Below are 449,857 nucleotides of genomic sequence, written 5' to 3'. Positions count from 1 at the left end.
ACCCCCGTGTCCTGCATCGCCGTCGTCACCGTGCGGAACACCGTGTCGGCCACCTTCGACGGAAGCAGGGAGGGCGACACCGAGCCGATGAAGACCAGGCGGCCGATGCCGATCCCGGCCACGACCACCACCATCGACAGTGCGAGGCCGACAGCGGCCCAGACGAGTGCGAGAGCCCGGCGACGCGCCACGACCACGCCGAGCACGAGGAAGGCCAACGCGATCCACTGCAGCCAGGCGCCGGCCGCGACCGCGACGCCGTAGAACAGCTGGATGGTCGGGATCGACGAGTTCTGCGCGACGGTGATCGTGCGGTCGATCGTCGGGATCTGCGACGCGAACGTGAGGCCCTGATCCACCAGCAGCTGCTTCACCCGGTCGATGATCGGGGCGAGCTGGATGCCCACCGAGCCGTCGGCGCCGATCGCGACCGCCGCCTTCGGGTCGTTCTGCATCGTGGCGACCAGCTGGGTGTGCGTCGTGCGCAGGGCCTCCTGCCAGACCTGGGCGAACGCGTCGGAGGACACGAAGTTGCCCACCGTCGTCTGGATGAGCGAGACGATGCCCTGCGCGAGCGGACCCTTCAGCGCGTCGAGCGCCTTGGTCGCGACGGGGCCGGTGCCGAGATCGGTGATGCCGTCGACGACCTGGGAGGTGATCTGCGGGATGTCGACGTTCTCCTGGATGACCTTCACGGCCTCGTCGGTCACGTACGCCTGCACCGCGGGGTCGTCGGCCAGCGGGGCGAACGTGTCGACGAAGCTCTGCGTGTCGGTCAGCTGGACCTTGGCCCAGGAGGCGACGACCGCCACCGGTGCGAGCAGCGACCCGATCACGATCAGCACCGTGGCGAGCAGAGTCCAGGCCCAGCTCCGGGTGTGCGTGCGCGGAACCGCGTCGGCGGTGTCCGGGAGGGGGACGGTCGGGTTCTCGCCGAGGTTGTCGCGGAGGGAGGCGTTCTCGGCCTCGAGGGCTGCGATGCGCTGCAGCAGCTCGGCGTTGGTCGTACGCGGCATGACGGCCCCTTCGTCCGGAGGGATGCGAGCTCCGATCGCCCTCACTGTAGCGCCGGGCCCACGCCGAGCGTCAGGGGCGTTTCGCGGCGCGTTCGCCCCTCCCGTGACGCGGGAGAGGCCGGACCCCGATGGGATCCGGCCTCTACCGTCGCTCGTTCGAGCCGTGCACCGTGCGCTTACAGCGCGGCGTACACCTCGCGCAGGAGGTCGGCGGTCTCGGACGGGGTCTTGCCGACCTTCACGCCCGCGGCCTCCAGGGCCTCCTTCTTGGCCTGGGCCGTTCCGGCCGAGCCCGAGACGATCGCGCCGGCGTGGCCCATCGTCTTGCCCTCGGGCGCGGTGAAGCCCGCCACGTAGCCGACGACCGGCTTGGTGACGTTCGCCTTGATGAAGTCGGCCGCGCGCTCCTCGGCGTCGCCGCCGATCTCGCCGATCATGACGATCGCCTTCGTCTCCGGGTCGGCCTCGAACGCGGCGAGCGCATCGATGTGCGTGGTGCCGATGATCGGGTCGCCGCCGATGCCGATGGCGGTCGAGAAGCCCAGGTCGCGCAGCTCGTACATCATCTGGTAGGTGAGCGTGCCGGACTTGGAGACCAGGCCGATCGGGCCCTTGCCGGTGATCGTCGCCGGCGTGATGCCGACGAGCGACTCGCCCGGGGTGATGATGCCGGGGCAGTTCGGGCCGATGATCCGGGTCTTGCCGCCCTTCTCCTTGGCGTAGGCCCACGCCTCGGCGGCGTCCTGCACCGGGATGCCCTCGGTGATGACGACCAGCAGCGGGATCTCGGCGTCGACGGCCTCGACCATGGCGTCCTTCGCGAACGCCGGCGGCACGAAGATGATCGACACGTCGGCGCCGGTCTTCTCGATCGCCTCGACCACGGTGCCGAAGACCGGCAGCTCGACATCGCCGTGGGTGACGGTGGTGCCCGCCTTGCGCGCGTTCACGCCGCCGACCACGTTGGTGCCCGCCTTCAGCATCAGCGCGGTGTGCTTGGTGCCCTCGCCGCCGGTGATGCCCTGGACGATGACCTTGGAGTCCTTGTTGAGGAAGATAGACATTCTGATTCGCGCCCTTACTTCGCAGCCAGCTCGGCGGCCTTGTCGGCGCCTTCGTCCATGGTGAGTGCGAGGGTGACCAGCGGGTGGTCCGCCTCGGTGAGGATGCGGCGGCCCTCGTCGACGTTGTTGCCGTCGAGACGCACGACCAGCGGCTTGTTGGCCTCGTCGCCCAGGATCTCCAGGGCCTTGACGATGCCGTTCGCGACCGCGTCGCAGGCGGTGATGCCGCCGAAGACGTTCACGAACACGCTCTTGACCTGCGGGTCGTTCAGGATGACGTCCAGACCGGCCGCCATGACCTCGGCGGACGCGCCGCCGCCGATGTCGAGGAAGTTGGCGGGCTTGACGCCCTTGTGCTTCTCGCCGGCGTACGCGACGACGTCGAGGGTCGACATGACCAGACCCGCGCCGTTGCCGATGATGCCGACCTCGCCGTCGAGCTTGACGTAGTTGAGGTCCGACGCCTTGGCCTTGGCCTCGAGCGGGTCGGCCGCGTCCTTGTCCTCGAGCGCCTCGTGCTCGGGGTGGCGGAAGGAGGCGTTCTCGTCGAGCGAGACCTTGCCGTCGAGGGCGATGATGTCGCCCTCCTCGGTCAGGACCAGGGGGTTCACCTCGACGAGCGTGGCGTCCTCGCCGGTGTAGACCGCGTACAGCTTCACGAACACGTCGGCGACCTTCGCGACGAGCTCGTCCGGGAATCCGGCGGCCCTCGCGATCTCGGTGGCCTTCGCGGTGTCGAGACCGGCGCGCGGGTCGACCTCGATGCGGGCGAGCGCCTCCGGCTTCTCGACGGCGAGCTGCTCGATCTCCATACCGCCCTCGACGCTGGTGAGCGACAGGTAGGAGCGGTTGGCCCGGTCGAGGAGCACCGAGAAGTAGAACTCGCGTGCGATGCGGGCGCCACCGGCGACCATCACGCGACGGACCACGTGGCCCTTGATGTCCAGGCCCAGAATGGCCTGGGCAGCGGCCTCGGCCTCGTCGGGGGTCTTCGCGACCTTGACGCCGCCGGCCTTGCCGCGACCGCCGACCTTCACCTGTGCCTTCACGACAGTCACCCCGCCGAGCTTCTCCGAGGCTGCGCGCACCTCCTCCGGGGTGTCCGCGACGATGCCCGGAAGGACCGGGACCCCGTACTTCTCAAACAGGTCTCTGGCCTGGTACTCGTATAGATCCACGGTTATCCAATCCGCTGCTGGTCCGGGCTCGCTGTAGCGATTCCGGTTGTCATCTGCCGGGCGGTCGGCGCGAGAGAATAGCTCGACGCCGAGATAAATTCGCCAGTGAGAACCTTATCGCGTCCGACTGTGCGTCCCGTAAACGGGAGGCGTCGGGTTCTCCCCAGCTCGGCCTCGGGAGGCTCTTTCCACCGGTTCGGCGGATCCACGATCGCGGGCGCACCGCCCGGCGAGGGTGGGGTCATGACACACCGGATATCGCACCTCCTGACCGCCACGGCCCTGACCGGCCTCGCCGTCTTCCTCGGCGTCCTGCAGGCTCTGGTTCCCGCCTCCAGCGCCCACTCGCTCAGCGGGGCCGGGCACGGGCCGGGCTACCTGTCGTCCGACGGGTGGTGGCTCGGCACATACCGTCTCGACGACGGGGCGCAGGGCTTCTGCCTCAACGCGGGCAAGACCAGTCCGACCGGGTACTCGCTCGAATACGTCGACGGGGACGCCCTCGGCTGGTTCTCCCCGGAGCAGGCTGCGCGCCTGGCCTACATCTCCCGCACCTGGGCCGGCACCGACGACCGACGGACGGCTGCCGCAGGGCAGATCGCCACCTGGATGGTCTCCGGCCTGAACGGCCACTCCCCCGAGAGCTACGCCCAGCGCGCCGGGGCGGACGCCGGTGCCGTGCTGGCGCTGGCGCACTCGATGGCGGAGGAGTCGGCCCGGCTCGCGACGACCGCGGTACGGGCCGAGGCGGTCGTCGAGCTCGCCGAGACCGGGCCCGGACGCCTGCGGGTCGAGCTCACCGCCGAGCGTCTCTCCGGCAGCGAGCTGCTTCCGGCCGCGGCCCACGCGGCCGTGGTGTCCCTCGACGGAGCCCGCTTCTCCGACGGCAGCAGCACGGCGACCGTCGAGACAGGGCGCGACATCCCCATCGTGCCCGACGTGCAGGAGGCGAGCGTCGCCGTGATGGCGACGGCATCCCTCGACCAGCTCCCCTACGGAGCCGGGTTGCGTGTCGCCGTCCCCGACGGAGAACACGTTCAGTCCCTCCTGATGGCCGTGCCCGCGAGCACGACGGCGAGCGCCGGAGCCAGCACGTCCGGGCCATCTCCCCTCCCCTTCCGGCCGACCGTCGAGACCACCACCAGCGCGCCGGAGGCGACCGTCGGCGACCGGATCACCGACCGACTGCGGGTCTCGGTCGACAGCGCGGACGGGCTCCTCCCCACGTGGGGCGTGCACGCGTCGGAGGAGGGCTTCGTGCCCGTCGCGGCCGTGGTGGAGAGCAGCCTGCTGGGGCCGTTCCCGCAACCGATCCAGGTCGCGGAGTCCGCACCGGAGGGCGCACCGGTCGTCTGCACGGTCGAAACCGTCGTCGACGGTGTCGGCGACTATGAGACGCCCTCCTGCGAGCTGCCGGCGCCGGGATACTACGTCTGGATCGAGCGGATCGACCCGGAACGGGTCGCACCGGAACTCGGCGGCCTCCGGATGCTCCCGTGGAGTTCCCCGTTCGGAGTCGCATCGGAGATCACCCGCGCCCTGCCCGTCTCCGCTCCTGTGTCCCTCTCCACCCCCGTCCTCGCAGCGACCGGCGCCGACTCGGAGGTTGCTCTCGGGTGGGGCGCCGCCGGGATCGCCGCCGTCGGACTCGGACTCGTCGCGCTCCACGGTGCGGGTCGCGTGCGGCAGACGTCTCGCTCGCACCTGGCCGTTCGACGGGGGCACGGCGCGTGACCGGCAATCGTTGCGCTCGCTCGCAGGCGGGCCGGGCAGGATGGCTGCGTGCTCAGACGAACTCGAGAGCGGCGCACGACGCGTCCACCGGTCGATCTGCGGACGGTCGCCGCCGAGGCGCTGCCGCTGGTCGGCGGCGGGCGAGCGCTGCTGCTCCAGGTGGCGGAGCCGGCCGTGGGACAGGGCGTCGCCGACCACAGCGACTTCGCCGAGCGGGCGATGGATCGCCTGCACGCCACCATGACCTTCATGTGCGCTGCCGTGTTCGCGACGCCGGAGGAGTTCGCCGTCGTGCGGCGCCGGGTGAACCGGGCGCACGCCCCGGTGCGGGCGCGCGCGGCTGGCAGCGCACCGGCGTACAACGCCTACGACCCGCAGCTGCAGCTCTGGGTGGCGGCGACGCTCTACCGCACGATGATGGATCTCCACGAGCGCGTCTTCGGCCCGCTCTCCCCCGCCGAGCAGGAGGGCGTCTACCAGGAGTACACCCGGCTGGGCGCCAACCTGCAAGTGCCTCCGTCGAGCTGGCCGCCTACGCGCGAGGCGTTCGACGGGTACTGGGAGGAGATGCTCGGCCGGGTCTCGGTGAGCGACAGCACCCGGGAGCTGGCGGGCCAGATCCTCTACCCGCGAAACGTCCCGCTCTGGGTGCGCCTGCTGCTCCCCGACGCCCGGCTGGTGACGGCCGGCCTGCTGCCGGAGCCCGTGCGCGAGCTGTACCGGCTCCCGTGGAGCGAGCAGCACCGGCAGCGGTACGAGCGCTGGATGCGCCGGCTCGCGTGGTGGTACCCGCGGATGCCCCGGGCTCTGCGCCACGCTCCGCGGGACGCCTACCTGAGACGGGTGCGGCGGATGGTGCGGGAGGACAGGGCCCGGGCGCGCTAGGCCGCGAGCCCGCGCGCTCGTTCGATCCCGCGCGCGAGCAGCACCAGGACGATGCCGATCCCGGCTCCGACCACCGTCTCGAGCACGCGATCGCCGACCAGGGTGCCGAGGGGAGCCGGGGTCGCGAGGTGCGAGACCGCCAAAGCCATCGGCGTGATGAAGACCAGGGCCGAGCCGTAGTGACGGCCGACGAGCATCTCCGCGAAGAACTGGCAGACGACGATCACCAGGATCACGACGAGTGCGGGAGGGGACCAGAACAGCAGGGCCGCCGTGACCACGACGCCGGCGATCGTCCCGAAGATCCGGTGCAGCGATCGCGAGATCGAGTGCGCGGCCCGCGCGGGCGGGATGACCGCCACGAGGCTGACGACCGCCCAGTACGCGTGGCCGAAGCCGAACGACAACGCGATGCCGCCCGCGATCACGACGCCGACGACGTTCTGCGCGACGGTCAACCAGACGCGGGGGTCGCGCAGAACGGTCCCGTCGACCACGGGGCGCCTGCGCAGCTCCTTGAGCAGCACGGATTCGCGATCGCCGGCCACGCGGCGCACGAGCCACCCCGACATCGTCAGCAGCCACGAGAAGACGGCCACCAGTGCCGCGAGACCGATCCGCGGCCAGGCCTCGGCCGCCGTGGTCGGGACGTTCGCGCACACGAGGAGGGAGAACACGAAGAAGAGCGGCTGGGAGGGCAGCAGCTGGAGCGCGGTCACGAGCAGCGTGCCCCCGGCAACGATCACCACGAGCGCGACGGCCAGGAAGGCGAGCGGCTCGCCCAGCACCGCCAGCCACACACCGAGGGCGATGCTCGCGAGCAGAGCGAGGCCGGCCACCGACACGCTCCGGATGCGCAACCTGTACGGCTCGTTGCGGCCGTACAGGGCCGTGAACGCGCCGAACGTCGCGTAAGCGGCGAGATCCAGCCGCCCCACCGACCACAGGATCACCAGCGGGACCGCGACGGCGGCCGCCGCCCGGAAACCGACCTCGACGCTCATCGAGGCGAGCCCGGCGGGCTTCACAGCTTGTCGATCGGCGCGATCTTGATGAGGAGCTTCTTCGCGCCCACCTTCTCGAACTGGACGTGCGCGACGCGCTTGGCGCCCTCGCCGGTGACGGCCGTGACCCGCCCCTCGCCGAAGTCGGCGTGGGTGATCCGGTCGCCGGGAGCGAGCTCGAGGTCGCCGTTGTCGCGGACCTTCCCCGTGACACGGTTCGGCCATTCGGCCTTCGGACGCTCGGGAGCCGAGAACCCGCCGGAGGTGAAGCTCTCGTTCCAGCGGCCGCCGCCCGATCCGGAGCCCAGCCCGGGCTTGCGCGCGTTGAGCGCCCGAGACTGGCTGCCGCCGCGTCCATTCGCCGAGCCAGGCGACTGGCGCCACTCCACCAGATCGGAAGGGATCTCTTGCAGATAACGACTCGGCATGGCGACCGCGGTTTCGCCGAACTGCGCTCGCGTCATCGCCAGCGAGAGGAACAGCCGCTTCTTGGCACGCGTGATGCCCACGTAGAACAGACGGCGTTCCTCGGCGGGACCGCCGGGCTCGTTGGCCGACATGCGGTGCGGGAGGAGGTCCTCCTCCACGCCCGTCAAGAACACGGCGTCGTACTCGAGGCCCTTCGCCGTGTGCAGCGTCATGAGCGAGACCGACCCGCTCGAGTCGTCGATGTCGTCCGCCGCAGCCACCAGGGACACCTCGGTGAGGAAGTCGATGAGGGTGCCGTCCGGGTTGTTGCGCGCGAACTCGCGCGTCACCGCCACGAGCTCCTCGACGTTCTCGGCGCGGGCCTCGTCCTGCGGGTCGCGGCTGTTGCGGAGCACGTCCAGCAGGCCGCTGCCGTCCAGCAGGAAGGTGAGCACGTCCGCGACCGGGGAGACGCCGGCCGGGTTCTCCGGGTCGGTCTTCGCGGACGCCTCGTCGAGCAGCGTCGAGAGCTGGAGGATGGCCGCGGTCACCTTGGGGCCGAGACCCAGCGAGCCGGCGTCGCGCATCGCCTCGCGGAATGTCATCCCGTTGTCGTCGGCGTAGCTCGCGAGCTGCGTCTCGGTCGCCGGGCCGATGCCCCGCTTCGGCGTGTTCAGGATGCGGCGCAGAGCGAGCGTGTCCTGCGGGTTGGCCACGGTCACGAGGTACGCCATCGCGTCCTTGATCTCCGCGCGCTCGTAGAACTTGGTCCCGCCCATCACCTTGTACGGCAGAGCCGACCGGATGAAGATCTCCTCCAGCGCGCGCGTCTGGGCGTTGGTGCGGTAGAAGACGGCGATGTCCTTGTAGTCCATGCCCGCGCCGTGCAGCTTCTCGATCTCGTCCGCGACGAACTGCGCCTCGTCGTGCCCCGAGTAGCCGGTGTAGCCGACGATCTTCTCGCCGTCGCCGACGGCGGTCCAGAGGTTCTTGTCCTTGCGGTCGAAGTTGTTGGCGATCACGGCGTTCGCCGCGCTCAGGATGTTCTGGGTCGAGCGGTAGTTCTGCTCGAGCAGCACCACCTTCGCGCCCGGGAAGTCGCGCTCGAACTCCACGATGTTGCGGATGTCCGCACCGCGGAAGGCGTAGATCGACTGGTCGGAGTCGCCGACGACCGTCAGCGAAGCGCCGGGGATCACGCCGACGGCGTCGCGCATTCGCTCGACGTGGTGCCCCTGCGCCTCCAGCTCGTCCGCGATGTCCGGTGCGATCGGCATCGTCAGCTCGCGGATGAGGGAGTACTGCGCGTGGTTCGTGTCCTGGTACTCGTCGACCAGGATGTGGCGGAAGCGTCGCTGGTACAGCGCGGCGACCTTCGGGAACGCGCGGAACAGGAACACCGTCTCGGCGATGAGGTCGTCGAAGTCGAAGGCGTTCGCCGTGCGCAGCGCGCGCGTGTACTGCCGGAAGATCTCGAGGAACATCACCTCCTGCGGGTCGCTCAGGTTGGCCGAGCGGGCGAAGGCCTCGATGTCGGTGAGCTCGTTCTTGAGCTTGGAGATGCGGCCGGCCGCCCCCGCCACCGTGAAGCCGAGCGTGTCCGCGGACAACTCCTTGATGATCCGCTTCAGCAGCGCCCGGGAGTCGCCGGAGTCGTAGATGGTGAAGCTCTGCGTCTTGCCGATGGTCTCGGCCTCCCGGCGCAGGATGCGCACGCAGGCGGAGTGGAACGTCGAGATCCACATCCCCTGCGCCTTGCCGCCGAGCAGCCCCTCGACGCGCTCCCGCATCTCGTTCGCCGCCTTGTTGGTGAACGTGATGGCGAGGATCTGGCTCGGCCAGGCCTCGCGGCTCTCGATCAGCCCGGCGATGCGGCGGGTGAGCACGCTCGTCTTGCCCGAACCGGCGCCGGCCAGGATGAGCAGGGCGGAGCCGCGGTACTCGGCGGCCTCCCGCTGCTGCGGGTTGAGACCGGCGAACAGCCGCTCGTTCGGCGACGACGCGCCGCCGAACGAGCCTCCGGAGCCGCCGTCGCGAGAGCCGCCGGAACGGTCGTCGCCCTCCCAGCCGTCGAGGATGATCGGCACGGAAGAGGTGGTACCGGTGGGGGCGTCGGGAAGGCTCGTCATGTCTCCAACGATTTTAGCCGCCCCCACTGTCATCCGGCTCCGACCAGCGAGCCGGACGCGGAGGTCAGCGTCCGTCGCGCACGGCGACGGCCAGGTCGGGGTGGTCGGCGAACACGCCGTCCACGCCCGAGTGGAGCAGGATCGAGAACAGCCGGCGCCAGTCACCCCACTCGTCGTCCCGGCCGCCCGTGCGGAACTCGGGCTGCAGCATCGCGTTCTCGGGCCGGAGGGTCCAGGTGTAGACCGAGAGCCCCGCCGAGTGCGCGAGGTCGACGAGGTCCGAGGTCACCGCGCCGATGTCGATGCTCCCGTCGTCGTCGTCGAACAGCGAGACGGCCACCGAGCCCGAGGCGAGCACGAGCGAGGTCTCCACGCTGATCCCGTCGACCCGCGCCGCTGCCGAGGGCGCGCCGAAGCCGAGCGCGTAGAGGCCGCGAAGCGTGAGATCGGTGTCGTAACCGGCAGCGGCCGAGCCGGACGACGCGACGCGATCGGCGGGCGCGCCCGCATCCTCCAGCAGGTAGACCCGCTTGCCCGGGAAGCCCCGGTCGTGCAGCTCTCTGAGCACGGTCGGCTCGAAGCTCTCGACGACCAGGCCGGCCCGGTCCGTCCAGCCCGCGTCGGAAAGGTCACGCATCACGAGCTCATCGAGGGGCAGACCGGCCGCCGCGAAATGCGTCGCATGCTTGACCTCGGCGACGACCCCGAGCCGCCTGCCGGTGTCGTCGGAGGCGCGATCCACGAGGTCGAGCAGGTCGCGGAAGCGGAGGATGGGGTAGCGGTCGTCGAAGGTGGCGCTCGCCTGCCTCAGCTGCGGCAGGCGCTCCCGAGCGTGCAGGGTCGCCAATTCGGCCCAGGTGAAGTCCTCCGTGAACCAGCCGGTGAGCGCTTCTCCGTCGACCTCCCGCGTCGTGCGGCGATCGGCGAACTCCGGACGGTCGGCCACATCGGTCGTCCCCGAGATCTCGTTCTCGTGACGAACCACCAGCACGCCGTCCTTGGTGGCGACGAGATCGGGCTCCACCGCGTCGGCTCCGAGGGCGAAGGCGAGCTCGTAGGCCGCCGCCGTGTGCTCGGGACGATACCCGGGCGCACCCCGGTGACCGATCACGAGGGGGGCGGGACGAGCACGCATGGAGCGATCCTAGCCCGCGCTCGGGGGCTGCCCGCGACCCCACTGCGGATGACAGAATCGACGGGTGCCCGCCGTCGAGAGCGCTCCCCGAACCGCCCGTTGGCGCGAGCCCGCCTCACTGCTGCCGCTGCGCTGGGGCGCCTACCGACCGCGTCTCGTGGCCGGGGTCGCGATGCTCGTGATCGGCACCGGCTGCATCCTCGTGACCACCACGTACAGCCTGCCGTTCCTGCTCGTCGGCTCGTTGATGCAACCGGCCGCCTGGGCCGTCATCCCCTCGACGATCGGCCGGCGCGTCGCCGTCGCGGTCCCGGTGCTCGGCTTCACCTGGCTGATGCTCGGCGGCTCGGGATTCGCGTGGTGCTACGCCGTGACCCTCGCCGCGTGGCTGCTCGTCCGGTTGCGCCCCCTCGTCGCCTTCGCCGCGCTCCTGCTCCCGATCGCGTCGAGCATCGTGCTGCCGACCTTCGTGACCACCTACGAACAGGGCTGGATCACCGTCCTCGTCAGCACCCTCGTCGTCGTCGCGGGTGCCTGGGCGGCCCGCGCCATCGCCATCCGATGGGATTCATGGCAATCTGTCAGAACTCTCAGAAAATCGACCGACTAGATTAGAAGGACGGCGATCTTCGCCACAGTCCCCGATCAAGCGAGGAACCCATGGCAACGTCCAACCCGGCCTTCTCTCAGAGCCCCGCGTTCCAGAACGGCAGCAAGGCGAACCTGAGTGCCGAGAGCCTGCAGGAGATGTACGAATCTCCGTCCGCGACCTCGGTCGACACCGACCGGATGACCGTCGAGGACACCATCCGCAAGACCGCGATCGGCTTCGGAGTCCTCGTCGCCTTCGCGGTGGTGGGATGGGTCGTCCCGTTCCTCTGGATCGTCGGCGGCATCGCGGGTCTCGTGCTCGCGTTCGTCAACATCTTCCGCAACCGCAAGAAGCTCCCGTCCGCAGGACTCACGCTGGCCTACGCGGCCGCCGAGGGCGTCTTCATCGGCGGCATCTCCGCGTTCTACGAGGCGTTCGCCGACGGTGTGGTCATCCAGGCGGTCATCGGAACGATCGTCGTCGTCGGAGTCACGCTCGCGCTCTTCGCCAGCGGCAAGATCCGCGCGTCGGCCAAGGCCACCAAGGTCTTCCTGATCGCGATGGTCGGCTACCTGCTCTTCTCGGTCGTCAACCTCGTCCTGATGATGACCGGCGTGGTCACCGACCCGTGGGGGCTGCGCGGTTCCTTCGAGATCTTCGGAATCCCGCTCGGCCTCGTGATCGGCGTCCTCGTCGTCATCATGTGCGCCTACTCGCTCGTGCTCGACTTCGATGCGATCCAGCAGGGCGTCAAGAACCGCGCACCGCGTGCCTACGGCTGGGCGGGCACCTTCGGCATCATGGTCACCGTCGTGTGGCTGTACCTGGAGCTGCTGCGGATCTTCGCGCTGTCGTCGCGTAACTAGCCGCACCGACCAACGGGAAGAGCCCGGGATGCATTCGCATCCCGGGCTCTTCTCATGTCGCGGGGATCACTCCCACTCGATGGTTCCCGGCGGCTTCGACGTGACGTCGAGCACGACGCGGTTGACGCCGTCCACCTCGTTGGTGATCCGGTTCGAGATCTTGGAGAGCAGGTCGTACGGCAGGCGGGTCCAGTCGGCCGTCATGGCGTCCTCGCTGGAGACCGGGCGCAGCACGATCGGGTGGCCGTAGGTGCGACCGTCGCCCTGCACGCCCACCGAGCGCACGTCTGCCAGCAGCACGACGGGGCACTGCCAGATCTCGCCGTCGAGGCCCGCCGCGGTCAGCTCGGCGCGCACGATGGCGTCGGCGTCGCGGAGCAGGTCGAGACGCTCCTGGGTGACCTCGCCGACGATGCGGATGCCGAGACCGGGGCCGGGGAAGGGCTGGCGGCCGACGATGACCTCCGGGAGGCCCAGCTCGCGGCCGATGGCGCGCACCTCGTCCTTGAAGAGGGTCCGCAGCGGCTCGACGAGCTCGAACTGCAGGTCCTCCGGGAGGCCGCCGACGTTGTGGTGGCTCTTGATGTTCGCGGTGCCCGAGCCGCCGCCCGACTCCACCACGTCCGGGTAGAGAGTGCCCTGCACGAGGAAGCGGATGGGGTCGCCCTCGCCCGCGGCCTCGGCGATCAGGTCGGCCTGCGCCTGCTCGAACACGCGGATGAACTCGCGGCCGATGATCTTGCGCTTGGTCTCCGGGTCGCTGACGCCGGAGAGCGCGTCGAGGAACTGCTTCTGGGCGTTCACGGTCACGAGACGCACGCCGGTGGAGGCGACGTAGTCGACCTCTACCTGCTTGGCCTCGTCCTTGCGGAGGAGGCCGTGGTCGACGAAGACGCAGACGAGCTGGTCGCCGACGGCCTTGTGGACGAGCGCCGCGGCGACAGCGGAGTCCACGCCGCCGGACAGGGCGCACAGCACACGGCCGGTGCCGACCTGGGCGCGGATCGCCGCCACCTGGTCGGCGATCACGTTGCCGCTGTTCCAGTCGGCGGGAATGCCCGCCGCGCGGTGCAGGAAGTTCTCGAGCACGGCCTGGCCGTACTGGGAGTGCTTGACCTCCGGGTGCCACTGCACGCCGTAGAGCTTGCGCTCCTCGTTCGCGAAGGCGGCGACCGGGGTGTCCTCGGTGGACGCGAGGACCTCGAAGCCCTCGGGAGCGCGGGCGACCGAGTCGCCGTGGCTCATCCACGCCGTCTGCTCGTCGGGCTGGCCGGAGAGCAGACCGTTCTCCTGCTCGGAGACGCCATCGACGACGCGGACGGCGGTGGAGCCGTACTCGCGGCGGCCGGTCTTCGCGACCTCGCCGCCGAGCGCGGTCGCCATCACCTGGAAGCCGTAGCAGATGCCGAGCACGGGAACGCCGAGGTCGAAGATCTCCTCGTCGAGGCGCGGGGCGCCCTCCTCGTACACGCTCGACGGGCCGCCCGAGAGGACGATCCCGGCGGGGCGCTTCGCGGCGATCTCGGCGGCCGTCACGGTGTGCGGCACGATCTCCGAGTAGACGTTCGCCTCGCGCACGCGGCGCGCGATCAGCTGCGCGTACTGCGCGCCGAAGTCGACGACGAGGACGGGACCGGTCGGGTTCGCGGCGTCGGCCGCCCCCAACAGATCAGTGAATGCTGCATCGGTGCTAATTTGTCGCCTCCACGAGGTTCGCGGCCTCGGCCTCACGGCCGGCCAGATAGGTCTTGACCTGCTTGGTGATGCGGGCCTCCACGAAGAACGAGAGGAACGGCACGACGCCACCGAGGGCGATCATGACGAACTTCGTGAAGGACCAGCGCATCAGACTCCACAGGCGGAAGTCGGAGAAGAGGTACACCACGTACAGCCAGCCGTGCGCGATGAGGATGCCGGTGCTCAGGTCGACGCCGGTCGGGGCGACGGCCGTCGTGACCGGGACGAAGGTGAGCACGCCGTAGTTGCTGAAGGCGAAGAGCTCGTAGCCCATGCCGTACTTGACGATCATCTCGGCGCAGAGCAGCAGGAGCATGATGCCCGTGACGTACGCGAACACCTGGTAGAACCGGAGGGCCCCCCGGATCTTCGGGAAGTCTTCGAGTTTGGGAGCGAGGGGCATGGGGCTATTCTACTTTGCCCACGACGGCCGACGACCCGGCCTCCGGGGAGGCGGCGGCCTCCTCCTCGGCGAGCGAGCGAAGCTCGTCCTCGCGCTCCTTGGCGTCCTTCACGAGCCGATACCAGAGGAAGATCGCGAAGCCGGCGAAGACGACCCACTCGGCGGCGTAGAAGATGTTGAGCCAGTTGAGCTCGGTCTGCGCGATCGGCGGCGGCGAGTAGATGGCGTCGAGGCCGTCGACCCCCCCGCGCTGCACGACGTACGCCGAGTAGACGTCCATCCCGTCCACGCCGGTCCAGAGGTTGTACAGGGCGCCGATGCCGACGGTGCGCATCTGCGTGGGGTCGCTCTTGTCCTGCGGGACCTCGGGCTGCTCGTCCGGGAGGATGCGACCGACGATCTGCACGGGAGCCTCGGGCTCGGCGGCCAGGCGCGCCAGGGCGGACTCGGCGGTGGCCTTGTCGGGCGCCCAGCCGCGCGCGACGGCCATCGCGACCTCGGTGCCGTCCTGCTGCTTCAGGTTCACATGACCGATGACCCACCAGCCGCTCTTACCCGCATTGAGGCGTCCGTCGAGGAGCTGGTAGTCGCCGGGCACGTAGGTCCCGGTGAACTCCACGAGCTGTCCGACCGCCTTATCCGTGATGGGTCCACCCGGCTTGGCGATCTGGGCGAGCGGGAGGACCGTCTCGCTGGGCGCCTCCACGGCCTTGCCCGATTCGAGCGCGCGCTCGAGCTGCCACTGGCCGAGCGCCGCGAAGCCGGCCGCCAGTGCGAGCGCGAAGATGAGCGCCCCGATCCAGCGGGGTCGGCGCATCATCTGGAACAGCGTGGTCTCGCCCGTCGTCGACGGGCGGCCGGGGGTCGTGTCTATGGCTCAGTCCCGCTTTCGGTCGCCGCTGATGTCTTCTTGTCCCATGGCCTGCTGCTGCATGGCCTGCTCGACGACCCGGTCGATCGCGGCGCGCGTGTTGTCGGCGCTCGTGTCGTCGCGGCGCGTGTCGGAGTCGAGGTCGGCCGTGGCGGCCTCCACGAGCGCGATCTCCTCGTCGAGCATGGGATCGCGCAGCTTCTTCCGGTTCTTCCGGTCGCGTCGCTTCGACTTCTTCCCGGTCCGTAGGATCATCGCACCGATCCGCTCGGAGTTCGCTGCGAGGATCGGGCCGAGGATGGCCATGATGAGCACGTAGAGCCCGGCGAACGGCTGGATGCGCGCGTCGAGACCGGCGCTCAACGAGAGCGTCGCGAGGATCAGCGCGAACTCACCGCGGTTCTGGAGGATGACCGTCGTGTTGATGCCGGCCTGGGCGCCCATCCCGTTGATGCGGGCGACGAACTGCCCCGCGAGGATGTTGAGCACGATGGTCATCGCGACCGCGATGAGCACGGGGCCGACCACGGACGGGAACTTGGCCGGATCGAGCTCGAGACCGAAGTTCAGGAAGAAGAACGCGGCGAAGACGTCCCGGAGCGGGATCGCGATGTGCTCGATCTTGTTGCGGTACTTCGTGGCGCCGAGCACGAGACCGATGAGGAACGCGCCGATCGCGTCGGTCACGCCGAGGATCTCGCCGACACCGGCGAAGAGCACCGCAAGGCCGAAGAAGAGGATGGTGAAGAGCTCGTCGTCCTTGGTGCGGAACAGCCGGGAGACGAACTTCCCTCCCCACCGCGCGAGCGTGAACATCACCACGAGGAAGGTGAAGGCGATCGCGAGCTTCGCGACCACCGGCCAGAAGTCGGTCTCGCCACTCAGCACCACCGAGACGATGGCGAGGTAGATCGCGATGAAGATGTCCTCGACGACCGTCACGCCGAGGATCATCGGGGTCTCGGTGTTGGGCAGCCGTCGCAGCTCGATCAGCAGCTTGGTCACGATCGCCGACGACGACGTGGCCGTGATGCCGGCGATGATCAGGGCCTCCCGGGTGCCCCAGCCGACCCAGAAGCCGAAGGCGAGCCCGACCCCCATGTTGATGAGGATGTACGAGCCGCCGGAGATGATCAGCTTGCCGAAGTTGCCGAAGAACTCGTCCTGGTCGAACTCCAGGCCCAGGTTGAACAGCAGCAGGATGAGCCCGAAGACGGCGATGAGCTCGATGTAATGGCTCTCGAAGTCGAGGGGGAACCATCCGGTGTGCGGGCTGGCCAGCAGCCCGACGATCATGTAGATGGGTATCGCGGGGAGACCCACCAGCTTGCCGAGTCGGCCCAGCACGTACGCGACGAGCAGGAGGAGGCCGAGAACGATCAGGTCTTCGCCGAGATGCATCGGATCATCCTCCCGGCGGAGCGTCGGCGGTCACACGTGCGGGCATCTCACCGGCGCGGAAGAACGCGAACGCCTTCGCCACCTTCTCAGGAGTCCCTGCGACGACGAGGGTGTCGCCGGGGAAGACCTTGAAGTCGGGGGCGGGTGCCGGGTTGGCGGAGTCCCCGCGCACGACGGCGACGACCGTGAGGCCGACGAAGCCGCGGTCGGCGGGGGCGCCGAGCTGCTGACCCGCGATGTGGTCGTCGTAGTCGACGGTGAACCAGTCGATGCTGAGGCCCGGGATCTGGTCGAGCGCGGTCAGCGACTCGGTGATCTGGGTGCCTCCCAGAAGCTCTGCGAGCGTGTGCGCTTCGTCTTCGTTGAGGCGGAGCGACACCTTGGTGACGTCGGCGCCGTCCTCGTCGTCGGAGAACGTGATGAGGTCGCTGTGGCCGGAGCGGTGCGCGATGACGCCGACCTTGCCGCCGTCGTCTGTCACGAAGGTGTGGAGCACCCCGACCCCGGGTAGTTTGACCCGTCGAACGTCTACCATCGTCCGTCTCCATCCGCTTGAGGCGATGGTTCCAGCCTACCCGAGGCCATCCCGCCGCCGGCCCGCGGTCGCGGAGAGCGAACGCCGGATCAGCGGGTGACGAGGGCCTGCAGATTGTCCAGCTCGTTGGCGCGACCGGCGAGCAGGCGCTCGGTCCAGACGGCGTCATGCATCGGCTCCACCTGCATGATCACGCGGGTGCCTCCGTCGACCGGCTCGAGGTCGACGACCGTGAGCTGCTCGTACGGACCGTGGTCCGGCACGAAGTCGACGAGCGAGCGGTACGCGATGCGCCGCGGTCCATCGAGCTCGGTGAAGATCTTGCGGGACTCGGTCGACAACGGCATCCCGTACTGCTCCATGAAGGCGACCTGCTCGGGCGTGACGGCGGTCATCGTGTAGACGAGGTCCCCGCCCGGCCGGAGGTCGAGCTGTGTGACATCCGTCCGGAACCCCTCCGGCGCCCACCATGACGAGATCCCCTCGGCGGTGGTCCAGAGCTCCCAGACGCGGGTCGGCTCGGCGCTGATGGTTCGTTCGATGGTCTCCACGATCGTCTCCTTCGAATCTGTCGCTACACCGTGCTGGTGCGGATGTCCACACGTTATATTCGTCTAGAAGAATGTGTCAAGCACTATTCTGGAGGCATGACGATGGATGCGCAGCAGGCCCTCGCGGTCATCGGCGAGCCCACCCGCTACCGCATCGTCCAGCTGCTCGCCGAGGCGCCGCGGACGGTCGGGGAGGTCGCCGAGAGCCTCGGCGCACTCCAGCCGCAGACGACCAAGCACCTCCAGGCGCTCGAAGCCGCCGGCCTCATCCACATCCACCGGCTCGGCCGCCGCCGCGTGGCCAGCCTCGATCGGGCTGCGCTCGCTCGACTCGCCGGCCACCTGCAGGAGCTCGCCGCGGAGACAGCGGACACCGCGACCGACGACGATGCCCTCGCCGCGTACGAGCGGGCGATCGCGGAGGAGTCGGGCCGCAGCACGGCGAACGACGATCGGGCGGTCCGACTGGAGCGCCTCCTCCCCGCCGCTGTCGCCGACGTTTGGGCGGCCTGGACCGACCCCGCTCTCGCAGCGCAGTGGTGGGCACCCCGTCACTTCACCGTTGCGGAATGCGAGATCGCCCCGACGCCGGGCGCACCGGTGCGGCTCGTGCTGCGGGAGGGCGACGATGCGGAGTACACGTCGGCCGGACGCGTCGTCGAGGTCTCCCCCGCCACCCGGCTCGTCTACGAGCTCGCGCCGGTCGGCCCCGCAGGTGCACCGCTGTTCCAGGCCGTGCACACGGTGGAGTTCACTCCTGTTCCGCGCGATGGCGCGGCCACGCGCGTGACGCTCGACATCGACGTCTCCGCCGTCGCAGAAGGAGCCGCTCCCGCCGTCGCCGGCATCCGGCTCGGCTGGGAGCAGCTCCTCGACGCGTTGGCCGCCCTGGTCAGCCGTCGGTAGGCGTCGCCTTCGGTGCACGCGCACGCGGTGCCGCCTTGGTGGTCGGCGCCGCCGCGTTCGCCGCAGCCGCGGCCTTGTCGACGTCGACGATGTCCGGCGCCTCCAGGCGCACCCGGTCGGCCGACTGGTCGTCGGGCTGCAGCTGGCTCTCGCGCTCGGCGATGACCCGCTTGAGGTAGGTCTGCACCTCGCGGTCCTCGCGAGCGGCGTCCCAGCCGAGCACCCCGGCCATGAGGGAGGCCGCCACCGGCGCGGCCGAGACCCCGCGGTCCCACGCTTCGATCGAGATGCGCGTGCGGCGGGCGAGCACGTCCTCCAGGTGCAGGGCGCCCTCGTGGCTGGCCGCGTACACGACCTCGGCCCCGACGTAGTCGTCCGCGCCCGGCAGCGGCTCGGCGAGGGAGCGGTCCTGCCGGATGAGCGCGAGGATGTCCTCGGTCATCGTGCCGTACCGGTTGAGGAAGTGCTCGACGCGGGCGATGTGGAGGTCGTTGTCGGCGGCGATGCGCGCGCGGCGGTTCCAGGCGGCCTGATATCCCTCGGCGCCGACGAGCGCGATCTCGTCCGTCGTGCTCTCGGGGATCTTGCCGTCGAGGGCGTCGACCGCGGCATCGATGGCGTCCTTGGCCATGATCCGATAGGTCGTCCACTTACCGCCGGCGATGACGACGAGGCCCGGCACCGAGTGCGCGACCAGGTGCTCGCGCGAGAGCTTCGACGTCTGCTCGGACTCGCCCGCGAGGAGCGGACGGAGACCCGCGTAGACGCCCTCCACGTCCTCGCGCGACAGCGGGACGTTGAGCACCTCGTTGACGTGCGCGAGCAGGTAGTCGATGTCGGCCGCCGTCGCGGCGGGGTGCGCCTTGTCGAGGTGCCAGTCGGTGTCCGTCGTGCCGATCAGCCAGTGCCGGCCCCACGGGATGACGAAGAGCACGCTCTTCTCGGTGCGTAGCAGCAGGCCCATCTTCGACTGGAAGCGGTCCCGCGGGACGACGAGGTGGATGCCCTTGGACGCGCGCACCTTGAACTGGCCGCGCTCTCCGACCATCGACTGCGTGTCGTCGGTCCAGACGCCCGTGGCGTTGACGACCTGCTTGGCGTGGATCTCGAACCGCTCGTCGGTCTCCAGATCGCGCGCCTGCACGCCGACGACGCGCTCGCCGACCTTGAGGAAGCCCTCGACGCGGACGCGCGGCGCGACGTGCGCGCCGTAGTGCGCGGCCGTGCGGGCGAGGTTCGCCACATAGCGGGCGTCGTCGACCTGCGCGTCGTAATAGGTGATGCCGCCGACCAGCGCGTTCGGGGCGATGCTCGGGATGGCCTTGAGCACCTGCCGCCGGCTGAGGTGACGGTGGTGCGGGACCCCCGGCGGACGCAGGCCCGTGTAGGAGAAGATGTCGTACAGCATCATCCCGGCGCCGATGTAGACCCGCTCGAAGACGCGCTTGTGCAGCGGGTAGAGGAAGCGGACCGGCTTCACCAGGTGGGGCGCGACGCGCTGCAGCAGCAGACCGCGCTCGATGAGCGCCTCCCGCACCAGCCGGAAGTCGAGCTGCTCGAGGTACCGGATGCCGCCGTGCACCAGCTTGGAGGAGCGACTGGAGGTGCCGGAGGCGAAGTCGCGCGCCTCCACCAATCCCACCGAGAGGCCGCGGGTGACCGCGTCGACCGCGCTCCCCGTGCCGACGATGCCGCCGCCGACCACGAGGATGTCGAGCTCGGTCTCCTTCAGTGCCGCGATCGCGGCGGCTCGCTCGGCCGGGCCGAGCCGTGACGGGTAGGTCACAGCCGGGTCGGACGTGGATCGTGATTCAACCATCGTTGCCTCCCTCTCCTCGGCCGCCTTCGGCCGCGGGTCTAGTGCGCTTGGTACGGTGCGACGACGACCTCGACGCGCTGGAACTCCTTCAGGTCCGAGTATCCCGTCGTCGCCATGCTGCGGCGCAAGGCTCCCACCAGATTCGCAGTCCCCTCGGCGACGGGCGCCGGGCCGTACAGGATCTCCTCCAGCGGGGCGACCTGCCCGACCTGCACGCGGTTGCCGCGCGGGAGGTGCGGGTGGTGCGCCTCGGCACCCCAGTGCCAGCCGCCGCCGGGCGCGTCGGTCGCGCGGGCGAGCGTCGAGCCGAGCATGACGGCGTCGGCGCCGCAGGCGATCGCCTTGACGATGTCGCCCGAGCTGCCGAGTCCGCCGTCGGCGATGACGTGCACGTAGCGGCCGCCCGACTCGTCCATGTAGTCGCGGCGCGCGCCGGCGACGTCCGCGACGGCGGTCGCCATCGGGGCGTGGATGCCGAGTGTCGAGCGGGTCGTGGAGGCCGCGCCTCCACCGAAGCCGACCAGCACGCCGGCCGCGCCGGTGCGCATGAGGTGCAGGGCCGCGGTGTACGTGGCGGCGCCGCCGACGATGACGGGCACGTCCAGCTCGTAGATGAACTTCTTGAGGTTGAGGGGCTCGACGCCCTTCGACACGTGCTCGGCCGAGACGGTGGTGCCGCGGATGACGAAGAGGTCGACGCCGGCGGCGACGACGGTCTCGTAGAGGTCCTGGGTGCGCTGCGGCGACAGGGCGCCCGCGACGGTGACGCCCGCCTCCCGGATCTCGGCGAGGCGGCGGGTGACGAGCTCGGGCTTGATCGGCTCGGCGTAGATCTCCTGCATGCGCGCGGTCGCCTTGGCGGCCGGGAGCTCGCGGATCTCGGCGAGCAGCGGCTCCGGGTCCTCGTAGCGGGTCCAGAGACCCTCGAGGTCGAGGACGCCCAGGCCGCCGAGCTGGCCCATCATGATCGCCGTGGTGGGCGAGACGACCGAGTCCATCGGGGCGGCGAGGAACGGGATGGAGAACTGGTAGGCGTCGATGCCCCAGGACACCGAGACGTCCTCGGGGTCGCGGGTGCGCCGGCTGGGCACCACCGCGATGTCGTCGAAGGCGTACACGCGGCGAGCGCGCTTGGCGCGCCCGATCTCAATCTCCATGCTCACCAGCCCAGTCTATGGCCCGCCCCTCGCCCGGCCCACCTGCCGCTTGTCGGGAGCGCCTGGCAGAGTGGAGGGATGACCGTCGACGCCGAGCCCCTGGACCGTCTCCGCCAGCGCACCAGCGAGAAGTGGCGCGCCTACCCCTCCGACGTGCTCCCGCTGTTCGTCGCCGAAATGGACTACCCGCTGGCGGAGCCGATCGCCGCCGCCCTGCACGCGGCGATCGACCGCTCCGACACGGGCTACGTCGGCCCCGAGCGTGGGATGGAGACGGCCTTCGCCGAGCACGCCCGCGATAGGTGGGGGTGGGGGGTCGACCAGGCCCGCGTACGGACCTCGACCGACATCGGCGTCGTGGTGGTCGAGGCCCTGCGCCGGCTGATCGCACCCGGGGACCGGGTCGTCATCACACCTCCGGTCTATCCACCGTTCTTCTCCTACGTGCCGGAGGCCGGCGGCGTGGTCGAGGAGGTCACCCTCGTCGACCACGGCAGCACCTGGTCGCTCGACCTGCCGGGGCTGGAGCGCGCGTTCGCCGAGGGAGCGCGCGCGCTCCTCCTGTGCAACCCGCACAACCCGCTCGGCCTGGTGCACCCCCGTGAGGACCTCGTGGCGGTCGCCGAGCTCGCGGACCGGTACGGCGTCCGCGTCGTGAGCGACGAGGTGCACGCCTCGCTGACTCACCGCGACGCGACCTTCACCCCGTTCCTGAGCGTGTCGGACGCCTCGCGCCGCGTCGGCATCGCGGCCCACTCGGCCAGCAAGGCATGGAACCTCGCCGGGCTCAAGTGCGCCTTCTTCGTGACGGCCGGCGACGAGATGGCAGCGCTCGTCCGCGACCTGCCCATCGAGATCGAGGAGCGCACGAGCCTGTTCGGCCGAATCGCGACCGCGGCCGCCTATCGCGAGGGGATGCCGTGGCTCGACGGTGCGCTCGACGCGATCGAGGGCAACCGCCGCCTCCTCGCCGACCTGCTCGCCGCGCACGTCCCCGAGGCCCGCTACCGCGAACCGCGCGCGAGCTATCTCGCCTGGGTCGACTTCAGCGCGCTCGGCTGGGGCGACGACCCCGCCCAGCGCATCCTCACCGACACGAAGGTGGCGCTGGGCAACGGTCCGGCCTTCGGCAGGCCGGGCATGGGGCACGCGCGGATCAACCTGGCCTGCTCCCCCGAGGTGCTGACCGAGGCCGTGACCCGGATCGGGCGGATGCGCGACTAGCGCGCCCGCGCGACCCGGGCCTCGTCCCAGACCGGCTCGTCCGCCTCGTAGACCTCGCCGTCGGCGCCGAACACCAGGAACCGGTCGAAACCGCGCGCGAACCAGCGGTCGTGCGTCACGGCGATGACGGTGCCCTCGTAATCGGCGAGACCCTCTTCGAGCGCCTCCGCCGACACGAGGTCGAGGTTGTCGGTCGGCTCGTCGAGCAGCAGCAGGGTCGCGCCCGACAGCTCGAGCAGGAGGATCTGCAGGCGCGCCTGCTGGCCGCCCGAGAGCGACTCGAAGTTCTGCTCGGCCGACGCCGCGAGTCCGTAGCGGTCGAGCACACGGCTCGCCGCCTCCCGCGGCATCCCGTCGCGGCGGTCGTCGCCGCGGTGCAGGATGTCGAGCAGGCTGCGGCCGACCAGTTCGGGATGCTCGTGCGCCTGGGCGAAGAGCCCCGGCGCCACGCGCGCGCCCAGCTTCGCCGCGCCGGTGTGCGGCACCGGAGCGCCCGAGTACTCGGCTGAGGCGAGGTGCCCTGCCCCCGGATCCGGGTCGGTCCCGCCCGCCGCGAGCAGGCGCAGGAAATGCGACTTGCCGGAGCCGTTGGAGCCGAGCACGGCGACGCGCTCGCCGAACCAGATCTCGCCGTCGAACGGGCGCATGAGCCCGGTCAGCTCCAGGCGGTGCAACTCGGCGACCCGGCGCCCGGTGCGCGCGCCGGTGAGGCGCATCCGCACGTTCTGCTCGCGCGGGCGCGCCTCGGGCGGTCCTGCGGCTTCGAACTTCGCGAGGCGCGTCTGCGCCGCCTGGTACGCGTTCGCGAGATCGGAGTTGTACTTCGCCTTCTCTTTGAACCGCAGCACGAGCGCCTTCAGCTTGACGTGCTCCTCGTCCCAGCGCCGGCGCAGCTCCTCGAGTCGCGCCATGCGCTCCTCCCGCGCCTGGTGGTAGCCGCCGAAGCCGCCGCCGTGCGTCCACGTGCTGTTGCCCGCCGCGCCGAGCTCCAAGGTCACGATGCGGTCGGCCGCGTTCGCGAGCAGCTCGCGGTCGTGCGAGACCAGCAGCACGGTCTTGGGCGTGGCCCGCAGCTGCTCCTCGAGCCATCGCTTCGCGGGCACATCGAGGTAGTTGTCCGGCTCGTCGAGCAGGAGCACCTGCTCCGGGCCGCGCAGCAGCGCCTCCAGCACCAGGCGTTTCTGCTCGCCCCCGGAGAGGGTGCGGACGGACCGGTACTGGGCGCGCTCGAACGGGAGCCCGAGCGCGGTGACCGTGCAGTTGTCCCAGACGACCTCCTGGTCGTAGCCGCCGGCGTCCGCGTACTCGGCGAGCGCGTTCGCGTAGCGCAGCTGGGTGTCGGTCTCGTCGCGCTCGATGATGGCCTCCTCGGCCGCCGTGAGCGCTTCGGCCGCGCGGCGGACCGCCGCCGGCGCGACGCCGACGAGCAGGTCGCGCACGGTGCGATCGTCGCGCACGTGCCCGACGAACTGGTCCATCACCCCGAGGCCGCCGTCGATCACGACGCCTCCGGATTCGGGGCGCAGCTCGCCGCGGATGATGCGCAGGAGGGTGGACTTGCCGGCGCCGTTCGCGCCGATCAGAGCGGAGACGGTGCCGTCGCCGACGCGGAACGAGACGTCGTCGAGCAGCGGCCGCCCGTCGGCGAGTGTGTACGAGACGCCGGAGACGTCGATGTGACCCACGGTGGAACTCCTGGAGGGCTGGTGATGATGCGCCTCGCCGGTGGGCAAAGCCTTCCAGGATAGACGAAGCCGCCGCCCGCGTCGAGCACGGGCGGCGGCTTCGGGAAGTGCGTCTCTAGCGGCGGTAGTTCGGCGCCTCGGAGACCATCTGGATGTCGTGCGGGTGCGACTCCTTCAGGCCGGCCGGGGTGATGCGGACGAACTTGCCCTTCTCCTTGAGCTCCGGGATGGTGCGCGCGCCGACGTAGAACATCGACTGGCGCAGCCCGCCGAGGAGCTGGTACGCGACAGCGGAGAGCGGGCCGCGGTACGGCACCTGCCCCTCGATGCCCTCGGCGATCAGCTGCTCGTCGCTCGGCACGTCCGCCTGGAAGTAGCGGTCGCGGGAGTACGAGGTCTTCTTGCCGCGGGTCTGCATCGCACCGAGCGATCCCATGCCGCGGTAGTTCTTGTACTGCTTGCCGTTGACGAATACCAGGTCGCCGGGCGACTCGGTGGTTCCGGCGAGCAGCGAGCCGAGCATGACGCTGTCCGCACCGGCGACGAGGGCCTTGGCGATGTCACCCGAGTACTGGAGGCCGCCGTCCGCGATGAGCGGGACGCCCGCGGGGCGAGCGGCCAGCGAGGACTCGTAGACCGCAGTGACCTGCGGCACGCCGACACCGGCGACGACGCGGGTTGTGCAGATGGAGCCGGGGCCGACGCCGACCTTGATGGCGTCCGCACCGGCGTCGATCAGGGCCTGCGCGCCGGAGCGCGTCGCGGCCTGACCGCCGATCACGTCGACGTGCGAAGCGCGCGGCTCGTGCTTGAGCCGGCTGATGATGTCGAGCACACCGCGGCTGTCGCCGTTCGCTGTGTCGACGACGATGACGTCGACCCCCGCGTCGATGAGGGTCATCGCGCGCTCCCAGCCGTCGCCGAAGAAGCCGATGGCCGCGCCGACGCGCAGGCGGCCCTCGTCGTCCTTGGTGGCGAACGGGTACTTCTCGCTCTTGTCGAAGTCCTTCACCGTGATGAGGCCGCGGAGCTTGCCGTCGGCGTCCACCAGGGGGAGCTTCTCGATCTTGTGCTCGGCGAAGATCGCGACCGCGGAGTCCGGGTCGATGCCGACCGGCGCCGTGATGAGCGGCTGCCGCGTCATGACGTCGCGCACCAGGGTCGTAGAGCGCTCGAACGGCGAGACGAACCGCATGTCGCGGTTGGTGATGATGCCGACGAGCGAGCCGTCGCTCTCGATCACCGGGAGACCGCTGACGCGGAACTGACCGCAGAGGATGTCGACCTCTTCGACCGTCGCGTCCGGCGTGGTCGTCACCGGGTTCGTGATCATGCCCGACTCCGAGCGCTTCACCTTGTCGACATGCGCCGCCTGGTCCTCGATGGAGAGGTTGCGGTGGATGATGCCGATGCCGCCCTGACGTGCCATCGCGACCGCCATGCGGGACTCGGTGACGGTGTCCATCGCGCTCGAGAGCAGCGGGGCGGCCAGTGAGATGCGCTTGGTCAGGCGCGTCGAGGTATCAGCCTCGCTCGGGATGACGTCGGTGTGCCCGGGGAGCAGCATGACGTCGTCGTAGGTCAAACCGATGAATCCGAACGGATCCGCCTGGTCCATTTCACCCCTATCAAGATGCGCGTATGTGGATGTCCCATGGTAACGGCTGCGCCTGGTCCTCTATTCCGAATCGGCTGAGCGCGGGCTCAGAGCACGCGGGAGAGGAAGTTGCGCGTGCGCGGACTCGTCGCTCCGTCGACCGTGAGGCGGTCGGAGGCGCCCGTCTCGACGATGCGTCCCTCCTCCATGAACACGAACCGGTCGCACACCTCACGGGCGAAGCCGATCTCGTGCGTGACGATCACCAGGGTCATGCCGGTGGAGGCCAGACCCTTGATCACATCGAGGACTTCGCTCACCAGTTCGGGGTCGAGCGCGCTGGTCGGCTCGTCGAAGAGCATGAGCTTGGGGTGCATGGCGAGGGCGCGGGCGATCGCGACGCGCTGCTGCTGACCGCCCGAGAGCTGCGCCGGGTAGGCGTCGGCCTTGTGGTCGAGCCCGACCTGGCGCAGTAGCTCATGCGCCTCGGCGATCGCCTCCGCCTTCGGGCGTCTCAGCACGCCGACGGGAGCCTCGATCACGTTCTGCAGCACGGTGAGGTGGGCGAACAGGTTGAAGCTCTGGAACACCATCCCGATCTCCTGGCGCTGCCGGGCCTCGGCGCGGCCCGAGAGCTCGCGCATGACGCCCTTGCGGGGCTTCCAGCCGAGCTCCTCGCCGTCGAGCACGATGCGGCCGCGGTCGATGCGCTCGAGCATGTTCATGCAGCGCAGGAGGGTGCTCTTGCCGGCACCCGACGGCCCGAGCAGCACCACGGTCTCGCCGCGCTCGACCTCCAGGCTGACGTCGTCGATGACGGTCACGTCGTCGTAGCGCTTGGTGACGTCGGTCACCTGCAGGAAGGGGCTCATGCGCGGTTCTCCTTCGGCGTGGCGTCGGTGGGCGCCGCGCTCTCGGCGGCGGTGTCGTCCGGGGTGGCGGAGTCCGGGAGGACCGGCTCCACCTCGATGGTGCGCCGGCCGACGCGCGAGGGGGACGAACGCAGGGCGCGCTCGATGAAGAACTGCCCGACGGACAGGATCGAGACGACGATCATGTACCAGAGCGTCGCCACGATCAGCAGCGGCACGATGCGGAAGTTCGACGAGTAGATCTGCTGGACCGAGTACATCAGGTCGGGCACGGCGATGAAGGCGACGAGGGAGGTCGACTTCAGCAGGTTGATGGTGTCGTTCGCGATCGGCGGGAGTGCGACCCGGAACGCCTGGGGGAAGACGATCTTCATCATGGTGCGGGTGCGCGTCATCCCGAGCGCGACGGCCGCCTCGCGCTGACCGGCGGGCACCGACTGGATGGACGCCCGGAGCACCTCGGACGTGTACGCGGCCTGCTGCAGAGAGAAGGTCACAATGGCGGCGACCAGCGGGTTGATGAGCTCCTGGGTGTTGATCGACAGGAACACCGGCCCGTACGGGATGCCGATGTCGATGGTCGGCCAGAGCAGCGACAGGTTGAACGTCAGCACCAGCAGCACCAGCAGCGGGATCGACCGGAAGAACCAGACGTACAGCCAGGCGAGCCCGCGCAGCACCGGGTTGTCGGAGAGCCGCATCGTGGCGAGCAGCGCGCCCAGGATGACGGCGACGACGATGGAGACCGCGGTGATGAGCAGCGTGCGGCCGAGACCGGCCAGCACGTCGTAGTTCAGGAAGTACTGCCCGATGGTCGGCCAGTCCAGGGCCTGGTTGAACGCCAGGCCCTGGAGCCAGCCGAGCAGGAGGAGCACGAGCAGGGCGGCGACCACCCAGCGCATGATGTGGCGGTTGGGGATGTGCGGCGCGAGGGCCGCCGATCCCTGTTCGTGTTCGGGCATGAGGGTGCTGTTACTCTCCGACGTTGGGGTCCGGGTTGACTTCTGCCTTGTCGATGGCGTCGCCCTCGACCCCGTACTTCTTGAGGATCTTCGTGTACTCGCCGTTGGCGATGAGCTCGTTGATGGAGTCGGCGAGCGCCTGCGCCATCCCGTTGCCCTTCTTGGTGGCGATGCCGATGAGGACGAACTGGTACTTCGGGCCGCCGATCGAGAACTGGCCGGACGACTGCTTCGAAATGTACCCGAGGTTGGTCAGCGTCGCGGTCGTCGCGTCGACCTGCTTGCTGCTGACCGCGAGGGTCGCAGCGCCCTGGTCGGCGAAGGTCTGGACGTTGATCTCCTTCTTGCCCGCAGCGGTGCACTTCGTTGACTGCTCCTGCAGCACCGGGATGGCGCTGTCAGCCGCGACGACGGAGATCTTCAGGCCGCACAGGTCGTCCATGCTCGTACCGAGGTCGGCGCCCTTGAGCCCCATGAACTGGTAGTGGTCCTCCAGGAAGGACACCTGGTCGAACGTCTTCTCGCGCTCGGCGGTGACGTCGGCGCCGAAGGCGCCGAAGTAGTTGCCGCTGTTGACGCCGAGGAGCGCGTTCTCGAAGGAGTCCTGCTTGAGGGTCACCTTGGTGGCCCAGGGTCCGCCGACGGCGGTGGCGAGGTCGGTGCTGATGCCGACGATCTTGCCGCCGTCGAGGTAGGCGTATGGCGGGTACCCGGTGACGGCCGGCGCCACCAGGTCCTTGCCCGCGAACGACGACGGCAGTTCGACCGTCGCCGTCGAGGGCGTGGAGGAGGCGGAACCCGACGAGGATGCCGGGGTGCTGCTGCAGCCGGTGAGCAGCGCGGCCGCTGCCGCCGCGATGCCGATGCCCGCCGCGAGGGGGCCGCGGCGGAGGGAACGTGTGATCGTCATTCGATTCTCCCGATGGTGAGTTTCTTCAGTCCGATGGTGCGGGTCTCCTGGCACGCCGCCGCGAACTCCTCGAGTCCGCTGGTGATCGACGCCCAGATGGTGCAGGGGGTCCAGCCGAGCGGGCCGAAGATCCGGCCGCCCTTGCCGTAGAAGATGCCGACCTCCCACAGCTCGAAGTCCAGCCCGGCCATGAGCTCCTTGGGCTGGAAGAACCAGACCAGGTCGCCCGCGGCGGGGATGACCTGCTGGTTCTCCGCCGGGAGGGCGGTCGGGTCGAACGTCTGCGCGCTCTGCGGCAGCCCGAACATGATCTCGGGGCCGGCGTACATCGCGTGCATGACATCGTCGCTCACGGGCGACTCGAGTGCGCTCCAGATCGCCTCGGCGGTCTTCGGCGCGGCGTCGAGCAGCAGGGTCGCTTCGGCGCGCGGGCCGCCCTCGAACTCGAGGAAGATGCGCTTGGGGGTCGTGCTCACACGAACTCCTTGTCTCTAGTGGTGGATGCGGCACGCCGGCGGTATCCGTCGGCGGCCGCGATGAAGGGCGCGAGCAGGCGCGTCGCGTGGGCGCGCCCCTCCACGCCTGGCATCTTCTCCGGGTGCCACTGCACCGCCCGGAGGAAACGCGAGGTGTCGGTCCCGGCCACGGCCTCGATCGTGCCGTCCTCGGCCCGGGCGGCGATGGCCAGCCCGGCGCCGAGGCGGTCGATCGCCTGGTGGTGGATCGAGTTCACGACGCCGTCGTCGGGCAGGGAATCCGCGACCCAGCCGGCACCGTCCACGATCCGGTGCCGGCTGAGCCGCTCCTCCCCGCTCCCGACAGCGGGGTGGTCCGAGGTGTGCGGGAGGTCGGCGACGAGCGTGCCCCCGCGGTGGACGTTGAGGAGCTGCAGGCCGCGGCAGATGCCGAAGACGGGCATCCCGATCCGCTGGGCCTCGGTGAGGATCGCGTGCTCGGTCGCGTCGCGGGGACCGGAGGCCACGTCCTGGCCGCCCGAGAGGAGGACGCCGTCGACGCGGGAGAGGAGTGCGGGCACGTCCGGGTCGACGACGTCGGGGACGAGCAGCGGGATGCCGCCGGCGGCCTGGACGCTGTCGGCGTACTCGCCGCCGAGCGTGTAGAGGTCGGTCTGCGCGCCGAGTCCCGTCGCGAGCGCGCGGCGCCAGACCGTGACGGCGATGATCGGGCCGGTCATGCGCCCAGCTCGATCCAGGTGCTCTTCACGTCGGTGTACTTGTCCACCGCGTGGGCGCCCTTGTCGCGGCCGAATCCGCTCGCACCGACACCGCCGAAGGGCATCGACATGTCGCCCTCCTCGTAGCAGTTGACCCAGACGGTCCCGGCCCGCAGGCGTCGGGAGACCAGGTGGGCGGCCGAGAGATCGCGCGTCCAGAGCCCGGCGCCCAACCCGAACGGCGTGCCGTTGGCCACCGCGACCGCCTCGTCGACGCTGTCGACCGCGATGACCGAGAGCACCGGGCCGAACACCTCGACCTGGGCGATCTCCATCTCCGGGCGGACGCCGGTGAGCACGATCGGGGCCAGGTAGCTGCCGTGGCCGGTGCCGATGTCGTGGCGGGAGGTGGCCCCCGCGGCGAGCGTCGCCCCGTCGGCGAGCGCGCGCTCCACGAAGCCCAGGATGCGCTCGAGCTGCCGCTCGCTCACCACGGCTCCGCTCGGTGCGTCCCCGCTGAGCGGGTCGGCCGGCGCCATCGCCGCGGCCTGGGCGACCGCCGCCTCCACCGCCCGGTCGTGCACGTCGCGGAGGACGACCATGCGCGACGACGCGCTGCACATCTGCCCCTGGTTGTAGAAGGCGCCCCACGCCGTCGAGCGGCCGGCGGCCTCCACGTCGGCATCGCTCAGGATGACGGAGGCGGACTTGCCGCCGAGCTCCGGCCAGACGCGCTTGCCGTTGGACTCCGCCGAGTAGACGAGGAAGCGGCGGCCGACGCCCACCGACCCGGTGAAGGTGAGCACGTCCACGTCGGGGTGGCGGCCGAGGGCCTCGCCGACCGTGTCGCCCCGGCCCGGGATGACGTTGAGCACCCCGGCGGGCAGCCCCGCCTCGAGCGCGAGCTCGCCGAGCCGGAGTGCCGAGACCGTGGTCTGCTCCGCGGGCTTGAGGACCACGCTGTTGCCGGCGACGAGGGCGGGGCCGAGCTTCCAGGCCGTCATCGTGAGGGGGAAGTTCCAGGGGACGACGGCGCCGACCACGCCGGCGGGCTCGCGGGTCACCAGGGCGAGCGCGTCGGGAGTGGCCTCCGGAGCCTCCCCCGGCAGCTTGTCGGCCAGCTGGCCGTACCAGCGCAGGCACTGGGCGACCGCGCGCAGCTCGACGCCGCGGGCGTCCTGCACGGGCTTGCCCATCTCGAGCGAGATCCGCAGTGCGAGCTCGCGGGCGTTCTGCTCGACGAGGTCGCCGAAGCGGACCAGCACGCGTCCGCGCTCGATCGCCGCCCGCCGTGACCAGACGCCGCTCTCGAAGGCGGCGCGCGCCGAGCGGACGGCAGCGTCGACGTCGGAGGCGGTCCCGTCGGCGACGACCGCCAGAACGGAGCCGTCGCGCGGGCTGACGAGGTCGAACCCGGTGGGGGCGTCGGAGAGGAGCCGGCGGCCGCCCACGAGCGGCGCGGTGTCCCAGTTCAGGTTCTCCGCCTCGTGCTGCCAGGTGTCTCGCATTGCCGCCCTCTCTCCATTGGTTGAAGTGAGGTTATGCGTTAACGGCCACTATCGCAATCACAAATTTAGGTTTCGGCCACTTCTGCAACAAGATGTTTACAAATCAGCCACATCCGGCAACTCGGCGACGAGCATCGGACCGCGCCGGACGGGAGCGAGCACGACCGACGTCTGCGCTGCCGTGACGCCCAGAGCGGCGACGTCCTCGGTGAGGAACCGGTACAGGGCGTGCTCGTCCTCGACGACGCAGTCGACCAGCAGCTGGGTGGCCCCGGTGCAGGCGGCGCAGAAGCGCACGGAGGGATGCCGCCCGAGCGCCTCCCCCACCGCCTCCACGCGGTCGGGAGAGACCTGCAGCCAGGTGAGCGCCTCGACGCGCAAGCCGTGCAGGGCCGGACTGATCTCGGTGCGCACGTGCAGCACGCCGGCGCCGAGCAGGGCGTCGAGCCGCCGCTTCACCGTCGGAGGGGTGACGCCGATCCGCTCCGCCACGTCGCTCGCCGTGGCCCGCCCGTCCTCGGCGAGCACCGCGACCAGCCGGTCGTCGTCCGCCGAGAGCGCCACACGCCCGCTCGCGCGCGGGGCCGGTTCCTCCCCGTTGCGCAGCTGCGCCAGCACGGCCGGTGGGAGCGGGATGGCCGTCCAGTCGAAGCCGGAGCGGAAGAACTTGAGCACCGTCCCGACGCGCACCGACACCAGGTGGTCGAGCTCGGGGAGCTCCTCCACCACCAGCCGGGCGCTCTCCTCCGGTGTGCGCGGCATGAGCTGGCAGATCACGTCTGCGCCGCTCTCGAGCACAGACACGCTCGACGCGTCAGGGCGGGTGGCGAGGGCCTGCGCGACCGCGACCGCCCGGCCCGGCCGCGTGCCGATCTGGATGACGAGCGGACGTGCATCCCCCACCATCGTCGTATCGAGATAGGTGGAGACGCGCACGGCGCCCACGTCGAGCAAGCGCTGCCCGCGGCGCGCGATCGTGCGCACCGGAGCGTCGATCACCTTGGCGATGAGCCCCCAGCTGGCGCGCCCGTTCGCCTGGAGCGCCGCCGCGATGCGGGAGTCGAGTTCGTCGAAGTCGGTGGAGATGGCCACGCCCCTACGCTAGCCGGGCATCCCGGCGCACGCCGCGAGCGGAGACGATCATGTCCACACTGAGCACGACGAGGGCCAGCCAGACGATCCCGAAGCCGAGCCACCGCTCGGGCGGCATCGCCTCGTGCAGCACGAACACGCCGACCATGAACTGGATGAGCGGCGTGACGTACTGCACGAACCCCATGTAGACGAGCGGGAGACGCCGGGAGGCCGCGGCGAAGAACAGCAGCGGCACCGCCGTCACGACGCCCGCGCCGGCGAGCGCGATCGTGTGCCACGTGCCGTACGCGCCGAGGGTGATCCCCGTGGTCATCCCCACGATGACCAGCTGCACGATGGCGACCGGTGTGAGCCACATCGTCTCCAGCGTGAGCCCGGAGACCGCGTCGACCGACGGCCCGACGCGCTTCTTGATGAGGCCGTAGAAGCCGAACGAGAACGCCAGCACCAGCGCGATCCACGGGAAGGCGCCGTAGCCGACCGCGAGGACGATCACGGCCACGGCGCTCAGCGCGACCGCGACCCACTGGGCCGGTCGCAGGCGCTCGCGCTGCACGAGCACGCCGAGCAGGACGGTGACGATCGGGTTGATGAAATAGCCGAGGGCGGCCTCCACCACGTGGCCGGTGACCGTGGCCAGCACGTAGGTCTGCCAGTTGACGTAGATCAGCGCACCCGCGAGGGCCATCGTGAACAGGATGCGCGGCGAACGGATCAGCGCGACCAGCGGACGCCACGCCCGCGTGACCGTGATCAGGAGGGCGCAGAACACCAGCGAGAAGACGACGCGCCAGGCGACGATCTCCCACGCCGTCGTGGGTGCCAGGGCGATGAAGTAGAGGGTGAGGACGCCCCACAGGACGTGCGCCGAGAGGGCGAAGACCAGTCCGGAGGTGCGGCGGTCGGTCGTGGGAGCAGGCGGTGTCACCCGACAGACTCTAGCGACCCCGGCCGACAGACGAGAACGGCCCGGATGCCAGAAGGCATCCGGGCCGGACGTGAGACGGGGTGCGTCAGCGGACGACGACCGCGAGCACGTCGCGGGCCGAGAGGACGAGCAGGTCCTCGCCGCCGAACTTGACCTCGGTGCCACCGTACTTGGAGTAGATGACCTTGTCGCCGACGGCGACGTCGAGGGGGATGCGGTTGCCGTTGTCGTCGATGCGGCCGGGGCCCACGGCGACGACTTCGCCCTCCTGCGGCTTCTCCTTGGCGGTGTCGGGGATGACCAGACCGGACGCAGTGGTCTGCTCAGCCTCGACCTGCTTGATGACGATGCGATCTTCGAGCGGCTTGATGGAGACCGACACGTTGACCCCTTTCCTATGACAAACGGTGTCTTGACAGAAGACGTGAGTTAGCAGCCTCGCACTGCGAGTGCTAACGAGAGTCTAGAGGGTGCGTTAGCAGTCACGCAACGTGAGTGCCAAGAGGTAGCGTGTGGGTCATGGAACGGTCCGAATTCGTCGAACTGCTGAGCTCGGAAGGGCTCCGTCTGCTCGACTCCCTGCCCCCGTACCGGACCGAGAAGGACGTGCTGCGTCTCGTCACCGACCTGCGCAAGCGGGGGCACTCCCCCGGCCTGGTCGCCGCCGTCCTCACCCAGTCGAAGCTGCGGCGCAAGGCCGTCGCGAAGTTCGGCGATTTCGCCTCCCGGATGCTCTTCACCGAGGCCGGCCTGGAGCAGGCGACGCGGCTCTCGGTGGCCGCCCGGCACGCCGGCCGCTTCCGCACGGCGGGCATCCGCCGCGTGGCCGACCTCGGCTGCGGGATCGGTGGAGACGCCCTCGCCTTCGCCGCGATCGACCTGGAGGTGACCGCCGTCGAAGCGGACGAGGTCACCGCGGCCATCGCCGCCTACAACCTCGCTCCGTTCCCGTCCGCGACCGTCGTGCACGGTCGCGCCGAGGAGACCGACCTGCGCGCCGTCGAGGGCGTCTTCCTCGATCCGGCCCGCCGGACGGCGGGACACGCGCAGACCGAGCGGCTGACCGATCCCGACGACTACACGCCCTCGCTCGGCTTCGCCTACGAGATCGCGACCGGGCGCTCGGTCGGGATCAAGCTCGGTCCCGGATTCGACCGCGACCTCATCCCCTCGAACGCCGAGGCCCAGTGGATCTCGTCCGACGGCCAGGTGGTCGAGCTCGGCCTGTGGTTCGGCGCGCTCGCGCGGAGCGGGACCCGTCGCGCGGCACTCGTCCTGCGCGGCGACGACGCCCACGAGCTGACGGCGGAGGCCGACAGCGAGGATGCCGAGACCGGCGACCTCGGCGAATACCTCTACGAGCCGGACGGCGCGGTGATCCGCGCCCGGTTGATCGGCGACCTGGCCCGCTCGCTCGGCGGACGCATGGTCGCCGACGGCATCGCCTACATCACGGCGGACGCCGCGGTGGAGACGCCGTTCGCCGCCGGGTTCCGGGTGCTCGAGACCCTCCCATACGGCGAGCGCGACCTCAAGCGCGCGCTGCGCGACCGCGGCATCGGCACCCTGGAGATCAAGAAGCGCGGCGTGGATGTCGACCCCGCCGCGCTCCGCAAGCGCCTCGCGCTCAACGGCGACCGGTCGGCGACCCTGATCCTCACCAGGATCGCCGGACGGCACACCGCGCTGCTGGCCGAGCGGCTCTGAGGCCGCCCGGCGCCGCGACCCGCGTCAGTACGTGTTGTAGTTGGCGGAGAAGCTCGCGAACAAGATCGCCAACCCGATCCAGACGATGATCGCGATCGCGATGCTCACGAAGCCCAGGATGAGGCCGGTGAGCCAGAATCCCTTCGCCTGCGGCTCCTTGCTCCGGCCGAGGAAGCCGAGCACGACCGCCGCGATGCCGAACAGCACGCCGATGCCCCAGGCGATGTTGAGCACGATGCCGACGATGCCGCCGATGAGCGAGAGGATGCTCAAGATGGGCGTCTTCGTGGGCGCCGCATAGGGCTGGGCGTACCCGGGGGCAGGCTGACCATAGGCCGGCGCGCCATAGCCGGGAGCCGGGGGCTGCTGACCGTACGGCTGCTGCGGCTGACCATACGGCTGCTGCGGCTGGCCGTAGGGCTGCTGAGGCTGAGCATAGGGCTGCTGCGGCGGCTGGCCGTACTGCGGCTGCTGACCGTACGGCTGCTGCGGCTGCTGCGGCTGCTGGCCGTACGGGGCCTGCGGCTGCTGGCCGTAGGCGGGAGCGGCGGGCGGGGCGACCGGCGGCACGGAGCCCGCGTCGGGGGCGGGTGCAGCAGGAGGGGCGGGCGGCGCTACGGGAGCCGACTCGGTGGCCGGGACCACGGGCTCCGCGGGCGGGACCGCTCCGTTCTGGGCGTCGGGGTCCGTGGGGCCGGCGGGCGCGTTCGGATCGGTCATGTTCCGCATCTCCTTCTAGCTACGGGAATTTCTGGGAACTCCCTGGGCCATCCCATCGTCCCAGCGGGGCCGCGGGGTGTCAACGACTAGCGGGCCACCTGGATCTCGGTGACGGGCAGCGTCGAGTCGGCGCCGAAGGTGAGCTCGCTCGGCTCGCGTCCGGCCATCACCAGCTGCGCGCCGAGGGCGGCGATCATCGCCCCGTTGTCGGTGCAGAGCGAGAGCGCCGGGATGCGCAGCGCGATGCCCGCCTCGCGGGTCCGCTCCGCCGCCAGCTGACGCACGCGCGCGTTGGCGACGACGCCCCCGCCGAGCAACAGGCGCGGGACGCCGTGGTCGCGGCAGGCGGCGACGGCCTTGGTCAGCAGCACGTCGACGACGGCCTCGCGGAAGCTGGCGGCCACGTCGGCGACGGGCACCTCCTCCCCCGCGTCCTGCCGCTGCTCGACCCAGCGGGCGACCGCGGTCTTCAGCCCCGAGAACGAGAAGTCGTAGCGGTGCTGCTCGAGGTCCTTGGGCTTCGTGAGCCCGCGGGGGAACCGGATCGCGCGGGGGTCGCCGTCGGCGGCCACCCGGTCGATCTGCGGTCCACCCGGATACGGCAGCCCGAGCACGCGGGCCACCTTGTCGAAGGCCTCGCCCGCCGCGTCGTCGATGGTCTCGCCGAGCAACTGGACGTCCGAGACCAGATCGCGCACGAGGAGCAGGGAGGTGTGACCTCCCGAGACCAAGAGGGCGATCGTCGGCAGCTCCACCGGGTGGCCCGGGCCGCCCGACGCGTCCAGGAGATCGGCGCCGACGTGGCCGACGAGGTGGTTCACCGCGTACAGCGGTTTGCCGAGCGACACGGCGAGCGCCTTCGCCGCGCCGACCCCGACCATCAGCGCGCCCGAGAGGCCCGGTCCGCTGGTCACGGCGATCGCATCGACGTCCGCCAGCTCGATCCCGGCGTCCGCCACGGCCGTGCGGAGGGTCGGCGTCAGGGCCTCCAGGTGGGCGCGCGCAGCGACTTCGGGGACCACGCCGCCGTAGCGCGCGTGCTCGTCCATGGAGGACGCGATGGTGTTGGCGAGCAGCGTCGTGCCGCGCACGATCCCGACGCCGGTCTCGTCGCAGGAGGTCTCGATGCCGAGCACCAGGGGTTCGTCGCGGTTCATGCGATCGTCGTCTCCGGGGTCGGGACGGTGAGACGCATCACGATGGCGTCCACGCCGTCCGGCTGGTAATACTGCGGCCGCACCCCGATCTCCTCGAAGCCGAGGGAGAGGTACAGCGCCTGCGCGCCCGGGTTGTCGGCGCGCACCTCGAGGAAGATCTCGCGGGCGCCGCGCGAACGCGCCTCGCCGATCAGCGCGTTCATGAGCGTCCGCGCGAGGCCGTGACGGCGGGCGTGGGGCGCGACGGCGATGGTCTGGATGTCGCCCTCGCCCGCGCCGCGCGGCGCCAAGAGTCCGGCGTAGGCGTCGATCTGCTCCGGCTCGCCGGGCGGGAACGCGACGAGGTAGTAGCCGTGCTGGCCGGTGACCTCGGAGCGCATCGACCGCTCGGACCACGCGTCGTTGACGAACAGCGCCCGCTCCAGCTCCATGATCGCCGGGACGTCCGTCTCGGCGGCGCGGCGCAGCTCCCAGGCGGTCACGCGCTCACCCGCTTCGGCCCGGCGGAGAGCGTCACATCGGGCGAACGGAGGTAGAGGGGCTCGTCCGCGTCGAACGGCCGCTTGTTGGCGTAGCGGATCTCGGCGATCATCCCGAGCCGTCCCGCGCTCACCACGGTCGCGTCGACGCGGGCGATCCCGGAATGCGGGAGTTCGTCGGGCTTGCCGAGGCCCGGTCCGTCGAGCCGGATGGGGAGGCCGAGCTCGTCGACACCGCTGTAGGCCGTCCAGTACCGCTCGCGCCGGCGGGCGTCGCTCACCACCAGGAGCGGTCCCTCCTGACCCGCGGCGAATCGCTCCGCGGCGATGGCGTCGTGGCTGACGACGGGCACCAGCGGCCGCCCGGCGCCGATCGCGAAGGCCTTCGCCGCGGCGATGCCGACACGCAGGCCCGTGAACGGACCCGGCCCCATCCCCGCCACCACGCCCGAGAGCGCGGACACCGGTACGCCGGAGAGCTCGAGGGCCTCGCGGATCAGGGTGCCGATCACCTCGGCGTGCCGCATCGTGTCGGCCTCGACGACCTCGGACAGCACACCGGCGTCCCGGTCGACCACGGCGACGCTCGTCCCGGAGGAGGTGTCGATGGCGAGAAGCATGCCTCCAGCCTAGGCGTCCTGCGCCCGCGTCACGCCGTCCAGCGCGGGCCGAACCCGGTGATGGTGACGGTACGGGGCTCGTCGGCATCCAGTTCGTCGTCCTCGTCGTCCGTCGCGTCGACGTCCGAGGCGTCCGCGCCGGTCGGCCGCTCGATGACGACCTCCAGCCACGATTCGGCGACGCCGTCGAGCATCCCGCTCCCCCACTCCACGACGACGACCGACCCGGCGAAGTCGATGTCGAGGTCGTCCAGCTCGAGCGCGCTCGACAACCGGTACGCATCGACGTGGACGAGCGGTACGCCGCCGATCAGGCTGGGGTGCGTGCGGGCGAGCACGAAGGTCGGACTCGTGACGGGCCCGCGGACGTGGAGGCCTTCGCCGATCCCGCGGGTGAGCGTGGTCTTCCCGGCGCCGAGCGGCCCGGTCAGCACCAGGAGGTCACCCGGGCGCAGGATGGACGCCAGCTCGACACCGAGCGCGTGCATCTCCTCCCGCGTCGCGACGACCCGCGTCGCGGGCGGCTCGACGGATTCGGCGACGCTCATCGTCCGCCCCGGAAGGTGCGCCGGACGCGGCCGTCGAGCCGGGTCACGATCTCCCAGCTGATGGTGCCGCACGCGTCGGCCCAGTCGTAGGCCGACGGGACGCCGGTCGCAGGATCCCCGAACAGCACGACCTCGTCGCCGACCGCGACCTCCAGGTCGCCGACGTCGACGACGAACTGGTCCATCGCGACGCGGCCCGAGATGGTGAACGGACGCCCGGCGATCGCGACCGGCGCGACGTTCGAGGCGCTGCGCGGGATGCCTTCGGCATACCCGAGGGGGACGAGGGCGAGCGTGGTCTCGCGCTCCGTGCGATACGCGTAGTCGTAGGAGACGCCCTTGCCCGCGGGGACGCGGCGCACGGCCGCGACCCGGCCGCGGACGGTCATCACGGGGCGGAGCCCGAGCGACCGCCCGGACTCGGCGCCGTAGGGCGAGAGGCCGTAGATCGACAGGCCGAGCCGCACGAGGTCGTAGCGGGACTCCGGGAGGGCGATCGCGGCGGCGCTGGCCGCGATGTGGCGCAGCTCCGGCTCGACGCCCGCCGCGGCGGCGCGGGCCAGGCCGCGCTCGAACACCGCGATCGCGGCGCGGTCGTCGTCGTCGGAGGCGTTGGACAGGTGGCTGAAGATGCCGCGGACGCGGATCACGCCCTCCTCCTCCAGCTCGTGCGCGCGCGTGAAGACGGCGTCCCACTCCTTCTCCGCGACGCCGTTGCGGCTGAGGCCGGTCTCGACCTTGATGTGCACGGCGAGCGGAGCGACGGTCCGAGCGGCGTCGGCCGCGACCTCCAACTGCGCCAGCGAGGAGATCCCCACATCCACGCCCGCGTCGGCCGCCAGGCGGAAGTCCTCATCGGGATCGTGCAGCCACGCCAGCACGGGCGCATCGATCCCTGCGTCGCGCAGCTGCAGGGCCTCGGCGAGGTCGGCCACGCCGAGCCAGTCCGCGCCGCCCGCGAGGGCCGCCCGGGCCGACGCGACCGCGCCGTGTCCGTACGCGTTCGCCTTGACCACCGCCATGACGTGCGGCGTGCCGACGTGCGCGCGCATCCGCTCGACGTTCGCGGTCAGCGCGTCGAGGTCGACCTCGAGTTCGCGGAACGCGCTCACGAGGCCGTCTCCGCGATGACGAACGCCGTCGCGATCCCGGCATCGTGCGACATCGACACGTGGATGTGCGCGATCCCGCGCTCGCGCACCTGGCGCTCGACCACGTTGTGCAGCACGAATCCGGGGTTCCTCTCCTCGTCGGGCACGATCTCCATGTCGTGCCAGCGCACGCCCTCGGAGCCGCCCAGCGCCTTGATCAGCGCCTCTTTCGCGGCGAAGCGGGCCGCGAGCGAATGCACGGGGAGCCCGCGCTCCGCCTCGGTGAAGAGGCGTTCACGCAGCTTCGGCGTGCGCTCGAGCGACCGCGCGAATCGCGCCAGGTCGACGACGTCGACACCGATGCCGGCGATCACGTTGCGACCGCTTCCGCTTACTCGACCGTGACGGACTTGGCGAGGTTGCGCGGCTGGTCGACGTCCAGCCCCTTCGCCGCCGACAGCTCCATCGCGAAGATCTGCAGGGGCACCACCGCGAGCAGCGGCTCGAAGAGCGGCGCGGCCAGCGGGATGCGGATGACCTCGTCGGCGAACGGCAGCACGGCCGCGTCGCCTGCCTCGGCGATCGCGATGACGCGAGCACCGCGCGCGCGGATCTCCTGGATGTTGGAGACGACCTTCTTGTGCAGCTCGTCCGACCAGCGCGGGCTCGGGACCACGACGAACACCGGCTGCCCCGGCTCGATCAGCGCGATCGGGCCGTGCTTCAGCTCGCCGGCGGCGAAGCCCTCGGCGTGGATGTACGCGAGCTCCTTGAGCTTGAGCGCGCCCTCGAGCGCGATCGGGTAGCCGACGTGGCGGCCGAGGAAGAGCACGGAACGGGTGTCCGACATCCAGCGCGCGAGCTGCGCGATGGTCTCGTGGGACTCGAGGACCGTGGCGATCTTCTCGGGGACCGCGCCGAGCTCCTCCACGGCGTCGCGCTGCTGCGCGTCGGAGAGGGTGCCGCGCACGCGCGCCAGGTGCAGGCCGAAGAGGTAGAGGGCCGTGATCTGCGCGACGAACGCCTTGGTCGACGCGACGGCGACCTCCGGGCCGGCGTGCGTGTAGAGGGCGGCGTCGGACTCGCGCGGGATGGTCGCACCCTGCGTGTTGCAGACGGAGATGGCCTTGGCGCCTGCCTCGCGGGCGTACTTCACGGCCATGAGGGTGTCCATGGTCTCGCCGGACTGGCTGATCGAGATGATCAGGGTGCCGTCGGAGATGACCGGCTCGCGGTAGCGGAACTCGTGGCTGAGCTCGACGGTGACGGGCACGCGCGCCCACTTCTCGATCGCGTAGGAGCCGACGAGGCCCGCGTACGCAGCCGTTCCGCAGGCCACGACGGTGATGCGGTCGATGCCGGTGAAGAAGTCGTCGCCGAGGGCGTCGAGCTCCGGGATGTGCACCTCGCCGTCGACGACGCGGCCGCGCAGCGTGTTGGCGACGGCGTCCGGCTCCTCGGCGATCTCCTTCGCCATGAACGAGGACCAGCCGCCCTTCTCGGCGGCGGAGGCGTCCCAGGCGACCTCGAACGGCTCGACCTCGACCGGGGCACCGGCGAAGTCGGTCACGGTGACGGCGTCGGGGGTGATCGTGACGATCTGGTCCTGGCCGATCGCCATCGCGCGGCGGGTGTGCTCCACGAACGCGGCGACGTCCGAGCCGAGGAAGTTCTCCCCGTCGCCCAGACCGATCACCAGCGGGGAGTTGCGGCGCGCACCGACGACGACATGCGGCTGGTCCTTGTGCAGGGCGAGGAGGGTGAACGCACCCTCGAGCCGCGACACGACGCGCTGGAAGGCCTGGCCCAGGTCACCGGTCGCCCGGTACTCGCGCCCGAGCAGCACGGCCGCGACCTCGGTGTCGGTCTCGGATTCGAACTCGAAGCCGTCGGCGAGCAGCTCGTCCTTGAGGGTCGCGAAGTTCTCGATGATGCCGTTGTGGATGACGGCGAGCTTGCCGTCGTCACCCAGGTGCGGGTGCGCGTTGCGGTCGGTCGGTCCGCCGTGGGTCGCCCAGCGCGTGTGGCCGATGCCCGTGCTGCCGTTCGGGATGGGGTGCGCCACGAGGTCGCCGGCGAGGACCGCCAGCTTGCCGGCCTTCTTGGCCGTGCCCAGACGTCCGTCCGGGCCGATGACGGCGATGCCGGCGGAGTCGTATCCGCGGTACTCCAGACGCTTGAGACCGCCGAGAAGCACCTCGAGGCTCTTATCGGTACCGACGTACCCCACGATTCCACACATGGACCCGATTCTAACCTGGGGCACGGCCTAGACTTGTCGCCTATGCGTGACAACGGCGCCGGTCGCGGCGAACCCACAGGCGGCGACTCCAGCACCCCCTTCGTCGAGTTGGATCGGGCCGATTGGGCCGATCTCGCGCAGAACACGCAGCTGCCGTTGAAGGAGACCGAGATCGTGCAGCTGCGCGGTCTGGGCGACCCGCTCGACATGCGCGAGGTCGAGCAGGTCTACCTCCCGCTCAGCCGGCTCCTCAACCTCTACGTCGGCGGCGCCCGGCAGCTGCACCGGGTGACGAGCGACTTCCTCGGCGAGCGCTCGCAGCGCACACCGTTCGTGATCGGGGTGGCGGGTTCCGTCGCGGTGGGCAAGTCGACCATCGCCCGCCTGCTGCGGGAGCTCCTCTCCCGATGGGAGGACACTCCGCGGGTCGAGCTCGTCACGACCGACGGCTTCCTGCTGCCGAACGCCGAGCTCGAACGCCGCGGACTGATGGAGCGCAAGGGGTTCCCGGAGTCGTACGACCGCCGCTCGCTGCTGCGGTTCGTGACGGAGATCAAGAGCGGTGCGCCGGAGGTGCGCGCGCCTTTCTACTCGCACCTCAGCTACGACATCGTCCCGGACGCGGAGGTCGTCGTGCGCCGACCGGACGTGCTGATCGTCGAAGGACTGAACGTCCTCCAACCGGCGGGTGGCGGCAACAGGCTCGCGGTGAGCGACCTGTTCGACTTCAGCGTCTACGTCGACGCGCGCACCCGCGACATCGCCCGCTGGTACCAGGAGCGCTTCCTCAAGCTGCAGCGGGGCGCGTTCGCCAACCCGCAGTCGTACTTCCACCGGTTCGCCGACCTCACCGAGGAGGAGGCGAGGGCTCGTGCCTCCTCGATCTGGTCGCGGATCAACGAGCCGAACCTCCTGCAGAACATCCGGCCGACGCGCTCGCGGGCCAAGCTCGTGCTCCGCAAGGACGCCGACCACACGGTGAGTTCCGTCCTGCTCCGTAAGCTCTGACCACGTGCCTGAGGCTCAGGGTCCTCAGGCTCTCGAGGCTGACGTGCGGGCACTCTGGTCAGCCAGGGTCGGGTCGCGTAGTCATGAGGTATGGCAGCACCTCGTTCACAGGCCGCCCGCGTTTTCGGCGAGCGCGTCCGCGCGGCACGTCTCGCGCTCGGCCTGAGCCAGGAGGACATCGCGAACCTCGCCGAGATGCACGTCACCAACTACGGGCGGATCGAGCGCGGTGAAGCCAACTCCGAGCTGCACACCATTGTCCGGCTCGCCACGGCGCTGGACTCCGATCCCGCAGTCCTGCTGGCCGGGCTGTACGGCGACGGGATGCTGCCCGAGCGCGAGCGTGCGTACTCGGTCGCGGACTTCATCGCCGCGCGCCGGGCGCAGGAGAGCTGATCGCGTCGGCATTCGGGCATGAATGCCTCATGCCCACAGGCCTGACGCGTCCATCCACTGGCCTGCAAGATCAGGGGAGCGGATGCTGAGAGCATGTCACGCGCGCGCTCCGAGGCCTCCCGTGTCTTCGGCGAGCGCCTGCGCGCGCGGCGACTCGAGCTCGGCTGCTCGCAGTACGACATCGCGCACCTGAGCGGCGTCGATCTCGCCAACTACGGGCGCCTCGAGCGCGGTGGCGGCAACCCGACACTGACGACCATCGTCCAGCTCGCGATGACGATGTCGCTCGACCCGGCCGCCCTCATGGCCGGACTCGCCGAGGAGGGGATGCTCCCCGAGAAGGACCGGCCGTACTCGGCGCTCGACTACATCGCCGCACGGCGGCAGCAGGACGGCCGCTGACGCGATCCGTCGTCGGCGGGTCCGATCAGACCGTGAGGCGGTCGCGCACGACGTCGGCGAGCTCGTTCGCCAGGCGCTCGGCGGTCGGCTGGTCGGCCGCCTCCACCATCACGCGCACCAGCGGCTCGGTGCCCGACGGGCGCAGCAGCACGCGGCCGCTCTCCCCCAGGGTCTGCTCGACCGACGCGACGGCGGCGCGCAGCTCTTCGTCGGTGTGGACGGCGTGGTGGTCCACACCCTTCACGTTGATCATCACCTGCGGGTAGATCGTCATGGCCTTCGCCAGCTCCGAGAGCGGCTTGCCCTGGCGCGCCATCTCGCTGAGGATGTGGAGGCCGGTGAGGATGCCGTCGCCGGTGGTGGCGAACTCGCTCATGATGACGTGGCCCGACTGCTCGCCGCCGAGGGAGTAGCCGTTCTTGTTCATCTCCTCGAGCACGTAGCGGTCACCGACCGCGGTCTCGACGACCCGGATGCCGGCGTCGCGCATCGCGAGCTTCAGCCCGAGGTTGCTCATGACGGTGGCGACGAGGGTGTCGTCCTTGAGCTTGCCGCGCTCCTTCATGCCGAGCGCGAGGATCGCCATGATCTGGTCGCCGTCGACCACGTTGCCGTCGGCGTCGATCGCGAGGCAGCGATCGGCATCGCCGTCATGGGCGATGCCGACGTCGGCACCGGCCGCGAGGACCGCCTTGGCGAGGTTGTCGAGGTGGGTGGAGCCGACACCGTCGTTGATGTTCATGCCGTCCGGGGAGTCCCCGATGACGGTGACGCGTGCGCCCGCGTCGGTGAAGACCTCGGGCGAGATGCCGGCGGCGGCGCCGTGCGCGCAGTCGAGCACGACGTGGATGCCGTCGAGGCGGTGCGGGAGGCTGCCGAGCAGGTGGACCACGTACCGGTCCTCCGCGTCGGCGAAGCGGCGGATGCGGCCGACGCCGGCGCCCGTGGGCGTCAGCTTCTCGAGGCCGAGGTGCTCCTCGATGCGGTTCTCGACCTGGTCGGGGAGCTTGGTGCCGCCACGGGCGAAGATCTTGATGCCGTTGTCCGGCGCCGGATTGTGCGAGGCCGAGACCATCACACCGAAGTCCGCGTCGAAGTCGGCGATGAGGAAGGCCGTGGCGGGGGTCGGGATGACACCCGCGTCGAACACGTCGATGCCAGAACTGGCGAGGCCCGCGGCGACTGCCGCAGACAGGAATTCGCCCGAGACGCGAGGGTCGCGGGCGACGATCGCCGTCGGCCGTTTGCCGGCGGCACGCCGCTCCTCGGCGCTGCGGCCTCGCGTCAGGACAGCAGCTGCTGCCTGAGCGAGGCCGAGCGCGAGGTCGGCGGTGAGGCTACCGTTGGCGAGTCCACGGACTCCATCGGTTCCGAAAAGACGTGGCATATCGGCAGCCTAAACGCTCGGAGTCGTTAGCGCTTGGAGAACTGCGACGCCTTGCGGGCCTTCTTGAGACCAGCCTTCTTGCGCTCGGTGACGCGGGCGTCACGAGTGAGGAAGCCGGCCTTCTTCAGGTTCGGACGGTTGTTCTCGCGGTCGATCTCGTTGAGAGCGCGCGCGATGGCCAGACGCAGGGCGCCGGCCTGACCCGAGGGGCCGCCGCCGGTGATGCGTGCGACGACGTCGTAGGAGCCGAGCAGGTCGAGAACCTTGAACGGGTCGTTGATCAGCTGCTGGTGCAGCTTGTTCGGGAAGTAGTCGGCGAACGCACGGCCGTTGACCGTGATGGTGCCGGAACCGGGGACCAGGCGCGCACGCGCGATGGCCTCCTTGCGTCGGCCGACGGCCGCGCCCGGAACGGAGAGGACGGCGCGCGGGGCGGCCGGGGCCTCAGTGGCCGGGGTCTCGGTCGAGTAGGACTCGACGTTCTCGGCCGGGGCCGACTCGATGCTGTCTGCGATCTTCGCCACGATGGTGATAATCCTTTGTCTCTGTCAGTCGTGAAGGTCTGGAATCGCCTACTGGGCGACCTGGCCGAGCGTGTACTGCTTCGGCTGCTGGGCGGCGTGCGGGTGCTCGTTTCCGGTGTAGACCTTCAGCTTGCGGAGCTGGGCGCGACCGATGGAGTTCTTCGGGAGCATGCCGCGGACGGCCTTCTCGACGGCGCGGATCGGGTTCTTCTCCAGGAGCTCGGAGTAGGTGGTGGCCTTGAGGCCGCCCGGGTAGCCCGAGTGGCGGTACGCCTTCTTCTGCTCGGCCTTCTGGCCGGTCAGGGCGACCTTGTCCGCGTTGATGATGATGACGAAGTCGCCCGAGTCCAGGTGGGGGGCGAACGTCGCCTTGTGCTTGCCGCGCAGGAGGGCGGCGGTGTGGCTGGCGAGACGGCCGAGCACGACGTCGGTCGCGTCGATGACGACCCAGTCGCGCTGGATCTCGTCTGCCTTCGGGGAATAAGTGCGCGTCACAGTAGTGGCTGCTTTCTGTATCGAACGGAGGAGTTCGTGAATCCCACTCCGATGGGGGTTCTCGTCTCGATGAGAGTCGAACCGTGCCGGTGGAGGGCTCACGTTCGCATGCCGCACCGCAGGAGGCGCGGACACCAAAAGTCAATACTACGCGACACGCCCGGATGCGGTCAAACCGGTGCGCCTCCGGGGCGGCACCGCTCCGCCCTGGGGAGGATTTCGGGCCGGATCGCTCGTCGGGGCGCGCCACCCGATCCTAGGTTGAGGAGCATGAAGAACGTCATCGTCTCCGCACGGCCGCTGTTCGAGCCTGTGATCGGGATGGTCTGGTTCGCCCTGTGGGCAGTGTGCGAAGTCGGCCGGAACCCGATCACGGGAGACGAGCCGGCAGCGGTGCTGTTCTGGGCCGTGCTGCTCCTCCAGTCGCTCGCCATCGCGCTCTCCCGGCTGCTGCCTCTGACCGCGCTCGCACTGGGCGCGTCGGCGCTCGTGGGGCAGTTCATCCCGCCTATCACTCCTTTCGATCCGGCACTCTACGTCGGCAACGTCATCGTCGTCGTCGTGACCGCGGCGACTCTGCCCGGCAAGCGTCGCCTGTTCCCGCTCGCCTATGCTCTCGGCGGAGGCGCGCTGATCGCCTGGATGCTGTGCTGGGGGTACGGCATCGATCGGGCGGATCCGGCCATGCGCCCCGTCCTTCTCGTCAGCCTGCCGCTCGCCGGCCTCGCGTCGTGGTCCGTCGGCATCCTGATCGGCGCACGCCGGAGGATCGCCGCGCAGGAGAGGGCCCTCGCCGCGGCACGGGAGGACGTGCTCCGGGCCGAGACCGAGACGATCGTCGCCGGCGAGCGCGAGCGGATCGCTCAGGATGTGCACGACATCATGGCGCACTCGCTTTCGGTCATCCTGGCGCAGGCGGACGGCTCTCGCGCCCTGTCCGGGGAACGGCCCGAGGCGATGGCGCAGTCGCTCGAGACCATCGCCACGTCGGCGCGCTCCTCCCTGACCGAGGTGCGGATGCTGATCGAGACGCTCGTGGCCGAGCCGGACGGCCGTGCCGCGCCGGCGGTCGGCGACATCGACGCCCTGGTCGAACGGATGCGCGATGCCGGTCTGTCGACCGAGGTGGAGCGGTTCGCGGAGCCCGCCGGCCTGACCCCGGCGCAGGAGCTCGCCGTCTACCGGATCGTGCAGGAGGCGCTCACGAACGCGCTGAAGCACGGCGGTTCGGGGGCGAGCGCGCGCCTCGTGCTCGACGCTCGGGGCGGCGGGATGATGGTGTCCGTCGCGTCGTCGGCCGGCGAGCATGCCGACGCGGCCGCGCCGGAATCCGGGAGCGGTCGCGGCGTGCACGGTATGCGTGAGCGGGCGCGCCTCGCCGGCGGCTGGCTCGACGCCGGACCCGATGAGGAGGAGGGCGGCGGTTTCCTCGTCACCGCCTTCATCCCCGCGGCACAGGCGGTGCTCGCGTGAGCATCCGTGTCGCCGTCGTCGACGACCAGCCCCTCTTCTGCTCGGGCATCGGGATGCTGCTGGAGTCGCAACCCGACCTGGAGTTCGCGGGTGCGGCTCACGACGGCGAGGCCGGCGTCGCGCTGACCGTGCAGGAACGCCCGGGCGTCGTCCTGATGGACCTGCGCATGCCGCTGCTCGACGGCATCGGCGCCACCGCGCGCATCCGCTCGACACTCACCGGCGACGATGCGCCCCGGATCATCGTGCTCACGACGTTCGAGCGCGACGAGGCGGTGGCCCGCGCGATGCGTGCCGGTGCCGACGGCTTCGTCATGAAGGACACGACGCCCGACTTCCTGCTCGCGGCCGTCCGCACCGTGCACGCCGGTCACTCCGTGATCGCGCCGAAGGAGACGGCCGCACTGTTCGGCGGCGAGCGCGTCCGGCCGCCGCGGACCGAGACGATCGCCGCCCTCTCCGCGCGAGAGAAGGAGGTCTTCCTCCTCGCCGCGCGCGGGCTGAGCAACGCGGAGGCCGGTCAGGTCGCGTTCATCTCGGAGACCACCGTGAAGAGCCACATGCGCAGCATCCTGCAGAAGCTGGGGCTTGCATCCCGCGTGCAACTCGTCGCGTTCGCCTACGAGAACGGACTCGTACGCTGACGTCCACTTGAGCGTCCTCGACGCTGGACGAGCCGGTCAGTTGCGGCGGTCTTCGGCGGCGAGGACGCTGTCGGCGGCGGCGCGGGCGACCTCCAGGAGTGGCGAGTCGTGAATCGCCCGGATGGTTGCGGAACTGGCCCCGACGTAGACGCTACGGGCATAGATGTCGTTCCCGACCGCCCACGCACCGTCCCGGGGACGCCAGTTCATGGGTCGGCGGCCGTGTTGCGGCTGCACCGCGGCGGTGATGGGACCGGAGAAGACAGCGAGATCCGTCCGGTGTCCCGCCCGGATCACCGGAGCGCTGTCGAGCGACTCGACCTCGGCGTATCCGGTCCAGATGAGGAACGCACATTCGTCCGGCGTCGTGGTGTGCCGGCCGAGGACGCTGGCGAGTCGAACCACAACATCAGTGTCGAGGTCGCCCATGGTCGGCTCATCGAGCACCGGGTCGACCTGGAGGTCGCTCCATTGCGTGTCGACTGTGACAACCGTCGCCGGAGTGCCGGCTCGTGCCCAGCTTCGGGAGTCGGCGCCTGGGGGCGCCGTCGGATCGTGCGCGGGGTTATAGACGCGAATGTAGCTCTCGAAATCTCCGAGGAGGTCGCGAAGCGTTCCATCGAAGCTGATGCCGCTGAAAGAGCCGACTGCCCAGCCGGAGGGAGAGGTGTGCATCCGATCGCTCCCGTTCCACGACTCGCAGTGAGACATCCAGAATCTGGAATTGAAACCCGCGTGTCGACCCTGACCCCCACGGGCGCTACGTGCACCTGAGCGTCCTCGAACGTTCCTGAACGGTTCCACAGCCGGTCGTCCGGCGTTCCCGTCCCGTCCCTCGCCCGGCCATGCGGCGTCCGTAGCGTGCCGGCATGCACTCCCCCGTCCGCGTGGTCGCGGTGATCCCCGCCCGTGCCGGCTCGAAGGGCATCCCGGGCAAGAACCTGGCGCCCGTCGCGGGTCGCAGCCTGGTCGCCCGGGCCGTTCACGCCGCCGTCGCCGCCGAGCTCGTCGACGCGGTCTACGTGAGCACCGACGGCGAGCGCATCGCGGCGGAAGCGACCGTCGCGGGTGCTCGGACGATCGATCGGCCCGCGGACCTGTCGGGTGACGAGGCGTCGTCCGAGGCCGCCCTGCTGCACGCACTCGACGTTCTCGCCGCCGACGGGGTGCGGCCGGAGGTGCTTCTCTTCGTGCAGGCGACCTCCCCCTTCATCGTTCCCGCTGATCTGGACGCCGCCGTGGTGCGGGTGCTCGAGGGCAGCGCCGACGTCGTGTTCTCCGCGGCGGCTTCGCACGCCTTCCTCTGGCGCGTCGCGGACGACGGATCCGCGGTCGCCGTCAATCACGACGCGCGCGTCCGTCCGCGCCGGCAGGACCGTGCCCCGGAGTTCCGCGAGACCGGAGCCTTCTATGCGCTGCGCGTCGACGGCTTCCTGCAGTACCGCCACCGCTTCTTCGGGCGCGTGGAGATCGCGAAGGTCGATCCGCGCGGCGCGATCGACATCGACGACCCGTCCGACCTCGCGGCCGCGGCTGCCCTCGGACCGCTGCTCGACACGACCGCCCCCGACATCGACGTGGATGCCGTGGTCACCGACTTCGACGGCGTGCACACCGACGATCGCGCGAGCATCGCGACCGACGGCGGCGAGACGGTCGTCGTCAACCGGCGCGACGGGATGGGCGTGCGGATGCTCCGGGAGGCCGGGGTCCCCCTCCTCATCCTCTCCACCGAGACGAACCCGGTCGTGGCCGCCCGCGCCGCCAAGCTGCGGGTCGACGTGCTGCACGGCATCGACGACAAGGCCGCGGCCCTGCGCACCTGGTCGACACGGACCGGCATCCCCCTCGACCGTGTCGCCTACCTCGGCAACGACGTGAACGACCTCGGCGCGCTCGGCGTCGTGGGCTGGCCCGTCGCGGTCGCCGACGCCCACCCCGCCGTCCTCGCCGCCGCCCGGCTCGTGCTCACGCGCCGCGGCGGCGACGGTGCCGTGCGCGAACTCGCAGACCTCGTCCTCACCCAACGGAACGGAGCATCATGACCGTGCAGATCGGCCGCTCGCACATCGGCGACGGCAACCCCGCCTACCTGATCGGCGAGATCGGACTCAACCACGACGGCGACGTCGAGATCGCCAAGCAGCTCATCGACGTGGCCGCCGACGCCGGCATTCAGGCGGTGAAGTTCCAGAAGCGCACGCCTGCGATCTCCACGCCCGAGCACATGAAGTCCGTCCCCCGCAGCACTCCGTGGGGCGACATGACCTACCTGGAGTACCGCTACCGCGTCGAGTTCGACCGCGACCAGTACATCGAGGTGGGCGACTACGCGACCATGCGCGGCCTCGACTGGTTCGCCTCGCCCTGGGACGAGCCGGCGGTCGACTTCCTCGAGGATCTCAACGTCGTCGCCTACAAGATCGCGTCGGCGTCGGTCACCGATCTCGGGCTCCTGGGTGCGGTCGCCGCGACCGGCAAGCCGGTCATCCTCTCGACCGGGATGTCGACCCTCGATCAGATCGACCGCGCAGTCGACGCGCTCGCCACCGACCGTCTCGTCATCCTGCACGCGACCTCCACCTACCCGCTCCCGGCGGAGGAAGCCAACCTGCGCACCATCGGCACGCTCGCGGCCCGCTACCCCGGCATCCCGATCGGCTACTCGGGGCACGAGCCCGGGCTCCAGATCTCACTGGCCGCGGTTGCGCTCGGCGCCTCGGCGGTCGAGCGCCACATCACCCTGGACCGGACCATGTGGGGTTCCGACCACGCGGCGTCGCTGGAGCCGCACGGCGTGAAGACGCTCGCCCGCGACATCCGCATCATCGAGACGGCCCTCGGCGACGGCGTGAAGCGCGTCTTCCCTGGCGAGCTCGCCCCGCTCTCCAAGCTGCGCCGGGTGGGTGCGTGAGGTGACGCGGCGCGTCCTCGGCGTCGTCGACACGGATTCGTTCGCCAAGTGGGGGGCGCACCTGCTGTCGGCGGCTCCCCCGGACTGGCGGCTCGAGCTCGTCACCATCGCCACCCCGACGGCGGCGAGCCGCGATCAGTTGCGCGCAGCGTTCCACGGGCTCGACGAACGACTCGCGCACCTCGCCGCCGACCCGCCGGAGGCGCTCAGCGTCGACGCCGTCGTGGAGCGCGTCTGTGCCGACCCGCCGGACGCCGTCCTGGTCGCGACGCTCGGACCGGTCGCCGAACTCCTCATCGACCAACTCCACCGGCGGGTGCGCCGACGCCCCGTGATCCTCACCGGACTGCCCGGCATCTCCTACCCGGCGAAGTGGAAGGGCTTGTTCCTGCGCGCGCGGGCGGACCTGTTCGTCCTGCACAGCCGGCGGGAGGTGCGCGAGTACGCCGCGCTCGCGACCGAGGGAGGAGTGGAGCCGCACTTCGCGCTGGCGACCCTGCCGTTCCTGCGCGCCGCCCCCTCCGCGACCCCGACCCGCACGACCGAACCGCTGCGCCGCGATGCCGTCGTCTTCGCCGCGCAGCCGAGCGTCCCGTCCGCCGAGGAGGACCGCCGGGCTCTCGTCGGCTGGCTGGCCGACACGGCCGCTGCGCATCCGGAGTGGCGCGTCGTCATCAAAACGCGCGCGGTGCGGGGAGAGCAGCAGACGCACCGCGAGACGTATCCCTACGCCGACCTCCTCCCGAACGACGCCCCCGCGAACCTGACGGTCGAGACGGGTCCGATGGACGCTCACCTCGACCGCGCGCTGGCGCTCGTCACCGTGAGCTCCACCGCGATGATCGAGGCCGTCGGGCGCGGCGTCCCCGCGCTGACCCTCACCGACTTCGGCGTCTCCCGAGGATTGATCAACGAAGTCTTCGCGGGCAGCGGCACGGAGGGGACGGCAGCGGACCTGATCGCCGGACGCTTCGGGTCCGTGCGGCCAGAATGGCGCGACGACAACTACTTCCACCCGGCCGCCGACGACGACTGGGCGGTGCGCGCCGACGCGCTCATGACCGCGCGGGATGCGGGCCTCCTCCCGGACCGGCCGGCAGCCCGCCGCAGTCGTGGCGGAGCGCTCCGGCGGGCCTGGGAGCGCAAGGTCGCCCTCGGTGCGCACGACCGCAGCGTGCTCGGCGGGGTGGCGCTCGTCATCGGCACCCCCATCCGCTCGGGCAAGCGGGTGCTCCGGCGGATGCGGCGGCTCAGAGCGAGCGCAGAGCCCGGGTCTGCTCCGCGCGCAGCGACAGCTCCGCCGCTTCCGGGTAACCGACCTCCAGCAGTGTCAGACCGCGCGCGGGCATGACCTTGAACGCGTTGGTGCGGCGCTGGTCGTCTCGGAGGGCGATCAGGTCGCCCGGTTCGAGTTTGCCCTCGCCGACCTCCACGCACCCTCCCACGAGCGCGCGGACCATGCTGTGGCAGAAGGCGTCGGCGACGACCTCCCCCGCGAGCACGCCGTCCGCCTCCCTCCGCCAGGAGAACGCCTGGAGGGTGCGGATCGTCGTCGCGCCCTCCCGCGCCTTGCAGTAGCTCGCGAAATCGTGGAGGCCGAGCAGCCCGTGCGCCGCCATGTCCATCCGCGTGTGGTCGAGCTCCGACGACACCCAGGCGATGCGGTGACGCTGGAGCGGGTCGCGGAAGGCGTGGCGGTCGGCGACGCGGTACTCGTACCGGCGCCACACGGCCGAGAAGCGCGCGTCGAAGCCCGGGAGTGCCTCGGTCGCCTGACGCACGATCACGTCCGCCACCGGCCCGAGCACGCCGTTCAGCCGACGGGCGAGCGCCTCGTGCGCCGGCAGCGGAGGGCGCTTGCCGTGGGGCCGCCGCAGCAGCGCGACCTGCGGCGCGGTGAGGTCCACATGGGCGACCTGACCCAGCGCGTGGACGCCCGCGTCGGTGCGGCCCGCGACGGTGAGCGTGGGCGGGTCGCCTGCCCGGCGGAAGATGGTCGCGAGGGCGTCCTCGAGCACGCCCTGCACCGTGCGGAGCCCGGGCTGTCGCCCCCAGCCGTTGAAGTCGGTGCCCTGATAGGCGATGTCGAGCCGATAGCGCGTCACCAGGTCGGTCATCCCTCGATTCTATGGAGCGAGCGGAGGGTCGGGCGCGCCGCCCCGGGTGAGCCGACTGTCAGCCGCGATTGCTATCGTGGGCGCTTCCGTGCCCGCTGCGGCGCGGCCTCCACCCGCACCCGCCCGCCGACCGCCTCTGTGACTGAATTGCCTCTCCTCACCGTCCAGCCCGCCGTGACCGTCGATCGTCCGGCCGCGCCCGTCTCGGGCCCCTCGCCGTCCCTGCCGGTGCGGTACGCGGGTCTCGACGGGCTGCGCGCCTTCGCGGTCGCCGTCGTGATGATCTACCACCTGTTCCCCGGCGTCCTGCCCGGCGGTTTCATCGGCGTCGACGTGTTCTTCGTGATCAGCGGCTTCCTCATCACGAGCCTGCTCGTGCGGGAGCGCCGCACGACCGGCCGCGTCGACCTGCGGCGGTTCTGGGTGCGACGCGCGCGGCGCCTCCTCCCCGCCATCGCACTGCTGGTGATCGTGTGCTCGACGGTCGCCCTGGCGCTCGGCGGCGACGTGCTTGTCGGCCTGCCGCGACAGATCCTCGGAGCCTTCACCTTCAGCGCCAACTGGCTCTCGATCGCGGCCGACTCCAGCTACTTCGCCCAGGGCGCGCCGGAGCTGTTCCGCAACCTCTGGTCCCTCGCGGTCGAGGAGCAGTTCTACCTGGTCTGGCCGTTGATCCTGCTGGCCCTGGCTCTGATCCGCCACTGGTGGGCGCGGTTCGCGATCGTGCTGGCGGCGGCCGCCGCCTCGGCGATCTGGATGGCCGTGCTCTCCGTGCCCGGCGAGGACCCCACTCGCGTCTACTTCGGCTCGGACACCCACAGCTTCGGGCTCGCCCTCGGCGCGGCCCTGGCTCTCCTGGTGGTGCGGATGCGCCCGCTGGACCTCGACGCGGGCGAGAGCGCCCTGCAGACGTTCGTACGACGCGGCCTGGGGCCCCTGGGCGCGCTCTCCGTCCTGGGACTGGTCGTGTGCGCCTACGCGATGACCTCCGATGCGGACTTCACCTACCGCGGCGGTCTGGCGCTGGTCAGCGTTCTCAGCGCGGTCGCGATCTGGGCTGCCATCGTGCCCCGCTCCTCCCTCGGCCGCACCCTCGATCTCGCGCCGCTGCGTTTCGTCGGAGCGCGTTCGTACGGCCTGTACCTCTGGCACTGGCCCGTGTTCGTCCTCGCGTGCGCCTTCGTGCCCGACGAGAACGAGCCGATCGCGGCGGTCCTCGTGGGCGTCGGGTCGCTCGCGGTCACCGGCGCTGCAGCCCTCTTGTCGTACCGGTACCTCGAGCAGCCGATCCGGAAGCATGGGCTGCTGGGCACGCTGCGTCGCGCCCGCGTCCGGATGCACGCCTCGCGGCCGACGCGGATCGCGGGAATCGCCGGAACGGCCGTCGCCGGCCTCCTGGTCGCGGGCACCGTCGCGGCGATGGCACTGGCCCCGGCCGCCACCAGCGCCCAGCGGATGATCGAGCAGGGCGCCGCGTCCCTCGGCGGATCCGGGCACAGTGCATCTCCGAGCGCCCCGCCCACCCACCTGCGCATCCCGCCGGACCCGCACCCCATCGCGAAGGGTCCCGACATCTCCGCCTTCGGCGACTCCGTGATGCTCGCCTCCGCGCCCGCCCTCCAGGAGACCTACCCGGGGATCGCCGTCGACGCGGTGGTGTCGCGGCAGATGAGCAAGGCTCCGGAGGTGATCGCGGGGGCGGCTGCCTCCGGCGGGCTGCGGGATGTCGTCGTGCTCGGCCTCGGCACCAACGGGTCGATCTCGGGAACCACGCTCGACGCGGTGCTCGACGCGATCGGCCCGCGTCGCCACCTCGTGCTCGTGAACGTCCAAGCGCCGCGGTCCTGGGCGGACGGCGTCAACGCCACGCTCGACCGATACGCCGCCGACCATCCCGGCCGCGTCGTCGTCGCCGACTGGAAGGGTGCCATCGCGGGCCACCTCGAGCTGCTCGCCGACGACCAGATCCACCCCGGGCACCGCGGCGGCCTCCTCTACGCCGAAGCGCTCGGCGACGCGCTCCACACGCTGGCCGAGCGCTCCACCGTCCGGCCGGCGAATCCCTGGGACAAAGCCGGCCCGCGGCCGCAGTAGCGGCCGTCAGTAGGCGCGCACCAGCCCCGTCTCGCGCGTCGCCGTCACGAAGCCCAGCCGCGTATAGAGACCGAGCGCGCCGGTGGGGTTCTCCGCGTCGACGTCGAGCGTCACCTTCTCCCAACCGAGGTCGGCACACGCCGCGAGGGTCGCCGACAGCAGCGCCGGAGCGATCCGCTGCCCGCGGTGCGCCCGCGTCGTGCCGAGCATCGCCACGTAGGCGCCGGTGAAGCCCTGCGCCGTCCAGTCCTCCTCGTTCACCTGCGTCAACACGCACCCCGCGACATGCTCCCCCTCGGCTCCCGAGGCGAGGGCCACGAACGACAGGTCGGGGCGGAAGGTCCCGCCGATGAAAGACTCCCACTGCTCGTCGCTCATCGGCTGGCTGCCCCAGTGGTCGCGGAACGCCTCGTCGCGCGCGCTGTGCACGGCATCCGCGAGCTCGGGCGTGTACGGCACGATGCGCACGTCGCCGACCGGCACCACGTCCGGCACCGGCTCGGCGAGATCGCGTTCGAGACCGAGGAAGTAGCGCACCGGGTCGAGCCCGGCCGAGCGCAGGAGGCGCTCCCGATGCGGAGCGCGCTCGTCCGCGTATCCGACCAGCCACCCCGGAAGCCGCGCGTCCAGCGCCGCCAGCTTCTGCTCGCCTCGGGCGATCTGCCACGCCAGCAGCTCGCGACCGATCCCGCGACCGGTGAACTCTGGATGCACGCCGCCGTTCAGGAACTCGCGCACCAGCGTCTCCTTGCGCGGCGGCTCGAACACGATGCCCACCGCGACGACCCGCCCGGCCGCCGTCTCGGCGAGCAGCGAGTCCTTCTCCAGGTCCACGAAGCTGTAGCCGAGATCCTCGGCGACCTCGTCGCGCGTGGTGATGTAGTTCGGGTGGTCGACGGCATCCATCGCCTTCACGACCTCCCACACCGCGTCCACGTCCTCCGGCGTCGCGGCGCGCCACCGGGTGATCAGCGGATGCCGCGGCCTATAGGTCGGCGGCGCCGTCACACGGTCGGACAACGGTGGCAGGGTCTGGTCGTTCTGCTCCATCCCGCCAGCCTACGCAACGCAGAAGGCCCCGCATCCGAATGGATGCGGGGCCTTCTGAACAGGATGCGAGGGCGTTACGCCTTCTCGGCCTCCGCCTCGGCGGTGGTCTCGTCGGCGCTGACCTCGGCGTCGCCGGTCGACTCCTCGACGACCTCGGCCTCAGCGGCCGTGGTGTCCTCGGTGGTCTCCTCAGCCGGGGTCTCCTCGACCGGAGCGGCCTTGGGGGCGGCGGCCTTCGAGGACTTGGCCGGCTTGGCCTTCGGGGTGACGGGCTCGAGCACGAGCTCGATCTGCGCCATCGGCGCGTTGTCACCCTTGCGGTAGCCGAGCTTCGTGATGCGGGTGTAGCCGCCCTCACGCTCGGCGACCAGCGGCGCGATCTCGGTGAAGAGCTCGTGGACCACGGACTTGTCGCCGATCACGGCGAGCACGCGACGGCGGGCGTGCAGGTCGCCGCGCTTCGCGAACGTGATCAGACGCTCGGCGTAGGGACGCAGACGCTTCGCCTTGGTCTCGGTGGTCTTGATGCTCTTGTGCGTGAACAGCGCGGCAGCCAGGTTGGCGAGCATGAGGCGCTCGTGCGCGGGACCGCCTCCGAGGCGGGGGCCCTTGGTGGGCTTAGGCATGATCGGTTATCTCCAGTTGTGAAACGTCGAAAGGCTTGTCGGGAACGACGAGGCCTCAGATGGTGGTCTCGTCCTCTTCGTACCCGCTGTAGAAGTGGGCACCGTCGAACCCGGGAACCGAGTCCTTCAGCGACAGACCCATCTCCGTCAGCTTGTCCTTGACCTCATCCACCGACTTCTGACCGAAGTTGCGGATGTTCATGAGCTGCGTCTCCGACAGCGAGACGAGCTCGCTCACGGTGTTGATGCCCTCGCGCTTGAGGCAGTTGTACGAACGGACCGACAGGTCGAGGTCCTCGATGGGCATCGAGAGCTCGGAGCTGAGGACCTGGTCGACCGGCGCGGGGCCGATCTCGATGCCCTCGGCGGCGCTGTTGAGCTCGCGCGCCAGACCGAACAGCTCGACCAGCGTGCGGCCGGCCGACGCGATCGCGTCACGCGGGGTGATCGCGGGCTTGCTCTCGACGTCGACCACGAGGCGGTCGAAGTCGGTGCGCTCGCCGGCACGGGTGGCCTCGACGCGGTAGGTGACCTTCAGGACCGGGGAGTAGATCGAGTCGATCGGGATCTGGCCCGCCTCGCTGTACTCGTTGCGGTTCTGCTGGGCCGACACGTAGCCGCGGCCGCGCTCGATGGTGAGCTCGACCTCGAACTTCGCCTTGTCGTTGAGGGTCGCGATGACCAGCTCGGGGTTGTGGATCTCCACACCGGCCGGAGCCGAGATGTCCGCCGCGGTGACCTGGCCGGAGCCGGTCTTGCGCAGGTAGGCGGTGATCGGCTCGTCGTGCTCGCTCGAAACCACGAGACCCTTGATGTTCAGGATGATCTCGGTGACGTCTTCCTTCACACCCGGGACGGTGCTGAACTCGTGCAGCACGCCGTCGATGCGGATGCTGGTGACAGCGGCACCGGGGATGGACGAGAGCAGGGTGCGACGAAGCGAGTTGCCGAGGGTGTATCCGAAGCCGGGCTCCAGGGGCTCGATGACGAACCGCGAGCGGAACTCGGAGATGTTCTCTTCGGTGAGCGTAGGACGCTGTGCAATGAGCACTGTTGATTCCTTTCGGCTAAGTGTCCGCTATATGACACTTGCGTTGAGTGAGGTGGGGTTCGTCACGCCGACAGGCGGCGGCCCGGTCGGACCGCCGCCTGACGGGCGACGTGAAGAGAACTAGACGCGGCGACGCTTGGGCGGGCGGCAACCGTTGTGCGCCTGCGGCGTGACGTCGTTGATCGAGCCCACCTCGAGGCCAGCGGCCTGGAGCGAGCGGATCGCCGTCTCGCGTCCCGAGCCGGGGCCCTTGACGAAGACGTCGACCTTCTTCATCCCGTGCTCCTGCGCCTGGCGGGCGGCCGACTCGGCGGCCAGCTGCGCGGCGAACGGGGTCGACTTGCGCGAGCCCTTGAACCCGACGCCGCCGGACGAAGCCCAGCTGATGACCGCACCGGTGGTGTCGGTGATCGAGACGATCGTGTTGTTGAAGGTGCTCTTGATGTGGGCCTGGCCCACAGCGATGTTCTTCTTTTCCTTTTTGCGCGGCTTGCGAGCGGCCGACTTGGGTGCTGCCATTTTTTCTCCTGAATCCTAGAGCTGCGGGCCGCGGGCCTTAGCGCGCCTTCTTCTTGCCGGCCACGGTGCGCTTCGGGCCCTTGCGGGTACGAGCGTTCGTCTTGGTGCGCTGGCCGCGGACCGGGAGGCCCTTGCGGTGGCGGATACCCTCGTAGCTGCCGATCTCGACCTTGCGGCGGATGTCGGCGGCGACCTCGCGGCGGAGGTCACCCTCCACCTTGTAGTTGCCCTCGATGTAGTCGCGGAGTGCGACGAGCTGCTCGTCGGTCAGGTCCTTGACGCGGATGTCGCCCGAGATCTCGGTCTCGGCGAGCGTCTTGAGCGCACGCGTGCGCCCGACGCCGTAGATGTAGGTGAGTGCGACCTCCACGCGCTTCTCGCGCGGGATGTCGACGCCTGCTAGACGTGCCATGTGTTGGCTTCTCCTGTGATGAGTGGAGGTCTGCAGCGATCCCGGTGCCCCGGCCTCCTCCGAGGGTGTCCCCCGCACCGGCTCGCGGTGCGGGATCTGGGATCGCCTGTATTCGTTATTCGGTTATGCGAGCTGCGATCAGCCCTGGCGCTGCTTGTGGCGCGGGTTCTCGCAGATGACCATGACCCGTCCGTTACGACGGATGACCTTGCACTTGTCGCAGATCTTCTTGACGGAAGGCTTGACCTTCATGTTTCTTTACCTTTGTTCGCTGTCCTCGTACTCCACCAGGGGCTACCCGATGGTGGAGCCGTTACTTACAGCAGACCCTTACTTGTAGCGGTAGACGATCCGGCCGCGGGTCAGATCGTAAGGACTCAGCTCCACGATCACGCGGTCCTCGGGGAGGATGCGGATGTAGTGCTGACGCATCTTGCCGGAGATGTGGGCAAGAACCTTGTGGCCGTTGGTCAGCTCGACGCGGAACATCGCGTTGGGCAGCGCTTCGACAACAGATCCTTCGATCTCGATGACACCGTCTTTTTTGGCCATAGCCTCACTGTCGCTAAAAGTAGTGGTTTGCTGGTCGTGCGTTGAATGGAGTCAGGCATGCAAAAAACGTGCCCAAGACACCAAGGATCAATCTTATGGGATGAGCGCCCGTTTCGCCAACTCTGGGCTATCATCTGCGCCCGCTCTGAGCGAACGCCGGGTCACGCGATGGGCGTGGGCGTGATGCCGAAAGGAGCGAGGCCGGCTGCGCCGCCGTCCGCCGCCGTGAGCACCCAGATGCCGCCCGCGTGGACGGCGACGCTGTGCTCCCAGTGGGCGGCGGCGGTGCCGTCCTCGGTGGCGACGGTCCAGCCGTCGTCCTTCACGTACGTCTCCTGGTCGCCCAGCACCACCATCGGCTCGATGGCGACGACGAGTCCGGGCTTGACCTCCGGACCCTTCGCGCGGACGCGGTAGTTGAAGACGGGCGGATCCTCGTGCATCCGGCGCCCGATCCCGTGGCCGATGTAGTCGGTGAGGATCCCGTAATCGCCCTGCGACACGATGTAGTCCTCGACGGCCTCGCCGACCTCGTTGAGGTACCGCGCGGTCGCGAGCCGGGCGATGCCGTGCCACAGCGACTGCTCGGTGACGTCGGAGAGGGTCTGGCGCTCGGCCACGACCTCCGGCCGCGTGGGATCCGGGATGACGAACGTGCGAGCCGAGTCGCCGTTCCAGCCGTCGAGGATGGCACCGCTGTCGACCGACACGATGTCACCGGGCTGCAGCACGCGCGCCCCGGGGATGCCGTGCACGACCTCGTCGTTGACCGAGGCGCAGATCGTGTGGTGGTAGCCCTGCTCGAGCTTGAAGTTGGGCTTTCCGCCGGCGGCCTCGATCGCCTGCTCGGCGAGGGCGTCCAGCTCCAGCGTGGTGATGCCGGCGGCCACCGCGGCGGCGACGGCGTCCAGAGACGCAGACGTCGCCCGGCCCGGCGCCACCATCAGGCGGAGCTGGGCGGGCGACTTGTAAAGCGACCGCTTGAAGACCATCGGTGGACCGCTACGCGACCGACTCGTCGGCAGAACGCTCGGCGGGCTCGATGCCGCGCTCGGCCAGGGCGACGCGCACGCGCTCCGCGACCTCGTCGATCTCGCCGAGGCCGTCGACCTCCACGAGCAGACCACGCTTGCTGTACACGTCGACGAGCGGCGAGGTCTCGCGCACGTAGACGTCCTGGCGGTGGCGGATGGCCTCCTCCGAGTCGTCGGCACGGCCCTGCTCGAGGGCGCGCTTCGTCAGACGGGCCACGATCTCGTCCTGGTCGGCGACGAGCTGGATCACGGCGTCGAGCTTCTGACCCTTCGACGCGAGCATCTCATCCAGGTAGTCGACCTGGGCGAGAGTGCGGGGGTACCCGTCGAGCAGGAACCCGTTCGCCGCGTCATCCTCCGCGAGCCGGTCGGTGACCAGCTCGTTGGTGAGGCTGTCCGGAACGTAGTCGCCCGCGTCGACGATGGCCTTGACCTGCTTGCCGAGCGGCGTCTCGTTCTTGATGTTGGCCCGGAAGATGTCGCCCGTCGAGATGTCGGGGATCCCGTACACGGTGGTGATGCGGGAGGCCTGAGTGCCCTTGCCCGCTCCGGGAGGTCCGACGATCAGTAGACGGGTCAACGCAGAAGCCCTTCGTAGTGTCGCTGCTGGAGTTGCGAGTCGATCTGCTTGACCGTCTCGAGACCGACACCGACGATGATCAGGATGGACGTGCCGCCGAACATGAAGTTCTGACTCGCCCCGATCAACGCGAACGCCGCGAGAGGTATCAGGGCGATGAGGCCCAGGTAGATCGAGCCGGGGAGCGTCACGCGGGTCAGCACGTAGTCGAGGTACTCGGCGGTCGGGCGTCCGGCGCGGATGCCTGGGATGAAGCCGCCGTACTTCTTCATGTTGTCCGCGACCTCCTCCGGGTTGAAGGTGATCGCCACGTAGAAGTACGTGAAGCCCACGATGAGGAGGAAGTACAGGAGCATGTAGAGCGGGTGGTCGCCCTTGGTCAGATAGTTCGTGATCCAGGTGACCCACGGCGCCGGAGCCTTGCCGGCCGCGGGCTGGTTGAACTGCGCGATCAGCGCGGGCAGGTACAACAGCGACGACGCGAAGATGACGGGCACGACGCCGGCCATGTTCACCTTGATCGGGATGTACGTGTTGTTGCCGCCGTACGTCCGCCTGCCGACCATGCGCTTGGCGTACTGGACGGGGATGCGGCGCTGCGACTGCTCGACGAACACGACGGCCGCCACGATGAGCAGTCCGATCGCGATCACGACGATGAGGATCTCGACGCCCTGCGCCTGGGCGATGGCCCAGAGCGAGTTCGGGAACTGCGCGGCGATCGAGGTGAAGATGAGGAGCGACATGCCGTTGCCGATGCCGCGCTCGGTGACGAGCTCGCCCATCCACATGATGAGGCCGGTGCCGGCGGTCATGGTGATGACCATGAGCATGATCGCGTACCACGAGTCGTCCGTGATGAGCTGCGTGCACTGCGAGACCGAGGTCGTGCCGAACAGCGCGCCGGAACGGGCGACGGTGATGAGGGTCGTCGACTGGAGGACGCCCAGTGCGATGGTGAGGTAGCGCGTGTACTGCGTCAGCTTGGCCTGTCCGGCCTGGCCCTCCTTGTAGAGGGTCTCGAAGCGTGGGATGACCACGCGCAGGAGCTGCACGATGATCGACGCGGTGATGTACGGCATGATGCCGAGCGCGAAGACCGAGAGTTGGAGCAGGGCACCGCCCGAGAACAGGTTCACGAGGGAGTAGAGGCCCGACGTGTCCTGATTCGCGTTCAGGCAGGTCTGCACGTTGCCGAAGTCGACGAACGGCGCGGGGATGAACGACCCCAGCCGGAACAGGGCGATGATGCCCAAAGTGAAAGCGATCTTCCGGCGGAGGTCCGGGGTGCGGAAGATCCGCGCGACGGCGCTAAACAAAGTGCGTCCTGCTTCCTGTAAGAGTCAGTCGGGTGGCCGGTCCCCCGGCCACCCGACTGCGCTGCTTTACGGGTGGTTACTTGATGGATCCACCAGCGGCGACGATCTTCTGCTCGGCAGAGCCGGAGACCTTGTCGACCGCAACGTTCAGCTTAACCGCAATGTCCCCGTTACCGAGAACCTTGACCTTCTCGTTCTTGCGAACGGCACCCTTGGCGACCAGGTCGGCGACGGTGACGTCACCGCCCGAGGGGTACAGCTCGGCGAGCTTCTCCAGGTTCACGACCTGGTACTCGACCCGGAACGGGTTCTTGAAGCCGCGCAGCTTCGGCGTCCGCATGTGGAACGGAAGCTGGCCACCCTGGAAGCCGGGGCGGACCGAGTAGCGGGCCTTCGTACCCTTGGTACCGCGACCGGCCGTCTTACCCTTGGAACCCTCACCGCGTCCGACGCGGGTCTTGTCCTTCTTGGAACCGGCGGCCGGACGGAGGTGGTGCACCTTCAGGACCTGCTCGCGGGGAGCCGCGACGTCCTTCTTGGGCGCAGCCTTCTTCGCGGCGGGCTTGGCGGCGACGGTGTCGTCGCTCTTGGCAGCAGCGGTCTTGTCGGCAGCGGCCTTCGCCGGAGCCTTCTTGGCCGGAGCCTTCTTCTCGGCGGCCGGCTTATCGGCGGCAGCCTTGGTGGTCGCCGCCTTGGTGGCGGGCTTCTTGGCGGCCGGCTTCTCGGCAGCCTCGTTCTTCGGCTTGTCGTCAGCCATTAGTCAATCTCCTCGACCTTCACCAGGTGAGCGACGGTGTTGACGTACCCGCGGTTCTGCGGGGTGTCCTCGCGGACGACGACGTCACCGATTCGCTTGAGTCCCAGACTGCGCAGCGTGTCGCGCTGGTACTGCTTCTCGCTCACTTTCGACTTGATCTGCGTGATCTTCAGACGCGCAGCCATCAGGCACCTGCCTTCGCGGTAGCGGCGGCCTCAGCCGCACGGGCCTCGATCTGCAGCAGCTTCTCGGGGGCGACACGGTCGTAGTCCAGACCACGACGGGCGGCGACCGCACGCGGCTCTTCGAGCTGCTTGAGAGCCTCCACCGTCGCGTGGACGATGTTGATCGTGTTCGACGAGCCGAGCGACTTGCTGAGGACGTCGTGGATGCCGGCGCACTCCAGGACGGCGCGCACCGGACCACCGGCGATAACACCGGTACCGGCGGCAGCCGGACGGAGGAGAACCACACCGGCGGCCGCCTCACCCTGCACGGGGTGCGGGATGGTGCTGCCGACGCGCGGGACGCGGAAGAAGTTCTTCTTCGCCTCCTCGACACCCTTCGAGATCGCGAGCGGAACCTCGCGGGCCTTGCCGTAGCCGACGCCCACCAGACCGTTGCCGTCGCCGACGACGACGAGAGCGGTGAAGCTGAAGCGACGACCACCCTTGACGACCTTCGACACGCGGTTGATGGTCACGACGCGCTCGAGGAACTGGCTCTTGTCCGCGTCACGGCTACCGCGGTCGCGGTTCGGGTTGCGCTCCCGGCCACCCCGACGAGGCTCACGCTCGTTCGAGTTCTTGGTCGAGGCTGCGGTCTCGACCGGCTGCGCGGTCTCCACGGCCTGCTCTGCCACGGTCTGCTCCTTGTTGTTTTCGTCGCTCACAGGTTCAATCCACCCTCTCGAGCTCCCTCGGCGACAGCAGCGACGCGACCCGCGTACTTGCTGCCACCACGGTCGAACACGACGGCTTCGACACCGGCGCTCTTCGCGCGCTCGGCGACGAGCTCACCGACCTTGCGGGCCTTGGCGGTCTTGTCGCCGTCGAAGCCGCGCAGGTCCTGCTCCATGGTCGACGCGGACGCGAGGGTGTGACCCTGCGCGTCGTCGACGATCTGGACGAAGACGTGGCGAGCGGAACGCGTCACGACCAGGCGCGGACGAGCCGCGGTGCCCTCGATCTTCTTGCGAAGGCGGGTGTGACGGCGGTCGCGAGCGGCCGCCTTGCTCTTTCCTCTGGTACCCAGAGCCATGATTACTTACCAGCCTTTCCGGCCTTGCGACGCACGACCTCGCCGGCGTAGCGCACACCCTTGCCCTTGTAGGGCTCGGGCTTGCGGATCTTGCGGATGTTGGCGGCGACCTCACCGACGGCCTGCTTGTCGATGCCGGTGACCGTCAGCTTGTTGTTGCCCTCGACCGTGAACGTGATGCCGGTCGGCGGCTCGACCGTCACCGGGTGCGAGAAGCCGAGCGCGAACTCGACGGCCGCACCCTTCTGCGCGACGCGGTAACCGGTGCCGACGATCTCGAGGCCCTTGGAGTAGCCCTCGGTGACGCCGATGATGTTGTTGTTGATCAGGGTGCGGGTCAGGCCGTGGAGCGAACGCGATGCGCGCTCGTCGTCCGGACGGGTGACCAGGACCTGGCCATCCTCGAGCTTGACCTCGATCGGGGTGGCGACGGTGAGGCTGAGCTCGCCCTTCGGCCCCTTGACGGTGACGGCCTGGCCGTCGATCTTCACATCAACGCCCGCGGGGACGTCGATGGGCAGTCTTCCAATACGCGACATGGCGGGTTACCACACGTAGGCGAGGACTTCCCCACCCACGCCCTTCTTCTCAGCCTCACGGTCGGTCAGAAGACCGGAGGAGGTGGACAGGATGGCGACGCCGAGCCCGCCGAGCACCTTGGGGAGCTCCGTGGACTTCGCGTAGACGCGAAGGCCGGGCTTCGAGACGCGCTTGATACCGGCGATGGAACGCTCGCGGTTCGGACCGAACTTCAGCTGAAGGGTCAGGGTCTTGCCGACGCGGGCGTCAGCGATGTCCCAGCCGGAGATGTAGCCCTCGGTGGTGAGGATCTCGGCGATGTGGGCCTTGAGCTTGGAGTGCGGCATCGACACGGTGTCGTGGTGCGCCGAGTTCGCGTTGCGCAGTCTGGTCAGCATGTCTGCGACCGGATCTGTCATTGTCATTGCGGTTTTCCTTCGTACACCAGGTTTCGTTCAGCCGTTACACGACTGACGACCTGTGGTGGAAGTGGGCCGGCCGGGACGGCCGGCCCACAAAGAGACAAGGCTACTAGGTTTTTACTAGTTGGTCGTCTCGGCCGAACGGAAGGGGAAGCCGAGCTGCTTCAGGAGCGCGCGACCCTCCTCGTCGTTCTTGGCGGTGGTCACGACCGTGATGTCCATACCGCGGACGCGGTCGATCCGGTCCTGGTTGATCTCGTGGAACATCGACTGCTCCGTGAGACCGAACGTGTAGTTGCCGTTGCCGTCGAACTGCTTGTCCGAGAGACCGCGGAAGTCGCGGATACGGGGCAGGGCGAGCGAGAGCAGGCGGTCGAGGAACTCCCACATGCGGTCGCCGCGCAGAGTGACGTGCGCGCCGATCGGCTGACCCTCGCGCAGCTTGAACTGCGCGATGGACTTGCGGGCCTTGGTGACCTGAGGCTTCTGGCCGGTGATGAGGGTGAGGTCTGCGACCGCACCATCGATGACCTTGCCGTCACGAGCCGCCTCGCCGACACCCATGTTGACGACGATCTTCACCAGTCCGGGCACCTGGTGCACGTTGGTGAAACCGAAGTCGCCCTGGAGCTGCTTGGAGATCTCGTTCTTGTACTTCTGCTTCAGGCGCGGCTGGATTTTGCCAGCAGCGGTTGCAGTGTCCGTCATTACAGGTCCTTACCAGACTTCTTGGCGTAACGAACGCGGACCGTCTTGGTGACGCCGTCCTTCGTAACGGTCTCGGTGCGGAAGCCGACGCGGGTCGGCTTCTTGGTCTCGGGGTCGACCAGGGCCACGTTCGAGACGTGGATCGAGGCCTCGTGGGTCTCGATGCCGCCGGTCTTCGTGCCACGCTGCGTCTGGCCGACGCGCACGTGCTTGGTGACGAAGTTGACGCCCTCGACGATCACGCGGTTCTTCTCGACCAGGACCTCGATGACACGACCCTGCTTGCCGCGGTCGCCACCGCGGGCCTGCGAGCGGCCCGTGATGACCTCGACGAGATCGCCCTTCTTGATGTTCGCCATGGCTTACAGCACCTCCGGAGCGAGCGAGATGATCTTCATGAACTTCTTGTCGCGGAGCTCGCGACCGACCGGTCCGAAGATGCGGGTTCCACGGGGGTCGCCGTCGTTCTTCAGAATGACGGCGGCGTTCTCGTCGAACTTGATGTAGGAGCCGTCCGGGCGGCGGGTGTTCTTCCGCACGCGGACGACGACCGCCTTGACGACGTCGCCCTTCTTGACGTTGCCGCCGGGGATCGCGTCCTTGACCGTGGCGACGATGACGTCACCCAGGCCGGCGTAGCGACGGCTCGAACCGCCGAGAACACGGATGGTGAGGAGCTCCTTGGCACCCGTGTTGTCGGCGACCTTGAGTCGGGATTCCTGCTGAATCACTTGGCCTTCTCCAGAATCTCAACCAGGCGCCACCGCTTGCTGGCGCTCAGGGGGCGGGTCTCGTTGATGAGAACCAGGTCGCCGATGCCGGCGGAGTTGTTCTCGTCGTGCGCCTTCACCTTGGAGGTGCGGCGGAGGACCTTGCCGTACAGGGGGTGCTTCACGCGGTCCTCGACCTCGACGACGATGGTCTTGTCCATCTTGTCGCTGGTCACGTAACCACGGCGGGCCTTGCGGTACCCGCGGACGAGGGCCTCGTCGGCCGCCGTCTCCTCGGCCTTGGCGGCCTTGGTGGACTCAGCCATTACTTGGCCTCCTCAGTCTCGTTCTCGGCGACCTCGGCGGCCGCGGGGGCCTCCTTCTTCGCCTTCGTCTTCTTGGCGGCCTTCGCGTCAGCGACCTCGGCCGGAGCCGGGGTGGCGCGGATGCCGAGCTCGCGCTCGCGGATGACCGTGTAGATGCGAGCGATGTCGCGCTTCACGGCACGCAGGCGGCCGTGGCTCTCGAGCTGGCCGGTGGCCGACTGGAAGCGCAGGTTGAACAGCTCTTCCTTGGCCTTCTTCAGCTCGTCGACCAGACGCTCGTCTTCGAAAGTGTCGAGCTCGCTCGAGGCGAGCTCCTTGGAACCGATCGCCATTACGCGTCGCCCTCCTCGCGCTTGATGATGCGTGCCTTGAGGGGCAGCTTGTGAATTGCACGGGTCATCGCCTCACGGGCGAGGTCCTCGGAAACGCCCGAGACCTCGAAGAGGACGCGACCCGGCTTGACGTTGGCGACCCACCACTCGGGCGAACCCTTACCGGAACCCATGCGGGTCTCGGCCGGCTTCTTGGTGAGCGGACGGTCGGGGTAGATGTTGATCCACACCTTGCCGCCACGCTTGATGTGACGCGTCATGGCGATACGAGCGGACTCGATCTGACGGTTGGTCACATAAGCGGGGGTCAGGGCCTGGATGCCGAACTCGCCGAACGACACCTTCGTGCCACCGGTCGCCTGGCCGCTACGGCCGGGGTGGTGCTGCTTGCGGTGCTTGACTCTACGTGGGATCAACATGGTTATGCCTCAACTCCTGCTGCGGCCGGCGCGGTCTCCGCGGCAGGGGCGTTGCCCCGGCCACCGCGACGCGGACGGTCGTTGCGCTCGCGCGACGGCTTGGCGTTCGCCTGCTCGCGAGCGAGTTCCTTGTTCGTGATGTCGCCCTTGTAGATCCACACCTTGACACCGATGCGACCGAAGGTGGTCTTGGCCTCGTAGAAGCCGTAGTCGATGTTGGCGCGGAGCGTGTGGAGCGGCACACGACCTTCGCGGTAGAACTCCGAGCGGCTCATCTCGGCGCCGCCGAGACGGCCGGACACCTGGATGCGGACACCCTTGGCGCCGGCGCGCTGGGCGCCCTGCAGGCCCTTGCGCATCGCGCGGCGGAACGCCACACGTGCGGCGAGCTGCTCGGCGATGCCCTGGGCGACGAGCTGAGCGTCGGCCTCGGGGTTCTTGACCTCGAGGATGTTCAGCTGGATCTGCTTGCCCGAGAGCTTCTCGAGGTCGGCGCGGATGCGCTCGGCCTCGGCGCCACGACGACCGATCACGATGCCCGGACGGGCGGTGTGGATGTCGACGCGGACGCGGTCGCGGGTGCGCTCGATCTCGATGCGGGACACGCCCGCGCGGTCGAGCGACGTCTTGAGCAGCGTGCGGATCTTGACGTCCTCAGCGAGGTAGTCGCTGTAACGCTGACCCTTCTTCGTGCTGTCGGAGAACCAGCGCGACACGTGGTCGGTCGTGATTCCCAGACGGAAGCCGTACGGGTTGACTTTCTGACCCATTAGTTGCTCGCCTTCTTCGTAGCCTTGGCGTCCTCGACCTCATCCGGCGTCGCGAGGACGATCGTGATGTGGCTGGTGCGCTTGTTGATGCGGAAGGCCCGACCCTGTGCTCGCGGCTGGAACCGCTTGAGGGTGGTGCCCTCGTCGACGAAGGCGCGGCTCACGTAGAGGTCCTGCTCGTCCAGGTAGGTGTTGGACTGGTCGGCCTTGACCCGCGCGTTCGCGATCGCCGAGGCGACCAGCTTGTACACGGGCTCGCTCGCGCTCTGCGGCGCGAACTTCAGGATGGCCAGGGCCTCCTGGGCCTGCTTGCCGCGGATCAGGTTGACGACGCGGCGGGCCTTCATGGGGGTGACGCGGATGTGTCGCACGCGTGCGATCGACTCCACCATTTCTCTCCTCCTTTTCGCCTCCGCGTTAGCGGCGGCGACCCTTCTTGTCGTCCTTCACGTGGCCGCGGAAGGTACGGGTCGGCGCGAACTCGCCGAGCTTGTGACCGACCATGGTCTCGGTGACGAACACCGGGATGTGCTTGCGACCGTCGTGCACCGCGATGGTGTGACCCAGCATGGCCGGGACGATCATCGAGCGGCGCGACCAGGTCTTGATCACGTTCTTGCTGTTGGCCTCGTTCGCGGCGACCACCTTGCGAAACAGGTGCTCGTCGACGAAGGGGCCCTTCTTGAGACTGCGTGGCATCTTCTCGAACTCCTACTTGCGCTTCTTGCCGGCGTTGCGGCGGCGAACGATGAGCTTGTCGCTCTCCTTGTTGGGGTGACGCGTGCGGCCTTCCTTCTGGCCCCACGGGCTGACCGGGTGGCGACCACCGGAGGTCTTGCCCTCACCACCACCGTGCGGGTGGTCGATCGGGTTCATCGCGACACCACGCACGGTCGGGCGGACGCCCTTCCAGCGCATGCGGCCGGCCTTGCCCCAGTTGATGTTCGACTGCTCGGCGTTGCCGACCTCGCCGATGGTCGCGCGGCAGCGCGCATCGACGTTGCGGACCTCGCCCGAGGGGAGGCGCAGCTGGGCGTAGGGGCCGTCCTTCGCGACGAGACGCACCGAAGCGCCCGCCGAACGCGCCATCTTCGCGCCGCCGCCCGGCTTCAGCTCGATCGCGTGGATGACCGTACCGGTGGGGATGTTGCGAAGGGGCATGTTGTTGCCCGGCTTGATGTCCGAACCGGCGCCCGACTCGACGATGTCGCCCTGCTTGAGGCCCTGCGGCGCCAGGATGTAGCGCTTGGTGCCGTCGAGGAAGTGGAGCAGCGCGATGCGAGCGGTGCGGTTGGGGTCGTACTCGATGTGAGCGACCTTGGCGTTCACGCCGTCCTTGTCATTGCGACGGAAGTCGATGACGCGGTACTGGCGCTTGTGGCCACCACCGATGTGACGGGTCGTGATGCGGCCCTGGTTGTTACGACCACCGGTCTTCGACAGCGGACGGAGAAGGGACTTCTCCGGCGTCGAGCGGGTGATCTCGGCGAAGTCAGCGACCGAGGAGCCGCGACGACCCGGGGTCGTGGGCTTGTAATTGCGAATAGCCATGTCTGTTTTCCTCTAGTCCTTCGCTCAGCCGACGGCCGTGAAGATGTCGATGGAACCGGACTTCAGCGTGACGATGGCACGCTTCGTGTCCTTGCGCTTGCCGAGGCCGAACTTGGTGCGGCGGGTCTTGCCCTGACGGTTCAGGGTGTTGATCGACGCGACCTCGACCTTGAAGATCGACTCGATGGCGAGCTTGATCTCGGTCTTGTTCGAACGCGGGTCGACGAGGAAGGTGTACTTGCCCTCGTCGATCAGGCCGTAGCTCTTCTCAGAGACGACCGGGGCGATGATGACGTCGCGCGGGTCCTTGTTCAGGGCGGCCATTACGCGTCCACCTCTTCCTTCTTCGGCGCCGTCTTCGCGGCGATGAAGCCCTCGAGCGCGGCCTGGGTGAAGACGATGTCGTCGCTCACCAGCACGTCGTAGGCGTTCAGCTGGTCGTAGGTCAGCACGTGCACGTTCGGCACGTTGCGGACGCTCTTGAAGCCGTTCAGGTCGTCACGCTCGAGCACGATGAGCACGTGCTTCGAGGTCGCGACGCCGTTCAGCAGCTCCACGACGGCCTTGGTCGAGGGGACCTCGCCGACGGTGAGCGCCTGGAGGGCGTGGATGCGGCTGCCGCGGGCGCGGTCCGAGAGAGCACCGAGCAGAGCAGCGGCGATCATCTTCTTCGGGGTGCGCTGCGAGTAGTCGCGCGGGTTCGGTCCGTGGACGATGCCACCGCCGGTCATCTGAGGGGCACGGATCGAGCCCTGACGAGCGCGACCGGTTCCCTTCTGCTTGAACGGCTTGCGGCCGGCGCCGGAGACCTCGCCACGGCTCTTCACCTTGTGGGTGCCCTGACGCGCTGCGGCGAGCTGGGCGGTGACCACCTGGTGGATCAGCGGGATGTTGGTCTGGACGTCGAACAGGGCCTCGGGGAGCTCGATGGAGCCGGCCTTCTTGCCCTGGAGGTCGAGGACGTCAATCGAGGTAGCCATCTAACTAGGCCCCCTTCACTGCGTTGCGGACGAAAACGATGCGGCCACGAGCACCGGGAACGGCACCCTTGACCAGCAGCAGGCCCTTCTCGGCGTCGACGGCCTGCACCTTGAGGTTCAGGACGGTGACGCGCTCGCCACCCATGCGACCGGCCATGCGCATGCCCTTGAAGACACGGCTCGGGGTCGAGGAGGCGCCGATGGAGCCCGGCTTGCGGTGGTTGCGGTGCGCACCGTGCGAAGCGGAGACGCCCTGGAAGTTGTGGCGCTTCATGACACCGGCGAAGCCCTTGCCCTTCGAGGTGCCGACGACGTCGACCAGCTGGCCGGCCTCGAACGTGCCCTCGACGGTGAGCTCCTGGCCGGCGCTGTAGTCGGCCGCGTCCGCGGTGCGGACCTCGGTGAGGTGACGGCGCGGCGTGACGCCGGCCTTGTCGAAGTGGCCGGCGGCCGGCTTGTTCACCTTGCGCGGGTCGACCTGGCCGTAGGCGATCTGGACGGCGTTGTAGCCATCGGCCTCGGGGGTGCGGACCTGGGTCACGACGTTCGGCGTGATCTCGATGACGGTCACGGGGATGAGCTTGTTGTTCTCGTCCCAGACCTGGGTCATCCCGAGCTTCTTGCCGAGGAGGCCCTTGGAGGACTTGTGCTCAGCGGCTGCTTTGTTGACGTTAGGCATGGCACTCCCCCTTAGAGCTTGATCTCGATGTTGACGTCCGCCGGCAGGTCGAGACGCATGAGCGAGTCGACGGCCTTCGGGGTCGGGTCGATGATGTCGATCAGCCGCTTGTGCGTGCGCATCTCGAAGTGCTCGCGGCTGTCCTTGTACTTGTGGGGCGAACGGATGACGCACACCACGTTCTTCTCGGTGGGAAGGGGCACCGGGCCGACGACGGTCGCGCCGGCACGGGTCACCGTGTCGACGATCTTGCGCGCCGAGGTGTCGATGACCTCGTGGTCGTACGACTTAAGCCGAATGCGGATCTTCTGTCCCGCCATGTCTGACTCTCTCTCTTGTTATGGCGTCGTACGAGTCGGATCCTCTCGGAGCCGATTCGCATTGGACGCGGTGCGACGAACGCAGGGGAACGCCACTATTCTTCTGTCAACTCTCCGACCCCCGCGCTCGGGCGTGTCGCCCGAATCGAGGACAGAGAAAGCCCCTGGTCCCCGAGGGTGGTCGATTTGAGCGTGTCCTGCTGCCTGCGGCCTAACCATCTGCCCGCCGGCCTCGAGAGGCCTCGCGGTGGGCTATGCACTGCCTGGCAGTGATCCGGCCGGGACGCGCGTGAGCGCAGCCGTCCGGAATGTTGAACTAGACAAGTTTGCCAGATCCCAGCGCAAGCTGCAACCCGGGCGTGTCGCACGGCGTGGCGCGCTCTCTGCGGAGTCGATTGCGGCCCTCCGGTACGTCTGCGCATGCTCGCCGCAGCGCAATCGTACCTAGGCGCAGCACTCACTCCATAGGGTGCGATGGTCGATGGGGAGACCTGCGGCGGCCAGGTGGGCCGCGAGTGCTTCGGGGTCGATCGCGGTGGTCCAGCGCCAGCGGACGACCCGCAGTCCGAGCGCCCGCAGCCGGTCCTCCCGGACCTTCTCGTCGAGCACGACCCGCTCTGCCGAGCGGCCACCGCGAAGCTCGGCGTCGAGATACTTGGCGTCACCGTCCGCCTCGCCGACCACCCCGAACGCCGGCCATGCGAAGTCGACGCGGCCGATCAGACCGGCGCTGTCCGAATACGGCATCTGAAGGGCGGGCTGCGGCACTCCCCCGGCGTGCATGCTGACTCGACTGACGGACTCGAGGGGCGACTCCGCCCGCGCATCCGCGAAGGCGATCACCTCCTGGGCTCGTCGATGACCGCGCATCGGCTGGGCGCGGAGCCAGGCCTCGAGCAGAGCGAGTCGGGGCGAGCCGGCGCGAACGACGGCGTCGCCCACGACGACCGCGTCGGGCCGGGATGCCGTGGCAGCGAGGTCGATGGCCGTGCGAGGGAGGGAAGTGGCTCGGAGGCCGTCGACCTCCACGATGTCCCCGGCTCCAACTTCGCGCGAGTGTGCGACCACGGCGCGGGCCGAGCGGCCCCCGCTCGTGCTCCCGACGCTCACATGAATGCGCTCCGGAACGCCGCCGATCATCGGAAGTCCGTGCAGCACCGCTGCCGATTGATGAGAGAACAGCGGAGGCTGCTTCCGGGTGCGAGCGAAAGCGATCATCCGCAGGCGGTAGCGACCGAGAGCATCGAGCTCGTCCCAGTCCTCCCGACGGACGTACACGCCGCGCCCTACTCGGACTTCGCTGCCCGCGAGGGCGGCCCGCGCGTGCTGGTGGCGTGTGTCCGCCAGGTCACGCAGGTCGCGGGTCAGAACAAGAGGCGCGTGCGTACGGTCGATCGTCATCGGTCCGGTCTACCCGGGGACGGGGGCGCACGGGCCCCGCCGGCACGTTCTGTGGAGGGGCGCTCCTCCGAAGTGCCCTGTGAGCGATTGAGTAACTGCTGCGCCGCGGTACGTTTGCGCGCCGGCGAACGGGGGCAGACGTACCCGGGAGGCGCACTCACCCGGCAACGAGGGAGCGGGGCCGGCGTATCGCCGGCCCCGCTCGAGCAGCGCCTCGCGCCGCTGCTCCGTTAGATTCAAGACCGCTTACGCGGTGTCCGAACTCTCCGTCCGTGATCCGGTCAGCGGCTTGGGCTGGTTTGCGAGGTCTTGGATTGCCATAGGCGTCTCCCTCCATCGACGGATCCGTCCGGTTGGAACGGTGAATCCATACTGCGCCTCCGGAGCGCCGAGGTAAAGCCCGGGTTAACGAAAGAAGGGCCGGGCCCGAAGGCCCGACCCTCTTCCGAGTCAGTCGAAGGAAACGACTACTTGATGATCTTGGTCACCGTACCGGCGCCCACGGTGCGGCCACCCTCACGGATGGCGAAGCCGAGGCCCTCCTCCATGGCGATCGGCTGGATCAGCTCGACCGTCATGTCGGTGGTGTCGCCGGGCATGACCATCTCGGTGCCCTCGGGCAGCGAGATGACGCCGGTGACGTCGGTGGTCCGGAAGTAGAACTGCGGACGGTAGTTCGTGTAGAAGGGGTTGTGACGGCCGCCCTCCTCCTTCGAGAGGATGTAGGCAGTGCCCTCGAAGTTCGTGTGCGGCGTGACCGAACCCGGCTTCACGACGACCTGACCGCGCTCGACGTCCTCGCGCTTGGTGCCACGGAGGAGCAGACCACAGTTCTCGCCGGCCCAGGCCTCGTCGAGCTGCTTGTGGAACATCTCGATACCCGTGACGGTGGTCTTCTGCGTCGGGCGGATGCCGACGATCTCGACCTCGGAGTTGATGGCCAGCGTGCCACGCTCGGCGCGGCCCGTGACGACGGTTCCACGACCGGTGATCGTGAAGACGTCCTCGATCGGCATCAGGAACGGCTTGTCCTTGTCGCGCACCGGGTCCGGGATGGACTCGTCGACGGCCTCCATGAGCTCGACGATCGACTGCACCCACTTCTCGTCGCCCTCGAGAGCCTTGAGGCCCGAGACGCGGACGACCGGAGCGTCGTCACCCGGGAAGTCCTGGCTCGAGAGGAGCTCGCGGACCTCGAGCTCGACGAGCTCCAGGATCTCCTCGTCGTCGACCATGTCGGACTTGTTCAGCGCGACGAGCAGGTACGGCACGCCGACCTGCTTGGCGAGCAGAACGTGCTCACGGGTCTGAGCCATCGGACCGTCGGTGGCGGCGACCACGAGGATCGCACCGTCCATCTGAGCGGCGCCGGTGATCATGTTCTTGATGTAGTCGGCGTGACCCGGGGCGTCAACGTGCGCGTAGTGGCGCTTCGGCGTCTCGTACTCGACGTGCGAGATGTTGATCGTGATACCACGCTGACGCTCTTCCGGAGCCGAGTCGATCGACGCGAAGTCGCGCTGAACGTTGGTCGCCGACGGGTACTTGTCAGCAAGCACCTTGGAGATCGCCGCGGTGAGCGTCGTCTTGCCGTGGTCGACGTGACCGATGGTTCCGATGTTGACGTGCGGCTTAGTCCGCTCGAACTTGGCCTTAGCCACTGGGTCCTCCTCAGGACTCTCGTGTAGATGTCCCGGTCGATGGATTTCGACCGGCAGACCTACGGGATTGGTTTCTTATGTTACGGGATGTTCCGAAAGGGAGCGACCGAGGTCACTCGCCCTTGCTCTTCTGAACGATCTCGTCAGCGACGGCCTTCGGGACCTCCGCGTAGCTGTCGAAGGTCATCGAGTACACCGCACGGCCCGACGTCTTGGAACGCAGGTCGCCGATGTATCCGAACATCTCCGACAGGGGGACGTTGGCGCGGATGACCTTGACGCCACTCGCCTCCTCCATCGACTGGATCTGACCACGACGGGAGTTGAGGTCACCGATCACATCGCCCATGTACTCCTCGGGCGTGCGCACCTCGACCGCCATGAGCGGCTCGAGGAGCACGGGGTTCGCCTTGCGAGCGGCCTCCTTGTAGGCCATCGATCCGGCGATCTTGAACGCCATCTCCGAGGAGTCGACGTCGTGCGAGGCACCGTCGACGAGCGTCGCCTTGACGCCCACCGTCGGGAAGCCGGCGAGCACGCCGACCTGCATCGCGTCCTGGATGCCCGCGTCGACCGAACCGATGTACTCGCGCGGAACGCGACCACCCGTCACGGCGTTGACGAACTCGTAGGACGTCTCGGGGGTGACCTCCATCGGCTCGAGAGTGATCTGCACCTTTGCGAACTGACCGGAACCACCGGTCTGCTTCTTGTGGGTGTAGTCGTACTTCTCGACCGTGCGACGGAGCGTCTCGCGGTAGGCCACCTGCGGCTTGCCGACGTTGGCCTCGACGTTGAACTCGCGCTTCATGCGGTCCACGAGGATGTCGAGGTGCAGCTCGCCCATGCCCTTGATGACCGTCTGACCGGTCTCCTGGTTCTGCTCGGTGCGGAACGTCGGGTCCTCTTCGGCGAGCTTCTGGATCGCGGTACCCAGCTTCTCCTGGTCGGCCTTGGTCTTCGGCTCGATGGCGACCTCGATGACCGGCTCCGGGAACGTCATCGACTCGAGGACGACCTGGTTGTCCGGGTCGCACAGGGTGTCGCCGGTGGTGGTGTCCTTGAGGCCGATGACCGCGTAGATGTTGCCGGCGGTGACGAAGTCGACCGGGTTCTCCTTGTTGGCGTGCATCTGGAAGATCTTGCCGATGCGCTCCTTCTTGCCCTTGGTCGAGTTCACGACCGCGGCACCGGAGTCGACACGGCCCGAGTACACGCGCACGTAGGTCAGACGCCCGAAGAACGGGTGGACCGCGACCTTGAACGCCAGGGCCGAGAACGGCTCGGTGGCGTCGGCGTGACGGAGGATGACCTTCTCCTCGTCGCGCGGGTCGTGCGCCTCGATGGCAGGCACGTCGAGCGGCGACGGGAGGTAGTCGATGACGGCGTCGAGCATCGGCTGCACGCCACGGTTCTTGAACGCCGAGCCGCAGAGGACCGGGTAGATCTCGCTGTTCACGGTGAGCTTGCGGATGGCGCCCTTGATCTCGGCGACCGTGAGCTCCTCGCCGCCGAAGAACTTCTCGAGCAGCGCGTCGTCGGTCTCGGCGACGGTCTCGAGGAGGGTCTGACGGTACTCCTCGGCCTTCTCGACGAGGTCGGCGGGGATCTCCTCGATGGCGTACTTCGCACCCATCTGCACGTCACCCTTGGCGTCTCCGCGCCAGGTGAGCGCGCGCATCTCGACCAGGTCGACGACGCCCTCGAAAGCGGACTCGGAGCCGATCGGGAGCTGGAGGACCAGCGGCTTGGCGCCGAGGCGCTTCACGATGGTGTCGACGGTGAAGTAGAAGTCAGCGCCGAGCTTGTCCATCTTGTTGACGAAGCAGATGCGCGGGACGTTGTACTTGTCGGCCTGGCGCCAGACGGTCTCGGACTGGGGCTCGACGCCCTCCTTGCCGTCGAAGACGGCGACGGCGCCGTCGAGGACGCGGAGCGAACGCTCCACCTCGACGGTGAAGTCCACGTGACCGGGGGTGTCGATGATGTTGATCTGGTTCTTGTTCCAGAAGCAGGTCACGGCCGCGGACGTGATGGTGATGCCGCGCTCCTTCTCCTGCTCCATCCAGTCGGTGGTCGACGCGCCGTCGTGCGTCTCACCGATCTTGTGGTTGACGCCCGTGTAGAACAGGATGCGCTCGGTCGTGGTGGTCTTGCCGGCATCGATGTGGGCCATGATGCCGATGTTGCGGACCTTTGTCAGGTCGGTGAGCACGTCCTGTGCCACAGGGTTCCTCCGAAAGAGTAGAGAGTGGAAGGGGCGCCGGCCGGGCGCAGCCCCAGAGGGTGCAACGCCCAGCCGACGGAAATCATTACCAGCGGTAGTGCGCGAAGGCCTTGTTCGACTCGGCCATCTTGTGCGTGTCCTCGCGACGCTTCACAGCGGCGCCGAGGCCGTTCGATGCGTCGAGGATCTCGTTGGTGAGACGCTCGGTCATCGTCTTCTCGCGACGACCCTTGGCGTAGCTGGTGAGCCAGCGCAGCGCGAGGGTGTTCGCGCGGTGCGGCTTGACCTCGACCGGCACCTGGTAGGTCGAGCCACCGACGCGGCGGCTGCGGACCTCGAGGGTCGGGCGGATGTTGTCGAGAGCCTTCTTGAGCGTGGTGACCGCGTCATTGCCCGACTTGGAGGAGACACCCTCGAGCGCGTCGTAGACGATGCGCTCGGCGAGGCCCTTCTTGCCGTCGAGGAGGATCTTGTTGACGAGCTGGCTGACGACCGGCGAACCGTAGACCGGGTCGGCGACGACGGGACGCTTCGGAGCGGGACCCTTGCGAGGCATTACTTCTTCTCCATCTTCGCGCCGTAGCGGCTGCGAGCCTGCTTGCGGTTCTTGACGGCCTGGGTGTCCAGGGCGCCGCGGACGATCTTGTAACGGACGCCGGGGAGGTCCTTCACACGGCCGCCGCGGACGAGCACCATCGAGTGCTCCTGCAGGTTGTGGCCCTCACCGGGGATGTACGCGGTGACCTCGGTCCCGTTGGAGAGCTTGACGCGCGCGACCTTGCGGAGCGCGGAGTTCGGCTTCTTCGGGGTGGTGGTGTAGACGCGGGTGCACACGCCGCGCTGCTGGGGGTTGGCCTTCAGGGCGGGAGCCTTGGTCTTGGTGACCTTCGGCGTCCGGCCCTTTCGAACCAACTGCTGAATGGTAGGCACTGAACTTCTCCTTTTATGGACTGCACGGTGACAGTTGTTGCTTGTCCCATGACCGATCAACCCGTCTCCGGGCGTCTCAGTCGTCTGGGGAATCGACCGACGATCGAAATCTCGCCGCCGATATGCCGTGGGGGCCGGAATCCCGTGCGGTCTTCCTGCCCATCGGATGAGTACGTGCCAGCTCGCCCGCTCCTCCATCGCTGGTCCCATTTCTGGGCACGGAACGAGCGCGCAGCAGAGCGCACACCCGATAAATGTTATCGTCCGCGCCCCTCCCGGTCAAATGAACGGGGCTGTGCTAGGGCGCCGTCCGCGCAGGGCGAAACCGCGACGGGCGCTCACTCGTCGTCATCCCCCTCCCAGGGCCAACGCGGTCTGCCCCGCTGGGCGAAGCGGCCGACCAGCACCAGCTGGTAGAGCAGGGTGACGACGAAGGCCGCGATCCCGACGAGCACGGCGTACCAGCTGCCGAACTGGCCCGCGGCGAAGAGCACGGCGCGCAGCGACTGCGACGGGTCACCCGCGATGCCGGCGACCGCTCCCGCGACCACGTAGACGAGGTAGCAGACCAGCCCGATGAGAAGAGCGTTCCCCGCGGAGACGCGCTGGCGATCGGCGGGCACGCGCGTCCCCCGGGCGATCAATGCGAGGAGGAGCGCGAGCACCGCAGCGCCGACCATGATCGGCCCGACGAGCGTTCCGATCGCGGGATCGGCGACGACCTCCGTGTTCGTCGCGAGGGAGAGCAGGCCGAAGCCCGCGACGATCAGCGCGAGGTAGAGGCCCGCGGCGAACAACGCCACGATGGTCGCATACGCGCGTTCGTCACGCATGACCGCCGGCTCAGTACCCCTGCTGCGTGGCGTAGGCGGCGACGGCCTGGTTCTGGGCGTCGGCGACCTGCTGCTCGTAGTCCGCCTGCGCCTCCGCATTGCGGGCCTTCAGCTTGCGGCCCCGCGCTGCGAGCCAGGCGCCCGTCCAGACCGAGATCTCGCGGGCGATGACGCCGGCGAGCACGGCGAACGGGTTCAGCCAGGCGCTGCGGAGCAGGATGGCGAACTCGGCCGGCGTGCGCTCCCAGTAGTGCGCGTCGACCAGGTAGGCGCCGACGTAGGTGAAGTAGACGAACACCGCCACGACGAGGCCGCCGAGGATGTACGCCCACCAGCGCGAGCGGTTGACGATCTGCACCAGGACGACCATGCCCACGAAGAACGCGACGACCGGCACCCAGCCCGAGATCTGCTGCGTGTAGTACTCGAGGAGCGCCTGCAGGTACTCGTTGCTGGGCGTCAGCAGGGCGCCCACCACGACGACCGCGACGCTCCAGAGCAGGGCGAACGCGACCGTCCCGACCAGGACGATCAGGATGCCCGTGCCGCGGTTGCTCTTGCGCTTCGGCGGCTCGGGGCGCTGCAGGAAGATCGGCGCCACCGGCTGCGGCTGCAGCGGGACGGGCGCTCCGGTCTGCTCCGGCGCCCACGCGGTCCCGGCCACCGGCGCGGTGCCGTAGGCGGCGGTCGCGGCCGGAGCGGTCTGCGCTTCCGCCGCGGCGGCCGCGGCGACGATCGGTGCGGCGGCCTCCGCCGGCGACGCGGTGTCGACCGTGGCGGAGCCGGCCGCGGTGGCCCCGGCCTCCCCCGGCTGGGCCGCGGTCCGGGCGACGGCTGCGGCGATGTCGTCCTCGGTGCTGACGACGGGCTCCGGCTCGGTGACGGCGGCGGGCGCCTGCGCTGCCGGAGCGGGCGTGACGGCGGGCGCGGGCGCTGCGCTCCGGGCCGACTCATCGGCCGCGGCGCCGGCGGCCTCGGCGGCCGGGCGGTTCACGTGGCCGCGAGCGGACACCGGGCTCGACGGCGGGTCGACGACCTCGGGGTCGCTGTCATGCGCCTCCGCGGCGGCCGATGCGGCCGCACCCGTCGCGGGCTCGACGGGCGTGGCCCGCTGCTCGCCCGTGTCCGCGGACGCGGGATCGGGTGTCGTGTCGCTCATCATGGCACCTCCAGAGGCCCGGCGGGCCCGTCGTGAGGCCCACTGTAGCAACGGGGCGGTGGATGTCGAGGGAGGCGGAGCGGGGCTCGGTCAGCTCATTTCGACGCTTGGGCGGGCGCGTCCGTGCTCGTGCCCGGGGTCGCCGGCGCCCCGCCGTCCTGGCCTTCGGGTGTGAGCGAGAAGACGTACCCGGAGACTTTCGCATCCAGTGTCCCCGCCGGAGCAGCGGTATCGGCGGCAGGAACGGTACTGAATGACGTCACGAGGAAGAGTCGTGCGCCCGACTGCAGGCCGCTGACGAAGTTCAGGATGTCGCCGTACTGACCACGCACCGTCACGGATACCGGGCGGGCCGCGAAGTTCGTCGCCGTGATCAGCGAGCTCACGACCGGGGGCACCCCGGCTGCCGTCGCCGCCGGCGTCGGCGTGGGGGCGGGAGTCGCGCCCGATGTCGGTGCCGGCGTGCTCGCCGGCGCGGCGGCGGGCGGTGCGACCGGAGAGTAGGCGACGGCGTCGGAGAAGGCCTGGTCGACGCAGACGACGTTCGACGCCGTGTAGAGCGCATTCAACTGGTCGATGAAGGCGGGGATGTCGGACCCTTCGGGCACCGAGGCCGCCAGGGACGCGAGCTTGGCCTTCAGCGCCGGCAGGTCCTCGGAGTCCTTCTTCAGTTTCGCGAGCGCCTGCGCATACGTGTCGTTGGTCTGCTGCACGGATGCGGTCTGGGACTCGGCGTCGGCGATGGCCGCGAGCTGCGGCTGCACCCCGAGGAACCAGCCGCCCGCGACGACGAGCGCCATGACGAGGACGCTGCAGATGATCCAGAGCCGGTTCTTGTCCACGATCACTTCTCCTGGGGGTCGAACCGCCGGTCGAAGGCGGTCTCGTTGATGTGCATCGTGATGTCGACCGCGTAGGTCGCGGTCGTCGGATCGAGCGTGACCGACCCCGGCGTCGCATCGGCGAAGCCCGGGAGCGTGGCCAGCGACTTCAGCCACGTGGGCACGACCGGGAGGGTCGGGCTCGATGCCTGGAAGGTCAACGTGGCGACGCGGGACCCTTGCAACGGGACGGTCGGCTGGGCGTAGGTCGCGAGCGGGGTCGCGGAATCGATGGTCACGGTCGCGAGTGTGACGTCCGCCGGGAGGGTGGCCTGCACCTTCTGCAGGTAGTCCTTCCAATCGATCTCGGTGGACGCCCCGACCTGTTGTGCGGCTTCCACCAGGGTGACCTGGTCCTGGACGGTGCGGACCTCCCGGAAGCGGGTCTGTTCCGCGAGCAGCTCAGCCGTATGCGCCTGCGCCGCTGCGAGATCCAGCTGCGCGCGGAAGCCGAGCGCCGCCGTCCCTCCGACGGCCGCGAGAACGATAAGTACGACACCGAGCACACCCCAGAGGAGTGAGCGACGCATGCGCTTGGCGCGCCTCCCGACGAGAACCTCCGGTGGCATCAGCGAGACGCGCGGCTCGCCGCCGACGAGGATCGGCGAGACCGGGGTCTTCGGACCGGCCTGCTTCGCGCCTCCCGTCGCCTGATCCGGCTCGACCGTCGAAGGCGGAGGCCCGTCCGGCGCTCCCGCGGTCCGCTTCTGCTTCGCCGATCCGCCGATCGGTCTGGTCAGCCAGCTCGACTTGGGCGCCGGCGTTCCGGTGCCCGACGACGAGGCCGCTCCTGCGGCGCTCACGCCGCACGCCCGATCGCGAGTCCGAGAGCCACCGTCAGGCTCGTGCGCCTCGCCCTGAGCTCGTCCGCGTCGAGAGTGCGCGACAGCCCGACCGCGAGATACGGATCTCCGACGGCGACCGGCAACCGCGTCATCTCGCCCAGAGCCTCCGCGAAGCCGGGGAGCTGGGCGCCTCCGCCGGTGAGGACCACCCGCTCGAAGCGTGCGTCCGGCCGTGTGTTCACGAAGTAGTTGATCGTGTTCCGCAGGCTCGAGAGCAGTTCGCCGGCCGTCTGATAGATGATCTCGACGGCTCGTTGGTCCTCGATCGTGGAGACCTGCGTCGCCAGGCCGAGCGATCGTTTCAGCTCCTCGGCCTGATGCGGAGCGATCTCCAGCCCGTCTCGCAGCGCCTGCGTCATGTCGGCACCGCCCGTCGGGACGATGCGCACGAATTGCGGGACCCCGGCTGCCGCGATCACCACCGTCGTCGTGTTCGCTCCGATGTCGATCACTGCGGAGAAGCCCGTGAGGCCAGACCGGGCTCCGAACACACGGCTGAGTGCGAACGGGATCAGATCGACGTCGACGGGCGTGAGGCCGGCCAGCTCGGCAGCGCGCACGTTGGCGAGCACCGCATCCTTCACTGCCGCGATCAGGAGCCCGTTGACCGTCGGCCCGCTGTCGCCCTGGCCGTACGAGACCGGGTAGAAGTCGAGCAGCGCCTCTGCCACCGGGACGGGGAGCATGTCCTGGACGTGGAACGGCAGCGATTCGCGGATGCGCTCCAACGACATGAGCGGCATGCTCAGGTCGCGGGCGAGCACCCGCTGGTTTCCCATCCCGAGCACGACGTTCCTCGTCTTGAAGCCGCCTTTTCGCCAGAGTTCGCGGAGGGACGCGGCGACGGTGTTCGGCTCGATCACTTCGCCACGGCTCACCGCCCCTTCGGGCAGCGGCATCTCTGCGTGCCGCAGGATCGTGGGCTTCGGTTTGGCCGGATCCGCGACTTCGACGGCACGGAGCATCCCGTTGCCGATGTCCACACCAACGATGCTGGTCGCCATCTTCTCCTCCTCCCCGGCCTCAGCCGAGTCCGATCAGTCGCAGGTAGCCCGCCCAGAGCGGCCCGCCTGCGAGAATTCCGAGCCACGCGCCAGCGAGCATCCATGGACCGAAGGGGATGCCGCTCGTGCGCGTCGCACGCCTGGTCACCGTGAGCGCGATGCCGAACACGCCGCCGAGCACGAAGGCCGCGAACACGCCGATGGCGAGCTGAGCCCAGCCGAGCGATCCGAGATAGAGGCCGAGCACGCCCGCGAGCTTGACGTCGCCGAAGCCCATCCCGCCCGGACGTGCGAGCGCGAGGACGAGATAGAAGAGGAACGCGGCCGCACAACCGACGGCGGCGGAGACGAGCCGGCTCCACTCCCCCTCGAGGATCAGTGCGGTACCGAGCAGAGCGCCCCCGATCGCGTAGGCGGGGAGGACGATCCGGTTCGGCAGCGTGTGCGTGTCGATGTCGATCACGGCGAGCGCCACGCTGATCGCGGCCAGGTACAGGAAGGCGATGAGTGTGATCGCGGCGGGCAGAGGCGCGCGCGTCGAGAACTCCGGGAGGAAGGCGACCGCGACCACGACGAAGAGCACGCCGGTCGCCGCCTCGATGACGGGGTAGCGCCAACTGATCGGCTCACGGCAATCGCGGCACCGGCCCCGGAGAACCAGCCACGAGAGAACCGGGATGTTGTCGTACGGCCTGATCCCCGATCCGCATCCCGGGCAGGCACTGGGCGGGCTCACGAGCGAGCCCCCGATGGGCAGCCGGTAGGCGACCACGTTGAGGAACGACCCGACGGCGAGTCCGAGGGCCCCACCGAGGAGGACCAGGGACCACAGCATCACGGGCATCACGGTTGCACTCATCCTGCTGCGCTCCCGTCCGGCTTGAACGCCTTCGGCACCTCGACGAGAGTGCTCACGCCGTAGCTCGTGGAGACCGGCGACAGGAATTTGGGCGGCGCCGTGTATTTGAAGCGGGGGTCGTAGTTGTAGTTCTTGTCGTACCCGGTGGGCGACGAGCCCGAGGTTCCGACGGTCCCGCGATACTCCTGGGCGATGGCTCCGTAGATGTTGAGGGTGCCGCGCTTGGCCGTGCCTTTGTCGTAGTTCTGCACCATGAAGGTGTGGGCGACGGAGAGGATGGCGGCGTAGATCGTCCGGTTGCTCGGCAGGAGCGGCGTGTTGCCGTTGAACGGGTTCCATACCCAGACGGCGTTGTTGCCGACGAGGCCCAGGATGTCCTTGGTGCTGTCCTGATAGAGCAGGTCACCCGTGATGTAGATGTAGTCCTGGGCGGCCACCGTGATCTGACCGTGCACCGTGCCCTGCACGTAGACGTCGCCCTTCAGGCAGCTGTAGTGCGACGGGTTGGCCGCCGGGACCGTCTCGTTCGCCATCGGGAACTGGACGGTGCCGATCTTCCAGCCGGTACCCGTTGTCGGCGAGTTGAGGCAGGTGAAGTTGGCGGGCCAGGTGTTGGTCGCCCAGCCGTTCGCGTCCGTGGTGCCCGACGGGACGTCCTGCACGTAGATCAGGTTCTGCGGGATGACGTCGATGGTGGCGCCGCCCGTCGACCCCAGCTGACCCGTGGCTGTGCCGGGGACTCCGCACATCGGGTCCTTCTTGGACTGGCCCACGATCGCCGGGTCACCCGAGATCTGGGTGTAATTCGTGAACGGCGACTTCACATTCATCTTGCCGTCGGCGGTGAAGGTGATCACGGTCGGGCCGGTGTAGAGACACCCGGGGCGTTTGACGGAGTCGACGTCGAGGCGCGTCTCCAACTTCATCTGACCATTGGTCTGCGGCATCCCGATCGTGGCGTCCAGCGTCGGAGCACCCTTGTTGAAGGTGGGGTTCGAGCATCCCGACACCTTGGAGTAGTAGGGCGCTTTGGGGTTGGAGGTCGTGACCGGGCCGTTGAACGTCGACCCGCAGATGAGCAGGGTGTCGTTCGAGTGCAGGGGCCCGTTGATGGTGTCGTTCGCGCCGAACTGGATCTCGGTGCAGTTGCTGTCGTGGGTGTTGGACGAGTAGTACCACGCGTAGTTGGGCTTGCCGCTGGAGGTCTTGCATGCGGTGTTCGACTGGTCGGGGTCCTTGACCTCGAAGTCGGTGAAGTAGAGGAAGTCGATGAAGCCGGTCTGCCGCACGTTGACCACGATCGTGCGGACCTCGGTGCCGACCTTGCCCGTCGAGCGGAGACGCACGACGCCGGTCGTCGAGTACTGCGAGTTGTCGACCTCGTAGCGGAAGAAGCCGCGGGACGGGTTGGTCGGGTCACCGGAGGGGACCTGTGCCCAGGCCGTGGAACCGAGCCCGAACGCAAGATTGGTCGTCGGCGGAAGGGCACCCGTGCTCGTGGCGGAGAACGTCGACGCGGGGTTGCGGTACTGGACGTACGTGTTGTCGTTCGCCAGGCGGGCCTTGTAGTCCTCGAGACCTGCGTAGGCGGCGGCCATCGCGGCGTTCCAGTCGTCATCGGTGCGCGACTTCATCGCGCCGCTTCCCGCGAAGGCGGCGGCGGTCGCGACGAGCATGACCAGCACCGTCCCGAAGATGACCACGGTGATGAGGGCCATGCCGTCGTCGCGGCCCCGCCGGATGGCGGCGAACCACGCATCGATCCTGAGCATCATGAGATCGTCCTGTTCTGCCCGAGATTCGGGAGTCCGACGGTGTTCTGCAGGGTCACCGAATGGGCGGTGACACCGGTCTTGGTCAAAACGGTGAGGGTGACCTGGACCGCCGCGATGGTGGCAAGCGTGGTCTTGACGTTCGCGACGCCGCCGGTGGCGCCGGCGCTCGTGGCGATCGCCGTGTTGGTGGCGTCGAGATAGGTGAAGGTCCAGGGGACCGTGCCTGTGCGCGGCGCGATGGCATCGGCGAGGATGCGCGTGCGCTGCGGCGTCGTCGTCTCCGCGGGAAACGACCAGTAGCCGTTGCCGATGTTCGTCGCCGGCCAGATGTCCTCGACGAGCTGGCGGGACGTCTGATCGACCCGCAATCGCACCTGGATGGGCTGCTGCGCGGTGCCGGTCAGGTTCACGAACGCATAGAACAGCACCGACTCGTTGCGCGCGTAGACGAAGGCGGGGTCGTTCGGCGGCGGGGTGCCGAATCCGGTCGCCTGCACGGGGTTGTCGGTACCGGCGCGGAGCATCCTGGCGCTCTCGTTCATCGCGTTCGCCGCGGACCGGGTGTTCTGGTTCGTGTTCTGCGCGTTGTCCATCGCGCGCGTGGTGCTCACGTAGAGGTTGGCGATGAGGGTGATGACGATGCCGAAGACGAACATCGCCACGATCCACTCGATCAGGCTGATCCCGCTCTCGTCACTGCGGAGCCGGGAGAAGGGGGCCGGGCGGTTCACTGCATCACCCGCGGGTCGAGGGTGAAGGCGCCGGCGGTGCCGATCGTGACTCCGTTCGCTCCCGTCGGAACAGACAGCGAGGCCGACGCGACGGCGGTCGTCGGGGTCGTGCTCGTACCGGTCTTGAGTGTCCACGCGCCGTACGGGAGGGTGATCGTCACCTTGCTGTTCTTCGACTTGCCCAAGATCGGGCTGTTGAAGTCGATGGTCTGCGGCTTTCCCGTGCACCCAGGATCGCCCGAGACGAACGGTGTGGCGCTCACGGCCCGCACATACAGGTTCGCGCTCTGGTCGGTCGGGTTGGTCACCGTGATCGAACCCATCGGCAGCGTGCCCACGTTGATGCCCGGACTGGCGCCCGGCGTGACGGAGGCCGTCGGGGCGGCCGGCGCGAGGTATGTCTTGCCCGCTGAGGTGTACTGCGGCCAGTCGCCGGGATTGGGAGAACGGCATCCGGCGTTCGACTCGGTCAACGGGACATAGGTGCCTGCGACGATGCTGTACTGCGTCGATGGGAAAAGCTGGGCACTAGTCGGGGACGTCGCGGCGGAACTCCACACACCATAGGTGCTGAGGACGCTGACAGCCGATGTGCTCGGAGACTTCACGTTGCTGCTCGACGGCCAGCCCCAGGAGACGGTGCCGGCGTTGTCATAGGTGAAGCCGGCCGAGGTGCTCTGGCCCGCTTTTGCGGTCACCGTCTTGCTGGGAGTCGCGTTCTGGTAAGGATCGACGTATCCGGTCTTCGATGCCGTGACCGTGTATGTGGCGGTCGGGACCTTGAGGACGTAGCTGCAGCCCATCGAGTCGGTGGCCGTGGGGACCGAACCCGGGTTCGGAGTGACGGAGACCCCGACGCCGCCGACGGGTGCGCCCGCAGCCGACTTGGTGGAGACCAGGATGGTGCCGAGGGTGTCGACACTGATCTTGGTGCCGGGGGCGAGCACAGTGTCGGAGGTGACGGCCTGGCCGATCATGTTCGGCCACCTGACCTCGACGCGCACGCGCTTGTAGAGGATCGACGAGGTGGCCGAGGCGTTGCAGTCGACATCGCTGCCGGTCCCATAGACCCAGCTGACGATGCGCTTGATCGAGTAGGTGAGGCCCGTGCCCGCCGGAACCTGGACCTGCTTGTCGGTGTCTGTGCTGAAGAGCGAGAACAGGTCGCCGCTCGAGCGGTCGAGGTCGATCTCCTGCGCGGCGAGGTTGGTCGCGACGGCCCGGGCGCGGGAGTCGCCGGTGATGGTGAACGCGGACAGCAGCGAGTAGGCGACACCGACGGAGATGATCGCGAAGATCATCATGGCGACGATCACCTCGATGAGGCTGACGCCGGATTCGGAGGTCCGGATGCGGCGGAGCCGGGCGAGCAGTACTGACATTGCGTTCACCTCCCCTGGGTCGGGTTCGGGATGGTGGTGGAGTGGGTGTGGAAGCGGAGGGCGAAGAGGGCGCCGCGTCTGCGACGCCCTCTTCGAAGGTTGTGCAGGTCAGCAGGCGCCTGTCTTGACTCCCGCGGTGTCGTTGATGCTGAACGTGTGAGCCGTCGCGTCCGTGTTCCCGGTGCGCGTACCGGAGATGCAGAACGTCGATCCAGTCGTCGTCGGGGCGGTGCTGAGAGTCAGCGTGACGCCGTCCGTCTTCGAGTAGCCGTACTTCGTGAGGTCGGCCAGACCGTTCGTCGGGAGGGCGGTCGCGTTGGGGTTGTCGGTGTAGTAACCGACGATCGCGGTCTTTGCATTCGTGAGATCGGACTTGATCGCCGAGTCCTTGGCGTTGTCCTGGATGCCCAGGTACACGGGGATCGCGATCGCGGCGAGGATGCCGATGATGATCACGACGACGAGGAGCTCGATCAGGGTGAAGCCCTTCTCGCCCTCTTCGAGGAGGCCCTTGCGGCGGGCGTTCAGCTTGCCCATGAGACGGAAGTACATTGCGGTGTCCATTCGGTCGGGGAATGCGGGGTGCGGATGGGAGCGAGACCCGTCCGATGCGCTGATGGTATTTCCGAGCAAATTCTCGGCAGAATCCCACAAAAGGGGGCAATTTCTTTGATAAACCACCCCAGTTATGGGGAGCCCTCGTTCAGGGGATGTACAGCGTGTGAACGCTCACTTGACGAGGCTGGAAATCTGGAAGATGGGCATGTACAGGGCGATCACCATGCCGCCGATGACGACGCCGAGGAAGGCGATCATGAGCGGCTCGATCATCGCCGTCAGCTGCTCGGTCGCCGACGCCACCTCCTGGTCGTAGAAGTCGGCGATCTTGTTCAGCATGGTCTCCAGCGAGCCCGAGTCCTCGCCGACCGCGATCATCTGGGTGACCATGGCGGGGAAGACCGGCTGCTGGGCCAGCGGCCCGGCGATCGACTCGCCCTGCCTCACCGACTCGGCGACCTTCACCAGCGCGTTCTCGATCACCCAGTTCCCTGAGGTCTCCCCCACGATCTTGAGCGCCTGCAGGATCGGCACCCCGGCGCCGATCATGTTCGCGAAATTCCGGCTGAAGCGCGCGACCGCGATCTTCTTCAGCAGCTGCCCGAAGACGGGCATCTTGAGCTTGACCGGATCGACCCGCATCCGCACCTTCTCGGTGTTCTTGTTGCGGGACCACCAGATGCCCCCCGCAACGCCGCCTACGAGCAGCACGGGGGCTATCCACACCATCGCGTGCGACAGCTCCACCAGGATCATCGTGGGCAGCGGCAGCTGCCCACCGAGGCCTTTGAACATGTTCTCGAAGACCGGGACGATGAACAGCAGCATCGCGATCACGGCGACGAGGGACATGATCAACACGATCACCGGATAGGTGAGTGCCGATTTGATGGTGCCGCGGAGCTTCACCTCCTTCTCGAAGTTGAGCGCCACCGCCTCCAACGAGGAGTCCAGGAATCCACCGGTCTCACCGGCACGGATCATGTTGACCATCAGCGGCGGGAAGACATCGCCGTACTTTCGCATCGCGTCGGAGATCGCGACGCCGGCCTCCACGTCATCGCTGACCTTGCCCATGATCGTGGCGAGCTTCTTGTTCTCGGTCTGCTCGGCGATGATGTTCAAGGTCCGGAGGATCGACAGGCCCGAGCCGATCATGGTCGCCATCTGCCGGCTCATGATCGCCAGGTCCTTGAGCTTGACGCCGCTGCCGAACCCGATGTTGATCTCGCGGTTGAGGCCTGTGGCCTCGGCGGACTCCTCGATCGAGATCGGCGAGATGCCCATGGTCCTCAGACGCGACGCCACCGCCGCCTCGCCTGGCGCGTCGATGCGGCCTTTGACGACCTTGCCGTCGCCGTTCCGTCCGCGGTAGGCGAAGGTGGTCGCCCCGGCCATCAGCGCACCTGCCCGGAGAAGCTGTCACCGAAGTCGGGTTCACTGGCGGCGATGGCCTGCGACGACGAGTCGGTCAGAGTGTCGACCCGTTGGATGAGCCGCGTGATGCTCTCCAGGTCGTGCGCCTTGTCCAGGGCTGCCTTGCGCGTGATCGCCCCCACATTGACCAGTTCCGCCAGATGCTGGTCCATCGTGTGCATCCCGTCACCGCGGCCGGCCTGCATGGACGACGCGATCTGATAGGTCTTGCCCTCGCGGATCAGGTTGGCGATGGCGGGGGTCATCATGAGAACCTCGGTGGCGACGACGCGGCCGCGGCCGGAGGCGCGTTTGACGAGGGTCTGGCAGACGACGCCCTGCAGGGTGGCGGCGAGCTGGGCGCGCACCTGGTCCTGCTGGTGGGGCGGGAACACGTCGATGACGCGGTCGATCGTCTGCGGGGCGTCCTGGGTGTGCAGGGTGGCGAAGACGAGGTGGCCGGTCTCGGCGGCCGTCAGGGCCACCGAGATCGTCTCGAGGTCGCGGAGCTCGCCGATGAGGATGACGTCGGGGTCCTGACGGAGTACATGCTTGAGCGCGTTGTTGAAGCTGTGGGTGTCGTGGCCGACCTCACGCTGGTTCACGATGGACCGCTTGTGGGTGTGCATGAACTCGATCGGGTCCTCCACCGTCACGATGTGGTCGGCGCGCGTCGAGTTCACGAGGTCGATGAGGGCGGCAAGGGTCGTCGACTTACCGGAACCGGTCGGGCCGGTCACCAGCACGAGGCCGCGCGGGAGGGTGGAGAACCCGCCGATCTGCTCCGGGACGCCGAGTTCCCGCAGCTGCTTGATCTCGGTCGGGATGAGACGGAACGCGGCGCCGACGGAACCGCGCTGCTGGTAGAAGTTGACGCGGAAGCGGGAGTTCGCCGAGATGGTGAAGGCGAAATCCAGCTCCAGCTCGCGCTTGAAGATCTCGGCCTGGCGCTCGGTCAGGAGGCTGCTGAGCGCGGCGAGGGTCCGCTCGTGCCCCCAGGGCTCGGCCGGCCCGGCCGGAGTGAGCGCGCCGTCGATACGGACCATCGGGGGCGCTCCCACGGTGACATGGAGGTCGGAGGCGCGCTGCAGGACGACCTCGCGCAGCGCGGCCACGAGCTCGGGGTCCGCTTTGGCGAGAGCCTCCCGCTCCGGCGCGGTGAGGGTGGCGACCTCCGACTCGTAGTCGGTGGGCGGGAGCGGCGCAGTGTGAGAGGTCGGCGTCGGATCCGGCTGCACCGCCGCACGCCGCCCGGCGGGGACGAGACGCGGGGCGGGCGTGAGGTCGTCGAGGGAGTAGACGGGGACGGAGGGTGCGGCCGGTGACACGTCGTCGAGCGAGTACACGGGAGCGGCCGGCGGCTGCGGCTCGACCGGCGGTGCGACGTACACCGGCGGGACGACAGGCGGCTCGACCGGCGGCACCGGCAGCGCCACCTGCGGCGCTACCGGCGGCACGAACGTCGGCGGCTGCAGCCCCGGCTCCCCCAGCGGCACCCCCGCTCCCGGCGCCCAGCCGTCCGCAGTAGACCCCGGCGGGATCACCGGGATCTCGTAGAGCGGCTTCGCCGTCGGCGCGGGGTACCCGCCCCAGGCGTTGTCGTCGATCGTCATGTGCCCTCCTAGGCGACCACTCGCAGGATCTCTTCCACGGATGTGAGGCCGAGCTTGGCCTTCTCCCAGCCGTCCGCGCGCAGCGTGAGCATGCCCTGCTCCTGCGCGGCCCGGGCGATCTCGGCGCTCGACGCGCGCTGCACGGCGAGACGCTCGATCTCCTCGGTGACGGCCATGACCTCGTGCACGGCGATACGGCCGCGGTAGCCGGTGTTCGAGCAGGTCGGGCAGCCGACCGGCATGAAGACGGGCGGGACCGGCTCGTCGGCCGGGATGGCGAAGCGCAGGCGGCGCAGGTCGTCGGCGCTGTAGGTCGCCGGCTGCTTGCAGCGGTCGCAGAGGCGGCGGGCGAGGCGCTGGGCGACGACGCAGTCGAGGGCGGACCCGACGAGGAACGGCTCGATGTCCATCTCGGTCAGGCGGGTGACGGCGCTGGGGGCGTCGTTCGTGTGCAGGGTGGAGAGCACGAGGTGGCCGGTCAAGGAGGCCTCGATGGCGATCTGGGCGGTCTCGTGGTCGCGGATCTCGCCCAGCAGCACGACGTCGGGGTCGCTGCGCAGGATGCTGCGGAGCGCGCTCGCGAACGTCAGGCCGGCCTTGGGGTTCACCTGCACCTGGTTGACACCCGGCATCCGGTACTCGACCGGGTCCTCCACCGTGATCACGTTGATCTCGGGCCGGGCGACGGCGTTGAGCGTCGTGTACAAGGTGGTGGACTTGCCGGAGCCGGTCGGGCCGGTGACCAGGATCATCCCGTACGGCTTCGAGTACGAGGCGCGGTAGGTCTCGAAGTTGCGCTCCAGAAGGTTGAGGTCGCGCAGGGTCATCCCGGTGTTCGTGTTGTCCAGGATGCGCATGACGACCTTCTCGCCCCACACTGTCGGCAGCGTCGCGACGCGCAGGTCGATCTGGCGGCCGCCGTGCACGACCGACATGCGGCCGTCCTGTGGTTTGCGCCGCTCGGCGATGTCGATGTCGCTCATGATCTTCAGTCGCGAGATGACACCGTTCTGGATCGCCTTGGGCGCGCTCTGCATCGCGTGCAGCACGCCGTCGATGCGGTAGCGCACGCGCACGTCGTGCTCGGCCGGCTCGATGTGGATGTCGGAGGCGTGGTCCTGGATGGCCTGGCTGACGAGCAGGTTCACGAACCGCACGATCGGGGCGTCGTCGTCCCCGGACTCGGCGATCGCGGTGTCCTGGACGGGCGCGCTCTCCTCCTCGAGCGTCGTCGTCAGGTCGCTCAGCTCGTCGTCCGCGCGCACGTAGCGGTCGATCGCGGCGAGCAGGTCCGGCATGTCGGCCACGGCCGGGGCCACGCTCATCCGGGAGGCGGCGCGCACGTCGTCGATGGCGAACACATTGCCGGGGTCGGCCATCGCGAGGATCACGGTGCCGTCCTGCACGCCGATCGGCAGCACCACGTGCCGGCGGCACAGCGGGCCGGGAATGAGGCCGACGGCCGCACGGTCGACGGGGTAGTCGCCGAGCTCGACGAACGGCAGACCCGACTGCGCGGCGCGCGCCCGCGCGACCTGGCCAGGCGTGATGGCGCCGCGCGCGAGCAGCTCGCGGACCGTCGACTCGTCGGCGGCGGGCTCGCCGGACACCGAGTCCAGGTACTCGATCGGCAGATGGCCGTGGAGGATCAGGATCTCTGTCATGGACGCCACGGGGACCTCCTCGTGCGGGGGCTACCGTCGACCGGGTCGGGCGCGTCGGCGGACCGCGCCGTCACCGGGCGAGATCCGGAGGCGGCGAAGCGATGTCACCGTATTCCCGCCGGTCGGGCGGGTGACAGCCCCGCTTACAGGTGCCCCGCGCAGGGGTGCCACGCACGCGGGGGTCAGACCCGACCCACCGCCGACGGGAGGCGGCGGTGACGGATCAGCCGAAGATCCGCGTCACGAGGAGCGGCGTGTAGGTCTCCGGACCGGCGTTCACCCAGTCGGAGGCGATCCAGAGGCCGTCCCTGAAGAAATGAGACTCGCCGCTTACGTTGCCTGTGCCGTCGTTCGTGTTCACCAGGCACCAGCGGCCCGCGGTGTAGTCCGTGCAGGTCCACCCCGTATCGGGATCGGATGCCAGGTCGGTCATGCGGGCGAGCGCCGCCTGCTGCGTGGCCGCATCCACCTTCCGCACCTGTGTGATGAGGAAGACCTCACCGGGGCCTGACGCCTTGGTCCAATCGCACAGCAGCCCGGGATCGGACGAGAGGATCTTCGCGAGATCCGGATCGAACGTACCGTACCCGTTGTCGACCTTGCGCTCGTTTCCCGGCTCCTGCAGCCACGCCGGATTGAGCGCGAGGAAGCCGTCCGGTGAGATCTGTGCCTTGAGTCCGGGGGTGAAGAGATCGTCGCAGCTCGTCGGCATCGCACCGGGAGTGGAGGTCAAAGCCGGCGCCGAGGCGGTCGGCGTCGGAGAGACCGATGGCGTGGCCGGGGTCGCCGCGCCCTGTCCGGTGCACCCGCTCAGACCGATGACCGCCGTCGCCAGGACCGCTCCTGCGACGAGAACGTGACTCCCCCACCGACCGCGCATGCGCCCACCCTACCGGGAGGCTCAGCGGCGGCGCAGATCTCCGCGGCGGCTGGCGAGGTAGATGAGCACGCCGGCGATCACCGCGCACCCCATCGTCGTCAGCCAGTACGGGAGGGAGCCCGCGGCGTTGCCGGAGGTCGCCTGCACGATGCCGAGGACGAAGCTGACGATGGCGATCACGAACACGACACCGGCGCAGCCGACCATCGCACGGCCGGTCGAATCGGTGTACTCGAGGAGCTGACGCCACATGCTCCCATTCTCCCCTACCCGCGGCGGCCGGGGTGACGCACGCCGGAAACGAGGAAGGCCCCCGGCGCGATGCGCCGAGGGCCTTCGATCGTACGGAACCGTTAGTTGTAGGTGCCGGGGGTGTAGTCGTCCGAGCTGAAGCTGTCGAAGTCGACGAAGCTCAGGTCGTTCTCGCTGAACGCGGAGTCGTCGGCGAAGATGCGGTTGGGGTACCGCTCCGCCTTGGCCTCCTCCGTCGCCTCCACGGTGACGTTCCGGTAGCGCGACAGGCCGGTGCCGGCCGGGATGAGCTTACCGATGATGACGTTCTCCTTGAGACCGATCAGCGGGTCGGACTTGCCCTCCATGGCCGCCTGCGTCAGGACGCGGGTGGTCTCCTGGAAGGACGCGGCCGACAGCCACGACTCGGTCGCCAGCGACGCCTTGGTGATACCCATGACCTCCTGACGCGCCGAGGCCGTCTTCTTGCCCTCCTGGAGCGTCGCACGGTTGATCTCGTTGTACTTCGACCGGTCGACGAGCTCACCCGGGAGCAGGTCGGTGTCGCCGTGGTCGACGACGGTGACCTTGCGGAGCATCTGGCGGACGATGACCTCGATGTGCTTGTCGTGGATCGGCACACCCTGCGAGCGGTAGACGCCCTGCACGCCGCCCACCAGGTGCTTCTGCACCTCGCGGACGCCCTTGACCCGGAGGACCTCCTTCGGGTCGACCGTGCCGACGATCAGCTGCTGCCCGAGCTCGACGCGCTGTCCGTCCTCCACCAGGAGGGTCGAACGCTTCAGCACCGGGTAGATGTGCGGCTCGTCGCCGTTGTCGGGGGTCAGGACGACCTTGCGGGACTTGTCCGTCTCCTCGATGACGATGCGACCTGCGGCCTCGGCGATCGGGGACGCACCCTTGGGGGTACGGGCCTCGAACAGCTCCTGGACGCGCGGCAGACCCTGGGTGATGTCGTCCGCGGAGGCCGAACCACCGGTGTGGAAGGTACGCATGGTCAGCTGGGTACCGGGCTCACCGATCGACTGGGCGGCGATGATGCCGACCGCCTCGCCGATGTCCACCAGCTTGCCGGTCGCGAGCGAACGGCCGTAGCAGGCGGCGCAGACGCCGACCGCGGACTCGCAGGTCAGGACGGAGCGGACCTTGATGTCGGTCACACCGGCCGCGACCAGCTTGTCGATGAGCACGTCGCCCACGTCGTCACCGGCGGCGGCGACCACGGTGCCGTCGGGCGAGACCGCGTCAGCGGCCAGCGTCCGGGCGAACACCGAGTTCTCCACGTTCGGGTCACGGGTGAGGGTGCCGTCCTCGCCGACCGTCGCGATCGGGAGGTCGAGGCCCTTGGTCGTGCCGCAGTCGTCCTCGCGGATGATGACATCCTGCGAGACGTCCACCAGACGACGGGTCAGGTAACCCGAGTCGGCCGTACGGAGAGCCGTGTCGGCCAGACCCTTACGGGCACCGTGCGTCGCGATGAAGTACTCCGCCACCGACAGACCCTCGCGGTACGAGGAGATGATCGGGCGCGGGATGATCTCACCCTTCGGGTTGTTCACCAGACCACGCATACCGGCGATGTTGCGCACCTGCAGCCAGTTACCACGGGCACCGGAGGTGACCATGCGGTTGATGGTGTTGTCGGCCGGGAAGTTGGCGCGCATGGCCTCGGCCACCTCGTTGGTCGCCTCGGTCCACAGCTTCACCAGCTCCTGACGACGCTCGAGGTCGGTCGTGAGACCCTTCTCGAACTCCGCGGTGATCTTGGCGGCCTTCTTCTCGTAGCCGGCCACGATCTGGGGCTTGTTCGGCGGCGTGAGGATGTCGCTCAGTGCGACGGTCACGCCGGAACGGGTGCCCCAGTAGAAGCCGGCGTCCTTGATCCGGTCGAGCGCCGCGGCGACCTCCACCTTCGGGTACCGCTCGGCGAGGGCGTTCACGATCGACGAGATCATGCCCTTGTCGGCGACGGCCTCCACGTAGGGGTAGTCGGCCGGGAGCGTCTCGTTGAAGAGGGCGCGGCCCAGCGTGGTCTCGACGATCGCGGTGATCGGCTCGGCACCCGTGTCCGCCGCGTCGGACGGCACGTAGTTGTCGAGACGGATCTTCACGGTCGCGTTCAGGTGCAGCGAGCCCTGGTCCTTCGCGAGGATCGCCTCGGAGACCGAGGAGAACGCGCGACCCTCGCCCACAGCACCCTCGCGGACGGTGGTGAGGTGGTGCAGACCGATGATCATGTCCTGCGAGGGCAGGGTGACCGGGCGGCCGTCGGACGGCTTCAGGATGTTGTTCGAGGCGAGCATCAGGATGCGGGCCTCGGCCTGGGCCTCCACCGACAGCGGGAGGTGGACAGCCATCTGGTCGCCGTCGAAGTCCGCGTTGAACGCGGCGCAGACGAGCGGGTGCAGCTGAATGGCCTTGCCCTCGACGAGCTGGGGCTCGAACGCCTGGATGCCGAGACGGTGCAGCGTGGGCGCACGGTTCAGCAGCACGGGGCGCTCGCGGATGATCTCCTCGAGCACGTCCCACACCTGCGGACGCGAACGCTCCACCATGCGCTTGGCGGCCTTGATGTTCTGAGCGTGGCTCAGGTCGATCAGGCGCTTGATCACGAACGGCTTGAACAGCTCCAGGGCCATCTGCTTGGGCAGACCGCACTGGTGCAGCTTGAGCTGCGGACCGACGATGATGACCGAACGGCCCGAGTAGTCGACGCGCTTTCCGAGCAGGTTCTGGCGGAAGCGACCCTGCTTGCCCTTCAGCATGTCGCTGAGGGACTTGAGGGCGCGGTTGCCGGTACCGGTGACGGGGCGACCACGACGGCCGTTGTCGAACAGGGCGTCGACGGCCTCCTGCAGCATCCGCTTCTCGTTGTTCACGATGATCTCGGGGGCTCCGAGGTCGAGCAGACGGCGCAGACGGTTGTTGCGGTTGATCACGCGACGGTAGAGGTCGTTCAGGTCGCTGGTCGCGAAGCGGCCACCGTCGAGCTGCACCATCGGGCGCAGCTCCGGCGGGATGACCGGGACGACGTCGAGCACCATCGCGGCCGGCGAGTTGCCGGTCGCGAGGAACGACGAGACCACGCGCAGACGCTTGATCGCGCGGATCTTCTTCTGGCCCTTGCCGTTGGCGATCTGCTCGCGGAGCAGCTCGGCCTCGGCGGCCAGGTCGAAGGCCAGCAGACGGCGCTTGATCGACTCGGCGCCCATGTAGGCCTCGAAGTACAGGCCGTACCGGTCGACGAGCTCGTTGAAGTCCGCGTCCTCGGGCTTGAGGTCGCCGACCTTGAGGGTGCGGAAGGACTCCCACACGCGCTCCAGACGGGCGATGTCCTCGTCGAAGGACTTGCGGATCTGGCCCATCTCCTTCTCCGCCGCGTCCTTGACGCGACGCTTCTGGTCGGCCTTGGCGCCCTCCTCCTCGAGCGCTGCGAGGTCGACCTCGAGGCGCTGGAGGCGCTCGGCGACCCGGGAGTCGCGCTGGTCGGACAGCGTCTTGACCTCGAGGCGGAGCTCGTTCTCGAGTCCGGGCATGTCGGAGTGACGGCCCTCCTCGTCGACGTCGATCACCATGTAGGCGGCGAAGTAGATGACCTTCTCGAGGTCCTTCGGCGCCATGTCGAGCAGGTAGCCGAGACGGCTGGGCACGCCCTTGAAGTACCAGATGTGCGTGACCGGGGCCGCGAGCTCGATGTGGCCCATGCGCTCACGACGGACGGAGGACTTGGTGACCTCCACGCCGCAGCGCTCGCACACGATGCCCTTGAAGCGGACGCGCTTGTACTTGCCGCACGAGCACTCCCAGTCGCGCGACGGTCCGAAGATCTGCTCTCCGAAGAGACCGTCCTTCTCCGGCTTCAGCGTGCGGTAGTTGATGGTCTCCGGCTTCTTGACCTCGCCGTAGCTCCAGCGACGGATGTCGTCAGCGGTGGCCAGTCCGATACGCAGCTCATCAAAAGTTGTTGCGTCGAGCAATGTTCACTCTCTCCTGTAAAGAATTCGTCAGGTGGGTCTGGCTACCGGGTCAGATCTCGTCGATGGACGAGGACTCGAAGCGGGAGGAGATGTTGATGCCGAGCTCTTCCGCCGCGCGGAAGGCCTCGTCGTCCGCGTCCCGCAGGCTGACCTGCTGGCCGTCGGCCGAGAGCACCTCCACGTTCAGGCAGAGCGACTGCATCTCCTTGATGAGGACCTTGAAGGACTCGGGGATGCCCGGCTCCTGGATGTTCTCACCCTTGACGATGGCCTCGTAGACCTTGACGCGGCCGAGGATGTCATCCGACTTGATGGTCAGGAGCTCCTGCAGCGCGTACGCGGCACCGTAGGCCTCGAGGGCCCACACCTCCATCTCACCGAATCGCTGTCCACCGAACTGCGCCTTACCACCGAGCGGCTGCTGGGTGATCATCGAGTACGGACCGGTCGAACGGGCGTGGATCTTGTCGTCGACCAGGTGGTGCAGCTTCAGGATGTACATGTAGCCGACCGAGATCGGGTCCGGGTACGGCTCGCCGGAGCGGCCGTCGAAGAGCTGCGTCTTGCCGGAGGATCCGATCAGGCGGTCGCCGTCGCGGGTCGGGAAGGTCGAGTCGAGCAGACCTGCGATCTCCTCCTCCTTCGCACCGTCGAACACCGGGGTCGCGACCTTGGTGCCGGGGGCTGCGCTGAACGCGGCCTCGGGCAGCTCGGCGGCCCACTTGGGCTTGCCCTTGACCTCCCAGCCGTTCTGGGCGATCCACCCGAGGTGGATCTCGAGCACCTGGCCGAAGTTCATTCGACCGGGCACGCCCAGCGGGTTGAGGATCACGTCGACCGGGGTGCCGTCCGCGAGGAACGGCATGTCCTCGACGGGCAGGATCTTCGAGATGACGCCCTTGTTGCCGTGACGGCCGGCGAGCTTGTCGCCCGCGGTGATCTTGCGCTTCTGGGCGATGTAGACCACGACGCGCTGGTTGACGCCCGAGCCGAGCTCGTCGTCGCCGTCCTGCGAGTCGAAGACCTTGACACCGATGATCGTGCCCTCTTCACCGTGGGGAACCTTGAGCGAGGTGTCGCGCACCTCGCGGCTCTTCTCGTTGAAGATCGCGCGGAGCAGGCGCTCCTCGGCCGACAGCTCGGTCTCGCCCTTCGGCGTGACCTTGCCGACGAGGATGTCGCCGGGGCGGACCTCGGCGCCGATGCGGATGATGCCGCGCTCGTCGAGGTCGGCCAGGAGGTCCGGGCTGACGTTCGGGAGGTCGCGGGTGATCTCCTCCTTGCCGAGCTTGGTATCGCGGGCGTCGACCTCGTACTCCTCGATGTGGATCGAGGAGAGGGTGTCGTCCTTCACCAGGTTCTGGCTGAGGATGATCGCGTCCTCGAAGTTGTGACCCTCCCACGGCATGAACGCGATGAGCAGGTTCTTGCCGAGCGCGAGCTCGCCGTTCTCGGTCGCGGGGCCGTCGGCGACGACCTCTCCGACCTCGATGCGGTCGCCCTCGTCCACGATCACGCGGTGGTTGTACGACGTGCCCTGGTTGGAGCGGTCGAACTTGCGCAGGTAGTAGGTCTTGATCGTGCCGTCGTCCGCCTGGACGGTGACCGCGTCGGCCGAGACCTCGGTGACGACACCGGACTTCTCGGCCGTGACAACGTCACCGGCGTCGATGGCCGCGAAGCCCTCCATACCGGTACCGACGACCGGGCTCTCCGAGCGGAGCAGCGGCACCGCCTGGCGCTGCATGTTCGCACCCATGAGGGCTCGGTTGGCGTCGTCGTGCTCGAGGAACGGGATCAGGGAGGTACCCACCGACACCATCTGGCGCGGGGAGACGTCCATGTAGCCGATCTCGTCGGCGGGGACGAGGTCGACCTCGCCGCCCTTCTGCCGGGCGAGGACGCGCTCCTCGGTGAAGTGGCCGCTCGGGTCGAGCGGGGCGTTGGCCTGCGCAACGACGAAGTCGTCCTCCTCGGACGCGGTCAGGTAATCGATCTGGTCGGTGACCCGGCCCTCGACGACCTTGCGGTACGGCGTCTCGATGAAGCCGAACGAGTTGATGCGCGCGAACGACGCGAGCGAGCCGATCAGACCGATGTTCGGGCCTTCCGGGGTCTCGATCGGGCACATGCGGCCGTAGTGCGACGGGTGGACGTCGCGGACCTCGACGCCGGCGCGCTCACGGCTCAGACCACCCGGGCCGAGGGCCGAGAGGCGGCGCTTGTGGGTCAGACCCGCGAGCGGGTTGTTCTGGTCCATGAACTGCGACAGCTGCGACGTTCCGAAGAACTCCTTGATCGCGGCGACGACGGGGCGCACGTTGATCAGGGTCTGCGGCGTGATCGCCTCGATGTCCTGCGTGGTCATGCGCTCGCGGACGACGCGCTCCATGCGGGAGAGACCGGTGCGGACCTGGTTCTGGATGAGCTCGCCGACGGCGCGGATACGACGGTTGCCGAAGTGGTCGATGTCGTCGACGTCGAGACGGATCTCGGCGGGCTGGCCGTTGCGGAGACCCTTGAACGTGGTCTGGCCGTCGTGCAGGGAGACCAGGTACTTGATCGTCGCGATGATGTCCTGGACGGTCAGCACCGAGTCCGACAGCGGAGCCTCGAGGCCCAGCTTGCGGTTGATCTTGTAACGGCCGACCTTCGCGAGGTCGTAGCGCTTCGGGTTGAAGTAGAAGTTGTCGAGGAGCGCACGCGCAGCCTCGGCGGCGACCTGCTCACCCGGACGCAGCTTGCGGTAGATGTCCTTGAGCGCCTCCTCCTTGGTGAGGATGGCGTCCTTCTCGAGGGTCAGCTCGATCGACTGGAAGCCCGCGAACTCGGAGAGGATCTCCTCGCTGGTCAGACCGAGCGCCTTGAGGAAGACGGTGACGGACTGCTTGCGCTTGCGGTCGATGCGCACGCCCACCTGGTCGCGCTTGTCGATCTCGAACTCGAGCCACGCACCGCGGCTCGGGATGACGCGCGCCGAGTAGATGTCCTTGTCGCTGGTCTTGTCGGCCGTGGCCTCGAAGTAGACGCCCGGCGAGCGGACGAGCTGCGACACGACGACACGCTCGGTGCCGTTGATGATGAAGGTGCCTCGCTCCGTCATGAGCGGGAAGTCGCCCATGAAGACCGTCTGAGTCTTGATCTCACCGGTGAGGTGGTTCATGAACTCGGCCTCGACGTAGAGCGGGGCGGCGTAGGTCTTGCCCTTCTCCTTGCACTCGTCGATCGAGTACTTCTTCTCCTCGAGGAACGGGTTGGTGAACGAGAGCTGCATGGTCTCGCCGAGGTCCTCGATGGGGGAGATCTCCTCGAAGATCTCCTCGAGGCCGGTGCTACCGGGCAGATCCTGGCGACCCTGGGCATCGGCTTCGGCGACGCGGGCCTTCCACGCGTCGTTGCCGACCAGCCAGTCGAAGCTCTCGGTCTGCAAAGCGAGCAGATCGGGAACCGTCAGGGTGTCCGTGATCTTGGCGAACGAGAGACGGGATGCGCCTCGTCCGTTCTTGGGTGTCTTGTCAGTGTTGGTTGCGTTGCGCGCAGCAGCCAAGGAAATAACCTCCGTGGACCCCGCCGGGCCCGTTACTGTCGGTCAGTGATGATGTCGGTGTGAGGACGAGTGTTGAATGAACAACCACTCCCAGCAGTCGCGGACGCCGTATCTGACCCGGATGAAGGGGCCCAGACGCGCGCGGGGAAAGACGAAGCCGACCGCAATATGAAGGCGAAAGATCTGACTGGGAGCGCAAAGAACAACTATATGTCAAAAGGGCGCGCCGTGTCCAGTCTTTTCTTGACCGGGAGTGGGAGTGTGCTGTATAACCCCGCGCGGACCGTTCCTATTCCGCCGGGATCCGCGGAATCCCGGGCTTCTCAGCGCCGCGCCGGGAGGGTGTCGACCGTCGCGGCGAGCGCCGTTTCGCGCGATCGGGGCTCCCAGCCGAGCAGGGTCCGCGCCTTTTCGGAGGTCGCGCGGCGCCGCACCCCGATGTCGGGCAGGGCGTCGCGGACGGTCCGGCTGAGCGGCGCGGCGACGCGCAGCATCCACTCGGGCATGACCTTGGTCGGGACGCGCCGGCCGGCGTCCTCCCCGAGGCGGCCCCGGATGAACCGCGCGACCTGCGGGGCGCTCATCACCTCCCCCGCGATGGCGAGGAAGCGCTGCCCGGCCGCCTCGGGCCTCGTCATGGCGAGCACGTGGAGGGCCGCGACGTCGCGCACGTCGACGATCCCGAACCAGACGTCCGGGAGGCGCGGGAGGCGGCCGTCGCGCACCAGCCGGATCAGCTCGATCGAGCTGGAGACGTCGGGCCCGAGCACCGGGCCGAGGATCCCCACGGGATTGACCGTCGCCAGCTGCAGCGCCCCGCCCTCCCGTTCCACGAAGGTCCAGGCCGCGCGCTCGGCGATCGTCTTCGACCGCGCGTAGGGGCTGACCGGCCGTCCGCTGTCGAGCTCGGTCCAGTCCTGCTCGGTGAAGGCGCGCTCCGTCGGCGGGTGGCCGTAGCCGATCGCCGCGAACGAGGACGTCTGCACGACCCGCTCCACGCCGGCGTCCCGTGCGGCGCGAAGCACGCGGAGGGCGCCGTCGCGGGCGGGGACGATCAGCTCGTCCGGATCCTTGGGCTGGCGCGTGGGGAACGGGGAGGCGACGTGGAGCACGTACCGGCATCCCTCGACCGCCTCGTCCCAGCCGGTGTCGGCGGTCAGGTCCGCGATCGCGAAGGTCAGGCGCTCGTCCGGCTCGTCGATGCCCGCGACGGCGAGCTGCGCGCGCACGTCGGCGGCGCGTGCCGGGGACCGCACGGTGGCGCGGACGTCGTACCCGGCTTCGAGCAGCGTCGCCGTGCAGTGGGCGCCGACGAAGCCCGACCCGCCCGTCACCAGCACCCGGTCCGCCATGTGCCCATCCTCCTCCCCCGCCGCGGCGTGCGGTAGTCGCGGGCGGCAGCGTCAGGAGCGGGAGCGTCAGGAGCGGACGAGGGCGATCGCCTGGGCGCGGTCGCGGACCGCGAGCTTCGCGAAGATCGCGTTGATGTGCGTCTTCACGGTCGCCACGCTGACGAAAAGGGCCGCCGCGATCTCGGGGTTGCTCCGGCCGTCGCCGACGAGCGCGAGGACCTCCGCCTCCCGCGGGGTGAGGGCGGGGAAGCGGGCGACGAGAGCGGCCGCGGGCGAGACGGCGGGAGCAGGAGCGGCGGGCGGCGCGGAGATGAGGGAGCTGACGATGCGCGCGCCGACCTCCGGCGCGAAGGTGGACTGCCCGCTCGCGACGGCGCGGACAGCGGCGGCGAGCTCGGCCCGGCCTGCGTCCTTCGTCAGGTAGCCGCGCGCGCCCGCACGGAGCGCGGAGAGGATGGACTCGTCGTCGGCGTAGGTCGTGAGCACGAGCACGGCGGTGCCCGGAGCGTCCCGGGCGATGCGCTCGGTGGCCGCGACGCCGTCCACGCCGGGCATCCGCAGATCCATCAGGGCGACGTCCGGGCGCTGCGCCACGGCGAGCGCGACCGCCTGCTCGCCGTCCGCGGCCTCCCCCACCACCTCGATGTCGGGCAGCAGCCCGAGCACGGTGACGAGGCCGTCGCGGATGATCGCCTGGTCGTCCGCGACGATCACCCGGATCGAGCGCTGCGGGTCGCTCATGCGAGCCTCGCCTCGGCCGTCACGACGAACCGCTCGCCGTCAGAGCCGGCGATGGCCGCTCCACCGAGCGGGAGGGCGGCGAAGCGCTCGCGCATCCCCTCGAGGCCGTGGCCGCCGCCGCTGCGGGCGAGGGCGCCTCCGGACGCGGCCGGGAGCGGGTTGGAGATGCGGAGGGTCACCCGGTCATCCTGCCAGGCAAGGTCGGCGCGCACCGGCTGGCCGGGCGCGTGTTTGCGGGCGTTGCTCAGCGCCTCCTGCAGGGCACGGCGGAGCGCGGCGGCCTGCGCGGCGGAGAGCGTTCTCGGTGCGCCCGCGACGGTCAGCTCGGCCGCGCCGCCGAGGGCGCGGTGTGCGCCGATCAGGTCGTCCAGCGCGACGGCGAACGCCTCTGGTTCGACAGGGGCGGCGACGACGGAGTCGGGATCCCGCAACGCCGCGACCGCGCGTCGTGCGTCGGCGAGGCCGTCGGCGGCGAGGCCGCGGGCGTCGACGACCCGGTGGCGCGCCCGGTCGACCTCACCCGCCTCCAATAGTGCGTCCACGGCGTCGAGCTGGACGACCAGGCCGCCGAGGCTGTGCGCGAGCACGTCGTGGAGGTCGCGGGCGAGGGTGATCCTGGCCGCCTCCTCCCGCATCGTGGCGTCCCGTTCGCGGAGCAGCGAGGCCTGCTCCTCCGAGCGGCGGAACTGGCGGCGGCTGAGCCCGGCGAACACGGCCAGCAGCACGCCGGCCAGCTCGCCGAGGAGGGCGGCCACGGGGGTGTCGAAGGGGAGCGCCCCCGCGACGACCAGCACCACGCTGCCGGCGGCAACGGCGATCCCGAGCAGGAGCGGGCGGCGGAGGTCGCCGACGAGCGCCAGGATCGCCACGATCACCGGCACGACGGCGATCCCGTCGGTGGCCGGCGTCACGATCGCACCTGCCGCCGCGGAGACCAGAGCGAGCACCAGGGCAGTCCGGCGGGCCTCCAGCACGGCGCACACGCTTCGCGCCACCCAGGCGGCGACCGCGAGGAGGCCGACCACGAGCGCCCACGTCGGCTGCTCACCCGCGTGCGGTCCGGCGATCGAGTACGCCACGAAGCCGGCGCCCACGACGTTGAGCGTGAGCGCCAGCCAGCCGGGCCAGGTCGAAGAGGTCACAGCACCATCATGCTGCGAGCGCCCGGTGCCGATCGAGACGCGCCGCGAAGACCGCGGTCCGTGCGGCGCGGTTCGCCGCGAAGACCAGCAGGATCATCCCGGTCGCGGCGGCGAGGTGCGAGCCCGCCTGCGCCGCCACGACGTCCACCCCGACGCGGACCGCGATGACCGCCACCCACAGCAGGAGGCCCAGCACACCGGTCCGCGACTCGTATTCGGCGATGTCGCGGCCGTCCTTGCCCGTCGCCATCGGCTGCGCGAGCGGACGGAAGTGCGCGATCGCACCCATCCACGCGCCGACGCCCAGCGACAGCAGGAGCTCGCCGACGACGATGGCCAGGTCCAGCGCGCTCAGCTCCGTGGGCTTCACCTGCTGCACGAGCAGCACGGCGCCGACGACAGCGAGGATGCCGGGCCCCCGCCACATGCGCGCCACGACGACGGGCCGCCAGACGAGCTGCTTGTATCCCACCCATCCGATGAGCAGCAGGATGAGCACCGCGTTCCCGAGCGTCTGAACCGTCATGACGAGCCTTCCCGGCCGGAGCCTCCGACCTACCCCTCCAGCGTGCCGTCGCGCTGCCCGCGGCGGCACCGCCCTGGGGTGGAGAGCGGGTGGAGATCGCGAGGGTGGAGGGCACTCCAGAGCATGCTGGTATTTAACCTTCCCGATCCTGGACTTCGCATGCGGACTTCTGCATATTGAAAGAGCAGGCAACGAGGCCTGCAGGAATCACGAGAGGGGTAATCGTGAAGAAACGAATCAAGGTCGCCATCGGAATCAGCTTGGCGGCGGTGTTCGCGGCAGTCGGATCGACGGCCGCGAGCGCGACGACCTCCTACCCGGAGGGCGGGGTGTGGAACTACGGAGTCAAGTGGGGCGGGGGTGGCACGGACTTCGTGTACTCGGACTACTTCCACGGGTCCCGCAGTCACAAGGCATCCGCCTGCAACACCGGCGGATGCAACGCAACCGGCTGGATCAACGGGGGCTACTGGGCGAATGCCCCGTGGCGCGTAGCCGGCACGTGGGGAAACACCTCGTACTACGACGTCCGCTGAGAAGGCTGCGGTAGCGCCGCGAGCCAGTCGCGGCGCTACCGCACTCCCGAGAAGGAGGATCGAATGTCATCACGTGCAACTCGCGCGGTCGAGGTCGAGACGACACTCATGGCCTGCCTTGCTCTGATGGCGTGCTCCGCGGCTCAGGACGCTCCGCCGCAGCGGGCGTCCGGATTCCGCGCCAGCGGGCCGTGGGCCGCAGAGATCGAGCGCGAGTACGACAAAGCGACGTCGCCGGAGGTGCGAAATACCCTGGAGGACGGTGTGGTGTCCGACCGGGAGTACGAGGAGATGAAGACGCGCTACGTCGATTGCCTGGCATCGGCGGGGGTCACCATGGTGACGTACGGCCCGGCAGGGAGCGAGTACACCTTCGCACCACCCGTCACCGCCGACATCGCTCATCAGAAGGATCGGGAGTGCTCGGCCAGCTCGGGCGAGTATCCGATCGGGTACTTCTACACGCAGATGAGGGTGAACCCCGCCAACGAGGACGTCGTCCCGCACATCGTCGAGTGCCTCAAGCGCGAGGGCCTGGTCGAGAAGAGCTACACGGTGAAGGACTACGCGGCCGGTGACTTCTCGTTCGCCGAGGATGGCGACGCGAGGGCGACCTTCGACTCCTGCAACTCCGACCCGATGGGTCGCCTCGGTGGTTAGCATCACGCGGGGCGCGCTGCTCTCCTGGGCGGCGGCTGGGCTGGCCGTCGCCGCGTGCGGCGGGGCCGCGGTCGCGGCGGCCGCACTCGCGCCGGCGCCGAGCGATCTGCGCACGGCCACGCCCATCCGATCGATCCCGGTGGGGCACGCGGAATTCGACGACGGTCGGGCCGTGACGCTCGCGGTCCGGAGCTCGACAGAGTACGCCCTGAGCGCTCCCGCCACGGGACGGATCACGGCATTCGACTGCGCGGAGGGAGCGGAGGTCGCCTCCGGCACCTCCCCTCTCGCCATCGACGACGGCCCCCGCCTGGCGCTCGCCACGGCGACGCCCCCGTGGCGCGACCTCGCGCCGCGCACGCGCGGAGCCGACGTGCGCGCCCTTCAAGACGAGCTCGACCGGCTCGGGTTCTCCGTCGCGAGCGATGGAGTCGTCGGCCCGCGAACAATCGCCGCATTCGCGGACGCACTCGAGAACGTGGGCGGCGTGCCCGACCGCTCGATGATCCGGCTGGACTCGCTGATCTGGCTGCCGAGCGCACACGCCTCGATCGCGGACTGCACGGCAGCGGCCGGCCAGGACGTCCAACCGGGGATGCCCCTCGCGACCTTCACCGGGGTCCCTCCCTCGGCATCGGTGCTCGACCTCCCCACGAACCTCGTGCCCGGTGAGCGGGTCCTCGTGGTCGGCCCCGACCGCATCCCGGTCGACGAGGAGGGGACCGTGCACGATCCTGCGATCCTCGTCGCGCTCGGACGCACGGCAGCCGGAAGGACCGAGGGAGCGACCGCACCACAGCCGATCGACGCCCACCTCGTCCTCTCGGCTCCCCTCGCGGTCGCCGTCGTACCGCCGAGCGCGGTCTACGGCGTCTCGGGCGAGGAGGGCTGCGTCACGACGGACGGGACCACCCGTCGTGTGCGCATCCACGGCTCACAGCTCGGCCAGACGATGGTCACCTTCGCGGACGGTCCGCCACCGGAGGCCGTGGACGTGAGACCACCCCGAACCGCATGCGGGTAGAGCTCTCGAATGTCGGACACCGGTTCGCCGGAGGCGATTGGCTTTTCCGCAACATCACACTCGGACTGGACGGGGGCGAGGTCTACTCGCTGACCGGCCCCTCCGGCTCGGGCAAGAGCACCTTCCTCTCGCTGCTCGCCGGCTGGCTCGAGCCTGCCGAAGGCACCGTCTCGCATTCGGAGGGAGGTCGTGTCGCGTGGGTGTTCCAGACCCCCCACGGGTCGCCCCTCCGAAGCGCGCGGGACCACGTCGCCCTCCCGATCGCCGCGCGCGGTCGATCGCCGCGGGACGCGGATGCGGAAGCCGAGCGGATGCTCGTGCGCGTCGGTCTCGCCCACCTCGCCGATCGGTCGTTCTGCGATCTCTCCGGTGGGGAGGCCCAACGGCTCATGCTCGCGAGGGGTCTGGCCACACGCCCCCGTCTGCTCCTCATCGACGAGCCGACCGCCCAGCTCGACCCGGCGACAGCGGAGACCGTGAATGCAGTACTGAGCAGCCTCGCCGCCGACGGGACGATCGCCGTCGTCGCCACCCACGACCCGCGAACGCGCGACGCCTGCACCCGCCACATCGTCCTCGGTGCTCCCGGCGGCCCGTCCCGCGGCGAGGTGGAGAGGTGAAGCCGCGCGCCGTCGTCCGTGAAGCGTGGCGCAACACCGTCAGCGGCAGCGCGAGGTCGCTGACGCTCGCGCTGTCGCTGGGTGTGCTGGTGATGCTGCTCGCCGCCGCGGACATCGGCGCCGTCGCCCACCTGCTCCGTCAAGCCGCCGACTACCGCTCGAAGGGGGCGTCGGTCACCATCCTGATCGCCGAAGGGCTCGTGGACGGCCGCCGATGCGACCGCCTCGCCGACCTCCCCGGGGTGCGTGCTGCTGGAGCGATCCGGGCGACATCCGACCGCATCACCGGCACGGTCCTTCCCACGGCTCCGATACCCGTGAGCGAATCCACGGCGGGCTTCCTCGAGATCGTGCGGGAGGCGCCACGCTCCTCCGGCGTCCTCCTGGGACCCGAGGCGGCGGACGCGTTCGGGATCGACGCGGCGGACGAGATCGAGACGGCGTCCGGCACGACGCCCGTGGCGGGCACCTACGACTATCCGGACGACGGGCGCCGGCGCGGACTGTCCTACGCCGCGATCGCGCCCACCGCCGACAGCGCCTCCTTCGACGAATGCTGGGTCGACGCGTGGCCCCGGGACGACGGGATCGCCGCCGCCCTCCTCACGACGACCCGGCCGGCGACCGAGGATCGAGCGAAGCCGGAGATCGCCCAGCTCAACTCGACTCTCGGGCGGAGCTTCGACGGTGCCGCTGCCTTCGCGACGCGGCCGACGCGCTTCGCCGCCGGCGCCGCTGCCGCGGGCGGGCTGGCGCTCGGCCTCCTGGGCGTCCGTCTGCGGAGACTCCAGCTCGCGTCCGCCCTCCACGCCGGGGTCTCCCGCCGCGCCCTGCTCGCGATCTCGGTGCTCGAGCCCTGCGGGTGGGTCGCGCTGTGCGGTGCCGTCGTCGTCCCTGGAACGGTGATCGCCGCGCACGCTCTCGGCGGATCGGCCGAGAGCTACGCCCTCGGCGGATCGGCCGAGAGCTACGCCCTCGGCTGGGGAGTCTTCGTGGCCGGGGCCGCCGGTGCGTTCGCCGGCACGTGCGCCGGCGTGGCCACGACCCACGAGCGGCACCTCTTCCGCTACTTCAAGGCCCGCTAGGCAGCATCGGGCACCGGGACCCCGACTACGCTGGAGCGCGTGCCAGAGAACCCGTCGGTCGTCCTGTCGGAGAGCGGCTTCACCGCCAGCGTGGAGCCGGACCGGTTCGTGCCCGGCGCCTATCAGCTCGTGGTGGACGGGACGCCGCAGTCGCACGTGAACCTCGACGATCCGTCGCAGCTGTTCTTCGAGTACGTGCAGCGGATGGGCAACGTGATCGACCTGATCGGCGAGCCCGGCGAGCCCATCACGGCTGTGCACCTGGGAGCGGGTGCGCTCACCCTGCCGCGGTACGTCGCCTACACGCGGCCGGGGTCCCGCCAGCAGGTGGTGGAGCTGGAGAGCAAGCTGGTGGAGCTGGTGCGCGAGGAACTGCCGCTCCCCCGCTACGCGCAGATCCGCATCCGGCACGGCGACGCCCGCGAGGTGGTCGGCAAGCTCCCGGCCGGACTGCGCGGAGAAGTGGACCTGCTGGTCATCGACATCTTCAGCGGCGCGCGGACCCCCGCGCACGTGACGAGCATCGAGTTCTACCGGTCGGCGGTCGCACTGCTGAAGCCGGGCGGAATCGTGCTGGTGAACGTCGCCGATGGGCCGCCCCTCGCGTTCGCGCGCAGCCAGGTCGCGACGCTCGGAGCGGCAGTGGAGCATGTCGCCGCACTGGCGGAGACACAGGTGCTGAAGGGCCGGCGCTTCGGGAACGTCGTGCTGGTCGGGTCGAACACCGCGCTGCCGATGGAGTGGCTGCCGCGCCTGCTCGCGAGCGGACCGCACCCGGCGAAGGCGGTCGCGGGCAGCGAGCTGCGCGCGTTCGCGGCGAGCGCGCCGATCGTGACGGACGCGACCAGCGTGCCGTCGCCTCCCCCCGCGCGGAGCATCTTCCAGACGGGCAACCGCCGCGACTGACCCTCCCGAGCCGAGCCGGTCGCCTACGCGCGGCGGAAGGTCACAGGCTGGCCGGGCCGCGCCTGGGCCAGGAGGTCGAGCGACGCCTCGGCGACGACCGCGATGACGGGGTAGCCGCCGGTCACGGGATGGTCGGCGAGCAGCACGGTCGGGCGCCCGTCCGGCGAGACCTGCACGGAGCCGGCCACCATCGGCTCGCTCGGCAGCTCCGCGGTGACGCGGCGCTCCAGCAGCGGTGCCGCATGGCGTCCTCCGGCCGGCGGATCCAGGCGCACGCCGACCCGGTTGCTCTCGGCGCTGACGGTCCACTCCGTGTCGTGGAAGGCCTCGACCGCGGCGTCGGTGAACCAGTCGGCGCGGGGCCCGCGGTGGGCGCGCAACTCGACGGGGCCGAGGGTGGGCGCGGACACCGGCACGAAGTCGACGGGAGGCACGGGGCCGGCCGCGTCCCCGACCGGGAGGTCATCCCCAGTGCGGAGCGGCTCCGGTCCGAGACCGGAGAGCACGTCGCGCGAACGCGAGCCGAGCACCGCCGGCACGGCGAGGCCGCCGCGCACCGTCAGGTAGCAGCGCATCCCGTGCGCGGGGCGCCCGACGCGGAGGACGGCTCCGCTCGATGCACGCACCGCCCGATGCGTGTCGACCGGATCTCCGTCGAGGTCGGCCGGACCGTCGGCGCCGGTCAGCGCGAACCAGGCCGCGCTCTCGAAGCGCGCGGCGAACGCGCCGAGCAGCAACTCCAGCCCGGCGCACCCCTTGTCGTTGCCGAGGAGGCGGTTGCCGAGCTGCAGTGCCGCCCGGTCGAGCGCTCCCGACGGGCTGACGCCGAGCGCCGCCCATCCCGGGCGGCCGAGATCCTCGACGAGCGCGAGCGCGCCGGGGTCGAGCACGTGGAGGCTCATGTCGCCTCCCGGAACCGCACGAGCGCGCCCGGTCGCAGCAGCGCGGGCGGGTCGGCGGCGGCATCCCACAACACCGCATCGGTCGTGCCGATCAGCTGCCAGCCTCCCGGGCTCGAGCGCGGATACACCCCGCTGAACTCGCCCGCGAGGCCGACCGACCCTGCGGGGACGGCGGTGCGCGGCGTCGCCCGGCGCGGTACCCGCAACCGGTCGTGGTCGGTGACCAGGTAGCCGAAGCCGGGGGCGAACCCGCCGAACGCGACGCGCCACGAGGAGGACGTGTGGAGGTCGACCACCTCGCGCGCGCCGATGCCCAGGAGCCCGGCGACCGCGGCGAGATCCTGCCCGTCGTAGTGCACGAGGATCTCGACGGCGTGCTCGTCGCGCGGCGTCGCCACGACCGGCCGGGTGCGCTCGACCCACGCCTGCGCGACACTGAGCGGGAGGACGCCGGGATCGACGACGACGCCGATGGTGCGCGCCGCGGGGACGAGGTCGACGACGCCGGCGGGACGCTCGGCGTCGAGCGCGCGATAGAGGGCCAGCACCTCGTCGAGCCCGTCGAGCTCGGCCAGCAGCGCGTGGTCGCCGGAGGGGAGGATGCGCAGGCTCACGCGAACGCCTCCACCGCGATCCCGGCCGCATCCAGGCGCCGGCGCACCGCCCGCGCCATGACCACGGCATCGGGCGAATCCCCGTGCACGCAGAGGGAGTCGACCTCGACCCGGATGTCCGAGCCGTCGTCCGCGACCACCCGGCCCTCGGTGACGAGGCGGAGCGCACGCTCGGCGATGTCGTCATCGCCGTGCAGCACGGCCCCGGGCTCGCTGCGCGGGACGAGCGTCCCGTCGGCGCGGTAGGCGCGGTCGACGAAGGCCTCCCGCACGAACCGCAGTCCGGCCGCACCGGCTTCGCGCTCGATCTCCGACCCGGCGAGGCCGAGCAGCGCGAGCGACGCGTCGAACGCGGCGACCGCCTCGGCCACCGCCCGGGCCTGCACGGTGTCGCGGACGATGCGGTTGTAGAGGGCGCCGTGCGGCTTGACGTAGGAGACGCGGGTGCCCGCGACGCGGGCGATGCCCTCGAGGGCGGCCAGCTGATAGAGCGTCTCGGCCCGGAGTTCGTCGGCCGGGACCTCCATCGACCGCCGCCCGAACCCGGCCAGGTCGCGATAGGAGACATGCGCCCCGACGGCGACGCCGCGTTCGGCGGCCGTGCGGCAGGTCGCGAGCATCGTCGCAGGGTCGCCGGCATGGAAGCCGCAGGCGACGTTCGCGCTGGTCACGACGGACAGCAGAGCGTCGTCATCGCCCATCGTCCAGGCGCCGAACGACTCGCCGAGGTCGCTGTTGAGGTCGACGGAGCGTGCCATCCCCCTATTGTGGCGTGCGCGCTCCCGCACGCGCGCGATGCGCACGCACCTTGGCCCGGTTGCCGCACCGCTGCATCGAGCACCAGCGCCGGTTGCCGCTGCGAGAGGTGTCCAGGTACACGAGGTCGCAGTCGTCGGCCGAGCACTCTCGGATGCGGCCGTCGGCCTCCGGTCCGAACAGGCGGACGGCGTCGCGGGCGATCGTGCCGAGCGCCTGGTGCGGGCGCGCGTTGGTGCGGCCCGCCTGGCGGCCACCGCCCGGAAGCACCGGCGGGATGTCGGGAGTCGCGGCGAAGAGGTTGACGACGTCCACGTCGTCGGGCGCGAGGGTCTCGCCGCGGCTGGCCTGACGGGCGAGGCGGCCGATGGCGGAGCGCAGACCGGTCGCGTCTCGGAACTCGCGCTCGCCGGCGGTGGGAGCGACATCCGGGAAGCGTTCGACCAGCCAGTCGTTCAGAGCGGCGGCGTCGGCGACGGGCTGGGACTCCTCGGGGCGGTCGAGGCCGCCGCTGTAGGCGAAGTCGAGGGCGAGGGAGCCGGAGTCGAACCACCAGCGCGGACCCTCGGCGTCCTCCATCCACTGTCCGGTGCCGCGGGGGAGGATCGAGTCGGTGGCCATGTAACCAATATAGTCGGTTAGCTCGTCGGCTCCCGTCGGCGCGAGACCTCCGAAACCCTATCGCACGCGGTGCCTGCAATACTGGCCGGATGACCGCTCGCCGCCCCGATCCCGCCGCCGTGCTCGAGGGGACCACCGTGCGCCTCCGCGCGCTCACGCTCGACGACCTGCCCGACCTCTTCGACGCCATCGGGCACCCCGAGGTCTTCGCCGGCGGCTGGGGAGGCGGCCCCGCCGCGTATCGCGACACCTACGAGGAGTGGCGCGCGTTCATGCTCGAGTACCTCGCGTGGGACGCGGGCAACGTCTACGCCGTGACCCTGCGCGACGGCGACCGGATCGTCGGGACCACCACCCTGGGCGATTTCGACCTGGCGAACGGCTCCGCCCACATCGGCTGGACCGCCTACGCGCCGGAGGTCTGGGGCACGCGAGTCAACGTGGAGGCCAAGCGCCTGCTCCTCGGCGCCGCCTTCGACCACGGGCTCGAGCGGGTGAAGCTGCAGGCGGACGTGCTCAACGAGCGCTCCCGGGCGGCCATCCTGCGCCTCGGCGCGCAGTTCGAGGGCGTCCTGCGGCACACCCAGCCCCGCGCCGACGGCAGCTGGCGCGATACCGCCGTGTACTCCGTCCTCAGCGAAGAGTGGCCGGCCGTGCGCGCGGGCCTCGACGAGCGGTTGGCCGCCCAGACGGCCTGAGCCGCCCCGGCGCTATCGCAGCGCGCGGGTGGACGACTCCTCGGCCGCGCTGGCTGCCGCCGTGCGTCGCTGAGCGGGCGTGACCTCCCGGTGCTGCCACGAGATGAGGTTCGCCGCGTCGAACCGGCGGCTGCACGCCCCGCACGCCAGCGCCCGAGCGGGCTTGCGGTAGCGGTAGTGCGTGTGCCCGTTCGGGCAGGTGCCGACCCACGGCGCCAGCTCGTCGGCGATGGCGCCGCCGTGCAGCCGCTTGCCCTCGTAGCCGAGGTCCAGTGCGATGGCACGCCAGCGCGGGCCGTGCCCGGCGCGCGACCCGGCGAGCGCGTGCGCCACTTCGTGCAGGAGCACCTGGTGGATCTCGTCGTCGTCGTACCGCGTCGCCAGGTAGCGCGAGACCGTGATCGTCTTGGTCGTGTAGTTGCACAGCCCGGCACGGGTCTTCGCGTTGTCGAAGCCGAAGCTCCACACGGCCGGGTCGAGGTGCAGCGCGATGAGGGCGTCTGCCCACCGGCGTACGCGGTCCAGTTCCGCCATCAGCGCGCGACTCCTCCGAGGGCGACTCCCCCGGCGGTGGAGTGGGCGGCGCGTCCGGTCATGCCCGGAATCCTACGCGGGCCCGGGCGAGCCTTCCAGGTGTCGGCGCGAGGGTCATCCCTGCTCGTCGTGACCCTGCTCGTCGCGCGTCGGCTGATCGCGCTGCGCCTCCGACAGGGACTGCACGACGGCGACGGCGAGGAGGGCGCCCTCGATCTCCGCGGGTGACGCACCGAGCTTCTCCCGCAGGAACACCGCGGCGGTCATGTCGGAGAGGGCGTTGTCGTAGTCCTTCATATCGAAGTAGACCTTGCCGCGGCTCTGGATGGCGAACGCCTCCAGCGCGGTCCACTCGCGGCCCCGGGTCTCGGTGACGCAGTCGCTCAGCTCGACGACGGCCTCGTCGTACTTGCCGAGGTACTGCAGCACCTGGGCGCGGCGGATGCGGGCACCGATCAGCTGTTCGCGGTCGCCGGTGAAACGGGCCTGACGCACGGCCTCGGTGCCGATCGTGAGCGCCTCGTCGAGCCGGCCGAGGAGACGCAGCAGCACGGTCTTCTCGTTGAGCGCGCTCATGCTGCGCAGGTTGCCGAGTTCGTCCAACCGGGCGCCGGCAGCGCGAAGGTCGACGCGCTCGCGCAAGGTGGACGGATCGTATCCGAGGATGATGTTCAGGGTTCTGCTCCCGAATCGTGCGGTTCGGGATCCAGACTACCTGTCGCGGCGCCGCCCGCGGCCCTCCGACGGTCCGGTTCAGCCCGGGAGCCGTGCGGGATCAGCAGGCGCGAGCGCGACCTCCAGTAGCCGATCGTCCCCGGATCGGGGATCGCCGCGCCCGTCGGTGTTGTTCGTCAGCACCCAGAGGCGGTCACCGCGCGAGACGACGTCGCGGAGCCGGCCGTACGTGCCGTCGAAGAACGCCTCCGCCGTCACCGGCGCGCCGCCTGCGGTGGACCACACGGTCCAGAGCCGCTCGCCGCGGAGGGCGGCGATGAAGATCGTGTCGCCGACCACGGCCAGCCCGCTCGGGCTCGCCTCGGACGTGCGCCACTGCTGCACGGGGTCGGTGTACTTCGGATCGCCGGCGATGCCCTCGACGACCGGCCAGCCGTAGTCCGCGCCGGGACGGATGATGTTCAGCTCGTCCCAGGTGTCCTGCCCGAACTCGCTCGCCCACATCGTGCCGCGCGAGTCCCAGCCGATGCCCTGCGGGTTGCGGTGCCCGTAGCTCCACACCGGCGAGCCCGGGAACGGGTTGTCGGCGGGCACCTGGCCGTCGGGCGTCACACGCAGGATCTTGCCGCCGAGGGACGAGAGGTCCTGGGCGCGATCCGTGTCGCCGGCGTCGCCGACCGTGACGTAGAGCATCCCGTCCGGCCCGAAGGCGATGCGGCCGCCGTTGTGGTTCGAGCCTTTCGGGAGGCCGGCGATCACCGTCTCGGGGGCGCCGATCGCGTAGCTGCCGGGCACGCCGGTGAGCGGGAGGCGGACGACCCGGTTGTCGTCCGCGGTCGTCTCGTAGGCGTAGAGCTGGGCCGGCTCGGACCCGGCGGGGACGGCGAGGCCGAGCAGTCCGCCCTCCCCCGCGTGCACGACGCCGGGGACGGTGCCCGCATCGTGCAGGCCGCCCTGCGGCAGCCGTTCGCGGATCAGCCCGGAGTCGCGCTCGCTGATCAGCGCCGATCCGCTCGGGAGGGGGACGATCGACCAGGGCGCGTCGAGCCCGGTCTCCAGCACCGTCGCATCCCCCGCGGGCTGCAACGGCACGGCCGCCACCGCCGAGGACGTGCCCGTCGGGCGCGGCTGCGGAGTGGAGGTGGCCGTGCGGGACGCGGTCGGCGACGGAGCCGGTGGCGCGCAGGCGGCCAGCACCGCGAGGACGGTCGCGGCGACCGCCGCGACGCCCGCCGCTCGCGCTGCCCGAGATCCGCTCATGCCGATCGCGTCCCGTCGCGGGTCAGATCACTCGACGACCTGGACTTCCTTCCAGAAGGCCACGTAGTCGCTGAAGTCCTTGCCCACGCGGTCGAACGCGGTCGGGTACGGCGTGGGGTACGACCACGCGCGGTCCTGCAGGAGCGCGCCGCCGTCCTTCACGGAGAAGTACTGGCACTCGCCCTTCCAGGGACAGGTGTACGGAGTGGCGCTCTCGACCAGGTACTCCGTGTTCACGCTCGCGGGCGGGAAGTACCAGTTGCCCTCGATGCGGATCAGCTCCTCCTCGGGAGCCTCGGCGATGACAGTGTCGTTCAGGACTGCTTTCATGATGCAACCTCCTCGCAGAGCGGAACGCGTCGTGCGGACCGATCATTCCGGGAGGGTACTCCCCTCCGCCGCGAGGTCGCCTGTCAGTCGGCGGGGGCGCGCAGCACCTCGACCGCGTCGACCGTGCCGAGCCGTCCGGCGGGGGCGATCTCGGCCGGGGCGACGCCGGCCGCCACGAGCTCCTGGCCCGAGACGGAGGCGGTGAGGAGGTGCGCGACGGCTCCGCGCAGGCCCGTGAAGGCGGCGCACGCGGCGGCCGCCTCCGGGGAGCTGTAGTCGATGCCGAGAGCGGCGAGCGCGTCGATCACGGCGCCGGCGGCGAGGAGGTCCTCGACGGCGAATCGCGTCGATCCGCTCGCGGTCGAGCCGCCGGCCGCGACGACCGCGACCATCGCGCGACGGCCGAGGCGCACCTGCTCCGCGAGCACCCAGGACGCGACGGCCGCGGGATTGGTGAGACCGGCGGCCACGACGGCGCCCATGCCGGGGATGGCCGCGAGGTCGGGTGCCGCAGCGGCGATCGCGCCGTCGCCGAGCGTGTCGACCCAGATCACGATGTCCGCGTCGCCGGCGACCGCCCGTGCGCCGTCGGCGGCCCAGTCGAAGCGCACCTGGTACTTGGCCTGGCGGTGTGCGGCGGGGGCGTCGGGAGTGTCGGAGGCGGTCGTGGTCGGGAGGGTGGTCGGCTCGGTCACCGGGCCATCGTAATGCGGGGCGCCGGCCGCGATGGCCGTGTTTCGCCGGGTGACGGCCGCATCTGGCGGCGGATCAGCTCGAAGTCGTGCCGGCTGATCTCGATCACCCCGCGGCGCAGCTGGTAGCCCCAGTCGCGGTTGTCGCGCGTGAAGTCGAGCGACGGGAGCAGGGGCCGGATCGGGGTGGGGATGGCGTCGTGGTCCCACTCGATCCGCCGCCGCCACGGGCGGAAGTCGCCGGCCGGACCGCGCATCGACTCCCCCTGCGTGACCTGGAACGCCTCCCCGTCGGCGACGCGGCCGACGGCGGTGAACTCCTTGAGCGGGTCGCCGTCGGGGTAGGTGGTCTTCGGCGAGTAGTAGACGAACCCGTCGGCCGGGCCCATCCACTCGAGCGGACCGCGCGCGCCGTGGTTGACCTGCGCGAAGCCGCCCGCGACGCCACGGAGCACGTGGTCGCGCTGCACCACGCCCAGCCAGTAGCGGATCGCCATGCTCCCGTTCTAGCGCATCCCACCGACACCGTGCGCCAGGCGGAGTCGGGAATGCGCCGGGAACCTGCCCGGCCGGCTCCGCACGGGACGACACTGGGAGGATGCGCGTGCTGCTCAAGTTCCTCCTCGACTGCGATCCCGACGCCGCCTGGCGCGCCCTGCAGAGCCCGACCGCGTTCCGGGAGGTGGCGCTGCCGTGGCTCGACTTCCGGCCCGACGGCGACTCCTCGTTCCCGACGGTGTGGGGCGATGGCGAGCACCGGGTGCGGGTGCGGGCGCTCGGCGCGTTCACCGTCGGGACGCAGGCCATCCGGCTCGACACGCTGCGACCGGCCGGGGCGGCCGAGCACGCCACCCGCATCCTGCGCGACAGCGGAGGCGGCACGGGCGGAGTGCTCTCCGCGATCCCGCACCTGGACCACCGCATGGCGATCGCCCCCGACCCGGCCGGGCCGGACGCGGACGGGCGCCTGCGCACGCTTTACCGTGACCAGCTGATCGTGCGGGCCGGCGCGCTCACGCCCATTGCCTGGTACACGCTGTGGGCATTCTGGCAGTGGCGCGGGCACCGTCTGCGCCGCCTCGCTCCCACCTGGGCCTACGACCCGCCAGCCGCTAGCGTGACGGAAGAACCGGACGAGCCCGGTCGAACGGAGGAGTCAGCATGAGCACCGTCGAAGACGACCCGGCCACCGGAGCCGGCGAGGCACCCGCCGTCTCCCGCGCGGTCACCGCCGTGCAGACCGCCGACTGGCGACGTCGCGTCTTCGCGCTGTACGCCTCGGTCCGCCGGCTGGCCGGCACGGACCCGGTCGCGGCGCACGCCCACTGGATCTCGTGCCGCGACGACCTGTTCTCCTCGCATCCCGCCTCCCCGCTGCTCGAGGAGGACCGCGCCCGCTTCACCGGGCTGCCGGTCGCGGCCTACGACCCGGAGTGGCGGTTCGAGCTGCCGATCCACGCGCCCGCCGAGCCGCGGCGGATGGATGTCGAGACCGGCACCGACGGCGTCGTGCCGTTCGAACTGCTCGGCACGGTGCGCATCCCGCTCGCCGGCACGCTCGACGTCTGGCGCCTCTCGTCGTACGGCGGCGGGATCTTCGTGCCGGTGAAGGATGCGCTCGCCGGGCGTCCCGGGGGCACCTACGGGGGCGGCCGCTACCTCATCGACACGATCAAGGGCGCCGACCTGGGGCTCGACGCGGACGGCGACGAGGCCACCATCGTGCTCGACTTCAACTTCGCGTACAACCCGTCGTGCGCGTACGACCCGGCCTGGGCCTGCCCGCTCGCGCAGGCGGGCAACACGCTCGCGACCGAGGTGCCGGTCGGCGAGCGGTACTCCGGGACGTACGCGTAGCTCAGCCCCGGCCGGTCCCCGTCAGCGCGCGACGAGCGTCAGGCGCTGGGTCGGCCGGGTCATCGCGACGTACAGGGTCGCCGCCCCACGGGCGGTCTCCGCGGCGAGCGCACCGGGATCGGCGAGCACGACGGCGTCGAACTCGAGCCCCTTGGCCTCGTAGCCGCTGAGCACCGCGATCGGGCGGTTCAAACCCGCGGCGCCACGGCCCGCGTGCTCGCCGTAGCGCGCCGTGATCGCCGCAGCGACCGCCTCCACTTCCCGCACCGGAGCGATCACCGCGAGCGTGCCCTGGGTGTCGATGCCCCGATCGTGCTCGACCGCCGCCACCACCGCGTCCGGCAGGGTGGCGCCGTCCGCGCTCACGCGGCGGATGGGCCAGTCGCCCTCGCGCACGGAGCGCGTCGGGGTGATCGGGAGGCCCGCGCTCTGCGCCATGCGCTCCGCCTCCTGGGCGATCTGGGCGGGCGTGCGGTAGTTGACCGTGAGCTCCTCGAGCCGCCAGGAGTCCTTGAAATACGGCTGCAGCGCGGCGGCCCAGCTGGTCGCGCCGGCCGGCGACGACACCTGCGCGATGTCGCCGACGATGGTGAACGACCGCATCGGGCACCGGCGGACGAGCACGCGCCACTGCATCGGCGAGAGCTCCTGGGCCTCGTCGACCACCACGTGCCCGTAGGTCCACGACCGGTCGGCGGAGGCGCGCTCGGCCGTGGTGCCGCGGTCCTCCTGCTCGGCGAAGCCGTCTGCCAGCTGCTCGGCGCTGACCAGGCCCTCCACCCCCATGTTTCGGATGGCGGCCTTGGCGTTCTCGAGATCGCGCTTGCGCTGCCGGTCGCGCTCGCGGGCGGCGGGATCGGGCCGGCCCGGGAAGTCGCCGAGCAGTTCGGCCGCCTCGTCGAGCAGGGGCACGTCCGAGACGGTGAACGGCGCCGAGCGGTCGCGCGCCAGGGCGGCGCGCTGCTCGTCGGTCCAGCGCGGGGTCAGCTCGGCGAGCCAGGCGGGACGCGCGTACAGGTCCTGCAGGAGCTTCTGCGGGGTGAGCGGCAGCCAGGCCGTGTTGAGCAGGACGCGGATGTCGTAGGAGGTGCGCAGGTCCTCCCGCAGCACCTTCAGATCCGCGTCGTCCAACGTGGAGCCGGAGGCCCGCAGCTGGGCGGCGAGCTGATCCGTCAGCTCGGCGAGGGCGTGCTTGACGAACGTGACGCGCGCGACGTTGTGCGGCTTGCCGGAGCGCTGGGCCTTGGCGATGGCGCGCTGGACCAGGTCGGGCTGCACCACGAGACGCTCGTTGTCGACGACCACGGTCTGCGGCGCATCCGGCGCCTTCTGCCGCGAACGCACGGCCCGCGAGAGCAGCCGCGCCATCTGCGCCGAACCCTTCAGGCGCGCGGCCTCGGCCTCGTCGTCGGTCGTCGCCTCCACCCCCGGGAACAGCTCGCCGAGCGTCTGCAGCACGACGCCGGTCTCGCCGAGCGAGGGCAGCACGGCCTCGATATAGCGCAGGAACGCGGTCGACGGGCCCACCACCAGCACACCGGACGAACCCAGCCGCTGCCGGTTCGCGTAGAGCAGGTACGCGGCGCGGTGCAGCGCGACGGCGGTCTTGCCGGTGCCGGGGCCGCCCTGCACGACGAGCGCGCCACGAAGGTCGGAGCGGATGATGCGGTCCTGCTCGGCCTGGATGGTCGCGACGATGTCACCCATGCGGCCAGTGCGCTGCGCACTGAGCGCGGCGAGGAGCGCGCCCTCGCCCTGCACGCTCTCGCCCGCGGCCCGGTCGCCGGAGAGCAGGGCCCCGTCGAAGACCTCGTCGTCGATCCGGACGACCTCCCGGCCGGTCATGGTCAGGTGACGGCGGGCGCGCACGCCCATCCGCTCGTTCGCCGTCGCCTGATAGAACGCGCCGGCCTGCTGCGCACGCCAGTCGACCAGCAGCGAGCGCTGTTCGTCGTCGCGCAGACCGATGCGTCCGATGTACCGGTGGGCGGAGCCGTCAGCGGACTCCTCCAGCAGGAGACGGCCGAACACGAGGCGGGCATCCACGTCGCGCAGCTGGATGAGTTGATCCTCATAGAGCCGGGCGAACGCGTCCCGCTCGCTGCGGGCCTGGTGGTTTCCGCCCACCGATTCGCGGCGTACCCGGGTCAGGCGTTCGGCCGTTTCGGCGCGCAGGGCGTCCAGACGCTCGTACAGGCCCTCGACGACCGCGCGTTCGCGATCGAGCTCCGATTCGTGCACCCGATGACCGCCTCTCGATTCCGGGCCGAAAGTCTACGACCTCCACCCGGGACTGCGCTCCCAGCCAGACACGGTAGGATGGTGTCACTGCGGGCCATCCGACGGCTCCTGCGTCGTAGAACGCACCGCGCAAGCGACGGGCACCGCCCCGCCTGCGCCACTTTCTCACGGCGAACGAAACGTGCATCCCGCACCTTCGCCAGTACGTCCCGTGCGTCCGAAAAACCCGCGCCGGGGCCTTATGCCCGAAAGGCACCAGTGACCACCACGACCTTCGCCGATCTCGGCGTGCCCGCTCCCCTCGTCGCCGTTCTCGCGGCCGACGGCAAGACCGAGGCGTTCCCCATCCAAGCCGATACCCTCCCCGACACCCTGTCGGGCCGCGACGTCCTCGGACGCGGCAAGACCGGCTCCGGCAAGACCATCGCCTTCAGCCTCCCCCTCGTCGCCCGTCTCTCCGACGGCGCGCCGAGCCGCGGCCGCAGCAGCCGCCCGCGCGGCCTCGTGCTCGCCCCGACCCGGGAGCTCGCCACGCAGATCGCCGCGACCCTGAAGCCGCTCGCCGACTCGGCCGGCCTCGCCATCACCACGATCTTCGGCGGCGTCTCGCAGAGCCGTCAGGTCGCGGCCCTCCGTGCCGGCGTCGACATCGTCGTCGCCTGCCCCGGCCGCCTCGACGACCTGATGAAGCAGGGCGAGATCTCGCTCGACCGGATCGAGATCACCGTGCTCGACGAGGCCGACCACATGGCCGACCTCGGCTTCCTGCCTGTCGTCACGCGCATCATGGACAAGACCCCCACGGGCGGCCAGCGCATGCTGTTCTCCGCCACGCTCGACAACGGCGTGGACAAGCTCGTGAAGCGGTTCCTGCAGAACGAGGCGATGCACTCCGTCGACGAGGCCACCAGCCACGTCGCGGCGATGACCCACCACGTCTTCGAGGTGCGGGACGCCGACGCCAAGAAGGACCTCGTGACGGCCCTCGCCTCGGGGCGCGGCCGCCGCATCCTCTTCACCCGCACCAAGCACCAGGCCAAGCGCCTCGCCAAGCAGCTCACCTCGTCGGGCGTGCCCGCGGTCGACCTGCACGGCAACCTCTCCCAGCCCGCCCGCGACCGCAACCTGGCCGCGTTCGGCTCGGGCGAGGTGCGCGTGCTCGTCGCCACGGACGTCGCCGCGCGCGGCGTGCACGTGGACGACGTCGAGCTCGTCGTGCACGTGGATCCGCCGGCGGAGCACAAGGCGTACCTCCACCGCTCCGGCCGCACCGCGCGTGCGGGCAGCGCGGGCGACGTGGTCACCGTCATGCTCACCGAGCAGGCCGGCGACGTGAAGGTCCTCCTGCGCAACGCCGCTATCACCGTGACCCCGCAGAAGGTCACCGCCGACTCCCCGGCCGTCACCGAGCTCGTCGGCGAGCGGGCCGAGCGCATCGCCCCCGCCGACGCCCCCGCGGCATCGGGCGGCGGACGCCAGGGCGGCGCACAGGCCGGCGGCGGACGCTCCGGCGCGCAGAAGTCGGGCGGCCAGCGCCGCACGCAGGCCCCCGCCGGCGAGTCGGCAGGCGGCGGACGCCGTCGCCGCGGACGCGGGAACGGCTCGGCCGGTGACGGCGCGGGCGCGGGCCAGCGCGACGGTCAGCAGCGCGATGGTCAGCAGCAGAGCGGCCAGGGGCGTCGCCGCGGCCAGGGCGGCCAGGGCCAGAACGGTCAGGGCGGTCAGGGTCGCGGCGGCCAGTCCGGCAGCGGCTCGCACGGCGGTCGCGGACGCGACGCGGTCGAGGGCGGTCGCCACGGCACCGAGCGCTCATCGGCGAAGCAGTCGCCGTCGCGCGGCGGTGACAACCGTCGCTCGGGCGGACAGATCCGCATGGGCGACCTGGTCAACGGCAGCACCAGCCGCGGCCTCGGCTCGCGCCGCGCGCGCGGCTGAGCCCGGCACCCGGCACTCCACGCAGAGCGGGGTCGCGACACGCCATCCGGTCATCACGGCCGGGGCGCGTCCCGGCCCCGCTCTCGTTTCGCGGGCCACCGCATAGGATCGCGGTGATGCGAAGCGCCGGACTCAGACTCCGGCACCGATGCGAGGGGGAGATCGGGATGTTCGGTTCGAAGAAGAAGCGCAGTCTCAGCGATCTGGTGGAGCAGCTCCGGCCCGACCTCAGCCGGGAATCGCTGGGCGTCGGGCCCGACTTCCCGGGCGTCGTCCCGAACCCGTACCTGAGCGGTGCTGCCCGCAAGCGCAAGGCGGAACTGCGCACGGGGACGCTTGCGCTCGGAGTCCTCGTCGACTGGCGCGAGGTCAGCAGCGACGGCAGCCCACGTGTGGTCCTGATGCTCGACGTGGAGACGGCCGACGGTATCTCTTTCCGCGGTATCGCTGACGAAGACCTCACCATCACCGAGCTCACGCGGCTCTCGCCCGGACAGACGCTGCCCGTGCGCTACCGGCCGGCGGTCATGGACCACTACGTCGCCCTCGCCCGGGACGCGGATCCCGCCGAGGTGCAGCGGCTCTCCGACGACATCGCGAGCCGCGAGCGGCCCTAGGCGGGGCGAGACTCCAGGATCTCTTCCGCGCCCTGCGCCGCCATCGCCTCCAGGCCCGCAATGACCACGGCGACCAGGCGGTCGAAGGTGCGATCGAGGTCGTCCGGGAGGCCGAAGCCACCACCCAGCTCCAGGCTGATGAAGCCGTGGAGCGAACTGCGGAGGATGCGGATGGCGTCGACGTTCGCGTCGTCCGGCAGCCCGAAGGCGCGGAGGGCGGCGGACAGCACCTGCACGGTCTCCCCTGCACGTGCCGCCAGCTCGGCGTCGGCCGACTCGGCCAGGTGCGGAGCGACCTGCGTGGACGCGTAGCGCCCGGGATGCATGTGCGCGTAGCCGCGGAGGGCGACCGCCGCCGCTCGCACGGCCTCCTCCCCCGACCGGCCGATGGTCGCCGCCGCGAGAGCCCTGGTGAGCTCGGCCACGGCCTCCGTGGCGACCAGGCGGCGCAGATCCACGAGCGACGCGACGTGCTTGTAGAGGCTCGGGACGGCGACGCCGGCGCGCGCTGCGACGGCGGCGAGGGTGAGGCGATCGAAGCCGCTCACCCCGCCCTCATCGACGAGTTCGAGCGCGACGTCCGTGACCGCCGCCCGGCTGAGGCCCGCCCTAGGCACGCGCGCCCGCCCATCCCGCCGCACGGCGCTCCTGGAGGAATTCGAGCGTCGCCGGGACCGTGACGTCCGGGCGCTGCGCGTGCGGGTAGTGGGCGGCATCGGAGACGCGGACGACGCGAGCGCCGAGCGACTCGATCCAGTCGGCCTCCGCCGCGGCGTCGGGGAAGTCGGGGTCGAACTCGCCGACGAACGCGATCATCGGCGCCTGCACCTCGGGCAGCCGGGGCTCCACGACGGAGTGCGTCAGCTGAAGCGCCAGGCGCCGGAAGTCGCGCAGCCGGCCGGGCTCGCGCAGATTCGCGCGGATGGCGGCGACGTGCTCGTCGAGCCACGGTGCCGCGTGTCCCTTGTTGAGCGGCTTCTTGTAGTAGCCCGCCCAGAACGCGGCGCCCCAGGGGCGGGCGAGGACCACGCCGAACAGCGCCTTCTGGAAGGCGGCCGTCGCGCGGCTCGCAGCGGGATCCCGCAGCAGCGGTCCGTAGAGCGCCAGCCCGGCGATGGCGTCCGGTCGCTCGGCCGCGGCCCAGGCGGCTGCCGCCGCGCCCATGGAGTTGCCGAGCACGACGGCCGGGCCGCCGAGCTCGTCGATCAGCGCGATCAGGTCTTCCCCCGTGGCGATGTCGCCGAAGGTGGTGAAGCCCGTGTCGGAGTCGCCGTGGGAGCGGAGGTCGGTGACCGCCACGCGGTACCCGGCGTCGACCAGGGGGCCGACGAGCTCGCGATAGCTGGAGCGGAGGTCGCCCATCCCCGGGACGGCGACCACGAGCGGGCCGGAGCCCTCGACGGTGTAGCTGATGCGTCCCTCGGGGCGCTGCAGGAAGTGGACCTGCGAGGCGATGGAAGTGTTCATAGCCGTAAAGCTAATACCATTAGCTTCTTTGCGCAAGGACTTTTCTCACACTCCTCGCCGGAGTGTCAGTCCGCGTCGACCGGGAGCGCGACGGGGTACTCCTCGCCGCTGTCGGCGGAGATGCTGACGGCGCTCCAGGTGCGCGCCTCCTCCAGCTGCCGCTCGGAGTAGTCGATCGCCATGGCCTGGGCGGTGCGGCCGAGCAGGAGATGCGACGGCTGCTCGTCCGCGTGCGCGACACGCACGAGGATCTCGGCCGCGCGCGCCGGGTCGCCCGCCATGACCCGCGTGCCGCGCATCGCCCCCATCGCTCCCACGGTCTGCTCGTACTCGGCGGGGATGTCGTCGACGCCCATGGACGAACCCGCCCAGTCGGTCGCGAAACCGCTCGGCTCGACGACCATCACCCGCACGCCGAACGGCGCCGTCTCCGCCGCGAGCACGCGGCTGAAGCCGTCGACGGCGAACTTCGCCGCCTGGTAGGAGCCGATGCCCGGCGAGCCGCCGACCCGGCCGCCGACCGACGAGAACTGCACGACGAGGCCGCCGCCCTGCTCGCGGAGGAGGGGGATGGCCGCGGTCGAGACGGTGTACACGCCCCAGAAGTTGGTCTCGAACTGCGTGCGGAAGTCGCTGGGAGAGCCCGTCTCGATCGGCGCGACGTTGGCGTAGCCGGCGTTGTTGACCAGCACATCGATGCGGCCGAAATGGTCGCGGGCGGCGGCGAGCGCGGACGCGGCGGCGCGGGGATCGGTGACGTCGAGCGGCAGGGCGACGACGCGGTCCGCGCCGTATTGCGCGACCAGGTCGGCGAGCTGCTCGGGGGTGCGTGCCGTGGCGGCGACGCGGTCGCCGTGGCGCAGGGCCGCCTCGGCGAGGGCGCGGCCGAAACCGCGCGACGAACCAGTGATGAACCAGGTGAACTCAGTCATGCGAGTTAGTACAACACTGTTTCGTTAATAACGCAACCTTGTTGCACTAGAATGAACTCATGACGACGGCACCGTTCGAACGGGCGCGCTCCGCCGACGCCAAGCTGGCGCGCGAGGAGGCGATCCTGGCCGCAGCACGCGCAGAGGCGGAGCGTCGCGGCACCCGGGAGGTCACCCTCACCGACATCGCAGACGCGGTCGGCATGCACAAGTCGGGCCTGCTGCGGTACTTCGAGACGCGGGAGCAGATCTTCCTGCGCCTCACGGCCGAGGAGTGGCGGTCGTGGGCGGGCTGGCTCCTGCCGCTCCTGTCGTCGTGGCGCACCGCATCACCCCTGCGGCTGGCCTCGGCCCTGAGCGACACGCTCGTGGCGCGGCCGCTGTTCTGCGACCTCCTGGCCCACACCCCGCTCAACCTCGAACGGAACGTGTCGGTCGAGACGGTGCGCGGCTTCAAGCTCGACGTGCACGTGCACGTCGAGGCGATCGCCGGCGAGCTGCGCCGACTACGGCCGGGGCTCACCGAACTGCAGGCGATCGACGTGATCGCCACGGCGACGAGCATGGCCGGGGCGCAATGGCAGATGGCGACGCCCGGGCCGGAGCTGGAAGCCGTCTACCGCAGCGACCCGCGGCTGCGCCACGCGATCGTCGAGGTCGGGCCGAGACTCACGCGGGTGCTCACGGCCCTGCTGGCGGGGATGGACGCGGAGGATAAGTAGCCAGGACGGCTAGGGCGCGACGCACCCGACCGACGCCATGGCGGTCTTGACCAGAGCGCCGCGACCGCCCTCCATCTCTTCGGCGACCGTCGGGGAGACGGCCTCCTCCGGCGTCATCCACGTGAGCTCCAGCGCATCCTGACGCGGCTCGCAGGTGCCGGTGACGGGGACCACGTACGCCAGGGAGACGGCGTGCTGACGCTCATCGCTGTAGGCCGTGACGCCCTGCATCGGGAAGTACTCGGCGACCTGGAACGGCACCGGGCTCGCGGGGAGCAGCGGGAAGGCCATGGGGCCGAGATCCTTCTCGAGGTGGCGGAACAGCGCCTCACGCAGGGTCTCGCCGTACATCACCCGGCCGGAGACGAGCGTGCGCGTCATCTCCCCCACCGCGTTGGCGCGGAGCAGGATGCCGACCTGCGTCACCTGGCCGAGGCCGTCGACGCGCACCGGGACCGCCTCCACGTACAGCAGCGGCAGGCGGCGCCGGATCTGCTCCAGCTCGATGTCGCTCAGCCACGCCGGACCGGGCTGGCCGCCGTTGCCGGGCAGCGGGTCGGGGGTCGGATCGGGATCCGGAGTGCGAACGCTCATGGGTCGATAGTACGGAACGCGCGCCCGCGAGACCCCCAGGACCCGGAGATCTGTGGACAAGCGGCACGCGATCGGGGGCTGTGAAGCGGTTCGGCAGGGGGACAGAATGGTCGGTGTGCCGTTCCCCACACCCGACCTCCACATCGACCGCGATGCCGTGCTCTGGTCAGCCGGTGAGAAGGACCGGGCGGGCCGGCCGCTGCTGGTGCTCCTCCACGGCTACGGGTCGGACGAGGCGGACCTCTTCGGGATCGCGGCGTACCTCCCCCTGGAGCCGGTGATCGCGTCGCTGCGCGCGCCCATCCCCGAAGGGCCGGGCTTCGCCTGGTTCTCCCGCTTCACGAACGTGCCGAGCGACCCCCTCGCCGGCAACGCCGACGCCGCCGCCCGCGCGGTGCTCGCGTGGCTCGACGAGCAGCCGGCCGCGCCGACCGGTCTGCTCGGGTTCTCCCAGGGCGGCGCGATGGCCCTCCAGCTGCTGCGGCTCGCGCCGGAGCGCTTCGACTACGCCGTGCAGCTCTCGGGCTTCGTCGTGCAGGGCGAGCATGAGGGCGACGCCGCACTCACCCGCGACCCGGTGCCGGTGTTCTGGGGGCGCGGGACGATGGACGACACCATCCCGGCCGCCTCCATCGACCGGACGGCGGAGTGGCTGCCCGAGCACTCGGCACTCGACGCGCGCATCTACGAGGGCCTCGGCCACGGCATCTCGCCGCTGGAGCTGGGCGACATCTCCACCTTCATCCGCGCGCGGCTGCCCCGCTGACGCTCCGCCTCTCGCGACATTCGGCACGAATCGCGGGATACGGCACCCCAAAGTCGACATTCGGCACAAATCGCGGGAATCAGCGCGGCATAGGCGACATTTGGCACAAATCTGGCGCAGGGGATCCGGGTGTCAGGGGTCGGGGGCAGGATGGTGTGGATGGGCGACGTGCTCGAGCGGTTCTCCCCCGCGACCCGTGAATGGTTCCGTGGGGCGTTCGCCGCGCCCACTCCCGCGCAGGAGGGCGCTTGGGAGGCGATCTCGCACGGACGGCACGCCCTCGTCATCGCGCCGACCGGTTCGGGCAAGACTCTGGCGTCGTTCCTCTGGGCGATCGACCGGCTCGCGAGCGAGCAGCGCGCTCCCGACGCCCCGAAGGGCACGCGGGTCCTGTACATCTCGCCGCTGAAGGCGCTGGGCGTCGACGTCGAGCGCAACCTGCGCGCGCCGCTCGTGGGCGTGACGCAGACAGCCAAGCGGCTCGGCGCCGAGCCGCCGCACGTGACCGTCGGCGTGCGCTCGGGCGACACCCCGTCGTCCGACCGCCGCGCGCTCGTGACGAACCCGCCGGACATCCTGATCACGACGCCCGAGTCGCTGTTCCTCATGCTGACCTCGCAGGCGCGGGAGACGCTGACGTCGGTCGAGACGGTGATCGTCGACGAGGTGCACGCCGTCGCGTCGACCAAGCGGGGAGCGCACCTCGCGCTCTCCCTGGAGCGGCTGGACGCGCTGCTGCCGAAGCCGGCGCAGCGCATCGGGCTCTCCGCGACGGTCCGGCCGCCCGAGGAGGTCGCGCGCTTCCTCGGCGGCCGCGGCCCGGTGGAGGTCGTGGCGCCGCCGTCGGGCAAGCGGTTCGACCTGCGCGTGGTCGTGCCGGTCGAGGACATGAGCGAGCTCGGCACCTCCACCTTCGCCAGTGGGAACGACGACGGCTCGCCGCCGCAGACCGGGTCGATCTGGCCGCACGTGGAGGAGGCGATCGTCGACCGGGTCGTCGAGCACCGCTCCTCGATCGTGTTCACCAACTCGCGTCGGCTGGCCGAGCGGCTGACGGCACGGCTCAACGAGATCTACGAGGAGCGCGTGCTCGGCGGCGAACTCGACGCGGGAGCGCAACGACGCCCGCCGGCCGAGCTGATGGGCGGCTCCGGGCAGACGCGCGGCGCGCAAGCCGTGGCGGACGACGCCGACGCCCTCGTGCTCGCACGCGCGCACCACGGCTCGGTCAGCAAGGAGCAGCGCGCGCTCATCGAGGACGACCTCAAGACCGGACGCCTGCGCTGTGTCGTGGCGACCTCCAGCCTCGAGCTGGGCATCGACATGGGCGCGGTCGACCTGGTCATCCAGGTGGAGGCCCCGCCGTCCGTCGCGAGCGGACTGCAGCGCGTCGGCCGCGCCGGCCACCAGGTGGGCGAGGTGAGCCGCGGCGTCGTCTTCCCGAAGCACCGCGCCGATCTCATCCACTCCGCCGTCGCCACCGAGCGGATGACCGCCGGGCTGATCGAGACCCTCCGGGTGCCGGCGAACCCGCTCGACATCCTGGCTCAGCAGACGGTCGCGGCTTGCGCGCTCGAGCCGATCGACGCCGACGACTGGTTCGACATGGTGCGCCGCAGCGCACCGTTCGCGACGCTCCCCCGCAGCGCCTACGACGCGACGCTCGACCTGCTGGCCGGGCGCTACCCGTCCGACGAGTTCGCCGAGCTGCGGCCGCGCGTGGTCTGGGACCGCGACACCGGAGCGATCACCGGACGTCCCGGAGCGCAGCGGCTCGCGGTGACGAGCGGCGGCACCATCCCGGACCGAGGCCTCTTCGGCGTCTACATGGTGGGCGAGAAGGCCAGCCGCGTCGGCGAGCTCGACGAGGAGATGGTCTACGAGTCGCGCGTCGGCGACGTGTTCGCGCTCGGCTCGACAAGCTGGCGCATCCAGGAGATCACCCACGACCGCGTGCTGGTGACGCCCGCGTTCGGCGAGCCGGGCCGCCTGCCGTTCTGGAAGGGCGACGGGCTCGGCCGCCCGGTGGAGCTGGGGCGTGCGGTCGGCGCCTTCCAGCGCGAGCTGAGCACCGCCTCCTCTGCCGACGCCGAGCTGCGCTGCGTGGAGGCGGGGCTCGACGCGTGGGCGACGAACAATCTCCTGTCGTTCCTCGCCGAGCAGAAGACCGCGACGGGATACGTTCCGACCGATCGCACGCTGGTCGTCGAACGGTTCCGCGACGAGCTCGGCGACTGGCGCGTCATCCTGCATTCCCCGTACGGCATGCAGATCCACTCGCCGTGGGCGCTGGCGGTGCAAGCGCGCGTGCGGGAGCGCTACGGGATCGATGCGGGCGCCATGGCGGCGGACGACGGCATCATCGTGCGTATTCCCGACACGGAATCCCAGCCTCCCGGCGGCGAGCTCTTCGTCTTCGAGCCGCAGGAATTGGACGAGCTGGTGACGAACGAGGTCGGCGGCTCGGCGCTGTTCGCCTCGCGGTTCCGCGAGTGCGCGGCACGCGCCCTGCTGCTGCCCAAGTACAACCCGGGCAAGCGGTCGCCGCTCTGGCAGCAGCGGCAGAAGGCGTCGCAACTGCTGGATGTGGCGCGCAAGTATCCGAGCTTCCCGATCATCCTCGAGACCATCCGCGAGTGCCTGCAAGACGTCTACGACCTCCCCGCGCTGGACGAGATCGCCAAGCAGATCGAGCAGCGGAGCATCCGCATCGTGGAGGCCGCGACCGAGACGGCCTCGCCGTTCGCGCGGTCCCTGCTCTTCGGCTACGTGGCTGCGTTCATGTACGAGGGCGACAGCCCGCTCGCCGAGCGCCGGGCCGCGGCGCTGTCGCTCGATACCGGTCTGCTCGCCGAGCTGCTGGGACGCGCCGAGCTGCGGGAACTGCTCGACCCCGCGGTGATCGAGCGCGTCGAACTGCAACTGCAGCGACTCGACCCCGAGCGCCGCGTGCGGGGGCTGGAGGGCGTCGCCGATCTGCTGCGCCTGCTCGGACCGCTCAACGCGGAGGAGGTCGCGGCGCGATCCGAGAACGAGGACGTCGCCGAGGCGGCGGGCCACCTCGCCGCACTGGTCGACACCAAGCGCGCCCTCGCCGTGACGATCGCCGGCGTCGAGCGCTTCTCGGCCATCGAAGACGCCAGCCGGTTGCGGGATGCGCTGGGCGTGCCCCTGCCGATCGGCGTCCCGGTCGCCTTCATCGAGCCGGTCGACGACCCGCTCGGGGACCTCGTCAGCCGTTTCGCGCGCACCCACGGACCGTTCGAGACCGCGGACGTCGCGTCGCGATTCGGCCTCGGGACCGCCATCGTGCACGACGCGCTGCGGCGACTCGCGCACGACGGCCGCGTGGTCGAGGGCGAGTTCCGGCCGCACGCGCACGGCAGCGAGTGGAGCGACGCCGAGGTGCTCCGGCGGCTGCGGCGGATGTCGCTCGCCGCCCTGCGCCACGAGGTCGAGCCGGTCGACACCGCGACCTTCGCGCGATTCCTGCCCGACTGGCAACACGTCGGGTCGACGCTGCGCGGGGTGGATGCGGTGGCGTCGGTCATCGAGCAGCTCGCCGGCGCGCGCATCCCTGCGTCCGCGTGGGAATCGCTGATCCTGCCGAGCCGCGTCGCCGACTACAGCCCGACCATGCTCGACGAGCTCACCGCCACGGGCGAGGTGATCTGGGCGGGCGACGGCTCGCTGCCCGGCTCGGACGGGTGGATGAGCCTCCACCTCACCGACAGCGCGCCGCTCACCCTCGCGCCTCCCGGCGAGCACGAACCGGACGAGTTGCAGCGCGGGGTGCTGGACGCTCTCTCGCGCGGAGGCGGCTTCTTCTTCCGGCAGCTGTCGGACGCGATGGGGGTCGCCGCCGGAGAGCCCGTCGACGACGCCGCCCTGGTGGCCGCGCTCTGGGACCTGGTGTGGGCGGGCCTCGTCACGAACGACACACTCGCACCGCTCCGCACGCTGACCGGCGGCGGCTCCGGCGCCCACAAGCGACCGCGGCAGCCGACACGGGCGCGCATGTACCGCGGCCGGGCAGCGGCACGCTCGGCGATGGTGACCCGAATGGGACCGCCGACCGTCGCCGGCCGCTGGTCGCTGCTGCCGGAGCGCGACCTCGACTCCACGGTGCGCGCGCACGGTCAGGCCGAGACGCTCCTCGACCGCTACGGCGTCGTGACCCGCGGCTCGGTCATGAACGAGGGGACGCCCGGCGGCTTCGCCCTCGCCTACAAGGTGCTCAGCGGTTTCGAGGAGACGGGCCGCGCCCGCCGCGGCTACTTCGTCGAGACCCTCGGCGCCGCGCAGTTCGCGACCGGGGCGACCGTCGACCGGCTGCGCGGCTTCACCCGCGATCCCCTGCAGGAGCGCGAGCACTCCGCGATCGCGCTGGCCGCCACCGACCCCGCGAACCCGTACGGCGCCGCCCTCCCCTGGCCGGCCGTGCCCGGCGAGGCGGGGACGGGCCACCGGCCCGGGCGCAAGGCCGGAGCCCTCGTCGTGCTGGTCGACGGCGAGCTGACCCTGTACGTCGAGCGCGGCGGCAAGAGCCTGCTCTCCTTCGTCGACCCGGAGGATGCGGAGGCCGGTCCGACGCTCGCTGCCGCCTCCCGCGCCCTCGCCGCGCTGGTCACCGGGCGCCGCGTCGACAAGCTGGCCGTCGAGACGGTGAACGGCGGCTTCGTGCTGGGCACGCCCACCGGCGACGCCCTCGCCGAGGCGGGCTTCCTGGCCATCCCGCGCGGGCTGCGGCTGCGCTCGTGACGGCTGTGACGGCTGCGCCAGGGCCGAGGAGGCCGCGTGCCCGAGGGTGACACCGTCTACCAGGCGGCGCGGCGGCTGCGGGAGGCTCTGGCCGGGCGGGTGCTGACGGCGAGCGACTTCCGCGTTCCGGCGTATGCGACTGTCGACCTCTCCGGCGAGCGCGTGGACGAGGTGGTGAGCCGGGGCAAGCACCTGCTGATGCGGGTCGGCGAGCACACCATCCACTCGCACCTGAAGATGGACGGCTCGTGGGAGGTCTACCGGCCGGGCGAGCGGTGGCGGCATCCCGCGTTCCAGGCGCGCGCCGTGCTGCGGACCGCGGAGGCCGACGCGGTCGGCTTCCTGCTCGGCGTGCTGGAGGTGCTGCCGCGAGCGCGCGAGGAGGAGGCCATTGGCCACCTCGGCCCCGACCTGCTCGGGCCCGATTGGGACGCGGAGGAGGCCGTGCGGCGCGTCGCCGCGCACCCGGACACCCCGATCGCCGTCGCACTGCTCGATCAGCGCAACCTCGCCGGGCTCGGCAACGTCTACGCGAACGAGCTGTGCTTCCTGCGCGGGATGCTGCCCACGCGTCCGGTCGCCGAGGTGGATGTGCCCGCGGCGGTCGACCTCGGCCACCGGCTCATCGTCGCCAACCGCGACCGGCCGCGGCGGGTGACGACCGGCGACACCCGCCGCGGCCGCAACACCTGGGTGTACGGCCGCGGCGGGCAGCCCTGCCGCCGCTGCGGGACGCGCATCCTGCGCACCGAGCTCGGCCGCACCGAGCTCGAGGAGCGCGTGACGTACTTCTGCCCCGTCTGCCAGACGTAGCGCCGCGCGCGGTCTGCGTCGAGGCGGCACGAAGTGCACGCGAAACCGCCGAGAGGGCGGACTATTCGCACTCTCGGCGGCGGGAAGGTCAGGCTGCGGCGTCCTCCGCGGGTGCAGCGGCAGCCGTGCGGACGCTCTCGAGGGCGGCCGACCAGGACTCGAGCTGGGCGAAGAGCGGAGTGAGGGCCGCCTCCTGCTGCGGGGTGGGCTTCAGCGACCAGTTCTCGAAGTCGTGCGCGAGGCTCAGGCCGACGAAGGCGCTGACGGTCGCGACCTGCAGCTGCGACAGCACGAGGCGCAGGTGCTCGACGGCGCGGGCGCCGCCGAAGACGCCGTAGCTGACGAAGCCCGCGGCCTTGTTGGCCCACTCGGCGCCGACGAAGTCGATCGCGTTCTTGAGCGCGCCGGAGGTGCTGTGGTTGTACTCGGGAGTCACGAACAGGTAGCCGTCGAACTCGGCGATCTTCGCCGCCCACGCCTTGGTGTGGGCGTTCGCGTACTGCCCCATCGCGGCGGGCATCGCCTCGTCGAGGTGCGGGAGGTTCCAGTCGGCGAGGTCGACGAGCTCGTACTCGACGCCCGCGCGCTTCGCGGCATGCTCGTAGACCCAGCGGGCGACGGCCTCGCCGTTGCGGCCCGGCCGGGTGCTGCCGATGATGATCGCGATCTTCGTCATAGTCCATCCTTCGTTTTTGGGTGACGTGTCACCGAGTTCGAACTTCCCCGCGGCCTCCTGCATTCCCGTCCCGTAGGCTTCTCGTATGCCTCCGCGGGATGACGACCGGCCCGACGACACGCGTCTGCCCGCAGACGCGACCGAGGAGCAGCGCCGGCAGGCGGGCGACCGCCTGCGCGAGCGGATCTACGCGACGTTCACCGCCCTCGCCGTGCTGGTCGCGCTGAACGGCCACGTCGAGCACCTCGTCCCGGGCGACGTGCTGTGGACGATGCTGATCTCGGTGGTCGGCGTGCTGCTCGCGGGCCTCGCCTCCGACCTGGTCTCGCACATGATCGTGCACACCACACTGCCCAGCGCCCTCGAGTTCCGGCACATGGTCGCGGTCGCCTCCCGCGCGCTCGGCGTGCTCGTCGTCCCGGTGATCTCGCTGCTGCTGGCCATCGGCGGTGTCGTGGCGGTCCACACGGCGATGACCGTCGCGATCATCGCGCTGATCGTCTCCCTCGCGGTCGTGGCGCGGATCGCCGTCTCGCGCACCGGGCTCGCCGGCTGGAAGCAGCTGCTCGTGCTCGTCGTGATCGTGGCGCTCGGGATGCTCGTCGTGTTCCTGGAGCAGCTCGCCCACTGACGGCAGGGGCACCCGCCGGTACGCCCGGCCCGTGCGAGGATGACGTATGCCCACCGCGCGCACCCAGCCAGACCCGCGCAAGCTCAGCGACGACGAAGAGCGCCTCTTCCACGCGTTCTACCTGATGCGCCGGGGATTCGACCGCACGCTCGACGTGCAGCTGCAGCACGACAACGGCATCTCGATCTCCGAGCTGGAGGTGCTGATGGCCCTCGTCCGCTCCCCCGGGCGACGCTTGCGGGTGCGCGACCTGGTCGCCTTCACCGGCTGGGAGAAGAGCCGCGTCTCGCACCAGGTGACGCGCATGGCGGCGCGCGGGCTGGTCGAGCGTCAGGACTGCGCCGAGGACCGCCGGGCCAGCTGGATCCAGCTCACCGGCGAGGGGCGCCGGGTCGTGGTGCGGGCACTGCCGGAGCACACGGCGACGATCCGCCGCATCCTGTACGACGCGATCACACCCGAGCAGCAGGAGGCGCTGCTCGCGATCTCCGAGCGGATGACCGCCGCGATGGATGCCACGGACGCCGGCGGCGACACGGGCGTCGCGGACTGAGCGTTCTCGCAGAGCCGTCGCCCGCCACCTGGGCCGGGCCTGGGAGGTCGGAGGCGAAAACCTGGCGATTCGTCGGGAACGCCGCCGAAACCAGGACCTCTTCAGGCGGCGCCCTCTAGCGTTCTGATGTGCGACGACCGAACCTCCCCGACACCCCCGGCGCCGACGGACGCGGCGATGACCGCGAGCCGGCGACCGAGGTCTTCGGCCGTGCGCCCGCCGCCGACCCGCGCCGGCCGGTGCGGGCGACGCGCCCCGCCTCCCAGGTGCGCTCCGGCGCAGCCGCGGGCGGTGCCGCGGCCGGCAGCGGGTTCGACCCGTTCGGCGCAGGGGCAGGCGAGCCGTACGACGCCGGACGCGGCGGTGGTCGCGGGAACGGTGGAGGCGGCCGCGGTCGCGGGAACGGCGGACGCGGCGGTAACGGCGGCTCCGGCGACGGCGGCAAGACCGGCGGACCCGGCGACGGCACCCCGGGCAAGCGCGGGCGCGACCCGCGCAAGCGCCGCCGCACCAAGCGGATCATCGCGTGGACGGCCGGCACCCTGGCCGTGCTCCTCGTGGTGCTCGGCGGCTACGCGGCCTACAGCTACTTCCGCTTCGTCAACGGCGTGAGCCACGTCGACGTGATCTCCAAGTCGGGCAAGGACGTCGACGGCACCGACCAGAACATCCTGCTCGTGGGCGACGACCACCGCCCGGAGGGCGCCACCCAGGCCGAGCTCGACCAGCTGAGCACGACCGACGACGGCGGCGGCACGAACACCGACACGATGATGATCCTGCACATCCCGGCGGACGGGAAGTCGGCGACCCTCATCTCGCTGCCCCGCGACTCGTGGGTGGAGGTTCCCGGCCACGGGATGAACAAGCTCAACTCCGCGTTCTCCCTCGGTGGGGGCGCCACCGACCCGACGAGCGGCGCGAAGCTCCTGATCGATACCGTGCAGAACCTCACGGGCCTGTCGATCGACCACTACGTGCGCGTCTCCCTGCTCGGCTTCTACACGATCGCCCAGGCGCTCGGGCCGGTGCAGGTGTGCCTCAACGAGGCCGTCGACGACCCGTACTCGGGCGCGAACTTCCCGGCGGGGGTCTCGACGCTCGACGCCAAGCAGGCGCTCTCGTTCGTGCGCCAGCGCCACGGCCTCCCCCGTGGCGACCTCGACCGCGTCGTGCGCCAGCAGTACTTCCTCTCCGTGGAGGCGCACAAGTTCCTCTCCGCCGGGACGCTGCTCAACCCGGGCAAGCTGACCAACGTGCTGGATGCGGTCAGCGGCTCGCTCGAGACCGATCCCGGACTCAACTTCCTCCAACTCGGTGCCCAGATGCAGGGACTCACGGGCGGCAAGATCCAGTCGGCGACCATCCCGATCTCGGGCACCCCGACGATCACGGTCGACGGCGAGGACCTCTCGATCGTGGAGGTGGACACGGCCGCGATGCCCGCGTTCATCCAGAGCCTGATGGGCACGCCGAGCGCCTACGACAAGGCGACCGCGGCGAAGCCGGCCGACACGACCGTGACCGTGCTGAACGGCGGAAGTCAGAACGGCGCCGCCGGGACCGCCACGCAGGCGTTCGCCGCAGCCGGCTTCAAGACCGGGACCCCGGGCGATGCGGACACCATCGCGACGACCACCATCCAGTACCCCTCGGGACAGGAGGCGCAGGCGAAGGCCGTTGCGGCCCTCCTCCCGGGCGCCGCCGTGCAGGAGACGAGCAGCGTCTCCGGTGTGACCGTGGTGCTGGGCGACGACGGCATCATGCCGGGGGCGGGCGGCGCCTCCAGCGGGTCCGGCTCCGGCTCGTCCTCCGGTTCGGGATCGTCGGGCTCGGGATCGGCGCCCGCGCCGACGCCGTCGTCCCCGGCGACCAGCTACAGCGACACGGTCTGCATCAACTGACGACCTCCGATCAGCCGAAAAGGCAGCGGCAGATTTTCGTGCACGCGAGATCGGTGGGCCGGTCCTCGCGCCTATGCGATGAGATCTGTGCGTGAAATCCCAAATCCAGCGTTCTTGCTCTGGAACTCTTGAACATTAACTGCGAGAGTGAGTATGTACCTAGACCGCGGACGCGACGGGGCGTCTTCCGGGTACAGGAAGAGGGCGACAAAGATGTCTCCACTCAAAGCTCTATTTGTCCTCGCGGCAGCTTCGGCCTTCGCGGTCGCATCGGTAGCTCCGGCGTCGGCTGAACCAGGTCCAACCGTGCAAGCCCTGCGCGCGCTCGACCAGCGTGGCCTATTGACTGGCTCGGAGGACGTCTCCGCCGCGGGCGCTGTCTCGGCTCGGACCGGGGTGACGGTCGGGACTGGGGATGCGATGGTGTCACTCCAACCCGATACCGATTCCCCCGGAGCAATCGTCGCTGATGGCAGCGCTGTGGTCTATTCCGAGGCGGGATTCCACTACGCGGTGACCGGCGCGGGCGCTCGCGCTGACGCTGGCTATGTCGTGATCGATAGTGCCGAGGCGCCGAACGACTTCCGATTCGACGTTGCCTCGGCTGGCAAACCCGCACGACTAGAGCCGACGAGCGACGGCGGCGTGCTTGTCAAAAACCCGGAAGGACAGACTGTGAACGCCCTCGCCGCCGCGTGGGCCGTCGACGCCACCGGAAAGCAGCTTCCGAGCTGGTACACGCTCGATGGCGGCACGGTCATTCAGCACGTCGACCATCGCGGTGCGGCTTACCCGGTCGTCGCAGATCCACGGCTCCTGTGTGATGGAGTGTTCTGCACAGTGATGTACAACAAAGCGGAGACACAACAACTGGCTGCCTCAAGCGGTACGGCGGGAGTTCTGATCACGGGTGGCTGCACCATGCTCGCGGGGCCGATCGGGGGACTGTCGTGCGGTTTTGCCGTCGCGTACGTTGGTCAGCAGGCCCAGAACGCCCTCAATCAGGGGAAGTGTCTCGGTATGCGCGCTCTGATCTACGTGCCTACGTCGACGACCCATCTCGTGATCGAGAAGTGCTGACCCAGGACGCGACGGACCCATCATGACTGACACGCTGCGACACCCTTACGTCCCGACAGCAGCATCGTCGGCGATTCTGCTGCTCGGGGTCCTGGTGGTGGTTACCGCCGCGCCGGCCGTGTTCATCGCGCGAGAGGAATCCCCTCCGGTGGGCCTCACCGCCGCGTCTTTCGCCCTCGTGTTCGCTGCGTTCCTGGTCGTGCCGGCGCTGAATCGCCGCGCGCCGGCCGCTCCCCGGACACAGCGGACCGTCATCCTGGTCGCGATCACCGCGGCGATCGTCGTACCGTTGGCGCTGCTGTATCCGGCGGTCGCCATCGCCGGCCTCGGGTGGCTGCTCGTCGTGGGGGTGGCGATGCAGGCGCTGCTCCTGATCGCCGTCGCGATCGGCGCGGCCCGGCACCGGAGCCGCTGACCCACGGCGGACGCTGCCGCAGCGACCCCGTCCTCCCCGGCCAAGAGCTACAGCGACACGGTCTGCATCAACTGACGCCGGGCGCTGCTCGCGGGCGACTGCTGCGTGGCGGTACTTCTGCGGCGGCTCGCCGCGCCGCAGAAGTACCAGGCGAACGCAGTCGCCTGGGCGCCGTCAGTCGAACAGGCGGCGGAAGATGTTCGTGTCCGCGAGGTCGACGAGCTCGTCACCACGGCCCGACATGATGGTGCGCAGCGCGTAGAGCGTGAAGCCCTTGACCTGCTCGGCGGTGATCGCCGGCGGGATGCTGAGCTCCTGCCGGGCGGTCACGACATCGATCAGGGCGGGCCCGTCGTGCGCGAACGCGGTGCGCAGGGCGCTCTCCAGCTCGTCCGGCTTCTCCACCCGCTGCCCGTGCAGGCCGATCGCCTGCGCGACCTGCGCGAAGTCGGGGTTCTCGAGCCCGGTGCCGAAGTTGACGAATCCGGCCGCCTTCATCTCCACCTCGACGAAGTTGAGGGAGGAGTTGTTGAACACCACGATCTTCACCGGCAGCTTGTTCTGCCGCAGCGTCAGCAGCTCGCCGAGCAGCATGGCGAGACCGCCGTCTCCGGCGAGCGCGACCACCTGGCGCTCGGGGAAGGCGGCCTGCGCACCGATCGCGTGCGGGACGGCGTTGGCCATCGACCCGTGCGAGAACGACCCGATGAGGCGCCGCTTGCCGTTCATCCGCAGGTAGCGGGCGGCCCAGACGACCGGCGAGCCGACGTCGGGGATGAAGACCGCGTCGTCGGTGGCCAGCTCGCTGATGAGCCGCGCGACGTACTGGGGGTGGATGGGCGTGCGGTTGTGGTCGTTGACAGCCAGCTCGTCGAGGCTCTTGCGTGCCTTGGCGTAGTGGGCGGTCGAGGAGTCCAGGTGCTTGGTGTCGGAGCGCTCCTTCAGCAGCGGGATGAGCGCCTCCGCGGTGTCCTTCACGCTGCCGACCAGTCCGAGGTCGACGGGCGTGCGGCGACCGAGGTTCTCGCCGCGGATGTCGACCTGGATGATCTTCGCCTTCGACGGATAGAACTGCTGGTACGGGAAGTCGGTGCCGAGCATGAGCAAGGCGTCGCACGACTCCATCGCCCGGTAGCCGGACGAGAAGCCGAGCAGCCCGGTCATGCCGACGTCGTAGGGGTTGTCGTACTCGACGAACTCCTTGCCGCGGAGCGCGTGCACGACCGGGGCCTTGAGCGCGCCGGCCAGGCGGATCAGCTCGGGGTGGCCGCCCTCGACGCCCGCGCCGGCCAGGATGGTGACCTTCTTGGCGCCGTTCAGGATGTCGGCGGCGGCGCGCAGCTCGTCGTCGGCCGGGCGCGTGACGCGCGGCGAGTAGAGGATGGGCGCGGACTTGCGGCGCCCGGCGCTCTCCTTCAGGAAGATCTCGCCCGGGACGACCACCACCGCGACCCCGCGCCGCTCGATCGCCGTGCGCATGGCGATCTCCAGCACACGCGGGAGCTGCTCCGGGATGGACACGAGCTCGGTGTAGACCGCCGCCTCGCGGAACATGTCCTGCGGGTGCGTCTCCTGGAAGTACGTGCTCCCGATCTCGGGGCCGGGGATCTGCGCGGCGATCGCGAGCACGGGCACGCGGCTGCGGTTGGCGTCGAAGAGGCCGTTGATGAGGTGGAGGTTGCCCGGTCCGCAGCTGCCCGCGCACACCGCCAGCTCGCCGGTGAGTGCCGCCTCCGCCGCCGCTGCGAAGGCCGCCGCTTCCTCGTGCCGCACGTGCTCCCAGGCGACGTCGCCCGCGCGCCGCAGGGCGTCGGTGAACCCGTTGAGGGAGTCGCCCGGGATGCCGTAGACGCGCTTCACCCCCGCGTCCCGGATGATCTCCACGATGGTGTCGGCGACGGTCGGCATAGGGATGCTCCTCACGTTCGGCGGGCGATGTGCTCCACGCTACGCCCCCGCCCACGGCCCTGACGAGGGGTTGCGCGGCGGGCGGTTAGACTGTGCCGAGGGGACCGTCTCGCACTGCGGGTCGGCAGGGCAGGGGAGGTCGCGCAGGGATGTCGGCACGCAAGAAGCAGTCGAAACGGGCCGTCATGCGCCTGGTCTACATCGACTTCTGGTCGGCACTCAAGATGTCGTTCCTGGTCAGCCTGATCGTGGCGGCCATCACCGTCGTCGTCGCCCTGCTGCTCTGGACAGCGCTGGAGAAGTTCGGCGCGGTCGCGCTCGCCCGCAGCTTCCTCGAGGACGTCGCCGGCGCGCAGGGCGCTCAGCTCGTCGCGGGCATCACATTCCCGAACTTCATGACGTTCACGCTGGTCGTCGCACTGCTGGAACTGATCGTGGTGTCGGCGCTGGGCGCCATCTTCGCCGCACTGTTCAACCTCGCGACCAACGTGGTCGGCGGCTGGAAGGTCACCTTCGGGGGCGACTGAGCTCCCCCGCCCGGAGGCGCTCGAGGCCACCGGCGAACAGGTCGACGCCGAAGGCGAAGTCCGTTGCGGGGTCGTCGGACTGCTCTGCGCCACCGTCGCCGCCCGCGGCGACGGGATCGGCCGGATCGGCCAGGACCCCGAGGCTGTCGTACTGCAGGCGCTGCTGCTCGTGCGAGACGTGCCCGAGCACGAAGTGCAGCAGCGCGGTCGCCGCGCGACGGGCGGTTGCCTCGTCGAAGCCGCCGCGGGCCACCGCCCGGGTCAGCCGGTCGAGGGCGACCCCGGAGCCGAGCCCGAGCGCGAGGGTGCTCGCCACGACCTCCGCTCCATCGCGATAGGCGAGGAGGGCGTCGCGGAGGGCGCCGGCCTCGGTGCGCACGGCATCCACCCATTCGCCGTCCGGTGCGGAGGCGGCTGAGGTCGACGGGCCGCCGACGATGCGGTCGGCGAGCTCGGCGAGCAGGGACTGCTTGTTCGGGAAGTGCCAATAGAGGGCGCTCGGCTGCACATCGAGCGCGGCCCCCAGGCGGCGCATGGTGAGGTCGGGGAGGCCGTGGTCGTCGAGGATCCGCAGCGCGGTGCGCGCCACATCGTCGCGTGTGTGCCTGCGTCCGCTTTCGATCCCGCTCACGATCCCACTATAGTGAACACCGTTCAGGTGAACAGTGTTCAGGTGAGGATCCGATCATGACCGATGCCCCGACCCCGGCCCCGCGCCGCCGTCTCGACGCGACCGAGCTGGCGCGCGTCGCCGTGTTCGCCGCGATCGTGGCCGTGCTCGGCCTGCCGGGCGGCTTCACGTTCTTCGGCGGAGTGCCGATCACCGCGCAGACGCTCGGCGTGATGCTCGCCGGCGCCATTCTGGGCCCCTGGCTCGGAGCGCTCTCGATGGCGGTGCTGCTCGCGCTCGTCGCCGCCGGCCTCCCGCTGCTCGCCGGGGGCCGCGGCGGAATCGGCGTCTTCCTCGGTCCGTCGGCCGGATACGCGCTCGGCTGGATCGTCGGCGCCCTGGTGATCGGGCTGATCGTGCACGCGGCGGGACGCAAGCCCGTCTGGTGGCGCACGCTGCTCGGGATGATCGTGGGCGGCATCCTCGTGATCTACGCCGTCGGCATCCCGGTGCAGAGTCTCGTGACCCGGCTCCCGCTCGGCGAGACCGCCCTGACCAGCCTGGTGTTCCTGCCGGGCGACCTCGTCAAGGCGGTGCTCGCGACGCTGATCGTGACCACGCTCGTGCGCACCTACCCGCGGGCGTTCCGCCGGACGTGGAAGGCGGCGCCGCGACCCGTCGTCGCCGAGCCCGTCGCCGCGGGGACGCCCGCGCCGTGACGTCACCCCGGATCGTCCCGCTGCGCGGGCCCGCGCGCACGCTGCTCGAGCGCGTGGGCGCGGTGCGCGCCGCGGGCGACGTGCCGCTCGTCGGGGACGATCGCGCGCCGGACGCGCAGTGGTCGACGCTGGTGGCGGTCGCGGAGGGCGCGGAGCCGTATCCCGACGCGGCCTGGGCGACGCTCACCTCCGGCAGCAGCGGGGCGCCGCGCATCGTGCAGCGCACCGCGGCCTCCTGGGCCGATTCGTTCGCCGCCGTCGCCGCGCTCCTCGACGCGGGTCCGGAGGACGCGGTCGCGCTGCCCGCGCCTCCCGCGTCGTCGCTGACCCTGTTCTCGCTCGCGCACGCCCTCGCAGGCGGCCCGCGACCCATCCTGCCGCGCGGGCACGTGCTCACGGCGGACGACGCCGCGAGCGCGACCTGCTTCCACGGCACACCGCACGCACTGCGGGCGCTGCTCGACGCGGGCGCTCCGCCCCGGTTGCGCGCCGCGCTCGTCGGCGGCTCACACCTCGACCCCGCATTGCGTGAGCGCGCCGAGGCCGCGGGCATCCGCGTCGCCGCGTACTACGGCGCCGCCGAGCTCTCGTACGTGGCGATCGACACCGGCGACGGGCTGCGCGCGTTCCCGGGAGTGGAGCTGGACGTGCGCGACGGCGAGCTGTGGGTGCGGTCACCGTTCGTGGCGCTCGGGTACCTCGATCCGGGCGTCGGCGAATCGACTGCCGGACCGTTGCGGCGCGACGGCGACTGGGCCTCGGTCGGCGACCGGGCGGAGCTGACCGACGGCCGGCTGCGGCTACTCGGGAGGGCGGACGACGCCATCCTGAGCGCCTCCGCGACCGTGGTGCCGGAGGAGGTGGAGGCCGTCCTGCGCACCGTGCCGGGCGTGCGCGATGCCGTCGTGTTCGCCCTGCCACGCGAGCGCGTGGGCGCGTTCGTGGCCGCCGTGATCGAGCCGGAGGGCGGCGACGGTCCCAGCCTCGCCGCACTGCGGACGGCGGCCGAGGAGCAGCTCGCGCCCGCCCATCGGCCGCGGCACTGGTTCGCCGCTCCCCTGCCCCGCACCGCCTCGGGCAAGCCGGCACGCGCAGAGGCCGCCCGCCGCGCCGTCGCCGGGGAGGTGCCCCGCCTTGGCTGACCCCGTGATCGTCGCCGCACGCCGCACGCCCATCGGGACGCGCGGGCGCGCCCTCGCCGGGCTGCGGGTAGAGGAGCTGGCCGCGCCCGTGATCCGGACCGTGTTGGAGGATGCGGGCGGCGGTTCCGGTGGCGGCGGCTTCCGCGGCGGCTCCGACTCCGACGCCGGCTCGCCGCTCGAGATCGCGGACGTCGTGCTCGGCAACTGCATGGGCCCGGGCGGCAATCCCGCGCGGGTCGCCGCGCTCGCGGCCGGTCTGGGTGCCGGGGTGCCCGGCGCGACGGTCGACCGGCAGTGCGGCAGCGGGCTGGCGGCGGTGCTCGACGCGGCGACGGCCATCCGCGCCGGGGATCCGCGCCCGCGCGTGGCCGGCGGCGTCGAGAGCGCCTCGACCGCGCCCGTCCGCTCGGTAGACGGCATCGCGTACGACCGCGCGGCGTTCGCCCCGGACGGCTGGCCCGACCCGGACATGACACGGGCCGCAGAGGACCTCGCGCGGCACGACGGCATCCCCCGCTCGCGGCAGGACGCTCACGCGGCACGCAGTCACGCCCGGGCGCGGGCGGCGCTCATGGCCGGGCGGTTCGCGGACGAGCTCGTGCCCCTCGCCGGGATAACGGCGGACGATGCGATCGGCGGCGCCGAACGGCTGCTGCCGCGACTGCCGACGCTCTTCCCGGACGGGACGCTCACCGCGGGCACCTCCACGCGGATCGGCGACGGGGCGGCCGCGGTCGTGGTGGTGCCGGGCGACCGGCGCGTCGCGAGCGGCGGCATTCCGGGGCGCGGCATCCCGGGGCGCGGCATCCCGGGCCTCGACCTCCCGGGGCTGGCGATCCGCGCCCACGCCGTCGTCGGCTGCGACCCGGCCCTCCCCGGGATCGGCGCGGCGCCGGCCGTGCTCGCCGCGCTGGAACGCGCGGGCCTCGGGACGGACGACGTGGCGGCCTTCGAGATCGTCGAGGCGTTCGCTGCGCAGAGCCTCGCCGTGCTCGACCGGCTCGGGATCGCCGACGACGACGCGCGCGTCTGCGCCGACGGCGGGGCGCTCGCGCTCGGCCACCCGTGGGGCGCGAGCGGCGCCGTCAGCATCGTGCGCCTGTTCAGCCGACTCGTGCGGGGCGGGGCTCCGGCCGGTACGATCGGCGTCGCCGCAGCCTCCGTCGGCGGCGGACTCGGCGTGGCGGCGGTCCTGGAGGTGGTCCGATGAACGGCATCGCGCTCGACGGCGTCTCCGTGCGGCTCGGCGACGCCGACATCCTGCACGACGTCACGCTGGACCTCGACGCCCGCACGATCGCCGTCATCGGCGAGAACGGGTCGGGCAAGTCGACCTTCGCCCGGTTGCTCGGCGGGCTCACGCCGCCGACGGGCGGCTCGCTCCGCGTGCTCGGCCTCGACCCGGTGCGGCAGGCGGCCGAACTGCGGCGACGGGTCGCGGTCGTGTTCAGCAACCCCGACGCGCAGATCGTGCTGCCGACCGTCGCGGAGGACGTCGCCTTCTCGCTGCGCGCGGAGAAGCCGTCGCGGGCCGAAGCGGCCGAGCGGGTCGCCCGCGCCCTCGACCGGTTCGGGTTGACCGCGCTGGCCGAGCATCCCTCGCACGACCTCTCGGGAGGCCAGAAGCAGTTGCTCGCGCTGTGCGGCGCGTTCATCCGCAACCCGGGGCTGGTGATCGCCGACGAGCCGACCGCGTACCTCGACGCCCGCAACGCCCGCCGCGTCGCCGACCACCTCTTCGCCGAGGAGCACGGCCACCGACTGGTGCTCGTGACGCACGACCTGACGCTCGCGGAGCGCTGCGACGTCGCGGTGCTGTTCGCCGGCGGCCGGGTCGCCGGGATCGGCGCACCCGCCGAGATCATCGCCGACTACGAGACGGCGCTGCGGTGGTGAGGCGGCGATGGTGACGCTCTACCGGCCGGGCGACGGCCTCCTGCACCGCATGCCCGCCGGCCCGAAGACGCTGCTGCTCCTCGCGCTGGTGCTGGCGGTCTCCCTACTCCCCTCCCTGTGGTGGACGGCGGCGGCCGCAGCGGCGGTGTGCGTGCTCGCCTACCTCGTCTCCGGGCTCGGGATCGCGGAGCTCGGCCGGCAGGTCGTGGCCGTGCGCTGGGTGGTCGTCGTGACGCTCGCCGGGCAGCTGATCTTCCTCGGCACGGAGGCGGCCGTCGCCAACACCGCGCGCGTGACGGGCGCGATCGTGCTCGCCGCGCTGCTCGTGCTGACGACACGTGTCACGGCGCTGCTCGACGCGATCGAGCGCGGGATGGGGCCGCTCGCGCGGATCCGCATCGACCCGCAACGCGTGGCTCTGCTCCTCACGGTCACGCTGAGCACCCTCCCGGTGCTCGCACGGCTCGCCCACGATGTGCGGGAGGCGCAGCGGGCGCGAGGCGGCCGGGCCAGCCTCCGCCTGTTCGCGGTGCCGTTCCTGGTGGTCGCGCTGAAGCACGCCGACCAGCTCGGCGACGCCCTCACCGCCCGGGGCGTGCGATGACGCCCCGCGTGCTCGGCCCGACGGTCGACGACCAGACCCGCTGCATCCACTACCGGACCGAGCTGGACGTCATCGCCATCCGCTTCGCCTGCTGCGGCGAGTACTACCCGTGCCACCTGTGCCACGCGGAGGCGGCCGACCATCCCGCGCAGGCCTGGCCGGAGGGCTCGGGCGCCGAGCGCGCGGTGCTCTGCGGTGTGTGCGGCGACGAGCTGACGATCGACGCGTACCTCGGCGTGGAGGGATGCCCGGCGTGCGGCGCGGCTTTCAACCCCGGCTGCAAACTCCACCGTCACCTCTACTTCGACTGAGCGCGCGGCGATACGACGCCGAGAGGGCGAATTCTCTGCCGCCTCGGCGCATTTCCGTGCAATTCGTGCCGCCTCGCGGTGTGCGAGAGTGGACGGATGGCGCACGGATTCGATGAGGCGACGCTTGCGGGCGTGCTCGGACACATGAACGCGGACCACACCGGGGACAACCTCCTGATCGTGCGGGCCTTCGGCCGGCCCGAGGCGGTGTCGGCCACGATGACCGGCTTCGACGGCGACGGCGGCGACTGGCGGGTGGAGCTGGCGGACGGGTCGAGCGCCGAGCTGCGCGTGCCGTGGCCGGGCGGCCCGATCGCGGAGCGGCCCGAGGTGCGCCGGGAGGTCGTTGCGCTGCACGAGGAGGCCGTCCGCCGCCTCGGCTGAGCGGCGGGAGCGGAGGAGATCCGCACCGCGCGACCCCGGAAACGCGGGGAACGGAGGGGATTCCCACCGGGATGGTGGGGATCCCCTCCGTTCGCGTCGCGGAGCGATCAGCTGGTCAAGCGGTCAGCCGGTCGGGCGGTCACCACCCGAACAGCTTGTGGAACCAGTCCCACAGCCAGCCGAGGTCGCAGATCCAGTCCCACCAGCCGCCGCCGGAGGACTTCACCTGGAAGGCGCTCCAGCCGACCACGGCGTCCGACGCGTTCTGGACGGAGAGCTTGTGGTCGCCCTTGTCCAGCTTGGTCGGGAGGGTGAGCTTCAGGATGCCGTCGGCCGGCACCTTCGCCCATCCGGCCGAGATGTTCTTCGGCGTGGAGTACACCCAGACCGAGACCCACTGGCCGGCGAGCTTCTTGTCCACGGTCACCTGGACCGGGTCGCCCGCCTTGTAGCTGGTCTTGTCGAGAGTGATCTTGCCGAAGAGCGCCTTGGTGAGGGCCGACTCCTTGGCGGCCTTCGGGTCCTTCGTCGGCTTCGGGTTCTCCACCGGCTTGTCCGCGACGGTCAGCGCCACCGTGACGGTGGTGCCCGACTCCGGAGCGGTCAGCACGAGCGTGCTCGCGCCGGCCGCGTCGGCCGGGACGGTGAACGCGACGGTCGCGCTGCCGGCGGCGTCCACCGGGACGCTGCCGAGGCTGGTGCCGCTGCCCGTCCACGAGAGCGTCAGCGAGGTGTTCGCCGGGCTGCCGAGGGAGGTCAGGTTCAGCTTCGACACGGTGAAGGAGACCTGCTGGCCGGGCTGCAGGGTGCCGGTCGGCACGCCGCTGACGGCGACGCCGCGGCGGGCGAAGCTCGGCGACACCGGGCTGTTCTGCTGCAGGTAGCTGATCCAGGCGTCCCGGTCGATGAGGCCGGAGTCCTTGGTGTCGGTCCCGGCCGCGAAGGCGCGGAAGTTGTCACCGCCCTGGATCAGGAACGAGAACGAGCCGATCCGGTACGACTTCGCCGGGTCGATGGGCTTCCCGTTCACGAGGATGCTCGTGATCCGGTCGCCCGCCGCATGGCTCGCGTCGTACGTGTAGCTGACGTTCTTCGACAGCCCGAGGTTGAGGAACGGCCGGCTCGGCACGGTGCCGTCGGCGTTCGTCTGCCACTGCTGCTCCAGCGCCTGCTTGAACTGCGCGCCGGTCAGGCTCGTCGTCCACAGGTTGTTCACGAACGGCAGGACGGCGTTCGCCTGCGCGTAGGTGACGGAGCCGTCGGTGCCGTACAGCAGCTCGGCGCGCAGACCGCCCGGGTTCACCACGCCGATCTCGGCACCGCCGAGCTCGGCCGGCGACAGGGTCGACAGCAGGGAGTCCGCGACGAGGTTGCCGAGGGTGGACTCGCTGGAGCGGTCGTCGCGCGCGCCGCCGATGTAGGCGGTGGTGATGTCCTTCGTCACGGAGCCGACCTTCTGGCTGCCGATGACGTCGGCCGCGGCGAGCGCCTTGTCGACGATCGTCTTGACCTGCGCGACCCGCGGGTACGCCGCCACGAGGTCCGCGTCGGCGTCCGTGGTGCGGGCGACGTTGCGGAGGGTGTGGCCGGTGACCGTGTCGGTCTCCGGGTCGACCGTGAGGGTCACCTGCCCGATGTTCTCGCCGTAGCTGCCGGTCTGCACGACCGGGCGGGTGGCGCCGTCGACTCCGGGGACCGGGGCGTCCCACGCGTACTGCTTGTGCGTGTGGCCGGTGAAGATGGCGGAGACCTTCGCGCTCGTCTTGGTGACGATGTCGGCGAACGCGCCGCCGGCCGCGACCTCCTGCTCGAGCGTGGCTCCGTCGGGCGTGCCTGCTCCGGCACCCTCGTGGTACTCGGCCACGAGCACGTCGGCCTCGCCGTTCGACGGGTCGCCGTCGGTGAGCTCGCCCGCCACGCGGTTGACGGCCTCCACCGGGTCGCCGAAGTCGAGCGTCGAGATGCCGCCCGGCGAGACGAGGGTGGGGGTCTCCTGGGTGACCGCGCCGATGACGCCGACCGTCACGCCGTTCACGTCGAACGTCGCGTACTCGGGCAGTGCCGGGTCTTTCGTGCCCTTCGTGTAGACGTTCGCGCCGAGGTAGCTGAAGTCCGCCGCGTCCTTCACCCGGCCGGTCAGGTCGGAGAAGCCCTTGTCGAACTCGTGGTTGCCCACCGCGCTGGTCTTGAGGCCCAGCGCGTTCAGCACGTCGATGGTCGGGACGTCGCCGGCCGAAGCCGAGGCGAACAGGGAGGCGCCGATGTTGTCGCCGTCGGAGAGGAAGAGGGTGTTGCCCTCGCCGCCCTCCGCGCGCAGCTTCTCGATCGTGCCGGCGAACTTCACGGTGTTGGCGTCGATACGCCCGTGGAAGTCGTTGATGTTCAGCAGGTTGAGCGTCACCGGCTTCGCGGTCAGGCCGAGGCCCACCACGATCGGGTCGTGGTCGCTCGACCGGTACGGGTCGGCGGCGTAGAAGTTGGTGACGTTGTAGTTGTACCGGCTGTACTCCAGCGCGATGGACTCGCCCGAGTTGATGTTCCACACGTCCGCGCCGGTGATGGCCGTGTTGGCGGCCGGCGAGGCGAAGACGTGGTCGAGGGAGCCGACCGTGCCGCCGAACGAGTACGTGTGCTTGTTCGTCCTGGTGCTGACCTGGTCGACGTAGCCTGCGTCCGTGAGGATCTTGATCGGGTCCTCCTGCAGGTACGCGTTGAAGTCGCCGATCAGCAGCACCTTGTCGAGGCCGAGCGAGGCCTTGCGCTCGTCGGCGAACGCGACCAGCGCCTTCGCCTGCTTCACGCGGGAGGCGTTCGACGCACCCTGGCCGTCGCCCTGGTCGGCGTCGCCACCGGTCCCGGAGCCCTTCGACTTGAAGTGGTTCACGATCGCGATGAAGGCCTTCGCATCCGTCGCGCCGACCTTCTTGAAGGCCTGGGCGAGCGGCTGGCGGGCGTTCGCGAACGCCGCGTCGTCGAGGATGCGGGAGGAGCCGACGGGCTCCGCGACGGCCTTCTTGTAGATGAAGGCGGTGCGGATGACGTCCTCGGAGGACGGCAGGGTCGACGGCGACTTCACGTACGCCCAGATCTCGCTGCCGGCCGCGGCGTTGAGCGCGCCGACGAGCGTCTTCAGCGCGTCGTCGCGGTCCAGTCCGAAGCGGGCCGAGTTCTCGATCTCCTCGAGGGAGACGACGTCGGCGGTCAGGCCGTTGATCGCGGCGACGATCTTGTCCTGCTGGCGCTTCAGGTTGGCGGCGTCGGCGGCGCCGCGGGCGTCGCATCCGCTGTTCACGGTGATCTTGTTGCCGTCGCGGTCGGTGTAGAACGTGCAGCCGCTGAGCTGGTCGCCCGTCGTCGTGAAGTAGTTCAGGACGTTGAAGGTGGCGAGCTTCAGGTCGCCGCCGACATCGGCCGGGGAGGCCGTGCGGGTGTTGGCGAAGGTCGCGGGCTGCACCGAGGCGGCGTTCGCCGGGGTGAGCTCGGCAGTCGGCTGGAACTTCCAGGCGTCGTTGCGGTAGTCGAGGACGACCGGCGTGGTGAAGGTCACCGGCGCGCTGACGCGCACGGGGTCCGTCAGCGACACGTACGGCAGCGGCTTGGACTTGCCTGCCGCGCTGAGGAAGTTGGTGGAGGCTCCGTCGTCCAGGATGACGCCGCGGGCCTTCACATCGGCGACGGCGGCCGTGTACTCGGCGGTGCCGGGGCGGGCGACGTCGGTCGGCTGCAGCAGCGGGGTGTCGCCGGCCGCGAGGCCGATCTCGCCGTACTGGTTGGTGGAGTAGGTGTCGGTGACGGTGAACGCGCCCTGCGGTGCGATCAGCATCCCCTCGAGGCTCTCGCGCTGGGCGTCCGTGGCCGGGAGGCCGACGGTGGCGGGGGCCGGAGCGGTGACCGTGCTCGCGTCGAGCTTGTCGACCTTCGAGGCGGTGAGCTCGGTGAGCCCGTTGAACTCGCTGACGGCACCGGTCACCTGCACGTAGTCGCCCGCGGCCACGGAGGCGGCGTACGACGAGCCGTAGACGAAGACGGCGTCGGAGGCGGTGTGGGTGGCGAGGTCGACCGCGCCTCCCGTGCCGGGGGTCTGGATGTAGAACCCGTTGAAGCCGCCGGTGGCGTACTGCGCTGTGACGACGCCGACGGTGGTGACGGTCTGACCGGCCTTGGGGCTGGTGTCACCGGTTCCCTGGATCTCGGAGATGGCGATCGCGTCGCCCGGCGGCCCCGGGTCGGTCCCGGTGCCGGGGTCGGTGCCCTCACCGGGGTCGGTCGTGCCGCCGCCCGGCGTGGTCGCCGAGTTCTGCGGGGTGATCGTGCCGCTGAGGGTGATGTCGGCGCTGTTGTCGTCCGTGTCGGTGAACGAGGTGCGGTTCAGCGACTTGACGTCCGTGTTGGCGGACGGCGCAGGCGCCTTGGCCTTCTCGAACGTGTTGGACGTGCCGTAGCCGACGAGGTCGACCACGCCGGCCGCGCCCGACACCGAGCCCGCGGGCAGGGTGAGAGCGGAGGCGGAGCTGGACAGGATGAGGGTGCCGGTGGTGCCGCTGGGGTTCAGCGCGTTGCTCGCGGCGTCGGGCGTCGGGAGGGCGGCGCCGTTCGTGCCGTTCGAGCCTCCCGCGACGAGGTAGTAGCCCTTGGCGGCGATCGAGCCGGTGAGCGGGACGACGCCGTTGGCCGCACCGGTGCTGGTCGCCGAGCGGTACTGCACACTCCAGCCGGTGAGGGCGACGGGCGCGTCGCTCGGGTTGTACAGCTCGACGAACTTGTTCGCGTAGGCCGCGCCGGCGCTGCCGCCGCTGAGATAGGCCTCGTTGATGACGACTCCGGTGCCGTCGGTGCTGGCGTACGCCGGCGTCGCGACGAGAGCACCGGCTGCGAGCCCGGCCCCGACGATCGCGGCCGCGGCGCTGCGCCACACCCTGCCGTTCCTGATTGACATTGCTCTCCCTGGTCGGTGGAAGTGGGATGGATCCGACGGTCAGAGTAGGAACCGCGATCGTCGGGACTCTGTCTCTTGTGTGAACGTACAGAAAACTCGTTCGGGGGTAGACCGCTCATTTGAGCAGACGCGCGCGGCTAACCCTGTTCGCGTGACAGGATGACGGCCCTCCGAAGGCCCGCGCCGGGCCGGATCCGGCGCGCGTACGTCATGATGGGTCACATGCGGATCGACGAGATCGCCCACTTCCGGGCGCTGGCCGCCGAAGGACACTTGGCGCTCGCGGCGCAGTCCCTCGGCGTCTCGCAGTCGACCCTCTCGCGCTCGCTGGCGCGGCTGGAGGCCGAGGCCGGCGTCGAGCTGCTCGACCGCCGCCGCGGGCACCTGGAGCTCAACCAGTACGGCGAGATCCTGCTGGCGCACGCGGCGCGGGCCGAGATGGAGCTCGAGAACGCCCGCGCCCGCATCGCCGCCCTGCGCGACCCGGCGGCGGGGATCGTGTCGATCGCGTACGTCTCGTCGTTCGGCGGCTGGCTCATCCCCCGCGTCGTGAGCGAGTATCGGGCACTGTTCCCCGACATCCGGTTCGTGCTGCGCGGCGGCACCGCCGACACCGTGCTCGACGCGCTGCGGGAGGGATCGGCCGACGTCGCGTTCCTCAGCCCCGATCCGCGCGACCCCGAGATCGACTGGCACCCGCTCACGGCCGAGCGCCTGGTGCTGGGCGTGCCGCTCGGGCATCCCCTCGCCGAGCGCGAGCACGTGACCGTGGACGACCTCGCCCCCTACGAGCTCGTCTCACTGCGGCCGGGCTCCGGCTTGCGCCACATCGCGGACGCGTACTTCTCCGCCCACGGCGTCGTCATGGCGCCGGTGATCGAGGTGACCGAGCTGGCGACGTTGCGAGCCCTCGTGCGCGACGGGGTCGGCGTGGCGCTCATCCCGGACACCCCGGCGGAGCCCGGGCTCGTGGCCGTGCCGCTGACCGACGAGGCGACCCGCGTCATCGGGCTCGCCCGCAACCGCACGCGGTCGGAGTCGGCGGCGGCGGCACAGTTCGCGCGTTTCGTGCGCGAGGAGCTCGGCCCGCTGGAGTGATCGCCGCGCCGGGAGGCCACGATCGCTCTTTGCTTAAATGCAACAGCGCTGTTATAACAGCACTGTGACGAATTCATCCTCCGACGACCCGACGCGCCTCCCCGCGCGCTGGGATGCGCTGTTCGCCCTGCTCCGCCGGCTCGACGACGACATCGACGGCCTCTACGCCCGCCGCGGCGTGACCGGGATGCGCTCCCGCTTCGCCCGGCCGATGATGCGCCTCGCCCACGAGGGACCGCTGACGATCCGCGAGCTGGCCGCCTCCCTCGAGCGAACCCACTCCGCCGTGAGTCAGACGGTCGCCGGGATGCGCCAGGCCGGCTTCGTGACGACCGAGCCCGGCCCCGACGCGCGCACGCGCGTCATCAGCCTCACCGACCGCGGCCGCGAGATCGTCCCGCTGCTGGAGGCGGAGTGGCGCGCCACCGACGCCGCCATCGCGGAGCTCGACGACGAGACCGCCGTGCCCCTCTCCTCCGTCGTCGCGGAACTGCAGCGCGCCGTCGACGCGCGGCCGATGTCCGAGCGCCTGGACGCCCACCTCGTCGAGCCGGACCCGCCGGTGCGCGCGTGAGCCTGCGCTCCCACGTCACCGACCTGCGTCCGCTGCGATCGAGCCCGGCGTTCCTCGCACTCTGGGCCGGCACCTCCCTCGCCGGGTTCGGGGGTCAGATCGCCTCGGTCGCCGCCCTCGCCCAGGTGTGGGACCTGACGAAGAGCCCGGTGTGGACCGGCACGCTCGGCCTCGCGAGCGGCGTCGCGATGCTCGCCTTCGGCCCGCTGGGCGGCAGCCTCGCCGACCGGTTCGACCGCCGCTCCATCGTGCGGCTCAGCACGGCCGGCCAGGCCGTCGCCGCCCTCGCGCTGACGGCGCAGGCCGCGCTCGGGCTCGACTCCGTGCCCCTCCTGCTCGCCCTGATCGCAGTGCAGTCGGCCGCCGCCGCGTTCGGCGCACCGGCTCGCCGCACCCTCCCGCCGCGCCTGCTCCCCGCCGGCGAGGTCGCGGCCGGGCTCGCGCTGCAGAACCTGGCCTTCCAGGGGTCGATGCTCGCCGGTCCTGCGCTGGGCGGCCTGCTCGTCGCGTGGTCGCTCCCGGTGGCGTACTCGGCGGAGGCGATCGCGATCGGCTTCTCGTTGCTGTGCCTGCTCGCCCTCCCTGCGATCCCGCCGCAGAGCGCACCGGCGGACGCACGAGCAGCCGGGCCAGCGACCGCACGCCTGCGTCCCGCCGCCGAGCGCGGCGCCTGGATGCACATCCTCCGCCGGCCGACCCTCTGGGGAGCCTTCGCGGTCGACCTCGCGGCGACCGTGCTCGCCATGCCGATCGCCCTCTTCCCGCTGGTGAACGAGGAGCGCTTCGGCGGCGACCCGCGCACCCTCGGGCTCTTCCTCTCCGCGATCGCGGTCGGCGGCATCGTCGCCGGCGCGCTCTCCGGCACGGTGACGCGCGCGCGGAGGTCCGGGATGCTGCAGCTCGTCGCCGCCTCGGTGTGGGGCGTCGCCCTCGCCGGCTTCGGGCTCGCCGGGCCGCTCTGGCTCGCGCTCGCCTGCCTGGCCGTGGCCGGCGCGGCCGACACCGTCTCCGTCGTCACCCGCGGAGCGCTGGTGCAGTTGGAGACGCCGGACGGGTTCCGGGGGCGGGTCTCCGCGGTGGAGCACGTGATCGGCGTCGCGTGCCCGCAGATCGGCAACTTCCGCGGCGGCGTGCTCGGCGGACTGGTGGGCGCCCCGATCGCCCTCGCCATCGGCGGCCTCACCGCGACCGCGGCCGTGCTCGTCGTCGGCGCCGTCAACCGGCCGCTGCGCACCTACCGGATGCCGGACGTGCGTGTCCAGCCGGATCTGACCGAGGTCGACCGGGAAGCGGGTCTGCTCCCCGGAGCGGGCACCTGACGCGGCGCATCGGGAGGCGGTCGCACCTCAGCCGGCGATGACGTCCCAGAGACGGGACGCGTCCTCCACCAGGCCGTCCAAGCGCCCGCGCTCGTCCGCGATCATGTAGGCGCCGAAGAAGGCCTGCACCGCGACGGTCGCGAGGGCCTCCGGGTCCGACCCGGGCGGCAACTCGCCTGCCCGCACGGCCTCGTCGAGGTATCGGCCGATCAGCGCCACCCAGCGGACGTACGGATCGTCCTCGAGAGCCGGCGGCAGGATCGTCTGGGTGAGCTTCATGGCCGCACGCACGTGCGCGTCGGTCGCGAACACCACGGCCACGCGGCGGCTCAGCTCGCGCGCGGCGGCGACACCGGTGAGCCCGGCCTCCTCGACCTCCTGGGCGACGGCGGGCCAATTGCCGTACTTCTCGGCGACGAGCGCCTCGGCGAGATCGTGCTTGGAGCGGAAGTGGAAGTAGACGGCGCCCTTGGTCAGCTGGGTGCGCTCGATGATGCGATCGAGCCGGGCACCGGCGTATCCGTGGGCGTCGAACTCGTCGGCAGCGGCATCGAGGATCTCGGCACGGCTGCGCTCGGCGCGTTCCTGTCGTGGCATGAGGCGGGGGTCCTCCGGTCGATGAGACGTGCAGCGTCCCCCCGGCGGCAACTGTACCGCCCGGGACAGGGGGCCGCGCCGGACACGCCGCGTCACACATCCCGCTTCCCGGGCCCGGAATGCGGTTGACTATGCGCGCCCGGCACCGACCCGCCGGGCGCGCGGCGGGGGATGCCGACATCCTCCTGAGCGCTGCCCACTGAGAGGAAACCGTCATGAGCTACGAACAGCCCGCACCTCCCGCACCTCCCGCCCCGGCGGCCGGACAGGCCGTGCCCCTCTGGGCGCCGCTCTACGGAGCGTCGTTCGGCGCCGCCATCAAGCGCTCCTTCACGAAGTACGCCGACTTCACCGGTCGCGCGAGCCGCAGCGAGTACTGGTGGTGGGTGCTGTTCGTGTTCATCGTCGGCGTCGTCCTCGAAGGGCTCGGCCTCGCGCTCGGCTACGCGGGCGCGACCACCAACGCCGACGGGACCACGACGCCGGGTCCGCTCTTCGCGGTCGCCGGGATCCTCATCGCCGTCTGGTTCCTCGGCACGATCATCCCGCACCTGGCCCTGATCTGGCGCCGACTGCACGACGCGAACCTCGCCGGTCCGTTCTTCTTCCTGACGTTCATCCCGTTCGGCAGCATCGTGGTGCTCGTCTTCACGCTGCTGCCCTCGAAGCCCGAGGGTGCGCGCTTCGACCGTCCGCGCCCGTAGCCGCTCCGCGTCAGCAGGAGTCGGCGAAGAGCCGCCGTGGCCGCGCGGGGTCGGCGTCGTCCAGCAGGACGGATGCGACCTCGCGCGGCGCCCCGAGCGGATCCTTGCGCCCGGTGGCCACGAACGACCAGTCCGGGCTGCGCTCCGGGTCGTGCTCGACCCAGAGCGAGAAGTTCCAGAACCCGCGGAAGGCGGGCGTGAGCAGGGCGGGCCCGTCGACGACGAGGACACCCTCCCGCTGCCGGAAGGGTGCGACGACCTCGGCCCGGAACGCGTCCGCATCGGTGCCGTCCGCGGCGCTCGCGCGCTCGACGGTCTCCCCCGCGGCGCGCAGCGCGTCCGCGAGCGCATCCGCCGCTCCCGCGGCATCCGCCTCCGGGACGCCCGTGACCGCGACGAACCGCGGCCCGCGCGCGTAGTGCTGCCGGAACTCCGCCGCGACGCCGTCGTAGAACGCGCCGCGCTCGGTGGTCGTGCTGCCCATCGTCGCCTCCTGCTGTCTCTCACGGGGAACGCTACGCGCGCCTCGTCGATTCCACAGCACGCGATTCGGCCCAAATGTCGGGAAAGCGTGAGCGATTCCCGACATTTGGGCCAAATGTCGCGGGGGGTGCCGCTACTTCAGGGGGCCGTACAGCGACGCGGTCGCGCGGGCGTGGGTCGCCTGCTCGAAGGCGTACGCCAGCCCGATGATGCCGCTCTCGTCGTAGTCGCGCCCGAGGAACTCGAGGTTGACGTTGGCGCCGACGACCGGGTTGGTGCCGTCGGAGGCGATGGCCTGCCCCATCGGGACGGTGATGGCCGGCATCCCGGTGTTCGGGCTGAGGCGCATGTTGGTGCCGATGGTGTTGTAGGGCGAACCGCTCGGGTAGACCAGCGAGTCGAGCTGGTTGTCGTTCATCAGCTGCGTGACGGTGGCGTTCCCCGTCGCGATGGCCGTGGTGTGCGTCCCGGTCGGACCCGCCCACGCCTGGTACTGGGCGTCGGTCACGTTGTTCCGCGAGGTGTAGATGCTGTTGCGGGAGGTGACGTTGCGGCCGGTGGCCAGGATGTCGGCGATGGAGCGGGCGGTCACGGCCGGCGCGAGGTGGTTCTGGATGTAGACGTCCAGGTCGTGCTTGAACTCGTTCGTGCTACCGCTGCCCTCGTTGAGGGTCGCCGTGAACGCGGTCGGGACCGTGCTCAGCTCGACGACCGTCGCACCCTGAGCCTGCAGGGTGGCCTTCGCAGCGGCCCACAGGCGTGTGACCGTCGCGTTGGTGCCCAGCATCGAGGTGACGATGCCGATCCGCTTGCCCTTCAGGGCCTCCGGGTCGAGCGCCGCGGTGTAGGAGGTCGGCACCTTGCCGGACTGCTCCGCGGTGATCGGGTCGGCCGCATCCACTCCGGTCACGGCGTCGAGGGCGACGGCCGCGTCGGTGACGCTGCGGGCGATCGGGCCGCCGGTGTCCTGGCTGAGCGCGAGCGGGATGATGCCGTCGCGGCTGGTCAGGCCGACGGTCGGGCGGATGCCGACGAGCGAGTTGTACGTCGACGGGACGCGGATCGAGCCTCCCGTGTCGGTGCCGAAGCCGATGGCCGCCAGGTTCGCGGCGATGGCCGCACCCGTTCCTCCGCTCGAGCCGCCGGCCGTCTTGCTGGTGTTGAGCGGGCTGGCGACCAGGAGGCTCTTGCCCGGGTCCTGGAACGAGGAGAACTCGGACACGAAGCCGTACGCGAACTCGTCCAGGCTGGCCTTCGCGAGGATGACGGCGCCCGCCGCGCGGAGCCCCTTCACCATCGTGGCGTCGTCGCTGGTCTGGTTGCCGTCCCAGCAGCCGCAGCCGCCGGTGGTGGGCATGTCGACGGTGTCGTAGTTGTCCTTCACCGCGATCGGGACGCCGAGGAGCATGCTCGTCATCCCCTTCTGCGCGCGGGTGGCGTCGGCCTGGGCGGCGATCGTCAGCGCCTGCGGGTTCTTCGAGATGATCGAGTTGAGCGCGCGGCCGCCGGTGCCGGTGTCGACGACGGTGCGGTCGAGGGCGGCGATGCGGTCGAGGTACTCCTGCGTGATCCTCACCGAGGTGGTGACGCCGGCGTTCATCGCGGCCTGCATGTCGAGGGCGGAGGCCTCCACCAGCTGGAAGGGACCGTCGTCGTAGATCATGCGCTGCGAGAGGCCGACGAGGTCCTTCACGGTGATGGTGCCGTCGCCGTCCACATCGGCCGCGGCGGACCAGCCCGCCGACGCGGACGTCTCGCCGAGGTGCGTGGTCAGCGCGTCCAGGTCGGCGGTGGTGACCTGCTTGTCGCCGGTCAGGTCGTGCGCGGTGTAGTACGGCGCGAGGAAGGCGGCCGTGGGTGCGGCGGCGGCCTGCGCGGCGGAGGCGGCGGGAGCGACGACCGCTCCGGTCGCGACGAGCGCGGCCAGGGCGGCGACGACGCCCGTGGCGGTCGCGGCGCGGCGGCTCTTCGTGCGGGTGTGCATGGCGGTCGTGCTCCTCGGGGTCGATCGGCGGGCGGTCATCGGGCGTCTCCTGCCCGGCGGCGGCGGACGGTGAACAGCACGGCGGCGGCGCCCACGACGAGCAGCACCAGGGCGGCGATCACGTACGGCACGGCGTTGGAGCCGGTGGAGGCGAGGTCGTCGGCCGCGGTCGAGGCGGAGGAGCCTCCCGTGCCGGCCCCGCCCGATCCGGCCACGCCGGTCGACGGGGTGGGCGTCGGAGTGGGGGTCGGCGAGGTCACCGCGGCGGGTGCGATCGCGACGGCCGGGCTGGTCGCCGCGTCGGTGGAGGCCGTCACCGCGGCGGCGGAGTCGACCAGCGAGAGCGAGCGCACCGAGAACGCCGTCGAGCCCTCCGCCGTCGCGGCGAACGTCAGCGTGTAGGTGATGTCGCCCGACAGCGCGGGGGACGTGCCGAGGCGCGTGTAGACGACGTCGACGGAGCCGGATCCCGTGCGGACCGAGTCGAAGCCGCCCGCGGTGACGACGGCGCTCCCGTCCACGTAGGAGACGACCGCCCCGTCGAAGGCGAGCACGGACTCGTAGCCGTACACGTCGGTCGCTCCGGTCAGCGTCACGGTCACGTCGAACGTGTCGCCGGCGGTCGCGGTGGCCGGTGCCGAGACGGTGACGCTCGCGACGGCCGGGGCGGCGACGGCGGGCGCCGCAGCGCCGACCGCGAGCCCGAGGCCCGCGAGCGCGGCCGTGGCGACGGCGAGGAGGCGCACGAGTCGCCTGGGATTCTGATGCATTCGGGTGGAGCCTTCCTCTGGGGGCGAAAGGGGACGCCGAGGAGACCGCTGTCAGCGGGGAGGAAGGGGAGACTCGAGGCGCCGGGGAGCACGACCTGCGAACGGTCCAGGGCCGGCTCCGGGGGTGGGCCAGCGGCTGAGGAAGCGGCGCCATCGACACGGCCGACGTTACGGAACCGCTGTTTCCGGCAGCGCGCGATCGTGTTTCTGAGACGTTACACAGGACGAGACCGCGCGAGATTTGGCCCAAATGTCGCGAAAGCGGCGGCGATACCCGACATTTGGACCAAATGTCGGGGCTGCCTACCGGCGCCCCGCCTTCCAGTAGCCGCAGAAGAGGATGTCGCCCTTCGCGACGCCCGCGGCGATCCAGTGCCGGCGCATCGCGATCGGGAGGGCGGACTCGCCGACGGCCCAGCCGTAGAAGCGCTCGCCGGTCGACGGGAGGAGGCGTGCGCGGGTGCCCGCGGCGACACCGGGGACGGCGTGCGGGTCCGTGCGGACGACCCACTCGACCTCCACGCCGGGCGGCGTCACCAGCTCCTGGGCGTCGTCGGCGTGCGGGATCTCCAGGACGGCGACGCCCTGGACGCCCACGTCGAGGGTGGCGAGGATGTTCGCGGCGGCCGGCACCCCGGTCTCGTCCGCGACCAGACGGACGCGGTCGACGCCGGTCGGCGGAGTGAACGAGATGCCTTCGTCGATCATCGCGACGGCATCTCCCGCCGCGCAGGTCTCGGCCCAGGCGGCGGCGGGGCCGCTCGTACCATCCGCGGCCGACCCGTGGAGCACGAAGTCGACGTCGAGCTCGGGACCGTCGGCGCCGTCAGGTCGATAGGCGCGGACCGAGTAGTTGCGCAACACCGGCCGCACCGTCTTCGACATGGTCAGGTAGCGCGCGAAAGCGAGGGTGTCGAGCTTCGCTGGAAGACGGCTGAGGGCCCCCTCCTCGCCGCCGACCGGGAGGAACAACCGGAACCACTGGTCGGCGCCGAGCGGGACGAAGCCGTCGATGTCTCCTCCCCCGAGGGTGATCCGGACGAAGCCGCTCGAGATCCGCTCGCGCCGGAGCACGTGCAGCACCAGCAACTCCGAGCGCTCGGGCTTGACGCGGGTGGACTGCATATTGGTGCGAGCCATGGTTCTGTCCCTCCAAGACGGGTCACGGGAAAGCATGCATATTTAGGTAAGGCTAACCTAATACAACTTAGGGTGTACTCGTCGTATCACCCGGAGGGGGTGATAGACCGATCCGTTTAGCGCGCTTAGCATCCATAGCACGTGGTCTATTTGCACGGCGTTCTTCGTCGGGGGATGCGGATGATCGGATTCGGGACATGCGATGACGCCTAGCGGCACGGCCGTGGTGGACCGCCGGGGGCTCCGGCGGGTTCTCGACGAGGGCGAGGGTCGCGCCGCGGTCGTCTCCATCGTCGCCTCCGGCGGCACCGGCAAGACCTCGTTGCTGCGCGCCTGGTGCGACCTCGAACCGGCCGACCGCATCCTCGTCGAGGTCGACGGCCCGCCGCGAGCAGGCGGTGTGGGCGACCGCGACTGGCGCGACCGCATCAGCGCCCTCTGCGGTCAGACCGGCCGCGCGACAACCGTGATCGACGGCATCGAACGGATCAACAGCCACAGCGATCGCGAACTGCTCCAGGAGGCCGTCGCGGCGGCGGGCAGCGCGATCGTGCTCAGCGGGCGCACCCAGCCGCTCGCGCTCGACGCCCTGTCCCCCGAGCGCCCGCTCATCATGGTCGGGGTCGCCGACCTCGCCTTCGGCCAGCGGGAGGCCGACGAGCTGCTGCGCGGCGCCGGCGTGCTCCTGCCTCCCCAGGACGTCTTCGAGCTCCTCGATCGCACGGGCGGCCGAGCCATGACCCTGACGCTGGCCGTCGCGGCGCTCGCCCGCATGGCCGACCCGCGCGAGGCGATCCACCGGCTCGCCCACTCCCCAGCGGGCGCAGACGAGTACTTCGTCGGCGCACTGCTCGGCACACTCGACCCGGCCGAGGCCGAGCTGCTCCTCGCCCTCTCCGCGGTCCCGTCGTTCAGTGTCGGCCTCGCCGCGGAGCTCACGGGCTGCCCCGACGCGGGCACGACCGTCGAGCGCCTGCGGGACGGCAACCATCTGCTGCAGCGCATCGACGGCGGCGAGGAGGGATGCGAATACCGATTCGACGAGTCCCTCCGCCGCACCCTCCTCACCGAGCTGTCGCGGCGGGATGCCCGCCGCCTCGACGACCTGCGTCGCACGGCGGCGCGCTGGTACCTCGCGGGGGGCGACGTGCACGACGGTCTCGCACTGGCCGTCGCCTCGCGCTCGACCGATCTGGTCGAGGAGATCCTGCGCCGGCACGGACTCGGGATGGTCTTCTCCGGCGACACCGCGCCCGTCCGCGACGCGCTCGCCGCGCTCGAGGACCGCGGCGTGATGTCCGGGACGACCGGCCTGCTCGCCGCACTCGTCACCTCTCCCACCCGGTTCGACTCAGTGAGGACCGACCACTTCCTGGCCCTCGCGGAGGACGAGGCCGCACGCTCCCCGGAGTCCGAGCTCGTGCTGGCGAGCATCCTCGGGCTCCGCGCCGACGGTGAGGGACAAGAGGCGCGCGACCGCGCCCTCACCCGCATCGAGAACGCCGTCCGGCTCTCGCTGCGCCGGCCGGCCGGGGAGGGCGGCGCCCTGGCGGTGCTCGATGCCCGCATCTTCGCCGAGGCGGCGCGGGCCTCGCTGCTCCTGCGGTCGGGCCGCCCCGCCGACGCGCTCGCGGTCGCCGAGGCGGCGGCGGCCAGCGCGGAGGAGACCGGTCTGCCCTGGCTGCAGATGCTCTGCCTCGAGCTCGCCGCGGGAGCCGCCGCCTCCCATCGCTCCTGGCCGATGGTCCATCTCTTCGAGCGCCGGATCGCCGGGCTGGCCGGAGCCGAGCCGCGGACCGACAGCATCGTCGCGGCGAGCGCCCTGCTGCGCGCCGCCTCTGCCGCCTACGAGTCGTGCGAACCGTTCCGGTCGGCGCATGTCGCCGACATCGTGCAGGCACGGTGGCGGGGACTCGACACGGGCGACGTCGTCGCCCCGCGCGCCCTGCACCTGCTCTTCCGGCTCGACGAGGAGGAGGACACGCGCACGATCTTCGAAGAGATGGAGCACCTCTTCTCCGTCTCCATGCGGCGCAATCCGCGCACCATCGCGATCGGCGCCTTCCGCTTCCTCGACCTCACCATGCACTACCGCGGGCGTGCGGCGGTCCGCGGGCTGGTGGACGAGCTGGAGCAGATGCTGGGCGCGCGGTCGCTGGAGGCGGCGCTCGGCGGCTGCATCGTCCGCGAGGGCACGGTCACGCAGGACGCGGACGACGCGACCCTCGAGCTCCTGCTGCGCACCGGTGCGCCGGCCTGGCACGGCAGCAACATCGTCTTCGGCTGGCTGCTGCTGGCCGCGCACGCCGCCGAGCGCGGCCGCGAGGACCTCGTGCAGGCGCGGCTGATGGAGGCGCTGAGCGCCGCCGAGCGCACCGGCACCCGCCGTCCCTTCCTGGCCCGGGGCGGAACCTTCGCCCGGCTCGTCTCCGATCGGCTGGGCGGCTTCGGCGAGTGCGAGGAGTTCGCCCGGTCGGTCCTCGCCGCCGCCGGTGCCCTCGACGGCCGCGTCGACGGCCCCGAGAACTCGCCGATGCTGACGGCGAAGGAGCGCGAGCTGCTGAGGGAGCTCCCCCTGCACCAGAGCATCGGCCAGATCGCCGCGAAGCACAGCGTGAGCGCCAACACGGTGAAGACCCACCTGCGCTCCATCTACGCCAAGCTCGACGCCCGCGACCGCGCTCAGGCGGTCGACAACGCGCGCGCCCTCGGCCTGCTCTGAGGCGCGGCGTCACCCCGATCTGTACCCCGAGATCACCCGCTCCGGGCGATTGAGAGACCGGCTCCCGCCCGCGAGAGTCCGTGAAAGGTCTCTCAATCTCGCTGGGGGTAAGCACCGTGGTAACACGTCTCGATGTCGGCAATGGAGCACGCAGAGCGCGCGAGAGGAGGAGGGGAGGCCGCAGGCTGCTCGGCACCACCGCAGCCGGCGCCGCCGTCGCGCTGACGCTCGCGGGTGCCGGGCTGTGGGCCATCCCGGCCCAGGCCGCCCCCGGGGACACCTCGAACGCGACCGGGCAGTACCTCAGCGGCACGCTCATCGGGCTGAACGCGGGACTCGTGGCTTCGCTCGGCGGCGAGGCGGCCGCCAGCAACGGGACGGCAGACCAGACGAACGCGAACAACCTCGACGTCAGCGTGCTCGGCGTCGTGAACATCGCGGCGCCCGGCGGCATCCAGATCCCGCTGAACCTCGGCGGCGCGGGAGTCGTCTCCCAGTACGCGTCGGCGTTGCAGACCGGCACCTCGGTCGGCGCCTCCGGCCTGACCTCGGCGAGCGGCGACATCGGCACCGGCATCACCCCCAAGCCCGGGATCGCCCCCGGACCGCTGCACGTCAACCTCGCGCAGGCGGTCTCCTCCCTCGGGCTGCCGACGGCCACCCTGAACGAGCTGGCGCAGCTCGACCTCTCGATCGGCGTCACCGGCGCCCGGGCCGCTCAGACCGCTCCCGGTGCACCGACCGGCTCGTACTCGCTCGCCGGGACGGGCCTCACCTTCCACAGCGCGACGGTCGCGGGGCTCACCTCAGCGATCAACACCCAGGTCGGGAACGTGCAGACGGTCGTCAACGGCCTCGCCGGACCGGGCGGCACGCTCGCGCAGGCCCTGAACCTGATCAACCTCGGCCCCGTGCTCAACACGTCCGCGTCCGTGACGGCGTCGAACCTGCAGGCCGCGGTCGCGCCGCTGCTGACGGGCGCACTCACCGACCCGGCCTACCCGGGTGTGAGCATCGACCTCGGAACGGGCGACATCTCCGTCGACCTGGGCGCGATCACCACGCTCGAGGGATTGGCGCCGAACACCAACCTGCTCAGCGCCGCGACGCTCACCGGCATCGAGACCAGCGTCACCGGTCTGCTGGGTTCGCTGGTCTCGCGCGTGCAGACGGTGCTCACGAACACGACGAACGCTCTCACGGTCACCGCGCAGGTGACGGCGCTCGGCCTCCCGGTCATCAACGTCAACGAGTCGGTCGGTCAGCTCCTGGCCGGCAACACCAGCGGCATCAGCGTGCTCGGCATCGCCATCGGCCTGCCGCTCAGCACCGTCCTCAGCGCGGTGCTCGGCCCGCTGGGCGGCATCGGCACCGCGATCACCACGCTCGGCACCTCGGTGCTCGCCCCCGTGACGGCCACGCTCGTCCCGGCGATCGCGCCCGTGCTCAACGGCGTCGTCTCGCTGACCGCCAACAACCAGTCCACCACCGGCGGCGTCTTCACCGAGACCGCGCTGCGCGCCTCCGTGCTCCCCGGCACCCAGGCGCTGACGCTCAACGTCGCGAACGCGACCGTCGGGCCGAACGCACTCGCCGTCCCGCCGGTCATCGGCTCGCTCACCCCGACCAGCGGACCGGCGACCGGCGGGACACCCGTCACCATCACCGGCAGCGGCTTCACCGGGACCACGGGTGTCACGTTCGGCGGCACACCCGGCACCGGCTTCACGGTGGTGAACGACACCACCATCACGGTGACCAGCCCGGCGCACGCGCCCGGCGCGACGAACGTCGTCGTCCAGGGGCCGAACGGCGACTCGGGTCCCGGCACCTTCACCTTCCTGGCTGCACCCACCATCGGCTCCCTCACCCCGACCAGCGGTCCGGAGACCGGCGGCACCGCCGTCACGATCACGGGCACCGGGTTCACCGGCGCGACGGGCGTGACGTTCGGCGGCACTCCCGCCACCGGCGTCACGGTCGTGAACGACACCACCATCACGGCCAGCAGCCCGGCGCACGCGCCCGGAGCGACGGACGTCGTGGTCCAGAGCCCCAACGGGGACTCCGGCCCCGGCACCTTCACCTTCGTGGCCCTGCCCGCCATCTCGTCGATCACCCCGCCGAGCGGCCCGGTGACCGGCGGCACCCCCGTCACCATCACCGGCACCGGCTTCACCGGCGCGACCGGTGTGACCTTCGACGGGACGCCCGGCGTCGGGTTCAGCGTGACGAACGACACCACCATCACCGTCGCGACTCCTGCCCACGCGCAGGGACCCGTGGACGTCGTGGTCCAGCACCCGATCGGCGACTCCGCCCCGGGGACGTTCACCTACCTCCCGCTGCCCGTCATCACCGGGGTGAACCCGGGCAACGGCCCGGAGACCGGCGGCACGCCCGTCACCATCACCGGCTCGGGCTTCACCGGAGCGACGGGCGTCACCTTCGGGGGCACCCCCGGTGCGAACGTCACCGTCGTGAACGACACGACGATCACCGTCACCAGCCCGGGCCACGCGCCCGGCGCCGTCGACGTGATCGTGACGACTCCGGCCGGCCCCTCGGCACCGGGAGGCTTCACCTTCGACCCGGTGGTCGGGCCCCCGGCGATCGGAACCATCGCCCCGGACCACGGCCCCGAGACCGGCGGCACGCCCGTCACCATCACCGGCAGCGGCTTCACGAACGCGACCGGCGTGACGTTCGACGGCACCGCCGGCACGGCCTTCACCGTCGTCGACCCGAACACCATCACAGTCACGACGCCTGCGCACGCAGCGGGCGCGACGGAGGTGGTCGTCCAGAGCCCCGACGGCGACTCGGCCCCCGGCGCCTTCACGTTCGACCCGATCCCGACCATCGCCTCGGTCGCCCCGACCAGCGGGCCCGAGACCGGCGGCACCGACGTCACGATCACCGGGACGAACTTCACCGGTGCGACCGGGGTGACCTTCGGCGGCACGCCGGGCACCGGCTTCACCGTGGTGAACGACACGACGATCACCGTCACCACCCCGGCGCACGCGCCCGGCGGCGTGGATGTCGTGGTGCAGCACCCGAACGGCGACTCGGAGCCCGGGGACTTCACCTTCCTCCAGGTCCCGGCCATCACCTCCCTCGCTCCGGCCAGCGGGCCCGAGACCGGCGGCACCGCCGTCACGATCACGGGCACCGGGTTCACCGGGGCGACGGGCGTGACGTTCGGCGCAGACGCGGGCACCGCGTTCACCGTCGTGAACGACACCACCATCACCGTCACCACGCCGGCGCACGCGCCGGGGGCCGTCGATGTGATCGTGCAGCACCCGAACGGCGACTCGCAGCCGGGCGACTTCACGTTCCTGCAGCTGCCGGCCATCACCTCCCTGACCCCGACCAGCGGGCCGGCTGCGGGAGGCACCGCCGTCACCATCACCGGCACCGGGTTCACCGGGGCCACAGGAGCCACGTTCGGCGGCACGGCGGGCACGGCGTTCACGGTCGTGAACGACACCACCATCACGGTCACCACTCCGGCGCACGTGCCGGCGGCGGTCGACGTGGTGGTGCAGCACCCGAACGGCGACTCGCAGCCGGGTGACTTCACGTTCCTGCCGGCGGCGGCCATCCTGTCCCTCACCCCGACCAGCGGGCCCGAGACCGGCGACACGACCGTCACCATCACCGGCACCGGGTTCACCGGGGCCACGGGAGTGACCTTCAGCGGCACCGCAGGCAGCGGCTTCGCCGTCGTGGACGACACCACCATCACCGTGGTCACCCCGGCGCACGCGCCGGGCGCGACGGACGTGGTCGTGCAGAGCCCCAACGGGAACTCCGGACCGGGCACGTTCACCTTCGTCGCCCTGCCGGCGATCAGCTCGCTCGCCCCGGCCAGCGGGCCGGTGACCGGCGGGACCCCCGTCACCATCACCGGCAGCGGCTTCACCGGAGCGACCGGCGTGACCTTCGACGGGACCCCGGGCGTCGGCTTCAGCGTGGTGAACGACACCACGATCACCGTCGCCAGCCCCGCCCACGCGGAGGGACCGGTCGACGTGATCGTGCAGGCGCCGGTCGGGGACTCCGCTCCTGCGACGTTCACCTACCTGCCCCTGCCCGTCATCACCGGGGTCGCGCCGGCCAACGGACCGGAGACCGGCGGCACCGCCGTCACCATCACCGGCACCGGCTTCACCGGCACCACGGGGGTCACCTTCGGCGGGACGCCCGCGACGGGCGTCACCGTGGTGAACGACACCACGATCACGGCCACCACCCCGGCGCACGCACCGGGCGCGGTCGACGTCGTCGTGACCACGCCGGCCGGCCCCTCGGAGCCGGGCGACTTCACCTTCGACGCGGTCCCGGCGATCACCTCGGTGGCCCCGGCCAGCGGACCGGAGACCGGCGGCACCGCCGTCACCATCACGGGAACCGGGTTCACCGGCGCCACCGGCGTCACCTTCGGCGGCACCGCGGGGACGGCCTTCACCGTCGTGAACGACACCACCATCACCGTCACCACCCCGGCGCACGTGCCGGGCGCCGTAGACGTGATCGTGCAGCACCCCAACGGCGACTCGCAACCGGGTGACTTCACCTTCCTGCAGCTGCCGGCCATCACCTCCCTCGCCCCGACGAGCGGGCCGCAGACCGGCGGCACCGCGGTCACCATCACGGGCACCGGGTTCACCGGCGCCACGGGAGCGACCTTCGGCGGCACGGCGGGAACGGCCTTCACGGTGGTGAACGACACCACGATCACGGTGACGACCCCGGCGCACGCGCCCGGAGCCGTGGACGTGATCGTGCAGCACCCCAACGGCGACTCGCAGCCCGGTGACTTCACCTTCCTGCCCGTCCCGGCGATCACCTCCGTCGCGCCCGCCAACGGGCCGCAGACCGGCGGCACCGCGGTCACCATCACCGGCACCGGGTTCACCGGCGCCACCGGGGCGACCTTCGGCGGCACGCCGGGCACCGGGTTCACCGTCGTGAACGACACCACCATCACGGTGACGACCCCGGCCCACACGCCGGGCGGCGTCGACGTGATCGTGCAGCACCCGAACGGCGACTCGCAGCCGGGCGACTTCACCTTCGACCCGGTGCCGAACGCGCCCGTCATCAGCGGACTCGACCCGGACCACGGGCCGTTCCTCGGCGGCACGGTCGTCACCGTCTCCGGCACCGGCTTCACCGGCACCACGAGCGTGACGGTCGACGGAGTTGACGTGCCGTTCACGGTCGTGAACGACACCACGATCACCCTGACGACGCCGCCGCACACGGCCGGCGCCGTGCCGATCGTCGTGACCACCCCGGTCGGACCGTCGCCCTCCGCGACGTTCACCTACGACCCGGGCACCACCGTCGACGGCGTCGATCCGGGGCACGGGCCGCAGGCCGGCGGCACGACGGTGACCATCACCGGCGGCTGCTTCACCGGCGCGACCGGCGTGCTCTTCGGCACCACCCCGGCGACCTCGTTCACCGTGGTCGACGACGCGACCATCACCGCGGTCGCACCGGCCGGAACCGGGACGGTGGATGTCACCGTCACCGGCGGGGTGGAGTGCGGCAACGGCGTGCTCACCGGCGGCTACCGCTACGACGTGCCGCTGCCGGCCGATCCCGGCACCGGCACCACCGGGTCGACGAGCACCGGCAGCGGTCTCGCCGACACGGGCTCCACCTCCGGTGGGGCGGCCCTCCTCGGCGGTCTCGCGGCCCTGCTGGTCGCGTGCGGCGCCCTGATCCTGATTCGACGCACCCGCCGAGCCTGACGCCCGGCCTGAGAAAGGAGAAGTCGATGACTGAGACACACGTGGCGCCCGCCCCCAGGCGGGCCCGCAAGCTGAAGGCCGTGCTGGCCGCCGGGCTCGTGCTCGGCGCCGGGGCCGCCGTGACGCTCGCCGCCTGGAACGACTCCGAGTTCGCCCGGGGCACCTTCACCGCGGGCACCTTCAACCTCGTCGGCAGCACCGACGGCACGACCTACACGGATCACGCGACGGCGGGCTCGCCCGCCGCGCTCGCCTTCACGGTCAACGCCGCCACGCTCTCGCCGGGGGCGGTCACCGCCGCACCGTTCGCCGTCGAGCTGGCGGCGAACACCACCAACCCCGCCGTCGTCACCGTCTCGAGCGCGGCGACGACGGGGACCGTGACCAACCTCACCTACGAGCTGCTGCAGACGACGACGTTCGGCTGCACGGCGAGCACGACGGGCACCGACCTCGTCCCCGCGGGGACGGCACTCACCACGGTGCCCGGTTCGACCACGTTCCCCCTGACCCAGGGCACGGGAGGCGCGGCGGGGGCGCCCGTCTTCCTGTGCTTCAAGGTCACCGGAGGAGCGGGTCTCGCGCAGGGGCAGACCGGCACCGCCACCTGGCAGTTCCAGGCGGCGAGCCAGTAATCCCATGCGTGAGGGGCAGCCGTACCGCAGCCGGGGAGTTCGGGCCCTCCGGCTGCGGGCGGTGCTCGCCTCGGGTCTCGTGCTCGGGGTGGGGGCGGCCGTGACCCTCGCCAGCTGGACCGACCGGGAGTTCGCGACCGGCTCGTTCCAGACCTCGGTGTTCAACACCCAGTCCAGCGTCAACGGCGGCGCGTACGCCGACAACGCGGTCTCCCCCGGGGCCACCGTCACCATCGCGGGACCGTTCGCCCCGGGCGTCTCCGCGTACTTCCCCGTGCTCATCCAGACGACCGCCAACTCCGTCGCGGGCACGGCCGTGCTCAACGGCGCCGTGCTCGGCGGCACGGACGCGGCGACGCTGGGCGCCGCACTCGTCTACCGCGTCGTGCGCACCACCGGCACCTGCAACGCCGCGGCCTTCACCGGCACCCCCTCGTTCGTGGTCGGCGCCGCGGCGACCACCCGCGCCCTCACCGTCGGCCAGGAGACCGGGGTCACCAACCCGCTGGCCGCCGCGACCACCACTGCGCCCGGCGCCGCGACCGGCTTCTGCTTCGAGGTCACCCTCCCGGCAGGCGCCCCCAACTCGTTGCAGGGCAAGACGACGACCGCCACCTGGCAGTTCGTCACGACGTCGAACTGACGACCGGAGCTGAGGGAGGCGAGATGAGCATCCGCGAGGAGACCGGCGCCGTCGCCGCCGGCCGCCACACCGTCGAGCCTGCCGCCGCCCATGCCACGGCCGCGCCCAACCGGCGCACCGCGAGACGCGCCGCCTCCCGGGCCGGCGATGTGCTGCTCACGGTCGCGTCGATCGCCGGCGCCCTCTGCATCCTCGGGGCCATCGCCGCGGCCGTCCTCCACCTCACCCTCATCCTGTTCAGCACCGGGTCGATGAGCCCCACCATCCCGGCGGGAGCGGTCGCGCTGGTGCGCGAGATCCCCGCGAGCGAGGCGCGGGTCGGTGACGTCGTGACCGTCGACCGGCCGGGCGCGCTCCCGATCACGCACCGCGTCGTCTCGGCCCAGCCGCTCGCCGACGGGCGGGTCGAGCTCGTGCTGCGCGGCGACGCCAACGCCGAGACCGACCCGGCCCCCTACGACGTCGCCCATGTGCGCCTGGTGATCGCCAGCGTGCCCGGCGGCGCGCAGGTGATCGCCTTCTTCTCCAACCCGCTGTTCCTCGGCAGCGCCACCCTCGCCGCGACCGTGCTCGTGGCGTGGGCCTTCTGGCCGCGGGACGGCGACCGGGACGGACGTGAGGGTCGCCGCGGACGCCGGGAGCGCAGGGAGGCGCGCGCCGGTCGCGTCTCGCCGCGCGCGGGCGGGTCCGTTCTCGTGCTGCTGGTGGCCGCGGGTGGCGCGTCCGCCCTCGTCCTCGCCTCCCCCGCACCGGCCCGCGCCGACGAGACGGTCTCCGCCGGCCGCTCCCTCACCCTGACCTCCATCGCCGATCCCGCCGCGTTCGCAGAACTGCGTCCGGGCGTCCCGGTGCGCTGGGAGGTCGGGGTCGCCGCCTCCACTCCCCATCCCGTGACCGTGGGCCTCGGGCTCTCCTCGACCGGCCCGCTGACCGCCGCACTCGACGTGGCCGTGCGCTCGTGCACCGTCCGCTGGTCCGGCGACGCCTGCCCCGGAACGGCGCAGGCGGTCATCGCCACGACGTCCCTGGCCGGACTGCTGACCGGCCCCGGGGTCGCGGCGGGCGCGCCTCCCGCTCCCTCCGGCGTCGTCGGCATCGGGGGGATGCCCTCCGCCGAACCGCGCTGGCTTGCCGTCGACGTGACGCTGCAGCCCGGCGGCACCGTCGCGTCCGCCGGCTCGGCCGACCTCGAGGTGTGGGCCTGGACCTCGGGCGACGACACCCGGGCATCGGCTCCCCCGGTCGCCCTCGCCGCGACGGGCTCGGCCCCGCCCCTGCTCCCGCCCCTGCTGGCCGGTGGCGCCGTGGTCGCCGGGGCAGCGATCGCCGGCGTCGCCGGGTCGCGGCGGCACCGGCACCCGGAGCGCACACCATGAGGGGGGTGCTGCGCGCCGTCGCCGCGAGCACGCTCGTCCTGCTCGCCGCGGGCGTGCTCGGGGTCTCGGGCGGCTCGCCTGCGCAAGCGGGCTGGTCGCGCTCCGCCTACGTCACCGGCACGGCGAACGCGGGCGTGCTCGGCGCGGTGCCGACCGTCTCCTGCGGGTCGGCGGGCGGCCTGCTCGCCGCGAACATCCCGATCACCTGGACCGCGGCCCCGACCGGCGGCAACGCCCTGGCGCCGCAGAGCTACACGATCGCGTGGGGCGGTTCGGCCGGCTCCGGGACCACCACGGTCGCGGCGCCCGCGACGACCGGGAATGTGACGGGAGCGACCCTGACGCTGCTGGGGACCAGCACGGTCACCGTCACGGCGAACTACGGCACCTGGACGTCGCCCGTCTCGCTCCAGACGCGGACGATCACGACCGTGCTCGGGGCGCTCAGCCTCATCGTGGCGTGGACGTGCGCCTGATCCCGACGGCCGGCAGCAGGATGTCGTCCATGATCGAGAGCAGGAACTCCCGGTCCACGGGCTTGCGCAGGATGAGCACCCGGTAGGAGGCCATCGCCGGCGCCAGGAGGGCGAGCTTGTCGATGTCGGCGTCGGCGGGGATCTCGCCGCGCTCGACCGCGCGCCGCAGGAAGATGCGGTTGACGGAGGCGCGGGGCTCGACGATCGCGGCGTTGACCGTGTCGGCCAGCCCCGGGTCCTTGGCGAGCATGGAGACCAGGCCGGCCATGATCTGGAGCTTCTTCTCGGCGTCGACGATGGTGTGCGGCTTCATCATCGCGACCAGGTCGCCGCGGAGGGTGCCGGTGTCGGGCAGCGCGTCGAAGTCGATGTCGCCCTTCTTCATGCAGGCGACCGCGTCGATGACGAGGTCGGCCTTGGACGCCCACCGGCGGTAGAGGGTCGCCTTGCCGGCCTTCGCGCGCGCGGCGACCATGTCGATCGTCATGCGGTCGTATCCGGTCTCGGCGAGCACGTCGAGGGCGGCGTCGAGGATCTCGGGGTCGCGGGTGTGGTCCCGTTTGCGCCCGAGCTTCGTCGCGGGGGCGGGTGCTGAGGTGTCCATCTCCTCCAGTGTAGATGAATTTCTGAACAGATTAGATCCGGAACTGGATAGTTTCGTATATGCTGGCCCGCATGCCGCAGACAAACCCCTCCCCCTCGAGCGCCGCACCCGACGCGGCGGCGCCCTCGACCCGCCGCTGGTGGACGCTCGTCACCGTCGCCCTCGCGCAGCTCATGGTCGTGCTCGACTCGACCGTCGTGAACATCGCCCTGCCCTCCGCGCAGGCCGACCTCGGCTTCTCGAACGCCGACCGCCAGTGGATCGTCACCGCCTACTCCCTCGCCTTCGGCAGCCTCCTGCTCTTCGGCGGCCGCCTCTCCGACCTCATCGGCCGCAAGCGCGCCTTCATCATCGGTCTCATCGGCTTCGCCGGCGCGTCCGCCCTGGGCGGCGCAGCGGACTCCTTCGGGATGCTCGTCGGCGCCCGCGCCCTGCAGGGCGCGTTCGGAGCCCTGCTCGCCCCGACCGCCCTGGCCGTGCTGACCACCACCTTCACCGTGCCGAAGGAGCGGGCGCGCGCGTTCGGCATCTTCGGTGCGATCGCGGGTGCGGGAGGCGCGGTCGGCCTGCTGCTCGGCGGCGTGCTCACCGAGCAGTTCGACTGGCGCTGGAACCTCTACATCAACGTCGTGATCGCGATCGTGGCGGTCGTCGGGGCCACGATCTTCGTGACCTCCATCGCCCGCAGCGGCCCGCGCCCGAAGCTCGACGTGCCCGGCACCATCCTCGTCTCCGGCGCCCTGTTCTCACTGGTCTACGGCTTCTCCAACGCCGAGTCCGACGGCTGGGACTCGCCCCTCTCGTGGGGCTTCCTCGCTGCGGCCGGAGTGCTGCTGGTCGCGTTCGTGCTCTGGCAGCGCCGCGCCGCCCACCCGCTGCTGCCGCTCTCCATCGTGATCAACCGCAACCGCGGCGCCTCGTACAGCGCGATCCTCATCGCGGGCGCCGGGATGTTCGGCATCTTCCTCTTCGTGACCTACTACCTGCAGGCCACCCTGAAGTTCACGCCCATCCAGACCGGCCTCGCCTTCCTGCCGATGATCGTGATGCTCGTCACCGCCGCGCAGCTCTCGACCAACATCTTCGTGCCGCGCTTCGGGCCGAAGCTCATGGTGCCGATCGGCATGACGATCGCCGCGACCGGCATGGTCTACCTGACCCACCTCGGAGTCACCGCGAACTACGCCGCCGACCTCCTGCCGCCGCTGATGATCCTCGGCGTCGGGATGGGCTCGATCATGCCCGCCGCGATCCAGACCGCGACGCTCGGCGTCGACCGCCGGTTCGCCGGCGTCGCCTCGGCGATGGTCAACACGAGCCAGCAGGTGGGCGGTTCCATCGGCACCGCGCTGCTCAACACGCTCGCGGCGACCGCGGCCACCGACTACGTCGCGTCGCACCTGCCGCCGTCGGCGTCCGTCGCCGCCGAGGCGGCCGTGCACAGCTACGCCACGGCGTACTGGTGGGGCGCGGCGTTCTTCGCCTTCGGCGCCGTGCTCACCGCGTTCCTGTACCGCCGCCGGAGTGTCACGCTTGCCGCCGCTGCGGCTGCTGCGGCCCCGGCCGACCCGGCCGGTGCGCCCGACGCACCCGAACCGGTGGTCGCGCACTAGCGATCCATCCGTCGCAACACGCCGTTCCCACCCCGGTGGGGACGGCGTGTTGCGTCGACCAGGCTGTCAGGCGACCGGCTCCGGCTTCGGCTCCGAGGCATCCGCGTCCGCATCCGCACCGCGGAGCGCCTCCTCGACGGCCTTCTTGACCCGCGCATCCTCGCGTTCGGCGTTCGCCTTCCTGCGGCGACGCAGCACGAGCACCGCGGCCACGACCGCGGCGGCCACCAGCAGCACCAGCACCAGCAGCGCCCACGGCACCGCGAGCGCTCCGGCCTCGGCCGCGACGCCGTCGACGCCCGGGGTGGACCCCGTGACGGCCGGGAGCTTGGGGCTCAGCGCGGCCTTCGCCGTCAGCCAGAACGCCGGCACGACGCCGTCGACCGGCACGGACACCGTCCACGATTCGCCGGGGAGCAGCTCCGGCACGGCGGCGACCTCGCCGGTGTCGACGGGGAACCAGCCGAACGGTCCCGCGAGCGCGACCGTCTGCCCCGCCGAGAGCCGCACGTTGCCGGTGTTGTGCACCGTGTACGAGACCGTGGCGGACCCGGCACCGAACGGGTTGAACGATCCCGAATAGTCGACGTGCATCTTCTCGACCGCGATCGCCGGGGCGAGAGCACCCTCGACGCGCACGTGCATCCGGATGCCCAGGCGGCGGTCGACGCTGATGCCGTTCTCCTGGGTAGTGTGCGGGAGGGAGGTCAGCAGGCCTCCCGCGTAGTCGCCGGGAGTGGCGTCCGCCGGGATGCTGACCGTGAAGGGCACCTCGACCGAGGCGCCGGGCGCGACCGTGACGCGGCCGCTCGGCAGCGCCGTCCAGGCGCCGACGGCGACGGACTTCGTGTCCTGCGTCACGAGGTCGAGCTGGCCGCTCGTCGTGGTGAAGCCGTCGGCGGCGTAGACGTCGAGCTCGAGCGGCGTCGCGGCGTGGTTGCTCACGACCAGGGCGTCGGACACCTGTTTGCCCGGCTCGACGCGGTAGGCGAAGTTCTGGCGGTCGGCGCCGTTGGCGTTGGAGGCGGTGCGCACGCCCCAGGTGACGTCGCCGTCCGCGGCCAGAGCGGGAGCGGACACCCCGCCGATGGCGAGGACCGCGGCGACGAGGAGGGCCGGCAGCAGGCCGGCGAGGAGCCGCGCGCGTCCGGGCGCGGTGCGGGAGGAACGAGCGTTCATGACCATCCTGGGGAGCGGTGGGAGTCGGGTGGACCCGGGGCGGGCGCTGACGCGCACCCGCCCCGGGCGGTGGAGCGGGTCGGCTAGCTGAGCGCGGTGAGCGTCAGGGTCGCCTGGTAGGTGCCGTCGGTGACGTCGATCGGGATGTTGAGGTCCAGAGCGGCGCCGAGCTTGGCCGAGCCCTTGGCGTGGCCGGCCCCGGCCGAACCGAGGGTGGACGACTTCGAGAGGCCGTCGCCGCCCGAGAAGCCGGACTGCACACGCTCGCCGGCCTTGGCGTCGCCGCCCGCCTCGGTGACCGACGGCGTCCAGCCGAGGTACTTGCCCGAGAAGGACTTCGCGCCGGAGGTGAAGTCGCTCACCTGGGCCGAGAGCGACCACTGCGGGCCGGCGGTGCGGGTGTCGGTCACGCGGATCGGGTTGATCGAGCCGACCGCGGCGTAGTGGTCGCCCGCCTCGACGGCCTGGCCGAGGTTGACGAGGCCGTTGGTCCCGTCGACGTTCCAGACGAACTCGCCCGGCGCGGCCTGCGGCACGGTGACCTGCAGCTGCTGCGAGTCGGTGTCGGGCTTCGCCTCGCGGGTCAGGGTGACCTGGTCGACGATGCTGTTCACCGGCTTGTCGGTGCCGTTGGCCTGGCTGCGGAGGGTCTTCACCGTGATCGCGGTGCCGGTGATGTCGATCGCGCTGTAGTTGCGGACCTTCTCCTGGTTCTGGACCGACAGCCACCAGAAGCCTTTGTTCTGCAGGTCGTAGTACTTCGACCCGGACGCCGAGTTGGCCGTCACGTAGAGCACGCCACCGGGACCGGCGACCACCTGGTCGGCGCCCGCCTGCTCGTCGGCGTTGGCCTTCTCACCGTTGTGGATGAGGTAGCTGCGGGCATAGCTGTGGTCGTGCCCCTGCAGGACGAGGTCGATGCCCAGGTCCGAGATGGCGGTGGGGAGGACGTTGCGGCGGTCGAGCACATCGCTGTCGGTGGCGTGCGGGCCGGGCGAGTAGATCGAGTGGTGGAAGGCGAGGACCTTCCACTTGGCCTTGGCGCCCTGCTCGGCGACGACCTTCTGCATCCACGCGATGTGGGAGGCGTCGCGGCTGTTCGAGTTGATGTCGAGGAACAGCGTGTCCTTGTAGATGAACCAGTAGTCGCCGCCCGAGCCGGTCCCGGTGCCCGCGCCCGCGGTGCGGTCGACGTTCGGGGTGTTGAAGTGCTGCTCGTACGCCTTGGAGCCGACGTCGTGGTTGCCGTTGGTGGCGACGAACGGGACCTGGCGCAGCTTGTCCGACTGCAGGAACGCCTCGTACTGGGTCTCGTTGTTCGCCGTCTCCACCTGGTCGCCGGCCGAGAAGAGCAGCTCGGCGTTCGGGTAGGCGGAGGTCGCGACGTTGAGGGTGTCGACCCAGCCGGCCGCGTCGTTCGTGACGTTGCCCGACGAACCGATCTGCGGGTCGCCGAAGAACAGGAAGTTGAAGTCGCCGCTGAACTTCTGCGTGCGGAACGTGTACGTCGCCGACCAGTCGCCCTCGGTGCCGACGCGGTACACGTAGGAGGTGTTCTCCTTGAGCCCGGTCACGGTGGCGAAGCGGTTGTACTCGTTGCTGGTGGTGAGGCCGCCCGTCGCGGGGATGCTCTTCACGACCTGCGGGAACGCTCCGCCGACGACCTCGGAGGCGTAGCCGACCTGCACGACCTGGGCCACGTCGCCCGCGGAATACCAGGAGAAGTTGCGCTGCGATTGGTCCGCGCCGACGCCCAGGACGATGTCCGTCTGGTTGGTGGAGGCGGCGAAGGCGGCGGGGGCGGCGATCGCGCCCCCGCCGAGCATTACGCCGACGCAGACGGCTGCGGCGGCGAGGCGGGTTGTGGTGCGGTGACCGGGCTTGGCGGCCCGTCTGGTGTCGTCACTCGACATGGAGTCCGATGCCTTTCTCAGTGAGATGTCCGCGGACGCGCGGACGCGGCTCCCACCGTCTCGGGCGTCAGTGAATCCTGAGTGAATTCACAGAGTTCAACGGGTGGACGCCAGCGGAAGGTCACCCCCATTCGAGGCCCAGCACGCGGCCGACGAACCAGAACAGCGCGACCGCGGTGACCACCGCCGCAACCGCGATCCCGACCCAGAGTCCGACGCGGGGGGCGCGCTTGCGCAGCAGGACGAGCAGCGGGAAGACCACCGCGATGATCCCGAGCTGCACCGCCTCGATGCCGACGTTGAAGATCAGCAGCGACCACAGCAGCGTCCACGACCACGGCTCGTCGATGCCGAGGGCACTCGCGAAGCCGAGCCCGTGCACGAGGCCGAAGAGGAACACCACACCCAGCCGCAGCCAGTCGGCCCGGTCGAGTCCGAGCGGGCCGGAGGAGGTCGGCCGCACATCGATGGCCAGCTCGGCCGGTGACATCGTGACGCGGCGCCGGACCGTCCAGAGGTACCAGGCCGCGACGACGGCGATCGAGAGCGCGATGACCGGCTCGACGACCGCGGCCGGCACCGTGACGAAACCGAGGGCGGCGAGCAGGAAGGTGATCGAGTGCGCGACGGTGAACGTCGTCGCGGCGAGCACGACATCCCGCAGCCGCCGCGAGCCCACGATGAGCGCCAGCAGGAACAGGATGTGGTCGATGCCGCCGAGGAGGTGCTCGGCGCCGAGGAGGAAGAACTCGCCGAACCGCTCTCCCCCGGTCTGCTCGGTCGAGAACGACGGGTGGGCGGCGTCGAGCGCGGCACTGCCGTCCTTCCCGTCGAGGTCGTAGGTGACGATCGTCTTGGTGTCCCTGACGTAGTCCTCGGAGTCGGGGAACAACCCGCTCCGGAGCTCGTGGCCCGTCGCGTGGCCGGTGTCGGCGCAGGCGAAGTCGAGCACGAGCGTCGCGTACGGCACCGCGTCGCGTTCGTGCACGGTGATGTCGCCCGCGCGGGAGGGTGCGCACGGCTCGCCGCCCGCACTCACCGTGAACCGGTCGGTGACGTAGGCGACCACCGTGTCGGCGTGGTCGTTCATCGCGGTGGCCTCCTCCCCGGTCTGGAAGAGGTCCATCCCCTGGTCGAAGAGGCCCTGGTCCTTCTCCTTCTCGGCGGCGGACGCGACGAGCAGGTCGTACTCGAGGTCGAGCGTGGTGCGCACTTCCCCGCCGGGACCCGACTGCGCATCCACGTAGACCACCGACGAGAATCCGTGCGCGCTCGCCGCCGTGGCCGGGAGGAGCACTCCCGCGACGGCCGCGGCGAGCGCTGCGACGGCGACGGCGAGGGAGGCGGAACGGCCTCGGGTGCGGAGGGGATGGGCGGGATTCTGGCGGGGAGGGCGGCTGCGGATCACCCCGACACGGTGTCCGAGGCGGGTGAACGCGACGGGACCGGGACGGGAACGGCCGGGAACGCGATGGGCCGCCGGCGACCGTGCAGGACCGAGTGTTTCCGTCCCGTTCACCTGCCCGGCGCTGCGGAGTCATCGGGTCGCCCCGCGCATCGGGGAGCGTCGGAGCGTGTCCCCGATCCCCTCCGTCCCGCTGCTCGCCACCGCTCTGTGCGTGGCCGCCGCGCTGACCCTCTCGGGGTGTGCGCCGGCCGTGCCCGCCCCGACCGGAACGCCGGGCGCGACGAAGGATTCCTCGCTGCATCCGCTGGGGGCCGGGTTCCTCGGGAGCGTCGCGACGCCGACCCCCGAAGCCACGATCGACCCGGAGCCTGGGTCCTGGAGCGGGGTCGAGCCTCCCACCGGCTACGAGGTCGTCCTCATCACGGCCGGCGACGACACGGCGACGAAGACCCTCGCGACAGGGGTGACCCGGTGGGCCGAGCAGCGGGAGGTGGAGCTCACGACGCTGACCGCGACCGGCGACGAGGAGGTCCACACGCAGCTCCTCCGCGCGATCGAGAAGTCGCCCGACCTGATCGTCGGCGCCGGGGCCGGGGTGGTCGACGTGTTCTCGCTGATCACCGCGCAGAGTCTGCACCAGCAGTTCCTCGTCGTGGGCGCCGAGCTGCCCGAGCCGACCGGCAACGCGACCTCGGTCGTGTGGAACGGCGCGAGCTTCCGCGGCACCGGCATCAGTACCGACGACGACAGCGTCGCCTCCTCCGTCACGCCTTCCCGCGCATCCGACGCGGTCTCGGCGGGCGTCGCCAGTGTGCTGCACGGACTCACCGGGATCGTGCTGCACCTGGGGTGAGCGGCGCGAGCAGGCATCCAGTGTGGCCGTATTGCAGAATTACTGCTCTGCCGTTCTGCGGTAAAATGTGGGGATGAGCTATCACGGTTTCGTCGCCATCCAGGGCCGCGGTGTCGTCGCGCTTCCCGCGGAGCTGCGCCGCCGGCACGGACTGGACGAGGCCGGCGTCCAGATGGAGATCACCGAGCGCGACGACGGCGTGATCGAGCTGCGTCCGACGATTCCCGTCCCGGCCGATCAGGCGTGGTTCTGGGCTGAGCGCTGGCAGCAGCGCGAACGTGAGGTGGACGCGCACATCGCCGCCGGCGACCTCAGCACGGACGCGTCCACCGACGACTTCCTCGCGACGCTCGACGCGCTCGCGGACGAGGAAACCTCCGAGCGGTGAGGTTCCAGCGCACCCCCGCCTTCGACACCGACTTCAAGCGCCTCAAGCCCGAACGTCAGCGGACCTTCCGCGACGTGATCCGCGAGAGCTTCGCTCCCGCGTGCGACGCGTTCGCGCTGAATCCGACCGGTGGCTGGCCCGCAGCGCTCCGGGTGAAATCGATGCGCGGGGCACCCGGGATCTACGAGATGACCTGGTCGTTCGCCTCCCCCGACGGCCGCGCGACCTTCGAACTCGTCACCATCGACGGCGAGCTCTACTGCCGCTGGCGACGAGTCGGCGACCACAGCGTGTACCGCAACCCGTGACGGAGGCCCCATGCTCGACGACTCCACGCCCTCCCGCGACGAACCCGGCGCGCACGGCGACCGGCATCCAGCGCGTCCCGCCACGCTGAAGGAGATCGGCGCGCTCGCGGGTGTCTCGATCGCGACCGTCTCGAAGGCCCTGAACGGACGCGCGGACGTCAGCCGCGCGACCAGGCAGCGGGTGCAGGAGGCCGCCGACCGGCTGAAGTTCACTCCGAACTCCCTTGCGCAGGGGCTGCTCGCCGGGCGCACCGGCACCGTGGGGCTGCTGACGAACGACCTCGAGGGGCGGTTCTCCATCCCGGTGCTCATGGGCGCGGAGGACGCGTTCGGCGCCGGCAGCGTGTCGGTGTTCCTGTGCGATGCTCGCGGCGACGCCATCCGGGAGCAGCACCACATCCGGGCTCTGCTCTCCCGGCGCGTGGACGGTCTGATCGTCGTCGGCGACACCACGAACCCGCGCGTTCCGCTCGCCGGCAGCATCCCCGTCCCGGTGGTCTACGCCTACGCGCCCTCCAGCGACCCGCGGGACATGTCCGTCGTCAACGACAACGTGAGCGCGGGGCGGATGGCGGCCGAGCACCTGGTGGCCTGCGGCCGCACGCGCATCGCCTACCTCTCGGGCGATCCGGCGTTCACGGCCGCCGGCGAGCGCGTCGCCGGGGCGCAGGCGGCGCTGCGCGAGCACGGGCTCGACCTCGTGGGCGGCGAGGCCCTCTACGGCGAGTGGAGCGAGATCTGGGGGCGAGCGGGTGCGCGCTCCCTGCTCGCCCGGCACCCGGAGGTCGACGGCATCGTCTGCGGCTCCGACCAGGTCGCGCGCGGTGTGCTCGATGCGTTGCGGGAGCTGGGGCGGCATGTCCCGAACGACATCTCCGTGATCGGCCACGACAACTGGGAGCTGCTCGTCACCCAGTCCCGGCCGCAGCTCACCACGGTCGACTCGAACCTCCAGGAGCTCGGCCGCACTGCCGCCCGGCTCCTCGGCGAGGCGATCGACGGGCGCACCGCCAGCGGGACGCACACGGTCGCCTGCCGGCTCGTGGTGCGCGGGTCGACACTGGGCGCCGTGTAGCGGCGCCGACTCAGCCCTCCCGGGTGAGGGTGATCGTCCCGGGTCGCGTGCGCGAGACCGCTGCGGTCAGACCTGCCGCGCGCACTGCGGCGATGACGGGACCGGGCAGCGGCGCCAGCCCGCCGGGGGCATCCGGCGCGGTGGAGGCCATCCCGGCCAGGAGGGACAGCTGCACCCCGTCGCGGGTGGCGACGACGACACGCGCGTACTCGCTGTCGGTCCGCCAGCGGAGGCGCTGGATCGACGCCAGCGCGACGGTCACCGAACGTTCGCCCGCGTCGACGCGCAGCGCCCGTCCGTCCACCTCCAGCACGCAGTCGACCGTCCGGGACCGGAACGAGCGGTAGAGGACGCCGCACGCCGGCAGCGCGAGCAGCACCCCGACGAAGACGATCGCGAAGCGGGCTCCGAGCGCCAGGACGAGCGGATCGAGGACGATGAGGACGACCGCCGTGAGGATCCCGAGCGGGACGACGGTCCCGACGATCGCCCAGACGAGCGTCCGCATGCGCGCAGGGACCGCGCGGAAACGCAGCGTCCACCGGCCGTCGTCGTGATCCCAGTCGGCGAGGGAGGCCGCAGCGCGCGACGGTCGGGAGGCGCGCGGGCCGATCGTCGCGCCGACGCGGCCGATCAGGTCCAGCCACGTCCAGGCGAGTGCAGGGACCGCGGCCAGCCAGCAGAAGGCGAGCAGGTCGCCGAACGGCGCAGGCATCCCGGACAGGAGGTCGCCGCCGCTCGCGACGACGGCGATCAGTGCCAGCGACGGCACGACCGCCACGACGGCCTGCACCGCGAGCGACCGGCCGATCGGCCGCATCCGTCGCGCGGCCCGCGTGATCGACACCCCCACGAGCCACCCCGTCGCCAGGGTGACGAGGAAGGGCACGAACTCGACGCCGATCCCGGCGATGAAGCACGGGATGGCGACGACCGCGCCGACCGCCGCCCAGACGAGCGGCTGCCGCAGCGCGCGCCGCCACGCCGGCCGGGTGACCGGGCGCGGGGGCTCGGGGATCGTGCGGGTCGGCATGACTGTCACGGTACAGGGACGCGCAGAGGGGCCGCGACCCGTCGCTCCGGCGTGGCCGGTGCGCTGGATCGCGACCCCTCGTGCGGTCTCGCGCTACTCCGGGCGGCCGGCTCCGAGACGGCGGCGGCGGATGATCACCGTCGCGGCCAGCGCCAGCGCTCCGAGCAGGATGGCGGCGGCTCCCAGCGCGCCGGGCGCCACCGGGTCGGCCGTGCTGCCGGTCGAGGCGAGCGCCTCGTCCACGGTGGCCCCGGGGGCCGCGACGATCAGCGTCGCCCGGTAGGTCGTGCCGTTCAGGGTGACCCACACCTCGTGGGTCCCCGAGGGCACGGACGCCGGGATGGTGAACAGCGCGGTCCCGGTGCCGTCCTGGCCGATCGTCAAGGTGCCGAGCACGATCGGGTCGGAGTGCAGCTCGACCTGGAAGACCGCGCCCGCGGCTCCCCCGGTGACGGTGACGGCGAGCTGGCCGCCGGGCGCCACGCGGGTCGAGCCGAGGTGCACGACCTCCTTGCCGGTGACCGTGCCGGACCCGCTTCCGGGACCGTCGGTCGGGGGCGTCGTGGGCGGCGTGGTCGAGGCGGCCCCGACCTCCGTCTTCCCCACGGCGCCCACGTTGCCGGCGACGTCGGTCGCGCGGTACTCGATCGCCACCTTGTCGGCACCGAACGCGAGGGCCGCCGTGTAGGGCGTCCACACTCCCCCGTCGATCCGGTACTCGATCGCGGCCACACCGGAGGCGGCGTCGGTCGCGGCGATGGTCGCGGTGCGGGCCGTCGCGTCCGCACTGGCCGAGACCTCCGGCCCCGCGGTGTCGCGCTTGACCTCGACGGAGACCGGCTCGGACCGGTTGCCCGCCGCATCCGTCGCCCGGAACGACACGGTGGAGGCGCCGTCCGTCTTCACGACGACCGGTGCGGTGTACGCCGCCCAGGCTCCGTCGCCGACGCGGTACTCGAGCGCCGGTGCGCCGTCGTGGTCGTCGAGCGCGGAGGCGGTGACGGTCACGTCACCGGTGTGCCAGCCGGAGGCCGGCGTCGCCGGGGAGGTGCCCGTCGTCACGACGGGAGCCTGCGTGTCGGGGACCTCGGCGGTCGCCTCCCACACCTGCCACTCCTTGACGCCGACGCTGCCGATCGTCTCCGTCGTCCCCACCGGGGTGAGGTTCATCCGCAGCTTGGTCGTGGTGACCGGCGCGAAGGTGACGGAGTTGAACTGGTCCGCCTTCGTCCCGTACGCGGAGGCGCCGGTGACATCGGCCCAGGCGCTCGCCTGGTCGTCCCAGTACTGCAGCGCCCACGCCTTCGGCAGGTCGATGCCGACGCCGTTCGCATCCAGGTTGGACACGAAGTAGGCGCGGGCCTCGCCGACGGTGACCGGAGTGCTCCAGTCGTACTCGGTCCACTGCGCGCTCACCTGCGGCCACGCGCCCCAGACGTTCGCGTTGTCGCTCGGCGTGACGTCGCCCGACGTCGTGGGGGCGACGTCGTCGTTCAGGCCGCCGACCGCGTTCCACGCCGCCGTGTACGACGCGGACGGGGTCGCCAGCAGCGCGACGTTCCGGTGCGCGGTGCCGTCGTCCTTCGGGACGTCGACCCGGCTCTCGGCCGAGACGTTGCCTGCGACATCGGTCGCCCGCAGGAACACGCTCGTCGCGTCGAGCCCGACCACCACGGTCCGGGTGTACGGCTGCCAGGCGCCGGTGTCGCCGACCCGGTACTCGACGCTCTTCACGCCGGATCCGGTGTCGCTCGCCGTGGCCTTGACCGTGCGCTCGGACGCGTTGGCCACCGGAGTGACGGCCGGCGCCGCGGTGTCGATCGTGAGGGTCGCCGAGGCGACGATCGAGACGTTGCCCGCGGCGTCGGTCGCCCGTGCCTGCACCGTGTGCGAGCCGTCGCCCGAGACGGCGATCGCGGCGGTGTAGGGCTTCCACCCGGCGGCGTCGACGTTCGCCTCCACCGTCGGGCTGGGATCGGTGTCGTCCTGCGCCGAGACCGTCACCGAGACGTTCCCCGTGTACCAGCCGGAGCCAGGGGCAGCCGGGTCGGTGGCGAGGGAGACGGTCGGCTTGGTCTTGTCCTCCGCGGGCGCCGCGGTGACCGTGACGGTCGCGACCGCGTCCTGCGGAGAGCCAGCGACCGTGCCCGCCACCGTGAAGGTGCCCGCCGTCGCGTACTGCGACGCGTCGACGGCGGCCCAGCTCACGGCGATGCCGCTCTGCTTCGAGCCGTCGTTGTACTGCACGGTGACGGTCGACGGGAGCACCGGCTTCACGCCGGCCCGCGTGCTGACGGCGACCAGGGAGACGGTCGTGATCTGACCGGGAGGCGTGGCGCGCACCCAGACCGTGGCCGTGGCCGGCAGTGGCGAGCCGTCGACGATGCCGGCGACCGGGAAGCTGCCCTCGGCGGCGACCTGGTCGGCCGTCACCGGGGACCAGCTGACCGGGAGGGCCTGGCGCGAGCCGTCCGCGTAGACCGCCTGCACGGTCGCGGGCAGGGTCGGCAGCGTGCCGATGCTGGTGCGCGCGTCGATCGGGTCGATGGAGACCGGGGCCTCCGCGTACACCTCCCACTCGCTCACACCGATGGCCGCGTTGGTGGAGCCGTTGGTCGCGGCCGTGAAGGTCGCACGCAGCTTGGTGGTCGTCACCGGGTCGAAGTTCACCGTGTTGGTGGCATCCCGCTTCACCGGATAGGCGTCCGGGTTCGGCACGTCGACCCACGCGGAGCCGTCCCAGTACTGCACCTTCCACGACTTCGGCACGGCGACGCCGTCGCCCGCGGTGGTCGAGGGGGTGTCGTACCAGAACGCCACCGAGGCCTTGTCGACGCGGACCGGGCTGGTCCAGTCGTACTGCAGCCACTGGGTGGCCGGGCGGGTGCCGGACCAGGTGCCCCAGAGCTGCGTCTGGGCGCCTCCGGAGTAGAGCACGTCGCCGTCGTTGACCGCGTTGACGCTGTTCCAGCTCGCGGTGGAGGAGGCCGTCGGCTTGCCGGTCGGGGCGATGTTCACGCCGCCCGAGGCGACGTCACCGGTGACCGTCAGATCCTTGGCGGACGACAGCTCGCCGTCGCTCGCCGTGAGCCGGAGCACGTAGTCGCCGGCCGCGGTGAACCGCACCTTGGTGGAGGCGGCAGCCGCGTTCTCGAAGATCGCCTGGCCTCCCTCCGGGGCGCTCACGACCGACCAGGCCGAGGTCACCCCGGCACCGGGGAGGCCGTCGTCCTTCACCGTGCCGACCAGCGTCGCCTGCCCCGGGATCGCCGCGCCCTGCTGCCGGTACGCGTCCACGAAGGGGGCCGCGTTGGTCGAGGCCGGGGCGGCGATGCCGGTGTCGTAGACCTGCACCTCCTTGACGCCGGTCTTGGCTCCGGAGGCATGCGTCACCTGCACACGGATCTTCTGCGCCGTGATCGCCGGGAACTGGATGTTGTTGTAGTTCGCCTGCGGGTACTGCGGCGAGCGCGCCTGCGCCGGCACCGACTTCCAGTCCGCGCCGTCCAGATACTGGACCGTGAACGACTGCGGCTCGGAGTAGCCCGCGACCGTCGCGGAAGACGACGACTGGTAGAAGTACACGCGGGCGTCGTCGATGGTCTTCGGCGCGCCGAGGTCGACCTCCATCCAGTCCGTCGCGTTCGGTGAACCGGCCGTGCCCCAGAAGGGCTCGTTGATGGTCGTGCCGTCGACGGCACCCGCCGGGCCGCGGCCGGTGGCCGAGAACGAGGCGGTGACCGCGGCTCCGGCCGCGAGGTTGTCCGAGCTCTGGCTGGCCGGGTCGATGTTGGCGCCGGCCTTCGCGAACAGGTCGACGACGCGGTCGGTGGCCGCGAAGGTCACTTCGGCCGGGGCCTGCACCGAATCGGTGTTCGCCGTGAGCACGTTCACGCCGCTCGGCACGGTCACCTTGCCCGTGGCGGGGTCGTAGACGACGTGGGACAGCTTGTCGACCGTGAAGGCCAGCTTGCCGTCGAGGAACACCGAGTAACCCTCGGGGACGGCGGAGCCGTAGTAACGCGTGCCGCCGGGCTGATCCCACGTGATGGTGAGGTCCTTGTCGCGGTACCGGATGTTGTTCGCGGTGAAGTGGTCCCACTGGATGTCGATCGGGTCGAGCTCGATCTTCGCGTCGTCGCGCTGACGGAGGCCCATGGTGTCCTCGATCATCGTGAAGTTGGTCGCGCCCAGGATCGTGTGGTGGATCCACGACCGGTAGCCGATGTTCTGCGGGTCGGCCGTGCCGTCCGCCCAGAACTCGTTCTGGTCCGGGAGGCGGTTGTCGCCGCCGTTCTGGTAGTGCGCCCAGGCGTTCCAGTAGAGGAGCTTCTTGTACGACTCGGCCGTGATGGCGTCGGTCGGGTAGTTGCGCAGCACGGACGAGAACATCCGGAACAGCACGGTCGAGTTGATGACGGAGAAGTTGTTGCTGCCCGGGAAGCCGGCCGCGGCCGCCTCCTTCTTGTCCGCCTGGTTGGCGGTGAAGAACGGGAAGATCGGGTACTGCGCGTCATCGGCGAAGAGCCGCAGGGCGTCCGTGTAGTCCTGCGTGTAGTCGGCGTCGCCCGGCTTGGGCACCAGGCCGACGGTGAACGGGTAGTAGTTGTTCGTCTCCTTCCACTTCGCCAGCTTCCCGTCGCTGGTGAAGCGGTGCTTGAAGAGCTTGTCGTTCGGGTCCCACAGCAGGTCGAGCACCTTCGCCTTGATGTTCGCGGCGAAGGTGTCCATCTTCGCGGCGTTCGCGGTGTCGCCCGCCTGGCGGAAGGCGTTGGCGGCGGCGAGGGCGTTCGAGTACAGGTAGGCGTTCTCGGTGCGGTCCATGGAGGCGCCGGGACGCTCGTCGAACGACACGGCGTCGGCGTCGTTGCCCGTCATGGCGGCCCAGTTGTAGTCGATCAGGCCGTCCTTGTCCGTGTCGTAGGCCGAGATGAGACCGGTCACGTCATTGGCGGCGTAGGTGCCGAGGTTCTCGGCGATCGGGGTCGGGCCGCCGTGCAGCTCGTAGGAGCGCCAGGCCGCCTCGGAGATGTACTGCGTGTAGCTGTTCGACCAGTTGGCCGGGTCGCCCGGGTTGTCGACGTACTTCGCGCTCTTGGCCGTCTCGCCCGCCGACACCCAGGTGCCGTAGGAGTAGGCCGGGTTGCGGAGATACTTGAGGTCGTCGAGGAACATGCCCGCGGTGAGCACGATGGCATTGTTGTAGCCCAGCGCTCCCTCCACGGAGGTCGGGAACTGGAACGTGTTGCCCGGCATGTTGGCGTCGAGGTAGTTGAACCGCATCAGCCACCACCGGTAGAACAGCGTCTTGTCGATGTTGTCCTCGGGGGTGTCGAGGTACGGCACGTTGTCGGCCCACCACTTGTTGTAGGCCGTGACGTGGGTCGTGTAGGCCGCCTGCGGGGTGGCGGCGCGGTACGCGTCGTAATCGGTGCGCGACTCCGCGATCTCCGGGGTCACGAAGCCGAGCTGCACCTTGGTCGTCGCACTGCCGCCGGCCGGAACGGCGATGGTCGCCGTCAGTTTGCCGTCAGCGGTCGGAGCGAACCCGTCGCCCGAGAACCGCGGGTAGATCGTGGTCAGGTTGTTGAAGGCGCTGACCACTCCCGTGAGCTCGGTGCCCTCCGCGGTCGTGGCGTACGGGGAGGCCGCGGTCAGCGTGACGTTCGTCGCGCCTCCGGTGCTGCTCAGCTCCACCTCCGTCACCGCCACGTTGGCGTCGGTGATGAACTTCGTCTCGGTCACGGTCAGCGAGGAGTCGCTGGTGCCGAACACGCTGCGCCAGTAGCTCGGCGTCTGCTTGCGCTGCGCCGTCTTCTCCGTGAGCGTCACCGGGGTGCCGCCGACGTTCGCGGTGATCGCGTACGCGCCGCGGTTGTCGATCGACTCCCAGTAGGCGACCTGGCCGCCGAAGCCGAGCACGGCCGGGTCGTGGTCCTTCATGAACACGGCCCGGCCGCGCGAGAACAGCCACTGGTTGTTGTCGCCGAACGAGCCGGTCGTCCCGGTGCGGGCGAGCATCGTGTCGAACCAGAAGTCCTTCGACGGATCGCTGCCCGCCCCCGTGGCGACGTCGGCGTCGAAGATGGCGCCGAGCTCGTTGTGCGGGTCGTAGGTCACGCCGGTGTCGGGAACGGGATTCGCCGAGCCGGTGAAGGTCGGGTACCCGAGATCGCTGTTGGCGGCCTGCGCGGCCGGAGCCGACAGCAGGCCCGCCACAGAGAGCGCGAGGGCGGTCGAGGCGGCGACGAGGCCGCGGATGGGGGATCGCTTAGGTGGGTGCGTCACTGCACAGACCTCTCCAGAGGGGGAATGGATTCTCCAGGAGGCTAGCGGGACGTCGAATGCTTTCGCAATGCTTTTCGGAACTTTTCGGAAATGCCGTGCTGATCGCGCAATCCAATGAGCATTTCAGGCAGCTTTGCTTTTCGAAATCTCTTTCGCAAACGTGGCGTCCGGCACCGTCGCCCTATGCTTTCGCACGTGAGCTCGTCGCCCCTCCCCGCCTTCGTCGCGGGACACGCCATACGCACCACGAACGCCGCCGAGGCCACCGACCAGGGGCTGATCCCCGGGGTGTGGCAGCGGACCGGCGCCGACACCGGCCTGCTCGGCCTCGCCGCCCGCCGCGGCGATGCCCTGTACGCCGTGCTGTTCGACTACGAGTCCGACCAGGATGGCGCCTACACGCAGATCGTCGGCGTCGGCATCGACGACCCCGCCGACGCGCCCGCGGGTCTCGCAATCGTGCGCCTCGGCGACGAGCCGCGCGTCGCCGTCGAGGCCGTCGGCGAGATGCCGCACGCGCTCATCGCCGCGTGGGGATCCGTCTGGGAGCAGAGCGCGAACGGAACGCTCGAGCGCGCCTTCACCGTCGACGTCGAGGTGCACCACGCCGACGGCACGGCGACGCTGCTGATCGCCTGACCCATCCACTCGTCACGACCCATCCACTTGTCACGACACGCCGCCGGAGGGACCTGACGGACGGCGTGTCGTGACGACTGGATGCGGGCTAGAGCATCGTCTCCTGCGGGACGTGGCCCGGGGTGTACGACTCGATGCTCCACGTTCCGGGCGAGAAGTCGGCGGAGAGGAACTCGCTGATGACGCCCGTCCCGCCGATGTAGAAGCCGTCGTCGCGGATGCGCTCCCATGCCGAGGAGGCCTCGTCGAGCGACGCGTACACGCCGTACGAGATCTGCATCTCGCCGACGTACTGCCAGAGCACGTGGACGCCGTGTGCGCGCATGCTCGACCCCTTCTGCTCCCTCATGACGGATGGATTGGGCACGCCGAGATGACCTTCGGCGGGTGGAAACCCGAGCGCGATGGTCTGCGCGATCGTGACGTGCTCCCGAGCGGGGTCTGGGCCCGGATGTGACGGTAGCGTACGCCACGCGCTCGCCCAGTGGAAGAGCGGCAGGGGGCCCCGTTCGGGGAGCGGTCGGTCAGTGGCCGGCGGCGAGCGCCCCCAGGTCCAGCTCGGCGAGCCGGCGCGGGTCGGCGAGGACGTCGAGGCCGACGATCCGCTCGTCCGCGCCGAGGTCGAAGGCCATCAGCGAGACGACGTGGCCGTGCAGCACGGCCGCGACGCCGGGGCGCCCGCCGATCAGCACGGGGAGGGAGTGCGACGCCAGGTGCGCCGCGGTCCGTGCCGAGTCCGCGATCTCCGCCGCACCGGCGAGCTGCACCCTCGACGAGCCGTAGTCCGCGTCGAGGACCGCGTGCTCGTCCAGAAGGGCGAGCAGGCCGGCGAGGTCGCCCTCCTGCACCGCGCGCAGCCAGGCGTCCACGACGGCGCGGCCGCGGCGGCCGTCCGCACGGGGCTCCTGTTCGGAGGCACGCACGCGCCGTCGCGCCCGCGACACCAGCTGCCGGGTGGCGGCCGGCGAGCGGTCGACGAGCGGGGCGATCTCGTCGAACGGCTGCCCGAACACGTCGTGCAGCAGGAATGCCAACCGTTCCGTCGGCGAGAGGAGGTCGAGCACCGTCAGCAGGGCGACCGCGACACGCTCGTTGCCTGCGGCGATCGCGGCGGGGTCCGCGTCGGAATCCGTCGAGACGCTCTCCCACGCCTCGACGTTCCACCGGTCGGCCTTCACGACGCGGGCGGAGCGGAGCACGTCGAGGCTCAGCCGCGAGACGACGGTGGTCAGCCAGGCGTCGAGGTTCTGGATGCTGTCCGCGTCGGCGAGGGCGAGCTTCAGCCAGGCGTCCTGCAGCACATCCTCGGCCTCCGCCGTCGAGCCCAGCAGCCGGGTCGCCACAGCCCGCAGGCGCGGGCGGCGCTGCTCGAAGGCCTCGGCCAGGGCATCCTCATCGATCGGCATCGTCACATTCTCCTTCGTTCGTCCGTTCGGAGAGAAGACGGGGAATCCTGCCCCGATGTGACGAAGGAGTGACCAATGGCCAACACCATCCTCGTGACCGGGGGCACCGGCACCCTCGGCCGGCACGCCGTCCCGCTGCTCGCAGCCGGCGACCGGCGCATCCGCGTCCTGAGCCGCCACGGGCGTCCGGAGGCGGATCCCGCCGAACGGGCGGGCGCGTCGGACGATGGCATCCAGTACCTCATCGGCGACACCGTGGCGGGAACCGGCCTGGCCGAGGCGATGGCCGGCGCGGACGTCGTGCTGCACCTGGCCGGCGGTCCGAAAGGCGACGACGAGGGAACGCGGCACGTCGCGGAGGCCGCCCGCGCCGCGGGCGTCGGGCACGTCGTCCTCATCTCGGTGATCGGCGCCGACCGCATGCCGATCGGCTACTTCCGCCGCAAGGCCGCGTCGGAGCGCATCCTCGCCGCGTCGGGAGTGCCGTGGACCGTGCTGCGCGCCGCCCAGTTCCACAGCTTCGCGCGGTCGATGGCCGGAGGGATGGCGCGGCTGCCGATCGTGCCGGTCATGCGGGACGTCCGCCTCGAGCCCGTCGCCGTCGCGGACGTCGCGCAGCGGCTCGCCGAGCTGGCCCTGCAGCCTCCCCAGGGCCGTGTCGCCGATCTCGCCGGGCCGGAGGTGCGCACGCTGGAGGACCTCATCGACACGCTGCCCGTGCGGAGGCATCCGCATCTGCGGTTCGGCCTCCCGGGCGCACTGGGGCGCGCCTACCGGAGCGGCGCGAACCTCGCGGCGCCGGGCGCCGACCGCGGGACGGGCACATGGGAGGAGTATCTCGGAGCCGTGAGGTCCTGACCGTCACGCGACCGCCGTCAGGCGAACGCCGTCGGCGAGACGACGTGCGCGACGCGCTCGACGACGAGGAACGCACCGATGGCGATCATGGCGAAACCGGACACCCGGGAGACGACGCGCGCCGCGACCGGCCGGGCCGACAGCACCCGCTTCGCGGCGAAGCCGACCGCGAAGTAGACGATCGCGCAGTTCACGACGTGCACCGCACCGAGCACGACTATCTGCAGTCCCACCGGCCACGGATCAGCGACGGACGTGAACTGCGGGAGCACGGCGAGGGTCAGGAGGAGCAGCTTCGGGTTGAGACCGCTGACCGCGAAGCCGCGCGCCAGCCAGCTCCGGGCGGTGCCGTCGTCGACGCCGTCGGCCGCTCGCGGCGCCGACGACCGCCGCAGAACGCCCCAGCCGAGCCACAGCAGGTAGGCGGCTCCGACCAGCGTCAGGCCGGTGAGGGCCATCGGGAACCGGGCGATCACCGCCCCGACTCCGGCGGCGACGATGGCGATCACGACGATGTGGCCGAGGAGGAGGCCGGTGACGGCGGCCACGACGCGGCGCTTCAGGCCGCCCGAGATCGCGTACGCCCAGTCCGCCCCGGGCGTGAGGATGAACAGGAGCGAGATGCCCCCGAAGGCCACGATCGCCGATCCCGGCATGCTCTCCCCTTTCCCGAACCACGGTGTCGAGGGAAGATTAGGATGGATGCCGCGCAAGGTGGTCCCGTAGATCCCCCTCAAGCCGACCTGCTGTGGAAGGAAAATAGTGATCGACGCGATCGACTGGAAGATTCTTGCCGAACTGCAGCAGGATGGGCGGCTCAGCATCACCGAACTCGCCGAACGGGTCAACCTCAGCACCTCCCCGGCGCACCGGCGGCTGCGCACGCTCGAGGCCGACGGAGTGATCTCCGGCTACCACGCCGACGTCGACCTGCAGCTGCTCGGCTTCGGTTTCGAGACCCTCCTCTTCGCCACGATGCGCGTCACGGACAAGGCGACGATCGAGGCGTTCGAGGTCGCGGTCGCGGGCGTGCCAGAGGTGCTGCAGGCGCAGCGCCTGTTCGGCGACCCCGACTATCTGCTGCGCGTCGTCTGCCGCGACCTCACCGCGTTCCAGGAGCTCTACGACGAGACCCTCTCCAACCTCCCGGGGGTCGGCCGGCTCGAGACGACCCTCGTCATGAAGAACGTGGTCTCCGGCCGCTCGATGCCGCTGCGGCCCTGACCGTCCCGCCACCCCGAAGATCCCCTCGCGCACGCGGCCGTGGGAGTCGTAGAGTTCCGCCATGGCAGCGACCCCTCTGCCGTCGTCCGGCGCTTCACCGCTCGACGGCCCCACGACCTGCGACGCGAGTGGCATGGCCGAGATCCACCGGATGTTCCGCCGCTCCTTCGCAGAGGCGACCGGCCTCGTCGACGGCGTGGCCGACGGCGACAGCGCGCACGCGCAGGTCGTCGCCGCCCAGCTCTCCCTCGTCTCGACGTCCCTGCACGCCCACCACGAAGGCGAGGACGCCCGCCTGTGGCCGGCCATCGACGAGCGCGCGCCGTCGTGCGCCGCGCACGTCGAGCGGATGCGACGCCAGCATGCCGCGATGCTCGTGCAACTGACGGCCCTCGACGGCGCGCTCCCCGCCTGGCGGGCGACGCCCTCGGCGGCGACCGCGAAACCCGTCCGCACGGCACTCCGCGGGATCACCGATGCGCTGGCCGAGCACCTCCCAGACGAGGAGGCCACGATCGTGCCGGTCATGGAGCACGTGCTCACCCCGCGCGAGGTGGAGTGGTTCGCCAAGCACGGCCGCGCGAGCACCCCGAGAGGCCAGACGTGGAACATGCTCGGCGCCATCCTCGCCGCGCAGCCGGACGGCGGCGGCGAGTGGGAGAAGAAGAACCTCCCGGCCCCCGTGCGCTTGTTCTGGCGACGGGTCGGCGCGCCGAAGTACGCACGGTACCGGGCCGCGCTCGAAGGTCGCGCGACGCCGTGACGGTCAGCGCGCGGCGAGGTCTTCCCGGAGGGCGTTGAAGATCGTCCAGACGGAGCTGCGCTTGTGCGCGGTGTTCGCCTCGCTCATCGGGATGATGAGCTCGAGGCCGTCGCGGTAGAGCGCGCGCACCGTGAACCGGCCGGGCCACTCCGTCGTGTCGTCCACGCCGAGGGAGGGGGCGCCGCCGGAGATCTCCAGTCGTTCGAGGTCGCCGCGACGGTGGATGCGCGTCGTGACGTCGGTGCTCCCGCTCGTCAGGGAGTGCACCGCATCGATCGTCGTCACTGTGCCGCTGGTGAAGGCGCCGACGCGCACGCGCACCATCTCGGGCGTGACCTGCCTGCTGGCACCGAGGTAGTTCAGCTCGCTCTCGCCGACCGCGAGCGCCACGCCTGTCACGATCGAGCCGAGGAAGGTCGACGGCGTCCCTTCGAGGGCCGACGCGCCGATCTCCTCGAGGATCATCTTGCGGATCGAGTCCCGCGAGCTCTGCATCATCCGTCCCTCCCCGCCGGCTCGGGCGCCGGCTCCCCCACGAGTATGCGCCCGCTCGGCGCTCGCGACCAGCGGTCCGGCGGATCTCAGCCGCGCGGCGTGTGCGACAACAGCTGTTCGAGGAGCACCGGAGCCGCGTCGCCGTCGACCGCCGTGACGATGTCGATGTTCGCCGGGCCGCTGGCGAGCGCCGTCGTGCGGCCGCGGGTGGCCTCTCGCGACGTGTCCACGGCGAGGGCGGTGGAGCGCACCTCGCTCGGGATGCTGTCGCCGGTCACGATCATCGACGCGAGCGGATCGTGCAGGGCCGCGCGCCGTTCCGTCATGACCGTCTCGTAGAAGTCGAGGTACCGGTCGAGCATCGCCCCGAGTGCGGAGTGGTAGTCGGTGCCCGCCTCGGCGAGGGCCCGCTGGGCCTCCGCGTCGAATCCGTGCTGCAGCGTGACGTCCAACGGCACGAGGGTCACGCGCCAGTCCGCGGCGAACACGGCCTCCGCCGCCTCCGGGTCGTTGTGGATGTTCGCCTCGGCGCCCGGCGTGATGTTGCCCGGCACCCACACGGCTCCGCCCATGACGGTGAGGCTCTTGACGAGTCGCGGCAGCTCGGGTTCCAGCTCCAGCGCCTTCGCCAGGTTGGTGAGCGGCCCGATGGCGAGCACATCCACGTCGCCGGGCCGCTCGCGCACCGACGCGATCAGCAACTCCGGCCCGGTGAGGTCGCTGACCTGCTGTGCGGGCTCCGGGAGGGTGACGTCGCCGATCCCGTTGCCGCCGTGTACGTGCGGCGCTCCTCCGTGGAACTCCCCCGCGAGCGGGTGGTGCTCGCCGACGGCGACGGGGATGCGCTCCGCACCCGCCAGCGAGAGGAGCCCGAGCGTGTTGACCGCCGCCTGCGCCGCCGTCGTGTTGCCGCTCACCGTGCTCACGCCGACGAGCCGCACGTGCGGTCGCGCGAGGAGGTGGGCGATCGTGAGGGCGTCATCGATGCCGGTATCGCAATCGAGGTGGACGAACTGGGGTGCGGGCATGGAGGACACCCTATCCGGGCTGTCGCCACCCGCGGGCGACGGCCGTGGCGTCGCGGCTCACGCCGGCGCCGATGAGCATGCCGGTGGCGATCGCGATGAGCGAGCCGAAGGTCTGCAGGATCAGGTTGGTCGCCCCGGCGGCGCCCGCGGCGGCCTCGCTCAGACCGATGAAGCCCATCGCGCCCGGGACGAGCAGCCAGTAGGCGCAGGTCAGCATGATGGCGACCGGCGGGGCGGCCGGGATGCGCGCGGCCAGGTAGACGGCGGGGACGACGATGGCCGCGCCGACGAGGCCGGACAGCTCCGGCCCGAGCAGCAGGTTGCCGAGCAGCTGCGCGGAGTAGGCGACGACGAGCGCGTACAGGATCCACACCAGCGAGCGCCGGGGCGCCGCCGAGAAGAAGTAGTAGCCGACGCTGACCAGGAGGATCCCGACCCACGGCGCCCACCCGCCGAGCTGGTGGGCGTGCACATCCACCTGGGCCGGGTGGCCGGTGACGACGATCGCGGCGAAGACCCCGAAGGCGAGCAGCGCGAGCCGCGCGATCCCGTAGACCAGGCGGCTGGCCCCGGCCATCACCTGCCCGCTGGTCAGCTCGACCGCCGCGATGGTCAGGGTGAGACCCGGGAGGAAGCTGACCAGCGCGGGCGCGACGAGCCGGAGCACGTCGTCGTGGATGAACGCGTCCGCCGCGTACGAGGTGACGAGGGTGACGACGAAGGCCGTGAACACCGGCAGGATGAGTGACAGCGTCGGCATCCGCGTCCCGAACGTCACGATCGTGCCGACGATCGCGCCCAGGACGGCATAGACCGGCAGCGCCGCGACCGTCGGGTTGAGCACCAGCCCGAAACCGAGGGTGAGGAGCAGGTGGCCCACGATCGTCAGAGTGACGCCGAACCGCGGTGGCCGGTCCTCGATGCTGTGGATCTCGGCCACCACGGCGTTCGGGTCGTCGCGGTGGGCAACTGCGTGCCGAACGACGTGGTCCACCGCGCCCGCCTGGTCCAGCCGCAGCTGCCGCTGGTCGGCGGGGTAGATGGCGGTGTGCGATGGCACGACGCCCGGGTCCTCGACGAGCACGAGAGTGGGGAGGACGAAGACGCGCAGGTCGGGGCGCTCGTACGCGGCGGCCACCCGCTCGAGCGTTTCCTGCACGTCGCTCGTCGCCTGCGACGACGAGAGCAGGGCGGGGCCCAGCGCGCCGACCATCTCGGGCACCCCGATCTCGGCGGTGATCGGCAGCCGCTCCGGTGGCGGCTTGATGAGCGCCACGAGCGCGCCGCGCATTCGATCCTGGATCCCGGACATCCCACCTCCGACGCGTGGCCACTTGGGGCCAGCGTATGCAGCAGGACCGGCCGCACCGAAGAGGCAGTTTGCGTCCGGCCGCGGTGCTCGTGGCCCGGTCCTCGGCGATGGGCCCGGGATGGTACCGGCGCAGGACGGCGATGGTACGACGGGTCGATTACTTGCATTTCGCGTCCCGCGAGCATGGAGGCATGTCCGAACGCAGCAGGATCATGACCACTGTCCTCGGCTCGTGCCTCGCGCTGGGCCTGGCCGCGACGATGAGCGGATGCGCCGGCGTCGGCAAACAGTTCGCCGATGCCTGGGCGGTGACCTACGAGGTCGTCGTCGAGGGCGAGTCGACGACAGAGCTCCACGATGTCAGCTATCTCGACGCTCCCGGCCGCGGCGAGGACTCCGCGACGTTGCCGGTCGGCACCGTCGCGACGCTCAACGCCGTCGGAACCCCGCAGAAGGCCTCGTGGAGGGTCGAATCCCAGGTCACGGCCGGGCAACCCGCCGAGATCACCGCGTCAGCGCCCGCCGGCACGCGTATATCGTGCCGGATCCTCCTCGATGACGAGAAGGTCATCGCGAGCGAGTCCGAGGAGGCGGGCGGCACGATCACGTGCCGGACCACCACCCCTCCGTTCGAGAAGGGCTGAGAGCAGACCTCAGAGGAACAGCGTCCCCGCCGCCGCGACGACACCCGAGCCGGTGAGGGCGACGCGGTCGCCGTCGACTGTCACCACGATCCGGCTGGGCCGGCCGAGGGAGCGGCCCTGCTCGATCACGACCGGTGCGCCGGCGGCGGCGAGGCCGTCGCGGACGAGGAGCGCCGCCAGCGGCCCGGCCGCGGTGCCCGTCGCCGGGTCCTCGGCGATCCCGACGGTGGGGTTGAAGAAGCGGGCGTACGCGTGCGTCCCCGACGACGGATCGACGGCGGCCGTGTAGAGGTAGCAGCCCTCGGCACCCGCACCGGCCAGGACGGCCTTCAGCGCGGCCTGGTCCGGGACCGCCGCGTCGACCGCCTCCCGGGTCGTCGCCGGGACCAGGAGGTGCTCGGCGCCGGTGTCCCCGACCTCGGGTCGTCGGCCGGCAGCGAGGCCATCGACCGGGAGGCCGAGGGAGGCGGCGAGCGCCTCCCGATCCGCGAACCTGCCGGGGAAGCGCGGCCGCGACTGCTCCATCGTCACCCGCACGATCCCGTCCGCCGACGAGACCCGCACCGGCAGGAGGTCGTCGCCGATCTGCTGGACGAAGGCATCGCGCCCGGGGTCCAGCCGTCCGCTCCCCGCCAGCCAGATCCACGCGCCCATCGCGTTGTGGCCCGCTCCGCCGACCTCCACCCCCGCCGGGGTCAGCGACCGCAACCGCGCGTCGGCCTCCGGCGCGGTGGGGCGGCAGAGGAACGTCGTCTCCGACTGGTTGAACTCGCGGGCGATGGCGCGCAGCTGCTCGTCGCTCAGCGCGTCGGCGTCGGGGACGAGTGGGAGGGGGTTGCCGGCGAGGGCGCGCTCGGCGAAGACGTCGATCCAGACGAAGGGAACATCCATCGCCCCATCCTGCCCGTGGGCACCGCGCAGGTCCATGAACCGTTGCGCCGTACGACGACCATCAGCGCGAGACGCCGTTCCTCCCGGCGCGCTTGGCGCGGTACATCGCGGCGTCGGCCTCCTCGATGGCCTGCTTGGCCGTGCGGCCCGGCCGCAGCTCCACGAACCCGCAGGAGCCGGAGACGCGGACCGGACCGTGTTCGGTCTCGATGGGCTGGTCGATCCGTTCGACGAGCCGATGCGCGAGGCGCACGCTGTCTGCGGCCGAGAGCTGTGCGCTGAAGACCACGAACTCGTCGCCGGCGAGTCGCGCCACGAGATCGGACTCACGGCAGGCCCCGGTCAGGCGCTCGGCGACGACGCGGAGCACATGGTCGCCGGTCTCGTGACCGCGGCTGTCATTGATCTGCTTGAAGCCGTCCAGGTCGATGAAGAAGACGGCGCCGCTCTCGCCGTCCGCCAGGGCGGCCTCGATGCGGGCGACGAGGGCCCGCCGGTTGTGCAGGCCGGTGAGGTAGTCGATCAGCGCGAGTTGAGCGAGCCTCGCCTCGCCGCGGCGATCCAGAGACGTCTCGATCTCCTGTGCCAGCGCCCGCGCCTCCTCGACGACGGCGCCCCACTCCAGCGACGTGCCCTCGACGCTCTGCTTCCATTCGGAGAACGAGCGGCGGGGCGACAGCGGGGTGTCCCGGTTGCTCGCACTCTGGTCGCCGAGCCAGCGGATGACGCGGGTGGCCTCCACGCGGAACAGGACGAGGACGCCATGCGCACCGAGCGGCACCACGAGCAGGCCGGCGAACCCCGCGACGAGTCCGGCCAACTCGGGATGGGTGCGTGCGACCTCGTCCGTCGCGAACGGTTCGGCCCCGATCGCGCTCAGGAGCCGGGAGCGGTCGGCGTGCGGGACGTGCCCGATGCTGCGGCTGACCCCGTCGATGGAGACGATGGCGCCGTCCGCCTCGACGAGCGCGAGCAGGTCCGCGCCCCGGTCGACCAGGGTCAGGAGCGCGTCGGACGAGGAGGGCAGGTCGGCCGTCAGGGCCGTGCGGCGCGCTTGCAGGGAGAGCTCGCGGCGTAGCGTCGCGATCGACTCAAGGCCGGTCAGCTGGAGGGTGGCGTGCGCGGCCAGGACCTCGATCGCCCGGCGGAGCAGCAGCGGCATCCTCTTCTGGGTGCGGTGGGCGCAGGTGATCATGCCGATCAGGCGCCCGTCGTGGATCAGCGAGAACGACACCGTCGAGGCCTGGCCCATGTTCCGCATGAACTGCAGGTGATGCGGCGACACGGCGCGCAGCTCCGCCTGGCTCAGGTCCAGCGGCGGGAGGGCCGGGTCGAGCGCGACCAGGGCCGAGCCCGGGTCCTCGGTGCTGACGATCGCCCGCGAGAGCTTGGTCAGGTAGAGGGCGCGCGCCTGCTCCGGGATGTCGGAGGCGGGGAAGCGCAGCCCCTGGTACGACTCCATGTCGGGCTCAGCGGCCTCCCCCGCCACCTCGCCGTGTCCGTCCTCGAAGAACCGGTACGTCATCACGCGGTCGAAGCCCGTCATCCGCTTCACCTCGGCCGCGACGGCGAGATGGAGCTCGTCCACGGTCCCGATGGCGCCCAGGCGGCGGATCGCGTCGACGACCGTCGAGGCGGGCTGGCTCGACGAGTCGGTGAGGGGTTCGAGCTCGAGCACCAGGAGCGGGCCGGCCGTGTGGGTGACCGCATCGTACGAGACGCCGTCGAGGTCCACCCGCACGGGATCGCCCCGCAGCGACGACGTCGCGGTCCACTCGATCGTGCGGCTCCGCAGGTCCGCGAGGGACCGCCCGAGCCACTCCTCGGCGTTCTCGCTCGCGACGACGATCTCCTGCGAGGAGGGGTCGATCACCATCAGCTTTCCGTGCGACTGGATCCGCCCTGGGGTGCGGATGGGCTCCCGCACGCATTCCCGCAACCTCCGGAGCTCCTCCGACAGAGCCGCATCTTCGACAACCACCCGGCAAGCCTACGTGAGGCCGCCGACGGCGAGGCCGATCCCTCATATCGGCCTCGGTCAATGGGTACGCATCGATGGGGATGCGGGGACGGTGGGGAAGGTCGGTCTCCTCCGGCAGCGAAGACCTTTGGAGGTCTGAATGTTCTTCCACGTGCAGAGCCTGATCAACGACATCGCTCAGGACGAGCCCGATCCTGCTGCGGCCAACGCCTTGCAGGAGGGGCTCGGCGGCCAGTTCGGCGAGATGCGCACCATGATGCAGTACCTGTTCCAAGCCATGAACTTCCGCGGACCGGCGGCGAAGCCGTACCGCGACCTGATCCAGGGGATCGGGACCGAGGAGATCAGCCACGTCGAGCTGATCGGCACCACGATCTCCCGCCTCCTGGACGGCTCCCCGCGCTACCAGGGCAAGCTCACCGACCCGCTCGACAAGCCGGGCGCCGGAGGCGCGACCCCGCTGAACATCGCGCTCTCGGAGAGCAACATCCACCACTACCTCGTCGGCGCCCAGGGCGCGCTGCCGGTGGACGCGGTCGGCAACCCGTGGTCGGGCAGCTACGTCTACAACTCCGGCAACCTGGTGCTCGACCTGCTCTACAACCTCATGCTCGAGTCCACCGGGCGGCTGCAGAAGTGCCGCATCTACGAGATGACGGACAACAAGACCGCCCGCTCGACCATCGCCTACCTGATCGTGCGCGACCAGGCCCACGAGAACGGCTATGCCAAGGCCCTGGAGACGCTCGGCGTCGACTGGGCGAAGCTACTGCCGATCCCGAAGACCAACGCGGAGCGGTTCCCCGAGGTGAAGAAGCTCACCGATCTGGGGCTGCAGAGCAAGCAGTACACGTTCGACCTCGCCGGCCAGTCGGAGGCGGGCAAGATCTTCCGCGGCCTCTCCCCGTCGAAGGACGGCACCGACCTCGAGTCGACCGAGCAGGCCCCGGTCGGCGTCCCCTCCGTCATCGCGGAGGAGCGGCTCGAGGAGTTCGCGCCCGGCCTCGACCCGGAGCTGCTGAAGCTCATCCAGGCGACCGCCGACCTCGAGCTCGCCGAGGTGGACGCGCTCTTCGGTCCCGTCCAGTGACCCGGGCGGCCGCCTGCTGACCCGGCGCGCCGCACCTCCCGAACTCCTCGAACCACCCGAACCTCCCGCGGCCGAGCCCGGCACGCCGGGACCATCAGCGACACCACGAAGGAAGAGCCATGACAGACACGTATCCCGGAGCGGCGCCCACCGCCCTCCCCCACGACGACGAGCCCGGCCGATCGACCCCCGAGGTCGCGCGCGACGAGGCCATGGCCGTGAAGGACGAAGCCGTCGAGGGCGGCCAGCGCGTGATGGAGACGGCGAAGGAGGGCGCGGGCGACGTCGTCGACGAGGCGAAGTCGCAGGCGACCGACCTGCTGCGCCAGACCCAGGACGAGCTGCGCGAGCAGGCCGGGGTGCAGCAGCAGCGCGTCGCGGACGGGCTCAAGGCCATCGGCGACCAGCTCGACGAGATGGCCGGCGCCGCCTCGGACGGCCTCGCGGCCGACCTGGTGGCCCGCGTGGCCGTCCGCACGCAGGGGGCCGCCGCCTACCTCGACGCCCGCGACCCCGGCACGTTGCTCTCCGACCTGAAGCGGTACGCCGCCCGCCGGCCGGGGGCGTTCATCGCGATGGCCGTCGCGGCCGGTGCGGTGGCGGGCCGTCTGACCCGCTCGCTCGCCGCGGAGCACTCCGACGCGCAGGCGGAGAGCGCGCACGCGGAGGGCGGACCGTCCGCACACTCCGAGCGCCCCGACACGCTGGAGCCGGTCCCGGCTCCCGAGCAGCGCACCCCGGGCGTGCAGCACGCCTCCTTCGGCGCCGCCGACGCCGACCCGGTCGCCACTCCGCTCTATGCCGAGCTCCTCACGGAGACCGGCGCGGAGTCGTCGCACGCCGGCGAGGGCATCGACCCGGACCTCTCCCGATGACCGACACCTCCACGCCGTCGGAGGAGAAGGCGGCGAACACGTCACTGGGCGACCTGCTCGGCGAAGTCACGCGCGACATGTCGACGCTGCTGCGCCAGGAGCTCGAGCTCGCGAAGGCGGAGCTGCGGCAGTCGGCCGGTCGCGCCGGCAAGGGCGCCGGGTTGCTCGGAGGCGCGGGCTATGCCGCGCTGATGGCGATCCTGTTCCTCTCGATCGCGGCCTGGTGGGCGCTCGGCTATCTGGTCGGCAACGGCTGGTCCGGGCTCATCGTCGCCGGCATCTGGCTGATCGTCGCGGGCGTGCTGTTCCTCACGGGACGGTCCGCGATGAAGTCCGTGCGCGGTGCGCCGCAGACGGTCGACACCCTCAAAGAGATCCCCGAAACACTCAAACGAAATGAAGAGAACCGATGACGAACGACCCGGATGAGATCCGCTCCACCATCGAGGAGACCCGGCGCGAGCTCGGCTCGAACGTCGATGCCCTCGCCGACAAGGTGAGCCCCTCCAAGATCGCCGAACGGCAGGCCGACAAGGTCAAGGGCGCGTTCCGCTCCGCCCGCGAGCACGTGATGGGATCGGTCGACGACGCGCAGGACGCGGTGTCCGGCGCGGCCGGGAAGGCCGGGTCGGCGGTGAAAGGCAACCCGCTCGCGGTGGGCCTGATCGCCGTGGGCGTCGGCTGGCTGGCGGCCTCCCTCTTCCCGGCGACCGACACCGAGAAGCACCTGGCCTCGTCCGTGAAGGATGCCGCCCAGCCGCTGCTCGACGACCTGGCCTCCACGGCCAAGGGCGTCGCCGGCGACCTGAAGGAGCCGGCGCAGGACGCGTTCGCCGCGGTCAAGGAGACCGCGACCGACGCCGTGCAGGCGGTCGGCGCCGAGGCGACGGATGCCGCCGACGGAGTCCGCGAGCAGGCGCAGTCGAGCATGCAGGCCGTGCAGCAGCAGTCCTAGCGGGCGACGGGACGCCCCGGCACCGCACAGCGGGCCGGGGCGTTCGTCATGTCATAGCCGACCCACAGCGGTTCTCCAGCCCGCGTAAGAATCCCTCAAGAATCGATCGCGATCGTTGATTCCATGGAGAACGGACGATGAGCGCGATCACGGCGCCCCGCAGGATGGTCATCCGCGGCACCGCCACCCGGAGCCGACGCGGCTCGGCGACGGTGCGCGTGGCGCTGGCCCTGGGCCTCGTCGGCGTGCTGCTGATGTGGTGGCTGGCCGTGCCCGCCACCTTCGCGGTCACGCCCGCGAGCGTGGTCACCACGATGGGCGAGCTCGCGGGGATGGTCGGCGGCTACCTCGTCTGCGCCCAGCTGCTGCTGATCGCCCGGGTGCCGTGGTTCGAGAACGCCGTCGGGCTCGACCGGCTCGTCGCCTGGCACCGATCGCTCGGGACCTCCGTCATCCTGCTGATCGTCGCGCACGTCGTGCTACTGGTCGCGGGCGGCGAGCTGTTCGACCAGAAGACGCCGTGGCCGGAGTTCGTGGCCATCCTGCAGAACTACCCCGACATGCTCACGGCGCTGATCGGCACGATCGCGTTCGTCGTCGTCGGTCTGACCAGCGCGCGGTGGATCCGGTCGCTGCTCTCCTACGAGGTCTGGTACTGGGTGCACGTCACGACGTACGTCGCGATCTTCCTCACCTTCTTCCACCAGCTCAGCGGCGGCGCGCACTTCGTCGGCTACCCGGTCAACCGCGTGCTCTGGATCGTGCTGTACCTCGGCACCGCGGCCGCCGTGCTCACGTGGCGGTTCATCCTGCCGACGGCGGACGCGTGGCGGCACCGGATGCGCGTGGTCGCGGTGGTGCCGGAGAGCGAGGGGACGCTCAGCGTCTGGTTCTCGGGCACGCACCTCCACACGCGAGGCGTGCGGGCGGGCAACTTCATGAGCTTCCGCTTCCTCGCCTGGGGCCACCTCGGCACCGCCCACCCCTACTCCATCTCGCGCGTCCCCTCCGACGGATACCTGCGCATCACGGTCGGCGAACTCGGCGATCACTCGTCGCGCCTCCGGGACCTGAAGCCGGGCACCCTGGCGTTCGCGGAGGGGCCGTTCGGCCAGTTCACCGCCGACCACGCCAGCCGCCAGCACGTGCTGCTCATCGCCGGAGGCGCCGGAATCGGGCCGATCCGCGCGCTTGCGGAAGAGCTCGTCGGCCGCGGCCTGCGGCCCGTGCTGATCTACCGGGCGCACTCCGCCGCTCACCTCGCGCTGCTCGCCGAGCTGCAGGCGATGCCGGGGCTCACGGTCGTCCCGGTCGTCGGGCGCCGAGCCGAGCTCGGCTACGACCCGCTCGGCGTCGGGGCGATGAGCAGGTTCATCCCCGACCTCCACGACTGGGAGGCCTTCCTCTGCGGCCCCGAAGGCATGGCCGACACGGCCGAGTCGACGCTCCGGTCCCTCCGGATGCCGCGCCGCTTCATCCACCGAGAAGAATTGAGCATGTCATGAGACGCAAATGGCGCGGGACGATCCTGTTCGCGGTGATCATGGTCGTGATGGGGGCGACGGTCGGGCTCCGGCTGTACGACCTCGGCGAGACCCAGACGACCGCCTCCGCTTCGAGCACGACCACCACGACGACCAGCGGCGGCACCACCTCGGGCACGACGTCGACGGGGTCGACCACGACCGGGGATGCCACGGCCACGTCCCCGAGCGCGACCGCGACGCCGAGCGCCACCCCGTCGACGGCCGCCGCGTCGGCCACGAAGACGATCACGGGCGCGGTCGAGCAGAACCGCTACGGGTCCTTCCAGGTGCAGGTGACCTTCAGCGGGTCCACGATCACCGCCGTGCAGGTGCTGCAGTCGCCCGGCGACCGCCGCAGCCAGGAGATCAACCAGCAGGCGACGCCGATCCTGGAGCAGGAGGCCATCGCGGCGCAGTCCGCGAGCATCGACACCGTCTCCGGCGCCACCTACACGTCGGAGAGCTACATGCAGTCCCTCCAGTCGGCGATCGACCAGCTGTGAGGGTCGTCGAGACGGTCATGGGCATCCCGATGTCGATCGACATCCGGGACGCCGGGGACCACCGCGACAGCGCCGACCGGGCGTTCGAGGTGCTGCGGGAGGCGGACCGCCGGTTCAGCACGTACCGGGCCGACAGCGAGGTGAGCGCCGCGAACCGCGGAGAACTCGGTCCGGAGGGCTTCAGCGCGCCGCTGCGGGAGGTCATCGGCATCGGGCAGCGCGCGGCGGACGCGTCCGCCGGGGCGTTCCGCATCCGGACCGCCGAGGGGCTCCTCGACCTCGACGGCGTCGTCAAGGGCTGGGCGGCCGCGAACGCCGCCGCCGTGCTGGCCGCGGACAGCCTGCACGACTTCTGCCTGAACGCCGGCGGCGACGTCGTCGTCTCCGGCGCGCCGGAGGGAGCCGCGGGCTGGAACGTCGGCATCCGCTCGCCCGCCCACCCGGCGACGATGCTCACGGTGCTGACCCTCACCGACGGAGCGGTCGCGACCTCCGGCGCCTACGAGCGCGGAGAGCACATCGTGGACGGCCGCACCGGACGCCCCGCCTCCGGGCTGGTCAGTGCGACCGTCGTAGCCGCCGATCTGACCACGGCCGATGTGCTGGCGACCGCGGTCTTCGCGCTCGGCCGGGACGGCGTCGAATGGGCGCTCGCGCACGGCGCCCGCGGCGTGCTCGGGCTCACGGACGACGGCGCGCTCGTCGGTGCCGGCGACCTCCCCTTCGCCCGGGGCGCGGCGTGAGCGAGGCGCCCGCCTATGCTGTGAGCGTGACGGAGAAGCCGCAGGTTCTGGTCGCCGAAGACGACTCCCGGCTGGCCGGGATGCTCACCGAGCTGCTCGAGTCCGAGGGCTACGACGTGTCCGTCGCGGCGGACGGGCAGCGCGCCCTGCACCTGAGCCTCACGCAGCCGTTCGACGTCGTCATCCTCGACCGCGGCCTCCCCGTGATCGACGGCATGGACGTGCTCCGCCGCGTCCGGCAGAGCGGGCTCACCGTGCCCGTGCTGGTGCTCTCGGCTCTCGGCAACGCCGCCGACCGGGTGGAGGGGCTCGACGGCGGCGCCGAGGACTACCTCGCGAAGCCCTTCGACATCGACGAGCTGCTCGCCCGGCTGCGGGCGCTGCGGCGGCGTGGGACTTCGACCGTGCCGACCATCCGGTTCACCGGCGGCGTGCTCGACGCGGACAACCGGACCGTCATCCTCGACGGCGGCGAGCGTACCGTCCTCTCGGAGCGGGAGTCCGCGCTGCTCGAGCAGCTCGCCCGCCGGCCCACGCAGGTGTTCTCGCGCGCGATGCTGCTGGAGACCGTGTTCGCCGATGCCGACGACCCGGGCGTCGTCGACACCTACGTCCATCACCTGCGCCGCAAGTTCGGCCGGACGCTGATCGAGACGGTGCGCGGCCTCGGCTACCGCATGGGGGCCCTGTGACGACGGCCGACGACCGGGAGGTGCGGTCCGCGTCGAGGCGCCTGGCGATCCAGTTCGCGGCGATCATCCTCGTGCTGTTCGCCCTGCTCGGCGTCGTCATCGTCGCCGTCGTCTCGGCCGGGCAGGCGGAGGCGGCGAAGCGCACGCTGGCCGACGCCTCCATGGTCGACTCGGTGCACGATGCGCCCCGCGACCTCCTGATCACCGTCGTCCCGCTGCCGGGGGCGACGGGCGGCGGCCCCGGTGGCGACCAGGGCACGCAGAGCTCCGACGGACTCCCGGACCGTCTGCCCGACGAGGCCGCCATCGAGCGCGTCGCCGCGGGCGGCGCGGCCGAGACCGAGACCATCACGGCGGCCGGTCAGAGCTACCTGACCCAGACGGACGTGCGTCGCGGCAAGGTCGTGCAGATCTCGTACGGCCTCGGGGAGCAACGGGAGGAGCTCACCCGGCTCATCGTCGCGCTCGTCATCTCCGGGGTCATCGCCGCCATCGCCGCCTCGCTCGTCGGCGTCTTCATCGCGCGCCGGGCGATGCGCCCGCTCGCGGAATCGCTGGCGATCCAGCGACGGTTCGTCGCCGATGCGAGTCACGAGCTGCGCACCCCACTGACCCTGCTCAGCATGCGGGCCCAGCTGCTGCGCCGGCGCATCCGGGATGCGGACACGCCCGTCCCGGCCCCGGTGAGCATCGGCGTCGACGAGCTCGTCGACGACAGCACGGCGCTGGCCGAGATCGTCGAGGACCTTCTGACCGCCGCCGACCCCCGGCAGGATGCGGCGAAGGACCCGGTCGATCTCGCCGCGGTGGCGGCAGCCGTGGCCGCCGCGGCACAGGCACGTGCGCAGGAGCGGGGCGTGGAGGTCGCGTCGGCCTCGACCGGCGACGTGACGGTCGCGGGGGCGGCGGTGTCGCTACGGCGGATGATCGTGGCCATCGTCGACAACGCCGTCGACCACGCCGGATCGCGCGTCCTCCTCGAGTGCGCGCGCGAAGGAGCGGATGTCGTGCTGCGAGTGAGCGACGACGGCCCCGGCTTCGCCCTCGACTCCGGCACCCGCGTGTTCGAGCGGTTCGCCTCGGCGCGCGCTCAGCCGGCCGATGCCGGCGCGGACGCCGGCGGCCGGCGGCACTACGGACTCGGCCTCGCCCTCGTGTCGGAGGTCGTCGCCCGTCACGGGGGAACGGTGACAGCCGCGAACGACGGCCTGGACGGCGGCGGTCGCGTGACCGTTCGGCTGCCGGCCTCGGACGCAGCGCGGGCGTGACCGACCCCATCGCCGGGCCGCTCAGACGACGCCGGTAGTGCCCAGCAGCGCGCCGATCGTGAAGGTCGCCGCCAGGGCGAGCGCGCCGCCCACGACCACCCGCAGCATCGCCTTGCCGCGCGAGCTGCCGCCGATCCACGCGGCGACGTAGCCGGTGACGGCCAGCGCGACCAGCACGACGACGAAGGTGACCGGGATGCGGACCTCCGCGGGAAGCAAAATCGTCAGCAGCGGGAGGATGCCGCCGATCGTGAAGGCGATGGCGGAGGCGAGCGCCGCGTGCCAGGGGCTCACCACGTCGTCCTGATCGATCCCGAGCTCCACCGACAGGTGCGCCGCGAGGGCGTCCCGCTCGGTCAGCTCGATCGCGACCTGGCGCGCGGTCTCGGGGCGCAGGCCCTTGGCCTCCCACAGCCCGGTCAGCTCCTCGAACTCCGCCTCGGGCATCTCGGCGAGCTCCCGGCGCTCCTTCGCGATGAGCGCATGCTCGCTGTCCCGTTGGCTGCTGGCCGAGACGTACTCGCCGAGCGCCATCGAGATCGCGCCGCCGACGAGCGCGGCGAGACCGGCGGTCAGGATGGCCGGGAACGTCGGCGTCGCACCCGCCACGCCGACGACGACCGCCGCGACGGACACGATGCCGTCGTTGGCGCCGAGCACGCCGGCCCGCAACCAGTTCAGACGCTGTGCGAGCCCCTCGCGGTGCGGTTCTCCCGGATGCTGCCCCGTGCGGATCTCATCGGTCATGGGCACAGCCTAGGCAGGCGCGGGCGTCGCCTCCACCGTCTTCTCGTCGGTCCCCTTGATCACCCAGTAGACGACCGCCAGCGCGAGGACGCCGACCACCGGTGCGAGGAAGCTTGCGACGGCGACGCCGAGCGGCGCGTGGCCGACCGCGAACACCGAGACGTCCCACAGGCCGTGCAGCAGCATCGCCCAGATCAGGGAGCCGGTCACCCGGCGGACGATGTAGAACGCGGTGCCGGAGGCGAACGCCATCAGCACCTGCACGAGCGTGCTGCCGAGCGGCGCCCCCAGCGCGGCGTTGACCAGGTGCATGAGACCGAAGAGCGCGCCGGAGAGGAACCACGCCCAGCCCTCGTGCAGCCGTGAGCGGAAGGCGGTGAGCACCAGACCGCGCGCCATGAGCTCCTCGTTGAACCCGACCAGGACGCCGAGGGCGACGAGCGCGAGGATGAAGGAGGCGTCGAACTTCGACCAGTCGGTCGTGAAGATGTTCGCGAGCGCCACGAGGAACATGACGATCGGCACGAAGATCGGCCACTTGTGGTGCGAGCGCTTCCGCTCGAACAGCGCGGGCCGCCACCACCCGAGGATCGACGTGGTGATAGCCAGCAGCACCGCCGCGACCGCGAGGTCGACGACCGCGCCCTTCCAGGTCTCCTCGGCCGAAGCGCCGATGCGGGTGTAGGGGACGCCCATGAGTTTCGTGACCAGGTAGATCACGACGACGTAACCGGCCCAGATCGCGAAGCCGATCCAGAGGCGGGGGTGCATGCGCATGCGCGTCCCTTTCGGCCAGCCCTTTCGAGCCGCCGCGGGTGCGGGCAGTCGGGATCCTCCGGGCTTTCGTCCTGTCAGACGATAGCGGACGCGGGTGAACGCGCGGACGCGACCGCGGTGCGGCGGTACGACTGCACCTGCGCGAGCGGGCGCGGTCGTACCGCGGGACCGCAGTCACGAGGCGCGGCGCGGGAGCGGGGCGTGGCGCGGCGCGCGCGGCTACGACCGCGTGAGGAACGCGAGCTCGACGACCCAGCGGGTCTTCCGCGGCTCCGTGCGGGGGTCGGTCAGGTAGATCTCGCAGCGGGAGGCGAAGGCCTCCCCGCCGGGATCCGGCCGGGTGTCCAGCCGGAGACCCTGCTCCTGGACCCAGGCGTGCAGCGCACGGTTCGCCGCCATGGACTTAGCGCGGTAGGCCAGCACGGCGTAGTCGCCCGCGGGGAGCACCCCGGCCTGGACCCGGTCGTCGGTCGCGTCGGACGAGCCCGCGACACCGACCTCGATCTGCATCTGATCGGACATGTCGACCACGTGGAGCCGCAGGAAGAAGGGACCCGCCGGCTCCACACCGTGCTCGTCGAGCCAGGCGATCAGCTCGGCGAGCAGGCGGTCCCGGTTCGAGAGCATCGTCCGGAACGGGACGGTCTCGCGGATGCCCAACGTCGGGACCGCGGGTCGGGACTGCAGTTCGGGACCGCTCACGACATCCAGCTCGCCTGTGGGCATGGGCACATCCTCCCACGACCCCTCGGGGGTTGACTGGGCCGTGCTCACACCGAGCCGCGCTCGCCCGCATCGTCATCGATTGCGCGCAGCAGGTACCGATGACCGGACGCGTCCTGGAACAGGCCGAGCCGGCCGGGAACGCACGAGACGATCGCCGCCTCGCCTGATTGCCACGTGCGCTGGACAGCCGATTCCACGGTGGTCAGTTCGTCTCGCTGGAGGCCCTCCTTCACGAACACGGCGTCGTCCCCGGCTCCCAGCTCGCGCAGCCTGCCGGCTGCCTCCAGCGCCGACACGCCGCACAGGTCGGTCGCACGGTCGAGCCTCAGCAGCGGACGGGAGGCGAGCCGCCGACGGAACTGCTCGCGACCCTGCGGCGTCGCCCGCCCTCCGAGAAGCGCGACCCATTCTCCTGCGTCGACGAATGCGTAGACGAAGGCGGTGATGTGGAGTTCGACCAAGCGACGGGTGTTCACCACCCGGTATTCGGAGCGGAGCAGTGCGGCAGATGTCGTCGATTTGTTAGTCTTTCTTGACTATCAATGGCCCCATTGATTAGTGTCACCATCACCGGTGGCCACGCGCCACCACCGACAGAGAGGTCGTTGATGAAGATCGCAATCGCCGGAGCCGGTATCGGCGGCCTCGTCGCCGCGCTCAGCCTGAAGCAGGCGGGGTTCGACGACATCCAGGTGTACGAGCGCGTCGCCGAGCTGCGACCGCTGGGGGTCGGGATCAACCTGCTCCCGCACGCCATGCGCGAGCTCACCGAGCTGGGACTCGCCGACGCGGTCTCGGCGATCGGCACGGCGCCCGCCGAGCTCAGCTACCACAACCGGTTCGGTCAGCGGATCTGGTCGGAGCCGCGGGGCGTGGCGGCGGGATACTCCTGGCCGCAGCTCTCCGTGCATCGCGGGCGGCTGCAGATGCTGCTCGTCGACGCGGTGCGGGAGCGGCTCGGGACGGACGCGATCCGGCTGGGCCACTCGGTGCGCTCCGTCACGACCGCCGGCGGCACCGCGCACGCGGTCTTCCACCACGACGGCTCCCCGGTGGACGTCGACGCCGACGTGTTCGCGGCCGCGGACGGCATCAACTCGGCGGTCCGCCGGCGACGGCACCCGGAGGACGGCGAGCCGGTGTGGAACGGACTCATCCTGTGGCGCGGGACGGCGCGCGTCCCCGCCTTCCTCGACGGGCGCACCATGATCATGGCGGGCGACGACGAGCAGAAGTTCGTGGCCTACCCGCTGAGCGCGCCGGACGCCGACGGCCTGATCACCGTGAACTTCATCGCCGAGATCCGCACCGACGGCACGCGCCCGGCGGGTGCGGACTGGAACCGACCGGTGGCGGCCGCGCCGATCGTCGAGCTGTTCCGCGACTGGTCGTTCGACTGGCTCGACGTGCCAGGGGTGATCGCGAGCGCCGACGAGATCCTCGAGTACCCGATGGTCGACCGGAACCCCCTCGACCGCTGGACGGAGGGGCGCTCGACCCTGCTGGGCGACGCCGCCCACGCGATGTACCCGAACGGCTCCAACGGCGCCTCGCAGGCCATCATCGACGCGCGCACGCTGGCGTACGAACTCGCCACCGCCGGCGACGTCGACGCGGCCCTCGCCGCCTACGACGAGCGCCGACGCCCGGCGACGGCCGCACTGCTGGAGCTCACCCGGCAGCAGGGGCCCGAGCGCGTCATGGTCCTGGCCCGGGAGCGCGCACCGCAGGGCTTCGAGCGGATCGAGGACGTCCTCTCGCCGGCCGAGCTGACCGAGATCGCGACGGGCTACAAGCGCGCCGCGGGATTCGACCCGGCGACGCTCAACACCCGGCCGTCGCTCAGCCCGGCCGTCGCCCGGACGGACGCCCGGCGGTGAGCCGCCCCCTCCCTGTCCCCACCCTGCAGGCCGCCTTCGAGGTGCGCGTCGAGCTCGGCGCCGCCGAGGACCACGGGCTCACCGGGGCAGGTCGGCGCCGCGTCGTGCCGATCGTCGGAGGGACGGTCGACGGCAGCACGGTCGACGGCAGCACGGTCGACGGCGGCTTCACGGGCCGCATCCTCCCGGGCGGCGCCGACTGGCAGCTCATCCGGCCGGACGGCACGGTCGAGATCGACGCGCGCTGCTCGGCCCGGAGCGCGGACGGCGAGCTGCTCTACGTGCGCGCCGCCGGCGTCCGCGCCGGCGACGACGCGGTGCTGCAGGCGCTCGGCCGCGGGGAGGACGTGGACCCGGCCTCCTATTACTTCCGCACGTTCCTGTCGTTCGAGTCGGCCGCGCGGCCCGAGCTCACGAAGCGCCTGTTCGTCGCATCCTGCGCCCGGGAGGCCCAGAGCATCCGCTACACCGCGTACCGCATCGACTAGAGGACCAGGAAGAAGCGGATCCTGATCTGCCCCTCCTCGTCGCGGGCGAGCCCCACGAACTGGTTCTCCGCCAGCCAGCGGTGCTGCGGGGCGTCGGTCTGGAACCGGGGCGCCGTGCGGAAGTAGTAGAGCGATTCGTCGACGGACTCCCCCGCGGCGACACGCGCCTCCACCTCCGCAGACGCCCGGTAGTAGCCGCGGTTGTGGATGTCGATCACGGCGCCGTCGTCGGCGCGCAGCAGGTAGCGGGCGTCGAGCTCGGTCGTTCCGCCCCGCTGCACGGACCAGTCGCCGCCGCCCGCCAGCACCACGCCGTCGAGGCGCGGGCCGTGCACGGTCCCGCCGGTGATCGGCGTGAACCAGAGCCGCTCGTCGGCGCCGCGGCCGACGTGCCAGCCCTCCTCCACATCCACCCGCACCTCGAAGACGAACTCGAGTCGCGGGCCGTTCTCGTCAGGCGCCATGGCCGGTCTCCTTCGTGGTCGTCGTGCGCTCCGCGATCAGCGGATGGGAGGGTCCCGGGTCGTCGAGCACCAGCAGGTCGACCCGGAGGCCATCGGGGCCGCCCAGGAGCACGGTCTGCTCGGTGGGGCGCACCTCCACCGCCGTCCAGCCGGACTCGTGCGTGCCCGGCTGCGGGACGAACTCCGGGAAGTCGCTGCTCTGCAGGTGGAGGCGGAGACGATGCCCGGCCCGGAGCCGGTAGCCGACGTGGCCCAGGTCGAGCGTGACGGTCAGCGGCTCCTCCGCCCGCTCGATGGTCGTCTGGCCGCGCGCGATGCGGAACAGCGCGCCGTCGGGCGCGACGTCGTAGAGGCGGGCGAACAGATCGGTGCGGGGTCCGGTGCTCACGACCGTCGCCGTGACCGAGACCGGCCCCGCGAGGTCGGTGTCGGTCGCCGTCGCGTCGCCGACGAAGCCGACGACATCGGGCCGCTCCGCGAGCGCGCGCTCGTCGGGCGAGGTGAGGAGGAAGGAGAAGGGATCGGGCGCCGATGACGGCACCAGGTCGTCCGGGTCGTGCCGCCAGCGCGCTTCGGACGGCTCGGAGGCCGCCGTGGCGAGCCTCCCGTCGCCGTGCGCCCACAGCGTGCGCGGCGCCGCTCCGGCCGGCGGCCACACCGCCGAGTGCCGGTAGCCCTCCGTTCCGGCGAGGTTCCACCGCACGCGCGGGATCGACTCCGGCGCACCCGCGCCGCGCACGAACACGTCGAAGAACTCCAGGGCGGGGTCGAGGTAGGCCGGGAGCATCTCCCGAGTCTCCTCCAGGGTGCGCTCGCCGCCGCGGTAGCCGAACGGGTAGTTCTCGTGGTCGATCGACTCGAGCAGCAGGAACTCGTTCTGGCGCCAGGCCGGCCGGCGCGCGATCGTCTCGTGGTCGTGCCACGACCACGGCGCGCAGTTGTCCCACCAGCCGATGGTGTTGAGCACGGGCACCGCGGGGGCGTCGAACGGGCTCCCGTCCCGGAACCGCGGCAGGATCACCGGGTGCGGGTACCAGAGGTCGAACGACGCCGACCGGGTGCCCACCTCGCGCTGGAACTCCTCGAGGTCGCGCACGTACGGCCGCTCGGACCAGTCCGGCTCCCAGAGGTACGTCTCCTGCGAGTGGAAGTGGGTGAGCGGGTAGAGCAGGATGATCGCCATCTCCACATCCCGCTGCCGCGACCCGGGCTCGGCCGTCGGGAACTCGCCCAGCCGCGTGCCGGTGACCCGGGGCGCGATCGCCTTGAGCGCGGGATGCGCGGACGCAGCGGCGGCCCACTGGGTGTAGCCGTAGTACGAGTCGCCCCACATCGCCACGGCCCCGTCGGACCACGACTGCCGCGACACCCATTCGATGGTGTCGTAGCCGTCGTCGGCCTCGTTGACGAACAGCAGCGCCTGCCCCTCCGAGCGGAACTTGCCGCGCACGTCCTGGGCGACGACCCGGTAGCCGCGGCCGGTCATGTACTCCGCGACCAGCGGGATGAAGGCGTAGTCGCCCGCCTTGTCGTACGGCAGGCGGATGAGGATGGTGGGGCCCGGCGCGTCCGTGCCCTCCGGCAGGTACACGTCCGTGGCCAGGTGCACGCCGTCGCGCATCCGCACCCGGAAGCTGCGGGCCGCCGGCGGGATGGGCGCGGCGTCGATCCGCTCGTAGTCGATGCTCATGGCTGGGCGGGTGCCTCTCGTCGTGGATCGGATGCGGGTGCGGATGCGGGTGCGGTCGCGGATGCGGTGGGCGGCTCCGTGCGGGCGCTCAGGCGGCGCGGATGCCACCCGGGGCGCGGGACGGACGCGATCAGCCGCTTCGTGTACGGGTGCTCCGGGCGTTCGAGCACGGCGGTGACGGTCCCGCGCTCGACGACCGCGCCGTCCTTCATCACGATGACCTCGTCGCAGACCTGGCTCACGACGGGCAGGTCGTGCGAGATGAAGAGGAGGGCGACGCCGGTCTGCGCGCGCAGCTCGGCGAGCAGGGCGAGCACCTGGGCCTGGATCGACACGTCGAGCGAGGCGACCGCCTCGTCCAGCACCAGGATGTCGGGCCGCGCCGCCAGGGACCGGGCGATCGCCACGCGCTGCCGCTGGCCTCCCGAGAGCGCGCGGGGCAGGGCCGTCGCGCTGCCGGGGTCGAGGCGCACCTGCGCGAGCAGCTCGCTCACGCGCAACGCCCGTGCGGCCCGGTCGAGACCGGTGTGCAGCCGCAGGGCCTCGTCGAGGCACGACCCGACGGACTGCCGCCGGTCGAGCGACTGGTACGGGTCCTGGAACACCATCTGGATGCGGGCCCCGCGCTGCCGGCGCACGGCTCCCCGCACGCGGCGGGTCGGGTCCCACTCCTCCCCCGCGACGCGCAGACTGCCCGCGTCCGCGAGCTCGAGACCGACGATCATGCGGGCGGTGGTGGACTTGCCCGAGCCGGATTCGCCGACGACCGCGAGCGAACCGCCGGCGGCGAGCGCGAACGAGACGTCGTCGACGGCGCGGAAGTCCTCCCGCCCCCAGCCTGCGTCGCGCCGCACGCTGAAGTCCTTGACGAGTCCCGCGACCTCGAGGATCGGCTCAGGCATGGGGTGCTCCCGTCGGTGCGGTGTACCAGGAACGGGCCTGGATGAGGGAGATCGAGTACGGGTCGCGTGCCTCGTGCTCGCGCCCCGGGGTCAGCGACTCGACGATCAGTCCGTCCTTCACGACGAGCAGGCGGTCGCACACGGCGGCGGCGAGGTCGAGGTCGTGGGTGATGAAGACCATGGCGAGGCCGCGGTCGCGGCGCTCCTCGTCGAGGATCGCCATCACCTCCTCCTGCGTGGTCACGTCGAGCGCGGTCGAGATCTCGTCGGCGAGGAGCAGCCGGGGCTGGGCGAGCAGCGCGGCGGCGATCATGACGCGCTGCAGGAGGCCGCCGGAGAGCTCGTGGGGCCGCTGCCGCATCCGCCGCTGGGGCGACGAGACGCCGACCTCATCGAGCACGGCGACCGCCCGGCGCTCGGCCTCCCGACGCGGCACCCCCCGCTCCAGCACCAGCGCCTCCGTCAGGAAGCTGCCGATGGTGCGCACCGGGTTGATGTGCGCGCGGGGGTCCTGGAACATCATCGCGACGTCGTGCGACCGGTACCGGCGCAGCTCGTCCGGCGTCATGTCCAGCACGTCCCTCCCGGCGAACAGCACGCGGCCGCTCGGGGTCGCCGTGCGGGGCAGCAGCCGGATGATGGAGCGCACCGTCAGCGACTTGCCCGACCCGGACTCGCCGACGATTCCGACGGCCTCCCCCGGTGCGACGGAGAACGACAGACCGCGCAGGATCTCGCGGTCGCCGGAGGCGGTGGAGATGCGCAGGCGGAGGTCCTGGACGTCGAGCAGCGGCGGCATCATCGTTCTCCGATCTCGTAGTGCTGGGCGAGGCGGTCGCCGATCAGGTTCACGGAGATGACCGTGAGGACGACGAGGGCCGCCGTGATCAGCGACTGCTGCGGGTGGCCCTGGATGATCGCCGGCTGGCCCTGGGCGATGAGGAGGCCCCAGTCGGCCGCGGGAGGCTGGAGGCCGAGCCCGAGGTAGGAGATCGCGGCGAGGTCGAGCAGCGCGTAGCCGAAGCCGATCGTCGCCTGCACGAAGAGGAGCGGCATCAGGTTCGGGACGATGTGGCGCACGATGATCGCGCGGGCCGGCATCCCCTGCACGCGGAGCGCCGCCACATAGGGCAGGTTGCGCTCCCGCAGGGCCGCGGACCGCAGCACCCGGGCGATCATCGGGATGTAGGTGATCGACAGGGCGACGACCGGCGCGACGAGCCCGGGGCCGAACATCGTGACCGCGATGATGGCGATGATGATGCCGGGGAAGGCGAACACGATGTCCATCGCGCGGGAGACGATCGTGTCGTACAGGCCGCCGAACCACGCGGCGGTGACGGCCAGGGCCGTCCCGACGACGGTCGCGATGAGCACGACGCAGGCGGGGCCGACCAGGGTCGGGCGCGCTCCGACCAGCACGCGCGAGAAGATGTCGCGGCCGGTGTCGTCGACCCCGAACCAGTGCGCGGCGGAGGGCCCGGCGAGCGCGTTCATCACGTCCACCGCGTCCGGGTCGTAGGGCGCGATCAGCGGACCGAGGACCGCCACGAGCACGAGCAGGGCGAGGAACACGATCGCGGCGATCGTGAGCCAGCCGATGCTCGACGCCCGGCGGACGAAGGGGAGGCGCCGTGAGCCGGCGAGCTGGGCGAGACTCATGCGGTCCTCCTCTGGGCGAGCCGGGGATCGATGGCCACGTTGACCAGATCGACCACCGTGTTGATGACCACGAAGGCGACGACCATGATCAGCGAGACGACCAGCACCACCGGAAGGTCCTTGCGCCCGGCGGCCTGGACGAGCAGGGAGCCGATCCCGCTGACCCCGAAGGCCGTCTCGGCGACCGCGGTCGAGGCGATCAGCCCGGCCAGCGTGATCCCGGAGACGGCGAGGATCTCGGGCGACGCGTTGCGCAGCACGTGGCGGATCACCACCGCGCTCCGGCGGACGCCCCGGCTCGTCGCCGTCTCGACGTGCTCCGCGTAGAGCTGCCCCCGGATCGCGCTGCGCGTGATCCGGGAGAGGAACGCCAGATACGCGCAGCTCATCGCGACGGCGGGCAGCGTCAGGTGCCAGAGCATGTCGGCCAGCCCGGTCCCGGATCCGTAGACCGGGAACCAGTCGAGCTGCTGCGAGAACAGCCAGATCAGGAACATCGCCACCACGAAGGTGGGGGCTCCCATCAGGATCGAGCCGGCGATGGTGACCGTCCGGTCCGCGATGCGCCCGGAGAGGGCGGCGACGATGCCGCTGCCCACGCCGAAGACGAGGATCAGCAGTGCGGCGTACGACGTCAGGACCAGCGTCGTCTCCAGCCGCGGACCGATGAGGTCCGCGACCGGAGTGCGATAGACGAACGACTCCCCCAGGTCACCGGTGAGCAGGCCGCCCACCCAGATCAGGTAGCGCTGCCAGAGCGGCGCGTCCAGGTGGAACTGGTGGCGGATCTCCGCCAGCGTCTGCGCGTCGGGCCGGGACCCGCCGGCGAGGACCGCCGCCGGGTCGCCCGGGGTGAGCGCGAACGCCAGGAAGATGAGCACGCTGGCGATGATCAGCGTGACGGCGAGCGCCAGCAGCCGTTTGCCGGTGAAGAGGAGGACGTTCATCGGGCCGTCACTCGGCGCCGAGGTGGAGCGCCCACGGCGAGCCGATGTAGGCGAACGAGACGGTGGCGCCGGTGAGCTTCGAGCTCAGGTACACCGAGGAGTACTTCGCGCCGAGGGTGACGAGCGGCTGGGACTCGTCGTAGATCGCCTGGGCCTTCACGAACTCGTTCGCGGCGGTCGTCGCGTCGGTCGTCTGGATGGCGGCGGTCAGGTGCTTCGTGACCTCCGGGTCGCTGTAGCCCGACCAGTTGAACAGGCCGAGCGGCTGCGGCATCGTGAAGAAGGCGGCGTTGGTGATCGGGCCCGGTGCGTTGAGGTAGCCCATGGTCCCGATGAAGTCGATGCCCTTCCGGGCGGAGGCGTCGTAGAAGAGACCGGCGAAGTCGGTCGCCTGCAGCTGCTTGATCGTGATCGTGAGGCCGAGCTTCTTGCCCGCGGCCTGCACGATGGTCGCCGACTGCAGCAGCTCCTGGTTGCCCGACGGAATGGCGAAGACGAGGTCCTTGGCCTCCGGCTTCGCTTCCGCGATCAGCTTCTTGGCCGCGGCGAGGTCGACCGGGTTGTCCGGCAGCGCGTCGTAGCCCTTCTGGTAGATCGCCGCGTCCGGGAGGCCCGAGAAGGTGAGCGGGAGGCTGAAGGTCTTGGCCACGGCGCCGTAGCCGCCGAGCACGGTCTTGACGTATGCCGTCTTGTCGATCGCGAGGTTGAGCGCCTGGCGGACGCGCGGGTCGGCGGCCGGTCCGCTGTCGGCGACGGGCCCGAAGCTCAGCGAGCCGGTGCTCGGCCCGAAGTACAGCGCGCCCGACGTCGACGACGACAGGGTCTTCGCGCTCGAGGTCGGCACGTCGTAGGCACCGTCGACCTCCCCCGACAGCAGCGCGCTGGTCAGCGTGGAGTTGTCGGCGATGAAGACGAAGTCGAGCTCCTTGGTCTTGGGCTCGCCGTTCCAGTAGTGCGGGTTCGCCGTGGTGACGATGCTCTTGCCGGGGGTCCAGCTCTTCAGCTCGAACGGGCCGGTGCACATGAGGCCGCCGGAGGAGGTGCCGAGCGCCTGGCCGGCCTTCTCGGCGTACGCCTTCTCGAAGACCACGCCGGCGGTCGTCGCTAGCGCGTTGCGGAACTGCGAGTCCGGCGCCGCGAAGTGCAGCGTGACCTGGTGCGCCCCCGTGACCGCCATCGACGTCACGGCGGCGAACAGGCCGACGTTCACCGAGCCCGTCGTCGGCGAGGCGCTCTGCTGCAGGCTGTAGAGGACGTCGTCCGCGGTCATCGGGGTGCCGTCCCAGAAGGTGACGTCGTCCCGCAGCTCGATGGTGAAGGTCGTGGGGTCCGTCCAGTCGGCCGAGGAGGCGAGACCCGGGGCGACGGCGAAGTCGGGGGTGAGCGAGAGGAGGTTCTCGCACAGGTTCGCGTTGACGAGGTACGACGAGTCCGTTCCGGACTGGATCGGGTTGAGCGTCGGCGGCTCGCCGGCCGACAGCGCCCAGGTGACCTTGTCGGCCGTCTTCGTGGCGGCCGTCGTGGTGGTGACCAGCTTGGACGCCGGGTAGAGGCCGTCGGAGCCGGTGGAGGTGGACGACGGGGAGGACGTACACGCGGCCAGTGTCGCCACCAGGGCGACGGATCCGGCGATGGCAAGGACTCGTTTCATCGGGCTGCCTTTCGTTTCGCAACGGGGGTGAATCGCCGAGGACGTTCCGGCGGACGACGGGATCCGGGGACCACCGCCGTGGTGGATTGTGCCGAGACTAAGCGCCAGACCCGTTTTTGGTCAATACTGACTAACAAAAGAATTCGTGTCGCCGTCAGAAATGCCGTCCGGCTAGATTGGGGAGATCATGGGCAGACCGAGCGTGAAGGCGGAGCGCCGCGAACAGATCCTGGCGGCGACCGCGCGCTGCGTCGCCCGCGTCGGTCTGGCGGGGCTCACCCTCGAGAAGGTGTCGGCGGAGTCGGGCATGAGCCGCGGCCACATCCGCCACTACGTCGGCAACCGGGAGGACCTCGTCCTCGCCCTCGTCCAGTGGGAGATCGGCAAGGACGACGAGCTCGCCGGCGCCGAGAACGAGCCGGACAGCGTCCCGACCATGCTCGACTACCTGTACGGCGCGCCGTTCTCGGCACCGACCGACGACAACTCGGTCATCCTGGAGCTGCTGAACGCGGCACGGACGAACGACGACATCCGCGGCGCCATGCTCGACGGCTACACCGCCCTGCGCCGCGAGATCCACGCCGTGCTCGTCGCGAACTACCCGGACGCCGACACGGACGAGCTCTGGAAGCGGGCGTACGCCCTCCTGGCGCTGGCCATCGGCAACGCCGCCATGAGCGACCTCGACCCCGCGAGGAATTTCGACGCGATCGTGCGGCAGAACGGCGAGCGACTGCTCGAGCACTGACCGGGGAGGTCCGCCCCGCGGCGGGTCGCCCGGTCAGCTCAGGACGAAGACGCGGATGTCGACGCGATCGGGTCCGGGCCGCGCCATCCCGACGAACTGGTGCCGGCCGAGCCACGCGTGCTCCGGCGCCGCCGTCGAGAACACCGGGGCCGTCCGGTAGTAGAGGGCCTCCTCCGGGATGTGCTCGCGCGCCTCGAACGCCGCCCCGTAACCCGGGTCGGCGAGCCAGAAGTATCCCCGGTTGACGATGTCGATCGTGGCTCCGTCGTCGGCCTCCAGCAGGTAGCGGGCGTCGAGGAAGGTGGTCTCGCCCCGGGTGATCCACCAGTCGCCGCCGCCCGGGACGACCCGGCCCCGCAGCCGCGGACCCTCGACGACACCGCCGGTGATCGGCGTGAAGTTGCGGTCCTCGCCTCCCTCGCCGCCGATCCGGACGGGCTCACCCACCTCGACCCGCAGTTCGAAGGCGAACTCGAGGTGCGGCTCCAGGAGCCCCGTCACCATCGCGGTGCGGTCGGGGTCAGGCGGCCGAGCGCGCGCTCGACGTCGGCGGCCGCCGCCAGCGCGACGTGGTCGGCGTTGCGGTCGGCGATCAGCTGCACGCCGACGGGCGAGCCGGAGTCGGCGACGTGGGTGGGCACGGCGGCGGACGGCAGGCCGAGGAAGTTGACGGCCACGACCAGGCGGTGGCGTCGCCACAGCTCATCGGCCGCCTCCGGCCCGTCGAGGTCGTACCCGATCGGGAACGGCTCGGCCGTCGCGACGGGACCGAGGATGATCGGGTGCCCGGCGAAGAACTCGTGCCACAGGGCGGCGATGAGCACCCGCTTCGCCCAGGCGTCGGCGTAGTCGTCGACCGACGCGAACGGCTCGACGCCGACCACGTTGTCCTGGAAGTACTGGACGGCTCCGTCGCTCAGCGGCGCCGGGAGCGCACCCGGGGCGAACAGGCCCTTCATCTCGTACGCCGAGAGGCGCCGCCAGAGCACCGCCGCCTCCTCCAGCATCGGCGGCTCCACCTCGTCGACCTGCCAGCCCGCGTCCGTCAGGGCGCTGGCCGCGGCATCCACGGCATCGGCGACCGAGGGCGCGACGCCCCAGCCGAGCGGATCGCGGACCACCGCGACCCGGCGCGGCCCGTCATACGAGCGAGGGTGCTCCACCGTGATCGAGAGCGGGTCGCGCTCGTCGGCGCCGTGCAGGACGGCGAACGCCAGATCGAGGTCGGCGGCCGAGCGGGCGATCGGCCCGTTGACCGCGAAGTGCTGCAGGGAGAGCGGGACCGGAGCCGGCGCGACGACCGGGGCCGGGATTCGCCACGCACTCGTGCGCAGGGCCGTCACGCCCGCGGCGTTGGCCGGGAGGCGCAGCGAGCCGCCGTAGTCGTTACCGAGGCCGATGGCGGCCATCCCGGTCGCGACCGCCACGGCGTCGCCTCCACTCGACCCTTCGGGCACGAGTGAGCGCACCCAGGGATTGAGGGTGCGGCCGAACAGGTCATTGTCGGTGTCCCAGCGCAGACCGAAGTCGGGCATGTTCCCCCGGCCGATCGGGATGGCGCCGGCCGCCAGCATGCGCCGGACCGCCGTGGCGTCGTCCGCCGGCTGGTTGCCCTGGAGGAAGGTCGCGCCCTCGGTCGTGGGCGACCACGTCATGTCGATGTTCTCCTTGACGGAGAAGGGGACGCCCGCGAGTGGGCCCGGGTCCTCCCCCGCGGCGATCCGGCGGTCGAGGTCCGCGGCGAGCGCGAGTGCCCGTTCGGCGAAGACGACGGTGAGCGCGTTCACACGCGGGTTGATCTCGTCGATCCTGCGCAGGTGCGCTTCGACCACCGCGGTCGCCGTCAGAGACCCGGTCCGCACCGCCTCCGCGATCTCGCCGGCGGACATCTCCCAGGGCTCGAGGCTCACGCTGTCTCCTTCGTCTCCGCCGGCGGCACCGGCTCTGCTGACGACTCTAGGGACCGCACGATTGATGGTCAATACTGACTAACAAAATTGCCGGGCAGGAACGACACGGACCGTGCCGGAGACACGGACGGGCCGGAGGGACACCCACAGCCCCTCCGGCCCGTCCGCTCGCTCCGCGCTACGGCGTGTACGCCACCGACGGCGCCCAGCTCACGGCGCTCGCACCCGCCGGCACCACGAAACGGAGGATGTCGCCCGCGGCGACGGTGATGGGGCCGGCGGCGACCGCCGTCCCCGACGTGCTCGCGACGGCCGACGTCACCGCCGTGCCGTTGCGGCTGACCGTGACGGTCGGCGTGCCGCTGGTCGCGACCGCGAAGCCGCGGATGCTCACCGTCCCCGCGGCAGGCGCGGTCCACGCGAGCGCGGCCCCGGTCGAGGCCGACGGCGTGAGGGTGAAGCGGCCGATCGTCACGCCCGAGCCGGTGTAGGTCGCCGTGGACGAGCCGTACGTGAGCGCGGTCCACGTCGATCCCGAGCCGCTCTGGTATCCCCACGGCGCGGAGCCGAACTGCACGGCCGACTGGGCGGCGGTGGCGCCGTTGGTCACCGTCACATTGTCCGCGGCGACCGAGATGCCCGTCGTCGTGCCGCCGTCACCCGCGGTGACGAAGCCGGCGGGCTGGTAGGAGAGGTTCTTCGTCACGCTCACCTGCACGGGGCTGTCGCCGCCGAGCTGGGCGATCGCGCCCCGGCCGTTGGAGTAGAAGGCGTTCGACGAGACGACGTGGTTGGTCGAGAAGTCGGCGCTTCCGTGGATGGCGAGGTACTCGATGGCGGCTCCGTAGTTATCGCCGAAGTAGTTGCCCGCGATCGTGACGTCGTTCGTCATCGACTCGAGGTCGATGCCGCACATGTCGGGGCTTGCGGTGTTGGGCGTGTTGACGACCATGTTGTTGAGGAACTTCACGTGGTTCACCCGGCCGAGGAAGATCGCCGTCGTCCCGACCGCGGTGTAGCACGAACCCTCCGTGTCGAACACCGAGTTGCGCACCACGACCGTGCTCGCGTACTGCAGGGTCAGACCGGCGCACGGAACGCCGTTGCCCGGGTTGGCGAGGTACCGGTTCGCGTCGTCGTGCGTCTCGGTGACGGCGTCGACGAGCACGTTCGTGAAGACCTTCGACCCTTCGTTGCCGGAGGTCGGCGACGCTGCCATGTCGGTGAACCCGCCCTGGCCGACGGTCGCGATCCCCTGCGCGTTGTGGGTCGTGGTCACGCGGGCGAAGGTCAGGCCGTCGAGCGCCGTCTGGGCGACCGTCTGGGTCGCGGTCGAGCGCACGAGGATGCCGATCTGGACGCTGTCGTGCACGGACAGGTCCGCGAACGTGAGCGAGTGGTGGCTCAGCGAGGTGTAGGTCGCCATGATGCCGTACGACAGCGCGCCGAGACCGGCCGAGGTCTTCGCGCCGATGTCGAGCCCGGAGACCTCGGCGTAGTCGGGGTTCGTGAGCGCGAGCCCGGTCCCCGTCGACGTCGCCAGGATGCGCGGTGCGGCTCCCGTGCCGTACGCCCCGATCGTGGCGACCCCCGCGGAGGTGCCGGCGAGCGTCGGGCTCAGCTGCTGCGACCAGGAGGCGCCGCGCGCCAGCAGCAGGCTGTCGCCGGCGCCGAGCGTCAGGGCGTTCGCGGGCGTGAAGGTGCACCAGGGCGAACTGGTGCTCGTCCCGGTTCCGGCGTCGGAGCATCCCGAGCCGCTCGCGTTGTTGACGTAGTGCGTGGTGCCGGCCGCCGCGGCGGGCGCGGCCACCGCCAGCACCCCGGTGACCAGGAGGCCGGCCGTCACCGCGGCGAGCAGTGCTCCGCGGCGTCGTGTGGAGTATCGCGTCATTGCGTTTCCCTTTCTGTGATGGTCAGTGCATCTGTGGAGTCAGTGCGTCTGTGCTCGTCAGCGACGCGCGGCGCGCACGGAGCCGTCGTCGAGGCGGACGTCGTCGACCTTCCCGTTCCACGTCGTGCCGAGGTCGCCGTTGGTGCGGTAGCTCCAGCGGAAGCCGGGCTCGATCATGAGCTGCCGGATGGTCCCCTTCCATCCCGCGACCGATGACATGTCGATCGTGTAGTCGTGGAAGCCGGGGCCGGGCACCAGGGAGAACACGACGCCCTTGCCGCCGGACTCCTCCGGCACCGGCCAGCCGTGTCCGGGCTGGTCGAAGGCCGCGTCCGCGGCGGTGGTGAAGAGCAGGTAGGCGACCTGGCGGTCGTCTGGGTTGCTCATCCGGATGTGGACGTACCGGGTCGAGGCCGCCGGGATCGACAGCGACGGCGAGCGCAGTGCCGGCTCCCAGCCTCCGGTGCTGCCGGCGAGGCCGTCCGTGACCGCCAGCGGCGCGAAGCCGGCGTCCGGATCCTGCTTCGCGATCGTCCGGGCGGTGTACGTCGTGAACCGCAGGCTGCGCGCGGGCTCCGGGCCGCTCCAGGTGCCGCCGTTGTCCGTGGAGGAGTACTCGCCGAATCCCGCAGCGGGCTTGGCGGCGTCGTCGCTGTACCCGACGCCGTAGTCGCCCGCCCCGGGGATGGAGTACGGGTTGAGGATCTCGAGCCCGTACGTGGCGCGCGGGTCCAGGCCCGTCAGCCCGGGGAAGAAGCTCACCAGTCCGCCGCTCTCGCTCACCGCCGACGGGGGGACGGCTCCCGTGAACAGCGTGGTCCCGCGGTGCGTGGCGGCGTCGGTGATCTTCACGACGCGGACGTAGAGGCAGCCCTGGGGGTCGCCCGTCTTGTACGCCCAGAGGTCGATCTGCGCGAGACGCGAGGTGCTCACCCGGAACGTCTGCATGCGCGACGAGATCCAGTTGATGTCGGCCGCGGCGTCGAAGGCGCCCGCGCTGTTGTCGACGTCGATCGTCGGGTGGGCCGACGGTGTGCCCGCGCTCACGCACTCGGCGTGGGGGTTCTCCGTCCACCCGGCGGCGGTGTCGAACTCCCACCCCGGTGCAGCCGGCTTCGCCAGCTCGATGGCCGCCACCTGGATGTCACCGGTGGCGCCTGCGAGGGAGATGCGCAGCCGCTGGATCGTGCCCGTCCAGTCCCGGTTGCCCGACAACGGCACGAGCACGGTCTGATACCCGATGGCGGTGCCGGAGTCGGACGCCGGGTTGATCGCGAAAGCCACCGAGTCCTTCGCGCTGAACGCCCCTCCGCTCGCCGTGGAGAAGAAGATCCGTCCCTCCGTCGCGCTCGTGTCGTTCTGGTAGGTCAGCCGGAGGGCCGAGCTCGCGGCGGCGGAGAGGCCGAGCTTCGGCGCGGAGTCGAGGGTGGTCGTCCCGCCCGCGGCCTTCAGGGAGAGGGCGCCGCGACGGACGGTGGTCGGGACGTTGCTCGTCCAGCCCTGGGCATCTCCCGCGACGGAGAAAGTCCACTGGCCCGTCGCATCGGTCGACCGCGCCTGCGCGGTGTACGCGACCGCCGGTGCGAGACTGACCGCGCCACCGCCGGCAGCGACGGCGAACCGGATCACGTCTCCCGCCCGCACCGTCAATTCGTCGGCGGTGAGGTTGGCCCCCGCTGTGTCGGCCTCCCCCTTCGTCACGACGCGACCGTTCACCGTGACGGCGACGTTCGCGGTGCCCGAGTGCGCGACCGGGAACGCCCGCACGCTGACGACGCCGGACCGCGGGGCGGTCCAGGTGATCGCCGCCGCGCCGGATGCGGAGGGAGAGACCCCGAATCGACCGACCGAGACCCCCGCCTGGCGGTACGTCGCGGTCGAGGAGTCGTACGGGAGCGACGACCACGTCGCACCGGAGCCGCGCTGGTAGCCCCACGGCGACGCCTTCGCCCGATACTGGGCGGCGGCGTGGAAGATGTCGGCGCGAGCGTCGGTCAGCACGTTGTTCGAGGTGGCGAAGCCGGCGGTGCTGCCGCTCAAGTGCGCGTTCAGGAGGCCGTTCGGTTCGGACGCGAGGTTGTCGGCGACGCGTCCCGTGACCGTCGGGCCGTCGCCGATCTGGGCGATCGCACCGTCACCGGGATACGGGATGGCGTTGGACGCGCCGTTGTCCAGGAAGACGTTCGAGAGCGCCGCGTTGCCGAGCGAGAAGTCATCGTCGCCGTGGATGGCCAGGTACTCGATCGCGCCGCCGTAGTTGTCGGCGAAGTAGTTGCCCGCGATCGTCACGTCGCTCGTCAGGGCCTCGTGGTCGATCGCGACCATGTCGGGGTTCTGCGTGTTCGGCGTGTTCACGAACATGTTGTCGGCGATGAGCACGTTCTGGAGGCGGCCGAGGAAGACGGCGGCGGTGCCGTTCGTCGTCCGGCATCCCGCCGACCCGTCGAGGATCGAGTCGCGGACCACCACGTCCGTCGCGTTGATCAGGGCGAGGCTGTCCGGGCAGCCGATGCCGATCTGCGCCGGCACGTCGGCGGGCGACGGCTGGTCGGCGTCGTCCTTCGTCTGACGGATGCCGTCGACGAGCACGTTCCTGAACACCTTCTCGCCCGCGTTTCCCGGCGTCACCGGGGTCGGGATGTCGATGATGTCGCCGTCCTGCGCGACCACGATCCCGTGCGCGTTGTGCGTCGTGCTGATGCCGCGCAGCGTGAGCCCGTCGAGCGCTGTCTGGCTGATGGTGACCGCACCCGTGGAGTGCACGTCGATGCCCACGACGGTGCTGTCGTGGACGGTCAGGTCGCTGATCGTCAGGTCCTCGTGACCGACCGTCGTGTAGTCCACCAGCAAGCCGTACTCGAGCACGCCGGTTCCTGCCGCGTTCTTCGCCCCGATGTCGAGCCCCGTGACGACGGCGTGGTCCGGGTCGGTCAGCAGCACGCCCGTGCCCGTGGCGTTGCCCAGGATGCGCGGCGCCGCGCCCGTCCCGTAGCTGCCGATCGTCGCCGGCCGGGCCGCGCTGCCCGCCATCCGGATGGTCAGCTGCTGCGCCCAGGAGCCGCCCTTCGCCAGCAGGAGGCTCTCGCCGGGGCCGAGCGTCTTCGCCGCGGCGGGTGCGAGCGTGCACCACGGTGCCGCGCGACGCGTACCGGCGCCGGAGTCGGAGCAGTGGGAGCCTTTGCTGTTGTCGACGTAGTACGTGGTGCCGGCCGCCGGCGGAACCGGGGCCGGGGACTGCGTGGGTGTCGGAGTCGGTGTCGGAGTCGGTGTCGGCGTCGCGGTCGGCGTCGCGGTCGGCGTCGCAGTCGGCGTCGCAGTCGGAGTTGCGGTCGCAGTCGGCGTCGGCGTGGGAGTCGTGGCGCCGGCCGCCGGCGGTCCGCCCATGATCCCGGCGCCGAGCGCCACGCTGGCCACGGCGACGAGCGCGCGGACGGAAGTTCTACGTGCAGACGAATGCATGTCGGTGCTACCTCACTGGAGCAGAGCGCGGATATCGATCAGATCGATGAAACGATTCATTGATACCCCCTGTTCGAGTGGCTCGTCAAGAGGTGATCGATAGGTGCGTGTTCGAGAGTCGCTCGACTTCCGCGGAATCGCGGGCGAAATACGGCGACGAATCTTACGTCACACAAAATGAAAGCATTCACTCTGCGACCGGTCGGCGACCCGTCCGAGCGCGCGCGAATGCTGCGGCACGGTGCGTCTGCGGCCCGGCGAGCGGGCGCAGACGTCCCCTGGCGCAGCAGCTGCGAACCGGCGGGAGCGGCCGGCTACACCGCCGTGCCGAGCTCCTCCGCCTTCAGCCCCTCGAACTCGGCGGGCGTGACGGCACCGCTGTGGAGGCTGCCTGACGCTCCCCGCTCTAGTGGACGGAGAACCCGCCGTCGACGGCGATCGACTGCCCGGTGACGTATCCGGAGGCGGGGCCGGCGAGGAAGACCGCCGCACCCGCGAAGTCCTCCGGGATCCCGTTCCGTCCGATCAGGGTGCGCGCGGCCAGCGCCTCGACGGTCGCGGGATCTGAACTGAGCCGCCGGTTCAACGGGGTCTGCACGAATCCCGGGATGAGGGCGTTCGCCGTGATCCCCTGCGCCGACCACGCCTCCGCCTGCGATCGCGCCAGCGCCTCGACGGCCGCCTTGGAGACGCCATAGGCGCCGCTCGCGGCGAAGGGTCGGTGCGCCTGCTGCGAGCTGATGTGGATGAAGCGGCCGTACCCGCGCGACGCCATGCCCGGCGCGAGCCGCTGGCCGAGGATGAACGGGGCGTCGAGGTTCACCGACATCACGGCATCCCAGGTCCCCTCGTCCAGCTCGGGCAGGGGAGGGCGCAGGTTGATGCCGGCGGAGTTCACGAGCACGTCGACCTCCCCCGCGGCGTCGGCCAGCGCGTGGGCTCCGTCGCGGGTGGAGAGGTCGGCGCGGATCGCAGCCGCCGACCCGCCGTCGGATCGGATCTCCGCCACCGTCGACTCGAGCGCGGACTCGGTTCGCGCCGCGACCAGCACGTGAGCGCCGGCGCCGGCGAGAGCAGCGGCGATGGCTCTGCCGATCCCGGAGCTCCCTCCGGTGACCAGCGCGGTCCGGCTGTCCAGCCCGAAGAGCTTCTGGAGATACATCGACCCAGGCTAGCGAGCGCGGTCGAACTCCTGAAGCACCTCGACCGTTCCGCCGAACGCGAGATTCGGGCTGTTCCGGGCGAAGGCCACCGCGTCGTCCAGCGTGTCGAACTCCACCATCGACGCACCGCGGACATCGCCGTCGTACGCGGTGTCTCCCACCGCCGTCACGGTGCGGCCACCCGCGGTGCGGATGCCGTACTCCTCCTGCAGGGCGGTGTTCCAGGCGTGCCACGCCTCCCGGTTCTCACGCACCCGGTCATCGGGCACCGGATCCGGACCGGCTCGGTAGATGAAGATGAACGATGCCATACGTCGAGGATCCCAGATCGCTGCACCGGGGTCACGAGGGTGCGACCGAGTGCAGCTCCTCCCGCACGAGCGCGCGCAGCCAGCGCTGGGCGGGGTCGTTGCGGTTGCGCGCGTGCCAGTTCATGATCATCGGCACGCGCGGGAGGTCGAGCGGATGGGGCACCGCGACGAGCCCGAGCGCGTCGATGTCGGTCTGGCAGATCCCCTCGGGCACGGTCGTCACGCAGTCGGTCCGCTGCGCGATGTGCAGGGCCGCGGCGCTCGTCGGGGCCGTCGCGACGACCAGGCGGCCGAGGCCGAGCGCCTCCAATGCGCCGTCGACCGGATCGGTGAACCGGCCGCGACGCGAGACGATGACGTGCTCGGCCCCCGCGTACCGCCGGGGCGTGAGCGAGCGCGCGGCGAGGGGATGCCCGGCACGCATCGCCACGACGAACCGCCCACTGGTGATGGTGGCGGATTCGATATCGGCGGTCGCCCCGATGCCGGAGCCGACCTCCAGATCGGTCCGGCCGTTTCGGAGCCCGCTGTCGTCGGTGCTGGCCTCGGCGAGGAACCGCAGCCGTACGCCGGGCGCCTCCGCCCGCACACGCTGGAGCAGCCGCGGCGCCAGGGTCGCGGTGATGGCGTCGTGGCACTGCAGCGTGAAGGTCGCCTCCAGCTCCTCGAGGCGCAACTCGCGCGACGGGGAGAGCACCGAACGGACCTGCTCGGCGAGCAGGTGGACCTCGTCCCGCACGCTCACGGCGTAGGGGGTGGGGATCATGGCCCGACCCGAACGCACGAGGATCTCGTCGCCGGTCGCCGCGCGGATCCGGGCGAGGGTACGGCTCATCGCGGGCTGCGACAGGTGGAGGCGGTCCGCGGCGCCGCCGACGCTCCCCTCCTGCAGGAGGACGTCCAGGGCGGCGAGGAGGTTCATGTCGAGTTGCATCGCGGTAATAGTACAACTGCATACTATCTATTTGACGTTATGTGAGCGCGGCCGTTCACTGGAGTCATGAACAGCAACGCGAACCTCGACAACGACATCGCCCTCCTCCCCGGCGTGACCGCGGCCCTCGAAGCGGCCGGCCGCGTCCTGATCGATCGCTTCGGCACCCGCCCGGACTTCGTCGACCGCGCGGACGTCGTCCGCGCCATCGCCGACAACGACACGGCCGCCCTCGCCGTCATGCGCCCGGCCCTGGAGGCCCTGCGGCCCGGCGCCGGCTGGGCGGAGGACGAGCTCGAGAGCGGCCCGCTGCCCGCCGGCGAATGGTGGGTGACGGATCCCGTGGAGGGCAACATCAACCACATCCACGGGATGACCGACTGGGGCGTCACCGCCACGCTCGTGCGCGACGACGTCCCCGTCCTGACCGTCGTTCTCCTTCCCCTCAGCGGCGACACCTACACGGCCGTCCTCGGCGGCGGAGCCTTTCTGAACGGGACGCCGATCGCCCCTTCTGCCAAGACGCGCCTCGACGCGGCGCTGGCGGGCACCGGCCAGGCGTCGCCTCGGGAGACGGCCGACACGTTCGCGACGATCGCGCGCTCCACCGAGGCGATGCTGAACGCCGGCCTCGTGCTGCGCGTCTCCGTCCCGGCGACGCTGCAGCTGATCCAGGTCGCCGCCGGGCGCACGGACGTGTTCTGGCAGCACAGCGCCGTCCGGTCCGGCCTGGTCTCCGGCGCGCTCCTCGTGAGCGAGGCCGGCGGCGCCGTCTCCGACCTCCACGGCGACGCCTGGACCCTCGACAGCACCGACTTCCTCGCCACCGCCCCGCGCCTGCACGACGAGGCGGTCGCCGTCCTCTCCCCGCTCGCCTGAGCACCCGAACCCGCTCGACCCCGACCAGAAAGCAGATCCCCATGTCCTCCATCGCCATCCTCGGAGCCGGCCGCGTCGCCTCGGCCCTCGCCACCGCTCTCGCCGCCGCCGGCCACTCCGTCATCGTCGGCACCCGCTCCCCCGCCGTCCCGGACTGGCTGACCGGCGCGATCACGCACGCCGACCTCCCGGAGGCGGCCGCCTCCGCCGACATCGTGATCAACGCGACCCCCGGCGAGACCTCGCTCGAACTCCTGTCGGGCCTGCGCTCCGAACTGACCGGCCGCATCCTGATCGACGTCTCTAACGCCGTCGAGCGCGGCCGGGACGGTCTGCCGGGCACGCTCACCTACCCGAACTCGAGCCTGGCCGAGAAGCTGCAGGAGGCGCTCCCCGACACGAAGGTCGTCAAGACCCTGAACACCATGCTGTTCACCGTCATGACGGCGCCGCAGATCCTGAGCACCCCGGCGACGGCGTTCGTCTCGGGAGACGACGCCGACGCCAAGGCGACGACCATCGGCCTGCTCGCCGACCTCGGCTGGACGGCGGACGCCGTGCTCGACCTCGGCGGGATCCGCACCGCCCGCGGCCCCGAGGCGATGATCCTCTTCGTGCCCGACCTGCTCGCGGCACGCGGCTTCGCCCCGTTCGCGATCACCGTCGCCGCCTGAGCCCGCGCCCCACGACTGCGGTCCTGCGGTACGTCCGCGCCCGCTCGCCCGACCGCGAACGTACCGCAGGGCCGCAGACGCCCGTCCGCCCGCCCGCCCGTCCGCCCGTCCGTCCGCCGCGCACGGCGCTTGCCGCGCGCGGCGTTTCGGCGCATCCTGTTCCCGTGGGACGAGATGGCGCGTAAGACGCCTCCGCGCGAGCAGACCGCGACGCCGCATCCGTGGCGGCGCGTGGCCGTGTGGGTCGCTGCGACCGCGGGCGCGGCCGTGATCGGTCTGGTCGTCACCGGAGTCGTCCAGTCGGGCGAGCACTGGTTCGCCGGAGCGACGACCTCCGGCCCGCCGGTCGCCGTGCATACCGACACACAGCCGGGCCTCGACGATGTGAGCCTGCCCGCCGGCCAGTCCCTCTCGCCTTCGGACGTGAAGACGTTGTCGGCGATGGATGTGCGCCACGAGGACGCGTGGCTCGTCGCCCATAAGCACGGCGTGGTCGCCAACGGCACGGAGGAGGCGCTCGCGGTGACCGGCAACCGGCAGGACCCGGTCCGCATCGTCGGGATGTCCATCACCAGCGAATGCAAGACGCCCTCGCGTGGGACGATCGTGCGGCAGGCCACCGGCCGCGGGGACGGCGTCAACTCGGAGAGCATGACCTTCTACCCGCAGGAGAGCGATCCCGGCCCGTTCGCGTTCTCCGCCGACGGCATCAGGAAGGACTACTTCCCCGCCCGGACGATCGTGCTGAAGCAGGGCGAGCAGGTCGTGATCGACGTGGACATCGTGCCCGGCCGCATGGATAGCGATCCCACCGACCCCACCGCCGTCCGCGTCTGCGACGTCGGGCTCAGGATGACCGTCCTGACCGGAGGCACGGAGACGACGGAAGCCGTCCCCGGCGGGCTGAGCGTGATGGACATCGAACCCGACGCCGCCGACGCGGACTACGGCCGCGCGTATGTCGGCACCGGCCTCTGCGACGCCTTCTACGCCGCACCGGCGGGCTGGAACGGCGATCCCGCCACGGCCTGCGGCCCTGGCCATGTCACGTATTGAGCGCGCTGGCCGCGGCCCGGGCAGCACCGACCTCAGCGCGGCCGCACCCCCGGCACCAGCGGCAGCACGGCCGCGAGCGCGACGAACGCGGTCGCGACCAGGAACGGCCCGAACGTTCCCCCGCTCTGACCCGCGAATCCCGCGACGGCGGTCCCCGCCGCCCCGCCCACGAGCCCGGCGGTGTTGAGCCAGCCGAACGCCTCCGCGGACTCGCCCTCGCCGAGCGACTCCGAGACCATCGCGTACAGCGTGGCGAGCGAGGGAGCGTAGCCCAGGCCCGAGAGGAACATGACGGCGAACAGGGGCAGCAGCGCCGTGATGAGCCCGGCCGCGGCCGTCGCGGCGGCCATCCCGGCCAGGATCAGCGCGAGCGTCCGCGGCCCCAGGCGCCGGTGGCCGAGCGCGAAGCCGCCGACCAGCGAGCCGAGGCTCGCGATCGCGATAGCAACGCCGACCAGCGGCCCCTCGTCGGCGAACCGGGTCACGAGCGCGATCTCCAGCGCTCCGAAGGACGCGACGAGCCCGAAGCTCGCGGCGACCGCCAGCCGCATCGACCGCACGGCGAGCACACGGCCGAACGGAGCGCGGTTGCGCTCGAGCCGCAGCCCGCCGAGGTGCGGGCTGAGCAGGAACCACAGGGTCCCGACGATCGCGACGCCCGCCGCGAGGAGCAGCGGGAAGGCGGTGGACACGGTGGTCGCCAGGAGGGTCGCCGCCACCGGTCCGAGGATCCAGATCAGCTCCTGCGCCGACGTGTCCAGCGCGAAGAGCGCGGGCACGCTCTCCTCCGGCGCCAGCCGCGGGTAGAGCGCTCGGACGACGGGCATGAGCGGAGGCACCGTCACGCCGATCACGAGGCCGAGCGCGATGAGCAGTGGAGGCTGCGGGCCGCCGAGCGCGAGCACCAGCATCGCCGCCGCGTTCACCGCGGCGAGCGCGGCGACCGTCGCCCGGACGCCGAGCCGCGCGGCCAGCCGGCTGGTCAGCGGCATGGCGACCGCCTGCCCGACGCTCAGGCAGGCGACCACCACCCCGGCCATGGCGTACGAGCCGGTCAGCCGCTCGACGTGCAGCAGCACGGCGAGGGACAGCATCCCGAGCGGGAACCGCGCGAGCAGCTGCGCCGCGGTGATGCGGGCGATACCGGGCAGACGGACGAGGTCGAGGTACGCGCTCACCCCGTCACTTGCCCACGCCGCCCGCGAGACCGCGGACGAAGTAGCGCTGGCAGACGAAGAACAGGATCACCATCGGGAGCGCGGCCATCACCATCCCGGCGAAGACCACGGGGTACTGCGTGCCGTTCTTCGACATGAGGTCCGCCAGGCCGACAGGCAGCGTCTGCACGCCCGTGCCCGAGGTGAACACCATCGCGAAGAGGTACTCGTTCCAGTTCTGCAGCACGTTGAGCACGATGGTCGTGATGACGATGGGCATGCTCATCGGCAGGATGATGCGCCAGAACGTGGCCGCCCGCGAGGCGCCGTCGATCGAGGCGGCCTCGTCGACCTCGCGCGGCAGGTCGAGCATGTACGCGCGCATCAGGAACACGGTGAACGGGATGCGGAACGCCGTGTAGAGGATGAGCAGGCCGAGGAACGAGTCGTACAGCCCCATCCCCTGGAACATCTTGACGAGCGGGATGAGCGCGACCGTCGGCGCCAGCATCAGGCCGGCGAGCACCAGCACGGTGAAGGTGCGGTTGAGCGGGATGCTCACCCGGGTCAGGCCGTACGCCGCCCACGCGCTGATCAGCTCGGTGATGAGCGTCGCGAGCACGGTCAGCGAGACGCTCGTGAACACGAAGTCGCCGACGCCCTGCCGCCACGCCGTCGCGAAGTTCTGCCAGATCGGCGACGCCGGCAGCGCGAACGGGTTGGTGAACAGCTCGGCGTTCGTCTTGAGCGCGTTCGTCACCATCCACAGCAGCGGGTAGAGCACCACCACGGCGAGCACGACCAGGAGGGTCCACATCGCCGCGACGCGCACGCCGCGGCCGAACCGGGCCAGGACTACCATTCCACTCTCCTCTTGCGCGAGTACGCGAGCTGCGCGACGGCGAGCACCAGCGTGATGACGAAGATCGCGACGCCGATGGCCGCGGCCGAGCCGAAGTCGTTCGTGACGAATCCCGCGTGATAGAGCCACGTGCCGAGCACCTGGCTCGAGTTGTTCGGGCCTCCGCTCGTCATCACCATCACCTCGTTGAAGACCTGGAAGGCCCCGGAGATCGTGACGATCATCATCAGGCCGGTCATCTCGCGCACGAGCGGCAGGGAGACGTCGAAGAAGCGGCGCACCGGCCCGACGCCGTCGAGCTGGGCCGCCTCGTACAGCTCCTGCGGGATGCGCTGCAGCGCCACCGAGAACAGCAGCACGCTGTAGCCGAACCCCTGCCACTGGCTCATCGCGATGATCGCGAAGATCGCCGTGCCCTCGTGCCCGAGCCACGCCTGCGAGAACTGACCGAGGCCGACGTTGTCGAGGAAGACGTTGAGCAGCCCGGTCTGCGGCTGGTAGACGAAGTAGAAGAGGAGGCCGGCGACGGTCAGCGAGATCGCCGACGGGATGAAGTAGATCGCCCGGAACGCCTTGCGCCAGCGCTCGCTGCGCACGCTCTCCACGATGGCGGCGAGGACCAGCGCGCCGAAGACCTGGAAGACGATCGAGAGCCCCGCGTACCAGGCGTTGTTGCCGAGCGCCCGCCAGAAGACCGGGTCGCCCGCGAGGTTCGTGTAGTTCTCGGTGCCGACGAAGGTCTGCTCGCCGCTGTAGATGTTCCACTTCAGGAAGCTGAAGAGGATGTTCTGCAGCAGCGGCCAGTAGACGAACACCGCCAGCACGGCGAGGGCGGGGATCAGCCACACCAGGCCGCGCCAGCTCGGCGCGCGCCGGCGACCGGAGCCGGGGGCCCCGGTCGCGGGGGCTGTGCCGCCGCGCTCGAGACGCGGCCGCACGGGAGCGGGCGGGGCCTGGGTGGTGGTCATTTCGCCTTCTCGGCGGCCTGACGCACGGCCTTCAGCGCCGCATCCGGAGTGAGGCTGCCCGAGACGAGGCCCTCGGACGCCGCCACCCACGCGTCGGCGACGTCGGGCACGTTGGCCATGTCGAGCCAGACGAAGGTGGTCTTCGCGTCGTTGACGAGCTTCGTGCCCTCGGCGACCGCCGCCGTGGCGTTCTGGTCGGTGACCGCGCCCTTCACGGCGCTCGGCTGACCGTACGGCGGCGAGGAGAGGGTCGTGGCGTTCTTCTGGTTCGTCGCGAACTTCATGAAGTCGAGCGCGAGGGCGGCGTTCTTGCTGCGCTGGTTGATCATGTAGCCCTCGGGAGCGGCCTCCAGCGTCCCCGCGTCGCCCTTCGCCGACGCCGGTGCGGGCAGCGGGAAGATCCCGAAGCCGTCGGCGTGCAGCCGGCTGTCGGCGGTGTTCACCGAGTCGAACTCGATGAGCTCCTGGTAGTACATGGCGGCCTTGCCCGTCGCCTGCTGCTGCTGCGCGGTCGTGTAGGTGACGCCGTTGGAGTTGGACGCGTCGCCGGTGCACTCGGTCACGAGCTGCTGGAACTGCTTCATGCCCTCCGCGTAGCCCGGGTCGGTGTACTTCGCGGTCTTCGGCGTGAGGTCGGCGTCGAGGGCCGAGCGCGGCACGTCGTAGGCGAAGAGCTGGCCGAGGTAGTGCAGGCCGGGCCAGCCGTCCTTGTTGCCGAAGGCGATGGGCACGTAGCCGGCGACCTTGATGGTCGAGCAGTCCGAGATCAGCTCGTCGAAGCTGGTCGGGACGCTCAGGCCGAGGTCCGCGAAGATCTTCGTGTTGTATCCCATGAACTTCGCGTCGTTGTAAAGCGGGACGCCGTAGTACTTGCCGTCGTACTTGAAGGCGTTCAGCGATCCCTCGCCGAAGGTGTCGCCCCAGGTCGTGCCGGGCGCGATCACCGAGCTGAGGTCGGCGGCGAGTCCGTTGAGGGCGAAGTTCTCACCCCAGTTCCCGGCGTAGCTGAAGTAGATGTCGGGCAGCGACTGCGACCCGATCAGGACCTTCTCCTTGTCCTTGATCGCGTTGTCGTCGGTCTCCTGCGCCAGGGTGATCTTCACCTGGGGGTGCTCGGCCTTGTATGCGGCCACGACGCCCTCGAAGTACGAGCTCATGGGGTCGCCCGCTCCCGCGGTCAGGATGCTCAGGCTGCCCGAGTAGTCGGGCTTGGCCGCGATGTCGGCGGCCGCGGTGCCGCCTCCGCCGGACGAGCACGCCGTCAGCGCGAGCGCCAGGACGCCCATAGCCGCCACCGTGATGGTTCTGGTCTTCTTCACGCTCATCTCCCGTCGTCCGGGTCGTGCGGAGGATGCCTGCCGCCGGACCCGTCTTTGGATCGGTTGGACCGGTCGCTCCGGACCGGTTGCGATGACTATACGGGAAATTGGTACCGGTATCAACATTGGATCAGGTTTTGGGGATACCGGCCCGGCCGATGGGCTATGCGGCGGGCGGCGCGACGCTCTCGCGGGCGACGAAGTCGGCCTCGAGCACGTGCGTCGCCGTCGGCGCCTCGCTTCCGCCGACGCGCGCCAGCAGACACTCGGCGGTGAGCGCGCCGAGCTGGTGCATCGGCTGCGCCACCACCGACATCGGCGGCGTCATCACGCTCGCCCACGAGCTGTCGTCGAAGCCGATCAGCGACACGTCCTCCGGACAGCGCAGCCCCCGCTGCCGCAGCGCGCGCAGCGAGCCGGTGAGCGCGTCCGTCTCCGTGGCGAAGATCGCGGTCGGCGGATCCGAGAGGGACAGCATCCCGAGCACCGCGCGCGTCGCCTGCGACTCGTTCTTGAGCACGTGGGTCACGAGGGAGGTGTCGAAGGGGATGCCCGCGCGCTCCAGCGCGTCGAGGTAGCCGAGCAGCCGCTCGCCGTCGCTCCACAGCGCGTTGTCGATGATGCGTCGCAGATCGTCGGCGTCGGCCGCGGGCTCGGTGGTCACCGGGCCCCACACGAACCCGATGCGGCGGTGGCCCTGGTCGATCAGCGAGGCCACGGCCTCCCGCGACGCTTCGCGGTTGTTGATGACGACGGCGTCCGCGTCCACCGCGTCGACCAGACGGTCGAGGAGCACGAGCGGGATCTCGCGCTTGGCGACGATGTCGAGGTGCGGCAGCGGATCGGTGCGGCCCGCCGCCGGCGCGAGCGCGATGCCGTCGACCTGCTTGTCGACGAGCACCTCGATCGCGGCCTCCTCGAGCTGCAGGTTCTCGTCCGTGCTCAGCACGATGACGTCGTAGCCGGCCGTGCGGGCGGCGTCGCTGAAGCCGCGCAGCACGCCCGCGAAGAACGGGTTGCCGACGTCCGCCAGCACCAGGCCGAGCGTGCGGGTCTCGCCGGTGGTCATGCTCCGGGCGATCGAGTTGGGCCGGTAGCCCAGCTCCTTCGCGACGGCCAGGATGCGGTCCCGGGTCTTCGGGCTCACCGAGCCGTAGCCGCCGAGGGTCCGGGCGACGGTCGCACGACCGACTCCGGCGGCCTCCGCCACCTCCGAGATCGTCGGCGACGGCGTCCGCTCGCGCTCCGTGGACATCGCCACCCCTTCCTTGTCGCGGGGCGGCGTCCGCGTCATCCGAGCTCGACGGCCGCCACTCCTCCGATCGGGCCGACGGCCTCGACGGCGCCCTCGCTGTCGCGTCCGTGGCCGAACGCTCCCTCGACGGTGCACTGCCGTGCCGCGAACTGCGCGGCCCGGCGCATGGACCGGTGCAGGGCCACGCCACTGGGCCGCTCGTTCCTGCGCCAGCCGGATCGCAGCAATTCAACCACGAACGCCGCGAGGTAGGCGTCGCCGCAGCCCATCGTGTCGACGAAGGGCCCCGGCACCGGCGCCGAGTCGGAGTAGTAGTAGGCGTCGCCGTCGAACAGCACCGCCCCCGCCGCCCCCTGCGTCCCCAGTACGAGTTTCGGGCCGTGGGAGGCGATGCGCCGCAGTTCCGCCCAGACCTCGGTGCGCGTGAGGTCGCCGCACGAGACGAGCGCCAGGTCCACCCAGGGGCCGACGGCGTCGAGGTATTCCGTGGTTCGGAACTCCGGCTCCGTCGAGAAGTCGTACGACCGCAGCACCCGCGTCGGCGCCAGCTTCGGCAGCTCGGCGACGGACGCCGAGTACGCGCTCGAGTGCACGAGTGAGAAGCCGGCGGCGTACCGCACGTCGTCCGCATCCAGCTGCAACGGATCGCTGATCGTGACGCCGCCCTGGTTCCAGCCGAGGAACCTCCGCTCCCCCTCCACCGTCTCGATCTCGGTCACCCCGTTCGGCCCGGGGCGCACCGGGGAGCGCGAGGTGTCGACCCCGCAGTCCTCGATGGCGCCCCGGACGAAACGGCCGCGCTCGTCATCGCCGAACACCCCCAGGTACGCCGCCTCGGCGCCGAGTTGCCGGGCGAACACGGCGACGTTCACCGCGTTGCCGCCCGGGTACTCGATGCCGCGGTCGACGAACCGGTCGACGATGTTGTCCCCGAAGCCGAGGACGCGCAGGTCGCTCATCGCATCCCGCTCAGTACTCGACGACGCGGTAGTAGCGGCGCAGGTCGAGCGAGTGGTCGCGTGCCTGCGCGAGGTGCTTGCTGAACCGGTCGACGACGGCGTCCGCGACCATCGGCGAGAGCAGTCCGCGGAACTCGTCGCTCACTCCCGGCAGCGCGTAGTCCTTGGTGTCGATCACCGTCACGTCGTCGCTGTAGGTGGTCGCGAACGAGTGGACGCGGTCCATCAGCGGCCGGGTCTCGTCCTCGCCCACGAAGAGCAGCAAGCTGGTGTCCTTCTCGATCAGCTCCAGCGAGCCGTGGAAGAACTCGGCGGCGTGCACACGGGTCGTGCGCAGCCACTGCATCTCCTCGAGGATGCACATCGAGTAGAGGTAGGTGAACCCCCACAGGTTCCCCGAGCCGACGAGGAAGTGGTAGTCCGTCTCCGCGTGCTTCTGCGCGAACGCCTGGCCGACCGCGTCGGCCTGCGTGGTGACCGCGACCAGGGCCTCCGGGATGTAGTCGAGGTCCTGCACCAGGCGGTCGTAGCCCTCGAACTCGCCGCGGGCGGCGAGGAACGCGGCGCCGAACAGCAGGAACTGCACGTCGAAGGGCCACGCCTTCGGAGCCGAGAGCAGCACCTCGTCGACGGCGGTGGCGATCGGGCTCTCCGGGTAGCCGGTGAAGCCGATGGTCAGGGCGCCCTTCTCGCGGGCGAACTCGACGCAGTCGAGGATGTCCTCGGTCGTGCCCGATACGGAGGCGAAGATCGCCACCGAGTCCGGTCCGAACTGCGGGTCCGGCGCAAGGACGAACTCCTTGCCGATGACCGTGCGCACCGGGAAGTCGGAGCGCGTCTGGAAGAAGCGCTCGTACGGCAGGGCCGCGGCATAGGTGCCACCGGCGCCGATGAAATAGATGTTCTTCCAGTGGCCGGCCTGGATGCGCGCGACCAGCTCCTCGATCTGCGGCCGGAGCGCCACGGTGCTCCTGACCTGCTCCAGGAATTCCTCTTCATTGAAGCCCAGCATCTGTCTCCCTCCACCGACCCACTTATTGGTACCGGTATCAATGTGTCTCAATGGTGGCATGGATGGGAGGTGGAAGCAAGGCGTGGCCTCCTCCGTTCGTCCTCGCTACGCTTGGCGCCCGCGCACGGAGTGAGACAACTCTCGGCTCGAGAGTGCGACGAACGTGAGTGGGCCCGGGATACGCCAACTGGACCCCGGTTACAAGCCGTGCGAATCCGCGGCCGCAGACGATGGTCGCGACTCCCAGCGCGGCGCTGACCGCGACGACTGTGGGAGCATCCGGTCCGAGGGGGCGAAGATCGGTCCCCCGGCGCCTATGGGGCCACCGCCAAGAGGCGGCTTGAGACTGCTGTGCGTTCTCAGAGGGTTTGCTGTACTCCACCGTGATTGTGCCGCTAGTCCGGCTAATGGGCGCGCCGTTGAGGCCGGACGTGCGGGCCCCTGGGGTGAGGCCGGCGTTGGTGGCGTAGGTGTCGAGTTCTCGGAGGGTGGTGACTCGGCTGGTTTCGCTGACAAATCGGGTCGTGCCGTTGTCGATCCAGCAGTGGTCGATGGTCCAGGCTTCGTGGTCCAGGGTGGAGAAGCTGACGAGGGCTCGTTTGCCGTCGGGGTAGGGCACCGAGTAGGTGATGTCCGTGCGGGGACCGTGCATCGATTGCACGAATTCAGCGTTGTGGGTTTCCACAATGAGCGTTCCGCCGGGCCTCAGCGCCTTCGCGGCGTTGACGAAGACGCGAGCTTGATCGTCCGGTTTCGTGATCATCGAGATGGTGGCGCACACGCACAGGATGATGTCGTAGTCGACGCCGTAGTGGTCGTAGACGATGTCACCGCGCGTGCCAGTGACGCGGCCGGCGGTGTCGGCGTCCTCGAGTTGGGCGAGCATCTCGGTGCTGATGTCGATGCCGTGATACTCGACGGGTTGGCCGCCTTCTGCAAGTCGTTCCGCCAAGGGCAGGGCGACGCGGCCGGTACCCACGCCCAGCTCGAGCACGCGTTTCCCGCCGCCGACGTGTCCAGAGAGCCACGCGAGTTCGCCTGGACCGATCGTCGTCCGGGGGAAGATCGTGTCGTAGATGTCGGCGAAGTCGGCGCCGTAGTGGAGGTACGAGGGCGTGGTGCTTGCGGTCATGAGTCTCCATTTGAAGATAGAAGGAATTGAGTTGAATTCGGGGGTTACCGTCCGCGCGGCCCGCGGCACGTCGCTCCTGCGTACTTGCCCGGGGCTGATGGTGAGCGTTTGGCTCGATGTTTCTGGCATGCTCGAACGATCGCGCCTGCCGTGTATCCGACCAGCGCGGCGAGTCCCTCGCGCCATAGCGGGCCTGGCCATCCGATCAGGATCGAAGCGGTGATGGTGAGCAGACTGGCGGCGATGAAGGCAGCGAAGGGGTACTTGATACTTGCTGGGGTTCGAGCCCATTCGTCGCGTCGAATGAGGTCAGAGAAGTAGCCCATCGCGCCCCCTTTCGCTCGCCGGAGACTCGCCGGCAGTGGGAGGAGGCGTTGGCGGTGTCTTATCCAGCTGATGAGCCTTCGAGATGAACAGAATCTCGGGATCGACCGACTCGTCGTAGCCGCCGTGGAGCGTCACGAGGAACTGGACGGCAGCGATTTCGGGGTCCTCTCGTTCGCGGGCCAACCGTAGGACATAGTCGCGTAGGCCGATGTAGGCGGGCCCTGTTTCGATCGCATCGACGTCCCGCTCCTGGATGAGCGGGAGGAGGTCGCTGGTCATGTCGAAGATGGACTTCCTGAGTCTGCGCTGAGGAGCCCAGATGTTGTCGAGGAGGCTGCGCTTCTGTGGCTCGATCGTGTGCATCCAGGGTGTAGGTTGACCGTCGCAGCGGATGAATCGATGAAGCGGTTCGTAGTCGTGTATGGCCGGTCGTGGTGCGAAGAAGCTCCACATTGGTATCAAGGCTGCGGAGTCTTTTGCCCGGATCCGCGCGTATGCTCCTCCGGGCATTTGCTGGAGCACGGTGATGGTCAGCATGGATGCGGCAACCCCGACGACGGTCGCTAGCGTGATGCCCTTATGCCGCACCATGTACCGGCCTGCCCTTCAAGAAGTCGATGGTGATGTTGGCCAGGTCAGCTGCGAGGTGCGGCATGGCGATCATCGAGTCGTGCTTGCCGTCGACGACGACGAGATCCAGGTCCGCGTGAGAGGGATCGCGCGTGGCCTCGACGAGCTCCTCCTGGTGCTTTCGTTGGTCGTCGAGTTCGACCGTCGCCTTGGACGCGACGACGAGGCAGGGGATCGGGGTCGTGAAGAGTGTGATCGGCTGGTCGGGCAGCGATCGGAGCAGCGCCGCGTACTCCCGCTGTGCGGCACGCCACATGCGGTGGTTGCGCTCCTGAGCTACCGCTCTTTTCCTTGAGTGAGCGGGGAGGTAGCGGGTGGGGGGAGTGCCCGGATTGAGCGGGCCGAGCCCAAACGACGTGATCCTTCGCTGTGTGGCGAACGCGTCAAGGAGCTTTCGTTGCTCCTTCATGGACAGTGAGCCGTCGGTGAACTGGTTAATGTTCGTGCTGTCAATGAGGACCAACGCATCGACGTAGCCGGGATACCGGTTTACGAGGAGGCGTGCGATTTCCCCGCCCATCGAGTGGGCGGCGATGACCAGGCGCTGGTCTGGTAGTCGCAGATGGTCGATGAGCGATTTGAGGTCGTCGACCGCGGCGTCTAAGTTCCACTCGGCTTCACGTTGTGGGGAGAGTGTGCTTGCGCCGTAGCCAGCGCGCTCATACGCGACGACGCTGAAGTCCGTCTTCTGCGTGAGCGAGTCGGCGTACCACTGATACATCTCGATCGACGCGGCCAATCCTCCTTCGAAGACGACGAGCGTGTCACCGACGCCGGAGCGGCCCTGGTAGGCGAGGGTGTTGCACGAAGAAGCGGTGATCTGTTCCCAGCCGAGAGGAAGCTCACGTAGCGAAAGTGATCGAGCGACGTTTGCCACCGCTAGCCCACCGATCGCTACTGCGCTCGTTGCGACCGCAGTGCGCGGGACGTCTCCCGCCGGCCTGTGGACCTGGAGGCCAGGGTGAGCAACGTAGTTGATGGCCGGGTGCACACCGGCGAATGCCCATGCGAACCGGCCCAGTCCCATCGCGTAGCCGTTCACCAGGTGAAAGGCGATTGCTGAGGCGGAGTAAAGACGCGTGATCGCCGGCGCCGGAAGGAGCGCGAGCGGATAGCTCACCTCCCAGGCAACGGTGCCCCATGTCGCGGATTTTGCGAGTTTCGGGTGTCGGTCGAAGAATTTCCAGAGTCGTTCATGGCCGTATCCCTGCGTGCGGAGGACGCCCGTGATGGCGCTTCCTTCGCGCCATTCCTTCCCGAAGAGCTTGGCCACGCCGGCGACTGCGTAGGAGAGGGTTCCCTGCAACGCCGTGTACCACAACGCGGCATCTTGAACGCGTGGGTTGGTCGAGAGACGCGCTATCGCGGCAGGAGCAAGGATCTGCGTTGTCGCTTGATCTGCCCCATCGGAGCCGTAGCGGTTGTAGAAGGCCAGAAGGCCCTCGGAGACCGCTAGCTGCGCGCCCGCTATGCCTCGGATGATGTGGGCTGCGCGAGATTTTGGGGTGGGGGCGACGGTTAGGAGAGTTCCGGCCAGGACTCGGCTGGAGTGCAGGGCGACTAATGCCCACTTGCGATCGAGCGCCCGGAAGATCGCGCGCCCGATCACGGTCTTGCCGGGGTCCTGGCGGTTGATCTTTGACGCGCGTCGGACACCGTCATCGTTGAGTTCTCGATGGTCGGCTAACGCCTCCAGGCTGCTCACGGCACAGCTGAAGCCGGCGAACCGCTCACCAGTGGTGAGGGCTCGCCGGCGACGTGCACCGGAGCTCATGTCGGCAGAATTACGGAAATACAACACGACTCCGATGCTCAGTGTTCAGCCACCGCGAATGACGTTCTTGACCATCTCGCCCACGAACCATCCTCCTTGGAGGGCGCCAAAGGCCATGGCAAGAGTCGGGGTAGCCAGGACCGCCGCGTCAGGCTTCCGCGTGATCGTCATCCGCTCCAGGGAGACACCCGCGCCCGACGTCTGGTCTTCGATTGCTTGTAGCAGCATGTCAGTCGTGTCCTAGCCGAAGCACTTGTTGAAGACCGTGTACATGCCGAAGCCGATCGCGGCAAACGCCACAACCGGACATGCGAGAACGGGGGCGCTTTCGCTGGGCATGACCTGAACTCGAGACCCTCCCGCGGTGCTTTTCGCGTTGGCGTTGACGTATCCGAGTACGTTGCTCATCTTGTAGCTCCTTTTCATTCCGGTGCCGATCAGGCGGACCGCACCGGTTCGTATGACTTCGTTGTGATTCGTGGATGAAGGGCTAGCCATGGCCGAGGCGGACCGCGGGGGCTGCCATCTGAGGTTGTGGCGGACACCGAATTCCTTTCGCTGTGGTCTACGCGGGGCGGGAGATGAGGTCTTTGACGCGGAGTCTTTGGTCGTACTGGATGACGCCGAGTTGGAACGCGGCGATCGCCAGTCGCAGGATCAGCGCGCCGATCACGAACAAGCCGATCGCGATAAGGGCCCCGGCCCAGGGGTTGAGCGCTCCGGTCGCGTTCAGGAGCAATGCGGTCATGGGTGCAGTGAACGGGAAATAGGTCAGGATCGCCACGACGGGGCTGTCAGGTGTCATGAGGATGGTGGTGATGAAGTAGAGCGGCGCGATGGTGACGATCACGACGGCGCTGTAGAACGGCGCGGCATCTTTGGCCGACGGCATGGCTGCCCCGATCAGGACCAAGACAGCGGCAAGGGTGAGCAGACCGCCCATGAGGAGTGCGAGCCCAAGCCCGACGCGCACGGGGTCCACGACGATCGTGTCGATCCCGAGGAAGCTGAGGTCTACGGTCGGTGCGGCGGCAGCGTAGAGCAGCACCCCGGTGATGACGAAGATCCCGATCTGTACCAGACCCAGCAGGGCGAGGGCGAGGATCTTGCCCTGGATGAGGGCGCGGGCGGGGAGGGAGACGAGGATCATCTCGCTGATCCGGTTTTCCTTCTCCTCAACGGCGGAGTTCAGCATCTGGTTGCCCAGCAGTGAGACGATCAGGATCAGCAGTACGGCGAGCAAGGCGGGCAGGATCATTGCGGAGATCCCTCCGGAGGGTGCACCGTCGGTGTAGGCGTGGATCGTCGTTGCCGGCGTCGTTCGAACCAGTTCTGCGGTGCTCGGGTCGAGGGTGCTGTCGATGCTGAGGGTGAATAGTTCACGGGCGAGGGTCGTGTAATCACTGTTGCCGAATGGGCCGCGGTCAGCCGCGTGGATCTCGACAAGCTCCGTGCTGGGGTTGGTTGGATAGTGGAGGTATGCGGTGAGCTTCCCGTCCTTCGTGCGCTCTTCCGCGTCCGAGCCCGCCGGGCGCCCTCCCAGACGCGCCGCTGCGGCCTCGGAGATGATTCCCGAGTCGTCTGAGTATTCGAAGCTGACGGGCTCCGACGTCTCGGGGGTGGAGGTGCCCGCCCAGGTCATCACGGCGATCATTGCCGCCATCAGAGCGGGAAGAAGGAGGGCGGCGATCCAGAACTGTGGCCGGCGGATTGTCCTGGTGAGTTCGAACCGGGTGACGATACGGACCTGATTGGCGCTCATGCGTAGACCTCCTCGTTGGCAGCGCCATAGAGGCTGACGAACACCTGATCCATCGACACCCGTTTCGGTTCATACGCAACCGGACGTGCATCGCCGGCGACCAGGGCAGCAAGGATGCCCTCATCCGTCGCGCCAGCGCTCGGAAGGAGCTCGACGACGTCGCCGACGCGACGTGCAACGGTGTAGAGCGGCGACTCCGGCAGTTCTCCCAGCAGTCGAGTCGCGATCGTTCGGGCGCCGTGGGCGTCCTGGATCTCCTGGATCGTCCCGTACGCTGCCGCGCACCCTGCTCGCAGCAGGAGTGCACGGTCACACAGCCGCTCGACTTCGTCCATGTTGTGGGTGACGAGGATCACGGTCGCTCCCGCCGCCTTGCGTTCGGCGATCAGATCCATCAGCAGCTGTCGATTGACCGGGTCCAACCCCTTCGCGGGCTCATCGAGGATCAGCAGGCCCGGGTCGCCCATGATGGCTACGCCCAGCTGGACCTTCTGTTGCTGACCGCCGGAGAGCTTCTCCAGTCGCATCCGTGCCCGGTCAGCGAGCCCGACGCGCTCCAGGTAGGTTTCCGACCAGGCGCGGGCCTCCTTGCGACCCAATCCCTTGATCTCGGCGAAGTACGTCATCACGTCGAGGACGGTGTCCTTGCGATACAGACCGCGCTCCTCTGGGAGGTAACCCACCCGCGCGCGAGCTCCTGGACGGAACGTCTGGCCATCGATGAGCAACTGGCCCCCGGTGGGCTGCAGCATTCCGAGTAGTGCGCGCAGCGTCGTGGTCTTGCCGGAGCCGTTGCTGCCGAGAAATCCGAAGGTTTCCCCGGACGCGACCGAGAACGAGAGATCATCTATGAGCACTCGGTCCCCGAAAACCATCCGGAAATTCGAGACGTCTACTCGCATACAGCCCCTCGCCTTTGATTGCCGTTCCACAGTCCAGACCGCGATCGTGTCGCGTGTGCCAGCATGTCCGGATCGCTTTTCGAGCGTATGAGCCTTCGGATCTCACACGGGGGCAGACTGGCGATTCTGCAGTACCGGTCAGCGTCCGGTTAAGCAGTTGAGGCACGGCCTGCGTAGTCACGGCCATGGTTTACGCGTCCCGCACACAGAAGGTGGAGCACAGCCTGGACCGAGCTCAGGTGTGAGGTGACGCCGGCTTCAGGTCCGCGTCGATCCGAGTGCCGGCGCGGCCAGATTGAAGTGGGTGCGGAGCGCGTCGAGGGCGGCGAGGTGGCCGACCATGCCGTGGACACCGGGGCCTGGGGCTACGGCACTGGAGCAGTGGTAAACACCGCGGACGGGTGTGCGCCAGGGCGCGGGGTGGAGAGTAGGGCGCCTGGCGAACGCAAGCCCCCGGGTGGTGCCGGCGAGGATGTCTCCACCGATCAGGCTCGGGTTGAGCGCTTCGAGTTCGGCGGGGCGCGTGGCTGTGATGGACAGGATCACGTCGCGGGCACCAGGTGCGAACTCTTCGATCCGGTCGAGGATCTGCTCCGTCATGTCGAGGGGGCAACCCGCGGGGACGCGAGTGTACGCCCAGGCCGTGTGGCGGCCGCGTCCGCGGGACGGGTCTACGACGGTGGGTTGTGTGAGCATTACAAAGGGCTTTGCGGGCAGGCGGCCGGCGGCCACCTCGCGTTCCGCGTGCCGGAGCTCAGCTGCTGGGCCGCCGAGGTGCACGGTCGGGGACTGCCTCACCTCCTGGTTCAACCACGGCAGCGGCTCCGACAGAAGCAGGTCGAGCTTGAACACGCCAGGTCCAGGGAAGAGCGTCCTGCGAGCTCGCGTTCGTCGACCGGGGCCTGTGGCGAGTATTCGCTCGGCGTCTCGGGCGGAAGTCGCCAGGAGGACGACGTCCGCTGGCGGCAGATCGTCCCAGTGGCGGACGGGCCGCTGGAGGTGCAAGACGCCTCCGTGTGCGCGAAGGTCAGCGACGAGAGCATCGGCCAGGCGCCCCGCCCCACCGATCGGGAGCGGCCATCCGCTCGTGTGCGCGAGGACGCCGAGCACCAGACCCACGCTGGCGGAGCTCGCCCCGCCGAGTGGCGCACCGGAATGAGCGGCCACGCCGGCGAACAGTGCTGCCGCGCGACCATTCGATGGGCGGGGATGACCGAGCAGGGCCCGCACGATTCCCTGCGCCATGGGCAGCGCAGTCCACGGCTTGAGGGCGGTGCGTAGGACGGGCTGGGTTGCAACGGCACTGACTTGGATGGGGTGGTCGACAGCGATCGAGAAGAGTCGCCGCCACGCGTCTCCGTCAGCGCCGAGCGAGTCGATCGTGCGTTCAAGGTCGCGGTAGGCGATGGTGGCGGCGCCGCGCGGGAGCGGGTGGGCGTAGGAGATATCCGGTGTCACGTATGGGACCCGTTCGAGGGCCGCCCATTCTGTGAAGAAGGGCGAAGCGGCAACGAAAGGATGCACGGCAGACCCCAGGTCGATCACTGCTCCGGTCTCGCCGAACTCCGTCGACCGCAGAGCACCGCCGTAGTCGGCGGTCGCCTCGAATACCTCGACCGGGACTCCTGCTCGAGCGAGCGTCACGGCCGCAGCCAAACCATTCGGGCCGCTTCCAACCACCACAGCATTCATATCGTGCAGAGGTTACATTGAACATCTGCTCATACGATATGAGAATTCCCGCTGGCACCTGCGCTTGCCCGCTGGGTCGACGGGCACTCGAGGACCTGGAAACGCTGATCCCCGCGATCGGCCTCACGTCGGTCGATGATGTCGAGGCCCTCTACGAGACCTTCTATCCCGGCGATGAGCTGACAGCGCGGACGGCCACCATCATCCAGGCCGTCCTCGACCAGGACGCCCCGAAGCCGGCTGCCCCGGCGCGCCCCGATCTCGGATAGCGACGCCGGGGCAGCCCTGTGGAGCTACTTCTGCAGCACCGGCTTCCACGCACCCGTCGCGACAGCGTCGTCCTGTGCGTCGGCGCCGAACCGGTCGAGGCGGAACGTCTCCAGGACGGGCGACGGTGTTCCGGTGAGGATCTCCTCCGCGGCGAGCTCGCCCAGCGCGAGGCCGAGGGTCGCGCCCGAGTGGGTGAACAGGGCGTACAGGCCCGGGATCGACGGCACCGGTCCCGCGACCGGCTCGCCGTCGCCGGGGATCGGCTTCAGGCCGGCGCCGACGCGTGCAGCGGTGAGCGTCGGGTGCCCGGCGAGGACCTTCGACGCCTCCTCGAGAAGGCCGGCCACCGACTCCTCGGGCACGGTGATCGTGCCGTCGTCCGCGACGGAGGTCGACTGCTCGGCCCAGTCCGCGTCGAGCACGAGACGCCCGTCCGGGGTCGGCCGCACGGCGACGCGCGGGGTGTTGAGCACCGTGGTCACCCCGGCATCCACGGGCTCGGTGAACACCACGAAGGCGGTCGGGGTCGCGTCCGGGACGGTCACGCCCAGAGCGGCGAGCTGCGCGGGGACGCCAGGCCCCGTCGCGAGCACGACGTGGTCCGCGGCCAGCCGGGTGCCGTCCGCCAGGATCACTCCGGCCGCGGCTCCGTCGACGACGTCGACCCGCGCCTGCCCGGCATGCTCGACGACCGTCGCACCGTCCGCCACGGCCTCCGCGATGAGCGCGGCGATGAGGTCGGGCAGACTCACCCACCCCTCCCCCGCGTTGAAGATGGCGCCTTCCTCGGCGACGGACGCGGGGTCGACATCCGGCGCGAACCGCGCGATCTCGCTGCGGTCGACCCAGATCGAGTCGTAGCCGTTGGCCCGCTCGAAGGCGAAGGTGTCGCGGAAGCTCTCGCCTTCCCCGGCCCACTTGAGCGCGCCGTCGAACCGGAGGTACCCCTGGCTGTCGGGGTGCTGCTCGCGCCAGGTGCGGTAGCGGTCGAGCGCGATCAGCCGCAGGTAGTGGTACTCGGGGGTGCGATCGCCGGAGGAGTTCAGCCACGCGATCGAACGACCGGAGGCGCCGTCGGCGAGGGACCCCGCCGTGACGAGCGTCACGTCGGCGCCGCCCCTGGCCAGCTGGGCGCACGTCGAGGCGCCGAGGATCCCGCCGCCGATGACGACGACGCGGGGACGGATGGATGCGGTGGTCATGGTGCTCACTTTCGGTTCCAGGTGTGGATGGTGTCGATCAGTTCGAGGACGGCGAGACTGTCCCGCGGGTCGACGGGGAGCGGCGAGCCGCCACGCAGCGACCCCGCGAGCCGGCGGTAGAAGTCGGCGTAGTCGCCCGGTTCGAGCGGCAGGCCGTCGTGGTGGGCGTCCGTGCCGAGACGGGCGGTCGTGCCGGCGACGCCGAGCCGCGGGTCCCCCGGACGCATCCCGGCGCCGAGCTGATCCTCCTGCGGGTCGAGCCCCCACGAAAGGAATCCGCCAAGGGATCCCAGGGCGCGGAAGCGCGGGCCCGAGAGCGGTGCCACCGCGCTCATCCAGAGGTGGCTCGTGGTCCCGGAGTCGTGGTCGAGCACGACGAAGACGTCGTCCTCGGCCGCTCCTCCGCGACGGTTCCGGACCTCGGCGTGCGCGACGGCGGCCGGCCCGAACAGCAGGAGGGCCTGGTCGATCAGGTGGGCGCCGAGATCGAGCAGCACGCCACCGCCGTCCCCCGCCGCGGTGGTCGCCTTCCAGGAGTCGCCGGCGGAGGGCATCCACCACTCGAACCGCGACTCGAAGCGCCGGACGTCGCCCAGCGCACCCTCCGCGACGAGCCGGCGCAGCGTCACGAAGTCGCCGTCCCAGCGGCGGTTTTGGAAGACGGTGAACGGGACGCCGACCGCGTCGGCCCGCTCGATCAGGGCCCGGCCGGACGCGGCGTCGGGGCTGAACGGCTTGTCGACCACCGTCGCGATCCCGGCATCGATCGCCGCGGTCGCGTGGGCGACGTGGAGCGGCGTCGGCGAGGCCACGACCACGAGGTCGAGTCCGGGATGCGCGAGCAGCGCCTCCACGTCGGCGACGGCGATCGCGCCCGGGTGGTCGGACGCGAGGCGGTCGGCCTGCGACGTCACGACGGCCGCCAGCTCGAAGGCGGGGTCCGCCGCGAGGAACGGGGCGTGGAACACGCGCCCGGCGACGCCGTAGCCGATCAGTCCGACCCGGATCGCATGCCCGTCGCTCACAGCACCTCCGACAGGAAGCGCTGGAGCCGCGGGCTCTGCGGCCGGTCGAACAGGTCGTCGGGGCGGCCGGCCTCCACGACGCGACCTTCGTCCATGAAGACCACCTGGTCGGCGACCTTGCGGGCGAAGTTCATCTCGTGGGTGACGACGACCATGGTCATCCCCCGGCGGCCGAGGTCGGCCATGAGGTTGAGGACGCCCTTCACGAGCTCGGGGTCGAGCGCGCTGGTGACCTCGTCGAACAGCATGACCTCCGGCTCCATGGCGAGCGCGCGGGCGATGGCGACGCGCTGCTGCTGACCGCCGGACAGGTCGCGCGGCCGGTGGTCCATCCGCTCGCCGAGGCCGACCTCGGTCAGGCGCTCCTCCGCGATCCGCTGGGCCTGCTCCCGGGGAAGCTTCTTCACCGAGCGCAGCGCCAGCGTGACGTTCTGGAGGGCGGTGTGGTCGGGGAAGAGGTTGAAGTGCTGGAAGACGAGCCCGATCCGCCGACGGAGGGTGTCCGGCTTCGTCCCGAGGATGCTCTCGCCGCCGAGCCGCACGTCGCCGCTCTTCGGCTCGTGCAGACGGTTGACGCCGCGGAGCATGGTCGACTTGCCCGAGCCCGACGGGCCGATGACGCAGGTCGTGGTGCCGGGGGCGACGGCGATGGAGACGCCGCGGAGCACCTCGATGTCGCCGTACGCCATGGTCAGGTCGACGAGCTCGAGGGACGAGCCGCGCAGGTCCGCGCGGGTCTGCGCGGGCAGAGGAGAGGTGTAGGTCATGTGTTGCTCCCGAGGGTGATCGGCGCAGGGGTCTGCACCTCGTCCAACTCATCCAGACCGCTCTTGGGCGGGGCCGGCCGGCGGCGCCCGGTGCGGAACCGGTTGTCGAAGTGGTTCACGACATGGGTCAGCGGAACCGTGATGACCAGGTAGAAGAGTCCGGCCAGCACCAGCGGCGACAGGTTGCCCGTCAGCACGGCGGCGTCCTGCCCGACGCGGAACAGCTCGCGCTCCCCGACCAGCAGGCCGAGGAAGTAGACGAGGCTGGAGTCCTTGACGATGGCGATGAACTGGTTGACCAGGGCGGGCAGCACCCGGCGGATGCCCTGCGGCACCACGACCAGGCGCATCGCCTTGCCGTAGCTCAGGCCGAGCGCCCGGCACGCCTCCAGCTGGCCGCGCTCGACGCTCTGGATGCCGGCGCGGAAGATCTCGCCGATGTACGCGGCGGCGATCAGCGACAGCGCCAGGATGCCCAGCGGATAGGGCGACGGCCCGAAGATCGACTGCGAGAACCGTGCGAAGCCCTGCCCGATCAGCAGGATGGTGAGGATCGCGGGCAGGCCGCGGAACACGTCGGTGTAGATGCGCGCGGGGATGCGCAGCCAGCGCGACGTGGAGATCCCCATGACGGCGAGGACCATGCCGAGCACGACGCCCAGCACGGTCGCCGCGGCGGAGATGATCAGCGTGTTCACCAATCCGACGGTCAGCAGCTGCGGGAAGACCTGCAGCATCGACGGGATGTCGAAGAAGGTGTGCGAGATGGTGTTGAGCCAGTCCATGGGGATTCTCCCTGTCGGCCTACTTGGTGGGGGTGGGGGTCGAGGTCTGCTCGGCCGTGGGGAGGTACTGCTCGGGCATCGGGGAGCCCGGGAACCACTTCTGGTAGAGCGTCTTCCAGGTGCCGTCCTCCATCGCCGCGTGCAGGGCGGTGTCGAGGGCCTTCTTCAGCGCCGGGTTGCCCTTGGCGATCGCGAAGCCGGCGGGGGCGTCGAACGACGGGATGTCCTCGGCGTCCTTCAGGTCCGGGTACTGGGCGATGTAGCTCTTCAGCGCCTCGTAGTCGAGGAAGTGCGCGTCGATCGAGCCGCTGTTGAGCGCCGAGACCGCTGCGTTGTTGTCGGGGAAGCGGACCAGGTCGGCCTTCGGGAAGTTCTTGACCGCGTAGGTCTCCTGCAGGGTTCCCTGCACGACGCCGAGTCGCTTGCCCGCGAGGTCCTTGGAGGAGTCGATGCCCGAGCTCTTCGTGGTGAGCACGCTGAGGTAGCCGGCGAGGTAGCCGTCGGAGAAGTCGACCGTCTTCTTGCGCTCGTCGGTGATGCCGATGGCGGCGACGCCGACGTCGAACTGGTGGTTGGCGACGGCGGAGAGGAGGCCGGAGAAGTCCTGGCCGGTGAAGACGGCCTTCCCGAGGTGGGCGCGCTTGGCGACGTCGGTGAACAGCTCGACGTCGAAACCGGTGAAGTTCCCGCTGGCGTCGGTGAAGGTGTACGGCTTGGCATCGCCCAGGCTGGCGACCCTGACCGTTCCCGCCTCGATCAATCCGTAGGGGTTGTCCTTCGTGGCGGTGCCCGAGGCCCCGCCCGAACTGCAGGCGGCGAGGACGAGGGCGGCGGTGGCGGCGGCCGCCAGGAGTCCGGCGGGCCGGAGGAGAGTGCGTCGTTTCACTGCGGGGTCCAATCGTGCGTTGGGCGGTTCGGCGGGGACGCGAAAGGAGCGATCCTCATCGATCTGTGTGGTTGCAGAGACCGGTCTCAGTCACTTACGCTGAGACCGGTCTCAGTTGGTTTTCTGGGACTGTACCCGACACTTCGCGGGTTCGTCAATACGATGATGTTTGCGATATGCGGCGAGATGGAAACGGAAGGCGGCGTCGATGAGCCCCCAGCACCCGGCGAGACGTGCGGCGACAGTGGCGGACATCGCCCGGGTCGCGAAGGTGTCCAAGGCGACGGCGGCGAGAGCGCTCGGTGAGTACGGCCAGGTGAGCCAGGCGGTCCGCGACCGCGTGCTAGCGGCCGCAGAGGAACTCGACTACCGCCCGAACGCGCTCGCGAAGTCGATGAACACCGGCCGCTCGAACACCATCGGGGTCGTCGTGGGCGACATCGAGAACCCGTTCTTCGCCGTGGCGATGCGCGGCATCTCCGACGTTGCCAGCGAGGCCGGCTACTCCGTCATCCTCATCAACTCCGACGAGACGGTGGAGGCCGAGGAGGCTGCACTGGACGTCCTGCTCGACAACCAGGTCGACGCGGTCATCGTGGCTCCCGCCTCCTCCGCGCACGTCGAGCACCTGGGCAACGCCGCCCGGGCCGGGCGTCCTCTGGTGCTGCTGGACCGCCGGGCGAACGGCGAGGGGTACGACTCCGTCACGGTCGACAATCGGTCGGCCGCACGTGCCGCGACCGAGGAGCTCCTGCGCCACGGCCACCGGCGGATCGCGTTCGTCTCGACCCACGAGTACCCGCAGCCGACCTACCAGCGGGGCCACGCGATCACGATGTCCTCCGTCGCCGACCGCGTCACCGGCTTCCTGGAGACGCTCGATGCCGCCGGGATCGACTCCCCCGAGCGCTACATCCAGCTGGATGCCCGGCGGCGCGGTGTGGACGTCGTGACCCGCGAGCTCCTCCAGGAGGATCCCCCCGTCACCGCCATCATCGCCTCCGACAGCCTCATCGCCATGTCCGTCTTCAGCACCGTGCGCTCGGACGGTCTCCGCATCCCGGACGACGTCTCGCTGATCGCCTTCGACAACCCCGCGTGGACGGCCATCACCACCCCGCCGCTGACGGTGGTGGAGCAGCCGATCTACGAGCTCGGCGCGGCTGCGGCCCGGCGTGCCCTGCAGCGCGTGCGCGACGAACGCGTCGCCGACGCCGCCCTCGTCTTCGAGACCCGGCTTCTCAGCAGGGAGTCGGTGGGGGCGGCGCCGGCGTAAGAGGAGCCGTGCGTCCTAGACGCTGGTGCTCAGGCTGCGGCGGCGGAGGAAGACCGCACCGGCTGCGGCCACGGCCAGGGCGAGGGCTCCGCCGGCGATGGCCGGATCGACCAGCGGGGTGGACTCCGTCTCCGCGGCGATCACGAAGTCGGCGTCGATGGTCTTGGCGCCCTGGGTGAACGTGACGTTCAGGGGTCCCTGGACGACGTCGGTGAGGGTCAGCGTCCAGGTGCCGTCGTCCGCCACCACAGCGCTGCCGATCGGCTTGCCGTCGCCATCCACCGCGATCACCGTGGAGCCGGGGCTGCCGACTCCGGAGACGGTCGCATCGTCGACATGGAGGGTGTTACCGTCGGCGGGCGCGGTCAGCGTGAACGGGTTGTCGACCGTGAGGAGCCCGGGTGACACGTTGGCCGCGTCGGTACAGACCGTGGCGATCGTGAACCCATCACGGACGGACTTCTCCATCGTGATCGCGAACGAGCCGTCCGCTCCCACACGGGAGCTGCCGACCACCGACTCGGGAGCGCAGGTCTCCCCCGGCGGGCTCGAGAGCGGGTAGGCGTGCAGCCGGATCTCGTCGCCCGGCTGGGCCGCCGGCGGGACGGCTTTGCCCGTGAACACCTGGCCGGGAGCGATCGTGGCACCGGGGGTGGGAGAGGTCAGAGTGAGCCCATCGCCGTTGGCGGCCAGGGCGGCGGACGGGACCGCGAGAGCGGCGGTGACGGCGACAGCGGCCGCGACGAGGGAGATGCGCAGGGCACGGGACATGAGTGTTCCAATCGGAAGGGCGCAGCGCGCCGGAGGGGCGCGGCGGGTCAGGAAACGAGAATCGGAATCCGGTGATGGGGTGGGCCTCCGGAACGAGGGGTACGTATGCGGACGGCCCGTGGTCCCACCGGACCACTCAAATATCGGGGCGCGCGCGCCCGATCTCCGCAGCCGAGGGATGGGCCTCCGTAGTCGCGGCGAACGTTTCCGAAATCGAGCTCGGCGCATGCCCGTGGTCGGCCCGGCTCGATTACGCAATTCATCCGCGACAACGAACCGTCGATTGAAAAGCAAGTGCCATTCGGTTTATGGTCGACCCATGGCACGACGGGGTTCATACGCGAAGGGCGTCGCCAAGCGCGAAGAGATCCTCTCGACGGCGCTCGAGGTGATCGCCCGGGAGGGATACCGCGGCGCGTCCGTCAAGGAGCTCGCCGATGCCGCCGGGCTGAGCCAGGCGGGCCTGCTCCACTACTTCGACAGCAAGGACGAGCTCTTCACCGAGATCCTGCGCAAGCGCGACGACCTCGATCTCGAGACCTACCGCTCCGCGTCCGGCGACCCGTTCCGCGTCTTCCTGCGCGTGATGCGCCACAACGCCGAGGTCCCCGGACTCGTCGAGCTGTACACCCGCCTCGCCGCCGAGGCGAGCGACCACGCCCATCCCGCGCACCGGTTCTTCGTCGCACGACGCGCCGCGATGCACGCCCTCTTCGACGGGATGGTCGACGACGCCAAACGCGCGGGGCGGTACCCCGCCGACCTCGACACGGCCGCGTTCGGCACCATCCTGAACGCCACAGCCGACGGCCTGCAGACGGTGTGGCTGCAGGAGCCCACCATCGACATGGCGTCGGAGCTCGAGCGACTGCTCGTGGCCCTCGGCGTCCTCACCCCGGAACGGAGCACCACCCCATGAGCGATCCCGCCATCGACGTCGACGCGACCGGCCCCGCACCGACGGGACCGGTCGTCCGGATCGACGCGGGCGATGTCCGCGGCGTGTGGCGCGGCACGTCCGCCGCGTTCCTCGGCATCCCCTTCGCCGAGCCCCCGGTCGGCCCGCTGCGCTTCGAGGCGCCCGTCCCGGTCGCCCCGTGGGAGGGCGTGCGGGATGCGACTCAGCTCGGCGCGACGCCGCAGCGCAAGCAGCTCGCCGAGATCACCCTCATCCCCGAACCCTCGATCCCCGGCGACTCGACGCTGAACGTCAACGTGTACACGCCCGCCCCGGGGGAGCCCGCCGCGGCACTCCCCGTGCTCGTCTACATCCACGGCGGCGGGTACACCGCCGGCTCGCCCGCGAGCCCCTGGTACGACGGCCGGGCATTCAACCGGGACGGCGTGGTCACGGTCTCCCTCTCGTACCGGCTCGGCTTCGACGGCTTCGGCTACATCGAGGGTGCTCCCAGCAATCGCGGGGTCCGCGACTGGTTGCTCGCCCTCGACTGGGTGCAGCGCAACATCGCGGCGTTCGGCGGCGACCCGGAGCAGGTCACCATCGCCGGGCAGTCCGCCGGCGGCGGTGCGGTGCTGACGCTGCTCGGGATGCCCGCGGCGCAGCACCTCTTCCGCGCAGTGTGGTCCCTGTCCGGCGCCGTCGGCGATGTCACCGAGGCGCGGGCGAAGGGAATCGCCCAGAACCTCGCACGTCTCGCCGGCGTCGAGGCGAACCGGGACGGTTTCGCGACGGTGCCCGAGACGCGCATCCTCGAGCTCCAGGACACAGCCACCAACCCCGACGACCTCGACCCCATGGCCGGCGTCACCGCCATGCTCGCGGACGGCCTGCCCTGGGGCCCGATGATCGACGGGGACCTGCTCGTTCAGCCCACCCTCGACTCCCTCCGTAGCGGTGTCGGCGGCGACAAGCCCCTGGTGCTGGGGGCGAACGACGACGAGTTCACGATGGCGACCGACTCCGTGAAGAACAAGCTCCGCTTCGTCCCGGCCGGGATCGCCCTGGGCAAGCTGCTCACCGACAAGCCGCGCCGGAAGGCCTACCTCGCCGCCAACGCTCCGCAGCGACGCAAAGGCACCGCGGCCGTGCTCGGCCGCTTCATGACGGACAGCATGTTCCGCGCGCCGGTCGTGCGCGTCGCCGACGCCCGCGCGGGACACGCGACCTGGGTCTACCGCTTCTCGTGGGTGTCACCGGCCTTCGGCTGGGCGGTCCACTGCCTCGACGTGCCGTTCTGGTTCGACTGCCTCGACGCGGAGAAGGTCGACCACATCGCCGGCGACAACCCGCCGCAGCCGCTCGCGACCGCCCTGCACGCCGCGGCGGTCGACTTCGTCCGCCAGGGTGCGCCCGGGTGGCGTCCGTGGTCGGAGGCACCGGGCGCCACGCGCGTGTTCGGCGGCGACCCGGCGGCCCCCGACCTCCTGCCCGACGGCTACGCGTCGGTGCGCGCGCTGGCCTGAGCGCGCGGGCCGGTCACCGCGTCGCGCCGGGCCAGACGTACGCGAGGTCGTCGGGTACATCCGGAAAGAACGGACGGTAGAACTCCGGGTCCTTCCGCACCAGGTTCGACTGGTGGCTGCGGTGGAATTCAGGATCGCCGATCCAGGGCGGCAGTTCGAGGTCGTCCTGGGTGAGCCCGGCGACCTCCGGGGCGAACGCCATCACCTGCGGGCGCACCGTGTCCGGATGCCCCTGCTCGATCCAGGCGTCCGCCGACTCGATCGCGTACTTCGTCAGCGCCGGCAGGTAGCCCCGCCACATCCTGGCGACCGGATGGTTGCGCCAGCCGTACCCGGGCACGGTGATCGCCCGTAGCACCTGCAGGGCCTCCACCCGCTGCTTGCCCATCCGGGCCCGGTCGAGCACGCGCACGCTCGCGGCGAAGGACGGGTACGGGAGGAAGGTCTGCACGCGCCACACGGTACGCCCGCCGGCCCGCTTCAGCGTGTGGCGTTCCTCTCGGCGGAGTCCAGGATGGACTCGACCCCGAAGAGGAAGATCTCGTCGTCGCGGAGCGCGACCAGTTCGGTCGCGCTGGCGGCGATGTGCGGGTGCTCAGCCGGGTCGACGCGCAGCGGACGCTCCAGCCACCGGGCACCCTCTTTCCCGCTCCCGGAGCCCCCCTCCCCGACGCGCGCGTGCGCGATCCCCGCGGCACCCGAGAGCACGAACGACGAGAACAGCGCGTAGTGGCGCACCATCGCCGAGCCGTCGAGACCCGCCTCGGCGAAGGCGGCGAGGATGAACTCGACGGTCTCCGTCTCCGCCGGGCCGTTCGTCGTCAGCACCGTCGCCTCCACGGCGATCGCGGGATAGAGCGTGAATGCCTCGAGGGTGCCGACCGCGAGCGAATGGAGCCGATCGCGCCAGTCACCGGCTGGATCGGCGCGGACGAGTGCTCGCGCGAGCACCTCGTCGAGGAGCGCCTCCATCAGCGCCTGCTTGCTGGGGAAGTGACGGTACGCCGCGGTGGGATCGACGCCGAGGGCCGCGCCGATGCTCCGGACGGAGATCGCGGACGCGTCGGCGCCTGCCGCGAGAGTCATCCCCGCTTCGACGATGCGCTGCCGGGTCAGGGGCGCACGCCTGCCACCGCTGGTCGCGCCCGCCTGTGCCATTCGTCCTCGCCGTTCTCTTCGTCCTCGCCGATCTCGCAGCGCCCATGGGATCAGCTCGATCCCACCCTACGGACGAGGCTCCGGATGTCAACACTGTTGACAACGCCGTCGGGCGCCCATAGCATCCGTCTGGATCCGCGTTCGACGAAGAGAGGGAGCGATCGAGTGGCAGCAGCAGACGTCATCTTCACCGGGGGCCCGATCTTCACCGGGACCGGTGCTCCCGTGGCGGGGCACGCCGTCATCGTGAGCGGCGGTCGCATCACCGCCGTCGTGCCCGACGCCGAGGTGCAGGCCCACCGCGGCGACGCCACCCGGGTCGTCTCGCTCGATGGAGCGCTGCTGGCGCCGGGGTTCCAGGATGCGCACATCCACCCGGTCGCCGGCGGCCTGGAGCTGCTGCAGTGCAACCTCGCCGAGTCCGAGGACGCCGGGCACGCACTGCAGCTCGTCGCCGAGTATGCGGCCACCCATCCCGCGGGCTGGATCCTCGGCGGCGGCTGGGCGATGGACCATTTCCCCGGCGGATCTCCGACGCGGCAGGCTCTCGATGCCGTCGTCGGCGACCGGCCCGTGCTGCTGAGCAGCCGCGACCACCACAGTGTGTGGGCGAGCACGGCGGCGATCCGGCTCGCCGGTCTGGACGCGTCGACCCCCGACCCCGCCGACGGCCGGATCGAGCGCGAGGCCGACGGCTTCCCGGCCGGCACCTTCCACGAGGGCGCCGGCGACGCGTTCGCAGAGGCAGCCCCGCCGGTCGACGAGGAACTCGTCTACGCCGGCCTGCTCCGCGCCCAGGCGGAACTACTCGCGCTCGGGATCACGGGGTGGCAGGACGCCCTCATCGGCAGCGTCGCCGGCATCCCGGCGAACCTCGCCGCCTACCGTCGCGCGCTCGACGAGGGCGCGCTCGTCGCCCATGTGGTGGGTGCGCAGTGGTGGGAGCGCAGCGGTGGAGCCGAGCAGGTGGCGGAGATGGTCGCGCGTCGCGACGGGATCTCCCCCCACGACCGCGACCGGTTCCAGCTCGGAACGGTCAAGATCATGGTCGACGGCGTGGCCGAGAACCGCACCGCCGCGATGAAGACGCCGTACCGCGACGGCCACGGTCACGACACCGACAACGTGGGGCTGTCGTTCATCGACCCCGAATTGCTGCGGGATTACGTCACCGCACTCGACCGCGAGGGCTTCCAGGTGCACTTCCACGCGCTCGGCGACCGCGCGGTCCAGGAGGCGCTGGACGCGGTCGAGGCCGCTCGCGCGGCCAACGGCGTGAGCGACGGCCGTCATCACCTCGCGCACCTGGAGATCGTCGCCGAGGACGATACCGCGCGCTTCGCCGCGCTGGACGCGGTCGCCAACCTCCAGGCGCTCTGGGCGTGCCACGAGCCCCAGCTCGATCAGCTCACGCTGCCCTTCCTCCAGGAGGAGGCGGAGGGCCGGCACTATCCGTTCGGCGATCTCCACCGCCACGGCGCGCGCCTCGCCGCCGGAAGCGACTGGCCGGTGTCCAGTGCGAACCCGCTCGAGGCGATCCACATCGCGGTGAACCGGGTCTCTCCGGGGAGCGACGACGAGCCCCTCGGAGGCGCGCATCAGCGGCTCGACCTCGAGACCGCGTTCGCCGCGTACACCTCGGGCACCGCCTATGTGAACCACCGCGACCACGACACCGGGCGCATCGCGCCCGGCTACCTCGCGAATCTCGTCGTGGTCGAGCCGAACCCGTTCGAGGCCGCGGCGGATGCCATCCATCTCTCCGGGGTGAGCTCGACCTGGGTGGAGGGGCGGCTCGTCCACGAGCGCGCCCGACGCGAGTGACGACCGCTAAGCGCGGGTGAGCGGCCGAGCGAAGACAGTCGGGTCGCCGGCGCTCCACAGTCCGCTGACGCGGCGCTTCTGGATCCTCCAGCCCGACGGGGTTCGGACGAGGATGTCATCGTAATCGCCACCGAGAAGGTATCGGCCACTGCCGTCGGCATCCGTGCGCACATGCTGGGCTTGGAAGGTGGCATGGGAGGTGGCGCTGTCACCGTCGAGCGCACTGACCACGTTGCCGACGAGATGCTGCGTGACGTCGAGGGGTGTGAGGAAAGCCTTGTACTCGTCGAGGACGGCAGCGAGCCCTCTGACGGTTCCGGTGGCGAAATCCCCTTCGGGGTCCGGCGCGAAGCATGCGGCCAGGAGCTCCCAGTCGCGGGCATCCATCGCGCGGGCGACGGTGAAGACGAGTTCCGCGATGGCGGTCTTGTCTGTCAGGAACTGGAGGGATGCGGTGGTGGAGGGCGCGGTCACCGCGTCCTTCGATTGTTCGATGATCGTCATACGATCAAGGTAGATCAATTGTTCGATGATCGTCAACCAATCGGGCCTTACGCACTCTCGCTGCGCCACTCGCTGTCGATCGCCTCGCCGCGGTCGAAGGCGGCCTCCTCGCGCTCGCGCAGTTCGACGCGGCGGATCTTGCCGGAGATCGTCTTGGGCAGCTCGAAGAACTCGATGCGGCGCACGCGCTCGAAGGCCGAGAGCTCCGTGCGGGCGTGCGCGAAGATCGCGGCAGCGGTCTCGGCGTCGGGCGCCCATCCCTCGGCGAGCGCGACGTACGCCTTCACGACGCTGTGCCGTGTCGCATCCGGAGCCGGCACGACGGCCGATTCGGCGACCGCCGGGTGCCGCAGCAGCACGCTCTCGACCTCGAACGGCGAGATCTTGTAGTCCGACGATTTGAAGATGTCGTCCGTGCGGCCGACGAAGGTGACCGTGCCATCGTCCGCCTGCTCGGCCACGTCACCGGTGTGGAAGTAGCCGTCGGCGCGCGCCGTCGCCGTCTTCTCGTCGTCGCCGAGGTAGCCCGCCATCAGGTTGACGGGCTCCACGGACAGGTCGAGGCAGATCTCCCCCACGCTCGCCCGCTCGCCGGTGAGCGGGTCCACGATCGCGATCGCCACTCCCGGCAGCGCCCGCCCCATCGAGCCGGGCACCACCGCGGCTCCGGGCGGGTTCGCGATGAGGGCCGTCGTCTCGGTCTGGCCGTACCCGTCGCGGATGGTCAGCCCCCACGCCCGCTCGACCGCCGCGATCACGCCGGGGTTGAGCGGCTCGCCGGCCGACAGGATCTCGCGGAGCGCGCGCGGCTTCGGGCCGAGAGTGGACTGGATGAGCATCCGCCACACGGTGGGCGGCGCGCAGAACGTCGAGACCCCGGCCTCATCCAGGCGGGCGAGCAGCGCGGCGGGATCGAACCGGCGGTAGTTGTACACGTACACCGTCGCCTCGGCGATCCACGGCGCGAAGAAGCAGCTCCAGGCGTGCTTACCCCAGCCGGGCGAGCTGATGGCGAGGTGCACGTCTCCAGGCTGCACGCCGAGCCAGTACATGGTCGACAGGTGCCCGACCGGATAGGAGGAGTGCGTGTGCACCACCATCTTCGGCTTGGAGGTCGTGCCCGAGGTGAAGTAGACGAGGCACGGGTCGTCGGTGCTCACGGTGACCTGGGGCCGCGCGTCGCGCTCGTCGTACGACTCGGCGTAGTCCCGCCAACCCGCTCCTCCGTCGGCACCGCCGACCGCGATGCGCCCGAAGTCGCCCTCGATCCCGGCGAACTTGTCCAGCTCGGCCGCATCGGCGATCACGTGTCGCACCTGCCCGCGCTCGAGCCGGTCGGCGAGGTCGGTGCTCGACAGGAGCGTCGTGGTGGGCAGGATCACGGCGCCCAGCTTCATGATCGCCAGCATCGACTCCCAGAGCTCGACGCGGTTGCCGAGCATCAGCATCACGTGATCGCCCTGGCGCACACCGGTCGAGGCCAGCCACGCCGCGACCTGGTCCGAGCGCTGCCGCATCTGGTCGTAGCTGACCTTCGTCTCGCTCCCGTCCTCCTCGACGATCCAGAGCCCGAGCCGGTCGTTGCCGAAGGCGATCGTGTCGAACCAGTCGACCGCCCAGTTGAAGTGGTCGCCGACGTCCGGCCATTCGAAGGCGGCAGCTGCGGTGCGGTCGTCGGTGCGGTGCTCGAGCAGGGTGTCGCGCGCCGCCCGGAAGCTCTCCATGGACGTCATCTCCTCAGTGTGCCGCACATCGCGGGCCGGGAGGCTACGGGAGCGTCGTGGCGGTGCTGGGCGCCGTGGCGATGAACGCGGCGGCGTGAGCGAACTGCGTGTCATCGAAGGCGGAACCCATGCTCTCGATCTCAGCGGAGCCGATCCCGTTGCGAGCCGCCGTCTCGCGCCAGGTGGCGACGGCACGCACCACCGGCACGAGTGCTTCGGCCGCGGCCACCGCATTCAGGCGGTAGACGTCGCTGGTCTCGATCAGGAGCCGGATGTCGCGGTTCGCCGGGTCGTCGCGATCGCTGATCCGCCGGGAGCGGACGCGCCTGCCTGCCCGGGTCGGGTTGACGTCGAAAAGGGGGCTGAGCCGCCATCCGGAATCCTGGCGCACCAGGCCATGATTCTTCCAATGGTCGTCCGCGTTACCGACGAGCACGGTGAGCGCCACCCGCTGGAACAGTTCCCGCAGATCGTGCGTGGCGTGCTCAGGCACGAGGTGGTCGATGGTGTCTGCGAAGTCGGCGTAGGTGGCCTGCTGGTTCTGTGGGCCGAGCTGCATGGCGCTCATCGCCGAGATGAATCCCACCCTGCGCTGATTGTGTGTTCCGGGCTCCCCGTCGCGATCGAAGCGCTCGATCAGCAACGACGACCCCCGCTCGGCCAGGTGGATCAGCCGCCGTCGCGGCACGCGGAGCCCGGCCCGCGCGGCGATGTCGAGTGCGGTGGCCTCCCATGCCTCCAGGTCGGAGCGGCGGTCGCGGTTGGAGGGCAGCTTCAGCATCCACAGTGAGCCGTCGGCCTCCTGGATCGACGCCTTGGGTCGCGCGCCACCCAGGCTCGAGCCGGCGAATCCGAGGATCTCGATGTCCTCGTCGGTCGCCTCGTACTCCTCGAACCGGCCGGCGGCCTCGGCGATGCGGCGAACGTCGTGCGGGTTCGCGGCGGTGTGCGCCGCCGAGGTGAGCCAACGCTCGCCGACCGGCCTCGCGTCCGTCGTCGTGAAGCGCAGGGCGCCCATCCGAGTGAGGTCGTTCTGCTGCACCAGGTGGTCGAACTCCCCGAGCCCGCGTGGAGCGTCGGCATCGCGCTGCAACGCATACTCGGCGTCGATGAGGGAGGCACCCCAGTCGTCGGGCCTGGCGTCCGCGAACGCGCCGAAGAGCGTCGTGTCGGCGCCGGAGAACTGCCGTCCGGCCACGAGCGGCAGGTCGGGCGAAAGCGCGTAGCGATCGGGGTGTGCCAGGTAGCCGGGCGCGTACTCGAACGAGCTTCCGGCGAGGGTGCGACCCCCCATGAATGAGGCGCGCAGCGAACCGACGAGGATGGGCGCCCCGTGGCGATCATCCAGGTAGACATCGACGGCGTCGACCAATTTCATCCGTTCGGAGCTCACCGCTTACCTCCTCCGCGTCGAATGCTGGACGCCGACCTCTTCGTCCATGAGCGCGCGACCGGCGTTCGATCTCCAGGGGTCGGTGCTCTCTACTACGGTATTGGCGATGCCCAGCGCCGTGAACACGGCGAACACGGAGTCGATCCGCGGGGCGCCTGTGCCCTGCTCGAGTGCACGCAGCGTGTCCCGCGTGACGTGGGCACGCTCGGCGAGCTGAACAGCGCTGAGTCCCTGCAGCTTCCTCCACCGTTCGATGTTCGCGCCGAGCTCACCGAGGAGCCGGTCTCGTGCCGGCGACTGCCTGGTGACCATGTCTGCGCTCCTCGGTGACGTGTTTTCCTGTCAACTATACGCCGAACTGTCGCGTACAGAAGGCAACGACGGGGGATCGCAGCGACCGTCAGGCGATTTCGCTCTGAGACGCCGCCGGCGCGAATCGCTGGGTGCCGGTCACCCGGAGCAGGTCCAGCTTCGCGGCGTCCTCACTGCCCGGCACGACCGTGTAGACGACGATGCGCAGGTCGCCGTCGGGGACGGTCAGCACGTCGCAGTCGACGGTGATCGGGCCGGCCGCCGTGCGCGTCAGGGTCTTCCTGCTCGACTTGTGCACCGCGATCCCGGCCTCGCTCCAGAGCCCGGCGAACTCCGGCGATTCCGCCCGCAGCCGCGCGATGAGGCGGGCGAGTTCGGCGTCCGCCGGGTAGCGGCCGAAGGCTCCGCGGATGTCGGCGACCAGGTCGCGGGAGAACTCCGCATCGTGCTCGTCGTCGTAGTCGACGCCGTCGTGCCCGATCATGAAGTGCCGCCAGACGAGGTTGCGCTCGATGCCCCCGGCGGCGGCCGGGTCGCCGGTCAGCGCCGCCCAGAGCGTGTTCCACTGGAGGACGTCCCACGCCGCCGTGAAGACGCCGATCGGGGCATCCCCGACCCGGTCGAGCAGCCGCTGCACGCCCGGTGTGATGTGCCGGGGGATCACGTCCCGCGGCGGCGGCATCGCGCCCGCCACGCGGTAGAGGTGGTCCCGCTCCTGCTCCGTCAGGCGCAGGGCCCGCGCCAGCGCTCCGAGCAGCTGCGGCGACGGGTTCGCGGCCCGGCCCTGCTCGAGCCGGACGATGTAGTCGACGCTCACTCCGGCGAGCGCCGCGAGCTCCTCCCGTCGCAGGCCCGGCGTGCGACGGCCCGGACCGGCGGGGAGGCCGGCCTCGACCGGGTCGACGCGGTCGCGCCACGATCGCAGGACCTGCGCGAATTCGCTCACGCCGTCCAGGCTACGTCGGGTCGCGACGTGCTGGGTGGTACTCGCGGTCCCACCGACGACCGGAGCCTGGGGGATGCGCGCGGTGCGGCGGAGGATCGTCAGTATGACCACCACATTGATCACCGGAGCCAACCGCAGCCTCGGACTCGAGACCACCCGCCGCCTCCTCGAGGCCGGCCACACCGTCTACGCCGGGATGCGCGACCTCTCCTCCGCCACCGAGGTGCGCGCCCTCGGGGCCATCCCCGTCCCGCTCGACGTCACCGACCAGGCGAGCGTGGACGCAGCGATCGCCTCCCTCCCCCGCCTCGACGTCCTCATCAACAACGCCGGCGTCCTCGGCCGCTCGTTCGGCGTCGACGACCTCGACGCCGCCGCGATCCGGGAGGTGCTGGAGACCAACGTCGTCGGCATCGTCCGCGTCACCCAGGCTGCCCTCCCCCTGCTGCGGGACTCGGAGCAGCCCGTCATCGTCAACGTCGCCTCCGGCGTCGGCTGGCCGCGCTGGCTCTCCACGGACGGCCACGACGAGTTCCCGGTCACCGCGATCCCTTACGCCGCCTCCAAGGCCGCGGTCATCGCCCTCACCGTGCAGTACGCGAAGAACCTGCCCGGCTTCCGCGTGAACGCGAGCGACCCCGGCTACACCGCCACCGACTTCAACCGCCACAACGGTCACCAGACCGTCACCGAGGGCACCGATGCGACCGTGGCGCTCGCGACCATCGACGCCGACGGGCCGACCGGGGAGTTCCACAACCGGGAGGGGCGGATCGCGTACTGAGAGATGCCGGACGCCGCGCCCGTCGTCGCCGTCGCGTCCGCTGCCGCGTCGAGCGGGGCGGACCTACGACTGCGGCGCGGGCGCGGGATCGGCCACGGGATCGGCCGACGCCTCGACGGCGCTCGCGCTGAGGCGGCCGTACCCCGAGTCGATGTGCTTCTCGATCGCCGCCTCGACGTCGCGGTCGCGGTTCAGGATGAGGTCGTGGATGAGATCGGCGTGCTCGCTCACGATGATCCGGTGATAGTCGTCGACCTTGACGCGCCTGGTCAGGAGGAAGAGGGCGACCTGCCATTTGATCGCCTGCCACGCCGCGAGGAGTCGCGAGTGGTCGGCCATGAGGAAGATCTGCTCGTGGAAGTCGAGGTCGAGACGGACCAGCTTCGCCTTCTGGTCATTGGCGACCGCGTCGCGCATCCGCTCGATGATCTCGTTGAGGGTGTCGAGATCCGACGCCGAGGCGCGTTCCGACGCCCGCGTCCAGGCGAGCTTCTCCAGTGCGATCCGCAACGTCGACAGCTCCGCGAAGTCCTGCGGCGACAGGGTCACCACTGATGCCCCGCGGTACGGCAGCGACACCACCAACCCCTCCTGCTCGAGATGCAGCAGGGCCTCCCTGATCGGAGCCCGGCTCACGCCGAAGGTGTTGGACAGGCTGACTTCGCTCAGCCGTTCGCCCTGGACCAGGCGGCCTTCGAGAATCGCCTCCCGGAGTTGGCCGACGGCCGCCCCAGCGAGTCCGGATCGATCGAGTGTCTCCATGCCGACATCCTAGCGCCGGTTCGTTAATGTGTCGATTGTCGACAGTGTGCAAATTGTGCTAGCGTGCACCTACTTAGTCACCCGCTTCATTGTCGTGTCGGTTGCTCGCCTCCCTGGGTTCCGGCTCAAATAGGACAGGAGTCAACAGAGTGAAAAGCCAATTCAGGCTCGCGCTCGTCGCAGCAGCGGTCGCCCTCACCCTCACAGCCTGCACCGCAGGCACGTCGGGCAGCGCGAGCAGTTCGGGTTCCACCCCTCTCTATGGCGGGACCCTGACGACGGCAGCGGCGTCCGACCCCGAGACGTTCGACCCGGCCGTCTGCACCGGAGCCACCTGCTGGAACGTCATGCGCATGGTCTACGACCGGCTCTACGACTACAAGGGCTCGTCGAGCACGCTGAAGCTGCAGGCCGCCAAGGCCTTCCCGACCATCAGCAGCGACGGCCTCACCTACACCATGACCCTCAAGGACGGGCTGAAGTTCAGCAACGGCCAGCCCGTCACAGCCGACGACGTCGCGTACTCCTTCGCTCGCGTGATCGACCCCGCCACCAAGGCCGGCCTCGCGAGCTTCTGGATGGGCGTCAAGGGGGCCGCGGAGTACGCGGCGAACCCGACCGGCCTCCCCTCCGGCATCCAGGTCGTCGACACCCACACGATCAAGATCACGCTCAGCGCACCGAACTCGTCGTTCAAGTACGTGCTGGCGATGCCCACCGGCTCGATCATCCCCAAGGGTTCGGGTGCGACGATCGGCACCAAGCCGATCGGATCCGGCCCCTTCGTGCTCAAGACCTTCACTCCGGGCAAAGAGATCATGCTCGACCGGAACGCGGGCTACTGGGACACCCCCAAGCCCTACGTGGACCACGTGCACATGCTCCTCGGCGTCGACCCCGACAACCAGGTGCTGATGCTGCAGAAGGGTCAGATCGACCTGATGGGCAGCCCGATCCCGCCGGCGAAGTTCCTGCAGGTCACGTCGGACCCCAAGCTGAAGTCGCAGCTGGTCACGATCGAGAAGCCGAGCGTGTACTACCTGACCATGAACGTGAAGACGGCGCCGTTCGACAACCCCAAGGTGCGTGAGGCCGTCTCGCTCGCGTTCGACCGCAAGGGCCTGCTGAAGCTCGTCAACGGCCAGGGCAACGCGGCGACCGAGTTCATCCCGCCGAAGGTGCTCGGCTACTCCGGCGAGACGATGACGCACGAGCAGGACGTCGCGAAGGCGAAGCAGCTGATCAAGGACGCGGGCTTCCCGAACGGCATCACCACTCAGATGTACGCGTGGAACGTGGCCCCGTTCTCGGTGCTCGCCCCCGAGATGCAGCAGGAGCTGAAGGCCATCGGCATCAACGTCGACCTCCAGACGCTCGCGCCGAACACTTTCGCGCAGCTCGCCGGTTCCGGTCAGGCCCCGCTGGCCCTGACCTTCTGGGTCGCCGACTACCCGGAGGGCTCCGACTTCCTGCAGGCGCTCATGTCCTGCGACGCCGCGGTTCCGCAGGGACAGAACTTCGCCTACTACTGCAACCCCAAGATGGACGACTTCGTGCAGCAGGCGCTGGCCGCGACCGACTCCGCCAAGGCGGAAGCGCTGTACAAGCAAGCCTCAGAACTGCTGCTGGCAGACAACCCGGTCGTCCCGCTCTACTTCGGGACGAAGACGGAAGTCATCGGTGCGAATGTGGGTGGCTACTTCCCGCAGCCGATCTGGGGCTGGGACATGGCCGAGTACTGGATGAAAGACGGATCCAAGACGCGCTAGTGCCCCGGAGCGCCGTCGGGGCCCTCCTCCCCGGCGGCGCTCTTCATCTCTGTGAAAGGACGCTCCCATGAGCGCACTGCTCGAAGTCGAGGACCTCGTCGTCGACTTCCCCACGGCGGACGGGACCGTGTTCCACGCCGTCGACGGGGTCTCGTTCCGGGTCGAAGCCGGAGAACGCGTCGGAATCGTCGGCGAGTCCGGCTCAGGCAAGTCGCTCACGTCGCAGGCGATCATGGGGCTGATCCCGGCCCCGGGCGTCGTCAGCTCGGGATCGGTGCGCTTCGACGGCGCCGAGGTCACCGCGTTCTCGGACAAGCAGCTGCAGCAGTGGCGCGGTCTGCAGACCGCGATGGTGTTCCAGGACCCGATGTCCAGCCTCAACCCGCTGATGCGGGTCGGGCGGCAGATCGAGGAAGCCCTGCAGGTGCACCTCGGTGTCTCCCGCTCCGAGGCACGCGAGCGCTCCGTACAGCTCCTCCAGACCGTCGGCATCCCCGACGCCCGCGCCCGGCTGCGCGACTACCCCGGCGCCTTCTCCGGCGGGATGCGTCAGCGCGTGTGCATCGCCATCGCGACCGCCTGCTCGCCCAAGCTCCTGATCGCCGACGAGCCGACGACGGCACTCGACGTGACCGTGCAGGCGCAGGTGCTCGACCTGCTCGATTCGATGGTCACCGACCTCGGCACCAGTGTCGTGCTGATCAGCCACGACCTCGGCGTGATCTCGAGCTTCTGCGACCGCATCCTCGTCATGTACGCGGGCCGCATCGTCGAGTCGGGCACCGCCGCGCAGATCGTCGGCGACCCCCAGCATCCGTACACGAAGGCCCTGCTGGGCGCCATCCTCAAGCTGTCCGAACCCATTCCGGAGCGGCTCCGCACGATCCGGGGCACGCCGCCCACCGCCGGTCACCGGCCGCAGGGATGCGCGTTCGCCGCCCGCTGCCCGGCCGTCTCCGACAGCTGCACCACGCTCGATCCCGTGCTCGTACGGGCCCCCGGCGCCGACGCATCGCACCAGGTGGCCTGCGGTGTCGTCGCCCCCGAATCGTTCACCCTGGTCGCAGAGGCCGCGGCATGAGCGTCGACTCCGCCGCCGCGCGGATCGCCGGCCACGCCTCCGCCACCGGCGAACCGATTCTGCAGGTCGACGACCTCCAGGTCACCTTCAGCAGGGCGGGCGGTCTCGGTCGACGCTCGACCGCCGTCCCGGCCGTCCAGGGCGTGAGCTTCGCGCTCGAAGCGGGCACGACGCTCGGGATCGCGGGAGAGTCGGGATCGGGAAAGAGCACGATCGCCCGCACGCTCATGCGGATCACGAAGCCGTCCGGCGGCTCCATGCGCCTCGACGGCCGCGACGTCGGCACGCTGCGCGGCAAGGAGCTCGCCCGGTACCGGCAGACGATGCAGATGATCTTCCAGGACCCCTACGACTCGCTCGATCCGCGGATGAAGGTGTCGGAGACGCTGATGGAGGCCATCAAGCTCCGCACGGTCAAACCGATCAGCCCGCGCGCCGAGGTGTTCAGCCTGCTCGAGAAGGTGGGACTGTCGGCGAGCTTCGCGTCCCGGCGGCCGGGCGAGCTGTCGGGCGGCCAGCGGCAGCGCGTCTCGATCGCGCGCGCCCTGTGCGTCGATCCCCGCCTCATCCTGTGCGACGAGGCCGTCTCGGCCCTCGACGTCTCGGTACGCGCGCAGGTGCTCAACCTGCTCAAGGACCTGCAGGAGGAGCTGGGCCTCGCCTACCTCTTCATCTCCCACGACCTCTCCACGCTGCGCTTCATGGCGGACTACGTCGGCATCATGTACCTCGGCAAGCTCGTCGAGCTGGGAACCCGCGACGAGGTGTTCTCCAACCCGCAGCACCCGTACACGCGCGCTCTGCTGTCGGCCGTGCCGGAGCCCGTCGTGCGCGACCGGGAATCGCGCGCTCCGCGGGTCCGGCTGACCGGTGAGCCGCCGAGCGCGGCGAACCCGCCGTCGGGCTGCAGCTTCCACCCCCGCTGCCCGCTCGCCCAGGAGATCTGCCGCACGACCTCGCCGGCGAGCCGGATCACGGCATCCGGACAGCGTGCGTCGTGCCACTTCGCCGACCCGGTGGACGACGCGGCACGCGAGACGACGGGAGCACACGCATGAGCGAAGCGATCACGCCCCTCACCGGCATCGAGCCGGCGATCCAGGACGACCGGCCCGTGCGCGGGGCGTACGTCTGGCGCAGCCTCCGACGCGACCCGGGCGCGCTGATCTCCCTGATCGCGCTCATCCTCATCGCGATCGTCGCGATCGTCGCCCCCCTGCTCGCTCCGCACGACCCGCTGCAGACCTTCAACGAGACGGGGCTCGGGGCGCAGGGGCAGCCGCTGCCGCCCGGCACCCCCGGATTCCCCCTCGGGACGGACCAGCTCGGGCGCGACATCCTCTCCCGCCTGATGTACGGCGCGCGCGTTTCCCTCGTCATCGGGATCGTCGCGAACGGGCTCGCGACGATCGTCGGCGTCGTGGTGGGCGTCGTCGCGGGCTACTTCGGCGGCATCGTCGAGTCGATCCTGATGCGGATCACGGATGTCGTCATCTCGTTCCCGATCCTGCTCCTCTGCACCGCCTTGATCGCGGTGACCACCCGGAGCACCACGAACGTGATCATCGTGATCGCCCTGATCTACTGGACGACGCTCGCGCGCATCATCCGCGGCATGGTCGTGTCGCTGAAGGAGCGCGAGTTCGTCGTCGCCTCGCGCACGCTCGGCCTCGGCGATCTGCGGATCATGCGCCGCCACATCCTGCCGCACCTGGTCCCGGCGATCATCGTCTACGCGACGCTGGGCGTCGCGTCGTCGATCCTGATCGAGAGCGCGCTCTCCTTCCTGGGCATCGGTGTACCGATCCCGCAGCCGTCGTGGGGTCAGATGATCTCCGACGGCAGCACCTACTTCCAGATCGCGCCGTGGATGCTCTTCATCCCCGGTTTCTGTCTGATCATCACGGTCATGGCATTCAACCTGGTGGGCGACTGGCTCGCGGGCATGCTGGACTCCTCCCCCGCGATGGCGAGGTGACCGCGATGTTCTGGTGGCTCATCCGGCGATTCGGACAGATGGTGCTCGTGCTCTTCGGAGTGGTCAGCCTGGCGTTCCTGCTCGTCTACGCGGTTCCGGCCGATCCGGCCGCGACGATCGCGGGCCCGCACGCGAGCGCCGAGACGATCGCGTCGATCCGGGCACAGCTCGGGCTCGACGCCCCGCTGTGGCAGCAGTACCTCGGGTTCCTCGGGCGCCTGCTCCACGGCGATCTCGGCACCTCGTACGTGCTCCGGCAGACGTCGGTCTTCGACCGCATCATGGCCGCACTCCCCACCACGATCCTGGTGGCCGTCGGTGGCATCCTGTGGCAGATCATCCTCGGCGTGCCCGCGGGGATCTACGCCGCGTACCGGCGTGGCGGCTGGGTCGACCGCAGCCTCACGTTCATCGCCCTCCTCGGGCTCTCCGCTCCGCCGTTCTGGCTCGGTCTGCTGCTCATCTACTACTTCGCCTTCACCTGGGGACTCTTCCCGCTGAACGGTCTCGGCGACCCGATCATCTGGTACCTGGTGCTGCCGACGTTCACCCTCGGCGCGGGCGGTGGCGCCTGGTACGCGCGGATGACCAGGACCAACATGATCGAGACGCTCGACTCACCGTTCGTCAAGATGGCGCGTGCGAAGGGCATGCCCGAGCGCACCATCCTCTGGCGTCATTGCTTCCGTCACGTCGCGATCCCGCTGCTGACGATGATCGGGCTCGACTTCGGCTACTTCCTGGGCGGTGTCGTCATCGTCGAGACCGTCTTCGGCTTGAACGGCATCGGACGGCTCGCCTTCGACGCCATCTCCAATCTCGACACCCCCATGATCATCGGCACCGTGCTCTTCGCCGCGGTCTTCATCGTGCTGGTCAACTTCATCGTCGACCTGCTCTACTCCGTCATCGACCCCCGGGTGCGCCTCAGTAGAACCTGAGCCGCCCGAGCCATCCGGTACGTCGCTGTGCCGGCCACTGCAGCGGTCCGACCGACTCGCTCTGCCAACTGAAGGAGAACCATCCGTGAATGCACCACAACTCCGCGTCGCTGTCATCGGTGCCGGCCGGTGGGCCGTCCGCTCCCACATCCCGGGCTGGCAGCGTGATCCGCGCGTCGAGGTCGTGGCGATCGCCGAGATCGACGAGGAGGCGCTCGCGGCGGCTGCCGAGGAGTTCGGGATCGCGCGTGCGGTCACCGACTACCGCGAGCTCATCGACGACCCCGACATCGATGTGATCGACGTGGCCACCGGCAACGCGATGCACTTCGAGATCTCGATGGCGGCCATCGAGGCCGGCAAGCACGTGCTCTGCGAGAAGCCCGTCAACAGCGACTTCCGGGAGACCCGTCGCGCGGCGGCGCTGGCGATGGAGAAGGGCCTCAAGACCAAGCTCGGCTTCACCTTCCGGTTCGCTCCGGCGATCCAGTATGCGAAGCACCTGATCGACTCCGGCTTCATCGGAGACCCGTACATCTTCAACGGGTACGAGCAGAACAGCCAGTGGATCGACCCGGCGACCCCGCTGCGTCAGGTCGACCCCGACGCGACGCCGGACCGGATCGCCGTCTCGTCGATCGAGGGCTACGGCGCCCCCATCATCGACATCATGCACTGGTGGCTCGACGCCCCGATGACCTCGGTGGTCGGCACCATGCGCAACTTCGTGCCGGAGCGCATGGTGCGCGACACCGGGCGGATGCAGCGGATGAACATCGACGACGGCGACATGTGGATCGCCGAGTTCGAGAAGGGTCGCCTGGGCTCGATCCAGTCGTCGTACGTCACCGTCGGCAACTTCCCCGGTATCGAAGCCCGGATCTACGGGTCGGAGGGCGCCATCATCGTGCGTCTCGTCGAAGAGGCGGGCATCTGCCAGACGATCAAGGTCGCCAAGAAGGACTCGGTCGAGTTCGTCGAGCTCGAGATCCCTCAGGAGTTCTTCCCCGAGGGAGGCTCCTCGACCGAGCCGTGGCCGTTCCTCTTCTACTCCAACCTCTGCAAGGACTTCGCGACGGAGATCCTGGCCGGCGACGACGCCAACCAGGGCAACTTCGATCAGGGCGCTCTGGTCCAGGAGACCATCAACGCCTTCGAGCGTTCGTTCCGCACGCGTGCGTGGTGCGACTTCCCGCTCGTCGACGAGAGCGTCGTCGCGCAGGCCGAATCGGCCATCGCGTGAGCGCGGCCGACGCGCACCTCTGGGGCGATCTGAGCGAGGATCGCGCCAGCGAGAGCATCCTGGAAGCCGCGCTCGCGGCCGTCGACGTGCCGGGCGTCTCGTACGCGGATGTGCGGCTCGTCGAGGCGCAGGAGCTGCGGCTGTACTCCACGGCGGAAGCCGGCGTCGACGAGCGCGTGGAGAGCAATCTCGGGATCGGCATCCGCGTGCTGTTCGACGGGAGCTGGGGCTTCGCCTCCATCCCCCTGGCCTCGTCGCGGGACATCGCCACCGTCGCGGACCGCGCGCTGTCCAACGCCCGGTCGGCCGCCGCCGTCCCGAACGCCTATCGGACGGTGCTGCCGCCGATGCCCGCCGCCAGCGGGCGGCACGAGACCCAGGTGCACATCGATCCGTTCGACGTCGCCGCCGGCACGCGATACACGCTGCTGAACGACATCCTGGCCGCCGCGAGCGCGCCCGACCAGGTCGTGACCGCGCAGGCGGGCCTCAACGCCAAACGGCAGCACCGGCACTTCGCGAGCACCGAGGGGTCCCGCCAGCACCAGCACTTCATCGAGTCGGGGGCGATGGCCATGGTCAACGCCGCCGGCAACGGCACGGTGCAGCGGCGATCGTTCCCCAACTCGTTCCACGGCAACACGGCCGCCGCCGGGTGGGAGTACGTGGAGGGGCTTCGCATGGTCGAGGAGGCCGACCGCATCGGGCGGGAGGCCGTCGAGCTGCTCACCGCGCCGCTCGCTCCGAGCGGGTACGCCGACTTCATCATCGGGCCGGCCCAGATGGCGCTGCAGATCCACGAGTCGACCGGCCACGCGCTGGAGCTCGACCGCATCCTCGGCGACGAGGCCAACTACGCCGGCACGTCGTTCATCGGTCCGGATGCCGCCGGTTCGCTCCGCTACGGCTCCCCGGCGGTCAATATCACCGCCGACCCCACCGTGCCGGGCACGCGAGGGTCCTTCGGATTCGACGATGAAGGGGTGCCGGCTTCACGCCAGCCGCTGATCGTCGAAGGCTTCATCCAGAACTACCTGTCGACGCGCGATTCCGCCGCCAGGATCGGGGCGACGACGACGGGCGCCGGGCGCTCGGACGGCTGGGGCTACCTGCCGGTCTGCTTCGCGACCAACGTCTTCCTCGAGCCGGGCACCGGTTCGACAGACGAGCTGCTCGACCGCCTGGGCGACGGCTTCTACATCGACGACAACCGCAGCTGGTCGATCGACGAGCGGCGACTGAACTTCCAGTTCGGCACCGAGGTCGCGTACGAGGTCAAGAACGGGCGGCGCGGGCGCCTGCTGCGGGGCTTCTCGTACGGCGGTACGACCCCGCAGTTCTGGCAGTCGGTCGAGGCCGTCGCCGGGCCGGAAGAGTTCAAGGCCTTCGGGATGCCGTGCGGCAAGGGCGAGCCGAAGCAGTGGGGTTTCCTCGGGCACGGCGCATCGCCGACGCTCGTGCGCAACGTTCGGATCGGAGTGGACAGATGAGTACGACCGACATCGGAGCAGGAACGCGGAGTTTCGCGCCCGCGATCGGGAAGGAGCGCGCGCTGGAGTCGCTCGAAGCGGCCCTCCGCGACGCCCCGGCAGACCGGGTCGAAGCCTTCCTCACGTCGAGACGCGGCGACTTCACCCGGTTCGCCGGGGCGCGCATCCATCAGAGCCAGGCGATCGACGACGTGCAGATCATGGTCAGGGCCGAAGTCGACGGTCGCGTCTCGCGATCGGCGACGAGTTCGTTCGACGGCCTCGCCCGTGCCGTCGCCGACAGCTGCGCCGCGGCGACCGAGCAGGCGCGGTTCGGCCTGCCGAAGGCTCCCCCGCGCGCCGCGAAGGCACCCGGAGACAGTGAGCCGGCGGTCGATCGGTCGATTCTCTGGGGAGAGGACACGGCGGCCTGGGATGTCGCCGACCATTCCGCACTCGCCGGCCGGGCGATGAACGCGGCGACGGAGGCGGGCGGTGTGGCCGCCGGCATCTTCGGCAGGGCCGTCACCGAGGTCGCCTTCCACGATCGCGAGGACGGCATGTCGCGCCATGCCGTCGCCTCGGAGGCGCAGGGAGCCCTCACGGTGCGGATCGACGACGGTTCGTCGCACTGGAAGGACCTGTCGCGCTTCTCCAGCCGTCTCGCTGCAGAGCTGGCGATCGACGAGGCCCTCGCCGGTGCGTCCAGGACCCGCGGTCGCGCGGCGCTTCCGCCCGGTGAGTACGACGTCGTCCTCGGCCCGCTCGCCGCCGGCGAGTTCCTCGACTTCTTCGGCGCGTTCGGTTTCACCGGCTCCGCGCTCAGCTCGGGCGTCGGGATGGTCGCCCAGCATCCCGGCGAGCTCGTCGCATCCCCGCTGGTGTCGATCCACGACGATGCGACGGCCGACATCGGCCTGCCGCTCCCGTTCGACTTCCAGGGCACCAGCAAGCGGGACGTGCCGCTCATCGCGGCGGGCCGTGTCGGCGAGGTCGTCACCGACCGCGAGACCGCCTACGCGCTCGGGTCGCACTCCACCGGCCACTTCCACATCGCCAGGGAGGAGGTCCCCCACGCCATCCCGATGAACGTCGTGATGCGCAGCGGCGAGCAGACCGAGGCGGAGCTCATCGCCGGCGTCGAGCGGGGCGTGTACATCCAGCGGTTCTGGTACACCCGCACGGTCGACCCCGTCACGTCGACGATCACCGGAGTCAGCCGCGACGCGTGCTACATGATCGAGAACGGCAGGATCGCGTATCCCGTCGAATCCACCCGCTTCACGGCGAGCGTGCTCGGCGCTCTCGCGCGGGTCGACGGCGTCGGCGCCGCCTCGCTGAGCCAGCCGTTGATGAACGTCTTCAACGGCTCGGCGACCGCTCCGGCCATCCGGGTGCGCGGGTTCGCCCTCGGCACGGCGCCGGTGCGGGCGGAGGCGGGCGCATGAGTCTCGCCACCAACGCCGACCGGCTCGTCACCCAGGTGCTCGGCGGCGAGGTCTGGCCCCCGCTCGCCGATCGGCACGGATACCGCATCGACCCGGACGGCAACCCGTTCATCCTGCCCGGCATGGGCGGCGTCAGCCGCGGGGCGCGACCGGGTTCCGACGCCACCGGCTACGCGAGCGATCACCTCGAACCGGGCCTCTCCATCCGGCACGCGGACGCCGAGGCGAACGCGGCTCTGCAGTTCCTGAGCTGCGTCGGCAATCGCGTGACCGTGCGCACGGGCCCCGCCGCCGGAGCGACGGGAGTGGTCATCGGGCAGCACGCGTACGTGCTCGCCGATTTCGACGACGCCGCGCTCGCTCGGATCACCACCGGGGATGTGGTGAGCATCGAGGCCAGAGGGCAGGGGCTCCGCCTCCTCGATCACGACCGGATCCGGGTGAAGAACCTCGATCCGGAGCTTCTCGAGCGCCTGCCGGTCTCGACGGCGCCCGACGGTGCCCTCGAGGTGACCGTCGCCGTCGATGTGCCGGCCGAGGCAGCGGGCGCGGGCGGCGGGATGCTCTCCGAGTTCGCCAACACCGACCTCATGGGCGCGTATCCGGGCCTCTCCGACGATCTCTCGCTCGGTCTCGAGGGCCTGCGCATCGGCGACCTCGTGGTCCTGCGCGATCAGGACCACGGCTACGGCCGCGGGTTCCGGCCGGGCTGGCTCACCATCGGGGTGATCTCGACGGGCGAGTGCCGGCTCTTCGGGCACGGACCCGGCCCGAGCACGCTGTTCAGCGGGCCGGCGGAGGCGTTCCGGCTCGTCTTCGACCGGAGCGCGAACCTCGGGGAGATCCTCGACGTGCCCGGTGCGGGATCGCCCGCGACCCCCTCCCCTTCCTCGACGACCACAGCGGAGGCCGACCGTGCCTGAACTCATCACCAACAACCTGCTGGGCATCGTGGAGAACGCGACGCTGACCCCGATGGTCGCCTACCGCATCGACGAGGACGGCCACCCGTACGTGCCGCTCGGAGACGGCGGCATCGTGCTGGGCGTCGAACTGGGGGATCCGGCCTTCGCGACCGCCGGCGACCACGTGGCTGCCGGTGTGTCGCTCGTGCACCCGGATCCCGGCGCGCGCTTCGCCCTGACCGCGTTCGCGTGCGTCGGGAACGAAGCGGTCGTCCTCTCGGGCGCCGCGGCCGGGAGACGCGGCCGCGTGATCGGCAAGCGGGGCGAGAGCGGCCGCGTCCTCGTCGGCTTCGACGACGACGTGATGCGCGCCCTCCTCCCCGGTGACCGGGTGAGCGTGCGCTCGGTCGGGCAGGGCTTCCAGCCTCTCGGGGTCGATCCGGCCATCGAGGTGCTCAGCCTCGACCCCGCGCTGTACGATCTGCTGCCGATCACGACGGACGACGGGATCACGTCGGTCACCACCGTCACCACGCTGCCGAGTCGCGTGTGCGGCAACGGCATCGGCCGCCCGGCCCAGATGTGGGATGTCGATCTCGCGGTCAGCGAGGGCTCGCCGCTGCTCGAGGGCGTCGACCTGCGGCTCGGCGACCTGGTCGCGATCTCCGACCTCGACGTCCGCCACAACATGGGATTCCGCCGGGGCTGGCTGACCGTCGGCGTCATCGGTCATGGAGGTTCTCCGATGCCCGGCCACGGCCCCGGGCTCGTCCCTCTCATCACCGGTCCGTCGAGCGTTCTGCGTGCGGTGGCCGCCGATCCGGGCTCACCACGTCCGGCACTGACGGATGCCCTGCTCGCCGCCCTCGACGGGCGCGACGCGTGACCGCCGTCCTCATCTCGACGTTCCTCGAGAAGGAGCATGTCGACGCGATCGCCGCCTCGTTCGACGACGTCGAGGTGCTGTACGCGCCCGACCTCCTCCCGACCCCGCGGTATGTCGGTGACCACGGCGGCATCCGGCCGGTCCTGTCCCCTGCCGACCAGGAGCGCTGGAACGCGCTGGTGCGCCGGGCGGACGTCGCGTTCGACTTCGATCTCGACGATCCGGGCTCGCTGCCCCTCCGCGCGCCCCGGTTGCGCTGGGTGCAGGCGACGAGCGCGGGCATCGGGGGCTTCATGAAGCGCACCGGCCTCGACGCCAGCGACCTGCAGGTCACCACGGCTGCCGGCACCCACGCCATCCCCCTCGCCGAGTTCGCCCTGACGGGTGCCCTGTATTTCGTGAAGGGGGTGCCGCACCTGCGCCGGCGACAGACGGAGCACACGTGGGAGCGCTACACGACGCGGCAGCTCGCCGGGATGCGCGTATCGGTGGTCGGTGTCGGAGCGATCGGTCGCACGGTCGTCCGTGTGTTCCACGATCTCGGAGCCGTCGTGACAGCGGTGGGCCGGCCGGGTGGTTCGTACGATCTGCACCCCGACGTCGCGGTCTCCGACATCTCCCGGATCGAGGAGGTGCTGCCCGCCACCGACATCGTGGTGCTCTGCACCGCGCTCACGGACGAGACCGAGGGGCTGCTCTCCGCCCCTCGGATCGCCATGCTCCCGCACGGCGCCATCGTGGTGAACATCGCCCGCGGCCAGGTGATCGACGAAGACGCGTTGATCGGCGCGCTACGCTCGGGCGACCTCGGGGGCGCGTGCCTCGACGTCTTCCGGGAGGAGCCGCTCCCGCCGGACTCCCCGCTGTGGGACATGGAGAACGTCCTCGTCTCCCCGCATTCGGCGTCGACCGTCAGCAGCGAGAACCGGACGCTCACGGAGCTGTTCATCGACAACCTCGGCCGGTTCCGCGACGGCCGTCCGCTGATCAACCTCTACGATCCGGCGCGCGGCTACTGACGCCGCCGCCGAGCACCACGCCACGAGAGAAGGCCGGTCGACATGTCGACCGGCCTTCTCTGCTGCGCTCGGCAGTCCGCCCGTCAGCGATCGGCGAGGCGCGCGACCAGTTGCACTTCGACGGTGGCGCCTCCGGGCAGGGACGCGACCCCGACGGCGGCCCTGACCGGCAGCGGCGCCGAGACGAAACGAGCCGCGATGACCTCGCTCGCGCCGTCCGCCACCTGGCTGAGGCGCGTGAACGACGCGTCCGCTGCGATGTAGACCGTCAGGGACAGGGCGTCGAGGAGCCGCTCGGATCCGCCGACCACGGACTCCGCGGCCGCCACCGCGCGCTCGGCGGCGATGCCCGCCTGTGCACGGGCCTGCTCCTCCGTGACGGACTCGCCCACGCGCCCGGTCAGCGTCAGCGTGCCGTCGACGCGCGGGGTCATGCCCGCGGTGTAGACCAACCCGCCTGCGACGCGGGCGATGGCATAGTCTCCCGCGGCGACCGGCGTCTCGACGCGATCGCTCACGCGACGACCTCGGCGCGAGCAGAGAGACGGGTCAGCACCGCGACCATGCGATCGAGCGCGGCGGACCACTCGGCCTCGTCCCTGGCGTAGCAGATCCGGAAGTGGCCGAGCCCGCGGGGGCCGAACTGGTATCCGGGGGAGACGATGACGCGAGCCTCCTCCTGCAGCGCGGCCGCGATCTCCACATCCGACAGCCCGAAGCTCGAGACGTCGACGAAGAGATAGGCGGTACCGGCCTGGCCCTGCACCGTGAGGCCGGGCACGTCGCGCAGACGCTCGATCGTGCTCTTCTTGATGGCCTCGAGCTCCGCCACGCGCTGCGCGAGGAAGTCGTGGTCGTCGACCAGCCAGCGGCCGAGCAGCCGCTGGGAGTAGGCGGGTGCGCGCAGGGAGGTCATCGCGATGCACTGTTCCAGGACGGGGGTGACGTCGGAGGGTGCGACCACGATGCCGATCCGGAACCCGCTCATCGACTCCGTCTTCGACGGGCCGAGGAACGTGATGCAGCGCTCGGCCATGCCTGGCTGCGCGCGCAGATGGGGGAACGGCGTCTCTCCGTAGACGAGCCGGCTGTAGAGCTCGTCGACGAGCACCCGGAAGTCACCGCGGACGGCGAGCTCGGCGACCTGCGCGATCGTCGCCTCGGGGAAGATCGCCCCGGTCGGATTGTTCGGGTGCGAGAAGATGAGCAGCTTCGGCCGTTCGGGGAGGAACGCTTCGACGGCGGCGAGGTCCAGCGTCGGATGCTCGCCGTCGAAGCCGACGGGTATGCGCTCGATCCGGGCGCCGAGGAAGGCGAGGACGCGCTCGCAGAACAGGTAGTCGGGATCGGCCAGAAGGACGAGGTCGCCTTCGTCGACGATGGCGGAGAGCGTGGTGAAGAGGGCGCCCTGCGTGCCGGGGGTCAGCGCGAGGTTGTCGCTCGTGACCGGGGAGCCGAGGAACGCGCTGATCGCCTCGCCCAGGCTGTCGAGCACCCCGGGGTCCCCGCGATAGGGGGTGTAGGCCCAGTCGCCGTGATCGATGGCCTCCGCCATCGCCTCGGCGATCCACGGCGGCGGCGGGAACCGGACCGTGTCGAAGTGGGTCGTGTCGAGCAGGCCGTGCCCACCGCCGTCCAGGCGGAGGCTCCGATCGGCCTCCCGGACCGACATCCCCGGCGCGGCCGAACGGTGCGGGAGGTGCGTGCGACGGACGCGTGCACTCGCGACGCTGTCGAAATGGGGTCCGGGGTGCGACGGCATGAGCAGGCTCCTTCATCTCGTTCTGGTGCGCGGCCCGCGGCGCCGGGAATCGGGCGATCGTGGTGTTCGCCCCTACCGTTTGCTTCGATCGTCGAGCTGTCGCTTGTCGACAGTATACCAAGTACTGGCAGTTCCGCACCCCCTCGATCGACCATCTGAAGTGAGCAATCATCACCTTTGTCTTGCCGAATGGCGGACGAGGGTGTTTGATGTCGACGGTCGTGTCGCGCTCCGACGAAGGGGGTCATCGTGAAGGTGCTGGCATTCGTCCTCTCCGTGCTGCTCGCCACCGCCCTCGTCGCCGCGGGTACCGCGCTCATCGTCATCCAATCGCCGTCCCATTCACTCGGGCTCGACCTCGTGGCGATCTTCGCGCTCACCGTCTTCATCTACGGTCCGCTGCTTCTGGGCTCGGTGACGTCGTACTGGGATGTGCGCGGATCCGCCGGGAGCCGCGCCTCCTTCCAGCGCTACCTGTGGGTGGTGCTGGGGATCGAGGCGCTGGCCGCCATCGCCGTCGTCGTGTACTCCGTCGTGGCGGGCACGCCGATCTGGTTCCCGATCGTCTTCATCGTCGGGGGCGCCGTGCTGACGGTCGTCGGGCTGACGATCGGCCGGGCGCTGCACCGCCACGAGCAGGCGCATCCCCGAGCGGATGAGCCGTGGCGACCGGTCAGCCGGCACGAGGTGCGTCTGAAGGTCCTCAGCATCGCCGTGACGTTCGTCGCGGTCTTCATCGGGGGGCTCGTGGTCTTCGGTCTCGTCTTCTCCGACGAGAGCGACTGTGCGTCGTCCCTCGGCGATCAGCTCACCTCCGCTTTCCAGTTCGCAACCATCGGCGCCGCGCTGACGGCGATCCTCGTCTCCGTGCCGCTGAACCGTCGACTGCGCAGCACGGTCGGCGGTGACTTCGGCACGATCCGCACCGTCGGCAAGGTCGTCCTCGGGAACAAGAAAGTCGAGCTCGACCACGCCGGACAGATCGCCGCGGCGAAGTACGCCACGATCATCCCCACGATCCTGGGGTTGCAGCTCAGCTATCTGACGCTGCTGTACCTCGGCCTCGGAACCCAGCAGGTGCGGATGATCCTCACGGGACGCAACGAGGCTTTCAACATCGGGTTCACCATCCTGCTGATCGCCATCCTCGTCGCGTTCATCCCGTACGTCGTCGTGCGCATCCGACGCGCGCGCACGTACGCGCGGGAGCACGCCGAGTTGCTCCCCTCCGACGACATCTCATGGCCGGCACGCACCCCCTGACCCGGGATGACCGCGATGAGGGCGAGGATGGCACCGACGGGCGTGCAGCCCGCATCCGCTGAGAGGAGCACACGATGAAACTCACCGTCAGCCTGCAGGTCACCCTCGACGGGGTCGCCCAAGCCAACGGCGGCAACAACGAGGAGATGGATCCGGGGTTCACCCGAGGTGGCTGGGCGATCCCGCACAACGACGGCGATGCCGTCCAGTACATCCTCGAGACCTGGCAGCGACCGGACGCCTTCCTCCTGGGCCGCAAGACGTTCGGCCTCTTCGAGACGTTCTGGGGCGCCCGCAGCACCGACGGGGGCTTCGGCGAGGCCATCAGCTCGAAGCCGAAGTACCTGGTCTCCGCCACCGCGACCGAGCCGACGTGGGAGGGAACCACGGTCATCGCCGAGGATGTCGCCGACCGCATCCGTGAGCTCAAAGCCGGGCCCGACGGCGAGCTGCTCGTGGTCGGCAGCGTCTCGCTCGCGCGATGGCTGCTCGAGAACGAGTTGGTGGACGAGCTGAACCTGGTCCAGTTCCCCGTGATCGTCGGCGAGGGCGAGCGCGTCTTCCCTCAGCGGGGCCTCGACTTCGCCCTCGACCTGGTCGACTCCCGCGTGTTCGGCACCGGGATCGTCGCCCTCACCTACCGGGTGGGCGGTCGCCCCGAGTACGCCTGATCGCGCCCGCCGGCGTTGGTCCCGGCCGCCAGCGCTGCCTCGTCGAGAGCTGTCGCCAGATACGGGGCGGAGGCGCTGCCGGCCGCACGAGCAACCTCCTGGGGTGTTCCCGCGGCGACGACCGTCCCGCCCTTCTCGCCGGCGCCGGGGCCGAGGTCGACGACGTAGTCGGCGGTGGCGACGACCCGCATGTCGAGTTCGACCACGACGACGGTGTTCCCGGCATCCACCAGGCTCTGCAGGTGTTCGATGAGGCGGTCGGCGTCAGCGCAGTGGAGCCCGGAGGTCGGTTCGTCCAGCACGTACAGGGTGTCGGCGCGTTGGGCGCGCTGCAGTTCGGAGGCGAGCTTCACCCGTTGCGCCTCACCGCCGGACAGTTCGGTCGCCGGCTGTCCCAGCCTCAGGTAGCCGAGTCCGACATCCATGAGCGCGGTCAGGGAGCGCATGATCTCGTTCTCGCCGCCGAAGAAGGCCTGGGCCTCCTCGACGGACATCGCGAGGATCTCGGCGATGTTCCGGTCGCGCCAGCTGATCTCGAGCGTGTCATCGTTGTACCGGGTGCCGTGGCATTCGGGGCAGACGGTGTAGACCGACGGCAGGAACAACAGCTCGACCATGACGGCGCCCTCGCCCTCGCAGGTGGGGCAGCGGCCGCCGGCCACATTGAAGGAGAAGCGGCCGGGCCGGTATCCGCGCGACCGCGCCTCCGGAGTCTCCGCGAAGCGCCGTCGGACATGATCGAACAGGCCGGTGTAGGTGGCGACGTTGGAGCGCGGGGTGCGGCCGATGGGCTTCTGGTCGATGCTGACCACCCGGCGCACGCCGCCGAGATCTCCGGAGATGGTCCCTTCGAGCTGCTCGGGCCCGTCTGCGAGGAGCAGGTCGTCGGTCTCCGGAGCGTCGTCGTTGAGGTCGACCGGTCGGTCGAGATGGTCCCCGAGCAGCGCCGGAAGCACCTGGCTGACCAGGCTGGACTTTCCTGCCCCGGAGACACCGGTCACCGCCGTGAAGGCTCCGAGCGGGAAGGAGACCGACGCGTCGCGCAGGTTGTTGCGGGTGATCTGTTCGAGCGTCAGCCATCCCATCGGCTCCCGCGGAGTCCGTGCGGCGAGCCCGCGCCTGCCGAACAGGTAGTCCTTGGTGACCGACTCCTCCACGTCGGCCAGGCCGTCCGGCATTCCGCTGTAGACGACGCGGCCGCCCCGTTCACCGGCTCCGGGCCCGATGTCCACCAGCCAGTCCGCGTGCCGCATCACCTCCACCGAGTGCTCGACCACGAACAGGCTGTTGCCCCTCTTCTTGAGTCCCTCCAGGATGCTCAGGAGGGCGTTCACGTCCTGCGGGTGCAGGCCCGCCGAGGGTTCGTCGAGCACGTAGACGACGCCGAACAGCTCGGAACTCAGCTGGGTGGCGAGCCGCAGCCGCTGCAGCTCACCTCCGGACAGGGTCGGCGTCGTGCGGTGCAGGGACAGGTACCCCAGCCCGAGATCGATGATGGGGCGCAGGCGTTCCAGCAGCTCGGCGGCCAGGCGGGCGGCCGCTGCGCGCTTCTCCACCGACTGGTTCGGGGTCCGTCGTACGTCTGGAGCGGCGGCGTGCGACGCTCCACCCGCGGCGACCCTCTGCTGCGTCGCCTCGCGGCGGGCTCCCTCGTCGAGTGCCATTCCGGAGGTCGCGAGCTCCTCCCTGGCCGCGTCCACCAGCGCCGCGAGCCGGCCCGAGAGCTCGCGGAGCGGGAGTCGCGAGAATTCGGCGATGTCGATCCCCTCGAAGGTCACCGAGAGCGCCTCCGGCTTGAGACGCTTCCCGTGGCACACCGGACACACGGCGGAGGTGAGGAACTCCGCGACCCGCCGCTTCATCGACGCACTCGTGGTCGTCGCGAAGGTGTCGAGCACGTAGCGGCGGGCACCCACGAACGTCCCCTGATAGCTCGGCTCCATCCCCGTGGAGATCGCACGTCGCGTCTGCGCCGGCGTGAACCCCGCGTACACCGGGGCGGTCGGCCGTTCCTCGGTGAAGAGGATCCAGTCGCGGTCCGCGCGCGGCAGGTCCTGCCAGGGCGTGTCGACGTCGTAGCCCAGGGACACCAGGATGTCCCGCTGGTTCTGCCCGTGCCACGCGGTCGGCCACGAGGCGATCGCCCGCTCCCGGATCGTGAGCGAGGGGTCCGGGACCATCTGCCGCTCGGTGACCTCGTACACCCGACCGATGCCGTGGCATTCCGGGCACGCGCCCTGCACCGTGTTGGCCGAGAAGTCCTCCGCGTAGAGCATCGGCTGACCGTCGGGATAGTCCCCCGCCCGGGAGTACAGCATCCGCACCAGACTCGACAGCGTCGTGATGCTGCCCACCGTCGAGCGCGCGCTGCGCCCGCCGCGCTGCTGCTGCAGCGCCACCGCCGGCGGCATCCCGGTGATCGAGTCGACGTCGGGGACCCCGGCCTGGTCGATCAAACGCCGGGCATACGGCGCGACGGACTCCAGATACCTGCGCTGCGACTCCGCGAAGAGCGTCCCGAACGCGAGCGACGATTTCCCGGAACCGGACACCCCGGTGAACACCACCATGGCGTCGCGGGGGATGGTGAGGTCCACGTTCCGCAGGTTGTGCTCCCGCGCCCCTCGCACCTGGACATCCGGCTGGATCGCAGGTGGGGTTTCGTTCGTCATGGTCTCGGACCTCTTTCATCGCCGGATGCCGACAGTCTCGATGACGGGGCACGGTACGTCACACCCTTACACCCGTCTCCGGCGAACCCGCCCACATCGCACGCCCGACCCGCGACACGACAAAACCCCCGGATCCCTGAGGATCGCGGGGGCTTGCACGTGGCGGTACCGGTGGGATTTGAACCCACGGTGGGCTTTCACCCACACAACTTTTCGAGAGTTGCACCTTCGGCCGCTCGGACACGGTACCGCGGACAATCTTAGGCGAAGATTCAACGGGCCGCCAATCAGCGTCCGTCCAGCGAGCGCACAGCCTCCACCGATCCGTCCCTCACGGTGCGCGGAGTACGCTGCACGCATGAACACCACGGGTCGCGTCGTCACGACGGTCGGAGTCGCGGGCGCCATCGCCGGCGGCGCCGCCTATGCCTGGAGCCGCGTGCAGCAGAAACGGGCTGCCGTCGCCGCGGGCAAGGTGAAGCTGAACGAGTCGCTCCCGGTGAACTCCAAATGGTGGCGGGATGCGGCGAAGGTGGAGGGCGAGATCCTCTACGTCGCGATCGGCGACAGTGCCGCGCAGGGCATCGGGGCGTCCCAGCCGAAGAACAGCTATGTCGGCGTGATCGCCGACCACCTCCGCTCCGCGACGGGCCGCACCGTGCGCACGGTGAACCTCAGCGTGTCGGGCGCGACGGTCGCTCTTGCGGTGGCCGACCAGCTGCCGCGGTTCGAGACGCTGCAGCCCGACATCGTGACGGTGTCGATCGGAGCGAACGACATCGGGGCGTTCGACCCGGCGACGTTCCGGGAGGGCATCCGCCGCGTGTTCGCGGCTCTGCCCCGGGATGCGGTGGTCGCCGATCTGCCGTACTTCTACCTCCCGTGGAACGAGAAGAAGGTCGCGGTGGCCAACGCCATCCTGCGCGAGGAGGCTGCCGACGCCGGGCTCACCGTCGCCTCCCTGCACCGCGCCATGAAGCAGGAGGGGCTGCGCGGCGCGTTCACGCAGTTCGCCGAAGACCTCTTCCACCCCAACGACCACGGCTACCGGGTGTGGGCGTCGGCCTTCCTGCCCGCCGTGACGCGGCTGGCAGTGACGAAGTTCCCGCGGCGACCGGCGACGGCAGCGACCTCCGCCTCCGTCACGTCGTCGAGTTCGGCGCCAGATGCGCCAGCACCCTCCCCCACGCCGGCACGATGACGAGGTGCCCGACGCCCGGGACCATCTCCATCCGGGAGTCCGGCACGGCCTTCTGATACCAGGCGGCATGCGCGTTGCCGGCGATCGCGTCGCCCTGCCCGCCCACGATCAGCGTTTTGGCCTGCACGTCGCCGGGGTCGAAACCCCACGGCCGCGCCGTGTACGAGAGGATGTCGGCCGCAGTACCGGCCGCCCCCTGACGGAACGCGTCCTGGAGCATGCGGCCGAGCCGGTCCCGCACGCCAGGCAGCGCCAGCACGGCGGCATCGACGGCGGTGGCGCCGACCGCTTCGGGTGGCACGTCACCCGGGTCGGACGCCGAGAGGACGGCGTCGGCCTGCGACCGCAATTGCTCGCTGAGCTGCTGCACGGCCTCCGCCGGGGCAAGGGTGCCCAGACGGTCCGACTCGGCCTGCAGCTCGGCCGGGATCCACGGAACGGCCTCGTTCGGTGCGGGCGTGGCGACGATCGCGACGCGCTCGGTGAGATCGGGATGCCGTGCGGCGAACGCGAGCGCGACCCGGCCGCCCGCCGACCACCCGGCGATTCCGACCGTGCGCACCCTCCGCACTCCCATCGAGCGCTCGGCCAGCACGACCGACCGCAGATACTCGGCGATATCGTCGGCGGCCCGCGCGATGCTGGGCCACTCGCCGTAGGGCACCGGGTCGCTGGAGCCGTACCCGGGGCGGTCGATCGCGACGATGTGGACGTTGCGGGTGGCGGAGGCGTCGGGATCCGGATCGAAGACCGACGTCCCCGGCGCCGGGTGGCAGAAGACGACGATGCGTTCCGCATCCGCGTCGCCGAGGGTGGTGACGCCGACGCGTCGGCCGGACCGCAGGGTGTACGTGAGGTTCGCCATGGGGCCCATTGTGCTCCGGGGGCGCCGGGCGCATAACCCTCTTGGTGCAGGGCACCCTCCACAGGTCCCGCACTCCGTGTGCTTCTCCCCCGCTCCCCGCGATCCTCCCTCTAGTGACGGTGGCCGCCCGTAGTGTGGGTCCAGGATCGAGGAGGTGTCGTGGCGAAGGCTCACGTCAACTACCGCTGCACGGAGTGCGGCTGGACGGCGGCCAAGTGGGTCGGCCGCTGCGGCGAGTGCCAGGCCTGGGGCACCGTGGAGGAGTCGGTGGCGCCCACGGGCGTGCTGCGGGCACTCACACCGGTCACGATCGGGGCCGCGCGCACCGCCCGGGCGATCACCGACATCGAGACGGAGGCCGCCGGGCGACGGCCGAGCGGCATCGGCGAGTTCGACCGGGTGCTCGGCGGCGGCATCGTGCCGGGTGCGGCCATCCTGCTGAGCGGCGAGCCCGGCGTCGGCAAGTCCACCCTCCTGCTGGAGGTCGCCTCCCGGGCTGCGGCCCAGAACGCGCGCGTGCTGTATGTGAGCGCCGAGGAGTCCGTCGGGCAGGTGCGGATGCGCGCCGAGCGCACCGGCGCCGTCCACGACGAGCTGTACCTCGCGTCGGAGACCGACCTCGCGACCATCATCGGCCAGATCGACGCGGTGAAGCCTTCGCTCGTGATCATCGACTCCGTGCAGACGGTCTCCAGCGGCAGCATCGACGGCATCGCCGGCGGTCCGAGCCAGGTGCGGGAGGTCGCGAGCACGCTCGTGCGCATCGCCAAGGAGCGCGAGCTGCCCATCCTGATCGTCGGGCACGTCACGAAGGACGGCTCGATCGCCGGCCCGCGCCTCCTCGAGCACCTGGTCGACGTGGTGTGCCAGTTCGAGGGCGACCGGCAGACGGCGCTCCGCTTCGTCCGCGCGCTCAAGAACCGCTTCGGCCCCACCGACGAGGTCGGCTGCTTCGAGATGACCGGCGACGGCATCGCCGAGGTCCCCGACCCGAGCGGCCTGTTCCTCAGCCGCACCTCCACCCCCGTCTCCGGCACCTGCGTGACGGTGGCGATGGAGGGCCGGCGCCCGCTGCCGGTGGAGGTGCAGGCGCTCGTCGTGAGCACCGCCGCCCCCAACCCGCGCCGCGTCACGAACGGCGTCGACAGCTCCCGCGTCGCCATGCTGCTCGCGGTGCTCGAACGCCGGGCCGGCATCAAACTCGGCGACAAGGACGTCTACGTCTCGACCGTGGGCGGCGTGCGCCTCACCGAGCCCGGAGCCGACCTGGCCATCGCCCTGGCCGTCGCGTCCGCGGCCTCCGACCGCGCCATCCCCCACAACCTGGTGGCCTTCGGCGAGATCAGCCTCGCCGGCGAGATCCGCCCGGTCAGCAGCGGCAAGCAGCGCGCCGCCGAAGCGTCACGCCTCGGCTTCGCCACCCGCATCGACGACCGCAGCGCCTCCATCCGCGAAGCCCTCCGGCTCGCGTTCACCGCCGCCTCCACCCCGCGCGAACGAGAACTCGACGCGGCTTTCTGACCGTGCAGGAGTCTAGGAGGCGATCCGCTCGGGGTCGCGGCCGGCTCCATCGATGCCGTCTTCCGCCTCACTGATCTCGGCCCACACCGCGTCCAGCGACAGCCCCAGCACCGCCGCGATGGCCGCGATCGTCGGGAACGCGGGCGTCGCCACCCGGCCCGACTCGATCTTGCGCACCGTCTCCGGCGACACCCCCGCGTCGAGCGCGACGGTCAGCATCGAACGCTCCCCGCGCGCCCGGCGCATCAGCGCACCGAGACGCTGACCGCGTTCGATCTCGTCCGGGGTGAGGGGCAGTCTGACCATGGACCCATACTAATACCGGGATAGTCATACCGGTATAGTTATCCGAATGATCGAGATCCTGAACCCCGACGAACTGAACCGGGCCCGAGCGACCGGCGCCCTGGTCGGCCGCATCCTGCAGACCTTGAAGGACCGCGTCGCCGTCGGCACCAACCTCCTCGACATCGACCGCTGGACCGCCGCGCTCATCACCGAGGCAGGTGCCGAGTCCTGTTACGTCGACTACGCGCCCTCCTTCGGCCGCGGCCCGTTCGGCCACTACATCTGCACGGCGGTCAACGACGCCGTGCTGCACGGGATGCCGCACGACTACGCCCTCGCCGACGGCGACCTCCTCACCCTCGACCTCGCCGTCTCGCTGGACGGCATCGCCGCCGACTCCGCGGTCAGCTTCATCGTCGGCCAGACGCAGCGGCCGGAGGACGTCGCCATGATCGAGGCCACCGAGCGCGCGTTGCGAGCCGGCATCGCCGCCGCCCGCCCGGGCGCCCGCACCGGGGACCTCGCGCACGCGATCGGCACCGTGCTGGACGCGGCGGGATACCCGATCAACCTGGAGTTCGGCGGCCACGGCATCGGCTCGACGATGCACCAGGACCCCCACATCTCGAACGACGGCCGCCCCGGCCGCGGCTACAAGCTGCGCCCCGGCCTCCTCCTCGCGCTGGAGCCGTGGGTGATGGCCGACACCGACGAGCTCGTCACCGACGCCGACGGCTGGACACTGCGCAGCGCCACCGGCTCCCGGACGGCGCACAGCGAGCACACGATCGCCATCACGGCCGACGGCGCCGAGATCCTCACCCTCCGAGAGCCCTGACTACGGCGACGTGAGCGCCCGCGGGCTACTGCAGGATGAACTGTTTCGTCTCGGGGGACTCGATCCCCGCGACGGTCGTCGTCAGGTGGTACGACGCTCCCGCCGCCGGGACCTGCTCGCGGCTCGCCTGGCAGGTGGAGGGGTCGGAGCGGGTGCGGTCCCAGGTGATCGGCGTCTGCGACGAGATGGTCTTGCCGGGCTGGAGCAGCACCTCCGCGTCGACCTTGTCGGTCTGGCAGTCGGTCGACTTCCAGTAGACCTCGGAGCCGCTGGTGATGGTGAACAGCTGCTGCGCCGTCCCGGCGTCGATCTTGCACGCGGCCGAGCCGGTGTTGGTGATCGCGACGGACAGCTGCGGCAGCTCCCCGGCCGCGTAGGTGGCCTTGTCGGTCACGGCTTCGACGCGGACGTTCGCCTTATCGCAGGCGGCGCCACTGGCCGAGGCGCTCGATGTCGGGATGCTGGTGGCGGGAGGGGTCGTCGCCTTGGGCGCGCCTGTGGTGGAGGCGGGAGCGGGGGCACCGTCCGAGGCGCCGGGGCGCACGATGATCAGGACGATGACGAGGATGACGGCGAGCAGGCCGATCCCGAGGATGAGCCGGCGTCGCCAATAGACCTTGCTCGGCTGGGGGCCGACAGGATGCTTGAACGTCGACATGCCCGCAGCATAACCGCGCGCCGCCCGATTGCCGGGCGCAACGCGCTCAGAGCAGCTTCAACATCCTTGTATTTCCCAGGGTGTTGGGCTTCACGCGCGCCAGATCGAGGAACTCGGCGACGCCCTCGTCGTTGGAGCGGACGAGCTCGGCGTAGAGGGCCGGGTCGACCGACTCCTCCCCCATGTCCTCGAAGCCGTTCCGCTCGAAGAAGCCGACCTCGAACGTCAGGCAGAACAGGCGGCTGAGCCCGAGCTCGCGGGCGTCCGTCTCAAGCCGCTCCAGCAGCGCACGGCCGACGCCGCGCCCGAGCCACTCCTCCGAGACCGCGAGAGTGCGCACCTCGCCGAGGTCGCTCCACATCACGTGGAGGGCGCCGCAGCCGATCAGGTTGCCGTCCGCGTCCTCCGCGACCCGGAACTCCTGCACGGCCTCGTAGAACGTCACCGTCTCTTTGCCGAGGAGGATGCGTCGTCGGACCAGCGGCTCCACCAGTTGCTGGATGCGCGCCACGTCTCCCGTGCGCGCGCGCCGAACACTGATCCCGGAGGTGCGCGCTGAGTCCACTAGACAAGCCTACTGTCGCGCCCGCCCGGCATCGAAAGAAGAGGCACATGTTAGCTTTGACTGCCCGTCCCGACGCGTCGCGGGAGGGGTATGACGCCCGAGAACGAAGGAAACGTGAGAACGCAGTGGGTCCATTCAAGGCAGCGGTCGAGTGGATCAACCGCAACCGGGCCGACCTCCTCGTCTGGCTGATCGCCGCCGTGACCTGGGTGCTCGGCTATCTCTCGTACATCCGCAACCTGGGCCTCTACTTCTACGACTCGCGCTACTACATGGCGTACGCCTTCTGGTTCAGCGGCGACTCCCAGCAGGTCGCTCGTGACAAGACCGCCGCGTTCTTCGCCGCGCACAACATCGTGATGCCGAGCACCGACGTGACCTTCGGCTGGGGGCTCGTGCAGCCGCGCGTCGTGCTCCCGTTGCTCTCCGCGCCGTTCATGGGCCTCGGCCCGTACGGTCTGGCCGTGATCCCTGCGCTCGCGTCGATCGCATTCACCATCGTCGCGATCATCCTGATGAAGCGGCGATACGGGAACCTGGCGGCGATCGCCACGATCGTCCTCGCTCTCGCGAGCTTCCACATCATGATCTACATGACCGCCATGCTGACGGAGTCCCTGTCCGCCATGTGGAGCGCCCTCGCGCTCCTGGTCGCGTGGCGGTACATGCGCACGAGGCAGTGGTGGCTCCTCGTCATCGTCGGCGGAATCACCCTGTTGTCCGCGTTCACCCGCCAAGCGACGCTCATCATGGCGGGTGCTTTCGTCGCGGCCTGGCTGCTCGGGATGCTCGTCTCGCTGCGCTGGCGCTCGCCCTGGATGTGGCCCGCGATCGTCGTCGGTGCGACGGCCGTCGGAGCCCAGATCGTCCAAACGCTCGTCTTCCCGTTCTCGCAGGCGAGCCAGTTCATGCGCATCACCGGGAGTTCCACACTCACCGAAGCGATCGGACACGTGCCGGGTCTCGCGAAGCTCCTGCTCGTCACCGACATCAAGGACTTCATGCAGAACGACAAGCCGCTGCTGTTCATCCTCTTCTTGAGCGTCGGCGCGATGATCCTGTTCTGGCGGCACGAAGAGGCCCACCTGCTTTTCGGAGCGATCCTCGCGGTCGCGCTCTACAACATCACCAACGGCACCTCAACGACGTTCCGCTATGCGATCCCCGGCGTCATCTTCTACCTGCTCCCCCTCGCACTGATGCTGCAGGCGACCGTCAAGCGACGACAGCCCGGGACGGCTCCGGAACTGAGCGCTCCGCCTCAGCGCCTGTAGCGCGCCAGCACCGACGCGCCGAGGTAGCGCACAGGCGCGTCGCGGCGCACGCTGTCAAGGATCCCGGGCGTCACCAGACCGCCGAGGGAGAGGTGCCGGGACGCCCGAGACGCCAGCCGCGTGATGCGGCTCTCGTCCCCCGCACCCGCTAGGACCTCCCGGAACAACGTCGCCTCGTCGCGCGAGAGAACGCGACCCACGCGGGGAGCGAGTGCGACGAGAGCGCGCGCAGCGGTCCCTGCGAACGCGACCTCCGACGCGGTCAGGTGCCGGTCGGCACGCCCGGCGAGGGCGCCGATCACCTGCACCCGCAGCAGCTTGGCGACGATCCCGACGCGTGCGTCCTGATCGAGACGCGCCCAGAACGGCTCGCGCACCAGGGGCTCGATGAACGCGAGGTCGTCGGCGAGCGGCCTCTGCTCCAGAGTGACCCGATCGCCGGCGTCGGGGGCGACCATGTAGGCGTACCGGGGGTCGGCCGCGACGATCCGGGCGTCAGAGAACCACAAGCGCAGTCCGGGCGCGAGGTCTTCGGCCGTCCGCAGCCCGGGCTCGGGATAGGCGTCGCGGGCGAGCTCCGCGCGGATGAGACCCATCGTGCTCGTCCGGTAGGCGAGCCGGTCTCGCACGGGGTCGAGCCGCGTGCGGAAGGGGCGGCGCGGCGGAGTCGGGAAGTCACGGCGTGTCCCGACCATCCGCATCGACGGCAGCACGATGTCCGCGTCGTATCGGCGCTGCGTCCGCATCCAGGATTCGATCGCCCCGTCCGCGAGGAAGTCGTCGGAGTCGATCTTCATGAAGAACGGCGATTCGAGCCGTTTTAGAGCGAATCGGAGAGGCCCCGCGGGCGACCGCACTCCGTCCTGGAACGCGAGGACCTGCACGCGCGGGTCCTCCGCGTGCTCGCCCAGGGCAGTCCGGATGGCGGAGGCGTCGACGTCGTGCGCCACGACCACCAGCCGGATCGGCACGGACGTTCCGAGCACCGACGCCGCCAGGCGCGCGATCGGGCGCTGCGCCGAATGGACGGGGACGAGGACGTCGACCGAGCTCGTCATCTCACGGGTCCTGGCGCAGCGATCCGTGCGATCGCGTCACCCCAGACGGGAGTCTGCGTCTCGGCGGAGAGCAGCGGGGCGGCGACATCGGAGCGCGCCTTCCAGGTGGCCACCGTTTCGCGGTCGAGTCCGCGCAGCACGTCCGCCAGGGCCTCGGCGGTGAAGTCCGTCGTCACGGCACCGAAGCCCTTCTCCTCGAGGATCCGCTTCATCTCGGGCGACGGCCCGATGATGAGCCCCAGTCGGGCCTGCACGTACTCGAAGAACTTGTTGGGCAACGCGAAGGCGTTGTTGAAGTTGGTCGGAGCGAGGATGTGCAGGCCGACGTCGTAGCCGTTCAGCGTCGAGACGAGCTCGTCGAAGGGGACCGGGTCGTGGAACGCGATGTTCGCGTTGCCCGCCGCTCGCGCCTTCAAGGAGTCGAGGTAGCCGGGATCGTTCGGCGCGAGATAGAAGTCGAGCGAGACGGCGGCGTCCGACTGCGCGACGGCGTCGATGAGGATCTCGAGCCGCCGGTTGCGCAGCGCCGCGCCTGCGTGCACCAGGCGCACGGGGTCGGCGACTTCGATCGGCGAGAACGCCGCGTAGGGAGGTGCGTTCATGACCACCGAGGGCTGAAGGCCGAACGTCTCGTGGTACTTGTCGGCGAGGCTCTGACACACCGTCGAGGTGGATGCCGCCTGGCTGACGAACGTCCGGATCTGCCACGACAGGAACGGGGCGACGAAGAGCCGGAAGCGGAGGAGCTCGGAGTTCTGCAGCGGGGCGTATTCGTGCAGGTCCGCATGGAATCCCAAGCGCGGCCGCAATCCGACCGCGACACCCGCCGCGTCGACGTCATTGGCGATGATCACATCCATGCTCCCCGGCTGGATGTGCTCGAGCGCCCAGGAGACGGCGCGGTTCTGGCGGTACGCACGCCGGTACTGGCGCACGACGACGGCCAGTCGCGGGTACTGCCAGTAGACGTGGTCGTCGGGCACCTGGAAGTGCTCGACGGCACCCTCGGGCGCCGGCCCGTAGCCGCAGGTGATGAGGTCGTAGTCCGGCGCGAACAGTGCGATCTGCTTCTGGACCCGCGGATCCGAGACGAGGGTCGAGAACGACAGGAGCAGAAGTCGTGGACGGGTCGTCATAGCGCACACAGCATATCGAACGCACCTCTCCGAACACGTGAGAGTGCGCCGACCCCGGAGGATCGGCGCACTCGTCGCGGACGCGCCTTGCGGCGGTGTGGATCAGCCGTTGGCGGCGAGGTCCGGCGTGGCCGGGCCGGTGCCGATGGCGGCCGCCGCGTTGACGCCGGCGCCGATCGAGTCGGCACGCGCCGTCGTGGTGAACACGAACTCCCCGTCGCGGAAGTCGACGTGGACGTGGTCGCCCGCGTTCAGCTCGCCGTGCAGGATCTTCTCGCTCAGGCGGTCCTCGATCTCGTGCTGCACAGCGCGGCGCAGCGGGCGGGCGCCGAGTGTCGGGTCGAACCCGACCTCGATCAGCCGCTCCTTGGCCGGCACCTCCAGCTCGATCGTCATGTCGCGGTCGAGCAGACGGTCGGACAGGCGCTTGATGAACAGGTCGACGATCTGCAGCAGCTCGGCCTTGTTCAGCTGCGGGAAGACGATGATCTCGTCGACACGGTTCAGGAACTCGGGCTTGAAGTTCTTCTTCAGCTCCTCGTAGACCTTGCCGCGCATCCGCTCGTAGCCGGTGGTCGGGTCGCCCTCGATCTGGAAGCCGACCGGACCGCCCGAGATGTCCTTCGTGCCGAGGTTGGTCGTCATGATGATGACCGTGTTCTTGAAGTCGACGACACGACCCTGACCGTCCGTCAGACGTCCCTCTTCCAGGATCTGGAGGAGCGAGTTGAAGATGTCGGGGTGCGCCTTCTCGATCTCGTCGAAGAGCACGACGCTGAACGGCTTGCGGCGGACCTTCTCGGTGAGCTGGCCGCCCTCTTCGAAGCCGACGAACCCGGGAGGGGCGCCGAACAGTCGCGAGACCGTGTGCTTCTCGCCGTACTCCGACATGTCGAGGGAGATCATGGCCGACTCGTCGTCGAACAGGAACTCGGCGAGCGCCTTGGCGAGCTCGGTCTTACCGACGCCGGTGGGGCCGGCGAAGATGAACGAGCCGGAGGGGCGCTTCGGGTCCTTGAGGCCGGCGCGCGTGCGGCGGATGGTCTTGGAGAGCGCCGCGATGGCCTCCTCCTGACCGATGACGCGCTGGTGCAGCGCCTTCTCCATGAAGACGAGGCGAGCGGACTCCTCCTCGGTGAGCTTGAACACCGGGATGCCCGTGGCCTGCGCCAGCACCTCGGCGATCAAGCCCTCGTCGACCTCGGCGGTGGTCTTCACGTCGCCGGAGCGCCACTGCTTCTCGAGGCGCAGCCGCTCGCCCAGGAGGTTCTTCTCCTCGTCGCGCAGGCCGGCGGCCTTCTCGAAGTCCTGCTCCTCGATCGCGGCCTCCTTCTGCGAGCGCACGGCCGAGATCTTGTCGTCGAACTCGCGCAACTCCGGCGGGGCCGACAGGATCGACAGGCGCAGGCGGGCGCCGGCCTCGTCGATCAGGTCGATCGCCTTGTCGGGGAGGAAGCGGTCCTGGATGTAGCGGTCCGCCAGGTTCGCGGCCGAGACGATCGCGCCGTCGGTGATGGACACCTTGTGGTGCGCCTCGTAGCGGTCGCGCAGGCCCTTGAGGATGTTGATCGTGTGGGGCAGCGACGGCTCGTTGACCTGGATGGGCTGGAAGCGGCGCTCGAGCGCGGCGTCCTTCTCGAAGTGCTTGCGGTACTCGTCGAGCGTGGTCGCGCCGATGGTCTGCAGCTCGCCGCGGGCCAGCAGCGGCTTCAGGATGCTGGCGGCGTCGATCGCACCCTCGGCGGCACCGGCACCCACGAGGGTGTGGATCTCGTCGATGAAGGTGATGATGTCGCCGCGGGTGCGGATCTCCTTCGTGACCTTCTTCAGGCGCTCCTCGAAGTCGCCGCGGTAGCGGGAGCCGGCGATGAGCGAGCCGAGGTCGAGCGTGTAGAGCTGCTTATCCTTGAGCGTCTCGGGCACGTCGCCGCGCACGATCGCCTGGGCCAGGCCCTCGACGACGGCGGTCTTGCCGACGCCGGGCTCGCCGATCAGGACGGGGTTGTTCTTGGAGCGGCGCGACAGGATCTGCATGACGCGCTCGATCTCCTTCTCGCGTCCGATCACCGGGTCGAGCTTGTTGTCGCGAGCGGCCTGCGTGAGGTTGCGGCCGAACTGGTCGAGGATCTGGCTACCGGCCTGCGCGGTGTTCTGATCGTTGCCCCCGACCTGGACCTGCTCCTTGCCCTGGTATCCCGAGAGGAGCTGGATGACCTGCTGGCGCACGCGGTTGAGGTCGGCGCCGAGCTTCACGAGCACCTGGGCGGCGACGCCCTCGCCCTCGCGGATCAGGCCGAGGAGGATGTGCTCCGTGCCGATGTAGTTGTGGCCGAGCTGGAGGGCCTCGCGGAGGCTGAGCTCGAGCACCTTCTTGGCGCGCGGGGTGAAGGGGATGTGGCCGGTCGGCTGCTGCTGGCCCTGGCCGATGATGTCCTGGACCTGCTCGCGGACGGCGTCCAGCGAGATGCCGAGCGACTCGAGCGCCTTGGCGGCGACTCCCTCACCCTCGTGGATCAGGCCGAGCAGGATGTGCTCCGTCCCGATGTAGTTGTGGTTGAGCATCTTGGCCTCTTCTTGGGCCAGGACGACGACGCGGCGGGCGCGGTCGGTGAATCTCTCGAACATGTCTACTCCTCGCGACGCCTTGCAGGGTCGGCATCGATACAAAGAGAGTAACCACCGCACCCGGCATCCCGGGCCCCTGTTCGCCGTGGGCGTGACGGGGCTTGCGTGCGATGGCGGGCTGTGCAATCGTATCGATAGTCGTTATTAACGAATGTCGATATGTGGAGGAGAGCATGAGCACCGTCGAGGGATACCGCCAGTCGAAGGGCGATCGGGCGTCGATCGTCGCGTTCATCGTGGCGGGCGTCGTGCTCGCGGGATGGTCGATCGTCCAGGCCGTCCGCACGATCGTGGAGGCTGCGTCCAACCGTGACGTGCGCGTCCTCGCCGACTTCGCGGGCACGACCGCCCAGGCGCCGATCGGTCCGGGCGGGGCCATGCGCGAGGTCGAGCTCGCCACCGCCTATGTGACGGCTCCGCAGCTGCCGGCCGCATCCTTCGTTGCGCTCGTTCTGCGAGAGATCCTGACGGCGGCCACCGTCGTCGGCGTCATCGTCTGCCTCGTCTGGCTCGCGATCAACGTGCTCCGCGGGCGCATCTTCTCCCGGGCGAACACCGCGCTCGTCGCGATCGCGAGCGTCTACGGCCTGGTCGCCTGGGCCGGGATCGCCCTGCTGAACACGATGGTCGCGAACGGCGCGATCGCCCGCATCAGCGATCGGGACTTCGACAATCCGGTCATGTCCATCCCCCTCCAGCCGCTGCTGCTCCTGGCCTTCGCCGCCGCCATCGTCGCCACCGCGTTCACCGTCGGCGACCGGATGCGGCGCGACACCGAAGGCCTCGTCTGATGGGAGACGAGGAGTCCGGGGTCCACTGCCGTCTCGACGAGCTCCTCGCCGAGCGCGGGATGACCGTCGTGCGCCTCTCCGAGTTGGTCGGCGTCAGCGTCGTCAACCTCTCCATCCTGAAGAACGACCGCGCCAAGGCGATCCGCTACTCCACCCTCGTCGCCATATGCCGCGCGCTGGACTGCGAGATCGGCGACCTGCTCGTCCTGGCGCCGCCGACGGCCTGAGCGGTGGGGCTAGCATGCAGCGCATGAGCATCGCACTGGAGAACGTCGGCATCGCTGTCCGCGATCTGGACGAGACCATCGCCTTCTTCACCGACCTCGGCCTGACCGTGGTCGGGCGCGACGAGGTGAGCGGCGAGTGGGCCGACACCGCGGTCGGGCTCGACGGCAACCACGCCAGGATCGCCATGCTCCAGACGCCGGACGGCCACGGCCGCCTCGAGCTCTTCGAGTACATCCACCCGGACGCGATCGAGACCGATCCGACCCTCCCGAACGAGATCGGCATGCACCGCGTCGCGTTCTCGGTCGACGACATCGACGAGGCGCTCGCGATCGCCGCGAAGCACGGCGTCCACCCCCTGCGTGGCGTCGCGAACTACCAGGACGTCTACAAGCTGTCGTATCTGCGCGGGCCCAGCGGGATCATCGTGATGCTCGCCCAGGACCTGACGAAGGTCTGAACCAGGGTCTCAGCCCTGCAGTCCCGGGACGGTGAGCGTGCCGTCGGGGAGGGTGATCGTCACGTCCGAGGTGGTCGTCACGCCCTTCGGGGTCGCGAAGACCGTCGTGTGCGGCACGTAGTCGCGGGTGCAGACGCCGCCGGGGGCGGGCGAGAGCGTCGCCTTCAGCTGGTTGTCGCCGGTGACGCTGACGGAGGCGACGGTCGGCGGGCAGGTCGAGCTGCCGTAGAGCACGATGCCGAACTGGCGGCCGTCGTCGAGCCACGCGGCCCAGGAGGCTCCCCCGGCGCTGCTGGCCGGCGCCTCCACGCCCGTCGGCTCGCCCGCGTAGTCCTTCACGGGCTGCTGCTGGGACTTGATCCCGCAGCCCGCGAGCGCGACCAGCACGAGCATCCCTCCGGCGAGGGAGGTCAGGGGGCGGGTCGCGGTCCGGGGCACGGGTCCATTCTAGGAACGGGAGGCTGTGAAGCGGCGCCGCTCCGCCGCCGGAAGCCTAGGATGCCGCTATGAGCAACCTGGAGCGCGACCCGGCCGAGGTGCTCGCGGTCGGCACGGCGCTGGCGGAGCCGGCCCCCGCGACCGGCGGCGAGGTCGAGATCCTGGAGCCGCGGGATGTGCCGCTCGGCGGCCCGCGCGCCATGAACGTGCGCCGCACGCTGCCCCAGCGCCGCCGCTCGCTCATCGGCGGCTGGTGCTTCATCGATCACTACGGGCCGGATGACGTGTCCGCGACGGGCGGGATGCAGGTGCCGCCGCACCCGCACACCGGCCTCCAGACCGTCAGCTGGCTCTTCGAGGGCGAGATCGAGCACCGCGACAGCGTGGGCAGTCACGCGCTCGTGCGGCCCGGCGAGCTCAACCTGATGACCGCCGGGCGCGGGATCAGCCACTCCGAGGTGTCGACGCCGGGGGCTCGGGTGCTGCACGGCGTCCAGCTCTGGGTCGCCCTGCCCGCGGCCTCCCGCGACGTCGCCCCGTTCTTCGAGCACCATGTCCCCGTCGCGTCGACGCTGGGCGATGCCACGGTGCGGACGTTCGTCGGCTCGCTCGCCGGGAGCGGCACCGCGGCGACCGTCTTCTCCCCGCTCATCGGCGCCGAGGTCACGGCACCTGCCGGGGCGACCGTGCGCATCCCGCTCGACACCGCGTTCGAGCACGGCCTCCTCGTCGACGCCGGATCGGTCACCGTCGCCGGTACCGCCGTCCCGGTCGCGCACCTGGGGTACCTCGCTCCCGGACGCGACGCGGTGGAGGTCGTCGTCAGCGCCGACGGACCGGCCCGGCTCGTGCTCCTCGGCGGCGAGCCGCTCGGCGAGCAGATCGTCATGTGGTGGAACTTCATCGGCCGCACCCACGACGACGTCGTCGCGGCGCGCGGCCAGTGGCAGGGCGAGGTGATCGCCGGCGAGCAGCCGCACGGCCGGTTCGGCACTGTCGCGGGCTATGACGGCGCTCCCCTCCCCGCCCCCGAGCTCCCCACCGTCCGCCTCAAGCCCCGCGGCTGACCCCGGCGTCCGCACAGGCGAGCGCGGTACGATGAGCGCGTTATGAACGACATCATCGGCGGTATCGTGTGGTCGCTGGCTCCGACCGTCCTGGTCGGGCTGCTCTTCTGGCTCATCATGCGCAAGATCGTGCACGCCGACCGCACGGAGCGGAAGGTCTACGCCCGCATGGAGGCCGAAGAGCGCGCACGCCGCGGCCTCGCTCCCAAGCCGTAGCCTTCCCCACCCCGAACATTTGTGCCAAATGTCGGGTTAGCGGCGGCCATTCACGACATTTGTGCCAAATCTGCGGAGGGTTCGAGCGCTACTGCAGCGCCGAGGTCAGCCGCGCGAGGTTGTCGAGCACCGTCGAGCGCAGCGGCTGCTTCATCCACTCCTCGAGCGTGAGCTCCCGGCTCTCGCGCCGGTAGCCGTCCTCGACCTGGCGCATCTCCTCCACGAACGAGCGGCCGCGCACCATGAGCGAGACCTCCATGTTCAGCAGGAACGAGCGCATGTCCATGTTGCTCGACCCGATCACGGCGACGTCGTCGTCGATCGTGAAGTGCTTGGCGTGGAGGATGTACGGCGCCTTGTACATCCAGATCTTCACACCCGCGCGCAGCAGCGCCTCGTAGTACGACCGCTGCGCGTGGTACACCAGCGCCTGGTCGCCGATCTCGGAGACGAACAGCTCGACCGAGATGCCGCGCTGGGTGGCGGTGGTGATCGCGGTGAGCATCGACTCGTCCGGCACGAAGTACGGGGACGTGATGACGATGCGCTCCTGCGCGTAGTAGAGCAGCGCCAGGAAGAGCCGGAGGTTGTTCTCGCCCGCGAATCCCGGACCGGAGGGGACGACCTGGGCGTCCAGCTCCTCGGGCTGGATGTCGTCGGTGATCGGCTCCGTCTCGCGGCGGAGCAGCTCGTCGGTCTCGCTGTACCAGTCGGTGATGAAGATGGCGTTGAGACCGGCGACGATCGGCCCCTCCAGCCGCACGATGAGCTCTTTCCACTTGAGCCCGCGGCGGATGTTGGACTTCTTGTTGTAGCTGCGGTCGATGATGTTCTGAGAACCCATGAAGGCGACGCGGCCGTCGACGATGAGCAGCTTGCGGTGGTTGCGCAGGTCGGGCCGCTGGTACTTGCCCTTGAACGGCTGGACCGGCAGCATCAGCTGCCAGCGCGCCCCCATCTCGGTGAGCCGCTTGATGGTCCGCTTGTAGTCGCGCGTGCGCACGGAGGCGATGTGGTCGAGCAGCACCCTGACCATGACGCCGCGCTTCACCGCGTCGGCGAGCGCGTCGAAGAACGGCTCCGTCGTGTCGTCGAGCGACAGGATGTAGAACTCGACGTGCACGTACTTGCGGGCGGCCTTGATCTCGGCCGTCATCGCGTCGAGGGAGCCCTGGTAGTCCCCGTTCAGGCTGGCCCGGTTGCCGCCCACGAGCGGCATCGCGCCCAGGTTCCGGTTGAGTTCCACGACCGACTCGAGCCACGGCGGCCACGGGTGATCGCGGCGCACACGCTCGATGCCCTCGGTCGACTCGATGATGAAGTTGTTGATCTCGATCTGCTTGTCACGCCGCCGCTTCGGCAGCTTGTAGCTGCCGATCAGCAGGAAGAACAGCACGCCGATGTACGGGATGAGGAAGATCGCGAGCAGCCACGCGGTCGCCGACGTCGGCTTGCGGTTGCGCGGGACGACGATGATCGCGATCACGCGGATGATGAAGTCGATGAGCAGCGCCACTACGACGATGACGGTGCTCAGGAAGCCTGCGTCCATCCGGTCCTCTCGGTCGCAGGCGCGCTCGGAGCGATGCACCTACAGGGATACCGTAGCGAAGCGGAGGGACAATGGTGCGCCACCACCCGTGAATGGAGCCCGACACGCCTCCCGTCAACGTCTTCCTGACCACCTGGTCGTTCGACCCGGCCGCCGCCGTGCTGGTCGTCGCGGCCGCGGCGCTGTACGTCGGCGGGGTGCTCCGGCTGCGCCGCCACGGTCACCGCTGGCCGGCGCGTCTCACGCTGTGGTTCCTGCTGCTCGGCCTCGGGTCGTACGCGTGGATCTCGTTCGGCTTCCTGGGCGCGTACAGCAGCGAGCTGCGCTGGGCGTTCACGACCCGGATCGCCCTGCTGCTGTTCGTCGTGCCCGCGCTGATGAGCCTCGGCCGGCCGATCGCCCTCGCACGGGTCGCGCTGTCCACGACCGGACGGCGGCGCGCCGACCGCGTCCTGCGGTCCCGTCCGGTGCGGGTACTCGGCAACGCGATGTTCGCGCCCGTCTTCGCGTGCGCCGTGTTCCTGGTGTTCCTCACCCCGGTGGCCTCCGTGCTGCGCGACTCGGTGTGGTCGGAGTGGACGATCTCGGTGCTCGTCCCGCTGGCCGGGATGCTGCTGGTGCTGCCGATCGCGGCGCACTCGATCGTCCGCACCGGCTTCTTCATCACGGTCGAGTTCCTGCTGGCGTTCGTCGAGCTGCTGCTGGACGCCATCCCGGGCCTGCTGCTGCGCCTGAACGACAGCGTGCTCGACGGCGCGGCGCGCATCACCGGGAGGCTGCCACTCTGGTTCCCGAACGCGCTGCACGATCAGCACCTGTCCGGCGACTTCCTGTGGTTCATCGCCGAGTTCGCCGACGTGCCGATCCTCGTCATCCTGTTCGTGCGATGGATGCGGCTGGACCGGCGCGAGGCGAAGAAGGTCGACGACCTGACCGACGAGCAGCTGGAGGAGCTCACCCGCGCCCACCTGCAGCGGCGCGGCTGAGCGCTTCGGCCGCTACTTGACCAGGGGGAACAGGATGGTCTCGCGGATGCCCAGGCCGGTGATCGCCATGAGCAGGCGGTCGATGCCCATGCCCATGCCACCGGTCGGCGGCATCCCGAACTCGAGCGCCCGCAGGAACTCCTCATCGAGGCGCATGGCCTCGTTGTCGCCGGCCGCGGCGAGCTTGGCCTGCTCGACGAAGCGCTCGCGCTGCACGACGGGGTCGATCAGCTCGGAGTAGCCGGTCGCCAGCTCGAAGCCGCGGGTGTAGAGGTCCCACTTCTCGACGACGCCCTCGCGCGAGCGGTGCGCGCGCACGAGCGGGCTGGTGTCGACGGGGAAGTCCATCACGAACGTCGGGCGCACGAGGTCGCCCTTCACGTGGTGCTCCCACAGCTCCTCGACGTACTTGCCGGCGAGCGGGTGCTCGATCTCGATCCCGGCGTCGGCCGCCAGCTCGCGCAGGCGGGCGATCGGGGTCTCGGGCGTGATCTCCTCGCCAATGGCCTCGGAGAGGCTGTCGTACATCCGGATGCGCTCCCACTGGCCGCCGAGGTCGTACTCGGTGCCGTCGGCCCAGGTGACGACGTGCGAGCCGGAGACGGCCTGCGCGGCGTTCTGGATGAGCGTCTGGGTGAGGTCTGCGATCGAGTTGTAGTCGCCGTACGCCTGGTAGGCCTCGAGCATCGCGAACTCCGGCGAGTGCGTGGAGTCGGCGCCCTCGTTGCGGAAGTTGCGGTTGATCTCGAAGACGTGGTCGATGCCGCCGACGACCGCGCGCTTGAGGTAGAGCTCCGGCGCGATGCGCAGGTAGAGATCGGTGTCGAACGCGTTGGAGTGGGTCACGAACGGGCGGGCGGAGGCGCCGCCGTGGATGACCTGCAGCATCGGGGTCTCGACCTCGACGAAGCCGCGGTCGGCGAACGTCGAGCGCAGGCTCGCCATCGTCGCCGCCCGGTCGAGGACGGTCTGGCGGGCCTGGTCGCGCGCGATGAGGTCGAGGTAGCGCGAGCGCACCCGCGTCTCCTCGCTGAGCTCGTTGTGGAGGTTCGGGAGGGGCAGCAGCGCCTTGGACGCGATCTCCCACGCCGTCACCATGATCGACAGCTCGCCGCGGCGGCTGGAGGCCACCTCGCCCGAGACGAACACGTGGTCGCCGAGGTCGACGAGCTCCTTCCAGGCGATCAGCGACTCCTCGCCGACGGCCGCGAGCGACACCATGGCCTGGATGCGCGAGCCGTCGCCCGACTGGAGCACGGCGAAGCACAGCTTGCCCGTGTTGCGCAGGTGCACGACGCGGCCGGCGACGCCGACCGTCTCGCCCGAGGCCTCGTCGGCGGCCAGGTGCCCCCAGGCCGCGCGGACCTCCGGGATGGTCGTGGTGACCGGCACCTGCACCGGGTACGCCCCGCCCGCGGCCGTCTCGGCCTGGGCGATGAGGCGCTCGCGCTTGCCGAGCCGGACGGCCTTCTGCTCGCTGATCTCGTCGTCCGTGAGGTCGGCCTGGGGGGTGGGCGCGTCGGTCATCGGTGTGTCTTCCGTTCGGCGGTGGTCGTCGTGTCGTCGGTGCGTGCTCAGGGGATCGTGATGCGCCGGTTGTCGATGAGGCGCGTCGTGCCCACGCGGGCCGCGACGAGCATCAGCGCCGGACCGTGCTGCCCGGGCGCCGCCTCGCGGAACGAGGGCTGGTCGACGATCACGAGATAGTCCAGCTTAACGGCTGGGTCGGCCTCGATGCGCGTCCGGGCGGCGGCGAGCGCCGCCTCCACACCCCCGTCTGCGGCCTGGGCGCCGGCAGCCAGGGCCTGCGACAGCGTCACGGCGGCGACGCGGTCGGCGGCGGAGAGGTACTGGTTGCGGCTGGAGAGGGCCAGGCCGTCCTCCTCGCGCACCGTGTCAACGACGGCGAGGGTCAGCGGCAGGTTCAGGTCGTCGATCATCCGGCCGACGAGGTGCACCTGCTGGGCATCCTTCTGGCCGAAGATCGCGACGTCGGGCTGGACGATGCCGAACAGCTTGGCGACGACGGTGAGCATCCCGTCGAAGTGGCCGGGGCGGGAGGCGCCCTCGAAGAGCGACCCGACCTCCCCCGCGGTGACGCGCGTCGAGGACTCCCCCTGCGGGTACATCTCGGCGGCGCTCGGGGCGAAGACGATGTCGGCGAGGCCCTCCAGCGCGGCGACGTCGGCGTCGAAGGTGCGCGGGTACCGGTCGAGGTCCTCCCCCGGTCCGAACTGCAGCGGGTTCACGAAGATCGAGACGACGACGAGGCCGGCGAGCTCACGGGCCTGGCTCACGAGGCGCAGGTGGCCGTCGTGGAGGGCGCCCATCGTCGGCACGAGCGCGACGAGCCCCGCGGGGTCGCCGGCCGGGTCGGCGAGCAGAGCCTCGCGGCGTGCGCTCGCGATGAGCGCGCGCAGTTCGGCGATGGTGGTCACGACGTGCGGCATTCTCTCCCCTTCGGCCGCCGCGCCCGTACGGGTGGCGACGAGCGCCGGCCGCAGACCAGGCTACTCGCCGCGGAGGTACCAGCCGCGCCCGTCGTCTCCGGGATCGCCGTCACCGGGGCCGGGGAGGTCGTCGTCGCGGAGCGCCTGGAGCACGTCCTCCACGTCGATCGCGGGGCCGGCACCCGCCTGGGTCAGCGCGTTGTCGACGGCCGAGCGCACGAGCGAGCTGAGGAACGAGCCCGGGTTCTCGACGCCGATGCCGCGCAGGATGCCGGTGGACTGCTCCACGATCGAGCGCGAGAACGCCGTGGCCGTGGCGATGGCCTCCGCGTAGGCGGGACGGTCCTGCTCGGCGACGACGACGGGCTCGCCGCCCATCTCGACGACGAGCGCTTGGGCGATCGGCAGCACGGGGGCGGCCGCGGTGACCGCGAACCACGACTCCGCCAGTCGGGCCAGGTCGAGGCTGGTGCCGGTGAAGTCGAGCGCGGGATGCACGGCGAGCGGGATGGCCCCGGCCGCGGCTGCCGGGCGCAGCACGTCGACCCCGTAGCCCGGCGCGGTGTGGAGCACGATCTGTCCCGGCTGCCAGGTGCCGGTCGCGGCGAGCCCGGCGACCAGTCCGGGCAGCTCGCTGTCGGGGACGGCCAGGATGACGAGTTCGCTCCGCTCGACCAGCACGGGGACCTCCAGCACCGGCGCCTGGGGCAGCATCGCCTCGGCACGTTCGCGGCTCGCCGCCGACACCGCGGAGATGCCGACGACGGCGTGACCGGCGCCGGCGAGAGCGGCACCGAACACCGGGCCGACGCGTCCTGCGCCCACGATGCCGAGACCGAGCCGGCCCGAGCGTTCCACGGGACTCATGCGGACTCCCCCCAGCGGTGGCTGCGGTCGGAGCGGCCGGCGACGATCGCGTCGGCCGACGCCCGCTCGAAGAGCCGGATGCCCTCGACCGCGTCCATCGCCGCGAGCCTCGGGCTGACCGGCCCGCTCACGGTGTGGAAGTCCACCTCGGCGAGGCCGAGCATCCTGTCGATCGGCCCCTGCTCGAGCTTGATGCTCTGGAGGCGCGCGAGCGGGACGATCACCAGCTGCCGCCAGACGAACCCGTGCCGGAGGAGCACGGCGCCGTCGACGCTCGTGTACCCGGTGCGCTGCCACGAGAACGGCCGCAGCCAGGCAGCGCGCCGCGGGCTTCCGGTCCAGTCGTCGCGGCCGCGGGAGGTCATCCCGGCGCGGATGAGGTCGCGGTGCTCCTCGGTCGCGAGGCCCGGCAGGATCAGCGCGAGCACTCGCTCGACATCGGTCGCGTCGCCGACCGGGAGCGTCGTGGTGTTCGCCTGCCCGGCGGCCCCCTTCTCACGCGAGTGGCCCGCCGTGTTGATGCGGATCTGCCACCAGCCGAACGGTCGCCACAGCAGCGGCTGGAGCACCTGCACCGCGTGGATGCGCCCGGGCGGCAGCGTCTCGTTGCTCGTGCTGAGCAGGCCGAACCCGACGCGCACGCCGTCCGGCGTGCCGGCGATCGAGTAGCGCAGCGACTTGGTGAAGCGGTTGATGTAGAAGCTGGCCGAGCCGATCAGGCCGGGCAGCACGATCAGGGCGAGCCAGAGCCATCCCGTCGCCGCGCCGACCGCCGTCAGGATGACGACGACGATCACGAACACGGTGAAGCCGCTCATCAGCAGCGAGCCGAGCAGCCGCATCGGCGGGATCTTCACGACCGACTCCGGCGGGGCGGCATTCGGGTCGAGCTCGGGGGCGAGGAACTCGTTCACGCGGCGGTTCACGAGATCGCCGACCGCGGCTGTGCGGGAGGCGGGAACGCCCGCAGCGCCATCGGGCGCACCATCTGTTGCGGTGGCGGCGGCCTCTTCCGCGCGCGCCTGCGCCTCCGCGGCGCGCACGCCCGAGGCGAGCCGCAGCACGTCGGAGCGCAGTCCGTCGGCGAGCGACGAGCCGAGGTAGGCGAGCTGGAGGTTGGCGTCGTGCCCCGCGGCGGTGATGTCGAGCTTCGCCGCGCCGAAGAGGCGGGCGATCAGGGGCCGCACCACGTTGATGCCCTGGATCCGGTCGAGGCGCGCTTTGCGCTGCGTGCGGAACAGGATCCCGCTGCGCACCTCCACGGTGTCGCCCGTGATGCGGAACGTGTGCATCCGCCAGGACAGGTAGAACGCGCCGAGGCAGACGAGGATCACGACGGCGACGCCGAGGAGCGCCCAGCCCTCCCAGCCGCGGTTGTAGATCTCGTCGAGCGGGTCGCCGCCGTAGTCGGGGGCGCCGACGAAGAGGCCGACCAGTCGCTCCCGCAGGTTCGACAGCACGAACCCGAGCACGGCGATGAACACGATCCCGCCGCGCAGCAGGGGCGTCGCCGGGTGCAGACGGTGCCACTCCCCGTCCGTGAACCGCTCGGCCGCGCGCTCCACGGTGGAGAGCGGGCCTCCGGGCAGCGGCTCGGTCACAGTCCGGCCCGTCTGCTCTCGGCCAGATCGACCAGGCGGTCGCGCAGCTCGGCGGCGTCCGCGTCGGGCAGGCCCGGGATCACGACGCCGGTCGACGCGGCCGCGGTCACGAACTTCAGGTCGGCGAGGCCGAGCATCCGCCCGACCGGCCCGCGGTTGATGTCGATGAGCTGCATGCGCCCGTACGGCACCGAGACGAAGCGCTGGTACATGATCCCGCGACGGAAGAGCAGGTCGTCCTGCCGCTCCAGGTAGCCGATCGACCGGGCGCGGCGCGGCGCGATAACCAGCGCGACGAGCGTGATGACGACGATCGCGATCAGCGCGATCCACGCGAGCGTCCAGCCGGCGACGAGCCAGAGGAAGGTCGCGACGGCGGACGCGACCACGCCGCTGATCAGGGTGCCGACGATCACGACGACCACGTACTTGGGTGAGACGCGGCGCCAATCGCCGACGTTCAGGTCGATGCGGGCGCGCGTCGGCTCAGCGGGGGTCGACATGGGCGGTCTCCGGGTGGTCGTCATCGTCGTCGTGGTCGGGCGGGAGGCTGCAGAAGCTCTCGGCGATCAGTCCGGCGACCAGAAGCACGACGGCCCCGACTGTCGCGAGCACGGTGAGGAGGATGGCGCTGCCGCCCGGGAGCACGTCCCGGCTCAGCAGGTAGGCGAGGACCCCGATCCCGGCGCCGGTGAGCAGCGCACCGCTCAGCCCGCAGGCCTTCGCGAGGACCACGATGCGGGTCGCCTGGAACGGGTCGATGCGGCGCGCGCTGCGGCCGCGGACGGCCCGGCGGATCGGCACGGCGAACGCCACGATGATGACGGCGACCGCCACGAGCGTGATGGGCAGCGTCAGCGGAGGGATGAAGACGGCCATGCCCGTCGCGGACGCGCCGAGCTCGCCGAGGAATCCGACGACCAGTCCGACGACGCCGAAACCGAGCAGGGAGGTGGGGCGGGTGCGGTTCACCGGTCGCCTCCGTCCGCGTCGAGCGATTCGGCGGTGTACGGCGTCACCGGGTCCGTCGCCTGCGCGGCGAGGTCGGAGACGCGGCCGTACCCGGCGAGGACCGCCTCCGGATCGACCTCGAGCCACGGCACCAGCACGAACGCACGCTCGTGCGCCCGTGGATGAGGGAGGGTGACCCGCTCGTCGTCCGAGACGATGCCGTCGTAGTCGACGATGTCGATGTCGATGGTGCGGTCGCCCCAGCGCTCCGTGCGCAGCCGCCCGAGGGCGTCCTCCACGCGGTTGACCAGGGCGAGCAGGGCGAGCGGGTCGAGCACCGTGTCGATGCGGGCCACGGCGTTGAGGTAGGCGGGCGCTTCCTCGTCGATGCCGTCGAGCTTCAGGGCCGGGGTCTCGTAGAGGCGCGACACGGCCTCCACGCGCAGGCCGGGCTCGGCGCGGAGGGCGTCGAGAGCCGTGCGGATGGTCGCGGCGCGGTCGCCGAGGTTACTGCCGAACGCCAGCACCGCCGGTGCGCCGACGCGCATCCGCTGCGGCCGGGCCATGCCGGGGGTCACGAGCGCCTCCGCACGACCCGCACGGCGACGTCGCCGAACGGCACGGTGATCGGGGCGTCGGGCTTGTGCACGGTGACCTCGACCGACTCGACCGGGGAATGCGCGAGCACGACGCCCGCCACCCGCTCGGCGACGGTCTCGATCAGGTCGACGGGATCGCGCTCCACGGCGGCGACGATCTCCTCCGCGAGCACGCCGTAGTGGACCGTCTGCTCCAGATCGTCCGACGCGGCCGAGCGCGCCAGGTCGAGCCGCGCGGTCACGTCGACCACGAAGTCCTGGCCGTTCTCGCGCTCGAAGTCGAACACCCCGTGGTGGGCGCGCACGCGCAGTCCCGTCAGGATGATCGCGTCGGCCGCCTCGGTGCTAGTCATCGCGTCCAGCTTGCCATGCCCGCACGACATCGAGGGCGACTCGCGTGGAAACGACGTCGTGCACCCGCACGGCCCAGGCTCCGGCCTGCGCGGCGAGGGCCGAGATCACGGCCGTCGGCGCATCCCGATCCGCCACCGGCGCGCCCTCGGGCAGCAGGGCGCCCAGGAAGCGTTTGCGGGAGGCGCCGATGAGCACCGGGTAGCCGAGGGTCTCGATCTCGTGCAGCCCCGCGAGCACCTGCCAGTTGTGCTCCCCGGTCTTCGAGAAGCCGAGGCCGGGATCGAGGATGAGCTTCGCGGGGTCGATGCCGCGGTCGAGCAGCGAGGTGATGCGGGCCGAGAGCTCGCTGCGCACCTCCTGCACCGTGTGCGTGTAGACGGCGAGCGAGTCGGCGGAGTCGAGGCGGCCGCGCCAGTGCATGAGCACGTACTGCAGCCCGGTGTCGAGCACGGCGTCGGGCATTCCCGGGTCGGCGAGGCCGCCGGAGACGTCGTTGATGATCGCCGCGCCCGCATCGGCGGCGGCGCGGGCGGTGGAGGCGTTGAGGGTGTCGACGCTCACGGTCACGCCGCGGGACGCGAGCGCGCTGATCACCGGGACGACGCGGGCCCGTTCCTCCTCCGGCTCGACCCGCAGGGCTCCCGGACGAGTGGACTCGCCGCCCACGTCGATGATGTCGGCGCCCTGCTCGACCAACTCGAGCGCGTGCTCCACGGCCGCGGCGGGCTCGAGCCAGAGGCCGCCGTCGCTGAACGAGTCCGGAGTCACGTTGAGGACGCCCATGACGAGCGTCACGCCGCACCGCTTCCGATGAGTGCCATCAGCTCGGCGCGGGCCACCGGGTCGGCGTACGCGCCACGGGTGGCGACGGTCACCGTGGTGGCGGCCGTCTGCCGCGGGCCGCGGGTGGTGACGCAGGCGTGGGAGGCGTCGAGCACGACGAGCACGCCGCGCGCGCCGGCGCCGCTCTCGATCGCGTCGGCGATCTGCTCGGTCAGCCGTTCCTGAAGCTGCGGGCGGGCCGCCAGCGCGTCGATCACGCGCGGGATGCGGCCCAGGCCGACGACCGACTCCCCCGGGAGGTACGCCACGTGGGCGACACCGATAAAGGGCAGCAGGTGATGCTCGCAGACGGAGCGGAAGGCGATGCCGCGCAGCACGACGGTGTCGGCGTGGTCCGACTCGAGCGGCACCGGCTCGCCGAGCAGCGCCGACGCGTCGACGCCCACGCCGGAGAAGAACTCGGCGTAGGCGTCGGCGACGCGGGACGGCGTGGAGGCGAGGCCAGGACGCGACGGATCCTCGCCGATGGCGGCGAGGATCTCGGCGACGGCCGCCTCGATGCGTGCGCGATCGAAACCGGTCATGCGGTGACGCGACCTAGGCGGTCGCCGGCCGCGGCTTGATCGCGGGTGCGCGCTTCGGCTTCGACGACGGCGGCTCGGAGTCCACTCCGCCATCCACGGCCCCGGCGTCGATCGGCGCCTTGGCCTTCGGGAAGTCGATCGGCGGCACGTCCGAGATCGGACGCTTGTCGCTCGACAGCCACTGCGGACGCTCCGGCAGCTTCACCACGTCGGTGAAGATCTCGGCGATCTCGTTGTGGTCGAGGGTCTCCTGCTCGAGCAGCGACGCGGCCAGGCGGTCGAGGATGGCCCGGTTGTTGTTGAGCACCTCCCACGCCTCGTCGTGCGCCTTCTCGATGAGCTCGCGCACCTCGGCGTCCACTCGCTCGGCGATGCGCTCGGAGTAGTCGCGCTGGTGACCCATGTCGCGGCCGAGGAACATCTCCCCGTTCGCCTGGCCGAGCTTGATCGAGCCGATGTCGGCGCTCATGCCGTACTCCGTGACCATCTTGCGGGCGATGGAGGTCGCCTTCTCGATGTCGTTCGAGGCACCGGTGGTCGGGTCGTGGAAAACGATCTCCTCCGCGACGCGGCCGCCCATGGCGTACGTCAGCTGGTCGAGCAACTCGTTGCGGGTGACGGAGTACTTGTCCTCCAGCGGCATCACCATCGTGTAACCGAGGGCGCGGCCGCGCGGGAGGATCGTGATCTTCGTCACGGGGTCGGTGTGGCGCATCGCCGCGGCGGCGAGAGCGTGGCCGCCCTCGTGGTACGCGGTGATGAGCTTCTCCTGGTCCTTCATGACGCGGGTGCGCTTCTGCGGTCCGGCGATCACGCGGTCCACGGCCTCGTCGAGGGCGCGGTTGTCGATCAGCTGCGCGTTCGACCGGGCGGTGAGCAGAGCGGCCTCGTTGAGGACGTTCGCCAGGTCGGCGCCGGTGAAGCCCGGCGTCTTGCGGGCGAGCACTTCGAGGTCGACCGATGCCGCGAGCGGCTTGCCGCGGCCGTGGACCTCGAGGATCTTCTTGCGGCCGAGCATGTCGGGCGCATCCACGCCGATCTGACGGTCGAAGCGGCCCGGGCGCAGCAGCGCGGGGTCGAGGATGTCGGGACGGTTGGTCGCCGCGATCAGGATGACGTTGGTCTTCGGGTCGAAGCCGTCCATCTCGACGAGCAGCTGGTTGAGGGTCTGCTCGCGCTCGTCGTGCCCGCCGCCGAGTCCGGCGCCGCGGTGACGGCCGACTGCGTCGATCTCGTCGATGAAGATGATGGCCGGCGAGTTCTCCTTCGCCTGCTGGAACAGGTCGCGCACGCGGCTCGCGCCGACGCCGACGAACATCTCGACGAAGTCGGAACCCGAGATCGAGTAGAACGGCACGCCCGCCTCACCCGCGACGGCGCGGGCCAGCAGGGTCTTACCGGTTCCGGGAGGGCCGTACAGCAGCACGCCCTTCGGGATACGGGCGCCGACGGCCTGGAACTTGGCCGGCTCCTTTAGGAAGTCCTTGATCTCCTCGAGCTCCTCGATGGCCTCGTCCGACCCGGCGACGTCGTCGAAGGTGACCTTCGGCGTCTCCTTGGTGACCATCTTCGCCCGGGACTTGCCGAACTGCATGACCTTGTTGCCGCCGCCCTGCATGCCCGAGATCATGATCCAGAAGAACACGCCGATCAGCAGCGCCGGGATGAGGAAGCCGAGGATGTTGACCAGCCAGTTCGGCTGGGGCACCTCGTCGTCGTAGCCCTTCGGCAGGTTCGCGTCGTCGACCGCCTTCACCACGTCGGCGCCGCGGGGCGTGACGTAGTAGAACTGCACCTGCGTGCCGAGCGACCCGTCAGCCTCCTTGAGCGTCAGGTCGACACGGTTCTCACCGTCGACGATCTTCGCGCTGGACACCTTGTCATCCGAGAGCAGCTTCAGACCCTCCTGGGTCGAGACGCCCTTGAAACCCGACATCGTGATCAGGCTCGAGCCGATCCACACTGCGATGATCGCAAGCACGACGTAGAGAATCGGGCCGCGGAAGATCTTCTTGACGTTCATGGTGCGACCACAGTACCGCTTCGGCTCTGTGGGTCGGCTGCGTGTTCGCTCTGGGCGCGCAGTACGCGGCCCGCTGCGACACGCCCGGGACTGCAGGTCAGAGAAGCGGCGATCAGAGACCTTATAGGCCCAATGGGCCCAATTGACCTATTGAGGCTAGAATTGGCCCATGACGACGACATTGCCCCTGTCCGAGGCGAAGCAACAGCTGGGAGCGCTGGTGGACCGAGCCCACCTCCAGCACGAACCGGTGTCGCTGAGCAAGCGCGGCAAGCGTGTCGCGGTGCTCGTCGACGCCGATGACTTCGACCGGATGCGATCGCAGATCGAGGATCTCGAGGATGCCCAGGCGGCCATCGCCGCTCGCCGAGAACTCGAGGAGACCGCCGCAGCGCCGATCCCGTGGGACGACGTGAAGGCCGAACTCGGTCTGGCATGACGTATCGGATCGACATCGCTCCGGCGGCGTTGCGCGAGATCAAGAAGCTGGAACCGCAAGCGAAGAGACGAGTGCAGGCCGCGATCGAGCTCCTCGCCGAGACTCCTCGACCTCCCGCTGCGAAACCCCTCGTTGCGAGCGGCGGCGCGTGGCGGGTGCGGGTCGGCGACTACCGCGTGATCTACGACATCCAGGACGACCGTCTCGTCATCCTCGTTCTTCGAGCCGGCCACCGCCGCGAGATCTACCGCGGGTGACGCCCCTCGAACGTCAGCTGTAGACGGAGGGGGCGAGGATGCCCACGCCGCGCAGCGTGCGGTAGCGCTCGGCGTAGTCGAGGCCGTAGCCCACGACGAACTTGTTCGGGATGTCGAAGCCGACGTACTTCACGTCGATGTCGACGCGCGCCGCCTCCGGCTTGCGGAGGAGCGTGAAGATCTCGATCGACTCCGGGCCGCGGCTGCGCAGGTTCGCGATCAGCCAGGAGAGCGTGAGGCCGGAGTCGATGATGTCCTCGACGATGAGCACGGTCTTGCCGCTCAGGTCGGTGTCGAGGTCTTTCAGGATGCGGACGACGCCGCTCGACTGGGTGCCGCTGCCGTACGAGCTCACGGCCATCCAGTCCATGGTGACCGAGAGCTTCAGCTCGCGCGAGAGGTCGGCCATCACCATGACCGCGCCCTTCAGCACGCCGACCAGCAGGACGTCCTTGCCCGCGTAATCGCGTTCGACCTCCCGTGCCAGCTCGGCGAGGCGGGAGCGGATCTGCTCCTCGGTGATCAGAATCTCGGTCAGGTCGTTCGCGACGTCCGTGAGTTCCATGGGGGAGGTGCTGTCCTTAGCTGTTGGGGTGAAACGTGAGCAGCCCGTTCTGCCTCTCAACTCTAATGCCTGGCAGGCTGAGCGGACCCTGGCCGTGCCAGTCGGTGATGAGCTCGGCGACGGCGAGCGTGTGGGTGCGCGTGAGCGAGACGCCGAACTCGGCCGAGACGACGAGCCGGATGATGCGCTGACGCAACGCGGGAGGGTCGGCGGCCAGCCCACGCACGTCGAGCGCGACGGCGCCGTCGTCGGTCTGGCTGACGAGCTCCAGCGCCCACTCGAGCGCGAGACCGTCGAGCGCCTCGTCGTCCTCGCGCAACTGCTCGGCGGTTCGGGCGAGGGCCTCGGCGACGCCCGGTCCGAGTTCGCGCTCGAGCACCGGCAGCACCTCGTGACGCACGCGCACGCGGGTGAAGGAAGGGTCATCGTTGTGCGGGTCGTCCCACGGTTCCAGCCCGGAGTCGGCGCAGAAGGCCCGGGTCGCCTCCCGCCGCAGGGCGAGGAACGGGCGGAGCAGCGTCCCCGTATCCGGCAGCATCCCCTGCAGGCTTCCGGGGCCGGAGCCGCGGGCGAGGCCGAGCAGCACCGTCTCGGCCTGATCGTCGAGGGTGTGGGCGAGCAGGATGCGCTCCGCCCCCGTCGCGGCGCGGGCCCGGTCGAAGGCGGCGTGCCGGGCGGTGCGGGCGGCCCCTTCCGGGCCTCCGGCGCCGTCGACGGTCACGCGCTCGATCAGCACCGGGTCGAGGCTGAGCTCACGCGCCTGCGCGACGGCCCGTTCGGCGACAGCCGCGCTGCCCTCCTGGAGGCCGTGGTCGACGATGACGGCGCCCGCCCGGTAGCCGGCACGCGGAGCCTCGAAGGCTGTCGCCGCGGCGAGGGCGAGGGAGTCCGCTCCCCCGCTCAGCCCGACGAGCACCAGGGCACCCGGCGCGAGGGGATGCGGACGGCGCGGGCCGTGGTCGTCGTGCGGGTCCGGTGCGGGCAGGGCGGCGGCCGCGGAGAGCGCGCTGCGGACCGCGCGGCGGGCGTCCGCGATCGGGGGCGTGAGGCGGGGGCGACGCTCAGGGGAACCGTTGACGTGCATCCAGTAACGTTATTGCAGTCTTTCCGAGAGCTAAGGAGAACGGCACATGGCCGCATACGACGTCGTCATCGAGATCCCCAAGGGGAGCCGCAACAAGTACGAGGTGGACCACGAGACGGGCCGGGTCTACCTGGACCGCGTGCTCTTCACGAGCTTCGTCTACCCGACCGACTACGGCTACTTCGAAAACACCCTCGGCCTGGACGGCGACCCGGTGGACGCTCTCGTGCTGCTCGAGTACCCGGCGTTCCCCGGTGTGGGCGTGAAGGTCCGCCCGGTGGGCGTGCTCAACATGAGCGACGAGGCGGGCAGCGACGCGAAGGTCGTCGTCGTGCCGGCCAAGGACCCGCGCTGGGCGCACATCCAGGACATCACCGACGTCCCGGAGCAGACCCGCAAGGAGATCGAGCACTTCTTCGCCCGCTACAAGGACCTCGAGCCGAACAAGTTCGTCAACATCGAGGGCTGGGGCGACGCCGCCGAGGCCGAGAAGATCGTCGAGGCCGGCTTCGAGAAGCTGAAGGCCGAAGGCCACTGAGCCCGGCGGGCCATCGCCCGCGAGCACGACGAAAACGCTCCCGATCGAGTCGATCGGGAGCGTTTCTCGTGTGCTCGGTCAGGCCGAGGGGCGCGCCACCTGGGACCAGGGGGAGCCCCACACGGACTGGACCTTGACGACGTCGCCCTCGGTGGGCGCGGCGATCATCTGGCCGTTCCCGATGTAGATGCCGACGTGGTAGAAATCGCCCGGGCCGCTGCCCCAGAAGATCAGGTCGCCGGCCTGCTTGGCCCCGTAGGAGACGAGCTGGCCCTTGCTGCGGGCCGTGTAGTACTGGTCGTTGACCGAGTGGGCGCCGATGTAGACGCCCGCGTAGGCGTAGGCCTTCATGGTGAGGCCGGAGCAGTCCCAGGTGTTCGGACCCGCGCCGCCGAGCACGTACGGCTTGCCGAGCTGCGAGCGAGCGTAGGCGATCGCGGTCTGCACGACGTTCCCGTTCGGCGGGGCGACCACTCCGCCACCGCCACCGGAGGACGAACCGCCGCCGGAGGACGAACCACCACCGCCGCCTCCCGAGCTCGCCGGGGGGTTGGCGGCCGCAGCAGCAGCCGCAGCAGCCGCCTCCGCCGCCTTGCGCTGCGCCTCCTGCGCCGCCTTGACCTGCTCGCCCTGGAGGTACGCGGCCTCCACCTGGGCGGATGTGTTCTTCAGGGTCGCCAGCTGGGCGACCAGCTCCGTCGACTTGCTCTGCTGCTGCGAGAGGGCCGATTCGGCGGCGCTCTGAGCGGACTGTGCCGCCGCCAGCGCTGTGTCGGCCTGGGTCGCGAGGTCCTGTCGCGCGGTCTTCGCCGACGTGGCCTGCGCCTTCAGCGACTCGGCGGCGTTCTTGTCCTTCGTGGCCTGGTCGTAGACAGCCTTGGACTGCTCGGTGAGCTTGCTCATCGTGCCGAGCTGGAACAGGAGCTTGTCGGCCTCGGAGCCGGAGCCTCCGCCGTTCAGCATGAGCTGACTCGTCACGTCGCCGCCACCTCCGGACTTCGCCAGGTGGGATGCGAGGAGCCCGGCGCGCATCTGAGAGGTCTTCGCCTTGTCGGCCGCGGCGGTCGCCTGCTTCTGCAGGTCGGCCTCCTTCTCGGTCGCGCGGTCGAGGGCGAGCTTGGCCTGCAGGTAGGTCTCGGCCGCCTTGGCGGAGGCGATGTTCGCGGCGTCGACGCTGGACTGCAGGGTGCCGATCAGGGCGGTGATGTTCGCCACCATCGCCTGCTGGTTCGCGACGCTCGACTTGGCCTGCTGCACGTCGTTCCACGACGGGTAGTCGACCGCCTGCGCGGGCGTGACGATGCCGATCGACGCGGTGACGGCGCCCATGACGCCGGCGCCGATCGCCAGTCCGGTGCGGGTTCGCGACGACCGGTCGGTGGTCGCGGTCTTGTCGTTCTCAGCCAAGGGGTGCCTGCCTGTCTCTCATGAACGGGATGCCGTCGATCTTGTTGCCGTTGACCCGCACCTCGTAGTGCAGGTGGCATCCGGTGGATGCGCCGGTGGTCCCGACGCGGGCGATCGGCTGACCGGCGCTGACGGACTGGCCGATGCCGACCAGGATGCCGCCGTCGCGGATGTGGGCGTACCCGGTGTTGATACCGCCGCCGTTGTCGATCAGGACGAAGTTGCCGTAGGAGCCGTTGGGTCCCGCGTAGATCACGGTGCCGCCGTACGCCGCGTAGATGGGCGAGTTGCAGGAGGCGCCGATGTCGATGCCCATGTGGTACGTGCTGCCGACGCCGCCAGGCGACGGGCGGGAGCCGAAGCCGTCCGTGATCGGACCGGCGGCGGGGACCGCCCAGCCCTGCGGACCGACGTAGCCGCCCGGGAGGCCGCCCGAGCCACGCGCCGCTGCCGCCGCCGCCGCCGCCGCGACGCCGGCCTCGTAGCCGGCGACCGTCTTGGCGGTGGCGTCGGTCAGCGCAGCGAGCTGCGCCTGCATCACGACGATCTGCTTCTGCTGCTCCGCGAGCTTGTCCTGCGCGGCCTTGGCCGCCTCGATCGCCGCCTGCATCGCAGCCTGGGCGGCGACCTGCAGTTTGGAGCGCTCGGCCTTGGCCACGTCGGCCTGGTCGGAGAGGGCGTTGGCCGTGTTCTGTGCGGCCTTCGCGTCGGTGTAGACGCGGTTGGACTGCTCGGCCAGCTTCGACATGCTGCCGAGGTCCGAGAGGAGCTTGTCGGGGTTCGTGCCCGAGGCGCCGTTGCCGCTCAGGAAGAGGTTGGCGGTGAGGTTGCGCCCGCCGGTGCGGTAGAGCTGCGCGGCGACCTTGCCGGCCTGCGTGCTCGCGTCGTCCGCCTTCTTCTGGCTGGCGGCGGCCTGCTTCTCGAGCTCCTGGGCCTTCATGTTCGCTTCGTCGAACTTGGCCTCGGCGACCTGGAGCTCGGCGCCGCGCTTCACGGCCTCGGCCTGCGTGGAGGCGACCTCGCTCTTCAGCTGCGAGATGAGGCCGTTGATCTTGTCGACCTGGGCGGACGCGGTGGCCTGGTTGGCCTTCGCGTTCTGCACGTCCTGCCAACTGGGGTAGTTGTCCGCGTAGGCGGGGGCGACGGATCCGACCGCGGCCAGCACCGCGATGGCGACGGCGGCGATCCCGGCGCGCAGCGACATCCGGCGCCTCCTGGGGACCTTCTCCCCGAATCCACTCGTCTCGCGTTTCATCGCCACCTCGAACCCGCTTCGCTCACGTATCGTTTTCATCTCGTTTGTCACACCAGTCGCACGGGTATCGCTAGTCAACTCGTGCAACTTTACCAACATGCGCGCGCGAAGCCCAGGGTCGGTGGGTGGCGGCAGGGGTCGGCGGCGCGTGACTCACGCGGACGGCGGGGGGAGCCGTCGCTCGCAATCTACCCACGGAGACCCGCCGAACCGGGGCATTTCCGTGGGGCGTCGCCCGATCGGCGCGCCCTCCCGGAGCGCGCGTATAGGCCTGACCCGCCCGGGATGCAACCCCGATTGGCGTTCGGCCACCATCTTCCGTATGCTTATGCGTCGGTGGTCGTCGAGAAACGAAAGTGGATCGAGACAACCCGGCCCCATCGTTTAGCGGCCTAGGACACCGCCCTTTCACGGCGGCAGCACGGGTTCGAATCCCGTTGGGGTCACCCGTCCTCGCGAGCGGTGGACGTCACGTAGTATGGAACACGAAAAATCGAATAACAGTTTGGCCCTGTAGCGCAGTTGGTTAGCGTGCCGCCCTGTCACGGCGGAGGTCGCGGGTTCAAGTCCCGTCAGGGTCGCCATGGCGACAAGCCCTTCCCTCGGAAGGGCTTTCGTCTATCACCGCCTCGGCGGTGAGGCTCTGTAGCTCAGTTGGTAGAGCGTTCGACTGAAAATCGAAAGGTCACCGGATCGATGCCGGTCGGAGCCACAACAGAATAGCCCCCGGTCTCAGTTCGAGTCCGGGGGCTTTTTCCTTTGCCGCGCGGAAGGGCTGGTATGAGCGACGTGCGGAGGTGTGCTCAGCGATCGTCGAAGCAGATTCGCACCTCGCTCCACACAGTCTCCAGAGCAGCTTCGAGGGGGACATCGGATGATCCTTCGAGCCAACTGTCCAGAGCGAGATCGAAACAGGTCACCGCGACAGCCGCCAGCGTGCGCGCCTGGCGAGAGTCGGCCCCGCGTTCGAGGAGGGCCCCCTCGATCGCGTGCGCGAGGTGGCGGCTTCGCAGAAGATCGCGCTCCTGCAGCGCGGGCTCGCTGCGGAGGATGGCACGCCGCCGCGCGATAGGCTCCCTCCAGGGCTGGAGACCGCGACATGCCGCTGCAAGCCCGGCCCGCACCGCCCCCACTCCCGTGCTCTGCGCCGGGACCGACTCCATGAAGTCACGAACGGCTTCAGGGAACTCGCGATCTCGGAGAAACAGCACGTCGCGCTTGTCAGGGAAGTGACGAAAGAACGTGCGGGTGGTGAGCCCGGCCGCTGCGGCGATCTGCGGCACCGTCGTTCCCCCGAAACCGTGCTGCTCGAACAAGTCCATTGCCGCGGCTTCGAGCCGCAGGGCGGCATCCGGTGACCATCGAGGCATACGTCAATGATGTCACTTCGTGCCGTGACGTGTATGGTGATGACACGAAATGTCATCAACGCGAGGAGTACGGACTGTGAGCGGCAACACTGCGGCGTGGATCGATGCACCCTACGCCGATCTGATCGTTCGGGATGTCCCGATGCCCGCGCTCCGGTCGGGGCAACTCCTTGTCGAGGTGCGCGCGTTGGCGGTGAACCCGCTGGATGCGATCATTCAATCCAACGGAAGGGTCATGTACGGGTGGTTGCGCTATCCGGTCGTTCTCGGTGAGGACGTCGCTGGGGTCGTCGTCGACGTCGGCGCGGAGGTGAGCGGATTCACCGTAGGCGACCGCGTAACCGCGTATGCGATCGGATTGGAGAAGGGCCGCGATGCTGTCGCCGAGAGCGGTTTCCAGGCCTACGTCGCCGTCGATGCCGCCCTGGCCTCCAGGTTGCCCACGACGGTGACGTTCGCGGAGGCGGCGGTCTTGCCACTGGCGATCAGCACTGCGGCGGCCGGCCTGTTCGAGGCGGGTCAACTCGGCTTGGACCACACCGGGCTCGGCGACGCAACGCCACGTGAGGAGGTCGTGGTGATCTGGGGTGGTGCGTCAGCTGTGGGAGGAAACGCGATCCAGCTCGCACGAGCCGCCGGCTACCGCGTCATCACCACCGCCTCAGCCCGCAACCACGATCTGATGCTCCGCCTGGGCGCGGAAGCGGTCTTCGATTACCACGATCCGAGAGTCGCCGATCAGATCATCGCGGCGATCGGCAGTTCCGCGGTCGCGGGCATTCTGGCCGTCGCTGTGGGTTCAGCCGAGCCAAGCGTGACGATAGCGCGCGCCGTTGGCGCGAAGAGGATCGCGATGGCGAGCCCACCGGTGTCCTTCTACGATCAACCGCGACGTCGCGGCTTGTCCCTCGCTCGGATACGACTCTTCCTTCGCCTGGGAGGGCGATCGGTGACGCTGCAACTGCGCAGCCGTCTCGGGGGTGTCAGGGCCTCGTTCATCTGGGGTAGCGCCATCGCCTCATCCGCCGTAGGCCCGGCGCTCTGGAGGGATTACCTTCCCGCCGCTCTGGCATCGGGCAGTCACCGCCCGTACCCGGAAGCTCACATCGCCGGAGACGGCCTCCCCGCGATCCAGGATGCGCTCGACACCCTCCGTCGCGGCGTCTCCGCTCGAAAGCTCGTCATCACCATGGACTCGACACCTCCGCAATCCTGCGCCCCCCGCACCGACTGAAGCACATTCGCCCTTCGTCGATCAGCTCTCCGCTCGAGCCTCCGCCCAGCCGATTTCAGGCGTCGAACCCGCGTTCCCGGTAGAGATCAATGCTCTCCTTCAGGGCCTTGAGCACGTACGGGGGAAACTGCATGCCGCTCTGCTCCGCCCAGAGCAGCTGCGCTTCGATCCGGCCGACCTCGCGCGCGTACTTCTCGAGATCGTCGGCGAAGCCGAGCACGCTCGCAACACCGCCCATCTGGGCGCGATAGCGGTCCTGGCCGTTCGTGCCGACGAGGTTGTACGTCTTCTCCCTCAGGATGCGCGCCAGGTAGAGCTGCCACGGTTTGAGCTCGCCGCTCTGCACGAGCTGGGTCGCGCTCATCCGGTAGAACGCGAAGTGACCCGGCTCCTGCCTGCGGATCGGGCTGATGATCGTCTCGGCGATCGCAGCCTCGCCGAGGTCCAGCATCCCGTCGTAGAGGACGTTGTACGCCAGCACCGCCTGCCGTTCGGTGCTCGCGCCGGTCAGGTAGTAGAGCAGCCGCGCGATGTCCTGGATCGACGAGAAGTGCGCGAGGGCGCCCATGATCTTGATCTTGAACGATACGGCGAGCTCGGGCTGGGCGGCCGGCCGGCCGAGATCCTGCTGCAGGCGGTCGAGGATCAGTCCGTGCTGGATCTCTTGCGGCTGCCACACGTCGGCGTAGAACATGCGATCGACTTCGTGCACGTCAGGTAGCAGCACGAGCAGTTCGAGCACGTTCCGGTCGACTTCGAGCTCCACCCGCGCAAGGTAGTCGATGACGTGGCCGTAACGATCGGCGACAGCCCCCGGCGCGCGGACGTCACGGTCGACCGAGTCCAGAGCGATCGGCGGATGCTGCTCCCCGAGCCGCTGCACGTGCTCGAGGATCCTCTGCGGAGAGACGCGATCTGCCATCAGGTCCATCATGGACCGACATCACTGCCTTGTCAGGTACCGTCGGACCGCTAATCCAGCTCGGGCTCGCGCTCCCGTCGCGGCGTACTCTGCGAGGCATGACCGCTGACGCGTCGACGCGCTCCTGGCGCATCGGCGCGTCCTTCGGGAGCCTCTACTGTGCCCTGGGTTCAGGCCTGACGGTGATGAGCAGCCTGCTGCTGCGGTCACGCGCCGCCGCTGAACCGCCTCTCTACTGGCTGCTTCTCGCCGCGGGCATCGGGATGATCCTGGTCGGCCTGGGCACGACCGTGGTGGGTCTCGTCCGACGTCATGCGCCGCGGAGCCCGATCAACGATGACGACGAGCCGGGGCGACTTCCCTTTGCGGACGTCGGCATTCCGGGGTGGATCCGGCCGGCGATCATCGCGGCGGCGATCCTCATCGGCGGAGGGTGTGTGGCCGCACTTGTCGCGGCGGCTCTGCACGCGGCCCCCTGGGTCGGGGTCGCGATGATCGGTGCCGCCGTGCTGGGTGCATTGACTCTGTCCTTCGCGGTTGTGGTCTACCGGATCTACGGCGGCGAGAAGATCCGGTAGCTCTGGCGCCGTCCGGCCCGTATGCCTCACCATGTCTGTCATGGCAGAGGTGATGCTCGCGGTCATGCCGTTCGCCGGCCACGTCGCGCCCATGCGCGCGGTCGTGCGCGCCTTCGTTGCGGCAGGGCACCGGGTGCGCGTGTACACAGGGTCGGCCCACGCCGACGGCTTCCGCGCCGACGGGGCGGAACCGGTGCTGTGGGAGAGGGCGCCGGACTTCGACGAGAACGATCTGCCGGCGACATTCCCGCGGCTGCGTGGCCGGAAGGGCCCGCGGCAGATGATCGTCAACGTCGAGGACCTCTTCGTCCGGACGGGAGCAGCGCAGTGCGCCGACCTGACGGCGTCCTTCGACGCGCAGCCCTGGGATGTCCTCGTCGCCGACGGCCTCTCCCTCGGCGCGCACCTGGCCGCCGAAAAGACCGGCACACCGCGGGTGACGGTCGCGCTCGTCCCCCTCGCGACGCCGTCGCCGGGTGCTCCGCCGCCGGGCCTGGGTCTGCAGCCGGCGAGGTCGGTGCTCGGCCGCCTGCGCGACCGCGCACTCTGGGCGGCGCTCTCGGCCGTCTCCCGCCCGATTCAGCGCGCGTTCCACGAGCAACGCGCGCTCGCCGGCCTTCCGCCCAGCGCACTCACCTTCCAGGAGGCGCTGTACTCGCGCGAGCTGGTGTGCGCCAGCGGTGTCGAGCAGCTGGAGTACCCCCGCCCGCAGTGGCCGGGGCGGATCATCTGGGTCGGCGAACTCGCGGACCACACCGGCAGCGGCATCCCGGAGCCCACGTGGTGGTCGGAATCGCTCGCGGACCCGCGTCCTGTGGTGCATGTGACCCAGGGCACGCAGAATGTGGATCCCGCCGACCTCATCCGCCCGACATTCGCAGCCCTCGGACATCAGCGGGTGCAGCTCGCCGTCGCGACGGGAGTGCGCGGCAACAGCGAGTTGCCGTTTCCTGCGCCGCAGAACGCCCGCGTCGCCGACCTGCTTCCGTACGATCGGCTGCTGCCCCGCATCGACGTGATGGTGACCAACGGCGGGTGGGGCGGCGTGCTGGCGGCGCTGCACCACGGCGTGCCCCTGGTGGTCGCCGGCGGGGACCTGGACAAGCCGGAAGTCGCCGCCCGCGTCGCCTGGGCCGGCGCCGGGGCGAATCTGCGCACGGGAACACCGTCTCCCCGCGCCATCCTGCGCGCATGGCGGCGGGTATCCGGCGGCTCCGCGTACCGGACGGTCGCCGAACGCATCGGCGAGGCGCTCCGCCGGCATGACGGCCCCCGTGAGGTCGTCGAGCACACGGAAGCCCTCCTCGCGTCACTCCCCTAGGAGACCCCGCTCACCCCTCCGCACTCCCTCCTCGATGTAGACGAGCCCGTTGCCGAACGGGTCGTCGAAGAAGAACATCGGGGTGCCGTCGCCGATGGTGATGGGCTCGTGGTTGTGGAGGGCGACGCCTGCCTCCTGGACGCGCGCGAACGCGGCGTGAGCGTCGGGCGTGCCGAGCCGCAGCGCCACGGGGATCTCGCTGTCTGCCGGGAGGAGCACGATGCCGACCGAGGATCCGGGCGGGACGACCTCGATCATCCGGGCGCCCGGCCAGGGCTCGCCGTCGTACCGCACGTCGCAGCCCAGCACGTCGCGGTAGAACGCCAGTGCCGCGTCCTGATCCGGGACGGGGACCGTCACGCTCAGCACCCGCGTCGTGAGCGTCATCGCGCGTCGCCGAGGAGCGCGTCGAGGGCCTCGAGCTGCTGCGCGATGCCCTGCCTGCGATACTCGGGCTGGTCCCGGCCGTCGAGGTAGACGCCGTGCTCGGTGAGGACCAGTCGCGTCCCGGCGGGGTCGGGCAGGAACTCGACCGAGGTCAGGGAGACGGAGATGCGGTCGGCGTTCCGCAGCATGTGGTTCGTGTAGACGAGACGCCGGCCCGGGACGATGTCCTGGTAGACGGCGTCGTAGGTGTAGACGTCTCCTCCGCCCTCCAGGGCGGCGCGGGAGAACTCCCGGCCTCCGACGCGGAAGTCGAGGCTGTACTCGCCCGCTCCCCCGCCTCCGGAGAACCAGACGCGCTTGGCGTCCGGGTCGGACCACGCCGCGAAGACTCGCGCGACATCGGCGGAGTAGACGCGCTCGAGGACCATCGTGTCGTGCACGGTGCTGCTGTCGTTCACTGCTGATCTCCTATTCGTCGTCGGAGGAGTCGAGGAACTCCCCCAGCCTGTCCAGCCGCGTCTCCCACTGGCGTCGCTGAGCGGCGAACCAGGAGGCGGCCTCGTCGAAAACGTCGCGGTCGAGCCGGCACGTCCGCACTCGTCCGGTCTTGCTGCTGCGGACCAGGCCGCTGGCCTGGAGCACCTGCAGATGCTGGACGACGGCCGGCAGCGACATCGGCAACGGACGCGCGAGCTCGCTGACCGTCGCCGGCCCCTCGGCCAGGCGCTCCACCATCAACCGCCGGTTCGGATCTGCGAGCGCGTGGAAGACGGCGTCCGCATACTTAACCATGTGCTTAAGTATCGACTATCGGAGCACAATGTCAAGGAAGTCGATCGTTGTACTGCGGGGAACCGTCTACCAGTCGTGGACGGTGCCGTCTGCGAGCCGGTTGTAGGGCAGGTAGGCGCGGATGTAGGGATATTTGCCGGCCTGGTCGACGTCGAGGCCGACACCGAGGCCGGGCTTATCGCCGGGGTGCAGGAAGCCGTCCGCCCAGGTGAACGACTGCTGGAACACGCTGTCGGTCTTCTGGCCGTGTTGCATGTACTCCTGGATGCCGAAGTTGTGGATCGCCAGTCCCAGGTGCATCGCGGCCGCCATACCGACCGGGGAGATGTCGGTCGGGCCGTGCATCCCGGACTTGATCTGGTACTGCGAGGCGTAGTCGAGGACCTTCTTCAGGTGCGTGATCCCGCCGGTGTGGGTAACAGCACTGCGGACGTAGTCGATCAGCTGCTCGCGGATGATCTGCTGGTAGTCCCAGACCGTGTTGAAAATCTCCCCGATCGCCAGCGGGGTCGTGGTGTGCTGACGGACCAGGCGCAGAGCCTCCTGGTTCTCGGCCGGGGTGCAGTCCTCCAGCCAGAACAGGTCGTACGGCTCCAGCGACTTGCCGAGCTTCGCCGCCTGGATCGGCGTCATCCGGTGATGACCGTCGTGCAGCAACGGGATATCCGGCCCGAACTCGTTCCGCACCGCCTCGAACACGGTCGGGATGTGCCGCAGGTAGGAACGGGTGTCCCAATCCTCCTCGTTCGGCAGCCCGCCGCGCTGGGCCGGCTCGTGGTCGTACCGCACGCCGTCGTTGGCCTCGTAGGTGGCATTCGAGGCGATCCCGTAGATCGACTTCAGCCCCGGCACCGCCGACTGGATGCGAATGGCGCGGTACCCCTTCTCCTGGTGCTCGCGCACACTGTCGAACAACTCCGGCAGATCCTTGCCGGACGCGTGCCCGTAGGCCAGCAAGCCGTTACGGGAGGCCCCGCCGAGCAACTGGTACACGGGCATCCCCGCCGCCTTGCCCTTGATGTCCCACAGCGCCATGTCGACCGCGGCAATGGCAGCCATCGTCACCGGACCGCGCCGCCAGTACGCACTGCGATAGAGGAACTGCCACGTGTCCTCTATCCGGGACGCATCCCGGCCCAGCAGCAGCGGGACGACGTGCTCGCTCAGGTAGGCGACGACCGCCTGCTCCCGGCCGTTGAGCGTCGCATCGCCCAGACCGGTCAGACCGTCGTCGGTCGTCAACGTGAGCGTCACGAAATTCCGGTCGGGACTCGTGACGATGACCTCGGCCTTGTCGATCCGCATGCTCATCGTCCGGCGACCCCGTCCGTCACACGGACGAGGTCGTTCGCCGCGCGGAGGACGACGCGGTCGGCGAGTCCCGCGACCGCGCCGCTCGGCAGGCCCGTGACGCGGAAGCTGTGAGTCTCGCCGGGGAGCAGGGTGATCAGTGCACTGTCGGACTCCGCCGCCGGCTCGAGGCGGTCCGGGAAGAGCACGACATCCCTGAGCAGCGAGCGCGCGGTCAGCGTCAGGACGGCCGCCCCCGCTTCGCTGGTCACCTCGACGTCGAACTGCGCTGGCGGCACCGCGAGATCGCGATCCTCCCCGAAGAACCAGAACGCCCGCTCGCCGGTCGCGGACTCGGCGACGATGAGTTCGGCCCGCGCATCTCCCGGGTTCGTCAGCCAGGCGGGCAGCGAGAGCCGAGCGCTTCCGAACCGATCGGCGACGAGACGCGCTTCGAAGCGTCCCACCTCGGTACCGTCGAACGAGAACCGCCGTGCGGTCACCGGACTCCGCCAGGTGTCCGCGCCGTCATTGACCGCGATCAGCGTGAGACCGTCGTCCCCCGGCTGGATCGTGAGAAGCCGCGTCGCATAGGCCTCCTTCAGCGCGTACCAGAGCGGTTTCTTGCGTCCGGCGCCGTCGATCGCCGCCCACGAGGTCACCGGCCAGCAGTCGTTGAGCTGCCACACGATCGTTCCGAAGCATCGAGGCCGCAGCGACCGGTAGTGCTCGACCCCGAGTCTCACCGCCCGTGCCTGGTTCAGCTGCATCGCGAAGTGCCAGTCGTCGAAGTCCTCCGGAACCGCGAAGTGCGGCGCCAGCCCGCGTTCCAGCTTGCCGTTGCCATCGTTCGCCTTCTGGTGGTGCAGCATCCCCGGGCCGACAGGCGTCAGCGGATCGTCTCGCAGGGAGGCTTTGATCGTCGAATAGGCCGGCGGCCCCTGCCACCCGAATTCTGAGACGAATCGTGGGGCGTAGTCGCGGTAGTGCGTGTAGTCGATGTCGTTCCAGACGTCCCACACGTGCTTGAGGCCGTGCTCGTCGGCGTTGGGATGCACCTCCATCGACCCGGAGTACGGGCTGCCCGCCCAATAGGGACGGTCGGGGTCGAGGGCGGCCACCACCGCCGGCAGGGTCTCCAGGTAGTAGCCGAGACCCCAGGTCCCGTCGCCGATCTGAGGCTGCCAGTCCCAGTCGAACCAGCCCCAGATGTTCTCGTTGTTCCCGTTCCACAGAACCAGACTGGGGTGCGGCAGGAGGCGCTGAACGTTATCCCGCGCCTCCGCCTCGACCTCGACGGCGAGCGCCTGGTCCTCCGGGTAGGCCGCGCACGCGAACAGGAAGTCTTGCCAGACCATGATGCCGAGTTCGTCGCAGAGGCGGTAGAAGTTGTCGCTCTCGTAGACGCCGCCGCCCCACACCCGCAGCAGGTTGATGTTCGCGTCGACGGCCTGCGTGAGCCGCTCGCGCAACCGGGCCTCCGTGACCCGCGGCAGGAAGCAGTCGTCGGGGATCCAGTTGGCTCCGCGCACCGGCACGGTGGCGCCGTTGATGACGAATGCGAAGGCCGACCCGATGTCGTCGCTGGAGGTGTCGAGCCGCAGTCCGCGGAAGCCGATCTGCTCGGTCCACTCGTCGAGCACTCTGTCGCCGTCACGAAGCCGGACCGCAGCCGCGTACAGCTTCTGGGCGCCCAGCCCGTGCGGCCACCAGAGCTCGGGATCGTCGACGACCACCTCGCCCGCGGCCGTGGTCGCCCCGGAGGGGACCTGCACGACCTGGGTCTGCCCACCGATCGAGAGCACGGCCTCGATCGGCCCCACGGTCGGTTCGTCGAACTGCAGCTGGAACGTCACCGTTCCGCGCGGGCCGTCCACCGTCGCGTGCGGGCTCACTCGGGCGAGGCGGGGACCGCTCCCGTGCAGGAGGGTCGCCTCGCGCCAGATCCCGGCAGTGACGAGGCTCGGTCCCCAGTCCCAGCCGAAGTTGCAGGCCGTCTTCCGCAGGTAGTTGAAGGGGGCGGGATAGGCGTTCGGCAGCGCGCCGATGCGGGTCCTCTCCGCCTCCCCGAAGGCCCACGCCGAGTGGAACCGGACCTCGAGCACGTCGGCGCCCCGCAACCGCTCGGTGACCTCGACCTCGTAGCGACGATGCATGTTCCGGCTGCTCAGCACCTCCTCACCGTTCACGGTGACCGACGCGATCGTGTCGAGGCCGTCGAAGGCGAGCACGGCCCGGTCGCCCGCCGGCGGCGCCTCGTGGAGTGTCGTGCGGTAGATCCACTCGGCGTGCCCGATCCAGTCGAGCGTCAGCTCATTGCTGTCCCGATATGGATCGGGGATCAACCCGGCGGCGAGCAGATCGGTGTGCACGGTGCCGGGCACGGAGGCGGCGATGGGGAGAGCGGCGCGGACGTGCGAGGGCACGCGCGGATCCGACGCGTCCACCAGCGAGAGCGTCCAGCCGTCGTCGAGCGGGATGCGGGTGATCATCAAGAGGCCTTTCGAGACGAGGGGACGCGGTCCAGGGGGTGCTTCACAGAACCGCGACAGGATTCAACGGGCTGGAGGTCGTGCCCACGAAGCGCCAGGGAAGCGCGGTGAATAGGAAGTCCCACTGCTCTCGCTCCGCGCACACGGCGGCGAGCTGCGTCAGATCGAGGTTGTCCATGAGCCAGACCCCCATCGCCACGAGGCACACGCTGTGGATCGGCCGGGCGAAGTCGAAGTCGTCGAACTGAGGCGGCTGCACATCGTGCGTGCCGTCCGCTCCCATGACCGCGACATCGCGCTCGCGGATCCACGGGAGGACGGCGGCGTCGAGGCCGGTCTGGCTGGCGTCCAGCCCCATCTCCCGCGCGTAGCTCGACGCCGTCGAGTCCTCGCGACGCAGCGGGCCGTCCTTGAGGATCGCGGCGGCGTTGCCGGAATGGATCAGCAGCGCGTCGCCGGCCCTCACCGTGACGCCCTGCCGCTTCTCGGCGGCCAGGATGTCGTCGACCGTGATGGCGTAGCCGCGCTCGACGCTCTCGACACCCAGGAGGCCGGCGATGTCCAGCAGCACGCCGCGCGTGACGATCCCGTCGACCGCGTCGGAGACGCTCAACGGCGCCCCGCCGTCCACCGTGGTCTCGGCGGCGTTCACGCCGTTGTAGTACGAGCCGTCCCAGGAGTAGTGCGCGAACCCGTCGAGATGGGCGTTGCCGCCGTGCGGAGCGAGCGCGACATGGTCGGCGAACGCGTCCCAGCGGAAGGTCTCGCCGGTCGCCTTCACCACCTCACGGACGTCCGTGGAGCGGTGCACGTCAGACAGGCCCGAATGCAACGGGTCGGGCGAGGACGGGTCGAGGTCCCGCGCGAGGGAGACCGCGGTCCCGCTCCTGACCGATCCGGCGGCCGCCTTGCGCACGGCATCCGTGATCAGATTGAGTGCGCCGCGCCGATCGTGCTCGCCCCAGCGCCCCCAGTTGGAGAGCGTCGTGAAGTACTGCTCGACGTCGGTGGTCGAAACGGGAGTGCTCATGATTCATTCCTCTCGGCGACGCGAACGAGCGCCTCTCGCCAGGTGTCGAAGATGGAGGCCCGGTCGATCGCCACGGTGACGACTCGCGAGCGGTTCGATGCGTCGGCTCCGAACTCCCAGTCCAGAGCGGCGGTCACGTAGACGATCCCGGCGTCCTCGCACGCATCCACGACGCGATCGTGCCAGTCGCGGATGACCGGATTGCCCACGTCGCCGGGGTGACCCAGCGATTGCCCGAGGTCGAAGGGCCCGAACACGAGCCCGTCGAGGCCGGGGGTCGCGGCGATCTCCGCGACGTTCTCCGCCCCCTCCCTGTCCTCGATCAGCCCGAAGATGAGCACGTCGCGGTCGGCGCGCTCGGATTGACCGGACCAGTCCGTCGCCCTGTGGTTGGTGGCACGGACGTAGGGGCAGGCACCGCGGATGCCCGCCGGAGAGTAGTGACCGGCCGCCACGATGCTCTCCGCCTCCTCCCGGGTGCGGAGATGCGGCACCATGATCCCGGTGGCGCCGATGTCGAGGACGCGCTGGATGAACGACGCGTCATGATCCGGGACGCGGACGATCGAGTCGATCCCGCAGGCATCCGCCGCACGGATCATCTCGCGCAGATCCGTCAGCCCGAGAGCGCCGTGCTCGGCATCCAACCAGGCATAGTCGTAGCCGGTCGCCCCGACGATCTCGACCAGATCCGGGCTGGGAAGCTGGACCGTCACCCCGTAGGCGGTGCCTCCGGACTCGATCCGGTCACGGATGTTGCGCGGGCGGGGGCGCGGGCCGGCCGTCAACGGCTCAGCCGAGTCGCGCACTCGCGAGCGATCTGGGAGAGCCGGACCGGCCGCGGGTTGAATCCACCCGGGTAGTTGGAGCCTCCCGGGTACTGCATCGGCAGCGGGATGTATCCGAAGCCCAGCTCGTACACCGGGTCGGCGAAGCCGAGCGCCCCGCCCGCGCCGTCGTGCCCGAACGCCAGGTAGCTCCCGAAGTCCATCCGCGGCATCGGCAGCTGGAAGATGATGCCGTAGGACATCGTCGAATCGAGCGTCCTGTCGTGTCCCCAAGACTGCTGCTGCGCCATGCTCCGCAGCGTCGCAGTGTCGGCGAAGCCGTCGTCGAACTGTCCGGCGCCGACCGCATACAGCTTGGCCAGGCCCGCAGCCGAACCGGTACCGCCCACCGCGGCGGGTCCCGCCTCACGTACCGCCCGGTGATTGGTCGAGAGCGGAGAGTCGGCCGGGTCGAAGCTCGTGCCCAGCGTGTTCAACGTCAGTGCGGAGAGCGTGTCCACTCCCCACGGCCGACGCTCTCCCTCGGCCGCCTGCGCGGCCGTGAGCTTCGCCGGACGGATCTGGCGGTACCGGTGGTCCTCGGCGCCCGGAAGCCCGAGATAGAAGTCGATGTCGTGGGGAGCGCGGATCTCCGCCTCGTAGATCTCCTGCAGGGACCGCCCGTCGACACGGCGGGCCAGTTCCTCCATGAGGACGCCGATGGTGATCCCGTGGTAGCCGAAGGCCGACCCCGGGTACCAGTACGGGGTCTGCGCAGCAAGCCTCTCGGCCGCGAGGCGCGAGTCGAGGATCTCCTCGACGGCGAAGCCGCCGTCGACCCCGACGACGCCGGCCTGGTGGGACAGGAGCTGACGGATCGTGACCGAGGACTTGCCGTTCGCTGCGAACTCCGGCCAGTAATGCGACACCGACACATCCAGCGAGAGACGTCCGTCGCCGAGCATCGTCGCCACGGTGAGCGCCGCTGCACCCTTCGTCGCGGAGAAGACACCGGTGATGGAGTCATCGTCGAACTCCGCCCCACCCCGGAGGTCGACCACGAGCTGCCCGCGGTGGTAGATCGCGAGCTGCGCGCTGTACCCGGGATCGGCCAGCAGGTAGGCGTCGAGCTCGTTGCGTACCGGCTCGAAGCCGTTCGCGACGGTGCCCGTCGAAGTGCGGTTGTTGACGGCTCGGGCTTGCGCCTGGCTCATTTTGCATCCTTTGTCTTGTTCTCGTCAGTGAGCGCGCGCCAGGCTCGGCGTCGCTCGGCTTGAAGCACCGGGTCAGGAACGGGCGCAGCCGCGACCAGACGCTGCGTGTAGGGGGTCGCGGGCCGCTCGCAGACGTCGACCGCACTCCCGGACTCGACGATCCGTCCCTTGTTGAGCACGACGACGCGGTCGGCGAAGGTCCGGACGACGGCCAGGTCGTGAGTGATGAAGAGGTACCCGACATTGTTCTCACGCGCCAGCTCGGTCAAGAGGTCCAGGACGACCCGCTGCGTCGACACGTCCAGGGCGCTCGTCGGCTCGTCGCAGACGATGAGGGTCGGGTCGACGGCCAACGCCCGCGCGATCGCGATGCGTTGCCGCTGGCCTCCCGAGAAGTCGCCCGGTCGTCGATCTGCGGCACTCGGCGGCAGACCGACCTGTTCCAGCAACGTGGTCACGCGATCGGCGCGTTCCTCACGGCCGAGTCCGGGTGTGAGCCGCAGCGGCTCCGACAGGATCGAGCGCACGGTCAAGGAGGGGTTGAGCGATCCATACGGATTCTGGAACACGACTTGGAGGCTCGAGGCGAGCGCTCGGCGCTCCCGCGGGGAGGCTCCCGTGATGTCGTTGCCCTGGAACGTCACCGACCCGTTGGCGATCGGGACCAGGCCGAGGATCGCGTTGCCGATGGTGGACTTGCCCGAGCCGGACTCGCCGACCAGCGCGACGACTTCGCCCGGAGCGACGTCGAACGTGACGCCCGAGACGGACGCGACAGGCGCGCGTCTCGTGAATCGGCCCGGCGGACGCGCGCCCGGGTACACGACTTCGAGATCGGCTACGGCGAGCAGCGGCTCACTCATTGATCACTCTCTGTTCCTCGTTGCGATCGTCGTCGTCGAGCTCGATGAGGCTCGGCGTGGCTCGGATGAGCGCTCGGGTGTAGGCGTTCCGCGGGTCGGCGAAGAGGGACCGCACGTCCCGCTCCTCGACGACGGTGCCGCGCTCGAGGACCACGACCCGCTCGCAGAAGTCGGCCACGACACCCAGGTCATGCGTGACCAGGAGGATGGCCATGTTGCGTTCGGCGCGCAATTGGCGAAGCAGCTCCAGGACCTCCGCCTGCACCGTGACGTCGAGGGCGGTCGTCGGCTCGTCCGCGATCAGCAGGCGCGGATCGCCCGCCAGCGAGAGCGCGATCACCACACGCTGCGCCATTCCTCCGGACAACTGGTGCGGATACTTCCGCAGGACGGCCTCCGGTTCCGGGAGGCGGACGTCTCGCAGCAACTCGACCGCCCGCCGCTTCAGTGCAGAGCCTCGCAACCCGGTCTGGGCGCGGATCGCCGCCGTGAGCAAGAATCCGACGGTGAACGACGGATCGAGGGACACCATCGGTTCTTGCGAGACGAGGCCGATGCCCGTCCCTCGGATGGACCGGAACTCCGCCGGGCCCGCCGCTCGGGCATCGAGCCCCAGGAGGCTCATCCGCTCCGCGTGAACCTGCGCGTTGTCCGGCGTGAGACCCAGCAGTGACAGGGCGATCATGGTCTTGCCGCTTCCGGACTCGCCCACCAGGCCGACGATCTCGCCCTCGTCGATGGAGAGGTCGATGCCGTGGACGACGCGAGTGCTGCCGAACGAGACGGTGAGACCCTTCACCTCGACGAGACGCGTCTCGGGGATCACGGGCAGCGGGCCGGCGCTTCCGGCGGCCGCCGGCCGGCGGCGCCGAGTACCCGGGCGCGCAGCCCTGGCAGTCAACGACGAGTTGGCATCTCTGATCGCGTCTCCGAGAAGGCCGAGTGCGAGAACGGTGAGCGCGATGATCCCGCCGGACGGGACGAGGAGCCAGGGCGACTGCTGGATCACGGTGGCGGCTTCGCCGACCATGCCGCCCCAGGAGGGATTGGGTGGCACGATTCCGAGCCCGAGGAAGCCGAGGCCGGCCTGGACGACGAGCGCGATGCCGGCGAAGAGGGAGATCTGGATCACGATGGGTCCGACCAGGCGCGGGACGATGTGCCGGGTGAGGATCCGGAACGTTCCGATGCCCGAGACCTGGGCGGCGGCGACGTAGAGCTCTTCCCGTGTCGCCTTCGTGCCCGCCCTGACGACGCGGACGAATCCGCCGCTGGAGAGCAGGCCGAGGGTCACCATCGCCGCAGTGAGGCTGTTGTCGAAGACGGCCAGGACGGCGAAGACGATCACCAGGCTCGGCAGCGACATCACGACGTCCACGCTCGATGAGATGATCCGGTCGGCTGTGCCACGCGAGTATCCCGCGATGAGCCCGAGGGTCACCCCGAAGGCCAGGAAGACGATCGTGGCGACGAGCGACCCGAGCAGCGCCGGCTGGCCCCCGTAGAGCAGGCGGCTCAACACATCGCGGCCGAGCTCGTCCGTCCCGAGCAGGTGCTGCACGGTCGGCGTCTCGAGGGTGTGGGACAGGTCCTGTGCCAGTGGTCCGTATGGGGCGATCACCGGCGCGAGCGCACACGCCACGACGATGATCAGCAGCACGGCAAGGGCGACGGTCGTGAGCGGTTGGCGGAGCAGGGCGCGCACGTGGGGCGGCGGTGCCGCCGTCTCGGCGAGCGGCGTTTCGATGGAGGCCGTCATCGGACCCTCACCTTCGTGTTGAGGAGTGAATAGGAGAGATCGACGACGAGGTTCACCGCGATGACGATGAGCGCATAGGCGAGGGCGACTCCTTGGATGACCGGGATGTCGTGCTGGTTCGTCGCGGTATCGACCAGGGCGCCGAGCCCGGGCAGTGCGAAGACGTTCTCGACGAAGATGCTGCCCGCCAGGGCGCCGACGAACCCGAGGCCCACCACCGTCACGATGGACACGCCGCTGTTCTTCAGCGCATGCCTCCACAAGAGAGCGCCCTCGCTCACTTTCGCCGCGCGCAGGGTGCGGATGTAGTCCCTCTGCAGAGCGTCGGAGATGCCGTCGCGCGCCGTCTTGGCGATCTGCGCGATGCCGGCGACGGCGAGCGCCACCACGGGGAGGACGATCGACGCCAACCAACCCGACGGGCTGTCCGAGAACGGGACGAAGCCGGTTGCCGGCAGGAGCGGAAGTGCGATCGAGAAGGTCGACACGAGGACGAGGCCGAGCCAGAAGTTCGGGAGTGCCGAACCCGCGAGCGAGATGACGTCGACCAGCTTGGCGAGCGGCCCGCGGAATCGTGCGCTCGCAGCGCCGAGCAGGACCCCGATGAGCCCGGCGACCAGCGTCGCCCCGATCACCACGGTCAGGGTCACGGGCAGCCGCTGGGCGATTGTCTGGGCGACCGGCTCGCCCGTGAACAGCGACGTCCCCAGATCGCCTCGGAACACGCCTCCGATGTAGATGGCGTACTGCTGCCAGAGCGGCAGGTTGAGGTGCAGCTGCTCGCGCACATGCTCGTAGGCCTCCGGGGTCCCTCCGGTGCCGACGATCGTCCTCGCCGCGTCACCGGGTATAAGGGCCTGCAGGATGAATGTGACGATCGACGTGATGAACAAGACGGGAATGGCGAAGAGCAAGCGCCGCACGATCACGGAGAGCATGAGTGTCCTTGGTTGACGGTGGCACGGGTGGGCGGCCGGCTGGTGACGACCGCCCACCCGCATCGACTAGTTGGAGGAGGTCCAGTCGGCCGGGTTGTTCGGGCTTCCCGTCGAATCGAGCGCGAATCCCTTGAGCTTCGACGACGAGAACCAGAACGCCTGGAACTGGACGACCGGGACGGAAGCGGCCTGGTCGACCAGCACCTTCTGAACGGCCTGGGCGGTCTCTTCGCGCGTGGCGTCGGTCGATCGGGTGTAGGCGTCGAACGCCTCACTCAGACCGGGGACCTGCGTCTTGAAGATGCTCAGCAGCGCATTGCTGCCGAACACCTCGTTCACGAGCAGGAATTCCGTCATGTAGCCCCAGTTGAGGGTGCCGGCCGGGTACTGCTTGCTGAATACGTCCGTTGCCCATGCCGACAGGTTGGGCTCGCCCTTCAGGTTGACGGTGACGCCGACCTTGCTGAGCTGCTCGGCCACGGCCTGCATCACCTTGGCCAGATCCGGCTGATACGTCGGGTAGACCAGCGAGAAGGAGAAGCCGTCGGCGTATCCCGCTTCCGCGAGCAGCGACTTGGCCTTGGCGGGGTCGTACTTGTACGTGTCGACGAGTGCCTTGGAGTAGCCGTCCGCTCCCGGCGTGTTGGGCTGGTCTGTCGCCGAGCCGGCATCTCCGTAGACAGCCTTCGCGATCGCGTCACGGTCGACGGCGTAGTTCAGCGCCTGGCGCACCTTGGTGCTTCCCAGGGCGGGCACCAGCGTGCCGGAGGTGTCGAAGATGAAGAACCCGTTCCACGACGACGGCTTGCTGCTGACGGTCAGGCCGGCGCGCTTGGCCGCCGCGACCTGGGTGGAGTTGCCGCTCATCATCGCGACCTGGTTGCTCTGCAGCGCCTGCAGCGCCGAGTCGCTGTTGGAGATGACTCGGATCACGATCTTCTTGTAGTGGATGCGCGACTGGTCGTAGTAGTACTTGTTCGGCGTATACGTGTAGTGATCGCCGGTGATGGACTGGCTCGCCTGATACACGTACGGCCCGGCGCCGAAGGTGGCGTTGGCCATGGAGTTCGGGCTCTTCAGCCCGGCCGGGCTGATGATGTCGCCGCCGTAGTTGTTGGCGGTGAGCAGTTCGGGGAGGACCGGGTTCGGGTTGGCGCACGTGATCAGCACGGAGTGGTCCCCGGACGGCGCGGCAGAGATCCCTGCGAACGATCCCGCGTTCGGTCCGGTTCCGGTCTTGACGAAGTAGTTGATGGAGTTCGCGACAGCGTCAGGGGTCACCGACGTGCCGTCGGCGAACTTGGCATCGGTGCGCAGCTGGAGCTGGAACTGTGTGCCCTCGTGGCCGGGGACGTACCCCCACGACGATGCGAGTCCCGGCACGTACTTGCCGTCGACATCGCGCTCGATCAGAGACTGATAGGCGAGCTCTTCGAACATGGTCAGAGTGCCGCCGTTGCCGTTCTTGGCGGGGTCCAGGCTCACGGGCTGGCTCTCCGCGGCGATGGTCAGCGTGGTCGCGCTGCCCGATCCTCCCGACGCAGAGGTCCCGCTGCAGCCTGCGAGGAGGAGGGACGTCGCTACCGCCCCGGAAAGAACGGCCGCGACCAGAGGTCGGCGACCCGCTCTGTGCTTCATGAACATCAAGTTGCTCCCTTGCAATGTCGGTATGCCCGCACGAGCGGCGCGTGAGAGTCACATCATATGACGCGTGAAGCGTTGTCTGTCAAACTTTTGGTCTAGCTTTGACCTTGCTGAACGCGAAAAGCGGGGAGCAGGGGACCTTTTGTGCATGAATGACAACCCCATGTCAGACGTGGATGCATTCGCGTGTTGCGAAATCCGTCTACTTTTTGGGGGTTTCCGCTAGTCTGATGACACAGGCTCGCGAGGAGAAAGGCTGGGGGCGCAGGGGTGTCGTACTTCTACCATGCCGTTGTCGACTCGGATCACTTTCCGCGTGACCGCGACGGCGATTCAGCGCAGGTCGCGATCATGACGGTGTTGGGCGAGGTCTGGCGCTGCGACGAGGGGGTCCTGGTGCCCTCGGCGGCGATCGTGGACATCGTCTCCAGGCTGGGCTTCAGCGAGGTGTCGGTGCGAGGAGCGTTGAGCCGGATGCAGCGCAAGGGCACCCTCGTCCTGCACAAGGTCGGCCGGACCACCGCGTATCGGCTCTCCGAAGACGTGCTGGAGAGCATCCCCGCGAGCGAGGTCCTGACGATGGGCTTCGGCGTGTCCACCCGCCCGTGGGACGGGACGTGGACCGTGGTCGTGTACTCGCTCACCGACGCCCAGCGCGATCGACGGCAGACCTTGCGCGAATGGCTGAGATGGCTGGGGTTCGGCCCGGTGCGAGACGGAGTGTGGATCTCCCCCGACGCCGACGCCGACGTCACCCGCAAAGCGCTCAGCGATCTTCTGCCCCCGGACGGGCTGGTCCTGAGGAGCTCGATCATCGCCGGCGAGGTCATGCCCGACCGAGTCTGGTCGCTCGATCGGGTCCGTGACGCGTATGTGAGTTTCATCGAGGAGTTCCGCCCCTCGCTCTTCTCGCTCCGCGAGGGCACCGTGTCGCCGGCGGAGGCGTTCGTCCTCTGGAACTCCATCCTCGGCCGGTGGAGAGCGTTCCCCAGCACCGATCCCGACCTGCCGAACACGGCGCTCCCTGTCGACTGGCCGCGCCTCGAAGCCCGTCGCATCTTCGTCACCGTGCACGACGAGTGCGTCCCGCTCGTGGAGAACCTCATCCGCGGCATCGTGGAGCCCTACTCCGCGGAACTCGCGTCGCACGTGCGGCTCCTGACCGTGGAAGAGTCGCTCGCGGTGCACTCGGAGTTGTCCGCTCGATCCGACCGACCCCGGGCGCTCGAAGCCATCGACCCCGCCCTGCTTCCCAGCGCCTGAGGGCGACGCCCCCGCGAGTCCGGAGCGAGCAGTTTTGGAGAAGCGCGCCCCGTGACCCCGGTCGTAGGTTGATCATCAGATCGACCGACGAAGGGGACACCATGGCTACGACATTCAGTGCAGAGGAGAAGGCCGCGATCAAGGCGGCCGTCGCGGAGCAGAAGGCCGCGCAGGCGGGCGCGGATGCTGCTGCCGCGTGCGAGGCCGCGATCGCGGCACTCACCGGGAACGACAAGGAGCTCGCCGAGACGTTCCACCGGCTCGTCGCCGAGAACACGTCCCTGGCACCGAAGACCTGGTACGGGATGCCGGCGTACGCCGACGCCGACGGCAAGACCGTCGTCGCCTTCAAACCGGGCTCGAAATTCACGATGCGCTACGCCACGATCGAGTTCCAGCCCGCCGCGCAGCTCGACGACGGGGACCTCTGGCCCGTCGGCTACGCGGTCGCGAAGCTGGGCGACGCCGACCAGAAGCGGATCGCAGCGGTCCTGCGGAGCGCGGTCGGCCGCTGAGCGGTACCGGAGCGGTCGCCCGCTCGTCACTCCCCCGCGCGCAGCGACCGGACGATGCTCTGCAGGATCCGGAAGGCACGGCCCTGCTCGTCGGGCGTCAGGCCGCCGAGCATCCTGACCTCGACGGAGCGGACGGCGACGGTCGCCTTCTCGAGGCTGCGCCGGCCGCGCGGCGTGAGCCGTGCAGGAAGCGCCTTGCCGACCGGAGCCTCGGCCGGCCGGGTGACGTAGCCGTCCCGTTCGAGCGCCTGCAGCAGCACGTTCATCGACTGCCGCGTCACGAACGCCCCGCGCGCGAGCTCGGAGTTCGACAGCCCGGGACGCTGCGCGAGCAGTTCGAGGCAGGAGTAGTGGGTCACCGTCATGCCGAGCGGGCGGAGCACATCCTCCATGGCGGCCCGGAGCGCACTCGACGCCTCCTTCAGCAGATAGCCGAGGGACGTGTCCAGATCGATGCCGTCTTGCCTCATGTCAGTATTCTGACATAGAGTGGCGCGTGTCAGAAAACTGACACACGACGAAGGAGCACATCATGCCCGCCACCGGCCCCGACTTCCTCTCCCTGCAGGTCCGCGATCTGGACGCGTCGCAGGCGTTCTACGAGAAGTACCTCGGCCTCGTCCGCTCGCAGGCCGGCCCGCCTCACGCCGTCGTCTTCGAGACGACCCCGATCGCGTTCGCACTGCGCGACCTCATCCCGGGCACCGACCTGGATGCCGTCACCCAGCCGGGCATCGGCGCAGCGATCTGGCTGCACGCCACCGACGTCCAGGAGATCCACGACCGTCTGGTCGCCGACGGCCGAACGATCGTCGCGGCCCCGATCGACGGCCCCTTCGGCCGCACCTTCACCTTCGCCGACCCCGACGGCTACCAGATCACGCTGCACGACCGCGCCTGAGGCACGATCGCAGAACAGCCGACCTCAGTCGATCCGCTCGAACTCGTTGAGCTTCCAGGTCTGGTCGAACCAGGGCTGCAGCGGGCCGTAGAGGCGGAAGAGCTGGAACCAGGATTTGCCGGGCACCGTCTCGACCCAGTTCGACTCCTTGCCGTCCGGCGCGACGGGCCCGAAGTACAAGTCGTACGAACCGTCCTCGTTGGCCTCGACGCGGTCGTCGTTGCTGGCCACGGCCGGGTGGATCGTCGACGGCACGACCAGGAGCGAGCGCGTCTGCGTGTCGTACACATCGACGGCCCAGAAGTTCTTGGCCGGAGGATTCGGATCGACGTGGAGCCGATAGGTGCGGCCACCGTCGAGCAGGTCGCCGTTCGCGTCGTGCACGGTATACGCGTAGGCGGAACCCGCCCCGACCTGCGCGTGCGCCATGGCCGGGGTGATGACCGTGGCGATGTAATGGAACTGCGTCCGCGCGTCGAGGAGCCGCGCGCCGTTCCGCAGGAACTCGTAGCTGCCGCCCGCGAACGCGTTCTTCCACGACCCGTACAGCACGGTGTCCGGGTCGCGCGGCGCGTAAGCGAGCACGCGCGCGATGCCCGCACCGATCAGAGCGGCCCGGCCGAGGATGTCGCGCATCCGCTCATCGGGTGCGAACGGCTGCCCCGAGACGATGCCGATGGCAGCGAGCTGGCCCGCCCGCTCCGCATCCAACGCCGCGACGGGCTCCTCCGTCACCAGGGCGGCGACCTCCTCGAAGAACGAGAAGTCGTTCGCGTGGACCGTGTTCACGGCCACCTCGGCGAGGTTGACGAAATCGTTCTCCTGCGGCGCCTCCGCCTCCGCCAGCGGGTACACCTTCGTCGTGCGCATCGCCGGCACCCCGCCGAGCGCCCGGAGCACCACGAAGTTCGTGTACGTGGGCGTGCGGTAGACGAAGTAGCCGTCGGGGATGTCACCGTCGTAGCCCGGAGGGAGGAACAGGTACTTGCCGCCCGCACCTCGATCCGGGCCCGCGATTCCCATGTCGGCGACGTAGCGGAACCAGAAGTCGTCGACGACGCAGAGCGACTCGGGCGGCGCCTCGATGACGGTCGGCCCCCACGCCTTGAGGTCGAGCATGGTGCTGCCGTAGGTCGTCTCGGTGTTCGGCGTCAGGTACAGGCCGCCCGAATTGCCGCGGGGGTCGGTGATGCCGATCGTCCGCGGCGAGGTGATGCCCGCCTGTCGCAGGCCGTTGCGGAACGCGACGAGGGAGGCGCCGGGCACGGCGTTGAGGAAGACCTCGACACCGCGCATGAGGTCGAGCGCGTCGTACGCGGTCGTCACGGTCTCGGCCAACGGGACGCCGTCGAAGAACGTGAGGTCGCCGAAGGGCGACGGCACGATGTCGGGCGTGCTGAGCGACCTCACCGCCTCCGCGAACTCGTCGGGCGTCAGTCCGGTGCGATCGGCAGATTCCACTTACTTCCTCCGGTTTCGGGATGCCGCCTCATCGAGACGGTCGTTCAGGATCATCGCGGCGTCGATGAGCGCCAGGTGGGTGAAGGCCTGCGGGAAGTTGCCGAGCTGTTCGCCGGTAGGGGCGATCTCCTCGGCGAAGAGCCCCAGGTGGTTGGCATAGGTGAGCATCTGCTCGAACGTGAGCCGGGCCTCGTCGAGCCTGCCCTCGCGTGCGAGCGCGTCCACATAGAGGAAGGTGCAGAGGGAGAACGTGCCCTCCGACCCGCGCAGCCCGTCCGGTGACGCGGCGGGGTCGTAGCGGTAGACGAGGCTGTCGGAGACGAGTTCCTCGCCCATCGCCGCCATGGTGTCGTGCCACATCGGGTCGTGGGCGGAGATGAATCCCACCTGCACCATCTTGAGCAGGGAGGCGTCGAGGGTCGGCTCACCATACTGCTGGACGAACGCGTGGCGCTCGGCGCTCCAGCCGTGCTCCATGATCTGGTCGTAGATCGCATCCCGCTCGGTGCGCCAGCGGTCGACCGGAGCCGGACGTCCCCAGCGCGCGGCCAGCCGGATCGCCCGGTCGAACGCGACCCAGCACATCAGGCGGCCGTAGGTGAACGCCTTCCGGCCGCCCCGGGTCTCCCAGATGCCCTCCTCCGGCTGGTCCCAGTTGTCGACGAGCCATTCCAGGAGGCGGCAGATCGCGAGCCAGCCCTGCTGACCGAACTCGATGCCCGCGAGGTCGGCGTGGTACAGCGCATCCAGGGCCTCGCCGTAGATGTCGAGCTGCAGCTGGCCCGCCGCGCCGTTCCCGATCCGGACGGGGTACGAGCCGCGGTACCCCTCCCACCCCTCAATGACCTCCTCGGACAGGTTCGGGTCGCCGTCGATGCGGTACATGATGTTGAGCGGCCCGGTCGGGCTGCCGTCGGCCTCCATCACCCGATCGCGCAGCCACCGGCCGAACGCGACCGCCTCGTCGCGGAAGCCCAGCTTCACCAGGGTGTTGACGGAGAAGGAGGAGTCCCGCACCCAGGTGTAGCGGTAGTCCCAGTTGCGCTCGCCACCGACCTGCTCGGGCAGGCCCGCGGTCGGCGCCGCGACGAGCCCTCCCGTCGGGGCGTAGGTCATCAGCTTCAGGGTGATCGCCGACCGCTCCACCTCTTCGCGCCAGCGGCCGCTGTAGGCGGACTGGGAGATCCAGTCCTGCCAGAAGCGCGCCGTGCCGTCGAAGAGGGCCCGGGCATCCGCGACCGGGATGGCACGAGGCTGCCCATGCGTGCCGGTCTCGAGCACGACACCGCGCTCCTCGCCCTGCGTGAGGACGACGGAGGCCTTCACGTCGCCGGCTCCCGTCTGCTCGGCTCGCGCCAGGCGTTCGTCGTCCGCGTCGCGGATGAGGCTCATCGTGAGCGTCGTGCCGCCCGCGTCGAAGATCGCGCCGTCGTCCGTCACCGTGAGGGTGTGCGGCATGCGCCCGTAGTCGAACCGTGGGGCGACCTCGATGTCGAACTCGATCCGGCCCCGTACGCACCGGACCAGCCGGACGAGTCTGTGCGTTCCGTGCGCACCTCCCTCGGCCACCGGCATGAAGTCGACGAGCTCGCCGACGCCCTCCTCCGTCAAGAAGCGCGTGACGAGGATCGCCGTGTCGGGGAAGTAGAGCTGCTTCGCGTCGAACGCGTCGGCGCGGGGCCGCGCACTGAAATGGCCTCCGCGTTCCTCGTCGAGCAGGGAACCGAAGATGCTCGGGGAGTCGAATCGCGGGCTGCAGAACCAGTCGATCGTGCCGTCCGTCGAGACCAGGGCCGAGGTCTGCAGATCGCCGATCAGACCGTGATCCGCGATCAACGGGTATTCGCTCATGATGACCCCTCGCGTCGACGGCCTCTGCTGAGCGGATCGTAAGCCCCGGCCACCGTCTGCGGGCAGAGGCGGAATTTGCGAGGGGCGGCCGCAGGCTACGAGGTGCCGCGCTGGTCATCCTGATCGCCGAAGGTCGGCAGGGCGAAGTCAGGGAGGGTGGTGAGGTCGGCGGTCAGGTCGTCGAGGTGGGCGACCGTCTCGGGGCTCAGGATCTCGGGCCACTCGATGTCGACGTCTTCGGAGACCATCTGGCTGGCGGGGCCGAGCAGGAGGCGCAGCTCGCGCAGTTCTCCGCTCGCGTCGCGGCCGGGGAACTCGATCACGTCCGCCTGGCTCGCGCCCGCGAGGGCGGCGCCGTACTCGAGGATGGCATCGGCGATCCTGTCGCCCGTGAAGATCGAGGTCCCGCCGTAGATGATCTTGCGCATGGCACGAATGTCCCCCGGTGCGGGCCCACATTCAAGGGGTTCGGGGCCGGAGATTGCGGCCCTGCACTCCTCAGCGGCGCCGGAGGTCGCCGGCGACCGGGCAGTCGAACGGGTCGCGGGCGGCGAGGCCCACCCGGTTCAGGTACTCGATGACGATCGCGTACGAACGCACGAGGCTGGTCTCGGTGTACGGGATGCCGTGGGTCGCGCAGTGCGCGCGGGTCAGCTCCCGGGCCCGTGCCAGCGACGGCCGCGGCATGGACGGGAACAGGTGGTGCTCGACCTGGTGGTTGAGGCCGCCCATCAGCGCGTTCATCCACCAGCCGCCCTTGATGTTGCGGGAGGTCAGCACCTGCTTGCTGAGGAAGTCGACGCGGGATCCGGTCGGCAGCAGCGGCATGCCCTTGTGGTTCGGGGCGAACGACGCACCCATGTAGACGCCGAAGACGGCGAGCTGCACGCCGAGGAAGGCGAACGCCATCCCGAGCGGGAGGAAGAGGAAGACCAGGCCGAGGTACACGGTGAGGCGGACGGCGATGGCGGTGAGCTCCTGCGAGCGGCCGACGGTGGGCCGGCGCTCCATGAGCGAGCGGACCGAGGTGACGTGGAGGTTGACGCCCTCGAGCATCAGCAGCGGGAAGAAGAAGTAGCCCTGGCGGCGCGTCATGGCCGCCATGAGGCCCTTCTGCTTGGCCGCATCCTCCTCGGTGAAGGAGATCGTGTCGAACTCGATGTCGGGGTCTTTGCCGACGGTGTTCGGGTTGGCGTGGTGACGGGTGTGCTTCGTCATCCACCACTGGTAGCTCATCCCGACCATCCAGGTGGCGAGGAAGCGGCCCACGCGGTCGTTGACCGGGCCGGACGCGAAGATCTGGCGGTGCGAGGCCTCGTGGGCGAGGAACGCGAACTGCGTGAAGATGATGCCCAGCGCGCCGGCGATCAGGAGCTGGAACCAGGAGTCGCCCAGCAGGACGAAACCGGCGATCGCTCCGCCGAGGCCCGCGGTGAGGAGGGCGAAGACGAGGATGTAGAAGCCGCGGCGGCGCTCGAGGAGCCCCTGCGAGCGGATCTGCCCGAGCAGTTCGTTGTACGTGCTCGTGACGGGCTGGCGGCCCTCGGGACGGACCTTGGTGCGCTGCACCGGTCCGAGAGTGGATACGGTCATCGTCTGCCTCCGCTGGTGTCGATGCGACTTCTCAGCCGAGGTATGGACGGAACGCCCTAGATATTCATAACGCTACGCGGCGTAGCTGGAGATTGGCGGCGAAGACGCCCCGTGTTCCACGGGGCGTCTTCGACCGATCAAGCGGGTCGGATGTTCGACGCCTGCGGGCCCTTGGCGCCCTGCTCGACGTCGTACTCGACCTTCTGGTTCTCGTCGAGGTTGCGGTATCCGCCGGTCGCGGCGATCGCGCTGTAGTGGGCGAAGACGTCGGCGCTCCCGTCATCCGGGGCGATGAAGCCGAAGCCCTTTTCCGAGTTGAACCATTTGACGGTGCCTGTAGCCATCGTCTCTCTCTTTCGTGATGGTGAACCGTGTGAACGATTCCGTGCCCCGCGCCGAATGTGGAGCGGGCGAATGTGGGTGCTCGGGATCGAGCACGCGTCGGTGGGGATGAAGTGCAGTGTGGTGGGGAGGAACAGGAGCTCCTGCGCGGCCTCGACCGTGGCGGCGACGCCGACGGCCCGGGACTGCTCGTCGAGGACGGCGAACCCGTCGAGGACGCGGTGGGCCATTCCGGCGTATTCGCCGGATCGAGTGGCCACCCAGACGTCATCGTCGGCTTGTCGCCAGGAGGTCGCGGCGGGTGCCGCGTGTTCGAGAATGCTTGTGATGGTGTTCCTTCGGCGCCTGGTCGGCGCACTGTGTGCGGATGGTGACGGCCGGCTCAGCAGAGGGGCTGCGTCACGTCGGGGATGAGTAGAGGGGCTGCTTCGGAGAGAGTCAGCGCGAGGAGGGCGGGTTTCGGCGCGATTCGCCGGCACCGCTGGTCGAGCGGCCGGGATGTCCCGGCTCGAGGTACTACCAGTGGGAGCACATCGCTGTGCGGACATGAGTCAGCATACACGGATGGGCTGGGAGCTCCGCTCAGAGCCGTCGGATGGTGAGGGATTGCTCCGCGAAACCGACCGCGCCGTCGCGGTCGTGGAGCACGGAGCGGGTGACGCCGAGACCGGTCGAGCCGAAGACGACCCCCGTGTCCAGCCCGAGCCAGCCGCCGGCCGGTTCGCGGTGCAGGTGGACGGTGAGGTCGACGTTGGGGAACATCCACTCGGTCGGATGCCGCCGGACCGCGACCCCGTTCGCCGTGTCGACGAGCGCGAGCCAGGAGGCGACCGGTTCGACCGGCACGCCGGCGATGAGCTCGCGCGTCGTCGACAGCCAGACGGTCGCACGCCCGGGCTCCGGCGGACGGATGGCGCGGGCATCGAGCGAGGCGACATAACCACCCCGCCACACATCGGTCATCGGCCAGCTGGTGGCCGATTCGGGTGCCGGGAGGCCCTCCGGTGCGCCGCCCGCCACCTCGGAGGTGTCGAACGCCGAGAGCAGCCACGCGCGCGCCTTCACGGCGGCCCGCCCGCGGATGACGGCGGTCGCCTCCACCAGCTCGATCGTGCGGCCCGGCCGGATCGTCTCGACGTGCACCTCCACCGGCTCCAGGGCGAGGAAGCCGAGGATGTCATAGCTGATGCGCCCGAGCTGCAGCGGCGTCCCCGAGCGCTCGCCCGCGTGCCGCAGGATCTCGTGGGCGATCAGGCCGCCGAGGGGGCTGAAGTGGATCTCGTCGTCGGCCCAGGCACCGCCGGCCTCAGAGGTCGGTGTGTACGTGTGCTCGCCCGTCTGGAGGAAGTATGCCGTCGTCGCCATGTCTCCAGACTAGGTCGCCGAGCACGGAAGCCCGGCACGAGGCCGGGCTCCCGCTGCTAGGTGGCGTTTTCACACCGGGGCGAGGGTATGACACCGGGGTGCGGGTGCGCACGGGGTTGACAGCGCGCGCGTGGAGGTATCGCCGGGTTACTCATCAGAGACTGCTGCGTCCCGCCGACGGTTCCGACGGCGCACCCAGATGGTGACGGCTGTGACACCTCCTGCGATCGCCGCGACGCCGACTGTGTTCCAGACGTTCCACCAGAAGATCGGTCCCATGTTCGCGCTCCGTCCTGATCTGCGTACTGATCGATCAGAATGCCGCGCGGCTGCCTGATCTTTCAAATACAGAGTGCCAGCTTGCGCATACTAAAGAAAGGATGCTGCCGCATCGCACGCGCTTCCACCCCATCCCCGCGCTCAGAGCACGTCGTACATCAGGTGGGTCGCCGTCGACGAGACGGTCACGGACCGCTGGACGAGGGCGCGGGTCGGGCCGGGGGTGAAGAGCGGCGTGCCCGCCCCCAGGATCAACGGCGAGAGATGCAGCGAGAGGGTGTCGACCAGCCCCGCGGCGAGCGCCGAACCGATGAGGGCGCCTCCGCCCATGAGGACCACGTCGAGGTCCGCGTCGCGGGAGGCGGAGGCCGCCTCGGCCCGTTCGCGGGCGGCGGCGATCGCATCGACGAGGCCGGTGGTGACGAAGGTCCAGTCCAGCCCGGTCAGCCGCACCGACGCGGGGCGCTCGGAAGTGACGACGACGAACGGAGGCTTGCCGACCTCGCCCGCGCCGTAACCGACCTCGTCGTTCCAGCCTCCGGGGCCGTCGACGACGTCGAAGAGGTTCCGCCCCATCACGACCGCGCCGGAGCGCGTCATCCCCTCCTGGAGCTGGCGCTGGTCGTCGGGGTCGTCGGAGAACGCCCAGTTGTGCAGCGGCTTGCCGCCGGTACCGAGACCGTTCTCCGGGCCGGCGTCCGGGCCGGTCACGAAGCCGTCCAGGGAGATCGTGATGTCGGCGACGACACGCGTCATGACGCCACCACCTGCGTCAGCAGTTCGTCGAGCTTCTCGTAGCCCTCGGTCACGCCGTACTCCATGCCCTCGGCGATCATCCCCTCCAGCGCCTCCTTCGAGGTGAAGACGGAGCGACCGACGAGACGGGAGCGGCCGCCCGGCAGCGATTCGAAGTGCATACGGTCGAGGCTGACCTCGCCGGGAGCGCCGAGGTACTCGAACGTCTGGATGATCAGCTCGTTCTCGACCACCGTGTGGATGACGCCGCGGAACCCGTAGGTGTTGCCCTCCGGGTCGGTCTGCTCGAACCCGTAGGCGCCGCCCGTGCGGAAGTCCCAGTCGGTGATGATGCTGTCGAGCGCGCGCGGGCCCACCCACTGCACGTACAGCTCGGGTTCCGCGTGGGCGCGGAAGAGGGCTTCGACGGGTGCGTCGAACTCGCGGGTGAGATCGGCGTACGACGTGCCCGGGACGACGTCGATGACGACGGGGTTGCTCATGACTCCTTCTCCTTCGTTCGGTACTGCATTGTGTTCGAGTGCTCGGCCGGGTGGGGCTCGAGCACGGCGTCGAGGCGCCGGTAGCGGGCCTCGGCTTCGAGCCGGTAGCGGTCGATCCACGAGGTGAGGCGCTCCAGCGCGGCGGCGTCGAGGTGGACCGGGCGGCGCTGCGCGTCACGCGTGCGCCAAACCAGCCCGGCCGACTCCAGCACGCCGATGTGCTTCGACACCGCCTGCAGGGTGATGTCGAACGGCTCGGCCAGCTCGCCGACCGTGGCGGGTCCGCGGCTCAGGCGCGCGACCATCGCGCGCCGCACCGGATCCGCGAGTGCAGCGAAGGCCGCGTCGAGTGCGGCGTCCTCGTTGTGATCAACCATTTGCTTTATCAACCTTTCGGTTGAGTAAAGAGTACGACTGTCGGGGAGAGTCGTCAAGAGTCGGTCAGACCCGCTTCGCGAAGAACACCCGGGCGAAACCATCCTGAGTGCGCCGTCCGGTCTCGACGAAGCCACGCCGCGGGTAGAAGGCCAGGTTCTCGGTCATCTTCTCTTGCGTGTAGAGGCGGACCTCCGGGACACGGGCCGCCCTCGCCCTGTCGTCGGCGATCGCGAGCAGTGCGGAGCCGAGGCCGGTCCCCCGTTCGCTCGTAGCCACCGCGACGTTCTCGATGAGTACGTGGTCGGCATGCAGGGCCGTGATGAGCAGGCCGACGATTCGCCCGTTCCGTCGCGCGACGGTGGCCCGCCCGTCACCGACGACGACGGCGTAGTCCTCGCCGAGCGGACCGGGCGGACGACCGATCCGGGCGATGTACGGCTCGTAGGCTTCGCGCACCAGCGCCTCGATGTCCGCGACATCCCCCGGCCTCGCCGCCTCGATCAGGATGTCGCCCCTGACCGCGGCCGACTCGGGCGCGTGCCGGGCGTTGTCGTCGTCCTCCATTTCCCGCATGGTATCCCGCGCGCCTTCACGCCATACTGACCCCATGAGCCAGACCGGGTCCCGCACGGGAGAGAACTCCTTCGTCACCTTCTTGAAGCGCCGATGGCTCGCCATCGTGCTCGTGGTGCTGCTCGCCGTGGTCGCCATCCAGAACGCGGTCGGCGGCGACACCGCGACGATCTTCCTGCTCTGGGGTCAGCTGGCGATGCCGACGTGGGCGCTCGTCCTCATCGTCTTCGTCATCGGCGCCATCGCGGGCTGGATCATGTCGCGCAACCGGGCGGCGCGCAAGCGACGCTGACCGCGGGCGCCACACCGGTTGACGCGCACCCGGGCCGGGGGTTCGGTGGGGGCATGGTCGCACTCATCATCATCCTGCTCGTCATCTGGGCCGTGCTCGCGGTGCTCGGCTTCGCCATCAAGGGTCTGCTCTGGCTCGCCATCCTGGGTCTGGTGCTCTTCGTGATCACCGCGATCATCGGCTGGCTGCGGCGGACCGCCAACCGCTCCTGACGAACGGGCACCGCCACGCGCCGCCGGATTGAGATCCGGCGGTGCTGAATCGCATCGCGCTGCGCTGTTGGACATCCCTCCGCCGACCCACGAATCTGGAACCATGGCCTACGAACCCGCCCCGAACCGTTACGACAGCATGCTCTACCGCCGCACCGGCCGCAGTGGACTCGACCTGCCCGCCCTCTCCCTCGGGCTCTGGCAGAACTTCGGCGACGACCGACCGATCGAGACGCAGCGCGCGATCGTGCGCCGTGCGTTCGACCTCGGCATCACGCACTTCGACCTGGCGAACAACTACGGGCCGCCCTACGGTGCCGCCGAGACCAACTTCGGCCGCATCCTGCGCGAAGACCTGGTGCCCTTCCGCGACGAGCTCATCGTCTCGTCGAAGGCCGGCTGGGACATGTGGCCCGGCCCCTACGGCCAGGGCGGCGGGAGCCGCAAGTACGTGCTCGCGAGCCTCGACCAGTCGCTGACCCGGCTCGGGCTGGACTACGTCGACATCTTCTACTCGCACCGGCCCGACCCCTCCACGCCGCTCGAGGAGACGATGCAGGCCCTCGACACCGCGGTACGCAGCGGCAAGGCGCTGTACGTCGGAATCTCGTCGTATGGCGCCGAGGAGACCCGTCGTGCCGCCGAGATCCTGCGCGAGCTCGGGACGCCGCTGCTCATCCACCAGCCGTCGTACTCGATGCTCAACCGCTGGATCGAGACGGAGGGACTGCTCGACGCGACCGCCGACCTCGGCGTCGGCGTCATCGGTTTCACCGCCCTCGCTCAGGGGATGCTGACCGACAAGTACCTGAACGGCGTGCCGGAGGGCTCCCGCGCCGCGGCGGGCGGCTCGTTCGACGAGAGCTGGCTCACCGACGAGGCCGTCGGCCACCTCCGCGCGTTGAACGACATCGCCGGCGCCCGCGGTCAGACCCTCGCCCAGCTCGCCCTCGCCTGGGCGCTGCGCGACGAGCGCGTCACCTCGCTCGTGACCGGTGCCAGCAGCGTGCGCCAGCTGGAGCAGAACGTCGCGGCGCTCGATCGCCTCGACTTCACCGCCGACGAGCTCGCCGCGATCGACGAGCACGCGGTCGACGCGGGCGTCGACCTCTGGGCGGGTGCGCGCCGCGGGGAGGCCTGAGCCACCACCCCCTATCGCACGCCGGAGCGGCTCCGTACCGGAACCACTCAGGCGGCCATGTGCAGAATGTCACGTGTGAGTACGCGCATCCTGTTCCCGGCCGATACTCGACGTTCTCTGCTTGACTGCCTGCAGTTCTCTTACGAGCGTTAGAGTCCGGGGGCTGTGGACATGACCGCGATCATCGAGACCGAACGGCGCACGGGCGCCGCACCGTTGGCTGCGGTGCGCCCGTGGACCATCGCGATCGCGTTCGGCCTGGTCGCCACCGCGGTGAGCGCCACCGGAAGCTGGATCCCGTCCCTCTGGGGCGACGAGGCGGCCAGCGTGATGTCGGCGCAGCGACCGGTCGGCAGCCTCCTGAACATGCTGCTCCACGTGGATGCGGTGCACGGGTTCTACTACCTCGGCCTGCACGGCTGGATCCGGCTGGTCGGCGAGAGCGCCTTCGCCATCCGGTTCCCGAGCGCCGTCGCGATCGGCTTCGCCGTGGCGGCGATCACCCTGCTGGCCGGCCGCCGCGGCGGGCCCACCGCGGCGATCGCGGCCGGGATCGTCGGCACCGTGCTCCCCCGCATGACCTACGCGGGCGAGGAGGCGCGATCGTTCGCGTTCAGCGCCGCCGCGGCCGCGTGGCTTACCTTGCTCTTCGTCTGGCTGGTGGACGGGCGCGGTCGCACGGTCCCGGCGAGCGTGCGCCGCACCTGCTGGCTGCTGTACGGGGCGGGGATGGCCGTCGCGTCGTACATGTTCCTCTACATGATCGCGCTGGCACTCGGCCACCTGGCCGTCCTCCTCCTGACCCGCGCGTCGCGACGGACCCTCGTCTCGTGGGCGCTCGCGATGGCGGGAACCGCGCTGGCGATCACACCGATCGCGCTGCTGGCCTTCTTCGAGCGTCGCCAGATCGGCTACCTCGGCGCCCAGACGCTCGACCCGTCCACCCTCCTCTACGCCCCGTGGTTCAGCACGCCATGGGTGGCGGCCGTCGCGTGGGCGCTCATCCTCCTCGCCGTCGGGGGCAGCATCGCCGCCTGGCGCCGGGCGGGCCTCCACCTGCGCGCCGGCGTCCCGGTGACGGCGACGACCGTCGCGTTCTGCTGGCTGATCGTGCCGACCGGTGCGCTCCTGCTCGCGAACCTCGTCTTCCCGCTCTACACCGCGCGCTACTCGACCTTCGCGGCGCCCGCCGCGGCGCTGCTCGTCGCCGAGGGGATCCTCGTGCTCGGGCGCTGGATCGGGCGCGGGGACGCCCGACGCACCGTCATCGTGAGCGGCGTCGGCCTCCTCGGCTTCGTCGCCGTGTGCGCCCCGGTCTACCAGCTGCAGCGCGGGCCGTACGCGAAGAACAACAGCGACTGGTCGGAGGTGAGCGCGGCGATGGGAGCCGTCGCGAAGCCGGGCGACGCGGTCGTCTTCGACGAGTCGACCCGCCCCTCCCAACGGCCCCGCCTCGCCATGCACACCTACCCCGCCGGTTTCGTGAACGTCCGCGACGTGACGCTCGAGACGCCGTACTCCGAGAACGTCGGCTGGGCCGACCGCGCCTACGGGGTGAAGGATGCGGCCGAGCGCGGCCGCTTCGACGATGTGGACCGGGTGTGGCTGATCGAGAACGACGTCGACGGCAACCTCCGCGACTACGGCCGGGAGGCTCTGACCGAGCTGGGCTTCGAGCCGACCGGCCGCATCGTCACGACGCACCGCACCGCCATCATCGAACTCACGCGCTGACGGCTCTTCGGGGCGATGCCCGCCACCCCTATGCTCGGTGACATGCGGGCATCCGAGGCGGACGAGGACACCACTTCCACGGCGGGCATCGAGACGGGACGGAGCACGCTGCTGCGCGCCTCCTCCGTCGAATCCGTCGCCCTCGGCGTCGGCACGCTGGCCTTCGTCGCCGTCGGCGTCGTCGCCCTGTTCGTGTTCGGCGGCCGCCACCTGACGATCTCCGGGCCCGGTTCGATCGGCGAGTTCGCGGCCGTCGCCGGCGGGGTCGTCGCCCTCCTGGCCTATGGCGGCGGTCGCTGGGCGTCGTGGCGGGTCGCCTGGTTCGGCGCCGCCCGCTCCGGCCGGAGCTCGCGCATGGGCGTCGCCGTCGAGGTGTTCGACACGGTCGCGATCGCCGTCGCCCACGCCATCGTGGTCCTCTTGCTCTGGGCCGTGCTCGGCTTCGTCCTCGCACGCAGCTTCCAGGACGCCTTCGTCTTCTCCTTCCCCGGCGCACTGCTCGTCGCCACGGCCGCGGCCGTCAGCGCCTACTACGTGTTCCTCTCCGCCGCGAAGATGAATCCCCTGCTCCTCTCCACGGTGCTCGCGGTCTTCCTCGTGCTGGGGGCACTGACGAGCATGATCACCGCGTCCGACCCGCACTGGTGGAAGGAGAACCTGAGCGCGCTCGGGATGACGGACGACCTCTCCGGCATGACGTTCAACCTCACGGTCATCGTGGCGGGGGTGCTCGTGACGGCCATCGCCCGCTACGCCACCGGCTCCTCCGGGCCCGACGATCGCGCGCCGTCCCGCGGCGCCCTGCGCGTGCGCACGGCCCTGATCGTGATCGGCGTCCTGCTCACCTGCGTCGGGCTCTTCCCGGTGAACCAGTTCCTCCTCATTCACAACACCGTCGCCACGGGGATGGCCCTGGTGTTCTGCGCCCTCGTGATCGGGCTGCGCTGGCTGCTGCCCGACCTGCCCCGCGCCTTCATCGCCCTCGGCTGGGCGTTCCTCGCCGTGATCGCGCTCGTCGCCGTACTGTTCGCGATCGGGGACTACAACCTGACCGCCGTGGAGCTGGTGGCGGCGGTGCTGATCTTCAGCTGGATCATCGTCTTCCTGCGCATCACGACGGCCACGACCGCGGACGCCGCGGCGCGGAGCCTCGCGCGCTGATCACCGCACCGCCGTTCGTCGGCGGTCGCGGGTACGCTTGCCCGCATGTGCGGCAGGTTCGCGATGGACGACAGGGTCAACGCCGAGATCACCGAGTTCGTGGAGCGCACCGGGAGGCGGCCGGAGGACTGGCGCGCCGACTGGGAGGAGGCGTACAACATCGCGCCCACCGAAGACGTCCCGGTGCTGATCGACTCCGCGAAAGACCGGGAGCTGCGGTTCGAGCGGGCCCACTGGTCGCTCGTGCCGGGGTGGTCGAAGGAGCTCAAGCTGAAATTCCCGACCTTCAACGCCCGCGCCGAGGGGATCGTGGAGAAGTCGACCTGGCGCAAGCCGGTGCAGTCGCACCGTGCGATCGTGCTCGCGCGCGGTTACTACGAGTGGCAGGGCGAGAAGGGGCACAAGACCCCCTACTTCATCCGCTACCCCGACGACCAGCTGATGGGCTTCGCCGGTCTGTACTCCTGGTGGCGCGACCACACGAAGGCCGAGGACGATCCCGACCGCTGGGTGCTCACCGCCACGATCCTGACCTCCGACGCCGTGCAGACGCTGGCCGACATCCACGACCGCAACCCGGTGATCCTGCCCGAGGACATGTGGCTGCACTGGATCGACCCGTCGATCGTCGGCGACCAGGCGCTCGTCGACGACGCCGTCGCCGCGGGGGTCGCGGAGGCGCAGACACTGCGTTTCGACCGGATCGCGTCGTTCTCGACGAAGGACGACGGGCCCCAGCTGATCGAGCCGCTGGCGGATCAGCAGAGCTGACGCGGGCCTGCCACGGCCCCCGAACGAGGGCGTCTACCCTTCTGAGAATTGATGTATTCTCAGTTTATTCATGGTGACAGATTCTCATTTTGGTTTCGTCCTCCATGTACGAGAGACACCCGAAATGCAGCACCCGACAACGCATCAGCTCTCGTGACAGCTTCCCGGCCGTCCGTCGCCCTGGACCACCCCCCTGGACGGACGGCCGGGAGCACAAACGACCCGGAGGGGGACCCGAATGAAGAAGCGGGCATTGATCACCGGAATCACCGGACAGGATGGTTCCTACCTCGCCGAGCTCCTGCTCGACAAGGGCTACGAGGTCCACGGCATCAAGCGCCGCGCCTCCTCGTTCAACACGAGCCGGATCGACCACATCTACCAGGATCCGCACCACGACCGCCCGAACCTCTTCCTCCACTACGGAGACCTGACCGACTCCTCCAACCTCACCCGGATCATGCACGACGTGCAGCCCGACGAGGTCTACAACCTCGGCGCCCAGTCGCACGTGGCGGTCAGCTTCGAAGAGCCGGAGTACACCACCGACGTCGACGCACTCGGGCCGCTGCGCCTGCTGGAGTCGATCCGGCTGCTCGGGATGACCGACACCGTGCGCTTCTACCAGGCCTCCAGCTCCGAGATGTTCGGGCTGGTGCAGGAGGTGCCGCAGCGCGAGCGCACGCCCTTCTATCCGCGGTCGCCGTACGCGGCCGCCAAGCTCTACGCGTACTGGATCACGGTCAACTACCGCGAGTCGTACGGGATGTACGCGTGCAACGGCATCCTGTTCAACCACGAGTCCCCGCGTCGCGGCGAGACCTTCGTGACGCGCAAGATCACCCGCGCCGTCGCCAACATCGCCCACGGCATCGAGCCGTGCCTCTACATCGGCAACCTGAACTCGCTCCGCGACTGGGGGCACGCCCGGGACTACGTGCGGGCGCAGTGGATGATGCTGCAGCAGGACGCGCCGGCGGACTACGTCATCGCGACGGGGCAGCAGTTCTCCGTCCGCGACTTCATCACCATGGCCGCCGCGGAGGCGGGCATCACCCTCGCCTTCGAGGGCGACGGCGTCGACGAGGTCGCCCGGGCGCTCTCGGTGGACACCGAACGCGCACCCGCGGTCCGGGAGGGCGATGTGATCGCTCGCGTCGACCCGCGCTACTTCCGCCCTGCCGAGGTCGACACCCTGCTCGGCGACGCCGAGCTCGCCCACCAGCAGCTGGGCTGGCTGCCCGAGATCGGCATCCAGCGGCTCTGCGCCGAGATGGTCGCGGAGGACCTGTTCGCGGCGAAGCAGACCTCGCTCCTCCGCTCGCACGGCTACCCCGTGCTCGTCCCGGCCGAGTGACATGCGCGACACCACACGCACGGTCTACGTCGCGGGCCATCGCGGGATGGTCGGCTCCGCGCTGGTCCGCCGCCTCCAGGCGCTCGGCTACCGGGACATCCTGACCGCGACGCACGACGAACTCGATCTGACCGATCCGGCCGCCGTCCGCCGGTTCTTCGACGCGCACACGATCGACGAGGTCTACCTGGCCGCGGCCAAGGTCGGCGGCATCGTCGCGAACGACACCCGCCCGGCCGAGTTCATCCACGAGAACCTGATGATCCAGGCGAACGTCGTCGACGCCGCGCACCGGGCCGGGATCGAGAAGCTGCTCCTGCTCGGCTCCTCCTGCATCTACCCCAGGGACGCCGCCCAGCCGATGTCGGAGGCGGCGCTGCTCACCGGCACGCTCGAAGCGACCAACGAGCCGTACGCCATCGCCAAGATCGCCGGCATCAAGCTCTGCGAGAGCTACAACCGGCAGTACGGGCGCGACTACCGCAGCGTCATGCCGACGAACCTGTACGGGCCGGGCGACAACTTCGACCCGGTCGGGAGCCACGTCATCCCGGGCCTCCTCCGCCGCTTCCACGAGGCTGCGCAGGGTGGGGCCGACGAGGTCGTCGTGTGGGGGTCCGGCGAGCCGTTGCGGGAGTTCCTGCACGTCGACGACATGGCGGCGGCCAGCGTGCACGTCATGGAGCTCGACCCCGGGACCCTGCACGCGCACACCCGCCCGATGCTGTCGCACATCAACGTGGGCACGGGCGTGGACTGCTCGATCCGCGAGCTCGCGGAGAGCGTCGCGGCCGTGACCGGGTACCGGGGCTCGATCCGGTTCGACCGGACGAAGCCCGACGGCACCCCGCGCAAGCTGCTGGACGTGTCGCTGCTCGCCTCCCTCGGCTGGTCGGCGGGCATCCCGCTCCAGGAGGGACTGCGCACGACCTACGAGTGGTTCATCGAGCAGCACGACGGGTATCGGGGCCGCGTGGGGGCCGCCGCGTGAAGATCACGTTCGTCGGCCTGAACTACGCGCCGGAGACGACCGGGATCGCCGTGTACACGACCGACGCCGCCGAGCGGCTGGCCGGCCGCGGCCACGTCGTCTCGGCGATCGTGGGCTACCCGCACTACCCCGCCTGGGCCATCACACCGGGTTACACCGGGTCCACCCGCTTCGAGGGGATCAACGGCGTGCGGGTGACCAGGAAGCGGCATCCCGTCCCGCGCCGCCCCGCTCTGATCAACCGTGCGGTGATGGAGGTCGTGTTCGGCGTGCGCGCCGCGTTCAGCGACTGGAACCATCCCGATGTCGTCGTGCTGGTCACCCCGGCCCTGTTCTCGTCCGTCGTCGCCCGCTTCCGGGCGCGCCTCAGCGGCGTGCCGGTCGTGACGTGGGTGCAGGACATCTACAGCCTGGGCGTCGCCGAGAGCGGTGTCGGGGGAGGCCGGGCCGGCCGCATCGCCCGCGCCGTCGAGGGCCGCCTCGTGCGCTCGAGCGACGGCGTGATCGCCATCCACGACCGGTTCAAGCGGTACCTGGTGGACACGCTGGGCGCCGCCGCGAGCCGCGTGTCCGTCGTGCGCAACTGGACGCACGTGCGCGCCGCCGACGGCGCCGGTCGGGAGGCCACCCGCGCCGCGCTGGGCTGGGCGCCGGAGGACGTCGTGGTGCTCCACGCCGGCAACATGGGCGCCAAGCAGGCGCTCGAGTCGGTGGTCGAGGCATCCCGGCTCGCAGCCGACCGAGGGTCGCGCGTGCGCTTCGTGCTGCTCGGCGACGGCAACAGACGCGAGGAGCTGGAGGTGCTCGACCCGAACGACCACCTCCAGTTCCTGCGGCCACTACCCGACGGCGCTTTCGAGGCGGCGCTGGCGGCGGCGGACATCCTGCTGGTCAACGAGCGCGCCGGCCTCACCGAGATGTCGGTGCCGAGCAAGCTCACGTCGTACTTCAGCACCGGCCGCCCCGTCCTGGCGGCGACCGATGCGACGAGCATCACGGGCGAAGAGATCGAGGGCACCGGTACCGGGCTCCGCGTGGACGCGCAGGATCCGGAGGCCCTCCTCGCCGGCGCCGAGCGGCTCGCCGACTCCCCGGCGCTAGCGACGCAGTTCGCGGCCGCCGGCGAGCGCTTCATGACGGAGGAGCTCGGCGCCGACCCCTGCGTCGACGCGATCGAGGCGACGCTCGCCGCTCACGCCCGCGTCAGCCGCCGGTACGCCACGGAACCGGCCCCGCGCTCCTTGCAGAGCCAGAAGTAGGGGCCGCTGTAGTCGGTGTCGGCGGCGGCCGCCGTCCACTGCTTCTTGCGGTCCCGCGTCACGGCGACTCCCGTCGCGCTCACGACGACGCGGAGCGCGACCCACTCCCCGACGCTCGGCGGCGTCGTCGCGACCGAGGCGATCACCGTCCCGTCCGATTCCCCCACCGCCCGCTTGACGATCTCGAGCCGTCCGTCGGCGTGCAAAAGGGCGTGGTAGCCGCCCGTCGGTCCCGGGACGCCGAGGCGGTACACGTCGTCGTCCTTCTGCCCGAATGCGACGCCGGCGCCGCCTTCCGTCCCCGCACCCCACTGCAGCTCCGCCTCGATCGTGGCGGGCCCGGCCTTCTCCCCCGCCATCGACCCCATCAGGTAGCTCTGGGCGGCGTCGTCGGCGAGGGTCACGGTCGCGCCACGCGCGGAGATCGCGGGCTGCGCCCCCCATCCCTGATCGACCGTCCACGGGAGGTCACCGGCGGCCCGCAGACCGGTGCCGAAGGCGTCGCTCTTCGCGGGGGCGGCGAGATGGGTGACATAGGGGATGTTCGACGTCATCATGCCCACGACGCCGAGACGCTTCAACCGGTCGACCGTGGAACGGTAGTGCACCTCCCACACGATCACCGGCTTGCCGGCCGCGACGATGGCCGCGATCTCGTCGTCGCTGAACGTGTGCATCGCACCGAGGTAATCGAAGTCCGCCGCGATGTCCGCGGCGTTCGGGATGAGCTCCGGGCTGAAGTACCCCCAGGTCGCGTACCCGCGCTCGCGCGCCGCCTTCACCTGCGCCGCGCCGGCCCACTGCTTCCACACGAAGTGCGCCTTCGACTCGGGATACGTGTCCATCAGGTCCAGCATCGCGGCGGTGTTGGTCCCCTGCTTGTCCTCGATGAAGATCACGTGGGTGCGCGCGAAGCGGTCGAGCACGTCCTTCAGTTCCGGGATCGGCTGCGGACGGGCGGCGGGGCCCAGCCAGCGGCTCGCGTCGATGTGGAGGGCCTGCAGCTGTGCCCAGGTCGCGTCGGCGATCTTCACGTTGGCGCCGCTCGTGTGCGCCATGTCGGTGTCGTGGTGACAGATCAGGACGCCGTCCTTGGTCGCGTTGACCGACACCTCGATCGCCTGCACGCCGGCCGCGATCGACCCGGCGTACGCCTCCATCGTGTGCTCCGGCCAGTTGTCGCCCGAGCCGCGGTGCGCGATGTAGAAGGGCGTCGTGGCGGTGAGCGTGGCGACCGTGTGCACCGCATCGGTGCTGGGGGTCGGTGTGAACGACGGCGCGGCCGTCGTCGCCCGTCCGGGAGGGGGCGAGGTGCACCCCGCCAGGAGCAGCACCGAGCCGCCGAGGACGAGGAAGTCCCGGCGGCTCAGTGCTCTCGGAGTCGTGGCGGCCGGCGGCCGCCCACCCGTCTTCATCCGACGATCTTAATCAGGACTTGGTGAACGTCAACTGCAGGACGGGCCGGAGCGAGGCCGAATTGTCGTACGAGTAGATCCGGAGGTTGTCGGTGTCGGCCGCCGCCATCGTCATCGCGATCGATGTCGAGGTGCCGAGCAGAGGTGCGAGCTGCGACGCGTCCAGAGTCGCCGTGTACGGCGTGTTGACCGCGGTCGCGCCGGTCAGCGTGCCCAGCGCCGCTCCGATCCCGGTGGGCCGCGTGTTCCAGTTCACGGTCGACTGATCCCACGCTCCGGAGAGGAGGTTGAACAGCACCGCGTTCGCCGTCCCCGCCGTCGCATCGCCCGAGGTGCGCACCTGGAGCGTCGCGCCGGTGAGCGTGTAGCCGGCCGGCGCGGCCGGCAGCGCGAACGTGAGGAACGACTGGATGGGCGAGGCGCCGGATCCGCCACGGGCCGACAGCTGGTTGTACGTCCCGTAGTTGGTCGTCGGCACGGAGGCGGCGACCATCGCGTCCTGCGTCGAGTTCACCGACGAGGTCACCGTCACCGCGGTCACGGCGACGGTCGCGGAGGCCTGGGCGGACGGGCCGCTGGTGTTCGTCCCGTCCGTCGCGGTCACGACGTAGTAGTACGTGCCGTTGGCCACTCCGCTGTCCGTGTAGGAGGCGCCCGCCGTCGTCCCGATCTGCGTGGCGGCGCTCGGGGCGAACCCGGACGTCGTGCTGCGGTAGACGGTGTAGCCGGTCACCCCGACGTTGTCGGTGGAGGCCGTCCACGAGAGCGCCACGGTCGACCCGCTCGCCGTGGCGCTCAGGCCGGAGGGCACGCTGGGCGGCGTGGTGTCGCCCAGCGTCGCCGTCGCCTGGTCGGACGGGGCACCGGAGTTGCCCGCCGCGTCGACCGCGACGATCCGGTAGTAGTACGTCCCCATGCCCGGGAGGGTGTCGGTCGCCGAGGTGCTCGACACGGTCCCGATCAGCGTGGACCCGTCGGGGGTGAACCCGGAGGTCGTGCTGCGGTGCACCTGGTAGGCGGTGACGCCCACGTTGTCCGTCGCCGCGGTCCAGCTCAGGGAGACGGTGCTCCCGCTGAGGGAGGCTGCGACTCCGGTGGGCGCCGTCGGCGGCGTCGTGTCGTTGAGCGTGATCGACCCCGCGGACGACGGTGCGCTCGCGTTGCCGGCTCCGTCGAGCGCGACGACCTTGTAGTAGTACGTGCCGACGAGGCCGGCGGCGTCCGTGTACGAGGTCGTGGTCACGCCGCTGGCGACCTGGTTGCCCGCGCCGGGCGTGAACCCGGCGGTGGTGCCGCGGTAGACGGAGTAGCTCGCCACTCCCACGTTGTCCGTGCTGGCGGTCCAGGAGACCTGAGGGGCTCCGCCCGCGTTCGTCGCGGCGACGCCCGAGGGAGCCGTCGGAGGCGTGGTGTCGGACGTCCCGAGACCGTAGTGGGCGCTCACCTGCGCGGCGCTCAGCTGCGTCGGGTAGATGGCCGCTTCGTCGATCGACCCCGTGAAGAAGAAGTTCGACGGTGACGACGGCCAGCCTCCGATGTTGCCTCCGCCCAGGCGCCAGTAGCCGGTGAAGCTCTGGTTCGACGTCTCGCCGTTGGACCCGACGAGGGCCCCGTCGACGTAGAGCGCCATGCCCGCGGCTCCCTGGGTGGCGACCAGCTGGTGCCAGTTGCCGTCGTTGTACGACGCCGGCGAGGTGACCGAGGCCACGTAGCCGACCCAGACGCCGAACAGCAGCTGGCCGGAGTCGGTCATGTAGACCTGCTTGTCGTAGTTCGAACCGTTGCCGGTCTGCGTGTCCTCGAAGCCCACCAGCTTGCCGCCGGTGGTCGACGTGGTGCGGAACCAGAGCTCGGAGCTGAACGCGCCGGTCGAGCCCTGCGGCTGCGCCTCGGCGATCGTACCGTTCGAGTTGCCGGGGAGCGTCACGGCCGTGTGGCCGGCGAGCACTCCGGGCTGCCCGAGCTGGACGCCGGAGGTGTAGGTCGCCGGGTGCTGGGCGTACAGGGACGAGTCCGCCGCGGTGGTGCCGGACGACTCGTCCAGCCGCCAGTACATGTCCGGGTTGTCGTTGTAGACGGCCTTCCCGTAGTTGTCGGCGGGCGCGGCCTGCACGTTGGGCGTGTAGCCGGCCGTCGTGTAGTGGTTGATCACCTGGGTGGGGCTGAGGACCGAGGGGTAGACGGCCGTGTCATCGATCGAACCCGTGAAGTAGTTCGCCGAGGGCTGCGACGGCCACCCGTTCAGGTTGTCGTAGCCGACCCGCCAGGTGCCGACGTAGTCCTGGTTGCCGGAGACCGTGTTCTGCCCGACCTTGACGCCGTCGACGTAGAACGTCATCCCGCCCGGTCCCTGCGTCCCGACCGCCTGGTGCCACTGGCCGTCGTTGTACGCGCTGCTGGACTGGATGGTGGCGGTGCCGCCGTTGTAGGCGCCGAACACCAGCTGGCCGCCGTTGGTCATGTATATCTGACGGTCGTAGTTGCTGCTGAGGTTGGGCGCGTCACTGTTGGTCTCCGGGCGGCCGTTGCCGAATCCGACGATCTTGCCGCCGGTCGTCGTGGTCGTCTTGAACCAGGTCTCGACGCTGTAGACCTTCGGGCCCTGGATCATCTCGTCGCTCCAGGCGTACTGGGAGGACGATCCGTTGAAGGTGGCCGCGGTGCTCGGGTCGTTCTTGATCGCGCCGGCGGCTCCGCCGATGGCGCCGTTCTCGTACGTCCCGTTGAGGCCGGCGGTCGTGTTGCCGGACTTGTCCTGCAACCACGTGCCCGAGGTCTCGTCGTAGCGCCAGAACAGGTTCGGGCTGTCACCCAGCACGGCTGCCGCATACGCGGATCCCGTGCCGGTGGCCCTGGCCGAGGCGACCGCCGAGAGCGGGCTCGTGTTGGTTCCGTCGTTCGCGGTCACCCGATAGGTGTACGTGGTTCCCGGTGTGACATTGGTGTCGGTCCAGGTGACCTGCGGGCGGGTCCACCACAGCGAGCTCGCCTGACCGGTCCAGACCGGGGTCGTGCCGCCGTTGCGGTAGATGCTGTAGGTCAGGAGGCTGTCGTCCGGATCGACGACCGTGCGGAGCCGCACCTGGATGGCGTTGGGCGTCAACGCTTCTGCGCTGGCCGACGGCGTCGGCGGTGTGGTCGTGTCGTCCGGCCCGAAGCGGGTCAGGCCCTGCTGGGCGTGCCCGTTGATCTGGGTGAACTCGCCGCCGTACCAGAGATAGTCCTTGCCGGTCGTCGCACCGGTGGCGACGACGTTGGCACGCGGGCCGATGCCCTCGTTGATGCCGTCGTTGCCGCGCGGGTTCCAGCCGAGGAGGTACGGGGTGTCGGTGGACGAGGCGTTGAAGTACATGCGCGTGCCGTCCTGCTGCTGGTTCATGCTGCTGCAGTCGTGGTGGTGCGTGGCCTCGTAGAGGGTGCTCTTGTAGACGAGCAGGGCCTGGGTGGCGCCGAGGCACGTGTCGCGCCAGCGTTGCTGCAGCGTGTTCCAGTCGACGGCGAACACGCCGTCGAAGACGCCGCCGCCGGTGCCTTCGTTGCCGCCGTAGAAGGAGGTCCCGTCGCTCGTGAGCGCCTTGGTGACCGACGTCTGCGCGATGAACGGCATCGGGTAGTTGGCGAGGTTCGTGCCCGTCGTGGCGTCCACGACGCCGATGGAGTGCGAGTCGGCGCCGTTGACCGTGAAGAAGTCGCCGCCGATGGCCACCTTGGTGCCGTCGGGCGAGACCGTGATCGCACGGCCCGTGAGGTCGGTGTCCGCGACCCAGGGGAGCAGTGCGCCCGTCGTCGCGTTCAGCGCGGCGAAGTGCTGGCGGGTCGAGGTCCCGACCGCGGTCATCGCGCCGCCGATGTAGACCGTGTTCGCCTTGACCGCGATCGCGTAGACCGCGCCGTTGATCGCCCCGCCGAGGGGGTGGAACGGGAGCACCTTGCAGGTGCTCAGGTCGAGCTGGGCGATGCGGTTGACGTTGACGCCGCCGATCGTCGAGAACGAGCCGCCGACGAAGAGCGTGTTGCCGTCCACGGCGGGGGTGATCGCGCGGATGGTCGGCGTGCCGCCCGAGAGGGTCACGGGGAACTGGCAGCTGTCGGGGTTGCCCGTCTCGGCGTTGAGAACGCCCAGACCGGTCACCGTCAGCGGGGTCCCGCTGGCGCCCGTGGGGGGCGAGAGCCTCGTGAAGCTGCCGCCGACGAGCACCTTGCCCTTCGATTGCCCGAGGGCATAGACCTCGTTGTTCACCTGCCACGTGGGGAGGTCCGCCGCGCTGAACGAGACGCCCGGCGACAGTGCCGAGGCGGCTTGGGTGAACGGTGCGGCGACCACCAATGCCAGTGTGACTGCGGCAGCTGCCGCGATGCCGATAGATTTGCGCATAGCCCTCGTCCCCTCGGGTCGGATCGACGGTGATGGGGCTGTCATCGTCGGGACTGGAGCGAGGCTCCCGCAAGTTGGGAAATCCTCACCTTTATAGAACACTGAGACTGTTTCATCTTTTTGCTGGGAAAGCACGCCCCCCGATCGGGGGCGGGGACGGATGGTGACCATGAAGGCGGAGCTCAGCTTCGGAGAGGCCGTCGCCCGTCTGAGCCAGGCGCAGAAGAGCAAGCGCGGCGTCTCGCTGTACTCCCGGTTCGTCAACCGTCCGCTGGGCCGCGTGCTGGCCGCCGCCGCCTACCGCCTCGGCGCCACCCCGAATCAGGTGACCGCCGCCTCCGCCCTCGTGACCGTCGCCGGCCTGGCGGTCGTCATCGTGGCCGGTCCCGGCCCCCTCGCCGGCATCCTGGGAGCCGCACTTCTCGTCCTCGGATTCGCCCTGGACTCCGCCGACGGGCAGGTCGCGCGCCTCACCGGCCGCAGCTCCCCCGCCGGCGAATGGCTGGATCACGTGGTCGACGCCGGCAAGATCGTCGCCGTCCACGCCACCGTGCTCGTCGTCGCGTTCCGGTTCGGCGTCGCCGGCGCGGGATGGCTCTGGGTGCCCCTCGCCTTCCAGGTCGTCGCCATCGTGACCTTCGCCGGGGGCGTGCTCATCGACCTCCTGAAACGGGCGTCGTCGACCGTGGAGGCGCCCCGCGCCCCGTCGACCCTCCGCGCGCTGGCGCTGCTGCCGGCCGACTACGGGATCCTGGCGCTCTCGTTCCTGCTGTGGTGGTGGGCGCCGCTCTTCCTGACCGTGTACACCCTGCTCTTCGCCGCGAACACGGTGATCGCCGTGCTGCTCGTCGTCAAATGGTTCCGGGAGCTGAGTCGTCCGGCAGCCCTCTGACGGGACTGTCGGCCTCCGAGAGCTCGACCTCCTCCTGCGCCGCCTCGGCCGCCGCGGGCCCGAGCTCGGACAGCTCGCCGCGCCGGTGCCGCCGGTAGAGCACGGTCGCGGGCACGATGAAGGCGATGGGCGCGACGACGGCGGCCGTCAGGAAGCCGGCGGCGAGGCTCGCATCCACTCCGCCCAGCAGATAGCCGATGGTGAACGCGCTCAGGCTCGCGAAGACGAGGCAGGCGCGGCCGACGGTCACGATCGCCTGATGGCCGAGCAGACGCATGACGATCGCGTGGATACCCGCCCATCCCGAGCTCAGCGTCGCGGCCCCCACGATCGTGAGACCGATCACGAGCGGTCCGTTCGCGACGCCGCGCAGCTCGAACCCGCTCGCCGCCACCACGCCGACGAGCACACCGACGCCGCCGACGGCGACGAGGCCGAGGGTCCTGGCCAGCCGCGTCCCCTGGTGGATGAGACTCTCGGTGCTCGCGTACGTTCCGCGCGTCGCGCCGTCCGCGATCAGGTTGGTCGTGCTCGCGGCGAAGACGAGGTTCAGCGGGCCGAGGAGGGTCTGCGCGAAGCGCACGCCGCCGATCAGTGCGGACGATCCGAGGGCGCCGAGCACCAGCAGGGGCAGCGTCGAGTTGAACTGGCCGATGGCGAAGTCGGCGAGCTGAAGGGACGCCGGCCCGATGTACTCGCGCAGCGGCGTCACCTTCCGCGGGCGCGGAAGGCGGATGAGCATGAGCACGACCGGGACGGCGAGCGCCAGACCGAGGTACGACTGGTAGATCACCGCGTCCGGGCGGGTGATCAGGATGAGCGGGGAGAGAGCGACCGACACGAGACGGATCCCGTCGCTGAGCGCGACGTCCCAGCGCCGGTCGAACGACATCGCCCGGTAGCGGAGCCAGTCCTGGAGGATCGGGAAGAGCGCGCCGACGAAGAGCACGGCGCTCTCCCACCATGGACCGACCCCGAGGATGACCGCTCCACCCGCGACCACCGCGCCCGCGAGGACCGCGCCCACGATCGCCGTCGAGAACGGAGCGTGCGCGGCCTTGTCGTGCCGGAACCGGATCAGCGCCGGCTGGAAGAGGAACGACCGGACGAGCCCGACGGTGGTGACCGAGAGCAGGTTGACGAGCGCGAACCGGGTGAACTCCTGGGAGTCCATGAAGGCGGCGGCGAAGATCGTCGCGAGCGCACCCGCGGCGCTCGTGAGCACCTGGGAGAGGACGAGCGGCTTGCCGGCGATCGCCACGGCCGCCCGGAGCATGCTCCTCATGCGCCTCATGCGCGGCTCAAGGCGATCGTCACCGCGCGTTCGAGGTTCTCGCCCACCCGGTCCACGGTGAAGTCCCCGGGCACGGCGGCCGCCCGCCTCTTGGCTGCGGCGAGCGCCTCCGGCTCGAGCGTCTCGGCGAGCGCACGGGTGAGGCTCGCGACGTCCCGCGGGTCGATCACGCGCACCGCGGGTGCTGCGGCGAGGATCTCGGCATGGGCGCCGTCGTAGGTCGAGATGAGCACGGGCTTGCCCGCGTTGACGGCCTCGAACCCGTTCAGGGAGCGGTAGTCCGCCAGGGTGGGGCACACCACGACGTCGGCCGCCGCGTAGTGGGGTCCCGTCGCGGAGTAGGGCACGCGCCCGTGGAAGGCGACCTGCTCCGCGATCCCCAGCTCGTCGACCCGCTGCCGCACGGCCTCCAGCTCGGCCCCGCCTCCCACCACGTCGAGCACCCACCGGCCGCGCGCGCCGTCGCCCAGCGCGGCGAGCGCCTCCACCAACTGGAGGATGCCCTTGCGGCGGGTCACGGAGTTGAGGAACAGGAGCCGGGCGGGATCCGACGGTTCGACCTCCCATCCCGCGTCGCCCGGTGCCGCGGGCGCGGAGGTCAGGTACGGGCCGACGACCACCCGGTCGTGCCGCACGCCGAGCGTCTCGCGCACGAAGCGCTCTCCGGCCGCGTTGCTGACGACGACCGCGTCGGCCCGCCGCGCGACGAACCGCTTCACGGCCAGCGCCGCCCGGCTGCCCGGGGCTCCGCGGAACGCCGGATCGGACTCGATCAGGAGCACGACGCGGCGCCGGGTCAGCCGCGCCGCGACGAAACCCGTGAGCGAGGTCGGGCTGAACTCGATCAGGATGTGCGCGGCCGCGCGCTCGCGCAGCAGGCGCACGAAGGTGCCGGGCGTGGGGATGCGGTAGACCCCCAGGTACTCGACGTCGCCGACGCGGCGGCGCGACCGCCCCAGCCGGATGAACCGCAGCAGGGGGCGCAGGGGCAGTTCGGGGTAGCGCTCCACCGGGAAGTCGCGCCGGACCGGGATCTCGCCGCCCGGGAATCGGCGGACGAACTCGGCGAACACGTCGCGGAAGTAGATGAGGTCGCCGTCGTACCCGTACGCGCCGGAGACCCAGACGATGCGAGGAGGCTCGCCCGCCTCCGTTCGGTCCTTCCGCGCCATCGGGCATCCTTTCGGGTTGTGTGGGAGTCTAACCACGTCAGCCCTACACTGAGAAAATGTCACAGTTTTCGACGCGTCGCCTCGCCGGCTTCACCGGCGCCGGATACGACAAGGGGCGGGGGCCCGCCGTCCAAGTGCTCTGGCTGCTCGTCTCCGGGCTCGTGGTCGTGCGATGGTGGTGCCCGGTCCCGGTGCGCAACGCCATCCTGCGCGCCTTCGGAGCCCGCATCGGGCACGGCGTGCTGATCCGGCACGGCGTGAAGATCCACTGGCCCTGGAAGCTCACCGTGGGCGACGACTGCTGGATCGGCGAGGGGGCCTGGATCCTGAACCTCGAGCCCGTCACGCTCGGCCACGACGTGTGCATCTCGCAGGGCGTGCTGCTGTGCACCGGCAGCCACGACCGGCGCTCTCCGACCTTCGAGTTCGACAACGCGCCGATCACGGTCGACGACGGCGCGTGGATCGCGGCGCGGGCGACGGTGCTGCGCGGCAGCCGGATCGGACGCAACGCCGTCGTCGGCGCGACCGCCCTGGTCGCCGGCGACGTGCCCGAGGACGCTCTCATCACGGCGCCACTCGGCGCTCCGGCCAACGGCCGCCGGCCCCGCACGCCGGTCTCGGGAGACTGACCATGCGGATCCTCTCGGTGGTCACTCTCGTCAGCCCGACCGGCGAGTACGGCGGCCCGGTGCGGGTCGCGGTCAACCAGGCCCGCGCGTTGCGCGAGCAGGGGCACGAGGTCACGATCGCCGGGGCGGCACGTGGCTTCGACGGCCCGTTGCCGACCGAGCTCGACGGAGTCCCGGCGGCCCTCTTCCCGGCACGGACCGTGCTCCCGGGCGTCGGCTTCGCCGGACTCGCCGCGCCGCGGCTGCGGTCGTGGATCGCCACCGCCGCGCGCGAGGCCGACGTGGTGCACGTGCACCTGGCCCGCGACCTCGTCACGCTGCCCGCGGCCCGGGCGGTCCAGGCGGCCGGCGTCCCGCTCGTCGTGCAGACCCACGGGATGATCGACCCCTCCGGCAACCCGCTCGCGCGTCCGCTCGACGCCCTCTGGACGAAGCCGGTGCTGCGGAAGGCGGCGGCCGTGCTGTTCCTGACGCCCGTGGAGAACGAGGGGCTCCGCGCCGTGGCCGGCGACTCCCTCCGGCTCGTCCCGCTCGGCAACGGGGTGCCGGCCTCCCGAGCCCGGAAGGACGACGACGGCCTCGAGGTGCTGTACCTGGCCCGGCTCGCTCCGCGCAAACGCCCAGAGGTCTTCGTCGCCGCGGCCGAGCGCGTGGCGGAGCGATTCCCGGACGTGCGCTTCCGGCTCGTCGGCCCGGACGAGGGACGCGGCGACGAGGTGAACCGTCTCATCGGCTCGGCGACCGCCGACATCCGCTGGGAGGGGCCGATCGACCCCGCCTCCACCGACGAACGGATGGCGCGCGCCTCGGTCTACGTCCTGCCCGCGGTCGACGAGCCCTACCCGATGAGCGTGCTCGAGGCGATGGCTGCGGGAGTGCCGGTGATCGTCACCGACACCTGCGGGCTCGCGCCGGCGGTCTCCGAGAGCGGCTCCGGGATCGTGGTCGACGCCCGCCTCGACACGCTGACCGACGCGATCACGACCCTCCTGGACGACCCCGAGCGTCGTCGCCGGATGGGTGAGACGGCGCGCCGGACGGCGGAAGAGCGCTTCTCGATGTCGGCGATCGCGAGGGATCTCCTCGCGGTCTATCGGCGAGCCGCGGGCGGGGAGCCGGCAGGCGCAGCGCCAGCCGACGTCCCGCGTCCGCTGCCGTAGCATCGCGACCGGCCCGTGCGCTCTGGGCGACGAAGAGGATGCAGGCGACCGCGATCGTGACGGTGCCGGACGCCTGCAGCAGCGAGCCGCGGAGCAGGATCAGCATGTAGACGGGGAAGATCGCGCCCACGATCGCCCACAGCCCGTTGTCGGCGAACGCCGGCACCAGCCGCGTGTCGAAGCGACGCAGCAGGTAGCCGAGGGCGAGGAACGCCACCGCCACGACGATCACGCCGCCGTTGACGAGCGCCTCCGCCCAGAAGGGCGCCGACAGATTGGTGAACGGGTAGCCCCGGTAGTTGGCGAGCAGGATGCCGGTGTCGACCGGTTTGTCCGCCCAGATCGCGCGCGGCACCCAGAAGAACAGCATCCCGAGCGCCTGCTGCCCGGCGACGACGAGTCCGTCGTGGACGAACGAGTAGGCGTTGGCGATCTGCCAGAACGCGTCGTAGTCGGGGCTGCCCTTGTACTCGCCGAAGAAGCCGTCCCAGGTCACGTCCACGGTCACCCGCCGGAACGCGTCCGCGATCGGGAAGACGAAGATCAGCCCGGCGATGGCGGCGCCCATGACGATGCGCCGCCTGCGCGCGGTCAGCATCGCACCCGCGTAGACGATCAGCGCGAACCACACGGTCCCCAGGCTGTACCGGGCGCTGCTCACCGGGTTGACCACGACCAGCAGCAGCACGGTCGCGGCGAGCAGGATCACGAGGTAGAGCGCGCGATGCCGGTCGGCACGGCGCCGCACGGCCGCCAGGGCTCCCACGCCGACGAGCAACGGGTAGATCGCGAGCGCGTACATGACCGAACGCGTCGCGGGGTCGGGCCACGCGGCCTGCCGTGCGGCGAACGCCGTGTCGCGGCTGCTCAGCAGGGTGCCGACGCCGATCTTGAGGACGAAGTAGGCCGAGAACACGACGCCGAGGGCGAGCAGGATCAGGGTGCGCGCGCGGCTCACCCCCGTGACCCGGTGGCCGGCGCGCTCCGCCCCGAGCGTCCCGCCCTGGTGGGCGCGGAGGGTGCGCTCGCGCAGCATCGCCGCCAGCCGACCGAGCTCGTAGCAGAGCAGCCCGATCCAGACGATCACGGCCGTGGGAACGTCGAGGTCGGGATTCATGCCGGGTGTCGTCGTCGAGAGCAGGCCGCTCCGCATCTGCACGGTGGGGGCGAGCCCCATGAAGATGTATACGAAGAGCCAGAAGAAGAAGTCGAAGAGGCGCGCCTCCCCCGCGACGATGAGCAGCGAGAGCCGTACGCCCGCCCACACGGCGACCCCGATGGTGAGCGTCCACGCCCAGCTGCGGCCGACGTCCGGCACGTCGACCACGAGCAGCAGCGGGATCACGCCCGCGAAGAACGCGACGAGCACGACACCGCCGATGGCGGCGGCGTGCGCCCGCCCCGAGTGGCCGTTCCGCTCGGCCATCCGGCCGTCGCGCAGCGGGAACCCGGTGCTCACGCGCGCGTCACCTGACCGCTGCGGCCACCCGGGCGGCGATCGCGGCCTGCCCGGCGTCGTTGAGCCGGCCGTCGGAGAACATGCTCGCGTTCAGTGCAGGGGGGTCGAGGAGGCTGACGTAGCTCAGTCCGAGAGTGGTCGCAGCGGTCTTCACCGCGTTATCCGTGTTGAGAACACTCGCAGACGGGGTGGCGTCGGCGGTCGCGGGGCCGACGGCGATGATCGTCGCGTCCGGGAGCCCCTGATGCAGGGCCTGGAACGTGTTCGCCACCTGCACGCTCACGTCCGTGTCGCTCGCGGTCTCGTTCCACCCTCCCGAGACCACCACGATCGAGGGCGCCAGCGCGACGACCTCGGGCACGGCCTCCAGGAAGTTCGGGCACGGGGCTGCTCCGCAGGTCCCGGCCGTGAGATACCCGGTGTCCGGGTGGGACAGGTTGACCTGCTGCCAACCGCGCGCCTGCGACACGAGCGAGGGCCACGACGCGTGGCCGGCCTCGGCCACCGACTCGGACCCTCCCAGGAAGACCGCGATCGGCTGATGGTCGACCGCCTGCAGCACCGGCCACGTGGTGCCCTCCTCGTGCACGGTGTGCGACGAGCGGATGGCGAAACCCGACAGGACGACGGTCACGACGGTGAGCACGCACAGCCCCACGACCCCGAGCACGCGGGCGACCGAGAGGCGTGGCAGTGAGCGCATGCCTCGATGATCGCACACTATAATACGGAGACGCACCCGACCCGTGCCTGCCTCGAACCACCGCCGAACAGCGACCCGGGAGCGGATCAGATCGGATCCTGCGCTGGTTCTGCGTTGATTCTGAGGAGGGCAGATGGACGGTCGTCGGCTGTTCCGGCTGCTTCTCACACGGTGGATGATCATCGTCGCCGTCGTCGAGCTCGGTGCGCTGGGCGGAGCCGCGTTCACCCTCCTCGCCACCCCGAAGTACACCGCGGAGTCCGAGCTGCTCGTGTCGGCTCTCGGTGGGGAGAGCACCACCGACCTGGCGCAGGGCAACAGCTACTCGCAGTCGCAGGCGCGCAACTTCAGCCTCATCGCGACCCGGAACTCGGTGCTCGACCCGGTCATCTCGACCCTCGGCCTGCACACCACCACGGGGGCGCTCTCCCAGCAGATCTCGGTCTCCGTGCCGCTCAACACCTCGCTGATCAGCGTATCCGTCGAGGACACGTCGCCGTCGCGGGCCGCGGCGATCGCCAACGCCGTGGGCGCGAGCCTGAGCAACGTCGTGTCGAACGTGACGCCGCGCCGCAGCGATGGGACCCTCCCGGTGAGCCTGCAGACCGTGCAGCAGGCGACGGTGCCGCGCGCGCAGTCGTCGCCCAACGCCTCCGTCTCGATCCTCCTCGGCGCGCTCCTCGGCTTCGTCGTCGCCGTCGCGGTGCTCGTCGGACGCGAACTGGTCGGCGCGAAGGTCCGCAGCACGGACCAGCTGCGTCAGCTCGGCGACCTCACGATCCTCGGCTCCGTCGCCCAGGACCGGTCGATCACCGGCAACTTCGTCGCACTGGGGAGCAGCGCGTACTCGCGGCGGGCGGAGGAGTTCCGTCAGCTGCGCACGAGCCTGCGGTTCCTGCAGACCGGCAAGGACCGCAAGGTGTTCGTGGTGACCTCGTCCGTGCCCGGCGAGGGCAAGAGCGTGACCGCCGCCAACCTGGCCGCGGTACTGGCGGCCTCCGGTTCGTCGGTGTGCCTCGTCGAGGCGGACCTGCGGAGGCCGTCGCTCGGCGCCTACCTCGACCTCGAGGACAGCGTGGGGCTGACCAGTGTGCTCGCGGGCGACGTCGGCGTCGACGACGCGATGCAGACCTGGGGGTCCGACGGGCTGCGCGTGCTGCTCGCCGGCCAGATCCCGCCGAACCCGAGCGAGCTCCTCAGCTCGCTCGCGGCCGAGGAGCTCTTCGTCGTGCTGAGCGACCGCTTCGACACCGTGATCGTCGACTGCCCGCCGCTGCTGCCCGTGACCGACGCCGCGATCATCGCCCGATACTTCGACGGCGCCATCATGGTCGTCGGGTGCGGGACGGTCCAGGTGCGGGAGTTCCGCCGCTCGCTGGAGATGCTGGATGCGGCGGGCGTGCCGTTGCTCGGGGTCATCGCCAACCGCACGCCGGCGGACGCCGAGTCGAAGTATCAGCGCGCCTACACCAGCACCGAGCGCCCGACGGCTTCGGAGAGCGCACCGGCGCCGACCGGCGAGCCGGAGAGCCGCCTCCGCCGGGAGCCCAGCGACGCCGATGCCCGACGCTGACAGCGCGACGATCCTCGTCGTCTGCACCGGCAACATCTGCCGTTCCCCGTACCTGGAGTTCGCCCTGCGCGATGCTCTGGCGGAGGTCGGGGCAGACGACGTCGCCGTGCACTCGGCCGGGACCCGCGCCGTCGTCGGCAGCCCCATCGCCGACGAGATGGGCGAGCTGCTCGCCGGGGACGGCATCGATGCGGGCTCCTTCCGGGCCCGCCAGCTGACCCGCGACCTGATCGAGGGCGCCGACCTCGTCCTGACGGCCGACCGTGGTCACCGCAAGGACGTGCTGCAGCTCGATCCCCGCGCGCTGAACCGCACGTTCACCATCCGCCAGTTCGCCCGGCTCGTCCCGATCGCCGCCGGCCTCCCCGATCCGCGGCACCGAGCCGACGGCTCCGCGCGCGACCGTCTCGATCGCCTGATCGAGCGATGCAGCGCAGCCCGAGCGCACACCCCGCCGGTCGGAGGCGACGACGACGTGGCGGACCCGTGGGGTCTGACACAGGACGACTACGAGCGCGCCGCCGGGCAGCTCGGGCCGGCGGCCCGGGTGGTCGCCGACGCACTGAGGGCGCGCGCCGCCCGGCCTCAGCCGTAGCGACGCGCGCCCTCAGGTTCGCAGCAGGACTACTTCTTCGTGAGCGTCACTCCGAAGTACTCCATGTCGTTCACGAGCGGCTTCGCCGTGACCGTGTAGGGCGAGGTGCCGGCGAGCACCGTCTGGCCTCCCCGCACGATCGTCGCCCACACGGTCCCGGTGGTCAGCGGCACCGTGGTGGCGGTGACGCCGGCCGGCACGTCGACCGTCTTGACGGTGCTGCCGACGGTGATCTTGACCGTCGCCGGAGCGGTGAGCATCGTCAGCACCTCGACCGTGTTGCGCGGCGCGGTGCCCGTCCCGTCCAGGTTGGGCGTCTGCACCCGGCCGATCTGCGGCACCGCGGTGGTGAGCTGATCGCGATGCGTGATGTACGCCGAGTCGGAGGTGATCTTCGGCGCGGACCCGGTCTTGAACTGCGCGAGGTAGTAGGCCGAGACATCCAGGAAGGTCACGCCCTGGTTGTCCGACGGCGCTACGTCCGTGTTCTCGCTGTAGTCGTTCCACGTGGCGATCTGGACGAAGTCCGCGCCGTCCGAGATGGCCTTGTTCCAGGAGGCCCGGAGGGTCTCGGTGTTGCCCGCTTCGGCGTACTTGCCGCCGTTCGGGCGCGAGTCCTGGACCGCGACCGGCTGCATCCACTTGTCACCGAGCGCGTGCGCCCGGGCGGCGAGGTCCGGCGTGGCCTGGATGGTCGCCGCCGTGCGGGCGCCCCACTGGCTGAGGCCGTAGCTGATCGGCGAGAAGGCCGCCAGGTTGGCGTCGCTGGCGTTCTGCAGCACGGCGATGAACGCGACCGAGATGCCGTAGGTGTTCTTGAGATCACCGATGACGCTCGACCACCAGGCCGGCGACTTGTCCTCGGCGGCGAAGGAGCTCAGCACGTAGCGGCCGTCGCTCAGCTTGTAGGCCGACGAGTACGAGTACAGCTTGGCCAGGGAGGCGGCGATCGCCGCGGGCGACGCGTTGACCGCGCCGGAGCTGGCGTCGACGTTCGGGACGACCGTGAAGCCGCGCTTCGCGTCGGCCGCGGCCTGCATGAGCCGGACGGTGGTGTCCCAGTTCTGGCCGGACCAGCTCATCACGTCGACCGTGAAGCCGTCGATGCCCGCGTCCGCGGCCTGGTCGACCTCGGTCCCGAGGTCGGTCGTGCGCCAGTCGCCCGAGAGCGGGGCGCGGCCGATGGGACGGTCGCGGAGCAGTCCGCCGTAGGCGGCGTGCTTGCCGCCCTCACCCTCGGGGTCGATGTAGTTGCGGGCGTAGTAGTCCGAGGCCGGCGACGCGTTGTCGATCGAAACCGGGTAGGGCGGGAAGTAGTGCGCGAAGACCTTCTTGGCGGAGCTGCCGGGAGCCGGGATGGCGAACGAGCCGCCGATGCCGGTGGCCGTGGGCGGCGTCACAACGGGGTCCTCGGTGGGGCTGGGCGCCGGGGTGGGCGTCGCGGTCGGCTTCGGCGCGCTGGTGGGCGTCGCGGTGGGCGTCGGCGTCGCGGTGGGCGTCGCCGTCGGAGTGGGCGCCGGTGTGGCCGCATCCGAGTAGCGGATCGACAGCGTCGGCGAGGTGAAGGTCGTCCCGACGTAGCGCTGCGCGTAACCGATCTCGAACGACGTCTCGGCCGCTCCGGCGACGATCGCCGACGGGTTCAGCGGGATGCTGACCGTCGTCCCGCGCACGGCCTTCGTGAGCGCCGTGTTCACGGGCGTGCTCCCTGAGGCCGGACGGTTCGCAGCCGTCAGCGTCGCCGCCTTCCAGGAGGACGAGGTCGGGTAGACCTGGAATCCCGCGGCGGTCGCGGCCGTCGACTGGACGCGCACGGTGAGTGTGGCGGAGCCGATCTTCTTCTTCGCGTCGAGGGTTCCGGTCGGGAAGGCCACGAAAGCCCGGTCCGCGCTCGCGGTCGCGCTGAGGTACGGGTACTGGTTGTGCGGGGACGTCGGCTGCCGGGAGGTGATCCATGTCGACCGCGACGCGTTGAGCGACACGGACGGCGCGTCGGCGGCGGCGGTCGCCGCGCCGATCGGGATGGCCGCCGTGACCGCGAGGGCGGCGGCGGAGACCGCCACCACGGCGGTCATCAGCCGTCGCCGAAGGGTGGAAGAGGTCTGATGGCGGTTCTCGGAGAGGCGGTGCTTTCCGGGGAGGGTCATGTTCGGGTTCCAATGTGGGGTCGATTGGCCGGTGCCCGCGCGGGGGACGCAGGCTCCGGGACCGGGTGCCTGGAGCATGGCAGGGGTGCTCACTGCTCGGCGACACCCAAAGGGGGGGTCTCGAATTGCAGACCAAGCTATGTCGGGAATCCGCCCGCGTCAAATCCCTGATCACGCCCCGATCCCCCGAACAGGGGTCGTGGCCAATGGCCCAGAGCTATCTACACTCATTACATGAGATTTCTTCGACTTGCTTTCGCGGCGGCGCTGATCGCCGCGCTCGCGGGATGCACGTCGCAGCCCACGCCCAACGCGCAGGCGTGCCAGGGCTGGGAGAAGGCGAACAACGCGTGGGTCGCCGCCGAGGGATCCGACGCCACCTCCGCGGCCTCGATCGCCGCGCACCGCGCATCCCTCCGCGACGATCTCGCGAGCGCCGCGAGCACCGCATCGGGAGGCATCGCCACCGCGATGAAGCGGACACTGCAGGCCATGCCCGAGAACGCCCTCCACATCATCGAACCCGGCTCGGCCGCGCGACCCGAATACACCGCCAACAGCACGCGCGTGGCCGAGGCCTGCGCGAAGGGCGGCGACCAGGTCGAGCTCCAGGCGCCTCCCGCCACTCCGTGACGCAGGATGCCCCCCGAACGGGGTTCGCTCCGTTCTAAGAACTGATGTAACCTCATCTTTATGAACGGTTGAGGAACTCTCAGTTTATTCTCGGCCGTTCCGCACTCACTGCAACCCGAATGCACCCGTGCGAACGACGCGATCCTGTGCTGGCCGCATCGCGGTGCTCCCGCACGTTCGGGAACAGAACCGACTGCACCGAGCGGCCCACGCACACGACACCGTCCGGGGGAGGACAAACCCATGACCGTCATCAAGCCCAGGATCGCGTTCGCCGATGCTCGGCGGGCCCAGGTCCCGACAGCGTCGTCGGAGCGCACCTGGGCCCGCCGATACCGCCAGCACCTGATGCTCACCGACACGGCCATCGTCCTGGCCTCGACGATCGGTGCGATGTTCCTGCGCTTCGGCTTCGACGACACCGCCACTCCGGTGGCCGGCTTCCCCACCGACTACCTCACGCTCTCGCTCTTCATCGCCCTGACGTGGCTCGGGATGCTCTCCCTGTTCCACACCCGGGACCCGCGCGTCATCGGGGTCGGCCTCGGCGAGTACAAGCGGGTCGTCAACGCCACCGCACTCACGTTCGGGCTGCTCGCCATCCTGTTCCTCATCGCCAAGATCGACATCGCACGCGGCTACTTCGTCGTGGCCCTCCCGGCCGGCATGGTGTGCGTGCTGACGTCGCGCTGGCTGTGGCGGCAATGGCTCACCCGCCAGCGGCTCCACGACCACTACCTGTCGCGCGCGCTCGTCGTCGGCGGCATCCGGGATGTCGACTACGTCGTGAAGCAGATCGACCAGGCGTCGGGCGCGGCCTACAAGGTCGTCGGCGTCTCCCTCGATACGGGCAAGCGCACGGGGGCCAAGAAGGAGGCCGCCCTCACCGGCAGCATCGCCACCACGACGCGCGAGGTCCCCATCGTCTCGGACCTCGACGGGGTGGCCCAGGCGGCCTCCCGGCTCGGCGCGGACACGGTCATCGTCGCCGGCAGCGCCCTGGGCGGCGCCGAGTACGTGCGCCGGCTCTCCTGGAAGCTGGAGGGCACCGCGACCGATCTCGTGCTCGCCTCGCCGCTGACCGACGTCGCCGGTCCGCGCATCCGGTTCCGCCCCGTCGAGGGGCTGCCGCTCATCCAGGTGGAGATCCCGCAGTTCGAGGGCGGCAAGCACCTGATGAAGCGTGCGTTCGACATCTGCTCGTCGGCATTCGGCCTCCTGCTGATCTCGCCCCTCCTGCTCATCATCGCGGCGCTCATCAAGCTGGACGACGGCGGTCCGGTCTTCTTCAGCCAGGAGCGCGTGGGGCGCCGCGGCGAGACGTTCCGGATGTACAAGTTCCGCTCGATGGTGGTGGATGCGGAGGCGCGGCGCGCGGAGCTCGCCTCCCTCGACGAGGGCAACGGCGTCCTGTTCAAGATGAAGAACGACCCCCGCATCACCCGGCTCGGCGCGGTGCTGCGCAAGTTCTCGCTCGATGAGCTCCCGCAGCTGTTCAACGTGCTCCTCGGCGACATGAGCCTGGTCGGGCCCCGTCCGCCTCTGGAGTCGGAGGTCAAGGGGTACGCCAACCACGTGCACCGCCGCCTCTTCATCAAGCCCGGCCTGACCGGCATGTGGCAGGTCAACGGCCGCTCCGATCTCTCGTGGGACGAGAGCGTGCGCCTGGACCTCTACTACGTCGAGAACTGGTCGCTGCTCGGCGACCTCGTCATCATCTGGCGGACCATCCGCGTGATCGCCCACCCGGCGGGAGCGTACTGACCGTGGCCGCCGCAGCAGACCGGATGAACGGAGAGACCATGCCACGACGAGTCGGGTATGCAGCGGGCGCCTTCGACCTGTTCCACATCGGCCACCTCAACATCCTGAAGCACGCCAAGAGCCAGTGCGATCACCTGATCGCGGGCGTGGTGTCCGACGAGATGCTGCGGCTGACGAAGGGCATCGACCCGGTCGTCCCCCTGGCGGAGCGGCTCGAGATCGTGCGGCACATCTCGTTCGTGGACGAGGTGCACGCCGAGACCGTCCCGGACAAGCTCGACACCTGGCGCGAACTGCACTTCGACGTCTTCTTCAAGGGCGACGACTGGCGCGGGACCGCCAAGGGCCTCCGCCTCGAGCGCGAGTTCGCCGAGGTGGGGGTGGAGGTCGTCTACTTCCCGTACACCGTCTCGACGTCCTCGACCCAGCTGCGCGCCGCGCTCGCGGCCCTCACGGGCTGAGTCGCTCAGACCCGAACGCTCCGACCCGGACGCTCAGACCACCCGCACTCCGCCCGCCAGCACCAGCTCGCGGGTCGGGGCCAGCACCAGGGCCTCCGGCACGTTCTGCGCGTCCACCAGCACGACGTCGGCGGGGGCTCCCGCGACCAGGTCGTGCACCGGGCGACCGACGAAGCCCGCGGCGTCGCTCGTCGCGAGGCGGACGACGTCGGTCAGCTCCTCGTCCCGACGGGCACCGGAGAGCTGGGCCAGGCGGGTCGCGAGGCGCAGCAGGTCGCCGTCGCCGTAGGGGCCCCAGAGGTCGCGGATGCCGTCGGTGCCGAGCCCGACCGGCACGCCGGCGGCGCGCAGATCGGCGAGCGGGAGCCGGGACGCGTTGACCGGCGCGACGGTCGTGATCGAGACGCCGGCCTCCCGCAGCTCCTCGACGAGGGCGCGCTGCCGGGCGGGCGGCAGGTCTCCGATGGCGAAGCCGTGCGCCACGTTGACCCGGCCGGCGAGGCCGAGGGCCCGGGTGCGCTCCAGGATGAGGTCGTACTCGAAGGCGCCGAGCTCGCCGCCCTCGTGCAGGTGGATGTCGAGGCCGACGCCACGCCGGTCGGCGATCTCGAACAGCGCGTCCAGCTGGCCCACCGGGTCGCGGTCGATCAGCGCGGGGTCGAGCCCACCGACGTGATCGGCGCCCTCCGCCGCGGCGCGGTCGAGCAGCTCCAGCACGCCGGGCCGGCGCAGCACGCCGTCCTGCGGGAAGGCCACGATCTCCAGGGCGACCGGCACGCCGAGGGCCGCCACGGCCTCCCGTACCACCGCGATGCCGCGGAGCCCGACGCCCAGGTCGACGTCGACGTGCGACCGGAACGCGGTGGTCCCCTGCGCGACGAGCGCCCGCAGCAGCTGCAGCGTGCTGTCCGGGCTCGGGATGCCGAGCTCGTCGCGGTGCGCGCGCTCGTGCGCGATGCGCCCCTGCGTCGTCGCCTCCCCGCCGTAGGGCACCCACTCGCGACCCCACCAGCTCTTGTCGAGGTGGGCGTGCGCGTTCACGAGTCCGGGGAGGGCGAGCAGTCCGCGGCCGTCGATCGTCTCGCCGCCGGCCGGTTCCGGGCGTGCGGGGTCGTGGGGCTCGACCGCAGCGATCGCGCCTTCCTCGATCAGGATGTCGGAGGCCGCACCGCCCCACGGCCGGACGTTCGTCAGCAGCACGGTCGCCTCCTGCGCGCCGCTCATCGGTCCGCGAACCGATCGGTCGCCTCGATCAGGGCGTCGAGGATGCCGGGCTCGTCGAACGCGTGCCCCGCGTCCGGGATGATGTGCAGCTCGGCCTCCGGCCACGCCCGGTGCAGGTCCCACGCCGTCATCGGCGGGGTGCAGGTGTCGTAGCGGCCCTGCACGATCACGCCGGGGATGTCGGCGAGCGTGTGCGCATCCCGGATCAGCTGCCCGTCCTCGAACCAGCCGCCGTGGGTGAAGTAGTGGTTCTCGATGCGGGCGAACGCGACCGCGTACTCAGGCTCGGTGAAGGTCGCGACCAGCTCGGGCCGCGGCAGCAGCGTGATGGTCGACGACTCCCAGCGCGACCACGCGACCGCGGCCGGGCCGTGCACGGCGGGGTCGGGGTCGGCGAGCAGCCGGCTGTAGGCGCGGATGAGGTGGCCGCGCTCCTCGACGGGCACCGGCTCCACGAACCCCTCCCACAGGTCGGGGAACAGCGCTGCCGCCCCGCCCTCGTAGAACCAGTCGAGCTCCTGGGCGCGCAGCGTGAAGATGCCGCGCAGCACCAGCTCGGTCACGCGGTCGGGATGCGTCTGCGCGTAGGCGAGTGCGAGGGTGCTCCCCCACGACCCACCGAAGACCTGCCACTTCTCGACGCCGAGGTGCTCGCGCAGGCGCTCGATGTCGGCGACGAGGTGCCACGTCGTGTTGAGCGACAGGTCGGCCTCGGGCTCGCTCGCGTGCGGGAGGCTCTTGCCGCAGCCGCGCTGGTCGAACAGCACGATGCGGTACTTCGCCGGGTCGAAGAGACGCCGGTGCGTCGGCGTCGTGCCGCCTCCCGGGCCGCCGTGCAGGAACACGACCGGCTTGCCCTCGGGGTTGCCGCTCGCCTCCCAGTACAGCTGCTGGCCGTCGCCGACGTCCAGCATTCCGGTCTCGTACGGCTCGATCTCGGGGTACAGGCTGCGCATGCTGTCGAGGCTACCGGTCGGTCAGAGGCGCGACGCGGTCACGGCGAACGTGTCGCACGCCTGCGCGCCCTGCTGGTAGCCGGTGGTGAACCAGCGCTGCCGCTGCTCGGCCGAACCGTGCGTCCAGCCCTCCGGGTCGACCCGGCCCGTGGAGGCCTCTTGGATGCGGTCGTCGCCGACCGCGGCCGCCGCACTCAGCGCATCCTGGATCTGCGCCGTCGTGATCGGCTGCAGGAAGGCGACGCCCTTCTCGTCGGTGGTCGTCGACGCGGCGGCGGCCCAGGACCCCGCGAAGCAGTCGGCCTGCAGCTCCAGCCGGACACTGTCGGACGCCGCACCCGTCTGGCGGCTGGTGTGCTGCGCCATGATCCCGCCGATGTTCTGGATGTGGTGGCCCCACTCGTGCGCCACGACATACATCTCGGCGAGCGGTCCACCGCTCGACCCGAACCGCGAGCGCAGCTCGTCGTAGAAGCCCGTGTCGACGTAGATGGTCCGGTCGGACGGGCAGTAGAACGGTCCCGTCGCGCTCGACGCCGAACCGCATCCCGTGCTCGTCCCTCCGGTGAAGAGGATGAACTCGGGGGACGTGTACCGCCCACCGAGCGCCGGCAGCTCCGTGGCCCAGTACGCCTCGAGCGAGGCGGCCGCACCCTTCATCCGGCAGTCGACGCTGGCGTTGGCGTCCGCGCCGGTGGTGCACTCCTGCAGCTCGGTGCCGGTGCCGATCTGCTCGGTACCCGTGGTCCCGCCGCCCAGGAGGCCGCTGACATCCACCCCGAGCAGCTGCGCGATCAGGAAGATCGCGACCGCGCCGATCCCCACACCGCCCGCAGCGATCCCCGCGGTCCGCCCCCGGCGCTTGACCTTGCCCCCACTGATGTCCGCATCCGGATTGAACGTCATGCCGCACACGGTACCGCGGCGGGAGGCAGGCGGGTATCGGCGGGATCACTCCATTCGATCTCGAAGGATGCTCGGCAGGAAGCCCACTCGATCGAGCTGGAAGATCAGGTGGACGGTCAACTCGCTCGGCGCGAAGACCAGGCGATAGCTTCGTGGCCCGTCTGCTTGGGTGAGGAGCCCCCGATCCAGCAGACGTCGAATCGCATGGCTCCGCGTCGTCGCCGAACCTGGAAAGGCCTCCTCGAGGTCGCCTGCTCGCACGATCGAGCGCCGAGCAACGATTCGCAGCGCGTCGCGCTCGCGCCGGGTGATCCCACCAGCAGCGTTCAGCCTTTCGATGGCGGGAAGGAGAAGCTCAGCTGTGACGAAGGAGTTGTCGCGAAGAGACCGCAGCCGTTCGAGGTCGGTGACGAGTCCGTCGAGGATGAAGCCGCACCATGCGATGGTCCCTTCGTCATCGAGCCGGTCCGCCTGCGAGAGATGGTCGTAGTAGCCCGAACGATCCGCCCCGAAGACCGCAGTGGGATTGATCGCGCGGTAGCTCGTCGTCGAAACGAAGCCCTGACGGATGAGCATCGCGTACGTCAAGAGACGTGCGACCCGCCCGTTCCCGTTGCCGAAGGGGTGGATCCACAAGAAGCGGTGATGAACGATCGCCGTCTGCAGAAGTTGCATGTGCGGTTCGACGTCATCATTGGCGAAATCCAGCAGCTGAGCCATGTCTCCGAGCACCTCCGCGGGAAACGGAGGGCGATGCGCAGATCCCCCGATCGTCACCTCTCCGCGCCGATAGCCTCCCGCGTGCTGGTCGCCTTCCCGACGAAGGCGGTCTACGACCAGACGATGCAGTTCCCTGACGAAGCCATGCGTGAGGGGGCCCACGAGCGCGTGCCGCTCGACGAAGGCCATCGCACCCTGGATGTTCAGGATCTCGTCGACTCCTTCATCAGGGGCCACTTGCGACTCGCGTCCACGCATCGCGCCCGCGACTGCGTCGAGCAGCGTCGTGCGATTGCCTTCGATACGCGCCGACATGATGCTGGTGAGGAGCTCGAACAGTTCTTTGAGCTGGAAGTACACGATGGGCGGAGTCGAGCCGTGGTCGAGCTCACCGCGCGCACGCTCCAAACGGATGATGCTCCGGCTGAGCCCGCTGTCGAACGCGAATCTCGGATAGGTGATCGGATCCACGGTGCTACTTTCCCGAACGTTCGTCGACAATTGAACTCAGGCCCCCATATTAGCTGATCAGAAGGCTCTTTTGACGGACTTGATCTTTTGAATACTTGAATACTGTTGACGCCGCGAAGTGAATCGGTTCTCTCCGGTGAGGGCCTTCCGGATCCGGCATCCCCGCCGCGCACCCCGCGGGCTAGGCTCGCAGCATGAGCACCTCCCCCGTCACCGTGACCATCACCGGCGCCGGCGGTCAGATCGGGTACGCCCTGCTGTTCCGCATCGCCTCCGGCCAGCTCCTCGGGGCGGACGTGCCCGTGCGGGTGCGGCTGCTCGAGATCCCGGCGGGGCGCTCCGCGGCAGAAGGCACCGCGCTGGAGCTGCAGGACGGCGCCTTCCCGCTGCTGCACTCGGTCGACGTGACGGAGGACGCGAACGCTGCCTTCGACGGCGCCAACGTCGCCCTGCTGGTCGGTGCCCGCCCGCGCGGCGCCGGGATGGAGCGGGCCGATCTGCTGGAGGCCAACGGTGCGATCTTCGGGCCGCAGGGCGCGGCGATCAACGCGGGCGCGGCGGACGACATCCGCGTGCTCGTCGTCGGCAACCCCGCGAACACGAACGCCCTGATCGCGAGCGCGCACGCGCCGGACGTGCCCGCCGAGCGCTTCACGGCGATGACCCGCCTCGACCACAACCGTGCCGTGGCCCAGCTGGCCGCGAAGCTCCAGGTGCCGGTCACCTCCATCGAGCGCGTGATCGTCTGGGGAAACCACTCCGCCAGCCAGTACCCGGACCTCAGCCACGCGACCGTCGACGGCCGGCCCGCCACCGAACTGGTGGACGAGCGCTGGCTCGCCGACGAGTACATCCCGCGGGTGGCGAAGCGCGGCGCCGAGATCATCCAGGTGCGCGGCTCCTCCAGCGCGGCCTCCGCGGCGAGCGCGGCCATCGACCACGTGTACGACTGGGTGAACGGGACCGGTGAGCGCTGGACCTCCGCCGCCATCGTCTCCGACGGCAGCTACGGTGTGCCCACGGGGTTGATCTCGTCCTTCCCGGTGCGCGCCGTCGACGGCGAGTGGCGCATCGTCGAGGGCCTCACGATCGACGACTTCTCGCGGCAGCGCATCGACGCGTCCGTCGCCGAGCTCGTGGAGGAGCGCGACGCCGTGCGGGCGCTGGGGCTGCTCTAGCCGGCCGGCTGATCCCTCCGCACCCACGGAGCCCAGACGCCGCCCGCGGGCAGCGCCTCCTTCGCGGCCGCGAGGCGCTCCGGCGGCAGGTCGTCGCGCAAGACCTCGCCCGTGCCCGATCGGTCACCCCACCGGAGCCCGCTCGTCACCCATCCCGGAGAGGGCACGTCCACACTCTCGGTGAACTCGCCGTGCACGATCGCGCCGACGACCCATTCGAGCTCTTCCGTCACACTCACGACGTCTTCGTCGCACGCGTCGCATCCGCACCGCGGGAACACATGGTCCTGCAGCGCACCCGCGTGCACCACGACTCCGGGGTAGCCGGTCAGCACGACAGTGAGGGGTGCAGCGCCGGGAGTCCCGGGCGTCAGACGCACCGCGCGCGCCGCGGGAGGCGTGGTCGCACCCGCGACGAACGACACATCGCTCTCGACGGCCGGGTCGTCGACGACGGTCACGTCGTACTCCTCCGTCAGCCAGCGGATGAGCGCCTCTGCCACGGCGTGCAGCGGCGCGTACCGCTCGGGATGGCTCACGCGCGAGTACGCCTCCTCCGGCACCTCGCCCATGCCCCAGCGGTGACCGTACGGGATCGGCTCGCCGCTCTCGTCGAGGAACTCGACGACCGGCCACTCGGGCCGCACATACTCGCTCATCCGTTCACGGTATCCACGGGAGGCCGCGCGCGCACGGACCGATCCATCCAGATGACGCAACACGCCGCCTCTCCTGGTGGAGAGACGGCGCGTTGTGACGGCTCGTCGGCGCGGGGGCCGGGTCAGCGCTTCTTCTGGCTCTTCTCCTGCGCCGGGAGCGTGCCCGCGGCGCGGTGCTCGGCGAAATAGGCGCGGGCCTCGGCCTGGCGCTCGCCCTCGGCGCCGGTCGCGATCTTCGCGCGTACCAGTTCCGGTCCGTAGCCGAACGCGTCGACCAGGTCGACGGCGTGCGGGCGGATGCGCGTGAGCAGCCGGTCGATGTAGGCGGTGACGGCCTGCGCGCGCTGGGGCGAGAGGCGGCCGTGGATGAGGTACCAGGCGAGGTGCTTCTCGATCAGCCCGAAGCCGAAGAGGTCGCGCAGCCAGGTGAGCACCTGCGTGGTGCCGGCGTCGGGAGCCTGCTCCAGCGCCTCGGTGAACGCCTCCCACTGCAGCAGCTCGCCGTGAGCGCGGGCGGCCTCGATGAGCTCGTTCTGTTGCGCGTTGAACAGCTCGGCGGCGGCCTTCTTGTTCAGCTTGGAGGCGGGGCGCAGCCGGCCGGCGATCTCGCCGATCATCGTCTCGACCCGGTCGGTGAGCAGCTCGCGCTGCGTCTGCGACTCCTGCAGCCAGTTGACCGAGCGCGCGGTCGAGCCGAAGTCGCGGACGGTCTGGGCGACGGTCCGCAGGCCGCTGCCGTGGTACGCGCGGCCGGCGGCGTGGGTCACGACGTAGCGGGCGAGGGCGCCGGCGTCCGCCTTGGCGAACTTGCGGCTGTAATCGGTCAGCAGACGCTTCGCGACCAGCTGCAGCAGCACGTTGTTGTCGCCCTCGAAGGTGACCCAGATGTCGAGGTCCTGACGGAGGGAGGTGACGCGATTCTCGGTGAGGAAGCCGGAGCCTCCGCACGCCTCCCGCGCCTCCTGCAGCGTGTCGAGCGCGTGCCAGGTGCTGAGCGGCTTGAGCGCCGCGGCGATCGTCTCGAGGTCCTGCCTGTCGTCGTCGGAGTCGGCCTTGCCGCTGAAGACGTCGTCGAACTTGTGGAGGAACACCTCGTGGGCGAAACTCGCCGCGTACGTGGTGGCGAGCAGCGGAAGCAGCCGGCGCTGGTGCCGCTGGTAGTCGAGCAGCACCTCCTCGTCGGTGTCGCTGCCGGCCGTGAACTGCCGGCGCTCGGCCGCGTAGGTCAGCGCGATCTTCAGCCCGATCTTCGACGCGATGGTCGCGGAGCCGTCGAGGGAGACCCGGCCCTGCACGAGCGTCCCGAGCATGGTGAAGAAGCGGCGGCCGGGGCTCTGGATGGGCGACGTGTACGTGCCGTCCTCGGCGACGTCGCCGTAGCGGTTGAGCAGATCGGTGCGCGGGATGCGGACCCCGGTGAAGTGCAGACGGCCGTTGTCGATGCCGTTGAGGCCGCCCTTCTGGCCGTCGTCCTCGCCGCCGACGCCGGGCAGGAACGCACCGTCCGCATCCCGGATCGGGACGTAGAAGGCGTGGACGCCGTGGTTGACGTTCTTCGTGATGAGCTGCGCGAACACGACGGCCGCGGTCGCGTCGACCGCCGCGTTGCCGAGGTAGTCCTTCCACGCGCCGCGGAACGGGGTGTCGAGCACGAACTCCTGCGACTCGGGGTCGTAGGTCGCCGTGGTGGCGATGCTCGCAACATCGGAGCCGTGCCCGGTCTCGGTCATCGCGAACGCGCCGGGCACGTCCAGCGACATGATCGCCGGCAGGTACTTCTCGTGGTGCGGCGCGGTGCCGAGGTGCAGCACCGCCGCACCGAACAGACCCCACTGCACGCCCGACTTGATCTGCAGCGACGGGTCGGCCGTCACCAACTCTTCGAACGCCGCGATGTTGCCACCGTGGTCGTCCTCGCCGCCGACCGACTTCGGGAAGGCGCGGTGCACCTGGCCGTTCTCGACCAGCAGGCCGAGCTGCTCGAAGACGCGCTTGCGGTGATCGGCGACCGAGAGGCCCTCGATCTTCTGCATCTCGGGCCGGCTGGACAGCTCCCGCGACGCCAGTCGCGCCTCGGCCCAGTCGCCGAGCAGCTGACGGCCCAGCGCCTCGACGTCGACGCGCGGCGAAGCGCCCGCGGCGGAAGCCGGAGTGGGGCGGGATGCGGCGGCAGGGGTGGCGGGGACGCGCTCGGCGGTATCAACCATGAGTTCCTCTTCGATTCTCTCGGGGTCTCTGCCACGGTACGACCGCATCTCACAGAGCGGAAACGCGCGGTGCGCCGCCTACAAAACGCGGCGGCGACGTCCGCGACCCGATTGGTGGGATCCTCCAAATCAGACTGCTCCGGCTTGGAGGATCCACAACCTCAAGCCGCGCGGCGAGCCTGCCGCGGGGCGGCGCGCAGAGCGTCGCGGGCGGGGGCGGCATCCCGGCCGGTGACCACGCTGCCGGGGTTCAACTGGGCGTCGCGCTCGATGCGCGCGCCGTTGCCGATCATGGCGTCGGCCCCGATCTTCGCATTGCTGCCGATCTTCACGTTGCTGCCGACCACGCTGCCCGCCCCGATGTGGACGTTGGCGCCCACGAAGGTGCGGTCGCCGATCGTGGTGCCGCGGTCGATCCAGCTGCCGGCGCCGACGTAGGCGTCGAGCCCGACGCGTGCGTCAGCCTCCACATACGCCGTCGGCTCGATGTACGCCGACTCGGCCACCCGCGCGGTGGGAGCGACCAGCCCCCGGCCGTTGGCGTGCCGCCGATACCTGATCACTGCGCCGGTCTCGTCCTCGAGCTCTTCGATCATCCGTGCCATCGTTCTCCTCCTTCGAGATCGTCGCGTATCCGAACATCTGTACAACACCGGAGGACGCACGAAGATTCCCTGATCGCCCCGGAGAACGGCCACCGTACGCCCGGGAGCGCTCGGAGACCAGGGGTTCGGATGGGAGAGGGCTGAGGAGTCGGTGGAAGACGGCCGAGGAGCGGCTCAGACGGCTAGGCCTGCGCCGCCACCACGTCGATGAGCGCCTGGCCGTAGGCCTCGCGCTTCTTGGCGCCGATCCCGCTGATGCCGTCGAGGTCGCCCAGGCTCGCCGGGCGGGCGGAGGCGACGGCGCGCAGGGTGGCGTCGCCGAACACGATGTAGGCGGGGACCCCCTGCGATTTCGCCTCGCCGGCCCGCCACGACCGCAGCGCTTCGAAGAGCGGGAGGTCGGTCGGCGCGACGTCGGACGGAGCGGAACTGCGGGAGGACCGGCTGGCGCGCTCCGGGCGTTCGGGCTCGCGGCGCAGGATGACCTGTCGCTGCCCGGCGAGCACCTCGGCGCTCCCGGGCGTGAGCACGAGCACCCCGTACTCGCCTTCGGGCTTGAGCAGCTCCTGCGCGATGAGCTGCCGCACGACTCCGCGCCACTGGCTCTCGGAGAGATCGGCGCCGATGCCCCAGGTGGCGAGGGCGTCGTGGCCGTGCTGGTCGACGCGCGGCGTGCGCTTGCCGCGCACGATGTCGACGAGGTGGCCGGCGCCGAAGCGCTGGTTGCGCTCGCGGGCCAGTCGCACGACGGTCGAGAGGAGCTTCTGAGCCGGCACCGTGCCGTCCCAGCTCTCGGGCGGGGTGAGGCAGGTGTCGCAGTTGCCGCACGGCTCGGAGCGCTGGCCGAAGTAGCCGAGCAGGTTCACCCGGCGGCACTGCACCGTCTCGCAGAGGGCGAGCATGGCGTCCAGGTGCTGGGTCAGCCGCCGGCGGTGCGCGAGGTCGCCCGGTGAGTCGTCGATCATGCGGCGCTGCTGCACGACATCCTGCAGCCCGTAGGCGAGCCACGCGGTCGACGGGAGGCCGTCGCGGCCGGCGCGCCCCGTCTCCTGGTAGTAGCCCTCGACGGACTTGGGGAGGTCGATGTGGGCGACGAACCGCACGTCGGGCTTGTCGATCCCCATCCCGAAGGCGATGGTCGCGACGACGATCACGCCCTCCTCGCGGAGGAACCGCGCCTGGGTGCGGGCGCGCAGACCGGCATCGAGCCCGGCGTGATAAGGCAGGGCGGTGAGGCCGCGGGCGGAGAGGAACTCCGCCGTGCGCTCGACCGAGTTGCGCGACAGGGCGTAGACGATGCCCGCCTCGCCGGGGTGCTCGACCGTGATGAAGTCGAGCAGCTGCTTGCGCACCTCCACCTTCGGCACGATGCGGTACTGGATGTTCGGCCGGTCGAAGTCGGCGACGAAGTGCTCGGCGCCTTCCAGCCGGAGGCGCGACGTGATCTCGCGGTGGGTCGCGTCTGTCGCGGTCGCGGTGAGGGCGATGCGGGGGACGTCGGGCCAGCGGTCCGCGAGCTCGGAGAGCGCCAGGTAGTCCGGCCGGAAGTCGTGGCCCCACTGCGACACGCAGTGCGCCTCGTCGATCGCGAAGAGGGCGATGCGTCCGCGCTCCAGGAACCGCTTGGTGGCCTCCGACGACAGGCGCTCGGGCGCGACGTACAGGATGTCGAGCTCGCCGGAGAGGTACGCGCTCTCGACGGCGGCCCGCTGCTGCGGATCCTGGGTCGAATTGAGGAACGCCGCCCGGACGCCGACGGCGGTGAGCGCGTCCACCTGGTCCTGCATGAGGGCGATGAGCGGCGACACGACGACGCCCGTCCCCTCGCGCACCAGCGACGGGATCTGGTAGCAGAGGCTCTTGCCGCCGCCGGTGGGCATGAGCACGACGGCGTCGCCGCCGGACACCACCTGGTCGATGATCTGCGCCTGCTCGCCGCGGAAGCTGTCGTACCCGAAGACCGTCTTGAGCGCTTCCGCAGGGGTGGCGAAGCGAGGAGCGGTGACCGCGGGGGCGCGGGTCGCGGCGGCCACGGCGGGCGCGGATCCGCCGCCGAGCGGGGCACCGGCGGGCGGCACGTCGTCGAGCGGCACACCCGCGTACGGGTCGTCGCCGAAGTCGGGCATCGGCGGCTCGTCCTCCAGCGGCGGCGCGTCGCGATCGTCCGGCACCCAGGCGTTCCAACTCATCCCTCGATCGTAACGACGACGGCTGACCGTCGGCCCCGCACTCCACGGATCTGTGGAGGCTCGCCGCACTCCACAGCCCTCCGATACGATCACGGCATGCGTCGGCTCATCGTCACCGAGTTCATGTCGCTCGACGGCGTCGTCGAGGCACCCGGCGGCGAGCGCAGCCACCGTCACGGGGGCTGGACCTTCCCCTATGCGACGGATGCGCTGCAGGCCGCGAAGCTGCAGGAGATCCAGGAGGCCGGCTCCCTTCTCCTGGGCCGGCACACCTACGAGCAGTTCGCCGAGGCCTGGCCGCCGCGCGAGGGCGAGTTCGCCGACCGGATGAACGACCTCCCGAAGACCGTGGTCGCCTCCGGTCACGAGCCGCTCGACTGGAACGCCTCCCGGCTGGACGCAGCGGCGTCCGGCACCGTGCGCGCTGCCGTGGCCGCGCTCAAGGAGGGTGAGGGCGGCCCGATCCTCGTCGCGGGCAGCGCGACCCTCGTCCGTTCCCTCGTCGTCTGGGGTCTCGTCGACGAGCTCCGACTGCTCGTCTACCCGGTACTGCTCGGCGGCGGTCGGCGCATCTTCCCCGACGACCGGGAGAAGTGGACCTTCGAGCTCGCCGAGCTCGAGCGCTACGACAGCGGCGCCGTGCTCCACGTCTACCGCTTGGCCGGGAGCTGATGCCGGCCGTCGCGCTCGGCCTCCTCAGCGCTATCGTCTACGGTTCCGCCGATTTCGTCGGCGGAGTGGCGGCGAGGCGCATCGGGGCCCTCCGGGTGACCGCGGTCGGGGCGGTCAGCGGGCTGGTGCTGCTGTTCCTCTCCCTTCCGCTGGTCGGCGGTGCGTGGACGCCCGCCGCCATCGGCTGGGGAGCGCTCTCCGGTGTGATCGGCTCCGTCGCGGTGTTCCTCCTCTATGCCTGCCTCGCGATCGGGCCGATGAGCATCCTCTCGCCGCTCACCGCGGTGATCTCGGCGATCGTCCCGCTGACCTGGGGACTGATCGGCGGCGACCGCTTCGCCCCGATCGGCTACGTCGCCCTCGGCGTCGCGCTGATCGCGGTCGTGCTCGTCGGCTTCGTGCCGGAACGCGGCGCCGTGCGACCCAGCGGCCGCGCCCTGCTCATGGCCGTCGGGGCCGGCGTCTTCATCGGCGCCTTCCTCATCCTGCTCGACCAGACCCCGGCCGACTCCGGTGTCGTGCCGTTGATCGCGAACCGCGCCGTCAACGGGGCGATCATGTGGAGCGTCGTCGGGCTCGTCGTGCTCCGGGCACGCACCCGCGCGCCGGGCGGAGACCGGTTCACCGCACCCGGCGCCGGGCTCGCCGCCGCGAGCGGGGTGCTCGACGCCTCGGCCAACGTCCTCATCCTGGTCGGGCTGCGCGCCGGCGACCTGTCGACGATGTCGGTGCTGGTCGCGCTGTACCCGGCCGGCACGATCCTTCTCGCGGCGATCGTGCTGCGCGAACGCATCGCCCCGGTGCAGTGGATCGGGCTGGCGCTCGCGATCGGCGCCGCGGGCATGCTCGCCGCGGCCTGAGCCGCCGCCGCGCAGATTTGGCCCAAATGTCGACTTTGGCGCCGCCATTCCCCGCATTTGTGCCAAATCTCGGCGCGCGCACATTCGGCACGAATGTGCACTTTGGCGGCGCCATACCCGCGATTCGTGCCGAATGTGCGTCGCCGCAGCCGCGGGACGCGCCCGCGGGTATCGTGGGTCGCCGAGCAGCCGCGGAGCCGACCAGCCGCGGAGCCGAGCAGGGAGGGCCCCGATGAGCACACCGCACGATCCGGCGGACGAGCTGGAGAACGGCCGCGAGCACCTCGGCGACGTCAGCCAGGCGGTCCAGGACTTCGCGAGCGAGCAGGAGGGCTACCACAAGGGCCTCTCGGCGCGGCAGCTGCAGATGATCGCCATCGGCGGCGCGATCGGCACCGGCCTCTTCCTCGGTGCAGGCGGACGGCTCGAGCAGGGCGGCCCGCTCCTGGTGTTCGTGTACGCGATCTGCGGGTTCTTCGCGTTCCTGGTGCTGCGAGCACTCGGCGAGCTGGTGCTGCACCGGCCGTCGTCGGGCTCGTTCGTGTCGTACGCGCGCGAGTTCTACGGCGAGAAGATGGCGTACGTCGCCGGATGGATGTACTTCCTCAACTGGGCCATGACCGCGATCGTCGACTCCACGGCGATCGCGCTCTACGTGAAGTACTGGACGCTCTTCACCTCCGTCCCGCAGTGGCTGCTGGCGCTCATCGCGCTCGTGGTGGTCGTCAGCCTCAACCTGATCTCGGTGAAGGTCTTCGGCGAGATGGAGTTCTGGTTCGCGCTGATCAAGGTCGGGGCGCTCGTGGCGTTCCTGGTCGTGGGCATCGTGGTGCTGGCGGCGGGATGGCCGACCGACCTCGGCCCGACCGGCGTCGCCATGCTCGCCGAGAACGGCGGGTTCCTCCCGCACGGCGTCGCCACCATCGCGATGGCGATCGTGCTCGTGCAGGGCGTGGTGTTCGCCTACGCCGGGGTGGAGCTGGTCGGCATCGCGGCGGGCGAGACGGCGAACCCCGAGAAGATCATGCCGCGCGCGATCAACAGCGTGGTGTTCCGGATCGCGGTGTTCTACTGCGGCTCCGTGCTGCTGCTGGCGCTACTCCTCCCGTCGAGCGCGTACAGCGCAAGCGAGAGCCCGTTCGTCACGTTCTTCAGCCACCTCGGCGGGCCGCAGCTCAGCGCCATCGTGGGCTCGGTGATGAACTTCGTCGTGCTGACCGCCGCCCTCTCCAGCCTGAACGCGGGGATGTACTCCACCGGCCGCATCCTGCACTCGATGGCGCAGACCGGCGCCGCCCCGGCCTTCACCGGCCGGATGAACACCCGCGGCGTGCCGTACGGCGGCATCCTCCTCACCGCCGCGATCGGCGTGCTCGGCGTGTTCCTCAACCTGGTGGTGCCCAAGCAGGCGTTCGACATCGTCCTGAATGTCGCGGCGCTGGGCATCATCACGAGCTGGGCGATGATCATCCTCTGCCAGATGCAGCTGCGGCGCTGGTCGCTGCAGGGGCGGATGGCGCGCCCGTCGTTCCGCCTCTTCGGAGCGCCGTTCACGGCCTACCTGACGCTCGCGTTCCTCGTGCTCGTGCTGGTGCTGATGGCGTTCGACTACCCGACGGGCACGTGGACAGTCGCCTCGCTCGTGGTCATCATCCCGCTGCTGATCATCGGCTGGTACGCGCAGCGCGGCCGCATCCTCGAGATCGCGCAGAAGCGCGAGGGGTACACGGGCGCCCACCCGGTCGTCGCGTCGCGCCGCCGCCCGCGTCCGCCTCGCGCCTGAGCCGAGAGCCGATAGCGGTCGGCTTGTAAGGCTAGCCTTGCCTCTCTAGGCTGAAGGCGACATGAAGAACATCAGCACGCGACTGCTCCTGACCTGCGCCGCCATCGGCGTGGCCGGCGGCATCGTCTTCTCGATCTCGGCCTACATCTCGGGCACGCTCGCCGCGGCGGCGCCGATGTTCTACGGCGCGGTGATCGGCGTGTACTTCCTGCCGGGCGTGATCGCCCAGGCCCTGCTGCGCCGCGGCGGAGTAGCGCTGATCACGTCGGTGATCGCCGGGCTGGTGTCGGTTCCGTTCCAGCCGATCGGGTTCGCGGCCGTCATGGCGGCCGGCTCGATCGGGCTGCTGCAGGAGGTGCCGTTCGCGATCACGCTCTACCGGTACTGGAGGGCGTGGCTGTTCTACACCGCCGTCACCATCGCGGGGCTGATCTTCGGGGTCGGTGTGTTCATCGCGCAGGGCGCCGACCTGGCGGAGCCGTGGGTGCAGGTCGTCCACATCGGCCTGTTCGTCGTGAGTCCCATCCTCTTCACCTGGCTCGGGCGCGCCGTCGCCGCCGGGCTCGACCGCACCGGAGCCGGTCGCGGACTGCAGCTGCCGATCGTGCGCCCCCGCCGCCGCGACTCCGAGCCGCTGCCGATGATGGCCGCCTGACCGCCGTGGCGGCGGGACCCGCGCCCCTGCGGGTGCAGGGCGTGCGCATCCGGCACGAGGGCGCCGCGGCGTGGACACCCGACGGGGTGGAGGTCGCGGTCGCGCCCGGCGAGGTGCTCCTGGTCCTCGGGCCGAGCGGATGCGGCAAGTCGACGCTGGCGTTGGCACTGAACGGACTCGTGCCGCACGCGATCCCCGCGACGATGCAGGGCACGGTCGTCGTGGGCGGGGTGGACACGGCGGACGCCCGCGTCGCCGACCTCAGCGAGCACGTGGGGATGGTGTTTCAGGATCCGGACGCGCAGCTGGTGACCGCGACGGTGCTGGACGAGGTCTGCTTCGGCCCCGAGAACCGGCTGGTGGCCGCCGCCGAGGTGCTCGCGCGCGCCGAGCAGGCGTTGCGCGCGGTCGGGCTCTGGGAGCGCCGGACCGATGACCCCGACACGCTCTCGGGCGGCGGCAAGCAGCGGCTGGCGATCGCGTGCGCGCTGGCACTGGACGCCCCGCTGCTGGTGCTGGACGAGCCGACCGCGAATCTCGATCCCGCGGGCGCGGAGGAGGTGTACCGGCTGCTCGGTGACCTGGTCGCGGACGGCTCCGGGCGCGCGGTCGTGCTGGTCGAGCACAACCTCGACGCCGCGATGGGCATCGTGGACACGGTGCTGGTCCTGGATGCCGACGGTCGCCCGGTCGTGCATGGCCCGGCCTCGACGGTGCTCCGCGAGCGCGCGGACGAGCTGGCCGCTCTCGGAGTGTGGCTGCCGACCGCGACGCTCGCCGGGCTGCGGCTGCGTCGGGCGGCGCTCGCGATCGACCCGCTGCCGCTGACGCCGGAGGAGCTTACGGCTGGCCTGGCGCTCCTGTCCGAACCGCTCGACGCGGCGGTCTCCGGCCGGCCCGACGACGCATCCGCCACCGGCCCGACGCCCGCGCCTGCTGCCATCGCCGTCTCCCACCTCACCCTCCGCCGCGGACGCCGGGAGGTGCTGCACGACGTCTCCCTCCGGGTCGCGCAGGGCGACTTCGTCGCGGTGGTCGGTCCCAACGGCGCCGGCAAGAGCACGCTCGTCCAGGCGATCGCGGGCGTGCTGCGGCCTCCCCGCGGCACGGTCGCCCTCAGCCGTCCCGGCGCTTCCGGTGGTTCCGGCGACCCCGCAACCCTCGATCCTGCGCGCGCTTCCGCGGCCGACCTCGCCGCCACCGTCGGCTTCGTCTTCCAGAACCCCGAGCATCAGTTCGTCGTCCACACCGTCACCGACGAGCTCGCCTACGGCCTCCGCCAGCAGCACCTCCCCGCCGCGGAGGTCGACGAGCGCGTCGAGCGGATGCTCGCGACCCTCGGCCTCGGCGCCCAGCGCGACGCGCATCCCTTCCTCCTCTCCGGCGGCCAGAAGCGGCGACTCTCGGTCGGCACGGCGCTGATCGCGGGCGCCCCGCTGCTCGTGCTCGACGAGCCGACGTTCGGGCAGGACCGGGCGCGCGCCGCCGAACTGCTGGAGCTGCTGGCCGCGCTCAACGCCGCGGGCACGACGGTCGTCGTGGTGACGCACGACCTGGGCCTCGCCGCCGAATACGCCTCGCACGTCGCGGTCGTCGACGACGGCCGCGTCGCCGCCTTCGGTGCGACGGCGGACATCCTGCGCGACAGCGAACTGCTGGAGGGCGCGGGCCTGCGACGGCCTCCCCTCGTGCGCGCCCTGGCCGATCCGCGGGTGCCGGCGCCGCTGCGCGGGCTCACCCGGCTGCGCGATCTGCCGGGAGGCGCACCGTGAGCTTCCTCTCCGCCGACCCCTACGGCACCGGCGCCCCGGTCACCGGCCGGTTCCTGCACCACCTCAACCCGCTCGCCAAGGTCGCCGCCGTCGTGCCGGCCTGGGTCGCGCTGCTGTTCACGCGGGACGTGCTCACGCCGCTCGTGCTCCTGCTGCTCGGGATGCTGCTCCTGCTCGTCGGCGCGCGACTGCGGCCGGCGCTGCTGGTCGCGCTGCTCGTCGGCGTGCCGGTCGTGGTGCTCGTGATGGCGGTGAGCTTCGGCTTCTGGACGGACCCGTCGCGCGTCGCCGACCGCACGGTGCTCTTCTCCATCGGCGCGTTCGACTACACGGCCGGCGCCCTCGCCGTCGGCTTCGCGACCTCGCTGCGCCTGACCGCTCTGGTCGTGCTCGCCCTGGTCGGCGGCCTCACGACGACGGGACCGGATCTCGCGCGCGCCCTCGTGGCGCAGCTGCGCATCCCGTACCGGATCGGCTACACGGCCGTCGCCGCCTACCGGTTCGTGCCGCGCTTCGGCGCCGAGCTGACGCTGATCCGCCAGGCGCAGCGGGTGCGCGGCGTGGCTCCCGGTCGCGGGCCGATCGCTGCGTTCCGCCGCGCGTTCGCGGCCGTCGTGCCGCTGCTGGCGTCGAGCATCCGGCACGCCGACCGGATGGCGCTGGCGATGGAGTCGCGCGCGTTCGGCGCGCATCCCACCCGCACCGAGCGGACGCCGTCGCGCTGGCGCGTGCGCGACACGGTGTTCACGCTCGCCGGCTGGGCGGCCACGGCCGCCGTGTTCGTGCTCGTCCCCCGCTGACGCCTGCTCAGCGGCGTCGGCGCGCAGCGACGGTCAGGAGCCGGAGGGGCCTTCGTTGCCGGCCGACTCGTCCGTGATGACGAGCCCGGAGGCGCGGCCGGCGGCGACGATCATCGACTCGATCCAGTCGCGGTTGATGCTGATGGCGCGGGAGCCGCTGTAGTAGATGTGGATCGGCACGCCGTTGTCCACCCAGATGGCGTGGCGTCCGCTGCCACGCTCCACCGGGAGCGGCCAGGAGAGGAAGAAATTCTCCCCGCGCCGGAGCTTCGTGCTGATGACGATCTGCAGGTGCGTCAGCACCCGGTCGTCGATCTCGAAGCTCTCTCCGTTGTACGCGAGTGTTCCCACAGCCAAGCCCTTCAGAGGCGCCGGGACGGGTGTGACGCCTCCTGGCAGGATACCCGCACCGGGCGACGCTCGGCACGAGGCGCGGTACAGTCGGAGGTGCTACCCGTACTCAGGCCCCGGAGGTTCTCCCGCACATGATCGTCAACCGGCTCACCGTGGATGGAAAAGACTACTTCCTGCCGGAGCCGGTGACGGAGTTGCGCACCAAGATCCTCGAGGCGGTCAAGGCCGGCGGCGGCTACGTCAACATCCCGCCGCTGCGCTCGGGCCCCGGCGTCGACATCCTGTTCTCCCCGGGCATGCCGGTGGTCTGGACCCAGATCGACGTCGGCGGCGACGGCGCGGTGGACGCCGGGATCGTTGAGCCCGACGCGGACCTCGACAGCCTCTAGTCTGCAGAGCCCCGTGAAAGCGCGGGCCTAGGCCCGGGCGTACTCGCGCAACCACTCGCCGAACTGCTGCTCGTCGGCGGGCTTGGCGATGAGGTAGCCCTGCGCACGGTCGCAGCCGAGGACGCGGAGACGGTCGAGCTGGGCTCGGGTCTCCACTCCTTCGCCCACGGTGCGGATCCCGCGCTCGTGCGCGAAGTCGATGACGGTGGCGATGGAGCGCTCGGAATCGTCCGGCGCCACCAGGCGGCGGTCCAGCTTCAACTCGGAGGCGCGCAGGTCGATCACCCTGCTCTGTGACGAGTGGCCCGCTCCGAAGTCGTCGATGGAGACGACGACCCCGATGTCGCGCAGCCGGTCGAGCCGTTCTGCCACGAGCGCGGGATCGGCGATCACCGTCTCTTCCGTCACCTCCAGGGTGAGTCGGGTCGGGTCGATCCCCGAACTCTCGAGCTCTTCGCGGACGCTCACGTAGAACTCCTCGGTCGCCAGCTGCGACGGCGCCACGTTGACGGCGACGTCGAGCGGGCGCCCCTTGCTCTGCCAGGATGCGGCGGCACGACAGCCGGCGCGGAGCATCTGCCGGCCGAGCTGGTGGATCGCGCGGGTGCTCTCGGCGATCGGGATGAAGACGGCGGGCGGCACGAAGCCCAGCTCGGGATGCCGCCAGCGGCCGAGCAGTTCGGCCGCGACGACGCGTCCGGTGGGCACCGAGATCTGGGGCTGGAAGAAGGGAACGATCTGCTCGTCCTCCACCGCGGCGGGCAGCTCGGCGGCGAGGCGCTCGATGCTGTTCGACTCACGGATCAAGGACATATATGCGATCGTTCCTGATCCGCATCCGAGAGTCAACGGGGGTTGCAATCGGCTTAAAGGGGTGTATACACCGATCCGGCTCCCGTCTCTATCCCTCCCGCCCGCGGATTCCACACCGGATAATAGAGATCGTCCGACCCGAATCGCCCCGAAGTGCCGGGCCGCCCACCGAGGAGCTGCATGACCTTCGTCGCCTCCGACGAGATCGACGCCACACCCGTTCTGCGTCGCAACAACGTCCGTGTGAGCGGTGCCGCGACCGGCCGGCCGCTGATGTTCGCGCACGGGTTCGGCTGCAGCCAGGAGATGTGGCGCCTCGTCGCGCCCGCGTTCGAGGCCGACCATCCGGTCGTGCTGTTCGACCTCGTGGGCTCGGGAGGATCGGACCTCGCCGCCTACGACGCGGGCAAATACGACTCCCTGCACGGCTATGCCGACGACGCGATCGAGATCGCGGAGGAGCTCGGCCTGACCGACGTCGTCTTCGTCGGCCACTCGGTCAGCTCGATGATCGGCGTGCTGGCGGCCATCCGCCGTCCGGACCTTTTCGGCGCACTCGCGCTGGTCTCGCCGTCGCCGCGCTATGTCGATGACGACGGCTACCGCGGCGGCTTCAGCCAGGAGGACATCGACGGCCTGCTCGACGCCCTGGACCGCAACTACCTCAACTGGTCGGCGACGCTCGCGCCGCAGATCATGGGCAACCCCGGCGTCCCGGAGCTCGGCGACGAGCTCACCGAGAGCTTCTGCCGCACCGACCCGGAGATCGCCCGGCAGTTCGCCCAGGTGACCTTCCTGTCGGACAACCGCCGCGACCTCCCGAAGGTGGCCGTGCCGACGCTGGTCCTCCAGTGCGCCGAGGACATCATCGCTCCCGTCGCGGTGGGCCGGCACGTGCACGAGAACATCGCGGGCAGCACCTTCGTGCAGCTCGACGCCACGGGACACTGCCCGCACCTGTCCGCGCCGCAGGAGGTCGTCTCCGCCCTCCGGGACTTCGTCGAGGACACAGCGACGCGATGACGACCGACGACCTGGCCGCGCTCTACGACGCGGCGCCCTGCGGCCTGCTCACCACCGACCCTGAGGGGCGCATCACCCGCGCGAACGCGGCGTTCGCCGCCTGGACGGGGTACGCGCGCGACGCCCTCGCAGGCCGCACCTTCGCCGACCTCCTGGACCCCGGGAGCCGCATCTTCTACGAGACGCGGCAGCTGCCGGTGCTCCTGCTCGACGGCGAGGTGCACGAGGTCTCGGTGAACGTGATCGCCGCCGACGGCGCGCGGCTGCCCGCGCTGATGAACTCCACGACCGTGACGGATGCCGACAGCGCCCTCGAGCGGATCGACGTCGCCGTGTTCGACGCCAGCCGGCGGGAGGACTGGGAGCGGCAGCTGCTCGCCGCCCGCCGCGCCGCCGAGGAGTCGGAGGCACGCACGCGCGCGCTGCAGGAAGCATCGGCCGCCTTCGCCGGCTGCGACACCGAGGACGAACTCGCCGTGATGCTCGCGGCGGGTGCCCGGCACGCATTTTCGGCCGCGGACTCCGCGGTCCATTTCGCGACCGCGGGCGGCTTCGTCCTCGCGGGAGGCACGGAGCCCGTCGACCTGCACGCCCTGCTCGGCGACCGCGAGCTCGACGAGCACATCCTCGTGCTGCGTACGCACGAGGAGGAGAACGAGCAGCTCGTCGCGACCCTCGAAGACGCGCGCGTGGCCGAGATCACGGTGACGCCGCTGCTCGACGGCGAACAGGTGATCGGCGCGATCACCTGCTTCTTCGGCCGGGCGCGGGGCATCGACGACCTGCAGACCGATCTGCACTACGCGCTCGCGCGGCAGGCGGCCCAGGTGCTCCGCCGCATCCGGCTCCAGGCGCAGCTCGAGGCCTACGCCTTGCACGACCCGCTGACCGGCCTGGCGAACCGCACCGCGCTGCGCAGCAGCCTCAGCGACGCGCTCGCGACCGCCACCGAGGCCCGGACTCCCATCGCCCTGATCTTCGTCGACCTCGACGGCTTCAAGGAGATCAACGACGTCTTCGACCACGGTGTCGGCGACACGGTGCTCCGGGAGGTGGCGAGCCGGCTCAACGGCAACATCCGGCAGGGCGACCTGGTCGGCCGGTTCGGCGGCGACGAGTTCCTGATCGTGTGCGAGGGCGCGGACGAGGTGGCGGCCGAGGCCATAGCCGAACGCATTCGCGTGGCGATCCGCGCTCCCCTGCTCGGCATCGCCGACGAGCGCGCGATCAGCGCGAGCATCGGTGTGGCCGTCTACCGTCCGGCCGGGCGCGATCCGCTCTCGACGGCCGACATCTTCCGCTTCGCCGACAAGGCGATGTACGCGTCGAAGGACGCCGGCAAGGACCGCGTCAGCGTGACGACGATCTGAGCCACTCGTCCCGGCGACGCAGGAGGTCTGCGGCATCGTCGAAGACGAGCGACGCGCCCGCCTCGGTCAGCTCCTCGGCCCCGCTCCCGCCGGAGCGCACCCCGATCGAGCGCACGCCCGCGCGCTGGGCCGCGCGCGCATCCCACACCGCATCCCCGACCATCAGCGCCTCGTCGGCGGTCGCCCCGACCCGGTCGAGGGCGACCTGCAGGATCCCCGGGTCGGGCTTCGCGTCGTCCACGTCGTCGGACGAGGTCGTGGCGGTCACCGCGTCGCCGGCGTCGAGCGCCTCCAGCAGCAGGTCGAGCTCGTCCTCGGGGGCCGAGGTGGCGAGCACCGTCCGGACGCCGGCGTCGCGCAGCGCCCGCAGCAGATCGGCGGCTCCGTCGAACGCGGCGAGACGGGAGGCCATGTCGCGGTAGTTGCGGGAGTGCAGCTCCTTCGCGCGGGCGACCCAGTCGTCATCCCGCTCGCCCACCAGCGAGTGGAGCAGCCGCGCGGAGTCCTGGCCGATCGCACGGTGGATGCGCCAGGCGTCCACGTGCACGCCGCACTCGTCGAAGGCGCGCTGCCAGGCGTCCACGTGCAGGTAGTTGGAGTCGACCAGCGTGCCGTCGACGTCGAAGAGAACCGCAGAAACCGTCATACCCCTGCTTACACCCCTTGACAGATCTGTCCACTCCCGTACGTTGGTTAGCGCACTAACCGGATGGCAGGCCGGACCGGATGAGCCGGGCGGCAGTACTGCATCCCCGGTTACGGCGGCGGCCCGAAGACGGGGGTCTCAGCGGGCCGCCGCCGCGCCTCCCCGGTATGGTCGCGGGCGTTCAACGCCCCTCTCGTCGCGGATGAGCGCGTGCGATGAGGTGCTGCCGACGGGCGCGCCGCGCTCGGCACGCGAGGCGCGCATCCCGAGCAGCCGGAGGAGGTCGTGCTCGACCCCACGGGGCACCGGCACGAAGCACAGGCGCTCCGCATCGAGGCCGGTGAGCGCGACGACGGTGAGCCGCCAGTCCGAACCGCCGCCCCGGCCCGGTCGGGCCAGGGGCGCGTCCGTGATCCGCACGGCGACGAATCCCCCCGGCCGACGGCCGAGAGCGAGGAGTTCGGTCGCCGTCGAGGGAGGTGACGGCGCCTCCGCCGGCGGGTGCAGCGCGGCGCGGAGCCGATCGAGCTGCGCGCGGAGGCGCGCGTCGTCAGGGAGGTCGGTACCCATGGCGTCTCCTGGGGTCGGCGGTGAGACGCGTGCGCGGTCGGGGATGCGGCGCCTCACTCCAGAGACGCGGGAACCGTCGCAGCGTGACGGGAAAAGGGCCGGATCGGTCGGGTCAGCGCGCCGACGGGGCGTCCGGGCGCGCGATGCTCGCGGCCTCCTCAAGCGCGGGGAGCGCCGCTCGGAGGGCGGCGACCCGTGCGGGGTCGAGCCCGTCGAGGATCCGCGTGACGGCCCGAGCGCGGTCAGAGCGCGCCTCCAGCAGCAGTTCGATGCCGGCGTCGGTGCCCGAGACGAAGAAGGAGCGGCCGTCGTCGGGATCCGGCGTGCGCTCGACCAGCCCGCGCGCCTCCAGCTCGGTGACCAGCCGCGTGACGGTGGGCGCGGCGACCTGCTCGATGGCGGCGACCTCGCTCGGGCGCAGCGGTCCCTGGCGGACGATCGTCGACAGGGCGGAGAGCTGGCCGTGGCTCAGGCCGCCCGTCCCCGAGCGGATGCGGCGGTTCAGGCGCCCCACGGCGAGCGCGAGCCGTCCGGCCACGTCGTCGCGGTCGGGGCCGTTCGTCTCATCATGCTCGGGCTGCACCCACGTCCTCGCCTTCGTCGCTGGTGGACCGCTCGGGTGCGGCCCCCTCACCATGAACATACTTGGCTCCGCCCGCGAAGGAGGCGATGGCGCCGATGATGCTCATGATCGCCGCGGCGAGGAAGACGATCACGAGGCCGTCGTGGAACGGCCCGGAGATCAGCTGGGGGAAGAACTCCTTGCCCGTCAGCGTGGCCGCATCCACCTTGGCGCTGGAGAGCAGACCGGTCGGCGCGAGCAGGCTCTGGATGGGGTTGTAGCCGAGGAAGGCGGCGAACAGGCTGCCGACCGGTGGGGTGTTGCCGATCTGCGAGGCCACCGTCTGCGGCACGCCGTGGGACGTGAGCCCCTGCGTGAGGGCGGTCGGCAGCGCGACCGAGAGGCCCGCGATCATCAGCGAGAAGAAGATGCCGATGGAGAGCGAGCTGCCCGCGTTGAGGGCGACGCCCGCCATGCCCGACGCGGCGCCGCGCTCGTTGGGCGGCACGCTGTTCATGATCGCCGTGCGGTTGGGCGACGAGAAGAGGCCCGAGCCGATGCCGTTGAGGCCGGTGAGCAGGGCGAACTGCCAGTACTCGAAGTTCACGGGGATGAGCAGGAGGCCGATGAAGGTGGCGGCGACCAGCACCAGTCCGACCGTGGCGAAGCCGCGCGAGCCGAAGCGGTCGGAGAGCGCTCCGGAGATCGGGCCGGCGATGAGGAAGCCGATCGTGATCGGGAGCATGTAGATGCCGGCCCACAGCGGGGTCGACTCGTAGCTGTAGCCGTGCAGCGGCAGCCAGATGCCCTGCAGCCAGATGATCAGCATGAACTGGAGGCCGCCTCGCCCGATCGCGGCGAGGAACCCGGCGAAGATTCCGGCCGAGAACGGTCTGATCCGGAACAGCCGCATGTCGAACATCGGCGACGGCACCTTCAGCTCGACGAACACGAACGCCACGAGCAGCAGGATGCCGCCGATGATCGAGCCGAGCACCCACGGGTTGCCCCAGCCCTGGCTGCTGTCGCCGTAGGGCTGGATGCCGTAGGTGATGCCCGTCAGCAGGGCGACGAGCCCGATCCCGAACGTCAGGTTGCCGAGCCAGTCGATGCGGCCCGGGTTCTTCTGGCCGACCTCGTGCAGCGACTTGATCGACCAGATCGTGCCGATCACGCCGAACGGCACCGACACGAAGAACACCATGCGCCAGTCGATCTCGGCCAGCACGCCGCCCAGGATGAGGCCGATGAACGATCCCGCGATCGCCGCCACCTGGTTGAGGCCCAGCGCGAAGCCGCGCTTGTTGGCGGGGAAGGCGTCCGTCAGGATCGCCGTCGAGTTCGCGAACAGCATCGCGCCGCCCACGCCCTGCACGAATCGCCAGCCGATCAGCCACATCGCCGCCGGTCCGCCGGTGAACGGGTCGAGGCAGAGCAGGATGGCCGCGATCGTGAAGATCACGAAGCCCAGGTTGTAGATGCGCACGCGCCCGTACTGGTCACCCATCCGCCCGAACATCACGACCAGGACCGCGGTGACGAGCATGTAGCCCATCAGCATCCAGAGCAGGTACGAGACGTTGCCCGGCTCCAGCGGGTTCAGCTTGATGCCGGTGAAGATCGCGGGCAGCGAGATGATGACGATCGACGAGTTGATCGTCGCCATGAGCATGCCGAGCGTGGTGTTCGAGAGCGCCACCCAGCGGTAGTGCGGGTGGTCTTTGGTGAAGATGCCGGTGCGGGCCACGGGAGTTTCCTGACTTGGGACGTGCGGGTACGTGGAGTCGTTGCTTTATATGCATTAACTATATAGCCGGGAAATACGATCGGCCATCGCCCGGTTGTCTTCGGGGTGAACATCTTCAGCCCCGCCGACTTCGGCTCCCTCAGCCTCCGCAACCGTCTCGTCATGGCGCCGCTCACGCGCATCCGGGCGGGCGAGGACGGCACCCCGGGCGATCTGCTCGTCACCTATTACGAGCAGCGCGCCTCTTTCGGCATGATCCTCACCGAGGGGACCTGGCCGGTGCAGGAGGGGCGCACCTGGATCGGGCAGCCCGGACTGGAGACCGAGGAGCACGTCGCCGGCTGGAAGCGCGTGACCGACGCGGTGCACGCGGCGGGCGGGACGATCGTGACGCAGCTCATGCACGGCGGCCGCATCTCGCACCCGGCGATCACCGGGACCGGGCGCGTCGTCTCGGCGAGCGCCCTCGCGGCCCCCGGGACCATCCGCATCCCCGACGGGAAGACCCACCTCCCGGTCGCGCACGCGCTCACGGAGGCCGAGGTGCAGGAGGCCGTCGCCGGGTTCGCCGCCGCCGCCCGCAACGCGATCCGCGCGGGCTTCGACGGCGTCGAGGTGCACGGGGCCAACGGCTACCTCGTCCACCAGTTCCTGTCGCCGGCGAGCAACGAGCGCATGGACGGGTACGGCGGCACCCCCGAGAACCGCGCCCGGTTCGCGATCGAGGTCGTGTCGGCGGTGGCGGACGCGATCGGAGCCGGCCGGGTCGGCATCCGCCTCTCCCCCGAGCACAACATCCAGGGCGCCCTCGAGGAGGACGCCGTCGAGACGGCCGCGACCTACGCCGCCGTCGCGCGCGGTCTCGCGCCGCTCGGCATCGCGTTCGTCGACATCCTGCACGCCGACCCGGCCGGCGAGCTCGTCCAGGGCATCCGCCGCGAGCTCGGCGCCCCCCTGATCGCCAACACCGGCTTCGGCACGGTGACGACGCGCGAGGAGGCCGTCCACCTGGTGGAGGCGGGCGTCGCCGACGCCGTCGCGGTCGGCCGGGCGGCCATCGCCAACCCCGACCTCGCCGAACGCTGGGCCGATGACCACGACCTCAACGACCACGACGCCTCCACGTTCTACGTCGGCGGTGCGCGCGGCTACATCGACTACCCGACCGTCGCGGAGGCGGCCGGCGCGCGGTAGCCCCGCCGCCGGCACGCAGTAGCGTGGGTCGGATGCAGCATCACCAGACGACCCTCGCGGCCTTCGCGGCGCAGACCCAGGCCGACGACGACGCGCTCGCCCTCGTCCTCACCGGGTCCCTCGCCCGCGGGACCGCGCGGCCCGACTCCGACGTCGACGTGTACCTGGTCGTCACGGAGGAGGCCTTCGAGCGCGCGCGGGCGACCGACGCCCTCAGCTACGTGCGCGGCGACGTCGCGACCTATGAGGGCGGGTACGTGGATGTGAAGGTGGCGTCGCCGAGTTACCTGGCCGCCGCGGCCGAGCGGGCGGACGAGCCGACGCGGGCATCCCTCCTCGGCTCCCGCGTCGCGTGGTCGCGGCTCGACGGTCTGGAGGAGACGCTGACGGCCATCCAGACCCTCCCCGACGACGAATGGGCACGCCGGGCGGACTCCTTCGTCGCGCAGCTGCGGCTCTACGGCGGGTACTTCCTGCCGCAGGGCGAGCAGCTCGCCGACCCGTATCTGCTCAGCTGGGCGGCGGTGCACCTGGCGAACGCGGCCTCCCGCGCGCTTCTGGCTCACCACCGGGTGCTCTTCGCGGGGCCGAAGTACGTGCGGTCGAGCGTCGCGAGCCTCCCCGAGCGCTCGGCCGCGGTGCTGCCACTGCTGGATGCGCTGCTCGCCGCGCCGTCGCCGCGCACGGGCACGGACGTGATGACCGCGGTCGAGGCCGTGGTGCCGTCCACGCTCACGCCGGACAACACGCTCTCGCGCTTCGTCTCCGACAACGAGCTCGCCTGGCTCTGGCAGGCTCCGACGCCCGAAGCGCTCTAGCGGCCCCTACGAGTCGCGGCCGACCGCGGGCTCGCCGACGAACTGGTGGGCTTCGGAGGCGAGCTCCGGCCAGTCCTCCTCCGCGGCGATGGCCGCCCACGCGCCGCTCGCGGTGTGGGCGCCGTCGGCTGCGGAGGCGACCCCGCGCTCGATCAGATCCGCCGACCGCGGTGCCGGGAGGTCGACGACCAGCGCCGATCCGTCGAGGTAGGCGAACAGCCTCCCCTTGACCAGGAGCCGGTCGCCGTCGAGCGTCACGTCGTCGTCCGGGTCGCTCTGGAGTGCGAACGCCACGTCGGCGAACGCCTGGTTGAATCCCTCTGCCATGGGCACAGCCTAGGGGCGTGGGCCGCGGGCGCGACAGGGCTTGACGCCGTGACACGTCGTGACGGAGCGACCGGGGCGGCGCCGCGTTCGACGACGCAGCCCCGGCCTCCCTCATCACGCGGCGCGGAGCCCGCCGCGCGCGCAACCGCCGCCGTGGCCGCCGGCGGGCGTGCCGTGGCCGGGATGCGCGCCGACCGGCGTCCCGCCATGCCCGCCCGCCCCGCCGTGCCCGTGCCCGTGCCCGGCCGACGTGCTCCCGCTCACGACGGTCGTCGTGCCGAGCGTGAGCCAGCCGGACGTCGTCGTGTCCTGCGCGGCGTTGGCGAACCGGATCGGGAAGCCGCCCGCGAGCGGGTTGGTGACCTGCGCGACGAGCGTGTACGTCCCGGGCGCGACCCCGGTCAGGTCGACGCTGCCCGTGAACTGCGTGGTGGCGCCGCTGGCGATGTCGCTGACGTGCCAGGAGGTCGCGACGGTCTTCACCGCCGCCCCGGAGGCGTTCACGTAGCTCAGCGTGATCGGCCAGTCGTAATAGAAGGGAGCGCGACCGATGTTCGCGATGGACAGCCCGACCGAGACCGTGGTCGCGGCCGTCGACGACGGCACGAGCGCCTGGGTGGCGCGGAAGGAGTAGCCGAGCGATTTCGACGCGGCGAGCGCCGCGAGCTTGTCCGCGGCCGAGTACCCGGTCTCGAACGCGTAGTGGTCCATGAGCCAGCTGGCGTGGGTCTGGTCGGCGCTGCCCGCGAAGTCGTTGTCGCCGCCGTCCTCCAGCACCGGGCATCCGGCCGCCGAGAAGAGGCACGGCTGCAGCTCGGGGCGCAGCTCGCCGGCGATCGGCTCGGTCTTCCACTTGTCGGTGGCGCCGGCCGCGACCATGTTGTCCATGAAGTGCCAGCCGAGCGAGCTCGTCTTGGTCTCGAGGGCGAACGAGTCGTCGTGATAGCCGATCGGCAGGGACGCGTTCATGGTGGTGGGGTTGCGCACCATGAGCTTGGTGGTGTGGAAGGCGTCGGTGAAGTCGGTCAGCACCTCCAGCTGGGTGGCGTCGGACGGCATCCAGTTCGGCTGGCCGCCGTCGCCGTTGTAGGGGTAGGTGTGCCACTCGCCCCAGAACCCGATCAGGCCGGCCTGCACGAAGCCGACACGGGCGTCGCCGTCGTAGCGCTGCCCGAGCGCGGCGACGAACTGGTCGATCGCGGTGCGGAGGTTCGGGTCGTCGTAGTTCGGCGAGACGCTGACGCCGTTGTTGCCGTAGTCGCTGTAGGAGTGGGTGGTCAGGCCGCCGTCGAGCAGGTACTGCGGTACGCCGCTGGGCTGACCGGGATAGTCGAGGTAGAAGCGGAAGGCGGTCTGGTGACCCCGCGCCGCGATCGTGTTCAGCGCGGTGTCGAGCGCCGACCAGTCGAAGGTGTCGGGCCCGGTCATCACGGCGTTCACCGGGAAGTACGCCCACTCCATCGAGTAGGGGAACGCGGTGTACGAACCCGCGAAGGGGATGAAGCCCTTCAGCGGGTTGACGTCCGGTTCGCCGGCCGCGGCGAGCGAAGTCCAGGAGGCCGTGCCTGCCGGGTGGGACGTGCCCGCCGTGGCCGGGGCCGCGAACAGGGCGGGTATCGCGAGCGCGGCCGCGGCGGCCACTCCCACGATCGTGTTCCGTACGGTTCTGCGCATTCTGGTGCACCTTTCTGACGGCGTCGTCGCCGTCGGGTCGTCGAGCGGTGAATGTGCGTACTGCGGTCGGATTCGGGTTCCGTGAGCGTGGGGCGCGGCATCCGGCGGACGCCGCGCCCCACGCGTCTAGCCGACGACGGAGGCAGCCTCGACGGCGGCCTCCCCCGTCACGATGGGAGTGAAGTCGACCTCGCGGCCGTTGATGCGGAAGGCGTAGCGGCCGGTCTGCTCGATCAGCGCGGTCTCCTCCATGTAGTCCCGCAGTTCCTCCCGTTCGGCCGGAGTGAGCCAGGCGAGCGGGTCGGAGGTGGAGCGGAACTCGAGCACGGCGGCGGTGTCGCGCAGCGCCTGCCGCTCGCCGTCGGAGAGCAGGCTGCGGGCGCTGCGGAAGTAGATCGCGTCGGGGTCGACCTCGTAGAGCCGCTTCATCCAGGCGCGGTTGATGGAGGAGACGATCGAGTTGCGGGCGCCGACCCCCGAGGGGTCGCCGACGCGCTCCGCGTTGTCCCAGAAGGCCGCGACATCCGGTCCGACCCGCGCGCCGTCGAACACGCCGACGGACGGGATCATCGGGACGCCGCACCCGAGCAGGTACACGTCGTCCCCGACGACGGAGCGGATGTGCTCCACGGCCTCCCGGTACGCGGTCTCGCGATGGACCCCGGTGCTGCGGTTGCCGGTGATGGCGCCCGCGTACATGAAGTCGAGCTTGAGGTAGCGGAACCCCCAGCCGGTGACGCGCTCGAAGACCTCGCGCAGGTGGTCCTTCACCTCGGGCTGCGTCGTGTCGAGGGAGTAGTAGTGGGAGTCCCAGTTGTACCCGCTGACCAGGGGCCGGCCGTCGTCGTCCTGCACGAGCAGGTCGGGGCGGGTGCGGGCGATGTCGGAGTCGGGCAGGGCGATCATCGGTGCAAGCCACAGCCCGGGCCGGAACCCGGCGTCGGCGATCGTGCGCGCCGTCGCGGCCATGCCCGAGGGGAACTTCGCGTTGGCCGTCCAGTCGCCGACGATCGGCTCCCACCCGTCGTCGAGCTGGAAGACGTCGAACGGATAGCCGGCGAGGTCCCGGACGGTCCGCCCGATGGTGTCCTCGTCGATGTCCTCGAAGAAGGAGTACCAGCTGCTCCACACCGCGCCCGCCCGCAGCGAACGCCTCCCGAGCCGCGCGGCGACGAGGTCGGCGTAGGCGGCGAACACCTCGACCTCGGGACCGTAGCCGACGAACCACTCGGCCGAGGCCTCCTCCGCACGGCCCCAGAGCACGTTGCCGTCGGCACCGACCCGGGGCGTCCCGAGGCCGAGCCCGCCGAGCAGGAGGACGTTGCCGTCCTCGCCGACGACGGCTCCGACCGCGCTGCCCGAGTGGAGGTGCGGCGTCTCGTTCGCGGCATCGTCGGCGGTGAGGAGGCGCCGGGGGCTGTCCTTGATGCCGATGGTCTCGCCGTCGGTGTGCGCCCAGCCGGACGGGCTCCACGAGTTCCAGCCGTGCCGGTAGAACTCGGTGTCGCCGAAGGGGTGCAGGAGGGCGACAGGCCCGGCGGGCACGATGTGGCCTCCCGGCACCGCGATCGGTGCTCCGGTGACGTTGGCGGGGATCCGCACGGATCCGAAGTCGAAGGTGTGCAGCATGGTGGGCTTTCTGTGTGGTGCGCGGGGGCGGCCGGTCGCCGCCCCCGCGGTTGTCGCTACTTGAAGAGGGCGTTGACCTGTTTGTTCGCCTCGGTCAGCGACGCCTTCGCGTCCTTCTGGCCGAGCGCGACGCTCTGGATGGCGTCCTGCACGATCTGGCTGATCTCGGTGCCGTGGTAGCTGATCGGGAGGATGAAGGTGCCGTCCTTCGCCTGCTGCTCGTCGAGGAACACCTGGGCGTTCAGCCCCTCCTGCTCCCGCACCTGGGCGGACTTCTCGGAGGCCTCCTTGATGGCCGGGAAGACGATGCCGGTCGCGGCCACGGTGTTCTGGCAGTCGGCGGAGGCCAGGTACTTGACCCACTCCCACGCCTGGTCCTTGTGCTTGGAGCCGGCGTAGATCGCGTCCGACAGGCCGTTGATCGCGGTCTTGCGTCCCTCGGGGCCGATGGGCAGCGGGGCGAAGCCGAACTGGTCGGTCTTGCCCTTGTAGGAGGCGAGGTTGAACGAGCCGAGCGTGGTCAGCGCTCCGCCGCCGTTGTCGAGCACCTCGGAGCGGGCGAGCGTCGACTGCACGTCGAGCTTGGGCGCGTAGCCCTTCTGCGAGAGGTCGGCGAGCCACTGGACGGTGTCGGTGAGCTTCGACTGGTCGTAGTTGAATTTCGTGCCGAACGGGTTCTTGTCGGCGTAGTACCAGCCGTTGGAGACGGCGAGGTTGCCCCAACCGTTCTGACCCTGCGAGCCGTCGGCCCACTCGGGGAGGAAGCCGAAGGTCTTCACGTTGTTCTTGTCGAACGCGGGGTCGAGGCCGTTGTGGCCGTTCTTGTCGACGGTCAGCTTCGCGATCAGCTGCTCGAAGGTGCCGCCGTCCTTCGCGTTCCAGGTCAGGTCCGAGAGCGACTTCTCGTCGACGCCGGCGGCGGCGAGGTCGGCCTTGTTGTAGACCAGGCCCATGGTGTCCCAGTCCTTCGGGAGGCCGTAGCGCGCGTCGTCGACCTTCCACAGGTCGGCGAGGCCGTCGACGTACTGCGAGAGGTCGACCTTGTCCTTCTTCACGTACGGCTCGATGTCGACGATCTGCTTGTCCTGCACGAACTGCGGGTAGTACGACACCTGGTCGACCCAGACGTCGGGCGCGCTGCCCGCGGCGATCTGCGTGGAGAGGTTGGTCCAGTACTGGCCCCACGCGCTCTGGCTGATCTTGATCGTGATGTTCGGGTTGGCCTTCTCGAAGTCGGCGGCGCACTGCTGGTAGGCGGGCACCTGGGTGTCGTCCCACATCCAGTAGTTCAGGGTCACCTTCTCGTCGGATCCCGAGCCCGAGGACGAGCAGGCCGAGACGCCGACCAGGAGTGCGGCGGCGGCGGCGATGGCGGCGACGCGACGTACCTTTGTCATTGTTTTCTCTCTCTGTGTTGGGTGGTGCGTTGGGGGAGGTGCCTGGTCACTTGATGCCGGTGAAGTTGAGGGACTCCACGATCCGGCGGCCCAGGAAGATCAGGAGGATGAGAACGGGGATGACCGACAGGGTCGATCCGGCCATCAGGCCCGTCCAGTCGGGCTGGGTGTTCGGCGACTGCTGGAGGTAGACGCCGAGGGCGACGGTCATGGTTCGGACGCTCTCGTCGCGGCCGATCAGCAGCGGCCAGAGGTAGTCCTTCCACGCCCAGACGACGGTGATGAGGCCGATCGTGATCAGCGGCCCGCGGCTCATCGGCAGGGCGATCCGCCAGAAGACCCGCGCCTTGCCCGCGCCGTCGAGCATCGCGGCCTCCTCCACGTCCACCGGGATGTTGAGGAAGAACTGGCGCAGGAAGAACAGCGCGAACGGGGTCATCAGCAGGCTCGGCGCGACCATGCCCCACACCGTGTTCAGGAGGCCGAGGTCGCGGACGAGCACGAAGTTCGGCAGCAGCGTGAAGATGCCGGGGACCATCAGGGCGGCGATCAGGATGGAGAACAGCACGTTGCGCCCGGGGAACCGGAGACGGGCGAACGCATAGCCCGCCATCGCGCAGAAGACGGTCTGGAAGAAGCCGATCAGCGCGCAGTACACGATCGAGTTCCACAGGTAGAGGAGGAAGTTGATCGAGGCGCCGGATCCACCGGCGGCCTGGTCCTCGGCGGGGCTGAGGAAGCCGAGCACCCGGGCGAAGTTGATCAGGGTCGGGCTGCCCGGGAAGAGCGAGCCGGAGTCCTTGATCACGTCGGCGGCGGGCGTCAGCGCGGTCTTCAGCATCCAGTAGAAGGGGAAGAGCGTCAGGATCAGGGAGACGATCAGGACGATCCAGCCCAGGGTGCGCCCGATCGAGAAGGGGCGGCGTTCGCGGCGGGCGGCGATGGCGCGGGCGGAGGCGGGAGGCTCGGCCGTCGGGTTCACGGTCGGCACGGTCGGCTGCGTTGTCGTCATGGCGGTGTCCTAGGCGAGCTGGGATTCGGAGGCGCGGAGGAGGCGGAGCTGCACGGCCGTCAGCACGCCGAGGATGATCACGAGGACGATGGCCATCGTCGCCGCGTAGCCCATGTGGAAGAAGGTGAACGCCTGTTGGTAGATGTAGTAGTAGATGACCCTCGTGGCGTTGACCGGACCTCCCTTGGTCGTCACCGCGACCGTGTCGAAGATCTGGAACGAGCCGATCAGCGACACCACGAGCACCAGCGCCATCACCGGCTTCAGCAGCGGGAGCGTGATGCGGGTGAACAGCCTCCACTCCCCCGCGCCGTCGAGCGACGCGCTCTCGTAGAGGTCGCCCGGGATCTGCAGCATCCCCGCATAGAAGAGGAGCGCCGTGTAGCCGGTGAAGGCCCAGGTGTTGACGACCGAGATGGTCGGGATGGCGAGGGCCGGGCTGGTGAAGAAGCCGACCGCGGGGAGTCCCATCGCCGTGATGAGGTGGTTCACGAAGCCGAGGTTGGTGTCGAGCAGCCACAGCCAGATCAGGCCGACCGTCACGTTCGGGACGAGCCAGGGCAGCAGGAGCGTCGTCCGCAGCACGACCGACCGGGTGAGGCGGTGCATCAGCGCGGCGAGGAGGAGCGCCAAGGCCGTCTGCGTGGTCACGTTGACCACCACGTAGTAGAGCGTGACGCCCATGGAGTTCCAGAACTCCTTGTCCTGCAGCACGGCCACGTAGTTGTCGACGCCGACGAACGACGGGTCGCCCAGGAGGCTGTAGTCGGTGAACGACCACCAGAACCCGCGGATCGTCGGGTACAGGTAGAAGACCGCGAAGCCGATGAGCACGGGGGCGATGAAGAGCCAGGCGACGCGGCGGTCGTCCCGCAGCCGGCGCCGCGGGGGTCGCGGGGCGCGGCCGCGGGTCGCGGCTCTCGGGAGGAGGGCTGTCATAGGTACCTCTCCGCGACCGGGACGAGCTGCTCGCCGTCGGCGCAGGGTCGAATTCGTCGGATCCGCGAGCGATTCGCCGATCCGCAGGGCGCTCATCCGCGGTAAAGTCGGGTGAGCGAGTTAATTATGCAACTTGGCGTTAATAATGGCAAGGGCAAGGAGCGAGATGGCACGAGAGGCCGTGGTGCAGAGCGTCGAAGGGTCCGTCGGGAGCCGGTCGTTGCTGCGCCGGATGAACTCCTGGGGCATCCTGCGCGCCGTCATGGAGCGCCCGCAGACCATGCGCGACCTCGCCGCCGAGTCGGGCCTCTCGCGCACCGCCGTCGACGCGATCGTCACCGACCTGGTCGACCTCGGCTGGCTCGTGCCGTGGGACGGCTCCCCCGCCGGGCGGCTCGGCCGGCCCGCCGCCTCCTACCGCCTGGCGCCGGGACTCGGCACGTTCCTCTCCCTCGACATCGGCGCCAACCACATCTACGCGGTCGTCACCGACCTGACCGGTCAGGTGCGCGGTCACCTCACCGTCCCGACCGAGGAGGAGGTGCCCGCAGAAGAGCGCGTCGTCGCCGCCCTCGCGGTCGCCGACGACCTGCTCGGGAGCCTCGGCCTCGACCGCAGCGCGGCCTGGGCCGTCGCCATCGGCTCGCCCGGTGCGATCAGTACGGCCGGCGAGGTCCTCCACTTCGGCGGCACCGGCATGCCCGGCTGGATCGGCCTCGACCTGCGCGAGCGCTTCCGTCGCGAGTTCGAGGCGGCGGTGCTGGTGGAGGGCGACGTCGCCCTCGGCGCGCACGCCGAGCTCGCGATCGGTGCGGCCCGCGACCGCAGCGACGTCGTCTACATCCTCTGCGGCGCCCGCACGAGCGGCGCCTCCATCGTCGGCGGCAAGGTGCACCGCGGCGTGCACGGCGCCGCGGGCATCGTCGGCGAGATGCGCGAGCTGCGCTGGCAGGAGCTCAACGAGCAGTACGGCAGCTCGGTGCTCGCCACCCCGCGCCCCAGCCGCCAGGAGATCTTCGAGGCCGCCCGCACCGGCGATCCCGCGGCCGTCGCCGCCGTCGACGAGTTCGCCGACGACCTCGCCACCGGCGCCGCCGCGCTCACGCTCGCCATCGATCCCGAGCTGCTCGTCATCGGCGGCGGCAGCTCCCCCAGCGCCGACGTCTTCCTCCCGCGCTTCGAGGAGACGCTGCGCGGGATCGTTCCGCTGCCGCCCGCCGTCATCGCCTCCACGCTCGGCTCGGAGGCCGTCGCCATGGGCGGCATCAGCCTGGCCGGAAACCACCTCCACTCGGTGCTCGAGGGAGCCGTCGTGGCGCGGGATGCGTTCCCGAGCCCGGCAGAATCGGTGGAGCTGCTGCGCGCGGCGGGGTGACCGTCTACCGGCACTGCCCCGCGACGGCGATCTGCTCGTCGCTGGGACGCCCGTAAGCCTCGATGCCAGAGCCGCCGGTGTCGAAGCCCATGGCGATCGCCCAGGCTGTCGCCCACATCTCATCGTCCTCATTGAAGGTGGAGCTCCGGAAGAGCGCGTCGCACTCGGGTCGCACGACCTGAGCGTGGCCGACCTCGTGGGTGACGAGCGCTCGCGCGTCGACGTCGCCGCTCGACCAGCCGTCCTGCAGCGGGAAGTTGAGGTCGATGGTCGCCCAGCCGCCGTCCTCCCTGTGGTAACTCGTCGTGCCCGAATACCATCCCTCGCCGAGCCCGCTGACCTGGGCGTGCCACTCGAAGTCGAGGGTGATGCCGTGCGCGATGGACCGCGCGTATTCCTCGATCTGCGCCCGCACGGGGTAGGCCGGGTCCTGCCTCGCCGCCAGCCCCGCGGTGTTCGCGGCATCCACTCCATCGATCGCCGCGATGACCTGCACGAGACCGGCGCCGCCGAACGTCGAGGTCGTCACCCCGGCCCCGCCGGCATCGATCGCGTGCCGCAGCTCGATCTTGCTGGCGTAGGTGGCGGCGTCGTCGGCGGTCATGACCTGCTCGCCGTGGGCCTTCAGCTCCGCGTAGACCGCGTCCGCGCTCGCGTTCAGAGCCTTCTGCGCCGCGTCGAGCGATGCCAGGTCGGCGGCGCGTGTGCGGCGGTCGGCATTCTCGTCCCGTGTCAGCGTCCGTTTGGCCGCGACGTCGGCGATGACCGTCCAGGGCATCAGATCGGCGCTCGGCGACGACACCGTCGGCGGGTCGAACCGCACGGGATCGAGTCCGGCGGTCGCCGCCTCCAGCTTCGTCCGGGCATCGGCGAGCGCGGCCGCCGTCGCCTCTCCGAGGTAGGCCGGCCGGGCGTGGTCGGTGAACTCCTTCATCGACGTGGCCGAGTACTTCGCCTTGTTCAGCGCTGTCCCGCGCGCGTCGGTCACCTCCGCCAGCGCCGTGGAAGCCGCCGTGGCCTCCTGATAGGCGATGGCTGTGCGGGAGGTCGCATATTCGTGCCAGCCCCACCCGACCCCGGCGATCGCTCCGGCCGAGAGCAGCACCGAAGCGACGACTCCGACCACGAGGCCGCGTCGATGGCGCTTCGGGGACGTCGCCGGGCTTTCGTCGGGGCTCTCGCCCTCGCTCGCAGCCGGGTCTGGCCCGTCGACTGTCGGCGTCTCGTTCTCGGCCCCATCGGGCAGCGCGTGGCCGCCCGCCTCTTCCTCGTACATTCGCTCCCCCGTCACACGCACGCCCCTGTGAGCCGCGCGGTATACCGTCAGCAAACATAGGACACCGCGCCCCTCTCACCCAGCCGCCAGGCCACCCCTTTCCGAGGGACCTCGGTCGCGTCGGTGAGAGCGCGCTCGGGTCGGCAACCGTCAGGCCGCTCTCACAACGGCAGGACGAACAGGACGAGCACCGCGCTCACAGTGAAGAGAAGACCGTTGAATCCCATCAATACGAGAACGAAGAGAGAGTCCGACCCGCGGCGGACGAGCACCGCGTGCCGGACCACGTTCACGAGCGCGACCGCCATCAGAATCGGGAAGAGCATCGCCGGGACGATCAGCGCTCCGAGGAGCATCACCCCGACGCTCATCACGGAGTACAGGCTCTCCCGCTTCGCACTCTTCGTCCCGGCCATGCTCATCCCTCTATCCGACCCCGCAGCCGGTGTCTCCGTGACCGGCTACGGATGTGCCGACGACGCGCGCGCAATAGACCGGCTCCTGGTACCCGGCGATCAGGCCGAAGCGGAACTTGTACGCGCCGTAGACATAGCCCGCGCCCCGGCTCACCCCTCCGGCCGAACTGGTGCGCCCGACATACGACCAGCCGATGAATGAGGTAGATCCCCCACCATCGACGAACGTGGCGCTCGTCACGTTCGCACCGTTGTAGCAGATCTTCCCTGTCGTCCACATGCTTCCCAGCGTCTGCCCGACGGAGTTGTAGAAGCCCGCTCGCGCGGTGTAGGTGTAGCACCCGGACGCGGCTCGTGCCATCGCTTTCGCTCGCTGCTCATCCTCGTCTGACGCCGATCTGACGTCGGCGACTTCGGTCAGCGCGAGCACCTGCTCCCGCTCATCCTGGTTCAGGGACTCGAAGAGCGCTTGCGGATCGTCGCTTGCGGATAGCTGCTGGATTAGTGCAGGCGCGTCCGGAACTTCGGTCGTGACACCGCGTGCGGCCACGGCTGGTGTGCCGGCGAGCACCCCCACGACGATCAGCGTCGCCGCTGACGCCCGCCACTTTGTGAATCCTGACATGAGTTTCCCTCCCGGCAGCGTCGTTGCTGTACTGGTATTCAGGATCTCACGTTCTGCGACTCAAACACTAGAGTGAATACGCCTCACCTCAGCTCGGCCGCCGTTTCAGCTGCGCACCTTCTCGGACCCGGATAGCCGGACGGCGGCGCGGTGGACGAGTTCAGCCGCCGCGACTTCCCGGAGACAGCACCGCCGCGAACGGGAAGCCATCCAGTGTCGTGCTCGGCTACCTCGATCCACGGATGGGTGACCACGTCCCAGAGATCGAGGTGCACACCATCCAGCTCGGCGTCGAGGGCATGGCCGACGAGACGCTAGAGGAGACGATGAGGCGACTCGGCGAGACCTTCGTCGACGTCTACCTCGCGAATCGACCGGCGTCAGCTGAGCCGCCGCACCGGTTAGACGCGCCTCCATCGCACACCATCCTCGATGTCGATGGCCGCGCCGTCGACGGGATCGCGCATGCGCACGGCGACTTCGAGACGGTGGCCGCAGAGATCGGCAGTAGGCGTGTCGTCGTCGTCGGGCGCCTCCCCGTCTCCGGCGATCTGGTCTCTCACGCGGCAGCCTAAGCGCCGAGGTTCACGAAGCGGCGCTCATTGCGCCCGGAATGAGCGCAACATCGTGAACCTCAGGCGAAGAGCACGGGCGCATCGAAGACCGCGGCGCCCGGCACCTGCGCGTTGGCCGCGCCGATCTCAGCCGCGACGGTGAGCGCGCGCCGGAGGTCGGCGCCCGCATCGAGCGACCCGACCAGGCCGGCGAGGTAGCAGTCCCCGCTCCCGACGGCGAAGAGCCCGGGGCGGTCGACGGGGGGCACCGCGATGAACTCCCCGGCGGCGGTCGCGGCGACCGAGCCCGCCTCCCCGTCGGTGACGACGGCGATGCCCGCACCGCGCTCGACGAGCTGGCGGGCGGAGCGCTCCCGGTCGGAGGCGCCGGTCAGGTCCGCGGCCTCGTGGCGGTTCACTTTCACCAGCCGCGGGCGGGCGCGGTCGATGATCTCGCCCAGCGCCGGCCCGTGCACGTCGATGGCGAGCAGCACGCCGCGGTCGGCCTCGGCGGCCAGGAGGGCGGCGAACTCGGCCGCGTCCGTGCCGACGGGCATGGCGCCCGAGACGGTCAGCCACTCCCCGGGTGCGACGGCTCCCAGCCGCTCGGCGACGGCCTCGAGCGGCACGTCGAACTCGGTGACCGGCTCGTAGAACTCCGTCAAGCGGCGCGCACCGGTGTCGCACGCGGTGATGCACAGCCTCGTCTCGACGGCGGTCGGGATGCGGTCGACCTCCACGTCGCTGCCGGTCAGCAGGTCGGCGACCAGGTCGCCGATCCGCCCGCCGAGCGGTGCGACGGCGCGGGTCCGCGCCCCGAGCAAAGCGAGCGCCCGGGCGACGTTGAGCGACTTGCCCCCGGCCGAGCGGATGACGACGGGAGGGCGGTGGATGCCGCCGAGCTGCACCTCGCCGAGCACGTAGACGACGTCGAGGGCCGGGGTCAGCCCGAGCGTGTGGATGGTCATACTCTCGCCTCCGCGAGCTCGTCGCGGGTGGCCTGCGCGGCGGTCCCTCCGGTCCCGCGCACCGAGAGGGATCCTGCGACCGCGGCCCAGCGCAGCCGATCGGCCTCCTCCTCCACGCCCTCCAGGAGGGCCGCGAGATAGCCCGCGTCGAAGCTGTCGCCCGCGCCGGTCGTGTCGACCACGTCGAGCACCAGCCCGGGAGCCTCGCCACTGCGCCGGCCGCCCTCGAAGGCGACGCCGCCGTCCGCGCCCGCCTTGACGACGACGCGACAGCCCAGAGCGGAGAGAGCGGCGGCGGCCTCGTCGAGGTCGTCGTGGGCTCGCCCGTCCACGGCCGCGGCGATGGCCAGCGCCTCCTCGCGGTTGGGCAGGAACACATCCACGCGCGGCAGCACCTCGTGCAGTCCGGTCCAGCGCTCGGCCGGATCCCAGTTGGTGTCCAGGCTGATCGTGGCCCCGGTCGCCGAGATCTCGTCGAGCAGCGCGGGCAGCTCGGCGGCGAGGCCCGGGAGCAGGAAGTACGAGGCGACGTGCACGTGCCGCGGCCGCAACCGGGCGAGCGTCGCGCGCACCGCCTCCGCCGTCAGCACGGGGATGGTGCCGGGCAGCGTCAGGATGGCGCGGTCGCCCGGCTCGGAGAGTACGACCGAGAGCCCGGTGGGCCGCTCCGCGTCGATCTCCACGGCCGACACATCCACGCCGTCGTCGCGCAGGCGGTCCAGCACGACGGAACCGAACTGGTCCGCGCCGACGACCGCCGCGAGCGCCGTGCGCACGCCCAGCCGGGCCAGACCGCACGCGACGATCGCCGCGCTGCCGCCGAGCAGCAGCTCCGCCGAGTCGAGCAGCTGCTCCGCCTGGCCGAACCGCGGCACCGTGTCGCCGGTGAGCAGGAGGTCGGGGTTGGCGTCGCCGACGACCAGCACGTCCACAGCAGCATCCGTCACGCCGGTCATCCCTTGAGTCCCGAGAAGGTCATCGTCGCGATGAACTGCCGCTGCGCGAACAGGAAGAACAGGATGAGGGGAAGCGTGGCGATCACGTTGCCCGCCATGATGAGGCTCCAATCGGTCTGGTGCGCGCCCTGGAAGTTCGCGATCCCCAGCTGCAGCGTGAACGACGACGGGTCGTTGATCGCGATCAGGGGCCAGACGAGGTCGTTCCACGCGCCGAGCAGCGTGAAGATCGCGAGCGTGGCGAGCGCGGGCCGGGCGAGCGGCAGCACGATGCGGAAGAACACCTGCCAGCGGTTGCAGCCATCGATCGCGCCGGCCTCCTCCAGCTCCGCGGGGAGGGAGAGGAAGAACTGCCGCATCAGGAAGATCCCGAAGGCCGTGGCCAGCCAGGGCACGATCGCCGCGCCGAGCCCGTTCAGCAGGCCGAGCTTGGCGAACAGGATGTAGGTCGGGATCATCAGCAGCTGCGTCGGGATCATGATCGTCGCGAGGATCATGAGGAACCCGAAGTTGCGCCCGGCGAACCGCAACCGGGCGAACCCGTAGCCGGCCAGCGAGCACAGGATGATGTTCGACACGATCGCCGTCGCCGACACGACGACGGTGTTGCCGAGCCAGAGCAGGATGTCCGTCTGGCCGAACAGCTTCGCGTAGCCGTCCAGCGTGAAGTGCGACGGGATGAACGGCGGCGGGAACGCCACCAGCTCCTTCGCCGGCGAGAACGACGCCAGCGCCATCTGCGCGAACGGCACCAGGAACAGGATCGCGATCGGGAACAGCACGAAGTGCCACCCGCTGAGCTTGCGCTTCCGCGAGCGCGGCTGCGGCTCGTCCGCGACCTGGCGGGCGGCCTGCGAGACCTCGTCGAGAACCGTCGTCATCAGAACGCCTCCGAACCGCGGCGACGCTGGACGACCACGACGCCGATGGTGATGAGCAGCGTCACCGCGAAGAGCACGTAGGCGGCGGCCGAGCCGTAGCCGAACTCCAGCGCGTGGAACGCCTTGTCGTACAGGAAGTAGACGATCGTCTTCGTCGCGTCGAGGGGCCCGCCGCGGGTCGTCGTGTAGACGAGGTCGAAGAGCTGGATCGCCTGGATGGTCTGCCAGACCGCCACGAACGCGGTCACCGGGGCCAGCTGCGGCCAGACGATCCGCCAGAACGTCTGCCAGCGGTTCGCGCCGTCGATGCGGGCGGCCTCAATGAGGTCGCCGGGCACATCCTGCAGCGCCGCCAGGTAGATGACGGTCGTGAAGGCCGCCGACCCCCAGAGGGACATGATCGCGATGACGAGCATGGCCTGCTTCGGGTCGTCCAGCCAGCCCTGCTGCGGCAGGTGCAGCACGCGCAGCACGTTGTTCACGAGACCGAACTGCGGGCTGAACAGGTAGGTCGAGAGGATGCCGGTGGAGGCCGCCGACGCGACGAACGGAACGAAGATCGCGGTCCGGTAGAAGCCCATCCACCGAATGCGCCGGTTGAGCGCGACGGCGAGGAAGAGGCCAAGAAGCACCGACGCCGGCACGAACAGGAGGGTGAAGCCGACGGTGTTGAGCACGGCGTTGCCGAACTCCGCGTCGCCGATCAGCTGCGCATAGTTGTCGCCGCCGACCCAGGTCGCCTCGCTGAACCCGTCCCAGTCCTGGAACGAGAGCACGAACGCCCAGACCGCGGGGAAGATCGACAGACCGAGGATGATGATGGTCGCCGGGGCGACGAAGCTCCAGCCGGTGAGTGCCGAGGTGAGCCCGCGGCGCCGGCGCGCCTTCCGCGCCCCGGCGGCGTCCGAGGACGCGCCGGGCCGCGGGAGCGCATGGGCGGTGGTGTCTGCCATTCGCGTGTCCCCGCCGCTCCTACTTGTCCTTGGCCAGGGCCGCGTCCGCCGTCTTCGCGGCCTGTTCGAGGGCCGCCTTCGGCTCGCCCTCGCCCTGGAGCACCTGCGAGATCGACTTGCCGACGGCGACCGACAGGGCCGCGTACCCCTTCGTCGTCGGGCGGGTCTGCTTCACGTTCGCCGAGTTCGCGACGAACACCTCGTAGCCGGGGTACTCGGCGGCCTCCTTGGCGACCGCGTCGGACGACGCCTCCGACGAGCGCAGCGGGAGGTTGCCAATCGCGACGTTGAAGCGCTCGTCCTGCTCGGCCGAGGTCAGCCACTGGGCGAACTGAGTGGCCCAGTAGGCGCGGTTCTTGTCGTGGTGGTCGAAGAGCGCCCAGATGTCCGGGCCCGACACGGTCTGGTGGTCGCCGTTCGTGCCCGGGAGCGGGACGACGCCGTACTTCGTGCCGCCGGTCTTGAGGTCCGAGAGCTGCCACGGACCGGAGGTGATCATCCCGATGCGGTCGTTGACGAACAGCTGTCCGAACTTCACATCCGTCTGGTCGAGGTAGACGCTCTTGTCGTCGACGGCCATCGAGCGGAGGAACGACAGGGCGTCGTCACCGGCCGGGGAGGCGAACTCCGCCTTGGTGGCGTCGTCGTTCAGGATGGCGCCACCGTTCTGCCAGAGGTGGGGCCAGTACTGCCAGGTGGTCTCCTCGCTGCCCGACACCGAGTAGCCGTAGCCGTAGATGTGGTTGGCCTCGTCGGTCAGCTTCTTCGCCGCCGTGCGGAAGTCGTCCCACGTCCAGTCGGCCGTCGGGTACGCCAGGCCGGCCTTGTCGAAGAGGGTCTTGTTGTAGAGCAGGCCGATGTTGTCGACGACGGCCGGGAAGCCGATGACCTTCTTGCCCGTCGGCTGCGCGGTGCCGCGGGCGGCCGCGGTGAACTCGTCCCACTTCACCTCCGGCTTCTTCACGTCGGCCGAGATGTCGAGCGTGCGTCCCGAGTCCTCCAGCTGCCCGGCCCACGAGCCGAACGCGTAGGACATGTCGGGGTACTGGTCGCCTGCGAAGCCGGCCGACAGCTTCTGCAGCAGCTGGTCGGTCGAGGAGGCTCCCGGGGAGAGGTTGATCGTGACGTTCGGGTGCTCCTTCTCGAACTCCTTCGCGAGCCCCACGATGACCTTCTGAGCGGCGTCGGCCTGTCCCGACCACACCTCGATCTCGACCTTGGCCTTCGTGTCGAGCGTGGTCGCGCCCTGCGAGCCGCTGCACCCGGCGAGTGCGACGACGCCCACGGTGGCGGCGAGGACGGCGGTGGCGCGGAGCGCCCTCCGGCGGAATGGGGTCAGCATCTTCGGTTCTCCCTTGTGATTCTGCTGGTGTCGGATTCTGTCCTGCCCGGCTGCGGGTCAGCCGGGCACGACGGAGCGGGCTGCGGGGTCAGCCCAGCACGATGGAACGGGTCAGGTGGCGCGGCGCGTCGGGGTTCAGGCCGGCGCGCTCGGCGACGGCGACGGCGAGGCGCTGCGCCTGGGCGAGCTCGATCAGCGGGTCGGAAGAACTCACGCGCACCGTGGCACCGGTGCGCTCGATGTCGGCGACGAGGCTCTGCTCGGAGGGTCCGATGATCCAGACGAGCGAGCGCTCGTCGGCCACGGCGAGCGGGCCGTGCCGGTAGTCGAGCGCCGGGTACGACTCGGCCCAGGCCTGCGCGGCCTCGCGGATCTTGAGGGCGGCCTCCTGCGCCAGGCCGTAGGTCCAGCCGCTGCCGAGGTAGACGAAGTGCGTGCGGCCGTCGAGGTCGACGTCGAGCGGACGGCCGAGCACGGCGGCAGCCTCGTCGGGGAGCGCGCTGACATCCTGACCCACGGCGTGGCGGGCGAGCAGGAGGAAGGTGGTCGGGAAGCGGGTCTGCACGACCGACTCCTCGTCGGCGAAGTCGAGCAGCAGCACGTCGTCGGCGCGCTGGGCGACGGGCGAGTCCGCCACACCCGTGACGGCGATGGTGCGCACGCCGGCCGGGATGACGTCGAGCGCATCCAGGACCTCGGTCGTGGTGCCCGAGCGGCTGAGCAGGAGCACGGCGTCGTAGTCGCGCCACGTCCAGGGCTCCGACGCGTAGGCCGCATCGGTGATGCCGAGGCCGGCGCCCTCGCGGAGGTAGGCGAACGACTCGGCGACGAACGCGGAGGTACCGCAGCCGAGCACGAGCATGCTCTCGCCGGGACGCGCGAGCAGCGCGGTCGCCAGGTCGGCGCGGGTGGTGAGCGCTTCGCGCCAGATGTCCGGCTGGCTGGCGATTTCGCTGGAGGTGAGTGTCACGAGGTGCTCCTGTGGGTCGGTGGCGGTGCTGCGCACTCCGTTGCGCGTTGGACTTATCATTGGCGGACATTGAGCGTTTGACAACGAAACTGTGCAGATCGCTCACTATGCATGATCGTTTGTTACAGAGAGGTTTCGCATGCCCCACAACGACCCGCTCCAGGCCGGCCGCGCGCCGCTCGCCGACCTGCGACTCGCCGACTGGGCGCCCCGCAGCCAGTTGCGCGCCCGGGCGACCGCCGTGCCCCGGCCCGCGCATCCCGTGGTCGACATCCACAACCACCTCGGCCGCTGGCTGACCGACGGCGGATGGATGATCGACGACGTGCCCGCGCTCGTCGCGCTCATGGACGAGTGCGGCGTCGAGACGATCGTCAACCTCGACGGGCTCTGGGGCCCGGAGGTGACGGCGAACGTCGAGCGGTACGACCGGGCGTACGACGGCCGGTTCGTCACGTTCTGCCAGCTGGAGTGGGATCTCCTGGCCGAGCACGACGGCGTGGCGCGGCTGACGGCGTCGCTCGACGACAGCGCGGCCCGCGGCGCCCGGGGCGTCAAGGTCTGGAAGAGCCTCGGCCTGACCGTGCGCGACGCCGACGGCTCGCTGATCCTCCCGGACGACCCGCGCGTGATCGAGGTGCTGGCGCACGCGGGCGCGCTCGGCCTCCCGGTGCTCATCCACACGGCCGACCCGATCGCCTTCTTCGAGCCGCTCGACCGGCACAACGAGCGGCTGGACGAGCTCGCCGGCGTGCCCGAGTGGTGGTTCGGCGACGCCCTCCTGCACCCGACGTTCGACCGCCTGCTGGCGGCGCATGCCGCGCTCGTGCTGGCCTGCCCGGGGACGACCTTCATCGGTGCGCACGCCGGATGCGCCGCCGAGGATCTCGACCGCGTCGAGCGCCTCCTCGTCGCCGCGCCGAACTACACGATCGACACCGCCGGGCGCATGGCGGAGCTCGGACGGCAGCCGCGGCGCTTCGCGCGACTCGTCGCCGAGCATCCCGACCGCGTGCTCTTCGGCACCGACATCTACCCGGTGACGGCGGACCAGTACCGCCTGCACTACCGGTTCTTCGAGAGCGCCGACGAGGGCTTCGGCTACGACCCCGACAGCGAGGTGCCCGGCCAGGGCCGCTGGGACGTCTCCGCCCTCGCGCTCGACCCGAGCCTCCTGGAGGCGGTGTACCGCGGCAACGCGCGCCGCGTCCTCGGCCTCTAACCTCCTCGCTCTAACCCCCTCGAGATTTGTGCCAAATGTCGTGAAAGCGCTCCGCTTTCACGACATTTGGCACAAATCGGCAGGGGGTCAGGAGGCGGGGAGGCGAGCGTCGACGACGCGGCAGAAGCGCGCGACGAGGTCCGCCATGGCGGCGCGCGCGTCGCGCGTGTACTTCCGCGGGTCGACGGCGTCGGGCTGCGCAGCCAGCGCCTCCCGCAGCGATGCCGTGAAGGCGATGTTGAGCGCCGTTCCGACGTTGACCTTGCGGATGCCGGCGGCGACCGCGTCCGCGATGACCGCGTCGGCGACGCCCGACGAGCCGTGTAGCACGAGCGGCACCGGGACGGCGGCTGCGAGCCGCGCGATCAGCTCGAGGTCGAGCTGCGCCGAGCGGTCGCGCATGGCGTGCGAGCTGCCGACCGCGACGGCCAGGCCGTCCACGCCGGTGGCGGCGACGAAGGCCGCCGCCTCGCCCGGGTCGGTGCGGACGCCGGGCGCGTGCGCGCCGTCCTTGCCGCCGATCTCGCCGAGCTCGGCCTCCACCCAGACGCCCACGTCATGGGCGCGCGCCACGACCTCGCGCGTCGCCGCCACGTTGTCGGCGTAGGGGAGGCGGGAGGCGTCGAACATGATCGACCCGACGCCGAACTCCTGCGCGCGGTCGAGCACGCGCGCGACGAGGGCGCGGTCCTCGATGTGGTCGAGGTGGATGCCGAGGAGCGACCCGGAGGCCTCCGCGGCCTCCCGGCACGCGGCCAGCAGCGGCTCCGGAGCCCCGCGGAACGCGATGGCGTTCTCGCTGAGCTGCAGGAGCGCGGCCGAGCCGGCCTCCGCCGCCCCGGCCGCCACGGCCTCCACGTGATCGAGCGAGAGCACGTTGAAGGCCGCCACCGCGCTGCCGCTGGCAACCGCCGCCGCGACGAGCTCTCGCGTCGGCGCGAGCGTCACCGGGCCGCCTCGAGCGTGCCGCCGAGGGCGACCGGCAGGAGCGCCGCGTGGCGAGCGGTCAGCTCGTCGCAGAGCGCCCAGATCTGCTCCGGGGTGAGCGACGACGACGCGTTCGGGTCGGTGAGCACGGCCCGGCGCACGAGCTCGGGGTCGCCCGTGCGGGCGGCCTCGATCGCGAGCTCGGCGACCGACAGATAGGTGCGGTTGAGCGCGGCGCCCTGCACCGGGATGGAGCCGAACGGCAGCGGGTGCACGCCCCTCGCGTCGACCCGGCTCGGCACCTCGACGACCGCGCCCTGCGGGAGGTTGTCGATCAGACCGTCGTTGACCACGTTCGCGTGGATGATCCGCTCGGTGCCGGTGAGGATCGAGTGGATGACCTGGGGCGCGTACTCGGCGGCGCCCTCCTCCAGCTCCAGCGGCTCCCCCGCGGCGAGTGCGGCGCGGGCGTGCTCGAACTCGGCGACGTTCTCCTCCGAGATGCCGATGTACTCGAGCGGGCGCAGCCGGAACCGTTCGATCTGCTCCGGCGAGCGCAGGAACCAGTCCAGGTACTCGGACGAGTGCTCGCTGGTCTCGGTCGGGTAGTAGCCGATGCGCGTGAAGATCTCGACGCGCACGCGGCGGCGCAGCTCGGGATCGCGCTCGATGGCCTCCCGGAGGCGGGGGTAGAGGTCCTCGCCGTCGCGCGACCACTCGACGAGCCACGCCTGGTGGTTGACGCCCGCGGCGCGGTAGTGGGTCCCCTCCATCGGCACGCCGATCAGCGCGCAGAGGTCGTGGACGGTCCAGTAGACGCTGTGGCAGAGGCCGACGGTCTTGATGGAGGGCGCCACGACCGACATCCACCACACGTTCATCGCCATCGGGTTCGTGTAGTTGAGGAACCAGGCGTCGGGGCAGAGGTCGAGCATGTCGGCGGCGATGCCGGAGAGCACGGGGAAGGTGCGCAGCGCGCGGAACACGCCGCCGACACCGGTCGTGTCGCCGATCGTCTGCAGCAGACCGGCCGCGGCCGGGACCTCCAGGTCGACCCGGGTGGCGTCGATGCCGCCGACCTGGATCATGTTGACCACGAAGTCCGCGCCCGTCAGGGCCTCCCGGCGGTCGAGCGTCGCCACGATCTCCGCGGTGCGCCCGAAGCGCGCGGCCACCTGCTCGGCGGTGCCCTGGGCGACGTGGAGGCGCTCGGCGTCGATGTCGTGCAGCACGATGCGCAGCGGCGGCAGGTCGTCGAAACGGAACAGGTCGGCGAGGAGCTGGCGGGTGAAGACGACGCTCCCGGCTCCGAGGAAGACAATCTGAGGCATGCTGCGATCCTGCGATAGTGTGTCTACTCCGCGCAACAGATTGAGCGATTCGCAGCTAAAGTGATCATATCGAGTGATCGATTCGCTCCTTCGGTGCCGGACCGACTCTCCGCACCACCCACTCCTCGAAAGGACGGGCCCATGGTCGCACCCGCCGCCGAATCGCTGATCGCCCGCGTCACCTCCGGCCGGCGCGCCCAGCGGATGGTCGCCATCCTCGATCTGATCTCCGAGCGCGGCACGATCAGCCTCGCCGAGCTCTCCGAGACCCTCGACATCTCCGCGGCCACCGCGCGCCGCGACCTCTCCGACCTCGCGGACCAGAACCTCATCCTGCGCACCCACGGCGGCGCATCCGCCCTCGAACGCGGCCGCGAGATCCCCGTCGCCCTGCGCGACACCCGGTTCCAGGATGCGAAGCGCGCCATCGCGAAGGCCATGGTCAGGAGGCTGCCCGCCGAGCGCCACGTCGTCGCGCTGAGCGGCGGCACCACCACCGCCGGCGTGGCCCGGGCGCTCGCCAACCATCGCGACATCGCGGTCGTGACCAACTCCCTCAGCATCGCGGGACTGCTCTCCGGCTATCCCGGCGTCCGGGTCGTGATGACCGGCGGCTTCCTGCGGCCGCAGTCGCTGGAGCTGGTGGGCGCACTCGCCGAGAGCACGTTCAACGCGGTCAACGTCGGCACCGCCATCCTCGGCGCCGACGGCATCAGCGCGACCAGCGGTGTGACGACGCACGACGAGACCGAGGCGCGGACCAACCGGGCGATGGTCGCGAAGGCGCAGCGCACCGTGGTCGTCGCTGACGGCTCGAAGATCGGCGGCGTCGCGCTCGCGCAGATGGCCGACATCGAGCAGGTCGAGATGCTCATCACGGACAGCTCGGCCGACCCCGACGAGCTCGAGCGGCTGCGCGCCGCGGGCGTGCAGGTCGTCCTCGCCGACGAGGAGTGACGCGACTGCTGCGTCGCGGTACGTCTGCGGCGGCTCGCGCGGCCGCCGACGTCCCAGGAGACGGCAGTCGCTCCTCGGTCAGCGCTCAGGCGGTGGCGAGACGCGTGTTGATCACGTCCGAGTACGAGTCGATGTAAGAGTGCACGCTCTCGTGGATGTGGAACTGCGTGTGCGCGAGCCGCGCCTGGTGCGACCGGAGCAGCGCACGGGCCGCCGCGCGACGGGAGCGCACCCGCGCGAGCGAGATCGCCGCGCCGGTGAGCACACCCGCCGCGGCGACTCCCGCGGCGATACCGACCACGAGCGACCACGGCTCGGTGAGCGCCGCGGCCGCCGCGGCCCACAGGCCCGCGCCGATCGCGACCAGCAGCACGGCATCCACCACGATCGCCGTCCGGACCAGCGCGAACCGGCTCGTCGCGAGCAGGGCCGTCGCCTCGGCGATCTCGCGCTCCTGCTGGCGGCGGCGCTCCTTCGCCCAGTGGAGGTCGCGCTCGTGGCGGCGGTTGAGACGCTGAGCGGCGTCGTGGGCGCGGTCGTAGGCATGCGTGTGCACAGTGTGTCCTTCGGGTAGACGTGACTGCTGTCGGGTATCGGGTGTCGCCGGTGGTGCCGTGGTGCCTGTGGTGCCGTGGTGCGTGTGCCGGGTGAAGCGGGGGCGTGCGCGGATCGGGTGCCGCGCACGATGGCGGCGGGTTCGGCCGGGTTTCGGGTCCGGCGTCGCTCGCGCCAGACCGAGCATAGCTAGACGGACAGGTCTGTGGGCTGTTTGGAGGACACGAATCTGTACCCCAAATCGGGCGACACGCGCGCGGCGCATCATCCTCTGGGCTGACCTCCCCCGCCCAGGGTTCGTCCCACCGGGCGACGCGGCGCGACCCGTCCGCGCGATGGACTGGGACCATGAAGACAGCCACCTCCGCCGGCCAGGTCGCCCGCATCATCGCACTCGCCCTGCCGCTCGCCGCTCTCGCCGCCCTCACCGCGTCGAACAGCGGCAGCGTCGTCGCCATCGTGGTCGCCGTCACCGCGGCCGTCGTCACCCCGATCGCCCTGCATCTGCTGACCCGGGTCGCCACGCGGCGGATCGGCTCGGCCTCCCTCCCGCGCGGCGTCTGGATCGCCGTGACCGCCGCCCTGTGGTTCGGGATCGCCGGGGCGCTCGCGATGGGCCAGCACTTCCTGAGCGTGGAGGCCGGCCCCGGCGAGCTGCTGTTCCTCCAGCTCGCGGGCGCGGCCTGGCTCGGCGCGACCGTCGCGCTGCTGCTCTCGCTGGTCTTCGCCGTGGCGATGACCGTGCGCCTGATCGCCGGGCCCCGCCCGGCACTCGCCTAGCTCGCCTGCCTCCCCCACTTCCCCCACCTCCCGAAGTTCACGTCGTTGCGGTCATTCCGGCCGGTTTGACCGCCACGTCGTGAACTTCGATGGGGGCCGCAGGCCGCGCTGCGCGCAGGCGACGCGTCAGAGGCGCAGGATCGAGGGGCGCGGGAGGCCCAGGTCCTCCAGCAGGTCGCCGAGCAGGCGGTCGAGCTCGAAGCCGGCCTGCGTGATCTTGTTGTTGCCGAAGGCCTTCAGCGCCGAGCTGGGCTGGTCGAACGCCACGACGGTGCGCGAACCGCGGGCGTGCAGCTCCAGGCGCACGGGCGTGTACAGCGTGGTGCCGGGATCGTGCCGGAACATCCGCGCGGCCGTCACGTAGTCGCCGAGCAGGTACCCGGCGGCCGCCAGGTCGGCGCCGCCGACGCGCATCACCGGCGTGGGGTCGTACGTCCAGAACCGCACGAGGGCGCCGGGGCCCGAGACCTCCCGGGTCAGTTGGGCCCAGGAGGCTCCCGACCGCAGCAGCGTGGCCAGCCGCCGCTCGTCGAGGGGCGGGACCTCGCGCTCCAGCGCGGCACGCAGCGCGACGAACGGCGTCTCCGCCTCGAGCTCGACGCGGTTCACGGTCACGGGGACGATGCGCTCGGTCGCGGGAGTGGTCACCCCTCCATCCTCGTCCCCACCTCCCGAGTACGTGAAAAGTGCGCCGAGAACCGCCGAGTACGCAGAGAATTCGCGTACTCGACGGCGTGCGGGCCGCCTACCGCTTCACGTTCGCGGGCTCGGGGATCTCGCCCGGGCGGTACTTCGGCAGCCGCGCGGCGGGCACGATCGCGAGCGCCGAGATGCCGGCCAGGATGAGCAGCCCGAGCTTGAGCGCGCTCAGCCGGGCGTCCTCGTTCACCGCGACCGCCGCATCCACCTGGGCCGGCGTCGCGTCCGTGCGCGAGAGCGCCTCGCGCAGGTCGTCGTTGCTGATGAAGTTGACGTTGTCGAGGTCGACCTGCGCGACGATCGAGGGCGGCAGCTCGGAGTGGTCGGCGACGGCCTGCCCGACGTTCAGGCCCAGGATGGTGACGAGCATCGCCCCGGCGAGCGCCGTCCCGACCGCGGAGGCGAGGTTCTGCGTGGTCCCGCGCACCGAGCCGACGTCGCCCGCGAGCTTCTTCGGCGCGGCCGTGACGAGCACGTTGAAGACCAGGGTGACGAGGGCGCCCTGCCCGACGCCGAACACGATCAGGCCCAGGATGGTGGGCAGCGTCTCCCAGTTGTTGGTCACGACGAAGGCGAGCCAGGCGAGGGCGACCGTCGTGAGCAGGAAGCCGAAGACGCCGATCGTGCGCGGGGCGAACCTCCCGTAGAAGCGGACGATGAGGGTCGCGACGACGAACACGGTCAGGTTGAACGGCATCATCGCGAGGGAGGTGTCGAGCGGGGTGCGCCCCTGCACGATCTGGATGTAGAGCGGCACAGAGAAGTTGAGCGCGGCCTCCAGTGCCACCACGATGAACATCGCGTAGACCGCCGCCCGCTCACGCGACGAGCCGAGCACCGACAGGCTCACGAGCGGAACTTTGCCGAGCCGGGTGCGTCGGCGCGTCCAGAAGAAGAACGCCTGCCCGAGGATCAGCCCGACCACGATGAACACCGGCGCCGGGGACAGTCCCAGGATGTCGAACGGCGCGCTCTCCCGCGCCACCAGCACGCCCCAGGCGTTGAGGTTGTTGAAGCCGAGGGTGAGCAGCACGATCGCCGCGCCGATGAAGATCGCCGCGACGACGTCGATCTTCACCGCGCGGTCGGCTCCGTCGCTGCGCAGCCGGACGCTGAAGATCAGCACGAGGACGGCGAGGATCAGCACGATGCCGAAGACCGGCCGCCAGCCGACGAAGGTGCCGAGCGCGCCACCGATGAGGAAGGCGCTCACGCCTGAGAGCGCCCGTGCCGAGCCGAGCGAGCCGACCGCGGTGGCCTGCTGGGTGCCGTGGTAGTTCTCGGCGATCAGCGCGACGAGGGAAGGGACGATGATCGCCGCAGACGCGCCCGCGAGAGCTTGCGCCGCGATCGCCCAGCCGACCGTCGGCGACAGGATCATCATCAGCGCCGAGACCGCGAAGATGCCCACGACGATGCGGAAGATGAGCACCCAGCCGACCCGCTGGCCGAGCTTCGCGCCGACCATCACCAGCGCCGCGACCGAGAGGCCGTAGGTCACGATCGCCGTGCTGACCGAGGTCGGCGGCACGCCGAAGTCCTGCACCATCCCGCCCAGCGAGACCGGCAGCGCGGCGACGTTGAACGACATCAGCACCTGCGCGAGGAAGAGCCCGACCATCGGCGCCCAGGAGGCGCGGGCGACGGGCTGCTCGGTGGTGGTGGTTGCGGTCATCGTGTGCTCCTGGCGTCGAGGGCGGTGGAGGTGCGGGCGGTCGAGCCTGGCCCGGAGGGACCGGGCTCGGGAGACGCGAACAGGTTGAGGCCGAGCGTCTTCGACAGGTAGGCCGTCGCCCGCTCGCCTCGCACGCTGTTGCCGGCCGCGTCGAGGGGTGGCGAGAACGTCCCGATCGCCCCCTTGCCCGGCGCGATCGAGACGATGCCGCCCGAGACGCCGGACTTCGCGGGGAGCCCGATCTGGAACAGCCACTCCCCCGAGCGCTCGTAGAGGCCGTTCGCGGCGAGGACGGCGAGGGTGTCGCGGCTCACGTCCGCCGACACCACGCGGTCGCCGGTGACCGGATTCACACCGCCGTCGGCGAGCGTCGCACCCATCACCGCGAGGTCGTGGGCGGTGACCAGCAGCGAGCACTGGCGCGTGTACACGTCGACGATCTCGCCGGGGTCGGCGTCGAGCCTCCCGTAGCTCTGCAGCAGGCGGGCGATGGCCTGGTTGCGGGAGTTCGTCTCCGACTCCGACGTGTAGACCCGCTCGTCGACCGCGAGCTCGCGCCCGGCGAACCGAGAGAGGCCGTCGTGCACCGCCCGCCACTTCTCGGCGGCGGTGTCGCCCGCCATCAGCGCCGTGGAGGCGATCGCCCCCGCGTTGACCATCGGGTTCATCGGGTGGCCGCCGTTCAGCTCCAGCGCGATCACCGAGTTGAACGGGAGGCCGGTGTTATCCACCCCGACCAGCTCACCGATCCGCTCGTGCCCGAACTCCTCGCACACCAGCGCGTAGACGAAGGCCTTCGAGATGGACTGGATGGAGAACGGCACGGCCGCATCGCCCACGTCGTGCAGTCCCCCGGCCGTGTCGGCGACGCAGATCCCGAACCAGTCGGGGTCCGCCTCGGCGAGCGCCGGGATGTAGTCGGCCACCGTGCCGTCGTCGGTGTCGCGGTAGCGGTCGTGGGCGGCCTGCACCAGCTGCTCCACCCGCTCCCATCCGGGGAGCGCGCCGGTGGCCGCCTCCTGGTGGATCCCGTCGGTGTCGGTCTCGAACATCATGGCCTCCCGGCCCGACGCTAGTGACCCGCGGGCCCCCTCCACCAGACCCGGCAACAGCCGAGTACGCAGAAAATGGGGGCGGATCCGTCGAGTACGCGGACAATTCGCGTACTCGGGGCGCCTCAGGAGGCGGGGGCGGCTCAGGAGGCTGCGGCGGCCTTGGCCTCGAGCACGGCGCGCTCGGCGGCGTTCGCGCAGAGGGAGGCCGCGAGGCGGTACTGCCCGGCAGCCTCGGCTCCGCGCCCCATCCGCGCGAGCAGCTCGGCCCGCACGGCCGGAACGAGGTGGGAGCCCGGCAGCTCACCGCGCCCGATCAGCTCGTCGACGACGGCGAGCCCGTCCGCCGGCCCGGTCGCCATCGCGACGGCGACGGCCCGGTTGAGGTCGACCACCGGCGACGGCGCCAGCCGCCCGAGCGCCTCGTAGAGCAGCACGATGCGGTCCCAGTCCGTCTCCGCCACGGACGGCGCGACCGCGTGGCACTCGGCGATCGCCGCCTGCAGGCCGTAGGACCCGAGCCCGCGGCCGGCCGTGGCGGACATCGCCAGCGCCGCGCGCCCGCGCCGGATCGCGGAGTGGTCCCAGCGGTGCCGGTCCTGATCCTCCAGCAGCACTGGCCGGCCCTCGGCGTCGAGTCGGGCCGGGAACCGCGCAGAGGTCAGCTCCAGCAGCGCCAGGAGGCCGTAGACCTCGGGCCCCGGCGCGAGTCGGGTGAGCACGCGCGCCAGCCGCAGAGCTTCGGCGGCGAGGTCGGCGCGCATCCACGAGTCGCCGCCGGTCGCCGACGACCCCTCGGTGAAGATCAGGTAGATGACGCTCAGCACCGACCCGAGCCGCTCCCCGCGCTCCTGCGGCTCCGGCACGGCGAAGGGGATGTGCGCGGCCGCGATGGTCTTCTTGGCCCGCGTGATCCGCGCCTGCACGGTGGCGACCGGCACGAAGAAGGCCTTGGCGATCTCGTCGGTCGTGAGGCCGCCCACGACCCGCAGGGTCAGCGCGACCCGCGCCTCCTTCGAGACGACCGGGTGGCACGCGGTGAACATGAGCGCGAGCACATCGTCGTCGATCGCGTCCGGGTCGAACAGGGCGTCGACGCCGGGCGCCTCCTCGTCCAGATCGCGGGCGAGGAGCGCGTACCGCTCGTCCCGCCCCGACCGGCGCCGGAAGGCATCGATCGCGCGGCGCCGGCCCACCGCAAGCAGCCAGTTCACCGGCTGCGTGGGGACGCCTCCGGTCTCCCAGCCGACGATGGCCTCGGCGAGCGCCTCCTGCGCGACGTCCTCCGCGAGCGCGAAGTCGCCGGTGTAGCGCGCGAGGGCGCCGACGATGCGGGCGGACTCCATCCTCCACACCGCCTCGACGGCGCGTCTCGCTTCAGTCACCGGCCGCCTCCTCCGCCGCGCCGTCCAGGGCCGCCTCGACGGCGCGTCTCGCCTCGCTCACCCGACCGGACCCGCCGGGCTCAGAGCTGGCCGGTGGACTCGCGCCAGGCGCGCTCCTTGGCGACCCACTCGTTGTCCTGCGGGAACTCGTCGATCGTGGTCACGCGGCGGATCTCGGCCTTCGAACCGCTCATGTACGGCATCCGCTTCGCCCACTCCGCGGCCTCCTCGGCCGACGCGACGTCGAGCACGTAGTAGCCGTTGAACAGCTCCTTCGTCTCGCCGTAGGGGCCGTCGGTGACGACGGGCTCGTCACCGGTGAAGTCGACGACGATCCCGGGCGCCGGGTCGAGGCCCTCGGCGGCGAGCAGCACGCCCGCGCGGATGAGCTCGTCGTTGAACCGGCCCATCGCGTCCAGGATGTCGGCGAAGTCGAGGTTCGCAAAGTTGGCGAACGCCTCGTCGGTCGATCGCATGATCAGCATGTACTTGGCCATCGTGTGCTCCTTGTGTCGGGGAAGGCTCTTCCCGCCTTCCACACCGAGGTCGAACGGCGAGCCCGCGGATCGACACGGTCGCGCCCCCGAACCCGATCTTAGGGAGCGGGGTGCGGGATGGCGTCGTGATCCGGATCCGGGGTGGTGGCGGGATCCGGCGCGGGATCGGCGCGCCGGGTCGCGCAGATCCCGAACACCAGCGCGCTCCAGCCGAGCGCGATCAGGAAGAGCAGGAACGCCGGCCCGATCGGGTCGCCGGCCGTGTTCGCCGCGGCGGTCAGCTGGCCGACGGGCCACAGCAGCGTCGCCGCACAGCCGACCGCGGCGAGAGCACCGAATCCCGCCGCGCTCCCCCACCGGCCGCTGTCGCTGCGGACCAACGCGGCGCAGAAGGCGGCGATGACGGCGCACACGAGCGACAGCGCGAGCCCGCTCCAGCAGACCGTCGTCGCGTCCATGTAATTGTCGGCGTGGGAGGTCGTCCAGTGCACCGGGATGCTCGGGGCGGGATGCGTCCACCTCGACACCGTGACGATCGCCGCCGCGACCGGCAGCAGGGTGAGCACGGCCGCGACCACGAACTGCGGGACGACACGACCGGGGGCTTTCACGACCCTGCCACCCTCGCACAGTGGGCCATGCGGTTCAAGGCGAATCCCGGCCGCGGGCGCCCACCCCGCCGATAGCATGGCCGGAGAGTTGCGACCCGCGAGAGGAACACGAATGACCACCTGGGGAATCCTCGGCACCGGCGGCATCGCCGCCGCCATGACCTCCGACCTGCAGCTGCACGGCCACGAGGTCGTCGCCGTCGGCTCGCGCACGTCGTCGTCGGCCGCGCGCTTCGCCGCCGCCCACGGCATCCCGCGCTCGCACGGCAGCTACGAGGAGCTGGTCGCCGATCCGCAGGTCGACGTCGTCTACGTCGCGACCCCGCACCCGCAGCACGCGCCGAACGCGCTGCTCGCGCTCGAGGCCGGCAAGCACGTGCTCGTCGAGAAGCCGTTCACGATGGACCGCGCCGAGGCGGAGGCGATCGCCGAGGCGGCGCGCACCCGCGGGCTCGTCGCGCTCGAGGCCATGTGGACGCGCTGGCTCCCCCACATGCAGCGGATGCACGAGGTGATCGCCGACGGCACGATCGGCGAGGTGCGCGCGGTCATCGCCCACCACTCGCAGAAGGCCAGCGCCGACCCGTCCGGCCGCATGCTGAACCCGGAGCTGGGCGGGGGCGCCCTGCTCGACCTGGGCATCTACCCGGTCTCGTTCGCGTGGGATGTGCTCGGCGCCCCCTCGGGCGTGCAGGCCATCTCCACGCCGACGGCGACCGGCGTCGACCGGCAGACGGCCATCCTGTTCTCCTACGAGAGCGGCGCGCAAGCCGTGCTGACCACCGAGCTGGATGCCCGCGGCAGCAACACCGCCACGGTCATCGGCACCGACGGCCGCATCGAGATCGACGCCTTCTTCTTCTCACCCGGCGCGTTCCGGGTGCTCGACCCCGAGGACAACGTCATCGAGCGGTTCGAGGCGACCATCACCGGGCGCGGGATGCAGTACCAGGCGCAGGCGATCGAACGGCTCATCGCGGCCGGCGGCGGCGAGGACCCGCGCATGCCGCTCTCGCAGTCCGTCGAGATCATGGGGAGCATGGACGCCATCCGGGAGCGCATCGGGCTGCGGTACGCGTAGCGGTTCCGCACACGGTCGGGCATTCGCTTCCGCGACCGGCCGTGCCAGGATGCTGCCGTGCCCCATCTGGTCTTCACGAGCGCGAGCGACTGGCTCGGCGCCGTCGAGCGCCGCGTGAGCGATCCCGAGATCGCGGATGCCCTCCGGAGCCGCGACCTGCCGGCCGGCACCGTGGTCGCGGTCGCGCGCGCGGAAGCCGAGAACGCCGGGCCGACCGGACGCGTCACCCTCGGCGCTGAGGAACTCGCGCGAGCCGCCGGCGTGACGCCCCGGGACGCCAAGCGAGCGCGCATCGCCCTGATCACCGTCGGCGCCCAGGTCTTCGTCGCGATGCCCGGCTCCACGGGTCGCCCCGTCCGGCAGCTGCAGATGCCGCACCGCCCGTAGGTCGAGCGCGTGCCCTTCCGCTCGCGCCGCCCCCGGCGTTAGAGTGCGGCCAGGGCCGTGCGCGCCCGCCGGGAGGAGCATCGTCGTGACCGATCTCTCGGGCCGCAGGGCCCTCGTCACCGGCGGTGCCAGCGGCATCGGCCTGGCCTGTGCGGAGGCGTTCGCCGCGGCGGGCGCCCACGTCACCATCGCCGATCTGAACGGGGAGGCCGCCCGCTCGGTGGCCGAGCGCATCGGCGGCGACGCGTGGGAGGTCGACCTCTCGCAGACGGACGCGCTGGGCGACCTCCACCTCGACGTCGACATCCTCGTGAACAACGCAGGCATCCAGCACGTGCGGCCGATCGAGGAGTTCGAGCCGGAGAAGTTCCGGCTGCTGCTGACGATCATGCTGGAGGCGCCGTTCCTGCTCGTGCGCGCCGCGCTGCCCGGGATGTACGAGCGCGGCTTCGGGCGCGTGATCAACATCTCGAGCGTGCACGGCCTCCGCGCGTCCGAGTACAAGTCGGCCTACGTCGCCGCCAAGCACGGTCTCGAAGGGCTGTCGAAGGTGACCGCGCTCGAGGGCGGACCGCACGGTGTCACCTCCAACTGCATCAACCCGGGCTACGTGCGCACGCCGCTGGTCGAGAAGCAGGTCGCCGACCAGGCTCGTTTGCACGGCATCCCGGAGGCGGAGGTCGTCGAGAAGGTCATGCTGACCGAGTCGGCGATCAAGCAGCTGGTCGAGCCGACGGAGGTGGCGAGCCTGGCGCTGTGGCTCGCGGGCGAGGACTCGCGCATGGTCACCGGCGCGAGCTACACGATGGACGGCGGATGGAGCGCCCGGTGAGCGGGTACCGCGCGTTCGCAGCTCCCGTCGCGGGCGGCGAGCTCGCCGGCGGCATCTGGAACCCGGAGGGGGCGGCCTCGACGCTGGTCGGCATCCACGGGATCACCGCCAGTCACCGCGCCTGGGAGCTGGTCGCCGCGGCCCTCCCCGGCACGCGGCTGATCGCGCCGGATCTGCGCGGCCGCGGCCGCAGCTCCGGCCTCCCCGGGCCGTACGAGCTCACGGCGCACGCCGACGACGTCGCCCGGGTGCTGGATGCGCTCGGCGTCGACCGCGCGCCGGTCGCCGGCCACTCGATGGGCGCGTTCGTGGCCGTGCGGTTCGCCGAGCGGCATCCCGACCGCATCGAGCGGCTCGTCCTGCTCGATGGAGGCCTCCCCCTCGCCCTGCCCGCGGGCATCGCCCCTGAAGACCTGCCCGCGCTCGTGCTCGGCCCGGCGCTCCAGCGACTCCGGATGCGGTTCGCCTCGGCGGACGAGTACCGCGCCTTCTGGCGCGCGCATCCCGCGATCGGCCCGTGGTGGAACGACGCCATCGAGCGCTACGTCGACTACGACCTGGCCGGAGAGCCGCCCGAGCTGCGGTCGAGCGCGAGCGAGGACGCCGTGGCGGTGAACGCCCTCGAGATGGACGGCGGCGCGGGATACGCGGAGGCCCTGGCCGGACTGACCCTGCCGATCTCGTTCATCCGCGCCCCGCGCGGCCTGCTCGACGCCGACCCGCTCTACGACCCGGCGGTCGTCGCGGAATGGTCCGGGAGGCTGCCGCAGCTGCGCGTGCACGAGGCCGGCGACGTCAACCACTACACGATCGTCATGACCGAGGAGGGGGTGCGCCAGGTGCTCCCCCTGCTCGCGCCGCCGAGCTGAACACCCCCGAACCCTCCCACACCCGAACCGAGGAGAACCCATGACCGGAACCCTGCTCGCGGGCATCGCCGCCCGCCGCGTGCCCACCGACCGCCTCTCCGCCAACGTGCTCGAACGCCCGTCGTCGGGCGCGGCGCAGGCGACCGTGCTGTTCGTGCACGGCAACGTCTCGTCGTCGCTCTTCTGGCAGCCGCTGATGCTCGCCCTCCCGCACGGCGTGCGCGCCCTGGCCGTCGACCTGCGCGGCTTCGGCGATTCCGAGACGCTGCCCGTGGATGCGACCCGCGGCGTGCGCGATTTCTCCGACGATGTCGCGGCGGTCGCCGACGCGCTCGCCCTCGGTCCCGTGCACCTGGTGGGCTGGAGCATGGGCGGCGGGGTCGCGATGCAGCTGCTGCTCGACCGCCCCGACCTCGTACGCAGTCTCACCCTGGTCTCGACCGTCTCCCCCTACGGCTTCGGCGGGACGGGCGCCGACGGGAGCCTGCTCAACGCCGACGCGTCGGGCACGGGAGGGGGCGGTGCGAACCCCGACTTCGTCGCGCGGCTCGCCGCGGGCGACAACGGCGAGGATGCCCCGACCTCCCCGCGCGCCGTCTACCGGTCGTCATACGTGGCGCCGGGCTTCGAGAGCGAGCACGAGGACCTCTGGGTGGAGTCGATGCTCAGCACCGCCACCGGCGAGGACAACTACCCCGGTGACGCCACCGGCTCGGAGAACTGGCCGGGCTTCGCTCCCGGCACCCGCGGCGTGCTGAACACCATGGCGCCCACGTATTTCGACACCTCCGCGATCGTCGACCTGCCCGAGAAGCCGCCGGTGCTGTGGATCCACGGCGCGCTCGACGCGATCGTCGGCGACGCCTCCTTCTTCGACCTCAACCAGCTCGGCGTGGCCGGCATCATCCCAGGCTGGCCGGGGGAGGCGGTGGCGCCGCCGCAGCCGATGCTCGCGCAGATCCGCTCGGTGCTCGACCGCTACGCGGCGAACGGAGGCAGCGCCCGCGAGGTCGTCTTCGACGACTGCGGCCACTCCCCGCACATCGAGAAGCCGGACGAGTTCCTGGCCGAGCTGCTCGCGCACCTGGGCTGACGGCCGCCGCGAGGTGTGAGTAGTTGCGGGTATCCGGTGCCTGTCACCCGCAACTACTCACACCTCGGCGGAAGTGGAGGTGGCAGGCGCGGGCGCAGGCGCGGGCGGAGGCGCGGCCAGCGCTCCCCGGGCCAGGCCCAGCATCCCTTCGGCCGCGGGCGCGAGCAGCGGGTAGCGGTCGCCGGCGGCGCCCCAGCGCACGAGGCCCTGCGCGTTGAGCCCGTCGATCGCGCCGAGCAGCTGCCACGCCACCGCCGCAGGGTCGGCGACGGTGAAGGCGCCGGAGCCGGCGCCCTCCGCCACGACCTCCTGGATGAGGGTCTGCCACGCGTCCATCTGGCCGCGGACGGTCTCGGCCAGCCGGTCGTTGCGGCGGCCGAGCGCGAACGCCTCGACCCACACGGTGGTCACGTCGTCGCGCGAGCCGTCGAGCAGGGTGCGCAGCAGGGCGGCCACGCGCGCGACCGGCCCGCGCTGAGCCTCGACCAGGGCGCGCACCTCCGCCACCTCGGGCGAGACCGCTGCGGCGAACGTCGCGGCGACCAGCTCATCCATCGCCGGATGGTAGTGGGCCACGAGCGCGGGCGTGACGCCGGCGCGGGAGGCGACCCCGCGCAGGGTGACCGCCGCGAGCCCGTCGTCGAGCGCCAATTCCCGCGCGGCCTCGGCGATCTCAGCGCGGCGCTCGGCGGGCGGTTTGCGGGGTGCTCTTGACATGGTGGGTTCAGTATAGGTACTTTCGGGACATCTATTGATCAACTGATCAACATGATCGCCGACGACCCATGGAGGTTCGCATGAGCTGGCGCATGCCCGCCGAGACCGCCCCGCACGAGCGCACCTGGATGGCCTTCCCGCGCGCCGGCATCACCCTCGGCGACGACGCCGCGTCGGCCGAGGAGGCCTACGCCGCCTGGACCGCGGTCGCGCACGCGACCGCCGAGTTCGAGCCGGTCACGATGGTCGTCGACCCGAGCGAGCGCGAGCGGGCGGCACGCATGCTCGGCTCGCACATCGAGCAGGTGGAGGCGCCGCTCGACGAGTTCTGGATGCGCGACTTCGGCCCGACCTTCGTGGTCGACGACGAGCGACCCGGCGTGCTCGGCGCGGTCGACTGGGTCTTCAACGGCTGGGGCGACCCGGAGTGGTCGGAGTGGGAGAAGTCGGCCGAGATCGCGCGCTTCGTCGCCGAGCGCACCGGTGCAGAGCTCATCAGCTCGCTGCTGGTGAACGAGGGCGGCGGCATCCACGTCGACGGCGACGGGACCGTGCTGGTCACCGAGACCGTGCAGCTCGACCCGCGCCGCAACAAGTACGCCGACAAGGCGCGCGTGGAGGCGGAACTCGCCCGCACCATCGGGGCGACCCACGTCATCTGGCTGCCCCAGGGTCTCACCCGCGACTACGACGACTTCGGGACGAACGGCCACGTCGACATCGTGGCGTCCATCCCCTCCCCCGGCCGCCTGCTGCTGCACACGCAGCGCGACCCCGAGCACCCGGACTTCGCCGTCTCGCGCGAGCTGCGCGCCCTGCTCGCCGACACCACGGACGCCGCCGGCCGCTCCTGGGACATCGTGGAGCTGCCCGCCCCGGCGACACTGCGCGACGAGGAGGGCTTCGTCGACTGGAGCTACGTGAACCACCTCGTCGTCAACGACGGCGTGGTGGCCTGCGGATTCGGCGAGGCGCGCGCCGACGCGGAGGCGACCGAGATCCTCGAGGCCGCCTACCCCGGCCGCCGGGTGTCGATGGTCGACGCGCGGCCGATCTTCGAGCGCGGCGGCGGCATCCACTGCATCACGCAGCAGCAGCCCGCACTGCCCGGCGCGGAGACCGCGCGATGAGCATCGACGTCGTCGAGGCGGGCATCGCCCGGCTGGGGGAGGCGCTCGAGCGCGGCGAGACCACCTCCGTCCAACTCGTGGAGGCGTACCTCGCCCGGATGGACGCCTACGACACCGCCGGCCCCCGGCTGAACGCGGTCGTCGTGCGCGACCCCGGCGCCCTCGCGGCGGCCCGCGCGTCAGACGAGCGTCGCGCCCGTGGCGAGACGCTGGGCCCGCTCGACGGCATCCCGTACACCGCCAAGGACAGTTACCTCGCGCGCGGCCTGACCGCCGCCGCCGGTTCGCCCGCGTTCGAGCGCCTCATCGCCCAGCGCGACGCCTTCACGATCGAGCGGCTCCGCGCCGGCGGCGCCGTTCTGCTCGGCCTGACCAATATGCCCCCGATGGCGAACGGCGGCATGCAGCGCGGGGTCTACGGCCGGGCCGAGAGCCCGTACAACGCCGACTTCCTGCCCGCCGCGTTCGGCTCCGGCTCGTCCAACGGGTCTGGCGCCGCGACCGCCGCGAGCTTCGCCGCGTTCGGTCTCGGCGAGGAGACGTGGTCGTCGGGCCGCGCCCCCGCCTCCAACAACGCCCTCTGCGCCTACACCCCGTCCCGCGGCGTCATCTCGGTGCGCGGCAACTGGCCGCTCGTGCCGACGATGGATGTCGTCGTGCCGCACACCCGCAGCATGGCCGACCTGCTCGAGGTGCTCGACGTGATCGTCGCCGACGACGCCGAGACCCGCGGCGACTTCTGGCGCGTGCAGCCGTGGGTCGCCATCCCGCCGGCGTCGGAGCTACGCCCGGCGTCGTATCCCGCGCTCGCCTCCGACGCCTCCCTCGCGGGCAAGCGGCTCGGCGTGCCGCGCATGTACATCGACGCCGACCCTGATGCGGGCACCGGGACGGGCGGCCCCTCCGGCCACGGCGGCATCGGCGGCGCGACGGGGCAGCCCATCCGCACGCGCCCCTCGGTGCTGTCGCTCTGGGAGGAGGCGCGGCGTGCTCTGGAGGCTGCCGGAGCCGAGGTCGTCGAGGTCGACTTCCCCGTGGTCTCCAACTACGAGGGTGACCGCCCCGGCGCGCCCACCGTCTTCACCCGCGGCCTCGTCTCGCCGGAGTACCTGCACAGCGAGATCGTCGACCTCTCGGCCTGGGGCTGGGAGGACTTCCTGCAGGCCAACGGCGACCCCGCCCTCCACACGCTCGCCGAGGTCGACGGCGCCACGATCTTCCCGCAGCCGCCGGGTGCACTGCGCGACCGCTACGAGGGCTTCGACGACGACATCGCCGAGTACCCCGGCTGGGTGCGCGCACATCCCGGGGCGACGCTGGAGAGCATCCCGCACCTGGCCGACGGTGTGCGCGGCCTCGAGGAGACCCGCCGCGTCGACCTCGAGCAGTGGATGGACGCGCTTGGCCTCGACGCGGTGATCTTCCCCGCCGTCGCCGACGTGGGCCCCGCCGACATGGACGTGAACCCCGCCTCCGCCGACCTCGGCTGGCGCAACGGCGTCTGGGTCGCGAACGGCAACCTCGTGCCGCGGCACCTCGGCATCCCCACCGTCACCGTGCCGATGGGCACCATGGCCGACATCGGGATGCCCGTGGGGCTCACCTTCGCCGGCCGCGCGTGGGACGACGCCGCGCTCCTCGCGCTCGGCGCTGCCTTCGAGGCCGCGCACCCGGCGCGCACGGCGCCGCCGCGGACGCCAGCGCTCTGAGCACGCTCCCCCACCCCACAACCCACGAGATTTGTGCCAAATGTCGACTTTGGCGGCGCCATTGTCGACATTTGGCACAAATCGCAGCGGGGGTCAGGGGGTCACGCCGTGATCCCGCACCCCTCCGCGGTGATGCGGTCGCCGGTGCCGACCTGGATGGTGGCGATCGCCGGGTCGGTGCGCCACGCGCCGAAGACGATCGAGCGTCCGGAGGCGTCGGTCACGGCGTACGTGATGAGGGCCTCCCCCATGCCGGAGGTTTTGCGTGCGTCGGGGTAGGCCGTCACCAGGTCGTCGATGGTAGAGCCGATCCCGATCCCGTTCGCCGTGCGGGGTCCCGTGCCCGCCTCGGCCGGGCCCTCGGCGTTGAGGACGATCGACGTGACCCCATCTGCCGCCGACTCGCCGGTCCCGATGCGCAGGCCCGTCGGGGTCGAGACGAAGTCGAGGCCGCAGCCGTCGCCCGCCACCTCGGGCTCGAACGCGGCGAGCACCTCGTGCTGCTCGGTCGACGGCGTGCCGAGGACGAGCGGGCCGACGGCGTCGAAGCCGATGGTCCAGGTGGACGGCTGTGCCGGGTCGGCGACGGCATCCTCGGCGTCAGCGCCACCGTTCGGCGAGGCCGAGGCCGCCCCCGAGGCCGACGAACCCGGCGTGCCTTCGACGAAGCCGGGCGTCGACGGCGCCGGCACGCAGCCGGTCAGTGCGAGCGCCAGCGCCCCCGCGGCGAGCCCGACGGCGACGGCAGTGACGGTTACGGAAAGTGGACGGTGTTCCCCCATGGTGATCCCCCCTCGTGGATCCCCCGTTTCTATCAGATCCCTCGCTCGACGGACACGGATGCGCCCAGCGGCGGATGACCGCGCCCCCGGCCGCTGCGACGCTGGAATCATGCCCGCACCCCGTCGACGCCTGCTCTGCACCGCGCTCACCCTGTCCGCCCTCCTCGCCCTCACCGGATGTGCCGCCTCCACCGCCGGACCGTCTGCCGACGCCGAGCGCGCGACGCAGACCGGGCCGCTGGGCGACGACGACGGGTACATCCCCGAGGGCTCGTCCCTCCCCCTCGACAGCGGCAAGCCCGCCGTGCAGCGCCTCGACCCGGCTCTGCTCGACGCACTCCGCGCGGCGCAGGAGTCGGCGGCGGAGCGCGGCACCGAGATCACGATCGCGGACGGCTGGCGGTCGGAGCGCTACCAGGAGACCCTGTTCGCGCAGGCCGTGCAGCAGTACGGCAGCGAGGAGGAGGCTTCCCGCTGGGTCAAGCGCGGCACCGACTCCGCCCACGTCGCAGGAGACGCCGTCGACATCGCGACAGCGGATGCCATGGACTTCCTCAACCGCTTCGGGGCGGAGTGGGGGATCTGCCAGGCGTACGCCAACGAGCTGTGGCACTTCGAGCTGCTCACGGAGCCGGGCGGCGAGTGCCCGGCGCCCGCGGCGGACGGGCGCGGATAGCGCGCGAGCCCGGCCGGGAGGCGGAGCGGCCGCGCTCACCCGGCGATGCCGACCGCCTGCCGGATCGTCTCGGGCCGGTCGAGGCACGCCAGCATCCCCGCGGCCAGGTCGGCCCGGGACACGGTGAAGCCGCGCGGGACGCTGCCGCCGATGCGCGTGCGGTAGCGTCCGGTCGCGGCGCGGTCGGTCAGCATCGGCGGCCGCAGGGCGGTCCAGGCCGTGGAGGATGCACGGAGCGCAGCCTCCATCTCGCGCAGGTCGTCGTAGACGGGGCGCAGGATGCGGCCGATCAGCGGCAGGGCGATGCGCCGGCTGAGGAAGCCGTCGTCGGCCGGAGGCGGCTCGACCGGTGCGGCGCTGATGACGACCAGGCGGGCGGGCTCGGCGGCCAGGATGTGCCGCGTCGCCGGTGCGGCGACCGGTGCGTCTTTCCGCGACCGCGGCCCGATCGCCGAGAGCACGGCGTCGGCGCCCTCGATCGCCGCACGCAGGGCAGCGGTGTCGGCGAAGTCGGGGATGACGCGGACCGCGACGCGCGGATCCGTATCGGGAGTCGGGCGGCGCAGCACCGCCGTGACCGCGTCGCCGCGCTCGAGAGCCTGCGCGACCAGGAGGCGTCCCGTGCGGCCTCCGGCGCCGAAGATGGTGAGTCTCATATCGTCATAGTAAGTGATGATCACAACACCGTGCAATCACTGGTTGGTACGATGTCGGGATGCCGCCCGCCGACATCCCCGCGCTCGAGACGCGCGCCAGCTTCCTGCTCTCGCAGCTCGGCCTCCAGAGCGCCCAGCGCTTCACCGCCGCGCTCGCGCCGCTCGGGATCACCCCCAACCGCTTCGGGGTCCTCGCCCACCTCTCCCACCAGGAGGGCCGCACGCAGCAGGAGCTCGCCACCGCGCTCGGGCTGCACCGCAACTCCATGGTCGGGATGATCGACGACCTGGAGGCGCGGGGCCTGGTCGAGCGGCGCCGGCACCCGGACGACCGCCGCGCCTACGCCATCCACCTGACGCCCGCCGCTCGCGAGGTGCTCGTCGCCGGCGATACGCTCGCCGACGAGCTGGAGCGGACCACGCTCGCCGCGCTCGACGAGGCCGAGCGCACCGCCCTGATCGCGACCCTCACGAAGCTGGCGGCGACGTCCGGGTACCCCGCGGGCGTCCACCCCGGCCTCGACGCGCCCGCCCGCAGCACGCCCCACTAAACTGGAGCGCGTGTCCAAAGTCTTGAGCAGTCTCCCGGTCGGTGAACGAGTCGGCATCGCGTTCTCGGGAGGTCTCGACACCTCCTGCGCGGTCGCCTGGATGCGCGAGAAGGGTGCGATCCCCTGCACCTACACCGCCGACATCGGGCAGTACGACGAGCCGAACATCGGCGAGGTCCCCGGCCGCGCCCACGAGTACGGCGCCGAGATCGCACGCCTGGTCGACGCGAAGGCCGCGCTCGTCGAGGAGGGCCTGATCGCCCTCCAGTGCGGCGCGTTCCACATCCGCTCCGGTGGCAAGACGTACTTCAACACCACCCCCCTCGGTCGCGCGGTCACCGGCATCATGCTGGTGCGCGCGATGATGGAGGACGGCGTCGAGATCTGGGGCGACGGCTCCACCTACAAGGGCAACGACATCGAGCGGTTCTACCGCTACGGCCTCGTCGCCAACCCGCGCCTGCGCATCTACAAGCCCTGGCTCGACTCCGCGTTCGTCGAGGAGCTCGGCGGCCGCAAGGAGATGAGCGAGTGGCTCGTCGCCCGCGGCTTCCCGTACCGCGACGCCACCGAGAAGGCGTACTCGACCGACGCGAACATCTGGGGTGCGACGCACGAGGCCAAGCGGCTCGAGGAGCTCGATGCCGGTCTCGACATCGTCGACCCGATCATGGGCGTCGCCGCCTGGCGCGAAGACGTCGAGGTCGTGCCCGAGACGGTGTCCGTGCGCTTCGACGGGGGCCGTCCGGTCGCGCTCAACGGCGTCGAGTTCAGCGACGCCGTCGCCCTCGTGCTCGAGGCGAACGCGATCGGAGGCCGACACGGCCTCGGCGCGTCCGACCAGATCGAGAACCGGATCATCGAGGCCAAGAGCCGCGGCATCTACGAGGCGCCGGGCATGGCCCTCCTGCACATCGCGTACGAGCGCCTCCTCAACGCCATCCACAACGAGGACACGGTCGCCAACTACCACAACGAGGGCCGCCGCCTCGGCCGCCTGATGTACGAGGGCCGCTGGCTCGACCCGCAGTCGCTCATGCTGCGCGAGTCCCTGCAGCGCTGGGTCGGCTCCGCGATCACGGGCGAGGTCACCCTCCGCCTGCGTCGCGGCGACGACTACACGATCCTCGACACCACGGGCCCGGCGCTCAGCTACCACCCGGACAAGCTGTCGATGGAGCGCGTCGGCAACGCCGCGTTCGGCCCGGCCGACCGCATCGGCCAGCTGACCATGCGCAACCTCGACATCGCCGACTCGCGTTCGCGCCTCGAGCAGTACGCGGCCTCCGGCCTCATCGGCGGCCCGACCGCCGAGCTCGTCGGAACTCTGGAGGCCGGCAGCGCCCGCGCCATCCTGGAGCTCGACGTCGACGAGACCGACGACGCCCTCTCCCGCGAGATCGACGCCAGCTCCGAAGGCGCCGCCTTCGACTCCGGCACCGACTGAGCGGAGCGTCCGCATCTCGCGAGGTGAGAGTAGTTGCGGGTATTCGGGGTGCGTTACCCGCAACTACTCACCCCTCGCAGGAACTCATCCACACGCACGCCTCCCGCATCTCGCGAAGTGCGAGTAGTTGCGGGTATTCCGGGCGCTTTACCCGCAACAACTCACCCCTCGCGGAAGCGCGCGCCCCGAGGTAGTCAGCTAGCTGAGCATCCGGCGTAGGGTGGGGGCATGGGAAAGCGGATCGGGATCATCGCGAGCTGGGTCGCGGCCGTGTTGGTGCTCGTCGTGGTCGGGGTTCTCGGTTGGGCGAACACGCCGATGATGGGCGAGCGACCCGCAGCGATCGCGGCGTGGACGGATCCGGCGGTGCAGATCCGGGATGCGGGCGACGCGGTCGTCATGGCGCCGACGGGCGAGGCGTCCGGCGAGGGTCTGGTGTTCATCCCGGGCGCGCGCGTCGACCCGTACGCCTACCTCTACAAGCTCTCGGGCGCGGTGGCCGAGACGGGGCTGACGGTCGTCATCACCAAGCCGACGCTCAACCTCGCCTTCTTCGACACGCGCCCGCTGAGCACCTTCACGAGCCTCGCGCCGGGCGTGACCGATTGGGCGGTCGGCGGCCACTCGCTCGGCGGAGTGCGCGCCTGCCAGCTGGCCGACGACAAAGCGGTCAGCCGGCTCATCCTGTTCGGCAGCTACTGCGCGAACGACCTCTCGACGACCGACCTCGACGTGCTCTCGATCGGCGGCGGGAACGACGGCCTCAGCACTCCCGCGAAGATCAAGGATGCGGCGCATCTGCTGCCCTCCGACGCCACCTTCGTGGAGGTCCCGGGGATGACGCACGGCCAGTTCGGCGACTACGGCCTCCAGCCGGGCGACGGCACGGCCACGATCAGCGACGACCAGGCCCGTGACGCGATCACCGAGGCGCTCGCCTCAGTATTCTGAGGCGATGGACGCACGCGCCGAGGAGGATCAGCAGCGACCCGAGAACTGGCCGCTCGGCCGGCTGCTCGGCGCCGCCTCCCGCGCCGTCGAACGGGCCTGGGCCGAGGCGCTCGACGCGCGCGGCCTGACCCACGCGGGGCTGATCGTGCTGCACATGCTGGAACTCGGGGTCGTCTCGCAGGCCGACCTCGCCCGCATCGCCCAGGTGGAGGCGCAGACCATGTCGCGCACCGTCGACCGACTCGAACGCGAGGGACTCGTCACGCGCGAGCCCGACGCGTCGGACCGGCGGCGTCACGTACTCGCGATCACCCCTGCCGGCCGCGCGGCGTTCGAACAGGTGCGCGGACTGGAGGACGAGGTCTTCCCGGAGGTCGACGACCCGGCCGCGCTCCGGGCCGCGCTCGTCCGGATCGTCACCGCGCCGCAGGCTCCCGGTCCGACGGCACCCTGACGGTCAGGCTCAGCGGGTCGATCCGCGTGCGCATCGCGGTCACCTCGCCGAACAGGTCACCGTCGAGGTCGACGGGCTCTGGTCGGTCGAGGCGGAGGACGAGCTCCTTGCCCTTCAGGTAGTTCATCGCCTGGATCTCGTGACCGGAGCCCATCAGGCGCCGGCCCGCGCTGGTGCGGCGCAGCACGCCGTTCTCCCAGAACACCTTCGCGACGATCTGCACCCAGCCGAAGAACCCCTCGGGCCGCAGCACGACGATGTCGAACTCCCCGTCGTCCACCGCCGCGTCAGGGAGCAGGAGGATGTT

General features: G+C 70.5%; 441 protein-coding genes and 4 tRNA genes (2 of these 445 running past the window's edge). 166 read left to right on the top strand and 279 right to left on the bottom strand.

The genetic code is table 11. From position 1 onward, the window contains the following. The 3 genes from HNR14_RS13645 to sucC form a co-directional block, all read right to left on the bottom strand. Positions 1-1,016 carry the 5' portion of a hypothetical protein gene (locus HNR14_RS13645; RefSeq protein WP_179701473.1) on the bottom strand. Its footprint begins 370 nt before the window's first position, so 1,016 of the gene's 1,386 nt are visible here — the first part of the coding sequence; its start codon is at positions 1,014-1,016; the stop codon falls past the left edge of the window. 176 nt (positions 1,017-1,192) lie between these two features. Next, on the bottom strand, positions 1,193-2,080 hold the full coding sequence (gene sucD / locus HNR14_RS13640; RefSeq protein WP_021759047.1) for a succinate--CoA ligase subunit alpha: 888 nt from the start codon (positions 2,078-2,080) through the stop codon (positions 1,193-1,195). 14 nt (positions 2,081-2,094) lie between these two features. Further along, positions 2,095-3,258 (bottom strand): ADP-forming succinate--CoA ligase subunit beta, encoded by a 1,164-nt coding sequence (gene sucC, locus HNR14_RS13635; RefSeq protein ID WP_179701472.1) that lies wholly within the window; start codon positions 3,256-3,258, stop codon positions 2,095-2,097. A gap of 243 nt (positions 3,259-3,501) precedes the next feature. Here sucC and HNR14_RS13630 point away from each other — a divergent pair, with 243 nt between their 5' ends. Next, positions 3,502-4,992, top strand: a complete 1,491-nt coding sequence (locus HNR14_RS13630; protein ID WP_179701471.1) for a hypothetical protein — start codon at positions 3,502-3,504, stop codon at positions 4,990-4,992. A 48-nt stretch (positions 4,993-5,040) separates the two neighbouring features. Beyond that, positions 5,041-5,877 carry an oxygenase MpaB family protein gene (locus HNR14_RS13625; RefSeq protein ID WP_179701470.1) on the top strand — a complete coding sequence of 279 codons (837 nt, stop codon included), beginning with the start codon at positions 5,041-5,043 and terminating at the stop codon, positions 5,875-5,877. Here HNR14_RS13625 and HNR14_RS13620 read toward each other — a convergent pair. The 3 genes from HNR14_RS13620 to HNR14_RS13610 form a co-directional block, all read right to left on the bottom strand. Next, entirely contained in the window at positions 5,874-6,905 is a 1,032-nt protein-coding gene (locus HNR14_RS13620; protein ID WP_343064487.1) for an FUSC family protein, read from the bottom strand. The two genes, HNR14_RS13625 and HNR14_RS13620, sit on opposite strands and share 4 nt — an antisense overlap. Continuing rightward, entirely contained in the window at positions 6,902-9,418 is a 2,517-nt protein-coding gene (locus HNR14_RS13615) for an ATP-dependent helicase (RefSeq protein WP_179701469.1), read from the bottom strand. Before HNR14_RS13615 ends, HNR14_RS13620 begins: the two co-directional genes overlap by 4 nt. A gap of 64 nt (positions 9,419-9,482) precedes the next feature. Beyond that, positions 9,483-10,553, bottom strand: coding sequence for a glycerophosphodiester phosphodiesterase family protein (locus HNR14_RS13610; RefSeq protein WP_179701468.1), 1,071 nt, complete (start codon positions 10,551-10,553; stop codon positions 9,483-9,485). A 64-nt stretch (positions 10,554-10,617) separates the two neighbouring features. Here HNR14_RS13610 and HNR14_RS13605 point away from each other — a divergent pair, with 64 nt between their 5' ends. Both HNR14_RS13605 and HNR14_RS13600 read left to right on the top strand, forming a co-directional pair. Next, a complete protein-coding gene (locus HNR14_RS13605; RefSeq protein ID WP_179701467.1) occupies positions 10,618-11,163 on the top strand; it encodes a hypothetical protein in 546 nt (181 codons plus the stop codon). Between the two features lie 50 nt (positions 11,164-11,213). Next, positions 11,214-12,011 carry a Bax inhibitor-1/YccA family protein gene (locus HNR14_RS13600; RefSeq protein ID WP_179701466.1) on the top strand — a complete coding sequence of 266 codons (798 nt, stop codon included), beginning with the start codon at positions 11,214-11,216 and terminating at the stop codon, positions 12,009-12,011. Between the two features lie 66 nt (positions 12,012-12,077). Here the strand turns inward: HNR14_RS13600 and guaA are convergent, their stop codons facing one another. From guaA to HNR14_RS13570, 6 genes are all read right to left on the bottom strand, one after another. Then, complete coding sequence (gene guaA, locus HNR14_RS13595; RefSeq protein WP_179701465.1) at positions 12,078-13,676, bottom strand: glutamine-hydrolyzing GMP synthase; 1,599 nt, start codon at positions 13,674-13,676, stop codon at positions 12,078-12,080. Between the two features lie 25 nt (positions 13,677-13,701). Continuing rightward, the gene (locus HNR14_RS13590; protein WP_021762893.1) at positions 13,702-14,151 is read right to left on the bottom strand and encodes a DUF3817 domain-containing protein; all 450 of its coding nucleotides are present in this window, start codon (positions 14,149-14,151) and stop codon (positions 13,702-13,704) included. Between the two features lie 4 nt (positions 14,152-14,155). Continuing rightward, positions 14,156-14,971 (bottom strand): SURF1 family protein, encoded by an 816-nt coding sequence (locus HNR14_RS13585; RefSeq protein ID WP_179701464.1) that lies wholly within the window; start codon positions 14,969-14,971, stop codon positions 14,156-14,158. 57 nt (positions 14,972-15,028) lie between these two features. Next, a complete protein-coding gene (locus HNR14_RS13580) occupies positions 15,029-16,423 on the bottom strand; it encodes a cation:proton antiporter (protein WP_021762891.1) in 1,395 nt (464 codons plus the stop codon). 4 nt (positions 16,424-16,427) lie between these two features. Further along, positions 16,428-16,958, bottom strand: a complete 531-nt coding sequence (locus HNR14_RS13575; RefSeq protein WP_021762890.1) for a cation:proton antiporter regulatory subunit — start codon at positions 16,956-16,958, stop codon at positions 16,428-16,430. Positions 16,959-17,047: 89 nt separating this feature from the next. Then, positions 17,048-17,509, bottom strand: a complete 462-nt coding sequence (locus HNR14_RS13570; protein WP_179701463.1) for an SRPBCC domain-containing protein — start codon at positions 17,507-17,509, stop codon at positions 17,048-17,050. Positions 17,510-17,605: 96 nt separating this feature from the next. On the opposite strand from HNR14_RS13570, the gene HNR14_RS13565 reads away from it, so the two are divergent. Beyond that, positions 17,606-18,415: a metalloregulator ArsR/SmtB family transcription factor gene (locus HNR14_RS13565; RefSeq protein WP_179701462.1), complete on the top strand. Its 810-nt coding sequence runs from the start codon at positions 17,606-17,608 to the stop codon at positions 18,413-18,415. On the opposite strand, the gene HNR14_RS13560 is transcribed toward HNR14_RS13565, so the two are convergent. Continuing rightward, positions 18,402-20,234 carry a glycerol-3-phosphate dehydrogenase/oxidase gene (locus tag HNR14_RS13560; protein WP_179701461.1) on the bottom strand — a complete coding sequence of 611 codons (1,833 nt, stop codon included), beginning with the start codon at positions 20,232-20,234 and terminating at the stop codon, positions 18,402-18,404. The genes HNR14_RS13565 and HNR14_RS13560 overlap by 14 nt on opposite strands. A 38-nt stretch (positions 20,235-20,272) precedes the next feature. Continuing rightward, positions 20,273-21,391 (bottom strand): GuaB3 family IMP dehydrogenase-related protein, encoded by a 1,119-nt coding sequence (locus HNR14_RS13555; RefSeq protein ID WP_179702665.1) that lies wholly within the window; start codon positions 21,389-21,391, stop codon positions 20,273-20,275. Between the two features lie 78 nt (positions 21,392-21,469). Between HNR14_RS13555 and HNR14_RS13550 the strand changes: the two genes are divergently transcribed. Continuing rightward, entirely contained in the window at positions 21,470-22,615 is a 1,146-nt protein-coding gene (locus HNR14_RS13550) for a MalY/PatB family protein (RefSeq protein ID WP_179701460.1), read from the top strand. Here the strand turns inward: HNR14_RS13550 and HNR14_RS13545 are convergent. From HNR14_RS13545 to groES, 11 genes are all read right to left on the bottom strand, one after another. Beyond that, positions 22,612-24,300: an ATP-binding cassette domain-containing protein gene (locus tag HNR14_RS13545; protein WP_179701459.1), complete on the bottom strand. Its 1,689-nt coding sequence runs from the start codon at positions 24,298-24,300 to the stop codon at positions 22,612-22,614. The genes HNR14_RS13550 and HNR14_RS13545 overlap by 4 nt on opposite strands. Positions 24,301-24,415: 115 nt before the next feature. Then, positions 24,416-25,918, bottom strand: coding sequence for an IMP dehydrogenase (gene guaB, locus HNR14_RS13540; protein WP_179701458.1), 1,503 nt, complete (start codon positions 25,916-25,918; stop codon positions 24,416-24,418). 86 nt (positions 25,919-26,004) lie between these two features. Further along, positions 26,005-26,769, bottom strand: a complete 765-nt coding sequence (locus HNR14_RS13535; protein ID WP_021763079.1) for an amino acid ABC transporter ATP-binding protein — start codon at positions 26,767-26,769, stop codon at positions 26,005-26,007. Further along, entirely contained in the window at positions 26,766-27,731 is a 966-nt protein-coding gene (locus HNR14_RS13530; protein ID WP_218875046.1) for an amino acid ABC transporter permease, read from the bottom strand. The genes HNR14_RS13535 and HNR14_RS13530 overlap by 4 nt, the downstream gene beginning before the upstream one ends. 10 nt (positions 27,732-27,741) lie before the next feature. Further along, complete coding sequence (locus HNR14_RS13525; RefSeq protein WP_179701457.1) at positions 27,742-28,641, bottom strand: transporter substrate-binding domain-containing protein; 900 nt, start codon at positions 28,639-28,641, stop codon at positions 27,742-27,744. Beyond that, positions 28,638-29,117, bottom strand: a complete 480-nt coding sequence (locus HNR14_RS13520) for a DUF3830 family protein (RefSeq protein WP_021763076.1) — start codon at positions 29,115-29,117, stop codon at positions 28,638-28,640. Before HNR14_RS13520 ends, HNR14_RS13525 begins: the two co-directional genes overlap by 4 nt. Beyond that, entirely contained in the window at positions 29,114-29,836 is a 723-nt protein-coding gene (locus HNR14_RS13515; protein WP_179701456.1) for a gamma-glutamyl-gamma-aminobutyrate hydrolase family protein, read from the bottom strand. Before HNR14_RS13515 ends, HNR14_RS13520 begins: the two co-directional genes overlap by 4 nt. Further along, positions 29,833-31,323, bottom strand: coding sequence for an aldehyde dehydrogenase family protein (locus HNR14_RS13510; RefSeq protein ID WP_179701455.1), 1,491 nt, complete (start codon positions 31,321-31,323; stop codon positions 29,833-29,835). Before HNR14_RS13510 ends, HNR14_RS13515 begins: the two co-directional genes overlap by 4 nt. 96 nt (positions 31,324-31,419) lie before the next feature. Continuing rightward, positions 31,420-32,415, bottom strand: a complete 996-nt coding sequence (locus HNR14_RS13505; RefSeq protein ID WP_021763073.1) for an Lrp/AsnC family transcriptional regulator — start codon at positions 32,413-32,415, stop codon at positions 31,420-31,422. Between the two features lie 4 nt (positions 32,416-32,419). Further along, complete coding sequence (gene rarD, locus HNR14_RS13500) at positions 32,420-33,346, bottom strand: EamA family transporter RarD (RefSeq protein ID WP_021763072.1); 927 nt, start codon at positions 33,344-33,346, stop codon at positions 32,420-32,422. A gap of 85 nt (positions 33,347-33,431) precedes the next feature. Beyond that, positions 33,432-33,728, bottom strand: coding sequence for a co-chaperone GroES (groES, locus tag HNR14_RS13495; protein ID WP_021763071.1), 297 nt, complete (start codon positions 33,726-33,728; stop codon positions 33,432-33,434). 137 nt (positions 33,729-33,865) lie between these two features. Between groES and HNR14_RS13490 the strand changes: the two genes are divergently transcribed. Then, positions 33,866-35,053 carry a THUMP-like domain-containing protein gene (locus tag HNR14_RS13490; protein WP_179701454.1) on the top strand — a complete coding sequence of 396 codons (1,188 nt, stop codon included), beginning with the start codon at positions 33,866-33,868 and terminating at the stop codon, positions 35,051-35,053. A gap of 24 nt (positions 35,054-35,077) precedes the next feature. On the opposite strand, the gene HNR14_RS13485 is transcribed toward HNR14_RS13490, so the two are convergent. The 8 genes from HNR14_RS13485 to glmS all read right to left on the bottom strand — a co-directional run bounded on the left by HNR14_RS13485 (position 35,078) and on the right by glmS (position 41,910). After that, on the bottom strand, positions 35,078-35,773 hold the full coding sequence (locus HNR14_RS13485) for a DUF4190 domain-containing protein (RefSeq protein ID WP_179701453.1): 696 nt from the start codon (positions 35,771-35,773) through the stop codon (positions 35,078-35,080). Positions 35,774-35,859: 86 nt separating this feature from the next. After that, the gene (gene tsaD, locus HNR14_RS13480) at positions 35,860-36,930 is read right to left on the bottom strand and encodes a tRNA (adenosine(37)-N6)-threonylcarbamoyltransferase complex transferase subunit TsaD (RefSeq protein WP_179701452.1); all 1,071 of its coding nucleotides are present in this window, start codon (positions 36,928-36,930) and stop codon (positions 35,860-35,862) included. Continuing rightward, on the bottom strand, positions 36,927-37,361 hold the full coding sequence (gene rimI, locus HNR14_RS13475) for a ribosomal protein S18-alanine N-acetyltransferase (RefSeq protein WP_051337028.1): 435 nt from the start codon (positions 37,359-37,361) through the stop codon (positions 36,927-36,929). Before rimI ends, tsaD begins: the two co-directional genes overlap by 4 nt. Before the next feature lie 47 nt (positions 37,362-37,408). Further along, positions 37,409-38,029: a tRNA (adenosine(37)-N6)-threonylcarbamoyltransferase complex dimerization subunit type 1 TsaB gene (tsaB, locus tag HNR14_RS13470; RefSeq protein ID WP_179701451.1), complete on the bottom strand. Its 621-nt coding sequence runs from the start codon at positions 38,027-38,029 to the stop codon at positions 37,409-37,411. A gap of 29 nt (positions 38,030-38,058) precedes the next feature. Next, positions 38,059-38,577 carry a tRNA (adenosine(37)-N6)-threonylcarbamoyltransferase complex ATPase subunit type 1 TsaE gene (tsaE, locus tag HNR14_RS13465; RefSeq protein WP_179701450.1) on the bottom strand — a complete coding sequence of 173 codons (519 nt, stop codon included), beginning with the start codon at positions 38,575-38,577 and terminating at the stop codon, positions 38,059-38,061. After that, complete coding sequence (gene alr, locus HNR14_RS13460; protein ID WP_179702663.1) at positions 38,574-39,629, bottom strand: alanine racemase; 1,056 nt, start codon at positions 39,627-39,629, stop codon at positions 38,574-38,576. Before alr ends, tsaE begins: the two co-directional genes overlap by 4 nt. A 56-nt stretch (positions 39,630-39,685) precedes the next feature. Beyond that, a complete protein-coding gene (locus tag HNR14_RS13455; RefSeq protein WP_021763741.1) occupies positions 39,686-40,042 on the bottom strand; it encodes a holo-ACP synthase in 357 nt (118 codons plus the stop codon). 17 nt (positions 40,043-40,059) lie between these two features. Further along, complete coding sequence (gene glmS, locus HNR14_RS13450; protein WP_179701449.1) at positions 40,060-41,910, bottom strand: glutamine--fructose-6-phosphate transaminase (isomerizing); 1,851 nt, start codon at positions 41,908-41,910, stop codon at positions 40,060-40,062. A 42-nt stretch (positions 41,911-41,952) separates the two neighbouring features. Here glmS and coaA point away from each other — a divergent pair, with 42 nt between their 5' ends. From coaA to HNR14_RS13435, 3 genes are all read left to right on the top strand, one after another. Then, positions 41,953-42,918 carry a type I pantothenate kinase gene (coaA, locus tag HNR14_RS13445; protein ID WP_179701448.1) on the top strand — a complete coding sequence of 322 codons (966 nt, stop codon included), beginning with the start codon at positions 41,953-41,955 and terminating at the stop codon, positions 42,916-42,918. Positions 42,919-43,008: 90 nt separating this feature from the next. Further along, positions 43,009-43,314: a helix-turn-helix domain-containing protein gene (locus HNR14_RS13440; protein ID WP_179701447.1), complete on the top strand. Its 306-nt coding sequence runs from the start codon at positions 43,009-43,011 to the stop codon at positions 43,312-43,314. Between the two features lie 93 nt (positions 43,315-43,407). Then, positions 43,408-43,716 (top strand): helix-turn-helix domain-containing protein, encoded by a 309-nt coding sequence (locus tag HNR14_RS13435; RefSeq protein WP_021763737.1) that lies wholly within the window; start codon positions 43,408-43,410, stop codon positions 43,714-43,716. A gap of 25 nt (positions 43,717-43,741) precedes the next feature. Here the strand turns inward: HNR14_RS13435 and glmM are convergent, their stop codons facing one another. Genes glmM through rplM form a run of 3 tightly spaced genes read right to left on the bottom strand, consistent with a single transcriptional unit; the run spans position 43,742 to position 46,122 of the window. Then, complete coding sequence (gene glmM, locus HNR14_RS13430; protein WP_021763736.1) at positions 43,742-45,103, bottom strand: phosphoglucosamine mutase; 1,362 nt, start codon at positions 45,101-45,103, stop codon at positions 43,742-43,744. Positions 45,104-45,129: 26 nt separating this feature from the next. After that, complete coding sequence (gene rpsI / locus HNR14_RS13425) at positions 45,130-45,627, bottom strand: 30S ribosomal protein S9 (protein WP_021763735.1); 498 nt, start codon at positions 45,625-45,627, stop codon at positions 45,130-45,132. A 48-nt stretch (positions 45,628-45,675) separates the two neighbouring features. Beyond that, a complete protein-coding gene (gene rplM / locus HNR14_RS13420) occupies positions 45,676-46,122 on the bottom strand; it encodes a 50S ribosomal protein L13 (protein WP_021763734.1) in 447 nt (148 codons plus the stop codon). A gap of 270 nt (positions 46,123-46,392) precedes the next feature. Here rplM and HNR14_RS13415 point away from each other — a divergent pair, with 270 nt between their 5' ends. Continuing rightward, complete coding sequence (locus HNR14_RS13415; protein ID WP_179701446.1) at positions 46,393-47,595, top strand: sensor histidine kinase; 1,203 nt, start codon at positions 46,393-46,395, stop codon at positions 47,593-47,595. Beyond that, on the top strand, positions 47,592-48,239 hold the full coding sequence (locus HNR14_RS13410) for a response regulator (protein ID WP_179701445.1): 648 nt from the start codon (positions 47,592-47,594) through the stop codon (positions 48,237-48,239). The genes HNR14_RS13415 and HNR14_RS13410 overlap by 4 nt, the downstream gene beginning before the upstream one ends. Before the next feature lie 36 nt (positions 48,240-48,275). On the opposite strand, the gene HNR14_RS13405 is transcribed toward HNR14_RS13410, so the two are convergent. Further along, a complete protein-coding gene (locus tag HNR14_RS13405) occupies positions 48,276-48,914 on the bottom strand; it encodes a hypothetical protein (protein WP_179701444.1) in 639 nt (212 codons plus the stop codon). 194 nt (positions 48,915-49,108) lie between these two features. Between HNR14_RS13405 and HNR14_RS13400 the strand changes: the two genes are divergently transcribed. The 3 genes from HNR14_RS13400 to HNR14_RS13390 are packed head-to-tail and all read left to right on the top strand — an operon-like array spanning position 49,109 to position 52,504. Beyond that, positions 49,109-50,284: an acylneuraminate cytidylyltransferase gene (locus HNR14_RS13400; protein ID WP_179701443.1), complete on the top strand. Its 1,176-nt coding sequence runs from the start codon at positions 49,109-49,111 to the stop codon at positions 50,282-50,284. Further along, entirely contained in the window at positions 50,281-51,153 is an 873-nt protein-coding gene (locus HNR14_RS13395) for an N-acetylneuraminate synthase family protein (protein WP_179701442.1), read from the top strand. Before HNR14_RS13400 ends, HNR14_RS13395 begins: the two co-directional genes overlap by 4 nt. A 1-nt stretch (position 51,154) precedes the next feature. Further along, positions 51,155-52,504: a DUF6716 putative glycosyltransferase gene (locus tag HNR14_RS13390; RefSeq protein WP_179701441.1), complete on the top strand. Its 1,350-nt coding sequence runs from the start codon at positions 51,155-51,157 to the stop codon at positions 52,502-52,504. On the opposite strand, the gene truA is transcribed toward HNR14_RS13390, so the two are convergent. Beyond that, entirely contained in the window at positions 52,404-53,270 is an 867-nt protein-coding gene (gene truA / locus HNR14_RS13385) for a tRNA pseudouridine(38-40) synthase TruA (RefSeq protein ID WP_179701440.1), read from the bottom strand. The genes HNR14_RS13390 and truA overlap by 101 nt on opposite strands. Before the next feature lie 174 nt (positions 53,271-53,444). Between truA and HNR14_RS13380 the strand changes: the two genes are divergently transcribed. After that, entirely contained in the window at positions 53,445-55,364 is a 1,920-nt protein-coding gene (locus HNR14_RS13380) for an acyltransferase family protein (protein WP_343064485.1), read from the top strand. Positions 55,365-55,370: 6 nt separating this feature from the next. On the opposite strand, the gene HNR14_RS13375 is transcribed toward HNR14_RS13380, so the two are convergent. From HNR14_RS13375 to HNR14_RS13100, 56 genes are all read right to left on the bottom strand, one after another. Further along, a complete protein-coding gene (locus tag HNR14_RS13375; protein WP_179701439.1) occupies positions 55,371-56,414 on the bottom strand; it encodes a GNAT family N-acetyltransferase in 1,044 nt (347 codons plus the stop codon). A 74-nt stretch (positions 56,415-56,488) separates the two neighbouring features. After that, positions 56,489-57,040: a 50S ribosomal protein L17 gene (gene rplQ / locus HNR14_RS13370; RefSeq protein WP_039921398.1), complete on the bottom strand. Its 552-nt coding sequence runs from the start codon at positions 57,038-57,040 to the stop codon at positions 56,489-56,491. Between the two features lie 55 nt (positions 57,041-57,095). Then, entirely contained in the window at positions 57,096-58,091 is a 996-nt protein-coding gene (locus HNR14_RS13365) for a DNA-directed RNA polymerase subunit alpha (protein ID WP_021759543.1), read from the bottom strand. 120 nt (positions 58,092-58,211) lie between these two features. Beyond that, positions 58,212-58,610 carry a 30S ribosomal protein S11 gene (gene rpsK / locus HNR14_RS13360; protein ID WP_018191944.1) on the bottom strand — a complete coding sequence of 133 codons (399 nt, stop codon included), beginning with the start codon at positions 58,608-58,610 and terminating at the stop codon, positions 58,212-58,214. Between the two features lie 37 nt (positions 58,611-58,647). Next, the gene (rpsM, locus tag HNR14_RS13355; protein WP_021759547.1) at positions 58,648-59,022 is read right to left on the bottom strand and encodes a 30S ribosomal protein S13; all 375 of its coding nucleotides are present in this window, start codon (positions 59,020-59,022) and stop codon (positions 58,648-58,650) included. Positions 59,023-59,160: 138 nt separating this feature from the next. Further along, positions 59,161-59,274 (bottom strand): 50S ribosomal protein L36, encoded by a 114-nt coding sequence (gene rpmJ / locus HNR14_RS13350; protein ID WP_021759549.1) that lies wholly within the window; start codon positions 59,272-59,274, stop codon positions 59,161-59,163. Between the two features lie 78 nt (positions 59,275-59,352). Continuing rightward, positions 59,353-59,574 carry a translation initiation factor IF-1 gene (gene infA, locus HNR14_RS13345; protein WP_021759551.1) on the bottom strand — a complete coding sequence of 74 codons (222 nt, stop codon included), beginning with the start codon at positions 59,572-59,574 and terminating at the stop codon, positions 59,353-59,355. Positions 59,575-59,735: 161 nt separating this feature from the next. Beyond that, on the bottom strand, positions 59,736-60,566 hold the full coding sequence (map, locus tag HNR14_RS13340) for a type I methionyl aminopeptidase (protein ID WP_179701438.1): 831 nt from the start codon (positions 60,564-60,566) through the stop codon (positions 59,736-59,738). A 10-nt stretch (positions 60,567-60,576) separates the two neighbouring features. Further along, entirely contained in the window at positions 60,577-61,188 is a 612-nt protein-coding gene (locus tag HNR14_RS13335; protein ID WP_179701437.1) for an adenylate kinase, read from the bottom strand. Then, positions 61,185-62,507, bottom strand: coding sequence for a preprotein translocase subunit SecY (secY, locus tag HNR14_RS13330; protein WP_021759557.1), 1,323 nt, complete (start codon positions 62,505-62,507; stop codon positions 61,185-61,187). Before secY ends, HNR14_RS13335 begins: the two co-directional genes overlap by 4 nt. Positions 62,508-62,583: 76 nt before the next feature. Further along, positions 62,584-63,264, bottom strand: coding sequence for a 50S ribosomal protein L15 (gene rplO, locus HNR14_RS20660; RefSeq protein ID WP_021759559.1), 681 nt, complete (start codon positions 63,262-63,264; stop codon positions 62,584-62,586). After that, complete coding sequence (rpmD, locus tag HNR14_RS13320; protein ID WP_021759561.1) at positions 63,264-63,449, bottom strand: 50S ribosomal protein L30; 186 nt, start codon at positions 63,447-63,449, stop codon at positions 63,264-63,266. Before rpmD ends, rplO begins: the two co-directional genes overlap by 1 nt. After that, complete coding sequence (gene rpsE / locus HNR14_RS13315; RefSeq protein WP_021759563.1) at positions 63,449-64,156, bottom strand: 30S ribosomal protein S5; 708 nt, start codon at positions 64,154-64,156, stop codon at positions 63,449-63,451. The genes rpmD and rpsE overlap by 1 nt, the downstream gene beginning before the upstream one ends. Next, entirely contained in the window at positions 64,153-64,524 is a 372-nt protein-coding gene (gene rplR / locus HNR14_RS13310; RefSeq protein ID WP_021759565.1) for a 50S ribosomal protein L18, read from the bottom strand. Before rplR ends, rpsE begins: the two co-directional genes overlap by 4 nt. Positions 64,525-64,526: 2 nt before the next feature. Then, the gene (gene rplF / locus HNR14_RS13305) at positions 64,527-65,063 is read right to left on the bottom strand and encodes a 50S ribosomal protein L6 (protein WP_021759567.1); all 537 of its coding nucleotides are present in this window, start codon (positions 65,061-65,063) and stop codon (positions 64,527-64,529) included. A gap of 6 nt (positions 65,064-65,069) precedes the next feature. After that, the gene (gene rpsH, locus HNR14_RS13300) at positions 65,070-65,468 is read right to left on the bottom strand and encodes a 30S ribosomal protein S8 (RefSeq protein ID WP_021759569.1); all 399 of its coding nucleotides are present in this window, start codon (positions 65,466-65,468) and stop codon (positions 65,070-65,072) included. Positions 65,469-65,585: 117 nt separating this feature from the next. Then, a complete protein-coding gene (gene rplE / locus HNR14_RS13295) occupies positions 65,586-66,173 on the bottom strand; it encodes a 50S ribosomal protein L5 (RefSeq protein WP_179701436.1) in 588 nt (195 codons plus the stop codon). Then, on the bottom strand, positions 66,173-66,532 hold the full coding sequence (rplX, locus tag HNR14_RS13290; RefSeq protein WP_021755778.1) for a 50S ribosomal protein L24: 360 nt from the start codon (positions 66,530-66,532) through the stop codon (positions 66,173-66,175). Before rplX ends, rplE begins: the two co-directional genes overlap by 1 nt. Before the next feature lie 3 nt (positions 66,533-66,535). Continuing rightward, positions 66,536-66,904, bottom strand: coding sequence for a 50S ribosomal protein L14 (gene rplN, locus HNR14_RS13285; RefSeq protein WP_021759574.1), 369 nt, complete (start codon positions 66,902-66,904; stop codon positions 66,536-66,538). Further along, positions 66,901-67,209, bottom strand: coding sequence for a 30S ribosomal protein S17 (rpsQ, locus tag HNR14_RS13280; RefSeq protein ID WP_021759576.1), 309 nt, complete (start codon positions 67,207-67,209; stop codon positions 66,901-66,903). Before rpsQ ends, rplN begins: the two co-directional genes overlap by 4 nt. Then, positions 67,209-67,541, bottom strand: a complete 333-nt coding sequence (rpmC, locus tag HNR14_RS13275) for a 50S ribosomal protein L29 (protein ID WP_021759578.1) — start codon at positions 67,539-67,541, stop codon at positions 67,209-67,211. Before rpmC ends, rpsQ begins: the two co-directional genes overlap by 1 nt. Continuing rightward, positions 67,541-67,960, bottom strand: coding sequence for a 50S ribosomal protein L16 (gene rplP / locus HNR14_RS13270; RefSeq protein ID WP_021755781.1), 420 nt, complete (start codon positions 67,958-67,960; stop codon positions 67,541-67,543). The genes rpmC and rplP overlap by 1 nt, the downstream gene beginning before the upstream one ends. Before the next feature lie 2 nt (positions 67,961-67,962). Next, entirely contained in the window at positions 67,963-68,730 is a 768-nt protein-coding gene (gene rpsC / locus HNR14_RS13265; RefSeq protein WP_021759580.1) for a 30S ribosomal protein S3, read from the bottom strand. After that, the gene (gene rplV, locus HNR14_RS13260; RefSeq protein WP_021759582.1) at positions 68,730-69,122 is read right to left on the bottom strand and encodes a 50S ribosomal protein L22; all 393 of its coding nucleotides are present in this window, start codon (positions 69,120-69,122) and stop codon (positions 68,730-68,732) included. The genes rpsC and rplV overlap by 1 nt, the downstream gene beginning before the upstream one ends. Positions 69,123-69,147: 25 nt before the next feature. Next, on the bottom strand, positions 69,148-69,429 hold the full coding sequence (gene rpsS / locus HNR14_RS13255; protein ID WP_018191964.1) for a 30S ribosomal protein S19: 282 nt from the start codon (positions 69,427-69,429) through the stop codon (positions 69,148-69,150). 12 nt (positions 69,430-69,441) lie between these two features. After that, the gene (rplB, locus tag HNR14_RS13250) at positions 69,442-70,281 is read right to left on the bottom strand and encodes a 50S ribosomal protein L2 (protein ID WP_021759585.1); all 840 of its coding nucleotides are present in this window, start codon (positions 70,279-70,281) and stop codon (positions 69,442-69,444) included. A 24-nt stretch (positions 70,282-70,305) separates the two neighbouring features. Continuing rightward, positions 70,306-70,605 (bottom strand): 50S ribosomal protein L23, encoded by a 300-nt coding sequence (gene rplW, locus HNR14_RS13245; protein WP_021759587.1) that lies wholly within the window; start codon positions 70,603-70,605, stop codon positions 70,306-70,308. Continuing rightward, positions 70,605-71,261, bottom strand: a complete 657-nt coding sequence (rplD, locus tag HNR14_RS13240) for a 50S ribosomal protein L4 (protein WP_021759589.1) — start codon at positions 71,259-71,261, stop codon at positions 70,605-70,607. Before rplD ends, rplW begins: the two co-directional genes overlap by 1 nt. 4 nt (positions 71,262-71,265) lie before the next feature. Continuing rightward, entirely contained in the window at positions 71,266-71,940 is a 675-nt protein-coding gene (rplC, locus tag HNR14_RS13235) for a 50S ribosomal protein L3 (protein ID WP_179701435.1), read from the bottom strand. 11 nt (positions 71,941-71,951) lie between these two features. Beyond that, positions 71,952-72,260, bottom strand: a complete 309-nt coding sequence (gene rpsJ, locus HNR14_RS13230) for a 30S ribosomal protein S10 (protein ID WP_005050520.1) — start codon at positions 72,258-72,260, stop codon at positions 71,952-71,954. A gap of 444 nt (positions 72,261-72,704) precedes the next feature. Further along, complete coding sequence (locus HNR14_RS13225; RefSeq protein WP_179701434.1) at positions 72,705-73,661, bottom strand: hypothetical protein; 957 nt, start codon at positions 73,659-73,661, stop codon at positions 72,705-72,707. 467 nt (positions 73,662-74,128) lie between these two features. Next, on the bottom strand, positions 74,129-75,322 hold the full coding sequence (gene tuf / locus HNR14_RS13220; RefSeq protein WP_021759595.1) for an elongation factor Tu: 1,194 nt from the start codon (positions 75,320-75,322) through the stop codon (positions 74,129-74,131). 112 nt (positions 75,323-75,434) lie between these two features. Beyond that, positions 75,435-77,549, bottom strand: coding sequence for an elongation factor G (gene fusA, locus HNR14_RS13215; protein ID WP_179701433.1), 2,115 nt, complete (start codon positions 77,547-77,549; stop codon positions 75,435-75,437). Between the two features lie 85 nt (positions 77,550-77,634). Further along, a complete protein-coding gene (gene rpsG, locus HNR14_RS13210; protein WP_021759597.1) occupies positions 77,635-78,105 on the bottom strand; it encodes a 30S ribosomal protein S7 in 471 nt (156 codons plus the stop codon). Continuing rightward, positions 78,105-78,479 carry a 30S ribosomal protein S12 gene (rpsL, locus tag HNR14_RS13205; protein ID WP_011186743.1) on the bottom strand — a complete coding sequence of 125 codons (375 nt, stop codon included), beginning with the start codon at positions 78,477-78,479 and terminating at the stop codon, positions 78,105-78,107. Before rpsL ends, rpsG begins: the two co-directional genes overlap by 1 nt. Positions 78,480-78,817: 338 nt before the next feature. Next, the gene (locus HNR14_RS13200; protein ID WP_179701432.1) at positions 78,818-79,312 is read right to left on the bottom strand and encodes a hypothetical protein; all 495 of its coding nucleotides are present in this window, start codon (positions 79,310-79,312) and stop codon (positions 78,818-78,820) included. 10 nt (positions 79,313-79,322) lie between these two features. After that, on the bottom strand, positions 79,323-80,471 hold the full coding sequence (locus HNR14_RS13195) for a hypothetical protein (RefSeq protein WP_179701431.1): 1,149 nt from the start codon (positions 80,469-80,471) through the stop codon (positions 79,323-79,325). A 95-nt stretch (positions 80,472-80,566) separates the two neighbouring features. Then, positions 80,567-81,313 (bottom strand): type IV pilus inner membrane component PilO, encoded by a 747-nt coding sequence (locus tag HNR14_RS13190; RefSeq protein WP_179701430.1) that lies wholly within the window; start codon positions 81,311-81,313, stop codon positions 80,567-80,569. Between the two features lie 2 nt (positions 81,314-81,315). After that, positions 81,316-82,155 carry a hypothetical protein gene (locus HNR14_RS13185; protein WP_179701429.1) on the bottom strand — a complete coding sequence of 280 codons (840 nt, stop codon included), beginning with the start codon at positions 82,153-82,155 and terminating at the stop codon, positions 81,316-81,318. After that, the gene (gene pilM / locus HNR14_RS13180) at positions 82,152-83,201 is read right to left on the bottom strand and encodes a type IV pilus assembly protein PilM (RefSeq protein ID WP_179701428.1); all 1,050 of its coding nucleotides are present in this window, start codon (positions 83,199-83,201) and stop codon (positions 82,152-82,154) included. Before pilM ends, HNR14_RS13185 begins: the two co-directional genes overlap by 4 nt. 19 nt (positions 83,202-83,220) lie before the next feature. Next, positions 83,221-84,060, bottom strand: a complete 840-nt coding sequence (locus tag HNR14_RS13175; RefSeq protein WP_179701427.1) for a prepilin peptidase — start codon at positions 84,058-84,060, stop codon at positions 83,221-83,223. Next, positions 84,057-85,835, bottom strand: coding sequence for a hypothetical protein (locus HNR14_RS13170; RefSeq protein WP_179701426.1), 1,779 nt, complete (start codon positions 85,833-85,835; stop codon positions 84,057-84,059). Before HNR14_RS13170 ends, HNR14_RS13175 begins: the two co-directional genes overlap by 4 nt. After that, positions 85,832-86,566, bottom strand: coding sequence for a prepilin-type N-terminal cleavage/methylation domain-containing protein (locus tag HNR14_RS13165; RefSeq protein ID WP_179701425.1), 735 nt, complete (start codon positions 86,564-86,566; stop codon positions 85,832-85,834). The genes HNR14_RS13170 and HNR14_RS13165 overlap by 4 nt, the downstream gene beginning before the upstream one ends. Further along, complete coding sequence (locus HNR14_RS13160) at positions 86,563-87,948, bottom strand: type II secretion system protein (protein ID WP_179701424.1); 1,386 nt, start codon at positions 87,946-87,948, stop codon at positions 86,563-86,565. Before HNR14_RS13160 ends, HNR14_RS13165 begins: the two co-directional genes overlap by 4 nt. A 108-nt stretch (positions 87,949-88,056) precedes the next feature. Beyond that, on the bottom strand, positions 88,057-88,500 hold the full coding sequence (locus tag HNR14_RS21185; protein ID WP_179701423.1) for a type II secretion system protein: 444 nt from the start codon (positions 88,498-88,500) through the stop codon (positions 88,057-88,059). A 177-nt stretch (positions 88,501-88,677) separates the two neighbouring features. Beyond that, positions 88,678-89,904 carry a type II secretion system F family protein gene (locus HNR14_RS13150; RefSeq protein WP_021765480.1) on the bottom strand — a complete coding sequence of 409 codons (1,227 nt, stop codon included), beginning with the start codon at positions 89,902-89,904 and terminating at the stop codon, positions 88,678-88,680. Continuing rightward, positions 89,904-91,535, bottom strand: a complete 1,632-nt coding sequence (locus HNR14_RS13145; protein ID WP_281371289.1) for a PilT/PilU family type 4a pilus ATPase — start codon at positions 91,533-91,535, stop codon at positions 89,904-89,906. Before HNR14_RS13145 ends, HNR14_RS13150 begins: the two co-directional genes overlap by 1 nt. A gap of 8 nt (positions 91,536-91,543) precedes the next feature. After that, entirely contained in the window at positions 91,544-93,208 is a 1,665-nt protein-coding gene (locus tag HNR14_RS13140) for a GspE/PulE family protein (RefSeq protein ID WP_343064484.1), read from the bottom strand. Positions 93,209-93,422: 214 nt separating this feature from the next. Next, positions 93,423-94,079, bottom strand: a complete 657-nt coding sequence (locus HNR14_RS13135) for a hypothetical protein (protein ID WP_179701422.1) — start codon at positions 94,077-94,079, stop codon at positions 93,423-93,425. Positions 94,080-94,100: 21 nt separating this feature from the next. Continuing rightward, positions 94,101-94,331 carry a hypothetical protein gene (locus HNR14_RS13130; RefSeq protein ID WP_021762453.1) on the bottom strand — a complete coding sequence of 77 codons (231 nt, stop codon included), beginning with the start codon at positions 94,329-94,331 and terminating at the stop codon, positions 94,101-94,103. A 101-nt stretch (positions 94,332-94,432) separates the two neighbouring features. Next, positions 94,433-98,308 (bottom strand): DNA-directed RNA polymerase subunit beta', encoded by a 3,876-nt coding sequence (rpoC, locus tag HNR14_RS13125; protein WP_021762454.1) that lies wholly within the window; start codon positions 98,306-98,308, stop codon positions 94,433-94,435. Positions 98,309-98,357: 49 nt separating this feature from the next. Further along, positions 98,358-101,855, bottom strand: coding sequence for a DNA-directed RNA polymerase subunit beta (gene rpoB, locus HNR14_RS13120; RefSeq protein WP_039921783.1), 3,498 nt, complete (start codon positions 101,853-101,855; stop codon positions 98,358-98,360). A 323-nt stretch (positions 101,856-102,178) separates the two neighbouring features. Beyond that, complete coding sequence (locus tag HNR14_RS13115) at positions 102,179-103,207, bottom strand: SDR family oxidoreductase (RefSeq protein WP_179701421.1); 1,029 nt, start codon at positions 103,205-103,207, stop codon at positions 102,179-102,181. A gap of 66 nt (positions 103,208-103,273) precedes the next feature. Next, positions 103,274-103,948, bottom strand: a complete 675-nt coding sequence (locus tag HNR14_RS13110; protein ID WP_179701420.1) for a response regulator transcription factor — start codon at positions 103,946-103,948, stop codon at positions 103,274-103,276. Continuing rightward, positions 103,945-105,090: a histidine kinase gene (locus HNR14_RS13105; RefSeq protein WP_179701419.1), complete on the bottom strand. Its 1,146-nt coding sequence runs from the start codon at positions 105,088-105,090 to the stop codon at positions 103,945-103,947. The genes HNR14_RS13110 and HNR14_RS13105 overlap by 4 nt, the downstream gene beginning before the upstream one ends. 7 nt (positions 105,091-105,097) lie before the next feature. After that, positions 105,098-105,616, bottom strand: a complete 519-nt coding sequence (locus HNR14_RS13100; RefSeq protein WP_021765567.1) for a hypothetical protein — start codon at positions 105,614-105,616, stop codon at positions 105,098-105,100. Between the two features lie 224 nt (positions 105,617-105,840). On the opposite strand from HNR14_RS13100, the gene HNR14_RS13095 reads away from it, so the two are divergent. The 6 genes from HNR14_RS13095 (at position 105,841) to HNR14_RS13070 (ending at position 110,447) form a co-directional block, all read left to right on the top strand. Further along, on the top strand, positions 105,841-106,152 hold the full coding sequence (locus HNR14_RS13095) for a lactococcin 972 family bacteriocin (RefSeq protein WP_218875043.1): 312 nt from the start codon (positions 105,841-105,843) through the stop codon (positions 106,150-106,152). A gap of 63 nt (positions 106,153-106,215) precedes the next feature. Then, positions 106,216-106,812, top strand: coding sequence for a hypothetical protein (locus HNR14_RS13090; protein WP_179701418.1), 597 nt, complete (start codon positions 106,216-106,218; stop codon positions 106,810-106,812). Further along, on the top strand, positions 106,805-107,836 hold the full coding sequence (locus tag HNR14_RS13085) for a peptidoglycan-binding domain-containing protein (protein WP_179701417.1): 1,032 nt from the start codon (positions 106,805-106,807) through the stop codon (positions 107,834-107,836). The genes HNR14_RS13090 and HNR14_RS13085 overlap by 8 nt, the downstream gene beginning before the upstream one ends. Further along, positions 107,827-108,456 (top strand): ABC transporter ATP-binding protein, encoded by a 630-nt coding sequence (locus HNR14_RS13080; RefSeq protein WP_179701416.1) that lies wholly within the window; start codon positions 107,827-107,829, stop codon positions 108,454-108,456. The genes HNR14_RS13085 and HNR14_RS13080 overlap by 10 nt, the downstream gene beginning before the upstream one ends. Next, positions 108,453-109,541 carry a hypothetical protein gene (locus HNR14_RS13075; RefSeq protein WP_179701415.1) on the top strand — a complete coding sequence of 363 codons (1,089 nt, stop codon included), beginning with the start codon at positions 108,453-108,455 and terminating at the stop codon, positions 109,539-109,541. The genes HNR14_RS13080 and HNR14_RS13075 overlap by 4 nt, the downstream gene beginning before the upstream one ends. Before the next feature lie 39 nt (positions 109,542-109,580). Further along, the gene (locus tag HNR14_RS13070) at positions 109,581-110,447 is read left to right on the top strand and encodes a spermidine synthase (RefSeq protein WP_021763813.1); all 867 of its coding nucleotides are present in this window, start codon (positions 109,581-109,583) and stop codon (positions 110,445-110,447) included. Positions 110,448-110,470: 23 nt separating this feature from the next. Here HNR14_RS13070 and HNR14_RS13065 read toward each other — a convergent pair whose 3' ends face one another. The 4 genes from HNR14_RS13065 to HNR14_RS13050 are packed head-to-tail and all read right to left on the bottom strand — an operon-like array spanning position 110,471 to position 113,340. Continuing rightward, positions 110,471-111,349, bottom strand: coding sequence for a 5-oxoprolinase subunit C family protein (locus HNR14_RS13065; RefSeq protein ID WP_179701414.1), 879 nt, complete (start codon positions 111,347-111,349; stop codon positions 110,471-110,473). Then, a complete protein-coding gene (gene pxpB / locus HNR14_RS13060; protein ID WP_179701413.1) occupies positions 111,346-111,963 on the bottom strand; it encodes a 5-oxoprolinase subunit PxpB in 618 nt (205 codons plus the stop codon). Before pxpB ends, HNR14_RS13065 begins: the two co-directional genes overlap by 4 nt. Continuing rightward, positions 111,960-112,721 carry a LamB/YcsF family protein gene (locus HNR14_RS13055; RefSeq protein ID WP_179701412.1) on the bottom strand — a complete coding sequence of 254 codons (762 nt, stop codon included), beginning with the start codon at positions 112,719-112,721 and terminating at the stop codon, positions 111,960-111,962. Before HNR14_RS13055 ends, pxpB begins: the two co-directional genes overlap by 4 nt. A gap of 4 nt (positions 112,722-112,725) precedes the next feature. Beyond that, a complete protein-coding gene (locus HNR14_RS13050; protein ID WP_246311570.1) occupies positions 112,726-113,340 on the bottom strand; it encodes a CGNR zinc finger domain-containing protein in 615 nt (204 codons plus the stop codon). An 89-nt stretch (positions 113,341-113,429) separates the two neighbouring features. Here HNR14_RS13050 and HNR14_RS13045 point away from each other — a divergent pair, with 89 nt between their 5' ends. Beyond that, a complete protein-coding gene (locus HNR14_RS13045; RefSeq protein WP_179701411.1) occupies positions 113,430-114,038 on the top strand; it encodes a GNAT family N-acetyltransferase in 609 nt (202 codons plus the stop codon). Between the two features lie 12 nt (positions 114,039-114,050). Here the strand turns inward: HNR14_RS13045 and HNR14_RS13040 are convergent, their stop codons facing one another. The 6 genes from HNR14_RS13040 to HNR14_RS13015 form a co-directional block, all read right to left on the bottom strand. Next, the gene (locus HNR14_RS13040; RefSeq protein WP_179701410.1) at positions 114,051-114,572 is read right to left on the bottom strand and encodes a SprT-like domain-containing protein; all 522 of its coding nucleotides are present in this window, start codon (positions 114,570-114,572) and stop codon (positions 114,051-114,053) included. Positions 114,573-114,686: 114 nt separating this feature from the next. Then, positions 114,687-115,214, bottom strand: a complete 528-nt coding sequence (locus HNR14_RS13035; protein WP_246311569.1) for a tetratricopeptide repeat protein — start codon at positions 115,212-115,214, stop codon at positions 114,687-114,689. 111 nt (positions 115,215-115,325) lie between these two features. After that, positions 115,326-116,507: a PQQ-dependent sugar dehydrogenase gene (locus HNR14_RS13030; protein WP_179701409.1), complete on the bottom strand. Its 1,182-nt coding sequence runs from the start codon at positions 116,505-116,507 to the stop codon at positions 115,326-115,328. 27 nt (positions 116,508-116,534) lie between these two features. Then, positions 116,535-116,837 carry a DUF427 domain-containing protein gene (locus tag HNR14_RS13025; protein ID WP_021765634.1) on the bottom strand — a complete coding sequence of 101 codons (303 nt, stop codon included), beginning with the start codon at positions 116,835-116,837 and terminating at the stop codon, positions 116,535-116,537. An 83-nt stretch (positions 116,838-116,920) separates the two neighbouring features. Further along, positions 116,921-117,532, bottom strand: coding sequence for a 2-phosphosulfolactate phosphatase (locus tag HNR14_RS13020; RefSeq protein ID WP_179701408.1), 612 nt, complete (start codon positions 117,530-117,532; stop codon positions 116,921-116,923). Continuing rightward, on the bottom strand, positions 117,529-118,026 hold the full coding sequence (locus HNR14_RS13015) for an EVE domain-containing protein (RefSeq protein WP_021764023.1): 498 nt from the start codon (positions 118,024-118,026) through the stop codon (positions 117,529-117,531). Before HNR14_RS13015 ends, HNR14_RS13020 begins: the two co-directional genes overlap by 4 nt. A 101-nt stretch (positions 118,027-118,127) precedes the next feature. Between HNR14_RS13015 and HNR14_RS13010 the strand changes: the two genes are divergently transcribed. After that, positions 118,128-118,694, top strand: coding sequence for a hypothetical protein (locus HNR14_RS13010; protein ID WP_179701407.1), 567 nt, complete (start codon positions 118,128-118,130; stop codon positions 118,692-118,694). After that, complete coding sequence (locus tag HNR14_RS13005) at positions 118,691-119,386, top strand: DUF1684 domain-containing protein (RefSeq protein ID WP_179701406.1); 696 nt, start codon at positions 118,691-118,693, stop codon at positions 119,384-119,386. Before HNR14_RS13010 ends, HNR14_RS13005 begins: the two co-directional genes overlap by 4 nt. A gap of 21 nt (positions 119,387-119,407) precedes the next feature. Here HNR14_RS13005 and HNR14_RS13000 read toward each other — a convergent pair whose 3' ends face one another. Beyond that, a complete protein-coding gene (locus HNR14_RS13000; RefSeq protein WP_179701405.1) occupies positions 119,408-121,627 on the bottom strand; it encodes an ATP-binding domain-containing protein in 2,220 nt (739 codons plus the stop codon). Positions 121,628-121,885: 258 nt separating this feature from the next. Between HNR14_RS13000 and HNR14_RS12995 the strand changes: the two genes are divergently transcribed. Together HNR14_RS12995 and HNR14_RS12990 are read left to right on the top strand one after the other, a co-directional pair. After that, entirely contained in the window at positions 121,886-123,562 is a 1,677-nt protein-coding gene (locus tag HNR14_RS12995; RefSeq protein ID WP_179701404.1) for a DEAD/DEAH box helicase, read from the top strand. A gap of 167 nt (positions 123,563-123,729) precedes the next feature. Then, positions 123,730-124,179: a hypothetical protein gene (locus HNR14_RS12990; protein ID WP_179701403.1), complete on the top strand. Its 450-nt coding sequence runs from the start codon at positions 123,730-123,732 to the stop codon at positions 124,177-124,179. Here the strand turns inward: HNR14_RS12990 and HNR14_RS12985 are convergent. From HNR14_RS12985 to HNR14_RS12975, 3 genes are all read right to left on the bottom strand, one after another. Then, positions 124,176-124,796 (bottom strand): WHG domain-containing protein, encoded by a 621-nt coding sequence (locus HNR14_RS12985; protein WP_179701402.1) that lies wholly within the window; start codon positions 124,794-124,796, stop codon positions 124,176-124,178. The genes HNR14_RS12990 and HNR14_RS12985 overlap by 4 nt on opposite strands. Continuing rightward, the gene (locus tag HNR14_RS12980) at positions 124,789-125,646 is read right to left on the bottom strand and encodes an alpha/beta fold hydrolase (protein ID WP_179701401.1); all 858 of its coding nucleotides are present in this window, start codon (positions 125,644-125,646) and stop codon (positions 124,789-124,791) included. The genes HNR14_RS12985 and HNR14_RS12980 overlap by 8 nt, the downstream gene beginning before the upstream one ends. Positions 125,647-125,711: 65 nt before the next feature. Beyond that, a complete protein-coding gene (locus HNR14_RS12975; RefSeq protein WP_179701400.1) occupies positions 125,712-126,578 on the bottom strand; it encodes an SDR family NAD(P)-dependent oxidoreductase in 867 nt (288 codons plus the stop codon). Positions 126,579-126,637: 59 nt separating this feature from the next. On the opposite strand from HNR14_RS12975, the gene HNR14_RS12970 reads away from it, so the two are divergent. Further along, positions 126,638-127,300, top strand: coding sequence for a TetR family transcriptional regulator (locus tag HNR14_RS12970; RefSeq protein WP_179701399.1), 663 nt, complete (start codon positions 126,638-126,640; stop codon positions 127,298-127,300). Positions 127,301-127,309: 9 nt separating this feature from the next. Here HNR14_RS12970 and HNR14_RS12965 read toward each other — a convergent pair whose 3' ends face one another. Continuing rightward, positions 127,310-127,894 (bottom strand): NUDIX hydrolase family protein, encoded by a 585-nt coding sequence (locus tag HNR14_RS12965; RefSeq protein ID WP_179701398.1) that lies wholly within the window; start codon positions 127,892-127,894, stop codon positions 127,310-127,312. A 115-nt stretch (positions 127,895-128,009) separates the two neighbouring features. Here HNR14_RS12965 and HNR14_RS12960 point away from each other — a divergent pair, with 115 nt between their 5' ends. From HNR14_RS12960 to HNR14_RS12950, 3 genes are all read left to right on the top strand, one after another. Further along, a complete protein-coding gene (locus HNR14_RS12960) occupies positions 128,010-128,660 on the top strand; it encodes a dienelactone hydrolase family protein (protein ID WP_179701397.1) in 651 nt (216 codons plus the stop codon). A 159-nt stretch (positions 128,661-128,819) separates the two neighbouring features. Next, a complete protein-coding gene (locus HNR14_RS12955; RefSeq protein ID WP_179701396.1) occupies positions 128,820-133,421 on the top strand; it encodes an ATP-dependent helicase in 4,602 nt (1,533 codons plus the stop codon). 36 nt (positions 133,422-133,457) lie between these two features. Further along, positions 133,458-134,234: an Fpg/Nei family DNA glycosylase gene (locus tag HNR14_RS12950; protein WP_179701395.1), complete on the top strand. Its 777-nt coding sequence runs from the start codon at positions 133,458-133,460 to the stop codon at positions 134,232-134,234. Positions 134,235-134,322: 88 nt separating this feature from the next. Here HNR14_RS12950 and HNR14_RS12945 read toward each other — a convergent pair whose 3' ends face one another. Continuing rightward, a complete protein-coding gene (locus HNR14_RS12945; RefSeq protein WP_179701394.1) occupies positions 134,323-134,910 on the bottom strand; it encodes an NADPH-dependent FMN reductase in 588 nt (195 codons plus the stop codon). Positions 134,911-134,995: 85 nt separating this feature from the next. Between HNR14_RS12945 and HNR14_RS12940 the strand changes: the two genes are divergently transcribed. From HNR14_RS12940 to HNR14_RS12920, 5 genes are all read left to right on the top strand, one after another. After that, on the top strand, positions 134,996-135,541 hold the full coding sequence (locus HNR14_RS12940) for a hypothetical protein (protein WP_179701393.1): 546 nt from the start codon (positions 134,996-134,998) through the stop codon (positions 135,539-135,541). A gap of 46 nt (positions 135,542-135,587) precedes the next feature. Beyond that, positions 135,588-136,094 carry a MarR family winged helix-turn-helix transcriptional regulator gene (locus HNR14_RS12935; protein ID WP_179701392.1) on the top strand — a complete coding sequence of 169 codons (507 nt, stop codon included), beginning with the start codon at positions 135,588-135,590 and terminating at the stop codon, positions 136,092-136,094. 128 nt (positions 136,095-136,222) lie between these two features. Next, positions 136,223-137,998, top strand: coding sequence for an LCP family glycopolymer transferase (locus HNR14_RS21390; protein WP_179701391.1), 1,776 nt, complete (start codon positions 136,223-136,225; stop codon positions 137,996-137,998). Positions 137,999-138,304: 306 nt separating this feature from the next. Next, the gene (locus HNR14_RS12925) at positions 138,305-139,078 is read left to right on the top strand and encodes a hypothetical protein (protein WP_021758484.1); all 774 of its coding nucleotides are present in this window, start codon (positions 138,305-138,307) and stop codon (positions 139,076-139,078) included. A gap of 22 nt (positions 139,079-139,100) precedes the next feature. Continuing rightward, complete coding sequence (locus HNR14_RS12920; protein ID WP_179701390.1) at positions 139,101-139,493, top strand: hypothetical protein; 393 nt, start codon at positions 139,101-139,103, stop codon at positions 139,491-139,493. Between the two features lie 174 nt (positions 139,494-139,667). On the opposite strand, the gene poxB is transcribed toward HNR14_RS12920, so the two are convergent. After that, the gene (gene poxB / locus HNR14_RS12915) at positions 139,668-141,401 is read right to left on the bottom strand and encodes a ubiquinone-dependent pyruvate dehydrogenase (protein ID WP_021758482.1); all 1,734 of its coding nucleotides are present in this window, start codon (positions 141,399-141,401) and stop codon (positions 139,668-139,670) included. 149 nt (positions 141,402-141,550) lie between these two features. Between poxB and HNR14_RS12910 the strand changes: the two genes are divergently transcribed. Further along, complete coding sequence (locus tag HNR14_RS12910; protein WP_021758481.1) at positions 141,551-141,928, top strand: DUF3566 domain-containing protein; 378 nt, start codon at positions 141,551-141,553, stop codon at positions 141,926-141,928. Here HNR14_RS12910 and HNR14_RS12905 read toward each other — a convergent pair. Then, positions 141,909-142,559 (bottom strand): TetR/AcrR family transcriptional regulator C-terminal domain-containing protein, encoded by a 651-nt coding sequence (locus HNR14_RS12905; RefSeq protein ID WP_179701389.1) that lies wholly within the window; start codon positions 142,557-142,559, stop codon positions 141,909-141,911. The two genes, HNR14_RS12910 and HNR14_RS12905, sit on opposite strands and share 20 nt — an antisense overlap. Before the next feature lie 56 nt (positions 142,560-142,615). Between HNR14_RS12905 and HNR14_RS12900 the strand changes: the two genes are divergently transcribed. From HNR14_RS12900 to HNR14_RS12870, 7 genes are all read left to right on the top strand, one after another. After that, positions 142,616-143,257: a biotin transporter BioY gene (locus HNR14_RS12900; protein ID WP_179701388.1), complete on the top strand. Its 642-nt coding sequence runs from the start codon at positions 142,616-142,618 to the stop codon at positions 143,255-143,257. Beyond that, the gene (locus HNR14_RS12895; RefSeq protein WP_179701387.1) at positions 143,254-144,399 is read left to right on the top strand and encodes an AMP-binding protein; all 1,146 of its coding nucleotides are present in this window, start codon (positions 143,254-143,256) and stop codon (positions 144,397-144,399) included. The genes HNR14_RS12900 and HNR14_RS12895 overlap by 4 nt, the downstream gene beginning before the upstream one ends. Next, the gene (locus HNR14_RS12890) at positions 144,392-145,609 is read left to right on the top strand and encodes a thiolase family protein (RefSeq protein ID WP_218875039.1); all 1,218 of its coding nucleotides are present in this window, start codon (positions 144,392-144,394) and stop codon (positions 145,607-145,609) included. Before HNR14_RS12895 ends, HNR14_RS12890 begins: the two co-directional genes overlap by 8 nt. After that, on the top strand, positions 145,606-146,295 hold the full coding sequence (locus HNR14_RS12885) for an energy-coupling factor ABC transporter ATP-binding protein (protein WP_179701386.1): 690 nt from the start codon (positions 145,606-145,608) through the stop codon (positions 146,293-146,295). Before HNR14_RS12890 ends, HNR14_RS12885 begins: the two co-directional genes overlap by 4 nt. A 7-nt stretch (positions 146,296-146,302) precedes the next feature. Beyond that, positions 146,303-146,899 carry a CbiQ family ECF transporter T component gene (locus HNR14_RS12880; RefSeq protein ID WP_179701385.1) on the top strand — a complete coding sequence of 199 codons (597 nt, stop codon included), beginning with the start codon at positions 146,303-146,305 and terminating at the stop codon, positions 146,897-146,899. Beyond that, entirely contained in the window at positions 146,896-147,210 is a 315-nt protein-coding gene (locus HNR14_RS12875) for a CHY zinc finger protein (RefSeq protein ID WP_179701384.1), read from the top strand. Before HNR14_RS12880 ends, HNR14_RS12875 begins: the two co-directional genes overlap by 4 nt. A gap of 96 nt (positions 147,211-147,306) precedes the next feature. After that, the gene (locus tag HNR14_RS12870) at positions 147,307-147,594 is read left to right on the top strand and encodes a DUF2470 domain-containing protein (RefSeq protein ID WP_179701383.1); all 288 of its coding nucleotides are present in this window, start codon (positions 147,307-147,309) and stop codon (positions 147,592-147,594) included. Between the two features lie 139 nt (positions 147,595-147,733). Here the strand turns inward: HNR14_RS12870 and HNR14_RS12865 are convergent, their stop codons facing one another. Beyond that, entirely contained in the window at positions 147,734-152,530 is a 4,797-nt protein-coding gene (locus HNR14_RS12865; protein ID WP_179701382.1) for an ExeM/NucH family extracellular endonuclease, read from the bottom strand. Between the two features lie 222 nt (positions 152,531-152,752). Here HNR14_RS12865 and HNR14_RS12860 point away from each other — a divergent pair, with 222 nt between their 5' ends. The 3 genes from HNR14_RS12860 (at position 152,753) to HNR14_RS12850 (ending at position 155,521) form a co-directional block, all read left to right on the top strand. Then, positions 152,753-153,628, top strand: coding sequence for a LysR substrate-binding domain-containing protein (locus HNR14_RS12860; protein WP_039923724.1), 876 nt, complete (start codon positions 152,753-152,755; stop codon positions 153,626-153,628). A 64-nt stretch (positions 153,629-153,692) separates the two neighbouring features. Continuing rightward, positions 153,693-154,202, top strand: coding sequence for a MarR family transcriptional regulator (locus HNR14_RS12855; RefSeq protein ID WP_218875038.1), 510 nt, complete (start codon positions 153,693-153,695; stop codon positions 154,200-154,202). Further along, complete coding sequence (locus tag HNR14_RS12850; protein ID WP_179701380.1) at positions 154,199-155,521, top strand: MFS transporter; 1,323 nt, start codon at positions 154,199-154,201, stop codon at positions 155,519-155,521. Before HNR14_RS12855 ends, HNR14_RS12850 begins: the two co-directional genes overlap by 4 nt. Before the next feature lie 27 nt (positions 155,522-155,548). On the opposite strand, the gene HNR14_RS12845 is transcribed toward HNR14_RS12850, so the two are convergent. Then, on the bottom strand, positions 155,549-156,118 hold the full coding sequence (locus HNR14_RS12845) for a ScbR family autoregulator-binding transcription factor (RefSeq protein ID WP_179701379.1): 570 nt from the start codon (positions 156,116-156,118) through the stop codon (positions 155,549-155,551). Between the two features lie 215 nt (positions 156,119-156,333). Between HNR14_RS12845 and HNR14_RS12840 the strand changes: the two genes are divergently transcribed. Then, complete coding sequence (locus tag HNR14_RS12840; RefSeq protein WP_179701378.1) at positions 156,334-156,822, top strand: DUF805 domain-containing protein; 489 nt, start codon at positions 156,334-156,336, stop codon at positions 156,820-156,822. Between the two features lie 10 nt (positions 156,823-156,832). On the opposite strand, the gene HNR14_RS12835 is transcribed toward HNR14_RS12840, so the two are convergent. The 4 genes from HNR14_RS12835 to HNR14_RS12820 all read right to left on the bottom strand — a co-directional run bounded on the left by HNR14_RS12835 (position 156,833) and on the right by HNR14_RS12820 (position 161,199). Then, on the bottom strand, positions 156,833-157,306 hold the full coding sequence (locus HNR14_RS12835; protein WP_179701377.1) for a hypothetical protein: 474 nt from the start codon (positions 157,304-157,306) through the stop codon (positions 156,833-156,835). 132 nt (positions 157,307-157,438) lie between these two features. Further along, positions 157,439-159,328, bottom strand: coding sequence for an amidase family protein (locus HNR14_RS12830; protein ID WP_246311568.1), 1,890 nt, complete (start codon positions 159,326-159,328; stop codon positions 157,439-157,441). Further along, a complete protein-coding gene (locus HNR14_RS12825; RefSeq protein WP_218875037.1) occupies positions 159,325-160,059 on the bottom strand; it encodes a cohesin domain-containing protein in 735 nt (244 codons plus the stop codon). The genes HNR14_RS12830 and HNR14_RS12825 overlap by 4 nt, the downstream gene beginning before the upstream one ends. A gap of 303 nt (positions 160,060-160,362) precedes the next feature. Then, positions 160,363-161,199 (bottom strand): siderophore-interacting protein, encoded by an 837-nt coding sequence (locus HNR14_RS12820; RefSeq protein WP_179701376.1) that lies wholly within the window; start codon positions 161,197-161,199, stop codon positions 160,363-160,365. A gap of 202 nt (positions 161,200-161,401) precedes the next feature. Between HNR14_RS12820 and HNR14_RS12815 the strand changes: the two genes are divergently transcribed. The 6 genes from HNR14_RS12815 (at position 161,402) to HNR14_RS12790 (ending at position 172,822) form a co-directional block, all read left to right on the top strand. After that, entirely contained in the window at positions 161,402-163,921 is a 2,520-nt protein-coding gene (locus HNR14_RS12815) for a helix-turn-helix transcriptional regulator (RefSeq protein WP_179701375.1), read from the top strand. A gap of 116 nt (positions 163,922-164,037) precedes the next feature. Continuing rightward, entirely contained in the window at positions 164,038-169,692 is a 5,655-nt protein-coding gene (locus HNR14_RS12810; RefSeq protein ID WP_179701374.1) for an IPT/TIG domain-containing protein, read from the top strand. A 26-nt stretch (positions 169,693-169,718) separates the two neighbouring features. Beyond that, positions 169,719-170,327, top strand: a complete 609-nt coding sequence (locus tag HNR14_RS12805) for a SipW-dependent-type signal peptide-containing protein (protein WP_179701373.1) — start codon at positions 169,719-169,721, stop codon at positions 170,325-170,327. A gap of 4 nt (positions 170,328-170,331) precedes the next feature. Beyond that, the gene (locus HNR14_RS12800) at positions 170,332-170,970 is read left to right on the top strand and encodes a SipW-dependent-type signal peptide-containing protein (protein ID WP_179701372.1); all 639 of its coding nucleotides are present in this window, start codon (positions 170,332-170,334) and stop codon (positions 170,968-170,970) included. 23 nt (positions 170,971-170,993) lie between these two features. Continuing rightward, entirely contained in the window at positions 170,994-172,346 is a 1,353-nt protein-coding gene (locus HNR14_RS12795) for a S24/S26 family peptidase (RefSeq protein ID WP_179701371.1), read from the top strand. A 5-nt stretch (positions 172,347-172,351) separates the two neighbouring features. Beyond that, entirely contained in the window at positions 172,352-172,822 is a 471-nt protein-coding gene (locus HNR14_RS12790; protein WP_179701370.1) for a hypothetical protein, read from the top strand. Here HNR14_RS12790 and HNR14_RS12785 read toward each other — a convergent pair. Continuing rightward, positions 172,797-173,426, bottom strand: coding sequence for a TetR/AcrR family transcriptional regulator (locus HNR14_RS12785; RefSeq protein ID WP_179701369.1), 630 nt, complete (start codon positions 173,424-173,426; stop codon positions 172,797-172,799). The genes HNR14_RS12790 and HNR14_RS12785 overlap by 26 nt on opposite strands. 71 nt (positions 173,427-173,497) lie before the next feature. Between HNR14_RS12785 and HNR14_RS12780 the strand changes: the two genes are divergently transcribed. Continuing rightward, on the top strand, positions 173,498-175,039 hold the full coding sequence (locus HNR14_RS12780; RefSeq protein ID WP_179701368.1) for an MFS transporter: 1,542 nt from the start codon (positions 173,498-173,500) through the stop codon (positions 175,037-175,039). Between the two features lie 66 nt (positions 175,040-175,105). Here HNR14_RS12780 and HNR14_RS12775 read toward each other — a convergent pair whose 3' ends face one another. The 3 genes from HNR14_RS12775 to HNR14_RS12765 form a co-directional block, all read right to left on the bottom strand. After that, complete coding sequence (locus HNR14_RS12775; RefSeq protein WP_179701367.1) at positions 175,106-176,218, bottom strand: WxL protein peptidoglycan domain-containing protein; 1,113 nt, start codon at positions 176,216-176,218, stop codon at positions 175,106-175,108. A gap of 83 nt (positions 176,219-176,301) precedes the next feature. Next, positions 176,302-178,131: a purple acid phosphatase family protein gene (locus HNR14_RS12770; RefSeq protein WP_179701366.1), complete on the bottom strand. Its 1,830-nt coding sequence runs from the start codon at positions 178,129-178,131 to the stop codon at positions 176,302-176,304. A 121-nt stretch (positions 178,132-178,252) separates the two neighbouring features. Continuing rightward, complete coding sequence (locus tag HNR14_RS12765; protein WP_343064483.1) at positions 178,253-179,539, bottom strand: HupE/UreJ family protein; 1,287 nt, start codon at positions 179,537-179,539, stop codon at positions 178,253-178,255. Between the two features lie 166 nt (positions 179,540-179,705). Between HNR14_RS12765 and HNR14_RS12760 the strand changes: the two genes are divergently transcribed. The 4 genes from HNR14_RS12760 (at position 179,706) to HNR14_RS12745 (ending at position 182,163) form a co-directional block, all read left to right on the top strand. Next, the gene (locus tag HNR14_RS12760) at positions 179,706-180,392 is read left to right on the top strand and encodes a type 1 periplasmic-binding domain-containing protein (protein WP_179701365.1); all 687 of its coding nucleotides are present in this window, start codon (positions 179,706-179,708) and stop codon (positions 180,390-180,392) included. A gap of 73 nt (positions 180,393-180,465) precedes the next feature. Then, on the top strand, positions 180,466-180,780 hold the full coding sequence (locus HNR14_RS12755) for an AbrB/MazE/SpoVT family DNA-binding domain-containing protein (protein WP_179701364.1): 315 nt from the start codon (positions 180,466-180,468) through the stop codon (positions 180,778-180,780). Further along, the gene (locus HNR14_RS12750; protein ID WP_179701363.1) at positions 180,777-181,088 is read left to right on the top strand and encodes a hypothetical protein; all 312 of its coding nucleotides are present in this window, start codon (positions 180,777-180,779) and stop codon (positions 181,086-181,088) included. Before HNR14_RS12755 ends, HNR14_RS12750 begins: the two co-directional genes overlap by 4 nt. A 10-nt stretch (positions 181,089-181,098) precedes the next feature. Further along, positions 181,099-182,163, top strand: coding sequence for a LacI family DNA-binding transcriptional regulator (locus tag HNR14_RS12745; protein WP_179701362.1), 1,065 nt, complete (start codon positions 181,099-181,101; stop codon positions 182,161-182,163). A 10-nt stretch (positions 182,164-182,173) separates the two neighbouring features. On the opposite strand, the gene HNR14_RS12740 is transcribed toward HNR14_RS12745, so the two are convergent. After that, a complete protein-coding gene (locus tag HNR14_RS12740) occupies positions 182,174-183,196 on the bottom strand; it encodes a hypothetical protein (RefSeq protein ID WP_179701361.1) in 1,023 nt (340 codons plus the stop codon). 93 nt (positions 183,197-183,289) lie between these two features. Then, a complete protein-coding gene (locus HNR14_RS12735; RefSeq protein WP_343064482.1) occupies positions 183,290-189,484 on the bottom strand; it encodes an OmpL47-type beta-barrel domain-containing protein in 6,195 nt (2,064 codons plus the stop codon). 195 nt (positions 189,485-189,679) lie between these two features. Between HNR14_RS12735 and HNR14_RS12730 the strand changes: the two genes are divergently transcribed. After that, positions 189,680-190,123 (top strand): effector binding domain-containing protein, encoded by a 444-nt coding sequence (locus HNR14_RS12730; RefSeq protein ID WP_179701360.1) that lies wholly within the window; start codon positions 189,680-189,682, stop codon positions 190,121-190,123. Between the two features lie 88 nt (positions 190,124-190,211). Here HNR14_RS12730 and HNR14_RS12725 read toward each other — a convergent pair whose 3' ends face one another. Both HNR14_RS12725 and HNR14_RS12720 read right to left on the bottom strand, forming a co-directional pair. Then, entirely contained in the window at positions 190,212-190,448 is a 237-nt protein-coding gene (locus tag HNR14_RS12725) for a hypothetical protein (RefSeq protein ID WP_179701359.1), read from the bottom strand. 199 nt (positions 190,449-190,647) lie between these two features. Next, a complete protein-coding gene (locus tag HNR14_RS12720) occupies positions 190,648-191,529 on the bottom strand; it encodes a sigma-70 family RNA polymerase sigma factor (protein WP_179701358.1) in 882 nt (293 codons plus the stop codon). Positions 191,530-191,604: 75 nt separating this feature from the next. Here HNR14_RS12720 and HNR14_RS12715 point away from each other — a divergent pair, with 75 nt between their 5' ends. Beyond that, positions 191,605-192,387: an SDR family oxidoreductase gene (locus HNR14_RS12715; RefSeq protein ID WP_179701357.1), complete on the top strand. Its 783-nt coding sequence runs from the start codon at positions 191,605-191,607 to the stop codon at positions 192,385-192,387. 17 nt (positions 192,388-192,404) lie between these two features. Here the strand turns inward: HNR14_RS12715 and HNR14_RS12710 are convergent, their stop codons facing one another. Next, positions 192,405-193,043, bottom strand: coding sequence for a LysE family translocator (locus HNR14_RS12710; RefSeq protein WP_179701356.1), 639 nt, complete (start codon positions 193,041-193,043; stop codon positions 192,405-192,407). Between the two features lie 106 nt (positions 193,044-193,149). Here HNR14_RS12710 and HNR14_RS12705 point away from each other — a divergent pair, with 106 nt between their 5' ends. Then, positions 193,150-193,611, top strand: coding sequence for an Lrp/AsnC family transcriptional regulator (locus HNR14_RS12705; RefSeq protein ID WP_425485031.1), 462 nt, complete (start codon positions 193,150-193,152; stop codon positions 193,609-193,611). Between the two features lie 61 nt (positions 193,612-193,672). Beyond that, the gene (locus HNR14_RS12700) at positions 193,673-194,374 is read left to right on the top strand and encodes a hemerythrin domain-containing protein (protein WP_179701355.1); all 702 of its coding nucleotides are present in this window, start codon (positions 193,673-193,675) and stop codon (positions 194,372-194,374) included. A gap of 3 nt (positions 194,375-194,377) precedes the next feature. Here the strand turns inward: HNR14_RS12700 and HNR14_RS12695 are convergent, their stop codons facing one another. The 3 genes from HNR14_RS12695 to HNR14_RS12685 form a co-directional block, all read right to left on the bottom strand. Beyond that, a complete protein-coding gene (locus HNR14_RS12695; RefSeq protein ID WP_179701354.1) occupies positions 194,378-194,872 on the bottom strand; it encodes a hypothetical protein in 495 nt (164 codons plus the stop codon). A gap of 83 nt (positions 194,873-194,955) precedes the next feature. Further along, entirely contained in the window at positions 194,956-195,897 is a 942-nt protein-coding gene (locus HNR14_RS12690) for a nucleoside hydrolase (protein ID WP_179701353.1), read from the bottom strand. A 10-nt stretch (positions 195,898-195,907) separates the two neighbouring features. Next, complete coding sequence (locus HNR14_RS12685) at positions 195,908-197,209, bottom strand: threonine/serine exporter family protein (RefSeq protein WP_179701352.1); 1,302 nt, start codon at positions 197,207-197,209, stop codon at positions 195,908-195,910. 191 nt (positions 197,210-197,400) lie between these two features. Between HNR14_RS12685 and HNR14_RS12680 the strand changes: the two genes are divergently transcribed. Beyond that, on the top strand, positions 197,401-197,853 hold the full coding sequence (locus tag HNR14_RS12680; RefSeq protein ID WP_179701351.1) for a hypothetical protein: 453 nt from the start codon (positions 197,401-197,403) through the stop codon (positions 197,851-197,853). Positions 197,854-197,862: 9 nt separating this feature from the next. Here the strand turns inward: HNR14_RS12680 and HNR14_RS12675 are convergent, their stop codons facing one another. Together HNR14_RS12675 and HNR14_RS12670 are read right to left on the bottom strand one after the other, a co-directional pair. Continuing rightward, entirely contained in the window at positions 197,863-198,744 is an 882-nt protein-coding gene (locus tag HNR14_RS12675; protein ID WP_179701350.1) for a PhzF family phenazine biosynthesis protein, read from the bottom strand. A gap of 61 nt (positions 198,745-198,805) precedes the next feature. Continuing rightward, positions 198,806-200,725: a sensor domain-containing diguanylate cyclase gene (locus tag HNR14_RS12670; protein WP_343064481.1), complete on the bottom strand. Its 1,920-nt coding sequence runs from the start codon at positions 200,723-200,725 to the stop codon at positions 198,806-198,808. Between the two features lie 139 nt (positions 200,726-200,864). On the opposite strand from HNR14_RS12670, the gene HNR14_RS12665 reads away from it, so the two are divergent. The 9 genes from HNR14_RS12665 to HNR14_RS12625 all read left to right on the top strand — a co-directional run bounded on the left by HNR14_RS12665 (position 200,865) and on the right by HNR14_RS12625 (position 208,377). Continuing rightward, positions 200,865-201,815: a manganese catalase family protein gene (locus HNR14_RS12665; protein WP_179701349.1), complete on the top strand. Its 951-nt coding sequence runs from the start codon at positions 200,865-200,867 to the stop codon at positions 201,813-201,815. A gap of 119 nt (positions 201,816-201,934) precedes the next feature. Beyond that, complete coding sequence (locus tag HNR14_RS12660; protein WP_179701348.1) at positions 201,935-202,690, top strand: hypothetical protein; 756 nt, start codon at positions 201,935-201,937, stop codon at positions 202,688-202,690. Further along, a complete protein-coding gene (locus HNR14_RS12655) occupies positions 202,687-203,103 on the top strand; it encodes a phage holin family protein (RefSeq protein WP_179701347.1) in 417 nt (138 codons plus the stop codon). The genes HNR14_RS12660 and HNR14_RS12655 overlap by 4 nt, the downstream gene beginning before the upstream one ends. Next, complete coding sequence (locus HNR14_RS12650) at positions 203,100-203,645, top strand: DUF3618 domain-containing protein (RefSeq protein WP_179701346.1); 546 nt, start codon at positions 203,100-203,102, stop codon at positions 203,643-203,645. Before HNR14_RS12655 ends, HNR14_RS12650 begins: the two co-directional genes overlap by 4 nt. 137 nt (positions 203,646-203,782) lie before the next feature. Continuing rightward, positions 203,783-205,150 (top strand): ferredoxin reductase family protein, encoded by a 1,368-nt coding sequence (locus tag HNR14_RS12645; RefSeq protein WP_179701345.1) that lies wholly within the window; start codon positions 203,783-203,785, stop codon positions 205,148-205,150. Then, positions 205,147-205,674: an FMN-binding protein gene (locus tag HNR14_RS12640; protein ID WP_179701344.1), complete on the top strand. Its 528-nt coding sequence runs from the start codon at positions 205,147-205,149 to the stop codon at positions 205,672-205,674. Before HNR14_RS12645 ends, HNR14_RS12640 begins: the two co-directional genes overlap by 4 nt. Further along, on the top strand, positions 205,671-206,417 hold the full coding sequence (locus HNR14_RS12635; protein ID WP_343064480.1) for an FAD:protein FMN transferase: 747 nt from the start codon (positions 205,671-205,673) through the stop codon (positions 206,415-206,417). Before HNR14_RS12640 ends, HNR14_RS12635 begins: the two co-directional genes overlap by 4 nt. Before the next feature lie 26 nt (positions 206,418-206,443). Then, positions 206,444-207,109: a response regulator transcription factor gene (locus HNR14_RS12630; protein WP_343064479.1), complete on the top strand. Its 666-nt coding sequence runs from the start codon at positions 206,444-206,446 to the stop codon at positions 207,107-207,109. Next, positions 207,106-208,377 (top strand): ATP-binding protein, encoded by a 1,272-nt coding sequence (locus tag HNR14_RS12625; RefSeq protein ID WP_179701342.1) that lies wholly within the window; start codon positions 207,106-207,108, stop codon positions 208,375-208,377. Before HNR14_RS12630 ends, HNR14_RS12625 begins: the two co-directional genes overlap by 4 nt. A gap of 21 nt (positions 208,378-208,398) precedes the next feature. On the opposite strand, the gene HNR14_RS12620 is transcribed toward HNR14_RS12625, so the two are convergent. The 4 genes from HNR14_RS12620 to HNR14_RS12605 form a co-directional block, all read right to left on the bottom strand. Continuing rightward, on the bottom strand, positions 208,399-209,124 hold the full coding sequence (locus tag HNR14_RS12620) for a VIT1/CCC1 transporter family protein (protein WP_179701341.1): 726 nt from the start codon (positions 209,122-209,124) through the stop codon (positions 208,399-208,401). A gap of 9 nt (positions 209,125-209,133) precedes the next feature. Beyond that, positions 209,134-209,901: a CPBP family intramembrane glutamic endopeptidase gene (locus tag HNR14_RS12615; protein ID WP_218875035.1), complete on the bottom strand. Its 768-nt coding sequence runs from the start codon at positions 209,899-209,901 to the stop codon at positions 209,134-209,136. Between the two features lie 219 nt (positions 209,902-210,120). Beyond that, complete coding sequence (locus tag HNR14_RS12610) at positions 210,121-210,627, bottom strand: GyrI-like domain-containing protein (RefSeq protein WP_179701340.1); 507 nt, start codon at positions 210,625-210,627, stop codon at positions 210,121-210,123. 44 nt (positions 210,628-210,671) lie between these two features. Next, positions 210,672-211,106 (bottom strand): hypothetical protein, encoded by a 435-nt coding sequence (locus tag HNR14_RS12605; RefSeq protein WP_179701339.1) that lies wholly within the window; start codon positions 211,104-211,106, stop codon positions 210,672-210,674. 129 nt (positions 211,107-211,235) lie between these two features. Here HNR14_RS12605 and HNR14_RS12600 point away from each other — a divergent pair, with 129 nt between their 5' ends. Then, on the top strand, positions 211,236-212,507 hold the full coding sequence (locus HNR14_RS12600; protein WP_179701338.1) for a flavin-dependent oxidoreductase: 1,272 nt from the start codon (positions 211,236-211,238) through the stop codon (positions 212,505-212,507). Further along, positions 212,504-212,995 carry a DUF3237 family protein gene (locus HNR14_RS12595; RefSeq protein ID WP_179701337.1) on the top strand — a complete coding sequence of 164 codons (492 nt, stop codon included), beginning with the start codon at positions 212,504-212,506 and terminating at the stop codon, positions 212,993-212,995. The genes HNR14_RS12600 and HNR14_RS12595 overlap by 4 nt, the downstream gene beginning before the upstream one ends. On the opposite strand, the gene HNR14_RS12590 is transcribed toward HNR14_RS12595, so the two are convergent. The 7 genes from HNR14_RS12590 to HNR14_RS12560 are packed head-to-tail and all read right to left on the bottom strand — an operon-like array spanning position 212,992 to position 220,311. Beyond that, entirely contained in the window at positions 212,992-213,459 is a 468-nt protein-coding gene (locus HNR14_RS12590; RefSeq protein ID WP_179701336.1) for a DUF3237 domain-containing protein, read from the bottom strand. The two genes, HNR14_RS12595 and HNR14_RS12590, sit on opposite strands and share 4 nt — an antisense overlap. Further along, the gene (locus tag HNR14_RS12585; RefSeq protein ID WP_179701335.1) at positions 213,449-215,149 is read right to left on the bottom strand and encodes a CocE/NonD family hydrolase; all 1,701 of its coding nucleotides are present in this window, start codon (positions 215,147-215,149) and stop codon (positions 213,449-213,451) included. The genes HNR14_RS12590 and HNR14_RS12585 overlap by 11 nt, the downstream gene beginning before the upstream one ends. Continuing rightward, positions 215,146-216,051, bottom strand: coding sequence for an ABC transporter ATP-binding protein (locus tag HNR14_RS12580; protein WP_179701334.1), 906 nt, complete (start codon positions 216,049-216,051; stop codon positions 215,146-215,148). Before HNR14_RS12580 ends, HNR14_RS12585 begins: the two co-directional genes overlap by 4 nt. After that, positions 216,044-216,853 (bottom strand): ABC transporter ATP-binding protein, encoded by an 810-nt coding sequence (locus tag HNR14_RS12575; RefSeq protein WP_246311566.1) that lies wholly within the window; start codon positions 216,851-216,853, stop codon positions 216,044-216,046. The genes HNR14_RS12580 and HNR14_RS12575 overlap by 8 nt, the downstream gene beginning before the upstream one ends. Further along, a complete protein-coding gene (locus HNR14_RS12570) occupies positions 216,850-217,713 on the bottom strand; it encodes an ABC transporter permease (RefSeq protein ID WP_021764566.1) in 864 nt (287 codons plus the stop codon). The genes HNR14_RS12575 and HNR14_RS12570 overlap by 4 nt, the downstream gene beginning before the upstream one ends. Then, a complete protein-coding gene (locus tag HNR14_RS12565) occupies positions 217,710-218,660 on the bottom strand; it encodes an ABC transporter permease (protein ID WP_179701333.1) in 951 nt (316 codons plus the stop codon). Before HNR14_RS12565 ends, HNR14_RS12570 begins: the two co-directional genes overlap by 4 nt. Positions 218,661-218,667: 7 nt before the next feature. Beyond that, on the bottom strand, positions 218,668-220,311 hold the full coding sequence (locus tag HNR14_RS12560) for an ABC transporter substrate-binding protein (protein ID WP_179701332.1): 1,644 nt from the start codon (positions 220,309-220,311) through the stop codon (positions 218,668-218,670). Positions 220,312-220,498: 187 nt separating this feature from the next. On the opposite strand from HNR14_RS12560, the gene HNR14_RS12555 reads away from it, so the two are divergent. Further along, positions 220,499-221,062, top strand: coding sequence for a TetR/AcrR family transcriptional regulator (locus HNR14_RS12555; RefSeq protein ID WP_179701331.1), 564 nt, complete (start codon positions 220,499-220,501; stop codon positions 221,060-221,062). A gap of 33 nt (positions 221,063-221,095) precedes the next feature. Here the strand turns inward: HNR14_RS12555 and HNR14_RS12550 are convergent, their stop codons facing one another. The 7 genes from HNR14_RS12550 to HNR14_RS12520 form a co-directional block, all read right to left on the bottom strand. Beyond that, a complete protein-coding gene (locus HNR14_RS12550) occupies positions 221,096-221,566 on the bottom strand; it encodes a DUF3237 domain-containing protein (RefSeq protein WP_179701330.1) in 471 nt (156 codons plus the stop codon). Beyond that, a complete protein-coding gene (locus HNR14_RS12545) occupies positions 221,560-222,972 on the bottom strand; it encodes an amidase family protein (RefSeq protein WP_218875034.1) in 1,413 nt (470 codons plus the stop codon). Before HNR14_RS12545 ends, HNR14_RS12550 begins: the two co-directional genes overlap by 7 nt. A gap of 178 nt (positions 222,973-223,150) precedes the next feature. Continuing rightward, positions 223,151-224,863, bottom strand: coding sequence for a hypothetical protein (locus tag HNR14_RS12540; protein ID WP_179701329.1), 1,713 nt, complete (start codon positions 224,861-224,863; stop codon positions 223,151-223,153). A gap of 57 nt (positions 224,864-224,920) precedes the next feature. Beyond that, the gene (locus HNR14_RS12535; protein WP_179701328.1) at positions 224,921-228,322 is read right to left on the bottom strand and encodes a hypothetical protein; all 3,402 of its coding nucleotides are present in this window, start codon (positions 228,320-228,322) and stop codon (positions 224,921-224,923) included. A gap of 406 nt (positions 228,323-228,728) precedes the next feature. Continuing rightward, positions 228,729-229,484 carry an SDR family NAD(P)-dependent oxidoreductase gene (locus HNR14_RS12530; RefSeq protein WP_179701327.1) on the bottom strand — a complete coding sequence of 252 codons (756 nt, stop codon included), beginning with the start codon at positions 229,482-229,484 and terminating at the stop codon, positions 228,729-228,731. A gap of 9 nt (positions 229,485-229,493) precedes the next feature. Further along, positions 229,494-229,796, bottom strand: a complete 303-nt coding sequence (locus HNR14_RS12525) for a YciI family protein (protein WP_179701326.1) — start codon at positions 229,794-229,796, stop codon at positions 229,494-229,496. Positions 229,797-229,827: 31 nt separating this feature from the next. Further along, complete coding sequence (locus HNR14_RS12520; protein ID WP_179701325.1) at positions 229,828-230,730, bottom strand: LysR family transcriptional regulator; 903 nt, start codon at positions 230,728-230,730, stop codon at positions 229,828-229,830. 66 nt (positions 230,731-230,796) lie between these two features. Between HNR14_RS12520 and HNR14_RS12515 the strand changes: the two genes are divergently transcribed. The 3 genes from HNR14_RS12515 to HNR14_RS12505 all read left to right on the top strand — a co-directional run bounded on the left by HNR14_RS12515 (position 230,797) and on the right by HNR14_RS12505 (position 233,339). Beyond that, on the top strand, positions 230,797-231,609 hold the full coding sequence (locus HNR14_RS12515) for an inositol monophosphatase family protein (protein ID WP_179701324.1): 813 nt from the start codon (positions 230,797-230,799) through the stop codon (positions 231,607-231,609). Further along, a complete protein-coding gene (locus HNR14_RS12510) occupies positions 231,525-232,283 on the top strand; it encodes an NADPH-dependent F420 reductase (RefSeq protein ID WP_281371365.1) in 759 nt (252 codons plus the stop codon). The genes HNR14_RS12515 and HNR14_RS12510 overlap by 85 nt, the downstream gene beginning before the upstream one ends. Before the next feature lie 174 nt (positions 232,284-232,457). Further along, complete coding sequence (locus HNR14_RS12505; RefSeq protein ID WP_179701322.1) at positions 232,458-233,339, top strand: hypothetical protein; 882 nt, start codon at positions 232,458-232,460, stop codon at positions 233,337-233,339. A gap of 32 nt (positions 233,340-233,371) precedes the next feature. On the opposite strand, the gene HNR14_RS12500 is transcribed toward HNR14_RS12505, so the two are convergent. The 14 genes from HNR14_RS12500 to HNR14_RS12435 form a co-directional block, all read right to left on the bottom strand. After that, complete coding sequence (locus HNR14_RS12500; RefSeq protein WP_179701321.1) at positions 233,372-234,517, bottom strand: MFS transporter; 1,146 nt, start codon at positions 234,515-234,517, stop codon at positions 233,372-233,374. 4 nt (positions 234,518-234,521) lie between these two features. Further along, positions 234,522-235,358 carry a carbohydrate ABC transporter permease gene (locus HNR14_RS12495; protein WP_179701320.1) on the bottom strand — a complete coding sequence of 279 codons (837 nt, stop codon included), beginning with the start codon at positions 235,356-235,358 and terminating at the stop codon, positions 234,522-234,524. Continuing rightward, positions 235,352-236,326, bottom strand: coding sequence for a carbohydrate ABC transporter permease (locus HNR14_RS12490; protein ID WP_179701319.1), 975 nt, complete (start codon positions 236,324-236,326; stop codon positions 235,352-235,354). Before HNR14_RS12490 ends, HNR14_RS12495 begins: the two co-directional genes overlap by 7 nt. Then, a complete protein-coding gene (locus HNR14_RS12485) occupies positions 236,323-237,651 on the bottom strand; it encodes an ABC transporter substrate-binding protein (RefSeq protein ID WP_179701318.1) in 1,329 nt (442 codons plus the stop codon). Before HNR14_RS12485 ends, HNR14_RS12490 begins: the two co-directional genes overlap by 4 nt. 157 nt (positions 237,652-237,808) lie before the next feature. Further along, positions 237,809-238,900: a LacI family DNA-binding transcriptional regulator gene (locus HNR14_RS12480; protein ID WP_179701317.1), complete on the bottom strand. Its 1,092-nt coding sequence runs from the start codon at positions 238,898-238,900 to the stop codon at positions 237,809-237,811. 35 nt (positions 238,901-238,935) lie between these two features. Further along, entirely contained in the window at positions 238,936-239,859 is a 924-nt protein-coding gene (locus tag HNR14_RS12475; protein ID WP_246311565.1) for a PfkB family carbohydrate kinase, read from the bottom strand. A gap of 10 nt (positions 239,860-239,869) precedes the next feature. Continuing rightward, positions 239,870-240,871: an SIS domain-containing protein gene (locus HNR14_RS12470; RefSeq protein WP_179701316.1), complete on the bottom strand. Its 1,002-nt coding sequence runs from the start codon at positions 240,869-240,871 to the stop codon at positions 239,870-239,872. 37 nt (positions 240,872-240,908) lie between these two features. After that, positions 240,909-242,003 (bottom strand): class I SAM-dependent methyltransferase, encoded by a 1,095-nt coding sequence (locus HNR14_RS12465; RefSeq protein ID WP_179701315.1) that lies wholly within the window; start codon positions 242,001-242,003, stop codon positions 240,909-240,911. Between the two features lie 309 nt (positions 242,004-242,312). Continuing rightward, positions 242,313-242,867 (bottom strand): hypothetical protein, encoded by a 555-nt coding sequence (locus HNR14_RS12460; protein ID WP_179701314.1) that lies wholly within the window; start codon positions 242,865-242,867, stop codon positions 242,313-242,315. A gap of 40 nt (positions 242,868-242,907) precedes the next feature. After that, entirely contained in the window at positions 242,908-244,665 is a 1,758-nt protein-coding gene (locus HNR14_RS12455; protein ID WP_179701313.1) for an alpha/beta fold hydrolase, read from the bottom strand. A 309-nt stretch (positions 244,666-244,974) separates the two neighbouring features. Continuing rightward, positions 244,975-245,142, bottom strand: coding sequence for a hypothetical protein (locus tag HNR14_RS12450; protein WP_155829032.1), 168 nt, complete (start codon positions 245,140-245,142; stop codon positions 244,975-244,977). A 157-nt stretch (positions 245,143-245,299) separates the two neighbouring features. After that, complete coding sequence (locus HNR14_RS12445) at positions 245,300-246,496, bottom strand: ABC transporter permease (RefSeq protein WP_179701312.1); 1,197 nt, start codon at positions 246,494-246,496, stop codon at positions 245,300-245,302. After that, the gene (locus tag HNR14_RS12440; protein WP_179701311.1) at positions 246,493-247,371 is read right to left on the bottom strand and encodes an ABC transporter ATP-binding protein; all 879 of its coding nucleotides are present in this window, start codon (positions 247,369-247,371) and stop codon (positions 246,493-246,495) included. The genes HNR14_RS12445 and HNR14_RS12440 overlap by 4 nt, the downstream gene beginning before the upstream one ends. Before the next feature lie 285 nt (positions 247,372-247,656). Further along, positions 247,657-249,090 carry a phytoene desaturase family protein gene (locus HNR14_RS12435; protein WP_246311564.1) on the bottom strand — a complete coding sequence of 478 codons (1,434 nt, stop codon included), beginning with the start codon at positions 249,088-249,090 and terminating at the stop codon, positions 247,657-247,659. Positions 249,091-249,128: 38 nt separating this feature from the next. Here HNR14_RS12435 and HNR14_RS12430 point away from each other — a divergent pair, with 38 nt between their 5' ends. Continuing rightward, positions 249,129-249,359, top strand: a complete 231-nt coding sequence (locus HNR14_RS12430; protein ID WP_179701309.1) for a hypothetical protein — start codon at positions 249,129-249,131, stop codon at positions 249,357-249,359. A 24-nt stretch (positions 249,360-249,383) separates the two neighbouring features. Here HNR14_RS12430 and HNR14_RS12425 read toward each other — a convergent pair whose 3' ends face one another. Genes HNR14_RS12425 through HNR14_RS12405 form a run of 5 tightly spaced genes read right to left on the bottom strand, consistent with a single transcriptional unit; the run spans position 249,384 to position 254,025 of the window. After that, entirely contained in the window at positions 249,384-250,562 is a 1,179-nt protein-coding gene (locus HNR14_RS12425; protein WP_179701308.1) for an NAD(P)/FAD-dependent oxidoreductase, read from the bottom strand. 5 nt (positions 250,563-250,567) lie between these two features. Further along, entirely contained in the window at positions 250,568-251,587 is a 1,020-nt protein-coding gene (locus HNR14_RS12420; protein ID WP_343064478.1) for a Gfo/Idh/MocA family protein, read from the bottom strand. Then, a complete protein-coding gene (locus tag HNR14_RS12415; RefSeq protein WP_179701307.1) occupies positions 251,584-252,354 on the bottom strand; it encodes an amino acid ABC transporter ATP-binding protein in 771 nt (256 codons plus the stop codon). Before HNR14_RS12415 ends, HNR14_RS12420 begins: the two co-directional genes overlap by 4 nt. Beyond that, entirely contained in the window at positions 252,351-253,139 is a 789-nt protein-coding gene (locus tag HNR14_RS12410) for an amino acid ABC transporter permease (protein ID WP_021757859.1), read from the bottom strand. Before HNR14_RS12410 ends, HNR14_RS12415 begins: the two co-directional genes overlap by 4 nt. A 19-nt stretch (positions 253,140-253,158) precedes the next feature. Further along, positions 253,159-254,025 carry a transporter substrate-binding domain-containing protein gene (locus tag HNR14_RS12405; protein WP_179701306.1) on the bottom strand — a complete coding sequence of 289 codons (867 nt, stop codon included), beginning with the start codon at positions 254,023-254,025 and terminating at the stop codon, positions 253,159-253,161. 208 nt (positions 254,026-254,233) lie between these two features. Here HNR14_RS12405 and HNR14_RS12400 point away from each other — a divergent pair, with 208 nt between their 5' ends. Continuing rightward, a complete protein-coding gene (locus HNR14_RS12400; RefSeq protein ID WP_179701305.1) occupies positions 254,234-255,301 on the top strand; it encodes a LacI family DNA-binding transcriptional regulator in 1,068 nt (355 codons plus the stop codon). A 15-nt stretch (positions 255,302-255,316) separates the two neighbouring features. Here the strand turns inward: HNR14_RS12400 and HNR14_RS12395 are convergent, their stop codons facing one another. Beyond that, a complete protein-coding gene (locus tag HNR14_RS12395) occupies positions 255,317-256,072 on the bottom strand; it encodes an Ig-like domain-containing protein (RefSeq protein WP_179701304.1) in 756 nt (251 codons plus the stop codon). Positions 256,073-256,391: 319 nt separating this feature from the next. Between HNR14_RS12395 and HNR14_RS12390 the strand changes: the two genes are divergently transcribed. Both HNR14_RS12390 and HNR14_RS12385 read left to right on the top strand, forming a co-directional pair. After that, positions 256,392-256,991, top strand: a complete 600-nt coding sequence (locus HNR14_RS12390; protein WP_179701303.1) for a TetR/AcrR family transcriptional regulator — start codon at positions 256,392-256,394, stop codon at positions 256,989-256,991. Continuing rightward, positions 256,988-258,496, top strand: coding sequence for a carboxylesterase/lipase family protein (locus HNR14_RS12385; RefSeq protein ID WP_179701302.1), 1,509 nt, complete (start codon positions 256,988-256,990; stop codon positions 258,494-258,496). The genes HNR14_RS12390 and HNR14_RS12385 overlap by 4 nt, the downstream gene beginning before the upstream one ends. A 13-nt stretch (positions 258,497-258,509) precedes the next feature. Here HNR14_RS12385 and HNR14_RS12380 read toward each other — a convergent pair whose 3' ends face one another. After that, on the bottom strand, positions 258,510-258,947 hold the full coding sequence (locus tag HNR14_RS12380; RefSeq protein WP_179701301.1) for an MSMEG_6728 family protein: 438 nt from the start codon (positions 258,945-258,947) through the stop codon (positions 258,510-258,512). 29 nt (positions 258,948-258,976) lie between these two features. After that, the gene (locus HNR14_RS12375; protein WP_179701300.1) at positions 258,977-259,654 is read right to left on the bottom strand and encodes a TetR/AcrR family transcriptional regulator; all 678 of its coding nucleotides are present in this window, start codon (positions 259,652-259,654) and stop codon (positions 258,977-258,979) included. Between the two features lie 165 nt (positions 259,655-259,819). On the opposite strand from HNR14_RS12375, the gene HNR14_RS12370 reads away from it, so the two are divergent. Continuing rightward, entirely contained in the window at positions 259,820-261,478 is a 1,659-nt protein-coding gene (locus HNR14_RS12370) for an amidohydrolase (protein WP_343064477.1), read from the top strand. Positions 261,479-261,484: 6 nt separating this feature from the next. On the opposite strand, the gene HNR14_RS12365 is transcribed toward HNR14_RS12370, so the two are convergent. The 5 genes from HNR14_RS12365 to HNR14_RS12345 all read right to left on the bottom strand — a co-directional run bounded on the left by HNR14_RS12365 (position 261,485) and on the right by HNR14_RS12345 (position 266,357). Continuing rightward, positions 261,485-262,018: a nuclear transport factor 2 family protein gene (locus tag HNR14_RS12365; RefSeq protein WP_179701298.1), complete on the bottom strand. Its 534-nt coding sequence runs from the start codon at positions 262,016-262,018 to the stop codon at positions 261,485-261,487. A gap of 11 nt (positions 262,019-262,029) precedes the next feature. Further along, positions 262,030-263,715, bottom strand: coding sequence for an AMP-binding protein (locus HNR14_RS12360; protein WP_179701297.1), 1,686 nt, complete (start codon positions 263,713-263,715; stop codon positions 262,030-262,032). Between the two features lie 34 nt (positions 263,716-263,749). Next, complete coding sequence (locus tag HNR14_RS12355; RefSeq protein ID WP_179701296.1) at positions 263,750-265,099, bottom strand: HipA domain-containing protein; 1,350 nt, start codon at positions 265,097-265,099, stop codon at positions 263,750-263,752. A gap of 3 nt (positions 265,100-265,102) precedes the next feature. Continuing rightward, positions 265,103-265,411 (bottom strand): helix-turn-helix domain-containing protein, encoded by a 309-nt coding sequence (locus tag HNR14_RS12350; protein WP_179701295.1) that lies wholly within the window; start codon positions 265,409-265,411, stop codon positions 265,103-265,105. An 88-nt stretch (positions 265,412-265,499) separates the two neighbouring features. Further along, positions 265,500-266,357, bottom strand: coding sequence for an MmyB family transcriptional regulator (locus HNR14_RS12345; RefSeq protein WP_179701294.1), 858 nt, complete (start codon positions 266,355-266,357; stop codon positions 265,500-265,502). A gap of 103 nt (positions 266,358-266,460) precedes the next feature. Here HNR14_RS12345 and HNR14_RS12340 point away from each other — a divergent pair, with 103 nt between their 5' ends. Further along, positions 266,461-267,141: an SDR family NAD(P)-dependent oxidoreductase gene (locus tag HNR14_RS12340; protein ID WP_179701293.1), complete on the top strand. Its 681-nt coding sequence runs from the start codon at positions 266,461-266,463 to the stop codon at positions 267,139-267,141. Between the two features lie 63 nt (positions 267,142-267,204). Here HNR14_RS12340 and HNR14_RS12335 read toward each other — a convergent pair whose 3' ends face one another. Further along, a complete protein-coding gene (locus tag HNR14_RS12335; RefSeq protein ID WP_179701292.1) occupies positions 267,205-267,903 on the bottom strand; it encodes a GntR family transcriptional regulator in 699 nt (232 codons plus the stop codon). A gap of 149 nt (positions 267,904-268,052) precedes the next feature. On the opposite strand from HNR14_RS12335, the gene HNR14_RS12330 reads away from it, so the two are divergent. The 11 genes from HNR14_RS12330 to HNR14_RS12280 all read left to right on the top strand — a co-directional run bounded on the left by HNR14_RS12330 (position 268,053) and on the right by HNR14_RS12280 (position 280,642). Then, positions 268,053-269,672 carry an ABC transporter substrate-binding protein gene (locus HNR14_RS12330; RefSeq protein ID WP_179701291.1) on the top strand — a complete coding sequence of 540 codons (1,620 nt, stop codon included), beginning with the start codon at positions 268,053-268,055 and terminating at the stop codon, positions 269,670-269,672. A gap of 67 nt (positions 269,673-269,739) precedes the next feature. After that, positions 269,740-270,753, top strand: a complete 1,014-nt coding sequence (locus HNR14_RS12325; protein ID WP_179701290.1) for an ABC transporter ATP-binding protein — start codon at positions 269,740-269,742, stop codon at positions 270,751-270,753. Continuing rightward, a complete protein-coding gene (locus HNR14_RS12320; protein WP_179701289.1) occupies positions 270,750-271,811 on the top strand; it encodes an ABC transporter ATP-binding protein in 1,062 nt (353 codons plus the stop codon). Before HNR14_RS12325 ends, HNR14_RS12320 begins: the two co-directional genes overlap by 4 nt. Beyond that, positions 271,808-272,731, top strand: a complete 924-nt coding sequence (locus HNR14_RS12315) for an ABC transporter permease (protein WP_179701288.1) — start codon at positions 271,808-271,810, stop codon at positions 272,729-272,731. The genes HNR14_RS12320 and HNR14_RS12315 overlap by 4 nt, the downstream gene beginning before the upstream one ends. Before the next feature lie 5 nt (positions 272,732-272,736). Beyond that, on the top strand, positions 272,737-273,672 hold the full coding sequence (locus tag HNR14_RS12310) for an ABC transporter permease (RefSeq protein ID WP_179701287.1): 936 nt from the start codon (positions 272,737-272,739) through the stop codon (positions 273,670-273,672). A gap of 85 nt (positions 273,673-273,757) precedes the next feature. Next, the gene (locus HNR14_RS12305; RefSeq protein WP_179701286.1) at positions 273,758-274,915 is read left to right on the top strand and encodes a Gfo/Idh/MocA family oxidoreductase; all 1,158 of its coding nucleotides are present in this window, start codon (positions 273,758-273,760) and stop codon (positions 274,913-274,915) included. Beyond that, the gene (locus HNR14_RS21385) at positions 274,912-276,405 is read left to right on the top strand and encodes a metallopeptidase TldD-related protein (RefSeq protein WP_218875032.1); all 1,494 of its coding nucleotides are present in this window, start codon (positions 274,912-274,914) and stop codon (positions 276,403-276,405) included. The genes HNR14_RS12305 and HNR14_RS21385 overlap by 4 nt, the downstream gene beginning before the upstream one ends. After that, positions 276,402-277,832 carry a TldD/PmbA family protein gene (locus HNR14_RS12295; protein WP_179701285.1) on the top strand — a complete coding sequence of 477 codons (1,431 nt, stop codon included), beginning with the start codon at positions 276,402-276,404 and terminating at the stop codon, positions 277,830-277,832. The genes HNR14_RS21385 and HNR14_RS12295 overlap by 4 nt, the downstream gene beginning before the upstream one ends. Next, complete coding sequence (locus HNR14_RS12290) at positions 277,829-278,755, top strand: DUF4438 family protein (protein ID WP_179701284.1); 927 nt, start codon at positions 277,829-277,831, stop codon at positions 278,753-278,755. Before HNR14_RS12295 ends, HNR14_RS12290 begins: the two co-directional genes overlap by 4 nt. After that, entirely contained in the window at positions 278,748-279,623 is an 876-nt protein-coding gene (locus HNR14_RS12285) for a DUF4438 family protein (RefSeq protein ID WP_179701283.1), read from the top strand. The genes HNR14_RS12290 and HNR14_RS12285 overlap by 8 nt, the downstream gene beginning before the upstream one ends. Continuing rightward, entirely contained in the window at positions 279,620-280,642 is a 1,023-nt protein-coding gene (locus HNR14_RS12280; protein WP_179701282.1) for an NAD(P)-dependent oxidoreductase, read from the top strand. Before HNR14_RS12285 ends, HNR14_RS12280 begins: the two co-directional genes overlap by 4 nt. A gap of 83 nt (positions 280,643-280,725) precedes the next feature. On the opposite strand, the gene HNR14_RS12275 is transcribed toward HNR14_RS12280, so the two are convergent. Next, the gene (locus HNR14_RS12275; RefSeq protein ID WP_179701281.1) at positions 280,726-281,160 is read right to left on the bottom strand and encodes a Rid family hydrolase; all 435 of its coding nucleotides are present in this window, start codon (positions 281,158-281,160) and stop codon (positions 280,726-280,728) included. After that, positions 281,157-282,404: a pyridoxal phosphate-dependent aminotransferase gene (locus HNR14_RS12270; protein WP_179701280.1), complete on the bottom strand. Its 1,248-nt coding sequence runs from the start codon at positions 282,402-282,404 to the stop codon at positions 281,157-281,159. Before HNR14_RS12270 ends, HNR14_RS12275 begins: the two co-directional genes overlap by 4 nt. A gap of 249 nt (positions 282,405-282,653) precedes the next feature. Between HNR14_RS12270 and HNR14_RS12265 the strand changes: the two genes are divergently transcribed. Then, positions 282,654-283,667 carry a hypothetical protein gene (locus tag HNR14_RS12265; protein ID WP_179701279.1) on the top strand — a complete coding sequence of 338 codons (1,014 nt, stop codon included), beginning with the start codon at positions 282,654-282,656 and terminating at the stop codon, positions 283,665-283,667. Between the two features lie 74 nt (positions 283,668-283,741). Next, positions 283,742-284,338, top strand: coding sequence for a dihydrofolate reductase family protein (locus HNR14_RS12260; protein WP_179701278.1), 597 nt, complete (start codon positions 283,742-283,744; stop codon positions 284,336-284,338). On the opposite strand, the gene HNR14_RS12255 is transcribed toward HNR14_RS12260, so the two are convergent. Further along, on the bottom strand, positions 284,305-287,010 hold the full coding sequence (locus HNR14_RS12255; protein WP_179701277.1) for an excinuclease ABC subunit UvrA: 2,706 nt from the start codon (positions 287,008-287,010) through the stop codon (positions 284,305-284,307). The genes HNR14_RS12260 and HNR14_RS12255 overlap by 34 nt on opposite strands. A 160-nt stretch (positions 287,011-287,170) precedes the next feature. Continuing rightward, positions 287,171-287,260 (bottom strand) — tRNA-Ser (locus HNR14_RS12250). 108 nt (positions 287,261-287,368) lie between these two features. Here HNR14_RS12250 and HNR14_RS12245 point away from each other — a divergent pair. Next, positions 287,369-288,211 carry an SGNH/GDSL hydrolase family protein gene (locus tag HNR14_RS12245; protein WP_179701276.1) on the top strand — a complete coding sequence of 281 codons (843 nt, stop codon included), beginning with the start codon at positions 287,369-287,371 and terminating at the stop codon, positions 288,209-288,211. On the opposite strand, the gene HNR14_RS12240 is transcribed toward HNR14_RS12245, so the two are convergent. Continuing rightward, positions 288,153-289,076, bottom strand: a complete 924-nt coding sequence (locus HNR14_RS12240; protein ID WP_179701275.1) for an alpha/beta fold hydrolase — start codon at positions 289,074-289,076, stop codon at positions 288,153-288,155. The two genes, HNR14_RS12245 and HNR14_RS12240, sit on opposite strands and share 59 nt — an antisense overlap. A gap of 159 nt (positions 289,077-289,235) precedes the next feature. Between HNR14_RS12240 and radA the strand changes: the two genes are divergently transcribed. After that, positions 289,236-290,597 carry a DNA repair protein RadA gene (gene radA / locus HNR14_RS12235; RefSeq protein WP_179701274.1) on the top strand — a complete coding sequence of 454 codons (1,362 nt, stop codon included), beginning with the start codon at positions 289,236-289,238 and terminating at the stop codon, positions 290,595-290,597. Positions 290,598-290,609: 12 nt separating this feature from the next. Here the strand turns inward: radA and HNR14_RS12230 are convergent, their stop codons facing one another. Beyond that, positions 290,610-290,903, bottom strand: coding sequence for a helix-turn-helix domain-containing protein (locus tag HNR14_RS12230; RefSeq protein WP_179701273.1), 294 nt, complete (start codon positions 290,901-290,903; stop codon positions 290,610-290,612). Positions 290,904-290,949: 46 nt separating this feature from the next. On the opposite strand from HNR14_RS12230, the gene map (HNR14_RS12225) reads away from it, so the two are divergent. Beyond that, the gene (gene map / locus HNR14_RS12225) at positions 290,950-291,723 is read left to right on the top strand and encodes a type I methionyl aminopeptidase (protein ID WP_179701272.1); all 774 of its coding nucleotides are present in this window, start codon (positions 290,950-290,952) and stop codon (positions 291,721-291,723) included. Positions 291,724-291,748: 25 nt separating this feature from the next. On the opposite strand, the gene HNR14_RS12220 is transcribed toward map (HNR14_RS12225), so the two are convergent. Both HNR14_RS12220 and HNR14_RS12215 read right to left on the bottom strand, forming a co-directional pair. Continuing rightward, entirely contained in the window at positions 291,749-292,381 is a 633-nt protein-coding gene (locus HNR14_RS12220) for a hypothetical protein (protein WP_179701271.1), read from the bottom strand. 46 nt (positions 292,382-292,427) lie between these two features. Next, complete coding sequence (locus HNR14_RS12215; protein ID WP_039923375.1) at positions 292,428-292,946, bottom strand: amino-acid N-acetyltransferase; 519 nt, start codon at positions 292,944-292,946, stop codon at positions 292,428-292,430. A gap of 125 nt (positions 292,947-293,071) precedes the next feature. Between HNR14_RS12215 and HNR14_RS12210 the strand changes: the two genes are divergently transcribed. After that, a complete protein-coding gene (locus HNR14_RS12210) occupies positions 293,072-294,220 on the top strand; it encodes a diguanylate cyclase family protein (RefSeq protein ID WP_179701270.1) in 1,149 nt (382 codons plus the stop codon). Here HNR14_RS12210 and HNR14_RS12205 read toward each other — a convergent pair. The 3 genes from HNR14_RS12205 to HNR14_RS12195 all read right to left on the bottom strand — a co-directional run bounded on the left by HNR14_RS12205 (position 294,208) and on the right by HNR14_RS12195 (position 299,039). After that, positions 294,208-295,278 (bottom strand): glycosyltransferase, encoded by a 1,071-nt coding sequence (locus HNR14_RS12205; RefSeq protein ID WP_179701269.1) that lies wholly within the window; start codon positions 295,276-295,278, stop codon positions 294,208-294,210. The genes HNR14_RS12210 and HNR14_RS12205 overlap by 13 nt on opposite strands. Then, positions 295,275-296,414 carry a glycosyltransferase family protein gene (locus HNR14_RS12200; RefSeq protein ID WP_179701268.1) on the bottom strand — a complete coding sequence of 380 codons (1,140 nt, stop codon included), beginning with the start codon at positions 296,412-296,414 and terminating at the stop codon, positions 295,275-295,277. Before HNR14_RS12200 ends, HNR14_RS12205 begins: the two co-directional genes overlap by 4 nt. Before the next feature lie 102 nt (positions 296,415-296,516). Beyond that, positions 296,517-299,039, bottom strand: coding sequence for an ATP-dependent Clp protease ATP-binding subunit (locus HNR14_RS12195; RefSeq protein ID WP_021764527.1), 2,523 nt, complete (start codon positions 299,037-299,039; stop codon positions 296,517-296,519). A 173-nt stretch (positions 299,040-299,212) separates the two neighbouring features. Between HNR14_RS12195 and HNR14_RS12190 the strand changes: the two genes are divergently transcribed. Genes HNR14_RS12190 through HNR14_RS12180 form a run of 3 tightly spaced genes read left to right on the top strand, consistent with a single transcriptional unit; the run spans position 299,213 to position 300,518 of the window. Then, positions 299,213-299,830 carry a hypothetical protein gene (locus HNR14_RS12190; protein ID WP_179701267.1) on the top strand — a complete coding sequence of 206 codons (618 nt, stop codon included), beginning with the start codon at positions 299,213-299,215 and terminating at the stop codon, positions 299,828-299,830. After that, positions 299,830-300,057, top strand: coding sequence for a helix-turn-helix domain-containing protein (locus HNR14_RS12185; RefSeq protein WP_179701266.1), 228 nt, complete (start codon positions 299,830-299,832; stop codon positions 300,055-300,057). Before HNR14_RS12190 ends, HNR14_RS12185 begins: the two co-directional genes overlap by 1 nt. A 23-nt stretch (positions 300,058-300,080) precedes the next feature. Beyond that, positions 300,081-300,518, top strand: a complete 438-nt coding sequence (locus HNR14_RS12180; RefSeq protein ID WP_179701265.1) for a VOC family protein — start codon at positions 300,081-300,083, stop codon at positions 300,516-300,518. Between the two features lie 9 nt (positions 300,519-300,527). Here the strand turns inward: HNR14_RS12180 and HNR14_RS12175 are convergent, their stop codons facing one another. Continuing rightward, positions 300,528-300,956 carry a hypothetical protein gene (locus HNR14_RS12175; RefSeq protein WP_179701264.1) on the bottom strand — a complete coding sequence of 143 codons (429 nt, stop codon included), beginning with the start codon at positions 300,954-300,956 and terminating at the stop codon, positions 300,528-300,530. A gap of 68 nt (positions 300,957-301,024) precedes the next feature. Here HNR14_RS12175 and HNR14_RS12170 point away from each other — a divergent pair, with 68 nt between their 5' ends. Both HNR14_RS12170 and HNR14_RS12165 read left to right on the top strand, forming a co-directional pair. Beyond that, complete coding sequence (locus HNR14_RS12170; protein ID WP_179701263.1) at positions 301,025-302,023, top strand: pirin family protein; 999 nt, start codon at positions 301,025-301,027, stop codon at positions 302,021-302,023. Positions 302,024-302,065: 42 nt separating this feature from the next. Beyond that, positions 302,066-302,239: a hypothetical protein gene (locus HNR14_RS12165; protein ID WP_021764533.1), complete on the top strand. Its 174-nt coding sequence runs from the start codon at positions 302,066-302,068 to the stop codon at positions 302,237-302,239. 88 nt (positions 302,240-302,327) lie between these two features. Here the strand turns inward: HNR14_RS12165 and cls are convergent, their stop codons facing one another. Further along, positions 302,328-303,791, bottom strand: a complete 1,464-nt coding sequence (gene cls / locus HNR14_RS12160; protein WP_179701262.1) for a cardiolipin synthase — start codon at positions 303,789-303,791, stop codon at positions 302,328-302,330. A gap of 92 nt (positions 303,792-303,883) precedes the next feature. On the opposite strand from cls, the gene HNR14_RS12155 reads away from it, so the two are divergent. Beyond that, positions 303,884-304,777, top strand: a complete 894-nt coding sequence (locus tag HNR14_RS12155; protein WP_179701261.1) for a cytochrome c oxidase assembly protein — start codon at positions 303,884-303,886, stop codon at positions 304,775-304,777. A 12-nt stretch (positions 304,778-304,789) separates the two neighbouring features. Here the strand turns inward: HNR14_RS12155 and lysS are convergent, their stop codons facing one another. From lysS to ftsH, 11 genes are read right to left on the bottom strand one after another with little or no spacing between them, the layout of a single operon-like run. Beyond that, entirely contained in the window at positions 304,790-306,304 is a 1,515-nt protein-coding gene (gene lysS / locus HNR14_RS12150; protein ID WP_021764536.1) for a lysine--tRNA ligase, read from the bottom strand. Between the two features lie 47 nt (positions 306,305-306,351). Next, positions 306,352-307,227 carry a pantoate--beta-alanine ligase gene (gene panC / locus HNR14_RS12145; RefSeq protein WP_179701260.1) on the bottom strand — a complete coding sequence of 292 codons (876 nt, stop codon included), beginning with the start codon at positions 307,225-307,227 and terminating at the stop codon, positions 306,352-306,354. A gap of 60 nt (positions 307,228-307,287) precedes the next feature. After that, positions 307,288-308,094, bottom strand: a complete 807-nt coding sequence (locus HNR14_RS12140) for a Rossmann-like and DUF2520 domain-containing protein (protein WP_021756275.1) — start codon at positions 308,092-308,094, stop codon at positions 307,288-307,290. Next, positions 308,091-309,695: a PH domain-containing protein gene (locus HNR14_RS12135; RefSeq protein ID WP_179701259.1), complete on the bottom strand. Its 1,605-nt coding sequence runs from the start codon at positions 309,693-309,695 to the stop codon at positions 308,091-308,093. Before HNR14_RS12135 ends, HNR14_RS12140 begins: the two co-directional genes overlap by 4 nt. Continuing rightward, positions 309,692-310,198: a PH domain-containing protein gene (locus tag HNR14_RS12130; RefSeq protein ID WP_179701258.1), complete on the bottom strand. Its 507-nt coding sequence runs from the start codon at positions 310,196-310,198 to the stop codon at positions 309,692-309,694. The genes HNR14_RS12135 and HNR14_RS12130 overlap by 4 nt, the downstream gene beginning before the upstream one ends. Further along, positions 310,182-310,667 carry a DUF3180 family protein gene (locus tag HNR14_RS12125; protein WP_179701257.1) on the bottom strand — a complete coding sequence of 162 codons (486 nt, stop codon included), beginning with the start codon at positions 310,665-310,667 and terminating at the stop codon, positions 310,182-310,184. Before HNR14_RS12125 ends, HNR14_RS12130 begins: the two co-directional genes overlap by 17 nt. Continuing rightward, positions 310,664-311,224 (bottom strand): 2-amino-4-hydroxy-6-hydroxymethyldihydropteridine diphosphokinase, encoded by a 561-nt coding sequence (gene folK / locus HNR14_RS12120; protein WP_343064476.1) that lies wholly within the window; start codon positions 311,222-311,224, stop codon positions 310,664-310,666. Before folK ends, HNR14_RS12125 begins: the two co-directional genes overlap by 4 nt. Beyond that, positions 311,221-311,598 (bottom strand): dihydroneopterin aldolase, encoded by a 378-nt coding sequence (folB, locus tag HNR14_RS12115; protein WP_179701256.1) that lies wholly within the window; start codon positions 311,596-311,598, stop codon positions 311,221-311,223. Before folB ends, folK begins: the two co-directional genes overlap by 4 nt. Further along, positions 311,591-312,394 carry a dihydropteroate synthase gene (folP, locus tag HNR14_RS12110; protein ID WP_343064475.1) on the bottom strand — a complete coding sequence of 268 codons (804 nt, stop codon included), beginning with the start codon at positions 312,392-312,394 and terminating at the stop codon, positions 311,591-311,593. Before folP ends, folB begins: the two co-directional genes overlap by 8 nt. Beyond that, a complete protein-coding gene (gene folE, locus HNR14_RS12105) occupies positions 312,391-312,966 on the bottom strand; it encodes a GTP cyclohydrolase I (RefSeq protein WP_179701255.1) in 576 nt (191 codons plus the stop codon). The genes folP and folE overlap by 4 nt, the downstream gene beginning before the upstream one ends. A 13-nt stretch (positions 312,967-312,979) precedes the next feature. Next, a complete protein-coding gene (gene ftsH / locus HNR14_RS12100) occupies positions 312,980-314,989 on the bottom strand; it encodes an ATP-dependent zinc metalloprotease FtsH (RefSeq protein WP_179701254.1) in 2,010 nt (669 codons plus the stop codon). A gap of 169 nt (positions 314,990-315,158) precedes the next feature. Between ftsH and HNR14_RS12095 the strand changes: the two genes are divergently transcribed. Beyond that, a complete protein-coding gene (locus HNR14_RS12095; protein WP_179701253.1) occupies positions 315,159-315,428 on the top strand; it encodes a type II toxin-antitoxin system Phd/YefM family antitoxin in 270 nt (89 codons plus the stop codon). After that, a complete protein-coding gene (locus HNR14_RS12090; RefSeq protein ID WP_179701252.1) occupies positions 315,425-315,685 on the top strand; it encodes a type II toxin-antitoxin system RelE family toxin in 261 nt (86 codons plus the stop codon). The genes HNR14_RS12095 and HNR14_RS12090 overlap by 4 nt, the downstream gene beginning before the upstream one ends. Before the next feature lie 13 nt (positions 315,686-315,698). Here the strand turns inward: HNR14_RS12090 and hpt are convergent, their stop codons facing one another. Further along, complete coding sequence (gene hpt / locus HNR14_RS12085) at positions 315,699-316,250, bottom strand: hypoxanthine phosphoribosyltransferase (protein WP_021762481.1); 552 nt, start codon at positions 316,248-316,250, stop codon at positions 315,699-315,701. A 16-nt stretch (positions 316,251-316,266) separates the two neighbouring features. Next, complete coding sequence (gene tilS, locus HNR14_RS12080; protein ID WP_179701251.1) at positions 316,267-317,334, bottom strand: tRNA lysidine(34) synthetase TilS; 1,068 nt, start codon at positions 317,332-317,334, stop codon at positions 316,267-316,269. A gap of 46 nt (positions 317,335-317,380) precedes the next feature. On the opposite strand from tilS, the gene HNR14_RS12075 reads away from it, so the two are divergent. Further along, a complete protein-coding gene (locus tag HNR14_RS12075; RefSeq protein ID WP_179701250.1) occupies positions 317,381-317,872 on the top strand; it encodes an inorganic diphosphatase in 492 nt (163 codons plus the stop codon). A gap of 78 nt (positions 317,873-317,950) precedes the next feature. Here the strand turns inward: HNR14_RS12075 and HNR14_RS12070 are convergent, their stop codons facing one another. Next, on the bottom strand, positions 317,951-319,279 hold the full coding sequence (locus tag HNR14_RS12070; protein ID WP_246311563.1) for a C40 family peptidase: 1,329 nt from the start codon (positions 319,277-319,279) through the stop codon (positions 317,951-317,953). Beyond that, a complete protein-coding gene (locus tag HNR14_RS12065; protein WP_246311562.1) occupies positions 319,272-320,483 on the bottom strand; it encodes a M23 family metallopeptidase in 1,212 nt (403 codons plus the stop codon). The genes HNR14_RS12070 and HNR14_RS12065 overlap by 8 nt, the downstream gene beginning before the upstream one ends. Positions 320,484-320,907: 424 nt before the next feature. On the opposite strand from HNR14_RS12065, the gene HNR14_RS12060 reads away from it, so the two are divergent. The 3 genes from HNR14_RS12060 to HNR14_RS12050 all read left to right on the top strand — a co-directional run bounded on the left by HNR14_RS12060 (position 320,908) and on the right by HNR14_RS12050 (position 321,246). Next, a tRNA-Glu gene (locus HNR14_RS12060) sits at positions 320,908-320,980 on the top strand. A gap of 61 nt (positions 320,981-321,041) precedes the next feature. Next, a tRNA-Asp gene (locus HNR14_RS12055) sits at positions 321,042-321,118 on the top strand. A 55-nt stretch (positions 321,119-321,173) separates the two neighbouring features. Then, positions 321,174-321,246 (top strand) — tRNA-Phe (locus tag HNR14_RS12050). Positions 321,247-321,337: 91 nt separating this feature from the next. On the opposite strand, the gene HNR14_RS12045 is transcribed toward HNR14_RS12050, so the two are convergent. Beyond that, the gene (locus HNR14_RS12045) at positions 321,338-321,856 is read right to left on the bottom strand and encodes a TetR/AcrR family transcriptional regulator (RefSeq protein ID WP_218875031.1); all 519 of its coding nucleotides are present in this window, start codon (positions 321,854-321,856) and stop codon (positions 321,338-321,340) included. A gap of 124 nt (positions 321,857-321,980) precedes the next feature. On the opposite strand from HNR14_RS12045, the gene HNR14_RS12040 reads away from it, so the two are divergent. Next, positions 321,981-323,138 carry an alcohol dehydrogenase catalytic domain-containing protein gene (locus tag HNR14_RS12040; RefSeq protein WP_179701248.1) on the top strand — a complete coding sequence of 386 codons (1,158 nt, stop codon included), beginning with the start codon at positions 321,981-321,983 and terminating at the stop codon, positions 323,136-323,138. A gap of 55 nt (positions 323,139-323,193) precedes the next feature. Here HNR14_RS12040 and HNR14_RS12035 read toward each other — a convergent pair whose 3' ends face one another. Next, the gene (locus HNR14_RS12035; protein ID WP_179701247.1) at positions 323,194-324,060 is read right to left on the bottom strand and encodes a GTP-binding protein LepA; all 867 of its coding nucleotides are present in this window, start codon (positions 324,058-324,060) and stop codon (positions 323,194-323,196) included. 98 nt (positions 324,061-324,158) lie between these two features. Between HNR14_RS12035 and HNR14_RS12030 the strand changes: the two genes are divergently transcribed. Continuing rightward, positions 324,159-324,638 carry a hypothetical protein gene (locus HNR14_RS12030; protein ID WP_179701246.1) on the top strand — a complete coding sequence of 160 codons (480 nt, stop codon included), beginning with the start codon at positions 324,159-324,161 and terminating at the stop codon, positions 324,636-324,638. 40 nt (positions 324,639-324,678) lie between these two features. After that, complete coding sequence (locus tag HNR14_RS12025) at positions 324,679-325,959, top strand: glycosyltransferase (RefSeq protein WP_179701245.1); 1,281 nt, start codon at positions 324,679-324,681, stop codon at positions 325,957-325,959. Here HNR14_RS12025 and HNR14_RS12020 read toward each other — a convergent pair. From HNR14_RS12020 to HNR14_RS11965, 12 genes are all read right to left on the bottom strand, one after another. Further along, on the bottom strand, positions 325,948-326,346 hold the full coding sequence (locus HNR14_RS12020; RefSeq protein ID WP_179701244.1) for a VOC family protein: 399 nt from the start codon (positions 326,344-326,346) through the stop codon (positions 325,948-325,950). The genes HNR14_RS12025 and HNR14_RS12020 overlap by 12 nt on opposite strands. Continuing rightward, a complete protein-coding gene (locus HNR14_RS12015; protein ID WP_218875029.1) occupies positions 326,343-326,804 on the bottom strand; it encodes an SRPBCC family protein in 462 nt (153 codons plus the stop codon). Before HNR14_RS12015 ends, HNR14_RS12020 begins: the two co-directional genes overlap by 4 nt. 10 nt (positions 326,805-326,814) lie before the next feature. Continuing rightward, on the bottom strand, positions 326,815-327,138 hold the full coding sequence (locus HNR14_RS12010) for an ArsR/SmtB family transcription factor (protein WP_179701243.1): 324 nt from the start codon (positions 327,136-327,138) through the stop codon (positions 326,815-326,817). Positions 327,139-327,204: 66 nt separating this feature from the next. Beyond that, positions 327,205-328,443 carry a D-mannonate dehydratase ManD gene (manD, locus tag HNR14_RS12005; protein WP_179701242.1) on the bottom strand — a complete coding sequence of 413 codons (1,239 nt, stop codon included), beginning with the start codon at positions 328,441-328,443 and terminating at the stop codon, positions 327,205-327,207. Positions 328,444-328,445: 2 nt separating this feature from the next. Beyond that, complete coding sequence (locus HNR14_RS12000) at positions 328,446-330,920, bottom strand: glycoside hydrolase family 2 protein (protein ID WP_179701241.1); 2,475 nt, start codon at positions 330,918-330,920, stop codon at positions 328,446-328,448. Between the two features lie 43 nt (positions 330,921-330,963). Beyond that, positions 330,964-331,950 (bottom strand): cyclase family protein, encoded by a 987-nt coding sequence (locus HNR14_RS11995; protein WP_179701240.1) that lies wholly within the window; start codon positions 331,948-331,950, stop codon positions 330,964-330,966. Then, a complete protein-coding gene (locus HNR14_RS11990) occupies positions 331,947-332,738 on the bottom strand; it encodes an HpcH/HpaI aldolase family protein (RefSeq protein ID WP_179701239.1) in 792 nt (263 codons plus the stop codon). The genes HNR14_RS11995 and HNR14_RS11990 overlap by 4 nt, the downstream gene beginning before the upstream one ends. After that, a complete protein-coding gene (locus tag HNR14_RS11985) occupies positions 332,735-333,931 on the bottom strand; it encodes a serine hydrolase domain-containing protein (RefSeq protein ID WP_179701238.1) in 1,197 nt (398 codons plus the stop codon). The genes HNR14_RS11990 and HNR14_RS11985 overlap by 4 nt, the downstream gene beginning before the upstream one ends. Then, the gene (locus HNR14_RS11980; protein ID WP_179701237.1) at positions 333,928-334,794 is read right to left on the bottom strand and encodes an ABC transporter ATP-binding protein; all 867 of its coding nucleotides are present in this window, start codon (positions 334,792-334,794) and stop codon (positions 333,928-333,930) included. Before HNR14_RS11980 ends, HNR14_RS11985 begins: the two co-directional genes overlap by 4 nt. Beyond that, positions 334,787-336,553 (bottom strand): dipeptide/oligopeptide/nickel ABC transporter permease/ATP-binding protein, encoded by a 1,767-nt coding sequence (locus HNR14_RS11975; RefSeq protein WP_179701236.1) that lies wholly within the window; start codon positions 336,551-336,553, stop codon positions 334,787-334,789. Before HNR14_RS11975 ends, HNR14_RS11980 begins: the two co-directional genes overlap by 8 nt. Further along, entirely contained in the window at positions 336,550-337,491 is a 942-nt protein-coding gene (locus HNR14_RS11970) for an ABC transporter permease (protein ID WP_179701235.1), read from the bottom strand. The genes HNR14_RS11975 and HNR14_RS11970 overlap by 4 nt, the downstream gene beginning before the upstream one ends. Positions 337,492-337,557: 66 nt before the next feature. Then, positions 337,558-338,976: an ABC transporter substrate-binding protein gene (locus HNR14_RS11965; protein WP_179701234.1), complete on the bottom strand. Its 1,419-nt coding sequence runs from the start codon at positions 338,974-338,976 to the stop codon at positions 337,558-337,560. Between the two features lie 429 nt (positions 338,977-339,405). Here HNR14_RS11965 and HNR14_RS21380 point away from each other — a divergent pair, with 429 nt between their 5' ends. Together HNR14_RS21380 and HNR14_RS11955 are read left to right on the top strand one after the other, a co-directional pair. Further along, positions 339,406-340,398 carry a PaaX family transcriptional regulator gene (locus tag HNR14_RS21380; RefSeq protein ID WP_343064474.1) on the top strand — a complete coding sequence of 331 codons (993 nt, stop codon included), beginning with the start codon at positions 339,406-339,408 and terminating at the stop codon, positions 340,396-340,398. A gap of 101 nt (positions 340,399-340,499) precedes the next feature. After that, the gene (locus HNR14_RS11955; RefSeq protein ID WP_179701232.1) at positions 340,500-340,913 is read left to right on the top strand and encodes a hypothetical protein; all 414 of its coding nucleotides are present in this window, start codon (positions 340,500-340,502) and stop codon (positions 340,911-340,913) included. A 26-nt stretch (positions 340,914-340,939) separates the two neighbouring features. On the opposite strand, the gene HNR14_RS11950 is transcribed toward HNR14_RS11955, so the two are convergent. Then, positions 340,940-341,383 (bottom strand): MarR family winged helix-turn-helix transcriptional regulator, encoded by a 444-nt coding sequence (locus HNR14_RS11950; protein WP_179701231.1) that lies wholly within the window; start codon positions 341,381-341,383, stop codon positions 340,940-340,942. A 62-nt stretch (positions 341,384-341,445) separates the two neighbouring features. On the opposite strand from HNR14_RS11950, the gene HNR14_RS11945 reads away from it, so the two are divergent. Beyond that, the gene (locus tag HNR14_RS11945; RefSeq protein ID WP_179701230.1) at positions 341,446-341,814 is read left to right on the top strand and encodes a VOC family protein; all 369 of its coding nucleotides are present in this window, start codon (positions 341,446-341,448) and stop codon (positions 341,812-341,814) included. Positions 341,815-341,838: 24 nt separating this feature from the next. Here the strand turns inward: HNR14_RS11945 and HNR14_RS11940 are convergent, their stop codons facing one another. The 10 genes from HNR14_RS11940 to HNR14_RS11895 all read right to left on the bottom strand — a co-directional run bounded on the left by HNR14_RS11940 (position 341,839) and on the right by HNR14_RS11895 (position 350,951). After that, positions 341,839-343,275: a DUF1214 domain-containing protein gene (locus HNR14_RS11940; RefSeq protein WP_179701229.1), complete on the bottom strand. Its 1,437-nt coding sequence runs from the start codon at positions 343,273-343,275 to the stop codon at positions 341,839-341,841. Further along, on the bottom strand, positions 343,276-345,126 hold the full coding sequence (locus tag HNR14_RS11935) for a glycoside hydrolase family 15 protein (protein ID WP_179701228.1): 1,851 nt from the start codon (positions 345,124-345,126) through the stop codon (positions 343,276-343,278). It lies immediately after the preceding gene. 95 nt (positions 345,127-345,221) lie between these two features. Further along, positions 345,222-345,554 (bottom strand): hypothetical protein, encoded by a 333-nt coding sequence (locus tag HNR14_RS11930; protein ID WP_179701227.1) that lies wholly within the window; start codon positions 345,552-345,554, stop codon positions 345,222-345,224. A gap of 70 nt (positions 345,555-345,624) precedes the next feature. Next, positions 345,625-346,719, bottom strand: coding sequence for a fatty acid desaturase family protein (locus HNR14_RS11925; protein WP_179701226.1), 1,095 nt, complete (start codon positions 346,717-346,719; stop codon positions 345,625-345,627). Between the two features lie 137 nt (positions 346,720-346,856). Further along, positions 346,857-347,063 (bottom strand): cold-shock protein, encoded by a 207-nt coding sequence (locus tag HNR14_RS11920; RefSeq protein WP_039923385.1) that lies wholly within the window; start codon positions 347,061-347,063, stop codon positions 346,857-346,859. 580 nt (positions 347,064-347,643) lie between these two features. Continuing rightward, positions 347,644-348,426, bottom strand: coding sequence for a thioesterase family protein (locus HNR14_RS11915; RefSeq protein WP_179701225.1), 783 nt, complete (start codon positions 348,424-348,426; stop codon positions 347,644-347,646). Positions 348,427-348,846: 420 nt separating this feature from the next. Next, positions 348,847-349,461 carry a dihydrofolate reductase family protein gene (locus HNR14_RS11910; protein ID WP_179701224.1) on the bottom strand — a complete coding sequence of 205 codons (615 nt, stop codon included), beginning with the start codon at positions 349,459-349,461 and terminating at the stop codon, positions 348,847-348,849. Further along, positions 349,458-349,943, bottom strand: a complete 486-nt coding sequence (locus tag HNR14_RS11905) for an SRPBCC family protein (protein ID WP_179701223.1) — start codon at positions 349,941-349,943, stop codon at positions 349,458-349,460. The genes HNR14_RS11910 and HNR14_RS11905 overlap by 4 nt, the downstream gene beginning before the upstream one ends. Then, positions 349,940-350,320 carry an ArsR/SmtB family transcription factor gene (locus HNR14_RS11900; RefSeq protein WP_179701222.1) on the bottom strand — a complete coding sequence of 127 codons (381 nt, stop codon included), beginning with the start codon at positions 350,318-350,320 and terminating at the stop codon, positions 349,940-349,942. Before HNR14_RS11900 ends, HNR14_RS11905 begins: the two co-directional genes overlap by 4 nt. A gap of 64 nt (positions 350,321-350,384) precedes the next feature. Next, positions 350,385-350,951, bottom strand: coding sequence for a GNAT family N-acetyltransferase (locus HNR14_RS11895; RefSeq protein ID WP_343064473.1), 567 nt, complete (start codon positions 350,949-350,951; stop codon positions 350,385-350,387). Here HNR14_RS11895 and HNR14_RS11890 point away from each other — a divergent pair. From HNR14_RS11890 to HNR14_RS11850, 9 genes are all read left to right on the top strand, one after another. Then, positions 350,929-351,186 (top strand): LapA family protein, encoded by a 258-nt coding sequence (locus tag HNR14_RS11890; RefSeq protein ID WP_179701221.1) that lies wholly within the window; start codon positions 350,929-350,931, stop codon positions 351,184-351,186. The genes HNR14_RS11895 and HNR14_RS11890 overlap by 23 nt on opposite strands. Positions 351,187-351,239: 53 nt before the next feature. After that, positions 351,240-351,398, top strand: a complete 159-nt coding sequence (locus HNR14_RS11885; protein WP_021762671.1) for a hypothetical protein — start codon at positions 351,240-351,242, stop codon at positions 351,396-351,398. A gap of 103 nt (positions 351,399-351,501) precedes the next feature. Continuing rightward, on the top strand, positions 351,502-352,539 hold the full coding sequence (mgrA, locus tag HNR14_RS11880) for an L-glyceraldehyde 3-phosphate reductase (protein WP_179701220.1): 1,038 nt from the start codon (positions 351,502-351,504) through the stop codon (positions 352,537-352,539). Between the two features lie 171 nt (positions 352,540-352,710). Then, positions 352,711-354,273: a glycosyltransferase family 39 protein gene (locus HNR14_RS11875; protein ID WP_179701219.1), complete on the top strand. Its 1,563-nt coding sequence runs from the start codon at positions 352,711-352,713 to the stop codon at positions 354,271-354,273. A 42-nt stretch (positions 354,274-354,315) separates the two neighbouring features. Beyond that, positions 354,316-355,434 carry a DUF998 domain-containing protein gene (locus HNR14_RS11870; RefSeq protein ID WP_179701218.1) on the top strand — a complete coding sequence of 373 codons (1,119 nt, stop codon included), beginning with the start codon at positions 354,316-354,318 and terminating at the stop codon, positions 355,432-355,434. 45 nt (positions 355,435-355,479) lie between these two features. Beyond that, entirely contained in the window at positions 355,480-356,205 is a 726-nt protein-coding gene (locus HNR14_RS11865; RefSeq protein ID WP_179701217.1) for an SOS response-associated peptidase, read from the top strand. A 238-nt stretch (positions 356,206-356,443) separates the two neighbouring features. After that, complete coding sequence (gene gmd / locus HNR14_RS11860) at positions 356,444-357,562, top strand: GDP-mannose 4,6-dehydratase (protein ID WP_179701216.1); 1,119 nt, start codon at positions 356,444-356,446, stop codon at positions 357,560-357,562. Between the two features lies 1 nt (position 357,563). After that, complete coding sequence (fcl, locus tag HNR14_RS11855) at positions 357,564-358,553, top strand: GDP-L-fucose synthase (protein ID WP_179701215.1); 990 nt, start codon at positions 357,564-357,566, stop codon at positions 358,551-358,553. Beyond that, a complete protein-coding gene (locus HNR14_RS11850) occupies positions 358,550-359,812 on the top strand; it encodes a glycosyltransferase (RefSeq protein WP_179701214.1) in 1,263 nt (420 codons plus the stop codon). Before fcl ends, HNR14_RS11850 begins: the two co-directional genes overlap by 4 nt. Here HNR14_RS11850 and HNR14_RS11845 read toward each other — a convergent pair. Together HNR14_RS11845 and HNR14_RS20895 are read right to left on the bottom strand one after the other, a co-directional pair. Then, a complete protein-coding gene (locus HNR14_RS11845; protein WP_179701213.1) occupies positions 359,746-361,227 on the bottom strand; it encodes a glycerophosphodiester phosphodiesterase in 1,482 nt (493 codons plus the stop codon). The genes HNR14_RS11850 and HNR14_RS11845 overlap by 67 nt on opposite strands. A gap of 13 nt (positions 361,228-361,240) precedes the next feature. Next, entirely contained in the window at positions 361,241-365,551 is a 4,311-nt protein-coding gene (locus HNR14_RS20895) for a LamG-like jellyroll fold domain-containing protein (RefSeq protein WP_218875028.1), read from the bottom strand. Between the two features lie 220 nt (positions 365,552-365,771). Between HNR14_RS20895 and HNR14_RS11835 the strand changes: the two genes are divergently transcribed. Beyond that, positions 365,772-366,494 carry a CDP-alcohol phosphatidyltransferase family protein gene (locus HNR14_RS11835; RefSeq protein WP_179701211.1) on the top strand — a complete coding sequence of 241 codons (723 nt, stop codon included), beginning with the start codon at positions 365,772-365,774 and terminating at the stop codon, positions 366,492-366,494. On the opposite strand, the gene HNR14_RS11830 is transcribed toward HNR14_RS11835, so the two are convergent. Together HNR14_RS11830 and HNR14_RS11825 are read right to left on the bottom strand one after the other, a co-directional pair. Continuing rightward, positions 366,454-367,779 (bottom strand): MATE family efflux transporter, encoded by a 1,326-nt coding sequence (locus HNR14_RS11830; RefSeq protein WP_179701210.1) that lies wholly within the window; start codon positions 367,777-367,779, stop codon positions 366,454-366,456. The two genes, HNR14_RS11835 and HNR14_RS11830, sit on opposite strands and share 41 nt — an antisense overlap. A 5-nt stretch (positions 367,780-367,784) precedes the next feature. After that, positions 367,785-368,960, bottom strand: a complete 1,176-nt coding sequence (locus tag HNR14_RS11825; RefSeq protein WP_179701209.1) for a glycosyltransferase family 4 protein — start codon at positions 368,958-368,960, stop codon at positions 367,785-367,787. Positions 368,961-369,016: 56 nt separating this feature from the next. Between HNR14_RS11825 and HNR14_RS11820 the strand changes: the two genes are divergently transcribed. Beyond that, positions 369,017-369,592, top strand: a complete 576-nt coding sequence (locus tag HNR14_RS11820; protein WP_179701208.1) for an LbetaH domain-containing protein — start codon at positions 369,017-369,019, stop codon at positions 369,590-369,592. Between the two features lie 2 nt (positions 369,593-369,594). Further along, on the top strand, positions 369,595-370,752 hold the full coding sequence (locus HNR14_RS11815) for a glycosyltransferase (RefSeq protein WP_179701207.1): 1,158 nt from the start codon (positions 369,595-369,597) through the stop codon (positions 370,750-370,752). 1,466 nt (positions 370,753-372,218) lie between these two features. Here the strand turns inward: HNR14_RS11815 and HNR14_RS11810 are convergent. After that, a complete protein-coding gene (locus HNR14_RS11810; RefSeq protein ID WP_021764713.1) occupies positions 372,219-372,914 on the bottom strand; it encodes an SGNH/GDSL hydrolase family protein in 696 nt (231 codons plus the stop codon). Positions 372,915-373,047: 133 nt separating this feature from the next. On the opposite strand from HNR14_RS11810, the gene HNR14_RS11805 reads away from it, so the two are divergent. After that, complete coding sequence (locus HNR14_RS11805; protein WP_179701206.1) at positions 373,048-374,487, top strand: tyrosine-protein kinase domain-containing protein; 1,440 nt, start codon at positions 373,048-373,050, stop codon at positions 374,485-374,487. Continuing rightward, positions 374,474-375,082, top strand: coding sequence for an arsenate reductase/protein-tyrosine-phosphatase family protein (locus HNR14_RS11800; protein ID WP_179701205.1), 609 nt, complete (start codon positions 374,474-374,476; stop codon positions 375,080-375,082). Before HNR14_RS11805 ends, HNR14_RS11800 begins: the two co-directional genes overlap by 14 nt. A gap of 29 nt (positions 375,083-375,111) precedes the next feature. Here HNR14_RS11800 and HNR14_RS11795 read toward each other — a convergent pair whose 3' ends face one another. Then, positions 375,112-377,229, bottom strand: a complete 2,118-nt coding sequence (locus HNR14_RS11795) for a glycoside hydrolase family 71 protein (protein ID WP_179701204.1) — start codon at positions 377,227-377,229, stop codon at positions 375,112-375,114. Positions 377,230-377,463: 234 nt separating this feature from the next. On the opposite strand from HNR14_RS11795, the gene HNR14_RS11790 reads away from it, so the two are divergent. The 3 genes from HNR14_RS11790 (at position 377,464) to HNR14_RS11780 (ending at position 380,087) form a co-directional block, all read left to right on the top strand. Then, positions 377,464-377,862: a hypothetical protein gene (locus HNR14_RS11790; RefSeq protein ID WP_179701203.1), complete on the top strand. Its 399-nt coding sequence runs from the start codon at positions 377,464-377,466 to the stop codon at positions 377,860-377,862. A 243-nt stretch (positions 377,863-378,105) separates the two neighbouring features. Then, positions 378,106-379,626 (top strand): sugar transferase, encoded by a 1,521-nt coding sequence (locus HNR14_RS11785; protein WP_179701202.1) that lies wholly within the window; start codon positions 378,106-378,108, stop codon positions 379,624-379,626. Positions 379,627-379,664: 38 nt separating this feature from the next. Then, on the top strand, positions 379,665-380,087 hold the full coding sequence (locus tag HNR14_RS11780; protein ID WP_039921311.1) for an FAD synthase family protein: 423 nt from the start codon (positions 379,665-379,667) through the stop codon (positions 380,085-380,087). 33 nt (positions 380,088-380,120) lie between these two features. On the opposite strand, the gene HNR14_RS11775 is transcribed toward HNR14_RS11780, so the two are convergent. The 4 genes from HNR14_RS11775 to HNR14_RS11760 are packed head-to-tail and all read right to left on the bottom strand — an operon-like array spanning position 380,121 to position 384,364. Continuing rightward, the gene (locus HNR14_RS11775) at positions 380,121-381,311 is read right to left on the bottom strand and encodes an amidohydrolase (protein ID WP_179701201.1); all 1,191 of its coding nucleotides are present in this window, start codon (positions 381,309-381,311) and stop codon (positions 380,121-380,123) included. After that, positions 381,308-382,267, bottom strand: coding sequence for a prolyl aminopeptidase (pip, locus tag HNR14_RS11770; protein ID WP_179701200.1), 960 nt, complete (start codon positions 382,265-382,267; stop codon positions 381,308-381,310). Before pip ends, HNR14_RS11775 begins: the two co-directional genes overlap by 4 nt. Positions 382,268-382,288: 21 nt before the next feature. Then, a complete protein-coding gene (gene ypfJ, locus HNR14_RS11765) occupies positions 382,289-383,173 on the bottom strand; it encodes a KPN_02809 family neutral zinc metallopeptidase (protein ID WP_179701199.1) in 885 nt (294 codons plus the stop codon). A gap of 45 nt (positions 383,174-383,218) precedes the next feature. Further along, on the bottom strand, positions 383,219-384,364 hold the full coding sequence (locus HNR14_RS11760; RefSeq protein WP_179701198.1) for a Fic family protein: 1,146 nt from the start codon (positions 384,362-384,364) through the stop codon (positions 383,219-383,221). Between the two features lie 194 nt (positions 384,365-384,558). Between HNR14_RS11760 and HNR14_RS11755 the strand changes: the two genes are divergently transcribed. Further along, positions 384,559-385,542 (top strand): malate dehydrogenase, encoded by a 984-nt coding sequence (locus HNR14_RS11755; protein ID WP_179701197.1) that lies wholly within the window; start codon positions 384,559-384,561, stop codon positions 385,540-385,542. Here the strand turns inward: HNR14_RS11755 and HNR14_RS11750 are convergent. The 4 genes from HNR14_RS11750 to recQ form a co-directional block, all read right to left on the bottom strand. Further along, positions 385,539-386,201: a DUF6226 family protein gene (locus tag HNR14_RS11750; RefSeq protein WP_179701196.1), complete on the bottom strand. Its 663-nt coding sequence runs from the start codon at positions 386,199-386,201 to the stop codon at positions 385,539-385,541. The genes HNR14_RS11755 and HNR14_RS11750 overlap by 4 nt on opposite strands. Before the next feature lie 122 nt (positions 386,202-386,323). Next, a complete protein-coding gene (locus HNR14_RS11745; protein WP_179701195.1) occupies positions 386,324-388,408 on the bottom strand; it encodes an acyl-CoA dehydrogenase family protein in 2,085 nt (694 codons plus the stop codon). Positions 388,409-388,569: 161 nt separating this feature from the next. Beyond that, entirely contained in the window at positions 388,570-389,013 is a 444-nt protein-coding gene (locus HNR14_RS11740) for a DapH/DapD/GlmU-related protein (protein ID WP_039921039.1), read from the bottom strand. Between the two features lie 182 nt (positions 389,014-389,195). Next, on the bottom strand, positions 389,196-391,202 hold the full coding sequence (gene recQ / locus HNR14_RS11735) for a DNA helicase RecQ (RefSeq protein WP_179701194.1): 2,007 nt from the start codon (positions 391,200-391,202) through the stop codon (positions 389,196-389,198). Between the two features lie 96 nt (positions 391,203-391,298). Here recQ and HNR14_RS11730 point away from each other — a divergent pair, with 96 nt between their 5' ends. From HNR14_RS11730 to HNR14_RS11705, 6 genes are all read left to right on the top strand, one after another. Continuing rightward, on the top strand, positions 391,299-391,874 hold the full coding sequence (locus HNR14_RS11730) for a dihydrofolate reductase family protein (protein WP_179701193.1): 576 nt from the start codon (positions 391,299-391,301) through the stop codon (positions 391,872-391,874). Beyond that, positions 391,874-392,734, top strand: a complete 861-nt coding sequence (locus HNR14_RS11725) for a DMT family transporter (protein WP_179701192.1) — start codon at positions 391,874-391,876, stop codon at positions 392,732-392,734. Before HNR14_RS11730 ends, HNR14_RS11725 begins: the two co-directional genes overlap by 1 nt. Before the next feature lie 232 nt (positions 392,735-392,966). Next, entirely contained in the window at positions 392,967-394,517 is a 1,551-nt protein-coding gene (locus tag HNR14_RS11720) for an amino acid permease (RefSeq protein WP_179701191.1), read from the top strand. Between the two features lie 61 nt (positions 394,518-394,578). Further along, the gene (locus tag HNR14_RS11715) at positions 394,579-395,172 is read left to right on the top strand and encodes an ECF transporter S component (RefSeq protein WP_179701190.1); all 594 of its coding nucleotides are present in this window, start codon (positions 394,579-394,581) and stop codon (positions 395,170-395,172) included. 5 nt (positions 395,173-395,177) lie between these two features. Beyond that, positions 395,178-396,944: an energy-coupling factor transporter ATPase gene (locus HNR14_RS11710; RefSeq protein ID WP_179701189.1), complete on the top strand. Its 1,767-nt coding sequence runs from the start codon at positions 395,178-395,180 to the stop codon at positions 396,942-396,944. Next, positions 396,941-397,744, top strand: coding sequence for a CbiQ family ECF transporter T component (locus HNR14_RS11705; RefSeq protein ID WP_179701188.1), 804 nt, complete (start codon positions 396,941-396,943; stop codon positions 397,742-397,744). Before HNR14_RS11710 ends, HNR14_RS11705 begins: the two co-directional genes overlap by 4 nt. A gap of 33 nt (positions 397,745-397,777) precedes the next feature. On the opposite strand, the gene HNR14_RS11700 is transcribed toward HNR14_RS11705, so the two are convergent. Then, the gene (locus HNR14_RS11700; protein WP_039922040.1) at positions 397,778-398,095 is read right to left on the bottom strand and encodes a DUF7882 family protein; all 318 of its coding nucleotides are present in this window, start codon (positions 398,093-398,095) and stop codon (positions 397,778-397,780) included. A gap of 134 nt (positions 398,096-398,229) precedes the next feature. On the opposite strand from HNR14_RS11700, the gene HNR14_RS11695 reads away from it, so the two are divergent. Then, complete coding sequence (locus HNR14_RS11695) at positions 398,230-398,487, top strand: hypothetical protein (protein WP_179701187.1); 258 nt, start codon at positions 398,230-398,232, stop codon at positions 398,485-398,487. 27 nt (positions 398,488-398,514) lie between these two features. Here HNR14_RS11695 and HNR14_RS11690 read toward each other — a convergent pair whose 3' ends face one another. Further along, complete coding sequence (locus HNR14_RS11690; protein WP_179701186.1) at positions 398,515-399,300, bottom strand: EAL domain-containing protein; 786 nt, start codon at positions 399,298-399,300, stop codon at positions 398,515-398,517. Positions 399,301-399,480: 180 nt separating this feature from the next. Here HNR14_RS11690 and HNR14_RS11685 point away from each other — a divergent pair, with 180 nt between their 5' ends. Together HNR14_RS11685 and HNR14_RS11680 are read left to right on the top strand one after the other, a co-directional pair. Then, a complete protein-coding gene (locus HNR14_RS11685) occupies positions 399,481-400,323 on the top strand; it encodes an alpha/beta fold hydrolase (protein WP_179701185.1) in 843 nt (280 codons plus the stop codon). Then, entirely contained in the window at positions 400,320-401,693 is a 1,374-nt protein-coding gene (locus HNR14_RS11680; protein ID WP_179701184.1) for a GGDEF domain-containing protein, read from the top strand. Before HNR14_RS11685 ends, HNR14_RS11680 begins: the two co-directional genes overlap by 4 nt. On the opposite strand, the gene HNR14_RS11675 is transcribed toward HNR14_RS11680, so the two are convergent. The 4 genes from HNR14_RS11675 to HNR14_RS11660 all read right to left on the bottom strand — a co-directional run bounded on the left by HNR14_RS11675 (position 401,674) and on the right by HNR14_RS11660 (position 405,218). After that, positions 401,674-402,339 carry an HAD family hydrolase gene (locus HNR14_RS11675; RefSeq protein ID WP_179701183.1) on the bottom strand — a complete coding sequence of 222 codons (666 nt, stop codon included), beginning with the start codon at positions 402,337-402,339 and terminating at the stop codon, positions 401,674-401,676. The two genes, HNR14_RS11680 and HNR14_RS11675, sit on opposite strands and share 20 nt — an antisense overlap. 138 nt (positions 402,340-402,477) lie before the next feature. Continuing rightward, positions 402,478-402,909 (bottom strand): hypothetical protein, encoded by a 432-nt coding sequence (locus tag HNR14_RS11670; protein WP_179701182.1) that lies wholly within the window; start codon positions 402,907-402,909, stop codon positions 402,478-402,480. A gap of 112 nt (positions 402,910-403,021) precedes the next feature. After that, on the bottom strand, positions 403,022-403,492 hold the full coding sequence (locus HNR14_RS11665) for a MarR family winged helix-turn-helix transcriptional regulator (RefSeq protein WP_343064472.1): 471 nt from the start codon (positions 403,490-403,492) through the stop codon (positions 403,022-403,024). Next, positions 403,476-405,218: an MFS transporter gene (locus HNR14_RS11660; protein ID WP_021762806.1), complete on the bottom strand. Its 1,743-nt coding sequence runs from the start codon at positions 405,216-405,218 to the stop codon at positions 403,476-403,478. The genes HNR14_RS11665 and HNR14_RS11660 overlap by 17 nt, the downstream gene beginning before the upstream one ends. 105 nt (positions 405,219-405,323) lie before the next feature. Between HNR14_RS11660 and HNR14_RS11655 the strand changes: the two genes are divergently transcribed. Beyond that, positions 405,324-406,412 (top strand): oxidoreductase, encoded by a 1,089-nt coding sequence (locus tag HNR14_RS11655; protein WP_179701180.1) that lies wholly within the window; start codon positions 405,324-405,326, stop codon positions 406,410-406,412. A 32-nt stretch (positions 406,413-406,444) separates the two neighbouring features. After that, the gene (locus HNR14_RS11650; protein ID WP_179701179.1) at positions 406,445-407,230 is read left to right on the top strand and encodes a nucleotidyltransferase domain-containing protein; all 786 of its coding nucleotides are present in this window, start codon (positions 406,445-406,447) and stop codon (positions 407,228-407,230) included. Between the two features lie 6 nt (positions 407,231-407,236). Here the strand turns inward: HNR14_RS11650 and HNR14_RS11645 are convergent, their stop codons facing one another. The 6 genes from HNR14_RS11645 to HNR14_RS11620 all read right to left on the bottom strand — a co-directional run bounded on the left by HNR14_RS11645 (position 407,237) and on the right by HNR14_RS11620 (position 414,208). Beyond that, positions 407,237-407,557: a hypothetical protein gene (locus tag HNR14_RS11645; RefSeq protein ID WP_179701178.1), complete on the bottom strand. Its 321-nt coding sequence runs from the start codon at positions 407,555-407,557 to the stop codon at positions 407,237-407,239. A gap of 114 nt (positions 407,558-407,671) precedes the next feature. Continuing rightward, positions 407,672-409,231 (bottom strand): DUF4832 domain-containing protein, encoded by a 1,560-nt coding sequence (locus HNR14_RS11640; protein ID WP_179701177.1) that lies wholly within the window; start codon positions 409,229-409,231, stop codon positions 407,672-407,674. Positions 409,232-409,357: 126 nt separating this feature from the next. Beyond that, complete coding sequence (locus HNR14_RS11635; protein WP_179701176.1) at positions 409,358-410,860, bottom strand: glycoside hydrolase family 36 protein; 1,503 nt, start codon at positions 410,858-410,860, stop codon at positions 409,358-409,360. Positions 410,861-410,916: 56 nt separating this feature from the next. Further along, entirely contained in the window at positions 410,917-412,257 is a 1,341-nt protein-coding gene (locus HNR14_RS11630; RefSeq protein ID WP_179701175.1) for an ABC transporter substrate-binding protein, read from the bottom strand. A 46-nt stretch (positions 412,258-412,303) separates the two neighbouring features. Continuing rightward, positions 412,304-413,269, bottom strand: a complete 966-nt coding sequence (locus HNR14_RS11625; RefSeq protein ID WP_218875026.1) for a carbohydrate ABC transporter permease — start codon at positions 413,267-413,269, stop codon at positions 412,304-412,306. Positions 413,270-413,278: 9 nt separating this feature from the next. Further along, complete coding sequence (locus HNR14_RS11620) at positions 413,279-414,208, bottom strand: carbohydrate ABC transporter permease (protein WP_021764408.1); 930 nt, start codon at positions 414,206-414,208, stop codon at positions 413,279-413,281. 166 nt (positions 414,209-414,374) lie between these two features. Here HNR14_RS11620 and HNR14_RS11615 point away from each other — a divergent pair, with 166 nt between their 5' ends. After that, the gene (locus tag HNR14_RS11615) at positions 414,375-415,583 is read left to right on the top strand and encodes an ROK family transcriptional regulator (RefSeq protein WP_179701174.1); all 1,209 of its coding nucleotides are present in this window, start codon (positions 414,375-414,377) and stop codon (positions 415,581-415,583) included. Between the two features lie 4 nt (positions 415,584-415,587). Here HNR14_RS11615 and HNR14_RS11610 read toward each other — a convergent pair whose 3' ends face one another. The 3 genes from HNR14_RS11610 to HNR14_RS11600 all read right to left on the bottom strand — a co-directional run bounded on the left by HNR14_RS11610 (position 415,588) and on the right by HNR14_RS11600 (position 417,900). Next, the gene (locus HNR14_RS11610) at positions 415,588-416,859 is read right to left on the bottom strand and encodes a hypothetical protein (protein ID WP_179701173.1); all 1,272 of its coding nucleotides are present in this window, start codon (positions 416,857-416,859) and stop codon (positions 415,588-415,590) included. A gap of 161 nt (positions 416,860-417,020) precedes the next feature. Then, positions 417,021-417,275, bottom strand: coding sequence for a hypothetical protein (locus HNR14_RS11605; protein ID WP_179701172.1), 255 nt, complete (start codon positions 417,273-417,275; stop codon positions 417,021-417,023). Positions 417,276-417,285: 10 nt separating this feature from the next. Beyond that, positions 417,286-417,900 (bottom strand): hypothetical protein, encoded by a 615-nt coding sequence (locus HNR14_RS11600; protein WP_179701171.1) that lies wholly within the window; start codon positions 417,898-417,900, stop codon positions 417,286-417,288. Positions 417,901-418,118: 218 nt separating this feature from the next. On the opposite strand from HNR14_RS11600, the gene HNR14_RS11595 reads away from it, so the two are divergent. After that, positions 418,119-418,475 (top strand): hypothetical protein, encoded by a 357-nt coding sequence (locus HNR14_RS11595; protein ID WP_179701170.1) that lies wholly within the window; start codon positions 418,119-418,121, stop codon positions 418,473-418,475. Between the two features lie 59 nt (positions 418,476-418,534). Here the strand turns inward: HNR14_RS11595 and HNR14_RS11590 are convergent, their stop codons facing one another. The 6 genes from HNR14_RS11590 to HNR14_RS11565 all read right to left on the bottom strand — a co-directional run bounded on the left by HNR14_RS11590 (position 418,535) and on the right by HNR14_RS11565 (position 424,524). Next, on the bottom strand, positions 418,535-419,422 hold the full coding sequence (locus HNR14_RS11590; RefSeq protein ID WP_179701169.1) for a 1-phosphofructokinase family hexose kinase: 888 nt from the start codon (positions 419,420-419,422) through the stop codon (positions 418,535-418,537). Next, positions 419,419-420,369 carry a carbohydrate kinase family protein gene (locus HNR14_RS11585; RefSeq protein WP_343064471.1) on the bottom strand — a complete coding sequence of 317 codons (951 nt, stop codon included), beginning with the start codon at positions 420,367-420,369 and terminating at the stop codon, positions 419,419-419,421. Before HNR14_RS11585 ends, HNR14_RS11590 begins: the two co-directional genes overlap by 4 nt. A gap of 5 nt (positions 420,370-420,374) precedes the next feature. Then, positions 420,375-421,259, bottom strand: a complete 885-nt coding sequence (locus HNR14_RS11580; protein WP_021764302.1) for a carbohydrate ABC transporter permease — start codon at positions 421,257-421,259, stop codon at positions 420,375-420,377. Beyond that, positions 421,259-422,212, bottom strand: a complete 954-nt coding sequence (locus HNR14_RS11575) for a carbohydrate ABC transporter permease (RefSeq protein ID WP_179701167.1) — start codon at positions 422,210-422,212, stop codon at positions 421,259-421,261. The genes HNR14_RS11580 and HNR14_RS11575 overlap by 1 nt, the downstream gene beginning before the upstream one ends. Before the next feature lie 19 nt (positions 422,213-422,231). After that, on the bottom strand, positions 422,232-423,554 hold the full coding sequence (locus HNR14_RS11570; protein WP_179701166.1) for an ABC transporter substrate-binding protein: 1,323 nt from the start codon (positions 423,552-423,554) through the stop codon (positions 422,232-422,234). Positions 423,555-423,642: 88 nt separating this feature from the next. Beyond that, entirely contained in the window at positions 423,643-424,524 is an 882-nt protein-coding gene (locus HNR14_RS11565; RefSeq protein ID WP_179701165.1) for an SIS domain-containing protein, read from the bottom strand. A gap of 139 nt (positions 424,525-424,663) precedes the next feature. Between HNR14_RS11565 and HNR14_RS11560 the strand changes: the two genes are divergently transcribed. Continuing rightward, positions 424,664-425,746 carry an amidohydrolase family protein gene (locus HNR14_RS11560; RefSeq protein ID WP_179701164.1) on the top strand — a complete coding sequence of 361 codons (1,083 nt, stop codon included), beginning with the start codon at positions 424,664-424,666 and terminating at the stop codon, positions 425,744-425,746. An 87-nt stretch (positions 425,747-425,833) separates the two neighbouring features. Here the strand turns inward: HNR14_RS11560 and HNR14_RS11555 are convergent, their stop codons facing one another. Together HNR14_RS11555 and melA are read right to left on the bottom strand one after the other, a co-directional pair. Then, positions 425,834-426,694 carry a class II fructose-bisphosphate aldolase gene (locus HNR14_RS11555; RefSeq protein ID WP_179701163.1) on the bottom strand — a complete coding sequence of 287 codons (861 nt, stop codon included), beginning with the start codon at positions 426,692-426,694 and terminating at the stop codon, positions 425,834-425,836. Beyond that, positions 426,691-428,004, bottom strand: a complete 1,314-nt coding sequence (melA, locus tag HNR14_RS11550; RefSeq protein WP_179701162.1) for an alpha-galactosidase — start codon at positions 428,002-428,004, stop codon at positions 426,691-426,693. Before melA ends, HNR14_RS11555 begins: the two co-directional genes overlap by 4 nt. Positions 428,005-428,145: 141 nt before the next feature. Here melA and HNR14_RS11545 point away from each other — a divergent pair, with 141 nt between their 5' ends. Next, a complete protein-coding gene (locus tag HNR14_RS11545; RefSeq protein WP_021765722.1) occupies positions 428,146-428,961 on the top strand; it encodes a DeoR/GlpR family DNA-binding transcription regulator in 816 nt (271 codons plus the stop codon). Positions 428,962-429,046: 85 nt separating this feature from the next. Here HNR14_RS11545 and HNR14_RS11540 read toward each other — a convergent pair whose 3' ends face one another. After that, positions 429,047-429,517, bottom strand: a complete 471-nt coding sequence (locus HNR14_RS11540) for a hypothetical protein (RefSeq protein ID WP_179701161.1) — start codon at positions 429,515-429,517, stop codon at positions 429,047-429,049. A 347-nt stretch (positions 429,518-429,864) separates the two neighbouring features. Between HNR14_RS11540 and HNR14_RS11535 the strand changes: the two genes are divergently transcribed. Next, positions 429,865-430,296 (top strand): hypothetical protein, encoded by a 432-nt coding sequence (locus HNR14_RS11535; protein WP_179701160.1) that lies wholly within the window; start codon positions 429,865-429,867, stop codon positions 430,294-430,296. Between the two features lie 126 nt (positions 430,297-430,422). On the opposite strand, the gene HNR14_RS11530 is transcribed toward HNR14_RS11535, so the two are convergent. The 6 genes from HNR14_RS11530 to HNR14_RS11505 form a co-directional block, all read right to left on the bottom strand. After that, positions 430,423-430,944: a hypothetical protein gene (locus HNR14_RS11530; protein ID WP_179701159.1), complete on the bottom strand. Its 522-nt coding sequence runs from the start codon at positions 430,942-430,944 to the stop codon at positions 430,423-430,425. A gap of 97 nt (positions 430,945-431,041) precedes the next feature. After that, positions 431,042-432,670, bottom strand: a complete 1,629-nt coding sequence (locus HNR14_RS11525; protein ID WP_246311561.1) for an MFS transporter — start codon at positions 432,668-432,670, stop codon at positions 431,042-431,044. After that, entirely contained in the window at positions 432,667-433,722 is a 1,056-nt protein-coding gene (gene glsA, locus HNR14_RS11520) for a glutaminase A (RefSeq protein WP_179702635.1), read from the bottom strand. Before glsA ends, HNR14_RS11525 begins: the two co-directional genes overlap by 4 nt. 143 nt (positions 433,723-433,865) lie before the next feature. Continuing rightward, positions 433,866-435,068 (bottom strand): RNA polymerase sigma factor, encoded by a 1,203-nt coding sequence (locus HNR14_RS11515; RefSeq protein ID WP_179702634.1) that lies wholly within the window; start codon positions 435,066-435,068, stop codon positions 433,866-433,868. A gap of 119 nt (positions 435,069-435,187) precedes the next feature. Then, complete coding sequence (locus tag HNR14_RS11510) at positions 435,188-435,604, bottom strand: YciI family protein (protein WP_179701158.1); 417 nt, start codon at positions 435,602-435,604, stop codon at positions 435,188-435,190. 98 nt (positions 435,605-435,702) lie between these two features. Next, on the bottom strand, positions 435,703-436,215 hold the full coding sequence (locus tag HNR14_RS11505) for a hypothetical protein (RefSeq protein ID WP_179701157.1): 513 nt from the start codon (positions 436,213-436,215) through the stop codon (positions 435,703-435,705). A 112-nt stretch (positions 436,216-436,327) separates the two neighbouring features. Between HNR14_RS11505 and HNR14_RS11500 the strand changes: the two genes are divergently transcribed. From HNR14_RS11500 to HNR14_RS11480, 5 genes are all read left to right on the top strand, one after another. After that, positions 436,328-437,296 (top strand): Gfo/Idh/MocA family protein, encoded by a 969-nt coding sequence (locus HNR14_RS11500; protein ID WP_179701156.1) that lies wholly within the window; start codon positions 436,328-436,330, stop codon positions 437,294-437,296. Between the two features lie 57 nt (positions 437,297-437,353). Then, positions 437,354-437,683 carry a hypothetical protein gene (locus tag HNR14_RS11495; protein WP_179701155.1) on the top strand — a complete coding sequence of 110 codons (330 nt, stop codon included), beginning with the start codon at positions 437,354-437,356 and terminating at the stop codon, positions 437,681-437,683. 85 nt (positions 437,684-437,768) lie between these two features. After that, positions 437,769-438,515 carry a 3-hydroxybutyrate dehydrogenase gene (locus tag HNR14_RS11490; protein ID WP_021764222.1) on the top strand — a complete coding sequence of 249 codons (747 nt, stop codon included), beginning with the start codon at positions 437,769-437,771 and terminating at the stop codon, positions 438,513-438,515. Beyond that, positions 438,512-439,384 (top strand): alpha/beta hydrolase, encoded by an 873-nt coding sequence (locus HNR14_RS11485; protein WP_343064470.1) that lies wholly within the window; start codon positions 438,512-438,514, stop codon positions 439,382-439,384. The genes HNR14_RS11490 and HNR14_RS11485 overlap by 4 nt, the downstream gene beginning before the upstream one ends. Positions 439,385-439,424: 40 nt before the next feature. Then, complete coding sequence (locus tag HNR14_RS11480; protein ID WP_179701153.1) at positions 439,425-440,477, top strand: alpha/beta fold hydrolase; 1,053 nt, start codon at positions 439,425-439,427, stop codon at positions 440,475-440,477. A 57-nt stretch (positions 440,478-440,534) separates the two neighbouring features. On the opposite strand, the gene HNR14_RS11475 is transcribed toward HNR14_RS11480, so the two are convergent. Further along, entirely contained in the window at positions 440,535-441,194 is a 660-nt protein-coding gene (locus tag HNR14_RS11475) for a TetR/AcrR family transcriptional regulator (protein WP_179701152.1), read from the bottom strand. An 80-nt stretch (positions 441,195-441,274) separates the two neighbouring features. On the opposite strand from HNR14_RS11475, the gene HNR14_RS11470 reads away from it, so the two are divergent. Both HNR14_RS11470 and HNR14_RS11465 read left to right on the top strand, forming a co-directional pair. Then, positions 441,275-442,324, top strand: coding sequence for an agmatine deiminase family protein (locus tag HNR14_RS11470; protein ID WP_179701151.1), 1,050 nt, complete (start codon positions 441,275-441,277; stop codon positions 442,322-442,324). Next, complete coding sequence (locus tag HNR14_RS11465; protein WP_179701150.1) at positions 442,321-444,033, top strand: amidase; 1,713 nt, start codon at positions 442,321-442,323, stop codon at positions 444,031-444,033. Before HNR14_RS11470 ends, HNR14_RS11465 begins: the two co-directional genes overlap by 4 nt. A 101-nt stretch (positions 444,034-444,134) precedes the next feature. Here HNR14_RS11465 and HNR14_RS11460 read toward each other — a convergent pair whose 3' ends face one another. Continuing rightward, positions 444,135-444,815 (bottom strand): hypothetical protein, encoded by a 681-nt coding sequence (locus tag HNR14_RS11460; RefSeq protein WP_179701149.1) that lies wholly within the window; start codon positions 444,813-444,815, stop codon positions 444,135-444,137. Positions 444,816-444,924: 109 nt separating this feature from the next. Between HNR14_RS11460 and HNR14_RS11455 the strand changes: the two genes are divergently transcribed. After that, positions 444,925-445,491, top strand: a complete 567-nt coding sequence (locus HNR14_RS11455; RefSeq protein WP_179701148.1) for a M15 family metallopeptidase — start codon at positions 444,925-444,927, stop codon at positions 445,489-445,491. Between the two features lie 35 nt (positions 445,492-445,526). Here HNR14_RS11455 and HNR14_RS11450 read toward each other — a convergent pair whose 3' ends face one another. Next, entirely contained in the window at positions 445,527-446,147 is a 621-nt protein-coding gene (locus HNR14_RS11450) for an NAD(P)-dependent oxidoreductase (protein WP_179701147.1), read from the bottom strand. A 59-nt stretch (positions 446,148-446,206) separates the two neighbouring features. Between HNR14_RS11450 and HNR14_RS11445 the strand changes: the two genes are divergently transcribed. From HNR14_RS11445 to HNR14_RS11430, 4 genes are all read left to right on the top strand, one after another. After that, on the top strand, positions 446,207-446,698 hold the full coding sequence (locus HNR14_RS11445; protein WP_179701146.1) for a MarR family winged helix-turn-helix transcriptional regulator: 492 nt from the start codon (positions 446,207-446,209) through the stop codon (positions 446,696-446,698). Positions 446,699-446,708: 10 nt separating this feature from the next. Then, on the top strand, positions 446,709-448,145 hold the full coding sequence (gene argG / locus HNR14_RS11440; RefSeq protein WP_039923446.1) for an argininosuccinate synthase: 1,437 nt from the start codon (positions 446,709-446,711) through the stop codon (positions 448,143-448,145). 228 nt (positions 448,146-448,373) lie between these two features. Continuing rightward, positions 448,374-449,096, top strand: a complete 723-nt coding sequence (locus HNR14_RS11435) for an alpha/beta hydrolase (protein WP_179701145.1) — start codon at positions 448,374-448,376, stop codon at positions 449,094-449,096. A gap of 4 nt (positions 449,097-449,100) precedes the next feature. Continuing rightward, positions 449,101-449,550, top strand: coding sequence for a MarR family winged helix-turn-helix transcriptional regulator (locus HNR14_RS11430; RefSeq protein ID WP_021764617.1), 450 nt, complete (start codon positions 449,101-449,103; stop codon positions 449,548-449,550). Here HNR14_RS11430 and HNR14_RS11425 read toward each other — a convergent pair. Further along, positions 449,513-449,857, bottom strand: the 3' portion of a protein-coding gene (locus HNR14_RS11425; protein ID WP_179701144.1) for a diacylglycerol/lipid kinase family protein. 633 nt of this gene lie beyond the right edge of the window; only the last 345 of its 978 coding nucleotides appear in the window; its start codon lies off the right edge, out of view; the stop codon is at positions 449,513-449,515. The genes HNR14_RS11430 and HNR14_RS11425 overlap by 38 nt on opposite strands.

It is taken from the genome of Leifsonia naganoensis (genome assembly GCF_013410615.1).
GTDB classification, from domain to species: domain Bacteria; phylum Actinomycetota; class Actinomycetes; order Actinomycetales; family Microbacteriaceae; genus Leifsonia; species Leifsonia aquatica.
Note: the sequence above shows the minus strand (reverse complement) of the source record. Positions and strands in the feature narration are given on the sequence as shown.

Bases quoted from the DNA above. Each gene is read 5' to 3' on its own strand.
- sucD (WP_021759047.1), bottom strand. From the start codon at position 2,080: ATGTCTATCTTCCTCAACAAGGACTCCAAGGTCATCGTCCAGGGCATC.
- HNR14_RS13630 (WP_179701471.1), top strand. From the start codon at position 3,502: ATGACACACCGGATATCGCACCTCCTGACCGCCACGGCCCTGACCGGC.
- HNR14_RS13615 (WP_179701469.1), bottom strand. From the start codon at position 9,418: ATGACGAGCCTTCCCGACGCCCCCACCGGTACCACCTCTTCCGTGCCG.
- HNR14_RS13610 (WP_179701468.1), bottom strand. From the start codon at position 10,553: ATGCGTGCTCGTCCCGCCCCCCTCGTGATCGGTCACCGGGGTGCGCCC.
- HNR14_RS13600 (WP_179701466.1), top strand. From the start codon at position 11,214: ATGGCAACGTCCAACCCGGCCTTCTCTCAGAGCCCCGCGTTCCAGAAC.
- HNR14_RS13590 (WP_021762893.1), bottom strand. From the start codon at position 14,151: ATGCCCCTCGCTCCCAAACTCGAAGACTTCCCGAAGATCCGGGGGGCC.
- HNR14_RS13585 (WP_179701464.1), bottom strand. From the start codon at position 14,971: ATGATGCGCCGACCCCGCTGGATCGGGGCGCTCATCTTCGCGCTCGCA.
- HNR14_RS13580 (WP_021762891.1), bottom strand. From the start codon at position 16,423: ATGCATCTCGGCGAAGACCTGATCGTTCTCGGCCTCCTCCTGCTCGTC.
- HNR14_RS13575 (WP_021762890.1), bottom strand. From the start codon at position 16,958: ATGGTAGACGTTCGACGGGTCAAACTACCCGGGGTCGGGGTGCTCCAC.
- HNR14_RS13565 (WP_179701462.1), top strand. From the start codon at position 17,606: ATGACGATGGATGCGCAGCAGGCCCTCGCGGTCATCGGCGAGCCCACC.
- HNR14_RS13560 (WP_179701461.1), bottom strand. From the start codon at position 20,234: ATGGTTGAATCACGATCCACGTCCGACCCGGCTGTGACCTACCCGTCA.
- HNR14_RS13555 (WP_179702665.1), bottom strand. From the start codon at position 21,391: ATGGAGATTGAGATCGGGCGCGCCAAGCGCGCTCGCCGCGTGTACGCC.
- HNR14_RS13550 (WP_179701460.1), top strand. From the start codon at position 21,470: ATGACCGTCGACGCCGAGCCCCTGGACCGTCTCCGCCAGCGCACCAGC.
- guaB (WP_179701458.1), bottom strand. From the start codon at position 25,918: ATGGACCAGGCGGATCCGTTCGGATTCATCGGTTTGACCTACGACGAC.
- HNR14_RS13535 (WP_021763079.1), bottom strand. From the start codon at position 26,769: ATGAGCCCCTTCCTGCAGGTGACCGACGTCACCAAGCGCTACGACGAC.
- HNR14_RS13530 (WP_218875046.1), bottom strand. From the start codon at position 27,731: ATGCCCGAACACGAACAGGGATCGGCGGCCCTCGCGCCGCACATCCCC.
- HNR14_RS13525 (WP_179701457.1), bottom strand. From the start codon at position 28,641: ATGACGATCACACGTTCCCTCCGCCGCGGCCCCCTCGCGGCGGGCATC.
- HNR14_RS13515 (WP_179701456.1), bottom strand. From the start codon at position 29,836: ATGACCGGCCCGATCATCGCCGTCACGGTCTGGCGCCGCGCGCTCGCG.
- HNR14_RS13510 (WP_179701455.1), bottom strand. From the start codon at position 31,323: ATGCGAGACACCTGGCAGCACGAGGCGGAGAACCTGAACTGGGACACC.
- HNR14_RS13490 (WP_179701454.1), top strand. From the start codon at position 33,866: ATGGAACGGTCCGAATTCGTCGAACTGCTGAGCTCGGAAGGGCTCCGT.
- HNR14_RS13485 (WP_179701453.1), bottom strand. From the start codon at position 35,773: ATGACCGATCCGAACGCGCCCGCCGGCCCCACGGACCCCGACGCCCAG.
- tsaD (WP_179701452.1), bottom strand. From the start codon at position 36,930: ATGAACCGCGACGAACCCCTGGTGCTCGGCATCGAGACCTCCTGCGAC.
- rimI (WP_051337028.1), bottom strand. From the start codon at position 37,361: ATGGAGCTGGAGCGGGCGCTGTTCGTCAACGACGCGTGGTCCGAGCGG.
- tsaB (WP_179701451.1), bottom strand. From the start codon at position 38,029: ATGCTTCTCGCCATCGACACCTCCTCCGGGACGAGCGTCGCCGTGGTC.
- tsaE (WP_179701450.1), bottom strand. From the start codon at position 38,577: ATGAGCGTCGCCGAATCCGTCGAGCCGCCCGCGACGCGGGTCGTCGCG.
- alr (WP_179702663.1), bottom strand. From the start codon at position 39,629: ATGCGCGCGCACGTCGGCACGCCGCACGTCATGGCGGTGGTCAAGGCG.
- glmS (WP_179701449.1), bottom strand. From the start codon at position 41,910: ATGTGTGGAATCGTGGGGTACGTCGGTACCGATAAGAGCCTCGAGGTG.
- coaA (WP_179701448.1), top strand. From the start codon at position 41,953: ATGCGTGACAACGGCGCCGGTCGCGGCGAACCCACAGGCGGCGACTCC.
- HNR14_RS13440 (WP_179701447.1), top strand. From the start codon at position 43,009: ATGGCAGCACCTCGTTCACAGGCCGCCCGCGTTTTCGGCGAGCGCGTC.
- HNR14_RS13435 (WP_021763737.1), top strand. From the start codon at position 43,408: ATGTCACGCGCGCGCTCCGAGGCCTCCCGTGTCTTCGGCGAGCGCCTG.
- glmM (WP_021763736.1), bottom strand. From the start codon at position 45,103: ATGCCACGTCTTTTCGGAACCGATGGAGTCCGTGGACTCGCCAACGGT.
- HNR14_RS13415 (WP_179701446.1), top strand. From the start codon at position 46,393: ATGAAGAACGTCATCGTCTCCGCACGGCCGCTGTTCGAGCCTGTGATC.
- HNR14_RS13405 (WP_179701444.1), bottom strand. From the start codon at position 48,914: ATGCACACCTCTCCCTCCGGCTGGGCAGTCGGCTCTTTCAGCGGCATC.
- HNR14_RS13400 (WP_179701443.1), top strand. From the start codon at position 49,109: ATGCACTCCCCCGTCCGCGTGGTCGCGGTGATCCCCGCCCGTGCCGGC.
- HNR14_RS13395 (WP_179701442.1), top strand. From the start codon at position 50,281: ATGACCGTGCAGATCGGCCGCTCGCACATCGGCGACGGCAACCCCGCC.
- truA (WP_179701440.1), bottom strand. From the start codon at position 53,270: ATGACCGACCTGGTGACGCGCTATCGGCTCGACATCGCCTATCAGGGC.
- HNR14_RS13375 (WP_179701439.1), bottom strand. From the start codon at position 56,414: ATGGAGCAGAACGACCAGACCCTGCCACCGTTGTCCGACCGTGTGACG.
- rplQ (WP_039921398.1), bottom strand. From the start codon at position 57,040: ATGCCTAAGCCCACCAAGGGCCCCCGCCTCGGAGGCGGTCCCGCGCAC.
- rpsK (WP_018191944.1), bottom strand. From the start codon at position 58,610: ATGGCAGCACCCAAGTCGGCCGCTCGCAAGCCGCGCAAAAAGGAAAAG.
- rpsM (WP_021759547.1), bottom strand. From the start codon at position 59,022: ATGGCACGTCTAGCAGGCGTCGACATCCCGCGCGAGAAGCGCGTGGAG.
- rpmJ (WP_021759549.1), bottom strand. From the start codon at position 59,274: ATGAAGGTCAAGCCTTCCGTCAAGAAGATCTGCGACAAGTGCAAGGTC.
- infA (WP_021759551.1), bottom strand. From the start codon at position 59,574: ATGGCCAAAAAAGACGGTGTCATCGAGATCGAAGGATCTGTTGTCGAA.
- map (WP_179701438.1), bottom strand. From the start codon at position 60,566: ATGGTCTTCAAGCGGTCGCTTTACAAGTCGCCCGCCCAGCTCCGCCTG.
- rplO (WP_021759559.1), bottom strand. From the start codon at position 63,264: ATGGCTGACGACAAGCCGAAGAACGAGGCTGCCGAGAAGCCGGCCGCC.
- rpmD (WP_021759561.1), bottom strand. From the start codon at position 63,449: ATGGCTGCGCGTCTGAAGATCACGCAGATCAAGTCGAAAGTGAGCGAG.
- rplR (WP_021759565.1), bottom strand. From the start codon at position 64,524: ATGGCTCTGGGTACCAGAGGAAAGAGCAAGGCGGCCGCTCGCGACCGC.
- rplF (WP_021759567.1), bottom strand. From the start codon at position 65,063: ATGTCGCGTATTGGAAGACTGCCCATCGACGTCCCCGCGGGCGTTGAT.
- rpsH (WP_021759569.1), bottom strand. From the start codon at position 65,468: ATGACAATGACAGATCCGGTCGCAGACATGCTGACCAGACTGCGCAAC.
- rplE (WP_179701436.1), bottom strand. From the start codon at position 66,173: ATGACGGACACTGCAACCGCTGCTGGCAAAATCCAGCCGCGCCTGAAG.
- rplX (WP_021755778.1), bottom strand. From the start codon at position 66,532: ATGGCGAACATCAAGAAGGGCGATCTCGTCGAGGTCATCACGGGCCGC.
- rpsQ (WP_021759576.1), bottom strand. From the start codon at position 67,209: ATGGCTGAGTCCACCAAGGCCGCCAAGGCCGAGGAGACGGCGGCCGAC.
- rpmC (WP_021759578.1), bottom strand. From the start codon at position 67,541: ATGGCGATCGGTTCCAAGGAGCTCGCCTCGAGCGAGCTCGACACTTTC.
- rplP (WP_021755781.1), bottom strand. From the start codon at position 67,960: ATGTTGATCCCACGTAGAGTCAAGCACCGCAAGCAGCACCACCCCGGC.
- rpsC (WP_021759580.1), bottom strand. From the start codon at position 68,730: ATGGGTCAGAAAGTCAACCCGTACGGCTTCCGTCTGGGAATCACGACC.
- rplV (WP_021759582.1), bottom strand. From the start codon at position 69,122: ATGGTGGAGTCGATCGCACGCGTGCGACACATCCGCGTCACCCCCATG.
- rpsS (WP_018191964.1), bottom strand. From the start codon at position 69,429: ATGCCACGCAGTCTCAAGAAGGGCCCCTTCGTCGACGAGCACCTGTTT.
- rplB (WP_021759585.1), bottom strand. From the start codon at position 70,281: ATGGCTATTCGCAATTACAAGCCCACGACCCCGGGTCGTCGCGGCTCC.
- rplW (WP_021759587.1), bottom strand. From the start codon at position 70,605: ATGGCCGCCCTGAACAAGGACCCGCGCGACGTCATCATCGCCCCGGTC.
- rplD (WP_021759589.1), bottom strand. From the start codon at position 71,261: ATGGCTACCTCGATTGACGTCCTCGACCTCCAGGGCAAGAAGGCCGGC.
- rplC (WP_179701435.1), bottom strand. From the start codon at position 71,940: ATGCCTAACGTCAACAAAGCAGCCGCTGAGCACAAGTCCTCCAAGGGC.
- rpsJ (WP_005050520.1), bottom strand. From the start codon at position 72,260: ATGGCGGGACAGAAGATCCGCATTCGGCTTAAGTCGTACGACCACGAG.
- HNR14_RS13225 (WP_179701434.1), bottom strand. From the start codon at position 73,661: ATGACGATCGACCGTACGCACGCGCCTCTTGTTCTGACCCGCGACCTG.
- rpsG (WP_021759597.1), bottom strand. From the start codon at position 78,105: ATGCCTCGCAAGGGTCCCGCTCCGAAGCGTCCCGTCGTCGCCGACCCG.
- HNR14_RS13200 (WP_179701432.1), bottom strand. From the start codon at position 79,312: ATGCGTGACGAACGCGCGTATGCGACCATCGTGGCGTTGTTCGCCGCG.
- HNR14_RS13195 (WP_179701431.1), bottom strand. From the start codon at position 80,471: ATGAGCGACACGACACCCGATCCCGCGTCCGCGGACACGGGCGAGCAG.
- pilM (WP_179701428.1), bottom strand. From the start codon at position 83,201: ATGGCGACCAGCATCGTTGGTGTGGACATCGGCAACGGGATGCTCCGT.
- HNR14_RS13175 (WP_179701427.1), bottom strand. From the start codon at position 84,060: ATGAGTGCAACCGTGATGCCCGTGATGCTGTGGTCCCTGGTCCTCCTC.
- HNR14_RS13170 (WP_179701426.1), bottom strand. From the start codon at position 85,835: ATGATGCTCAGGATCGATGCGTGGTTCGCCGCCATCCGGCGGGGCCGC.
- HNR14_RS13160 (WP_179701424.1), bottom strand. From the start codon at position 87,948: ATGTCAGTACTGCTCGCCCGGCTCCGCCGCATCCGGACCTCCGAATCC.
- HNR14_RS21185 (WP_179701423.1), bottom strand. From the start codon at position 88,500: ATGTACTTCCGTCTCATGGGCAAGCTGAACGCCCGCCGCAAGGGCCTC.
- HNR14_RS13150 (WP_021765480.1), bottom strand. From the start codon at position 89,904: ATGGCCGGGGCGACCACCTTCGCCTACCGCGGACGGAACGGCGACGGC.
- HNR14_RS13145 (WP_281371289.1), bottom strand. From the start codon at position 91,535: ATGACGATCGACGACAACGCCTGGGGCGGGTACCCCGCGCCGACGGCG.
- HNR14_RS13135 (WP_179701422.1), bottom strand. From the start codon at position 94,079: ATGCGCGGTCGGTGGGGGAGTCACGTTCTCGTCGCAGGAGCGGTCCTG.
- HNR14_RS13130 (WP_021762453.1), bottom strand. From the start codon at position 94,331: ATGTGGCGTCAGCTCCTCGAGTACACCGATTCGACCGGCCGTGCGATG.
- HNR14_RS13115 (WP_179701421.1), bottom strand. From the start codon at position 103,207: ATGGCGGACCGGGTGCTGGTGACGGGCGGGTCGGGCTTCGTCGGCGCC.
- HNR14_RS13110 (WP_179701420.1), bottom strand. From the start codon at position 103,948: ATGAGCGACCCGCAGCGCTCGATCCGGGTGATCGTCGCGGACGACCAG.
- HNR14_RS13100 (WP_021765567.1), bottom strand. From the start codon at position 105,616: ATGACGGTTCAGACGCTCGGGAACGCGGTGCTCATCCTGCTGCTCATC.
- HNR14_RS13090 (WP_179701418.1), top strand. From the start codon at position 106,216: ATGTCATCACGTGCAACTCGCGCGGTCGAGGTCGAGACGACACTCATG.
- HNR14_RS13080 (WP_179701416.1), top strand. From the start codon at position 107,827: ATGCGGGTAGAGCTCTCGAATGTCGGACACCGGTTCGCCGGAGGCGAT.
- HNR14_RS13065 (WP_179701414.1), bottom strand. From the start codon at position 111,349: ATGAGCCTCCACGTGCTCGACCCCGGCGCGCTCGCGCTCGTCGAGGAT.
- HNR14_RS13055 (WP_179701412.1), bottom strand. From the start codon at position 112,721: ATGGCACGCTCCGTCGACCTCAACAGCGACCTCGGCGAGTCGTTCGGC.
- HNR14_RS13050 (WP_246311570.1), bottom strand. From the start codon at position 113,340: ATGGCCACCGACTCGATCCTCCCCCGCGGCACCGGACAGTGGATGGAG.
- HNR14_RS13045 (WP_179701411.1), top strand. From the start codon at position 113,430: ATGACCGCTCGCCGCCCCGATCCCGCCGCCGTGCTCGAGGGGACCACC.
- HNR14_RS13040 (WP_179701410.1), bottom strand. From the start codon at position 114,572: ATGGCGGAACTGGACCGCGTACGCCGGTGGGCAGACGCCCTCATCGCG.
- HNR14_RS13030 (WP_179701409.1), bottom strand. From the start codon at position 116,507: ATGAGCGGATCTCGGGCAGCGCGAGCGGCGGGCGTCGCGGCGGTCGCC.
- HNR14_RS13025 (WP_021765634.1), bottom strand. From the start codon at position 116,837: ATGAAAGCAGTCCTGAACGACACTGTCATCGCCGAGGCTCCCGAGGAG.
- HNR14_RS13015 (WP_021764023.1), bottom strand. From the start codon at position 118,026: ATGGCGATCCGCTACTGGCTGGGCGTGGTGCAGCGCGACCACGTGCTC.
- HNR14_RS13010 (WP_179701407.1), top strand. From the start codon at position 118,128: ATGCGCGTGCTGCTCAAGTTCCTCCTCGACTGCGATCCCGACGCCGCC.
- HNR14_RS13005 (WP_179701406.1), top strand. From the start codon at position 118,691: ATGAGCACCGTCGAAGACGACCCGGCCACCGGAGCCGGCGAGGCACCC.
- HNR14_RS12990 (WP_179701403.1), top strand. From the start codon at position 123,730: ATGTTCGGTTCGAAGAAGAAGCGCAGTCTCAGCGATCTGGTGGAGCAG.
- HNR14_RS12980 (WP_179701401.1), bottom strand. From the start codon at position 125,646: ATGAACACTTCCATCGCCTCGCAGGTCCACTTCCTGCAGCGCCCCGAG.
- HNR14_RS12975 (WP_179701400.1), bottom strand. From the start codon at position 126,578: ATGACTGAGTTCACCTGGTTCATCACTGGTTCGTCGCGCGGTTTCGGC.
- HNR14_RS12970 (WP_179701399.1), top strand. From the start codon at position 126,638: ATGACGACGGCACCGTTCGAACGGGCGCGCTCCGCCGACGCCAAGCTG.
- HNR14_RS12965 (WP_179701398.1), bottom strand. From the start codon at position 127,894: ATGAGCGTTCGCACTCCGGATCCCGATCCGACCCCCGACCCGCTGCCC.
- HNR14_RS12955 (WP_179701396.1), top strand. From the start codon at position 128,820: ATGGGCGACGTGCTCGAGCGGTTCTCCCCCGCGACCCGTGAATGGTTC.
- HNR14_RS12945 (WP_179701394.1), bottom strand. From the start codon at position 134,910: ATGACGAAGATCGCGATCATCATCGGCAGCACCCGGCCGGGCCGCAAC.
- HNR14_RS12940 (WP_179701393.1), top strand. From the start codon at position 134,996: ATGCCTCCGCGGGATGACGACCGGCCCGACGACACGCGTCTGCCCGCA.
- HNR14_RS12935 (WP_179701392.1), top strand. From the start codon at position 135,588: ATGCCCACCGCGCGCACCCAGCCAGACCCGCGCAAGCTCAGCGACGAC.
- HNR14_RS12920 (WP_179701390.1), top strand. From the start codon at position 139,101: ATGACTGACACGCTGCGACACCCTTACGTCCCGACAGCAGCATCGTCG.
- poxB (WP_021758482.1), bottom strand. From the start codon at position 141,401: ATGCCGACCGTCGCCGACACCATCGTGGAGATCATCCGGGACGCGGGG.
- HNR14_RS12910 (WP_021758481.1), top strand. From the start codon at position 141,551: ATGTCGGCACGCAAGAAGCAGTCGAAACGGGCCGTCATGCGCCTGGTC.
- HNR14_RS12900 (WP_179701388.1), top strand. From the start codon at position 142,616: ATGACCGATGCCCCGACCCCGGCCCCGCGCCGCCGTCTCGACGCGACC.
- HNR14_RS12885 (WP_179701386.1), top strand. From the start codon at position 145,606: ATGAACGGCATCGCGCTCGACGGCGTCTCCGTGCGGCTCGGCGACGCC.
- HNR14_RS12880 (WP_179701385.1), top strand. From the start codon at position 146,303: ATGGTGACGCTCTACCGGCCGGGCGACGGCCTCCTGCACCGCATGCCC.
- HNR14_RS12875 (WP_179701384.1), top strand. From the start codon at position 146,896: ATGACGCCCCGCGTGCTCGGCCCGACGGTCGACGACCAGACCCGCTGC.
- HNR14_RS12870 (WP_179701383.1), top strand. From the start codon at position 147,307: ATGGCGCACGGATTCGATGAGGCGACGCTTGCGGGCGTGCTCGGACAC.
- HNR14_RS12865 (WP_179701382.1), bottom strand. From the start codon at position 152,530: ATGTCAATCAGGAACGGCAGGGTGTGGCGCAGCGCCGCGGCCGCGATC.
- HNR14_RS12860 (WP_039923724.1), top strand. From the start codon at position 152,753: ATGCGGATCGACGAGATCGCCCACTTCCGGGCGCTGGCCGCCGAAGGA.
- HNR14_RS12845 (WP_179701379.1), bottom strand. From the start codon at position 156,118: ATGCCACGACAGGAACGCGCCGAGCGCAGCCGTGCCGAGATCCTCGAT.
- HNR14_RS12840 (WP_179701378.1), top strand. From the start codon at position 156,334: ATGAGCTACGAACAGCCCGCACCTCCCGCACCTCCCGCCCCGGCGGCC.
- HNR14_RS12835 (WP_179701377.1), bottom strand. From the start codon at position 157,306: ATGGGCAGCACGACCACCGAGCGCGGCGCGTTCTACGACGGCGTCGCG.
- HNR14_RS12830 (WP_246311568.1), bottom strand. From the start codon at position 159,328: ATGACCGCCCGCCGATCGACCCCGAGGAGCACGACCGCCATGCACACC.
- HNR14_RS12825 (WP_218875037.1), bottom strand. From the start codon at position 160,059: ATGCATCAGAATCCCAGGCGACTCGTGCGCCTCCTCGCCGTCGCCACG.
- HNR14_RS12820 (WP_179701376.1), bottom strand. From the start codon at position 161,199: ATGGCTCGCACCAATATGCAGTCCACCCGCGTCAAGCCCGAGCGCTCG.
- HNR14_RS12815 (WP_179701375.1), top strand. From the start codon at position 161,402: ATGACGCCTAGCGGCACGGCCGTGGTGGACCGCCGGGGGCTCCGGCGG.
- HNR14_RS12805 (WP_179701373.1), top strand. From the start codon at position 169,719: ATGACTGAGACACACGTGGCGCCCGCCCCCAGGCGGGCCCGCAAGCTG.
- HNR14_RS12800 (WP_179701372.1), top strand. From the start codon at position 170,332: ATGCGTGAGGGGCAGCCGTACCGCAGCCGGGGAGTTCGGGCCCTCCGG.
- HNR14_RS12795 (WP_179701371.1), top strand. From the start codon at position 170,994: ATGAGCATCCGCGAGGAGACCGGCGCCGTCGCCGCCGGCCGCCACACC.
- HNR14_RS12785 (WP_179701369.1), bottom strand. From the start codon at position 173,426: ATGGACACCTCAGCACCCGCCCCCGCGACGAAGCTCGGGCGCAAACGG.
- HNR14_RS12780 (WP_179701368.1), top strand. From the start codon at position 173,498: ATGCCGCAGACAAACCCCTCCCCCTCGAGCGCCGCACCCGACGCGGCG.
- HNR14_RS12775 (WP_179701367.1), bottom strand. From the start codon at position 176,218: ATGAACGCTCGTTCCTCCCGCACCGCGCCCGGACGCGCGCGGCTCCTC.
- HNR14_RS12770 (WP_179701366.1), bottom strand. From the start codon at position 178,131: ATGTCGAGTGACGACACCAGACGGGCCGCCAAGCCCGGTCACCGCACC.
- HNR14_RS12755 (WP_179701364.1), top strand. From the start codon at position 180,466: ATGAGCTATCACGGTTTCGTCGCCATCCAGGGCCGCGGTGTCGTCGCG.
- HNR14_RS12745 (WP_179701362.1), top strand. From the start codon at position 181,099: ATGCTCGACGACTCCACGCCCTCCCGCGACGAACCCGGCGCGCACGGC.
- HNR14_RS12740 (WP_179701361.1), bottom strand. From the start codon at position 183,196: ATGCCGACCCGCACGATCCCCGAGCCCCCGCGCCCGGTCACCCGGCCG.
- HNR14_RS12725 (WP_179701359.1), bottom strand. From the start codon at position 190,448: ATGCGCGCACACGGCGTCCACGTGCTCTGGCAGTACGTCGGCGAGATG.
- HNR14_RS12720 (WP_179701358.1), bottom strand. From the start codon at position 191,529: ATGCCGATCGATGAGGATGCCCTGGCCGAGGCCTTCGAGCAGCGCCGC.
- HNR14_RS12715 (WP_179701357.1), top strand. From the start codon at position 191,605: ATGGCCAACACCATCCTCGTGACCGGGGGCACCGGCACCCTCGGCCGG.
- HNR14_RS12710 (WP_179701356.1), bottom strand. From the start codon at position 193,043: ATGCCGGGATCGGCGATCGTGGCCTTCGGGGGCATCTCGCTCCTGTTC.
- HNR14_RS12700 (WP_179701355.1), top strand. From the start codon at position 193,673: ATGGCAGCGACCCCTCTGCCGTCGTCCGGCGCTTCACCGCTCGACGGC.
- HNR14_RS12695 (WP_179701354.1), bottom strand. From the start codon at position 194,872: ATGATGCAGAGCTCGCGGGACTCGATCCGCAAGATGATCCTCGAGGAG.
- HNR14_RS12690 (WP_179701353.1), bottom strand. From the start codon at position 195,897: ATGCCCGCACCCCAGTTCGTCCACCTCGATTGCGATACCGGCATCGAT.
- HNR14_RS12685 (WP_179701352.1), bottom strand. From the start codon at position 197,209: ATGTCCGGGATCCAGGATCGAATGCGCGGCGCGCTCGTGGCGCTCATC.
- HNR14_RS12680 (WP_179701351.1), top strand. From the start codon at position 197,401: ATGTCCGAACGCAGCAGGATCATGACCACTGTCCTCGGCTCGTGCCTC.
- HNR14_RS12675 (WP_179701350.1), bottom strand. From the start codon at position 198,744: ATGGATGTTCCCTTCGTCTGGATCGACGTCTTCGCCGAGCGCGCCCTC.
- HNR14_RS12665 (WP_179701349.1), top strand. From the start codon at position 200,865: ATGTTCTTCCACGTGCAGAGCCTGATCAACGACATCGCTCAGGACGAG.
- HNR14_RS12660 (WP_179701348.1), top strand. From the start codon at position 201,935: ATGACAGACACGTATCCCGGAGCGGCGCCCACCGCCCTCCCCCACGAC.
- HNR14_RS12655 (WP_179701347.1), top strand. From the start codon at position 202,687: ATGACCGACACCTCCACGCCGTCGGAGGAGAAGGCGGCGAACACGTCA.
- HNR14_RS12650 (WP_179701346.1), top strand. From the start codon at position 203,100: ATGACGAACGACCCGGATGAGATCCGCTCCACCATCGAGGAGACCCGG.
- HNR14_RS12645 (WP_179701345.1), top strand. From the start codon at position 203,783: ATGAGCGCGATCACGGCGCCCCGCAGGATGGTCATCCGCGGCACCGCC.
- HNR14_RS12640 (WP_179701344.1), top strand. From the start codon at position 205,147: ATGAGACGCAAATGGCGCGGGACGATCCTGTTCGCGGTGATCATGGTC.
- HNR14_RS12620 (WP_179701341.1), bottom strand. From the start codon at position 209,124: ATGACCGATGAGATCCGCACGGGGCAGCATCCGGGAGAACCGCACCGC.
- HNR14_RS12615 (WP_218875035.1), bottom strand. From the start codon at position 209,901: ATGCGCATGCACCCCCGCCTCTGGATCGGCTTCGCGATCTGGGCCGGT.
- HNR14_RS12610 (WP_179701340.1), bottom strand. From the start codon at position 210,627: ATGCCCACAGGCGAGCTGGATGTCGTGAGCGGTCCCGAACTGCAGTCC.
- HNR14_RS12600 (WP_179701338.1), top strand. From the start codon at position 211,236: ATGAAGATCGCAATCGCCGGAGCCGGTATCGGCGGCCTCGTCGCCGCG.
- HNR14_RS12590 (WP_179701336.1), bottom strand. From the start codon at position 213,459: ATGGCGCCTGACGAGAACGGCCCGCGACTCGAGTTCGTCTTCGAGGTG.
- HNR14_RS12585 (WP_179701335.1), bottom strand. From the start codon at position 215,149: ATGAGCATCGACTACGAGCGGATCGACGCCGCGCCCATCCCGCCGGCG.
- HNR14_RS12580 (WP_179701334.1), bottom strand. From the start codon at position 216,051: ATGCCTGAGCCGATCCTCGAGGTCGCGGGACTCGTCAAGGACTTCAGC.
- HNR14_RS12575 (WP_246311566.1), bottom strand. From the start codon at position 216,853: ATGATGCCGCCGCTGCTCGACGTCCAGGACCTCCGCCTGCGCATCTCC.
- HNR14_RS12570 (WP_021764566.1), bottom strand. From the start codon at position 217,713: ATGAGTCTCGCCCAGCTCGCCGGCTCACGGCGCCTCCCCTTCGTCCGC.
- HNR14_RS12565 (WP_179701333.1), bottom strand. From the start codon at position 218,660: ATGAACGTCCTCCTCTTCACCGGCAAACGGCTGCTGGCGCTCGCCGTC.
- HNR14_RS12560 (WP_179701332.1), bottom strand. From the start codon at position 220,311: ATGAAACGAGTCCTTGCCATCGCCGGATCCGTCGCCCTGGTGGCGACA.
- HNR14_RS12555 (WP_179701331.1), top strand. From the start codon at position 220,499: ATGGGCAGACCGAGCGTGAAGGCGGAGCGCCGCGAACAGATCCTGGCG.
- HNR14_RS12550 (WP_179701330.1), bottom strand. From the start codon at position 221,566: ATGGTGACGGGGCTCCTGGAGCCGCACCTCGAGTTCGCCTTCGAACTG.
- HNR14_RS12540 (WP_179701329.1), bottom strand. From the start codon at position 224,863: ATGACGCGATACTCCACACGACGCCGCGGAGCACTGCTCGCCGCGGTG.
- HNR14_RS12535 (WP_179701328.1), bottom strand. From the start codon at position 228,322: ATGCATTCGTCTGCACGTAGAACTTCCGTCCGCGCGCTCGTCGCCGTG.
- HNR14_RS12530 (WP_179701327.1), bottom strand. From the start codon at position 229,484: ATGTATCTCCAGAAGCTCTTCGGGCTGGACAGCCGGACCGCGCTGGTC.
- HNR14_RS12525 (WP_179701326.1), bottom strand. From the start codon at position 229,796: ATGGCATCGTTCATCTTCATCTACCGAGCCGGTCCGGATCCGGTGCCC.
- HNR14_RS12520 (WP_179701325.1), bottom strand. From the start codon at position 230,730: ATGCAACTCGACATGAACCTCCTCGCCGCCCTGGACGTCCTCCTGCAG.
- HNR14_RS12515 (WP_179701324.1), top strand. From the start codon at position 230,797: ATGAACAGCAACGCGAACCTCGACAACGACATCGCCCTCCTCCCCGGC.
- HNR14_RS12505 (WP_179701322.1), top strand. From the start codon at position 232,458: ATGGCGCGTAAGACGCCTCCGCGCGAGCAGACCGCGACGCCGCATCCG.
- HNR14_RS12495 (WP_179701320.1), bottom strand. From the start codon at position 235,358: ATGGTAGTCCTGGCCCGGTTCGGCCGCGGCGTGCGCGTCGCGGCGATG.
- HNR14_RS12490 (WP_179701319.1), bottom strand. From the start codon at position 236,326: ATGACCACCACCCAGGCCCCGCCCGCTCCCGTGCGGCCGCGTCTCGAG.
- HNR14_RS12485 (WP_179701318.1), bottom strand. From the start codon at position 237,651: ATGAGCGTGAAGAAGACCAGAACCATCACGGTGGCGGCTATGGGCGTC.
- HNR14_RS12480 (WP_179701317.1), bottom strand. From the start codon at position 238,900: ATGTCCACGGAGCGCGAGCGGACGCCGTCGCCGACGATCTCGGAGGTG.
- HNR14_RS12475 (WP_246311565.1), bottom strand. From the start codon at position 239,859: ATGAGCGACCTGCGCGTCCTCGGCTTCGGGGACAACATCGTCGACCGG.
- HNR14_RS12470 (WP_179701316.1), bottom strand. From the start codon at position 240,871: ATGCTGGGCTTCAATGAAGAGGAATTCCTGGAGCAGGTCAGGAGCACC.
- HNR14_RS12465 (WP_179701315.1), bottom strand. From the start codon at position 242,003: ATGACCGCAAGCACCACGCCCTCGTACCTCCACTACGGCGCCGACTTC.
- HNR14_RS12460 (WP_179701314.1), bottom strand. From the start codon at position 242,867: ATGCTGACCATCACCGTGCTCCAGCAAATGCCCGGAGGAGCATACGCG.
- HNR14_RS12450 (WP_155829032.1), bottom strand. From the start codon at position 245,142: ATGAGCAACGTACTCGGATACGTCAACGCCAACGCGAAAAGCACCGCG.
- HNR14_RS12445 (WP_179701312.1), bottom strand. From the start codon at position 246,496: ATGAGCGCCAATCAGGTCCGTATCGTCACCCGGTTCGAACTCACCAGG.
- HNR14_RS12440 (WP_179701311.1), bottom strand. From the start codon at position 247,371: ATGGTTTTCGGGGACCGAGTGCTCATAGATGATCTCTCGTTCTCGGTC.
- HNR14_RS12435 (WP_246311564.1), bottom strand. From the start codon at position 249,090: ATGAATGCTGTGGTGGTTGGAAGCGGCCCGAATGGTTTGGCTGCGGCC.
- HNR14_RS12430 (WP_179701309.1), top strand. From the start codon at position 249,129: ATGAGAATTCCCGCTGGCACCTGCGCTTGCCCGCTGGGTCGACGGGCA.
- HNR14_RS12425 (WP_179701308.1), bottom strand. From the start codon at position 250,562: ATGACCACCGCATCCATCCGTCCCCGCGTCGTCGTCATCGGCGGCGGG.
- HNR14_RS12415 (WP_179701307.1), bottom strand. From the start codon at position 252,354: ATGACCTACACCTCTCCTCTGCCCGCGCAGACCCGCGCGGACCTGCGC.
- HNR14_RS12410 (WP_021757859.1), bottom strand. From the start codon at position 253,139: ATGGACTGGCTCAACACCATCTCGCACACCTTCTTCGACATCCCGTCG.
- HNR14_RS12400 (WP_179701305.1), top strand. From the start codon at position 254,234: ATGAGCCCCCAGCACCCGGCGAGACGTGCGGCGACAGTGGCGGACATC.
- HNR14_RS12395 (WP_179701304.1), bottom strand. From the start codon at position 256,072: ATGTCCCGTGCCCTGCGCATCTCCCTCGTCGCGGCCGCTGTCGCCGTC.
- HNR14_RS12390 (WP_179701303.1), top strand. From the start codon at position 256,392: ATGGCACGACGGGGTTCATACGCGAAGGGCGTCGCCAAGCGCGAAGAG.
- HNR14_RS12385 (WP_179701302.1), top strand. From the start codon at position 256,988: ATGAGCGATCCCGCCATCGACGTCGACGCGACCGGCCCCGCACCGACG.
- HNR14_RS12375 (WP_179701300.1), bottom strand. From the start codon at position 259,654: ATGGCACAGGCGGGCGCGACCAGCGGTGGCAGGCGTGCGCCCCTGACC.
- HNR14_RS12360 (WP_179701297.1), bottom strand. From the start codon at position 263,715: ATGACGTCCATGGAGAGCTTCCGGGCGGCGCGCGACACCCTGCTCGAG.
- HNR14_RS12350 (WP_179701295.1), bottom strand. From the start codon at position 265,411: ATGGTCACCAGGCAGTCGCCGGCACGAGACCGGCTCCTCGGTGAGCTC.
- HNR14_RS12340 (WP_179701293.1), top strand. From the start codon at position 266,461: ATGACCACCACATTGATCACCGGAGCCAACCGCAGCCTCGGACTCGAG.
- HNR14_RS12335 (WP_179701292.1), bottom strand. From the start codon at position 267,903: ATGGAGACACTCGATCGATCCGGACTCGCTGGGGCGGCCGTCGGCCAA.
- HNR14_RS12325 (WP_179701290.1), top strand. From the start codon at position 269,740: ATGAGCGCACTGCTCGAAGTCGAGGACCTCGTCGTCGACTTCCCCACG.
- HNR14_RS12320 (WP_179701289.1), top strand. From the start codon at position 270,750: ATGAGCGTCGACTCCGCCGCCGCGCGGATCGCCGGCCACGCCTCCGCC.
- HNR14_RS12315 (WP_179701288.1), top strand. From the start codon at position 271,808: ATGAGCGAAGCGATCACGCCCCTCACCGGCATCGAGCCGGCGATCCAG.
- HNR14_RS12310 (WP_179701287.1), top strand. From the start codon at position 272,737: ATGTTCTGGTGGCTCATCCGGCGATTCGGACAGATGGTGCTCGTGCTC.
- HNR14_RS12295 (WP_179701285.1), top strand. From the start codon at position 276,402: ATGAGTACGACCGACATCGGAGCAGGAACGCGGAGTTTCGCGCCCGCG.
- HNR14_RS12290 (WP_179701284.1), top strand. From the start codon at position 277,829: ATGAGTCTCGCCACCAACGCCGACCGGCTCGTCACCCAGGTGCTCGGC.
- HNR14_RS12270 (WP_179701280.1), bottom strand. From the start codon at position 282,404: ATGCCGTCGCACCCCGGACCCCATTTCGACAGCGTCGCGAGTGCACGC.
- HNR14_RS12260 (WP_179701278.1), top strand. From the start codon at position 283,742: ATGAAACTCACCGTCAGCCTGCAGGTCACCCTCGACGGGGTCGCCCAA.
- HNR14_RS12255 (WP_179701277.1), bottom strand. From the start codon at position 287,010: ATGACGAACGAAACCCCACCTGCGATCCAGCCGGATGTCCAGGTGCGA.
- HNR14_RS12245 (WP_179701276.1), top strand. From the start codon at position 287,369: ATGAACACCACGGGTCGCGTCGTCACGACGGTCGGAGTCGCGGGCGCC.
- HNR14_RS12240 (WP_179701275.1), bottom strand. From the start codon at position 289,076: ATGGCGAACCTCACGTACACCCTGCGGTCCGGCCGACGCGTCGGCGTC.
- HNR14_RS12230 (WP_179701273.1), bottom strand. From the start codon at position 290,903: ATGGTCAGACTGCCCCTCACCCCGGACGAGATCGAACGCGGTCAGCGT.
- map (WP_179701272.1), top strand. From the start codon at position 290,950: ATGATCGAGATCCTGAACCCCGACGAACTGAACCGGGCCCGAGCGACC.
- HNR14_RS12220 (WP_179701271.1), bottom strand. From the start codon at position 292,381: ATGTCGACGTTCAAGCATCCTGTCGGCCCCCAGCCGAGCAAGGTCTAT.
- HNR14_RS12205 (WP_179701269.1), bottom strand. From the start codon at position 295,278: ATGACGAGCTCGGTCGACGTCCTCGTCCCCGTCCATTCGGCGCAGCGC.
- HNR14_RS12200 (WP_179701268.1), bottom strand. From the start codon at position 296,414: ATGACGACCCGTCCACGACTTCTGCTCCTGTCGTTCTCGACCCTCGTC.
- HNR14_RS12195 (WP_021764527.1), bottom strand. From the start codon at position 299,039: ATGTTCGAGAGATTCACCGACCGCGCCCGCCGCGTCGTCGTCCTGGCC.
- HNR14_RS12190 (WP_179701267.1), top strand. From the start codon at position 299,213: ATGAGCACCGTCGAGGGATACCGCCAGTCGAAGGGCGATCGGGCGTCG.
- HNR14_RS12185 (WP_179701266.1), top strand. From the start codon at position 299,830: ATGGGAGACGAGGAGTCCGGGGTCCACTGCCGTCTCGACGAGCTCCTC.
- HNR14_RS12180 (WP_179701265.1), top strand. From the start codon at position 300,081: ATGAGCATCGCACTGGAGAACGTCGGCATCGCTGTCCGCGATCTGGAC.
- HNR14_RS12170 (WP_179701263.1), top strand. From the start codon at position 301,025: ATGAGCAACCTGGAGCGCGACCCGGCCGAGGTGCTCGCGGTCGGCACG.
- HNR14_RS12165 (WP_021764533.1), top strand. From the start codon at position 302,066: ATGAACGACATCATCGGCGGTATCGTGTGGTCGCTGGCTCCGACCGTC.
- cls (WP_179701262.1), bottom strand. From the start codon at position 303,791: ATGGACGCAGGCTTCCTGAGCACCGTCATCGTCGTAGTGGCGCTGCTC.
- HNR14_RS12155 (WP_179701261.1), top strand. From the start codon at position 303,884: ATGGAGCCCGACACGCCTCCCGTCAACGTCTTCCTGACCACCTGGTCG.
- lysS (WP_021764536.1), bottom strand. From the start codon at position 306,304: ATGACCGACGCGCCCACCCCCCAGGCCGACCTCACGGACGACGAGATC.
- panC (WP_179701260.1), bottom strand. From the start codon at position 307,227: ATGCCGCACGTCGTGACCACCATCGCCGAACTGCGCGCGCTCATCGCG.
- HNR14_RS12140 (WP_021756275.1), bottom strand. From the start codon at position 308,094: ATGAGTCCCGTGGAACGCTCGGGCCGGCTCGGTCTCGGCATCGTGGGC.
- HNR14_RS12130 (WP_179701258.1), bottom strand. From the start codon at position 310,198: ATGTCGACCCCCGCTGAGCCGACGCGCGCCCGCATCGACCTGAACGTC.
- folB (WP_179701256.1), bottom strand. From the start codon at position 311,598: ATGACTAGCACCGAGGCGGCCGACGCGATCATCCTGACGGGACTGCGC.
- folE (WP_179701255.1), bottom strand. From the start codon at position 312,966: ATGACCGGTTTCGATCGCGCACGCATCGAGGCGGCCGTCGCCGAGATC.
- ftsH (WP_179701254.1), bottom strand. From the start codon at position 314,989: ATGAACGTCAAGAAGATCTTCCGCGGCCCGATTCTCTACGTCGTGCTT.
- HNR14_RS12095 (WP_179701253.1), top strand. From the start codon at position 315,159: ATGACGACGACATTGCCCCTGTCCGAGGCGAAGCAACAGCTGGGAGCG.
- HNR14_RS12090 (WP_179701252.1), top strand. From the start codon at position 315,425: ATGACGTATCGGATCGACATCGCTCCGGCGGCGTTGCGCGAGATCAAG.
- hpt (WP_021762481.1), bottom strand. From the start codon at position 316,250: ATGGAACTCACGGACGTCGCGAACGACCTGACCGAGATTCTGATCACC.
- tilS (WP_179701251.1), bottom strand. From the start codon at position 317,334: ATGCACGTCAACGGTTCCCCTGAGCGTCGCCCCCGCCTCACGCCCCCG.
- HNR14_RS12075 (WP_179701250.1), top strand. From the start codon at position 317,381: ATGGCCGCATACGACGTCGTCATCGAGATCCCCAAGGGGAGCCGCAAC.
- HNR14_RS12065 (WP_246311562.1), bottom strand. From the start codon at position 320,483: ATGTCGCTGCGCGCCGGGATCGCCGCCGTCGCCATCGCGGTGCTGGCC.
- HNR14_RS12045 (WP_218875031.1), bottom strand. From the start codon at position 321,856: ATGGACTTGTTCGAGCAGCACGGTTTCGGGGGAACGACGGTGCCGCAG.
- HNR14_RS12035 (WP_179701247.1), bottom strand. From the start codon at position 324,060: ATGGCAGATCGCGTCTCTCCGCAGAGGATCCTCGAGCACGTGCAGCGG.
- HNR14_RS12030 (WP_179701246.1), top strand. From the start codon at position 324,159: ATGACCGCTGACGCGTCGACGCGCTCCTGGCGCATCGGCGCGTCCTTC.
- HNR14_RS12025 (WP_179701245.1), top strand. From the start codon at position 324,679: ATGGCAGAGGTGATGCTCGCGGTCATGCCGTTCGCCGGCCACGTCGCG.
- HNR14_RS12020 (WP_179701244.1), bottom strand. From the start codon at position 326,346: ATGACGCTCACGACGCGGGTGCTGAGCGTGACGGTCCCCGTCCCGGAT.
- HNR14_RS12010 (WP_179701243.1), bottom strand. From the start codon at position 327,138: ATGGTTAAGTATGCGGACGCCGTCTTCCACGCGCTCGCAGATCCGAAC.
- manD (WP_179701242.1), bottom strand. From the start codon at position 328,443: ATGCGGATCGACAAGGCCGAGGTCATCGTCACGAGTCCCGACCGGAAT.
- HNR14_RS12000 (WP_179701241.1), bottom strand. From the start codon at position 330,920: ATGATCACCCGCATCCCGCTCGACGACGGCTGGACGCTCTCGCTGGTG.
- HNR14_RS11995 (WP_179701240.1), bottom strand. From the start codon at position 331,950: ATGAGCACTCCCGTTTCGACCACCGACGTCGAGCAGTACTTCACGACG.
- HNR14_RS11985 (WP_179701238.1), bottom strand. From the start codon at position 333,931: ATGAGCCAGGCGCAAGCCCGAGCCGTCAACAACCGCACTTCGACGGGC.
- HNR14_RS11980 (WP_179701237.1), bottom strand. From the start codon at position 334,794: ATGAGTGAGCCGCTGCTCGCCGTAGCCGATCTCGAAGTCGTGTACCCG.
- HNR14_RS11975 (WP_179701236.1), bottom strand. From the start codon at position 336,553: ATGACGGCCTCCATCGAAACGCCGCTCGCCGAGACGGCGGCACCGCCG.
- HNR14_RS11970 (WP_179701235.1), bottom strand. From the start codon at position 337,491: ATGCTCTCCGTGATCGTGCGGCGCTTGCTCTTCGCCATTCCCGTCTTG.
- HNR14_RS11955 (WP_179701232.1), top strand. From the start codon at position 340,500: ATGGCTACGACATTCAGTGCAGAGGAGAAGGCCGCGATCAAGGCGGCC.
- HNR14_RS11950 (WP_179701231.1), bottom strand. From the start codon at position 341,383: ATGAGGCAAGACGGCATCGATCTGGACACGTCCCTCGGCTATCTGCTG.
- HNR14_RS11945 (WP_179701230.1), top strand. From the start codon at position 341,446: ATGCCCGCCACCGGCCCCGACTTCCTCTCCCTGCAGGTCCGCGATCTG.
- HNR14_RS11935 (WP_179701228.1), bottom strand. From the start codon at position 345,126: ATGAGCGAATACCCGTTGATCGCGGATCACGGTCTGATCGGCGATCTG.
- HNR14_RS11930 (WP_179701227.1), bottom strand. From the start codon at position 345,554: ATGCGCAAGATCATCTACGGCGGGACCTCGATCTTCACGGGCGACAGG.
- HNR14_RS11925 (WP_179701226.1), bottom strand. From the start codon at position 346,719: ATGACCGTATCCACTCTCGGACCGGTGCAGCGCACCAAGGTCCGTCCC.
- HNR14_RS11920 (WP_039923385.1), bottom strand. From the start codon at position 347,063: ATGGCTACAGGCACCGTCAAATGGTTCAACTCGGAAAAGGGCTTCGGC.
- HNR14_RS11915 (WP_179701225.1), bottom strand. From the start codon at position 348,426: ATGGCGACGACGGCATACTTCCTCCAGACGGGCGAGCACACGTACACA.
- HNR14_RS11910 (WP_179701224.1), bottom strand. From the start codon at position 349,461: ATGACGCGTGTCGTCGCCGACATCACGATCTCCCTGGACGGCTTCGTG.
- HNR14_RS11905 (WP_179701223.1), bottom strand. From the start codon at position 349,943: ATGAGCAACCCCGTCGTCATCGACGTCGTCCCGGGCACGTCGTACGCC.
- HNR14_RS11900 (WP_179701222.1), bottom strand. From the start codon at position 350,320: ATGGTTGATCACAACGAGGACGCCGCACTCGACGCGGCCTTCGCTGCA.
- HNR14_RS11890 (WP_179701221.1), top strand. From the start codon at position 350,929: ATGAGCCAGACCGGGTCCCGCACGGGAGAGAACTCCTTCGTCACCTTC.
- HNR14_RS11885 (WP_021762671.1), top strand. From the start codon at position 351,240: ATGGTCGCACTCATCATCATCCTGCTCGTCATCTGGGCCGTGCTCGCG.
- mgrA (WP_179701220.1), top strand. From the start codon at position 351,502: ATGGCCTACGAACCCGCCCCGAACCGTTACGACAGCATGCTCTACCGC.
- HNR14_RS11875 (WP_179701219.1), top strand. From the start codon at position 352,711: ATGACCGCGATCATCGAGACCGAACGGCGCACGGGCGCCGCACCGTTG.
- HNR14_RS11870 (WP_179701218.1), top strand. From the start codon at position 354,316: ATGCGGGCATCCGAGGCGGACGAGGACACCACTTCCACGGCGGGCATC.
- HNR14_RS11865 (WP_179701217.1), top strand. From the start codon at position 355,480: ATGTGCGGCAGGTTCGCGATGGACGACAGGGTCAACGCCGAGATCACC.
- gmd (WP_179701216.1), top strand. From the start codon at position 356,444: ATGAAGAAGCGGGCATTGATCACCGGAATCACCGGACAGGATGGTTCC.
- fcl (WP_179701215.1), top strand. From the start codon at position 357,564: ATGCGCGACACCACACGCACGGTCTACGTCGCGGGCCATCGCGGGATG.
- HNR14_RS11845 (WP_179701213.1), bottom strand. From the start codon at position 361,227: ATGAAGACGGGTGGGCGGCCGCCGGCCGCCACGACTCCGAGAGCACTG.
- HNR14_RS11835 (WP_179701211.1), top strand. From the start codon at position 365,772: ATGAAGGCGGAGCTCAGCTTCGGAGAGGCCGTCGCCCGTCTGAGCCAG.
- HNR14_RS11830 (WP_179701210.1), bottom strand. From the start codon at position 367,779: ATGAGGAGCATGCTCCGGGCGGCCGTGGCGATCGCCGGCAAGCCGCTC.
- HNR14_RS11825 (WP_179701209.1), bottom strand. From the start codon at position 368,960: ATGGCGCGGAAGGACCGAACGGAGGCGGGCGAGCCTCCTCGCATCGTC.
- HNR14_RS11820 (WP_179701208.1), top strand. From the start codon at position 369,017: ATGTCACAGTTTTCGACGCGTCGCCTCGCCGGCTTCACCGGCGCCGGA.
- HNR14_RS11815 (WP_179701207.1), top strand. From the start codon at position 369,595: ATGCGGATCCTCTCGGTGGTCACTCTCGTCAGCCCGACCGGCGAGTAC.
- HNR14_RS11810 (WP_021764713.1), bottom strand. From the start codon at position 372,914: ATGCGCTCACTGCCACGCCTCTCGGTCGCCCGCGTGCTCGGGGTCGTG.
- HNR14_RS11805 (WP_179701206.1), top strand. From the start codon at position 373,048: ATGGACGGTCGTCGGCTGTTCCGGCTGCTTCTCACACGGTGGATGATC.
- HNR14_RS11800 (WP_179701205.1), top strand. From the start codon at position 374,474: ATGCCCGACGCTGACAGCGCGACGATCCTCGTCGTCTGCACCGGCAAC.
- HNR14_RS11795 (WP_179701204.1), bottom strand. From the start codon at position 377,229: ATGACCCTCCCCGGAAAGCACCGCCTCTCCGAGAACCGCCATCAGACC.
- HNR14_RS11790 (WP_179701203.1), top strand. From the start codon at position 377,464: ATGAGATTTCTTCGACTTGCTTTCGCGGCGGCGCTGATCGCCGCGCTC.
- HNR14_RS11785 (WP_179701202.1), top strand. From the start codon at position 378,106: ATGACCGTCATCAAGCCCAGGATCGCGTTCGCCGATGCTCGGCGGGCC.
- HNR14_RS11780 (WP_039921311.1), top strand. From the start codon at position 379,665: ATGCCACGACGAGTCGGGTATGCAGCGGGCGCCTTCGACCTGTTCCAC.
- HNR14_RS11775 (WP_179701201.1), bottom strand. From the start codon at position 381,311: ATGAGCGGCGCGCAGGAGGCGACCGTGCTGCTGACGAACGTCCGGCCG.
- pip (WP_179701200.1), bottom strand. From the start codon at position 382,267: ATGCGCAGCCTGTACCCCGAGATCGAGCCGTACGAGACCGGAATGCTG.
- ypfJ (WP_179701199.1), bottom strand. From the start codon at position 383,173: ATGACGTTCAATCCGGATGCGGACATCAGTGGGGGCAAGGTCAAGCGC.
- HNR14_RS11755 (WP_179701197.1), top strand. From the start codon at position 384,559: ATGAGCACCTCCCCCGTCACCGTGACCATCACCGGCGCCGGCGGTCAG.
- HNR14_RS11750 (WP_179701196.1), bottom strand. From the start codon at position 386,201: ATGAGCGAGTATGTGCGGCCCGAGTGGCCGGTCGTCGAGTTCCTCGAC.
- HNR14_RS11745 (WP_179701195.1), bottom strand. From the start codon at position 388,408: ATGGTTGATACCGCCGAGCGCGTCCCCGCCACCCCTGCCGCCGCATCC.
- HNR14_RS11740 (WP_039921039.1), bottom strand. From the start codon at position 389,013: ATGGCACGGATGATCGAAGAGCTCGAGGACGAGACCGGCGCAGTGATC.
- recQ (WP_179701194.1), bottom strand. From the start codon at position 391,202: ATGAGTTGGAACGCCTGGGTGCCGGACGATCGCGACGCGCCGCCGCTG.
- HNR14_RS11730 (WP_179701193.1), top strand. From the start codon at position 391,299: ATGCGTCGGCTCATCGTCACCGAGTTCATGTCGCTCGACGGCGTCGTC.
- HNR14_RS11725 (WP_179701192.1), top strand. From the start codon at position 391,874: ATGCCGGCCGTCGCGCTCGGCCTCCTCAGCGCTATCGTCTACGGTTCC.
- HNR14_RS11720 (WP_179701191.1), top strand. From the start codon at position 392,967: ATGAGCACACCGCACGATCCGGCGGACGAGCTGGAGAACGGCCGCGAG.
- HNR14_RS11715 (WP_179701190.1), top strand. From the start codon at position 394,579: ATGAAGAACATCAGCACGCGACTGCTCCTGACCTGCGCCGCCATCGGC.
- HNR14_RS11695 (WP_179701187.1), top strand. From the start codon at position 398,230: ATGATCGTCAACCGGCTCACCGTGGATGGAAAAGACTACTTCCTGCCG.
- HNR14_RS11690 (WP_179701186.1), bottom strand. From the start codon at position 399,300: ATGTCCTTGATCCGTGAGTCGAACAGCATCGAGCGCCTCGCCGCCGAG.
- HNR14_RS11685 (WP_179701185.1), top strand. From the start codon at position 399,481: ATGACCTTCGTCGCCTCCGACGAGATCGACGCCACACCCGTTCTGCGT.
- HNR14_RS11680 (WP_179701184.1), top strand. From the start codon at position 400,320: ATGACGACCGACGACCTGGCCGCGCTCTACGACGCGGCGCCCTGCGGC.
- HNR14_RS11675 (WP_179701183.1), bottom strand. From the start codon at position 402,339: ATGACGGTTTCTGCGGTTCTCTTCGACGTCGACGGCACGCTGGTCGAC.
- HNR14_RS11670 (WP_179701182.1), bottom strand. From the start codon at position 402,909: ATGGGTACCGACCTCCCTGACGACGCGCGCCTCCGCGCGCAGCTCGAT.
- HNR14_RS11650 (WP_179701179.1), top strand. From the start codon at position 406,445: ATGCAGCATCACCAGACGACCCTCGCGGCCTTCGCGGCGCAGACCCAG.
- HNR14_RS11645 (WP_179701178.1), bottom strand. From the start codon at position 407,557: ATGGCAGAGGGATTCAACCAGGCGTTCGCCGACGTGGCGTTCGCACTC.
- HNR14_RS11640 (WP_179701177.1), bottom strand. From the start codon at position 409,231: ATGCGCAGAACCGTACGGAACACGATCGTGGGAGTGGCCGCCGCGGCC.
- HNR14_RS11635 (WP_179701176.1), bottom strand. From the start codon at position 410,860: ATGCTGCACACCTTCGACTTCGGATCCGTGCGGATCCCCGCCAACGTC.
- HNR14_RS11630 (WP_179701175.1), bottom strand. From the start codon at position 412,257: ATGACAAAGGTACGTCGCGTCGCCGCCATCGCCGCCGCCGCCGCACTC.
- HNR14_RS11625 (WP_218875026.1), bottom strand. From the start codon at position 413,269: ATGACGACAACGCAGCCGACCGTGCCGACCGTGAACCCGACGGCCGAG.
- HNR14_RS11620 (WP_021764408.1), bottom strand. From the start codon at position 414,208: ATGACAGCCCTCCTCCCGAGAGCCGCGACCCGCGGCCGCGCCCCGCGA.
- HNR14_RS11615 (WP_179701174.1), top strand. From the start codon at position 414,375: ATGGCACGAGAGGCCGTGGTGCAGAGCGTCGAAGGGTCCGTCGGGAGC.
- HNR14_RS11610 (WP_179701173.1), bottom strand. From the start codon at position 416,859: ATGTACGAGGAAGAGGCGGGCGGCCACGCGCTGCCCGATGGGGCCGAG.
- HNR14_RS11605 (WP_179701172.1), bottom strand. From the start codon at position 417,275: ATGGCCGGGACGAAGAGTGCGAAGCGGGAGAGCCTGTACTCCGTGATG.
- HNR14_RS11600 (WP_179701171.1), bottom strand. From the start codon at position 417,900: ATGTCAGGATTCACAAAGTGGCGGGCGTCAGCGGCGACGCTGATCGTC.
- HNR14_RS11590 (WP_179701169.1), bottom strand. From the start codon at position 419,422: ATGACCATCCACACGCTCGGGCTGACCCCGGCCCTCGACGTCGTCTAC.
- HNR14_RS11580 (WP_021764302.1), bottom strand. From the start codon at position 421,259: ATGACGACGGTTCTCGACGAGGTCTCGCAGGCCGCCCGCCAGGTCGCG.
- HNR14_RS11575 (WP_179701167.1), bottom strand. From the start codon at position 422,212: ATGGCAGACACCACCGCCCATGCGCTCCCGCGGCCCGGCGCGTCCTCG.
- HNR14_RS11570 (WP_179701166.1), bottom strand. From the start codon at position 423,554: ATGCTGACCCCATTCCGCCGGAGGGCGCTCCGCGCCACCGCCGTCCTC.
- HNR14_RS11560 (WP_179701164.1), top strand. From the start codon at position 424,664: ATGCCCCACAACGACCCGCTCCAGGCCGGCCGCGCGCCGCTCGCCGAC.
- melA (WP_179701162.1), bottom strand. From the start codon at position 428,004: ATGCCTCAGATTGTCTTCCTCGGAGCCGGGAGCGTCGTCTTCACCCGC.
- HNR14_RS11545 (WP_021765722.1), top strand. From the start codon at position 428,146: ATGGTCGCACCCGCCGCCGAATCGCTGATCGCCCGCGTCACCTCCGGC.
- HNR14_RS11535 (WP_179701160.1), top strand. From the start codon at position 429,865: ATGAAGACAGCCACCTCCGCCGGCCAGGTCGCCCGCATCATCGCACTC.
- HNR14_RS11525 (WP_246311561.1), bottom strand. From the start codon at position 432,670: ATGACCGCAACCACCACCACCGAGCAGCCCGTCGCCCGCGCCTCCTGG.
- glsA (WP_179702635.1), bottom strand. From the start codon at position 433,722: ATGTTCGAGACCGACACCGACGGGATCCACCAGGAGGCGGCCACCGGC.
- HNR14_RS11515 (WP_179702634.1), bottom strand. From the start codon at position 435,068: ATGGAGTCCGCCCGCATCGTCGGCGCCCTCGCGCGCTACACCGGCGAC.
- HNR14_RS11510 (WP_179701158.1), bottom strand. From the start codon at position 435,604: ATGGCCAAGTACATGCTGATCATGCGATCGACCGACGAGGCGTTCGCC.
- HNR14_RS11500 (WP_179701156.1), top strand. From the start codon at position 436,328: ATGACCACCTGGGGAATCCTCGGCACCGGCGGCATCGCCGCCGCCATG.
- HNR14_RS11480 (WP_179701153.1), top strand. From the start codon at position 439,425: ATGACCGGAACCCTGCTCGCGGGCATCGCCGCCCGCCGCGTGCCCACC.
- HNR14_RS11475 (WP_179701152.1), bottom strand. From the start codon at position 441,194: ATGTCAAGAGCACCCCGCAAACCGCCCGCCGAGCGCCGCGCTGAGATC.
- HNR14_RS11470 (WP_179701151.1), top strand. From the start codon at position 441,275: ATGAGCTGGCGCATGCCCGCCGAGACCGCCCCGCACGAGCGCACCTGG.
- HNR14_RS11465 (WP_179701150.1), top strand. From the start codon at position 442,321: ATGAGCATCGACGTCGTCGAGGCGGGCATCGCCCGGCTGGGGGAGGCG.
- HNR14_RS11460 (WP_179701149.1), bottom strand. From the start codon at position 444,815: ATGGGGGAACACCGTCCACTTTCCGTAACCGTCACTGCCGTCGCCGTC.
- HNR14_RS11455 (WP_179701148.1), top strand. From the start codon at position 444,925: ATGCCCGCACCCCGTCGACGCCTGCTCTGCACCGCGCTCACCCTGTCC.
- HNR14_RS11450 (WP_179701147.1), bottom strand. From the start codon at position 446,147: ATGAGACTCACCATCTTCGGCGCCGGAGGCCGCACGGGACGCCTCCTG.
- HNR14_RS11445 (WP_179701146.1), top strand. From the start codon at position 446,207: ATGCCGCCCGCCGACATCCCCGCGCTCGAGACGCGCGCCAGCTTCCTG.
- HNR14_RS11435 (WP_179701145.1), top strand. From the start codon at position 448,374: ATGGGAAAGCGGATCGGGATCATCGCGAGCTGGGTCGCGGCCGTGTTG.
- HNR14_RS11430 (WP_021764617.1), top strand. From the start codon at position 449,101: ATGGACGCACGCGCCGAGGAGGATCAGCAGCGACCCGAGAACTGGCCG.